A 461,373-nucleotide genomic window follows, 5' to 3' on the forward strand; every position below is an offset into this window, starting at 1 on the left:
TTAGCTTTAAAGATAATTTGATTTGAGCAATAATAAAAAATAATTTAAATTTATATAATTATTTTAACATATGTGGACAGCTTATCTGATTCTGACTGTATTGTTGTTGATTCTAACCATACTGCCAAAAATTCAACATTCTCACTGGATATTCCGTGTTCCGGAATTCGGTAAAATACAGATCACATTTTTCATTCTTTTTACCATGCTGCTTGGTTTTATTGTTGCAGATAAATCGCAATATTTATGGTATTATCAGGGTTTGTTGCTTGTTATGTTGATTCATCACAGTGTGATTTTGGTAAAATATACTCCTTTATACCCTATTAAAAAATATACCCAAAAATATCAGTCTTCTGAAAAACTTCATTTCATTTCTGCCAATGTTTATCAGTTTAATAAAGAATATGAGCGCTTTATTCAATTGATAGAAAAACACTGTCCCGAAATGTTTCTTACCATGGAAAGCAACAGTGACTGGGAAAAAGCACTGAGAGTATTAGAAAAGGATTATCCCTATCAGCACAAAGTTACATTGGAAAATACCTACGGAATGCATTTCTACTCAAAAATCGAAATAGAAAATTCACAGACCCATTATTTTGTGGCAGATGATATTCCGAGTATCGAAGCTCATTTAAAAACAAAAGACGGATTTTCATTTGTCTTTTTTGGAGTTCATCCTCCGCCGCCAAGTCCCACTGAAGAGGAAACCTCAAAAGAAAGAGACGGTGATCTCCTAAGTACTGCAAAAAGAGTAGTAGAAATTAAAAAACCAGTAATTGTTGTTGGAGATTTTAATAACGTTGCCTGGTCGAAGTCTTCTATCCTGTTCAGGAAAACCAGTCATCTTATTGATCCGAGAATCGGCCGTTCATTCGTGTCTACTTTTCATGCAAAGTATCGTTTATTAAGATTTCCTATCGATCTGATGTTTCACAGTGAAGAAATTTTTATTGAAGATCTTAAAACCCTGGAAAACTTCGGCTCAGATCATCTTCCGGTATATTGCGAATTTTTTATCGACCATAAGCAGGAAGAAAAGCAGGAAGAACGAATTGATTACGCAACGCAGGAAGAAAAAGAAGAAGCCAGGGAAATGATCGAAGAAGGAAAAAAAGAAGATGGAGAGCGGGATGCAGTGGTTACGGAGAGTTAATTATGTTTACTATAAATAATATATACATAAGCTTTTGTCATTCCGTAGGAATCTAAGCAATGCATTATAAATTCTCAAATAAGTAGTTCCAAAAATCCAAATTTGGATTTATAGATCTTATCAGTTCCAATTTTTTACTTCTTGGAAAGTTTTTAATTTCTTTTTCTCTTTCTATTGCTTGGTGAATCCATCCAAATTTTTCATAATAAATTAAAAACTCAACATTATATTTTCCTGTAAAGCTATTCATATTAAACTTTGATGAATGCTGATATAGTCGACAATGAAGATTATTGGTTAGTCCAGTGTATAGTCTTTCTCTTGTTGGTAAGAATATACACATAATAAGTATATATTCCTTCTGAAAATTCTATCATTTGTGTAAATACTTTGATCTTTATAGGTTGCTTAGATTCCTACGGAATGACAAACTAATGCATATTTTTTTTTGTTTAATTTATCATTCTAGATTCTAAAAAATAGGTCATCTTATATCAATATTACCCGACAATTTGTCATTTAGGTTAAATCAAGAACATGAATATATAGTTGTAATATCTATATTCTATTATTGATATTCTTCTGGAATTTAAAACTTCATCACATCCTTCACAACGCCATTGTTCTGTGTGTGTTGCAATAGTTCTGTTTCAATAAAAGACTTGATTTTTTCTTCTGAACCGTCATTTGGAAACAGAACGTGAACATTTGCACCGGCATCCAGTGTAAAGAATAAAGATAAACCTGTTTCCTTCCTGAAATCCCAGATTTTATTGATTACCTCCAACGTTCCTGTTTTCATTAAGATAAATGCAGGATCGCTCATCATCATCATAGCATGAAGAGTTAATGCTTCATGTTCAACCAGTTTTATGAAACTTTGCATATCACCGGCTGCCAGAATTTCTTTCATCGGGCCGAAATTTTCCCTTGCTTCCTGAAACCTTCTGTCTGCATAAGGATTAGTATTCATCAAACCGTGGCCTACCGTAGATGAAACAGATTTCTGACCTTCATGAATCAGCAGAACCCAATCATTGAAATCTTTGAAAATCTCGTGAATTTCATCATTTGGATATTGAACAGCAAAAAGATCAGAACTTCCCCTTACCTGAGACTCTCCCCAAACCACCAATCCATTGTACAGACTTCTGCATGCGCTTCCGCTTCCCAATCTTGCCAGAAAAGAAGCTTTTCTCAATGATTCTTCTTCCGAAATTTTCCCTGAAAAAGTTTCATCCAGGCTCATCAGGCATTTGGCAATCGCTCCGAAACCTGAAGCCGAGCTTGCAATCCCTGAGCTGTGTGGAAACGTATTTTCGGTTTTAATCACATATTTCCCTTTCAGAATCCATGGAAGATACTGCTCGATATTTCTGAAATACTTTTCAATCTTTTCGGCAAATTTCACTTCTTCCTTTCCGGCTAAAAAAGTCTGAACGGAAAATGCTTCATCTGTCAAAAACTCTATAGTCGTATTGGTTTTACAATGATTTAAAGTAAAGCTGATACTCGGATTTGCCGGAATCTGATTCTCATATTTTCCCCAATATTTGATCAGAGCAATATTTGACGGACAGCTTTCCGAAACCGTCTGATTATGTATTGTAAATTCTTCTTTTCCTAAAAATTCCTGTACTGTCATAATGTTTTTATATCTATTACCTCAACCAAATTACTCCAAAATCCCAACTTCAACCTCAACCTTATTTAATACATTGCATCAATAAGATCGGCGTACTTTTTAAGAACTACATTTCTTTTCACTTTCAATGTAGGGGTGATTTCACCTGTATTAATCTCAAATTCTGCAGGCATCAACGTAAACTTCTTCACTTTTTCATATTCAGACAAATGTTCCTGCAACTCTTTAATTTTCTGTTTATAAAAATTATTTACTTTTTCGTTTTTTACAATTTCTTCCCAATTGGTAAACGGAATATTGTTCTTTTTAAGATAATCCTGCAAAAATTCAAAATTCGGAACAATAAGCGCCGAAGCAAACTGCCTTCCTTCCGCGATCAAAACAATCTGCTGGATAAAATTATTATTGGTCAAAAGATTTTCGACCTGTTGTGGAGCGATATATTTTCCGTTCGATGTCTTCATGAGATCCTTGAGACGATCGGTAATGGTAAGATTTCCATTTTCATCAATCTTTCCTGCATCACCGGTTTTAAACCATCCGTCATTCGTAAAAACTTTCCGGGTTTCTTCAGGATTATTGTAATAACCTTTCATGATTCCGTTTCCTTTAGCCTGAATTTCATCCTCAGCCCCGATTCTGATTTCTACTCCGGGAAGAGGTTTTCCGCTTGTGCCGTGTTCAAAATGGGTAAACGGAAAAAGAGTAAGCGTTGCAGTAGTTTCTGTTAATCCGTATCCTACCGTAACATGAATTCCCACCGACTCAAAAAAACGGGTGACTTCCGGAGATAAAGAAGCTCCGCCACAAGGCAGAAACCAAAGTCGGCCTCCCATTCTCTCTTTAATTTTACTGAAGACAAGTGCTTCAGCAATTTTTTCTTTTATTTTTAAACCGAGAGGTATTGATTTTTCATTTCGTCTTAATTCTGCTGTTTCCCAACCTGTTTCTACGGCCCAGTCGAATATTTTTTTCTTTAAAGATGACCCTTCTTCTGCCTTTTCCAAAACTCCGGCATATATTTTCTGAAAAAATCTCGGAACAGCACACATCATGGTAGGTTTCACTTCTACCAACGCATTGGCAATATTTTTAGGATCCTCAAGAAAATACACTCTTGCACCACCATACAGGCAAAGTAGGCTCCAGCTCCGTTCAAAAACATGGCTCAAAGGTAAAAATACCAGAGAAAGTTCTTCTTCAAAGTTTTTAAACTTAAAAAATTCAAAATGAGCATCGAAAGCTTTGATAAAATTTCCATGGGTAAGCATTACGCCTTTTGGAGTTCCGGTAGTTCCTGAGGTATAAATAAGCGTAGCAACATCATCAGATTCTTTCTTGCATATTTCTGCTTCCGGAGAAGCTTTTGCGATAAAATCTTCAAGATAAAAGCTGTTGAATTCTTTCTTGATCCAGACCGCTTTTTTAGAAACGATGATCGTTTCCAGACTACTTTCCTTTTTCTGTACTATTTCAAGGCAGGCATCATACTGGGCCTGATCTCCGACGAGAATTATTTTTGCTCCGGAATCACCAATGATATATTCTGCCTGTTCTGCATTATTGGTTGAATAAATAGGAACCGTAACCGCTCCGAGCGACATTGCCGCAAGATCAACAATCATCCACTCTGATGAGTTGTCGGAATAGATGGCCACTTTATCATCTTCCTTTATCCCTGCTTCCTTTAATGCGTTTGCTGTTTTACATACGATTTCCCCGAATTTCTTCCAGCTCAGCTCTTTCCATCCTTCATTTTTCTTTTTAAATCCAATGGCAGATTTTAAAGGATGCTTATCTATATTTTTTTGAATAATTGCCTCCGCAAGATTCATTTATTTGCCTTTTTATCGTTAATATAATTTTTAAGATGGAAGTCTATAGTTTCTTCCAATGGGATAAATGTATAATTCAATCTTTCCTTCACTTTTTTATTGGAGATGATTTCCATGTTGGAAATGGCTTCTACATTAGATTTTGTCACCATTCTTAATGCAGGAATAAGCCATCCCAAAAGCATATTGGCAACAACACCCATATTCAGCTGAAATTTTGAAAGTACTTTGGCTTCTTTTAATCCTAATGCTTTTCTCACCTTTTGGGCCATTTCAGCGTATCTTTTATTTTCAGAAATAATAATAAATCTTTCTCCGAAAATATTCTTATCCATTAATTCTATGGATATTTCAGCGACATCTCTCACGTCTGCATAGCTGGCACCTCCGGAAAAAGTGAAGCTGTTCTTTTCCATCGTCGGAAATATATCTCCACTACTGTTTCCCCAGTTTCCGCTTCCGATGATCATTCCGGGATTTATGATTACCGTTTTCAAGCCTTCTGCGGAAGCTCTCCACACTTCCATCTCGGCAAGATGTTTTGAGATGGCATACGCCGAATGCTCATCTTTGGAATTAAAGTCAGAATCTTCATCGAGTTCACCGTTTTCATTATGAATATCAAGAACCGCAATAGAACTTACATAGAGAAACTTTGTAACTCCGGAGCCTTCACAGGCATACAATAGATTTTGGGTACCTTTTACATTGGTGTGATCCATTTCTTTATCATCAGCGGGATTAAATCCTACCTTTGCTGCACAGTGATAGACCTCATCAACGCCTTTCAGCGCTTCCTGAATAGACTGAATATCATCGAAATCTACTTCCGTCCATTCAATTTTATCAAAAAAACTGTCCGGATTTTCCGTATAAAATGTATAAGAATGTCTTACTTCTTCCAGATTACTTGTCGGTCTTTTTGAAGCACGAACATTTTTTCCCCTTTTCAGAAGTTCCAAAACAATTACCCGGCCGAGAATTCCGGTAGCACCCGTTACAAAAACCATCCGTTATCTTTACTTGTTTGACTCATTTATGATGATATTATCCGTAACTGCAAATTTGCGATTTTTAAAGGAGAATTCTGTTTAATTCACGATAAATTATGATTCTGTTTAGACTTTTCTGTAACATCAGATGAAAAACCTTCATCGGGCAGAAGATATTCTTCAATAAACAAAATATCTTCATAACTGAACGAAAATTCTTCTTCACTAAAGAAAAAATCTTCTTAACTGAGCAGACACAATAAAAAAAACGGGACAAAGCCCGTTCTGATATATAAATTTCACTGTTTTAATGACTGTTTATGCATTTTGTACCAAAACTTCATTGCTTCTTCTCGGAGCTTTATCGCAAAGAAGATCGGCAATACTTTTCGAGATCAGGTTTCCTTCTGTAAGATTATCCAGCCAGAAAAATTCTCCGGCAGCGTTGATTTCGATAAAATAATATTCATCTTCAGGAGAAACAATAATATCAATGGCGCCATAATCTACGTGATATACATCGAGAAGTTCCAGCAGTTTTGTTTCAACACCGGAAGGAAGATCTGTAGGAACCCATTTATCAATAAGGTTCACTCCATCTTTTCTCCAGTCGATTTTTGCAGCATCCGACTGCTGAGAATCAATCTCGAACGCAAAAACATCGCGGCCTACAACCGTTACCCTGAGTTCTTTTTTCTTTTCAATTTTTTTCTGAAACTGCATCGGGCAATATAAAAGAGTATCCAGTTCTTCCAATTTATCTTCATTAACGACATTGGTGAACACTACACTTTCTACACCGTCTTCATAAATGGCAAAACCTGTCTGCATTTTGGCTACGACGTTCTGATGTTTCAGAATAAACTGTTTAGCTTCTTCAGGATTATTGGTCACACAGGTTTCAGGAATTTTAAGTCCTATTTTATCAGCAATTTTCAGCTGCTCTTCCTTGCTGTCCAACCTTCTGTAAACACTAGGTTTTCCAAGAGAATACACATCTACCGATTCCAGGAACCCGAAAAGCGTATTTCGGATCTCTCCCATCGCTGCGCCGTAGAATTTTTCATCCATTTCTTCTCTCACTCCACTGCCTATATTGTAAGCCCGTCTGTACCAAACCGCAGAAATATCATCCAGGCGATGTTTCTTTTCAGGAGTTTCGAGAATGGTCGTCCACTTTCCGTCCTGAAAAGTAGTGGATAATTTGTTTTTTAAAGGATATTGATCTACATCAAAGCGGATTACTTCACAATTGTTTTGATCGATATATTCTGTTACTTTTTCGATTGAAAAATTATCTCCTGTATGGGTAATTATTAAAATTTTATTCATTGGTTTTCATTCTTTTTATAAGATTATCGGCAATTCTCTGTGCAATCGGGAAGTTCAGGTCTTTCTGAAGCATTCCCCATTCTCCCTGCGGATTGACTTCCAGAAAATAATACTGTCCGTCTTTTCCTTTAATGATGTCTATGGCTCCCAGGTAGAGTCCCATTTCTTTCATCATTGCCGTGAGATTTTGTTTAATATTTTCGGGAAGATGATATTCTGACCAGAAATAATTTCCCTGGGCAATCCTCCAGTCAGCATTCTCGCTGTTGTTGATTTTACCGGTAAAAAATTCTTCATCCAGATAAACAATTCTCAGTTCATATTCTTTTTCAATATAAGGCTGAAAAATCATCGGGCAGTATTCGACATCTGCAATATTTTCAAGAGAATCTTCATTGATGATATTGGTTGAAAGAAGGTTTTCCCCACCCATTGACTTTGAGATCACGCCGTGAAGTTTTGCGACCATTTTCCCGTTACAGTATTCACGGAAGAAAGCAGTGATTTTATCAGCATCGTTCGAGAAGATGGTTTTCGGAACAGTTAATCCGTGCTTTTGAGCAATATTAAGCTGAAGCATTTTATTGCCGTCAATTTTGTTTTCATTTTCGAAAGGATTGATCCATGGAACATTTTCCAGGGCTGTCAATAAATTATATCGCAAAGTGGAATATTCTTTAAGGAAAATTTTTCTGAAAGCTTCATCAAGCTCTTGCGGAATATCAATCTGCCACGACTTTCGGTGCCATACCGCCATAATTTCCTTTGAATGCACGGTATTTCCGGACTCATCTGTCAGTTCAAAACCATTTTCGCTGATGCTGATCTTCTGATTGTTGTTTATTTTGTCGGAATTCAGTCTGAAATAAGGAATATTTTTGCTTTTGAGATATTCAAAAAAGATATCAATATTGTAAAAATCCCGGGAATGTGTAATGCAAAGAATCATTTGCCTGTTTTTTATTAAAAAAGGAAACTTAGAGTGTAAGTTTCCTTTAAATATAATTTGTTAATGTATTCTGTATCAACAATTCATTATACAGATGGAGAATCGTCATCTCCGTCTGAAGGATATTTCATTGTCTGAGCCATATCATAGATAGGCTTTGTTATAGTATCTGCAGTTTTTGACGTTGTAATGGGACCGTCCTGCGTTGCAATCGTAACATCACCTCCACCTTTAATTTTTTCAGGATCCTGAAGTTGTTTTTCAAGGAAAGATGCGAAGAAAGGTTTCTTTTTTGAATCTTTGTTTTTCATAATAATTTTAATTTAGAGTTTATGACTGTTAGTTATTTAAATTCTTAAACTGCAGTTGCGTCTTCGTCACCGTCTGAAGGATACTTCATGGTAACATTATCACTTCCCGGTTTTGTAACATTATCCAGAATAGCTGAAGTAACGCCGTCTTTTAGAGCATTTGTTATATTATCCACTAATACAGACGTAACTGCTCCTCCTTTAATTGTTTCCGGATCTTGAACTTGCTTCTCTAAAAATGAAGCGAAGAATGGCTTTTTTGATTTTTTACCTTCCATAGTATTAATATTAATGATTTAGAATGCTCTAAAGTATTAAAAAAATATCACCTAAAGAAGATAAAATTTATTTTTAAGAAAATTTTAACAAATCACAATCAATCTCGTAATTATATTAATTAATATTCAAAAATTTCTTAACAACATTAGCAAAATCGACAGGATTCTCTGCCTGCACCCAATGCCCGGCATTCTTTACAGTTACAAATTCTGCTTTTGGAAACTGCTGTCTGATCGCGAAATGATCCTGAGGAAGAATATAATTTGATTTTTCACCGGCAATAAATAGAGCCTTGCCATCAAAAACCCCGAATTTTATGGCATTGGAGACAAATTCATTATACTTTTCAGATAACGTTTTAAGGTTGAATCTCCAGTTCAGCTTTTTATCGTCGTCCCAATACAGGTTTTTGGTCAGAAACTGAATTGTAGATCTCTCGGGAATGTATTGACTGAGTATTGCCTCCACTTCATTTCTCGAAGAAACCGTATTGAAATCCACCGATTCCAACGCTTTGATGATTCCCTGATGATGCGGCGGATATGCTTTAGGAGAAATATCAACCACAATAAGACTTTCCACCTTCTCCGGATATTTTATCGCAAATTGCATAACAGCTTTTCCGCCAAGCGAATGCCCCAGAATATGAGCTTTTGAAATCCCATAATGATCCATGTACCGAAGAATATCATCTGCCAGATCATCATGAGACATCCCTTCGGAGTGGAAACTCCTTCCATGATTCCGGAGATCAATAAGATGTACAGGAAGATGCTCACCCATATCTTTACCGAAAGTGCCCCAATTATCGAGCATTCCGAATAACCCGTGAAATACCAAAAGCGGTGTCGACGAAAGATTTTCGCCAAATATTTTTGAATTTAAAATTTCCATATTTTTTTGTTTTTCAGGATGGAAGCTTATGATGGAAGATGGAAGTTTCAACACTGCTTACCAGACCTCCAACACTTGACTTCCAGCCATTATTTTACCATTTCGCAAGCCTTTTTAAATAAGCCTGAACCGTATTTTCCAATCCCATATACAGCGCTTCAGAAATCAAAGCGTGACCGATGGAAACCTCCAGGAGATTCGGAATATTATCGGCAAAATACTTTAAATTATCTAAGCTTAAATCGTGGCCAGCATTGATTCCCAAGCCAAAATCCCCCGCCACGACTGCTGTATCGTAATAGGGCTTTATTGCAGATTCTTTATTTACCGTGTAGTTTTTTGCATAAGCTTCTGTGTACAATTCTATTCTGTCGGCACCCGTTTTTGCAGCATATTCTACCAGCTCAGGCTGAGGGTCAAGAAAAATTGAAGTACGGATTCCTGCATTTTTAAATTCGGCGATGATTTCCGTAAGAAAATCGAGATGCTTTTTAGTATCCCAGCCAGCATTGGAAGTAATAGCGTCATCAGCATCAGGTACAAGAGTCACCTGCTCAGGTTTTACATCCAGAACCATATCAATAAACGCTCTGTGCGGATTGCCTTCGATATTAAATTCTGTGGTTACAAGCGGTTTAAGATCATAAACATCTTTTCTGGTAATATGTCTTTCATCCGGTCTCGGATGAATGGTAATTCCCTGTCCGCCAAATTCCTGAATTTTAACCGCAGCTTCCGTTACACTGGGCGTATTGCCTCCTCTTGCGTTTCTTATGGTTGCAATCTTATTAATGTTTACACTAAGTTTTGTCATTTTTACTGATAAGTTTTTGAAATATGGTTCAGACGAATAACGTATCATTCAGAAATTCAGCAAGTACATGGAATATGCTCAGAAAATAATACCGCCAGACCTATTCGATCATTATACAGCTACAAAGCTATTGATAAAATCCAAATTGCAGAAACGAAAAGTATATTTTTTAGTTACGGCTTTGCCAGTAATTTACATTAAACTTTCACCTGCATTACTTCAAGATCAAATTCTTTTGAAGCCACCAGCAAATGATCGAAAATATCCGATTGGATTTCCTCAAAGCGAATCCATTCGGTATCATTGGTAAAGGAATAAATTTCCAGCGGAAGACCTTGCGGAGTAATATTCAGCTGACGTACCATGACAGGACCTTCCCGGTCAAGCTCAGGAATTTTCTCTATATATTTTTGAGCATAATATCTGAAGACACCAATATTCGTAAGCTGTCTGCCATTAATAATTTCTTCCTTATGCGCCATATTTTCCTTCTCTTTTTTCAATTCAATGGATCTTTTATTCAAATAATCTGAAATAAGGTTAATATTTTTCAGACGTTCAATATCTTCTTCGGAAAGAAATTTAAATGAATTGATATTAAAGTAAATTGACTTTTTAATTCTTCTTGCATTCGTTTCAGAAATCACCTGAAGGTTTTTAATTTCTGTCGTGAGAAGATCATAAGTCGGAATTGTGGAAAAGGTCCTGTCAAAATTATTGATTTTCGTAGTCAGAAGGTTGATCTCTGCGATATTTCCCTCCAGATTATATTTCGGAATACTTACCCAGTCACCCACTTTAAGATTTTTTGAAGTTGCCACATGAAGTCCTGTCACAAATCCTAAAATTGTATCCCTGAAAACCAGCACCAGAACAGCAGTTATTGCTCCTAAACTTCCAACAATCGTCGTCCCTTTAATCCCGAAAATCACACAGATTCCGACTACCGAAAAGAGGAAAACCCCTAAAATTTTCATCGTTTCGGAAATGGCATTCAACGCCATAATTTTGTAGAAATCCTGTTTAATCACAAAATAATTCCTGAAAGCTGTTAATCCCCTGTACAGCATTCCTGCAAAGATCATGACCAATCCCAAATTCACACATCTGATAATAAATATCGTCGTATTTTTTAAAGCACCATAAAATATAGATTCATGAATTCCACCGATAATCAGAAGAGCAAAAAGATGAGCAATTGAATTGGTGATTTTCGATTCGTAAATAGAATTGACAATAGGATACCTTTCTTTATTGTGAAAAATTCTGAAAACACTGTTTATAATGATTTTAAAAATAAAATCAAAAATGAAAAAAACAGCCAACAGCAAAAGAATTTTCACAATGATATGGAATACGAACTCAAGACCGTCGGGAGCTATTCGGTTGATGTATTGGTAAAGCGGCTCACTCAGCCCCTGTATGAAATCTTTTGTTTCTTCTAATTGGTCGTTCATTAGAGCAAATTTAGGGAAAAATAAAAATGATTTTATACAATTTTCTGCATCAAATTTCATCCCAAAACAAATTTTCTGTTAAATATCAATGAAAACTTATTTGTGAATCACAATCATAACATATCACTAAACCCCGATTAATAATGAAAAATTCATTTGTAATAAACAATATCAGTAAATTATTTTTAAAAAAAAAGGAATTTTATAGATTAATATTTAATTATTTTTTAAATTTGATAAAAACTAAACAAATCAAAATCAATAACATATGAGAAAACACTACTTTTTTATTTTACTGTGTATATTCACACTATTAACCAATTGTTCGGGAAGCGAAGATCCCGTAATAGCATCGGATGTTGCCGCCACCGCAAAGACCAGCAAACTCACCGGGAAGGTAATGTCACAAAACGGAACAAAGCCGATTGGAGGAGCTTCGGTTTTCACTTTTGATGATAAGTATAAAATCTATTATACCACTTCGGATGCGGAAGGTAATTTCATGTTGGAAGCACCGGCCGGAAATCGCAAAATCTATATCCAGACGGGTAACGGCAGCAATTTCCGGACTGAAATTTCCGCAATGGTAAAAGATAATGAAACCTTAACTCTTGATGCGAGTCAGACCAAGCTCAATCAGGTAGCAAAAATTGCTTACGTAAAAGGAACGTATGACAAAATAGAAGATATTATTCAGATTTTAGGATATACGGCTACAGAAATCACCAATAACGACCTTGCCAACCTTACAACGATTGCGCAGTATGACATCATATTCCTTAACTGCGGTTCCAGGAATAACTATTCCACAAATCCGGGACTTTATTCTGCAATTGATGCTAATTTGGCCATCTTCGTTGCTAATGGGGGAAGTATCTATGCTTCAGATTGGGATGTCGCCTATTTAGTGGGCGGAACAACCAATACCAATAACTGTTCGCTCGCAGGAGGGTTTGTTCCTGATTCAAAATTATGCTCCAAAAATATCGGAAACTCAGGCACATTAGGTGCTACAGTAACCAATACAGGTCTTACAACAGCCTTAGGATTCAATACGCTCAACATCGATTACGATCTTGGGGCATGGCAAAAAATAATCAATTATGATCCCACCTACTGGGAAGTTTTGGTAAAGGAAACCTCATCAAATGACGCCCTGATGATCAGAACCAATCATTTCACGGCAACAGGTATTCCGACTACCCCGATAGGAAATGCTCCGAATACAACCTTTGTTACAGTTTGCATTACCCTTCCGGGAAATATCCAGATCAGTCTTTCAGTTCCTCAGGCCCTGGTTCCTTACCTGGTTGCATTAGGAGCAACAGTAGGACCTTGCTCGGGATCTTCAAACAGCGGTTATATTTATTACACCACTTTCCATAATCATGCTTCAGGAAATATTGGGAACGCGGGCGTAATTCTTCAATATGTAATTTTAAACCTTTAATAAAAACTTCAACTTAAACATGGAAGTGGCTTTTATGAAGCCACTTTTTTTTATATCTTTTCATTAAATTAAAAAAAATGGACAAAACCTTAATTGATATTCTCTGTCTCATCCTTTTATTTTTAGGAATTTTAGGAACATTTCTTCCCGTTTTACCGGGATTACTCTTAAGCATATGCGGACTTTTGATCTACAAATTCGGTACTGATGCAGATTTACCGATGATCTATGTATGGGCATTCATTATCCTTACTATAGCTTCAGTCGTGTTAAATTATGTAATACCCGCAAAAACGAATCAGAAATACGGAGGCACGCGCTGGGGAAGTATTGGTTCTGTAATCGGTACCATTATTGGACTTTTTTTACCCATTCCCTTAGGCTTTTTAGTGGGAATGTTTGCCGGTGTTTTCATAGGAGAGCTTCTCCATGACAGCAAAGACTTCAATAAAGCCCTGAAATCTACCAAAGGTGCTTTCATAGGTTTTATTTACGGAACAGGATTTAGCTTTGTAGTTGGTGTGGCAATGTTTTTGGTGGTAGTATTGAATATGCTTGCTATCATTTAAAAAAATAAGACAAATGTTGTACAAAACAATTATACTCAGCGTAGGGCTATTATCATTAATCAACTGTAAAACACAGAAAGAAGCAAAAGTTTCAATAGGAAATCGGGTGGAAAATTCAGGAAATCCAGCGAAAAATACAAAAGAAGGCTCCATCATTTATTTTAATGAAGGAGAGAACAGATTTCTGGACAAATACCAGATGAATGTCACATTCAAACGTATTTCTGAAGACAGCAGATGCCCGAAAGGGGTAAACTGCATCTGGGCGGGTGTTGCCGTTGCAGAAATAGAAGTAATGGGAACCGCAACAAGACCCATGACTTTGTCACTTGCAAGTGTGGATAATAAAGGAAGAAATTATCATCAATCTGCAGATTTCAACGGATACAGAATTACTTTAGCGGAAGTTAATCCATATCCGGAGTCAGCACAAGGAACTAATGCACTGAATGGGAAATACCGAATTGGTATTATAATTCAAAAGTCTGATGAAGATTCTACCACGAAATAGGCTTTTTGCCTTTTGAGGTAAGATATTCATTAATTTTCGAAAAAGGTTTGCTTCCGAAAAAACCTCTATGAACAGAAAAAGGTGACGGATGCGCAGACTTTAAAATAAAATGTTTAGCCGGATCAATGAGTTCGGCTTTTTTTTGTGCAAAAGCGCCCCATAATACAAATACGACATTTTCTTTTTTGTCAGAAATTTCTTTAATAATAAAATCCGTGAACTTTTCCCATCCTAAATCTTTATGAGAGTTTGGAGAATGCGCGCGTACCGTTAAAGTAGCATTTAATAATAAAACACCCTGCTTTCCCCAATCATCCAATTCTTTTGATTTTCTTTCGACACCAAGATCGTCTTTCAGTTCGATAAAAATATTCTTCAGTGAAGGTGGTGCAACAACCTGTTCGGAAACAGAAAAACACAAACCATTCGCCTGAAAATCATTATGATAAGGATCCTGACCGATAATTACAACCTCAACATCATCAAAAGGAGTGATCTCCAACGCTCTGAAAATCTGACTTTTTGGAGGAAAAACTTTTGTAGTGGCATATTCCTGCTTTACTTTTTCCCAAAGCGTGGTAAAGTATTCGGTGTTTTTTATAGGGGCTAATATTTCTGTCCAGGTCATATTCTAGTAGTTTATCTTATTTATATCTCAGCATATACAGATCAAAAGAATTGCCAGCTTCAGCAGATATTCTTTTATTGGAGAGCTATACTGTAAAGTTCAGTCAATAATTTTTCAAATATAAAAAATAAATACTGAAATAGATCTTAATGCTTAATCGATAAAGTAACCATTAACAACTGCACAAACAAGAAATACAGAGTGACATTCATCAGCAAATTTCACATCAAAATTTATATGATTTATTTTTTCAGCTGACATTTCACCCTAAAATAAACTAAAAATCAAACTTTCACCACTTAAATCAAAAAATTCTTAATAATAATTTAAAAATACTGAATATTACATAAAACAACAAACGCTAAAGATTTATATCATATTCAAAAATTATATTAAAATTAACATAATTTATACCTTTATATCATAAAACAAAGGAAAATTAAATAATATAACTATTAAATATTTATCAATATGAAAACTTTAAGAATTTTCTTGAATACTACAATCCTATGCGGAACACTATTTTTCTATCAAAATGCAGAGGCGCAAAAAATCAATCAAAAAACTACTATTATTGCTGTTAACGGGACATCTCCTTTACACGATTGGGAAATGAATTCTTCAGCTGCCACTTTTACAGGAACCGTGAACGGAAACAGCATTTCCAACGCCACCTTTACCATGCCGGTAAAAAACCTGAAAAGTAAAAAAGGAACCACTATGGATAATAAGGCATATGAAGCTTTAAAAGCGGCACAACATCCTACTATTTCTTTTACTGCCTCATCCATCAATATTGGTAAAAGCAATGTGACCGGAAAACTGACGATTGCAGGAGTTTCCAGAAACGTTTCTTTTCCTGTAAACGTTGCGAAAAACGAAAACACTTACACCATCTACGGAACCGAGACAGTAAAACTTTCAGATTATGGAATGAGCAGACCCGGATTTATGGGCATCAAAACAGGTGACGAGGTGACCATAAAAGTAAGCATCGTAGCACAGTAAAATTAAAAGAACATTAAAAATCCAAGCATTATGAAAACCAACTACATAAAAACAGCACTACTAGGAACCGTTTTATTGGCGGGCGCTGCACAGGCTCAACAATTTCCACTTGATAATCTTAAACCAAGAGATCAGAGAGGTATTAATATTTTTGAAAATCCTAAAGATTCTGTAACCACTTTTGAAAAACTCAAAGTAAGAATCGGCGGTGCATTTGCACTACAATTTCAGGGACTTAAGCATGAAAGTGGCGCAGACCAATCCATAGCAGCTACCCAGCTTTACGATATCGGGAACAACTTTAACCTTCCTACAGCCAACCTTGATATTGATGTGGCATTATATGATGGTATCAACTTACACTTAAGAACATTCTTATCTTCCCGTCACCACAACGAAACGTATGTAAAAGGAGGTTATATCCAGATTGACAAGCTTGATTTTATCCAAAAAGATTTTTTGAGTGACTTTATGAAACACTCAACCATTAAATTCGGTCATGATGAGATCAACTATGGTGACGTGCATTTCAGAAGAAGCGACAATGCTTACACCACACAAAACCCATTTGTAGGAAATTATCTGATGGACGCTTATGCAACAATGATCTTTGCAGAATACTACTACCGCAGAGATGGCTTCATAGGAATGGGAGGTATTACCAACGGAAGGCTTAACCAGAATGCCAACGGCGGAACAAGCCCTTCTTTATATGGTAAAATAGGTTACGACAAGCAACTGAACAGTGACCTAAGAGTACGTATTACAGGATCCGTTTATAATACAGCCAATACTCAGAGACTAGATTTTTATGATGGTGACAGAGCCGGATCAAGATACTATTACGTCATGGAAAATGCAGCCGCTACTTCTTCTGCTAACTTCAGATCAGGACAGATAGTGCCGGACTTTAAAAATAAAGTTACTTCTTTCATGATCAACCCGTTTGTGAGATATAAAGGTCTTGAATTCTTCGGAACTTTTGAAAATGCTTCAGGAAGAAATCTGGCAGAAGTCGACAGAAGAACTTGGAACCAGTATGCAGCAGAGTTGATTTACCGATTCGGAAATGATGACAATCTTTATTTCGGCGGAAGATACAACAAAGTAAAAGGCGAGCTGGCGACAGGAAATAAAGTTGACATCACCCGTTACAATATCGGAGGAGGATGGTTTATGACAAAAAATATTCTTGCAAAAGCAGAATATGTGAATCAGAAATACGACGGATACCCTACTTCAAGCATCCTGTATGACGGCAAATTCAACGGATTTGTTCTGGAAGCAGCCATTTCTTTCTAAATGAAAACCCAACGCAAAAGTTTTATCTAAACTTTTTAAAAACAACCTGAATTATGAAAGCTTTTTTAACTGCTGTTCCGCTTCTGATAGGAATGTTCATGAATGCTCAGGAAAACTACATTCAGATTAACGGGAGTACCAATATCAATACTTTTAAATGTACCAATAACACATTCAGAAATCCGGGAGGAAACTTTATGATCAGCGAAAAGAATCTTCCCAACATTGCCTTAAAAGTAGATGATTTTGACTGCCGCAACAGAATGATGACTTCAGATTTCCAAAAAACCCTTTCAGCAGAAGAGCATCCTTATCTTACCATAAAATTTCTTTCTTTAGACAAAGGCAAAGCAGTGTATAATGCACAGATAGAAGTAAAAATGATCAACAGAAGCAAAATATACAACATTACCTTCTGTCTTGAGAACGGAAAATTTACAGGCAAAAGAAGTGTAAAATTCAGTGATTTCAATATCATACCTCCGAAAAGAATGGGCGGGATGATCGTTGTGAAAGATGACCTTAATCTGGTATTCGCACTTTCAGCAAACACACAGTAATATAAAAATTCATATTAGATCGCACAAGAAAATGCTTAGAGATTGATGAAGCCTGCAGTGGAATTCTACTGCAGGCTTTTGGTGGCTTATACAATACTGTTTTGTTTTAAACTGAAAACAAAATTATCAGGAAAACCTTCATCTTTTCTATCCTCTTCCAGAACAAAGCCGTGACGCAGAAGAAGTTTTTTAGAATTTTCATTAAACCTGTTGGTAAAAGCGACGATTTCACGCAGATCCAACTCATTAAATCCAAAATCGATTACAGCTTTCAAAGCTTCAGACATGAAACCTTTGCCATGATAATCCGGCAGCATTTCATAGCCGACTTCTGCAGTTTTCCGGTCTTCAGAAAAATTCCAGAGACAGATTGTTCCGATGAGTTCAGGTTGACTTTTTAGAGAAATTCCCCAATAATACGTCTGATTATTTTTAGTTCTTTCTTTAATGGTTAGGATAAACTGCAGAGCATAATAATTATTTTTGGGAGAATTCCTTTTCACAAAACGATTAATCACTTCATTGCTTCTGATCTTTAAAATATCTTCAACGTGGTTTTCATTGATTTCTTTTAATTGCAATCTTTCGGTTTCCAGTTTCATATCTCAAATTTAATAATCTTTGATTAATAGATATTTTCAAATTCTCAAATTAACTCATTTTCAGATTAAATTCACATTTTCTCACTAAATTTGCCATGTGTTTATAAATAAAGAAGATTTAAATGAATTAGAGTTTCCGCAATTGCTCGCGGAAATCTCACCTTTTGCCTATTCTCCGAAAACAAGAGAAAAAATTCTTCAGCTTCGTCCGATGGAAATTGACGAGGCAGAGCTTTCCCTAAAAAAAACATCCGAATATCTTTCGAGTTTTGAAAGTTCAAATGCGATTCCGTTTGATGAATATGAAGATATCGAAAGCGAACTGAAACTGATGCTGATCGAAAATTACCGTCTGGAAAACAATGCTTTCATCAAAATAAAAACCCTCACAGAACAGATCGGAAAACTGCAGAAGTTTTTCCCTACCATGCCGGAAACCTTTCCTACTTTGATTCAGGATGTTTCGGTACTGGAATTTAAAAAGGAAATTATTGATAAGGTAGATAAGGTTTTTAACCGCTTCGGAGAAGTGAAAAGTGAGGCTTCCCCGGTTTTAAAAGAATTGAGAGCGGAAATCCAGATGGCGAAGAAAGCCATTCAGGAAAATTTCAACCGGGCTTTATTTAATTACGGCCAGAGTGAATTTTTAGATGATATTCGTGAAACGATTATTGATGATCAGAGAGTTTTGGCGGTAAAATCAGGGTTTAAGAAAAGAGTTCCGGGAAGAGTGCTCGGATTATCCAAAACAGGTTCCATTACGTATATTCAGCCGGATTCTGTGGTGAAGCATTATTTTAAGCTTAAAGAAAATGAAGAGGAAGAGAAGAAGGAGATTGATAAAATCCTGCGAAAGCTGACCGCTGAACTTGCGGAATTCCAACCTCAGCTATGGAGATATCAAAAGTATATTTTCGATCTTGATTTAACGAGAGCCAAGGCAAAATTTGCAGAACTCATCAACGGAATTTTACCGAAAATCAACCGCCATAAAACGTTAAAATTAAGAGAAGCCTTCCATCCTTTATTGTTTTTGAGAAATAAAGCGGAGAATAAAACTATTTATCCTCAAACGCTCAGCTTAACGGATCATAACAGAATTATCTGTATTTCAGGGCCGAATGCGGGAGGAAAATCTATTACACTGAAAACAGTAGGATTGCTTCAACTGATGATCCAGAGCGGAATTTTGGTACCAACCCATCCGAAATCCGAAATGTTTTTCTTTGATAAGATCATGACAGATATCGGTGACAACCAGTCTATTGAAAATCATCTTTCGACATATTCGTCAAGGCTGAAGAAAATGGGTGGAATTATCCGTGAAGCCGATGCCAATACGCTTTTACTGATTGATGAGTTTGGTACAGGTTCAGATCCTGAGCTGGGTGGTGCTTTGGCAGAAAGCTTCCTTGAATTTTTCTACGATAAAAAAAGTTTTGCGATCATTACCACGCATTACACCAACATTAAGCTGGTGGTAGAACAGCTTCCGAATGCACAAAATGCAGCCATGCTTTTTAATGAAGAAACGCTGGAACCGATGTATAAGCTGGAAGTCGGACAGGCAGGAAGTTCATTTACTTTTGAAGTTGCAGAGAAAAATAAAATTCCGAGATTTATCATTCATTCTGCTAAGAAAAAAGTGGAACACGATATCGTAAATCTTGATAAAACGATTGTAAAACTTCAGCAGGAAAAATATGAAGTTGAAAAACTGAAAACCGATCTTGCCGAGAGGAAAGAATCTGTAGAAGACAAACGCGACAACCTTCAGAAACTGAACGAACAACTTCAGCAAAAACTATATAATTTTCAGAAATTATATGAAGAAGAACATCGCAAACTGCAGTTCGGGAATAAAATTGAAACATTTATCGACAGCTATATAAAAGGAAAATCCAGGAAAGATGTGGTGAAAGATTTTGTGAAGATTCTCGAACAGGAAAAGTTCAGGAAAATCGGGGCAGACAAAGACGAAAGCAAGCGCCTTCAGGTAGTCAAACGAAAAATAACCCAGCAACTAAAAAAGGAGGAAACGATCGAAAAGATTGCCGAAACCAACGAAAAGCTGGAAGAAAAACGTAAAACCGACCGCGCGTTGTGGATGAAAGTCGGGCAACGTGTCCGTATCACAGGAAGTACCAGTGTGGGAACCATTGAAAAGATTTCCAGAAATAAGGTGATTGTGAACTACGGAACATTCAAGACGACGATTGATGCCGATGAACTGGAGAGAATTTAAATACAATACAGAGTGTCTTACCGGCACTCTTTTATTTTTCTTTTTAACATTTGAAACATGATCAAAAACTTTAAAATTCTTTGGATGTTTTACTTAAAATTGTTGATTCCTGCTATTCTATTTTCTCTTTTAATGGATTTACGATTTGGATTTACAGCCAATGGTTTTGGATTGTGTTTTCTGGTATTTCTGCCCTCACTTCATTTTTTAATTTATGAATTAAGGGTAAAAGATGAATATTATTTTTACGCCAATTTTGGTTTTTCAAGGGCATTTCTTTGGGTCACAACTATTGCATTAAGCATTTTTATCAACATTCTTACAAAGTTTTTATGAGTACATTACATGTTGACAGTGTGACAAAGTCTTTTGCTGACAAGAAAATTTTAAGGGACATTTGTATTAGCTGCAAAACAGGAAAAATTATCGGACTATTAGGCAGAAACGGAACAGGAAAATCAACTTTGCTGAAGATTATCTCCGGAACATTAAAAGGCGAAACACAGTTCATTCGGGTTGATGATAAAATTCTGCAAAACCAATTTGACAGAAAAAGCAGAATCGCTTATTTACCTCAATGCTTTTTTCTTCCTAAGGATGTGAAGATTAAAAATCTGATCCCGCTTTTTTGTGATAAGAAAAATTCCGAAAAACTTTTTGAGTCAGACCTCATCAAATCTTTTTTGAATGAAACTTCCAGAAATCTTTCCGGTGGCGAAAGAAAAATCGTTGAAGCGTTGTTAATTATTCATTCCGATTCAAAATTTATTTTGCTGGATGAACCTTTTAACGGACTTTCTCCCAAACTCATAACCGAAATGCAAAAGATCATCAAAGAGCAATCTGAACAAAAAGGCTTTATTATTTCAGATCATCATTATATGGAAGTTTTAGATATTTCGGACGAAATTTATCTTCTTTCCAATACGCATTTAAAGCAAATTAAAGATTTCAAAGAATTGCAGTATTATAATTATCTTTCAAAAAGCATTTAATTTATATATTTGAACTGTCAAAAAAATTTCATGATGATTTCCGTAAAAAAAACATTGTATTTATCCGTTTTCAGTTTTCTTTTTATGGCTTTTGCCAAAGGGCAGAACAAAGTTCCTTTCGGTGTCGTAAAGGCTGAAGAAGGATATGCCATGGTGCGTGTCCATAAAGATGACTACCGGAAAATTATTGATAAAATCCGCATGAAAACCGGTGATGTTTTTATTTACGTAAAACCTGCTCCCGGCGAAACCGAATGGATCTGGATTAAGTACCCTGAAAAAGATGATACCGACAAACCATTTGTACGATACGACAGCATTACAAAAGAAGGAATGGTGAATAAAAATCGTGTGGTTTTCGTGGATAAACTGCCACAATTCACCCCTTCCAAATCGAAAAACGGTAAATCGCTGATCTTTACAGATGATACCAATCCTAAAATTCCGGGAAATCAGAGAACGAAAGTCATTATTGACGTCTACCCTTCTTATGCGAAGATCAAAAAACAGGAAAAAGATGTTAACGGAAACATCACTAAAGTTGATAAAGTAAAAGCCTGGGGAGTCGGCAAAGAAATTCCTGAAGGAATGACAGAAATAAAGTCAGTAAGGGTTCAGCAGCCGGGAAGAGGTTCTGTATTTGTACGGGATGCTATCAAAAATATGTTCCAGCCGACGATGGATTTCAACAATGTGGGCGTAACAGCAATAGATAACGATCATATTTTTCTCTATATGATCAACGGTTCCGGCGAAAACAGGTATACCACGATCTGGACCATCAAACAGGGGAAAGTTCAAAGCCAGATCATTTACAAAAATCCTGAATAATTCACCAATAATCACTATTTTTGCTGCCGAAAAGAATTTGCTTTTGGCTAAAAAACTTATGCTTAATCTTTTCAGGAAATTGGTTTTGCTTAACTGCAGATTAAAAGGGAATCGTGTGAAAATCACGAACTGTCGCGCAACTGTAAGTAACTGAAGTCTTTATTAAAAAATCCACTGTACAGATACGGGAAGGAAATAAAGATGTTACAAGTCAGGAGACCTGCCTTTTTCTTCACAATAAAAACTTTCGCGATTTGAAGTTTGTTGATCTAATGGATGTTCAGAGATTTTCTTCTCTGTTGTTTTCTGTTGTTCCGAAACATTTCATTTCGCTTTAATTAATAATGAAATATGACTACAGAAGAAAGAATTAAAGCATCAGAAACCAGAATTTTTAAAGCCGTTTTCCCCAATACCACCAATCATTACGATACACTTTTCGGAGGTACTGCCATGCAGCTCATGGATGAGGTTGCGTTCATTGCAGCCACAAGATTTGCAAGAAAACGTGTTGTAACCGTAAGCAGCGATAAAATTGATTTTAAAAGATCCATTCCAGCCGGAACTATCGTAGAACTGATTGGAAAGGTCGTTCATGTAGGAAATACAAGTATGAAAGTAAATGTGGAAATCTATACTGAGCAAATGTATTCGTATGAAAGGGAAAGAGCTATCGTGGGAGATTTTACTTTTGTAGCGATTGATGAATTTAAAAAACCAATTCAAATACTATAAGAGGTTCGGCGGCCTTTGGCCGCCGAACCTCTTTTTATCACACTGATTTAAAATTTACTTCAATACCTTTTCAGTTTCCAGATTTTTAAGTAAGAGTAATTGAAACGCCTCTCCCAATTCATCAGATGCTCTGCTGATCGCATTCTCTAACATATTCCTGATTTGTTTTTCGGTAACCCCAGCTTCCGTCCAGCTTTTTCCAGAAGTATGAGAATTCAGGATAAAAGGCATGATCCGGTCGATCGCGCAGGCAAAAATAGCATCCGGCGTTTGCTCTTCTTCAAATTCCAGCCAAAGATTGAAAAATTCGGATCTTAGCGGCTCGTCTAAAATCCCGAAAACCTTTTGAGCAGCAATCTTTTCTCTTTCAAATTTCCCAACCATTGCCGCTTCATCAAATAAAAAGGTATCTCCGGCTTCAATTTCTACCAGGTCATGAATAGAAAGCATTCTGATAACCCTCAGCAAATCGATATCTGCCCTGTTTTTAGCATAAGGAAAGAGAATCTGTGCAAGGATGATAATCTGCCATGAATGCTCTGCGGTATTTTCCCTTCTGGAATCATCGGCATTAAAGTTTCTTCTCTGTACATTTTTCAGGGCATCTACGGCCAGAATAAAATCGATCTCTTTTTGAATCTTCATTATTAATTTTCTTTATAATATTCGTTTATCGGATAGGTTTTAGCATTCGTAATCCATTTATCATCAATAAATTCCTTTTTTGTAACCTTTACTTTTTCTCCGCCTGTTGCATCTTCTTCGAGTTCATAGACTTTAAAAAGTCCTCTTTGTGGTAAAACAGTATATTCGGTTGTTAAATGCCAGCAGCAGCCTGATTTTGAATAGGTAATCAATCTTTTTCTTTCAGAATCTGTATTAAACATTCTCAGATTTTCATGGGCGAGTGCTGTTAATTCATCACTAATCACAAATTGTTTTCTTGTAATATTGTAAACATAAACATCATAAGACGGACCTCCGTAGCCACTTTCATTTCCGTTTCTGATGGCAAGATCTTCCGTTCCGTCGAAATTAAAATCATCAAAAATCAGCGGACTTTGCTCATTGTATAACTGGATGACGTTTACAGTTGGCTTCTCGTTTTCATTTAGATAAAAATTAAGATCAGCGGACTTCAGCGTCTGAAAAAATTTTGATGTTTTCTTATCATACAAGTCTATTGTTGCTTTGCCCCGACATTCTTCTTTACTGCATGTTTCAACATTTATTTTAACATTATAGTTAGCAGATCCGTCACTGATCTGAAATTGATGCTGGGCCGGAATACTGATAAAGGGAAATAGGAACAGTAATAAAAATTTTGACCGTATCATATGTGCATTTTAGTTTTAAAAACAATTTCTTCAATTTATTACAAAAATAACAGTTTTGATTTGAAACTCATTCTATAATTTGATGATGATTTCCAATAAAAACCATTCAGAATTCAAAAAAACGATTCAATTTAAAGAAATTATTACATGACAAAAATTTTACAATAAAAATAATATAATTGATTATCAATAACTTAAGTAATTCAATAAAATAATTTTACTACTTTGTATTGCATAATACCATTTTAATTACATATCTTTGTAATGTAAAATCGAAATAGGATCGTCTAGCTAGGGTCCGGATTTCGAAATTGATATAACTAATTAACAAAACTTATTAAAGATGAATACTGAAAATACCAAAGCGCAAATGCGAAAAGGGATTCTGGAATTCTGTATTTTAAGTCTCATCAATCATCGCGAAATGTATGTTTCCGATTTAATCGATGAGCTGAAAAAAGGAAAACTGGATGTAGTGGAAGGAACACTCTACCCTCTTTTAACAAGATTAAAAAACGGCGAGTTTCTTTCGTACCGATGGGAAGAATCTACAGGAGGCCCCCCAAGAAAATACTACCAGATCACTGAAAAAGGTAAACTGTTTTTAGATGAACTTCAGAATACCTGGAACGAATTAACAAATTCAGTCAACCAAATCACTCAAAAACCTTAAAAAAACAAAGCTATGAACAAAACACTCTCAATAGGACTCGCAGGTTTTTCTTTCACTATAGAAGAACACGCATATATAAAGCTAAGCGATTATCTGAACGCACTGAGAAGCTCTCTGGATGCTTCTGAAGCAGACGAGGTAATGCACGATATAGAAATCAGAATGGTAGAAATCTTTAAAGACTCTATGGCAAAACGTGAAGTAATCAACGATTCTGATGTAGAAAGAGTAATCGCACAGATCGGAAGCCCTGAAAAAATAGAAGAACAGGAAGAAGCGTATTATTCTGAAAAGAACACCAAAAAAACAGGTAATGCAGGAACTGAATATTCTGATAAAAAACAGTTGTTCCGTGACCCTGAAAGACAGAAAATCGCAGGGGTTTGTGCAGGTCTTGCTCATTACGTAGGCATGGACATTACTGCAATGAGAGCTATCTGGTTAGGAATCTTCATCTTAGGAATTTTTACAGCAGCCGTATCATCAACTCTGGTTTTCTTACTTTATGTGATCCTTTGGGCGGTATTACCAAAAGCAGAAACTGCAGCAGATTTCCTGAAAATGAAGGGAAAGCCTATGAACTTCGACAATCTTAAGAATGAGTCTAACAAATTGGTACAGTTTGCCAACGAATCTACTCAGAGGGTCGGAGAAATCTATATCGAAAACAAACCTTACATCAACAACGCAGGAAGCGGATTGTGGAATGTTGTACGATATATCTTAGGAGGAATCTTCGCATTTATGTCTTTATCATGCCTGATCGGTGTATTCGTAGTATTCGGTTTCATGGGAGCAGACAGCGACTTCCCTCCTGTGAGCGAAATGAATTTCTATTTCGATAACGACAATATGAAATATGTTATCATGGCACTGATCACTTTAGGAAGTTTATTGCCTGCCATGTTATTCGGATTATTAAGTATTAAATTAATTTCGCCTAAAACAAAATTAAGAAACACAGGCTGGGTAATCGGAGCATTATTCCTTGCATTAATCTCTTTGGGTGCTTATTTCGGATTCAGCATGGCTAAAAAGGAAATGTTCCTGAAAGGCCACAAAGAAGATACTGAGGAAGTTTCTATCAACACCAATTCAGACAGTATTTATATTGATTACAAGCAGGTTACCATTCCTCAAAACTTTAAAGGATATGACGATGATATTTATTCTGATAAAATCTCGGTATATGAGAAAGATTGGATTCACATGGATGTAACAAGAAAAGCTGACATTAAAACTCCTTATCTCATCATTAAAAAAGAAGCCAAAGGATATAATCTTCCGTTGAATGTAAATGTTCCTGTAGAAGTGGTTAATAATAAAATTATTCTTCCAAACTACATTAAATATCCTTATGAACACAGATTCAGAGATTACAGCATCGATTACGAATTGGTACTTCCTTTAAAAACAGTGGTTATTCCTGTAAAAAATGACGGAATCAGTTTCGACGGAGATCTGAATGCAGACGGAATCAACGACAGTGACCAGGAAAGAGACGAAGATGGAAAAATCAAAATCGAAAAAAATAAAATCACAGTAAACGGATCTACTATAGAATACAATTCTGATGATGAAGACAGCATTATTGTAAACGGAAAAAAAGTTCCGAGCAACCAGGCAGATAAAGTAATTGATTCTATGAAACACAGCATCAAAAAGATGAAGGGAGCCAATATCGACTTCAAAGTAGACGAAGGTAAAAACGAAATTTCCATACAAACTAAATAACTAAACTGCAGAGAGTGGCAGAAGGTGTGAATGAATAACACAACCGTTTGAAATTCACATCCTTCTTCTCTCACAAAGAATTAAAAAAATTAAAATTTAGTTCCCTATGTAAATAAAATACTTTACATTTGTGTAATAAAAAAGTAACCAAGAACACCAAAAAAATATTAAATTATCATGATACAACTGGCATTAGAAATTGTAATGAAAATCGTAGATTTAATCAGCGGTTTGTTTTAAGAGCGATAATATTTCAATATATTTGTAAAAGTATAACCACTTTGGTTATACTTTTTTGTTTTTAATTAAGATGATATGAAAAAGCTTCTGGGCAAAATAATATTAAAATTAATGGGATGGAAAGTTGTTTTGCAGGGCGATGCGAACAATCTTAACAGATGTATTCTGGTGGTGGCACCTCATACCCACAACATGGAATATATCTTGGGAAATCTAGCCTACTGGTCTCTGAATAAGCCATTAAAAATAATCATCAAAGACGCGCACACCAAAGCATGGTACGGCGGCTTGGTAAAAGCTCTTGGCGGGATTGGGATCGACAGAAGTCAGAAGAATGACCTGGTAAATTTCGTAGCAAAACAATTCGCAAAAGATGATTTCAGTCTCGTTATCACTCCTGAAGGAACAAGAAGCTGGGTTCCAAAATGGAGAAAAGGTTTTTATCATATGGCGCTGGCAGCAAAAGTTCCTATTGTTCTTGCTGCAGGAGATTTTAAAAGAAAAATAGTTTACCTCGGTTACACCATTCCCTACGAAAGAATAGAAACAGCTTCCTTCACTGATATCATGACCGAAATTCAGGAATATTACATCAAAAATGATATTGTGCCGAAAGTTCCCGGAAACTGGAACCCTAATATTATGGGAAATGATGTAGCAGTTAGCAGTTAGCAGTTAGCAGTTAGCAGTTAGCAGTTAGCAGTTAGCAGTTAGCAGTTAGCAGTTAGCAGTTAGCAGTTAGCAAAATTATTTTTTTTGTTATTCATAATTGTAACTCATAACAATCATTCATCAATCATCACTTATACTAATATGTACATTAAAGATAAAACGAAGGAAGAAATATTAGAATTCATCAACAATTGGGGCGAAGAAACATTTGCAAAAACCCTTGAGATAAAATTTATCGATATTGATGTTGAAAATGAAACATTAAAAGCAACAATGCCGGTTTTACCGAGAATTCATCAGCCTTTCGGGATTATGCACGGGGGAGCAAGCTGCGTTCTGGCAGAGACCATGGGTTCCAGCCTGTCGAATATCTTTATTGATGGTGAAAAATATTTCGGAGTCGGAACAAATATCAATACCAATCATTTAAGAAGCAAAAAAGACGGATTGGTAACCGCGGTGGCAAGGTTTATCCGAAAAGGAAAAACAATGCACGTTTCCGAAATTGAGATCAGGGATGAGAAAGAACAGCTGATAAGCCATACAACCATGACCAATACGATTATCAAAAGATAAATACAGAAGCTCAAAAAAATTGAGCTTTTTTTATTTTTTTACTGCAACCTTTTCAGGATAGTGCATCTTAGTAATAGAAACTTAAAAACAATTTTCTATGAAAAAACTATTTTTACCCTTTTTTGTATCTATTCTATCGATACTGAATTCCTGTAGTAACACTGGAACCGTTAATGATGAAACAGCAGGTACGATTCCACAGTCTTACGACGTTTATATTGCAGGAAGAGAAAACAGCAAAGCCTGCTATTGGAAAAACAATGTAAAAACCGACCTTACCGGAGGAGACAATTTATCACCTTTGGAAATCAAGGTGGAAAACAGCAATGTCTATGTAACGGGAAGTATCGGAATGACGCCGACATCGTTTAAATCCATACATTATTTCTGGAAAAATAATACTAAGAACGAGATTAAGCAGTATTTGGGAATTCCCTCTACGGCACAGAATGATATTACTGCGTTTGCAGTTAATAATGGAGATATTTATTTTGCAGGATATGTTGAAAATCTAATACCAGCCACTCCAACTCAGAGATACGAGCTTTGTTATTGGAAAAACGGTGTAAAGACTATACTTCACAAAAGTCAATACATCGATTCTGCTGAAGGAGTTTTCATCAACGGATCAGATATTTATGTATCGGCTCTTATTGTTGACAATAATCAAAATACCGACCGGGGATATTTTAAAAATACGACTTTCAATTCGTTAGGAAATCCTAATTATGTATTCAACTTTGCTAAAAATAATAACGGATTGCACATTCTTTTCCAGAAGAATGCAAAATATTACTCCAAAAATGTGTTGTCAAATACAGAAACACTGATTGGAGATTACACAATAAGCTTACCTTTCTATGGAAAGATTATTTCTGATCCGCAAACCAACGACCTTTACACAACCTATTACAACCAGGGGAACGAATACTTTAAAAACAACAGTATCGTCAGTACAGGTTTTTCTTCTTTAACTTCTATCCAGGATTTATTTGTTTTCAACAATAATGTATTTATGATAAAATATAGCACCCCAAATAATACGTATCTTGGTAAAGTATTTATCAATGGCGTGGAAGCACAAAGTATAAGCGGTACACAAAACGGAACTGTAAACTACACCTCAACATTTAATTCCATTTATGTTGTAGAAAACTAAAAAAACTATGTCTAAAATAAAGCCGGACTGGAACAAAATTTATTCAGGTTTATCCCCAAAACTTTTGGGGATTTGCCGCAGATATATACAGGATATTTATACTGCTGAGGATATTGTGCAGGATAGTTTCATCACGGCAATTCAAAAAAATCATCAGCTGAATGATGAAAAAGCACTGTTTGCATGGCTCAAAAAAATTGTCGTCAACAATGCTTTGCAGCATATCCGTAAACATAGCAAAGATACATTTGTCCCTACAGAACCATCAGAAATTCCAGATACCTATACAGAAATGGATCATCCTAATTGGGAAGAAAAAAATATCTTCATTTACGATTTCACCAATGAAGAACTTCTGTCGTCCATCGACAATCTTCCGCCCCATCATAAATCTGTTTTCAATTTATATTTTATTGAAAATCATACACATGCTGAAATTTCCGGACTATTGGGAATTACAGTAAACACCTCAAAATCTCATCTCCTGAGAGCAAAAAAATCGGTTCAGAACTACTTATTAAATAATTTTGTCAATCAAAATACGCCGAAAAATAAAATAGCACAACTGCTCGTTATTTTCGGGCTTGGCGGGTTACTTTGGGCACAAACATTTCAAAGCAAATTTGCCGAGTTTAAAATATCTCCTTCTAAAAAATTACAGATTCCTTCAGATATAAAAACTGGCAGCGTATTGATCCTATCCACCAACAAATCTTTAAAAAATAAAATAGTGATCGGAGTTACTTTTCTGATCATTATCATAACTTCACTGTTTTTGATCAATCATCAGAATAATTTATCTGTAAAAAATCCTTTATCCACATCATCCGTAGAAATGAAGAGTCAGGAAAATATAACAGGAACTCCAATAGGAAAGACAGCCGGAAAAACAGATCAGAAAACAACCGTTTCTTTGCCAAATCATAATACAGAAAATAAACTTACGATGAATGAAGATAAAAAGATCTTGGCTACACAACAGAAAACAGATGAGCAGAAAAGCATTGCCACAAAAAAGAACAGTAAAAAAATAATGATTAAAGATTCTCTCAATGAAACATCTCAAAAAGTCATTGTAGTGAAAAAAATCGTCAGAAGAGATACGATATTTATAGAAAGATAAATTTGTCAGACATGATTTTAAGAAAAATATTTTTTCTTTTTTTTATATTATTCATAAGTTTTTCCCTGGCTCAGAGGCGGAAAAAAGTAGACACTGTATATGTCTATGAAAATGTTGTTGTCTATGACACTGTTTATCTGATGAAACCTGTACATTTCAAATTTAATGATCTGATCTTTCAGTCACCGAAAATAGAAGAAAAATTTTTCGTCCGGAATATTTTTAAAGAAGAACTTGAAAAGCAAAGAGCAAAAAACAGAATCAGGAGACAGAAAATCAACACTTTTGAATACGGCATTGAAGCAGGAATTGGCTTGAAATATAGTGACTGGGCTAAAGCTGTTTCATCAGATAAACCCCAGTTTGGAGAAAATCTGGGCATCTGGATTTCCAAAAATATACTTACCCGGACATCTATATTGTTTTCAGCGAACGTTTACCATTGGAATTCAACCATTGATATTGATGCTAATAAAGACGACAGCATTCTGAACGGATTTTATTTTACCGAAGATCATCAACCGTTGCTTTTTCAAAGATTTAACAATAAACATTTCGACTACACGCTACATCTCAAATTGCTATATGAATGGAAAAACCTGCGTCCATTTGCAGGAATTCTCGTTAATCACAATACTTATAAAATGCAGTTTCTGGTTCCTGAAAATAATGTTCTGACAAAAATGGATGACTTTAAAAGTACTCAGACCCGCTTTGGATTTTCATTTGGACTTCAGTATAGATTTTTTAGAAATTTCCTTTTATCTTTAGAATATCAGCAATATGATATGAAGAATATTTCCTTAAAAAACAGCTCATTTGATTTTGACATTTTTCAGACGAATAATACCTTTGTAGAAAGAAAAATCAACTTTGGAATTTCCTATATTATTTCCGGACGCTGATCTTTGAAAAGCATTATAAATGATTTATTTTAAACTTCCATTCGACGAGAATCTCTATTCTACAGATCAAAACCATGATGAAAAACATATTATTTTTTACCCGTTCGAAGGATCAGAAAAAATAGAGTGTACTGGAAAAATTGTCAAAGTAAATCATGAACCCCTGAATCATGAATCGATTTCAAATACATCATTACCAAAAGACAACAATCAATATACTGCTGAAACAAAGACTGAATATTTAAAAAATCTACAGCAAGTTATTCAGGTGATCAACGAAAATAAGCTTCCGAAACTAGTGTATTCAAGAAGGAAAATATTTACGGACTTCCGTGAAATTGATCTTAAAAAAAGTTTTGAAAACCTTTGCCAGTCATATTCAAATGCGTTCAGATATATTTTTATTAATGAAGAAAATTCATGGATGGGAGCATTTTCTGAGGTTTTAGGAAAATTCAATAAAAAGACTCACCATTTTGAAACTATGAGTCTTGCAGGTACACTTCCTGTTTCAGAAAGCTGGTCTGAAAAGGAAATTGAAGAACAAAAACCTGTCACAGAATACATCCGGAATATTCTTAAAAATTATTCTGAGGACTCGAAAGAGTCTGCAACATATGATCATATATCAGGAAATATTAAACATCTCAGAACAGATTTTAATGCTAAAATAAAACCTGAAGATCTGGATGAAATTATTCAGCAACTGCATCCTACTCCTGCAGTCTGCGGCATTCCGAAAGATTTCTGTAAAGAGAAAATCCGTGAGCTGGAGAAATTTCCGAGAGAACTTTACGCAGGATATATCAAAATTGAAAGTGAAGAGAATATCTTTTATTTTGTTAATCTAAGATGTTGTAAACTTTATCAGGATTCCGTTCATATATTCGTAGGAGGAGGAATTACAGCACAAAGCAGCCCTGAAAAAGAATGGAGAGAAACAGAATTGAAATCAGAGGCTATTTTGAAAAATCTTGTGATAATCGACAAATAAAATTTCAGGATTTTTTTTAGAAATAAAAAACCTCTTCCGGATAGAAAGAGGTTTGTATAGATATTGATATACTATTATTTTTTAACACCAATCTTACTCCATGTATTCATTACAAAAAGTAAAATAAGGCCAATCACAGCCGATGCTGCTGAAAATACAAACTTCGAATTATCTTCTGACAACATATCAGATTGCCAGTCCAGCGCATAAAGATTGATTGCGATGAAAACGATAAACACTACTAAAAATACTTTATAAAACTTCTGCATGATTCTAAAAATTAATATATGTCTGCACCAATTGGGCAAAATTTGCGGTAAATAATTTGATTGAAATTGCCAACAGAATGATCCCGAAAACTTTTTGCAGGATTGCCAAGGTAGCATCTCCTATTCTCTTCTCCAGCCAGTCTGCAGATTTCAGCACCAAATATACGAAAATTGTATTGAGAATAATTCCAAAAATGATATTAATATCGTGAAATTCAGCTTTTAATGACAATGTGGTCGTTAATGTTCCGGCTCCGGCCACCAATGGAAATGCAATAGGAACGATAGATGCTGCTCTTGCTTCAGAAGTTTTATTAATTTCAATACCCAAAATCATTTCCAAGGCGATGATGAAAATAACGAAAGCCCCTGCTATGGCAAAAGAATTGACATCGACCCCGATAAATTTCAGAATTTTATTTCCTACAAAAAGGAAAACAAGCATAATCAGACCTGCCGTAATCGTTGCTCTTTCTGCTTCGATCTTTCCGAATTTCTGTTGCAGACTGACAATAATAGGAATTGATCCTATGATGTCTATCACAGCAAAAAGAACCATAAAACAGGTTACGACTTCTTTTAAAGAAAAATCATTGAAAATCTCCATGCCATTACAATTATTAATTTCGCAAAAATATGAAAATAAATTGATTATTTGCTAATCTTTGAGTACAAATTCACAATGGATGTTAAGAGTACATCCAAGGCCTCAGGGGATTTCACTGGAGCATATTTTTCTATCTGTATTCTTTGGGTAAGACTTCTGTATTCTTCAGCTATAACAGAGCCTTTATGATTTTCAAGAAAATCTGCAAAATCTTCAGCAGAACTTTTAAAATATTGATTTCTTACTTCAGAATCCAGTTCTTCATAGGTTTGAAAAAACGTTTGATAATTTTCTTTATCTTTAAGATTTTCCAAATAAGTGAAATAATCATTCACGTCTGTTTTCAATCTTTCTCGGATTTCTTTTTCCGTTTCAGCTACTGAACCAATAGGTTTTGTAGTTTCGGGTTCTTTATTTGATTTGATTTTTTTCTGCCAGTTCTTAAACAAGAGATACGCTATAAAAAGGCCTATTAAAATAGCGATATTTATGAAAAGTATATTCCAGTGGAATCTGTTTTTTTCTTTTACCTTGAAGGATGTTGTCTTTAAAACAGGTGTATTAACAGTTTCCAGGAAGGTGTTGGTGTATTCATTTACCTTTTCAACGGCAGTGCGCGATTCCAAAATCTGTTCATGGGAAAATGCGTTAACGTTCAGTGTTTCCTGTCCAAGATCTACATATTCTTTTTTTAAAGGATCAAAAAAAGCAAAATCTTCAGTTTTAATGGAAACCTCACCTGCCTTTTTAGGAATCACAAGATAATTAGCCAAAATTTCACCTTTCATTCCTGTTGTTGCTGTTGTCACTTTGGAAGTGATTTTAGGAGCAAAAACATCATAATCGGGCGACTCAGCAATTTTAGGAAGCTCCAGGCTTTTGAGATTTCCTTCTCCGCTTACTTTTACAAGAACGTTGATCGGTTTTTTAACCTCAGCTTTTTCTTTTGAAACATTAGCAATACTCACTTTGAAGTCGCCCACTGCATTTTTAAAATGCTCGGGAGAACCTTCAGGAAGTTTTTTAACATTGATTTTAACTTTATTCGAGACAATTTTATTTTTTCCGGCATAAGAGCTCACCGATGCCGAAACACCCGGCACTTCTACATAGCCTGCCTCATTAGGGAAAATCAGGAATATAGCTACAACCTGTGACGACATATTTCCGTAATCCGAAGGATCGATTTCAGATTTTGCAAAACTCACCGGATAAACATCCAGGTTATTATTTTGTGGAAGACGAATATTTTTCACCCGTCTCAGGTTATCCATATTCTTGGAATAAACTTTCAAAACTGCAATTGTTGGCTCATCCTGATATACCTCACGGTCTTCGATCTCCATATTCAGATAAACATCCTTTGAAGAGTTGGCGGCTACTGCTGTTTTTTTGTCTACATCTTTAACTAAAATATCAAAAGGCTCGGTTTTATAGATTTTATTATCTATTGTTATTAGAAACGAACCAATTTTTACTTTTCCTTTTTGTTTTGGTTCTAAAGCTAATCGGGTAACCGACTGGGAAATCACCGTATTCGTTGTCGGATCAATAAATCCGCTGGTCACAGAACCTGTTCCTATGAGATTGAATTTTGAAAAGTCAGGCAGCCGCAATTTGGTCTGCTGATTATTGTAATCATTTCCTTCAATTTCAAGGACAATAGTGATGTTGATGACTTCTTTGGAACTATAGGTGGTTTTATCGGGAGTAGCGGAAAGATTTACCTGTCCGTAAGAAATTACGGATATGAGTAGGAACAATATGTAGGTAAGTCTGCTCTGCATCACCAATCTTTCTCGTTGCTTTCAGGCATCGAATAAGAATTTTTATTTAAAATTCTTCTGGCGGTTTCTTTCTCTTTATCGCTTACTTTATTGAGTATCTGATTTTCGAGTTCTTTCGGGATTTTGCCTTCATTATTCGGTTTCTGATCGGGATTATTTCCCTGTCCTTTACCTTGATTCTTTTGACCTTGCCCCTGATCCTGATTTTGATCTTTAGGACCCTTCTGATCGTCATTTTTCTGCTGATCTTTACCGCCGCCGCCTTTACCGGAGTTATTCTGCTGCTGTTTTTTCTGCTGATTTTCTTTTTCCTTCAGCTTAGCAATCTCATAGTTTTTTCTTGTTGCTTCGCTGTAAGGATTTTGTTTCAGAGATTGTTTATAAAATTCTGCTGCCTTTTCCGGTTGCTTCATCTGCATATATGCATTTCCCAGATTATGGAGAGCTGCTGCCTTATCGGAAATGGTTTGAGAAAATCTTTGTGCTTTTTCAAATTCAGCTTTTGCTTCTTCGTATTTTTTGCTTTTGTAAAGGGCATTTCCCAGATTGTAATGTGCCGTAAAATCTTTATCGTTGGTCTTAATAGCTTCCATATACTTTACAGAAGCTCCATCATAATCTTTACCGTTAAATTTTTCATTACCTTCATACACAAGCGTACGATAATTATTCTGCCCAAAAAGAATTCCTGAACAGAAGAAAGCAGTAATAAACGACAAAAAAACGATTTTAGTATTCATCCAATGCAAAATTATTCCTTTATATGTTAATAAACAGTGCCTTATTTGTTAAAATTGGGTTAAAGTAGAAGTCTGAACATGCGCAAATGCATTTATATCTAAACATTAAAATCTCTTTTAGGATTGAACATATAAATTAAGAAAAAGAAAAATATAGACACTGCAAGAAAATATTGGTAATAATGATTGGCATTCTGAGATTTCACCATTGTTTCTGAAGATCCTGTTTTCTTTTTAAGGGCATCAATTATTCTTTCAGGAGCTTCATTGATATTATTTCCGTCGATATAAGATCCACTGGTAGATTCTGCCATTTTTCTAAGCGCTTCAGTCTGTCTTTTAGAGATCACCGTCTGTCCCGACATATCAGCTTTGTACCCCATCAGCTGACCAAAAGCATATTCCGGAACCGGCGCACCTTCATCAGAACCGATTCCAACGGAAGTAATCATAATTCCTTCTTTTTTAGCAAGTCTTATTGCAGCATCATCATTTCCCTCATTATCTTCGCCATCACTCAACAATACAACCTTTCTGGCATCTTTGTTTACATTTTTAAATTTTTGCACCGCAGTTTGCATTCCTTTCAGAAAGTCAGTTCCCTGAATCTGCATAGAATTGGTTTCAATACCGCCGATATAAGTTTCTGCAGACGTATAATCTGTTGTCAAGGGCATAATAGAGGTAGATTCCCCGGCAAAAATTACAATTCCGACTTTATCGCTTTTCATTTTCTGCATCGTCTGGATAATGAGATTTTTGGCTTCCGTCAAACGGCTTGGCTCAATATCTTCTGCATTCATCGAGTTGGAGACATCCAACATGAAAATAACATTGTTAAGCTTTTGATTGGTTTTGATTTCCTCAGAACCACTTAAAAGATCAATAATAGAAAAAATAAGAAATAGCGTCCCCAATAAATATAAAGCAGGAAAAATTTTTATAAAACCTGATCGCTTTTCAAAGAGATGCTGGTGGAACTGACCATCTGCAAAGATCTCTCTTTTTTTATTTTTCCATTTTAAAAAACGTATTAAAAAAACAGCTAACAGCGGCAGAAGCAACAGCAACAATAAATACCAATAATTCCCTAAATACCAATCCATTAACTTAAAATTTTATAAAACACCCATCGTAATAAAGCATCCAGAAACAGCATTCCTAAAGCAATCCAGAGAAAGATTTTAAAATACTCCTGATAATTAAACAGTTTAGCCACTTTCACATCAGATTTTTCAAGCTGATTGATCTCATCATAAACTTCTTCAAGACTGCTGTTTGATGTTGCCCTGAAATATCTTCCGCCTGTCATTTGTGCCACTTCTTTCAAAACAGGTTCATCTATTTTCACTTCCGTTTCCGTAAAAACCAGATCCCCGAATATGTCGGTTTGCGTCGGCATCAGTGCGTATCCATTGGTTCCTATTCCAATAGCGTACACTTTTATATTATTATTTTTTGCCAATTCTGCAGCCAAAGCCGGAGGCATTGCATTTTCTATAGTATTAACCCCATCCGTCATTAAAATAACAATTTTACTTTTTGCTTTACTGTTTTTAAGGTGGTTGACCGCTACCGAAAGTCCTTCTCCCATTGCGGTTCCCGGCTGCAATTCCAGGGGGTTAAGATTTTGCAATTCATCGATAACTACCTGATGATCTGAAGTTACCGGCACTTTTGTAAATGCTTCTCCCGAATAGGTTACAAGTCCGATCCTGTCGTTGGGCCTTTTCTGGACGAATTTAATAGCAATATCTTTTAAAGCTGTCAAACGGTCCGGAGTAAGATCTTTAGCGAGCATACTTAACGAAACATCTACGGAAAGCATAATATCAATCCCTTTTGTATCATCGCGATCCTGAGAAATTGTAAAAGTCCGAGGTCTTGCCATCGCAATAATCAATGCAGAGAGGATGACATATTTTGAGATTTTCAGCAAAAACATCACGATCTGAATCCCTCCGCTTTCACTCATATTCTTAACCGTAGGAACTTTAATTCCTTTTCTCTTCTGAGTTCCGACATCTTTTATCAATAAAGGAATAAACAGCAGGAAAAGCAGTAAAAACCATGGACTGTAAAATTCAAAATCAAAATCAAACATCTTTTCTCAAATTTTCGAATTCCAAATCTTTTGATGAGCGCTTTACAAAATCTGTAATCTCAGTAAGGTCTTTTTCCATCGTCGCTTTATCAGGGAAAGTTTTCGCAAACTTCACCAGATCACCCCTTAAGAATACATCTTCCACTACCCTTTCGTTTTCCTGAGAAATGGTATTATTTTTCTTCATAAGATCAATCAGATCATCTGTCAGTAAAACATCTGCCGGTAAACGGTATTGTTTTGCGATAAATTTTCTTGAAATATCGATCAATTCTACATAAAAGGAACGATAATTTCCGGTTTCCACATATTTTTTCTTCTTAAGAGAATCTAATTCTTTTAACGTCTGATTGGTAGCCACAACAGGAGAATCTTTAGCTTTCCTTCCATATTTAACGATGAATATTATAGCAATAATAAGGGCAATTACTGTAATAGCAGCAAGAATATAAAACTTATAAAGCTCCCAGTAATCAGTAACGTCAAGCTTTACCTCTTTGTTATTCATAATATCGTTGATCTGATCGGTCTTCTGAGCCGTATTGATCACATCAATTTCATAAGGAATTGTTTTCAGTATTTTTCCTCCTACCTTGAATTCAAGTTCAGGAATGGTAAATTTTCCTTCTTCAAAAACAGCAAATTCAACTCTTCTGTAATAAACATCCTGAGTCTGCGAAATACTGTCTTTCACTTCTTCAAAATGGAAGGGCAACAGTTCATTTTCCGGAGCGGCAGACACTTTTTCATTATTAAGATTGTTGATCGTCACGACGATATGATCCACTTCTCCGAGAGCAATGGTTTTTTTCTCGACGCTTGAAGAAAGAATCTGTGAAAAAGCATTCGCACAGATAAGAAAACAAAATATAAATAATAATTTTTTCAATTGTAAATAATACGTTTTGGCTAAAGCCTTAAGTTATTTTTAATTATAATGGGCTAAAGCCCATTCAATTCGGTTGAAGTTATTTTTTCTGAAAATAATTGTACAACAATTTGGAGTAATCGGCACCTGTATCCATATTCAGAAAACTGGCTGAGCTGTTGGCAAAATCTTCTTCCAAAGCTCTCAGCTTTTGTTTCTGTGCTTCTGCAAAATTGTATCTCCATCTTGCATTCGATGTGTTGGCCCAAATCTGTTTACCCGTTTCGGCATCATACAATAAGGTATAGCCTACATCAGGAATTTCATTATCCTTCTGATCAAAAATTCTCATTCCCAATAGCTGGTGTTTTTTAGAAGCAGCTTTTAACATTTTGGAATCATACGGATCTTCAAAATCGGAGAACATGAAAACCAAAGATTTTCTTTTAAAAATCCCCATCATATATTCCAATGCTTTATCGATTTTAGTTACCGAAGGCACATAATCAGCCGTCAATATGGTACTGATAATAGAAAGGATATGTTTTCTTCCTTTCTGCGGAGGTATTACCTTATACACTTTATCTGCAAATAAGATCAGCCCTACTTTATCATTATTTCCTGCTGCAGAAAACCCTAAGCTTGCAGCAATTTCTGCGACATATTCTCTTTTCAGCTGATTTTTGGTACCATAATCCATGGATGCAGAAATATCTATCAGCAACATCATTGTAAGCTCTCGTTCCTCCTCCATCACCTTTACGAAAGGCTCACGAAACCTCGCAGTTTTATTCCAGTCGATTCTGCGGATCTCATCTCCGAACTGATAAGGACGAACTTCCGAGAAAGTCATCCCCTGTCCTTTGAAAGCACTGTGATATTGTCCCATGAGAGTAGCTTCCGTTTTTTTTCGGGTACGGATTTCTATCTGCTTTACTTTTTTTACAATATCTTTAATCTGCATTTTCTGCGTTTGAGTATATTAGAGTTTATTATTTTTTTGTTGAGAGTTTTAGCTTAAAACTGCTTTATTTTTGTTTTAAAAATTTTATAATTAATTTAATAACGTTCAAAAAACTTTAAACTACAAATATTAAACATTGAATTCAATAGACACATTAAACCATTCATTATCAAATTTAGGGCTGTATTTTTTGTAGAAATTTATGGCCGGTTCATTCCAGTTTAGCACCTGAAAAACCATTCCGCTGTATTGGCCTGTCATTCCGTATTCCATTGTTGCTTCAAATAATTTTTTCCCGATTTGTTTTCCTCTCCATTTTTCGGTTACCACAAGGTCTTCAAGATATAATCTTCTTCCCTTCCATGTTGAATATCTTTCATAATACAATGAAATTCCAATAATTTCACCATTGCATTCGGCTACAAATGCTCCCCAAGCAGGCAATTTCCCAAATCCGTCTTCAATAAATTGCTCTAAAGTTAACGTAACTTCATGCAATGCATTTTCATAATCTGCCAACTCTCTGATAAGCTCAAGCATTGGAGCACAATCTTCCTGAACTGCTCGTCTGATGAAAATATCCTCCATTACGGTGCCTGGATTTTCGCTAAAATCCTATCAATAATTTCTTCTGATGAAATTTCCTCAGCTTCTGCCTCGAAAGTTAAACCTATTCTATGTCTTAACACATCTTTTGCCAGAGATTTTACATCTTCAGGAATCACAAAAGCTCTTCCTCTCAGAAACGCATATGCCCTTGAAGCAATCGCTAAATTGATGGAAGCTCTCGGAGAAGCACCGAAACTGATATAATTTTTGAGTTCAGAAAGTCCATAATTTTCCGGAAAACGAGTAGCAAAAACCATATCCAGAATATATTTTTCTATTTTTTCGTCAAGATAAATCTGATTAATAAGCTCCTTAGCTCCAACAATATGCTCAAGCGAAATTACCGGTTTCACAGTCGGCTGATGCGAAGTGGAAACCATTCTCATCACCATCCTTTCATCCTCAAACTTAGGATAGTCGATCGTACATTTTAACATGAAACGGTCACTTTGCGCTTCAGGCAAAAGATAAGTTCCTTCCTGGTCGATAGGGTTTTGTGTTGCCAGTACCAAAAATGGCTTTGGCAACTTCATCGTTTCGTCTCCGATAGTCACCTGCTTTTCCTGCATCACTTCCAAAAGAGCAGATTGCACTTTTGCAGGTGCACGGTTGATTTCATCCGCCAACACAAAATTGGCAAAAACAGGCCCCCTTTTAATGGAAAAATCATTGTCTTTAATGTTATAAATCATCGTTCCCACAACATCCGCCGGCAAGAGATCCGGCGTAAACTGAATTCTGGAAAATTCACCATCAACAGCTTCAGCCAGGGTCTTAATCGCCAGGGTTTTTGCCAATCCCGGAACTCCTTCCAAAAGGACGTGACCATTTCCCAGGAGACCCACCAAAAGGCGGTCTATCATATATTCCTGTCCAATGATAACTTTGTTGATTTCTTCGCGGAGACGGGAGAAATAGAAGTTCGCTTCCTTTACCTTTTCGGTTAGCTGACGAATATCTTCTGCTTGATATGTATCTGACATAGTCTAATTTAAAATAATTGGTAAATTTCTAATAAATACTTGCATAAATCAACCCAAACAATGCTATTTTTGAGTTAAAGTTTGTTAAATATTCCGGTAGTAATGCGAGATCTTAAAACAGATGAAATATCAAATCTAAAGGCAATTAATGTATATTTTCATAAAAAAATATAAATTTAATTTAATCCTCCATTCAAAAATTGTCATTTCCAGTTTATTAAACTATTTTTGGTGATTAAAATTTTTGCAAAATGAATTATCATTTTCAAGCCCACAGACAGGTTAGAAAAAACCTTCTGGATATTTTACAAAATACTTCCCATGAAGATCTTTTGCTGATTCCGGACGGCTTCAATAATAATATTTACTGGAATATTGCCCATACCGTTGCTACCCAGCAGCTTTTGCATTATTACTTAAGCGGTAATCCTTTCAGGATCGACAAATATTGGATTGAAACTTACAAAAAGGGAACGTTACCCAATCTGAACGTTCAGAAATCGGAGGTTGAAGATCTCGAATTTTTGCTGACAGAGACGTCAAAGATTTTAATGAGAGATTATGACAGTGATTTCTTTTCGGATTACACGCCTTATACTACCAGTTTCGGGATGGATCTGAAAAGTATTCAGGATGCCATTATTTTTAACAATATGCACGAAAGCCTTCATTACGGCTATGTACTGGCACAGAAAAGAGCAATTTTAGGAGAAAAAGGAAGATAGTAAAAAAGTGAATTTTGCTTCGTAAGTCAATAGTGAAAGATGAATTTTAATACAACAAATTGACTGACAAAGTAAAATTGACATTTGACAATTCACTATTAAATTATTAAAATGACAGATAAAAAAGACGATTTTATTTTCGGACTACGTCCCGTGATTGAAGCAATTGAAGCGGGAAAAACAATTGACAAGGTCTTCGTGCAAAATGCACTGCAAGGACCTATTTATGCTGAACTTAAAGCCATTTTGGCTAAAAATAAAATCCGTCCCAATTACGTTCCGGTTGAAAAGCTGAACCGTTTTACAAGAAAAAATCACCAGGGTGTTGTGGCTTTTATATCGGATGTTCCGTTTCATAAAGTGGAAGATATTGTTCCTCAACTTTTTGAAGAAGGAAAAACACCTTTTTTACTTATTCTGGACCGATTAACAGATGTGAGAAATTTCGGAGCAATCTGCAGAACAGCAGAATGTGTAGGCGTTGACGCGGTGGTTATCCCAGAAAAAGGAGCTGCGCCGATCAATTCTGATGCCATAAAAACTTCTGCCGGAGCGCTTTATAATGTTAAGATCTGTAAAGCCCCCAATTTAGCTCATGTTGTGGACTTTCTTCAGCAAAGTGGTATTTCAGTATATGCCGCAAGCGAAAAGGCAGAAAAATTAATTTATGATGTTAATTTTAACGAGCCTTGCGCCATCGTAATGGGAAATGAAGAAACAGGAATTTCAAAAGAAGTCCTTCATCACGCCGACGAAAAAATAAAGCTTCCTATTGAAGGGAAAACCCAATCTTTAAATGTATCTGTCGCCTGTGGTGCCATTTTATACGAAGCGGTACGACAGAAAATGACTGCAAACTCGGGTCTGTAGCATTTATTAACAGTAGTAAAAATTTAAAAAGAATCAAATGAAAAAAATAGCAGCATTAGCGATAATCTCAACCATAGCCATCGTTTCATGTAATAAAAAAGAAACGGCAAAAATCACCAAAGTAGATCCTAAAACAGGAAAAACAATTACAGTAGAAGTTCCGGCAGACTCCGTAGCAAAAGTAGAAGAAAATCCTGCCATTAAAGACTCCGCAGGAATTTACAAACAGACTTTCAAACTGGAAAAAGGAAAAACGTATCCTTTAACAACCTACCAGAGAGACACAAAAACAATGACTGATCCTACAGGAAAGACACTGAACGCTACCAATGAGTCTACAGATGAAATGTCTTTTACGGTAAATGATATTAAAGGAAATATTTACGATATCACTTTAAATCTGGTTTCCAAAAGAAATTCTCAGACCGCGCAAGGCAAAACGATTGTCGTAGATACCAAGCTTCCTCTGCCGAAGGAAGATGATCTTAAAATGATCTGGAATATCAACAGAGCGCTTACCGGCAACAAACTGAATATGAAAATGGACACACATGGAAATGTCATTTCTATAACTGGTTTTGATACCGTTTATAATAAAGTGGCTGCTTCCGTCGGAACTATTGTTAAAGATAAAAATCAAAAAGAAAGCATTATTGCAAGTCTTAAGGAATCATTTAATGAAAAGGTTTTAAGAGATCAGTTTAATAAAAATCTTACGATCATGCCAAGAAAAGGAGTAAAAGTAGGAGAAAAATGGACAAGCAGTGAAAACGCTGATGCACAGGGGAAAATAAAAGTGACATCAAACTACATATTAAAAAGTGTTGGAAACGGCATTGCTGAAATTGGCGTAACAGGAGGAATTCCTAAAAAGGTTGAAAAACAAAATCAGGGAGAAGTGACACACAGCTTAAGCAGTGAACTTTCTCAAAACGGAACCATAAAATTTGACCAGAACACCGGTTGGATCACCAATCAGAATATTTCTGTAGTAACAACACAGATAGAAACTATTTCCAACGGAAAAGAATCTCAATCGATGAAAAGCGTTTCCAATTCTTCTGTGATGGTCAATCCGTCGAAGTAATATAGACATTTGAGTGTTAGAGAGTTTAGATTTGAAAGACATTATGCCAATCAACAAACTTTGAACTTTAAACCTTAAATTAAAAAAATTATGAAATATATTTTTGAGCTGGTATTAGCTGCTATCATTATTTTCTTTGTATGGAATATCCTTAAAAGGATTTTCTTTAAAACATTTTATAGTTACAGATTTAACAATAATAATCAAAATAATAAGCCGCAGGATATTCAAAACTCAAATAAAAACAATATCAACTGGGATGCTGAAACTGTAGATTATGAAGAGGTAAAAGAAAGTAATGATAAAGATAATTCCGAAAACAAAAGATAATAACCATCATCAACATGGCGAAAAATAAAAACCTGATTTATATTGCAATTTCATTAGTTGTATTTATCGTTTTAGCATTTTTGTACTCTACTCCTGTTTTCACGGGAAAACAGCTTTTTCAGCATGATATCGTGCAGTATCGCGGGGGCGCAAAAGAGCTTCTCGATTACAGAGCTGATACCGGAAAAGAAACCTACTGGAGCGACTCTATGTTCGGTGGAATGCCTACCTATCAGATGGGAAGTCAGTTCAAAGGCGACATTATTAAACAAATCGATTCTAAGCTGAATTTTTTCCCGAGACCTGTTAATTATATCTTTCTGCTCTTCGGAGGTTTTTTCCTATTAGGAATGGTAGCTGTCAGAAACTGGAAATATGCGCTTTTGGGGGCGACGTTTTTCGGTCTTTCCACCTATTTTTATATCGCCATTGCGGCGGGTCACAACGGTAAAATCAATACCATTGAATATTTTGCGCCACTTCTGGCAGGAATTTTACTCGTCTATATACGGAAACAATACATTTGGGGATTTATCGTCACCACACTGTTCATGGGGCTTCAGATTGCGGCCAATCACCCGCAGATGACGTATTACCTCTTCCTTGCATTAGGATTTTTATTTTTATCCGAATTGATTCGCGCGATTCAGAAGAAAACACCGATGAAGCATTTTCTGATTTCTTCAGGAATCATTGCTGCTTCATGCCTGATCGGTGTCGGCATGAACTCCCAGAGAATCATGGCCAATTCCGAATACATTAAAGAAACCGTTCGTGGAAAGCAGATTTTAACCAATGACAGCCACACCGAAGGAAAATCGGGGATGGATAAAGAAAGTATGCTGCTTTGGAGCTATGGCAAACTTGAAACACTGAATCTTTTCATCCCAAGATTAATGGGTGGCGGAAGCCAGGAACCTGAAGGAAAGGAAATGATGAATAGAGTTCAGGAACTCGTTCAGGAAAACGTAGGTTCACAGGCGGAAATGGACAGAATATCAAAAGGCTTCGGAAATTTAACATACTGGGGCGATCAGCCTGGAACTTCAGGACCGGCCTATCAGGGAGCCATCGTCTGCTTTTTAGCTCTTTTAGGATTTTTCTTTGCTTGGAAAAAATACCGTTACTGGATTTTGGGTGCAACGGTTCTTACCATATTTTTAGCCTGGGGAAGCAATTTCATGGCACTATCAGATTTTTTCATAGATTTCGTACCTTTTTATAACAAATTCAGAGCACCGTCTTCCATCTTGGTTGTAGTGGAATTATTATTCCCATTAATTGCAATCATTGGATTATACCGATTTTTTACAGATAAGGAATTGACAACAGAATACAAACAGAAAATTCTTCTCTATGTTGGTGGTGGAACGCTGGGTTTTGTGTTAATTCTTCTGCTTTTCGGAAAATCTTTATTAGGATTCCATACTGAAAACGAAAAAAAATATCTTCCTCCTTTCCTGCTGGATTATCTGGTTGAAGAAAGATTCAAACTATTCAGGATTGATGCCATTAAAGCATTTATATATGTTGCTATTGCTGCCACGGCTTTATTTATGGTTTTAAAACAGAAATTAAATCAGAATATTGCTTTGATAATTATCGGAGTGGTAAGCTTATTTGATTTGTGGACCGTAAACAAGCGTTATTTGAATGACAATAATTATGTCGATAAAATATTCGCGGAAAATCCATTCCAGACAGAAAGTTCAGATCTTATGGCGGAGAAAGTTCAGGGAAATCCAAATCTTGAACCGATCTTAGCGAATGTGAATGTTAACAAAACATTAGAAACCATCGCTGAAAAAGATAAAACACACTACAGAATTTTCAATAATATTTTAGGAACATTCAGCGAGACGAATACTTCTTATTTTAAATCTTCCATCGGAGGGTATCACGCGGTAAAACTGAGACGATATGATGATGTCATCAACGAATATTTCCAGATCATGGATTCTGTAAAAGTTCCGAATATCCTCAATCTTTTAAACGCAAAATATCTTGTTTTGGGAGGTCCGGAACAGCCACAGGCAATTGCGAACCCGAAAGCCAATGGAGACGCATGGTTTGTAAGTGATCTTAAATTTGTGGATTCCCCGAACCAGGAAATCAAATCAATCGGCGTTATAGACAGTAAAAAAACTGCGGTCATTGCTGCTTCGGATAAAAAATATTTTGACGGAAAAACCGTTCAGCCGGATTCAACAGCTTACATCAACTTAACGAAATATCAGCCTAACGAACTTGAATTCAAATCTCAGTCGAAAACAGCACAGCTGGCCGTATTTTCGGAGATTTATTATCCTCACGGGTGGAAATTTTTCATCGATGAAAAAGAAGTTCCGTACATCAAAGCTGATTATCTTCTCCGTGCAGTACATGTTCCTGCCGGAAACCACAATATAAGAATGGTTTTTGAACCTGAGGTAATTGAAAAAGGAAAATGGATCTCGCTCTTTTGCTTTGCGGTATTTATTTTGCTGAGTGGCTTTGGTGTTTATTCTATTTACCGCAAAAGAGACAAAAGACAAGCTGAAGCTGTTTAGTGTTTTAGAGGTTCAAAAGTCTGAAAAAGCTGTATATTGATGATTACCCAAAAGTATATAACCGATCTTACCTATAGAATTAACGGAGCCTGTATTGAGGTTCATAAAATTTTAGGTGCGGGACTGGCAGAAATAGTGTATCACAAAGCTTTGGAAAAAGAATTTAATTTAAGAAATATCGAATATAAATCTGAATTTCAAATTCCTGTGATTTACAAAGATGAAAATTTAAATTGTGATTTTAAATGCGATTTTTTAATTGAAGATTTAATTGTTCTGGAAATAAAATCCGTATCATCTATCTTGGAAATCCATAAAGCACAGGTTATAAATTACATCAATTTATTAAAAGTTCCAAAGGGAATTCTTGTAAATTTTAATGTTAAAAATATTTATCATTTTGGTCAAGAAACATTTATAAATAAGTACTTTGATCAATATGATTAAACAATAATATCTAATTTAAACCACAAAAGAAACAAAAGAAGATAATACTTATAAGTTATCCAAAAGTTTGCAAAATGCAACCTTTAATAAATTAAACTTAATAATCTATGTAATTTTGATTTCTTTTAATAACTAAAAACAACAATAGGCTTTTGCATCTTTTGCGGTTAAATAATTATAAATGAATTCTCAAAAGAAAATACTTATCATCACCTATTACTGGCCTCCGGCGGGAGGTCCCGGCGTTCAGAGGTGGTTGAAATTTGCGAAATATCTCCCTGAGTTCGGGTGGAAACCCATAATTTACACACCTGAAAATCCGAGCTACCCATTGCTGGATGAAAGCCTGATGAAAGATGTTCCGAAGGATATCGAAATCGTCAAAACGAAAATCTGGGAACCTTATCAGTTAGCCGAAAAACTCAACAAAAGCAATAAAAAGTTTAAAGCGGGACAGTTTGATGTGGGAAAAAACCAAAGCTGGAAATCAAAGCTTTCAATTTGGGTAAGAGGCAATTTCTTTATTCCCGATGCCAGAGTTTTCTGGGTAAAACCTTCCGTTAAATTTTTAGAAAATTATTTAAAGGAAAATAAAATTGATGTAGTGGTGACCTCTGGCCCGCCACACTCACTTCATCTGATCGGATTAAACCTGAAGAAACAAATACCTGACATACAATGGATTGCAGATTTCCGCGATCCGTGGACGGAAATTTCTTATTATAAACATTTAAAATTAACTAAAAGTTCCGACAGAAAACACCGCCAATTAGAAAGCGAAGTTTTCAGAAATGCTGACATCACGCTTGCTACAAGCTATACCGATGCTGAAAATTTCAAAAAAAACGGAGCAAATTCTTTCTGCATAACTAATGGTTTTGACGAATCTGATTCAAACCCTAAAACCTTAAAACCCTCAAACCCTAAAACCCAATTCACGCTAAGCTATATCGGTGTTTTAGAACAGCTCAGAAATCCGGAAAATCTTTGGAAAGCACTTGACGATCTTATAAAAGAAAATGCTGATTTTGCTGAAAGCTTTGTCTTAAAATTTGCAGGCAGAATTGATGATAAAATCCTGCATACCATAGAAAACTCCACTTTAAAAAAGCATATTCTGAATCTTGGATATATCTCTCACGATAAGGCTATTGAAGAGATGCAGACTTCAGATGTATTATTAATTACCAACTTTCCGAACGATTCGTCAAAAGGAATTATTCCGGGAAAAATTTTCGAATATCTGGCGACAGGAAAACAGATTATTTCTTTTGGCCCCAATGATGCTGATGTTTCTAGGATACTGATCGAAACGCAGGCCGGAAAACATTTCAGCTATGATGATTCAACAACGGTAAAAGAATTTATCCTGGAAAAATTTAATCTTTGGAAAGATGGAAATCTTCTTGAAAACACTCAAAATATCGAGCAATTTTCCAGAAAAAATCTTACTGAAAAACTGGCTGAAATTTTAGAGTTACAACACCCTGTTTCATAGTAAAGCCTGATAATTTGAAACTCATTAATTGTCATGAATAAAGTTTTTTCCTGATTCGTTTTTTGTAATTTTGTTTCATGGAAACTTTGGATATTCTTATCATCGGAGGTGGGCCGATCGGACTGAACTGTGCCCTGGAAGCGCAGAAAAATAATTTAAGCTATCTCATTATCGAAAAAGGGACAATTGTTAATTCCTTGTACAATTATCCTTTGTATATGCGTTTCTTTTCTACCGCGGAAAAACTCGAGATAGATGGGATTCCATTCATTTCTACCGCTCCGAAGCCCGGCAGGCAGGAAGCTTTAGAATATTATCAGGGAATTACAAGACAACGGAATCTCAATATCAATCTGTATGAAAAGGTGGAGAAAATTTCCAGAAAAAATGATGTCTTTGAAATTGAAACTTCAAAAGGAAAATATTCTGCAAAAAATGTAATCATATCAACAGGTTTCTATGATATTCCGAATCTGATGAATATTCCGGGGAAGATCTTCCTAAAGTAAAACATTATTATACCGAACCTTATCCATACGCGAAACAGAAAATCGTTGTTGTAGGCTCCAGCAATTCTGCGGTAGATGCTGCACTGGAAACGTACAGAAAAGGTGCCGAAGTTACCATGATTATCCGTCATTCGGAAATTTCCAAAAGTGTGAAATATTGGGTAAAACCTGATATCGAAAACAGAATTTCAGAAGGAAGCATTAGCGCTCATTTCAATTCGGAATTAATGGAAATCAGGGAAAAAACCGTCATTTTTAGAGATGAAAAAGGTGAAATGCATGAAATTGAAAATGATTTTGTGCTGGCGATGACCGGTTATCTACCCGACTTCGACTTCTTAAGAAATTCCGGAATTGAATTACAGGGAGAATGTCTCAACCCTTTGTACAATAATGAAACAATGGAAACCAACATTCCGCATTTATATCTTGCTGGTGTTGTATGCGGAGGAAAAGACACCCATCTATGGTTTATTGAAAATTCCAGAATTCATGCGGAGATGATTATTAAAAATATTCTTTCAAAGTTATGATCAATTCATTCATTGTAAGAATTCTAGCACAATTTTCTTTCGCAATGACTTAAAAATCAATCTTTGCACCAAAAACAAAATTCCTTTTGGCAGCAGGATTATAATAGCGGTTTCCGAATGCATTGATATCAAATCCTGATACATAATCTTCATTATAAAGATTCTGTATTTGCAGGAACAAATTTAATCTTGTCCTGTCAAGTTCAAAAGAAAATCTGAACTGTATATTTCCAACGAGGCTCGACTCCGACCATACGGAATTAGCATCGTTCAGCGGCATTTTTGAAGTATAAAAATGTGAATAATCAACAGATAGTTTTTTAAACAAAACAAAATTCAGCAGGCTGTTTACGGTTGTCCGCGGAACACCGGTCAGATCATTTCCGGAATAGTCTGCATCATTCTGGCGGTAATTTTCAAAGGTAAACCGGTAAAAGCTTCCTGATATCCTGAATTTAAAAAAGCTGAAAATATTATTTTTAAGGGTAAAACTTTTAGATTCTATAAAGAGTTCCAAACCTTTCTGAACAGTTTCCCCGGAATTGACGAAAAATTCCTGCCCTTCATCACTCTGACGTCTCACAATGGCATCTTTCATTCTGAAATCAAAATAATTACCTTCCACAAACAATGTATTTCCGAATTGCTTACGGATTCCAAATTCTTTATTCCATCCATATTCCGGTCTGAGATCTGCATTAAATTGCTGATCCGATGCACGTATCTCCTCATTCGTCGGTGCTGAATTGCCCTTACCTACTTTTGCTCGTACCGAAAAACCTTTAGCCAGAAGATAACTCAGTCCGAAATTCGGGAGCCATTGATTTTTAAAATGGATCTTCCCGTTTTCACTGCGTGGAAAAAATCTTTCCCAATCATAAGAGTTTGAATTCAGACTTAAAGAAATATCCGTAAAAAATTTTTCGTTAACATTTAATTTTTGGGAAATAAAATAAAATCCTGAAGTGTTTTTAATCTTATCAAAATTCTGCGGATTACCTTCCAATCCTTTATTATTATCAAAGTTTTTGATCAGAATATCATTAATTCCTCCTTCAAATCCAAAGCGATACGCCAATGAAATATGTTCCCAGTTTCTTTCATAATTGAAATGAGTACGCAGCGCAAAATTTTTCTCAAAACGGTTTTCAAAATTGGTGATAAACGGATTTTCAAAATCTACATAAGATCCCTGAATCAATATGAAATGTGAAAAACCCGGACTTAAATTATATTCATGCGAAACTCCGGCGAGTATTAATTTATTACGAATCCCGGCATTCTGATCTTTTGCACCGGGAAGTGTTTTTGTGGCGGGTCTTGCCTGCTTCCTGTTGAATTCCATTTGTTCTAAAGTGAGTCCGCCCGGCGTCTGGTAATCGAGATCAGCATATAACATTATTGCTTTCAATAGCCCTTTCTGAGAATACTGGAAATTATCTTTCAGGAAGATTTGTTTTCGTACGACTTTAGACTGTTCGCGATACGAGTCTGTCTGATAATAGTTCTGAAAAACCTCAACAAAATGTTTTCCCATTTGCTTTGAAAAATCAAAGCTTTGGTTAAATGTTCCGTAACTTCCCACCGCCAATTGAGCAGAGGTTCTGTCGGAATCTGATGTTTTTAAGAGCAGCGTTCCTCCTGTAACTGCACCATAATCACCGCTTTCAGGACCTTTGTAAATTTCAATTCTGTTGATGAGTTCGGGAGAGATCACATTGAAATAGGTATTTCCGGACGCATCAGAAAAGATAAAATCATCCAGATAAACCTTTACATTCCGGACTCCAAAGGGAGAACGAAGAGTACTTCCCCGCAGAGAAATCCTGTAACTTCCGGGTGAACGTTCCTCCATTCTTGCACCGGAAATCTGGTTGATGGATTCCAGCATTCTTTCCGGTGTATTCTGGTTGAGCAGATTTTCTGAAACTACCGACACAGATTTGGTGGAAGTGATAAAGGCAGCCGGTTTTTTATAAGCATCAATTCGTACTTCGGAGATCAGTGCTGCAGAATCTTTTTCCTGCGCTGATCCTAATGCTGCAAAAATAATGGATATAAAAATGTAGATTTTTTTCATTGTCTGTGAATAAGCAAAAATTATACAGTTTTCTCACTCATCACCGAACTATGGTACCCGAATGGAAAATTTTTACCATGCAATTTTTACATCAAGTACAAACAGAGTTGTTTGTAATAAAATACAATTGACATTGAATTTCCTCAGTTCATTTGAACTAAAATAACCTTTACGTTAAACAAATTAAGGCTTTAACCAAAATTCTAAAATAGATTTTGGCTAAAGCCGGGATGTTTTTGAACTTTGTAAATGGGCTAAAGCCCATCCCTATTGATATTCAATGGCTACTCAAAGGATTCACTATTCTTTTTTCTATCTTTAATCATCCATGAAACGATAAAATAAAATGCAATAGCAATGACCGTTGCCATAATTCCGGTTCCGATCCATAAGGTGGTAAAACCAAGTTTTTCAGCAATCAGCGTTCCCAGGTATGGTGTTACGATAAAGGCTATGGAGAAGGAAATGCCGTTTAGTCCCATATAAGCGCCTTTATTATTTTTTCCTGAACGTAATGCAGTAATGGTTGACATGAAAGGCAGCGCCCATATCTCTCCTACGCACAGCAAGCTCATGGAAAGAACGAGTGTAATCATACTGTGATCAAACCCCAGCATTGCGTAGGATATTCCACATATGAAAGTTCCCAGGAACATAGTTGCAGCAAGGCTGAAATATTTTTCGGCCACCTGTACCAGTCCCATTTCCAGCAAAACAACCAGAAATCCGCTGTAACCAAGAATATATCCTATATTTTGTTGACTGAGCTGAGCCGTATCTTTGTAAAAGATGGTCAGTGTACTGAACAGCTGGAAAAAACATATAGAAAACAGCATACAGAAGAAACAGTAAATTAAAAATTTACCATCGCAGTAGGGCGAATTTTCTTTTTTAATTTCAATTACTTCTTTTACTTTTTTAGCTTTCAGTCTGGCCAGTTTGTTTCGTTTTTTAAAAAAGACGATATACAGGATTCCTGCCAATAAAGCAGCCAAAGCATTGGTAAAAAACAGGAACTCGTATGAAATGCCCGATAAGATTCCACCTAAAGCAGGACCAATGGAAAATCCAAGATTAACAGCCATCCGGTTGAGTGAAAATGCCCGCGTTATTTTTTCAGGTTTTGCATATTTGGTGATGGCTACAGAGTTTGCCGGCCGGAAGGAATCGCTTACTATACTCTGAATTAAAATAATAGCCGCAACACCAACCTCTGTTTTGAAAACAGGAATAAGGCAAAACAAAGGAACACTGAGCAGTAAACTGAGATACTGTACTTTGTATTCCCCGATCTTGTCGGTGATAAATCCGCCAAGCCATGAGCCAATAACGGAACCGATTCCGAAAAAGCTGAGTACGATTCCGGTATTTTCTATACTGAAATGCAAATGATTGGTCATATAAACTCCAAGAAACGGAAGCACCATCGAGCCCGCGCGATTGATAAGCATTACCAGCGCCAGCATCCAGCTTTCCTTGGAAAGCCCTTTGAATGAGTTTGTATATAGATATATAAGTTTCACAATTTAAATATTTAATTTTTTCTCTAACAGGATTTTATCCTATTTTGTTTTAAGTTATCCCTTCGGGACTCTCACTATTTATAAAGAGTATTGATGCCATTCGTATTTTTAAAAATAAAAAAACAGGACTTAAAAAATTAAGCCCTGTTTCATTTATAATGATATAAATAAATTTTTACTCCGGCTTATAAGAGTCTTTTAATGTCACAGTTCTGTTGAAAACCAATTGGTCTTCTGTAGAATCCTGATCTTTCGTAAAGTAGCCAATTCTCTGGAATTGCAGAGGTTCTCCAACCGCAACATCTTTTAAACCTGGTTCAGCAAATCCCTGAACGGTTGTCACAGATTCCGGGTTGATAAAGTTTAAGAAATCTACATCCTTTTCTGCATCAGGCTGCTCTACTGTAAATAGTTTATCATAATTTCTGATCTCCACAGGAATGGCATGACTGGCAGATACCCAATGAATCGTTCCTTTTACTTTTCTTAAACTTTCTTCCGTTCCGCTTCCCGACTTTGATTTTTCGTCGTATGTTGCGTAGATGGTTGTGATATTTCCATTCTCATCCTTTTCCACTCTTTCACCTTTAATGATGTAAGCAGATTTTAAGCGGACTTCGCCACCCAGTTTCAGTCTGAAAAACTTATTATTGGCTTCTTCCTTAAAGTCTTCACGTTCAATATACAGCTCTCTGGAAAAAGGAATTTCTCTTGTTCCCGCATTTTCCTGCTCAGGATTATTTTCTGTTTCCAGCCATTCTTCTTTTCCTTCAGGATAGTTTTCAATGATCAGTTTTACAGGATCTACAACTGTCATGACACGTTTTGCGACTTTATTCAAGTCTTCACGAACGCAGAATTCCAATAGCTGAATTTCGATAAGGTTTTCTCTTTTAGCAACCCCTACTTTCTCAATAAAATTCCTGATGGCAGTAGCGGTGTAGCCTTTTCTTCTCATTCCGGAGATGGTAGGCATCCTCGGATCATCCCAGCCGTTCACTACTTTTTCGGCAATCAGTCTTTGCAGCTTTCTTTTGGAAGTGATCATGTAAGAAACATTCATCCTTGCAAATTCTCTCTGCTTATTTCTAACCTTAGTTTCATCATATACCTGATCTAAATACCAGTCATACAACGGCCTGTGGTTTTCAAATTCCAAAGAACATAAAGAATGCGAAATTTGCTCTATATAATCAGATTCACCGTGTGCCCAGTCATACATTGGATAGATTTTCCATGCAGTTCCTGTTCTGTGGTGAGGTCTTTTTAAGATTCTGTACATCACGGGATCACGCATGTTCATATTAGGCGATGTCATATCGATTTTTGCACGAAGAGACATTGAACCTTCTTCAAACTCTCCGTTTTTCATTCTTTCGAAAAGATCCAAAGACTCTTCAACGGGACGATTTCTGTATGGAGATTCTACCCCTGGTTCGGTAGGATTTTTTCGCTGTTCGGTAATCACTTCAGACGGTTGCTCATCTACATAAGCCTTGCCTTCTTTGATTAGCTGCACCGCCCAATCATAAAGCTGCTGGAAGTAATCGGAGGCGTACAAAACTTTATCCCATTTAAAACCTAACCATTCAACGTCTTTCATGATAGAATCTACGAATTCCTGCTCTTCTTTTTCAGGGTTCGTATCGTCGAAACGAAGGTTCACGGGAGCATTGTATTTTTCACCCAAACCAAAGTTGATGCAGATCGCTTTTGTATGACCTACATGCAGATAACCATTGGGCTCAGGCGGAAAACGGAAACGGATCTGATCATTTCTGAGTCCGTTTGCCAAATCATCTTCGATAATTTGCTCAATAAAATTGAGTGATTTTTTTTCTTCTTCCATTAAAATTCGCTTTAGAGTGCCATATATACGACAATTTGCAAATTTAGGAAAATTAAAAGTTTTATGGAAATTATAATTTAAAGTATAATTGGTTTTGCATCAGTATTTTTGTCTATCTTAGCCATGACTAAAACCATTACTTAGATTACCGTTTATCATGATTTCAAATATTCTAAATACCAAGGAAGCTTGTTGCTTTATTTACGCCCAATATCTATTTGTCAAGGTTTAAATTTGTAATATTTTAAGCATTTTCAATGTTAACAAAAATTACAATAGGCTCAATCTGCTATTAAACAAGCAATTAAACAGTTCTATGAAAAACATCACCTCAAAAAACAAAAATAGTACCATATTGTGGCACAGAGATTGTAAACGAATAAGCACACAGAACACTAAATAATATTATTATGAAAAAGGTTAAAGAAAAGTTTTCTTCATTTTTAGAATACCTCAAAAAGGCAATTTTCGTAGAAGATGTTATCTAGCTTAGGAATAAATCCTAAAGACAAAATGTTATCAGACATTTATAAAGGTTATTTATTTACTTTTTAAAGTATAATAATTCTCCTCTCAGATCAAGATCTGATTTGAAATTATTCACAAATAATGATCCGGTGCCCAAACCTTGTGGCATCGGATTTTTTTTGGTAAATGTGTATTGTGCAATGGCATTCAGCCCGATATTACTTTCCAGCGCGGAAGTAATCCACCAGTCGATATTTCTCTCTTCAGCAAGCGAAATCCATTCATCAGAACCGGAAAATCCTCCTATTAAAGAAGGTTTCAAAATAATATACTGCGGCTTTACCGTTTCAAGAAGTTTAATTTTTTCATTAAGATCAACAATACCGATCAGCTCTTCATCTAAAGCAATCGGAGTTGGGGTATCAGCACATAATTCAGCCATATCCTGCCAATTGCCGGCTTTTATAGGTTGTTCGATAGAGTGAATCTGCAGTTCTGCCAATCGTTGCAAAACAATTATAGCTTCATCTTTTGAAAAACCTCCGTTGGCATCCACCCGAAGCTCCAGCATTTCTTTTGAAAACTTCTGTCTTAATTTTTGAAGAATTTCGTATTCTGATTTCCAGTTGACACCGATTTTCAATTTAATACAATGAAAGCCTTTCTCCAGCTTATCCTGAATTTGTTCTTCCATATAATGAATATCGCCCATCCAGATCAAGCCGTTGATAACAATAGCTTTACCTCCTTCTGTAAATTCGCTTGGGAAATAAAGGTTGTTGCCATGTTTTAAATTGAGAACAGCCTGCTCATATCCAAACCAAATTGATGGAAATTCTTTTAATTCATCCTTTAAAAATTCAGAATCCTGATGAATATTTTCACAAAGCCACTGAAGCTTTTGTTCATAATCCGGCCTGTCATCAAAGCTCAGACCTCTGAAAACAGCACATTCCCCAATTCCTTTATTTCCATTTTCAGAAATTTCAAGAATGAAGGTTTCTTTTTCATGCAAAACGCCGCGAGATGTTCCACCCGGGCGCTTGAATTCTAACAAATATCTGAAATATTCTGCTTTCATTTATTTTACACTGTCAATTCTCATAAACTCCTCAGCCTTTTCTACCATATCGACACTTCCGCAGAAGAAAGGTATTCTCTGATGTAGCTCGGTAGGTTCAATTTCAAGAATTCTCCTGAATCCGTCGGTTGCTTTTCCTCCCGCCTGCTCTGCAAGAAACGCCATGGGATTGCATTCGTACAACAATCTTAATTTTCCGTTGGGAGACTGTGAGTAAGAAGGGTAAATGTAAATTCCACCCTTTAGCATATTTCTGTGGAAATCGGCAACCAAAGAACCAATATACCTCGATGTATAAGGCCGGTCACCTTCTTCCATCTGGCAATATTTAAGGTAATTTTTTACTCCCTGTGGGAATTTGATATAATTCCCTTCGTTGATAGAGTATATTTTTCCCGTTTTCGGGAAAGTCATATTCGGGTGAGAAAGATAATAGGTTCCTAAAGAAGGATCAAGCGTAAAACCGTTTACCCCGTTTCCTGTAGTATAAACAATCATTGTTGATGATCCGTAGATCACATATCCCGCTGCAATCTGGTTGATTCCTTTCTGTAAAAAGTCTTCCAGCTGAACCGGAGTTCCTGGTTCTGTAACCCTTCTGAAAATTGAAAAAATTGTTCCTACAGAAACATTAACATCAATATTCGAAGAACCGTCAAGGGGATCGATCAATACAACATATTTACTTAAATGACCATTTTCACCGCATTTTATGTCAATGAAATCATCGTTTTCCTCAGAGGCAATTCCGCAAACCACTTCTCTTTGAGATAAAGCAGTAATAAAAATTTCATTGGCAATGACATCAAGCTTCTGCTGTTCTTCACCCTGAATATTTTCATTTCCCGCTTTCCCGATAATATCTGCAATTCCCGCTTTGTTCACTTCCCTGTTTACCACTTTCGAAGCCAATCTTATTGCACTCAGAAGGCGAGAAAACTCACCTGTAGAATATTGGAAATCATCCTGCTTGTCAATAAGAAATTCTCCTAAAGTCTGTAATGGTTGATCTGACATATTTTTCTTTTTACGTTGTCTCCAAATTTCGTAAAATTTATCACATTTAAAAACAATTATTAAGAAAAGACCTTATCTACTGTTTATCAATACTATAGAATCCTATTTGTACGTTTTAGCCAGGACTTATCATAAAAAACCACTCCCGAATACCGAAGGATATCATAATAATCTTTCGGTAAAAATAATTTTAATGAAATCTTAAGCCAAACCCACCCCTGCACTCTTTCATATCTCGTTGTAAATTTATAATTTTGACACCCGTAAAATATTCCCACAAATTTTATCTAACAATTTTATTATTAACAATTTAATGAAAATTTTCAAGTTTGGTGGAGCATCGGTAAAAGATGCTGAAAGTGTAAAAAATGTATCCATGGTATTAAAAAGCCAGGGATTTTCAAAATGCCTGCTGGTAATTTCAGCAATGGGCAAAACGACGAATGAGTTGGAAAAAGTAGTGGAACTTTATTTCAAGAAAGATAACTTTCAAACTGAAATTGAAAAAATAAAACGAAAACACATTGAAATCGCGGAAGGACTATTCCCTGAAAATCATGCTGTTTTTGCGGAAATAAATCTGTTTTTCTATGATATCGATTCTTTTTTGAGAAGAAATAAATCTCCGAACTACAACTTTGTGTACGATCAGGTAGTGAGCTGCGGAGAAATGATTTCCACTAAAATTGTGAGTGAATATTTAAACGAGATTCAGTTTACCAATCAGTGGCTGGATGCGCGGGATTATATAAAAACCGACAATTCTTACCGCGAAGGTATTGTAGACTGGGCTAAAACAGAAGAATTTATTTCAAATCTCAACAAAGAAATATGCTATGTTACCCAAGGATTTATCGGTTCGGATGAAAATAATTTCACGGTAACTTTAGGAAGAGAAGGTTCAGATTACTCAGCAGCAATTTTCGCTTACTGCCTGAATGCCGACGCCATGACGATCTGGAAAGACGTTCCGGGAGTGATGACGGGAGATCCTAGAAAATTTAAAGATGTGACTCTGCTTTCGAATATTTCCTACGAAGAAGCCATTGAAATGGCCTATTACGGGGCGAGTGTTATTCACCCGAAAACGCTGCAGCCACTTCAGCAAAAAAATATTCCTTTCTATGTAAAATCTTTCATAGATCCTACCAAAGCAGGAACGAAAGTTGGCGCTTCAGATAAAAATCAAAGCGAAGAATCTTATATTTTAAAAGAACATCAGACCCTTCTGAAAATTTCAACGAGAGACTTTTCCTTCATTGCAGAAGATCATATGAGCTTAATTTTCGGATATTTATCCAAATATAAAATTAAAGTTTCCTTGATGCAGAATTCTGCTATTTCACTGGCTGTATGTCTTGAAGATAAATTTAATAATATAGATGAACTAAACGAAGAACTTCAGAAAGTATTCCGTACAGAAGTGGTAAAAAATGTATCTTTATTTACCGTAAGGAATGCGAAGATGGATCACATTGATCAATTTTACCAGGAAAAAAGTGTATTATTGGAGCAAATATCAAAGAATACACTTCAAATGGTAACACAATAAAACTAATTGCGACTAACCACACACATGAGTTTAATTTCGAAAAACGATTTAATAAAGGCTTCCGGCTTACATAAAATAGGATTTCTTAAAAATCCTGTAGCATCTGCTGTAATGAGCATTGCTAAAATAAATGAAGTAAATAAATTATATGATAAACTGAAAGACAAGGAAGGCAAAGACTTTTTCGATTCATTTGTGAGAGAGCGGAATTTAAGCTATATCGCTTTTGAAGAAGATTTAGCAAAAATCCCGAAAACAGGTCCCTTTATTTTGGTTTCCAACCATCCGCTTGGCGCCATTGACGGAATTCTGATGTGCAAAATCTTATCTGAAGTACGTCCGGATTTCAAGGTAATGGGTAATTTCCTTTTGGAAAAAATAAAGCCGATGGAACCTTATGTAATCTCTGTTAATCCTTTTGAAAACAGAAAAGAGGCTTACAGCAGCTCATCAGGCATGCGCGAAACACTGAAACACCTGCAAAACGGTGGCTGCATAGGAATTTTCCCGGCGGGAGAAGTTTCAAACAAGAATAATCCTTATGGGGAAATTTTAGATAAAGAATGGGAAAAACCCGCGCTTAAGCTCATAAGAATGGCCAAAGTTCCGGTAGTTCCTATGTATTTCCATGCCAAAAACAGCAGAATATTTTATCAGGTAGCCAAGCTTCATCCAAGTCTGCAAACCTTGATGCTTCCCGCAGAAATGATGAATGACAGAGAAAAACCTATCAGAATCAGAATTGGCAAACCTATCGCCGTAAAAGCGATGGATGATATGGAAAGTATTGAAGAGCTGGGCGATTTTCTCAAGCGTAAGGTTTATATGATGAAATCTTACTACGAAAAAAGAAAATCTCTTGCACAAAGCATTAATCTTAAGAATCTTTCGGTAAAATTCCCTTTACTGAAAGAAGAAAATATCGTTCAGAATATCATCGACGAAACCCCAAAAGAAGACATCCTCAAAGACATCAATAAACTGAAAGGTACTGATAAGATGTTTTTCAGCAATGGAAATTATGAGGTTTACTTCACCAAATATGAAGAAATCCCTTCGATCATGAGAGAAATCGGCCGCCAGAGAGAACTCACATTCCGGGCGGTGGGCGAAGGAAGCAACCTTCCTTTCGACTTGGATGAATATGATAAACAATACCATCACCTTTTTCTTTGGGACAATGCCGAAGAAAAACTCGTAGGAGCATACAGAATGGCATTAGGCAGAGAAGTAATGAAAAAATCCGGAATTAAAGGATTTTACACCAGTTCACTGTTTGAATTTGAGCAGGACATCCATCCATTCTTTAAAAAAGTGATCGAAATGGGGCGTGCTTATATCTGCCAGGAGTATCAGCAGAAGCCGCTTCCACTTTTTCTTCTTTGGAGAGGAATTATTCATGTGTGCCTGAGAAATCCGGATCATAAATTCCTTATGGGAGGAGTAAGTATTTCTAATAAATTTTCTGAGTTTTCCAAATCTCTGATGATTGAGTTTATGCGTTCAAATTATTACGATTCTGCTGTAGCTCAATACATTACTCCAAGAAATGAATATAAGGTAAAACTAAGGGACAGAGATAAAAATCTTTTCTTTGATGAGATGGAGTCTGATCTTAATAAATTAGATAAAATCATTGACGATCTTGAACCTGAGCTGAGACTACCGGTTTTAATTAAAAAATATATCAAACAAAACGCAAAAGTTATTGCTTTCAATGTGGATCCTAACTTCAATGATGCGATCGACGGATTAATGTACATCAGAATAAGTGATCTTCCTGAAAGTACGATTAAGCCTGTATTGGAAGAAATGAGTGAAAAGATCCGTAAGGAACAGGAAAATAATTCGGTTGAAAATCAGTAGGTTTTAAGTTTTGTTAAAAAAAGTATTGTTAATACTTGCTTCATATATCAAAACTTCTTACTTTTGCATCACTTTAAAACAACGAAGTAAAAAGAATGGTTTCTTAGCTCAGTTGGTAGAGCAATGGATTGAAAATCCATGTGTCCCTGGTTCGATTCCTGGAGAAACCACAAAAAACCACCTGTAAAAAGGTGGTTTTCTTTTCAAATTTGTTTTTTAGACTTGCAGAGTCTAATAATTGTTATTAGTTTTGCACCACTTCAAAAAAAAGTATTCAATGGTTTCTTAGCTCAGTTGGTAGAGCAATGGATTGAAAATCCATGTGTCCCTGGTTCGATTCCTGGAGAAACCACTTAAAGTCATCTCACATGAGGTGACTTTTTTGTTACTTCATACCAATTAATTCACAATAACCGCACTTCATTTACGTTGAAATTAAGTATATTCGCTTTTTAATTTTTATTGAAAAATGAAGAAGATTGTCTCCGTTTTATTTTTATTGTCCACTATCACAATATTCGCCCAGGAAGCTATTCAATTTCAGGATCTGCCCTTTAAAGATCTGATTGCGAAAGCAAAAAAAGAAAACAAAATTTTGTTTATTGATGCTTATACTTCGTGGTGTGGCCCATGCAAAATGATGGAAAGGAATATTTTCACTAAAAAGACAGTAGGAGATTATTATAATTCCAATTTTGTGAATGCGAGATTTGACATGGAAAAAGGTGAAGGAAGAGAAATTGCTGCAAAATACGGCGTACGATCCTACCCTACTTATCTTTTTCTGAATGGCGACGGAGAACTTGTTTCACAAAATTATGGTTACATGGAAGAAAGTATGTTCATCTCCATGGCGCAGAATATCAATTCACCAAATAACAAGAAAGGTTCTTTAAAAGAACGTTTCGAAAAGGGTGAAAAAGACCCTGAATTCCTGATCAATATTATGAGGCTGAACTCGTCTTCAGATTTTGATTTCGCAAAAAAAGCTTCAGAAAGATATTTTGAAAATAAAGAAAAAACATCCGAGTTGACAAAAGACGACATCGGACTTTTATTATTTTTTCTGAAATCTTCCGAAGACAAAAATTATAAAGTTTTTACCCAAAGAAAAGCTGAGATCATCAAATTTCTACCCGAGGAAACTTATCGTGAATTCGACAATCAGATCAGGCTGGGAAAAATCGTTGAGCAATCCATCGACAGACAAAATAAAAGAATTAATGACGATTATTTCATGAAGCTCGCCGAACCAATTGTAGGGAAACATGATGCAGAAGTTAAGCTCAACCAGACCAAACTCAGCTATTACGAGCAAAATGCAAATTTCCCGGAATATGAAAAAGCAGCGCTTGTTTATTATAAAAATTCTGAAGTTTTTGAGCCTAATGAATTGCTAAAAGCCGCATGGATTTTTTCTGAAAACGTCACCAATCCTGCTTCTCTCAAAAAAGCAACAGAATGGGCAGAAAAATCTGTCATGCGTGGAGAAACCTCAGAAAACACTTATATTCTTGCCAAACTATACTTCCTGACAGGAAACAAAGATCAGGCAAAAGACTTTGCCGAGATGTCGAAGAATATTGCTATTAAGGCACAGAAAGACTCTACTTTAGCGGATACATTATTAAAGCAAATCAATACAAAATGATAAAAATTAAATTCATTACAGGATTACTTACTTTATTTCTATTAGGAAATTTAAATGCTCAGGAACTTGAACAGAGCCATGAAACGAGCGTTTACATAAAAGGTAATGCACTTCTTATTCCTATTGGAATCGTTAATTTAGGCCTTGAACACCAGCTTACCAAAAAAGTTACGGTACAGGGAGATGTTCTGATATCACCATGGAAATCATTTGCAGGACATGAACTGCAGTATTACTCTGTGTCGGCGGAAGGCAGATATTATTTTAATGAAGCTTTTAAACACTGGTATGTAGGAGCCAATATTGCGGCTTCATCGTTTGTATTGCAAAAGTGGAATTATTGGTCTGATGGACCTTATTACAATGATTTTGGAGAAGTTTTTGTCACTTCAAATCTCTACCAGAAAGGATATTCCGTAATATTTGGCATAACAGGCGGATATCAGTTTAAAGTTTCCGACAGGTGGAATATTGATGTTTACGCAGCTATCGGGACATCACAGGATTTCTATAAAGGATACGACAGAACTACAGGAGAACGATACGACAGAAAAGACAATAAATTCAACAGAAGTGGTGAAATTCTACCTTACAGAGGAGGTATCATGATTTCTTATAAATTAAAATAAATCCAATGAAGCTATTCGGAAAAAATCACCTGATTATATGTGTTATTACCTTTGCCATTCTTTTCCTGATGAATTATCTTGGAAACAATGAAGCAGATAAACTGCAAAGAGCTTTAATGATTGGAGCAGCAGGCGTAATAGGCTTATCAATCGGACTACTCATCATGAACAAAGGTAAGAATGATAAAACTCCGCCGCATGATTTTGATTAAGGACAAATGAATGGTAAATTCACTAAAACTCGTGAATTTCTCAAAATTGACTGGCAAAGCAAAATTGACGATTGACCACTCACCTATTTTACTCTTCGTAAACAATATACTTCCTTCTGATTTTCTCAAATCTTTCTAACGCCGGTTTCCATGATGCTTTAATCTCGGAAATGGATTTTCCGGCAACGATCTGTTTCCTCAGCTCGTCATTACCGGCTAAAGTATCGAACCAGAAATTTTTACCCGCAGCAGGTTTCAGAAAAAAGTCAAGGTCAGGGTTCTTATAGTTTTTATAGGCTTTGATCACCCATTCCAAATGTAATGATCTTAAATCTTCAGGATATTTTGAAAGATTTTCTCCAAAACACAGTTTTCCGTTTAAGAAAGGATCTTTTGCTCCGAAATTAGGTTTGGGTGTAAACTGATAGGGTAAATCTTTTGTCCAGGGAGAACCGTAGATCTGAAAAGGCAAATCCGTTCCTCTTCCGACAGAAACCTGAGTGCCTTCAAAAAAACATAAGCTCGGATAGAGATTGATCGATTTGTCATTGGGTAAATTGGGTGAAGGTTTTTCTAAAATTGGATATCTTAACTTTTTATGATAGTTTTTCATCGGAATCAACGTGTACTTTGCCTGAACTTTATTTTCCAGCCACTTTTCTCCGTTTACCATTTTACCATATTCTCCAATCGTTAGTCCATACACTACAGGTACTTCATGCATTCCCACAAAACTCGTCCATTTTTTGTTCAAAACAGGGCCGTCTGTGTAGCCGTCGTGAGGATTCGGTCGGTCAAACACCATCACTTCAACATTATTTTCCGCAGCAGCTTCCATCAGATAAGTCAATGTAGAAATGTAAGTATAAAAGCGAACACCTACATCCTGAATATCAAAAACCACAATATCAATTCCTTTTAATTGTTCAGGTTTTGGCTTTTTATTATTGCCATACAGAGAAATAATAGGAATCCCGGTTTTTACATCTATTCCGTTTTTCACTTTTTCACCAGCATCTGCATCACCTCTGAAGCCATGCTCAGGAGCGAAGATCGATTTAATTTTAATTCCTTTTTTCGCCAAAAAATCAACCACATGCGTTCTGTCGCTCATTAATCCAGTCTGATTGGTAACAACGCCGATAGTTTTCCCCTTCAGCAAAGGCAAATATACTTCCGGCTGATCGGCACCTGTCCTAAAACCGCCTGGAGCTTGAGTCTGAGAATAATATTGTTGGAATACTCCTAAAAAAATTAGGCAAATAAGAAGTAAATTTTTAATTTTGAAATCTAAATTCATAAGCTTGAAATTTCCTTTATATTTCTCTAGAAAAATAGCGTTTTCCAAAGATAACAAAAATAACCTTTCAAGGGTTATCATCTTCATCGGCAGACTTTCTGTAGCGTTGGGAATTATTGTTTCTTTAATTACCGTTTCTACAGGGTTCGGTTCCAAAAAGGCGATCAAAGAGAGACTGGCAGATTTCAGCGGACATATTACCGTAAAGTCTACAAGATCCAATTCCTCATACAATACGTCTGTTCTTGATAATCAGGGGTTGGATATCAAAAAGATCCGCCAGCTTACCGATGTAGAATCTGCGCAGAAATATGCGATGATCACTGGGATTATGCGGAATGAACATAATTTTGCAGGAATTATTTTCAAAGGAATAGGAAAGGATTTTGACAGCCTCAGGTTTAAGAAATTTCTGCTTGCAGGAACTACCCCGACCATTACTGAAAAAGGCTACAATAACGGAGTCGTCATCTCACAGAAAATTGCCAACGACCTGCACCTGAAAGTTAAAGACAGCATTGTTACCGTATTTTCAAAGACCGACCAACAACCCATTTACAGAAAGTTTGAAGTCGTGGGAATCTATAACACTGACATTAAAATGATTGATGATCAGTTCGTCATAGGAGATATCAACCATGTACGGAAAATTCAGGATATGAAGCCGGACGAAGTAGGCGGAATTGATATTTTCTTTAAAGATATAGATGATGTAGACGGCGATTTTCCTGAGATTGAAAAGTTGATCGGCTATAAGAACTACGCAGAAAAAGCTACCGAAAAATTTCCCCAGATCACAGACTGGATTAGTATTTTCGATACCAATATCGCACTGATCATTATTATTATGTTGATTGTTGTGGTGATTAATATCATCATGGTTCTTTTAATCCTTATTATCGAAAGAACCAATTCCATAGGACTTCTTAAAACGCTTGGTGCCAGCAATTCACAAATACGGGCGACTTTTATTAATTATACTTTAATCATTATGATTCCGGGACTTTTATATGGAAATATGATCGGACTTGGGCTGATCCTGATTCAGAAGTTTTTTGGAATTATTAAATTAAATCCTGAGAATTACTACGTAAGTACTGTTCCGGTAGATCTTAATCCGCTCGTTATTATATCTATTTCGTTGGGAATTCTGATTATTTCGGGCCTTGCACTTATCATTCCAAGCTACCTGATCAGTAAGATCTCTCCGGTGAAGGCGATTAAGTATAATTAAGGAAGAATAATGAATGGTCAATTTTGAATGGTGAATTTTGCTTCGCAAGTGAATTTAGAATCACAGAAAAATTGACAATTGACTCGCAGAAATTAACCATTGACAGTAAAGGTGAATGATGAATTTGCTTCACTTGTGAATTTATCTATAGGAGGCTGATTAATTTAATCCCTACCATCCTTAAGCCCAATAAAATTTAAAGCCGTATCTTTGCTGTTCTTTAAAAAACATTTATGAAATACGCAAACAACATCCTCGAAACTATAGGAAATACGCCACTGGTAAAACTGAATAAAGTTTTGGGTGAAGATTTTCCTGCATTAGTTTTGGCAAAGGTGGAGACCTTCAATCCCGGGAATTCCGTGAAAGACAGAATGGCCGTGAAAATGATTGAAGACGCAGAAAAAGACGGAAGACTGAAGCCGGGTGGAACCATCATTGAAGGAACTTCCGGAAATACAGGAATGGGGCTGGCTCTTGCCGCGATCATCAAGGGATACAAATGTATTTTTGTAACCAACTCAAAACAATCAAAAGAAAAATGTGATATTCTACGGGCTGTAGGTGCTGAAGTTATTGTCTGTCCTACCGATGTAAAACCTACCGATCCTCGTTCTTACTATTCTGTTTCTAAAAGACTGGCAAAGGAAACTGAAAACGGCTGGTATGTGAATCAATATGATAATTTATCCAACAGAGCTGCGCACTATGAATCTACAGCTCCTGAGATCTGGGAACAGACCGAAGGTAAGTTGACTCACTTCGTAGTTGGAGCAGGAACAGGAGGTACGATTACCGGATGCGGAACATTCTTTAAGGAGAAAAATCCTGACATCAAAGTGATCGGGGTTGATACGTACGGATCTATCTTAAAGGAATATCACGAAACCGGTGAGCTTCATTACGATCATGCCTACACTTATATTACAGAAGGAATCGGGGAAGATATTATACCTGAAAACTATGATATGGCTGTTATCGATCATTTCGAAAAAGTAACGGATAAAGATGGCGCTATCTATGCAAGAAAGCTGGCAAAAGAAGAAGGGATTTTTTGTGGATACTCCGCAGGAAGCGCCATTGCTTCTCTTGTACAGATGAAAGATCAGTTCACGAAAGACGATGTCATCGTAGTTCTTCTTCACGACCACGGATCCAGATATGTCGGAAAGATCTACAACGACGAGTGGATGAAAGAAATGGGCTGGCTGGATTAATCAACCGGTATTCCTATCAATAATAAAAGAACTCAGAGCAAAAATGTTCTGAGTTCTTTTATTTTATTAAATTATTTCTGGCAGATATTTATTCGTTAATCCTCTGCTTCAAAACCTGCTTTAAGAAACTGTAGTCCTTCTCATTCATCGATTTTCTGGGAAACATATAACTGTATTTTCCCTCGATGCTGATGAATTCGTTATTGCTGTCGAAAAATTCAAAATCTTTCCATTCGCTGGTTTCTTTGTCACCGTCGATATTGACCGTAAAAAATTGATCGTCGAATCTGATCTCGTAAAGGCTGCAGTTTTCAAGTTTGGCTAAATAACGTCCAACCTGCTTCTTCCATCTGGAAACTTTATTGATGCTTACCGAAAGAAAAACAGCACAAAGAAGGAACAGAAAACTCACGAAGTATAAAATCCCTGCTTTCTCTTTGCTGAAATCATCTCTGAAAAACAGCAATATCAGTAAAATAAGGCCGACTACAATAGTCGTTACTGTTTTCCCACGGTTGGTTGATGAAAAGAACAGGCTTCCCTGATTTCCACTGAAATATATTTCTTCAAAATCCTGCCTTCTGGGCTTCAGAACGATCATTCTCTCTTCACTCATATTGATTAATTATGGATACAAATATAAGTTTTTCCCCTCCACACTCATACTCTAAAACTCAACCCTCCTGATATTTATCACTGATCGCCGAAAGCTTAGTCATCAGCTCACGGTTCTTCTGCTTCAGGTCTTCCATTTTCCGCAGCATATCGTGAATTACTTCAAGCCCGGGAAGATTGATCTCCAGATCGTAATGCCAGTTGGTAAACCTTTCAAAAGAAGGCAGATCTTCGTACATGAGATATAGGATTTCGTTTTCCGTATGAATATTCAGCAAGCCGGAATCTACCAGTTCATCAAAAAAAGTAATCTCAATATTGTATATTTTTACGAGTTCTTCGCGTGATATTCTTTCATTCATGACTTAGGAATTTTTTAGTTGTTCGAAAAGTTGTTTCTGCTTATCGGTAAGGTTCGTAGGCAGTTTCACGTCGTACGTCACAAACAGATCACCGAACTGTCCTTCTTTTTTGTACACCGGAAAGCCCTTTCCTTTTAATCTTACCGTGACTCCGTTCTGCGTTTCGGGTTTTACTTTTAGGTTAACGCTTCCCATCAGCGTATTGACTTTTACGTCGCCACCCAAAACTGCTGTATACAGATCAATGGAAACCTTTGTCTTTAAATCGTCTCCGATTCTTTCAAAATCCGGATCTGTCGGAATAGTAAAGGTAATATACAGATCACCGTTGGGACCTCCGTTATAGCCGGGGCTTCCATGCCCTTTCAGTTTAATTTGTTGTCCGTCGTAGACTCCGGCAGGAATTGTGATTCTTACTTTTTTTCCGTTAATATCAAAGGTCTGCTGATGGGCAGTCGCAGCATCTTTTAGGCTAAGATTCAACTCTGCGTGTACATCCTGCCCTTTAAACTTCCCGGATGCGCTCCCTCTCGAACTTCTTCCGAATCCTCCTGCTCCACCGAACATACTCTGGAAAAAATCGGAAAAATCTTCCCCTTCTCTAAAATCTGCACCTGAAAAACCGCCACCAAAATCATTATCCTGGCTCTGGTACTGCCTTTGCTGCTGCTGTGCCTTTTCATACTCTTCGCCATGCTTCCAGTGTTCGCCATATTTATCGTATTTAGCTCTGTTTTCAGGATTGCTGAGTACCTCATTGGCCTCATTAATCTCTTTAAATTTCCTTTCAGCCTCCTTATCATCAGGATTAAGGTCGGGATGGAGTTTTCTTGCGAGTTTGCGATAGGCTTTTTTAATATCGTCCTGAGTTGCACTTTTGTCAACACCTAAAATTTTATAATAGTCTATATAAGCCATAGAAACGTTTTACTCAAATTTAAGGATTTTACAGGGGAAATTTATACAATGGAGTGTTAAAATAAAGCTATCTTTGATCAAAAAGCGCCACATGAAAGAAGTCCTGAAAAACTACTCCGGAATCCTGCTTTTACTTCTGGGCATCACTGTCGGAAGTATTATCGGTATTGTTGCACCACAGGCTGTAGAGTATCTAAAACCTGTGGGAGATATATTTCTGAATTTACTTTTCGTGAGTGTTGTGCCTCTCGTCTTTTTTGCTGTTTCCAACTCCATTGCTTCGCTTGAGCAGCAATCAAAGTTTGGAAAGATTATTTTTACTATGGCGCTAACGTTCTTGTTTTTCATTTTAACGGCAGCTGTTTTTACGATCTGCGCGGTGTATCTGTTTCCTGTTTCGGGTGTTTCCGGAAGCAAGGAAGTAATCGAAGAAGTAGCCTCTGCCGACAGTTGGGGCAACAAGATCGTAAGTTTCTTTACAGTGGGCGAATTTACACAGCTTTTTTCACGACAGAATATGCTGGCGTTGCTTATTTTTGCATTTATGACAGGCTTCTCGGCAAGGAAGACAGGAGAACGCGGTCAACCTTTCAGAATGTTTATTGCTTCAGGATATGAAGTGATGAAAGAGCTTCTGTTATTAATCATGAAAGCGGCTCCTATTGGCTTGGGTGCTTATTTTGCCTATCAGGTAGCTACTTTGGGACCTCAGCTTTTCGGATTTTATGCTAAACCTTTGGGTCTTTATTATATTGCAGGCGTTATCTACTTTCTGGTATTTTTCTCATTGTATGCCTTTATGGCCGGAGGAATTAGCGGGATAAAGATTTTCTGGAAGAATGCCATTTACCCAACGGTAACAGCATTAAGTACCTGCAGCAGCTTTGCCACTATGCCCGCAAATCTGCAGGCGGCATCTAAAATCGGGATTCCCAGTCAGATCTCCAATATTGTGATTCCGATCGGGACTACGCTTCATAAAAACGGATCTTCTATGTCTTCGATCATTAAGATCTATGTTGCTTTTATGATTATCGGCAGAGATTTTTTTGATCCGATGAATCTGCTTTTAGCTTTAGGCATTACCGTTTTCGTTAGTATTGTAGCGGGCGGAATTCCTAATGGCGGATATATCGGCGAGATGCTGATGATCTCGGTGTATAAACTTCCCCAGGAAGCCATTCCTGCTGTGATGATTATCGGAACATTGGTAGATCCTTTGGCAACGGTTTTAAATGCAGTCGGACAATTGATTGCATCGATGTTTGTCAACAGGTTTGTGAAAGTTTGACGCAGTTTTGAGTCATGTATTTAAAACCCCTGACGATCTTTCACAAAAAACCTGCGCAGCTTTCATGCAAAAGGTGCGCAGGTTTGGGGCAACTCCTGCTTAGGTTTGAAGTAAAACCTGCGCAGGTTTTGTACGCTTACTTGTCTTTGGTAAAAGAGGCCGTATTGAGAGCATCGGTAATTCGTTTACCGGGACGGTAATTTACTTTGGCTCCTTTGATAAGGTTTACATTAAATTTGTCTTCACTTTCGGCACCGCCACTGCTGAGACTGGGATAGAAACTCCCTAGTTTGTCGAGCCTGATGATTTTGCTGTTGGCAAGCTCTTTCTGAATGACGTTTTCGAGAGCAATGATGACCCCCCGGATATCTGCTTCACTGAGGGCAGAGAATTTTTCGATTTCTTTTACGAGATCATCGACGGTCATTTCACCATCGGTTTTTACCTGAGCATACCATCTTTTTGTTCCTCCGCCAGTTACGCCTGGCTCACCGCGTTCAATCACTGTGTACTTAATAGACATTTGGGTTAATTATTTAGATTAAGGGATAAACTTAATGAAATAATTAATACAAAAACCCTCTGTAGACAAACATCTACGAGCTTGTAGAAATATATCTATAACCCGTTGTGCATTTTGATTCATTTTCGTCACTTCGAGTAGATTTTTGAAAAAAATCGGATTGAGAAGTTTCACTTTAAGTCACCTTTACTCACAGATTCTCGATACATTTTTCTTCGCTTCGCTGCGAAAAACACTCGAATTGACGAATCCAATATCAAAAATTTTTCAAAATGCCCAACTGATATGATGCAAATAGAAGGAAACGGATTATCGCAATGATATTGTTGAAAATATATTCAAAAGCAATGTATGCGAATCATCATTCTTTTAAGGTTTATTCACTTCGTTTTACCGGCTCCAGATTCTCCAGTTCTTCAGGGGTAAAGAGTCGGTAATGAACTTTGAATGTTTTGCCTAAAGGTGTTTCGAGGGAGAATCCACCGGGTCCGAAGCCGTCGGTAACGTCCAGTGTAAAATGAGAGTATTGCCAATATTCGAACAGATCACGGTCGATCCAGAATTCATGATTGTGGATGGTGCCAATCATGGCATCATTCATTCTCGGATAAAACCCGCCTTTTTCGAAGCATTGCGGCTGCGTTCCTTCGCAGCATCCGCCCGCCTGGTAGAACATGAGATCGCCGTATTTCTTCTCCAGTTCCCAGATTACTTCTAAGGCTTTTTCTGTAGCTGAAAGTCTTGATATTTTAGGTTTCATAATTTTTCTTTTGTTTTTATGTTTTAATGTTCTTTTGTTTCAAGACAAAAGAACCAAAAATTCAAGACCTGGAAACTACGGCTAAAAATGAAGTCTGTTCTCTAAAAATTCTAAACTTGCGCGAATTCTGAATTTGTTCTTCGGTTCAATATTGTTGTCGCGCTTCAAACACTAGAATTTTATTAACGTTCACAGAATTAATTTTCTTTACGCCTACGCTTCCTAAGTCGATTTTTTATAATGCTTTCTTTACCGTAAAGATCATACATAATATTATTTTTTTATTAGAAGTTCTTTTATCCTAAACAAAAGAACCAAAAGTTCAAGACCTGGAAGCTACGGCTAAAAATGAAGTCTGTTCTCTAAAAATTCTAAAACTTGCGCGAATTCTGAATTTGTTCTTCGGTTCAATATTGTTGTCGCGCTTCAAACACTAGAATTTTCTTAACGCCTACGCTTCCTAAGTCGTTCATGAAATTAAAAAAAGTTCGGCGAAATTTCATTTCGCCGAACCAGACATTGTCATCATTAATTTGCACTTCCGGCAATATCGAGAACGATCCTTCCGTCGATCTGTCCTTTTTTCATTTTATCAAAGACCTCGTTGATATCTTCCAGTTTTGCAGCCGTAACCGTTGCTTTTACCAATCCTTCGTTGGCAAAATCAAGCGCCTCCTGAAGATCTTTCCTTGTTCCGACAATCGAACCTCTTACAGTAATTCTCTTAAGCACCGTTTCGAAGATCGGAAGCTCAAATGAACCGGGAGGAAGGCCGTTCAGCGCAATAGTTCCCTTTCTTCTGAGGACGTCAATTCCCTGCTTAAAAGCGATAGGGGAAACAGCCGTAATCAATGCGCCGTGCATTCCGCCGACTTCTTTATGTAGGTATTCTCCAGGATCTGTGTTTCTTGCATTGACTACCAAATCTGCCCCTAATTTCTTTGCCAGTTCCAATTTATCATCAGCAACATCAATGGCTGCCACATGCATTCCCATTGCTTTTGCATACTGAACGGCGACATGTCCCAATCCTCCGATTCCGGAAATAGCCACCCATTCTCCGGGCTTGGTTTCGGTTTCTTTTAATCCTTTATATACAGTAACACCGGCACAAAGTATGGGCGCAATTTCTAAAAAGTTGACATCACTCTTCAAATGTCCCACATATCTTGAATCTGCAATAACATATTCTGCAAAGCCACCATCAACACTGTAGCCACCATTCTTTTGAGCTTCACAAAGGGTTTCCCATCCTGTAATGCAGTAATCGCAGCATCCGCAGGCAGAATACAGCCAAGGCACTCCTACCGCATCTCCTTCCTTCACATAAGCTTCGGGACCACATGCGACAACAATTCCTACTCCTTCATGTCCGGGGATTAAAGGCATTTTGGGTTTTGCAGGCCAGTCGCCATCGACAGCATGAAGGTCTGTATGACAAACCCCGCAGGCTATCACTTTTACCAGTACTTCATATCTTCCGGGTTCGCGTACCGGAACTTCTTCAATTTTTAACGGCTGACCGTACCCTTGTACCACCGCTGCTTTCATCGTTTTTGGAATCATATTCTGAGTTTTATTTTTAGTTTAGTTTTTGTTTTTAATTGACCACAGATCACACAGATTTGCGTTATCTGCATAATCTGCGGGAGTTCTCTATTACGCTCGCAGATTTAGCAGATTTTTTTGTATGCAGATCTGAAAACCTGTGCAATCTGTGGTTAGAATATATCTTTAAAAGTCTATTTTACCTCCAGCAGATTACACGGATTCCAATTACCCTACTATTTAAAAGAAACCTAATTTATTTTTGTTGTATGAGATGAGCATATTTTTGGTCTGGCGGTAATGATCGAGCATCATCTTGTGGTTCTCTCTTCCGATTCCCGATTGTTTGTATCCTCCGAACGGTGCTCCTGCAGGATAAGAGTGGTACTGATTGACCCAAACTCTTCCCGCCTGGATCTTACGCGGAATATTGTACAGCTGATGCGCATCTCTCGTCCATACTCCCGCTCCAAGTCCGTAGATGGTATCGTTGGCAATCTTAATAGCGTCTTCTTCGTCTTTGAAAGTCGTGAACGCCAGCACAGGGCCGAAAATTTCTTCCTGGAAGATTCTCATTCTGTTGTTTCCTTTAAAAATCGTTGGCTGGATGTAATAACCGTCTTCAAGTCCTTCCCCAACATTATTGACATCACCTCCTACGAGAACTTCCGCGCCTTCTTCTTTTCCTAACTTGATATAGGAAAGAATTTTATCTTTCTGAATTTTAGATGCCTGCGCACCCATCATCACTGTTTTATCCAAAGGATTTCCTACTTTGATGGCTTTTACCCTTTCGATCACTTTCGCGATGAATGCATCTGCAATATCTTCCTGAACGAGTAATCTTGACGGACACGTACAGATTTCTCCCTGATTCAGGGCGAAAAGAACGGCTCCTTCGATCGCTTTATCTAAAAACTCGTCATCAGCATCCATTACGGAACTGAAGAAAACGTTTGGTGATTTACCTCCCAACTCTAAGGTTACAGGAATAATGTTTTCTGTCGCATACTGCATTACGAGGCGACCTGTCGCCGTGGAACCTGTAAATGCGGCTTTGGAAACTTTAGGATTGGTTACTAAAGCCCTTCCTAATTCTGCCCCAAAACCATTAACGATATTCACGACTCCTGCAGGCAGCAGATCTCCTATGACTTCCATTAAAACCATGATGGAAATTGGGGTGCTTTCCGCAGGTTTCAATACGACACAGTTTCCTGCCGCCAGGGCCGGAGCCAGTTTCCATACTGCCATCAGAATAGGGAAATTCCAAGGAATGATCTGAGCGATAACTCCAAGCGGTTCGTGAACGATGAGAGAAACAGTGTCTTTATCCAGTTCGTTATGCGATCCTTCATCTGCTCTGATGACTGAAGCAAAGTATCTGAAATGATCAACTGCTAACGGTAAATCTGCAGCCAGCGTTTCTCTCACTGCCTTCCCGTTGTCTATCGTTTCCACTGTTGCCAGGTATTCCAGGTTTTGCTCAATTCTGTCTGCGATTTTATTTAAAATAACACTTCTCTCAGTAGATGAGGTATCTTTCCAGGTCTGGAATGCTTTTTCCGCGGCATTTACCGCCATTTCAAGATCTTCTTTTGAGGAATGTGCAGCCTGTGTAAACTGCTTTCCGTCGATTGGCGACACCACATCAAAATATTCACCGTTCAAAGGTGCGGTAAATTTGCCGTCAATATAGTTATCGTATCTTTTTTTGAACTCAGGCCATTGCAATAATGTCTCTGATTGTTGTTGTGTTGTTGTGCTCATATTCGTACAATTTTTAATTTTTCTGTATAGCCAAATTACATTTACACATCTTATTCGGATAGCATAATCGTACAAAAAAACTTCAAAATCGTGCAGAACAGCAATTTTATAGTTTCATTAACACTCATTAAATACCATATTTTCTTATATTTGAGATATATGGCAACAGAAAATGTTTAGAAATGAATGATCATAAATTTTTACTCAAAACCCCTGAATTAAAGACGGAAAACCAACTTTTAAGCATGGTGGAAAACCAGACTACATTCAATCTGAACAATTGTGAATTCAGCATATATGAGACTCACAAAGCTGCTTTTGACATAAAACTGCATTTTGAAACCATAGCCTTCACCGCTATGCTTCGCGGAAAAAAGCATATGAAACTTGATAATAAGACAGGTTATTTTGATTATTATCCCGGGGAGAGTGTTTTAGTATCGCCCGGAGAAACCATGGTCATTGATTTTCCCGAAGCGGATGAAACACCATCACAATGTATTTCTCTAAGCCTTAACCCCGATTTTATTGAAAATTCTCTTAATCATCTGAATTATCATTTCCCTAAAACAGACGAAACTTCACAATGGAATATTGAACTGGATGAATATTTTCTCTTTAATAACAAATCTTTAGCCTCCGCCACCAACAACATCATGCGCATTGCTATGGATGATAATTCCCAGAAAGATATCATGGCAGATTTTGCTTTGAAAGAGCTTTTAATTCGGCTCATGCAAACCCAGGCGAGAAGCATGATGGAGAAAAATATTGCGAAAAACAAGTCCAGAATCGGTTTTGTGGTAGATTATATCAGGAAGAACCTTCATCAGAAACTTTCCATTGAAAGCATTGCAAAGCTTGCTTATGTGAGCAAATCAAATTTCTTCAGAATGTTTAAAGATGAACTGGGAACTTCGCCGAATGAATTTATCCTTCAGGAGAGAATCAGCAGGGCAAAAGAATTACTAAAAAGCCGGAACAGCATAAAAGAAACGGCCTACCAGACAGGTTTTTCGGATACCAACTATTTCACAAGAGTTTTTAAACAGCTTGTAGGTGTGACACCAAAAAGTTATCAGGATAAAACAGTTTATCTGAATAACCAACACTAGCTTTCCTAAAAATCATTCATATTTGTTACGACTGAAAAAGAAAAAAGCATCCCGGGAATAGAGATGCTTTGCAGTAGTTTTATTTTTGATAGTGATAATATCTTGCTCCTTTTAAGACAGGATTTTCCAGTTCGACATATTTCAGGCCGAAGCCTTTGAAGTTTTCGTTTACAGATTTATTAAGCTGCTTTCGGTGAAGTTTCTCATAGGTTTCAAAATTGATTGACTGTCTGTTTTTCAATTCTTCAAACAAGTTCCATTTTGCGACAACACTTTTCCAGTTTTCAGAAACTTCGCCTGCAAAAACTTTTGATTTTGAACCGCTTCCGTATCCTAAAAACCCGATTTCCTGTCCTTTCAATTCTTCATTTTCGTTAAAAGAAGTCTGCAACGCGGAAAGCATTGCCATAAAAATGGATGCCGTGTACATATTTCCTATTTCTGAAGACGCTCTCTGTGACTTTTCTATTTTTTCATTAATAAAACTGATATACTCTTCCGATTTTGCTACGGCTTTTTGCTCTTCGGGAGTTTCGTATGACAAACCGTTTTCTAAACTGTAAATTTCCGTAAAAACCCTTTTGCCATGAAAAGCATACGGAAGATGAAAAATAAGATATTTCCAATTTTCGTACGGCTTATTTTTTCCTGTCAGTTCTTTGTAATGTTCGTAAGCTTCCTTTATCCTGTCCTGGTAACACTGATTGGAATACTGACCATCGAATACCGGCTCATCAGTGAAAATCTCTATTTTTTCAGGATACTTCTCTGGAGCATTTACCAGATTTTCTTTTTTAAAATGGCGTCTTGGTTTGAAGAAATCAAAGACACTTTCTGTAGCAATTCCCCAATGATTTTCAATCTCCATAAGATCCGGCTTGGCGGAAACCAAAACGGCTACTGCACCACCGCCCTGTGTATATTCGCCGGACGAAGCCAGTTCGTATTTTGCATAATCACTTGCAATTACAACTGCTTTTTTATCAGGATTTACCCGTACAAAATCGAGTGAATTGTGAAGCGCATCCACAGCACCAATACAAGCGAAAGTCATGTCTACGACGTCACAGTTTCTGAAACATCTCTTTCCATATTTTTGTTCGAGCACCTCTTCAACCATCTGCATGGCGTAAGAAGCCGTTGGTTTTGCCGCATCCAGAGCGCTTTCGGTTCCCAGGTAAATTCTTGCAATTTCTTTTGGATTGATGTGATAATCTTCTATCAATTTTAACAGTGCTTCTGCCGCAAAGGTCGCCGCATCTTCATGTACATCAGGAAAGCCCATTTTATGCAGACCAAGCCCCTTTTCCAATTTGGCGGGCTCTATTCCTCTTTTTTCAGCTAAATCTTTAATTTCCAAATACAAAGAAGGCACATAATAGCTTGCCGCCTCAATTCCAAAAGTCATATTTTTTTAATTTGATACGAATTTAAAAAATGTAAACGTTTAATCAGTAATGATTTTTACGAAATTTTCAAAGTATGATTTAAATTAGATAAAAATATAACATTGGTTTTATCCAATGAAAAAGCACCTCCTAAGAGATGCTTGGGTGTAAATTATTAATTAAACTTATAAGTCGTTTAGATTAATCATGTTCTTAAATGCATCCGTTAAAATCATAAATATTTCCGGTTAGCATTTTCGTAAACAAATTTACATTATAAAAACATATAAATAAAATAATTTAATTAAAATTTAAATAAACTCAATTCCATACTATAAAAATAACCACCGTAAAGACAGTGGTTATGGTATTTATAGCAGAAATATACTTATTATTTAAATTCTTCAATCGATTTGTTGATAAGATCTACCTGCTTGTTCAGACTAGCCGCATTTTGTGGATTTTGCTTAAGAACTTCCATCTTTTTGTTGAGTCCGTCTTTCAGCATCTGAGAGATCATCATTTTCACCTGAGGATTATTGGTAATGTCAGATTTTGCCCGGCTTAACATTTTGGTTATGCTTTCCGTAGCTTTTAAATTGTCGGAACTCATAATCCAATTATATCCATCTTCTGCAGATTTTCCTAATTCAGCATTCTGGAATTTTATGAAAGGATAAAATGCAGCAAACTGAGCAATATTAGACATTTGAGAAGTTACCTTATTCTGTACGATGATCGGCAACATTTGTCCTACCAAGGTTTCTGAAGCGCCTTCCAGATCAATTTTATCGGCATATGCCTTTGCTTTTGCGGGATCAACAGTAATAATAGCACCAACAGAACTGCCTTTTACGGAATTGGAAACAGCATTCACTCCTTTTTCAAAAATCGGCATGTATTTTTTATCCTTTGTCTTTGCTAACGCTGCAATTGCTGCAGACTGCACAAGTGTCTTAGGATCATTTGCTGCCAGTTTTTCAACATCTGCTCCTAATGCTTTTAATTGTTCCGGGTTGGAAAGATCCATCAACTGAAGAGCCTTAATTCTTGTTCTGAAAAAAGGATCTTTAATCGCTGCCGCCAATAATTTTGTCGCCGCAGGATTTTTTCCTACTTGGTCTTTAATTCCGTTTAATGCATTATATCTGCTTTTAAATTCTTTAGAACCTGTAAACTGCATCAGATATTGCTCGGGAGTTTTGGTGTCTTTAATGTCAGCCAGTAAAACACCGTCTGCATTGATATTTACCAGGTCTGCATTTTTAGAAACATCAAAATTGAATGTATTCTTAGCTGTGGCATTTACCCAGACATTGTATCTTTTGGGCTTTCCGTTTTCATAAACATCGATTGCAAGAGGAAACTGGAAGGGCTGTTCCTGTGTCTGCTCAACGATCACGGCAATCTGTTTTTTTATCGGCTCAAAAGTGTATGAATAATTGATTTTCGGGTTTCCGCTTCCGAAATACCACTGATTGAAGAACCAGTTCATATCTTTTCCTGAAACTTTTTCGAATGACAATCTCAACTGATGAGCTTCTGCATTCTGATATTCATTGGTTTTCAGATAATCCTGCATTCCGGCAAAGAAAGCATCGTCTCCAAGATAATTTCTGAGCATATGAAGAATTCCGCCTCCTTTCTGATACGTTACCAGATCAAAAACATCTTCCCTTGAATCATAATTGAATCTAACGAGATTTTTATCAAAATTCCCCGGCGTATGTATGTACATATTAACATCTTTCATCTGATGATAATCTGCCTGATCTTTTCCGTATTTATGTTCGTTCCATAAATATTCCGAATAATTGGCAAACGATTCATTTACCGTTAAATTACTCCAGCTTTCTGCCGTCACCAAATCTCCAAACCATTGATGGAATAGTTCATGAGCAATGGTATCTTCCCAGGTATTTTCGTCAATAAGCTGTCCGGGCTTCTGAAGAATATCACTTCCGTGAAGGGTGGCTGTGGTATTTTCCATTGCTCCGCTTACATAATCTCTTCCTGAAATCTGTGCATATTTTGCCCACGGATAATCGTAGCCTAATCTTTTTGAGAAAAACTCAATCATTTCCGGCGTATTTCCGTAGATCTGCTTTGCATAAGGCTCGTATTCTTTTTCGATGTAATAATCTACAGGAATATTTCTCCATTTATCCTTTACGATAGCATATTCCCCAACGCCCATGAAAAATAAATACGTCGAGTGTCTCTTATCCATCACCCAATGATCCGTTCTCAAACCGTTGGATTCTTTCTGGGATTCTTTCAGGATACCGTTTGACAGGGTAACGTATTTATCAGGAACCGTCATATAGATTTCCTGTGTTGTTTTCTGATTAGGCTTGTCGATGGTAGGAAACCATGCGGAAGAAGATTCCGTTTCTCCCTGTGTCCAGATCTGCGTAGGCATATCAGGATCTTTTCCTTGTGCATTGATAAAATACAGGCCTTTTGCATCATTGATAGCAGCGCTTCCTTCCTGTTTTACTTCGTTCGGACGGGCTGTGTATTTAATGTAAACGGTATAATCCTGATTTTTCGCGTACGTTTTATCTAAAGTGATCTTTAATACATCATCTTTATATTCATATTTTAAAGGAGACTTTTTACCGTTCATATCCAAAGCCACTTCATGAATCAGCATTCCTTTGGCATCCAGCGTGAGTTCTCCCGAAGGGTAGAAAAATGGAGATGCGGTGAGCCATTCTTCACCGTTCATCTGCTCTTTCTGATAGTCGAAATTGACTTTAAGTTTGGTATGTTTAAGTTCTGTTGCTTTCGTATGAGTGGCTCTGTAGACCTTTTCTCTTCCGGAAGTTTCAGTTTGTGCCGCTACATTTGTGGAAAAGAAAATTCCTAAAAGAGCGATCGATAAAATGGCTTTTTTCATTATGATTAAAAATTATTTTTTCGTTAAAATATCAAAAATATCATTGACCAGCGTCTCGTAATCTCCTTTCTTGAACTGCTCTTTGGTTTTTGCAAAAGCTTTTTTCAGTTCACTTTCCGGGTTTTCGTCGTCAATAATTTCTGCCGATGCAACGCCTTTCAATTGAAGAATTACGTTTTTCAGTACTTCAGCATCTGCATTTTCTTCGATATTTATTTTTAAATGTTTCATGATTTATTTGTGATTAGATTCTTTATGAATGCTTAGAATCAATTTCTCCAAATTTAAAACTTATTTCACAAAGAACGGACTTTATGAAAATATTAAGAAATATTTTTTTTTTAACTTTAATAATTGACATAAATGTCTTTCTATCAATGAAGCCCATCAAAATATATTCTTCATCGATTTATTTTCCCACATAAAGCCATAAAGCACTAGAAAAACAACAAATTAAATTTGACTACCTCTTCAGAGTTGTTGATTGCTCATTCTAAACGCTTGATTGCTTCATCGAAATGATTGAGGGACCGTTCGAGGTGGCTGATTTCTTATTCGAAATGTTTGACTGATCCATCAAAGTGGTTGAAAGCCCCAACGAACTGATTGAAAACGCTCAATTGAATGGCAGATTAATTATTTTGACCTGATTATTTTTTCATTTTTATACAGAAATATTATTTTGCAGTCTTTTTTTCTTTCCACATTATACACATGGATTTTTTCGGGATTGATGCCGTTCATCTCGCAAAGCATAGGCGCTTCCCAGTTGTTATAGAAAACAGGTTCTCTGAAGGTAAAACCAGGGTTGTTTTTAAGCTCATGAAACATCCGGTAATCTAAACAGATTTCACCGCTTTCGATATGGTTTTCTTTAACAGCAACCTTTAGTTTGCTAAAAAGCTCATGATTAAACTGACTGGCATATATCCATGAATTTTTAACATTAATATTTGTTACTATTAAAACAAAAGAAATCATACTGAAAACTAGAGCGATTGATTTGTTTGGCAGATTCATTTTAACTGCTGTAACAACAACTGCCGCAATGATGAATAAAGTATAGAAAAGTCTTACAGCTCCCAAATTCCGGTTGTCAAATCCGAAAACGGTTGGAATATACGATGAAAAAAGAAAAACGCTCAACGCTGAAAGTATGGCAAGAAAAGATATTATTCCTATATTTTTTAAATGTCGATATTGATTTTTAAAATCATATCCGCAAAATACTTTGTAGACCAACAAAGACATTAGTAATGCGAATATCCATTCCCAGAAATGGAGTTTTTTAAAGTTCAGAATTCCTTTATACATTCCCAGGAAAATATCTTTAAAAAATAACCTTATAGAATAGAAAGAAACCTGCATTACTCTTTTAAATTCAAAGATCTTACTTATCTCATCCCGCTGGTAAGAATGTACAAATACCACCGGCTGAATTACTTTTCTGAAAATAATAATAGCTCCCAATGTTAATATAATGAACAAAATTCTTTTTCTATTTTCTCTAATCATAAATAAATGGAGAAGTAACAAAGGCAGGAAAATTTCATAGCATAATACTGAAGCTATAAAAAACAGCGAACTCAGCAGTAATTTTTTGCGGATATACAAGAAATAAATGCTCAATGAAAAAAAGATCGTTGCTAAATTTGAATTGAGCATAATCGACGAAAACTGAATGCTTGTACCAATTACAGAGCAGGAATAAAGTAAAGTAATCAGACTGGCCAGTTCTTTTGAAAATATTTTCTGAGCGACTGCATATATCACCATCAGGGAGAGCGGAAAAAAGAATATACCAAGCCTATAAAATGACTCATGATATCTAGAAAGATACATCAACGTTCCGGTTACGATTCCAGAAACGGGTCTGGCAGCCATTGTCGCGGAGTCCAGAAAAGAATAAATAAAGCTGAAATAAGACTGTGAAATGAATTTGGATTCATACACTTTACTCAAATCATCTGCCACAATTACTTTCTCAATAAAGACCGACAAACTGATGTAAAGCGTATAAATAATGATTAAAATATTCAGAAATATCCCGGAATTGTCAATGTTTTTTTTCATGGTATTTTTCCCAAAATTTGTGTTAGAAACTTTAGATCAAAAATAACAGAATTAAAACAATTATAAAAAGGAATTCAGAAATTAAATATTAGATAGCTACCGGCGCTTTTATTCCCGGATGCGGATCGTAATTTTCCAGTGTAAAGTCTTCAAAATCAAAATCAAAAATATTTTTAATTTCAGAATTAAGCTTCATCGTCGGAAGCGGTCGCGCTTCTCTGGCAAGCTGTTTCTTCACTTGTTCAAAATGATTATTGTAAATATGAACATCTCCGAAAGTATGCACATAATCACCAACCTGCAGATCACAAACCTGCGCCACCATCATCAGTAATAAAGCATAGCTTGCAATATTGAAAGGAACCCCAAGAAAAACATCGGCACTTCTTTGATAAAGCTGCAGCGACAGTTTCCCATCGGCTACATAAAACTGAAACAAAGCATGACAGGGCGCTAAAGCCATATTCGGGATTTCGGCAACATTCCATGCAGAAACAATCAGTCTTCTGGAATCAGGATTTTTTTTGATCTGATCAATCACTTCTGTGATCTGGTCTACCACTTTTCCGTCTGCCCCGTTCCAGCTTCTCCATTGTGCGCCGTAAACAGGTCCCAAGTCACCATTTTCATCCGCCCACTCATCCCAGATAGAAACACCGTTGTCTTTAAGATATTCAATATTGGTGTCTCCTTTTAAGAACCAAAGCAATTCATAAATAATAGATTTCAGATGCACCTTTTTCGTCGTTACAAGCGGAAAACCTTTCGACAGATCATATCTCAGCTGATATCCGAAAACACTTCTTGTTCCAGTACCGGTTCTGTCGGTTTTGTCTGTTCCGTTATCTAAAATATGCTGTAAAAGGTCTAGGTAATTCTGCATTGAAAAATGATTTATGCCTCAAATTTAAAGAAAGAAATTTGAAAATGTATTAAAAAAAGCATCCATTTTGATGGACGCTTTGTATTGCTGAAAAGTATAATTTCTATTAAACTGCTGTATAACCACCATCTACAAGATAGTAACCACCGGTCATAAAAGAAGATTTTTCTGAACTTAGGAACAGTACCAATTCTGCTACTTCTTCAGCTTTTCCTAATCTTCCCATTGGGTGTTTGGTGATAAGAGCATTTTTCATGTCACCACTCAGACTTTGTAAAAGCGGAGTATCAATATAAGCAGGACCAACCGCATTGCAACGGATGTTTTTTTGTCCGTATTCCGCACCGATGTTTTTTGTAAGACCCACAACTCCATGTTTTGCAGCAGTATAGGCCGATGAAAGCGGTGCCGCGACAGTTCCGTGGATGGAGGCCATATTAACAATCACTCCACCACCATTTTTTTCCATTTGTTCCAGCTGATACTTGCATCCGTAGAAAACACCGTCCAGATTTATACTTAAAACTTTTCTCCAGCTGTCCAGGCTGTAATCACCTGTTAGGGCCTGTTCGCCACCGATTCCTGCATTGTTGCAAGCGATGTCAAGCCTTCCATAGATCTCTACCGTTTTCTTTACAAGGGCTTCTACTTCTTCTGCCTTTGATGTGTCAGCTTTTATAAATGAAGCTTCACCACCTTGTGCTTTGATGTCTTCTACAGCTTTGTTACCATGCTCTTCATTGATATCTGATACGATTACTTTTGCACCTTCTTTTGCATAAGAGTGGGCAATGGCCAATCCGATTCCTGATCCGGCTCCTGTCACAAGCGCTACTTTGTTGTCTAAAATTCCCATATTGATATTTTTTATTTGTAATATTTATACCACAATTTACGCCAAAATCAGGAAAATGCTTCCAAAGTAAGCAATAAAGTTTTCTTAAAATTACTCAGGGAAATATTAAAATAAACAGATCATATTATCGTTCATTACCACAGATCTTTAATAAGCTGAGAGCTGTTATTAAGCGAAAAGCTTTGATCTTTACTTAATCCGTACATTGCCTTGGATAAAGGAGATTCTGCAGAAACAGTCATGATTTTCTGATTGTCATAAATAATTTCGCCCACGGAAGCGGAAATATAAAATAATCCTCTGTCGGTTTTTACCAATGCCCCATTCTGCACTTTCGTGCATGCATCAGTATTGATTTTCTGAAGGGCTGCCTGCTGGTTCATGGCTTCATTCAGCTGTCTTTGTAAGTTATTGATTTCCTGTTGCAGCATTTCGCGGCCGGTTTCGTATTTATCACCCATTGAACTTTTAGTATCGTTATTCGAAGCACGTGTACTCTCAATCAATTTTTCAAATTTTTGAATTTTTTCAGCCAGCTTTGTCTTCAACACTTCCAATATTTTAGATTTATCCATGATCAAACTTTCATTTTATATAATAAATCCAAATTTATTGAATAAAAATCATCAATATTCGGTCTCTTTAATATAACATAATATTAATCTTTTAAAAATTTATTCAAACCCTGTTTTCATTCAATAATACTTTCAAAAGCTTTATAGCAAAAGCCATCCCATTAAAAAATAATAACAGCTTGTTTTTGAGTTATTTAAAATCACTTAACATAATAAAATTTTTATCACTACTATTTGAAATTTTCATACATTTATATCATCAAATAATATAGAGAATAAGTAAAGCGAAAGTATTTCTTAATCATCTTCATTATTAAAAAAAACTAATTTTAGATAGTTTATTATGTAAAATTAGGAGTGTCTTATACAATATTTCATAAAGAGGCTATCCAAAAAATTTGGATAGCCTCTTTTTTTTATTCGCGTTCTTTTAGATTAAGAATATGTATTATTTTTCAAAAACAGCATAATCGCCGGGCTTGAAACTGAATGTCTTTTTCTCATCAAAATTTCTATTCATTTTATCAAATACATTTTTGAAAGTCCCTGATAAATTTCCATCTTGAATACTGAAATCGACCGGTTCCTTCGACAGATTCAGTACCACCAATACCTCATCATTGCCATTTTTCCGAAGATATGCAAAAATCTTATCGTTAGCCGTTGTATTCAGAATATAGGTTCTTACATTAGGATCTCCTCCTCTCAACGCAGGATTGGAAGATTTTAAATTCAGAAGCACTTTATAAAAATCCGCCATCTGATAATCATTCGTCCATGCTATAGGATCTTTCTCGAAGAATTCAAGCCTTTTCATATTAGGAAGTTCCTGCCCGGAATATAGCAAAGGAATCCCATTCCATGTTGCTGAAAAAACAGCCATGGGTTTTGTGATCACGCCATATTTTTCGTATTCGGTTCCGTTCCAGGAATTTTCGTCGTGATTGGTCGTAAACCAGGCTCTCATTGAACCGTCACCGATATTGGAATATTGTATTAAAAGATCTTTAAGTTCCTGTATCGGCAGATTTTTTTTGTAGTAATCTTCAGATTTGTGCATCCACTTCCATGAATAACTGGCATCGAAAAATTTTCCGTATTCAGGATTTTCAAGTTCATCATATTCTCCGATCCAGAACAAAGGCTTTATTTTTTCAACCTCAGGGCGTGCCTGCTCCCAGAAGTCTACTTCAACCCAGGAAGCAAGATCGCATCGGAATCCGTCTATTCCGGTTTCTGCAACCCAGAATTTCATAGCTTCAATCATAGCAAGACGCATTTCCTGGTTTTTGTAATCTAATTCTATAATGTCGTCCATTCCCGATGCACGGTGAAAACTACCGTCAGGATCTTTTAAATAAAATTCAGGATGCGTTTTTGTCCAGACATGATCCCATCCCGTGTGATTTGCCACCCAATCGATGATTACTTTGAAGCCGAGACGGTGTGCTTCATTAACCATGTGTTTAAAGTCATCCATTGTTCCGAATTCCGGATTAATGGATGTGTAATCTGCTGCCGCATATTGACTTCCCAAACTTCCTTTCTTATTTTCCTGTGCGATAGGAGTTATCGGCATGAACCATAGTGTCCTGACTCCCATAGCCTTTAATCTTGGCATTTCTTTTTCAAATGCTCTGAATGTTCCTTCCTTGGTATATTGTCTTACGTTGACTTCGTAAATATTGGTCGTGTGTTTCCAGTCTTTTGGTAGATCCGTCATTTTTTCTGATGTATTTCGAGTGGTGCAGGAAATAATTCCCAAGCCAATGATTGCTATTAAAATTAATTTTTTCATTAATTCTCTTTTAACAAAAATAGCAATTGTGATCGGAAAACAGGAATTATTTAACGATTGAGGATAAAGTTTATACATGAAAAAGCCCCGAATTTCCATTCAGGGCTGTATATTTTTATTTGTTTTGATTATCTGTCATCATCATTATCGTCCTCTTCATCAAAAACATCATCATTATAATCTTCTTCTTCCTCGTCATCAAAATTTTCATCGTCATCATCCACAAAATTGCCGGTTACCGCAAAATCATCCTCAAATCCGAAATCATCCTCCATTAAAGGCATTGCCGATTTCTTTTTGGATCCTCCGGTTCCACTTTTGCTTGGCGCTTTCAAAGGCACATTTCCAAATCTGTAAACGGTGATGGGATAATTAACCCCTTTTGTTTCTTCGATCACTTCGACCAATTCGCAGAAAAACTCCCAAAGATCAAGAAATCCGTACTGGAACTGAGCTTTATCACCAATCTTTTCGAAAGCTTCATCGATGTACACATCCGACATAATCTCTCCATCGCCATCGTCACTCATGTCTTCCAACGGAACACTTTTTACGATCGTTCCGTCTTCTTCCAGTAAATTAAAAGCAGAAAGCTCATCTCCCTGCAAGCTGAACGCACTTTTAATTCCTAAATGTAAGTTCCATAGCGTCTGTTTTCCTTTAACTTCGATATCCCGGAAAATATCTTCTTTCGCATCTAATATTACGCGGATTTTGTAAACCATCAGTTTAAAATTACTTTTTTGCCTTTGTTATTATGATAAATCTCTGTTGCAAATATAAAATAAATGAGAGTTGACAAAAAAATATTTCAGGATTTTTTAAAATATTTTTTTTTCTTACATTTTGCAGAAATTATTTACTTTTTTCAAGCATAAAACTGAATTTCGTTCCCTCAAGATAAACGCTTTCTACGGTAATATTTTCATTGTGTGCTTCAAGAATATGTTTTACGATGGCAAGACCCAGCCCGGAACCGCCTTCTCTCCTGCTTCGGCTGGTTTCTACACGGTAAAATCTTTCGAAAATTCTTGGCAGACTTTCGGATTTTATACCCATTCCGTTGTCTATAACTTCGATGAGAACTTTATTTTTAAGAATACTTGTTTTCACAACCACTCTGGCTTCCTGACGGTTGGCGTAATGAATGGCATTAGAAATAAGATTAATGAAGACCTGCGAAATTTTCTGCTTGTCGGCCTCCACAAAGATCTGAGGATGTAGGGTCTGAATCTGAAGAGTCGCATTGTGCTTTTCAGCTTCAAGATCAAGAAGATCAAAGATTTCCTTGATGAGCAAATTAACATCAAATTTTGAAACGGTAAGATTGATCTCCCCTGCTTCAAGTCTGTTAATCATATCAAGATCGGTAACTATAGCGATGAGCCTTTCTACGGATTTATCAATGCGTTCCAGATATTTATCACGAATGGTAAGATTATCCACACCGCCGTCACGCAACGTTTCTACATATCCCTGAATTGAGAATAGCGGAGTTTTAAGCTCATGCGAAACATTTCCGATGTATTCTTTACGATAGCTTTCCATTTCCTTCATCATGTCCAGCTCTGTGACTTTCTGCTGATTAAGATCCGAAAACCTTTCTCCTAATTCTTTTATCGTAATATTTTCGTTGTCATTATGTACAATCTCTTGGGGCAGAAGCATCGAAAGGCCTCGGACCTGTTTCTTTCCGTAATAATTGAAAAGCAGCTCCAGCACAATGTAATTAATGATAAAGATAAGGATGAGACAGATGAAAAGCCCGATTTTAAAGAAGGGCGTATTGTAATAGATATCTTTTAGCAAATCGAAAGTGATTACTAAAAGAAACATCACCAATGTCAGGAGACAAGAGGCGACGAGTGTAAGTCTGTAAAATTTCAATTTTACAAGTTTTTATGGGTTGATATAAAGATAATGAACTGAGTATTAAACAATAAGTTTATACCCAATTCCTTTTAAGGTCTGAATCGTATTGATCCCTAACTTTTCTCTCAATCTTCGGATATGTACGTCGATTGTTCTTTCTCCAACAATCACATCATTTCCCCAGACTTTTTCCAGAATCTCTTCCCTCTTAAATACCTTTTCCGTATTGGAAGCTAATAAATAAAGAAGATCGAATTCTTTTTTCGGAAGCAGAAACTGCTGACCGCTTTTTGACACCCTGAAATTATCCTTATCAATCACCAGATCACCGATTTCAATAAGCTTGGAATTGTCGGAAACCTGAGACGTAAGCTGCAATAAGGCGTTAACCTTTGAAATAAGAATTTTCGGCTTGATGAGCTTAACGATATAATCGTTGGCCCCCGCCTGAAAACCTGCCAGCTGGGAAAACTCTTCGCTTCTTGCAGATAAGAAAACGATTAAGGTTTTCTGAAGTTCCTTGATCTTGCGAAGTTCCTGACATGTTTCGATACCGTCTTTTTCAGGCATCATCACATCTAATAAGATAAGATCGGGGACAATTTCTTTGGCTTTGTCGATACCTTCATTACCGTTTGTGGCTGTATAGATATCGTAGCCTTCCTTTTCTAAATTGTAAGACAGAATCTCTAAAATATCCAGTTCGTCGTCTATTAAGAGGATTTTCTTTTGGTTCATTTTTAATTTTTACGCATCAAAGTTAATAATATTTTAATCACAGTTTAACAAAACGGGTATCGTTCACATAAAGTTAACAATTATATCCTTTTCTTAATGTTTAGTTAAGAAAAAATTAAATTTTGCTAAACCATATACCCGGTTTATTCTTTCTTTCTTTGCACCGAAAGAATCGAGTAAGATATAGTAAAAATGAAAAAACAAATCCACAAGAGCATTATGCTGCTTGCCTTGTTTTCCGCTGGTTACGCATTCGCACAAAGCCAGGTTCTAGAAGGTAGGGTATTGGACGAGAAAGACAACACTCCTATTGAAGGGGTAAAAGTAAAGGTAAATGATCAGGAGGTTACGACTGACATTTCCGGAAACTATTCTCTAAGCCTTCCACCGGGAACTAATTACGTCATCACAGTAACTTCCAACGGCTACAACCGAAAAGAAATCAGTGAGGTTATTGTGAAAAATGATGCCAACACCCACCTTGATATCGTTCTGGACAAGCCTACTTCTACGAAGGAAAAACAAATCGAAGGAGTTGTCATAAAATCCAACGCAAGAAAAGAAACCATCGCTTCTACCATCGGTTTGCAAAGAAATTCCGGGGTAGTTTCGCAGGTAATCGGTGTTGAGGCTATTAAAAGAAGTCCGGACAGAAATACAGGAGAAGTTTTGAAAAGAGTTTCGGGAGTGAGTTTGTTCGACGGAAAATACATTGTTGTAAGAGGTTTATCAGACCGTTATAACCAGGCAATGCTGAATGGCATTCAATTATCCAGTACAGAACCGGACAGAAAAACGTTCTCTTTTGACCTTTTCCCGGCAAACGTGATCGAAACACTTGTCATCAACAAAACGTTCATCCCAGAATACAGTGGAGAATGGGGAGGTGGATTGATCCAGGTAAATACAAAAGACATCCCGAATAAAAACTTTTTCAATGCACAAGTGGGCGTGGGAGGAAACTCTATCACTATGGGCCACGAGTTTAAAATGCAGAAAGGAGGAAAATGGGATTTCCTTGGAATTGATGACGGAACGAGAAAACTTCCTACAGGATTCCCGGCAAAGAATTCTTTCAGTATTTTGGGGGATGCAGATAAAACCGAATTCGGAAAACAATATGTGAAAAATCTGGGATACAATTCTAACGGTTTCCCTGAAAATGTAAGCTTACAGCTGGATGGAGGTTTTAATACAAAACTCTTCGGAAAAGACTTAGGCGTTATTGCCGTATTGAATTACAGCAACAACAAAAGAAAAATTGAAACCAACAACAGATTTTTCACGATCAACGGGCTTTTAGCCGATACCAATTTCGATTACTACACTGAGAAATACCAGAATGATGTTATTTTAGGAGGTTTATTAAATTTAACGTTAAAACTTAATAACAATAACAGAATTTCCCTGAAAAACATCATCACCAATAATACGGTGAACCATATGTCTTTCAGAACAGGAAAAGATTTTGAATTTGATCCTGTAAACGGAACAAATATCATTGCGAGAGAAATTGGCTTTAAAGAAACAACATTCTACAATTCGACGCTTACCGGAACGCATAAAATCGATGCTTTGGGAGGTCTTACCTTCAACTGGTACGGAAGCTTCGGTATTCTGGATCAATACATTCCATTGTTACAGCGTTTACAGTACAATCAATATCCTGACATCAACGGAAGCCCTTATCTGGCTTTGATCTCGAATGGTCTTTCTCAAAAATCAGGAAGTGTATTCTACTCTACGCTAAGCGATTATTTATATAACGCCGGTGGAGATGTATCCAAAACGTTTGAGATGTTTGGTCAGAAACAAACTATCAAAGGAGGATATTTATTCCAGGTAAAGGACAGGGTTTATAACTCAAGACCTTTCTCTGTAAGACTGGCAGGATATAATCAGGCATTGCTTTCTCAGCCGTTTGAAACCATTTTCAATCCTGAAAACTTCGGAACGGGTGGTAATAAATTTACCTTTGACGAGATCGCCGGAAACCAGTACAGATATATCGCCAATACAATCCTGAATGCAGGTTATTTACAATTTGACAATAATATCAACTCATGGTTCAGAGCAGTTTGGGGATTAAGAATCGAGAACTTTGACCAATTGGTAGGAAGCACCAAAAAGAGCGACGACCGTTTTGTAAATACACGTGTTACAGACTTTTTACCGGCATTAAACATGACATTTAAGCTTACCAATAACATGAATCTACGTGTTGCAGGTTCGCAGACTGTTGTAAGACCGGAATTCAGAGAAGTTTCCCCATTAGCATATTATGATTTTGATTTAGGAGCTACCGTGATCGGTAACAAATTTATCCAGAGAACTAAAATCACCAGTGCCGATGTTCGTTGGGAATGGTATCCTAGAAACGGTGAGATTCTTTCCGTGGCAGGTTTCTATAAAAACTTTAAAAATCCTATCGAATTGTATTTCAACCAATCAGGGGTAGGAACCAGTAATACATTCAACTACTTAAACGTAGATAAAGCTGATGCCTACGGAGCTGAATTGGAATTCAGAAAGAAACTGGACTTCATGAGTGCTCTTAGAAACTTCACATTGGGCGGTAACTTCGCTTTAATTAAAAACAGAGTGACAGACGAAGCTACAAATGTAGACAGACCGATGCAGGGGCAGTCGCCTTATACGGTAAACGTAAGCCTTCAGTATGATGCTGAAAATTCAGGATGGTCTTCTACGGTGCTTTTCAACATGATCGGAAGAAGGATTCTGTATGTAGGAAACGATCAGGTTCCGCCGATCTGGGAAAACCCAAGACCCCTTCTTGATTTCCAGGTAGCTAAGAAAATATGGCAGAGAAAAGGTGAAATTAAACTGAACATTTCAGATATCCTGAACCGCCACGCGAAATTCTACCACGATCTAAACAACAACAAAAAATACGACAGTGCAGATGCACTTGCTATCGACAGAGTAACAGGTACCAATATCAGTCTGACTCTTGGATACAGCTTTTAATTAAAATCAATTATCTAATAAAAAAATAAGTCTTTATATCATGAAAAAATTTGTTTTATACTCTTTAATGCTTGGTACTCTAGCAACTACTGTAACAGCATGTAGAAACATAGAAGAAGATGGGCAAACTATAGTTCAGAATGGTTCAGGTAGCGGAAGCACTGAAAACCTTATCCTTTCAGGAAAAATCACTTCAAATCTTACCCTTAAAGCCAATAATATCTATAAACTAAGAGGATTGGTGTATGTAACGAACGGAGCTACCTTAACTATTGAGCCAGGTACTAAAATCGTTGGCGAGGCTGATAAAAACGGTGCTTTAATTATTACAAGAGGAAGCAAGATCATGGCAGAAGGTACTGCCAGTAACCCTATTATCTTTACTTCAGAAAAACCAAGTCCTAAAAGAGGAGACTGGGCAGGTTTAGTAATCTTAGGAGCTGCGCCTACCAATGCTTCTTTCAACGGACAGGCTGGTGTAGGTGAAATCGAAGGAGGGATCAACAACACGGAAGGACTGGGTCTTTACGGAGGAACGAATGCTGCTGACAACAGTGGTGTATTAAAATATGTAAGAGTAGAATATGCAGGATATGCTTTCTTACCGGACAAAGAAATCAACGGTATTACTTTCGGTGGTGTAGGGAGCGGAACTACGGTAGATTATGTACAGGTTTCTTATGCTAATGACGATAGCTTCGAATGGTTTGGAGGAACGGTAAACTGTTCTCACCTTATTGCTTACAAAGGTCTTGATGACGATTTCGATACAGATAACGGGTATTCAGGAAAAGTTCAGTTCGGTATTGCGGTAAGAGATTCTCAGGTGGCTGACGTTTCAGGATCTAATGCTTTCGAATCTGATAATGATGCAAACGGATCTTCTTTAACTCCGAAAACATCGGCTACATTCTCAAATATGACGATCATTGGCCCTATCAACTCTTCAAGCACATCTACAAACGTAGGTACAATCAATTCTTTATTCCAGAATGCATTGCAGATCAGAAGAAACTCTTCAATTTCTGTATTCAACTCAGTATTCACAGGATATCCGGTAGGTTTATTTATTGATGCTACCAAAGGTACTCCAACAGATAACAACATCGGAAATTCAAGTCTTGCATTCCAGAATAATATCCTTGCAGGTACGGTAACGCCGTTGAAATTCGGAGCTTCTACATCATCTCCTACAGCTTTCACTTTAGCAGATCTTACCGCTTGGTACACGGCTAACGGAAACTCAACGTTGACGTACACTGCTGATGTGAAATTGACAAATGCCTGGGCTCCGGCAGGAACAACGCCAAACTTTTCTCCAGCTTCAGGTTCTCCTCTATTAACAGGTGGGGTATTCACTAACACTAAATTAACAAGCTGGTTTACAGCAGTAACTTACAGAGGAGCTGTAAAAGATGGTAACGATACGTGGTACGCTGGTTGGACAAACTACAATTTATAATTAGTAATTAGTTTCTTCATATCAAATTAAAAAAACAGCATCGGAAATATTTCCGATGCTGTTTTGATATGTAAATAATAAACATTTTTACAGGAATTTCAAAGGAGCTCAGTTTTTAAGGGAAAATCTATTTTAACCATTAAGATTAAATATTTTGTTAAAGCAGATTGCCAAATCTATATTGTGAAAATACAAGGAAAAATGGTAATTTGGTCTTCTGAAAACAGAAACGGTCTTTAATCTGAAAATATTATGAAAAAAAACTATCTGAAGCTCATCATGGCAGCTGTTATTATAAGTTCTTCTTTTATCTTTCATTCCTGTACGGAAGACGATGATGTAGCCACGATAGCTGTTGTAGGAATTGCGCAGGATCCTGCCAACTTCAAAGGCGATATCACCAGCGGGCAGGTCGTAACGCTTGATGCCACAAAAGTATATGTACTGAAGGGAGCAGTAAGAGTGAAGGACGGCGGAAAGCTCGTGATCCCAGCCGGAACAAGAATCGTTGCTACGGCTGCTGCAGACTCATATATCCTTGTAGAACAGGGCGGACAGATCTATGCTAACGGAACATCGGCCTCACCGGTGACATTTAATTCATCCGCTGCTACCGCAGGAAGCTGGGGAGGAATTATAATCTGTGGAAAAGCACCTATCAACACCGGAACAACAGGCTCTACAGAAGTAGGAAATGCATCTTACGGAGGAACGGCAGTTACAGATAATTCAGGATCATTAACCTATGTAAGGATTGAAAATGCGGGAATCAGCTTTGCAACCGATAAAAACTTCAATGGTCTATCCCTGTACGGCGTGGGAAGTGATACCAAAGTAGAAAATATCGCTGTCGTAAACGGAGCTGAAGACGGTATCCAGCTATATGGGGGAACGGTAAATATTTCTAACATTGTTTCCGTAAGTAATGCAGATGATGCCTTTGTATGGACCGACGGGTGGATCGGAACTGCATCCAATATTTATACAAAAAGAAGAACCAGCGGTACCGGAAATACCGGAATTAAAGGAATAAACAATGCGGCTAATGCCGATGCCTCTCCAAGATCCAGCCCTACCCTAAAAAACGTAACGCTTATCGGTGGTACTACCGGAGAATCTCAGGCGATAAGATTATATTCAGGAACGTATGCCAGCTTTGAGAATGTAGTTCTCTCCAACTGGACAGACGGTTTCAGTATTGAAAGCGATCCTACAGTAACCTACATCAACGGACAAAGCAAAATAAAAGATGTCTTTTTTGATACTAATGTTACCAATAAAATGACGGCAAAGGCAACAGATGGTTCCAGCGTAACCATACAGCCTTCAACCTACAACGAAAAATCTGATGCTACCGGTGCAGGAAATCAGCTGGCAAGTCCGGCATGGGCAATAGGATGGTCATCTCTACAGTAAGAATAATAAAAAATATACAGCAGCATCGGATTTTTCCGGTGCTTTTTATTTATAGCTAAAATATTTAAGTAAGATATATCTATTTTCCATAACCTGTCGTGACAGGTAAATCATCCCACCGGATAGATAATGAACCTCTCCGGACCATTTTATTATATGTTCAGACCAGTATTTTTACCCGTCTGAAGACGTAAAATACATCATCAGCAGTGTTATAAATAGCAAGCTTGATGTTCTTAACAAAATAATAATTATCAGTAGCATCGGGCTTCAGCCCGATATTTCAATAAGGAACAAAATAAAGGCTTTAGCCAAATTATGATAGATTTTGGCTAAAGCCTGGATTATTTATATGGATGTAAATGGGCTAAAGCCCATTTCTACTGATACTAAAAAAATTTCTCCCGATCTGATTTTAGTTTAAATGGAAAGGACGAAGTTACTAACCTCATCCTTTAAAATTTATCTTTAAATAACTAAGAATATTCAAATTTTCTCACTGCTTCCAGTGTCATATCAATTTCCCTGTCTTTAATGGCATCACTAATAAAATAGGTTTCATAACCACTTGGCGGAAGATAAATTCCGTTGGTGAGCATCTGGTGGAAGAAATTGTTAAACAATGCATGATTGGCTTCCTGCGCCTCATCAAAGTTGCTGACTCTGTTGATATGGAAAAATACAGACATCATCGATCCTTTTCTGTTGATCTTATGAGCAATTCCTTTTTCATTTAAAATTTTCCCGATTTCAAAATCTAACGTTTCCGTCGTTTTGGCTAATCTGCTGAAAAATTCAGGATCATTTTTAATTAACTGTAATGTCTTCAGTCCGGCTCTCATAGCAAGTGGATTTCCACTCAGTGTTCCAGCCTGGTATACGCCGCCTTTAGGTGCCAGATGATCCATGATTTCATTTCTTCCTGCAAAAGCTCCTACCGGAAGCCCACCACCAATCACTTTTCCGTAGGTGACAAGATCTGCTTTTACGTTAAAAAGTTCCTGTGCGCCACCGAAAGCAAGTCTGAAACCCGTCATTACTTCATCAAATATCAGCAAAGCACCGTTCTCGTCACAGATCTTTCTTAATTTCTGTAGGAATTCGTTTTCGGGAAGAACACAACCCATATTTCCGGCTACAGGCTCGATAATTACCGCTGCAATCTGCCCCTGATTATGTCTGAATAAATCTTCAACCTGTTCAAAATCATTATACCTTGCCAGTAAAGTATCTTTTGCGGTTCCTTCCGTTACGCCCGGAGAATTAGGATTTCCGAATGTAGCAGCACCACTTCCCGCTTTAATTAAGAATGAATCTGAATGACCGTGATAACAGCCCTCAAATTTTACGATTTTATCTCTTCCTGTAAATCCTCTTGCAAGTCTTACCGCGCTCATACAGGCTTCCGTTCCTGAGGAAACCATTCTGATCTGATCGATGTTCGGAACGTTTTCCACGATAAATTTAGCGATCTCTGTTTCAAGCTCGGTGGGCGCTCCGAAAGAAAAACCTTTCTCTGCCTGAATTTTTAATTCTTCCAAAACTTCAGGATGGGTATGGCCTAAAATAGCAGGTCCCCAGGAATTAATATAATCAATATAAGTATTGTCATCGGCATCGGTAAGATAAGCTCCTTTTGCAGATTTCATAAAAACCGGCACTCCGCCTACAGATTTGAATGCACGAACAGGGGAATTTACACCTCCCGGAATGTATTGGTAAGCTTCATCGAATAAAGCTGAACTTCTTTGGTATTTCATTTTTGTTGATAGTTGCGGGTTGCGGGTTGATGATTGCTCGTTGTCGGTCAAAAAAACCATCAACCAAAACCAAACAACCAATTTTTAGTTTCTGGGTTTTTTATCAATTAAATAAATCAGCTGTCCCGGCGAAGGTCTCTGCCCTTCATCCATTCTGTTTTTAGCATATAATTTATTCAATTTAATGCCGAATTTTTGGGCGATATCATGCATATCTTCTCCGGCTTCGGCTTTATAGGTTGCTGTATTTCCCGCGGAATTCTTGGATTCAAGGAAAACAATGTCATTTTTGTGTAATGTGTCACCTTCCAGCTCATTCCATTTCATCAGTTTGCTCTCGCTGATTTTAAACTTCTTAGCGATATATTCCACACTCGTATCTTCAGGGATAACGATGTATTTCAAACCATCGTTCGGGTGACTTTTAATTAAAATCGAATTAAGAATTTCCGCCTTTGTTTTTATTCTTTCCACTCTTTTCTGCTGCTGAGCATAAGAGGTCTGCTTATACGGAACTTCTATCGTTACAGGATCTTTCACCTTTCTGGTATATTTTTCAGGTTCCAGTTGGGCCATGAAAACTCTGTCATCTTTTAGATTTGGGTACATTTTAAGGACTGCATACAGAACTTCTTTTGAACTGGTATTGTCGAATTCGTATAATCTGTATTTTTCAATTTTCCCTATTAATATGGAAGCATAACGTGGGTTGGTAGCATATCCTGCTTTTTTCAGGCCGGTTGCCCACGCTTTGTAATCTTTCATATCCAAATTAAAAAGGTTTGCGTAATATTTTCTTGTGGATAAGAATATCGAGTGGTCTTCATACGATTGTCGCGGATCGTCATACACTCTGAAACATTCATTGGGTGCGTCATCCGTATGTTTCATGGTTTTGCCCGTCCAGTCTTCTTTGCATTTGATTCCGAAATGGTTTTTACCTTCCAATGCCAGCCGGCTTTGTCCGCCTCCGGTTTCCAGGAGTCCCTGTGCGAGGGTTATAGAAGCGGGAATTCTGTATTTTTCCATTTCTTCTACTGCGTATTTGGCAAATTTCTGGATGTACTGATCTTCAGTAGCCCAGGTCTGGGCTGAGAATTTTGATAAAACTAAAAGGCTTACGAATAAGAAAAGTCTTTTCATCTTATAATTTTTTATTGTTTTAAAATGAAAGATGGAACACCTAGTGTTTCATGTTTTTCAATTTTACTTTATAATTAAATTTCTGTTTTGTTTTTCCAAAAGCATATTTGCGCCTTCAATACCTTGTAATCCTCCGGTATGGAAGCACAGAATTTTACTGTTTTCAGGAAAATATTCTTCATTTATCATCTCAAAAATCTTCTGCATCATTTTTCCTGTATAGATCGGTTCAAGCGGAATTCCGTAATGATCTTTAAAATCATTGATAAAACGGATATTCTCATCATTTATTTTACCATAACCTCCAAAAGCTGAATCTATTAAACTAAAATTTTCTTTCGGAGTTAATGTTGATATTTTATTTTCCAGTGAAGAATCACTTACAGTCTTAAAGCCGATAACTTTCTGATTTTCTTCACAGAATTTTGAGATTCCGGCAATCGTACCTCCTGTTCCGACTGCGGTGCAAAGATAATCAAAATCTTTTGTTTCGTTATTCAGCATCATTTTCACGCCCTCTACGGCTTCCTGATTGGTTCCGCCTTCAGGGACAATGAGCGCGTCGGGAAATTCTTTCTGTAAAAATTCGGCAATTTTTTCTTTGTGGCGGTATTCCTCACGAGTAACAAACCTTAAATTCATTCCGCTTTTCTTAGCAAAAACCAAGGTGGTGTTTTCGCGCCATTTATCTTTTAATTCTTCTCCTCTGATAACGCCCAGTGTGGGAATTCCGGAAAGTTTTCCTAAAGCAGAAACGGCAGCAATATGATTGGAAAAAGCACCTCCGAAAGTAATGATGTAAGGCTTTTCAGGATTTTTATCCAAATAATTATTAATATTAAAGAATAATTTCCAGTACTTATTTCCGGAAATTTCAGGATGAATGAGATCTTCTCTTTTCATAAAGAGCTTCACCTTTTTTCCGACAGGAATTTCAACGACAGGAATATGTATTTCCGGAATTTTCATCCCTGCAAATTTCCTGAATTTATTTTAAATGATACTTTATAAATTAGTTAAACAAAACTTAAAATAAATGTTTGGTGGAAATAAAATACGATCAAAGATATTTCCTGAAGGTCAAGAATTTTCTTTTTTGCAGATAATTCAGATTATTTTCATTGGCGTAGGCTTCTCTTTCAAAAGAAATTCTTCTATAAGCCTGATAAGGATTTTTCAGTCTGAATAACCAGTAATAATATTCAATGACATAGAAAATATAGAAGAAAATCACCAGCATTTCCATTTGTTGTCTTAAATGAATTTTTTCATGATTAATCAATACTTTATTTTTCTTATCTTCGAGATTCCTAACGAAGATGAAGGGAAAAAGAGTAATGCCGCTGATTTTTAATAATTTTAAAGGTTTATGGCATACAATTATCATAATAACAAATATAAAAAGTTTTTGGCTTAGAGATTTAACCTATGGCACTTTTTGACATCAAAGAAGGTGAAGATTTTTACTACAACGAGCAGGGGTATAAGGTTTTTACAGAAAAATTTCATCTAAAAAGAGGATATTGCTGTAAAAGTGGCTGTAGACATTGTCCTTACGGATACGATAAAAAAACCGACACATTTATTAAAAACGATAAAAAAATTAAATAAAATGAAAAAATATATTTTTATTTTGTTAGCCTCGGCTACTTTGGGTTTGACATCTTGTAGTCCTTTCAATGTACGTTCCGACTATGCGGACACTGCAAATTTCACCACTTACAAAACCTACAAGTTGAGAATTGATGATCTGAAACTGAATGACATCGACAAAGACAGAGTTTTAAATGAACTTTCGAGACAACTGCAGACTAAGGGTCTTCAATCGGGTGAAAATCCTGATCTGATCATTAATGTAAAAGCCAACCATAAAAAAATAACTGATGTTACAACTTCGTCACCTTATGGAGCATGGGGTTGGGGCGGACCGTTCGGATGGGGAATCGGGATGAACAGAACCTGGACCAGCAATTATAACGAAGGTGCCATCATCGTGGATATGGTTGATGCAAGATCAAACAAACTGGTTTGGCAGGGAATCGGAAGCGGAATCTCCGTGGATCGTCCAAAAGCTAAGCAAAAACAAATTCCTGAAATCATGGCGGAAATTATGAAGAATTACCCTCCGCAAAGAAAGTAAAATTAATTTAATAAGATATATAGAAAGTCAATACAGTGTTTGTATTGGCTTTTTTGTTATTATTAAATAAATATTTCACCACATTTTAGAATAATAAATCAGAATTAACAATTCCGTAATTCTTAATTCATAAATTTGTGTTAATCTTACCAGACTAAAATATTAACATGAAAAAATCATTATTGATTCTTGCATTTGCCTCTATCATGGCCAATGCTCAGGCGCCTTCAGGATATTATAATTCGGCAAACGGATTATCGGGAGCGCCTCTGAAAACGGCATTAAGCACCATTATTACCAACGGCCATCAGGATAAAGGCTACAGCGGACTGTGGACCGGCTACAAAACGACCGATATCGACAAAAATTATGAAAATGACGGTTCTATTCTGGATATTTACTCCGAAAAACCATCCGGAACCGATCCTTATAATTACACTCCCGGAACCAACCAATGTGGAACGTATTCTGTAGAAGGTAACTGCTACAACAGGGAGCATATTGTTCCTCAAAGTTTATTCAATCAGGCTTCGCCAATGGTTTCCGACATTCATTTCATAAGAGCAACCGATGGAAAAGTAAACGGTATGCGTTCCAATTATCCTTTCGGGAAAGTAGGAACAGCAACATTTACCTCTGCAAATGGTTCTAAATTGGGAAATTCAAATTCTTCGGGATATTCAGGAACGGTTTTCGAGCCGATTGATGAATTTAAAGGGGATGTTGCCAGAATGATTTTCTATTTTGTAACACGCTATGAAAGCAAGCTTTCCACCTTTTCATCAGGAAATATGCTGGGAAATTCAACATTTCCGGGATTACAAACCTGGGAACTGAATGTTTTACTGGCATGGCACAATCAGGATCCGGTATCACAGGCGGAAATCAACAGAAATAATGCTTCATACACTTTCCAGGGAAACAGAAATCCTTTTATCGACAACCCGAATTATGTTAATTTAATCTGGGGGTCAGGCGGCGGAACAACAAACCCTCCAACTTCGACATCTTGTGCTAATGAAACTTTCGAAACTATTCCAACGTCAAGCTCTTCTTCGTATCTTACAAGAACATGGACAAATAATGGAATTTCATGGACGGCGACAGATGCAAGAACTGACCAGACTATTTCCACGAAAGCAATTACTGTAAGAGACGGAGCTTTAACGTCCGGCAGCTCTGCCAACGGAATAGGTTCACTAACTGTGACTACACAACTTAAATTCTCAGGATCAAACGGAACTTTCAACGTAAAAGTGAATGGAACGACAGTAGGAACGGTACCGTATAATACAAATGCTACGACAACCACCATCAGCAATATTAACATTACAGGAAATGTAGTGGTGGAACTGGAAAATAGTTCGACAAGCAACAGAGTAGCCATTGATAACCTTAGCTGGACGTGTTATTCAGGGACATCACGACAGATGCAAATCTCTGCTACGGAATTAAACTCAGATCAAACCAAATTACAGATTTCACCCAACCCGATTTCAAACAATGAAATTTTTGTAAAAGGTGAGACACAAAACATCAGAAAAGCTGAAATTTACAATCTTCAGGGAAACGTGATGCAAACATTTGATCAGCCTTTTAAAAGCAGCAGAAATTCAATTAAAATTAAAAACCTTCCGCAAGGCATTTATATTTTAAAAATGGATTCAGCGAGTCTTAAATTTATTGTGAAATAATAAGATGGATAATGAATGAGAAGCTGATAGTTTCTACTTCATTGTATCAATATAAAACTCCTTCTTTCGTTTGAGAGAAGGAGTTTAGTTTTTTAAGAGGTGAAGAAATTAATTTCCCTGCATATCTCTGATTCTTTCCTGTAGCAATTCAGGGTTTGAAAGAGCATCAACTCCTACAGAAGAAATAATGTAAATGTAATAGATAACAGAAATTACATTCAGAATAATACCAATAATACAAAGTATTCTTCCCACATTCAAGTTTCCATAATTAGTATATTCTCCAGGGTTTTGCTTGTATAAAACAAGATCCTTATTCGCGAGAACAAGACCAATTATTGCCGCAATAAGGCCTATAACGCCATAGCAGCAGCATGTTACAATGGAGACAATTCCTAAAACTAAAACGACTGTTGCGTTTGGTAATTTTTGATTCATAGTTTATAATTTAATGTTCGTGTTTATTTAATGTATAAAAATGTGATGTTTGTAAAAATAAGAAATTACCATTATGACTGAATTAATAATTGCCAGAAAAATTAATACATTACCGTAATTTCTTTTTTTATCTATAAAATTGAGAATTATTGCTCCGAAAAATAAAAGCAATGTATATACGGCCGGAAACATATGAAAAGCTTCTGTAAATTTTCCTTCAAAAACCATCAAAATAGCTCTTTGACTTCCACAGCCAAAACAATCTATTCCAAGAAATTTCTTGGTTGGACAAGGCAGCATGAAATCTTCTGCTTTCATATTTTCGTTTTTTGTTGATCAAATATATAAAAATTACGAAGATATTTTCGCTCTCAGATACTGATGCGGAAAAAAGCATTCTTCATCCATCTCAAATGATCCCTGAACTGCTATATAAGGATTTCTTAAAATTTCTCTGGCAATAAAAATCAGATCGGCATCACCTTTTTGCAGAATTTCCTCAGCATGCGAAACTTTTTTAATCAGCCCTACAGCTCCGGTTTTTACATTTGCTTCATTTCTCACCTGTGAAGAAAGCGGAACCTGATAACCATCAAAAAGCGGAATTTTTACCCCATGAATATTTCCACCACTGGAAACGTCTACAAGATCAACAGCATGATTCTTTAGAATTTTTGCCAGCTCAACACTATCATTAATGTCCCAGCCATTTTCTGCATATTCTGTTCCTGAGATTCTTACAAACAAAGCCACATTATCGTTCAGTTCTTCATTCACTGCATCTACAATTTCAATTAGAAAACGGATTCTGTTTTCAAAGCCCCCGCCATATTCATCCGTTCTGATATTAGAAAGCGGAGATAAAAACTGATGAATCAGATAACCATGTGCTGCGTGAATTTCAATAACATCAAAACCAGCTTTTACGGCTCTTTTCGCTGCGTTTTTAAAATTCTTAACCTGTTCTTTAATTTCTTCAGCCGTTAAAGCGTGAGGAATTCTTTCCGTTGGATGATAAGGGATCGGGCTTGGAGCAATCGTTTCCCAGCCCTCTTCAATTGAAATCTGAGTTGTATTTTCCGTAGAACCCTTTCTGCCGGAGTGTGACAGCTGAATTCCTATTTTACTGTCTGAATTTTTATGAACAAATTCTACAATTTTCTGAAGTTTTTCTGCCTGCTCATCATTCCAGATTCCCATGCAGTGATTGGTAATTCTTCCGCGAGGTTCAACGCCGGTAGCTTCCACTATAATTAATCCGGCCCCGCCCTGAGCCCTGCTTCCGTAATGAACAAAATGAAAATCATTTGCAAATCCGTTTTCACTGGAATACATACACATGGGCGACATTACCCAGCGGTTTTTCAATTCAACATTTCTGAATTTGATCGGAGTATATAACATTTTAATCTTATTTTAAAAATTGAGAATTGCAAAGAACAGGCCTATATTGCCCACCTCACGAAAAAAAAGTAATTTTATCCCCCTTTTTTTAATCCACAATATATGAAAAAAGAAACTCACATCAGTTACGAATATTTTAAGAATAGCAGTGAACTGAACGACATAGAAAAACAATTATTCGAAAGAGCAAAAGAAGCTCGCGAAAATGCATATGCCCCCTACTCCAACTTTCTGGTAGGCTGTTCGGTTTTGCTTGAAAATGACGAAATCTATTCAGGAAACAATCAGGAAAATGCAGCGTATCCTTCCGGGCTTTGTGCGGAAAGAACAGCTTTATTCTGGATTGCGGCTAATTTTCCGGATGTGAAAATCAAGAAGATTTTCGTAGTAGGAGGCCCGAGGGAATTTCATGAGAAAAACCCGCCGATTCCACCATGCGGAGCCTGCAGGCAAAGCTTAATGGAATACGAAACGAAGCAGAATGAAAATATTGATCTTTATTTTTCCAGCATGAACGAAGAAGTCGTAAAAGTGAATGCGATAAAAGATTTGCTGCCGTTTTATTTTGATTCTACGTTTTTATAAAATTTAATGGTGATTTCGAGAGCCTCAATCACCATTTGAGAGCCAATCACCATTCGACAGCTTCGATCAATACCTCCATTTTTATAAATAGCTGTAAGTCGTAAAAAATGACTGTTATTTCTGTGGTGGCTGAGCTTGTCGAAGCCACCTGACCTGAAACCCTAGCCCTGATTGCAACGGAAATCCCGGAATGGAGCGGCGAAGCCGCGTAATGAGGAATTGCAGTGGAAAGCAGGTTCCCGGCTCCTTGAAATTTAAATTGCAGTGATTTAAAAATAGTAATGCGGCTTTAATTATTTTCTGTTTTTGGATTTCAGCGTAATAAGTTTATATTTGCAAAAATTTTGGTTTCCAATCATTTGGAATGAAAAGGGAATCGGGCGAAAATCCCGGACTGTCCCCGCAACTGTAAATCGCATTAAAGATTTCTACGACAAACCACTGTGAAAACGGGAAGGTGTAGAAAAGCGAAAGTCAGGAGACCTGCCAGAATTGTAACTAAATACATTGCTTTCGGAGGAAAAGTAAAATAGAATGGATATAAAAAAATCTTTATTACTGATTTTTTCGGCTTATGGTTGCTTTCTTTCCGCGCAGGAGAAAGCTATTGACACGGTTTATGTTTTTGATAACCAAATAAGTAAGGTGAAACTTTTTCATAAAGTGAATACCATCAGTCCTGAAGATGCTCAGAAAAATTCAACTAACCTTTCCGAAACCTTACGTTTCCAGTCTCAAGTCTATATCAAAGAAAACGGACGTGGCGCAGCTTCATCGCCTTCTTTCAGGGGAACGACAGCTCAGCAGACCGCTTTTGTATGGAATGGCATCAATATCAACTCACAGTTTTTAGGACAGGGAGATGTGAACAATATTCCTTTTATGGGATTTGACCAGCTTGATGTAAAGTCCGGAAGTGTAGGGGTTGTCTACGGCAGCGGAGCAATTGGAGGAACGGTACACCTTAACAACAGCTTAGATTTTAATAAGGGTTTTCATGCATCCCTATTTTCTGAGGCTGCATCGTTTAGCACTTATAATAATTTTGCAAAAGCTTCATTTTCAAATGATAAATTCAGCTTTAAATTTTCGGGAAATTATTCGGAGAGCGAAAATGATTATAAAGTAGAAGAATCACGAAACTATATCAACAGAAACGGACAATATTCCAACACGAATTTCAATATTGCGGCAGCTTACAAAATTGCTCCCCATCATCAGCTATCCTGGATCACTGAATTCTTTAACGGCAATCAGCATTTTCCTGTATTTCTTGACGACTATACCAAAACAAAATATGAAACCCAAAATGTGAGAAGCCTACTTGTATGGGACTGGAATACTTCTAAAATGAGTAATGTTTTCCGTGCAGCTTACACTGAGGAAAACTTCCAGTATTTTGACCATATTGACTATCCTAAAAGCAGTGGCGGAACAGGAAAAAATTATATTCTCAAAAATGATTTTAATTATTTCCTGACCTCAAAATGGAATATTAATGTCATCGGAGAATTTCAGGTGAATAAAGCAGAAGGATACATGAGCGGCATTAAAGGTGTCAGCAGAAATGTTGGTTCTTTAGCCGGATTGCTAAGGTATTTTGCGACAAAAGATTTACGTTTTGAAGCAGGAATTAAAAAAGATTTTGTTGAAGATTACAGTTCGCCGGTTTTACTTTCATTTTCAGGAAACTGGAATGTTGCAACCTGGTACAATCTTAATCTGAATATAGCCAAGAATTTCAGATATCCATCATTTAATGACCTTTACTGGCAGCCGGGAGGAAATATTGATCTGAAACCTGAAACAGCTTATCAGTTTGACCTCAAAAACCAATTTAAAATTGCAGGAGCAAAACTTACGCTAACGCCATACTACATTAGGATCACCGACATGATTACCTGGCTGCCAAGCAATATGGGATATTATTCTCCTGTAAATACCTATAAAGTGCAATCATATGGCTTGGATTCTCAAATCGAATATGAGAAGAAATTCGGGAAGCATGTTTTAAAAACAAATTTGGGATATTCTTACACAAAATCAATCAATCTTTTGACGGAAAAGCAATTGATGTATGTTCCGCTTCATAAGTTTTTCGGGAATATTGACTATCGTTATTCGTTCATGAAAATCTATGTTCAGGGGATGTACAATGGCCTTACGTATGCCGATACCGAAGAAAAGAGAAGTTCTGCGCTGGAACCGTATTTTGTGATGAACGCAGGTGTATCGGGGACTTTTCTTAAAAATTATACTATCGGCGGTAAGGTGAATAATATTTTTAACGAAATCTATCAGACAACGGCATTTTACCCACTGCCTAAAAGAAACTACAGTATCTATTTGAATATTAATTTTTAAATAAAAATAAATGAAAATCAGAAAAATTTTATCTCTTGCATTTGCTTCAGCATTGTTGTTCAACATTGCCTGTAGCGATGACGAATTTGTGATGGAAGCACCACAGGTAGATTATGCAAACGGTATCATCATTTCCAATGAAGGAGGGTTCTCAACACCGACTTCTGACGTTTCGTATGTAAGCAACGATTTAGGAATTTTGCAAAACGGAATCTACGCTGCAAATAATAACAACGAAATTTTAGGGAGTGTTTTGCAAACAATTGGCTTCAGAGGAGAGTATGCTTATTTAGTGATGAATACCCCTAACAAAATTGAAATTGTAAACAAACATACTTTCAGAAAACAGGCTACCGTTACATCAAACCTTGACAACCCGAGATACATCGCGTATTCAGGAAATCAATATTTTGTGACAAACAACAATTTTTCAACGGTAAAAAAACTGAATGTTTATAATGCCAACGACAATTCATTTGTAAAAAGCATAAACTTCGACAGATATGCCGAAAAAGTAGTTGAAGCCGGGGGAAATATCGTAGTACAGACAGATGGTATTTATTATGATTCAGCACCTCCTTATGCAAGTCATCCAACAGGAAATACGATCACGATCGTGAATCCGGCAACAAATACCGTTTCTAAAACAGTAGATTTACCAAACACAGGTGCAATCATTAAAGATCTTGTATCTTATAATGGGTTTGCTTATGCACTTACTTCCAACGACACCAATTCTTATATCTATAAAATCAATCCTACAACAGGATCTTTTGACACGGTTACTCTAACGGCTATCCCACAGGTACAGAAGCTGAAAATAGATTCTGACAAATTCTATTTTGTGAACGACAGTAAAGTATATTCTATGAATATCAGCTCTACAACAGTTCCTACGACTCCACTTGTTACCTTAACAGGAGTTACCAATCTGTACGGATTCAATGTAATCGACGGAAGATTATATGTAGCGGATGCAAAAACATTCACTTCAGACAGCAAAGTATCCGTTTACAACGCGAACAACGGTTCTCTGTTATCATCATTCAATACAGGAATCGCAACAAACGGATTTTATAAAAATTAATATTACGCTTTATTGCGAATAGAAATTTATTTTTTCATCATTTGTGTTTTTTTCCGGGCGGTTTCTTCGAAACCGCCCGGATTTTATTTAAACAAAAAAAGCAACAGACTGAAAATCTATTGCTTTATACGATCTATATTGATATAATTTTATGCTAAGGTTAATCCTAATTTTTCGGCCTCTGCAATCACAAAACTTCTGGCCTGCTCACTGTCATTGGCAATTTCACCTTCAAGGATGGCTTCTTTTACTTTTTCCTTTAAAATTCCTATTTCACGACCGGGTTTCAGATTAAACATAGACATAATCTCTTCACCGGAAATTGGCGGCTGAAAATTCCTTACCTGATCTTTTTCTTCAACTTCCTTTATTTTCACCGCAACATATTCAAAATTTTTCTTGAATTTCTCCTGCTTTTTGGAATTCTTTGTCGTGATATCGGCTTTACAGAGTGTAAAAAGATCTTCCATATCTTCACCGGCATCAAAAAGCAGTCTCCGCAATGCAGAATCAGAGGCATCATCGGTGATGAGTGCAATTGGACGAGACGAAAGTTTTACCATTTTCTGAACATATTTCATATCCGGTCCTAAAGGTAATTTCAACCGCTGAAACAAAGTTTTCACCATCTTAGAACCTAAAAATTCATGTCCGTGGAAAGTCCAGCCTGTGCCTTCCACAAATTTTTTGGTAGGCGCTTTTCCGATATCATGAAGTAATGCAGCCCAACGCAACCATAAATTGTCTGTGTTTTCCGAAATATTGTCTACCACTTCCAGGGTATGATAAAAATTATCTTTATGCGTTTGTCCTTCAACTTCTTCTACTCCTTTCAGATCAATCAATTCGGGAATGATCAATTTCATTAAACCTGTCTGCTCCATTAATTTTAAGCCAAGCGAAGGCTTTTCGGAAAGCATGATTTTATTAAATTCGACCATTACTCTTTCCCTGGAAACAATTTTTATTCTTTCCGCTTCCTGCCTGATCGCTTCCAAAGATTGTTCTTCAATCTGAAACTGTAAGGTCGACGCAAAACGAATCGCTCTCATCATTCGCAAAGGATCGTCTGAATACGTTTGTGACGGTTCCAAGGGTGTTCTTAAGATCCCTTTTTCCAGATCATCAACACCATTAAAAGGATCGATCAGCTCACCAAAATTATCTTTATTAAGGGAAATTGCCATGGCATTGATCGTAAAATCCCTTCTCTTCTGGTCATCTTCAATCGTTCCACCTTCTACTTCCGGTTTGCGGCTGTTTTCGGTATAGCTTTCTTTTCTGGCACCAACGAATTCAAGTTCAAGGTCTTTGTATTTAATCATTGCCGTTCCGTACGTTTTGAAAACAGAAACTTTCATCCTGGGATCAATTTCTTTTCCTACGCTTTGGGCAAGTTCAATTCCGCTTTGTTCAGTTACAAAATCAATATCTGTAGAAGCTTTTCTTTTCATCAGTAAATCACGGACATAACCACCAACGATATACACTGACTGGCCATTACTTTCCGCGACTTCAGAAATTATTTTAAAAAGTTTAAGGTTTTTATTTTGATTAAGATTGATATTCATTTTAAATATGTCAAAATTCAGAATCTGCAAAGATAAGCGTATCATCCTTTTGTTCTATAATTAATTTTCTATGTTTTTGGCCCCATGTCACGATAGATTCTATCAGAGGTTCTAAAGATTTGCCATGTTCTGAAAGCATATAATAAGAAGTTCCGTCAAGCTCTTTTTTAGTAATCAGTAGGTTTTGCTCTAAAAATTTGAGTTCCCTGATCAGAGTTCTTGCAGTAATATGTTGAAGATCTCTTTGTAATTCATTAAATCGCTTTTCTTTATCGCACAAGCTGGCAAGAATAGCACTTTTCCATCTTCCACCGATAATATAAATAACGTCATTAACGTCTCTAAGCCGCAGTTGTTTTTGTTTATTTTTCATCATCCTGTTTTTGGTATCCTGAAAGATACTTATATTTTCGCCAAAGATATTATAGGAAATTGGATTTTTATTTAATTTTACCAAAACATTTATGATGAAAAACAAATTACATTTACATCAAAGCATTCCCTTATCGGTAAAAATATTCTCGTGGATTCTAATTGTAGCGGGAATATTTTTCTTTTATGTTTTCACCTTCAATCCCGGATTATCTTTTCCCGGAGCAAGCATCACAGATTATTCGTCACAGCTTGGATTTAGCAGCGCAGGAGTAAGAGTGTTAGGCGGCGTTGCCGCTTTATTGATTTCCGTAATTTTTAATAAACCTCAATGGCTTTTTATTACCCTGATTTCAAGACTGGTAATAGAAACCGGAGATATTATTGTTAATGTAGTCACAAACGGAACCATGACCAACACCATTATGATCGGAGTTATAGCGATTCTTGAACTTTGGGCCGTTATAAAGCTGTACAGAATTATTAAGACTTAGTTTCAGAAATCATCTAAAAATTATTCTCTAAGAACCTTTATCCTATTATCACTCCAGATTTTGATTACTGAAGATCCCGAATATTTAGAGACTTTTTCTCTGTCTTCTTCCACGGCATAATCTACCAGATTGATAATTTCAGGAGAAATATCAGAGAATTTCAAAGGACTTTTTTCACCACTGAAATTGGCTGAAGTTGAAACCAAAGGCTTATTGAGTTTTGTAATTAATTTTTTACAGAAATCATTTTTCACCAAACGGATTCCGATACTTCCGTCTTCGGCAAGAAGTTCTTTGGGCAGCCCTTTAGGATTTTCATAAACAATAGTCACCGGTTTTTCACTCAAATCGATGATTTCCCAAGCCATTTCCGGAACGTCAACCAAATCCTGTAACCTCTTTTCAGATTCTACCAAAATGATCATAGATTTGTTCTTTTCCCGTTTTTTGATGTCGAAAATTTTATTAATTGCTTCTATATTGGTGGCATCACATCCAATTCCCCAGATCGTATCTGTAGGATATAAAATGGTGCCGCCGGATTTTAATATTTGTATGATGTTTTCCATAATTCAGTAGGGGAGGGCTTTAGCCCGTCTTCAAAGATAAAAATTCAATTGGCTTTAGCCAAAGCTTATTTAAAATTAAATTTATCCAAAAACATCTGATATTCTTCTGCAAATGTTTTCTTTTTATGATGAGTTTCCTGATTTTTAATATAATTTCTAACCGCTTCAATCATAGATTCTGAAACAGAAACTGCAAAATATTCATCCTGCCACGCAAATTTTTCTTTTGTCAATTGATTCTTATTAATCCAAAAGGATGATTCTCCTTTTACCATCTGAATAACTTTTTCTATACTTTGTCCCGAGCTTAAAGAAATTAAGCAGTGACAATGATCAGAGTAACCATTTACCATATCTATATAAATTCCTTTTTCTGAAGCATTTTCTTTGATATGTTTCCAGACTTTAATTCTTAACGCTGAAGTATTTAAATAGTGAATTCTATTTCTTGTAGAGAAAACTAAGTGAATATAAATTTTAATATAAGACATTTGTGTTGTTTGTCCAAAAATATAAATTTATTTTAGATTTTGGCTAAAGCCGATTGAATTCTATTGAATAGAAAACGGGCTAAAGCCCGTCCCTATTGATATTTGTAAAATTATTTTTTAACTCTCAAATAAATTGAAGAAAATATCAAAAACAGAATTGAAGCCAGCCATAAAAAATATCCGATTTCCAGGCTATAAATAGTAGCTTTTCTTCCACTTCTTAAAAAAGAAGCAGGCTATTGATACGAAAAACCAAATATTCGCTGACCAAATAAAACATTCCAAGATTCCGCCACCTAGAAAACTTATAGCCCCAATTAGTAAAAGCTCAAAAGAACTATAATCTCTAATTCCTCTTGACTCTATAACTGTAAAAGCCGTAAAGAAGAGAGAGACTATAAAAGTTAACAGGCTTATGAGAGTTAAGATATTTTTTAGGGAATACTTCATAAACCGGGCAAATATCTTTCCTCAATAATATTCAAATGATGCACATTGTGTCCTACAATTAATTTCCCGATAATTTCTACTGAAATTTCATTTCCGTTGGCTGTTCCGGTATTCTTTAAAGCTGAAGGATTCAAGGTTTCCAGCAGTATCTGTGACGATTTTCTTACGGATTGATATTCTTCTATCAGAGAATTCAGTCTTCTTTCATTAGCATAAGAATTTTTGGCGTAGTTTTCCTCGTTAAAACCGGGAAGTTCATTTTTGTCGCCTCTTGCGAAAGCCAGGATTCTGTATTGAAAAACCCTTTCGGTATCTGACAGGTGTAAAAGCAATTCTTTAAGTGTCCACTTTCCTTCTGCGTAGGCAAAAAGCGATTGTTCTTCCGAAAGTTTACTATAAATTCCAACTGTTTTCTCTTCTGTTCTTTTCAATTCTTCCAGCCAGTTTTCAGAAGGAATTAAATCTAAATATCGCTGTATGTATTTTTGAAATTCTGTCATAATTATAAGTTTAACAATGTGTCAGTCTAGCAATGTAACAATTATTGGTAAACTGCTACATTATTAAATTGTTACATTAATTATTGGTCCATTCATAGAAATTTACTTCGTCATAAATTTCAAATCCGCAGGACGGATATAATTGATTTCCGATATCATTCGATTTTCCGGTTTCCAGAAGAATTCCGCAGGCATCGGTAGATGCTGCCATTTTCTTAGCTTCTTCAATCAATTGTTTAGAATAACCGTTTCCACGGTGATTTTCATTAACATATAAATCATTCAGCAACCAGTAGCGTTTCATTCTTGTAGAGGAAAACAAAGGATATAATTGTACAAAACCGACTAATTCATCTTGATTTTCAGCAACAAAAATTTCGGAATCTTTATTTTCGATTCTTTCCGTTATGAATTTTTCGGCTGTAGGAATATCAGATTCTTTATGGTAAAATATTCTGTATTGATCAAACAGTTCAGACAATTGTCTCACATCCTGAATGGTTGCTTTTCTTATCATGATATTGGGTTTTAAAACTTTGACAAAGTTAAAAGCAGTGAAAATTTAACTTTGACAAAGCTGTGCAAGTCAGATTAAGAAAATGCTCTTTCCAGATCTGCGATCAGGTCTTCCGCATCTTCAATTCCTACGCTTAAACGAACTAAATCGTCTGTAATTCCCAATTCTGCACGTTTTTCTGCAGGGATGGAAGCGTGAGTCATCAAAGCCGGATGATTTGCCAAAGATTCCACTCCGCCTAAAGATTCAGCTAATGTGAATACTTTTACTTTTTCCAAAAATTTGATCGCATCTTCTTTTTTACCTGATTTGAAAGTGAAAGAAACCATTCCTCCGAAATCTTTCATCTGAGATTTTGCCAGCTCAAACTGAGGGTGAGATTCTAACCCAGGATAGATTACTTTGTCTACGGCAGGATGGGATTCAAGATATTTTGCCACGGCCATTCCGTTTTCAGAATGTCGCTGAACTCTTAATGCTAATGTTTTGATTCCTCTTAATACTAAATAAGAATCGTGAGGACCTAGAATTCCGCCGCTTGCAAACTGGATGAAATGAAGCTTATCTCCCAGTTCAGCATCTTTTGCCACTAAAGCACCGGCGATCACATCGGAGTGTCCTCCTAAATATTTTGTCGCAGAGTGCATCACAATATCAGCTCCCAGATCAATAGGTCTTTGAAGATAAGGGGTGGCAAATGTATTGTCTACGGCAACAAGAATATCTTTTCCTTTTGCCACTTCCACAACTGCCTTTATATCCACCAGTTTCATTAAAGGATTGGTCGGCGTTTCTACCCAGATCAGTTTCGTTTTATCAGTAATGACGTCAGCGATTTTAGAAACATCATCAAAATTCACGAAGGTAAATTTCAGCTGATACTTTTCAAAAAGTCGGGTAAACATTCTGTACGTTCCTCCGTAAAGATCATCTACCGCTACCACCTCATCACCGGGATTTAATAGTTTTAACACACAATCAATTGCCGCAAGACCTGACCCGAAAGCCAGTCCTCTTGCTCCGTTTTCTATGCTTGCCAGGGAATCTTCCAACGCCTGTCTGGTAGGGTTTGCTGCTCTGGAATATTCATATCCGGAGTGTACTCCCGGACTTTTCTGTGCAAATGTTGACGTTAAAAATACAGGAACATTTACAGAACCCGTCGCAGATTCGTGGTGTTGCCCACCGTGTATTACTTTTGTATTGAAATTCATAATCTTAATAATTTAACAATGTATCAATGTACCAGTTTACCAATAATTGTTACATTGCTAGACTGATACATTGTTATATTAATTCTTACATTTTTATCGCAGATTTTACGGCAAATTCTTCTGCCATTTCCTCCATCCACTGAGCTACATCTTCCTCGCCGGTTGCTCTCTGGTAGGTATTTCCCAGAGACACTAAAATCTGATGAATAAACATCTTCATCTGGTCTACGGGCATTTCTTTCGTCCAAAGGTCGATTCTCAATGCTTCCATATTCTTTTCATCCCAAACGGAAATCATCGTTGCCTTTGTTTCTTCCTTTTCTATTCCGCCATCCTGTGCATTCCAGGTGATATTTTCAGGGATGTGGTTTTCATCCAGTTCTACATCTATCGTAATCTGAGTTTTTCTCATAACTTCTATTTTTCTAAATTCTACTATTTCTTAGCTGTATTACAGCTTCATTTCTGATTTTTATTGATCTAATTTCGGCTTATATCCAGACTGGTTAAAAATCACCGTTGCATCCATATTCAGGAAATCCTGAAGTTTGGTTTCAGGTTTCTGCTTAAGGTATGCTTTACAGATCTGCCATCCCGTAAAAATTCCGATTTGTGGTGAAGACGAATTGTCGATTTCCGTATAAAACTTTGAAAAAGGTCCCGGAGCAATGAAACGGTCTTCAAGCCTGTGGTCATCGCCGAAAATAAGGTTATTCTCCACAAAATAATTCCAGATATTGGCTTCGTTGGATACTGCCCATTCGTATTGTTTCTGTGTATAATTCATTTTCAGATAATCCGGATACGTAGGCAAAAAAGCATCTTTCAGAATCATGATTTTACCGTTGAGAATGATCATATCGATAAACTTCTGATGATCCGGAGATTCTTTCACAAAACCTTCTGCATAGATCTGTGCAACTTTCGGAACAATATTATTCGGGTTCATGGATTTCTGGAAATACATTTCAAGCCCCTTATAATTAGCATTGCCTTCCCCCATAAAACCTGTTACATCTATGAACAGCAGATTCCCTTTAGCATCATAAAAAATAGGATCCTGCACCATCTGCAGGGCGGATGAAAAAAGATATACTTTCGGACTCTTGAATGACGGGAAATAATATTTAATGTGAGAGAAAAGATCCTGAAGATCTGCCTGAAGCTTCTTCTCGTCTATTTTACCGATGGCTTCCTTGTAGATCTTGATTTCCTCCTGATCTGCTCTGCGCTTTGAAAAGTCGGCATCACTCACCGTTCCCTGAAACCATGGAAACTCTGTTTTAAACTGATCCAAAGGAACATTTGCGTCATAAAATCTTTTAGAAATATCCGTGATCTCTACCTTTTCAGCAGGATTTTTCACTTCAACCTTCCATCTGTTTTCAGACTCTTTTTTACAGGAATTTAATCCTAAAACCAATACCAACGAAAGTGCTGCAATTCTGAAAATCTTCATACTTTTACATGAAATTAAGTGTACAAAAATAATGATTTAAACACAATTCAATGATGAAATTTAAAATAATATCCTCTTTGCTTCTCATTTCAACCTTCCCTTTTCTTCAGGCTCAAAAACTTATTTTTAAAGACAAAAACCTGGAAAAAGCGGTTCTGGAAAATTTTGATCTCAATAAAGACGGAAATATTACCCAACCTGAAGCTGACCGGATTGAAAATCTTTTCCTCGTAAGCAAAGGGATCACTGTTGCAGAAGATCTCCGCTATTTTAAAAATGCAAAAATGATCGTGCTGGACGGCAACAATATTCCTGATATCTTCGTCAGCAATATGGATCAACTTCAGCTGTTTTCCTGCACGGGATGTAACATATTAACCTTTAAAGCAGAACGCCTTATCAACCTTACTTCTCTATATCTTGATAACAACAGGATTGAAAATATTTCGCTGAAATCTACTCCTGCAATTAGTCAATTAACTGTATCTTTAAATAAAATTAAGGCTATTGATCTCAGCAGCCTTAAAAACATTAAAAATATAAACCTGGAACATAACCAGATCCAAAAGCTGGATATCTCACAGAATCTGAAGCTTCAGACTTTGAATATTAAAGGAAATCCTTTAAAGGAGTCCGAGGTCAGAAAAGGAGCTCAGGACGTAACCATTTTTGGATTTCATCAACAATAAAAGTATGCATCTGGAAACCGAAAGACTGATTCTCAGAAAATTTGAAGAAACTGATGGGGAACGTATGTTTCTTCTAGACTCGAACGCTGAAGTGATGAAATACATAGGAACGCCTCCCCTTTCTGACATCAGCGAATCCCAAAACGTTATCAGAATGATCGGGCAGCAATATGCAGACCATGGTGTCGGCAGACTTGCCGTGATCGAAAAGGAAAGCAACCTGCTCATCGGATGGAGCGGATTAAAGCTTCTGAACCAGGAAGTGAATGGTTACAATAATGTGTATGACCTCGGATATCGTTTTATCCCTGAATTTTGGGGAAAGGGCTATGCATTAGAATCTGCAAAAGCTTCTCTTGATTTCGGGTTTAATGGTTTAAAACTTGACATTATTTACGCTCACGCTCATTCTGAAAACCAAGCCTCCAATCATATTTTGAGAAAGCTGGGCTTCAGACAGACAGGAGAATTTACAGAACCCGACGGAATCTGCTTCTGGTACGAGCTGAATCATGAAAATTATCTTTAATAATTCTTTCAAAACATTTAATTTTGAAACTTCTTATCTAAAACATATTTAAAATATAAACAATGCAGACACAGAAAGTAATAGATCATATCGTCAACTGGCTGAAAGATTATGCAGTAAAGGCCAATGTAAAAGGGTATGTCATCGGGGTATCCGGAGGGGTGGACTCGGGAGTGGTTTCTACCCTTTGTGCCATGACAGGACTGGAAGTTCTCCTGGTAGAAATGCCGATCCGCCAGAAAGAAGACCAGATAAACCGTGCACAGGATCACATGGAAGATCTGAAAAAGAGATTTCCTAACGTGCAGGGAAAAACCATCAACCTGACGCCCGTTTTCGAAAGCTTTGAAGAAACCGTACACGATCACATAGAAGGAAGATGGAGCAACAACCTGGCGCTGGCCAATACAAGATCACGCTTCAGAATGCTGACCTTATATTATTTCGGGCAACTCCACGGGCTTTTAGTATGTGGTACCGGAAATAAGGTGGAAGACTTCGGAATCGGATTTTACACCAAATATGGCGACGGCGGTGTTGATGTTTCGCCCATCGCAGATCTTTATAAAACTGAGGTGTATGAGCTGGCAAGAGCTTTAAATTTAATTGAAAGTATCCAGAATGCGATCCCGACAGACGGGCTTTGGGATGCCGACAGAACCGATGAAGACCAGATAGGAGCCACCTATCCCGAACTGGAAAAAATCCAGAAAGAATATGGCACAAAAGCCGTGGAAGATTATGAAGGCCGCGATAAGGAGGTATTTGTGATCTTCGACAGAATGCATAAAGCCGCCAAACATAAAATGGTTCCTATTCCGATCTGCGATATTCCGGAAGAATGGAGAGGATAAATGTGAATAAGTGAATCGTCAATTGTGAATTTTATAATCCAATTTTTACAATTGACGATTCACTACAAAGTAATTGACAATTCACACCTATTTAATATTTATGAATAATAAAACAAGACCGCTATTTTTCATCTGCCTGGGGCTTCTTTTCGGGATGTCCGTGATGTATGTTTACAATAATTTTATTGCAGATAAAAAGATAGACCGCTCAAAGCCCGTCATCGAATACAGCAGCGCAGAACCCCTGCCAGAAACTACTTCTTCCGCTCAGCAGCAATCCATTGATAAGCTTACGGAAGACAAAACCGTGATCAGTTTTGTAAAGCAGAACCATAAGCTTCCTGATTTTTACATCACTAAAAACGAAGCCAGAAAACAGGGCTGGGATCCTTCAAAAGGGAACCTCTGTGAAGTCCTTCCGGGAAAAGCCATTGGCGGCGACAGGTTCGGTAACCGTGAAAAATCATTGCCTGAAGGGCTGTCTTATTTCGAGGCCGATGTCAACTATCATTGCGGCAACAGAAATGGCGACCGTATTGTATTTACAGAAAACGGTGAGGTGTACCTGACGAAAGATCATTATAAAAGCTTTGAAAAGCAATAACCGGAAATTGAAAACGAGAAAGGAATTATATAAAAATATGAAAACAATATATATCGATTTTACAGACATAGGAGATTATGAAGACTTCTATGCACAATTAAAAGAAAAACTACCACTGCCGGAACATTTTGGCGATAATCTGGATGCACTTTCGGATGTGATCACCGGCGAACTTGAAATGCCGCTTCACCTTGAATTCGTAAATATGACAGTCGATCAGCTCGAAACGTTTGAAGATCTCCTCACTACCCTTGAGGATGCAGAAGATGAAGTAGATGCATTTACATTTACGTATTTTCTTGAACAGTATGAAGAGTAAGTCGCTTTAGTAAGAATGTGGATTCGGGAGATACTCCTGTGCTTTGTCATTCAGGCAGGAATCGGGAGACATTATTATTAAAGCATTTAAAAGACACAAACAGGGAGTCCTGAAGGGACGACTTATATCAGGACAGGATAAAATCCTGTCAACGACAATTCGAATCATTTCGGCGAGCCAAAGGCTCGCCGAAATGATTTCTAAAACCATTGATCATCCATTCAACCGGGCCTTCGAGTAGCCTCAGCCCCGCCATTTTACAACTCTTTGTCATTCCGCAGAAACCTTCATACCCTGGCGCTCTCAAACTATCCGCGCCCACTTTGTCATTGACTCCGTCGAATCTTCGATTTCCGGAGGAATCTCGACATAGTTTCTAAAGTTGCATAGAAAGATTCGGGCTTAGATCCCTATGGGATGACAATTGGGATGGATAGAATGGAGGTAGTTGTGTAGGAAGCATTCTTGAACCACCCCGTGTTATAGTTTATACTGAGCCTGCCGAGGTACCATTGCGAACGAAAAATATACGCAATCATTTAAATAAAACCTTGCGCCGTGGCGTTTGAAATCCATTCCAATGATGTAATGAAGATGTGACTTCGAGAGCCAGTCACCGGCATTTTACAACTCTTTGTCGTTCCGTGGGAAATCTGGCACAGCTCTTAAAGTTAGCATGGAAAGATTCGGGCTTAGATCCCTACGGGATGACAAGGGAAGGGATCGCATCCGTTCAATGGTGGCTGAGCGGAGTCGAAGCCACAAAAAACTCCGGCCAGAAAATCTTTCCCAAACCGGAGTGCATCATATTAATAATTAAAACCCTTGTACCTGTGGCACTGACCGGTCCGCCCGAGTGGCAGTGAACGGACAGTACTGATGGCAGTGAACGGACAGTACGTGTGGCACCGTCCGGTCTGCAGCATAATGTAAGCTACCCTACTGTAAGCGGCTTATCCAACAATGCCGTTCTTGGCTGCTTCAGTAGGCTGCTGTCTGCAAACTGCGTTACCACTTCCAGCTGATAGGTGCCTGCCGGTAATGCAGGAATCACGACAATAAGCTCCGAAGGATTGTTGGTCACTATATCGCTTTCTTCGACCATCGTTCTCACACCGGATGTAGTATTGACAAAGAATACCCCGATGAAAGGATCATTACCCGCTACTTTGATCTTGCTTCCGGCAATCTTCAGGTTTCTGCCGGGAGTAAGAAGATCATTTACCGAACCACTCTTCACATCTGTTACCTGCAAGATCACCGCAGAAGATTCTGCCACACCCAGGATTTCGACTTCAATGTTTGGAATCTCTGCCCTCAGCTTTTCTCCCTGGTTGAACTGGAAGATAATGCTGTGCTTATCTTTGTTAAATGTCTCCGACGGACTGTCGAATACCCCACGGATGGTGGTATTGGCTGTAAAGTAACCGGTATTAATAGAATACCCATCACACAATTGATACGCCATTTCTTTAAGGAACAGTTCTGTGGCATGCTCCATCGCTGAGGCCGAGATGTCTGCCCCGCCACGGTTAGCAGCTGATTGGCAGATCTGCTGTACATTGAGACTGCGTTCGCTGGCTGTTTTAGCGGTGAAATCATTAGGATTGTCTTTGGTTAAAACGTTATCGTACAGATAAGCTTTGATTCTGTGAAGAATTGTTGCCATTGTTGTATATTTTTAAATAATTGTTAAAGTTATTGTGATATACCCTAACAGGGTTCTCAACCCTGTTAGGATAGGTTCAAGGATCCTATATTCTCGATATCATGCGTCTATTTTACCCAAACTTGGTGATATGTTGAGTTTGATGCGTTATTTGGATAATCATCCACTTCCCAAGACTTACTAGTATAGCCAACTCTTACTGCTGAAATTCCCCAAGTATTACTCCCAATACTATAGAATGGGAAATAGGTTAATGCTTGATCACCTTGGTTAGGAGTTATGGTAAAAGCACCCATAGAAAGTAACAATGCTGTATGCCCTGGTAGTGCTGTGTAGCTGCTTGATAGTCCAGAAAAATCACCTGTCCCTGTCTTTATATATGAAATACCATTAGCAAGAGATGTTTTGAAATGTATAACTCTGGTATGAGCATTTGTTTTCCCATAAAAACGAATGGAACTGAAACTCATTGCATTGAGCATACTGTTTGAAAGATGTCCCCAGTTCATGCTACTACCACTTTCATCACCTCCAAGGTTAGTGCTTCCAATAATGGGAAGTGAAGTAGTTTTCACCGCAAGAGAAGGAGTTGTTCCGCCTAAATGAAGATAATTTAGCACTAATGTCCAGCCCCCTCCATCAGTCGTCATATCACATTGCGCTTTAACAGGAGCATAAGTACTTCCTGCCTGATCGATATCTACATAATAAACACCATCTGCTGTTGTCAGTCCTTTATTCAGAATTTCCTTACAGCTTGCACAAGGTCCAAGGTAGATGGTACATCCTCCCGCTGTTGTAAAAGTTACCGCTCCATTGCTTGTACCTGTGTAGGTACCGGATAAAGTATAAGTAAGATTTCCACTAGCACTGTAGTTACCTGCGGTAAGCGTAAGTGTCAGTCCGCTCTGGGTAATGGTTTCACCTGTGTAAGCACATGAGCTTCCTCCCGCGGTATATGGTAAGGTATAGGTTCCTGAATAAGATGTTCCGTTGATCAGTCCATTGAGTCTGTATTCAGGTAATACACTTACCCAAGATCCTGCACTACAGGTAAAGTTAGGCATCACCGTAGATGTTTTAATCGAACTCAGTGTAAGCTTACTCCACGTCGCCGTAAGCGTTCCACAGGCAGTCGCAGTTCCGGATAAAGTATAAGTTACCGTCACACTTGCTCCTGCAATCAACGTGCTGGAAGCTGTACTCACGGAAGCTACCGAAAGACCGGTAACCCCAGAGAGAGCCAAGTCTGAGGTACTAAAAGCAATCGTAGCGGTACTGAAAGAATTATTGGTTATGGTAACAGTAAATGTATTAGAAGCTGTCATTGCTGTCCCTGCCTTATACGTTCCATTAAGAGCCGACGATGTAATGACTACTGCCGGTACAGAAGAATTAGAAAGCTTTTGCCATACGCTGCCGTCAAAATAATAGTATCCTTCGGCGGTAATATTGGCAGTTTTGGTACTTGGAGAAGCAACCGCTGAAAGAGCATAAATAATCGCTCCTTTGAGGTCAGGAGTATATTTTGTGTCAGCAATTTTGATCTTATCTCCTTCTAATTGAGGAATGATTAATCCTTCTGCTCTACTGCCGTCCGTCGTTTTTCCGGTGATATCGAGGGTTACTTTCGGGTCGGTATTATTAATCCCCACCTGAGCTTTAATAATGAGGCTGATGAATACAACAGCCATTGTAATAAAATGTTTCATTGTTTTGTATTTATGAGTTTGTTTTGATGACTTTAATTGTCTTTGGTTTATTTGAACACGAAGTGCACGAAGATTTTTTTATATATGATGCGTTTTTAAGTTTCACAAAGGCGTTTCACTTATAAGAGCTCGCAGAGTTTTAGAGTTGGAGGGTCGGAGGGTTTTAGAGTTTGAGTGTGGAGTGTCGTCACTTCGAGTAGATTTTGAAAAAATCGTATCGAGAAGTTTGTGAGTTTGAGTGTAAATGTCATTCTCGATACATTTTTTCTTCACCTTGTTACGAAAAAACACTCGAATTGACGACACTCCGACCCTAAGACCCTCCCACTCTCAAACCCTCCGACTCAATAATAGCTTCGACAGGCTAGTCACTTCGAGTAGATTTTGAAAAAATCATATCGAGAAGTTTGTGAGTTTGAGGGTAAATGTCATTCTCGATATATTTTTTCTTCACCTTGTTACGAAAAAACACTCGAATTGACGAAACACAAATGGCACTGATGGTTAAACACTCAATTCACTAATGTTGTGTGATTTTCTTTGCTGAGATCCCTACGGGATGACAAACAGAGTGGATAGTGAATGACCATTTGCTGCGAATGAAAATCTTTGATTTTCATAAACTGATGTGTTCTTTTTGTTTTCAAAGTTGTAACCTTATTTCTCATGTGACTGATGTGTTAAAAAACTCTTGCACCTTATGATTGAAACACAGGCGGAGGACGACCGAAATGATTGATGGTGATATGTTTTAGCTGAAAAGGATGAGAAGTAATACGAATATGTTTTTCTTGATCCCTTCTTGCGCTTATGAATACAAAAAAGAAAGATGCTATTGTTTTATGTTGCAACTTTATTTGAGAAGAAGTTCCGATAACAGCTATTGAAGATGAATTAGAAAATAATCCCAGATTGTGTTTGCCTGTTGGACTGATTTTATAATATGTGTTTTCCGTTGGACTATCTAGGGACTTCTTACGAGAAACTTTGGAACAAGAAGTTTTGATCAAAACCCCGGACCACTTCTTAAAAGATGCTTTTCTCAGGTTTTGACCGGAAATATATATTGGAGAATCTGCATACAAATACGAGTCTTCGGATACAAAGACTACAGAATCAGAGGATACAAAAGTTTGAGCGCTCAACAATGATGAAACGATGACCACAAAAGAGCACAACAATACCACGCTTTTGCGTTGGAGGGAGAGGGCTTTAGAGGGAAATATCATTTGTAGTCTCATGTTTTGTAAGAAAGTAGTCTATCGTAGACTACTTTCTTACATACAAGGCTCACCATAGCAAAACTTCTTAAAAAACAGGTGTAAAACGGGATGTAAATTCCGGCTGTTTTGCTACAAGTTTTTCTTTAAAGACTTTATGATGAACAAAACTAAGAAATTAGAAAACAATTTGTTGTGTTTGGAAGTAAAAAGAATTTGTTTACATTTGTAGCTGAAAAAAGTAGTCTACGATAGACTACTTTTTTTGTGATGCTTTACTGTCCCTCAGGAAAGCCCATCAATAAAGAGTTTCAGAGAAAAAGGGAGTTGTCAGTCATGTGCGGTTGAATAAAATATATAATTATAAATCAACCTTGCGCACAGCCCTTCAACGAAATTATAACGGCCACAAAGAACCCTTAGAAAAAATCTGAATTATCACTCTATCATTTCAGTACACTTCTCTGTATCTCCCTGTATAAGGCATGTATGTGGTATTAATAAATTTTTAATCAATATGTTTATTTGTTATTTTTATCTCAAATAAATAACAGTTAGATTATGATCATATGCGAAAACCTCTTGTTTTCCCATGGTGCTGAGCAACAAAATTATAATTCCGGTGAGTATATCTTTGAAGAAGAGAGTACTCCGAAGTATTATTTGCAGATAAAAACCGGCATGGTAAAAATAAGCAGTTTCCTGGAAGACGGCAAAGAGTTTATCCATTCGATGCCTTTCGATGGTCATTGCCTAGCCGAAAGCTATCTTTTTAGCAATAAGAAATATGCGGTAAATGCGATCGCTGTCACCGATTGTGAAATTATAAAACTTGAAAAAAATAAGCTGATCGAACTTCTTCTGAAAAAGCCACAGCTGATCTTTACTATGTATTCTTATACCGCAGACCGTATGCGCTACAAGCACATTACCTCTGCCCCATTCTCTTTTCAGGATCCGATAACGAAACTAAATCTTATCCTGCATCATGTGAAGAGCAATTTCGGTTTTAATGATAAATTTTCTTTCCATGTTCCTTACACCCGGCAGCAGCTCGCTTCGATCACGGGTATGCGGATAGAAACCGTAATCCGGACCATCAAAAAAATGGAAAAGCAGAATATGCTGAAAATCGACGGCACAAAGATATTTGTATAAAAAAACTGTTGAAACTAAAATTAAATTTAACCACAAAAGCTACAAAAGACAAGTTTAAAAAGTTTTATGAACTCATCAAAGATTTCAAAAGAATAAAAATCAAAGATTTTTAAAAACTATTGGCAACTTCTTCTTTTATAAAAATTTCTTAAGATAGAAATTTCTAATCTTTTGTAGCTTTTGTGGTTAAATAAAAAAGTCTGAACATTTTTAAAATTAAAAATCCTTAACAGCTGATGTTAGGGATTTTAATTGTATATCTCCGAAATTATTTTCCGATCACTTCCGTAATAGGGTTTCCTACATTTCCGCTCGGAAACTGTATTTTCAGTAAAGAGGAAACTGTAGGAGCAATATCCGTCATATAATATGCTTTATTACTTTCACCGTGCTGAATTCCCCAACCCATAAAGATCAGTGGAATGTGTGAATCGTATGAATTCCAGACACTGTGCGTTGTTCCGGTTTTGGAATACGGCGGAAGCATGGAATCGTGCGATATCAGCTGGATGTCACCGCTTCTCTGCCTGTTGATCCCATTGATGATCCTCTGTTTGATAGGTTCCGGAATGGTGGATTCCTGTACCTTTGTTACTGAAACGGCATACAAATCATCCGGATTATTTTCTATTTCTTTAACGGTAAAGTCTCTTACAACATCCAGATCGAGTTTATTTTCTTTCAGAAGCTTTCTGTCAAAGTAGATCTGGTAATTATCAATTGCGTTGATCAGTTTATCCACCCCGAATTTTTCTTTCAGCTTATCGTTCATGGTTTTTTCCATTCCGTCTCCGAAAAAGCCGGTGGTGATTTTATGCTCCTGTAAAAAACCTACGGAATGCGCTCCTCCGTGATCCGCAGAAAGGAATACGGTATATTGCCCTTTTCCGACTTTAGTATCTAAATAATTAAAAAACTGCGCCAGATCCTGATCCAGTCTTAGATAAACATCTTCCACCTCAATAGAGTTGGGACCAAACTTATGACCTGCATAATCCGTTGATGCCAGATTGATGGCGAGCATATCCACCACATCATCACCTCCCAATTTCTCTCCTTCCACCGCAGCTTCCGCCAGCTTCAATGTCAGGGTATTTCCAAAAGGCGTATAGCGGATGTTGTCTTTTTTAACCTTATAATCTGCAGCTAAATTGCTGTAAGGGAAAACCGGAGTTTTTGCACTCCCCAGCAATCCTTCCCAGGCAGAATTGTCCGGTGAGCTTTCTGTGTACTGGCTGATCGGAAGCAGCGTATTCCATCCGTTTGCTACCAGCTTATCCGGCATTTTCTGTGAATTAAAAGATTTCACCCATTGCGGAAGATCATTCATATACCAGCTGCTGGTAATGAAATCTCCGGTAGAATCGTCAAACCAGAAAGCACCGTTCGGAGTATGACCCGCCGGTAAAATGGAAGCTCTGTCTTTGAGCGATACACCAATTACTTTACCCTGAAAATTGGTTGCCATTCTCAATTCATCGGTAACAGTCGTTGACCAAAGGTTTTTCGGAGAATGGCTTCCTGCTGTTGCATTGGTCGTTCCTACCGCTTTTACAGATTCATCGGTGGTACAATAGACATTTTTGCCTGTTTCCTTGTCTGTCCAGTCGTTTCCTGCAATCCCGTGAATGGCAGGAACCGAACCGGTATAGATGCAGGTATGTCCCAATGCCGTCACGGTTGGGACATAAGGGATGTGAACGTTATTCAGAGAATATCCTGTATTTAGTAATCTTTTGAAACCGTCATTGCCATATTTATTGTAAAAACGGTACAAATAATCCCACCTCATCTGATCTACTACAAGGCCTACTACAAGTTTCGGTCGTTCCAGTTGGGAATTTTTAATCTTCTGCGCGTTGATCGCTGTAACGGACAAAATAGCTGCCGCGGCGATCGAAATTTTCCTAAGCATTCAGTAAAAATTTTATTGAGGCAAATGTAAGGGTTTTGAGATTTTCGTATGTGAAATTTTATTTAAATTTTACCGCCGCGACATTTTAATTATATTGATTATCCGTTATTAATCATACTCCCTGTTTTACCGCCGGGTTTGAAAGATTTTTATGTAGTTTATGTTTTTAGATTACCTAAAGCCACTTCACTTCTAAAAGATCCCAAGTTTTTTAAGATGATAAATTATGGAGAGTTCAGAGCAAAAAAATATGTAGAAACAGCTTATCAATTTGTTTTTTAAAACTTTAAGGTATGTTATTTGTATGGAGTTTGTTTCAAATTATTTAAATTTGGCAAATATCAAATCACTATTAATACACAACAAATGAAACTTCTCCGACCTTTTATTTTATTCGTTTCCATTCTTTTATTCGCATGGCTTTTCGTCAGCAACATCAATCTGATCAATGTAGCGACCACCCTCAACGAGGCTGAGATCAGCTCTGATATTGACAAAGTAAACAAATCTACGGATATCACCAGCCTTAAGGAATTCACGATTGAAAAAATAAGTTATATGGAAGCCATCAGAAACCGGTTTACTGAAAATGCGATGATCCGGGTAGCCGTGATCTCTGTGCTGATTATTTTGCAGGTGGTGCTGTATGCTACATGCGGTAATATGTTCAGCGCTAAGCAGCCCCGTCGATCAAACTAATTTCAAAGAATATTAACGACTTTCAATACATCAATGGAAATCAGAAAACTTGAAATGCTGACCGGCAATCCAGCCCTTGGATGGGGAGACAACGGCTACACAACCGATAAGATATTTGTGGTGTCTGCTATTGATGCAGGAAACACTTTTGAATTTAACTTACGGGAGAAAAAACAGCCATACACTAAAATCGGGAATATCAATACAGATGATATTCACCGACTGAATTCTATTATCAGTCAGGGTCATTCGTTTGGAGCTTATTACGAAGGTGAACTCATAGGCTGGATTGTTGGTGACTTTCGATCATGGAACAACAGTCTTTTCATTGAAGGTCTTTTAGTAAGCAAAGCCTTCAGAGGTCAGAACATCGCAAGATTACTGATTAAAGCAGTGAACCGTGAAGCGCGGGAGCTGCAATGCAGAATCGTAGAATTGGAAACCCAGAATACCCATTATCAGGCTATTAAATTTTATCAGGAAGCTGGCTTTGCGATAACCGGCATTAACACAAAACTATACAATGATTCTGCGGAAACAGCCTTGTTTATGAGCTTTGATTTAATGAAATAAATATTTTAAGATAATAAGCTTTTCATAATAACTTTCATTCTATATACTCTCCTTTTTTTTCTACAATCTGATTCCCCCACGCTGTAATTGCTTCCAGCACAGGAATACATGTCTTCCCAAAATCAGTCAGTGCATACACTACCTTCACCGGAGGTTTTATTCCAAAAACCTGTCTGGAGACCAGTCCGTCTTTTTCCAGTTGTTTCAACTGAAGGCTCAAAGTCATTTCTGTAACTGAATATAATTCTTTCCTAAGCTCGCTATATCGTTTTTCACCGTCTTTAAGATGGTATAGAATAACGGTTTTCCATTTTCCGCCTACAAGATCCATGGCCAGACTTACCGAACATGGATATTTCTTATCACCAATTTTAACATAGTTACCGATGCATTCGTTTTTCATTTTATTAAGACTATCAGATTGGATAGTTATTGCAAATGTATGTAAGGCAGGGTAATTTTGCAACTATCAATTTTATAGTTAAAATAAGTTATTATCATCAGCAACAGAAATTTCATTTAAATAAATATTAGATATGGCCCTAATTATTCTCGGACATCCGAATATTGAACAATCTTTAGCAAACAAAACCATCATCAAAGAACTTGAGCAAAGCGATCTTGAAATTGAAATCCGAAGTCTAGCCCAGTTATACCCGGATTACAAGATTGATATAAAAGCGGAGCAGGAAGCTTTATTAAAACATAAAAACATTGTTTTCCAATATCCCGTGTACTGGTATAATATGCCTGCGATCTTAAAACTCTGGTTTGACATGGTTTTAGAATACCAATTTGCCTACGGTTCAAAAGGAGACAAATTAAAAGGGAAGAATTTCATTCCCAGTTTCACCGTAGGAGCCCCAGAAAGCGAATATTATACATTGGGAGAGCATCATTTCAGAGTCTATGAATTCTGCAAAAATCTGGAACAAACCGCTTATTATACGCAAATGAATTATATAAATCCTTTTTATTTTCACGGAACCTCGATCAATGCAGGTTATACGGAAGAAAATGTAAAAGAGAGAGCAAGGGAGCAGGCAAAAAGATTGATAAGCCTATTGCATTCATTTGAATGAACCCCTCAACAAACAAAATTTGAACTGTACAACAAAATGTAAACTTCAAATAAATCTCAACTTTGTGCTGTAAAATGTAAATACAATGGAAAACGCACAGACAAAGAAAACCGTTTTGGTAACGGGAGGAACAGGGTTTTTAGGAGTTCATACTATTCTTCAGCTATTACAACAAGGATACGAAGTAAGAACCACCCTTCGTTCATTCACGAAAAAAGACAACATCATCAAAGCACTGGAAGAAGGCGGAATTTCAGATTTTTCTCATCTTACTTTTTTTGAAGCCGATCTTACGAGTGACAACAACTGGAATGAAGCCATAAAAGGCTCTGATTATGTCCTGCATGTGGCCTCTCCTTTTCCGGCACAGGATCCCAAAGACGAAAATGAATTAATCATTCCGGCAAGAGACGGCGCTTTACGGGTATTGAAAGCCTCTCGGGATGCCAATGTAAAAAAGGTGGTTTTTACTTCTTCTTTTGCAGCAGTCGGATACAGCAAAAATATAAAAGATCATATTTTCACAGAGGAAGACTGGACGGATGTAAATGCAGGGCTTCCGGCCTACATCAAATCAAAAACCGTTGCTGAAAAAGCCGCATGGGATTTCATCAAAAATGAAGGAAACAGACTGGAACTGTCGGTCATTAACCCTGTAGGAATTTTTGGACCTGCGCTTGGAGGAATTACTTCTGCTTCTCTGGATATTGCCGTTTCTGGAATTCTGAACGGGAGTATGGAATATACTCCAACTTTCACAATGGGAGTTGTAGATGTTCGGGATGTTGCGGATATTCATATTAAAGCCATGTTAAGCCCTGATGCAGCCGGACAACGTTTTATTGCAACTGCAGATGGGGTGATGAGCTTCTATGATGTTGCGGAGTTATTTAAAAAAGAAAGGCCGGAATACACCGCCAATATTAAAAAACTTGAACCCATCAGCAAAGAATTTTACAAAGAAATGTCGAATCAAAAAGCAAGAACCATTCTGCACTGGAATCCGAGAAGCCGGGAAGAAGCTTTACTGGCTAGTGCTGATAGTCTGATGGCAGGTTCATAGATTTAGCTTATATTTAATTTTAAAAGACCGGGAAGTTGAATTTATTCCAGAGAATCAATATTTTTTAGCGAATTTTTCACGGTCTTGATTGATTTATTTCTTTCGTATCACAACAAAGGAAAATTATTAAAATGAAGTTCAACAATCTGAAATCTTGTCATTTAGGACCCGAAATATCTCCTGAGCAGTTTATCCCTGAGCATTTCTTTTTGTTTTTGCTTAAAGGTTCGATGGTTGCTTACGACGGTCATAATCATTACAATATGAATCCCGGAGATTATTGTATTGCAAGGAAAAACCACCTGGTCCGCTATACAAAATATAAAGATGATGGAAAGTTTGAAAAGGTAATCATTACTTTCGATGAACCTTTTTTGAGGAAATTCCTGGAACGACATCCTTACGTTGCCGAAGCAACAGATTACAATGATTCATTTCTATTCATAAAAGAAGATATTCTGGTCAAAAATTTTGTACAGTCGCTGGAACCGTATTATAACGGAACTGAAAAACTGGATGATGACTTTGTCGATATCAAACGTGAAGAGCTGTTAATGATTTTACTGAAGAACAATCCTGATCTGAAAGATATATTATTTAATTTTAATATTCCTCATAAGATCGATCTGGAATACTTTATGAATCAGAATTATAAATTCAATATCAGCCTGGAACGTTTTGCTTTCATGACCGGAAGAAGTTTATCTACTTTCAAAAGAGATTTTAAAGCGCTTTTCAATACAGCTCCCGGGAAATGGCTCATTAAAAAACGTCTTCAGGAAGCGTATTTTCTTTTAGATAAAGAGTATAAAAAGCCAAGCGACATTTATCTTGATCTGGGGTTTGAGGATCTATCGCATTTTTCCTTTGCCTTTAAAAAAGAATTTGGTGTTTCGCCTTCGGAAGTTGGAAAGGCATGATTCAACATTTCAGGTATATAAATTTATGAAATACTGAAATAGTTGCAGTACCAAAGAAGCCGCGCCCTTCGGGCGCGGCTTCCATATATAAGATATATATAAAGTTTTATCATTAAAACTTCAAATCTCCATTCACTTCTCTCACTGCATTGGCAGCTTCAGCGAATTTCAATTGCTCTTCCGCCGTAAGGGTTACGTTTACGATTTTTTCCACACCATTTGCTCCTATAATCGCCGGAACACCAAGGCAGATATCATTTTGTCCGTATTCACCTTCAAGCATTAAAGAACAAGGAATCATTTTTTTCTGATCGCAGGCAATTGCCTGAACCATCACAGAAACCGCAGCGCCCGGTGCGTACCATGCAGAAGTTCCTAATAATTTAGTAAGGGTTGCGCCTCCTACTTTTGTTTCTTCGATTACATATTTTTGTTGCTCAGCATCAAGGAATTCAGTTACAGGAACTCCGTTTCTTGTTGCTTTGCTCAATAGAGGAACCATTCCTGTATCACTGTGAGCAGCGATTACCATTCCGTCTACGTCTGAAATTGGAGCTTCCAACGCTTCAGCCAATCTGTATTTGAATCTTGCAGAATCCAACGCACCCCCCATTCCGATGATCTTGTGCTTAGGAAGACCTGAAGTTTTATGTACAAGGTAAGCCATTGTATCCATTGGGTTGGAAACCACGATGATGATTACCTCCGGAGAATGTTTTACTAAGTTTTCGGTAACGTCTTTTACGATTCCTGCATTAATACCGATCAGCTCTTCTCTCGTCATTCCCGGTTTTCTTGGGATACCTGAAGTAATAACGGCTACATGAGAACCTGCAGTTTTGCTGTAATCTCCTGTTGTTCCGGTAATTTTTGTATCGAATCCGTTAAGAGATGCTGTCTGCATCAAATCCATTGCCTTACCTTCAGCAAATCCTTCTTTAATGTCTACTAAAACTACTTCTGAACAGAAGTTTTTCATTGCGATGTATTCTGCACAGCTTGCACCTACAGCGCCTGCACCTACTACAGTTACTTTCATAATATATACTTTTTATATTGTTTATTAATTTGTCATTACAGAACCTTACGGTTTCATTTTGATTTATTTTTTGAATTGCTTCTTTTTAAAATTGAAAGCTCCCAAATTTAACAATTCCTGAAAAATTGAGCAATCTTTCAGGAATTTAATTATCTTTAAAAATGTTATTTAGAATGTAAAAGAAGATTAATTGACATTCAGCAGGAAGGTGTACAATTTTTTTGCTCCCGACAACACTTCTGCATATTGCTCTTCATGAAATTCTGTATCGAGAACTTCTTTAAAATCTTTCCACATGGCACCCGTATTTTCATGATAGCAGCCAAAGAAATTGAAAGTCACACCATCAAAACCTTCTGTTCTGGAAAGTTGTTTGGCGATAACATTTCCGCCTAAGGTAGAGCCTTCTATCACGTACATCGCGCCAAAAGCTTCACATTCATTCATAAATTCCAGTTCGTGTGAAGCAGTACTATTTTTCAATGCGAGACTTTTAAGGTCTTCCTCAATCAAAGGAAGTTTTTTTCTGTCATTAAGCTGAAGTTTTTCCGAGAATTTTTCAGAAAGTTTACCAAAGATCTTGTCTTCCGAATGAAGAAGCATCATATAATTGGTAATTATTATTTTTCTATAATCTTCAAACGTAAATGTTTTACTGAAAATTTTTTGTGAATTAAATAGCTTTTCGGCAGCATCATGATATTCTGCCGTATTTTGTTTTAGATATTCTGATATCGTCATAAGGATTTAAATAGTCCCGTATTTACGGTTTTTTAAATGTTAAAATAAATGATGTGCCATTGGGGCTGCTTTCATAGTCTACACTTCCTCCAATTCTTCTCATAATTCTGTGAACAATTGACAATCCCACTCCATTTCCTTTGAACTTTTTGGCATTGTCCATTCTGTTGAAAATTTTAAACATCTTATGTTTATTCTCCTTTGGAATACCAATTCCGTTGTCTGAAATTCGGTAGATGACCATATCGCCATCTTCAATGCCTTCAATTTCTACCTTAGGATTTTCCTGTTGCGAAGAATATTTTATGGCGTTATTAATGATATTTAAAAACGCCTGGTGAAGCATTGTCTTATCGGCAAGAACTTTAGGGCATTCCTTAATAACAACCTCACTGGCCGGAGTTCCGAAAGTGATTTTTGCGTTCTCAATAATCTTTTCAATGGTTTGATAGGTCTCAAGGCTTTCCAGCTGAATTTCACTGTGCTTTGCACGGCTCAACTGTAAAACATCATGCATCATTTCTGCCATACTGTCGATCTCTTCAATGATGGAATTGATCTTATTGCGGCTTTTTTCCGATGGATCCGTAAGTGTTTTGAGCAGCATCTGTGCATTCAGCTTCATGACGGTCAGCGGAGTCCCCAGGTCATGGGAAATCGTGTAAGAAAAACTGTCAAGCTCTTCATTTACCTTCTTAAGCTCATCATTGAGCCTTTTGATCGTATTGTAATTTTTATGTGAAGTTTCTAAGATCAGATCGCGTACAACCTGCAGCGCAGCAACATTTCTGGAATTCCATCGCTTGGAATTACCTTTTATATCTTCCGTAAAAATCTTAAAAGACGTTCTCGGGGAAACCATCTTTTTTTCCTCTCCGTCACGGTAGATTACTTCAATTTTCTTTTTAGGATTTCCGGCCCAGTCGATATGTTCATCAAATTCTTTTCTGAACCAGATAAGGACATTATTTTTACTTCTTTCCACAAAATAGATCACTACACCGGCAGCCCTTTCGTCCAGCCCTAGCTCTTTTCCATGATCTTTCAGGAAACTGCGGCTGAGATAAATGCTGTCTTCCGTGTACTGATGCGCCCATTGGGTGATTTTTTCGATAGTGGCAACATCGGGTGTGCTTCCTTCCGTGACAATTTTTTCCTCGGCAATAACGGCCAAACCATCTGCTTCAAGAAAATCTCTGATCTCCGCTTTATTTTCCGTTAAAGAATCAAATAAGCTGTTGTATTTTAAGAATTCCGTTTTTAAATGAGCAGATTTTTCATTCAGCTTCAGACGGTAATTCAGTTCATTTTTTGATTTAAAAGATGAGTAGGCATTTGAAGCCAATGCCGTGAAAATCCCGGCCTGCACTCTGTCTTCAAGGTCGATATGCTTCGGTTGGGAATTCTGGCAGGTAACCAGCCCCCACAGATAATCATCAATAATAATTGAAATACTGAAACTTGAAGAAGCTCCAGAGTTTTTAATGTATTGTCCGTGGATAGGCGACATCCCCCGGGAAGTACTGTATGTAAGATCGATGCTTTCCAGGTTTTTGCTTAAAAGCGGCACCGGTTCCGAATATACATTGCTGAAAATTCTTTTTCTTTTTTTAAGATAAAGTTCCCTCGCCTGTATCGGGATGTCAGATTCGGGATAATGAAGTCCCAGATAGCTTTCAAGATTATCGTTGGTTTTTTCGGCGACTACTTTCCCGGATCCGTCCATCATGAATTTGTACACCATCATACGGTCGTAATTCACGATTTTCGATAAGGTGTTCAAAAGCAGATCCCATATCTCCTGATCATTATCTACAATATAAAAATTATCATATTTATTGGAAATCTGTTTATGGGGATTAACCAGAACTTTTTCAAATTCAAGAAAGATATTGCTCTTGCTTCGGAAAGCGGATAAATGATATTGCTTGTCTTCGATAAAAATTTTATCAAAAAAAGTTTCGTTTTCTCTCCTGGTGAAATTCGGAAGAGAGCGATAAATATCGGAATTAACGACAGTTTCGAAAACTTCAGGAAAGTCTGTAAGCTTTTTATCGAAAAGCTTTTCCGGGCTTTCGATTTTAAAAATATCCTCGATATTCTTGCTGAAAAAAGTGATGGAATGAGATTCTGCGTCGATGCCAATCAGATAGCCAAAACTTTGTATATAGCCCGGAATATGGATAGGCTCTTCATGACACTCTACAAAATTCATATTATACTTTGATCAATCAAATATAGAGAAATTTTTAAACCTGTGGTAGTTTTTTCAAAGAAACGCATACCACAAAAAAACACTCTCTAATCCCTCTGAATAAGGGTATTTTTAAGCAATTACAAAGAGTTTGGCCTCTTAAATCGCAACATTATATTGTTCTGGAAATCAAAAAATTCACTTAAAAAGATATTTAGTTTACCGGTCTCTTTTTTCATCAGCCACGAATTTTCCACATAGCTGTGAATTGATTTTGAAAAAAGCTGAAATATTAAAAGAAATTACACTTCTTTTTCAAAATACAGCATATAATATTTTCCGTGCTCATCCTCTCCCTGTGCAATTTTTTTCCGGTCTCCGTGAATATAGATATGGAAGTTTTTATCTAATTTGATAATACTTTTAAAATGCCTCTGCGTTTTTTTCACGGCAGCTTCACTGATCGGAAATTCTTCAGCGATATTGATCTGCATATCCTGTTCGTAATCTGTCTTAAAATTATTAAAACTCTCGATCACATGCTCGTCACCCAGAACTTCGCTCGCAAATTCATCCAGCTTAAATTCTTCTTTTTCTTTGAAAAAATTGATTGATTTATTTAAAAAGTCTGCCTGATCTGCTTTGGAAACTTCAAATTCTTGAGGCAATTGTTTGGTAATATAATCTTTATACACCATCAAAGCTTCCTGAGTATGAAAATATTCGTCGTCACGCTGTTTTACCTTTAAAAAATCCTCAAACCAGTAATACATATCTCCATTTTTATTGTTGTCTACAACAGAAAGTATATATCCGGTTTCTTTATCATTATTGTAGATCAAGGCCGCCTTATCAATTTTTGAAAGACCGATTCCCTGGTCCTTTTCAATTTCAAAGTTCTCTTCCTGAGGAGAAATTTTAAGGAAAGATTCTCTTTTTTCAGTTTTAAAGATTCCGATTTTATCTACTTTTTCTGTTCCTTCTCTTTCGTCTTCAAAGTAAACAATAAATAATTCTCCACCCTGAACTCTCGGGTTTTCAGCGGCTTCAAAAAGATGTTTTGCGATATTTTCGGATTCCCACATAAACTTGGCCTTATCCTCAAAAATCTCGGACACCGAACTGTACACCGGATTATTGACCAGATAAGAATCGCTGTAGAAATGGAATGTTTCTTCAGATTTGAAAGATCCTAAAAAGTAATTTTCAAGCAGCTCCGCCATTCCTTCATCCAGCTGTAGTTCTTCCTGAGAAAGCATTAAAGATTCTCCGTTGATTTTATTTCCTACTCTGTGTACTACGATTTTTGAAAACATCTCCTGAATATTTTTGGACTGCAAAGATATTAATTAAATCAGACAATCAATACTATTTCATTCTGATAAAATACTTATCATTCTGACACGTTTTTTTGTTTTAAATAAAATCAAATAAATTCACAACTGTTTAAATATCAAATATTTAATTCAAAATAAATTCTAAAGGAATACAATTGGCATCATGATTCTCAAAACATACAGATATGGACCTAAAGACATTAAACAGAATAGATACGCTGAGAAGATCAAAAAGTAAAGGACCGGAAACTCCGAAATGGCTGAAGCCTTATCACCTTTTACTGATGGCATTTCTGGCCGTTTTTATTTTCGGAGCAACCATAAAATTTTTAGAAATAAATTGATATGAATTATTTAGAAGCCACCCAAGAAATTGCAGAAATAATTCCTGACATTGAGAATGAACTTATTAAGGAAAACAGAATCCAAAGTCCTTATCATACCATGCAGACATTTACGGACAGAATTAAAAACATGATCCGTCAGAACGACAGAAATCTCTTATTCAAGTGTCTGAAAAAAGTGAATAAAATATATGCAAACGGCGATAATGTCATGAAAAATGCAATAGAGAATACTTTTATTTATTCACTGGACAATTTTACCGTTTTCTGTAGTGAAGAATACAGGAAAATGATTTTCTCCTGCATTTCAGAAGATCTGAGAAAGATGTATAGCCGGCAGATTTACTGTCATGGCATATGATTTATTACATTTTTTAAGACTTTCATTACAGAAATACAAAACAACATAAAAATTAAATCTATTAAAAATCAGAAGAATATGAAAACAAAAGTAAGAAGAATCTCTGACTGGAAAACGTGTAAAACTACGGTGGAAAGGCATAATATTGAGATTTTGGCCACTCATATTGCAGTGATTGTCGGAGTATTTATTTTTGCAGCTTGTCTCTAAACTTTGGTACAGTTTTCGTGTCAATAAAAATGCTCGAAAATATTAATTATGATGAATGCACAGATGCAAAAGATTAATCAAAAAATTGCTGTTGAATATCTAAAGTTTTTTTACCCGCGACTTCGCACCGAAATTACACAATTGTCTATACAGGATAATTTTGCAGGAGTGATCCAAAGTACGATCAATTATCTGAAAAACCTGCTGATGGAATCAAGAATCAATATTATTTCCCATCACATCAAACTGATGGATATGATCTACAAAAATGGCGATTCTTATGTGCGGGATATGATTGAAAATCTTTTCGTGAGATCATTTGAAAGCTTTAAAAAGCATGCTAAAATACAGCACTGGAAACTTCTCTATCAATATATGCCTATAAATTTTCAGTTGATCTATAACGATCAGCGGAAACAGGATAAAATATTTTTTGGAAAATAATATACCGTTTAAAAGAATCGGCGAAACCTTTGGTTTCGCCGATTCTCGTTAGTTTTTCTTCATAAAAACTTCTTTTACCGTTTGAAGTTCTTTGGTATTCATCCCGGAAGATTTTTTAAGTTTTGCAGCAAACATATCCACTTCCTCACCCGTTGAAGGGCAACCGAGATTTTCATTTTTATCGTTGAAAGAATCGGCGAGAACTTCACCTTTCGGATTGATAACCAGCCAAAACGGAAGTCCGGCATCTTTTCCTTTGTACTTGTCCATCAATTCTTCGCCACCCGGGTTTTCAAGCTTTTTCTTGTCGCCCATTTCCTGAACGTCTACGTACGCCGTAACGAATTTCTTTTCAAAAATCGGTTTTGTTTCCGGAAGATTCATATTCTTTTCCATGACGTAGCACCATTTGCACCAAGAGGCATGAAAAACAAGAAGTACATTTTTATTCTTTGCCTTGGCTTCAGTAAGCGCTTTGTTGAGAACAATATCTGCTTTTTCCTGTGCAAAATTGAGCTGAAACAGTAATAATCCTGCGATGACAAGTATTTTTGAAAATTTCATTTGAATGGTTTTTAAATTAATTCATACGAATGTAAACTTTTTCCTGCTTACCGTAAAAATATTTTTTTTATAACCTTGGTTTGACTAAAATAATTTAATAATAAACCTATGATAAACTAATATTGGATTTAACCGCAAAAGTTGCAAAAGACAAGTTTAAAAAGTTTTTATGAGCTAATCAAAGATTTTTAAAACTATTGTTAGCTTTTTTCTTTTATAAAAATTGCTTATGATAGAAATTTTTTATCTTTTGTGTAACTTTTGCAGTTAAATAAAAAAGGTTAAACAACCTTAATGAATATTAAAAATTCAACACCAATCCTGCTCCAAAATTTTTAGATTCTAAAACCGGATAAATAAATGTAAAATTCTTAGATTCCTTTTTATTAAACATTTTATTGATCACAGGAAACAGCCAGTAAGCCAACTCTGTACTTAAAATCCCGAATCCGGCGCCTGCAACAACATCTCCGACCCAGTGTTTATCATTCAGGGTACGGTAAACTCCTGTAAAAACGGCAACAGGATATCCCGAAATCGCCAGCCAGAAATTCTCATCTTTATATTCTCTGAAAAGAAATTGAGCTGAAGAAAAAGCCGCGGCTGTATGTCCCGAAGGAAATGAAAGAGCGTTTGAACCATCCGGGCGCTCTTCTTTTACCATATGCTTTAAAGGCAACACAAAAACAGCAGAAATTAATTGTGATGTTCCGTATATAATTGTTCTGTCTTTAAGATTATGTTTTCCTTTAATCCCTGCGAGGTTGTATCCATAAACCATCACTGCCGGAAGATATTGCGTATAATTATCCAGTTTAATATGTTTCGGCTGATGTTCTCCTATTTCATATTTGGTGGATCTGTTAAGATCTTTAAGCGCATCAGAAGTTAAGCTTACCACGCCATATGCTATGAAAACTGTCGGTACAATCAGTTTTTTATAATTGGGTCTGTAAATATCATCCTTGTAACTGGAAATACTGTCTATAGATCCTGAAGAATCTGCTTTAACCTGTCCGAAGGATATCCCCGAACAGATTAAAGCAGCTAGTGCTATTAGTTTCATTGGCTTTTTATTTGAATCTTACATTTAATGAAATAATATCAGACTTCATTCCCACAGATTTTGTATAATGACCATACCGGATTTCCAGCATATTGAGTCGTTCTATACCAAACAGTCCGTTCTTTGGGCTGATCCGGATGCCAGCACCGTAAAAATGACTGTCAAATTTCGACAGGTCATAATTGCTGGTATAAAAATCATCAAACGCCGTATGCTGCTGATAAGGAGCAAAATATTTGGCGGCCGTCTGAGAATAATATCTGTAAAACGGACTTACCGACAAAAATGGGGAAATCTTCACAGGCGTTTCCAGACTGAATGTATTTGATTTCAAGCCCCAGTCGTCAGTATAGTACCGATAATAAGCTCTCAGAATCACTTTATCCCCGAAAAAATAATTAGCTCTTACCCCCAACGGTATTTTGAATCTTTTATCCGGTAAAGCTTCCTGGTGAACAGAATTATCACTAAAATAAACTCTGTGAAAAGGCAAACTTAAATATCCTTTCTGCTGAACTCCGTCTGCCAGAAGCTCAACCTGAAAGTTCTGATTGATGATTTGAGAATAAGACAAAGATAAAGCAAATGTATTTCTTCCACTGCTTCCGTAATTTTCGTGTTCACCGCCGGTATTTCCATTGGTTCGCAGTTCAATAGGAGCAATAAGTTTTACCTGGTCCAGATATGCCTGAAATTTTGCGGTAAATTCTCCCATCCTGTTCTTTGTTTTTTGAGAAACCCCGATATTCGCACCAAAAGACTGATAATCAAACTCTCCGGAATAAGAAACGCCGGCCATTAATGTTGTGCCTTTGCTTTCATTTTCACGGCTCCAGCTCAATGCAGGATAAATTCTGGTATCGGCATGAGAAGCAGAAGAATTCGCCTTCAGGTCAATCATATCAGAAGATGCCGATGTATAATGATCGATTCCTACACTAAGTCCGAATTTGTTTTTTCTGTCTTTTTTGTCATATTTTACCATGGTTACATCGATGGTATTGGAGATGTCTGTCAGCTTTTCAGTTCCGATTCCGCCTGTCACTGCGGAGTTGTTTCCGTTTTGCCTGTAATAGCTGGAAACTAAGTTTGCTTCATCCAAAGTCAGTTTCTTTGGCTGTTCATTGCCTGTATTTTCCTGCGCTTTTGCATTAAAAATCCCGATAAGAGTAACGATGCTTATTATAATTTTTTTCATTTTTTAAATTTTTACAATTACCCCTGGTTTTAATTACACCCGCAGCCACCTCCTACTTTTCCTGCATTGGCTCCTGAAGAACCTTCTCTGTAAGACTGAAAACTGAGTTCGGTTTTTTCAATGGTTCGGTTGCCAAGTACCATTTCGGCATCGTTAAGTTTATTTTTTTCGTATTCTTTTACGGTTGTGCAGGACTGCACTGAAATAGTTACGGCTAATACACAAATCGCCGCGATTATTTTTATGAATTTTTTCATTTTGATTTCTTTTTTTAATCAAACACATCTTTACCATCAGCAATTAATCCATTTGAATTAAGCTTATTAAGCAAAAAACTAATTTTTAATGTTACAATCTGATGTGTTCTTTTCTAGGTTAATTCTTTACATTGATGTTCTGTGATGAGTAAATCCTGTCCTGATCGTCGATAATGATACATTCCAGATGATTGATCTGATTGACCATATTGAGTGCAGCATCAATTCCCATAATACTTACGGGAGTTGCCATTGCATCGGCAATTTCTGCGTTGGGACAAAAAATCGTTACACTTTTCACGCCTGAAACAGGCATTCCTGTTTTGGGATTAATGGTATGAGAATATTTTTTACCGTTGATGACGACAAATTTTTCGTAATTCCCGGAGGTTGCGACGGCCATATCTGTGATGTTCATATAGGAAAACGGCTGTTTGGAGTTGTCGGGATCGGCAATTCCGACCGTCCAGGGTTTTCCGTTGGCCTGATTTCCCCAAGTCGTAAGATCTCCTGAAGCATTGACAATTCCTGAAACGACTCCACGATTCTGAAGCATGCGTTTTGCCATTTCTGCAGCGTAGCCTTTTCCGATTCCTCCAAAACCGATCCGCATTCCTTTTTCCTTTAGAAAAACAGTCTGGTTTTTCCGGTCAAGAATAATATTTTGATAATCAACCAGTTTCAAATGTTTTTTAATCAAATCAGGATCAGGAAGCTGTTTCATTTCTTTATCGAAATTCCAGAAACTTTTATCAATTCCACCATAGGAAATATCGAAATATCCGTTTGTAATTTTACTGATTCTGAGGCTTCTTTCGATCAGATCAAAGATTTCCCAGTCAACTTTTACAGGCTGTATTCCGGCATTTTTGTTGATGAGATTGGTCTGGCTTGCATCACTGAAAGTAGTCAGCAGCTTTTCTATTCTCCGGATTTCCTCAATGGCAGCATCAATATGACTGTTCGCGGTCTTTTCATCATCACTTACAACGGTAATTTCAAAAGCATTCCCCATGAGTTTTTGAGGTCTTTTGAATTCTTTCAACATACTCTTACAGTTTTTGATTTTCCTTGATATCCCGGATCTCCTTTACGAAAGCCGTTGCATTTTCAGACGGTAAACCTTCCCAGCTTTTCAGAATCTTCCCGTCGGAATTCAGTAAAATCGTATAAGGAAATATCCCTTTCGGATTGTACTGATCAGCAAGAGAAGCATTTTCCTTTTTCAGCTCGGGAGAAAGTTGGTTTTTCTTATTTCTGGGAAAATCTGCATTGATGTACACCATTACATTCTCGGTTTCAAGTTTTTTAAATTCATCTGTCCTGATAATGTTTTTATGAAGTTTAATGCACGGAATGCACCAGTCTGAGCCGGAAAAATTGAGCAAAATAAGTTCTTTGTTTTGTGAAGCCTGTTTTTTTGCATTCTCCAAACGGCTCTGAGCGTGAATGCCAACAGCGAACACAACCATTACTATGGCTGAAAATATTGTTTTCATTATTTTAAAATTTATAATGAGTTTGTATTTATAATTATGATGTTATGGTTTTATATTTAAAACCCAATCATGAAATTGAACTATGAAAACAAATATTTTGGAGGCTCCCAGGCCGTTCTTAAAAACCCTTTATAACAGAATTTATCGTTTTTTGAAGGTATTTTCCTGGACTTTATCTGTTTAAAATGATCTTTCTTAAGTTCGAAGTGAAAAGTGTCTCCGACAATAAAAACCAATGCCAGCGGCGTTGTATGAATGATAAAAGGCAGTTTCTGATCTTTACCATAATCGCCGTCTTTCACGGGATTTTCATAGTGGGTTTTCAGAAATGCGGTAAGCGACATTTCCGGATTGAGTTTTTTATGTTCACAATAATGTTCTATTAAAGTCGGTATTTTCAGCAACTGATACAATTCGGTTGTAGAAACCAAATACAGAGACAGCAACAATATGGAAATCAACTTTTTCACAGATCAAAATTATAAAATAATTGATTAAGAATGATTATTTTTTTTCAAGTTTAATGATTTCCTGCGTAAAGCCTTTTTATCAGTTTATAAATTTCAAACCAGAGTACAGAAATAGCGGCAACAAGCAATGCCAATCCCAGTTCTTTTATGGTAAGAGAAGTTACACTGAAGAACCTTGAAACCGGACTTACATAAAGAATGATAAACATCAATACCAGAACCAATACCGAAATTCCCGCAAGTAAAAAGTTGTGGTTTTTAAAACTCTCCAATACACTGTAATAGAAAGAACGGTTTACCAGGCTCAGTAATATATTGGCAAATATGAGTGTACAGAAAACCAATGCCCTGGTTTTTTCTTCATTATTTTCATGATAAACAGAATACTGATACATCCATAATATTCCTGCCGTAATGATTAATCCCTGAATAATACTTACCATAAGTTCCTTCCAGTTCAGAAAAGTATCTGTAAGCTTTCTGGGAGGTTTTTTCATTGCATTTCTTTCGATCGGTTCGTTTTCATAAACAATAGAACACGTAGGTCCCATGACCAGCTCAAGAAAAATGACGTGTACCGGAGTAAATATATGCGGAAATACCCATCCCAGAAACAGCGGTAAAGAAACCGTAAGTATGATCGGAATATGAATCGAAATGATATACTGAACGGCTTTTTTTATGTTGGCATAAATTCTACGTCCGGCAGCGATTCCAATAACCAGTTTTTCAAGATCATCATTTGTAATCACGAGTGCAGCGGCTGATTTGGCAATTTCAGTTCCTTTATTTCCCATGGCTACGCCTATATGGGCGGCTTTTAAGGCCGGTCCGTCATTCACGCCATCGCCGAGCATCGCCACTACATCTCCCTGCGCTTTCAGGGCATTGATCACGTTAAGCTTTGCTTCAGGAAACATTCTGGTAAACAGTGTTGTATTTCGAGAAAGCTTCATCAGATCTTCTTCCGAACTTGCAGTTATTTCACTTCCATTTACGGCATGAGCATTGTTTTTAATCCCGGCCTGCAGGGCGATAGCTTGTGTTGTATCTGCATTATCTCCTGTAATAACTTTTACTTTAATACCTGCATCATAAATATGCTGAAATACTTTTTCTATTCCTTTTTTAGGTGGATCATAAAATACCGTCAGTCCTAAAAAATCAAAACTGAAATCCTGCTGTTTTTCAGGGAAATTATTTCCTTCAAAATGAGATTTGGCAACACCGAGAACCCGGTAGCCCTGTTGCCCGAATTCTTTTATCACCGTTCTTATTTTATCCCTTTCTTGTGCTGAAAGCCTGGAAACACTAATGATGGCTTCAGGAGCACCTTTAGCCGCAACAATCCGATTCTTTTGTTCATTTTCAAAAAGATGGGTCATCATAGGAGGTTTTCCTTCCAGAGGATATTCATGGAATAGCTGATAGTCTTTTCTTTTATCGGGATTCTGCGTTTTCTCGTAAATCTTATGCAGGGTTATTTCCATGGGATCAAACGGAACGGGTTCGCTGCTCCACATGGCATAATCAATAAGTTCGTCCAGTTTTTCCGATTGAAATTCTTCCTGTTCATAAACTTTATCAGAACGGTAATCATACAGATGTTTCAGCTGCATAGAGTTTTCGGTTATCGTTCCTGTTTTATCGGTACAGATTACCGTAACACTGCCGAGAGTTTCCACAATACTGCTTCGTTTGATGATGATTCCGTCGCGCATGAGTTTCCAGGCACCTAAAGCCATAAACGTCGTAAAAGCAACAGGGATTTCTTCAGGAAGTACAGACATTGCTAAGGTAAGTCCGCTCAATAAGCTGACGACAAAGTCTCCTGTTTTAATAAAACTGAAAACACATACTGCCAGAAAAATAATCAGCCCGATAATCGCCATTCCTTTTACAAAATTTCTGATCTGAAGCTGTAGAGGCGATATTTCTTCTTTGATATTCAGTATAGACTGCCCTATTTTACCTACCCTGGTTTCCTTTCCGATGCTTTCCACTTCAAAAACAGCCAGTCCTGAAACGGTGATTGTTCCGCTATAGACCTTATTATCTTCCGATCCGCTGTCCTTGAAAACAGAAAAACTTTCTCCTGTAAGTGAAGATTCATTAACAGAAAAATCATTACTGTGGACAATTTTCCCATCTGCATTAATAAGACTTCCCTCTTCGGTAATGCAAAGATCTCCCACAGCTATTTCAAAAGTGGGGATTTCGATGATTTTTGAATTCCGGATTACTTTACTCAATGGTTCATTGAGCTTTTCAAGTTCTTCCAGAGCTTTTTTGCTTCGGTTGTCCTGATAAAAAGAAATTGCGGTAACTCCGACGATAGCTGCCAACATGAATAAAGCTTCTCCATAGTCGCCAATTATCACATAGATAAGGGAAACACATATAAGGAGAATAAGCATCGGCTCTTTCAGAATGTTAATGAGCAGGCTCATCCACGTTTCTTTTTTAACCGTTTCCAATCGGTTATATCCGTATTTTTCTCTGGAAACTGCTACTTCAGCTTCTGTAAGACCTTTTAAATCTTCCGGTATATTAGTCATGCGAAATGGATATAGTATTAAAATTACTGAATGTTTTTGTTTTAGCAGAATATTCTTTCTGTTTTTTTAACATCCTATTATTCAATGTGTTTTTTCACTTCATTTACCCACTGTTCAATTTCAGCTTTTTCGACATCAGAAAGTTTTGCGTTGTGATGGATGAGTGTATAAGAAGTCAGCGGCATTTCTCCGCTTCGGACAGTTTCTGCGATCTCATCCAGTTTCTTCAGTTTTTTCTCTTTAGAATAGGTATTAAATTCATCAAAATTCAAATGCCTTTTCCCTGAATTCACATGATCTGCCAGCCACCATTTTACTGGCTGGATATTGTTATACGCCGGATAAACCGTCGTATTGGAATGACAGTCATAACAGCTTATTTTTAATAATTTCCGCACATGATCCGTCACAGCATGATGTTTTTCAATGGCATTTTCTGAAGGAGTGACGGCTATGTTTTTTTCAGCATCAAAGAACTGAATAATGATCAGTAACACGATAATGAAACCTGCTCCTGCTTTTATTAAAGATGATGTTTTCATTTTTTTAAATTTAATTGTTTAATTTTTTTCTTATTCGCCCTCGGTATTTTTGAGTTTCATGAGAAGTGTATAGGCATTCCTGATGACTATTTTTTTATGTTTAAAATCATTAAAATTGACGATCTGAACGAATCCGTTTTCTGTTTCGCCCAACGTAACGGGAGTCAGTCTGTAGGTTTGCTTTTTATCTTCCACAAAAACAAAGTCTTTTCCTTCAAAATTGACGATACTTTCTTCAGGAACCGCATTGGAAAAAGAGGTACTTGTTTCTATTTCAGCATTCATATACATTCCCGGAACAAGACTCTGATCGTATTTTTCAAAATGACAGTGTACTTCAGCCCAGCCACCGGGATTGATATCCTTGCTGATGAGCAGGATTTCGCCATAATACTTTTTATCAGGTGCGGCATTGGTATAAGCCGCAAACCGCTGCCCTTTATGAAGATTCTCCAGATCCTTTTCATATACTTTCAGGTTGAGATGAATATCATCCGGATTAATGAGCTCAAAAAGCACGTCAGACGGATTTACATATTTACCGATATTCACATTTACCTTACTCACAAAACCATTGATGGTACTATAAACAGGAACACTCTTCTTAATATTCCCCGAATTAAGAGATTCCGGACGGATATTGATGAGACGGAGCTGCTGCGCCAGAGAATTCATTAAAATTTTCTGACTGTTCATTTCCGATTGTGCCTGCTGCATCACCTTATCGCTGGTAGCCTGGCTTTGGTTAAGTAATTTTTGACGATTATAGTCCAGTTGTGCAAAATGCATTTTAGATTTTGCCATCAGATAATCCTGCTGAAGCTGAATAAACTGTGGATTTTCGATAACAGCAATCACCTGGCCTTTTGAAACTGGTTTTCCCGGAAGCAGGCTGCTCGATTTCAGATAACCACCTAATGGAATACTCACCGAAACCAGATTTTGCGGCGGAACATCAATCATTCCGTTAAGCTTCAAAACAGATGAAATTTTCTGTAAAGAAAGTGTCGTTGTTTCTATTGGTGCATTACGCAATTGGGCATCGGTAAGCATTACCACATTTTCATCTTTCGGAGGTGCCGAAACAGGATCGGTTTTCTTATGGTCTTTGCATTGATGGAACATGAGCAATCCTGTGAATAAGCAATATATAATTTTATTTTTAAGTTTCATTATTATAGATTTAAAGTAAGATATTCCATTTCTATAGCACTTTGATTCAGCTTCCAGACCGCATCGGCATAGCTGTTTTTTAACGCAACCGCCTGATTGACGAGAATAACAAATTCAAGGTAATTGATCTCTCCTGCCAGGAACTGTTTTTTAGCCGTTTCTGTAATGACATCTGCATTTTTCAGCTCTGAATTTTCGTACCGGGAGACAATATCAAGATTGGTCCGGTAGATATTTTTTATTTTTTTAAGCTGATTCTGTAAATTAAATTCTGTATTCATCAGATCATTTTCAGCAACGGATTCAGCAACTTTAGCAGCCTGAATTCTTGCCTTCTGTGCACCGGAAAAAACGGGAACGAGAACTCCCAACTGCACAGAATGGAACTGTGGCGCAGAACCATATACTTTATCATCCGCACCCATTCCTCTGAAACTGTTGAGATTATAAGCGAGCTGCAGCCCGGGAAGTAATTTCGCTTTTTCGAGGGCAGTTTGCTGTTGAGAAACATTTTTCTGTTGCTGCAGTATTTTTATAAAAGGATGTGTACTGATTTCCTGCTGAATTCCTGTATTAAAAATTTTTTCATCTTCAAGCAAAAAATCCGTTTCGCTATTTAACAGCCACTGAAACTGATATCCCAAAACGGAAAGTTCCTGCTGCAGTTGTTTTAATTGAATTTCTATGGACGATTTTTGATGGGAAGCCGTTGTTTTTTCCAGAATATTACTTTGTCCAGCTTTCAGGCGGATATTTGCTTTGTCCAGAAAATCCGTGTACAGCTTTAAAGTTTCGAGCAGAAGCTTTTCCTTTTCTTTCCAATACAAAATAGTATAAAACGTAAGACTTACTGCTTTCCTGAGTTCATATTCTTTAAGAGAAACATTCAGCAAAGACTTTTTCCATTCTTCTGTATAAAGATTTTTCTGTTTCTTGTAAACGGTCGGAAATGCAATATTCTGTGAAATGCCGAATTTCATATCCTTGTACACACTGTTGATCTGGCCATAATCAAGACTCACTCCCATTTGCGGAATATCACTTACTGATTTTATCAATGCCTTTGAATATTCGGATTTCAGTTTTTCATTCTTAAGATTTCTATTATTTTCTAATGCTGTACGAACGGCAGTTTGCAGGTTGATCGGCGTCTGAGATTTAACTCCGAATCCTGTCAGACCGAATAGTAAAATCAATACAGCCACTCCATTTTTATGATGATTTTTTTTCATTTTAAATCCTTTTTCAATATTTACATATAATAAGGGTAAAACAAACAGTGTAAGAAATGTTGCTACCATTAATCCACCGATAACAACGGTTGCCAGAGGACGCTGAACTTCTGCTCCGGCTCCGTTACTGACAGCCATAGGAATAAATCCTAATGAGGCCACAAAAGCCGTCATCAAAACCGGCCGTAGACGTGATTCTCCTCCGTCAATAACGATTCTTACAATATTCCGCATTCCGCTTTTATAAAGGCGGTTAAACTCAGATATTAAAACAATCCCGTTCAGCACAGCCACTCCGAAAAGGGCAATAAATCCTACTCCGGCACTGATACTGAAAGGCATCCCACGGATGGCCATAAGAAATACTCCTCCGATAATGGAAAGCGGAATAGCCGTATAGATCAGTAAACTTTCTTTAACGGAATTAAAAGCCAGAAACAGCATTACAAAAATAAGAGCCAGCGCTACCGGAACAGCGATCATCAGACGTTTTTTGGCATTATTAAGGTTCTCAAAAGACCCTCCATACGTCATATAATATCCTGTAGGAAGCTTCATTTTCTGATCTGTTTTATGCTGAAGTTCTTCCACGATACTTTGAACATCCCTTCCTTTTACATTAAAACCTACCACAATTCGCCTCTGGGCATTTTCCCTCTGAATCTGGTTGGGGCCGTTTTTAACCTCCACTTTTGCAAGCTGTGACAACGGAATCTGATCTCCAGAAGGCGTAGGGACCAAAAGGTTCTTAATATCAGTAATGTTTTTACGGTCTTTGGTATCCAGCCGTACCACCATATCGAAACGCTTTTCACCTTCAAAAACCAATCCTGTGCTTTGCCCTGCAAATGCCGTGTTGACAATCCTGTTGATGTCTGAAACAGACAAATGATACTGTGCAATAAGAGGGCGGTTATATTCTATGATAACCTGTGGCATTCCTGAAACAGGTTCTATATAAAGATTTTGGGTTCCGTCTACCGTTTCTATGATTTTTCCTAATTTTTGGGCATTCTGAGAAAGAACATCCAGGTCATCTCCAAAAATTTTGATTACTACATCCTGCCTTGCTCCGGTCATTAATTCGTTAAAACGCATCTGAACCGGAAACTGAAAGCTAGCCGTAATTCCGGGAACTTCCTGCAACTGCTTACCCATTTTATCGGCTAGTTCGGGAAAAGTGGAGGCTGATGTCCATTCTTTTTTATCCTTTAAAATAACCATCATATCCGAAGCATCCATCGGCATCGGATCGGTGGGTACTTCTCCACTTCCGATCTTCGTAACAACCTTTTCCACTTCGGGAAACCTGGATTTGAGAATATGAGCTGCTTTTTGGGTACTTTCAATCGTTGTCGTCAGATTACTTCCTGGTAAAACTCTTGTATCTACAGCAAAATCCCCCTCTTCGAGAGATGGAATAAACTCTCCTCCCATTCTTGTTACAATGAAAACTGCCGTGATAAATAAAGCTGCTACTATCGAAAAAACGGTTTTAGGAATTCTAAGAAGTTTAAGCAGTGTTTTAAGATAAACCTGCTCTACTTTCTTCATGATTATGTCTGATAAAGTAGGTTTACTACTTCTTTTCCTCAGCAGGACAGCACTCATCATCGGAATGTACGTCAACGAAAGCAGGAATGCACCCAGTAAGGCAAAAGCAACAGTCTGAGCCATTGGCTTGAACATTTTGCCCTCAATTCCCTGCAAAGTAAGAATGGGAAGATATACAATAAGAATAATGATCTGCCCAAAAACGGCACTGTTCATCATTTTCCCTGCAGAATCGATAACAATTGTATCCATTTCTGATTTTCCGACGGAAAATATTTTTTTGAATTTTGAATTATGGCTAAACTGATGTAAAACGGATTCTACGATAATGACCGCACCATCGATAATCAATCCGAAATCCAGAGCTCCAAGACTCATGAGATTTCCACTTACTCCGAAAAGATTCATCATACAGACGGCAAACAGCATTGCCAGAGGGATTACAGAGGCCACCAGCAGGCCCGCCCTTATATTTCCCAGGAATAATACGAGAACAAAAACTACGATCAACGCGCCTTCCGTAAGGTTTTTCTCTACCGTTCCGATGGCATTATTAACCATTTTGGTACGATCAAGAAAAGGTTCTATTACGACTCCTTCCGGAAGTGTCTTTTGAACCTGTGCGATTTTTTCCTTTACATTTTTTATGACCTGATTGCTGTTTTCGCCTTTCAGCATCATTACCACAGCCCCTGAAACTTCTCCCTCGTCATTAAAAGTCATGGCTCCGTAACGGGTAGCAAAACCAGGTTTCACTTCGGCAATATCTCTTATAAACAGAGGGACATCATTCGTTTTTGTTGCAATAGAAATATTGTTGATTTCTTCAATACTTCCTACCAACCCTTCACTTCTGATGTATAAAACGGTAGGTCCTTTTTCAATATAAGCACCTCCGGTATTCTGATTATTGGCCTGTAAAGCATCAAATACATCATTAATGGTTATTCCGTATGCATTAAGCCGGTCGGGATTCACGGCAATCTCGTACTGCTTCAGCTTACCGCCAAAGCTGCTGACCTCAGCCACGCCTTTTACTCCTAAAAGCTGTCTTCTGACCACCCAATCCTGAATGGTGCGAAGTTCTGTGATATTGTATCTTTTTTCATAGCCTTTTTCTGGCCTTACAACATATTGAAAAATTTCGCCAAGACCTGTAGAAATTGGCCCAAGCTGCGGATTTCCTATTCCCTGCGGAATGACTGCCTGCAACTGTTGCAGCCTTTCGGCTACCTGCTGTCTTGCCCAGTAAATGTCAACATCATCTTCAAAAACAATTGTGACAAGTGATAACCCGAATCTGGAAAAACTACGGATTTCTTTTAATCCTGAAATATTATTGTTGGCCTGCTCAATGGGGAAAGTAACAAGCCGTTCTATATCGGTTGCGCCGAAAGAAGGTGCCGTGGTAATAACCTGTACCTGATTGTTGGTAATATCCGGCACCGCATCTATTGGCAGCCGGGTCAACTGATAGGAACCAATTCCGATAAGCCCTAATACCAACAATGCAATGATGAGTTTATTCTTTACAGAAAACTCAATGATTTTTGTAAGCATAAATTGATTGATTAATCTTAATTATTGTGATAAATTCCGGTATTCTGAAGTACAGCTTCTTATGCATCTGCATCGATGCAAATCCATTGGTATGAAAACAGAATACGCCCAATCATTTTTATGATTGAGAAAACAGATTAAGACTGATGGAATCTTGGGGGCTCCCAGATAGAGTTTACGATTTCTTTGTTGTAAAGAACACTTTTATAAAAGGTTTTCTTGATCTCAAGAGTATGATATACTTTCTCCTTAACGTAAAAGTCTAAAGAAGGATTAACCGTAAAAACCACTGAAAAAAGACTGGCATGCGAAACAAAAGGTAATTTCTGATCGGTTTCATAATCATTGTCTTTAACAGGATGATCATAATGAACTTTCAGAAATGCAGTGAAAGACATCTCAGGACTGAGGTTTTTATGCTCTATGTAATGCTCTATAAGAACCGGTAATTTCAAAAGCTGATAGAGTTCGGTCGTGGAAACCAAATACAATGATAACAACAATATGGAAATCAACTTTTTCACTACAGCAAAATTATGAATTTATTCATTAAGAATGATTTTAAATTACTGATCTTCAGAGAATTTTCACTAAAAAAACCAGGAAATAAATTCCTGGTAGCAATAATATTCAGACAAAGAGTGGACGTCGTCCACAGAGTATAAAAAAAAATTTAATAATGTATTGTTATGATTTATATTTAATCCTTAAAAGGAATCATCTTATCAATTGTATATATTCTTCTCTGGTTAAAAATTCATTTTCAGAAGCAGATGTTGAAATCGTCAAAAACCAATAATTATAAGGATCTGTATTGATGTGGGAAGGTTTTTTATGAAGGAATGTATTGATTGATATAATTTTACACTTGCAAGGTGAGAGAAGAGGAAAGGTATCATTGATTCCGTACACCACTCCCCACGAAGCTTCTTTTTCAATAATATCTCTTTTCACATTAAACTCAATCAGGCCGATTTCCCCGATTTCTTTCTGTGCAAAATCAGTAATCCCCACGCAGAAGTCATAAGATCCTATTTTCCTCAGCCATAAATGGTTTTTGGTATAATATAAATTTTTTGGAATAAGCATACGTAGGTTCCTATTTATTTTTGATGAATGGAAGCCGTACAACTTTTGCCTTCACCGGTTTATTCCTGATACTGATAAAAATTTCATTTCCAATATTTGAATTTTCAGTCGAAACATATCCCATTCCTATTGCTTTTTTTAAAGTAGGAGACATCGTTCCGGAGGTTACAGTTCCTATAATTTCATGATTTTCATTCCAGATTTCGTAGCCATGACGGGGAATTCCTTTTTCCTCTATTTCAAAGCCTACAAGCTTTTTAGAAACTCCTTTCTCTTTCTGGATTTTTAAGAATCCGCTATGGGTAAAATCTTTGTTAAATTTGGTGATCCAGCCCAATCCGGCTTCTAATGGTGAGGTAAAATCGTCAATATCATTTCCGTAAAGGCAAAAGCCCATTTCCAAACGTAGCGTATCTCTGGCAGCCAGCCCGATAGCTTCTATACCTTCATCTTTTCCGGCTTCAAAAATAGATTCCCACAAATGTCCCGCATATCTGTTCTCAACATAGATTTCAAAGCCGCCCGCTCCGGTATAGCCTGTGCATGAGATCAATACATTAGGAATATGAGCAAGCTCTCCTATTGTAAATGTATAATTTTCAAGTTCTTTTAAACTGATATCCGTAAGCTTCTGCAGAACCTGCGCCGCTTTAGGTCCCTGAACTGCCAGCAGGGAAACAGAATTTGAAATGTTGGTAACTTCCGCACCGAAAGAATTATGCCTTACAATCCAATCCAGGTCTTTTTTTATGTTGGATGCATTCACGACAAGAAGATAATCATCATGACTTATCATATAAACCAGAAGATCATCGACGATTCCGCCTGTATCATTAGGCATACAGCTGTACTGAACTTTCCCCGGAAAAAGCTTTGATGCATCATTGGAAGTAATTTTCTGAATGAGTGATAAAGCGTCCTTTCCCTGTATTGAGATCTCGCCCATATGAGAGACATCAAATACACCGACTCCGTTTCTTACCGTTTCATGCTCATGGTTTACCCCTTTGTACTGAACAGGCATTTCATAACCCGCAAATTCTACCATTTTCCCGCCAAGGATATGATGTATTGCATTAAATGCCGTTTTCTTTATTTTTATAGTGGTCATATATTATGATAAACTCTGTTAATGATTCGTATGAATCAGACCTGGCAATCCTTCTGAACCGAAAAGGTTTCCGATCAAAAGTTGTGTTATTATTTTAGCAAAAGTAGACTGTTTGCCGGTAAAATCCGGTGACCTATCTCTTTTTTAAACTTGATTTAAGTCAAGTTTGATTTTGCTTAAAATAGCGTAGCTTTGTAGCGGCATGATCTCAAAATTTATTTTCAATAATCAGTATCTTTTTGATGAGCTTCCCGACTGTGACAAGGAGATGCTCAAAAGAGCCATGCAGAATAAGAATTACCGTAAAAATGAAGCCATTTTCACAGATGGAACCATCCCTACAGGAATTTTTTATTTAAAAACAGGTAAAGTAAAAAAATATAAAGTAGATAACGACGGCCGGGAACAGATTATCTATATTTACAATACCGGCGAGTTTTTTGGGTACTCTGCGATTTTAAGCAATGAGTCCTACGGAGATACCACCCAGGCTATTGAAAATTCTGTCATCGCTTTTATATCCAAAGAGGATTTTTTAAAGATCCTGGATCAGTCGGTTGTCTTTTCGAGATTATTGTTAAAAAGCCTTAGCCATGAATTCAGTGTTATGGCCAATCTGATGACCGTTCTGTCTCAGCGTACCGTAAGAGAGCGGGTAGCGTTAAGTCTTTTGATTCTGCATAAAAAATACCATTCCAATACTCCTGAGGAACACGTATATATTTCTCTGTCCCGCACTGATCTTGCCAATATGGTAGGCACAGCCAATGAAACCCTGGCAAGAATACTTCATGATTTCAGGCAGGACGGACTTATTGTGATGGACGGCCGTAAAATACAATTAACAGATTTAAAGCAACTTATTCATATCGCAAATCTTCACTGAGTTGAATACCTGTGTATCGAGGAATTGAGTGTTCATTTTTTATACAGTTTTTAAATTTTATCTATAATTTTATAAAATAATTCATTCATGTTCAGGCATAAAGGAAAAGGGCGTACCTATTCCCATAATCTAAAACTGGCTTCCATCTTATCCTGTGTGGCAGGATTGGTAAATATTACCGGCGTACTTGCAGTGAATACACTGACGACCAACGTTACCGGGCATTTTGCTTTTTTCTCAGAACAGCTGTTCCTGGAAAATTATAAGATGGCTTTTATTTATTTATTTTACATCCTTTTCTTTTTGTTGGGAGCTTTTGTTTCAGGAGCCGTTATGGAATGGGCATCCAAATCAAGATTTCATACCTCTTACATTATTCCTATATTCATTGAAGTGGCTATCATGCTTGCCATAAGTTGTATGCCTGATACACTGCTTAAGGAAAATCCTTCTTTCCGCATTGCTGTTTCGTCTGCACTTCTTTTCACGATGGGACTACAAAACGCCCTGGTCACCAAAGTATCTCAATCTGTTGTAAGAACCACCCATCTTACCGGGCTTTTCACCGATCTCGGCATAGAGCTTTCACAACTGCTGTTTTACCGCGAAAAAAGAGATCAGATAAGATTACATAAAAGTGTTTTTTTAAAACTCATGATTATCAGCGGATTCTTTATCGGTGGAATAATCGGTGGGTTTACATTTCAGCGTTTCGCACTCAAAACCCTTTTACTTCCTGTTGCTCTGTTGCTGTTTGCTTTGTGGTACGATCATCTTTTATTTAAATATTATCATTTTAAAAGAAAATTCAGGCATCATGATTAGCTGAATTTTAAAATCATGTTAAAAAAGTCCTTTCAAAGAGAAAGGACTGAAAACACTTTATCCGGAACATTTCGCTTCATCTTTTTTTACGCCTATTTTATTCAGGATCATATACATCAGGCACCAGCCGGTAAGTGCATGAATCCACATATTGATTCCGACAAAACCTGTCAGCCAGAACCAGTTTGGGTTACTATAAATTCCCAAAAGCAGGCTTCCTAAAATGAAAGTTCCTGCTATGGCATGTACAATTCTTGTTTGCATATTTTATTCTTTTATTTACAATGATTTTTCCAGTGAAACGCCTGCGATATGAACGTGGGAAAAATTTTCCTGTTCCGAATTGAGGATTTCTATCTTTTTATATATTTCATCAACAAACCCATCTTCCGCAAAGACTGTAAAAAGTAAGGAATCTACCGATAAATGCTCTGTGGAAAACCATCTGTCGACATCATTGCCATTATTTTTGTATCCTTTTACCGATTGATATGAGAAAGTTTTTACGCCGGAATGTTTAAGAATATTGATCACCTCTGTTTCAAATTCTTCTATTGCTGTGATTAATAATAGTTTCATAAGATATATGTTTAATTGGAAACCTCATATGTTTTAAAATCTATGAGGTTTCCTGGTTTTTATGCTTCAAAAAATTTGTCCTCAGAATCGGGATTTTTCTCCCATTTTTTTCTTTCCGTGATGTAATAAACCAACGGAACCACGATCAGCGTAAGCAAAGTAGAAACGATCGCTCCAAACACCAGTGAAATGGCCAGTCCCTGAAAAATAGGATCAAAAAGAATGATTACCGCTCCGATCACTACGGCACCTGTTGTCAGCAAAATCGGCGTTGTTCTTACCGCTCCGGCTTCGATGATAGCCTGCTTGATAGGGATACCTTCTTTGAGACGGATTTCGATAAAGTCGATCAAAAGAACGGAGTTCCTTACCATGACACCCGCCAGAGCAATCATTCCGATAAAAGAAGTTGCGGTGAAGAATGCACCCAGCAGCCAGTGTCCCAATACAATCCCAATCAACGAAAGCGGAATCGCAACCATCATGACAATCGGTGTTTTGAAATTCTGGAACCAGCCGACAATCAGCATGTAAATAATGATAATCACGACCGCAAATGCAGTTCCTAAATCCTTGAATACTTCTAAGGTAATCTGCCATTCTCCGTCCCATTTCACGGTGTAATTGCTCTCATCTTCAGGCTGATTCATATACAGTTCATTCATTGAATAACCATTCGGAAGCTGGATTTTTTTTAGCTTTTCATCCATCCCCAAAATCGCATAAGCCGGACTTTCCAGTTTTCCCGCCATATCAGCAAGAACATAAACAACTCTTTTCTGGTCTTTTCTGTAAATGGTTTTATCCAGTTCTTTTTCTTGCACTTTTACAAGGTCTCCTGCAGGAACCATTCCCATCTGTCCTTTAATTTTCAATCCCGTAATATCCTGAATACTGGCTTTATCAGCATTTTTAAGTTTCATGACAATATCCACCGGATCGTTGGATTTTTCATCGTAAAGATTCCCTATAGGATATTCTCCCATCAGATAGGTCATATTCCCCACAATCTGTTGAGGAGCGATACCGTTCAGCATTGCTTTTTCTTTATCCGGAACAAGCTTGAATTCCTTCTGTGGCGCTTCTACCATCCAGTCGATATCTACCACATCATCAGTTTTCTTTAAAATATCTTCAACCTGTTTCGCTACTTTTATCTGCCCTTCATAATCCGGTCCGTAGATTTCTGCAACAATCGTTGAAAGAACCGGCGGTCCGGGCGGAACTTCCACCACTTTTACATTCGCATCATATTTGGCAGCTATTTTCTGAATCTCGGGACGCATTCTTTTAGCCACATCATGACTTTGCGCATCGCGGTCTTCCTTATGCAGAAGATTAACTTGAATATCTGCCGTATTGCTGTTCCCGCGCATATCATAATGACGAACCAGACCATTAAAGGTAATCGGAGCAGATGAGCCCACATAATTCTGATAATTTACGACTTCCGGAACAGTTTTCAGGTATTGTGCAATATCCTGCGTAACGGCCGAAGTTCTTTCCAGCGTTGTTCCTTCCGGCATATCGATCACCACCTGGATCTCATTTTTATTATCAAAAGGAAGCATTTTTACCGCTACCCATTTGGTGAAAAACGCTGCAACAGAAATCAGTAATAAAACCACAGTAACCGCCATCATTGTCCATCTTTTTGATTGTGAATCCAGAAGTGGCTGTTCAATTTTTTTATAGATCCTATAAATTATTCCTGTTTCAAGGCCCTGCTCTTCATTATGATGTTGCTCATCTTTTACCTTTAATAAATGATAGCCCAGATACGGTGTCACTGTTAATGCCACAAAAAGGGAAAGCAGCATTGCAATAGAAGCTCCGATAGGCATCGGCGACATATAAGGTCCCATCATTCCGCTTACGAATGCCATTGGCAAAATCGCAGCAATCACGGTAAATGTTGCTAAAATGGTAGGATTTCCCACCTCGTTAATGGCATAAATTGCAGCCTGCTTAAACGGCAGCTTCTTCATGTGAAAATGCCGGTGCATATTTTCAGCGATGATGATACTGTCATCCACCACGATTCCGACTACAAAAACTAATGCAAATAGGGTAATTCTGTTCAGCGTATATCCTAAAATATAGTAGCTGAATAAAGTTAAAGCAAACGTCAACGGAACGGAGAAAAATACAACCAAACCTCCTCGCCATCCCATTGCCAGCATTACCAGAACCGTGACGGCCAAAATCGCAATACCAAGGTGCATCAGTAATTCTGAAACTTTATGGGAAGCTGTTTCTCCATAATTTCTCGTCACTTCTACGTGTACATCATCCGGGATTAAATTTTTCTTTAACACATCAACCTTAGCAAGAATCTGCTCAGAAATTTTCATGGCATCAGATCCTTTCACCTTGGAAACAGAAACCGTAACCGCAGGATATTCTGATTTGAATTTTTTGCCGTTTTCTACTGCATTTCCATATCCGAAACTCACATAATTGGCAGGGTCAGAAGCACCGTCTTTTATGGTTGCGACCTGTTTCAAATATACCGGCATATTCTGCGAAGTTTCTATGACGAGATTCTCTACATCTTCTGCAGAATTGAGAAATTGTCCTGTTGTTAAAAGATATTCCGAATCACCGGAATCAAATTTTCCGGATTGGGAACTGCCGTTATTCGCCTGAATCATCTGCATTACAGAAAGTGCATCTACATTCAGCTCTGCCATTTTATCTTTATCTAAAACGACTTGTAACTGGCGATTTCTGCCGCCTATAGTTTTGGTAAGAGAAACATCTTTTATTTTTTTGATTTCAGAAGATAATTCCTCTCCAATCTGGCGAAGCTGAAAATCATTGTAATTAGCGTTATCACTCCACAAAGTCAGTCCGAGCATAGGGACATCATCAATAGAACGAGTTTTCACCATCGGTTCCATCACGCCTTTCGGGAACATATTTTTGTTCTTCATCAGCTCATCGTAAAGCTTTACATAAGAACGTTCCGTATCTTCTCCTACATAAAACTGAACGATAATCATAGCCTGTCCGTTCATCGCCAACGAATGAATGTGTTCTACCCCTTTGATATTGGAAATAATCTTTTCCAAAGGCTTTACCACACGGCTTTCAACCTCTTTCGGGCTTGCTCCGGGATAGCCGACCATGACATCCGCCATCGGAATGATGATCTGCGGTTCTTCTTCTCTTGGTATTAGTGTGGAACTGTACACTCCGATAATCATCAAAGCAATCATCAACAGAATCGTTAATTTTGAATTGATGAAAAACTCGGCGATACGTCCTGCGAATCCTTTTTCCATAAAAATATTTTTTTTAATGTAACAATGTAGAAATGTAACAGTATAACAATGATCTGTAAAAGAGGAATTGCTACATTACTACGTTGGTACATTGGTAAATTGTTACATTATTTTATTTGAACTTTTACCCCGTTATACAATTTCCCGGTTGAAGAAACGATGTACGATTCTTTAGGGTTTAAACCTGAAAGGATTTCTACCTGATCTCCGATTGTTTTACCCGTTTTCAGCCATCTTAAAACTGCCGTATTCTGTGAACTGAATACATATACACCTGTAAGCTGACCGTTTTCTACCAAAGCCATTTTAGGAATCATCATACCTTCCTGAAAACTCTGATTGATTTTACCTGAAGATCTGAAAGGAAACTGTACGTTGACAAACATTCCCGGAAGCAAACCGGAGGCGTTGTGAATATTGATTTTGACCATATATTGCCCGCCGGTTTGAGCAGATGACTTGCTGATTTCTGAAACGGTTCCGGAAACAGTTTTATTTAAAGATTTCAACGTAACCTCAACCGGCATTCCGTTGGAAATCATAGCGATATTCTGCTCAGAAACCAGAACCTGCGCCTGCAAAGATGACGGTGATTCTATGGTGAGCAAAGGCATTCCCGGGCTTGCCATATCCCCCTGCTCCGCGAATTTCGCTGTAATTGTTCCTGAAATTGGTGCTGTAACGTTGGTATAACGGTATTGCGCACTGACTTCGTTTTTCATCTGCTGTGCTGCCTGCAATCCTGCCTGTGCCATTTCATAACGGGCTCTCATATCATCCAGCTCTTTCTGGGAGGCGCTTTGTGATTTATACAAATTCAGGAATCTTTCGTAGTCTTTTTTAGCAATATTGTAGCTGGCTCGTGCCTGTACAATATTTGCAGAAGCCTGCCCGCCTTTTGCCTGAATATCTGTAGCATTGATGCTTACCAAAAGCTGGCCTGCATTGACGTTTTGTCCCACTTCTGCCTTCATTGAAGTGATGTAGCCCATCATTCGGGTAGAAATATTGACGGAATTTTTGGCAACCAGTTTTCCACTTGCTGTGGCTGATGAGCCTTCCGTGCCTGCAGTTGTACGGCTTACCGTAACTGAAACGGGTGCATCTGTATTCTGTGCAGATTTTTTCTCTTCTGAACAGCTTCCCAACAGAAGTGTACTGAGAATAAAGGTTAAATAAAGGTATGTTTTCATTATTAAATTTTTTCTTTTTATTTATTTCCACAGGTTCCACCTGCGGCTATTGTTATTGAACCCTTCGGATTCTGGCTTCGGTACATTATTTTCTCAAAAACTTCTCATATTCGCTGGCGACGTTGTACTCGAAAATGGTCTGCTGATATTCCAGTTCTTTTTGGGACATCAGGCTCTCTGCGGAAAGAAGGTCGGAGGATTTTTCCAAGCCCTGATCGTAACGGTTTTTGCGGATTCTGTAGGCTTCTTTGCTTTGTTCCCAAGCCTGTTTCGTGAAATTTATCTTCGATGCGGCATCTTCAATCTGGCGGCTGGCTTTGTTGAGTTCCAGCTGGCTTTGCTTGGAATACTGCTCGATTTCGGTCTGTGCTCTGGAACGTTCTGCTTTGTATTTTTCCTGTTCGCTTTTTGATTTCAGTCCGTCAAAAACATTCCAGGAAAGCTGGATTCCTGCGAGATAGCCATTGGCATTGAATTGTGCGATCTTATTGTCATACATCTCAAAACTTCCGAATGCATTGAGTTTAGGAAGAAATTTTGCTTTTGAAGATTTTATCATCCAATCGTAAGCTTCGAGCGATTTGTTGTAAGCCTGTAAATCTTTACGATTCTGATTAAGCTTTGCGCCGGAATCTGTAATGTATTCTGTGTATTCAAGCGTTTCTGAGGGTTTCAGGATTTTGTTTTCTGAATTTTCATCCAGAAGAAAATATAAATAATCGGAAGCGTTCCTAATGTTTGATTTTGCGGTCTGAATCTGACTTTCTATTTCGCTGATGCGTACCTCCATATACAGCACCTCGGATTTCTGAATCATCCCGTTTTTGTAATAATTTTCAATTACTTTTTTGTTGGCAAGCGTTGTTTGTTTTGCATTTTCAAGCGTTTCAAGCATTTTGTAAGCGAGCTGAAGCATCATATAAGATTTTTTCAGCTCAAACTGAACATACTCTTTGGTTCTTTCGGTTTTAATGTTGAGCGCATCAACTTTTACTTGGCCTGCTTTTTTCTGATACACCGCATCCATATTGATGATCGGTTGTTGTACCTCTATTTTTGTGGCAAAATTGGAAATGCTTTTCGGATTATTTAGATTATCGGGATTGAAATCCATCATCGTAATTCTTTCCTGATTGAGCTTAGTACCAAAGGCATACAACGGATTATTGGTATTCGAAAAAGTGTAAGAAGCATTCACATTCGGAAGATACATTGCACGCGTTCCCAAAAGCTCGGCTTTTGCCAGTTCCACTTCTTTTTTCGCCATTTTTACCTGAAGATTATTGTCTATGATTTTATTTTCCAGATCCGCTTTGGAAATAGAAATAATCTCCTGCGAAAAAGCTTCGGAATAGGTCGTGAATAATAAAATAAGTATGGCTATTTTTCTCATTTCTCTAATTTTAAAGCAAAATTAGACTGCTGAAGAATCTCACACAGTAACCAACATCACATAAGCCTGTTTTTCTCGATCGAGCATAAAAAAACCGCCCATAAAGAGCGGCCACTATTAAGAATATGGAAATACTACATCAGTTTTATCTGCGGAATCATCGTAATTTTTGATTTCACGGAATTGGATATCAAACAATTGGCTTCAGATTTCTGAAGAACCCTTTCTGCCTTTTCTCGTTCGGATTCGTTTTTAATAGTAACAACCGGTTCCAGAATCACTTCTGTCATCAGGAATTTACCTTCCACCTGTTCCAGTTTTCCTTTAGATTTACATTCAAAACCTGAAAATTCGAGTTTTGAGTTTTCTGCTATCGCCAGAAAAGTCGTCATCAGGCAACTGCTTACTGCTGCGGTGAAAAGGTGCTCCGGAGACCAGATTCCTTCCATTCCTTTCGGAAATTGCGGCGGAGTGGCTACTTCTATATTTTGGGTCAGTTCAGGAGAAGTCATTTCACCTTTACGGTCATTTTTCCAGTGTACGTCTACGGTATAATAATGTGCTTCCATTGTTTTATATTTTATTGTTTAAACTTGCCCAGCCGCCGCCGTTATGTACATTTTTATAGCCATTATTCTGAAGAATATTTTTCGCAGAAGCACTTCTCATCCCGGAAGCACAACACGTAATAATGGTTTTCTCTTTATTTAATTTTGAAAGATTTTTCTCCAGCTGATCGACAGGAATATTTATGGAATTCTTAATATGTCCACCTGCATATTCGCTTTTGCTTCTTACATCTACAATCACGGCACCTTGTTTTACAAGATCCGAGTAGTCGGTTTTATCCATCCCGAAAAGGTTTTTTATGGCATCTAACATTGTATTGATTTTTAAATTGATAATACAAAGGTATGCGTAGAAAAGAAACCCGTCAGTGATAAAGGTTACAATAGGGTAATTTTATTTCGGGAAAGTTTTATTTTGCCGTCGGTTTCAATCTGTTTGAGAACGCGGCTCACCGCTTCCCGTGTAATTCCGAGTTCGTCGGCCAGCTGCTGATGGGTTACATTAAGTTCTTTTGATTTGTATAATTGGGCTTTCTGGTTCAGAAGATGTAGCAGTCTTGTATCTGCTTTCTGGAAGGCAACAGAATTTACCACTTCCAGCAGATCTTCAAATCTTCTTTGATACAGGCCGAAGATAAAATCTGTCCATTCAGGGTATTTCCGTAGCCATTCTTTGGACTGCTGCAGGGAAATCATCAGAATTTCTGCATCTTCCTCCACCACAACTTTTACTTTTGAAGTATCTTGGGTAAGCCCGGAAAGAATGGAAGAAATACAACTTTCGCCCGGCGTGAGATAATAAAGAAGAATTTCCCTTCCGTCTTCTTCAGTCCGGATCACTTTAATACTCCCCGAAACCACCAGCGGAATATAATGGATGTACGAATTGATATCTAAAATAACGGTTCCGGCCGGAAACAGCTTAAGGTTTTCGTTTGATGCAATTTCTTTTTTGAATTCCGGATCTGATATTTTGTTGATATTCATACTCAAAGATAAATATAATTAACAATAACTTTTTAAGTTTAAATTATGCATCTGCTTAAAATTTAATTAACCGCAAAAGCTACAAAAGATAATACAATGTAATGATTAGTATATTCAAAGTTCTCAAAAGAATAAAAATCAAAGATTTTTTTTAAAACTATTGTGACCTTTTTTATTTAAAGTAAATGATTACAAATAAAACTTTTTAAACCTGCCTTTTGTGGCTCGTGTGGTTAAATTTAATATATGTTTAAACAGTTAAAAAAAACCGACTGCAAATACAGCCGGTTGGATAAATTGGATAATGAAAAATATTTTCTGTTTACAACAATTCGATCAATTCATTCTACATAACAGAAAGATAAATTATTTTTAACAGCCTTGCAGATAATCTGATAGGTCTATCTGCCCGCTTTTTGTTTAATTTCTTTAAAGTTTTAAAAAGAACCGACTGCCAATAAACAGCCGGTTCAACGGAAGAGATCACTCTTCCTTTCTAAAAACACTTAATACACATTACTTACTCCTGAAGCTTTTTTATACTTCGCTTCATTGATCTTATATTCTGCTTTGGCATCCAGAATCTCAGATTTCGCCTCCTGCCAAAGAACCTGAGCTTTTAATACTTCCTCTGCCACAACGGTTCCTGCGTCATACCGGTCCTGATTCAAACGTAGATTTTCCGTAGCCTGAACAAGAGATTTTTCAGCAAGCTCAATACGTTTTACCGACTGATTGAGCTGCATCACTGCATTCTGAACTTCCAGCACCAGGAGTTCTTTCGTTTCTTCCATTTCAAGCTTTTGGGCATTGGTTTTATACTGCTGTTCTTTTACTTTCTCCTTTCTTGCCCCCCAGTCATAAATCGGGATACTCACAGACAACATTCCCACAAATCCCTGCATATTGTTTTTCATATTAACAGGATTAACATTTTTACCAAAACTGGAGAATCCTATCCCTGAAAGTGCAACGGTAGGCTTCCGGTCACCGTCAAGCAATTTTTCCTGAAGCTCATTCATTTCTACCGCTTTGGCAAGAATGGAAAGCTCGGGCCGGTTCGTTGGCTGCAGCTGACTGTCTGCCAGAACACCATCAAAACCGCCGCTTACAGCATCCTCCACGTCAAAATCAGAATTGGGAAGTCCTGCGATCTGGGCAAGGTTTAACTTGGCAATGCTGAGACCATCTTCTGCACGTTTCAGGTTGAGCTGAGCCTCGTTCTGCTGAACTTCTACTTTCAACAGATCATTTTTATATGTCAGACCCGCGTCAAAAGAATTCTTCACATTGGTATGCAGCTGATCCAGAAGCCTGATGTATTCTTTGGCCAGTGCTATTTTCTCCTTGGCATTTACAATTTGCCAGTATATGGTTTCTGCAGAGAGTTTTATCTCTTCTTTGGTAAGGTTTTTCTGCGCCATCTGCAGATCTACAGCCGCTGAAGAAATCTTTTTCCCGGTTTCTACCTTTCCACCGGCATACAGAACCTGGGTAACATTCACATTGGCGCTTCCCAGTACTTCCGGCAACAGGTTGGAAAGCGGTTTGGAGAAGTAATATCCTCCTACACTTCCGTCTACGGTGGGTTTTCCTCCTGCTTCAGAAGCCGTTCTGGAAGCTTTGGCAGCTTCTATGTTCTGTTGCGCTTTTTTGATCTTCTTATTGTTCTCTAATGCCAGGTTTTTGACTTCATCCACAGAGATCACGCGCTGTTGCGCCTGAAAACTGACCGCTGCGGTGAACATCAGCACCAGAACTATTTTTGATATTGTATCGTATATGATTTTCATTTTTTTTACATAAAGGTTGCCCTGTAACAATAAACGAAGGAGCTTATGAACAAGAAATTATACAGGACAACCGGTTAAAAAATTTGATTATAATTATTCGTGATGAGGTTTGGGTTTATATAAAATAACCTCGTCGTCCAATTGATCTTCAGGGGTTTCGTCTTTAGGTACAGGATCTTTCAGAAGCTTGTAATACATCACCGGAACAATGAAAAGCGTAAAGATCATCGAGAAGATAAGCCCGAAAGCCAACACACTTCCCAAAGGTGCCCACATCGGGGATTTACCCAGGATCATCGGAACTACGCCTACCGCAGCAGCAGCTGAAGTAAGGAAAATAGGACGCATTCTACGTTTAGCCGCCGCCATAGCAGCTGCTTTGTGCGTATATCCATGTTCACGGATGAGTTCATCCGCATAATCTACAAGGATGATCCCGTTTCTTACCACGATACCGATCAAGCTGATAATTCCCATAAAGCCTGTCATTCCTAATGGATTCCCGGTAATGAAAAGTCCTAAAAAGGCTCCGAAAAGACTCAGAAGGAAAGTACACAGGATAATGAGTGCCTTTCCAAGACTCTTGAACTGGAACAACAGCGTAAGGAAAATCAGGATAAGGCTCACGGAAAGCGAGAGCATCATTCCCGGTGTGTTTTCCAACGTTGATTCTGCGTCACCACCGTATTGAATGGTCGTTCCTGCAGGCAATGCAAGCGCATCAATTTTAGGCTGGGCATCTTTCAGGATTCGTGATGGCTTCGGTCCCAATTGGGCCTCTGCAAACACACTGGTGTATTTGATTCCGTTCCTTCTTAAAATTACCCCTGTATGCCATTCCGGCTGTAATGTCGCCACTTCCTTCAGCGGAATCTTTTCTCCGTAATAAGACTGTATGTGAAGATTTTCCAGGGCATTCATATCTTTTCTGCTTACGGAATCATACCTCAAAAAGATATCAACCGGCTTATCCCCTTCCCATAAGGTCGATACGGAATATCCTTTCAGTCCGGCTCCGAGCGTTTGGGTGATGGCCTGATTGGTTACGCCCAGACGATTGGCTTTTACATCATCCACATTCAGCTTTACGCCCATATAATCGTACTCGCTGCCAAGACGTACATTATTGGTTCCGGGTGTATTTTCAAGAATCTTTTTCACCTCAAGGGCCACTTTACGCTGATCGGCTTCATTATCACTTACGACACGAATCTCAATCGGTGAACCTTCCTGAAAGCTGAGCTGCTTCACCTTAATATAGCCATCCGACATAAAGTTTTTCAGCTTTTCCAGATATTCTTTTGCCATTTCATTCGTTGCATCGTTGCTCACGGTCGTAATGAAAACCTGGGCAAAATATCTTTTAGGAGATTCCGGGGCATACGTCGTATGGAAACGAGGCGAGCTCATCCCTACAAAGCTGGTGACATCCACGACGCGATTGTCTTTTTTAAGGATCTTTTCAAGCTCTTTTACCTTAGCTTCCGTTTTCTCAAGTGAGGTCCCGTTAGGCATCCAGACTTCCATATTAAACTGGTTTCTTTCGCTGAGCGGGAAAAACTCCGGGTCAACTTTGGTCGCAATAAACAAGGCGCTAACAATCGATAAAATGCCTATAAACATAGTTGTCTTAGGCCATTTGAAGGCCAATCCTACCCCATTATCAAAAGCCGACTGAAGGTGATCCAGCATATTTTTCTTCGGAGGTCTTTCACTTACTTTGTGCTTTAATCCTTTTTTAATGAATACATAACAGGTGTAAGGAGTAAGGAACAGGGCAACAAGCATTGAAGTTATTAAAGCAATGGCTACAGTAATAGGCAGTGAGAACATAAAGTCTTTTGCGATCCCTTCCATAAATAAAGCCAGTGGGGCAAATGCGAAGATGATCGCCATCGTTGCCGTAAAGATCGGGAGTGCCAGCTGCTGGGCTGCCTGCCAGGCTGCGGTCCACGGGGTTAAGCCTTCATCCAGCTTTTCAATATAGTTGTCGACGACCACAATGGCATTGTCCACCACCATTCCGAGGACGATGATTAAAGCCGCAAGGGTTACCTGATGAAGTTCCAGACCTACGATCTGCATGAGCCCAAATGTAATCACGATAGAAATAGGTGCTGCTGCAGAAGCCACACCGGCTACCCGTATAGGAAGCAATAGCATTACCACCAACACCACAGAACCTATCGCCATCGCAAATTCAACCATAAAATGACTGATGCTTTCTCCAACCGCTTCCGGCTGATTCACTATCGTCTTCATATGGATATCCGGCGGGAAATCTTTCTGAATATCCTCAATCTTTTTCTCCACCTCTTTTCCGAAGGCTACGATATTGTTCCCGGGCTGCATATCAACAGTAAGAACCATTGCCTTTTCATCACCTACCCTTACAAATGAGGAAGGTTCTTCAAACCGTCTTTCAAGGTCAGCAACATCCTTCAGGCGTACCACGTTGCCTGCCGGGGTGGTGTAGACAATCTGCTCTGCAATATCAGACATATTTTTGTACCGGCTGTTGGTATAAACCGGAATGATGGCATTGGAACCTCCTGATATTTCTCCATTATATCCGGTAACGTTCTGCTGCTGTATGGCATTCACTAACGTATTAACTCCAAAACCGTACTGCTGAAGCTTCTGGTCATTGATTTTAATATAAATCTGCTGTCTCTGTCCACCAGACCTATTGATCTTGGAAACAGTAGGAATTACCTTTAACCCATCTTCCAGCTTATCGACATAGCTTTCGATCTCAGCATATGATCTTTCTTTGGAAGACACCGAGATAATCATCGCCGTTACATTGGCAAAATTACTGTTGATAAATGGTCCTACAACACCGGCAGGAAGCTTCGGACGAAGATTGGCATCCATATCAAGCTGAAGCGTGTGCCAAAACTTTTTACGGTCTTTCACATCGGAATTCATTTCTACGGTGAAGAATACCTGCCCCTCTTTAACCTCAGCTTTTACTTTTCTCTTTTTAATCTCTTCAAAGGAGAATAGGTACTGTTCTATTTTTTTGGCTACTTCTTCTTCTACCTGGTGCTCATCGGCTCCGGGATATAAAGCATATACCGCAGCTACAGGCATGTCGATGCGCGGGTTTTCGCTTCGGGGCATATTCATAAGAGAATTGATTCCCATCACCATCAACAGCACCACCAGCACGATCACCACCTGCTTGTGCTTCATCGCAGCTTCCAGAAAATGCACTTTTTTATTCGTCATTTCTTTCATTTCTTTTTGAATTAAAACTTAACCGGTTTGCCATCTTCAAGACGTGTCTGCCCGGAAACGACTACCTGGTCATCCGGAGCCAGTCCGCTTTTGATGATGACATCGCTGGTACCTGCCATATTCTGCATTTCCACTCTCTTTTTAAAGGCGGTAGCACCATTCTTGGCAGATTTTACGGTATAAACGTAGCTTGAACCATCAGGACTTTTAAGTACGGCCTGAGCAGGGAGGATAATGGCATCTTTGCTTTTCCCGGTATTGATGTTGATATCCGTAATCATCCCCGGCAGGATCTGCCCACCCGGATTATCGAGACGGATCTTGACGGTGTACGTTCTGGAATTGTCATCCGCCTGAGGATTGATGATCGTGATATTCCCGTGAATCGTACGGTTGAGACTTGGAATGGAAACTTCTACAGGATCTCCTATTTTAAGAGAACTGATCTCGTTTTCTGTGATGGATGCAGCCGCATACACTTTATCCGTTTTCACAATCGTAAATGCCGGAACTCCGGGTGCTGCTGTGGCGCCGGCTTCGGTTTGTTTTTGGGAAACAATACCTGAAAATGAAGCGTAAAGCCTGGTATCTCTAAGGTTTTTCAAAGCAATGTCCCGATTGGCTTTAGATTGTGCCAACGCTACTTTTGCGGCGATATAATCTCTTTCCGGTAAACTTTTTTTAAGATAAAGCTGGTTGAGACGGTTGAAATTGTCCTGGGCCTGTTCCATTCCCGCGCCGGAAACGGCCAGGGCATTCTGATAGGTACTTGTTTCAATGGCCGCCAAAAGCTGACCTTTGGATACGCGCTGACCTTCCTGAACATATACCGCAGTCACACGCCCGGAAACTCCAAAGCCAATACTCACACTGTTGTCTGCCAGGATATTTCCACTGTAAGAAAATGTTTCAGGGCGGGAAACCATCTCTATTTTCTGCACGCCAACCTTTACAGGCTCAGCCTTGACTGCAGGCTGTTCTTTTCCGCCACACGCTGAAAGAAGCAGCAGACTTCCTAATAAAAAAAGACTTTTCGTTCTTTTGACTATCATAAAATAAATTTTTACCGTTAAAGAGAATTCAATCGTAAATTGGTTCACCATGCAAATTTGAGGGAAGGAAAAACATAATAAAAGGTCTGTTTTTGGCTCATTTTGGTCTAAAACGAAACGCTATTGTAGTATATATTCAGCTTGTATTTAATAATATAAATATCAAAGAATGGTGGCTTCGAGCTACCTTAGCCACCAGGAATTTCACGCTCTACTCCCTCCCACACATTCTGAACAGCGAAGGGAAGTGAAGAATCTCTGGGTAGTTATTAAACACCATGCTCGCAATGTTTTATTTTAAAGAATCATATATATTTTCCGTTCGCAAAGGTACTTCGACAGGCTCAGCATAAACTATAACGCTCAGCAAATGATAGCAGCGTAGGTGATGCGCACCATTCCTTGAACACGGAGCCCACGAAGGTTTCTTTTTACAGGAGGCGCATAAGTTTCACAAAGCCGTTCCACTTATATAAGTGCTCAGAGAATACCAAAAGTCTTCAATTCCAATGGTGGCTGAGGCGACTCGAAGCCACCAGTCCTTCCAGTGTACGCGGGCCTTCGAGTGGCCTAAGGCCCCGCCAGTCGACTACCTTTCGTCGTTCCATAGAAAATTCCATATTCATATACTCCAAAACCCTAAAACTCTCCCACAAAAAAACTCCGGCCGGGAAAGATTTCCAAACCGGAGTATCACATTGATGAAAATACCCATCTTTATGTTTGTTTTTAGAACAAGGTGATTGCTTGCTCCCTTGCAATCATCTTGCCAGCCTCGTAGCAAGACCCTTGCTAGCTCCCTCACAATCCTCTTGTTTGCACCGAAGCAATCCCCTTGGTCTTACGCTACCGTCAGTTGCTTATCCAGGGTAGCAGTACGTGGCTCTTTTAAAGATTGGCTGCCCGAATACTGCGTCAGCACTTCAATAGTATAAGTTCCTGCTGCTAGTTCAGGAATCACCACCATAACCTCCGAAGGATTGTTCGTTACGATATCACTTTGCTCTACTTTGGTTCTTTCCTGTGTTATAGCATCTACAAAATAGACTCCTACCGAAGCATTATCACCGGTGACTTTAATCTTGCTGCCCACAATTTTCAGGTTTCTGCCCGGAGTAAGAAGGTCATTCACTGAACCGCTCTTCACGTCCGTTACCTGTAAAATTGCGGCAGAAGCCTCTGCCACACCCAGGATTTCGACTTCAATGTTTGGAATCTCTGCCCTCAGCTTTTCTCCCTGGTTGAACTGGAAAATAATGCTGTGCTTATCTTTGTTAAATGTCTCTGACGGACTGTCGAATACCCCTCGGATGGTGGTATTGGCCGTGAAGTAACCGGTATTGATGGAATACCCATCACACAATTGATACGCCATCTCTTTTAAGAAAAGCTCTGTGGCATGTTCCATCGCCGAAGCGGATATATCTGCCCCGCCACGATTGGCTGCTGACTGGCAGATCTGCTGTACATTAAGACTTCGTTCACTTGCTGTGCGTGCGGTGAAATCATTGGGATTGTCTTTGGTTAAAACGTTATCATACAGATACGCTTTGATTCTGTGAAGAATTGTTGCCATTGCTTGTTTATTTTTAAATGGTTGTTATTAAATCCTCACAGGTTTTTGGAAACCTGTGAGGATTGGAATTGATTTCTTAATTAACTCACAGATTTCAAATCTGCGACATCGGTCTTACAATTCTTGTATAGAAAACCTGTTAAAGTCTGCAGTATGGATAGTTTTTGAAGAAGAAGCTCCGAGATAATATATGAACTTAATTGCATCTCCTGCAACCGCTGATAATGTAACGCTTGTACAGGCTCCTCCATAATATGATGCAGAAGTAGGGGCCGCCCAATAGCCGACCACCTGTACAATTCCATTTTTAGCAACTCTGATAGAAAATTCTTCGCCTTGATTCCATAATGAGCTTGTTGTAAGTCCACAAAGGCTAAATGAGTAATTGCCGTTTCGTGATACATTAAAAGTATTGGAAGCAAAGTCGTTATTTTGGTCAAAGCTTTCAGTAGCTGCAAATATTCCTCCTCCATTGTTTAAAGTTTGTCCTGTAGTTAAATATCCATATACCAATGATTTTTTAACGGTGCTTGTCAATGTATTCCAAGAAGAACCATTACTATACTCAATTAACCCTCCACTGTTGGTTGAATACCTTATTGCTCCTGGACCGGCAGCGCCTGCAGATTGGGTAGTTTCTCCAATAGCAATAGCACCATTTCCAGGAGAAGAGCTACCTGGATTTGTTCTTATATCTAACTTTGTATTAGGTGTTACAGTACCAATTCCCACATTTCCATTGCTGTCAATACGCAGCCTTTCAGTCCCTGCAGTTTTTATAGCTAAAGAGCCATCTGAATTGGCTGTCCCTCTCATAAATTCAAATCCTTCTGATAAAGCACCATTTGCACCATAGGCCTGACCGAAGGTATTCGTAATGTCTCCAGGATTGCTTGTTGTATTTCCTGTTGATGTTTTGAGTATAAAACTAGAGTCCATTCCCGATGCTGGTCTTGATAATATCGCATTTTTTGTAAATGCTGTTCCGGCACTTACTACGTCTAATGTCGCTTCGGGAATAAGACCTACCCCCACTTTGCCACCAGAAAAAACGTGACTTGCACCATTCTCAGAGACATAGCTTAGGTTGGTATCATCCCAGCCTATATAACCAAGGCGGGTATTATCTCCCTTTATTACTTCCATATACCCTGTGTGGGAAGTATCTGCAGGTGTTAGACGTATCTTTCCAGAGTTATCAGCCGTTTGAACAACCAATAATCCTCCCCCCGATATTTTCAATGAATTTCCTGCGGTATTCACCGTTCTGGTACTTGTTAATGTTCCATCTGCATTATAAAGATTAGGAGTATTGCCGGTTACGATCTTCTGCCAAATACTGCCATCGAAATAGTAGTATCCCGGAGCGGTAATATTGGCCGTTGCCCCAGCGGGAGCTGAATCTGCGACGGTTGCATAAATGATGAGTCCCTTCTGGTTTGATCCATACACTGGTGTGGGTGTAGCTGTAGTGGCTGCACGGATCTGGTCGCCGGTTAATTGCGGGATGATCAATCCTTCAGGTTTGGTTCCGTTGGTTTTGGCGGTAATATCGAGGGTTGCTTTTGGGGAAGTGTTATTGATCCCCACTTGAGCGAATACTGTTGTACTGAAAAGCAGAACAGCTGTTGTAATTAAATGTTTCATTGTTTGTATTTATGTTTGTTGTTTGTACTTTTTAGTCTTTGTTATTTGAACACTAAGTGCACTAAGATTTTTTTTATCTATGATGTGTTTTAAGTTTCACAAAGGCGTTGCACTTATAAGAGCTACACTGAGTTTTTAGTGTCGGAGGGTTTTAGAGTTTGAGCGTGGGAGAGTCCTGGTGGCTGAGGTGACTCGAAGCCACTATTTCCCCTCTCAAACCATCCCATATTCCCCTCCAACCCTAAAACCCTCCCACTCTCAAACCCTCCGACTCAATAATAGCTTCGACAGGCTCGTCACTTCGAGTAGATTTTGAAGAAATCGTATCAAGAAGTTTGTGAGTTTGAGAATAAATTCATTCTCGATACATTTTTTCTTCACCTTGTTACGAAAAAACACTCGAATTGACGAAACACGAATGGCACTAATGGTTGAACACGAATTTCACAGATGTTATGTGATTTTCTTTGCTGAGATCCCTACGGGATGACAAACAGAGTGGATAGTGAATGACCATTTGCTGCGCAGGAAAATCAAAGATTTTCAAAACTTATGTGTTCTTTTTGTTTTCAAAGTTGTAACCATATATCTTATGTGACTGATGTGTTAAAAAACTCTTGTGCCTTATGATTGAAGCACAGGCGGAGGACGACCGAAATGATTGATCGTAATAGGTTTAAGCTGAAAAGTATGAGAAGTGATATGAACATGTTTTTTCTCATCCCTTCTTGCGCTTGTAAATAGAAGAAAAAAAGATTGTATTAATTTCTGATGAAGCTTTACCGGAAAAGAGCTTCCGATAAAAGCTATTGAAGATGAATTAGAAAACAGTCCAAGACTGTGTTTGCCTGTTGGACAGCTTTTATAAAACAAATTATCCGTTGGATTACTTATTGACCTCGGATTGGAACTTCTTGAAGAGGACCTTTTAATAACAGTTTTGGACCACTTTTTAAAAGAATCGTTTCTTAAGTTCTGACCGGAAATATATATTGGAGATTCTGCATATAAATAGGAGTCTTTGGATACAAAGACTACAGAATCGGAGGATACAAAAGTTTGAGCGCTCAACAATGATGAAACTATGACCACAAAAAAGCACAGCAACACCACGCGAAAGCGTTTGAGGGAGAGGGTTTTAGAGGGGATCATTTGTAGTTTCATTATTTTGTGTAAAAAAGTAGTCTAGGTTAGACTACTTTTTCACATAACAAACTGACCAATATAAAACGTCGTAAAAAACAGATGAAAAACGGTGCGAAATTCCGGTTGTTTTGCTCCAAGAATTTGTAACGAACAGATTTATGATACAAAAAAGCAAGAAATTAGAAAACAATATCTTAGTGTTTGGAGGTAAAGAGAATTTGTTTACATTTGTAGCTGAAAAAAGTAGTCTAACCTAGACTACTTTTTTTGTGATGTTCTACCGTCCCTCAGGAAAGTGCATCAATAAAGGAATCTACACTGCTAAAAGCTCGTACTAAAAGAGTTCTGTAATGTTAAGATACCTTAATTAAAACATTCTCTCTGATCTCAGGAACCTAAACTAATACAAGGCGCCTTGTTCAGATTCTGACCAGTTTACACCGAATTCAGACCTTTTTTATTAACATTTCACTACAGAAATTTGCATTATTAACCAATATGAAAGGTAATGCATGAAGAGCCGGGCCATATCTGCAACCAGTAAGCTGATTGATAAAAAAGAGGTTTGGGAAATGATCACAGATATTGACCACTGGAGTGAATGGGATTTCAACATTGAACATTCAGAATGTATTGAAAATAAAGCCGGACAAGTAGGCTTATTTAAAGTGAAACACCGCAGTTTTTTTATAACAGCAAAAGGTGTTGTGGAGGAATTCAGGCCTTACGAGCGTTTCACATTCCGAATCCGGCTTGCGGGAGCCAGACTGTACAGAAAATATGTAATGGAAGATACAAAGGAAGGATTGAAAGTGACGATTATTACTTCTGTTTCGGGGTTTCTGGGTTGGCTATGGAATGTATTGGTGGTAAAAAGAATAGTGAGCGATACTCCGGAAGATCTTACCATAATCATTGAACAGATAAAAAAACAGGTATGAAAAACAATGTGCTTTTTAAAACAAAATTCAGAAAAATTATAGATGCTTTCTGGCTTAGGGAAGATATCCTGGAAACCATTCCCAACTGCCAATGCGAATATCTGGACAGCAGCTTCAGACTTTTAAGCGTATCTTCTGAAACTTTATTTTCCGAAAATGAGCTTAAGCCGGTATTTGAACTGTATAAAACAGAATTTTCTATTGTAGAACGCTATATTTCACAAGCAGGGACTGAACATCCGAGCCGGATTGTATCCAGATAATTCATCGACACCTATCTGAATTTGTTTCAGGGTTGCGGCTTATTTATTAACTTTACTAACGTTCATATCAAATTGTTGTATGGCTCATAAAGATATTGTTTTCCATAACATACACGATCTTTTTAAGATCATTGATAAAAACGGGGATTCCCCAAAAACCAACAGTGATTTCTTTATCATCAGGGAATCTCATGATCTTGATGAAAATTCTTATGCCTATCCCTTCAGAACAGATAATTGCGCCATTATGCTGATCACGGAAGGGGGAGGAAATATACAGATTAATCTTGAAGAAATATACATCAAAAAAGATGATATTGTTATTATCACCCCCAATTCAATTATTCATCCGGCCAACAAAGGTTCCTACGCCAGGGCAAAGGGTATTGTTTTCAACGATTCTTTCATACAAAAAAATATCCGTCACATGCATTATATCAATGAGATCGTATTCTTTTCTGAAAGAACCACTCCTATCCTGCATCCCGGCATCGATGAAAGGGAAACTCTGAAATTCCTGATCGATAAAATCAGTATGGCAGACGAACAGAATAATTACTATTCAAAAGACATCATCAACCATTATTTCAACGCATTACTTCTGGAGCTGATGGTATTATACCGCTATAGCGATGCAAGAATGATCGATCCTAAAACATCAAGAAAAAAGGATATGATCAATCAGTTTCTTGTTCTGCTTTCTGAACATTCCAAAAAAGAGAGAGCAGTGGAGTTCTATGCTGAGAAACTTTTTGTAACCCCAAGCTACCTCACGCGTATCGTGAAGGAAGCTTCCGGGGAATCTACCCGTACGATTATTACCAATTCGGTTATTATTGAGGCTCGTGATCTGCTTCTGAATTCTAACCTTTCGATCACACAGATTGCAGAAAAGCTTAATTTCAGCGACCAGTCTTTCTTTGGCAAATTCTTTAAAAAGAAAATGAAAATGTCTCCTAAAATGTTTAGGGCGAAGAATAAGTGAGAATTTATTTTTCATCAGATATTTAAAATTCATATTACTGCCTTAAAAAGTAGCCGTTTCATCCTTTAGTTTTCCAGTTTCGGCGTTTTATTTATTCATCGAATTTAATATTTTGCGTTCTTTGTATCAATGATTAAGAACGAGAGAAAAATATATATTTACAGTGCATTACTGATCACTCTGGTAGCTAATTCAGCGAAGCTGATGGCGCTTAATACTGATGGAATTATTGCTCGTTACTGGCAGTTCAATATCTGGGAATATGCTTTCCAGTTTCTGTACAATATGGTATTCTGCATGACTTTGCTGCATCTTAATCTTTCAGAAGGAAAGCTCTTTAGCAGATACAGGGAAAAACAGCAGTGGCTGAAGCTCTATACCTTCAACGCTTTGTTGGTAGTGGCCGCTATTATTCTGGGAAGCTTCCTTCACTCCCTGCTTTTTGGAGCTTTGCATCTTCCAAGAGTGAGAGTTAAGGGATATTTTGCCCGGTTTTTACTCAGCAGTGTCATGGTTGCCGTGGTCATTCGCCTTATTCTTCTGATGCGTGAGAGCAAAAATAAAGATCTCATCAATGAACAACTGCATACCGCTTATCTTCAGGCTCAGCTGAAACTCCTCCAGGAACAGCTTAATCCACATTTTCTCTTCAATACGCTCAGCAGTCTTTCCGCTATTGTAAGGGAAGATCAGCATCTTGCACAAAACTATATTCTGCATCTGTCTAAAGTTTTCAGATATACGCTGATGCATTCAGGGAACGATATGGTAACGATGGATACCGAACTTCAGCATCTGGAATCTTACATTCATCTGGTGAAAATGCGGCTGGAAAATACTTTTCAGATTCAAATTAATATAAGCCGGGATATTTTAGATAAAAAAATGCTTCATTTATCACTGCAGCCATTGGTGGAAAATGCGGTTAAACATAATATGGCTACAGTTTTACATCCTTTAATCGTTGATATTTACGGAGAAAATGGCTGGCTCGTTGTCCGGAATACTCTTCAGCCCGTCGCCAGTGAAGCAGAAAGCACCGGACTTGGCCTTACCAACCTGAATGAAAGATACAGGCTACAAACACTGCATGAGATAGAAATTCATCAAACTGCAGAATATTTCATGGTAAAACTCCCGCTATTATGACCCAGAATCTCCGCATCATACTGATAGAAGACGAAGCGGCAACCGCAAGAAATCTTGAATATATCCTGAAAGAAATTAATCCCGGTATTGAGGTTATCGTAACGTTACAAAGCATCACAGAATCTGTAGATTGGTTCAACGGTAACAATAGTGATTATGATCTGATATTTTCTGATATAAGATTGTCGGATGGGCTGTCATTTGAAATTTTTAAGCAGCTAGAAATTAGAAAACCCATTATTTTTGTTACGGCGTATAATGATTATGCGATAGAAGCCTTTCGGAATAATGGTATTGATTATGTTTTAAAACCGTTTGACAAGGAAGAAATACAGAGAACTCTCCGGAAATATAATACACTGATCGCTACCGGCATTAAAATGGAACAGACTAAAACTGAAGCTTTACTGCAACAGCTTGAGTCTGTAACGAAGCGTTATAAAAAATCTTTCCTGATCCACTATTGCGGAAGACTGATCCCGGTAGAAGCCGCAAAAATCAGTTGGTTTTATACGGCCAACGAAATTGTATATGCCCACACGACGACCGGACAAAAATATACCGTAGAATTTACCCTGGAACAACTGGAACGAGATCTGGACCCGGAACTATTTTTCAGGGCAAACCGTCAGTTTATTATTAACCGGAATACCATAGATACCGTGGAATATTTTTTCAACGGCAGGCTTTTAATCAAAATTTATCCATCACCACAGGAGCAGATCATAGTGAGCAAGGCAAAAGCAATGGCGTTTAGAAAATGGCTGGATCAATAATCAATTTCACCACTTGATTTAGGCGGTTCACCGTTTTTTATTGTAACGGAATCTATCGCTATTGCTACATTTGTTCTATTAAAAAACTAAAACTTCCGAGATGATTCTAAAAACAAGAAAACAAATTTGTCTTATCGTAACAGCTGTTACGTGTATGGCATTTACGCCCCTGGCGGCGCAGTCGAAAAGTCTGAAGGACAGCACTCCCGAACAACGGGCAAAGATGCAGACCGAATGGATGAAAACGAAACTGGCTTTAAATTCCACCCAAATCCAGCAGGTATATGATCTTAACCTCGAATATGCCAGGAAAAATGATCCTATTCTGCAAAGCAATGATGGCAAGCTGGCTAAATTCAAAAAGCTGAAAGCTTTACAGAAGGAAAAATCCTCCGTTCTGAGTAAAGTTCTGAATGAAGAACAGTATAAAAAATATCAGGAAATAAAAGATCAATTAGTACAAAACTTTAAAAACAAAAGAAAATGAAAAAATTATTATATCCATGGGTAATCATGATATTCATTACCGCTTCAGCATGCTCTCAGAATACCGATAATACTGATAATGGTGAAGCTCTATTGCAAACTAACTCCGTCATCAGCCTTCGGGGACCTATACAGAAACCGACTTCCGGATATGGCTCAGATGGCAGTTATGAAGTGGCGGAAATTAATTTTGACAATCCGCAGTATGAAGGCACTCAGGTTTCGATTTTCTATCCGCAGGGGATCACTTCCCCCAGACCTACCATATTCTTTTCACATCCCTACGGTGGTGAGGACAAATCTTACAATATAGAATTGTACAACTTTATTGCAAAGAAAGGTTACGTGGTGGTATTTGTACCTTACCGCACGATTGATGTAAGTATAGATCATCGTTACCAGACTCTCTGGCAAGGTTTTGTAAAGGCTGCTGCCGATTATCCGAACATTATCGATACTCTAAAAGTAGGTTTCATGGGACACTCTTTTGGGGGTGGCGCAAGCATTGATCTTGCTTACAAAGCATTTACGGAAAAAGGATGGGGGCAAAATGCACGTTTTTTGTTTACTATGGCACCCTGGTATTCTTTTAACTGGAATAGCCCGCTAACAACCCAACAGCAATTGCAGAATTTTCCGGCCAATACAAAAATGATCACCCAGGTGTATGATGAAGATGATATGAATGATCACCGTATGGCCATCGATATTTTTAAGAATATCAATATTCCTAACAGTGAAAAAGATTTTATTTATTTTAAATCATCGACTGTTGACGGATACAATTATGTAACGGATCATGTGATGCCCAGTTCCCGTCAGGTTTTTGATGCATTAGATTATTATGGAGTCTACCGCCTTTTGGATGCCATGATGGACTATAGCTTTAACGGAAATGCCAGTGCTAAAAATGTAGCTTTGGGTAACGGCTCAGCAGCACAAATTACCATGCCTTCTTCCAATGGGCAAGCCATGGCTCCCCTTGAAGTTACGGATAATCCGACTCCTAAATATCTGCAAATTAAATATGAGTTTCGTTGTGGCAGCAGTACCAACCCACGAACTGCTTACTGCAATTAAAAGAAATTTAAAACCAGCTTTTCTTAAACTAAAAACCCGCTCTAAACTTTCGTTTAGAGCGGGTTTTAATTATTTATTATTGTTTACTCAATAATTATTTTACTTCTTCGAAGTCTGCATCCTGTACATCATCAGCTCCGGCATTGTTACCTCCGGCATTTTGAGTTCCTGCATCAGCACCAGGCTGTTGACCTGCAGCGTACAATTCTTCTGAAGCGGCCATCCATGCTGCGTCTAAAGCTTCTGTTTTAACTTTTACATCATCTGCATTTTTAGCTTCGAAAGCTGTTTTCAATTCTCCGTGAGCGGCTTCAATTGCTGCTTTTTTGTCTGCTGATAATTTCTCACCAAACTCTTTCAATTGCTTTTCAGTCTGGAAGATCAATCCGTCAGCTTTGTTGAAGATCTCAACTTCTTCTTTTTTCTTAGCATCGGCAGAAGCATTTTCCTGAGCTTCTTTCTTCATTCTTTCGATTTCTTCGTCAGAAAGACCTGAAGATGCCTGAATTTTAATCGACTGCTCTTTACCGGTTCCTTTATCTTTAGCAGAAACGCTTAGGATACCGTTTGCATCGATATCGAATGTAACTTCAATTTGAGGAACTCCTCTTGGCGCTGGCGGAATATCTGTAAGGTCGAATCTACCGATCTCTTTGTTATCGTTGAACATTGGTCTCTCACCCTGTCCTACTCTGATGCTTACAGCCGGCTGGTTGTCAGAAGCTGTAGAGAATACCTCAGATTTTTTAGTTGGGATCGTCGTGTTTGCTTCAATTAATTTAGTGAAAACAGAACCCATTGTTTCGATACCTAAAGAAAGTGGCGTAACGTCTAATAGAAGAACGTCTTTTACATCACCTGTCAATACACCTCCCTGGATAGCAGCACCAATCGCTACAACTTCATCCGGGTTAACTCCTTTAGATGGTTTTTTACCGAAGAATTTTTCTACTTCTTCCTGAATGATCGGGATTCTTGTAGAACCACCTACCAGGATTACTTCGTCGATATCCGATGTAGATAAACCAGCATCTTTTAGCGCTTTAGCAACCGGCTCCATAGATCTTCTTACCAAATCTGCAGATAACTGCTCAAATTTAGCTTTCGTTAAGCTCTTAACCAAGTGCTTAGGACCTGTAGCCGTAGCGGTGATATATGGAAGGTTGATTTCCGTTTGAGGAGAAGAAGACAATTCGATTTTTGCTTTTTCAGCAGCTTCTTTCAATCTTTGTAATGCGATAGCATCAGATTTTAAGTCAACACCTTCTTCAGCTTTGAATTCATCAGCCATCCAGTTGATAATTACATCATCAAAGTCATCACCACCTAAGTGCGTATCACCGTTTGTAGACAATACTTCAAATACACCGTCTCCCAAATCAAGGATAGAGATATCGAAAGTACCACCCCCAAGGTCATACACAGCGATTTTCTGATCTTTATGGTTTTTATCAAGACCGTAAGCCAATGCAGCAGCAGTAGGCTCGTTGATGATTCTTTCTACTTTAAGACCTGCGATCTCACCCGCTTCTTTAGTAGCCTGTCTTTGTGCATCGTTAAAGTAAGCAGGAACAGTAATTACCGCTCTTGTCACTTCCTGGCCAAGATAATCTTCAGCGGTCTTCTTCATTTTTTGAAGTGTCATTGCTGAAATTTCCTGTGGCGTATATTCTCTGTCGTCGATTTTTACCTTTACCGTATCGTTTGGTCCGCTTACTACTTTATAAGGTACTCTTGAGATTTCAGAAGCGTCATCTTTAAAATGTGTTCCGATAAATCTTTTGATAGAGTAAACCGTTTTTGTAGGGTTAGTAACGGCCTGCCTTTTTGCAGGATCCCCCACTTTTCTTTCACCATCTTCTGTAAATGCTACAATAGAAGGAGTTGTTCTTTTTCCTTCTGCGTTAGGAATAACAACAGGGTCTTTTCCCTCCATTACAGCAACACAAGAGTTGGTTGTACCTAAGTCAATTCCGATTATTTTACTCATAATATTTTTATTTTTTCTAATTTTTAAGTTTAGTTTACATTTCTCTATTTCTCAATATTTATACCATTGGATATTTTGTGACAAATTGACACATACAAATGAAGCAGGAAGAAAAAACAGCCCTATGATCGTGTAATAAAGGCATTCGATATTGATAAATGGATGTCAGAAAATGGTAATGTCAATAAACAATGTCAAAGGATGTCACGTATTTATTATTGATAGAATGGTGGGATTTTTTTATGGATGCTGTTTATATTGTAGCAGATTTTTAATAACTTTAGTCACTTACAAAAAACAAATTTCAGCGCTCTGGTTCTTAAATTTAATTAAAGCTTAACGTTGAAAAGGCCCTTTAAAAAGAGCTGAATCATTATTTTTGATAAATTATAAACTAGCGAATGTCATTACATTTTAATCCGAGAGATATTACCTGGCTTGCCTTCAACGAAAGGGTGCTTCAGGAAGCAATGGACGAGAACGTCCCGTTACATTTAAGAATCCGGTTTTTAGGAATTTTTTCTAACAATCTGGATGAGTTTTTCAGGGTGCGTGTTGCCGGATTAAAGCGCGCGATGGATTTTAAGGAAAAAGTAATTGCCGAATCTTTTTACCAGCCTCCTTCAAAGATACTTCAGAAAATTAATGATATCGTGATCAGGCATCAGCAGAATTTCGATAAAACTTGGAGGAAAATTCAGGGCGAAATGGCTGATCATCATGTTTTTATTAAAACCTCAAAAAATTTAACGGCGCAGCAGAAAGATTTTGTGAGAAGATATTTTGATGAAGTGGTAGAATCTAATGTGATTCCTATTCTGCTTCACGAAAATACGCCAATGCCTTATATGAGAGACAAAAGTCTCTATCTGGGCGTGGCTATGAGAAAAAAAGACTGGCAGTATTCCAGCAATTATGCGATTATTGAAATTCCGTCGCGTTTTGTGGGAAGATTTGTATTACTTCCTACCGACGATCCACAGGAAAAGAATGTGATGCTTCTGGAAGATGTGATTACCTTCAATTTACCGCATATCTTTTCTTATTTCGGGTATGATGAGTTTTCCGCCAATGCTTTTAAAGTAACTAAAGATGCTGAACTGGATCTGGATAACGACATCCGAACGAATTTTGCAGAAAAGATAGAAAAAGGTTTAAAAAACCGAAGAAAAGGAAAGCCAACGCGTTTCGTTTTTGATAAAGATATGGATAAGGCCTTACTGGAAATGCTTATCCGGAAATTAAATTTAAGTAAAAAAGACAGCATTATTCCGGGAGGAAAAATTCATAATTTCAAACATTTCATGGATTTTCCGGATGTTTTTGAAAAATATGAAAAGCCCGCAGAAAGAACCTCTTTTACACATCCCGCTTTTGAAAATACAGAAAGGATAACAGATGTTATTTTAAAACAGGACGTACTTTTGTCATTTCCTTATCACAAATATAATCCCGTTATTGATCTTCTGCGTGAAGCAGCGATGGATCCGGATGTAAAGTCTATTCAGATCACGGCATATCGTCTTGCGAGCAGCTCAAAAATCATTAATGCATTGATCTATGCGGCGAGAAACGGTAAGGAAGTTACGGTAATGCTTGAGCTTCAGGCAAGATTCGATGAAGAATCCAATCTTGAATGGAAAGAAATGCTGGAACCGGAAGGAATCACGGTTTTAATAGGGCTTCCGAATAGGAAAGTGCATGCCAAGCTGTGTGTGATCAAGAAAAGATCTCACAATAAAACCATTCAATACGGATTTGTAAGCACCGGAAATTTTAATGAAAAAACGGCAAGAATTTACGGAGATCACTTGCTGATGACGGCAGATCGCGGAATAATGGCAGATATCAATAAGGTTTTCAGTGTTCTTAAAAAGCCGAAAGATGATTATTTGCCTGTATTGAAAACCTGCAAAAATCTTTTGGTTTGTCCGCAATTCATGCGTGAAAAAATTGTTTATCACATCGATAAAGAAATTGATGAAGCCAAAGCAGGAAGACATGCTGAAATGATTATTAAGGCAAATTCTGTAAGCGACAGATTACTGATTGAAAAATTATATGAAGCAGCCCAGGCCGGAGTTATCATCAGAATGATCGTGCGGGGAATTTACTGTGCGGTGAACCAGAAAGAATTTAAAGAAAAAATAAAAGCAATAAGTATTGTTGATGAATACCTTGAACATGCCAGAGTAATGTATTTCTACAACAAAGGAGCCGAAGATATGTACATCTCTTCCGCAGACTGGATGACAAGAAACCTGGATTACAGAATTGAAGCTGCCGCCAGAATCACCGATAAGAACCTGAAGAAAGAACTGAAAGATATTCTTGATATACAGTTGAAAGATAATGTAAAAGCTCGTATTTTAGACAAAAAATTGAGCAACGAGTATATTCATAATAATAAAGAAGAATGCCGTTCTCAGCTCGAAACCTATCGATATTTACATGCCAAAACGAACAAAAAATGAAGATTGCAGCCATAGATATAGGAAGTAATGCGGCCAGACTGCTGATTAATGAAGTAAAAATCAACAATAAACAACCGGAATTCATTAAGCTTAATCTGTTAAGAATCCCTCTACGATTGGGAATGGATGTTTTTACCCTTGGTAAAATCGGTGAAGAGCGGGAAAGAATGGTGATCGATTCTATGAAGATTTTCAGCGATCTGATGAAAATGTACAAAGTTGAGCATTACAGAGCGTGCGCAACAAGCGCTATGCGTGATGCTGCCAACGGTAAAGATATTATTGAGGAAGTAAAAAAAATATCAGGAATCGATATTGAGATTATTTCCGGAGATGAAGAAGCTTCCCTGGTTTTTGAAAATCATATAGCAGAAGCCCTTGATAAGGAATTTGCCTATCTGTATATCGATGTCGGTGGAGGTTCTACAGAGCTTACCTTTTATGAAAATGGCAAAATGCTTTATGAAAAATCTTTCAATATCGGAACGATCCGCCTGTTGAATAATCTGGTAACACCCGACAACTGGAAAGATATGAAGGAAGAAATCAGGAAAAATATCAACAGTAAAAAGCCGATCGTTGCCATTGGATCGGGGGGGAATATCAATAAAGTATTCTCAATGAGCAAGACCAAAGACGGTAGACCAATGTCATTGTCACACCTGAAGAAAGTTTACAAGGAATTTGATGATTTAACGGTTGATGAAAGAATGACGAAATACAACCTCCGTGAAGACAGGGCAGATGTTTTGGTTCATGCTCTGAAAATTTTCAACAACGTAATGTCGTGGTCGGAAATCAGCAGGATTTTTGTTCCGAAAATATCCGTTGCCGATGGATTGATTCATAACATTTACAGTAAACTGCACGATAAAAAGTAATTTTAATATATAAATTAATCTAAAAGCCGGTCAATTTGATCGGTTTTATTTTTAATTGTCATGACGAGCGCCTATCGAAATAAGTCAATTTTTAATAAAATTTCTAATTCTGTTAAACGGATTTCAGATGTAGTAACTATTGTTTTAATGGTGAAATGGTAAAAGGCAGACAAAACCCCTAGCCCCGATTGAGCGGCATGTCTGAGCTCATTTTTTGATTTAGTTGCGGCGGCTTCGCCGCCGCAACTAAATCAAAAAATAGCGAGTAGCGAAAGCGGGAAAAAGCTTCAAATAAAAAATATATATTGCTTTCGATGTAATCAAATTGCTCCAAAAAAATACAATTCTACGGAGTCAAAAAGCTTCAAAATAAACTTGAGGTTACTTAAAAAACTCAACACAGGTACACATTGATCTTTAACTAAAAACTTAAAATTTTTGCCGTATATAAAGTAAAAGCCGACTAAAAACGTCAGCAATAGAAAGCAAATAAAATGAATTCAATTAAAGTAATCCTGACCGGTGCTACGGGAATGGTAGGCGAAGGCGTTCTGATGGAATGCCTGGAGAATCCCAATGTTTCTGAAATTTTAAGTGTCAGCCGAAAATCATGTGAAATAAAGCACGCAAAACTGAAGGAATATATGGTTCCTGACTTTCTTGCAATTGATCTTAATGATGAAAACTTCAGAGGATACGACGCGGTCTTTTTCTGCGCCGGTATCAGCAGTATAGGAATGAACGAAGAAGAGTACACCAAAATTACTTATGATACTACTATTCATTTTGCCAAAGCCGTTCTCAGTAAAAACCCAGGTATGGTTTTTAATTATGTTTCCGGTGTGTATACCGACAAAACAGAAAGCGGAAAAATAATGTGGGCAAGAGTAAAAGGAAAGACGGAAAATGCCTTAAAGAAGTTGGGATTCCGGGATACATATAATTTCCGTCCCGGATTCATGAAACCTGTTGAGGGTCAGAAAAATGTAAAATGGTTTTTTAAACCTTTTATTTGGTTTTTTCCTGTTATATTACCATCAAAATCATTAACTTTACAGGGAGTGGGCAGAGCAATGATCAACGCGGTAAAAAAAGGATATCCCACCTCAACATTAGAAATCAAGGACATTAAAAATCTGGCGATATGAAAGAAATGTTAAAAAGAATTTTTCTGGTTGCTTTTATTTTATTGGTTCTGACTGCTATTTCAGGATTTTTCTACATGCAGAAACATCCCCTTGACGGCAGAAAAGCAACAGGGAAAAATCTGAATTTTTCCAATCAGCTGTCAAAATAGAAACAGTAGAAAAAATTAATATTTACTGAATTTCAAATCGTTTGTAGAGAAGTCTGATAACGATCCATAGTTTGCGGTTTCATTTCATCAGAGTAATAATAACCTATTTATTAATCATTTATTAAAATTACCTTAAAATATTTAAAAAGGATAAGTTTCATTTTTGCATAAATTTAATATCAGCAAAAATGATCAATCATTACTTTTTAAAAGGTTCTGTGATAGCCGCATTTTTCCTTCAGGGAGCGGTTTTCGGGCAGACATCACTTATCCACTACTGGAATTTTAACAACAATACATCAACTGCGGCCATTGCCACTCCAACATTAAGTCTAACCGGAGGATCAATGACTGCTGTCATCAACGGAACAACGGAAATAGATTTCGCAGGTGGTACAGGGCAAAACTTCAGCAATGAAAACCTCAATGCCAGAAATGGAGATGCTGCAGGAACTCATTTAAGATACAACTTCCCTATCAACGGAAATCTGCAGTTTAATCTTCCCACTACAGGTTATCAAAATGTTGTTGTAAAGTTTACGACAAGAAGATCAGGTTCAGGAGCAGGAACACAGACATGGTCTTATTCTACGGATGGAACCAATTTTCAAACATATCAGACCGTATCGCCGCAGGATGCCAATCCGCAATTGATTACATTGGATCTTTCCGGAGTAGCAGGTGTGGCGAACAATCCCAATTTCAAGCTTAAAGTTGAATTTTCCGCTACCGGAGGAGGAACGGGAGGAAATAACCGCTTTGACAATTTTACAGTAGATGCGACCACAATAAACGGAGCAGACACAACACCGCCAACTGTCACTTATCTTCCGTCAAATAATGCGAATAATGTTTTACCTACTATAAATCCTACCATTTCATTTAATGAAAATGTAAGATTAATCGACAATACTACGATCAGTGATTCAAATGCACAAGATCTTGTTGACTTCCGTTTGGGAAATGCTTCAGGAACTCAGATACCTTTCACCACTACTTTTTCAAATAATAAGATTACCATAATTCCAACAACAGTTTTAGTTTCCAATCAGACGTATTATCTGGCGCTAAAACCCAATACTGTTGAGGATACAAGTGACAATGCGGTAACAGCGGTAACAGCCACAACATTTACAACAGCAGGAGCATCCGTTTCTTTAGATAAAAATTTTATTAAAGTCGATGAAAACTCAGGAACTTTAGTATTTAAATTAAATATTACCAACCCTTCAAATGCTACCGTGAATCTTGTGGTAAAACCGGCTCCTTTCGGTACGGCGGGCAGTAATGATTTTACTTTAGCCAATCAAACCATTACGCTTACTCCTTCCACGACAAGTTATACCGTAAATATTCCCATCATCGATGATAATTTAGAAGAACAACAGGCAGAATATTTCGTTGTAAGCCTTGAAAATCCGGTGGGTGCAACTATTTCCGGAGATCCTAATGCTACCGTTTATATTATTGACAATGATAAGCCGGCGCCGGCTCCTTCCCATCAGATAGCATTAAATTATATCGGAAGCTTTGATCCGTCAGGAAATAACAACAGCTCTACGGAAATTGTAGTTCATGATCCTGCAACACAAAGGTTATTTACCATAAGCTCAATCACTGATGTTTTTGATATTATTAATTTCAGCAATCCAAACCTGCCATCGGTAATTAATACCATTAACATGGCTCCATATGGTGGTATTACCAGCATTGCCGTAAAGAACGGGATCATTGCTGCCGCGTCACCTAATGCCAATCCACAGCAGAATGGCTCCGTCGTTTTCTTTGACATTAACGGTAATTTCCTTAAACAGGTAACAGTAGGTGCATTACCAGATATGATCACTTTTTCTCCGGATGGTACAAAAGTAATGACCGCCAATGAAGGAGAGCCGAATGATGCCTACACGGTAGATCCGGAAGGAACAATAAGTATCATTGATATTTCCGGAGGAGTTGCCAACCTTACCCAAAGTAATGTAACAACACTTAATTTTAATGCCTTCGATTCACAGGGGGCAGCTTTAACAGCAACAGGTCTAAGAAAAGTAAGAACCAACAACACACTTTCCCAGGATCTTGAACCTGAATACATTACGATAAGTTCCGATAGCCAGAAAGCATGGGTGACACTTCAGGAAAATAATGCTGTGGCAGAAGTAAATCTAGCCACTAAAACGATTACAGGAATCTGGGGACTAGGTAAAAAAGACATGAGCATTCCCGGAAACGGCTTCGATGCTTCCGATAATAATAATGAAATTTTAATTGCCAACTGGCCGGTAAAAACTTATTACACTCCGGATGCGGTTCAGAATTACAAAGTAGGAAATACACATTATATTATAACGGCCAACGAGGGTGATGAAAAAGATCTTTCAGGATTCAGCGAAAGAACGACAGTGGGAGCCAATAATTACACACTGGATGCTTCATTATTCCCGCAGTCGTCTGTTTTAAAAGCTTCCTACAATCTTGGGAGATTCAGGGTTTCCAATGCTACCGGAAATACAGACAGCGATGGAGACTTTGAAGAAATAGCTGCACTAGGTGCCCGTTCTTTTTCAATTTTCAATGCAGATACTCAACAGATTGTTTATGACAGCGGCGACCAGTTTGAAAGATATATTGCCGCCAATCATCCGTTGATTTTTAATGCAGATAATGAATCCAATACGGTAAAGAGCAGAAGCCGCGCTAAAGGACCTGAGCCTGAAGGCGTTGCCTTGGGCAATATTAATGGACAGACGTATGCTTTCATCACCCTGGAAAGGACGGGAGGCGTAATGGTGTACAATATTTCAGATCCTAATAATCCTACATTTACGGACTATAAACATTCCCGTATGACATCAGCTTATGGCGGTGACAATGGTCCGGAAGGAATCATCTATATTGCTCCGGAAAATACGACCACCGGAAAAGGCTATGTGATCATTGCCAATGAAATCAGCGGAACATTATCGATGTACGAAGTTGGTGGTGCAGGTAATCTTGCAACAGGTGAAGTAAAATCTGAAAAAGCAACATTTAATGTATTCCCGAATCCGGTTACGAAAGGCAATACATTATACTTTAACAGAGTACAGGATTATGAATTGTATGATATGTCAGGAAAACTTATTATGAAAGAAAAGAATGCTCTAACGATTGATTCTTCCAAACTTTCTACAGGAGTTTATCTCATAAAAACATCAGAAGGACACATAAAAAGAGTGATTGTAAAATAGAATATATTATTAGTTGATTAAAATGAGTCCCGCTTGTCGGGGCTTTTCGTATAAGCTATTCCAAAGAAACTTTGTTTGGCTCAACGGTATTGAAGCAATAAAATAAAATGTTATAAAAAATCCGGCGGAAAAAATTCACCGGATTTATACTTTAATGCATATCATCATAAATTCTCACCAGATCCACCACATTTTTCACCTGCAGCTTTTCGAATATTTTCTTTTTGTATGTACTTATGGTAGACATTTTAAGATTCAGGATATTGGAAATTTCAATATTCCCGTTTCCCTGTGCCAGAAGTTTGAAAATCTCCAGTTCCCTTTTTGAAAGCCGCTCTACAGAATGGCTGTCTGTAGAATGGGTCACCAGCTTTTTCATCATATTGAGGGTGTAATAATATCCTTCTTCAAACATACTGGCTACAGCCGTAAGAATTTCGGCCTCTGAAGCCCCTTTACTGAGATATCCGGATGCGCCTTCTTCAATGTATTGTATCCCTACGTTTTCATCATAGGTAGAAAAAAACAGGATTTTGAGTTGCTTTTGCTTTTTCTTCAGATCTTTTACCATTGCTTTAAAGATACTGCCCGGTATATCGATATCAATTATCAACAGATCATACGTATTTTCGGAGACCATTTCTTTTGTTTCAGAATAGGTTTCTGCAAAATCTATATTACAAGGATATTGAAGTTTTGATTTTAGCACCAGAGCCGTACCTGTCCTTACAACATAATGACCGTCAGCAATGAGTATATTTTTCATAGAGTTAGTTTTTTAAATAAATTTCCCGGAAGAATGGAAAAAAGTTTGTCTCATTTTTTTTATATTTTCAATACAAGTTACAGACCAATTACACAGCATCATAATATACCTTTTTCCCTCTATTTAAGGACGTTTTAACACACAATTCTACTATCCCGGAATTTCCGGAATTCAAATAATTGAAATAATCTTTACCCAACTGTTAAAAATTATTAATCCTCTAAAGCGTATGAATAAAAAAGTATATTACAAGCACACATCCCCATATAGCACCGTAAATATTTTTTTACAAAAATAACACATATAATATTCACAACGGAGTAGAATTATTACTATAAAATTTTCATAATTATCTTTAACATTTCTTAAATACAGACATTTACAATAATTTTCACTCTCCTAAACCCTTAAAAATTATTAAAAGCCAATAACTAAGGTTCAAATCCCATCCTTTGAAATAACATGTTTCTAAACTCGTGAAAAAAATTAATTATTTTTCCGATAGATATTATATTGTTTACTGATTAATATCAGTTTTTTTTTTTGAATTTAGAAAAAAAAGACAGACCCGGCCGGATCTGTCCTAAGAATATATTTTTAAATTCTTACTCTACGCTTATTACTTTTTCAATTTCCGGAGCATGTTGCTTAATGGTATTTTCAACGCCAAGCTTCAGGGTTGAAAAATTTAATGAACATCCGGAACAGTTGCCTAAAAGCTTTACATAAACCAGGTTATCCTTCACATCAATAAGCTCAATATCGCCGCCGTCCTTATTAAGAAACGGGCGGATGCTTTCCAGAGCTTCCAATACCCTTGTTACTGTATCTTCGTGTGTTATATTTGTTTCCATATTTTTTTCAGTTCAATTCGGTTTTCAATGATGAAATTATTTCGCTTTTGGTGAACAGCCTGCCATTGTAGTAATCTTAACGGCTTCTGTAGGAGGAAGGTTTTTATTTCTTTCTACAAGACTCTCCACCATATTTCTGGCTGTTTCCGTATAGATCTCTGCAATTTTGGAGTTTTCCTGCAATGCCGCCGGTCTGCCGACATCTCCCGCCTCCCTGATGCTCTGGATAAGAGGAATTTCTCCCAACACAGGTATTCCCAGATCTTCAGCCATATACTGTGCTCCCTGCTTACCAAAGATATAATATTTATTTTCAGGCAATTCTTCCGGGGTAAAATACGCCATATTTTCGATTAAACCAAGAACAGGAATATTAATACTTTCCATCTGGAACATGGCAATACCTTTTCTTACATCCGCCAGAGCAACATGCTGAGGGGTACTTACGATCACAGCGCCCGTCACCGGAACTTCCTGAATGATCGAAAGGTGAATATCACCCGTTCCCGGAGGAAGATCAATCAACAAGAAATCTAATTCTCCCCAGGCGGCATCTCTGATCATCTGATTTAATGCTTTGGAAGCCATCGGCCCTCTCCATACAACCGCCTGATTGGCTCCTGAAAAATACCCGATGGAAAGCATTTTCACTCCGTAATTCTCAATCGGTTTCATAAGATTTTTACCGTCAATTTCTACAGATATAGGTTTTTGACCTTCTGTATCGAACATCGTCGGAACCGAAGGTCCGTAGATATCGGCATCTAATAAACCTACCTTAAAGCCCATTTTTGCTAAAGTAACCGCCATATTTGCAGAAACCGTAGACTTGCCCACTCCTCCTTTTCCGGAAGCGATGACTATAATATTTTGAATTCCGGGAATTTGTTTTCCTTTGATCTGACTTTGCTGAATTTCGGTCGGTTCCGGAGAAACGATTTTCAATTTCAAATGAACCTCCTCTCCAAACTCGCTGGCAAAAGCCTGCTTCATGGCTGCCTCCAGTTTTTTCTTTTCGTGCATGGCAGGCGAATGAGCGGTCATATCAATATAAACGTCATTGCCCATGATCTGAAGATTGTTCACCAAATCATCAACTTCTATCTCTTTAAGGAAATCCTGAACCTTTTCTTTCGTCAACATAAAACTAATAAAATTGTTTACAAATTTACGAAAAATTAACCTATTTAGAATAAGTGAAGAGACTGATAGATATTTTCTTTTGCATAAGCTAATTTTATAGTATTTTAGGGAAATTTTAATTTATATCTAATGAAAAGAATATTAATCGTTCTTTTAGGAATTATTTTTCATAATGCATTTTCACAAAATTATTCGCAATATGTAAATCCGTTTATAGGAACAGGCGGTCACGGACACACCTTTCCGGGGGCTATTGTTCCTTTTGGAATGGTACAGCTTTCACCCGATACCAGGATCGACGGAAGCTGGGATGGCTGTAGTGGCTATCATTATTCAGATTCGGTGATCTACGGATTTTCACATACACACCTCAACGGTACGGGAGTTTCTGATTACGGCGATATCATGCTGATGCCTACGATGGGAAAGCCCGGTGTTACCCCAAAAGAATATTCATCGAAATTTTCTCATAAAAACGAAAAAGCTTCCGCCGGATTTTATTCGGTAAAATTAGATAAACATAATATTGATGTACGGCTCACAACGACAAAAAGGGTTGGTTATCATGAATATACTTTCAATAATGCAGGAAATGCCAATATTATTTTAGACTTAAATCACAGGGATAAATTATTAGAAGGTGAAGTTAAAATAATCGATGACAAAACCATCGAAGTTTTCCGCAGAAGTGAAGCATGGGCGACCAACCAGTACATTTATGCCAGAATTGAATTTTCAAAACCAATGAAAATTTTAAAAACAAAAAGGGCTGGAAAAAGTACAGATGCCCATGACGTAACCTTTAATGGAAATGAAATAGCTTTAGCTTTTTCAGCTAACGTTAGAAAAGGTGAAAAAATCAGTGTTAAAGTGGCAATTTCACCCACAGGCTATGAAGGAGCAGGAAAGAATATGCTGGCGGAAGGAAAATCAAATGATTTCGAATCAATCAGAAAGCAAGCTGCTGCAGATTGGAATAAAGAACTGTCAAAAATTGAAGTGAAATCTTCCGATAAAGATAAGCTGACGGTTTTCTACACCGCGATGTATCATGTTTTCACGCAGCCCAACATCAATATGGATGTTGACGGAAAATACAGAGGCCGCGACAACAAATTCTATATGGCAAACGGTTTTGATTATTATTCGGTATTCTCGCTTTGGGACACCTTCAGAGCAGCGCATCCTTTGATGACGTTGATCGACAGAAAAAGAACGGCAGATTTTATCAATACATTTATCAAACAATACGAACAGGGCGGCAAACTTCCGGTGTGGGAACTGGCTTCCAACGAAACGGAGTGTATGATCGGATATCACGCGGTTTCTGTGATTGCAGATGCGATGGCGAAAGGAATTACAGGATTTGATTACGAAAAGGCATTTGAAGCTTCTAAACATTCTGCGATGTTGGATATTTTTGGATTAAATGCTTACAAGCAAAACAATTTTATCAGCATTGATGATGAGCATGAAAGTGTTTCCAAAACCGTGGAATATGCTTATGACGACTGGTGTATTGCCCAGATGGCTAAAATTTTAGGCAAAAAAGAAGATTACCAATATTTCATGAAACGCTCACAGAACTGGAAAAACCTTTACAATCCTAAAAACGGATTTATGCAGCCGAGAAAAAACGGTAACTGGTATGAGCCGTTTGATCCAAGAGAAGTGAACAATAATTATACGGAAGGAAACTCATGGCATTACTCCTATTCTGTTCAACAGGATATTCAAGGCCTTATTGCAGCGCATGGCGGAAAAGAGAAATTTGAACAATTTATTGATGGTATTTTCGCTGCGCCGGACAAAACAACGGGTCGTGAACAAGTTGATATTACAGGCCTGATCGGGCAATATGCACAGGGAAATGAGCCTAGCCACCACATTGCGTATTTGTATAATTATGTTGACAAACCTGAAAAAACAGATGCTAAAATAAAATTCATTCTCGATAATTATTACAAAAATGCTCCGGACGGCCTTATCGGAAATGAAGATTGCGGTCAGATGAGCGCGTGGTACATTCTCAGTTCCATGGGAATCTACTCTGTAACTCCCGGAATGCCGGAATGGCAAACTACGAAGCCTTATTTTGATGAAATTAAAATTCATCTGGAAGACGGAACGACACGTACAATCACTAAAAATACAAGCAGAAACGAGCTTAAAAAACTTGGGTTTGAAAACGTAAAATCCTTTAAAGATTTTAAATATGATGAATTAACAGCTTCTCCCGTTATTGCAGCAGCAAGGATTTTTGACCTGAATACCAAAGTGGAAATCACGGCATTAAATCCTGAAGATAAAATTTATTATATGACTCTCGATGAAGGAGATGCCAATGTGAGAAAAATGTTTACGGCCTATAAAGGACCGTTCACGATCACAAAAACAACGCACGTCTCAGCGTATGCCGAAAGAAATGGTGAAAAAAGCTCGATTGTAAGGGCAAACTCCAACAGGAGACCCAATAATTGGGACATCACAGTAAACTCCACTCCTACGGCACAATATACAGCCAGCGGAAAACTATCTTTAATCGACGGCATCAATGGTGATACCAACTGGCGAAAAGGCGAATGGCTGGGCTATCAGGGGCAGACTTTTGAAGCGATTATTGACATGAAATCTCCACAACAGTTTACTCAACTTTCATCAACTTATCTTCAGGACAGCAGAGCCTGGATCTTAATGCCTAAAAAAGTGGAATATTACGTTTCAAACAACGGGAAAGATTATATTTTGGTGAAAACCGTAGAAAATACAATTGATCCGAAAGATGAAACCATTCAGGTAAAAGATTTTTCAGCTGAGGTTTTACCGACACAAGCCAGATATGTAAAAGTAAAAGCTTATCATTTCGGTAAACTGCCGGAATGGCACCAAGGCGCCGGCGGAGACGCATATATTTTTATTGATGAAATTTCTGTTAAATAAAAAGATTAATCATGAAGGGAATTTGCGCATTATATGATATTGAAACCGACTTACAGGACAGTCATATTTTTCCGAAGTTTATTATAAAATACACAAAAAAGACAGGCTCAAAATATTTAAGAAAATTAGTAAATCCTAATGTTAGGATACAAGATGGTATAAAAAAACATTTACTTGGTAAAGATGCAGAGCAAGAATTTTCCAAAAGAGAAAAATGGTTTGCTGAAAATATTTTTGTTCCTTATTTGGCTACAAAAAAATCTCTCCCATATAATGAAAACTTATACTATTTTGTAATTTCTTTTTTATGGAGAGCATTAGTTTTAGAGTTAAAAATAACTAAAAATATAAATGACAAATGGTATTACAACATCCTTATTGAAGCTGAGAAAGAATGGAAATGTTTTTTAGTAAATAATAAAACTCCAGAAAATTTCAATCAGATTTGTATTTGGTTTACGGATAGAGTTGTTTCTAATACAACAGGACTTAAAGGAATCGATTTTTATTTAACTCGAGTTTTAGATGCAACAATTGTTGATAATGAGTCTCAAACATGTCTTTTAGTTTATGGAAAATTTAATAAGTTCATATTTTGGGCTGTCTTAAAAAATTATGGCGATGAAAATAAGCTAGATGATGTTAAAATTAGCCCTAATGGAGGAATCTTTAATATTCCTCAAACTTTAGACTATTTTCCAATCATATCTTTTTTGCAAAACAGAATAAAGCAAGTCAGTGAAATGGGAGCAGTTAGTTTAGGACAGCAAAAGATTATAGAAGCTGAAATTTCAAAAGATCCAGAAGCTTTTTGGAAATCAGATGTCGGACAATCTTTGTTCAATGATAAATATAATTTAGATTAATCATAAATTCCCCTCCGAAAAGTTCGGAGGGGAATTTTAAAAAAAACAATTTGATATGACTTTATTTACCTGACTTTATCTATATTAAATCTGTTTAAACTAAAATTAAAATTTAACCGCAAAAGGAACCAAAAGACAAGTTTAAAAAGGTTTATTAGCTAATCAAAGCTTTCAAAAGAACAAAAATCAAAGATTTTTAAAAACTATTGTTATCTTTTTCTTTTATAAAGATTGCTTAAGATATAAATTCTAATCTTTTGGGACTTTTGCGGTTAAATAAAAAATTTTAAACAAGCGTATTATTTAATCGATATACTTTTTCTTAAACCATGTATCAAGAATATTCATACTGATGTTGAGCATATGATAATTTTCTTTGATGGATACATTTTTCTGCATTCCGTGAATTCCGTAGCCGTAACCAACATTGAGATTAACCTTATTTAACGGAATTCCCAAACCTACGGTAGCCTCCAGTTTGTCAATTCCTACATTACTAATTTTGTAATAACCGGTATCGTAATTCAGTCCAAAACGGTATGTAAATGCTTCCGAAAGTGTTTCAAACCTTTTTTTCGCAGGAAGAATTTCAAAGCCTAACCCGTAAACATATTGCCTGTAATACTTTTCGGAAGTTTCTGTATTTTTCACTTTATCCCAGTTGCTCTGTGTGAAATCGAAAGTCATTCTGTATCTTTCCTTTGCTAAAATGGAAAAACCAGCTCCCATCTCCAGAGGAAGAGATGAATTTTTTGAAGAAAGATTTGAGGTCAGCGTATTGGTGTAATCCTGATTCTGCGTGTAAGAAACTTCCCTTTTGGAAACCAGCTTGCTTCCGAAATTTACAATTCCTCCCAAAGTAAGCTGAAAATTATCTGTGAAATTTTTCTTATACTGTGTTCCTAAATTATAACTAAAACCCGTATAGCGTACACTTCGGCTGATTTCTACTTCAGATGTTGTAGAAATAGTTTCTTTTCGCACAATAGTCCCGAAATTATTTTTCACTTTACCTCCAAAACTCCAGTTGTCATTGAGTTTGTAAGCTAAGCTTATTCCCCAGTTTGAAAGCCCTCCGCTCCCTTCATAAGTGACAGGATACTCCACGGCCGTTCCTTCAATCGGAATGGTAGATGAAATTTTATAATCGGAAGAAGTGGCAGGCTGCATACTTATGCCGATAAATGTTTTTTTTGAAACCCGCAAAGCCGCGCTGAAATTTGTAAAATTGGAATTCAGCCTGTTGTCCGATCCCAAATTGCTGGAAATTGTATTGTATTTTACAATTCCGCTTACATTGAAAACAACATTTCTTGTAGTAATACCTGTCATTGAAGCGGGATTTTTGGAATTGATATAATCGGGCGCTTCCAGGGCAATCCCTGTATTTCCCAACGAAATATTCCGGGCATCATCAACGTTATTGAACCCTCCTATTCCAAAGTAAGAATAAGGCGATGCGTTCTGAGCGTACAATCCTGATGTAAAAACGCACGAGAACAGTGCACATATTGTTATTTTATTTTTATTCATAAATAGTATTCTGCATTAATATCCCAATATATACACCTTTAGCTTCGCCGGATTTGTATTATTTTTAGTATCCCCGAAAACCGCTTTCCCACAAAGGACATCCGCATAAGACGAAGGATAAATAAGCGTATTATGATTGGAGTTTGTGGTTTCCGTCAAAATACTGTTTACATAGGTTGTCATGGAAAAATTGTAGGCATGTTCGTTTTGAAACTCACTGCTTTCTGATAAACTCGTGGTGATTTCGGTACTTCCGTCGGAAGTGTAGTTGCTAACAAGATGATTCAATTTGTCCCCAACGTAATAGTAAAGCGGGCTTGGATTATAAAAATTATCGGAATAATATCCCGCAACCGGGCTTAATGAAAGTGTAGCATCAATAATTTTATAATTTTCATATAAATTTTTTAATGATTTCAAATATGGGATTTCCACTTTAGTATAAACCCCGATGCCTGCCATAAGATAGGTTTTATTTCCAAGGCTTGCTGACGGAATAGAATTTTGGGGCGTAAGATTTTCCAATTCGGATCCTGTAAAGTCACTTGAAATTTTATTGTATTGAAAAGTTGGGCTTGGGCTTAAATCTAATGTATATTTCACAAGTTCGGTTCCGTTTTGAGAGGTCGTGTGATAATACATCCTTACCATATTAGAGACCTTCTCTTTAGTATTTTTATTGATCTGAACCAGGTAAGAAGAATTGATCCCGAAACGCAGCATCGCATTATTTTCTGAAGAAGGTACAAGCGCTAAACCTTTATAAAAGTTCAGAAAATATTCCTGATTGGTAACATCGCTGTTTTTTAAGGTGTTAAAAAGTGTCTGCCCATAAGACTGATCGAGTTTAATTTTCACATAGCTGCTGTCTGTATTGGGTCTTGGATAAAATTCTGCATTTCCGATGGAATTCGAAGAATAATTAAAAGTACTTTTATTATAAAGGTATCCGTTGTCAAGTTTTATCCTGTCTGTTAAAGGATGAACAGCCAGTTTAAAGGTTTTCAGGGTATCTCCGTAATAGAAATCTGTGTTGGTAAGATACATGACCAGAGAATCAAAAACTGCAGTGGAAGGTGACGACAGGCTGTAATTTGAAGGTGTCAGTTCAAAAAGAGAAGAAGAACTCACTTTTCCGAAGGTCTGGTCATGTATATTTCCGATCATCATCACTCTTTTTCCGGAGGTTATTGTAGAATCCATCATAATGGTAGACATTTTCACCGTGAGTGTATCGATCATTACGATTTTCGACTCTGCATCCATCCAGGAGCTTCCGACTTCATACGTATTACTTTCATCTTCACAGGAAAATAAAAACATCAATGAAATACATAATAACAAGTATTTATACATCTTTTTTCCGCAAACATAAAATGAAGATACAATGAACAAAAATTTATTCTTCCTTTTACTATTAGTTGTAGACAACAGCAAGGTTTAATCAGATATCTGATTATTTTTTTAAACATCCCCCATCCGTCAACAAAACTGCCGCATCTGACTATAAATAATAGCCATCCGTCTAAAAAATTTTCAGAATACATCAGAATGAAATTCATTTGCACAAAAAAGAATGAATAATGAATGGTAAACTTTCAATCTTAGCTCTTACTCTTGTAGGAACATTTTTAGCAGTAAGCTGTAGCAATGATGATGATGATGAACTGATAGGAAACTGGGTAAGGGTTTCGGATCTGGACGGTAAGCCGCGATCCAATGCTTCCGCATTTGTTGTAAGCGGAAAAGGATACATCACCGGCGGCTATGACGGAGAGGATTATTACAATGACCTGTGGAGCTATGACCCCAATGCGAACTCCTGGACCCAGAAAGCCGATTTCCCGGGATCAAAAAGAAGTTCTGCCGTTGGTTTCGCCACCAATTCCTACGGATATGTAGGGACAGGATATGATGGATTAAACAAATTAAAAGATTTTTACAAATACGATCCTATCAACAACTCCTGGACACAAATTGATGATTTTCCGGGAACCGGAAGATATGCAGCCTTAGCCTTCGGAATTGATAATAAAGGATATGTAGGAACAGGATACGACGGAAGCGAACTGAAAGATTTCTATAAATATGAAGAACTTACCTCATCATGGAGTCCCATCAACAGTCTGGGAGGTTCTAAAAGAAGAGACGGAGCTGCCTTCGTGATCAACAATATTGCATATGTGGGATTCGGAAGCAATAACGGAAGCCTTGTATCAGATTTCTGGGCATTTGATCCCGGCTCTGAAACATGGACCAGAAAAGTAGACACCAGCAATGATGATGACACGCAAAACCGTACATCTACAGCCGCTTTTTCAGCAAATGGACTAGGATATGTTGCCACAGGCTCTACAAGCGGAGTCGGAAATACAACCTGGGAATATGATCCTTCTGCCAATGACTGGACTCAGCGAACATCTTTTGAAGGGGCATCCAGAGAAAGTGCCTGCGCATTTTCAATCGGAAACTACGGCTATGTCCTTACCGGAAACAGTGGTTCGTCTTATTTTGATGACATCTGGGTATTTCATCCTAACGAAAGTGAAAATGATGATGACTAAAACGTTCTCCGGAATATTCTTTTCATCAGTAATCTTACTCGTGAGCTGTGAGAAAAAAAATAATACCTTTGACGTAAAGATTACAAAACAGGAGTCAGGATACGGATACCAAATATTGAAGGAAAAGAAAGTCTTTATTAACCAGCCTTTTATTCCTGCAATACAGGGAGAAAAAACATTTAAAAACGAAGCAGATGCACAGAAAACCGCCCTGCTTGTTGTAAAAAAAATAGGAAAACAAACACTCCCAAGAATTTCTATACATGAACTGGATTCTATGAAGATAGCGTATTAGATGCTTTAATTACAATGAAAGTTCCTTCAATATTTTTTATTGAGGGAATTTGTGTACCTATAAAAAGACAGATTTATGACTGCATTTTTTAAACAGATAAAAACAACTTACATCTACCACTGGATCATCTGGATCATTCTTATTTTTTTTAAGCTGATCATGGATTATTCTGTTTTCGGGAATCTTTTTCTGATGATGAATATAAAGCTGTTCATTATAGCCATTATATTATTCTATATCAATTATTATCTTGTTCTACCCTTTATCATTCGCCAGAGTCCCAAAAAAATTATTATCATCACCGTTTCCCTGATCGCGGTATATGTAGCACTTATGATTTTTTTCATGCCTCCGATGCCAAAGCATATGCCTATGTCACCTAAGGATTTTCCGAAGAAAGGAAAAATGATTCCTTTTCAGAACGGGATAGGTCTCTACGATATTTTCTTCAGGATCGGGATCTTCTCAATCGTATTTAGCACCCTCCTTTTCTTTTTAGACAAATGGGTAGAAAACGGAAAGAAAATAAAAGCGCTGGAATTTGAAAGGCAGTCCAGTGAGCTTAAAATTCTCAGGGAACAGATCAATCCGCATTTCTTTTTTAATGCCCTGAACAGTATTTATTCGCTATCCATTATTAAATCTCCGGATACACCGAGGGTGATTTTGATTTTATCTGATATTATGCGCTATGTTCTTAATAATAAAAACGGATATAAGAATAATCTGAATGATGAAATTTCCAACATTAAAAAGTATATTGAGATCCAGTCTATCCGTTTCAATAAATTTAACAACATGAATTATGAATTTTATGGTAATTTTGAATATTATGAGATTGAACCTCTTCTGCTTTTAACGTTTGTAGAAAATGCCTTTAAATATGCTGATTTAAAGAAAGGACCCCTTAATCTTAAAATTTATATGGAAAATGGATTATTGGATTTCCGGATCACGAATTTTTATGAGAAGAAAAAACCTGAAGATAGCAATAACAGCAAGATGGGGATAGAAAATACAAAAATGAAACTGAATCTTCTTTATCCCGAAAAATATCAGCTTGATATTGAAGACAATGGCTCTGAATACAGCGTAAATTTAAAACTTCAATTGAATTAAAATGAATTGTATCATAGTAGACGATGAAGAACTTGCTCATCACGTGATTGAAGAATATATATCAAGAATTCCGCTTCTGAATCTGGTAAAAAACTGCTATGACATTCAGGAAACCATTCAGACACTGCAAACGGAAAATGTTGATCTCATTTTTCTTGATATTAATCTCCCGAATATTTCCGGAATAGAATTCTTAAAAAGTTTCAGTAAACTTCCTGACGTCATTATTACCACTGCTTATGACGATTGTGCCGTGCAGGGCTTCGAAATGGATGTTACCGACTATCTGCTGAAACCTTTTTCTTTTGAAAGATTTCTGAAGGCGGTTTATAAAAGCTACAACAAGCTTAATAATTCAAAAATAGTACACGAAAAAAATACACAGGCTTTTTTTAAAGAATCATTTATTTTCGTGCGTTCCAACAATGAAGATGTAAAACTTAATCTAAGCGAGATTACCCGCATCAGCGCACTGAAAGATTATATTATTATTTATACGGAAACCCGGAAACTGATTATCCATCAGACCATGAAATCCATCATCGAGAAGATCAACTCAGAAAATTTCATCAGGGTTCATAATTCTCATATCATTTCGCTTCAGCACATTCAAAGCATCGGAAAAAACAATCTGATGATCGGAAATGAAAGAATTCCCATCAGCGAAAAATACAAAGCATATCTGAATAAAGTCGTGGAAAAATACAAGTAATGACCTAAAATCTCTACTTATAGTGGGGAGACTCTAATAATAAATGGATATCCTTTGAATTCCGTCGCAGAATAAACTCCATTCCATTACTATTTATTTACAACGCTGCTGTGTCATTCTGAATGTGGCAAAGCGGAATGAAGAATCTCTCTGTATTTATTAGCGCAACGTTCGCAAGAGGCATTTACTGTACGCATATTCTTTCGAGCGCAAAGGTACTTCGGCAGGCTCAGCATAAACTATAACGCTCAGCAAATGATAGCAACTATTAAAAAGTTTGGTGGCTTCGGCTCCGCTCAGCCACCAAATACTCATACTCTCATACTCTCAAATCCTCCGACCCTATAAAACACCCACTTTGTCATTCCGGTAGGAATCTCGGCATAGCTTTTAACGTTAGCATGGAAAGATTCGGGCCTACACAATCGAAGTGGTTAAAATGGAGGTCATTGTGCAGGAAGTATTCTTGAACCACCCCGACAAAAATTCTTTGAATTTTCGCCACCCCTCCGGAGGAGTGGAATTTTTAAGTTGTCTATATTATCAACTGCAGCCAGCCATTACAATAGTTGGCTTGGTGTTCTCTTCTAAGTGAAATCGAAGATTCGACGTAGTCAAACGGCTTTGTGAAACTACATATACGCCATACTTTCAAAAAAACTTAGTGAGCTTCGTGTTCAAAAACAGTGTGATATACGGTTTCAGGCCGAGTCCCGAAGGGACGATTTAAATCAGGACAGGATAAAATCCTGTCAACAACAATAATAACAAAATTATTATTAAATCACCCATTCAATGCGGGCCTTCGAGACCCTCAGTCACCGGCATTTTACAACTCTTTGTCGTTACTCAAAAATCCTCAGACCCTAGCACCCTCAGACCCGTCCGCGCCCACTTTATCATTCCGGTAGAATAGTTGGCTTGGTATTCTCTTTTAAGTGAAACGGCTTTGTGAAACTAATAAGCATTATACTTTAAAAAAATCTTAGTGGGCTTGGCGTTCAAAAACAATTAAATATTAGATTTTGCTGTCATTTGCTGAGTTTTAAAGCCTTTGCGAACCAAAAATATACGCAATCATTTCAAATAAAACCTTGCGCTCGTGGCGTTAAAATTAATTTTCCATGATGTAGGAGGATGTGACTTCGAGATCCTCAGTCACCGGCATTTTACAACTCTTTGTCGTTCCGTAGAAACTCTCATACTCAGATACTCTAAAACGCGCGCACGCTCAAATCCTCAAACTCCAAAACCCTTCCACAAAAAAACTCCGGCCAGGACCCAAAACCCAGACCGGAGCGCACACAAAAAAATGATACTAGCCGGCTTTTATGATGAACTGCTCCTTTGCCGGCCGGAAAAGAGCTTCTTTTTGCAATCCGATTGCATGGTACGGTGCAAGCCTCGTGTTAGCACCGAAGCAGGCAGCTTGCTAGCCTCGTAGTAAGACCCTTGCTAGCTACCTAACAATCACATTGCTTGCACCGAAGCAATCCTCTTGTTCTTACGCTACCGTCAGTTGCTTATCCAGGGTAGCAGTACGTGGCTCTTTTAAAGATTGGCTGCCCGAATACTGCGTCAGCACTTCAATAGTATAAGTTCCTGCTGCTAGTTCAGGAATCACTACCATAACCTCCGAAGGATTATTCGTGACAATATCACTTTGCTCTACTTTGGTTCTTTCCTGTGTTGTAGCGTCTACAAAATAGACTCCTACCGAAGCATCATCACCGGTGACTTTAATCTTGCTGCCCACAATTTTCAGGTTTCTGCCCGGAGTAAGAAGGTCATTCACTGAACCGCTCTTCACATCGGTTACCTGTAAGATCACCGCAGAAGCTTCTGCTATACCCAGAATATTGACTTCAATATTCGGGATTTCAGCCCTTAGTTTTTCTCCCTGATTGAACTGGAAGATAATGCTGTGCTTGTCTTTGTTAAAAGTCTCCGACGGACTGTCGAATACCCCTCTGATGGTGGTATTGGCCATGAAGTAACCGGTATTGATGGAATACCCATCACACAATTGATACGCCATCTCTTTTAAGAAAAGCTCTGTGGCATGTTCCATCGCCGAAGCGGATATATCTGCCCCGCCACGATTGGCTGCTGACTGGCAGATCTGCTGTACATTGAGACTGCGTTCGCTTGCAGTACGGGCAGTGAAATCATTAGGATTGTCTTTGGTTAAAACGTTATCATACAGATACGCTTTGATTCTGTGAAGAATTGTTGCCATTTTTTTATATTTTTAATGGTTGTTAAATTTGTTATTAAATCCTCACAGGTTTTGGAAACCTGTGAGGTTTAGAATTTTTATGGGTGGATATAGGTAAGGGTAAGGCTTCCTGAACCATATGTCGTAGTAATAGGAGAGCAGTTCAAGCAAGCGTGTATCTCGGTACTATAAGTATTCTGGGTTAAAGGATTTGAACTATTATTAAAATTAGCACTTTGGCCGTTCAGTAAATGTTGTCCAAAGAAATCTACATAACCATGATTGTATCCTGTTATAGTACAAGATGCTGATCCTGTGGTAATATAATTTCCGTTTAAAGGGATCCATACTGATTTAGGTACAGTACTGGCATAATTAAGACTTGGATCATTAGAAGAATAGCTTTGATATACATTGAAGGAGCCATTACTAGCACTATTTACAGAAGTAATATTAAATGAATAGGAAGCAGTATATGTTACTCCAAATTTGACTGTACATCCAGTTTGAGTGGTAAACGACACCATTCCTTTATCCGTACCAATATAAGTCCCCGAAATCGAATAGGTCAGATTACCTGATGAAGAAATTGGGTTAGTGCTGGTAAGAGTAAATGTTAATCCATTCGATGTATAAGATTCAGCAGGAAGATTTCCTGCACCCATAGTATAAGGGATCGAATAAACAGCACTGTATGTTGTGCCGGTACGCAGACCATTCGTTCCTATTGCAGGGCTTACACTGCTCCATTGTCCGCTTCCACAGACTACATTGGGAGAAACCATTGCTGTTTTAACAGTGCTTAAACTAAGTTTAGTCCATGTTGCTACCAATGTTCCTGAAGAAACCGGAGTTCCTGATAAAGTGTAGGTAACTGTAACCGTTCCTCCTGCAATCAAAGTACTGGAAGATGGACTCACTGAAGCCACCGAAAGTCCTGTAACTCCTGAAAGTGCAAGGTCTGAGGTACTGAAAGCAATAGTAGCGGTACTGAAAGAATTGTTGGTAATGGTAACCGTAAATGTATTGGAAACTGTCATGGCAGTTCCTGCCTTATACGTTCCGTTAAGAGCAGATGATGTTACCACTACTGCTGGGACGGAAGAGTTTGAAAGCTTCTGCCACACACTTCCATCAAAATAATAATATCCTTCTGCGGTAATATTAACTGTTTTAGCACTTGGAGAGCTGGCAGCAGACAAGGCATAAATGATTGCTCCTTTTTGAGCGGTATCATACTGCCCATCGCCTGACTGGATCTGGTCACCGGTCAATCTTGGCGCAATCAATCCTTCTGGTTTGGTGCCATTATTTGTCTTAGCCGTGATATCTAAAGTTGCTTTTGGTGAAGTGTTATTAATCCCCACCTGGCCGAATATTAATTGAGAAAAAACGACCATTCCTAAAAGAAGGGTAGTTGTAATAAATTTTTGCATTGTGTAATTGTATTTATGAATTTTATTTGGTTGATCTCTTTTGTAATAATTCAAGATGTTTAATGTGTTTAGCTTTTAATTATATTGTTTTTATAAACCTCACAGGTTTTGAAAACCTGTAAGGTTTAAGATTATTATATCACGAATTTAAAATCCGGTGATCAGAGTTAGTTAATATAGCTGGCATTGAAACTCATCGACATTATTCCACAGCTTATATTTTGTCCACTAGCTGAACCATTATTAAATGTTCGCTTCATTCGTATGTCAACAGTATGGGTGCCAGCTGATAGAAATTTTACAGAGCTTAAATTAAATTGGGTTTGTGTTCCCCCCGACCCCGATTCTTGTGTGGTTTGAAAAACATTTGTAGCTAATTCGTCAATAAAAAGTCTTGCAGTATAATATGCAGCTCCACTTCCTGTAGGCGCGGAACCATAATCTATCCCCAACATAAAGTTTAGAAATAAAGCCTTTCCTCCCGCTGGAACATTTATAGTCTGGCTGGATGACGAAACTTTAGTCCAATCCAAGTCATTAACATTAAAAGAAGCTGCGACAGTTGCACTTCCATCTAAAAAAGATTCTGAAGTTGTCACACTTGATGCTGTAGGATTGGGAACAGTAATTACATTTCCACTTGAGTCTACTCCTAATGCCTGTCCGGTACCTACCGTTGTAGAAGAATTCAGATTAGTGAATTTTAACCCTGATGTATTGCTTGTTCCTGAATTCACTTCTAACTTAGCAGACGGTGAGCTTGTTCCTATTCCCACATTCCCGGACGATTTAATCACCATACGTGAAGCATAATCAGTTGCATTTCTTGTAAAGAATGAAAGCCCTGCGTAATTGTTGGTAGCATCTCTGTCGATACCTTGTATAGAAGCACCGGAATCACCCAATGGATCTGTCCCCGGAACAAAGTCAATAGAGCCAAAAAGGCTATTGTTTGTATGTATATTATTAAGGACGATATTTTTTGCCGTACCCTGACTACATCCCGAACCACAATTGACGATAGAAAAAGCAGCAATTGGAGTTGTTTGTCCAGCGGGTGATGATACCTGAAGGTAAGATTTCGGAGTAGATGTTCCTATTCCGACTTTGCTACTGGCAGCATCTACATAAAATGTATTATCAATATTTACATTGCCATTATTACTTAAAGCCATTATTTTTTTTACAACTCCACTGGCATTATCTGTTACAGATTCAAAATTAAGATATCCATCTCCTGAACCATCTTTAGAAAGATGCATCTTCATAATTCGATTTCCCGTATTATTATCTTGTGCTTCAAAGTAAATGCCTGGCCCGGAACCTGTACTAGGTCCTGTCAAAACCAGTCCTGGTGTAAGATATGACGTTGTTATAGCAGAAGCTGCATTATTATAGCTTAAATGTAGTGGCGCTTTTGGTGAAGTTGTTCCAATTCCAACATAACCGTTATCCTTGACTATAAAATCTGTTCCTGTTGCTCTTGCCGTGCCATCCGCTTTTGTCCCAATTTTTACCATAGTATTGGCTGTATCATTAGTCCATGAATCATTGGTGGTGTCTCCTGAAGAACTTCCCAAGATCCTCTGCCATATACTGCCATCGAAATAGTAATATCCCGGAGCAGTAATATTGGCAGTAGCCCCTGCGGGAGCCGAATCGGCAGCAGATGCATACACGATGAGTCCCTTCTGGTTTGTTCCATAGACTCCTGCTGCTGTTGCCGTACGGATATCACTACCGGATAATTGCGGGATGATCAATCCTTCAGGTTTGGTTCCGTTTGTTTTGGCAGTGATGTCAAGGGTTGCTTTTGGAGATGTATTATTAATCCCCACCTGAGCGAATGCTGTCATACTGAAGAGCAGAACAGCTGTTGTAATTAATTGTTTCATTGTTTTGTATTTATGAGTTTGTTTATGTTTTGATGACTTAGTCAGCGTTTATTTGAACACGAAGTACACTAAGTTTTTTTATTATATGATATGCTTTTTAGTTTCACAAAGGCGTTTCACTTATAGGAGCTCGCAGAGCTGGCACTAATGGCCTGGGCTTCGACAGGCTCAGTCTGACACTGTGAACACTAAGTGCACTAAGATTTTTTATTATATGATATGCTTTTTAGTTTCACAAAGGCGTTTCACTTATAGGAGCTCGCAGAGCTGGCACTAATGGCCTGGGCTTCGACAGGCTCAGTCTGACACTGTGAACACTAAGTGCACTAAGATTTTTTATTATATGATGTGCTTTTAGTTTCACAAAGACGTTGCACTTATAGGAGCTCGCAGAGTTTCGTCACTTCGAGTAGATTTTGAAAAAATCATATCGAGAAGTTTGTGAGTTTGAGAATAAATTTCATTCTCTATACATTTTTTCTTCACCTTGTTACGAAAAAACACTCGAATTGACGAGTCCAATACCAAAAATTTAGTTTCGCAAAGGCGTTGCACTTATAAGAGCTTGCTGAGTTTATCGTCACTTCGAGTAGATTTTGAAGAAATCGTATCGAGAAGTTTGTGAGTTTGAGGATAAATGTCATTCTCGATATATTTTTTCTTCACCTTGTTACGAAAAAACACTCGAATTGACGAAACACGAATGCCACTAATGGTTGAACACTAATTTCACAAATATTATGTGGAATTCTTTGCTGAGATGCCTACGGGATGACAAACAGAGTGGATAATCTCCTTTGCTAAAGCATTTGTTTTTATTAGCGTTCAACAATTTATGTCATTTGTGAAATTAGTGTTCACAATGTCAGACTGAGCCTGTCGAAGTCCGTGTTATCGGTGTTTAAGGTTAGGTGGAGGACGACCGAAATGATTGATGCTAATGCGTATAATTTGAAAAGGAGGAGAAGTAATATGAATATCTTTTTCTTGATCCCTTCTTGCGCTTATCAATAGAAAAAAGGAAGATGGTATTATTTTATGCTGAAGCTTTACCGGAGAAGAAGTTCCGATAAAAGCTATTGAAGATGAATTAAAAAGAAGTCCAAAGGTATGTTTGCCTGTTGGACAGCTTTTATAAAACAAATTATCCGTTGGAATATTTATGGACTTCTTATGGGAAACTTTGGAACAAGATGTTTTGATCAAAACCCTAGACCACTTCTTAAAAGATGCTTTTCTCAGGTTTTGACTGGAAATATATACTGGAGATTCTGCATACAAATACGAGTCTTCGGATACAAAGACTACAGAATCGGATTGTAAAAAGGTTTGAGCGCTTAACAATGATGATACTAAGACCACCAAAAAGCACAACAATACCACGCTTTTGCGTGTGAGGGAGAGGGCTCTAGAGGGAAATATCATTTGTAGTCTCATGTTTTGTAAGAAAGTAGTCTATCGTAGACTACTTTTTTACATACAAGGCTCAACATTGCAAAACTTCTTAAAAACAGGTGTAAAACGGGGTGTAAAATTCCGGCTGTTTTGCTCCAAGTTTTTCTTTAAAGACTTCATGATGAACAAAACTAAGGAATTAGAAAACAATTTGTTGTGTTTGGAAGTAAAAAGAATTTGTTTACATTTGTAGCTGAGAAAAGTAGTCTACGATAGACTACTTTTTTTGTGATGTTCTACCGTCCCTCAGGAAAGCCCATCAATAAAGAGTTTCAGAAAAAAAGGACTTGTTTACCAAAATAAGTTCAATAGTCTCCTGCAAATTTTAGTAAGCCGCCAGAGTACAACATTTTTTAATTGATGACCATTCTTTCAGACCAGTTCAATGTTTCAGGAAGTTCCCGGTCTGAAAACTCAATATGAATCACTCTTCTTTTCTTCCCATTTGTTGTACGGTTGGAGCCATGCAGAATCAAAGGCTTCATAATCATGATTCCTCCTTTATCTACGTTGCAGATTTCTTCAGTTTCTACTGACCAGTCGATGGTTTCCGGTCTGTAAATTCCTTTAGCATGAGATGTAGGCACTACTTTTAAAGCGCCGTTGTTTTCATCCGTATCATCCAGATGAATTCTGATGGTATAAATATTTTCAAGAATCTCTAATGGCGGCTGAACGGCAAACTGATTCTGTTTCGTAGTCCATGGGCCAAAACCGGGAAGCTCGGCTTTTCTGTCAACGGATATGGTAAGATCCTGATGATAAGCCACGTACCAGTTTGACTTTTCAGGTTTATCGAAATAAATACTTTTCACCACGAAATAATCACTCCCGAAAATATCTTTGACAATGCTTTTAATATTCTCATTAAAGATTAAATCCTTCACCTCAGGAACTTCTTTCAGAAACTGTCGAATGGCAAAAAGATCTTCTGATTTCCTGAAGGTTTCTTTGGAAGGGTCTATATGTTGAATAACCTCACTTATCTTTTCTATCTCATGATTGGAAAAGATATTGTTGATAACGGTAAATCCTTTTTCTTTTAATAAACTTTTGTGATTTTGTATATTATTCATTACTTACGTTTTATTATCTCTGTGATTATCATTCATACTTCCCTTCATTTCTTTCAGAATGTAGATGTAATACTTTCCTCACCCTAAATCCCTCTCCTCGGGAGAGGGATTTAGGGTGAGGAAAAAATAAATGGTCAACAATGAATATTACCATTCACTATTTACCATTCACCAGCAAAGCTGAAATTTATATTTTACAGATTTCCTCCATGATTGTCAAGCTGCCCTTCCCATTTGGAAACCGCTGAAGTAGCGAGTGCATTTCCGAGAACATTGGTCATACTTCTTCCCATATCGCAGAAATGGTCGATCGGCAAGATTAAAGCGATTCCTTCCGGCGGGATACCAAACATGGAACATGTGGCGACAATAATTACCAGGGAAGCCCGTGGTACTCCGGCAATCCCTTTTGAAGTGAGCATTAAAACCAGAAGCATGGTAATCTGCTGTCCGATGGTCATTTCAATTCCGTAGATCTGTGCAATGAAAATGGATGCAAACGTCATGTACATCATACTTCCGTCCAGGTTAAAGGAATATCCCAACGGTAAAATGAATGATACTACCCGATTATTACACCCAAATCTTTCCAGTTCTTCCACCAGTTTAGGAAAAACAGCTTCGGAACTTGTGGTTGAAAAGGCGATAAGCAATGGCTCTTTAATTCTTCTTAATAATTCAAAAAGACGGTTGCCGATGATTAAATATCCTACCAAGAGAAGAACCAGCCACAGGATTCCTAAAGCAAAGAAGAAATCCCTGAGGTAAATGGCATACACTTTAAAAATTTCAAAACCATTGGTTGCCACTACTGCAGCAATAGCTCCCAAAACGCCCAATGGTGCAAACCACATGATATATCCTACCATTTTCAGGATTCCGTGTGCAATGATATCAAACAGTTTCACGACAGGCTGTGCATATTCATCACCCAGATTGGCCAATGCAATCCCAAACATAATAGAAAAGACTACGATCTGCAGCACTTCATTGGTGGCAAAAGCTTCAAAAACACTTTTAGGGATAACATGTTTTACAAAGTCTTCCATTGAGAAACCTTTACTGCTTTTCAGCAGTTCCTCCGCTGAAGCCGCATCCTGAATCGGTAATTTGGTAACATGTCCCGGTTCCAGCCAGTTTACTAAAATCAACCCGATAAAAAGAGACACCAAAGAGGCAGAGATAAACCACAACATTGCCTTTGTACCTACCCTTCCGATCATTTTAATATCACTCATCTTAGCGATTCCTACCACTAAAGTCGTAAAAACCAGCGGAGCAATAATCATTTGTACCAGCCGGATAAAAACAGTTCCCAGGAGCTTTATATTTTTGGAAAAAGGTTCTGCACTTTCGGGATACTGCACGTGTACAAATCCACCAATTCCCACACCCAAAATAAGGGCAATGATAATGGCTATAAATAATTTATTCTGTCCTTTCATATGAATAATTCAAGTTTGGCAAATATAATATTTTTACAATTGCTTCCAAGCCCACATTCCGCAGATTAGCTTTAATAAATTATTTCCGTAACAATTAATTTCACCGGCGCCTGATTTGCTCGATACACCGAATATTTAATAAAATTGAACCCTGTTTTTATCTTTTGGTATAAATTTTATTATTACATTTAGGCATAATAACAAATCAAAATATACTACTATGAAAAAATCAATCGCAATGGCTGCAATGGCTGTAGCTATATCTTTCGGATCAGTTTCCTGTAAAAAGAAAGTTTCTGATGCTGATCTTCAAACCCAGGCTACTACGGTAGTAACTGCTAATCCCGGAGCTTCCGTGGAAATAAAGGACGGTGTTGCTCACCTGAGCGGTACTTTTGAAACCCAGGAGGAAAAAGATGCTATGATCAAACAGCTTAAAGCTATTAACGGTATTAAAGATGTTCACGATATGGCTACTGTGGCTCCTGCTGCTGCTGCAACAGCTCCGGTAGAAACACAATCTGCCGTAGATCCTGCCGTACAACAGAAGGTAAAAGATGCCGTAAAAGATATCCCGGGAGTGAAAGTAGAAGTCATCAATGGAGAGCTGACTCTTACAGGAAATGTTTCTTCTTCTGATGCAAGAAAAGTTAAAGAATCCGTAGATGCTTTAAAAGTTGGAAAAGTAAATTATAATTACACTGTTAAATAAAAAGTCATGAGCACATTACAAGATAAATATTCAGGGGTGGTTTCTGCCGCTCAGTCTGCAGGAATTTCTGACCTTAAGGTTCAGGAACAGGACGGAATTCTTTATGTTTCGGGAAGCGCTTCAAATACTGCAGCAAAAGATGCTGTCTGGAATGCTCTGGGAACGATTGATTCTACCTATTCTGCTTCAGACATTAATATTGATGTACAGGTTTCAGGTCTTGCGGCAGGTACGGCGCTTACGGTAGCTACGGATGACTCTAATCTGAACATCAGACAGGAACCTTCTACAGATGCCGCAATTATCGGCAAAGCAACCAAAGGTTCTTCTATCACTTTAATCGAGCAAACTTCCGATGACTGGTGGAAAGTAAAAACTTCCGACGGACACGAAGGGTATGCCTATTCAAGATACCTGAGAGCTTAAACCTATTTTACTCATAAAAATTTATAGACATCCCTTTTGACAGGGATGTTTGTGTTTTTATTATAATATTAACAGGTTATTAGATATTACAACCTAAAGATTAACTCTATTTAACTCTATATCGCGTGAATTAGATGACTTTTTTTTATACTTTTGCAGCTCTAATAATCATTGTTGCATGAAGAAAATAGCACTACTGCTGATCCTGACCCTTAACTTTGTGATTCTTAACGCTCAAAAAATAAATATTGACGGTAAGATCATCAACTTCGAAAAGAAAGGGATTGAAAACGCTACTGTTTATCTCCTTAAAGAAAAAGATTCATCCATCATCAACTATACTGCCACCAACCGTGAAGGCAGATTTTCCCTTAAAGCGGACGAGCTCAACGAACCCAGCATTTTAAAGGTAGACGCAGATAAAATGATTTCTTTTTCTAAACATCTGGAAAAAATAGAAAAGTCATTTTCTCTTGGCGACATTGAACTGGAAAAAAACACGGTGACCAATATTGAGGAAGTTAAGCTTACCGCCTCACCCGTCAAGATAAAAAAAGATACGATTGAGTTTAATGCTTCTTCTATAAAAGTACGCCCCGACAGTAAAGTTGAGGAACTTCTGAAGCAGATTCCCGGTGTGCAAATAGATAACGACGGAAAAATCACCATCAACGGTAAAGAAGTCGACCAGATTACCATCAACGGAAAACCATTCTTTGATAAAACCGGCAAAATAGCGCTGCAAAACCTTCCGGCGGATATCATTAAAAATATTCAGTTCACCACCACAAAAACGAAAGAAGAAGAGCTGAGCGGAAAAGCATCAAAATCCAACAACGCTACGATCAATTTCAATATCGATGAGAAAAAAAATAAAGGACTTATTTCAAGACTCACGGTGGGCTACGGTTCCGACGAAAGATATGAAGGCAGCGGATTGCTAAGCTATTTTAAAAACGACACTAAGATCAGCATACTGGCCGCTTCAAATAATATCAATTCCCAGGGATTCTCCAGTGATGAAGTGTTTGACAGCATGGGGCGCGGAAGGAATTCATGGCTGATGCAGGGCGGGTCTGTGGTTACCAGCGGAGGAAGCGTATATTATACACAGGGCGGAAACAACACAAAAGGCATACAGAAATCTACCACTATCGGGGTTAATTACAGTGATAAATTCGGAAAAGATACCGATCTGGATAATGTAAGTTTAATCCATATCAATAATAATCTCGAAACAAGATCTAAAGTATCCAGAACAACACTGCTTCCCGATTATACTTTAAAAACCAACTCTGAAAGCAATGGCAAAAATGAATCGGGCCAATATAATTTTGATCTTTCAGCAAGAATCCGTTTAGATTCTTTAACGAGTATTTACTTTTCTCCTTCTTTCTCAAGAAATGAGCTGCACAACTTCAGTACATCAAGCTCACGCACCCTGAAGGATAACGATTTGCTGAATACAAGTGACAATTATACCAAAACCGACTCAGAGAATAATTCATTTAATCCTAATATTTATTTTTCAAAGAAATTCAGAAAAAAAGGAAGAGAAATGCATGCTAACCTGAACAGCAGCATCTCTCAAAATAAAGAAAACGGACTGAACAGGTCTGAAAACATTTTCTATACACAGCCTCAGTCTTTTGATAACAGAAACCAGTTTGCCGTAAAGAAAAATCAGAACAGCAACTACCGGTTCAGTATGGGGTATTCTGAACCTGTAACAGATTCTGTGAATGTGAGCCTGGGAATCAGCTACAATTCAGCCAATACGAGAAATATAAGGGATGTAAATGATTTCAATGCTGCCACCCAACAATACTCCGACTACAACGATATATTGTCGAACAGCATGAATCAGAAGATTGATCAGATATCGCCTGAATTATCTTTTGAAATCAATAAAAAGAAAATAAGCGCGTGGGGATCTGTGAATGTAGATTTCTCAAACATGGATCTGAATTCCAGTTTCACGAATCAGAATTATAATTTGGAGAAAAACTTTGTCCTTCCCGGCTACAACGTGGGACTGAATTACGAGTTTTCCCAGAATAAAAGATTAAACCTGTATCATTATTCGGATTTTAGCATTCCAACTGCGGATCAGCTGACGCCTTACCGTGACATTTCGAATCCGCTGATTGTTTTCCAGGGAAATCCTGATCTGAAAAATACATGGCGCAATAGCACTTATCTTTATTTCAATAACTTCAACATGGTAAAGAATATCAGTTATTACCTGAATATTGGCTTTACCTATAAGAACAATGATATCATCAATTATTCTTCATTCGACGAAAGCGGAAGACAGCTGATAACGTATGCCAATATCAGCGGGAATAAAAACTTCAACCTGGGAGGAGGTTTCAGTAAAACATTTAAATGGAAAGAAAATAAACTGACGATTAATCCGAGATTGAACACCAATTATAATTTCAATAAAGGATTCGTCAACGGCGAGGAATTTACCAGCAGCTCCTACAGTATCAATCCGGGACTGAATTTAACCTACGAGATTAAAGAAAAGCTTACGATAAAACCTTCCTACAGCTTAGGATATAATTTTTCTAAGTATAAAAACTACAGCATAGACGATGTACATACAAGCAATCAGACGCTTAAGCTGGAACTTACCAATTATATTTTCAAAAGCAGGCTCATTCTAGGAAACGATATGGAGTACAACACCAACACCAATATTGCCCCCGGATTCAAGAGAGATTTTTATTTCTGGAATACAAGTGTAGGGTATTCATTCTTTAACAAACAGTTGACAGCGAAGGTGAAGGTGTACGATGTACTGAATCAAAACCAAAGTGTAAGAAGAATTATATCCAATACCTATTTTGAAGATCGCGACGATCTCATTCTAAAACGCTATGTGATGTTCTCACTAACCATGAAACTCAATAAATTCGCAGGTAAGAAAACACAAAACAAGTAAATTAAAATTATTTACACTGCGGGCATCCCCTTTTCGGGGATGTTTTTTTTATGTCAGCATATGACTGTAAAAAATGTAAGTACGGTTTAATTAACAACAAACCTGTGTTTAAACTAATATTAAATGTAACCACAAAAGTCGCAAAAGAAAAGTTTAAAAAGTTTTATGAGCCAATCGAAGCTTTCAAAAGAATAAAAATCAAAGATTTTTAAAAACTATTGTTAACTTTTCTTTTTATAAAAATCGCTTAAGATATAAAGTTCTAATCTTTTGGAACTTTTGTGGTTAAATAAACAAAGCTATAAAGCACTGAAATATAACAAATTGTACTTGATTGCCTCTTCGGAGTGGTTGATCGCCTCTTCGGACTAGTTGATTGTTTCTTCGGAGTGGTTGATTGCTTCTTCGGACCGATTGATTACTTCTCCGGACCAATTGATCGCCTATTCGAAATGCTTGAAGGCTTCATCGAAGTGGTTGATGGTCTCAACTGAATGCCTGAATGCTGCTTCTAACAGGTTGAAGCAGCCCTTTTCAGAATTTCACTTGAACAGACAGTAATTAAAATCATTTATGATTAAATTAGCTGCAAATTTTATGTAATGAAGATTCATTTTTCCATTCTGTTGGTTTTCCTTTTTGTTTTTGGGAATTCACAGGATAAACAACAGCCCGATACTTTTGTAAAAGATAATTTCATTAAAAAGGAAATGTACATTCCCATGCGTGATGGGGTGAAGCTTTTCACATCGGTTTATATCCCGAAAGATATTTCCAATAAAAACAAATATCCGTTTCTGATGCAGAGAACCTGCTACAGCATTGCTCCGTACGGTGAAAACGAATACAGAACAAAGCTCGGACCCAATCAATATCTAATGAAAGACAAATATATTTTTGTGTTTCAGGATGTTCGGGGAAGATATATGAGCGAGGGAACTTTTACCAATATGACCCCGCAGGTTGATCGAAAAACCAAAAAAGATGTTGATGAAAGCACAGACACTTACGATACCATCGAATGGCTTCTTAAGAATATCAAAGATAACAACGGAAAAGTAGGACAATACGGCACCTCCTACCCCGGCTTTTATACTGCTGTAGGGATTTTGGCGCAGCATCCTGCATTAGTAGCCTCTTCACCACAAGCACCAATATCGGATTTCTGGAATGACGATTTTCTTCACAACGGAAGATTTATGTTAGCTTACTTCAGAACTTTTCCTGTTTTTGGAGTTCAGAAAACAAAACCGGAAAATAAAGCCTGGTACACAGATACGATGATTAAACCCACTTCTGAAGACGGCCTGAAATTCTACCGCGACATGGGAACTCTAAAGGATGGCTACGAAAAATATTATAAGGATAATTTCTTCATGACAGAAATTATGAACCACACCAATTACGATGAATTCTGGCAAAAAAGAAGCCTGCTGCCTCACCTTAAAAATGTAAATCATGCGGTAATGACTGTCGGAGGCTGGTTTGATGCTGAAGATCTTTCCGGGCCTTTAAATATTTATAAAACCATCGAAAAAACAAGCCCGAAAGCTAAAAATACCATCGTCATGGGACCTTTCTCACACGGAGCCTGGGCTTATGAGCAGGGAAAACATTTTCACAACCAGATCTATTTCGGAGACAGCATTGCTACGTATTATCAGAAAAATATCGAGACGAAATTCTTTAATCATTATTTAAAAGGAAATACGAAGCAGGATGCCGGTTTACCGGAAGCTTTGATGTATGATACCGGTGCCAAACAATGGAGAGAATTTGCTACCTATCCGCCAAAAGAAGCAAAAAAAGTAAACTTTTATTTATCCGGAGGAACGTTAAAAAATTCATCAGGACAGGGATTCTCAGAATATTACAGCGACCCGAATAATCCGGTTTTAAGCTCTGATAATCTGAAGGATTTTAACGGTTTCACACCCAAAAATTATATGTCGGAAGATCAAAGATTCGCAGAAGGAAGACCCGATGTACTGACGTTCACAACGGATGTTTTAGCAGATGATATTACTTTTGCGGGTGAAATTATGGCTAAATTAAATATTGCGTCCACTTCCACCGATGCAGATTTTGCCGTAAAATTAATTGATATTTATCCTGAAGATTTCAAGCCAGCTGAAAAGAAAGACGGCGTGATCTACGGAAATTATCACCAGATGGTAAGAAGCGAGATTATGCCTGCAAGATTCAGAAATTCCAGAGAAAAAGCTGAGGCTCTGGTTCCGAACCAAAAAACAGCTGTGAATTTCAGATTGCAGGATGTTGTTCATACTTTTAAAAAGGGACATAAAATTCAGATTCAGATTTCATCGACATGGTTCCCGCTGTTTGCCATCAATCCACAGAAATTTATGGATAATCCGAATTTTGCAACAAAAGAAGATTATACAAAAGCTTTTATCAGAATTTTTGACGACAGCGCGATTGAAGTTGAAGTTCTTAAATAAAATTATTAGCCGAATAAGGCTCTGCAAGCGAACTCTGAACTCATATTCAGATCATCAGACTTGTAGGCTTTATGATAAAAAAGTAATTTAGTTCTATGAAAATTTACACAAAAACAGGCGATAAAGGCCAGACCGCTTTATATGGCGGAACGAGAGTTTCTAAAGCAAGCGCCAGAGTCGACAGCTACGGAAATATCGATGAGCTGAATTCATTCATCGGAATTGCAAAAACCCATATTGAAGATGAAGAGGTTTTAAAACAACTCAAAAAAATACAGTTCGATTTATTTACCGTTGGTTCTGAAGCGGCAACTCCTGTTGATAAACTGATGCTCGCAAACGGAAAATCGCGTCTGCCATTGGTTATTTCGGATACTGAAATAGAAGAGCTGGAAAACTGGATGGATGCTTTTGATGAAAAACTGGACCCGCTGCAATATTTCATCCTTCCCGGAGGCGGAATAGCGGCCACTTTTTTACATGCGGCACGAACCATCTGCCGTCGCGCAGAACGTTCGCTGGTTTTTTTAAATGAATCTGAAGAAGTGCGCCCCGAATTAATAAAATATTTAAACCGCCTTTCAGATTACCTCTTTGTACTGGCGAGATATATTTCAAAAATCAATAACGAACCGGAAGAATACTGGAACCCGAATGAAAGATAAAGCATTACTTTTCATCAACGGTGATCCTCCGAAATCCTTTCCGGACATAGAGGGATATGGTCTGATTTCCTGTACGGACGGTGCTTTTCATTATTTAAGAAACCTGAATTTCCCTTTAGAAAAACTGGATTTTATTTCCGGTGATTTTGATTCGCATTCCGGGAAAGATGAAGATATTTATGATGAAAAATTCATTTACACTCCGGATCAGGACAAAACCGATTTTCAGAAAGCCTTGGAAATTATTCTTGAAAAAGGCATCCAAAGAGTAGATGTGCTCGGAGGAAGCGGCGGGGAACAGGATCATTTTCTGGGAAACCTCACCGTGGCTTTCGGATGTAAAGATCAGCTGGACATCAAATTTTATGATGAATTTTCTGAATATTATTTTGTTCCGAAAAGTTTTACATTACATAACGTTAAAGGTAAAATGATATCGCTGTATCCTTTCCCTTCAGTTGAAAATATAACGACAAAAGGCCTGAACTGGCCCTTGACTAATGGCTATTTAAATATCACTTCAAGAATCGGAACAAGAAATTTCGCCATTGAAGATGAAGTTTCCATCGAATATGAAAAAGGAGACCTGTTGGTTTTCATCGGTAAAAATTATTTGTAATTTAAATTCATATTATCCACGGACTGGAAAATCTGTGCAAATCCGTGAAATCTGTGGGGAAAATAAAAAATGAAAAGCCTAATTAAAATATCATTTCTGATCATTTCCATATTCTGTGTTTTCTCGTGTAAAACACAGCACTTTTCCAGTCCTGAGTACGGGAAAAATGTATTGGAAACGGATATTAACATTAAAAAAGTCCATAATTTCAGATCCGTCGGAAATATCAGGAATATCGACGGAAGAACGTTAAAAGAAGGAAAACTCTACAGAAGCGCGAATCTTTTTAAATTGAAAACCAAGTCCTTTAAAGAATTTGAAAACTTGGGAATAAAAGAAATTATCGATCTCAGGAATTCAAAAGAAATTGCTCAAAAACCGGATCATCTTCCAGATCAGATTACTTATAAAAATTATTCAGCTTTTGAAGATGAAGGTGACCAGCTGGATCAGGCCAGAAAATTGGTACTGAAAGGAAAAGTGAATGGTTCCGAGGCTAAAAAAAGGATGCTTGACTTTTATAAAGATTATGTAACTGAAAACCCCGAAATCATTAAGAAAATCATCACTGAAATCTTAGAATCCAACGAACCTGTTTTATACCACTGTACTGCAGGGAAAGACCGTACAGGAATTATTACCGCATTGATTTTAACGGTTTTAAAATTCGATAAAGAGACGATTTGCAACGATTATCTGTTATCCAATAACTACCGGGAAAAACTCATTAACAAACGTCTCAATCTTGCGAAAAACCTGCATTTCCTTTACCCGAAAATGGATATTAAAGTCTTGGAAAAATTAAGCTGGGTAGAAACTGCTTATCTTGACGCTTCCTTTAATCAAATCAATAAAGAATACGGATCAACGGAACGATATATTCAAGAGGTATTGGGAATTACTGAAGATAAACGAAAAGAATATATTCAAAAGTTTACGTATTGATAATTCCGAGGGATTTTCAGTGTACAAGCGATTAGAAATTTATAATAATTTTAACGTTAAAAAACCAAACTTTTTTAGCAATTTTGCATTTCTTAATTCACTTATTTAGAAATGAAAATAAAATACTCGGAACTAATTGATCAGACGCTGTATTTCCCTACTGAGGAATTCAATGTTTCTGAGAACAATTTGTTATTTCACGACATTCCTTTGATGGAAGTTGTTGAAAAGTTTGGCACTCCGCTAAAGATTAGCTACCTGCCGAGAATTTCTCAGAACATCCAGAAGGCCAAAAGCTGGTTTAGGGAAGCTTTTGAGAAAACCGAATATAAAAAGAATTACACCTATTGCTACTGTACAAAATCAAGTCATTTCAAATTTGTACTGGAAGAGGCTTTAAAAAATGATATTTCCATAGAAACTTCTTCTGCCTATGATATGGACATCGTAAAATCTCTTTACGATAACGGAAAAGTGGATAAAAACATTGAAGTAATCTGCAACGGCTTCAAAACGGATGATTATCTGGCGAAAATTTCAGACATGATTAACAGCGGTTTTGAAAACATTACGCCTATTCTCGATAACTACCGCGAATTGGATAAACTGACGGAAAGCATCGACACAACGTTTGACATCGGAATCAGAATTGCCTCTGAGGAAGAACCGAAATTCGAATTTTATACCTCAAGACTTGGAATCGGATATAAAGATATCATTCCTTATTACAGCCAGAAGATCGCAGAACACCCGAATGCAAGACTGAAAATGCTTCACTTTTTCATCAATACCGGGATCAAGGACACCGCTTATTACTGGAACGAATTATACAAATGTCTTCGTGTTTATGCACGTCTGAAAAAAATCGCTCCGGAAGTTGATTCGTTGAATATTGGTGGTGGTTTTCCTATCAAAACTTCTCTGAATTTTGATTACGATTATCAGTATATGGTGGAAGAAATCGTATCTCAGATTAAAAAATTCTGTGAGGAAGAAGGGGTTGAAGAACCTAATATTTACACGGAATTCGGAAGCTTCACTGTGGGAGAAAGCGGAGCCAATATTTATAAAATTATTTCTCAAAAGCGCCAGAATGACAGGGAAAAATGGAATATGATCGATTCTTCTTTCATGACCACACTTCCTGATACCTGGGCCATTTCAAGACACTTTATCATGCTTCCTTTGAACAGATGGGAAGATACGTACGAAAGGGTTTTCTTAGGCGGGCTGACTTGTGATTCAGATGATTATTATAATTCTGAACAGCATACTAATGCGATTTACCTGCCAGTTTTCAGTGATACAAAACCTTTATATATCGGGTTTTTCCATACAGGGGCTTATCAGGAAACAATCAGCGGATTTGGTGGAATTCATCACTGTCTGATGCCTCAGCCAAGACACATTCTGATTCAGAAAGATGAAAATGGTGAACTTCAATATGAAATTTTCCGTGAAAAACAGGAACCTGAAGATGTACTGAAAATTCTTGGGTATAAATAGCTTATCAATAGCAACGGGCTTTAGCCCGTTTAACAAAAATCATAATATCAAACTGGCTTTAGCCAAAACTTACAATAAAAGGCTCTCAAAAACTTGAGAGTCTTTTATTGTTTAAAAGTATTTTGAAATTTTATCCAATTCTAATTCTTCGTAATCAGAAACTACTGTATCGGCCAACGTATAATCCTGATTTTTAGAATTTGGGCTTCTGTAAGCGGCGCAGAAAATTTTTGCGCGATGTGCTGCTAAAATACCGTTGGTAGAATCTTCAATCACCATGCAGTTTTCAACAGATTCTTTTGCCATTTCTGCTGCCAGCAGAAAAACTTCAGGATGAGGTTTTGATTCTTTCAGATCTGCACCGCTGATTTTTCCGCCGAAATATTTTTCCAGTTCAAATTTTTCAAAAACCATGTTGATGGTCGTCATTGTTGCTGAAGATGCGAGGATTAATTTAATTCCGTTTTCATAATAATGTTCGATCAGTTCCTTTACCCCGGGGATTAAATCAAACTCTTCATCGTTATAAAAGTAATCTTTGAAATATTCTCTTTTGGTGTCGGCAATTTCTTCGTACGTCTGTTTTAAATTAAATTCGTTAATCAACGTTTCACAGACTCTTTTGGTAGAAGCTCCTGTAAAAGAAGCATATAAATCTTCGGAAACTTCAATTCCCAGTTCATTAAATGTTTTAAAATAGGCTTTTCTGTGCAATGGTTCTGTATCCACAATAACGCCATCCATATCGAACAGCACAGCTCTTAACGACATACAATTTAAATTTTAACAAAGGTAGTAATTTTGGCTGGAAGGGGGAAGTTGGAAGTAAATATCCTATTAGCTTCTTTTGTTTTTTATTTTTTGTTCATTAATTATATTATCTAGTTTTTCTGTCCAGTAAGTTCCTAAATGACTATTTAATAGCTTCATTAAATCAGATATATCAATTAGTTCAATACTTGGATTATTTTTTTCAAATTTTTTTGATTCAGACGAAAATTTAGATGTTGTAATTAATATTCCTTTTGTAGCTTTCTTGTCATGTATCACGCCCAAAAGATTCCTTATATCTCTAATACCAATAGTCTGTTTAGTATATCTTTTGCATTGAATTACAACCTTTTCTTTTCTGCCCAATTCGTTTTTATCGACATTTACATCAATTCCTTCATCATAACTAGATTTTGTCACAGAGACTTTGTAATCCATGCTTTCAAACAAAGCCGCAATTAAGTATTCAAAATCGACTGGATTTAAATTCCAAAATATTTCTTTTGGGTGCTGGTAGTTAATATATCTCGCTCTTATTATCGTAGTACTATCACTTAAAGCATTTAAGCAATTATCTGGAAGCATCGTACAATTAGCAAGAAAATATGCATCAATTGCTTTTATTGCCTCATTTGGAAAATGTGGCAATAAATCTAAAACCCAAGTAAGTCCTTCCCAAACTTCTCCAGTATTTGTAAGAAATTTTGTTATAACTCTTCTATTATATTCTGTTTTAACATTATTTAATACAAAATAAGTGGTATCCCCTTTTTTTGAAATTAAATTTTTTGCGTAAAATTCGTCAGAACCGTATGTGCTGTTATGAATAAGAAATCTTCTCAATATAGAACGAATTTCATTGTCCGTCCTTTGTTCTATTGTACTAAGATATTCATTCATCATTTCTTCAGTCGGGAAGTAATTATTCGGATACAGACGATTGTAATCCTTAGAAATCAATTTATCCAAGAAATCTGACAGCGTTAAGTCTTTTGCAAATATAATATTCTCAATGTTCATCATGTCGTCTTATAATTGCCGCTAGCTATGAGCTAACACAAATTGTAAATATTCAAATATAAAAAAAGTAACCATTTAATAATTAATGTTTTCCATAATTTGGAAATTATTATTTCACAAATAAATTGAAAATTACATTTTCCAGCTTCCATCTACTTCTCCCAACTTCTTTGTATCTTTGCCGAAATCATTTAATTTTAAAATAAAACATGAAAACATACGCAGGAATTCCTGAAGAAAATGCATCGCTGGAAAACTCGAAAGTAATGTTGGTAACTGTTCCTTACGACGGAACTTCAACCTGGGGAAAAGGTGCCGACAAAGGTCCGGAACTGTTTTTAGATGCTTCTGAAAACATGGAGCTTTATGACATCGAAACCCAAACAGAGCCTTATTTAGAGGGAGTTTTCCTAGCCGGAGAAATTTCTGAAAATTCTTCGCCTGAAGCTATGACAGAAGCTGTTTATCAAAAAACAAAAGAGCTTTTGAATCATGATGGTAAATTGTTTACGCTTTTCGGAGGAGAACACTCAGTTTCTATCGGTTCGATCCGTGCGGTGGGTGAGAAATTCGAGAATCTGACAGTTCTTCAGCTTGACGCGCACACAGATCTTCGTCCTGTGTTCCATGGTTCTACTTCTAATCACGCTTGTGCAGTGTTTGAAGCGAATCAAAAGCACAATCTTGTACAGGTGGGAATCCGCTCTATGGATATTGAAGAAGCTGAATATTTACCGGAAGGAAGAGTGTTTTTTGCTCATGAAATTGCCAACAACGAAAACTGGGTAAATGATGTATTGGAAAAAGTTTCAGGAAACGTCTATATTACCATCGACCTGGATGCCTTTGATCCTTCACTTTGCCCATCCACAGGAACTCCTGAGCCGGGTGGTTTACAATGGTATCCTACATTGGAACTGTTAAGAAGAGTATTTGAAAAATGCAACGTTGTAGCCTTTGATATTGTAGAATTAATGGATTCTCCGATGGCAAAACCAAGTGCATTCCTGGCGGCGAAGTTATATTATAAGATGCTTGCTTACTACCATATTTATAAAAACAATTAAAATTTCGCAAGAATCGGATTTTTTCAGTCGTGTATTCTTTGGAAATTTGTGAGGTAAAATAAATGCTATGTCCACACAAAATCATATAGATTACGAAAGAATTGCCAAAGCGATAGAATATATCCGGAGTAATTTTAAACTTCAGCCAAGTTTGGAGGAAGTGGCAGAAAAAATTCATTTGAGTCCGGCACATTTTCAGAAAATGTTTTCTGATTGGGCGGGAACAAGCCCAAAGAAATTTTTACAGTTCATCAGTCTTGAACATGCTAAAAATTTATTGAAGGAAGAAAAAGCAAGTTTATTTGAAACGGCTTATGAGACAGGGCTTTCGAGTACAAGCAGGCTTCATGATCTGTTTGTAAAAATCGAAGGAATGTCTCCGGCAGAATATAAAAACGGCGGAAAAAGCCTTACCATAAATTACAGTTTTTCCGAAAGTCCTTTTGGAAAAATAATTGCAGCTTCTACAGAAAAAGGAATCTGCTATATGGCTTTTGAAAACGACAAACACAAAGCATTGGGAGATCTACAGATTAAATTCCCCAATGCTTCTTTTTTTGAAAACCAGGACGAATTCCAGAAGAATGCGTTATCTATTTTTAGTAAAGACTGGAGAGAATTAAGTACTATCAAATTACATTTAAAAGGAACAGATTTTCAGTTGAAAGTATGGGAAAGCCTGCTCAGTATTCCGATGGGGAAATTGTCAACATACGGAAACTTAGCCGAAAAAATTGGTCACTCCAAAGCTTCGAGAGCTGTCGGGACGGCAATTGGAAGTAATCCTGTAGCATTTTTGATTCCTTGTCACCGTGTCATTCAGTCTTCCGGAAAAATTGGTGGTTATATGTGGGGAAGCGACAGAAAACAGCTGATTATCGGCTGGGAAAGTTCTAAAGTTTATTCTGATTTTTAAATTCAAAACCTTAAACTTTATGCTGAACTTATTCGAAGAAATATCAGATTTCCCATTAAATATACTTCCCAAAGACGGAATCGTTCACTACTACGGAGAAGTTTTTTCAAAAGAAGAATCAGATTTTTATTATGATTATTTATTTAATCAGATTCCATGGGAAAATGATGAAGCGATCATCTTTGGAAAATTGATTACAACAAAAAGAAAAGTAGCCTGGTTCGGTGAAAAGCCATTTGAATATACTTATTCCAAACGAACAAAATATGCAAAACCATGGACACCGGAATTATTGGAATTAAAGCAGAAATGTGAAGAAATTACAGGAGAAACCTATAATTCCTGCCTTTTGAATTTATATCACGACGGAAACGAAGGCATGGCTTATCACAGTGATGCTGAGAAAGATCTCAAAAAACACGGAGCCATTGCTTCATTAAGCTTTGGAGCTGAGCGGAAGTTTTTATTTAAACATAAAACCACCAAAGAAAAAGTGGAATTATTGCTGAAAAACGGAAGCTTACTCGTGATGAAAGAAACAACGCAGGACCACTGGCTACACAGACTGCCAACAACGACAAAAATAAAAACGCCAAGAGTGAATCTGACTTTCAGAACGATTACAGGATAGCTGCTTTATAAAAAAATGACCGGTCCGAAAGACCGATCACTCTCAAATTATCTATCTACTAACATTGCTTATGTCTGTATCATTAACGCAAAAATCATCTGAATTATTTTAAAAACAAAAAAATATTTTTATTTCAAAAATCCTACTGACAAACTGTTGTCATCAATGCGTTTTACCTTTGTATCAACAATAACAAACAACATTAAAAATTATGACAACTACAGAAACTACCACAAAAAAATTCATGAGTTCTGAACAATTACTGGAACACTGGCAAGGACACAGAAACCTGACAAGAAGAGTAATTGAAGCTTTCCCGGAAAAAGAATTATTTGAATTTTCTATCGGCGGGATGAGACCTTTTGCAAAATTGGCATGCGAATTAATCGCAATCGGAGGTCCGGGTCTTAAAGGAATTGTCGGCAAAAACATGGAAGCCTACAACGAAGAAGGCTTCAGCCCTAAAACGAAACAAGATCTGCTGAAAAAATGGGATGAAGAAACGGAAGTGATTAATCATTATTTTGCGCAGATTTCGGAGGAACGCTTTCAGGAAACTTTCAATTTGTTTGGACAATACGAATTCCCGGTGTATCAGAATATTTTGTATTTCGTTGATAATGAAATTCATCACCGTGGACAGGGATACGTTTACCTGAGAGCTTTGGGAATTGAACCGCCTTTTTTTTGGGAGAGATTTTCAGTTCTTTAATGCCACTGTGGAGACTGAAATCTTTAATAAAACATAACTCAGATACTTAAACGCCTACACCTCAGCATAATTTTCTGCTGAGGTTTTTATGGGTGTCTATCGGAAATATCTTTTAATAAATCTTTCAGTCTTTCTTTAAGGCTTTCCGGTTCCAGAATGGTGGCATAATCTGCAAAAGTAATCAGCCAACGCGGAAAACCATCCTTAAGCCATTCCGTTTCAAAGGTGAGCTCTACTCCATTTTCTGTTTCTATTTCTTCAATTAAGCCATAATAAATTTTTGAATTCACAAGATGCCCCATTATTTTTTTATCCACCAGGAGCTTTACGGTGACTTTATTTCCGTTGCCATTTTTCCGGTAATCATTGATTTGTCCATATTCCTGAAGATACGGATTCTGAGTTTTGGAAATCTTCAAAATCCTGTCTACACGAAACTGCCTGAAATCATTTCTCAATGTGCAGAAAGCCATAATGTACCAAAAATTAAATTCAAAGAAAACGCCGACTGCCTCAATGGTTCTTGTGGAAATTTTATCGTCAACGGTTCTGTATTCTATGCTCAGCTGATATTTTTCGGCAATGCTTTCCAGAATGGTTGGGATAACATCTTTTAAGGTATCTTCAGTTTTGACCTGATGCTGAAAAATATCAATCTGCGTTTCGATGTTCTGAATTAAATTTCTGTCGGAATATTTCAACACCGAACGTAATTTTTCCATCGCTGTCTGATAGTGGTTTCCCAGACTTTGATGGGAGAACTTCTGCATTAGTTTTTCGGCGGTAATAAAACTTAACACTTCTTCCTTTGTAAACATCACGGGAGGAAGTTTATAACCATCCATCAGGGAATATCCGCTTCCGGCTTCCCCTATGATAGGAATCCCGGCGTTTTCCAATGTTTTTATATCCCTGTAAATTGTCCGTACACTTACGTCAAATTTCTGTGCAAGATCCTGTGCCCTTACAATTGATTTTGACTGTAATTGAGTAAGAATAGCGGTTACCCTGTCGAGTTTTTTGAGGTAGTGATCGTTCATTTTATGGTTGATGAATGATAATTGTGTATTATTAAATTGCTATAATATTACATTATTTTTTAAAACTATTCATCAATTTATCCAGATTTAAACTTCTTGCCGAAGCATCAAAAATTTCTCTGTATGTTCCGTTGATCTGAACCAGCTCATCGTGAGTTCCGCTTTCCACTACCCTTCCTTTTTTCATGACATATATTTTATCGGAATCCAGAATCTGTGAAAGAGAGTGCGATATAATAATCACTGTTCGCCCTTCTTTTATGGCATCCAGGGAATTCTTAATCTGCTCTGTAGCAATTGCATCGAGACTTGCGGTGGGTTCGTCAAGAAAAATAATCGGTGGGTTTTTCAAAAACAACCTTGCGATGGCAATTCTTTGCTGCTGTCCCCCGGAAAGTTGTGTAGCATCATGACTGTAAGCATCCGGTAAATCCAGAATCTGCTCGTGAAGATAGGCTTTTTTTGCAGCTTCCTGGATTTCCTCGAAAGAGGCATTCATATTTCCGTAGCGAATATTGTCTTCGATACTTCCCTGGAAAATATGATTTTTCTGAAGCACCAGACCAAGGTCATTGCGAAGAAAAGTATTGTCATAATCATTCAAATTAAAGTCATCCAATAAAATTTCTCCTGAATCCGGAAGATAAAACTTGCATAAAAGATTGATGATCGTAGATTTACCCGCACCGCTCAAACCTACTAAGGCCGTCGTTTTCCCGTTTTCAATCTTCATGGAAACATTGTATAAAGCCTGTGTCCCATTGGGATATGTAAAATTAATATTTTTTAATTCAAAGTTTCCTTTGATTTTCTTTTCTACGAAATTTCCGTTCGGCTCTTTCTCTTCATCTGCATTTAAAATATCGAAATATCCTTCTGCATAAATCATCGCATCGTTCATATCGTCATAGATTCTGTGTAATTGCCGTATCGGAGCCGAAACATTGTTAAAAAGCATGATATGAAGCATGATTGCACCTATAGTCATCTGCTGATCCAGTACGAGATAAACCGTCAGAAGAATGATTAAAACTACCCCAAACTGCTCGATAAATGTTTTTAAACCGTCATAAATAAAATTTGTTCTCCGGGTAAACATCTGGCTTTCCATAAGCTGCATCTGGAGATCATATTGTTTTTTGCCTTCAAATTTTTCACGGACAAAACTTTTGATCACCATGATGGAATTAATCAGATTTAATAATCCCGAAGTCTTTTGCTCACGCTGATTTCTTAATGTTCTTCTCACTCCGCCGAGCTTTTTTGCCTGCAAAGAGCTTACATAAAAATAAATCGGGACAATGATCGTAGAGACAATTCCGACGTAAACGTTTTGCAGATACATGATGAATAAAGCAATCACAGCGTTGGAAAACAGTGGCAGCATATCTATAAAAAAGTTCTGTACAAGCCTTGTTAAGCTTTCAATACCTCTGTCGATCCTGATCTGTAATTTTCCTGATTCATGGTTTTCATCATTAAAATAAGCGACACGATACATCAGAATTTTGTCGATCGCAGATTGTGCCAGGACTGAGCTTACATTGATCCTGATTTTTTCACCATAAAATTTTTGCCCGAAATTGATAAAGATATTCAGCAATTCTTTCCCAAGTAATATAACCGATATTACCACCAGCACATGAATTCCCTGCGACATCGGATGCGGAAGATGAGTCAATTTTGTAACCTCATCCACAGTATATTTCAGCACCAGCGGATTCACCTGTGCGGCAAGAGCTCCTAAAAATGTAAGAAACAATGTTCCATAGATCATCAGCCTGTAGGGTCTGATAAAAGGAACGAGCTGTTTGTAAATTCCGAATAAAGTGACGGTTCTGTTGAAAGGTTTTGCCATAGAAATGATTTAACTAAAAAACGTACCGTTTTACAGAGAAAAGGTACGTTTTTATTCTATTTTTCAGCAAAAAGATTTGCTTTAATTTACAAATTATCCTTCAAAAACATAAGTCGTAAGATAATGGAGTTCCGGCTTTCCTGCTGCTTTAGATTCTGCTTCAGCCTGCTCCAGAGAATAATTGGAATTAATTTCTTTTTTTTGAAAGACAAAAGCATTGTTGGCATTTTTGTCTACTACATCATTGAATATGTGCTGAATTTCCGAATTTCCCAATGAAGCGAAACTGATATCTTCAAAACCGTACATCAACCTCAGATCATCGTATTGAGCAAAATTTTCATTCACAAAATTCTGCAGCTGCGATTTAGAATCAAAATTTCCTGCCCAGATATTGTACGCGTAGCTTTTCTTTGTAGGTTTATCAAAAATACTTTGATAGACAAAGTTTTCACCGAGATAAGCTTCCCTTACCTGCGGATCATTTGCCAGTTCCTCGGGAAGTCCTTCTTTCAGGATTCTTCCTTCAAACATAATATACGTTTTGTTGGTAATGGCCAAAGTCTGCTGAACGTTATGGTCAGTGATCAGAATTCCGATATTTTTGTCCGTGAGACTTCTTACAATTTTCTGAATATCTTCCACGGCAATCGGGTCTACTCCGGCAAAAGGTTCATCCAGAAGAATAAAATTAGGATCTGTCGCCAGACATCTTGCAATTTCTGTTCTACGTCTTTCCCCTCCGGACAAAAGATCACCACGGTTTTTACGAACGTGCTGTAGTGAGAATTCCTCAATCAGCTCATCACATTTAATTTGCTGCTCACGTTTAGAAAGTTTTGTAAGTTGTAAAACACCCATAATGTTTTCCTCAACCGAAAGTTTCCTGAAAACGGATGCTTCCTGCGCAAGATAACCGATTCCTTTTTGTGCCCTGCGGTACATCGCATCAGTAGTGATTTCCTGTTTATCAAGAAAAATTTTCCCGGAAGTGGGCTTAACCAATCCAACAATCATATAAAACGAAGTGGTTTTCCCGGCTCCGTTCGGACCAAGCAATCCGACAATTTCTCCCTGCTGAACCTGTACAGAAACGCCTTTTACAACTTTCTTGGGACCGTATTCTTTGATTAAGTTTTCTCCTCGTAAAATCATGAAGCAAATATATAAAATGTAAACGTTTTACTTTACACAAACACAAAAATTTAAAACGCTCAATAAGGTGCTTTTCTATTGCTGATCAATTACCTGTTGAGAATCATCGCGGCTTCTTTTGAAAAATAGGTAAAGATCATGTCTGCCCCAGCCCTTTTAATACATGTTAAGCTTTCGATAATCGTTTTATCATTATCCAGCCAGCCGTTTTGTGCAGCCGCTTTTACCATTGCATATTCTCCGCTCACATTGTACACGGCAATCGGAAGATCGATAGCATCACGAACTTTTGAAACAACATCCAGATACGGAAGTCCCGGCTTAATCATGATAATATCTGCTCCTTCGTCAATATCTTTAAATACTTCATTTAATGCTTCACGGGAATTATGAAAATCCATCTGATATGTTTTTTTATCTTTAGGAATTTCCATATTATCTTTTGGTGCGCTATCTAAAGCACTTCTGAAAGGTCCGTAAAAAGAGCTTGCATACTTTGCAGCATAGCTTAAGATCCCAACATCCGTAAATCCACTATCTTCCAAAGCTTCGCGGATTGTTTGTACTCTTCCGTCCATCATGTCGCTTGGTGCCACAATATCGGCTCCGGCCTCAGCATGTGATACAGACATTCTTGCCAAAGCATCGTTAGTAGCATCATTGACGATTTTACCATTTTCAATAATTCCATCGTGACCGTAGATTGAATAAGGATCCAATGCCACGTCAGGCATCACAACCATTTCAGGAACTGCATCTTTGATGGCTCTTATCGTGTTCTGCATCAATCCGTTTTTGTTCCACGCCTCTTTTCCGGTATTGTCTTTCAGATCGTCTGAAACTTTCATATACAGATTGACAGCCTTTACACCCAAAGAAAATAATTCCTTACATTCTTTCACTGTCAGATCGATGCTTCTCCTGAATATTCCCGGCATTGAAGCGATGGGTTCTTCTTTATTTTCGCCCTCCATAACGAAGATTGGCATTACAAAATCGTTGGTGGTAAGGGTGCATTCTCTTACCAGACTTCTGACAGATTCGTTTACTCTCAGCCTTCTATTTCTTGAATGTATCATTTTGGAATACTTTTTGAATAAAATTTAATACAAATTTACTACAACTTAAACAAAAAAGTGTTGCAGGAAATTGTAGAATTGTTTACTTTTGTTTTAATATATTTAAAGAAATTATAATTTGATGAAAAAACTTTTACTTTTATTTATCTTTTTAGGCGCTTTTATTGGATTTTCCAATAATATTAAAGCTCAGATAAAGGAGCCTTCAGGTTTTTCACAAAAGTCTGATGATGGTGTTCTTGTTGCCTATCCGAATCCTGCAAAGGATTTTCTGATTGTAAAGGCTAAAGACTCTAATCTTAAAATTAAAAGTGTGATCTTCTACTCTATTTTGGGAACTCAGGTTGCTACTTATTCAGTAAATATGAATTCGGGGGAAATTAATATCGAAAAATTGAAGCCTGGAAAATATCTGATCCGCTATATACTAAGCGACAACACCATGAAGGTTACGCAAATCGTAAAACAATAATAATTCAATCCTGATCATCATCAGGATTTTTTCTTTTAGATTAAATTCTGTTTCAATAATTCCGTAACTTTCGGAACTTTTTCATATTAATAAGTAAAAACAATTTAATGCTAAAAGCTGAACATATCAGAAAGACCTATAATGCCGGCAAAAAAGTGGCTTTGGATGATTTCAGCATCCACGTTCCGAAAGGAAGCGTATATGGTCTTTTAGGTCCGAACGGGGCCGGTAAAACTTCATTTATACGTATCATCAATCAAATTACACAGGCTGATTCGGGAGATATTTCCATTAACGGACAAAAACTGAATCCGGATCATATCAAAGATATCGGCTACATGCCCGAAGAAAGAGGCCTTTATAAAAATATGACGGTCGGTGACCAGCTTCTTTATTTTGGTGAACTTAAAGGAATGAGCAAAAACGATGCTTTGAGTGAAGCCAAGAAATGGTTTGACAAATTGCATATTGACCAGTGGTGGAAAAAGAAGCTTTCTGAACTTTCGAAAGGAATGGCACAAAAAATCCAGTTTGTTGTAACGGTTCTTCACAGACCCAACCTACTTATCCTCGATGAGCCGTTTTCAGGATTTGACCCTGTAAATGCCAATCTGATTAAAGATCAGATTATTGATCTTAAAAACAACGGAACAACGATTATTCTTTCTACCCACAGAATGGAAAGTGTGGAAGAAATGTGTGATTATGTTGCTTTGATTAATAATTCAAAAAAAATTATCGACGGAAGAGTTTTTGATGTACGGGAAAAATTCAAGAAAAATATTTTCGGGATTACCCTTTCCGAAACCAATGATTCTCAGCTTGAAAACTTCAGAAATAAATACGATATCTCTAATATTTCAAACGAAAACAATCTTATATCATTTGATTTAAAGAATGAATCTAATCAAAACGATATTCTTCTGGATCTTGTCAATGTAGGAAAAGTAAGATCATTTGAGGAAAAAATTCCAAGTATGAATGAAGTTTTTATTAATGCAGTAAGCAGCAATTCTTAATTATGAACAATATTTTTTTAATTACAAAAAGGGAATTTCTGACACAGGTTAAGAAAAAATCCTTCATTATACTTACTTTACTGGCTCCGGTTCTGCTGGTTGCTTTCGGTTCGGTAATCGGTCTTATGTTTAAAGCCAACGAATCCCATAGTGTGATTGAAGTGGTGGATAAAAGCGGCCTATTTACCAATCAGCTGAAATCCAGTGATCAGCTGAAATACATCTATGTTGCTGCGGCTGATGAAAAGTCTAAGATTAATAATCTTAAGGGCAATGAATCATTGGATGGTATTTTAATTTTACCGGCACTGAAAAATCAAGATTTTGATGATCTTCAGAAAAATACAAGACTTGTCATTAATAGCAAAATAGGATTTGATACGAAGCAGAAAATCGTTTCTGATATTACGGATGTTATTAAGAAAGAAAAGATCAAGCAATTAGGTATTGCAGAAGCGCAGCTGGATAATCTTGATAAAAGTTTTACCTTAAAAACCATTAATGTTTCCGAGAACAATAAGGAGGATTCCGATCTTGGCTTTGGGGTAAAAAGTGGACTGAGTATTCTCCTGATGTATGTTACTTTTATGTTCATCATCATCTATGGCGTAAGGGTAATGAGAAGCGTGCTGGAAGAAAAAAATAATCGTGTTGTGGAAATTATTATTTCTTCTGTGAAACCTTTCGAACTGATGATGGGCAAAATTCTGGGAGTTACTTTAGTAGCTTTAACGCAGTTTTTAGTCTGGATTACAATGTCTGTGATCGGAGCGTTGGTTTTAAATACAGGTTTTACCTCCATTCAGAAAAATATTCCGGGCGGAAATAATGAACTGGCAAGTAAACTGGATGTTGCACAGATTGCCACTCAGATTTCTCACAGTTTGCTGGAATTGAATTTTCCATTAATCATCTTTGTATTTATTGTATTTTTCCTTTTAGGATATATCTTTTACAGCTCTATATATGCTGCTATCGGCTCCGCAGTAGACAATGAGACAGAGACACAACAATTCACCTTATTTGCAATCCTTCCGCTGATGCTGGGAATGTACGGCAGCTTTTCTTTAATGAATAACCCTGACGGACCACTTGGATTTTGGCTGTCGATTATTCCTTTTACTTCACCGGTAGCGATGATTGCCAGAATACCTTTCGGTGTTCCGGCCTGGCAGATCGCATTATCAATTGCTCTGCTTTTGGGAACTACTATTTTTATGATTTTCGTAGCAGGAAAGATCTACAGAGTGGGTATTTTGATGTATGGAAATAAAGCTACTCTCAAAGAGATCTGGAAATGGATTAAAGGATAAAAAATTAAATCAGATTTATCATAAAAAAGTCCCGAGACAATGTGTTTCGGGACTTTTTATTAGGGTTAAAATTTTCTCAGTTGAAAATATAGTTTACACTTAAACTAAGAACCTGCTCGGATTTATTTTTAGTACTTCCTTGCGGTTCATAATCAAGACCGGGATAGGTATTGGAAAGACCGAAATCATATCTTGCGGTTAATTCCAACTGCCTTTTGTAGCTGTATCCTAGCCCAAAACCTAGTCCAAAGTTAAAGCCATTGGCTTTACCATTAAGTTTTGAGTTTCCGGAAACTTCATAATCCGGGTCATAATATGGTCTTGACACAGGTGCGTTTTTCACTCTCTGACTTAATAAAAAATTAAATCTCGGTCCTATCAATCCGAAGAATTCTGATTCTGCTTCGGAAAAATAAGCTTTAAAACTGATTGGTACACTCAGATAATCATTTGCATATACCGCATCATATCCGTCTGTACCTTTAGCACCTTTGTCTTTACCTGTTTCTCCTGCTCCAAAATACTGTATTTCGGGTTGAAGAAAAAACTGATTTTCACTTCCGATAGGGATTAAAGCCAAAGCTCCGCCCTGTATCGTAAACCTTTTTCCTGAGGGATTGTGGGCATTTTTTACTCCTGAGAAGTTACCTCCTGCAGAGATCCCAAACCTTGTACTGCTGAAGTCTATTTGTGCGAAAGACAACGCAGAAAACATTAGGCCAGAGGCCAATAAAAATTTTTTCATGTCATTATGTTTAAAAAAATTATGCTAACACCTTAGCCACGGTAACACCAATATCAGCAGGGGAATCTACTACATTGATACCGTTTTCTCTCATGATCTCCATTTTTGCCTGAGCAGTATCTTCAGCACCACCAACGATAGCACCTGCGTGGCCCATTGTTCTTCCTTTAGGAGCAGTTTGTCCGGCGATAAAGCCTACAACAGGTTTTGTAGAACCGCTGGCCTTATACCATCTTGCTGCTTCAGCCTCAAGACCACCACCGATTTCTCCGATCATAACTACCGCTTCTGTTTCAGGATCATTAATGAATAATTCCAAAGCTTCTCTTGTCGTTGTTCCGATGATAGGGTCACCACCGATACCGATTGCTGTAGAAATTCCGAAACCGGCTCTTACCACCTGATCTGCAGCTTCATAAGTAAGTGTACCTGATTTAGAAACGATACCTACTTTACCTTTTTTGAAAACGAAACCTGGCATAATACCAATTTTAGCTTCTTCAGAAGTAATGATTCCGGGGCAGTTAGGACCTATTAATCTACATTCTCTGTCGGCAATGTAAGATTTTACTTTTACCATATCTGCTACAGGAATACCTTCAGTAATACAAACAATTACTTTGATTCCCGCTTCAGCTGCTTCCATAATTGCATCAGCTGCAAATGCAGGTGGTACGAAAATGATACTCACGTTTGCTCCGGCTTTTGCCACAGCATCAGCTACAGTATTGAATACAGGCTTTCCAAGGTGCTCGCTTCCCCCTTTTCCGGGAGTAACTCCACCTACTACGTTGGTTCCGTATTCAATCATCTGGCTTGCATGGAAAGTACCTTCATTCCCCGTAAATCCTTGTACAATTACTTTAGAATCTTTGTTTACTAAAATTGACATTTTATTATTTATTTAATTTATTTATTGATTTTTAAATGCACACAAATTTAATTAAATTTCTTTGATTAAAGATAAATCTAAACAATTTGTTTATTTGAGATTTCTCAGTTTAACTTCTTTCTTCAGGTAGGTTTTAAAATCTTCTGCAAACATGCCGATATAGGTTCCTTTTTCAAGATCTCTGTTGACTCCTGTTTTGCCTAAAATTACAGATCCGCTCTCTATTTTATTTCCGGAAGCGATACCGACTTGTCCCCACAAGGTAACCTCATCACCGATTACACAACATCCTGCAATTCCCACTTGCGAAGCAATAAGACATTTTTTACCAATCACCGTATCGTGTCCTATCTGGATCTGATTATCAAGAACAGAGCCTTCGCCAATCACTGTAGAATCTGTTACCCCCCTGTCTATCGTACAGCCGTTTCCGATCTCAACATTTTTTTCAATAACAACATTTCCCACGGAGATCAGACGATCAAAATTTCCATTTAATTTTCTGTAATAAAATGCATCACCTCCCAACACGGTATTTGACTGGATCACAACATTATCACCAATAACGGTTCTGTCGCCAATCACCACATTGGGGAAGATAAGCGTATTTTTGCCGATCTTTACATTATTTCCGATTACTGCGGAATGATGAATATGCGTTCCCTCACCAATTTCAACGTCATGAAGTTCTTCCGTAAAATTATATATTCTCGTGAAATGCGTATTGATTTTGTTAAAATCCCTGAAGGGATCATCAGAAACCAAAAGGGCTTTACCTTCCGGACAGTCTACTTCTTTGTCAATCAGGATAATGGTAGCAGCAGAATTTAATGCTTTATCATAATATTTAGGATGGTTAACAAAAACGATATCTCCTGGCTTCACCATGTGAATTTCATTGGTACCCAATACTTCGAAGTCTTTTGGACCTACAAATTTAGCCCCAATAATATTGGCAATATTTTCAAGTTGTTGTGGCTGATGAAACGTCATATTTTTAAATGATGTTTAGGTTTGTAAAACATATAAAAGTTACCGGACTGCATCCGATTCTGCTATAAATCGTCCCTTCGGACTTCTCACTTTTATAAAGCAAAAATTCGGAATGCAAGGGCAAACCGAATTTCTGTAGATTGTATTAAAAATTATTCTTTAACTCTTTCTAAGTATGAACCATCTTCGGTGCTTACTTTAATCTTGTCTCCCGGCTCAATGAACAATGGAACCATTACTCTTGCTCCTGTTTCAACGATAGCATTTTTCAGCGCATTGGTAGCGGTATTTCCTTTTACTCCAGGATCTGCTTCCACTATTTCCAGATAAACAGATTGTGGTAATTCTGCAGAAAGAGGTGTTTCGTCAGCTTCTTTCAAAATAATTGTCACTTCCTCTCCTGCTTTCATAAGATTAGAATTTTCAATCATTTCTTTGTTAAGGTAAAGCTGAGAAAAATCATCATTGTTCATGAAGTGGAAACCATTCTCATCATCATAAAGATACTGATATTTTCTGGTGATTACTTTTACTTCATCAATTTTATGACCTGCAGAAAAAGTATTGTCAATTACCTTTCCGTTTGTTACAGATTTTAGTTTCGTTCTTACGAAAGCCGGCCCTTTACCCGGTTTTACGTGAAGAAACTCAATTACTTTATAAATATCATTGCTATACTCAATGCACAGACCTTTTCTGATATCGTTACTTGTTGCCATTAATTTTGTATATAATTATTTTCTTTTATTAAACTGTATTCCCTGTCCCTGAGGCAGCATCCTGTTGAATGTGTTATTATTAAATGTATTTACATTGTTCTGTAGCCTGTTGACATTCATCTGAACTTCAGAATTGTATTGATTCGCTGTGCCAAAAATAGAGTTTGAATTATCCTTTTGCTTCAGAATAGAGTTAAAATTACTTTTAGCAAGGCTGTCTGTAGACTTTTCAGGAATCTTTCTTTCCAGAATAGAGGTCCTTGTTGTTTTCTGAGTTTTTAATCCTTCCGTTTGCTGTCCAAACAAAGAAGTCGTTGAAAGCATCATGAATAAGATTAAAATTTTCATATCTGATTTTTTTACAATTAATTACTTTCTTTTCCGGTTCCGTATCCTTTTACAATACCTCTCGGAGAGTTTTGGATAAACTGAAGAATCTCGTCTCTTTCTGCAGTAGGAAGCATTTCTTTTTCAATATGCGAAATAGCCTGAGAAACATTCATCTTCATCTGAAAAATTGCTCTGTATATCTTCTGGATTTCAAATATTTTTTCATTGGTAAATCCTCTTCTTCTCAATCCAACAGAATTAATTCCGGCATAAGACATCGGCTCTCTTGCCACTTTTACATAAGGCGGAATATCTTTTCTTACGAGCGTTCCTCCGGAAATCATGACATGTTTTCCGATCTTACCAAACTGGTGTACCGCAGACAAGCCTCCCATTACCGTATAATCACCGATTTCTACGTGTCCTGCAATACCACAACCGTTCACGATGATCACGTGATCCCCGATAACGCAGTCATGCGCAATATGTGTAGTTGCCATAATCAGGCAGTTTTTACCGATTTTAGTAAATCCTAAAGCTTTTGTACCTCTGTTTACCGTCACGCATTCTCTGATCGTGGTTTCGTCACCAATAATCACCTGTGTATCTTCGCCATCAAATTTTAAATCCTGAGGAATAGCAGAAATTACCGTTCCCGGAAAAATCCTGCAGTTTTTACCAATTCTTGCTCCATCCATGATGGTAACATTGGGACCGATCCATGTTCCTTCTCCGATTTCCACATCCCCTGCAATGGTAGTAAAAGGTTCTACGATTACATTTTTGCTGATTTTCGCACGCTTATCTACGGCTGCTAATTGATGAATCATTTAATCAACTTTATTTTTTGCAACTTGGGCCATTAATTCTGCTTCTACCGCAACAGTATCTCCTACATAGCCGTAGCCCTGCATATGGACGATTCCTCTTCTGATAGGTTCGATCAATTCAATCTTGAAAATAATAGTATCTCCCGGCACTACTTTTCTTTTGAATTTTACTTTATCAATTTTAATAAAATAGGTTGAGTAATTTTCAGGATCAGGAACGCTTGCCAAAACAAGGATTCCTCCTGTCTGTGCTAAAGCTTCCACCTGCAAAACCCCCGGCATTACGGGCTCTTTCGGAAAATGTCCTACGAAGAAAGGTTCATTCATCGTTACATTTTTCAAACCTACCACATGAGAGTCGGAAAGTTCAAGAATTTTATCGATCAATAAAAACGGTGGTCTGTGAGGCATGAGCTTCATAATTCCGTTGATATCAAAAACGGGTTCTTTAGTCAGATCAAAATCAGGAACATTTTTCTTTTTCTGCAGCTTCCACTGACGGTTCAGCTTTTTGGCAAACTGCGTGTTTACAAAATGTCCAGGTTTATTGGCAATAACTTTGCCTTTTATTTTTACCCCCGCCAAAGCCAGATCACCAATCACATCCAGTAATTTGTGTCTTGCTGCTTCATTAGGATAATTTAAATTAAGATTATCAAGGATTCCGTTGGGTCTTATGGATACGTTGTCTTTTCCAAAAGCTTTTTTCAGTTTTTCTGTAGTCTCCAGGGTGAGATCTTTATCTACGTACACGATAGCATTTGAAATATCTCCCCCTTTGATAAGGCCATGATCCAGAAGCATTTCAAGCTCATGCAGAAAACTGAATGTTCTTGCAGAGGAAATTTCATCTTTAAACTCAGAAATATTTTTAAGTGTTGCATTTTGAGTTCCTAAAACTTTAGTCCCAAAATCAACCATTGTTGTTACTTCGTATGTATCGGAAGGAATAATTGTAATTTCTGATCCTGTAGCCGGATCGCTGTAAGTAAGAACTTCTTTTACTACCAGGTATTCTCTCGGAATATTTTGTTCCACAACACCAACGCTTTCGATAGCTTCCACAAAATACTTTGAAGATCCGTCAAGGATTGGAGGTTCTGAAGCATCCATTTCAAGAATGGCATTGTCGATGTCACAACCAACGAGTGCTGCGAGAAGATGTTCGCAAGTCGTAATTTTTACGCCTAATTTTTCTAATGTCGTTCCTCTTTCTGTAGCAACTACATAGTTTACATCTGCTTCCACCTGAGGATGTCCTTCCAGATCTGTTCTTACAAAGATAAAACCTGTATTTTCCTTTGCAGGTTTTATGGTAAGTTTTACTTCTTTACCTGTATGAAGTCCGATTCCGGAGAGAGTTACTTCTTGCTGAAGCGTTTTTTGCATATCACTCATTAGTTTTATCTTTTGAGTTATTCTCAAGATTTTTTATTCTGTTAACGATTTCAGTAAAGTTTCTGAAATGGATATAATTTCTCAGGTAGTCATTATAACTGATGGCTGGTGAACCGTACAGTGTCTCTCTGTCATTCACACTTGAATTCACTCCGCTCTGCGCCTGAATTTTCACCTGATTTCCTATTTTTATATGTCCTACGATGCCGACCTGACCGCCGATTTGGTTCCAGTCGCCGATGGTCGTAGATCCCGCGATTCCGGCCTGTGCCGCAATCACATTGTTTTTACCTATTTTCACATTATGCGCAATCTGGATCAGATTATCGATCTTTGTGCCTTTTCCGATGGTAGTAGAGCCTATAGTTGCACGGTCAATACTACAATTTGAGCCGATTTCCACATCATCTTCAATAATAACATTACCAAGCTGAGGAATTTTTTTGAACCCGTCCGGTGTTGGCTGAAAACCAAATCCGTCACCTCCGATTACGGTATTGGAATGGATCACACAGTTGTCGCCTATAATGCAGTAATCATAAATTCTTGCACCACTGTCTATTTTACAGTTTTTACCGATTTTCACGCCTTTTCCGATGTAAACCTGCGGATAGATCTGAGATCCTTCCCCGATTTTTGCTTTTTCGGAAACATATGTGAAAGCTCCGATATAAACGTTATCACCAATCACGGCAGTATCGTGTATTGAAGAGCCATTTTCGATCCCTTCTTTTCTTCCCTGCATTTCCTGATAAAGGTTCATTAATATCTGAAACGAAAGATAAGCATCCTTCACCGATATGATCGTGGTATTGTAAGAATCTTTCGTCAAAAGATTTTCTGAGACGATGATAACAGAGCATTTAGAGGCATCCAAATAATGCGTAAATCTATCTTGTGCTATAAAAGAAAGATGTCCAGTTTCCCCGCTTTCAATAGGTGAAACTCCAGTAATAAGTGCATGCTCGTCACCTATTATTTTTCCGTCAATAAAACTTGCAATTTGCGAAGCTGTGAATTCCATATTCTGCAAAGATAAGAAATTCTGTAATTCGCAAACATTTTTTAGTTTTATGATCGTAAAATTTTAATATTATTTAAGAATTTAACTCTGAAATATCCCGTGGAAAAGTAAGGATATATCGCTTTGTTTTATTAACCATAAGCCCTGACAAAAGCTGATCTTCCGACTCTTCCAGCCTGATTTTTCTCCCATTTTTCTGCAGCAGATAGATGGGTTGTTTTTCGGTATCGTAAGGAAGAAGTTTTCTTTTGATTTCGTGTACCAGTTCTTCCCCATTATTGATCCTGAAAAAATCGTTCGTATTTTTAATTTTTTCTTTAATAAATTCTTTATCAAAAGGATGCGAAGAAATAATCGTTTTGGGGAGATTTCTTTGTATGACGCAACTGCACCAGTACGACAATATTTTATCTTCTGCATTTTGCCATGATTTCATTGCCTGTATGACATCATTATCGTCCAGCTGAGTAAATCTTCTTACGTCTTCATCCGTAGCCGCACTTTTTTCTCTGTACAAGAAATATTTCAGATTATCTCCGGCCGGCAAATCTACTCCCCGGGAAACAAGATATTTGGCACGCTCCAGAATTTTTACCAGAATAAATTCTGCCAATGCAGATGTTTTATGATAATAAACCTGCCAGTACATAAACATTCTGGCGGTAAGAAAATTTTCTATGGAATAAACTCCTTTAGCATCAATAACTAATTCTCCCTCTTCGCAAACATTCATCATTGAAATAATACGCTGTGTATTGATGCTTCCTTCAGAAACTCCTGTAAAAAAGCTGTCTCGTTTCAGATAATCGAGCCTGTCGACATCAAGTTGGGAAGAAATTAGCTGATTGAAGAACTTACGATGATATTTCCCCTGAAACATCTCAATAGCACATGAAAGTTCTCCGTTGAATTCTTCATTCAGCCTGTTCATTAATAATAATGAAAGTGTCTCATGATGCCAGTCGTCCATGAGCATGCTTTCCAATGCGTGGGAAAATGGGCCGTGACCGATGTCATGCATTAAAATAGCCAGCATCGCACCTTTTTCTTCTTCTTCGGAAATCTTCACTCCTTTCTGCTTCAATGTTTCAAGCGCGGTAAACATCAGATGCATAGCTCCCAAAGCATGATGAAATCTCGTATGCGTAGCGCCCGGGAAAATAAGGTTCAGAAGCCCCGTCTGCCCGATTCTTCTTAATCTCTGAAAATAAGGATGCTCAATAATATCAAATAAAATTTCGTGTGGAATTCTGATAAAACCGTGAACAGGATCGTTGATGATTTTGAGTTTATTCTGCATTGAAACGTCTGAATTAATAAACAAATTTAGGGATTTTAAAATTGAGCTTTCATTAAATCATCATTAAAAAATTTTATCAGACATGATAATAATAATTGTGAGGAAACATTGTTGTTTTCATTAACTTATATTTAACTTTACAGGTGTTCAATTTGGCAGATTTTAATTAGAGTTGGTCAGCAATTTGATACAATAACCATGTAAAAAAATAAATTTATGTCGGAAAAAATATTATGGATAGATGATGAAATCGACTTGCTGAAACCTCATATTGTGTTCCTTGAAAAAAAAGGATATCAGGTAACTCCTGTAAACAATGTGAATGAAGCACTGGAACTGATGGATTCTGAAAAATTCGCATTAACACTTATTGATGAAAATATGCCCGGAATTTCCGGTTTGGAAGCGATTCCTATGATTAAAGATAAAGATAATTCTTTAAAAATAGTAATGGTAACCAAAAGTGAAGAGGAACACATTATGGAGGAGGCGATCGGCTCACAGATCGCGGATTATATTTTGAAGCCGGTAAACCCAAATCAAATTTTGCTTTCTCTAAAGAAAAATCTTCAAGAGGAAAATCTTGTGGAGCAGAAGACAATTCTTCAGTATCAGCAGGAATTCAGAAATCTTTCAATGGAACTTTCTTACCTTAGAACTTACCAGGAATGGGCAGAGTATTACAAGAAAATCGTTAACTGGGAAATCAAATTTGATAAAGTAACGGATAATGAATTTGCAGATCTTTTACAATCACAGAAAGAAGAAGCTAATATTCAGTTTGCCAAGTTTATAGAAAACAATTACGAAGACTGGTTGCATGATTCGGACAAACCGATTATGAGCCATACTCTTTTCAAAGAAAAAGTGAAACCGGAAGTAGAAAAAGAAAAAGTTCTGCTTTTAATGGTTGATAATCTTCGCTACGATCAGTGGAAAGTAATTGAACCCTTATTTACGAAATACTATAATAAAATCTCTGAAGATTATTATTACAGCATTCTTCCGACGGCAACACAATATGCAAGAAATTCATTCTTTGCAGGTCTTATGCCGTCTGAAATTGAAAAACGTTTCCCAGATAAATGGTTTAACGATAATGAGGAAGGGAATAAAAATGAATACGAAAGAGATTTTCTTGAGGACCAGATGAAAAGAATCGGCCTTGGTTCCAAATCCATGAAATATCTAAAAGTATTAAATGCAGATTTTGAGCGTAAGATTTACGATGATTTTAATCAACACAAAAACAATGATCTTTTAGTAATCGTATATAATTTTATTGACATCCTTTCTCACGCAAAAACTGATAATCATATCGTAGATCAGCTGATTCGTGATGATAAAACATTCAGATCTCTGACTCTGAACTGGTTTGAAAACTCATCATTATTGAAGATTATTAAAGTCGCTGCTGAAAATGGGTTTAAATTGGTGATCACCACCGATCATGGTACCGTCTATGTAAAAAAACCGAGCAAAGTGGTAGGAGACAGAGAAACGTCTACCAACATCCGTTATAAAACAGGAAAAAGTCTGACGTATGACAGCAGTGATGTTTGGGCGATTACAAATCCTGAAAAGTTATTTTTGCCGAAAGGAAATTTAAGTTCTAAATATATTTTCGCAAAAAATAATATTTTCCTTGCTTATCCTAAAAACTACAATCATTTTGTGAATTATTATAAAGAAACCTATCAGCACGGCGGAATTTCACTGGAAGAGTGTATTATTCCTGTCAGCGTTCTTGAACCAAAATAATTCTCTAATACCGAATTGAGAGATCCAAAAAGAAGCGGGAAAAATCAAAGATTTTTCCCGCTTCTTTTTTATTAATATTTTTGAAACATGAAATTAATCACTTATAACGTAAACGGAATTCGGGCTGCTTTTACAAAAGATTTTCTTGGCTGGCTGACATCAGCTGATCCCGATATTATCTGCATTCAGGAAAGTAAGGCAGGAAACGACCAGATCGACATTGAAAGTCTTGAAAAACTTGGCTATTACAGTTACTGGCATTCTGCAGTAAGAAAAGGCTACAGCGGGGTCGGAATAGCCTCAAAAATAAAACCCAATCACGTTGAGTATGGCTGCGGCATTGAAAGCTACGACAATGAAGGAAGAATTATCCGTGCAGATTTTGACGGATTTTCCGCTATTTCGGTTTATGTACCTTCTGCCTCTAATATAGAAAGGCTGGAGTTCAAAATGCAGTTTTGTCGTGATTTTTTAGAATACATCAAGAATTTAAGAAAAGAAATTCCCAATCTTATTATTTCGGGAGATTTCAATATCTGTCATGAAGCAATCGACATCCATGATCCGGTTCGTTTAAAGAATGTTTCGGGCTTTTTGCCGATGGAAAGAGAGTGGATGACTGATTTTATCAATGAATGCGAACTGATCGACAGTTTCAGATATTTCAACAATGAACCCGATCACTATACCTGGTGGAGCTACAGGCAAAATTCAAGGGCAAAAAATAAAGGCTGGAGGCTTGATTACAATTTCACATCTTATACCTTAAAAGACAATCTTACCAGAGCGGTTATTTTAAAAGAGGCTGTACATTCAGACCATTGTCCGGCTCTTGTGGAAATCAACTTATAATTTCCTGCCTGAAAACAAAAAAGCCAACTCATTAAGTTGGCTTTTGTTAATTTAAATCATAAAATTAATCGACAATTTCATATTCCACCGGAATGGTACCGCGATCGGTATCTCCGATTTCATCGAACGCTGCTTTAGACATATCTAAAGCTCTTGACGAATGGTAAGGTCCTCTATCATTAATTTTCACAATCACCTCTTTACCATTATTCAGGTTGGTCACCTTTATGTTTGTTCCGAAAGGAAGCGTTCTGTTGGCTGCGGTAAACTTTGCATTATCAAAAATTTCTCCGCTGGCCGTTTTTCTACCGTTAAATTTATCGTGGTAGTACGATGCATAACTTGTTTTTTTCGCATCTATGGCATTCATTTTGAACGAATAAACACCAAGGGTTGAAATCATCATTATGATTACGAGAATGAATCTTTTCATCATTTTGAACTTTTATTGGTTTTGACTTGGCAAATGTATCAGGAATCTTTCAATGGTCCTATTTTATATGTTAACGTATGTTAATTAAATCTAAATATTTTGTTAATATTAAATTTAAATATTTGAAAATCAATACCTTAAACCATATTGTTAAAATATGTTAAAAAAAGTGTTAAAAAGTTAACAAATTTAACTTAATGACTGCTAAAAAGCCTACAATACATATATTAAATACCTAAAAATCAAAATATTACGCATTTGAACCTTCAGTAAAATATATGATAATTTAAATGATAACAGACACCTATATAAACGGTAAGCGTGCTCATATAATTATAAGAATTATTTGAGATATTCCATTATATAATCATAGTTGCCCGAAGGGTATATTACAGACAGATTTGGTGAACCTGTAACAGCATTATTTGGAGTTGATGTAATATTATAAGAATATAAGCTTCTATCATATATCATTCCTGATCCCGTTTTGTAAATAGTAATCGAATACAATGAGGTCATCCCTACAGGTGAGGGAATACTTACAGAAGAAGAAGTCCCATTTGCAGTGAACGATCCTTTGATGGCATAAATCTGTGAAGCCCCAACAAGTGTATTGGTTGGTGTTTCGCTGGTTCCCACTGATACTTTCAAATTTGGAGTTACGGCTACCCAGACACTATTTGATGCATCATAATAGTAAAAACCTTTTGCCTGAACGTTTATGGTTTTGCCCGTTCCCGTTCCACTTGTAACATCACTGATGAATACTAAAGCTCCATTTTGATTGGCTGCACCACTACCATTGGTATAAGCTGCATTTTTTGCTTCCAGCTGAGCTCTGGTCATGCGAGGAACCAATACCGCATCTGGTAAAGAATTATTTGTCGTGTTGGCCTGCACGTCAAATGTTGCAGCGGGAGTAACCGTATTGATCCCAACCCTTCCCTGCTGGGAGTATGCTAATGAGAAAGATCCCGCTAGCAAAATTGCTGTTAATAATTTTTTTTTCATACGTATTTAAGATTAATAAAATCACATTCATCTTCCGAAACCAACCTGTGCTAATTTCGGATAAAAAAAATACTTCTATTTTGTTTTAAACTGTTAATTTAAAATCTAATTTTAGGTCTAATAAATATTTGACAGCAAATGTAAAACATTATTTATTAAGTTAAAAAAAATAATTAACACATTGAATCATAACCACACATAAAATTGGTTTAGTCATCAATATGTTAATTATTTGATATTAAATTTATATCAACTCTCCATAAAGATCGAATTCTTCAGCAGAAGTAATTTTTACTTCTGCAAAATCTCCGATTGAAATATATGTATTTTCTGCAGATACCAATACCGTATTGTCGACATCAGGAGAATCATACTCTGTTCTTCCGACAAAATAATTTCCTTCTTTACGATCGAAGATACATCTGTAGACTTTTCCGATCTTCTCCTGATTCTTTTCCCATGAAATCTGGGACTGAATTTCCATAATCTCTTCTACCCTCGCTTCTTTTATCTCCTGCGGAATGTTATCTTCTAATACATAGGCGCCTGTATTTTCTTCGTGAGAATAAGTAAAACAGCCGAGTCTGTCGAATTTCTGTGTTCTTACCCAATCTTTAAGTTCCTGAAATACTTCCTCTGTCTCTCCCGGATAGCCAACGATAAGAGTTGTTCTAATCGCCATATCAGGAACCTTTTCTCTGAATTTTGCCAACAATGCATTGGTTTTTTCGTGAGTGGTTCCTCTTTTCATGGATTTTAACAAATCTGAATTGATGTGCTGAAGAGGAATATCAATATAGTTACAAACTTTCGGTTCTTCACGGATGATATCCAGAACATCTTCCGGGAAACCGCTTGGAAAGGCATAATGAAGACGAATCCATTCAATTCCGTCCACTTTTACAAGTTCTTTTAGCAAATCTCCAAGGGCGCGCTTCTTATAAATATCCAAACCATAATAGGTAAGATCCTGCGCAATAAGAATAAGTTCTTTAGTTCCTTTTTTAGCAAGCTTTTGTGCTTCGGAAACCAATTTTTCTATAGGGGTTGAAATGTGACCACCTCTCATCAGAGGAATTGCACAGAAAGAACACGGCCTGTCACAGCCTTCCGAAATTTTCAGGTAAGCATAATGCTTAGGCGTTGTGGTCAGTCTTTCACCCACCAATTCATGTTTATAATCCGCACCAAGATGCTTCAGCAAAACCGGAAGATCTCTTGTCCCGAAATACTGGTCAACATCAGGGATTTCTCTTATCAGATCCGGCTTATATCTTTCTGATAGACAACCCGTAACAAATACCTTCTCTACTTCTCCCCTGTTTTTAGCTTCAACATAATCCAAAATAGTATTGATAGATTCTTCCTTTGCATTGTCTATAAATCCGCAAGTATTGATCACTACAATATCTCCTCTGTCTTCATGAACAACTTCTTTGCCGTTGGCTTTCAGCTGACTCATCAAAACTTCGGAATCATAAACATTTTTGGAACATCCAAGTGTCACTACATTGATTTTCTTCTTACCTACGGATTTTGTGCGCATCTTTTTGATTTTGAGTTTGCAAAGATACAAAATATTGAAGAGATGATTAAAAAAATAAAACCACTCAATAAGTGGTCTTAGTATTTAATTCGGAAAGTTATTTTTCAATAAATCCGGCAAGCATTTTATCTTTTTCGGAAAGTTTAGCATCTTTTTCATCAATTTTCCAGTCAATATTCAAATCCGGATCATTGTACATGATTCCCCTTTCTGATTCTTTATAATAGAAATTATCACATTTATAAGAGAAAATTGCAGTTTCGCTTAATACTGAAAAACCGTGTCCAAAGCCTCTTGGAACATACAACTGAACTTTATTTTCTGCTGTAAGCTCTATCCCAAACCACTTACCGAAGGTTGGAGAATCTTCTCTCAAATCAACTGCAACATCCCAAACTTTACCTTCAAGACAAGATACCAATTTTGCCTGTGCGTGCTCTCCTTTCTGCAAATGTACCCCACGAATCACTCCGTATGAAGATTTGGAGATATTATCCTGCACAAAATGTCCATTCATTCCTGTAAGCTCCTCAAATTTTCTTTCATTGAATTTTTCAAAAAAATAACCTCTTTCATCTTCAATAATGGTAGGTTCAATTATATAACAATCCTTTAAAGGAGTTTCTTTTATTTTCATATTTATTTAATTACAGATTGCATTTTCTTTTTCAGGTTGAGTTTCAAACCTAAATATAGGCTTCCAACAGGGATAAATATAATTAAAATATTGATAACAGCAGGCAATTTTGAATAAATCAAAAAAATATTAATCAGCAGTTGAGTGATTGCATAAATACTGCTCACCACAAGATGTGGTACCTTCTTTTCATTGACAAGTAACTGATACAGGTGCCTTCTGTGTGCTTCAAAAATATTTTCTTTCAGAAGGAGTCTTTCAATAATTGTTAACACAACTTCCATCCCATAAACAGAGAATAGCAAAATATACTTATAATCCTGGGTCTTCATGATGAGAAGAGTAATGAGGGCTATTATCCAAAAGCCTATTCCCATACTTCCGACGTCTCCGGCAAAACATCTTGCTTTTTTCCTAAAATTAAAAAATAAAAAAACCAAAGAAGCCAAAATTGCATAAATGATAAAATTCTCCTGAGTAAAAGAAATAATATCATGATTAATATAAAGCAACGTAAGCAATGTAACCAAAGTATAAGCTGCTGTCATGCCATTTATTCCGTCCATAAAGTTATAGGCATTCAGTGTTCCTATAATCATTATGAAGAAAATAGGCCATGTCCATAAGGGAAGTAAATTAAAGGTCTTTGTGAAATACAACAAAAGTACAACTGAGATAAAATGGACGGAAATTCTTACTTTGCCTGACAAAGTTTTAACATCGTCAATAAAACTTACAAGACATATAGCAACCAGCCCAAGCCCGAAAGACCAGTACATCTCGGTTGCTTCTTTAAAATTCAGCAGACAAAAAATGACAAAGGCTATCGGAAAGATAATTCCTCCGCCTCTGAGCGTGATTTGTGAGTGAGCACTTCGATGATTGGGCTTATCGATAATATTATATTTATCGGCAATTTTAAAATAGATTAAAATTAATGCAAAAAGCAATATGGTAATTAGTAAGAACTCCATAGTTAAATTTGAAATTTTTTCATGACATTTGTGGGAGAGAATCTTAGCTCTTTTTTTATTTTATTATTTGAGAACGTAAGATTTTGTGTTATTTTGTTTAATTTTTGAGAATTAATAGGCGCATTATTTCCTAATATATCTCCAGCAACAGCCATTAATTTTGCCAAAATAAATGGAATGTTTCTAGGTGATTTTTTTTTGAGAACAGAGGAAATTCTTTCTGCAATTTCTTTAAAACTATAAGTATAATCATCACACACATTATATATACCTCCGGAATGTGAAAGAGACAACACTGTGAGATCAGCAAAATCTTCTACCCAAAGTAAACTTTTCTCAGCTTTCCCACCGGCAATATTAAAATATCTTCCAGTTTTTATAGCTTTTACCATATCTCCTAAATTTCCAGGCGGATTTGGGCCGGCAATTAACGGAGCCCTAAATATAAATAGCCGGATATTATTTTTCTCACACCATTCTTTAAGAAAATTTTCAGCCATTATTTTACTTTTGGCATAGGGACTAACACCTGCTAATGGGAACTCTTCAGTTATATTCTCACCGGAATCATTACCGTAAACCGCTACAGTGCTAACAAATATAAAGACTTGGGGCAGATTATTTTCTAATGCTTTGCAAAGATTTTTAGTTCCTGAAAAATTCACATCATAAAATCTTTTTTCTTCATCAAGATTTTTCGGAATACAGTGTGCCTTACCAGCAGCATGGAAAACAACATCAAACTTTTCTTCCAGCGATGAAATGTCTTTAGAAATATCAAATATATAATCTGTATTCCGGGTACCAACAGTTTTTATCTGAAAAGATTTTTTCTTCAGTATCGGAATCACATTTCTGCCTAAAAACCCGTTAGCTCCTGTAAATAATATTTTCACTGGATAATATAATAAAATTTATTTAAAATAATTTCTTCAGAAAAACTTTCTTCTGCTGTTTTTCTTGCATTCTTTTTTTTCAACTCTAAATCTTCAACGCCCTTTTCATCAAAAGAATTAAAAAAACTGATGAGCACGTCTTTTTGATCAGATCTAAAAGAATATCCCACATTCTTTTCTGTTATCAGAAGATCTATTTCACTGTTTTCTTCCCCAATATATAAAATTGGTTTTCCGGATGCAAGAATATTATACGCTTTTGAAGGTACTCCCAGTCCGAACATTCCTTTTGAAAGGCTTACAAATGCAATATCTGCCTTATTTAGAACAGACAGCTGATCTTCTCTTGAATATTCACCATCAAAATAAACATTCTTCATGTGGTTAGCTTTCACATATTCCATCATTGATTTTTTAACAGCTCCTTCTCCTACAAAATAAAATACAAGTTTATCATTATCTACTTCCTTTACTATCTCCAAAAGTTCAAGAAGCCCTTGCACTCTGCCTATATTTCCTGCATATTGAAATATGATCTTGTTATATAACGGAGATGTATTGTCAAAAATTTTCTCCTTTGGAATAGGATAAATTTCATTAATATCTCCCCAGTTTTCAACAATATGTATTTTAGAAGTGTCAGTATATTTTCTAATTTTATCTTGAACTATTTTTTCCATATCTCTTCCCAAAACAATGAGCTTGTCAGCCTTAGAATATGCTTTATCAAAAATTCTTTTAATAAATTTATAGGTAAGTGATTTTGGTTGTAGGATGCCGGCAGGAACTGTATTTTCAGGGAATACATCATGTACGAGAATAATAAGCTGAATATCTTTTATTATTTTAAGCACTGAAATTAATAAAACAAGTGGTGCCGGATTAGTGACAATAAAAACTTTTTCTCCTTTTTTCACATTCTTCAGCAGATAAAAAAACATAGAAAAACTAAGAAAGACAAATCTTAAAGTTCTAAAAAATAAACTATTTTTATCTTTGGATAACCCTTTAATTTTATGCACGGATATGTCAGAATTCAAGGTAAAATAATTTGTATTCTTTGGATCTTTGTCATAAACAGGTTGTCCGCAAACTACCTTTACAGAATATTTTTCAGAAAGCCGATTGGCTATCTTTGTAAGAATAAAAGAAGTTGAAGTTTGCTCAGGATAAAATAGTTCTGTTGCAATCCAAAGATTATCCATTATTTACTCCAAACTACTCTGTTAATATAATCTGTATAACTCAGGATGATCCTTACCATTTTCTCAGAAACATTAGGCATGGAATAATCCGAAACCTGTCTGTAATTTCTTTCATTGCCTGTTTTCTGCTGCTGAAGCTGAGTAAGTCCCTGCATTATTCTTTCCGGTGACAATCCTACCATCATTACAGATGCTTCTTCCATAGCCTCCGGCCTTTCGTGAGCATCTCTTATGTTTAAAGCTCTGAAATTCAGTATTGAAGATTCTTCAGAAATAGTTCCTGAATCTGATAAAACGGCATAGCTCCTCATCTGCAAAGCATTATAATCATGAAAACCTAACGGTTTTAGAAACTGAATTTCAGGTCTTACATTCACTTTCATTTGATCGATCTTATTTCTGGTTCTGGGGTGAGTAGAAACAATAATCGGAAAACCAAATTTTTCTGCAATAGCATTAAGGCTTTCAATCAATCCATTAAAATTTTTCTCAGAATTGATGTTTTCTTCTCTGTGGGAAGACACCACAAAATATTTTCCTTCTTTCAGGTTCAAACGGCTTAAAACATCAGAATTTTCAATTTGCGGAAGATAATGATTTAAAACTTCAAACATCGGAGAACCTGTTTTAATGATTCTGTCTGCAGGAAGGCCTTCTCTTAACAAATATTCTCTTGCAATATCAGAGTATGTAAGATTAATATCTGCTGTATGATCCACTATTTTCCTGTTGGTTTCCTCGGGAACCCTTTGATCGAAACATCTGTTTCCGGCTTCCATGTGAAAAATGGGAATTTGTCTTTTTTTAGCGGGAATAGCACAAAGACAAGAGTTTGTATCTCCCAACACCAAAAATGCATCGGGTTTTAAATCTTCCAAAAGCGGATCAATTTTGATTAAAATATTTCCAACGGTTTCAGTTGCTGTTTTTCCAGCTGCTTCGAGGAAATAATCGGGCTTACGAAGCTTCAGATCTTCAAAGAAAATCTGATTAAGCTCATAATCATAATTTTGCCCTGTATGAACAATAATATGCTCAACAGCTTCAGAAGCATCCAAAGCTGATAATACTCTTGATAGTCTGATAATTTCGGGCCTTGTGCCCACCACGGTCATTATTTTTAATTTCTTCATTTGTAGATTCTCATTTTTTGCAGCTCCAAAAATACCAATTTAAGTTGATAAATTACATATTTTCCTTATATAGTGATATAATAAAAAATTTAAAACTCATTTTTTTAAACAAAATATAAGTCATCGAGTTCATTCTGTCATAAAATTAACTAATATAACAGAATAATTAGTAAAATTTTAGAGAATGTTTATCAATGACATCAATTTTTATCTGTATTAAACTTCCAAAAAGTACGTATCAGCATCTTTCGGATCGAAAGGCTCATTAATCCAGAAAATGGTATATAATTCTTCTTCTCCTATATTTTTAATGTTATGAGTGTACCAGATCGGCATATCAACGTAAGCAGGCTCACTTCCATCGAGATAAAAATCTAAAACTTCATCTGTATCAATCTTTCTCAGCTGTATAAGTGCTTTACCTTTTATCACTGCAAATCTTTCTATTTTTCTCGTATGAAAGTGATTTCCTCTTGTAATCCCTTGAACAGTAGTCGAAAATGAGCATTGTCCGCCAATACCCAGCCTGACCACTTCTACAAAAGCTCCTCTGGGATCTGTATGTTGTGTGAATTTTACGGGGTAGTGATTTTTAATATCAAAATAACACCGGAATGTGTTGAAAAGATTTAAATCAAAATTACTTTCCAAAACAGGAATTTCACCGTTATCGAAATATAAATTCTTATACGTTTCTAATTTCTGAAGAACTTCCGAAACCTTATTCAATGAAGTATTTGGCACTTCATATAATTTGTTTGATTCTCCAATTTCAACTTGATCAATGATTTCTCGAATAAGTTCTCCTATATAAATCAGTTTAACGTCGCTATCTTTATCAATAACCGGTTGCTCGCCATGAGTTAATTTATGGCAAAAAGTAGCAATAAAAGAATTATAATTGGGTTTTCCGAAAGGCCCAAAAACGTTAGGAATTATCATTCCGGTAAATTTTCCGTTATTCTTGGCGGCCCATTCTGACAGCAATTCTCTTCCTTCTTTTTTGGATTTTCCGTATAAATTATCATTTTCTTCCTGCGAAGAAGAGGAAAAAAGAACATGAGCCTTGGAATTTGTTTTTTCCAGAGAAGCTATCAGCTTTTTAACCAGACCGATATTGTTTTCATAAATAATTTCAGGATCCTGATGACGGTTCATTGCAGCGAGATGGATAATCACATCACATTTTCCTACGAATTCATCAAGCTTGTCCGCGTTATCAAAAAAATCTCTTTCGAAATTTATTCTTTCAAATTGATCAGGATGTAAGCCTAAAGTATTATATAAATGTGAGCCGACAAAACCATTTTGCCCTGTAATTCCAATTTTTTTCATTCTTTTAAATTTTCAAATCATCTGAATTAGCACCGAAATTTATGTAAAGTAATTATTCAGGATACTGCAGTATGTCTTCACCCAATACTTCTTTTCTGATCAAAGGAAGCTTCATTAAAAGTTTTTTCATTCCTTCCACATCGTGTTGCTGAGTGTTATGAGAGTGATAATCTTCTATTTTTGAAATATCTTCTGTACCTTCAGAAAAGTATTGTGCGTAGTTGAGGTCTCTGTTATCCGCCGGAATTCTGTAGAAATCTCCCATATCTTCCGCTTTGATCATCTCTTCGCGGGTACACAATGTTTCGTACAGTTTTTCTCCGTGTCTGGTTCCGATAACCTTTATCGGATTATCTGCTTTAAACATTTCCTTTAATGCCTGAGCCAGGTCTCCAATTGTCCCTGCAGGAGCTTTATTAACAAACAAATCTCCGGGATTACCATGCTCAAATGCAAATAAAACCAAATCTACAGCCTCTTCCAATGACATTAAAAATCTTGTCATATTCGGATCTGTGATAGTAAGAGATTCTCCGTTTTTGATTTGTTTTACAAATAATGGAATCACAGAACCTCTGGAAGCCATTACATTACCGTATCTCGTAAGACAGACCACAGTATTTTCAAGATTTCTTGACGCCGCCACCGCCACTTTTTCCATCATCGCTTTAGAAATCCCCATTGCATTGATGGGATATGCTGCTTTATCAGTGCTTAAGCAAATAACTTTCTTCACATCGTTTGAAGCTGCTGCATCAATGACATTTTGAGTTCCTTCAACATTCGTTTTCACGGCCTGCATAGGGAAAAACTCGCAGGAAGGGACCTGTTTCAGAGCGGCGGCATGAAAAACATAGTCTACCCCTCTCATCGCAGATTCTACACTTCTGTAATCTCTCACATCACCAATATAGAATTTCAGCTTATCATTTTTAAACTGATTTCTCATATCATCCTGTTTCTTTTCGTCCCGTGAGAAAATCCGGATTTCTTTGAAATGGTCTGTATGAATAAATTTCCTTAAAACAGCTGTTCCAAATGAGCCTGTTCCGCCGGTAATAAGGAGGGTTTTATTTTTGATCTGCATTTTGTTTTATTTTTTTCATTAAATAAGTAAAGGTTCTCTCCGAACAGTCTTTCCAAGTATATTCCAATGCTTTATTAAATGTTTTTTCAGCGTTTAATTTTCTTTTATGTGGATTTAGCAAATACTGTTTAAGACAATTATAAATACTATCAACATCAGTAGATTTAAAATAAAATGCTGATTGATCTAATATTTCAGGCATTGGTTGTTTGTCTGAACTTGCAACAGGTAAACCGGCTGTCATAGCTTCGATTAGGATAATCGGCATATTTTCGCATGTTGAAGCAAATATGAACCCGTCAGCCTCTTTATAAATGGTATCAAGTTCTTCATAGGGAACTAAACCTTTATATCTGATAATTTTATCTTTATCTTTAATAAGTACAGTATTCAGCTTATGAAGAGCTTCATCAGTATATCCTCCTACTAAATCTAACGTTATATAAAATCCTTCCTCACGTAATTTTAGAACTGCCTCTGCTACATTCCACTGATGTTTATATTCTGTAACAATTGACACATACAAAAATCTGAAAGGGATATTTTCATTGTAAAAATGTATATCTTTCTGGATTTTTGGCTGACTGGAAAAAGTGCTTTTGATTCCATGAGGAATGACTATAGCTTTTTTTGAATCTAATTTTATTGATTTATTAATATAATTTTTAGCATAGTCGGTAAGAAAAATAACTCCTTTTGATTTTTTGAATGTGTACGACTGAGTTATTTTTAATAATTTAAACTTTAATTTGCTGGTCCATTTAGGAAATCGCTCAAGTTCTTCTTTTTCAAATGGAAGCATATTCTGGCTCATGGATACAATTTCCTTAAAACTTCCCAGAAAAGTTCCTCCCGGCACAAATAAGAGATCGCATTTTTTTCTCCTTATATCTGTTGATATAAAAAAAATCTGATATAAAAAAGATATAATGAATGATTGATTAAGCCATTTGTTGTTAACTTTTAGCAACCAAGGAAAATCGGGTAATTTATGAAGTGTTTTTCTACTACTCCAGATAACAACTTTTTTAAAGCCGTATTTCTCAGGATTTCCGTTAAGAAGAATTTCTTTCAAATGCGTTAAACCACCTCCTTCTCTAATATTTGAAGCATCAATTCCAAGTATCATATAAAGATCTTATAGAGTTAGTTTTTATTGTTTTTTTGTTATTGAAATTTAAGCTTCTGGAAAGCTATGTGGATACACATCATTCTCTTGTATAAAGACTTTATTATAATAAATTTTAAGTTCCAACATTTTATTCCAAATATATTGATTCCATAATGAACAAAAAAATAATACTGCTTATAATTATATTATTATATTTCTTAATTTATAATTAGTGACATATAATTACATGAAAGAGCACAACTAAATTATATTCAGAACATTAAATTCCATTCAATACAAATTTTATAATTGATTTATTATCTACAGTATTGAATAAATTGTATGAGTTTTCCGAATAAGAATAAAAATTCTCATCAATTGATAAAAGAATCTGTTTTATTTCTAAAGTGTTCAGATCCTGATGATAAACTTTACCACAATTGAATTTTTGAAAAGGCAAAGATAAGCCCGGAATATTATTTCCAATCATTGGCACGCCATATCCTGAATATTCAAAAATTTTATTGGGTGCACAAAATATTTGATTTAGTGACACAGGATCATACATCAGAATTCCAATTCTTGCCATAGATGTTACAAACAAATGCTGCGGTGAAGGGATAAATGGAATATATATAAGACGCGCACAGATTTTTTTGTAATGATGCAGCATTCCGAAATCTTTACCCATTATAACCGGGGTAAAATCAATTAAATCGTTAACTGCTTCAAGCAGAGGAGACAGGTTCCTATCATGAGATATTCCTCCCTGATAAAGTATAATCTTTCCTGCTTGTTTCAGAGAATTATAAAGTTCGGGATAATGCTGTTGTAAAAATTCTTCCGATTTGTTTTTTTCTGGCAATTCATAGGGTTTGTTTGGAAGTACCACAGGATATTTTCCGGGTTTAAACCATATATTAAAAATCGCAGCCCTGTTCTCTTCACAAACAATAAGCCTTTGAGAGTTTACTATATATTTTTTTAAAACATACTTATAAAACGATGAGTGATCATACATCTCAAGAATATGCATTGTATAGTTTATTTTACTAAAAATTTTACTAAAAAGCAATGGTGCGAGACTGTCGGCATTTACAAACCAGATAATACTATCCTTGTTTTCAGGTAAAGACAATTCTTTCAGAACCGCTTTTCTGTATTTAAACCACGTTTTCAGTTTTTCCGTAAATGATCTTCTCTTCAGCCCCACAAAAGAAGCTAATCCTAAATCATTATATTCAATACCTCTATTTTTGAATTCTTCTTTCCAATAATCATTAACGCCTAATGTAATCAGCTTTACCGAAAAACCCAAGTCGTTCATGTGCTGAATCACCATTTGTGTAGGCGGTTCATGATCAATTGTATTTTTATGTATTACAAGAATTTTTTTCATATATAATTTTATTGTTATTCCTGTTAATTTTTAACAAACTTGCTTTACTTTATCAGGCCATTATCTTATTTTATATTTGTATTCTACGAATGGCTGAATTATAACTAATAAAATAATAAAAAAAAGTATAGGATAAAAGCCTTGTGTAATCCCGGAAAGTATATCCCCTCTCACAGTAAGGAGAGAGGCAAGGAAACATAATAAGGCTATTAAAAGGGATACATAATTATCAGACAATAGAAAAGTATAAACGACTTTTGTAAGCAGCCCTGCGTATAATCCCATTAGAAAAGAATATAAAATCAAGCCTAAAATTCCTTCATTTGCCCACCCTTCTCCTGCAATACCTGCAGCATTAGACCATTTATATTCCGCAAGATGCTCATAATCAAAATCCTGCCCACCCAGCTTCACCTCTGTCATGGCAACCCCAAAACCAACAGGTTTGGATTTCCATAAACTTCTTGGGACAGGATTGAATATTATGGCTTTCAATGTATAGTCAAGCGGCAAAAAATCAACTTTTGTTCCAAAGGTTTCTATACAGGTATTATGGTCCGTTAATAAGAGATCTCCTTCTATAGAGCTGTATTCTTTTTGGGATTGTGAAAAATCCATTTCGGAAATTGTTTTTTGAAGCATCTCAAGATTATCTGTCTCTTTATTACGAATAGATGACAAAGCTAAAAATGACAAAAGAACGATAATGGCAGGTAAAATAAGTTTAATGTTAAAAAGAAGAGTTTTAATATTAAATTTATTTTCTTTGATTTTAACGATTATATTCGCTAAAACAATAATAATCAGCAAAGATACAATAGCTCCTCTTGTGCCACGAGGGAAAGCTGCCAAAGCTAAGGCAAAAAAGCTTAAGTTAAGATATAGTGAAGTCGTTTTAAACCTTGCACTATTATAACTTAGAACGAATATAATAAGCGAAGAGAGAGAATATAATGAGAAAAGAAGAATGGTAAGAAATGTTGGCACATCTTCTTTTTCAGGAATTCTGTAGTAAAATCTTGTCACCGCTTTATCAAAAGATCCGTAAAGCCAAGTATTAAAAGAAAAATCTAAAATCACATACGATAAAACAACTAAAAAAAGATATAGCTGTTGTCTCGTTTCCAGAGGCTTTATAGAAAACTTATGGAAGGCTGCATTTTTATTATTAATAAAGTTGACAACTCCTTTGTGCCTCATTCTGCTGCTCAGAAAGGCAGTAGAAATGAAAATCAGAAACGATAGCAATAATAAAAGTTCAGATTTTTCGCTGAGTTCCACTTCTTTTTTGATTCCGAAAAAAAACAGGAATATTATAATTATATATACAAGAGGATCAATAATTGATCTATATCCTTTGTTGATAACAAGTGCCAAAAGAAATAATATTGCTATAAAACCTGCAAACGTCATTACTAATTTTTTAATTTTTTACTATATTTCTCACTGGAGATACCATCTTTATTGCTTCCGGAAAAGACCCAAATACTGTAAAACTTTGTTCATATTAAATTATAATTTTAAAGGTAATAAATCCCTGTAAAATCGAAAGCAACAGATAACTTAGCAAAAATGTATAACTAAGTCCTAAAGCTCCTAAATGCATATATTCTATAAAAATATAGCTTATAACAAGAAAACTGATTCCCCAGAATAAGTTTACGCCAAAACCCAGCCACATTTTAGCTTTACTGGCAATCACCTGACCCAGGACACTATTAATAGTCTGTAATATAGCGGTTGCTAAAAGAATTCTTAACGGCAGATAACTCGTAAAAGTACGTCCGTATAATTTTAATACAAAGGGAGCTAAAAAAATAATCACTAATGTAATAACTGTTACTATTACACAATTTACAAAAAGATTAATTTTTATAAGTTTATTATATTGTTTTTCAGAACCTTCCGATAAAGTATTTGACAGCATCGGTAATATAATTGCACTTATTGAACCCGGAATAAAAAGTACCATCATATACCATTGCTCAGAGACATCAAAAACTGCCATTTCACCAAAACCGTTTGTTCGCACCAATAATGTTTTCCCTAACCAGATCACAGGCATTGCAACAATAGTTGACAACATGGCTGGTAAAGAAAACCTCATGAAAATAGATTTTATTTCCGGTGTGAAAAGCTGAATAGTTTTAAATGTAGACCCAAAACTTTTATTTATCGAAATATGATTAAGTATAACAAAACAAAAAGCAGAAATACCTAATGCAAGAATAACCCCGTCCGATTTCCAAAAATATGCTCCTATTACCAATAAAAAAAACTGCACAAAGCCATAAGCTAAGTTATTAATACCTAGCTTTTTAAAATCTTCAAAACCTGTAAGTGTTCCACTTTGTGCACTGGCAACGGTGCTAAAAAACAATGCAATAACAGTTAATTTGAGAGAAAATGATAAATCATTAGTTCCAAAAGAAGAATTTGAAATCTGCCGGCTGAAGATGAATACAATTGCAGAAATAAACAACCCGAACATCAAAGCGACATGACTTGAGGCTCTGTGAATCTGATAAGCTTTTTCGCGATTGCTGCTTCTGAAATAAGCCACATATCGTGCTGCCGTAAGACCCATCCCAGCACTTGAAAACACCATGAACATTGTAATGGTTGAACGCAAAACCCCTATTTTACCATACTCTTCTTTTCCAATAATTCTGGCCACAATTATAAATGCGACCAACATAAGTAATTTTCCTGATATTGTTCCTATGAGAGACCAGGAAGCACTTTTTAATAATCTTCGGATATGGGGTAAAGCTATTATACTTTTAATTTTATTCTTCAAGGTGTCCTAATTTGGTTGTGCGAAGAGTATTTTATGATCTCAGATTTCCTCTATGAAATCAATTTAAAATTATATGCTCTTACAAATGTTCCTCTTTTATAATCTGAAAATATCTTTCAGTTTATCCAGCCAGCTTTTTTCATCAACACCATATCCATATCCATATTTATTACCATATCCAAAATAGTCTTTGTCTACATCATTAAGTACAAAACCTACATTCTTGAGTTTTCCACTTTCAATATTATTATTGGCAAAGTCAATCAATGTTTTTTCTGTATACTGGGAACGCGTAACATATAATGTTGCATCAGCCATTTCTGCGAAGAGGAATGTATCTGTTACCAGCATTAGTGGAGCCGTATCCAAGATTATATAATCGTATTGAGATTTTAATTGCTCTAATAGAATTTCATAGCGCCCATTAGTAAGTAACTCCGTAGGATTCGGCGGAATACTTCCTGAATAAATGACATCAAGATAAGGATTGAATGTAGAAACATGAAGAATATCCTGTAACTGCATATTTTTGTCATATAAAAACTCTGTAAGTCCTATAAGCCCCTTTCTTGCCGGATTATACCTTTGCAACTGCGGGTTTCTGATGTCAGATCCTATAATAATTACTTTCTTACTAGGCGTTGCCATTGTAAGTGCCAGATTTACTGATACAAATGTTTTCCCTTCTCCTTTTATCGTAGAAGTTACAAATACCACTTTTGCCTGCTTTTTAGGAAGCATATAATTCATATTTGTAATTAATATTCTGAATGCTTCCGCGATTGAAGACAGATCGTTCATCTGTATAAGCTCAGACTGTCCTTTTACAAGCCTTGGAATTTCGCCGATTATTGGTCTGTCGGTAGCTAAATTCTCAAGATCATCTTTTGTCTTGATTTTATTATTTAATAGCTCTTTTAAGTAAATAATTATAAACGGTAAAAGAACTCCGCAAACGAGAGCTACTAATAAATACATTGTCTTTTTAGGAGCTACAGGACTTGGAGATGCGTATGCATAATCAACAATTCTTGCTTTATCGGCAGTTACGGCGAGAGAGATTGCAGTTTCCTCTCTTTTCTGAAGTAATAACAGATAAAGACTTTCTTTAATTTGCTGTTGTCTCTCAATATCTCTAAATAATCGTTCCTGAGTTGGAATTTTCATTATTCTTGAATACACTTTATCCTGCTCTGCAAGGTATTGATTTTTAGCAAACTGTAGTCCACTTCTGTTTTTATTTAAGCTCTCTATTACCGAAGAACGCATTGCAGAGATCTGGTTATTAAGATCCACTACCAAAGGGTTTTGCGGAGTGGCATTTTCAAGCAATCGATTTCGTTCAATAACAAGTTGATTATACGCTGCAATAGTATTGGTTGCGTCTGTATTTTGCAATCCAACATTTGCAGGAAGTACCTGTCCATTTCCTTGTTTAGACATAAACCCCAATAATGCATTAGTAAGATCCAACTGAGAATCTACCTCAATTTGTTTCGCGCGCGCCTCCGCAGAGCTTTCTAAACCGATTTTTGCCTCTGTTGTGAGATCAGTGATATGATTAGAGCTTTTAAAACGCTCCTTTCTATTTTCTACTTCACCAAGATCATTTGCAATTATATTTATTCTTTCATCAATAAAGTCACGTGTTATCTCAGATTCTGAATTTTTATCTTTGATGGCTTCGTTGTTATAGATCTTTACAAGATGATTAAGAATATCTTTAGCCTTATCTGTATTTTCATAATTCATTGATAAGCCTATCACCGTTGCATCTTTATTCAGAAGGCTTACATTTAATATTCTTTGCAGGCTGTTGGCAACACCGTCATTAGTAGAATAAGTAAAAAAGAAATCTTTAAGACCGCCTGCTTTTAAAGCATTAAATTTTTTATTTTTTATAATGATGAGATTAGCATAGGGAAGATTTACCGTCTTACCATACGAAGTGACAATTTCCTTCGGCAGTTCTTCTGAACTTAGGGTAATAGTATTTTGTAAAAACTTTATGTGTACAGGCTTTTGAGGCTGCTGGGCAAATGGCTTTTCATTTACTACTTTAATCTCAAATGGTGATGTATCAGCATAGAGTTCTTTAGTTACCGGTCCTTGTTTTGCAAAAACAGATGTTTGTAGATGAAGGGTTGTCACTACATCCTGAATGAGTTTTTTTGATTTAAAAATTTCAATTTCATTCTGAATACTATTTGTACCCATACCTCCCAATCCGGACAAGTCCTCTAAAACGGAGAATTCACCTCCTACAGACGGCGTACTTTTTGCATCTTTTATAAGTACGGAAGATTTAACATTGAAAACTGGAGTAACAAATTTTAAATATACGTATGTGAAAGATAAAGAAATAATAGGGATAACTACAAACCAGATCCAGTGTTTAAGATAAGGCTTAACAAACTCTCTTATATGTATTTCTTTAACAGATGGGTCTTGTGATGAATTAGTCATTTAAAATAATATATTTAAATAGTTTTAATATAAAATAATTGCATACAGCTGTTTATTATGTTTTATCTGTGCATACAGGCTATAAAAACTATTGTATTGTAATTTTTAAAATTAAGTATGATTTGTTACTATGTTATCAGCCGATTTACCCTAAAATAAATAGCAGATTTTAATAATACTTTCCTGATATTGTAAATTAAATACGAACATTCTATAAGGTTTATTCTTTATCAATTACCAAAGATTGCAATTATTTTTTTATAAGGCTTACTACCACTGCCACTGCCGTAATAGCAATAGATGCTGCTGTCAAATAAAGACCTGTATTAGGGTTTTGTTTTGCCTGGAAATCTTTTGTATTATTAGAGGATACAATGATTGCATCTCCCTGTTTTAAATAATAATAGGGTGAATTGATGAGATTGGCATCCTGTAAGTTTATTTTACCATGAGAAACCACTCCGTTTTCTGTTCTGATTACCAATACATCATCTCTTTTACCATACATCGTAAGATCTCCTGCCATACCTAGTGCATTCAGGATTGTACCCTGCCCGTTTGAAATAGTGTAATCTCCCTGCCTGTTTACTTCTCCAAGTATGGTAACTTTAAAATTGGCTAATCTAATGTTTACCGTTGGGTTAATAACAAACTGCTGTATTTTTTCTCTAAGATCATCTTTCAGTTCAACTAGCGTTTTCCCTCCAGCATTTATAGCACCTAATACAGGGAAATCAATATTACCTTCAGAATCTACAATATATGTTGGACCAGAAATGCTTGTCGTGCCCTGATTAGGGGTATTCCCTCCTGCTGTAGCATTACTCTGAATTAAATCTGATGATGAGTAGTTTTGGTTAAAAGGTTTTACCACAGCCATATCTTTGGCAGTGATAAGAATAACCAGCTGGTCTCCTTTTTGTATTGTATTAACAGAATTTTTGGCCGAAGATTCTATCGCTACTTTTTCAATATTTTGCAAATAATTGAGATCATTTTTAGCATTAGGGTTAGTTCTGCAAGAAACTAATACTAAGGCTGATATTATAACCAATATTTTACCTTTCATCATATTTTAAAATTCTACAAATATACATTTAAATTTTTTCTATTTATCCAGTGATTCGTAAATAGAATTATTGCTCTTGAATTCCGGTACAATAATTTTTAGCAACCGGACAACTTCTACTTTATCATGCCTTAAAGAAGCTTTTGTAATCGAATTTACTAGTGCTTCTATCTCCAAAAACTCTATGGTAGGATCTTTGGAAACCATAATTTTTTCGTTATGGGTAGGCAATGTTTTTGCATCATCACTCAGAAGTTCTTCATATAATTTTTCACCAGGTCTTAATCCTGTATAAATGATTTTAATGTCAATATTAGGTTCAAAGCCTGATAATTTAATCATTCTTCGTGCTAAATCCAGAATTTTCACAGGCTCACCCATGTCGAAGACAAATATTTCACTTCCCTGTCCCATTGTTCCTGCCTGTAGTACCAGCTCACAAGCTTCAGGAATTGTCATAAAGTACCTTACAATATCAGGATGTGTAATGGTTACAGGACCGCCTGCTTCGATCTGTCTCTTAAAATGAGGTATCACCGAACCGTTGGATCCTAAAACATTTCCGAATCTTGTTGTAATAAACTTGGTTGTATTACCTTCCATATTCTGTAATGACTGTACGAATAATTCCGCGGCTCTTTTTGAAGCACCCATTACATTCGTTGGATTTACTGCCTTATCGGTAGAGATCATCACAAACCTGTTTACATGATATTTGCTCGATAATGTCGCAATAATCTTTGAACCGAAAACATTCACCAGAATTCCTTCATGAGGATTTTCTTCTACCAGCGGTACATGCTTATATGCAGCAGCGTGATAAACCATAGAAAAATTATACATCTGGAATAAAGGTTCTATCCTATTTTTATTTGAAACGTCGGCCAGCACAAATTTGAATCTGATATGAGGAAACTTCTCCTTCATTTCAAGCTCAATGTCGTAAAGAGGAGTTTCCGCTTGGTCCAGCACAACAATAAGAGAGGGATTAAATTGAGCAACCTGGCGTACAATTTCGCTTCCGATTGATCCTGCGCCTCCGGTTACGAGGATATTTTTATTAAAATGTCTTCTTTTAATTTCCTCATTTTCAATTTTAATCGGCTTCCTGTTCAGAAGATCTTCAATCTGAAGGTTACGGATAGAACCACCAAAATCACTGTCTCTGAGCTTCTGTACAGATGGAGCTTTAAATATATTGAGATCTTTTTCAAGAAATAAATTCACCCATGAATTCATTTCATCTTTAGACATCATTTCTTTTATAATGATCACTCCGTCGATCAGGAGTTCTTCTTTTGCATTTTCTTCAATTTTTTCTTTAGCAAAAATGGGTTTTCCGAGCAAATATGCTCTTTTCGAATCGGTACGCTGGGTTAGAAATCCTACTACATGGTAAGGAAGACTGGGATTATCCAGAATAGCCCGTGCTATGGCAATAGACTGCTCATCTATACCTAGTACAAGAATTCTCTTCTTTAATGTACTTCTTCTGTATTCTCTTACGATATGAAAAAACTCCTTCACATAAAGCCTGAAAAGAAACAAACCCATAAAGGAAATAATAAAATACAGGATAAGATATGGATTAAGGATGAATTTTGATCCTGTGACCCAAAGAAAGATCGTATTCAAAGTTCCTACCAAAAACAGATTGCAGAAACATGAAATGAGCAACTTGAACAGATCTATAAAGGTAGAGTGCCTGATAATGCCGGCATACGTTTTAAAAATGTACATAAAAATGACATTTGAAAATATGATACCTGCAAAAACAGTGATCCTTTGTCTGTTGTAAACAAACTCACTTTGTGTAATTTTTTCTATAATGTAAGTAGATAAGAATAGGGATATCACCAAAATGATAATATCTATGATCAGAATTATCCACCTGGGCAGATATCTTACATCCGAGAGATTGACAACATTATCTCCTCCGAACATTTTCTTTCTAAAAGAGTTATACATTGTCTTTAATGGTATTCATGTGTGTGTAAAAGTATAATCTAGCATTCATAATCGAAAGCATTGATGCAAATTTAAAATAAAATTTCATCTATCATTATAATTTAAAAATAAATTTAGTTTGAAATAAAATAGAATTCCTGTAATCTGGCCTATGATCTGTAATCATATCTTCAAGACTAGAAGAAAACCACTAGCAAAAAATATACCACATCCAATTATTATGAGTCTAAAACATCATTTATTCTTTCATATTCAAAACCGCGACTCATAAGGTATTTTATTGTTTTTGATTTCTGTTGGTATTCTTTAAGCCCTGTTTGTTTTGAGTAGTAATCTTCATAGATTTTCCGGATCATTTTATCGTAATCATCTTCATTTATTTCGTCAAAACATTTATTAATTAATTTCTCAGGAACCTGCTTTTGTTTAAGATTAATTTTAATTTTTGTCTTCCCCCAATGTTTAATATAAAACTTCCCTCTGATATAGCTTCTGGCAAATCTTTCTTCATTCAGAAAGTTTTCCTTTAAAAGGTAAAGCATGATCTCGTCCTTTGCTTCGTCAATTAAAAGAAATTCTTTCATTTTCTGTTCTACCTCATAATGACACCTATCCTGGTACACACAATAGTTGACCAGCTTTTGTTTAATCTCATCAAAGGTAAACGACTTCTTCTCCATATCATACAAAAAAGAATGAGCAAACGCCCATTCTTTATATTAATTTAGATAAATTTCTTAATAGTTAAATAATGCTCTCCCTTCCATTAATTCATTTACTTTCTTTCTTACAGAAGCGATTACTTCTTCGTTTTTAATATTATCCACCACTTCAGAAATTAATCCTGCAATGGTATCCATATCGTTTTCTTTCAATCCTCTTGTTGTGATGGCTGCTGTTCCCAATCTGATTCCTGAAGTGGTGAACGGCGACTTATCATCAAAAGGAACCATATTTTTGTTGCATGTAATATCTGCAAGAACCAGCGCTTTTTCAGTTTCTTTACCGTTTACGCCTTTATTTCTGAGGTCAACAAGCATCAGGTGATTATCAGTTCCGCCACTTACAATATCGAAACCTCTGTTGATCATAGCTTTTGCAAGTGCCTGAGCATTAGATTTCACTTGTTTTGCATACGTTTCAAACTGACTATCGAGTGCTTCACCGAAGGCTACCGCTTTCCCGGCAATCACATGCTCTAGCGGCCCCCCTTGAATACCAGGAAAAACAGCTCCGTCCAGAACCTGACTCATCATTTTGATTTCTCCTTTCGGAGTTTTGTGACCATAAGTGTTTTCAAAATCTTTACCCATCATGATCATACCACCTCTCGGACCTCTTAAAGTCTTGTGCGTAGTAGTAGTTACTACATGACAGTGTTCAAATGGTGAATTCAATAATCCTTTTGCTACCAAACCTGCCGGATGTGCAATATCTGCCCAAAGTGTCGCACCGATTTCATCCGCCACCTCTCTGAATTTAGCATAATCAAGATCCCTTGAATACGCTGAAAAACCGGCAATCATCATTTTTGGCTTTTCTCTTAAAGCAACCTCTCTCATCTGGTCATAATCAATAAGACCTGTCTCCTGCTGCACTCCATAAGAAACGACATCATACTGAATTCCTGAAAAATTAACCGAAGAACCATGTGTAAGGTGACCTCCCATAGAAAGATCCATCCCCATTATTTTATCACCCGGCTTCAAAACTGCAAGATAAATCGCCGCATTCGCCTGAGAACCTGAATGTGGCTGAACATTTACATAATCAACACCGAAAAGCTGTTTTGCTCTTTCGATGGCCAGTGTTTCAACCTCATCTACTACTTCGCATCCTCCGTAATATCTTTTTCCGGGATATCCTTCAGCATATTTGTTGGTAAGTACGCTCCCCACAGCTTTCATCACATTGTCAGAAACAAAATTTTCTGATGCAATCATTTCAATCCCATGGGTTTGTCTTTGTCTTTCTTTTTCAATCAGGTCGAAAATAATATCCATTTTACTTTTAGTTTTTGAAATTTTTCACCCCAAAAGTACGAAATTTCCGCCAAGATTTCAACATGATTACCTATGATTTTTAATCTTTAAACTTATCAAATTCCTTTATAATATTTGTTTTTTGATAAAATTTTGACAATACTTTTTGATTTATTCTCTATAATTTTCAACGTTTCCCATAAGTCTTTTTACAACAAAAATTCCTCACAAATAATTGGAGGAATAATAAAATATTGATTAAAAAAACTTAAAATCCTTCTTCCGACAGTTCTTTATTAACAATAGCACCCGTGAAATTTCCTTGTGCTACTGCGCTTGCTACAGCTCTCATCATCGTGGTATTATCTCCGCATGCAAATACACCTTCTACGTTTGTTTTATGAAAATGATCTATTTTAATGAAACCATGCTCAGTAAGTTCAAGCCGCAGATCTTCTGTATTAATATTCTGTTCAAAAGGGATTTTCGCATATAAAGCTTCTAACTTCTTTTCATCACCATTTTTAAATATTACCTTTTCAATCTGTCCGTTGCTGTGAACGATTTTTTGGAGTTCCTTTTCTTCAATGACGATTTTATTTTGGTTAAATTTCCTTGTTTGATCTACATTGAATGTACATTCTCCGTTGGTAAATAAAGTAAGATCTTTTGATAAATTAAATACCAGCTTTGAAAATTCAAAAGCAAGATCGCCGTTGGAAAGTATTCCTGTTTTTTTGCCCTTAACTTCATAACCGTGACAGTACGGACAATGAATCACAGAAATCCCCCAACATTCTGAAAACCCTTCAATATCCGGCATTATATCTTTCACGCCGGTTGCCAGAATTATCTTTTTAGCCGTAAATTTTTCACCAGTTTCAGTTTCAACATTAAAATCAGCAGCATTTTTGGAGGTTTTTATAACAATCCCGTTAAAAAAGCTTACTGTTTCATATTTTGCGACCTGCTCTTTTGCCAGATCGGAGATTTCTTTTGGCGCCTTCCCGTCCTGAGTAATAAAATTATGGGAATGCGGAGTCTGCCTATTGCATGGTTTCCCACCATCGATGATTAAAACATTTCTTAATGATCTTCCTAAAGCCATTCCCGCAGATAATCCTGCATAGCTCCCACCTATTATGATGACATCAAAGTTATTTTTCATAAATTGTTATTTGCCGGCATTGGAATGTAAGTAATAAACCATTTGCCAGAACAAAGATAGAAAAATTTTATTTAATGCAACAATATTGCGTTAATAATTTAAAACCCAATTTTTTAAAATAAATCCATCTCATAATCAGCCTGCGTTGAATAATAAAAATCCCGGAAAAACATCCCGGGATTACCTCTAAAAAATTTATAGTGTCAGTTTACTATTTTTTTGTTTTTTCCTTTAATTCTTCTTTGTCTTTATCAGACGGGTTCCAGACTTTTACTTCAGCGTTCTTATCGATTCCTGACAGGATCTCAACATTGATACCGTCGCTGGCGCCTAACTTCACGTATGTTTTTTTGAATTTTCCGTCTTTTTGTTTTACCTCAACGAAAGGCATATCTTTACCGTTTTTCTTTTCATACTGAATCAGAGATTCATCAAGCAGCAATGCATTTTTCTTTGAACTGAGAACAATCTCACCGTTGGCAGAGAATCCGGCTCTGATGTATTCATTATTAGGATTAAAAACATCACCTTCAACAGGGAATTTAATAGTTCCGTTGTTGTCTTTCCCTTTCGGCGCAATCATCGTCAGCCTTCCGGGAAAAGTTTTGTTCTGAAGAGCACCGATTACAATATTCATATCCATTCCCTGCTTTAGTTTACCGGCCTGGGCTTCGTCTATTTCTCCTTGAAAAATCAATGAATTAAGATCTGCAATAGAACAAATAGTAGTTCCTGCGTTGAAAGAGTTAGCTTCGATCACCTGGCTTCCGACCTTTACAGGAACTTCAAGAACAGTTCCTGAAGCTTTAGAACGGATCTGCGTAGTAGCCAGCCCCTGCAATTCAGGAGTGGAACCGGTTTTTGCGATCAGCAAAGACTTTTGTGCGGTCACCAATTGCTGCTGTGCATTCTTCAAAGCCTGCTGTGTCGTATAAAGCTGCTGCTGTGCATTCAAAAATTCCTGCTTAGAAGCAACTCCTTGCTTATACAGCCTTTCCTGCATTTCATACTGTTTGCGCATATTATCAACATTGAGTTTTGCATTGTTGATCTGAAGCTGCTGATTATTCACATTCTGTTGTGCATTGTTTACTTCCGCAAGATTCGGAACGATTCTTACCGTTGCGATCAGTTGCCCGGCTTCTACACGGTCACCTTCGTCCACCAGAATTTTATCAATAATTCCTGCTATGTTTGGTTTTATTTCAATTTCCTCTTTTGGAATAATTTTTCCTGTTGCCATCACTTTGTCATCCATATTCTGAACGGTAGGTTTACGAGTAAGGAAAGCTTCGCTTTCTTTAGAATTGGATTTTACAAGATACCCGATCCCTGAGAACAGCGCCACTGCAAATAAAAGCCCCAAAACAATATAAATGGCTTTTTTCCAAGTGAATTTCTTTTTCATATGTATAGTTTATTTTATTATTTAAATAGTAAAAGTTAAAAGATTACCGTAAACTTATTCTGTTCTTAAAGCTTCAATAGGTCTTATTTTCACAGCTCTCTGTGCCGGTATCATCCCGATAATCAACCCTAAAAATACCATAACCGCCATCGCCGCAAACACATTTCCGTAATTGACCGTCGGATTATAGAACGGGAATGAATCCTGCCCCTGTGTCGCTATATTCAGAATCATCAGTACGAAAATACCGAACATAAAACCGAGGAGTCCTGACGAAAGCGTAATAACAACACTTTCAAGCAAAATTTGGTTTCTAACCTCCGAAGGCTTTGCTCCCAGCGCTCTTCTGATCCCTATTTCCTTTGTTCTTTCTTTTACGGTAATTAGAAGGATATTGGAAATAGCAATTACCCCTGCAAGAATCGTTAATGTTCCTACAATAATCGTAAGAAGCTGCATTCCTGTGAGGAAGCCCGTCAGTTTTTTAAATTCTTTTCCAAGGTTAAAACTTCCGAAAGCATTCGTATCTTCAGGAGACACTTTATTTTTAGATTTTAATTCGAGTTTTACATTCTCTTCCACTGCATTGGCGTCAACATTCGGCTTGCTTACAATGGCAAACATATCGATCTGATCTCCGACATTATACATTTTTGTATAAGTGGAAAGCGGAATAAAAACAGTCTGATCGTTTTCAAAACCACCACCTTTTTTCACCCTGAAGACCCCTATAACATTAAAAAATATCCCTTTAATATTAATTGACTTTCCGAGCGGATTTTCATTCTTTTTAGAATCGAAAAAGTTTTTATAGATTTCTTCACCAATAACGGCTACATTTTTATTTCCTGATACATCTGCATCGTTGATGTATCGTCCGTAGATCAGTTTTTTTTCTGATATTTTATTTCCTACAGGATAATCTCCGGTTAATGAATACGTTCCGCTTTTGCCATTTTTTGACATCGCTTCGCCGGGTGTTCCGGTGAAACTTCCTCTTGAGTTCTGAGGCGAGATATAATCGATATCGGAAATTTTTCTTTTCAGCATATCGATATCGGAAAGGTGGAGGTGCATCTGTCGTCCTTTAGGAAAACCTTCATAAGGAATGGATGTATTCTGCGCCCAAAGGAAAATAGAATTGGTAGCAAACCCTGAAAATAATTTGTCGAACCCATTTTCCATACCTTTTGCCGCACCGAGCAAACTTACATATAAAAACATACCCCAGCCTACCCCAATCATGGTAAGGAATGTCCGAAGCTTATTATTCCTGAGCGAATAATAAATTTCCTGCCAAGTATCTTTTTTAAATATTATATTCATTTTTTAACTGTCAATTGTCAATTCTTCGGGTCAATGGTCAATCTTTCTACAACTATAAATTCACTTGCGTTGCAAAATTCACCTTTAATTATTCTGTTCTTAATGCTTCAATAGGTTTTATTTTCGATGCTCTGTAAGCAGGAACAAATCCTGCAATCAGCCCGGAAAACACCAAAGCAATAAATGCCATGAAGATAGATCCCCAGCCCACACTTGGATCTTTTATAAAGTATTCTTCAAGGCTGTCACCGATCAGATGTAAGGCCAAAACTCCCAGTCCAACTCCCACAAAACCCGAGATTACAGTAATCACAACACTTTCCTGAACAATCAAAGCAACAATACTTCGCGGTTTTGCGCCGATTGCTTTTCTTACTCCGATCTCCTTCGTTCTTTCTTTCACGATATACACCATGATATTGCTGATTCCGATAATTCCGGCCGCTAGAGTTCCCAAACCTATAAATCCTACGATCCCCGTAAGCACCGCCATGAAAGCGAAGGTATCTTCCATATTCTGGGCATTGTTCCAGACTCTTACCCCATTTTCATCACTTGGAGCAACATTCTTTCTGGCCTTTAATTTTTCTTTAATTTCGTCACCATATTTAATAGCCTGTTGTGGAGTAAGCTTATCATTATAAGCAATATAATTAATACTCACCGTGTCGGAACCCTTTTTCATCTGCTGCAAAGTGGTGATAGGTACTGTAATATGCCTTTCATCCCAGTCGCCACCGTCATCCGAGAAAACGCCTACAACTTTAAAAATAGTTCCGTTGATATTTAATTCTTTCCCTACAGGACTTCCGTTTTTAATAAGATCCCGCTGAACCATTCTTCCGATCACGGCAACATTCTGTTTTCTTTCCAGATCTGTTAGTGTAAGGTATCTTCCGTCCAGCATTTTTCTGTTTTCAATGATCTTTTCTTCAGGACGTGCTCCGTTGATCTGATAATTACCACTTTCTTTACCGTATTTTACGAGTAAGTTAGCCGTATATCGGGGTGTTGAACTTCCTACTTTGTCTTTATCTATGCCGACCAGAAAATCATAATCATCGTTATTCATGGTCACAACTCTATCGGACTGAAGTCCTTTATAAGCTACGGTTGTTTTTCCTGTCACAATAGAGATCAGATTCTGTGCATCTCTCGCAAAACCTTGTGTGAAGGCATTTTGAAGCCCGGTTCCGATTCCGAAAAGAACAATGAAAATAAATAATCCCAAAGCCACGGTAAATCCGGAAAGTACCGTCCGCAATACATTACTGCGAATAGAACTGAATATTTCCTGCCAGCGATCTAGGTCGAACATAGTTTTTATTTTTTTTATGTTTTAAAAAAGTGAATTAGCATTGCTGTCAATTTTCTTCGAGTCAATCAACTTTGTTGTCAATTTTTACCATCCAAAATTTGCTTGCATAGCAAAATTGATTATTCACCATTCACTTTTTTAATCATTCCACTTAATAATATAAAAGTTGTCTTTACCAATTTTCCAATATTATCTAAATCTTCAGCTTTAGCATAGTTACTTTCCATAACTATATCAAAACACGAATCCAATTCAATCACAGAACCTCTTGCTATTTCAAAATATCTTTTTCTTTCCAGTTCAGATTTTCGTGAACAACCTTCGGTGATATTTAAAACTACAGAGGTTGAAGCTCTTCTTATTTGATCTGTCAAATTAAACTTTTCACATTTCGGAAGTTGAAACAAAATTTTATAACATTCAGATCGCAATTCTCTTGCAGATTTATAAACATCAAGTTTATAATGATTCAGATTTAAAAACATTTTTATTTTTTTTCGTAGTCATTTGTATTATGTGTGTCAATTTTCTTTAGTTAATAGTCAATTTATCTGTCCTTCTAAAAACTCACTTTGCAAAGCAAAAATTGATTATTCACCATTCACTGTTACAGCACTAACTGCTTGATAAACTGATCACTTTCAATGATGCCGTCTTTCAGAATAACATTTCGTTTAGTCTGTGCAGCCACATCAGGTTCGTGAGTTACGACAATAATCGTTTTTCCTTCATTATTGATTTCCTGAAGAAGTTTCATAATGTCATGAGTCGTTTTAGAGTCCAAAGCACCTGTAGGTTCATCAGCCAGAACAACTTTAGGATTTGTGATCAATGCCCTTGCAATAGCAACCCTCTGCTTCTGCCCCCCGGAAAGCTCGTTGGGTAAATGATTAGCCCACTGCGCAAGCCCTACTTTTTCCAAATATTCCATCGCTTTACGGTCACGCTCTTTTCTCGGGACATTCTGGTAATATAACGGAAGCGCAACATTATCCAAAGCAGTTTTATACCCGATCAGGTTAAAAGACTGGAAAATAAATCCTAAAAATTTACTTCTGTATTCTGCAGCCTTCACCTCCGACAGATGCTCAATAGGAACACCATCCAGCTCATAAACACCGGAATCTTTCTCATCAAGAATCCCTATAATATTAAGGAGTGTAGATTTTCCGGATCCGGAGCTTCCCATGATCGAGACAAATTCACCTTCACCAATGGTAAGGTTTATTCCCTTGAGAACATGCAGCTTGCTTTTCCCTGTATCGTACGACTTATGTAAATCCTGAATTACTAACATTAAGTAAGATTATGTTTTACCCAATAAGTAGATATAAATTTTAATTTGTTACGAAGAATAAAAAATTCTTTAATTAAATTATTGTTTAATATTTTTTCCTTTTATTCATAGTGATTTACACCAAACTGTTTAATATCAATCTGCTTATAACATACATTTTTAAAGGATATTCGTGTATAAGTCAATGCCTAAGCGGTTTTCATGTAAATGTGGAAAACTTTTAAGGTTAAAACTCAATCATTTAGTGTTTCACCCTTTTAAATACAGTTCTTGTTTTCTAACTTTGTACTTGTACATCACAAAAAGTAAAGCGCATCTGAGGTTGATAATTTTCAACCGTAAGCCACAACAAATCAACCTGTTGATTATTTTTTGAACTTTATCCACATTGATCTATTATTTAATTTTTTAAGACATTCTAAAAATATGGGAATTTTTGACAAGAGAGTAAGCTATAAGCCATTTGAATACCCTGAGGTTCTTCAATTCGTTGAAGCGATCAACAAATCGTTTTGGGTACACTCGGAAGTGGATTTCACCGCAGATGTTCAGGATTTTCATTCACAGCTGGAGCCGAATGAAAAACACGCTGTAAAAAATGCGCTTCTGGCTATCGCACAGATTGAAGTATCGGTAAAAACATTCTGGGGAAATCTGTACAACCATCTTCCAAAACCTGAATTTAACGGTTTGGGAGCCACTTTTGCAGAATGTGAATTCCGTCATTCCGAAGCATATTCCCGTCTGTTGGAAGTTTTAGGCTACAACGACGAATTTTTGAATGTCATTGAAATTCCTGCCGTAAAAAAGAGAATCGAATTTTTGTCAAATGTCCTGAAACACGCCAATTCCGCAACGCCGAAAGAATATGTTTCTTCTCTTTTGCTATTCAGTATCCTGATCGAAAATGTTTCTCTTTTCTCTCAGTTTGCCATCATTCTTTCTTTTACGAGATTTAAAGGATACATGAAAAATGTTTCCAATATCATCGCCTGGACTTCCGTTGACGAGCAGATTCACGCCAACGCCGGAATCTACCTTATCAATAAAATCCGTGAAGAACAGCCTGAACTGTTGACAGATTCTGATATTGAAGATATCTACACATTGGTTGATCAGTCAGTAGAACTTGAAGGAGAAATCCTTGACTGGATCTTCGAATTGGGAGAATTAAATGTTTTTTCAAAAGAGGATTTATTAAATTTCATGAAGTACCGTGTGGACGACAGTTTAAAGAAAATCGGCATGAACACAAGATACAATGTCACTCCGGAACAATATCGACCAATGGTCTGGTTTGAAGAGGAAGTTTTTGCCAATTCTATGGACGATTTCTTTGCTAAAAGACCTGTAGATTATACGAAACACGATAAGAGTATTACGGCGAACGATTTGTTTTAATTCATTTAATTCGGCGCGAGCGAAGCGAGCGTCAAAGCCGTTAGTATTAGCAATGTCATGCTGAGCCTGTCGAAGCATATTACAATCTTTTTAAAAAAAATATTATTAAAGCACAAAATTCCTGAGTATTAAAATCACTCAGGAATTTCGAAAATATAAACAACTATGGAAGAACAAAGCAACAATATATGGTGGCTCAATGAAGAGTCGGAGCAAATGCTTAACAGAGGTTATTTGCTAAAAGGAGAAACAGTAGAAGGCGCTATCGACAGAATTACTACGGCAGCAGCAAAAAGGTTGTATAAACCTGAGCTTCAGCCAGCTTTCAAGGAAATGATCACCAAAGGGTGGATCAGCTTTTCATCACCGGTCTGGGCGAATATGGGAACTCAGAGAGGTCTTCCTATTTCCTGTTTTAACGTTCACATTCCGGACAGCATTGAAGGAATTACCCACAAAATGGGAGAAGTTATCATGCAGACAAAAATCGGTGGCGGAACGTCAGGATATTTCGGGGAACTTCGTAACAGAGGAACTGCAGTAACCGATAACGGAAAATCTTCAGGAGCAGTTTCTTTCATGAAGCTTTTTGATACTGCCATGGACGTCGTATCTCAGGGCGGGGTGAGAAGAGGTGCTTTTGCAGCTTACCTTGATATCGACCACGGTGACATTGAAGAGTTTTTATCCATTAAAGATATCGGAAGTCCGATTCAGAACTTGTTTACAGGAATCTGCGTTCCGGATTACTGGATGCAGGACATGATTGAAGGTGATATGGAAAAACGTAAGATCTGGGCAAGAGTTCTGGAAAGCCGCCAGCAAAAAGGCCTTCCTTACATTTTCTTCACAGACAACGTTAACAGAAATAAACCGCAGGTTTACAAAGATTTAGGATTAACGGTAAATGCAAGTAATCTTTGCTCTGAAATCATGCTTCCTTCGACAATGGAAGAATCTTTCATCTGCTGTTTATCTTCCATGAATCTTGAATTGTACGACGAATGGAAAGATACGGATGCCGTAAAACTGGCCATCTATTTCCTGGATGCAGTTTTATCTGAATTTATTGATAAAACAGAAGGAAACTATTATCTTCAGGGAGCAAGAAATTTCGCGATGAGACACAGAGCCTTGGGATTGGGTGTTTTAGGATACCATTCTTACCTTCAGAAAAATATGATTCCTTTTGAAAGCTTTGAAGCAACACAATTCAATGCAAGAGCTTTCAGACGTATCAAAGAACAGGCTGAACAGGCTTCCAGAGAACTGGCAAACATTTACGGAGAACCTGAATTGCTGAAAGGATACGGACTGAGAAATACCACAACAATGGCCATTGCTCCTACAACTTCCAGCTCTGCGATTCTGGGACAAACTTCTCCGGGAATCGAGCCGTTCGCTTCTAATTATTTTAAAGCCGGCCTCGCAAAAGGAAACTTTATGCGTAAGAATAAATATCTGGCAAAATTATTAGAACAAAAAGGCCTTGATAATGAGGAAACATGGAGAACAATCATGTTGAACCACGGATCTGTACAGCATTTGAAGGAATTAACAGAAGAAGAGAAAGCAGTATTTAAAACTTTTAAAGAAATCTCTCCAATGGAGATTATTTCGCAGGCGGCACAAAGACAGCAGTATATCGATCAGGCTCAGTCACTGAACCTGCAGATTCCTTCCACAATGCCGGTAAAAGATGTCAACTATTTATACATCGAAGCATGGAAAAAAGGGGTTAAAACTCTTTATTATCAAAGAAGTTCTTCTGTTTCTAAAGAAATGATGGTCAACTTTGTTACCTGTACAGCTTGTGAAGCATAGGACTCTCAAATAGTAAACAATACATATTCACTTCAGCACGCTTTTCTGGCGTGCTTTTTTATTTTATATTTGTTAAAAGACTTAATCATTAAATATATCCAGATATGAAATTCGGACAAGTAGAAGATCCTTCGAAAATAGATTTTACGCTACCCAAAGATCACCCAAAAACAAAGGAAATTTTAAACCAAAATAAAAAAGGCCTGGAAAATATTTCCATCGGGTGTGCCAAATGGAATAAAACCGATCTCAAAGGGTTTTATCCCAAAGGGACAAAAGATGAACTAACGTATTACGCTACTCAGTTCAATTCCATAGAGCTTAATGCAACTTTCTACGGGATGCCTACTCCTGATCAGGTTCACACGTGGAAGGAAAAGACTCCCGATAATTTTAAATTTTTTCCTAAAATCACCAATACTGTTTCCCATTTCAGGAGATTAATTGACGTCACCGAACCGGTTACTCAATTTGCGACTTCCGTAATGCAGTTTGATGAAAAATTAGGAATGGTATTTCTTCAGCTTCATGATAATTTTAAACCTAAAGATTATGACAGATTGGAAAAATTCGTTAAAGACTGGCCCAAAGAAGTCCCGCTCGCCATTGAATTAAGAAATACCGAATGGTTTACCAATGAGAATATTCTGAATACTACCTGTGAACTTTTTGAAACCTACAATGTTACCAATATTATTGTAGACACAGCAGGCAGAAGAGACATGCTGCATATGCGTCTCACAACACCGACAGCATTCATCCGATACGTGGGAGCCAATGCTGACAGTGATTATGCGAGATTGGATGATTGGATGAAGCATCTTACGAAATGGAAGAAAGAAGGCCTGCAAAATGTTTACTTTTTTGTACACCAGAATATCGAAAAAGCCTCACCTCTTCTCTCCGCTTATTTTATCAAAAAAATGAATGAAGAATGGAAAACAGACATTCACATCCCTAAAATGGCAGTCGAAAGTACGGGAACATTATTTTAAGAACTGATAATTTTTAACTTCACTTACTTTTTAGAAGAATGATTTTCATTAAATATAATTTTTAAAAGAAAAATAATTCGGGTTTTTAGCAGAAAAAAAAATAATCAAGAAAGTCTTTTTTGTATTCTGATAATGATTAAATTTAGAGAGGATGATAATCTTTACTGAATGTCGAACAATCTAAAAACACATTATTATGGAAAATGAAATTTGCAAAATAAACATCTCTACAAACTTTCTGAATGACGAATACACTTTTTACAACAATGAGACAATAAAAAGAGTGTATGATCATAACAGCTTGAGTTCTGATGTAACTGAATGGGTAGAGCCTAAGCAAATCAGCAAACAAAATAAAGACAAAATCATTAAAAAGTGTCCCGAAGAACTCAAGGAAAAAATAATGCTGATTTTAGATTATCCCTAATGTATTCTTTATTTTAAAATAATTCATCGTGTCCCGGTTTAAAATCGGGACTTTGGCTATTAAGACATTTGTAAAAGCGAGGTGTTTTCAGTTTTAACAATAACAGCAATAAAGATCAGTATCAAAACTAATTATTCTTACTCTCAATCTCCTGAATCCTCTTCTTAATAAAATCCGTGGGGCGTATCCCATTGATCTCATAAAACAAATCGGAGAAGTTTTGGCGGGAGGCGATTCCGCATTCTTTGGCGAGGGTTTCGATATTGTATTTAAGGTATTTTCTGTCTTCAAAAAGTAAATTGGTGATGTAATTGATCCTGAGCTGGCTGAGGTATTTGTTAAAATTCCCACCTTTATGTTCATTAATGACCTGGGAAAGATAGCTGGAATTTGTTCCCAGCTGTGAAGCTAGTTTACTGATGGTAAGACCTTTTTGAATAAAACCTTTTTTATCTTCAAATAATTTCAGCTTTCTGAGCAGCTCTTCTACTTTTCTTTCGTGAAGATTGGTTCTTTTTTCCTCTACAGCAACAATAGGAGCTTCCGAAATATTTTGCTCTTTTGCAAATTTCTCTTCAAGTAAGATGTATTGCTGTTTGATTACTTTTGCTTTTTTCTGTTTTTTGTTAAACAGCATGATAAGTCCGATCGCCCAGATAATCAAAAGTATAATAACAACGGTTACCAGGTAATTGATTTTCTGAAGTTTATTTTTTTCATCCAGCAATGTTTTAGTATCATAATCTTTATGGATCTTCGTAGACAGATAACTGAAATCTTTCGACATGACACTGTCTGCCTTCAGCAACTGACTGGTATAATAGAGCTGCAGTGCCTGATTTTTATTCTTTTTGCTGTAGTCGATCAGGATCTCATAATTTTCCCTAAGCTCCGGAAGAAGAAACTGATGCTTATTAAAAATCGAATCGATCTTTTTGAAGTAACCGAATGACCTTTTAGTATCCTTCAATCCAAGGTAACTTTTACCGATAAAGAAATAATTAACCGAAAGTCTCGCAAAATCCCTGCTGTTTACAATCGAAGGCAGAGACTGATTAAGATCCGATAATGCAAGTTTATAATGTTTGTCTCTATATTCAGAAATACCTTTTGACAAAAGAAAATAGGCTTTTTCCTGCGCATAATCGTTACTGTTGCCGACTTCAGAAAGTCCTTTTTCTATGGCTGCATCCACTTCCTTATTTCTCCCTAAATGCCTGTAGCATATAATCAACTGATGAAGACTATTGAGATATCCTTTTTTATTGTTATAGATTTCATTCGGATGAAGGTTCAATTTTGATTTCTCTCTATAATGTGTAAGACATTTACCGAATAATTCAGCAGCTTCATCATAATATCCTAAATAGCTTTTCACCACGCCAATATGATACAGATTCTGGTATTTCAAGTATTCATTTCTGGTATTTTTAGAGTATTCGTATGCTTTCAGATACTCATTGAGTGCCAGCTGATATTTTTTGTAATTGTAATAATATATGACTCCCTTATCAATATGGGCGGTAATAAGAAGATCTTTATCCCGGGAAAGGTTTGCTGCCCAAACCATACTGTCGGCATATTTTAATTTTTGTTCATCAAGGAAGGCGTAAAAAATACCATCTTTATATCCCTGAACCAGTTTTTCATAGTTCTTTTCCTTTTTTGCTTTATTAATATATGGCTGAATATAGAGAAATGCTTTAGCATCATTCTCTTCCATATTTTCATATTTGTTTCTGAGCTCATAATACTGACTATGCGATTCCTGAGAAAAGAATAACCCGAACCAAGCGGTACAAAATAAAAGAAATAGTTTTTTAATCACCTTAGTATCATTCATTATAAACAACGGTCAAAATTACAAAAATTGAGCGGTTTTTCTCAAACAAGTTTGAATTATTATCAAGGATCGAATTATTTCTATTTTACAAATATAAAAACTGATAGTCAATATTTTAAATATTCTTCTCGTACGAATTATGACGTCTTTATTTATGAATAATGACAACAATTGCTTTCATAATTCATTATAAGATGATATTTTTGAATACAGAAATTTACAGAAGAAAAATAATGCTTTTGTTTTCGAACTATGACAAGGCTTACATAAGATATAAAATAGCCTTACATCAGAAGGGTAAAAACTAATAACCGTAAAAACATAGTGAGTCAATAAATAATTTCGCCACCTTCCTTAACAGGGAAATTACTTTTTTGGGGGAGGTTGGTTTTTTAAAGTTAATTTCAAAACTAATAACCATTTTTTTTAAGGTATCAACCATATCATAATTAACTGCGCACACATCCTGCAGATCAATTTAATAAAAGGTTTATGAATCTTTTTATTAAAATTCAGTTTTAATCGAAAAGAGACTGGTCCCTTTCGGGCAGTCTCTTTTCTTTTTAAAACATTAAGGATTTATAATCACTTCCAGCCTCCGCCTAAGCTCTTATAAATGTCAACAACTGTACTCAGCTGTTTTTGTTTAGCTTCCACCAGCTCCATTTTGGCATCCAGGGCATCTCTCTGATTAAGGAGTACTTCCAGATAATCTGCCCTTGAATTCCTGAAAAGCTGATTAGCTATATCTATCGATTGTTCCAAAGCTTTTGTTTCTTCAGACTTTAGTTTATAATACTGATCAATATTTTTGACTTTAGACATTAAATTGGCCACATCCAGATACGCATTCAGAATCGTTTTATCATATTCGTACAGAGACTGAATCTGTCTTGCATCGGCAGTCTGAAAATTGGCTTTTATTGCGCTTTTGTTAATCAGCGGACCTGCTAATTCACCTACCAGACTTGCAGCCATCGATTCAGGCAACTTAACTAAATAAGACGGTTTAAAGGCTTCCAGTCCCAATGTTGCGGAGATTTCCAATGTAGGATAAAATTCTTTTCTGGCTGCCTCAACATCTAATTTTGCAGATTTTAATTCCAATTCAGCTTGCTTGATATCCGGACGGTTAGCCAGCAGCTGTGAAGGAATTCCGGTATAGACCGTTTGCGGAAGTGTAGTCATAAAATCATCTTTCGATCTTACAATAGGTTGAGGGTAACGGCCACACAACGCGTTGATTTCATTTTCCTTTTCGGTAATCTGCTGACGGATGGTGTATTCCGTTGCCTTGGATTTTGCCAGTTCAGCCTCAAACTTCTTTACTGCCAATTCGGTAGCTGCCGCTGCTTCTTTTTGAATTTTTGAAATTTCAAGAGCTTTCTGCTGAAGTTTTGTGTACTGCTGGATGATATCAAGCTGATTGTCTAACGCCAGCAATTCATAATAATTATCAGCAATCTCTTCAATCAGATTAGAAAGAACGAAGTTTTTACCTTCTACTGTTGAAAGATAATGTGCTATTGCTGATTCCTTTTCTGTTCTGAGTTTTTTCCAGATATCAATTTCCCAGTTGGCCATTAAACCGCCTTCAAAATTCCCCAGTGGATCCGGCATTTCTTTTCCGGGTTCAATTTCTGTAGTGGCATCGCCCGCCCCTTCGCTGGTATAACGTCCTGCTTTTTTCACTCCTGCTCCGATTCCTGCAGAAACAGCAGGTGTTAATCTTCCTTTTTTAGCTAAAACACCACTCTTTGCAATTTCAATTTCCTGTAAAGTGATCATCAGCTCCTGATTATTTTTTAGAGCCGTTTCAATTAGGGAAACTAAATTAGGGTCAGTAAAAAACTGTCTCCAGGGAGTTGTCCCGCTGTTATTATTGGCATCACCCTGATCTTCCTGATTGAAGTTCTGAGGCACATTTTCTTTTACCTCGTCTTTTATGACGGTCGCCATAGGCGCCTTACAGCTCGCTAAAACAAGCGATAAGGCGATGGCTGCTATATATTTATTATAAATCTTCATGTTTGTCATCGTGTTGATACGGTTCTGTTTGTTCTGTTAAAGGATTTTCTTCTTCATATCTCGCCAGTTTCGACCTTTCGGCAATAGTTCCGAAGATGTAGTACAATCCAGGAATAATCATTAATCCGAAAATAGTTCCGATAAGCATACCTCCCGCTGCTGCTGTCCCAATCGTTCTGTTACCGATAGCACCCGGCCCGGTAGCGATCACCAACGGAATCAAACCTGCAATGAACGCAAATGATGTCATCAGGATCGGACGGAAACGGATAGCCGCTCCTTCGATAGCTGCCTGAGCCACAGGAATACCTTCTTCAGCCTTTTTCTGTACGGCAAATTCCACGATCAGTACGGCATTTTTACCTAAAAGACCGATCAGCATGACCATTGCTACCTGAGCATAGATATTGTTTTCCAGCCCTAATAATTTTAAACATAAGAAAGCTCCGAAAATACCTGTCGGCAACGATAAGATTACCGGTAATGGAAGGATAAAACTTTCATACTGCGCAGAAAGAATAAGGTAAACGAATCCTAAACACACCAGGAAAATAAATATTGCTTCATTCCCACGGCTTACTTCATCTTTGGAAATACCCGCCCAGTCGATTCCGAAACCTCTCGGAAGTGTTTTATCTGCCACTTCTTTAATTGCTGCAATTGCCTGTCCTGAACTGTATCCCGGTGCCGGCGTTCCACTTACTTCGGCGGAGTTGTACATATTGTGTCTTGTAATCTCCGATAAACCATAAACCTTTTCCAAATGCATGAAATCTGAATACGGAACCATTTGATCTTTATCATTTTTAACATAAAGCTTTAATAAGTCACTTGGCAACGCACGATATTGCGGCCCCGCCTGAACGATCACTTTATATGGTCTGTCGAAACGGATGAAACTGGTCTCATAGTTGGAACCTATCAATGTTGATAAATTATCCATTGCATTCTCAATTGTAACCCCTTTCTGTTCGGCTAAATCATTATCCACCCTTAACATATACTGAGGGAAACTTGCAGAATAAAATGTAAATGCAGACCCCAACTCGGGACGTTTTTTCAGCTCACGCACAAAATCGTTGCTTACTTTCTCCATTTTCTGATAATCTCCGCTTCCTGCCTTGTCTAAAAGACGAAGTTCAAAACCACCGGCTGCACCATACCCGGGAATTGACGGTGGCTGGAAGAATTCTATATTGGCTCCCGGAATATTTTTGGCTTTTTCTTCAAGCTTTTCGATGATTTCCGCAGCAGATTCTTTACGATCTTCCCAGCTTTTGAGGTTAATCAAACAAGTACCGGAGTTGGAACCTGTACCTTCAGTCAGAATCTCATATCCTGCCAGTGAAGAAACAGACTGTACTCCATCGATATCTTCAGATTCTCTTAGCAATTCTTTAGCAATCTGGTTGGTTCTCTCCAATGTAGATCCCGGAGGTGTCTGGATAATCGCATAAATCATCCCCTGATCTTCAGCCGGAATAAATCCTGAAGGAAGCGAATTGCTCAGGAAAAACGTACAGGCACAGAACGCTAATAATAAAGGTAAAGTGATGGTTTTCTTTTTAACCGTTTTATTCAGCATTTTTTCATACTTCCCGGCTCCTTTGGTAAACAAATTATTGAATTTATCCAAGAAAATGGTGATTGGAGTTCTTCTTTTCGGTTTCCCGTGATTATTCTTTAAAATTAAAGCACATAAAGCCGGCGTCAATGTTAAAGCTACCACTCCCGAAAGGATAATCGCCGAAGCCATCGTAATCGAGAACTGGCGATAGAATACCCCAACCGGTCCGGACATGAAGGCAATCGGAATAAATACGGATGCCATTACCAAAGTGATTGCGATAATTGCTCCGCTGATTTCATGCATTGCTTCTTCTGTTGCCTTTAAAGGAGATAAATTCTTTTCCTCCATCTTGGCGTGAACTGCCTCAATAACCACAATCGCGTCATCGACTACGACCCCAATCGCCATTACAAGCGCAAAGAGCGAGATCATATTTAATGTAATTCCGAAGGCTGACATCACGGCGAATGTACCGACTAATGACACAGGAACCGCCAGCGCAGGAATCAATGTTGATCGCCAGTCACCCAGGAAAAGGAATACCACAATAGCCACCAAAATAAATGCTTCAAACAAAGTATGAACTACTTTTTCAATAGAAGCGTCCAGGAATCTTGATACGTCATAACTGATGTCATAATGCATTCCTTTCGGGAAAGTGGTTTTCTGAAGTTCCTCCATCAAAGATTTTACATTTTTGATAACATCGCTTGCATTGGAACCATAAGATTGCTTTACAGTGATCGCTGCAGAAGGTTTTCCATTTAATGTAGAATAAATATCGTACATAGATGAACCAAACTCAATATTGGCTACATCTTTTAATCTGATAAATTCTCCGTCGGATTTTGCTTTAAGGATAATGTTTCCATAGTCCTTCTCGTTGTTGTAACGTCCCGGATATTTCAGAATATACTCAAATGACTGTGAACGCTTTCCTGAACTTTCCCCCGTTTTACCCGGAGAAGCTTCTAAACTTTGTTGATTTAATGCTTCCATCACTTCATCTGCTGAAATGCTGTAAGCCGTTAAACGGTCAGGTTTCAACCATATACGCATGGCATACTCCCTTGTTCCCAGGATATCTGCAAAGCCGACACCGCTTACCCTTCTCAATTCAGACATCACATTGATATCTGCATAGTTGAAAAGAAACTTTTGGTCAGCTTTCGGATCGTCACTGTATAAGTTAATATACATCAACATATTAGGTTCTTCCCGCGTTATTTTCACACCTTCACGCACCACTAAAGGCGGAAGTTTATTTACGACTGAAGATACACGGTTCTGCACGTTTACTGCGGCTACGTTCGGGTCTGTTCCCAAGTCGAAAACTACCTGAATGGACGCTTCTCCGTCGTTTCCGGCATCAGAAGTCATATATTTCATACCGGGTACACCGTTTAATCCTCTTTCCAACGGAATAACCACGGATTTAATCAACAATTCGTTGTTGGCACCGGGATATTCTGCCGTGATATTTACCTTTGGTGGTGAAATAGAGGGAAACTGTGTAATCGGTAATTTTAACAGTGATAAAACTCCCATGAAAACTATAATCAGAGAGATTACGATAGACAGAACAGGTCTGCGAATGAATTTCTTAAACATAAAAATAATGATGAATTATTAATGATTAATGATAGATGATACTTTTGAACATTTGACCGATCAATTATCGATTATCAATTATCATATATTTTTTACTCTGCTTTTAATTTTAATGAATTAAGAACTTTCTTCGGATCCTGGAATTTTGTCTGAACTTTCTGATCGTCTTTCACTTTCTGAACACCTTCCAAAAGGATCTTATCACCTGTTGCAAGGCCGGAGCCCACTACATAAACATCAGGAAGCTCATAAGCCACTTTAATATTTTTAGATCTTGCGACTCCGTCTTTACCAATTACAAATACATACTTCTGATCCTGGATTTCATAGGTAGCTTTCTGAGGGATGATTAAAGCATTTCTCAACGGCAGGGTCATTCTCACTTTTCCTGTTTCACCATTTCTCAGCAGTTTATTGGGATTCGGGAACTTTGCCCTGAAAGCAATATTTCCGGTTTCATTGTCAAACTCTCCTTCAATAGTCTGGATTTGCCCTTTTTCGGGAAGCAATTCTCCGTTTGCCATTAGCAGGCTCACCTCGTTGCTTCCTCTGTCTGCAGCGTGCATCTGATAACTAAGATATTCAGGCTCAGAAACATTGAAATAGCTATACATATTACTATTGTCTGAAAGTGACGTCAATAAATCACCTTCGTCAATAAGGCTTCCCAACTTACGGGGAATTCTGTTGATAATCCCTGAAAACGGAGCTTTGATGTCTGTAAACGAAAGATGGATCTGCGCCAGCTTTGCTTCTGCATTGGCGGCATCCAGTTTAGCTTTAGCCATTGCTCTCTCGTTTTTGGAAACGATGTTGTTGCTGGCCAGTGTACTTGCATTTTTCAGCTCTATGGAGGCCTGCTCTACTTCGGCTTTCGCTTTCATGAGTTCCGCCTGATAAAGCTGCGGCATAATTCTGAATAAGGTCTGGCCCTGATGTACAAACTGACCTTCATCTACGTAGATCTTCTCCAGGAAACCTTTTTCCTGTGCACGGATTTCAATGTTTTTTACAGATTGAATCTGAGCTACATATTCTTTATCAATCACCGTATCCATCACTACAGGGGAGGTCACGGGATAGACTGTAGCTTCTTCTTTTTCTTCTTTTTTCTTGTTACAGCTGAACAATAAAAGACTGCTTAGCGCAATGCTTGCGACAACTCTTTTGATCATAATTCTAGAGTTTATATAAATCGTTAATGTTTTAATAGGAAGGTGGTAATAAGGATTTTGCGATGCAGTGATTACCGACAGATACAACGCAGTGTATTCTCCGCCGAGGGTGTCAGCAGAAAAAGAAAGTTGAAAAATGGGTTTTATATTCTGATAGAACGGATCAGAATGAATCTTTTTACATGAGAAAATTCAGAAAGTAAACCTTGAATTGTCGGCTTTGATGTTTTGAAACTTTTTAGGCCAAAAATATATACGAGTGTAAAAATACTTGCAAAAACAGCAATTGCCTGAAAACTATCTGAAAACTGTAAATCATCCTCAGTAAGCTCGATAGAATACAGATTTCCCGCATCATCAATAGTTTGCTGAATAGAAAGCTTTTCGTAAGTTTGGTTTAATTTATTGGATTTTTTTGGTAAATTCTGAGAAGTATGTCCCGTATAATCGTTTTTCAACGTTCTGACATTGATCTTGCTTTCCACAACGAAAAGAAGAAAAAGTGCTGTCAAAAAATATACTATATAGTTTCTCATAATTTCAAGGCACAAAGGTAGGTCTTACTTGTACTACTTTTCAAAAAAAATATAACATTAAGCTTCTTTGTTAACGATATTTAACATTTCTTTAAAATAGCTGAATGATATCAATTTTAAACTTTAAAATATGTTTTTGATATAGCCACAAAGCTCATTTACAGAATTTTAAAAGTTAATTTAAGTAATAATAATCTTTATGGCACTGCATTTGCTTAAAATACAAGCATTGAAAAAATACTTATAAATGTTAATTATTCATAACTATCCTTACTTACTTCAATAGTAATAAAGTAATCAATTGTTCAAAGAATCGTATAGTGAATTATTTATAAATATGATTTTTATTAATTACTGAAATGCGTTTTATTCACTACTTCTTCTTGATTTATTAATCATAATCTACTTATGGAAATTTTATACAAGAATATTTGAGTTATTGTTTTTATGAAGAATATTTATTAATAATTTATAATTTTTTAACACATTATCTTTAATTAAATTGTAAATTTATAGATATTAACACCATACCAATGAATCACTTTAAAGTCACTTACTATGAAAAAGCTACTCAGGGTCTCGGCCATTTTAATGGTTTTTATATTAACAGCATGTAAACATCAGGCAAAAGATGAAGAAACAAATCTTAAGACTGTTGTGACCGAAAATGCAGATACCAATCAGGATAAAATCACAAAGGATATTTTTACAGATGAATATGGAGAGCAGCTTGAAATTGTAATGAATGAAACCAAAAATACCCTTATTGTAAGGCTGGGCGGTAAAACCTATGAACTTAAAAAAAAGGATGAATTGCCAGATTACACGGCAAGTGATGCAAATTTTCAATACTCCGATATAAGAGGTGAAATCACTTTTCTGAATAAAGATTACAATATGGTATTATTTCACCATAAAAAAAGTAAACCGTCTGCCGATACAAAAATGGCTTCATATTAAAATCTAAAAGGCTATCAAGGATATTTATTCTTCTCCCCTAGCAATAATAAACACATCCATATAAACGAGAACACTTTTGCCTTAGGCAGAAGTGTTCATTCTTTTATACTATTTCTTCTTGTAAATCATGCAGCAAATCAATAAAATAATATTGACAAGAACCGCAAAAGCATTGGAAAGAATGATCGGAAGTTCATCCTTAATAAAACCATACCAAACCCAAAGCGAAAGTCCGGTAATGAGTACAAGAATCATTGTCCATGACAGATCTTCAGCATTCTTTTCTTTCAAAACTTTTATAAGTTGCGGAATCATTGATACTGATGTTAAAACACCCGCAATAATTCCCAGAAGATTCTCATCCATATTTTTATCTTTTAATCAAGATAAGAATTTCCGGGGATACATACAATGATTATAATCCGGGAGACTTAAAATCTGTCCAGAGAAACTTCTTCATGCAAAGGAATATTGTTTTCTATAAAATCGTAAAGGCTTTTTGAAAAGTAACATCCATTGAGAATTCCTCTGGCACCAAGTCCGTTAAAAACATACATATTTTCATGCTCACGATGTCTGCCAATAATCGGTCGTCTGTCTTTTACTGTAGGTCTGAAACCGAAATTGACTTCTGAAATACTGAAATTGGCAGGATAAAATTCTTTCAGTCCGTTCGTCAGCTGCTCCACTGCAGAATCATCCACCTGATGATGAAGCTGCTCCCTGTCGTAAGTTCCTCCATAAAAATATATTTTTTCATTTAATGGAAAAAGGAAATGTTTCTTTTTAATGGTAATATTTTCAGGGATCGGCTGTGAAAGTTCAACTTTGATATGATGTCCTTTATTGGGATTAACAGGAATATCCGAGAAAAATGGATTATCTTTAACACCCATTCCTTCACAAAATAATATATTTTTATATCTAAAGCTTTTGTAGATGTTATCAGAAGTATTTAATGCTGTATAATTAAACTTTTCTTTTACAATATGGTTTCCGGTTTCTAAAAACTTAAATATATCCGTGAAAAATCCATTAACATCAAGTCTCGCTGACCGATTGACCTTTCCTGACTGATAATCGTTTTTTACCACATCTAAATGATCAAAATTTTGATCTAAAAAATTTTTAAGTTCGTCATTTTCTGATTTTTTAAGCCAAAGCTGTTGCTCTTTTTCATCATGAAAAATTCTGTGAATCGGAGCATCAATCAAATAATTTTTACCTGTATATTTTTCAATTTGTTGCAAAGTTTCTTTTAAAAAATCGATCTGTTCCTGAGCCTTCCAGAAAGTGGTAAACTTTTTAAGAACTACAGGATTAATAATTCCTGCAGAAATCTGGGAAGCACTTTTCTTTTCTTCCGAAACCAGTATAAACGATTTGTTATTGATGATAAGCTGGTGGGCGAAAAAAAGCGCGGCGTAGCCATCGCCAACAATGATATAATCTACATTCTCCATAATAAAAAAACCTGAGTAAAAATACTCAGGTTTTCTATAATTATCAAGTGAAATCTTAGTAATTCCACATATCATTTTCCATTTGCAGAATTTGTTCTTTAATTCTGTCACTTTCCTCCAACTGTTCATCCGAATCTCTCGGGATATAGTCTTTGATAACTCCATCACCAAGACCGGTAGAAGATTTAAAGATCACAGAAGAAAATCTTCTCGCATTGATCAAATCATCAAAAGAAAGATCTGCAGAGGTATTTTTTCTGTTGTAAACATAATTGTTAGCCAAAATATCTCTTGCATTTGGATAATATACCCAGAAAAGATCAATAAGATCATTAGCTCCTTCGATCGGCTGCCCATCCGGGCCAACTCTACCAATCATCTGAGGGTCAGGACCCATTGCAGCAATACCTAAAGGTCTGTACTTCAATTGTCCATCTCTCTTATCAATAAACCACATTCCAAATACTTTCAAAACTTTAACTTTATCAGTAGTTGTTTCATAAATGTCAGTAAGCTCTTTTTTCTCCTGCTCAGTTAATTGACGTCCGCTATTAAGGATGTTTACCGCCTCATCATCAACACGCACACTTACCAATCTGTCTTTGATTTGCTGAGGAGTAAGTCTCGTAACGAAGTTTTCATCATCATAAACTTCCTTAATATCACCATTCATTGCGCCATCAAGTAAAAGTTTATACAAAGATTTTGTTTCTGTAGACAATAATCCATCAGGATTATTATAATAGAAAGGCTGATTGATTTTGTCGTTCATATCAATAACCTCCCAAACAAACATGCTTTTCAGGATATCCTTTTCATCAACAAATCCGTATTCCAAAGGTTTTACTGTTTTGTCGATAACCGTATCTCCTACTTTCATTTTGTTCTCAGCTCTCATTTTTCTGAATTCTTCAGGAGAAGAAGCATTCAGGATAGTCTGGGAGAATGCAAATCCCGAAACTAATACTAAAAAACTGCTAATATATTTTTTCATAATACTCTATTAATTTTATTGGATATTAATTAATACTGGTGAAATATTTCCAATTCTTTGATCTCCTAAACCAACAGCTGTCGCTTTAATATCAAAGATATAAACACCATCTCCAGGTCTTAGATTTCTAAATAATCCAGAAGCAGCCTGTAGTGAGTTACCCTGAATTTGTAAAGCCGCTCTACCAGGTACTCTAACCATGAACGAAGTCACGTTGAAAGATACAGGGAAGTCAAAGTCAGGAATCACAGCAGACAGAGATTGATTCTCAACTGATCCCGCAGGCATCGGTAAAATATTTTTACCTCTGATCTGTCCTTGTGGCGGTGGTACATTTTTAATTCGATATTCAAATACCTGAGAAATTGATTTTCCGTAAGGATCTGTTCCAGATAACGTAATCTTCAATATATTTCCTGCACCTGGTTTAACATTCCACTTACCAGGACCAGTACTCTTAACTGCAGCTCCCGGAGCAGATAATGAAAGTTTAGCATTATCAGCACCTAAGATAGATCCAGAAACTGGATTATCAAGACCTCTGTACATTACATTCATTTTATCAGCTGAAAGCAATAAACCTTTCTGAAGTTTTACTTCCTGAGGACCGGCAATTACATTATAAGTATGTGTGAACGGGAAGTTTTGTGCTTTTCCTGTAGCATCTGTTAATGTAATATTTCCACTTAAAGTGTGTTCTCCAATTCCACTTGTATTTAATGTTGCATATCCTTTACCATTTTCCTGTCTTCCTACACCTGAAATACTGATTTTGTTACTGTTAGAATAATTTCCTAGCATTACAACAGCTTCTGCAGGTTTTCCTGCAACAACATCTACAGGAGCTGACACGATAGCCTCATAGCTTGTAAACTTGATGCTTGCATCTACTTTTTCCTGTAATAATAATGCTAATGCATCAGACTGTACGTTTCTTGCATCATTCTGAATAATTTCAAGATTAGACAAAGCGGCAATAAGCGGCTGATGATAGAATTTGTTCTGCAACCAAGTCTTATTGTTAGGTGATTGTCCCTTAGGATATTCAGCGATCAATGATTTGTTTGCTCTGTCAATTAAATCTTTTAACTGAGGATCATTTCCAAAAGTTGCATTGATAAAGTTTCTTACATCATCAATTTTAGCTTTCAGTTCTATAGCTCCTTTTGATGCAGAGTTTTCATCACCATCTTTAAAGAAGTATGTCGTAGTTGCCTCATTGTTGTTAAGTGCAGAGAAGTTTTCGCTAACATCAACTAATTTTTTTGTGTTAGGATCTCTCTCTACGAATTCAGATTCTTTTTTTAATTTGTCTTTAATCTGATCAGCATGCGATACCAAAGCATTGATTTTCTCTTTCAGCTTTTGATATTGCTGCCAAGGCTGAGCATAAGTATCCGGTACCTGCTGAGCTTTAGCCTCCAAAGTTTTTTCAAAAATATCTTCGTTCTTTTTTTCAGTTAATAAACGAGTATCTTTTAAAGCAACTGTAGAGTCATAATATGATCTGATGATTTCCGCATCAATATTTAGAGCCATCATCGCGATGAAAACCAAATACATTAGGTTGATCATCTTCTGACGAGGTGTCTGTTTTCCTTGTGCCATTCTTTTCTTTTTGTTTTAGATTAAGTAGTTAAATTTTAGAAATGGTTAAGGAATTAAGACTTCATAGCAGTCAACATACCACCATAAACTCTGTTTAAGTTATTTAAATTAGATGTTAAACCTTGTAATTCTTGATTGAATTTTTCTGAATGTTCAACAGACTTTTGCATATCTTCTACGTACTTTTTAGCAAAATCAGACTGCTTTTGTCCGTTTTCCAACTGCATTGCATAAAGAGCATTCATGCTTTCCATATGCTGAGCAGCTTTGTTTAGTTGGTCATTATATTTATGAGTAGAAGCAGATACATCTACCGTTTGGTTGATCTGGTCAACAGAGCTTGAAAATTTATCAATACCAGATCTTAATCTTTCAAATAACTGAACGTCTAATTTAGCGTCCTGAAGCATTTTATCCAATTTACCTGAAAGAGAATTTTCAAGTTCAGCAAAATGATCTACAGTATTTCTAGATGTTACATTAGAATGTAACGGATTTGGATTAGCATGTTTATCTAATAATTCAGGATATACATTTTCCCAAGCATAAGACTCTTCAGTTTTTGGCGGGTCGAAGGCAAAGATAATGAAGATGATTGCTTCCGTAATAAGTCCCACTGTAAGAGCAACGTTACCTGTAATAGGCCCAATATTGATGTGAGTAATTTTAAGCCAAGCTCCAAGAATTACAATTGCAGCACCGAATGAATAAAAGAAATTCATCCAAGCATCTTTAGTCTTAAACATATAAGTTAGTTTTTTTTAGTGTTAAATTGTTATTAAAAATGGTTTGATTAAATTATCTGTTAACTCTTCTTGGTTTAACAGCAGCTTCGGGAATGTCCTGTACAGTTCTGAACCCGATATAGCTTCTTGCTGAATCTTTTCTTTCCCAGTCTCTCGCACCAGTCATCAGCATGTATCCTACATCTTTCCAAGATCCTCCTCTTACAGATTTCTTATTATCCGTTTTGTCCTTTGTAGAAGGATTTAACGTAGATGAGAAACCGTATGATGAATTGTTATAAGCAGATTCTGTCCATTCAGAAACGTTTCCAGCCATATCAAATAATCCAAACCCATTTTTCTTAAATTTCTTTACCGGAGCAGTATATGTATAAGTACCTTTTTTATCATCTTCCATGTAATTACCTCTCTTAGGTTTGAAGTTTGCCAGGTAGCAACCTCTGTCATCCATCAAGTAAGGACCACCCCAAGGATAAGTAGCGTTTTGCATTCCGCCTCTTGCAGCATATTCCCATTCGATTTCCGTAGGAAGTCTGAAGATTAATGGTTTTTGCTTTCTTCTTTTTAAACTTTCGTTATAATCAGATTTTAATTTAGTTCTGAAGTTACAGTAAGCTCTGGCCTGATCCCAAGTCACCCCTACTACAGGATAATCTTTGTAAGCCTTGTGCCAGAAGTACTGTTCGAACAATGGCTCGTTATAAGCAAAGTGAAAATCTTTTACCCAAACCGTTGTATCAGGATAGATAGCGATACTTTCGCTTCTCAGATAGTTTACACCTCTTTCTTTTTCAGCAAGAGCAGCATCCATATCTCCCCATCTGTAGGTATATTTAAGCTTACTAACATCAAGGATTCTTTCATTTCCAACTCTGGAAGAAGCAGGAAGATACATTGACTCAAGAACCTCTGCATATTCTACGTCAGGATATTTTGACACATTCCAGTGCAATGGAACTTTCCAGTCAATTTTCTTTGTAGGATCGAAGCTGCTTTCATCTCCGCCTCCCTGTGCTTCTAAATATTCCTGATATGGTGTTAAGTTTTCTTCTTTTTGGGCAAGATATGCATAATCTCCTATACTTGTACCCCTTCCTTTACCTTCACCACCTTCTCCGGCAGCTTCAGCAAGAAGAGTTCTTGCGATAGAATCTCTTACATAATTGATAAAAACTCTGTATTCTGCATTAGTAGTTTCCGCTTCATCCATGAAGAAAGAAGAAACGGTAACAGTTTTCGCCTGAGCTTTTTCAGGACTGTTTGTGAAATCCTGATCTGTTAAACCAGCCACAAATGAACCTGCAGGAATTGCAACCATGCCGTATGGTCTTTCTGCAACAAATGATTTTGTTTTTTCTCTTGGTATCAACTCTCCTTTTGTTCCTGGTTTCCCCACAGAAGAAGTACCACCACCTGAACAAGATACCGACGCTACTGACGCAGACAATAATAAAAGAAATATCCTTTTCATGTTAATTTTTATAATTAAGCCGTAAATATATAATTTTTTTAAGAAACTTTTAAGATTTTTTTTGAAATAACGAAAGAAATCTAAATTTATTTTATTTACAAGTATTTTTTATTCCACAGTAACAGATTTTGCGAGGTTTCTCGGCTGATCTACGTTGGCACCTCTATATACTGCAATATAATATGCCAAAAGCTGTAAAGGTACTGATGCTACAATGGGTGAGAAACATTCTGATGTTTCAGGAATTTCAATAACATAATCTGACATTTCGCTTACCTGTGTATCTCCACAGTTTACAACAGAAACAACCTTCCCTTTTCTTGCCTTAATTTCCTGAACATTACTCACGATCTTATCATAATGTCCTTTTTTCGGAGCGATGATAACGATAGGCATATTTTCATCTATTAAAGCGATAGGACCGTGTTTCATTTCAGCTGCAGGATATCCTTCAGCGTGGATGTAAGAAATTTCCTTAAGTTTTAAAGCCCCTTCAAGTGCAGCCGGATAATTGTAACCTCTTCCCAAATACAGGAAGTTGGTAGCGCTTACAAAATCTTTAGCGATATTTTGAACCAGTTCGTGCGTAGAAGTTAATACCTCTTCAATTTTTTTAGGGATAGCATCTAATTCAGCAATTAAGTTCATGAAATCTGCATTTCCTAAATTTCCGTTATGATGTCCTAATTTAAATGCAATTAGGGTAAGAATTGTAAGCTGCGCAGTGAAAGCTTTTGTTGAAGCTACTCCTATTTCAGGCCCTGCGTGTGTATAAGATCCTGCATCTGTAATTCTTGCAATAGATGAATCCACAACATTACAGATTCCATAAATAAATGCTCCTTTTTCTTTGGCAAGCTTTAGGGCTGCCATAGTATCTGCCGTTTCTCCCGATTGTGAAATTGCAATTACAACATCTTTATCAGTAATAATTGGGTTTCTGTATCTGAATTCTGAAGCATACTCTACTTCTACAGGGATTCTTGCATATTCTTCGATAAGGTATTCACCAATAAGTCCTGCATGCCAAGATGTTCCGCAGGCAATGATAATGATTCTGTTAGCATTTTTAAATTTCTCAATATGGTCCCAGATTCCGGCCATTTTAATAACACCTTCATCTACCAATAATCTTCCTCTCATGGTGTCATGAATAGATTTTGGCTGTTCGAAGATTTCTTTTAGCATGAAATGCTCATACCCGCTTTTTTCAATCTGCTCTAAGCTAAGCTTAAGCTCCTGAATTTCAGGTACAATTTTAGAATTTTCAGTAATAGTTCTGATATCTACTCCATTTTCCAGTGAGATAGTTGCCATATGTCCCTCCTCAAGATAAATAGCTTCCTTCGTAAATTCTACAAAAGGAGAAGCATCTGAAGCAATAAAATATTCTTTATTACCGATTCCGATAGCTAAAGGAGATCCCAGTCTCCCAACGACTAATACCCCAGGATAATCTTCATGCATTACTGTAATGGCATAAGCTCCATACACTTCATTCAATGCATATCTTACAGCAGTAGGAAAATCGGTTTCAGATTTAAGATCCATAAAATACTGAATAAGATTTACCAATACTTCAGTATCAGTTTCAGATTTAAAAGTAAATCCTTTTTCCGTAAGCATTGTTTTAATGGTGTCATAATTCTCAATGATACCATTGTGAATAATGGCAATTTTACCATTATTAGATAAATGTGGATGGGAATTTCTGTCACTCGGAACTCCGTGAGTTGCCCAACGAGTGTGTCCCATACCTATTTTGGCTTTGCCTTTCAATTGACTTGAAATGTTTACAAGATCCTCTACTTTACCTTTCGTTTTTTCAACTTCAAGTTTATTATTTCCATCCTCCAGAACGATTCCGGCACTGTCGTACCCTCTGTATTCTAATCTTCTAAGACCATTAATTACTATATCGTAAGCGTCTTGAAAGCCTGTATATCCAACGATTCCGCACATATTATTATATCTAGTGTTAAGTGTGTTTGTTATTTTGTCCCGTAAGTTACCCAAAGTCTTACTCTGTCAGGGTTTCCAGCCTCTGTTCCTACAAATACCGCTCTGCTTGTATTAAAAGGCGTAGATGTAAATTTGTATCCCGCAAGACTTGTTCCTTCAGAATTCTGAAGGAAAGAACCTAAATCTATTTTAAAGTATTTAAATTCAGTTTTGTCTGTTGATTCTTTACTACCTTCCTCCACCATTTCTTTTATCGATTGTGTAACGACAAAATCATAGTATGCAGGATTTTTATCCAGATCATAAGCTTTAAAAATTGTATATCCCGGAACTCCTGCCAATTTTAATAAATCATTAGTGAAATTACCTCTTACTTTAGTCGGAGCAGAAGAATTATCCGGATTCACATACCTTCGCAGCAAAGTAAATTCTCTTGGTTTAGCATAATTTGTGTTATTCCATGAAGGATCCGTGTAAATTCTTATTTTGGCACTAATGATCCCTCCTTTCTTATTTATTATCTTCTCTCTAATATTATCAATAGTAGACTGCGGAATTTTAACCCCTATTGAAGGGCCACCCATTGCCTGTGTATAGAGTTTTGCATCACCGGTATTACTGTTGTACCCAATAGCATTGAAATCATCACTTCTCTGATATTGATATTGACCAATATGTGCATTTCCTGAACCTAATACAAATGAATAAGAGGTTTGTGTTTTTGTCGTACTGCCGGTAGTTTCATATTTGTAATACATGATCATTTCCATATCGTTCGGAGAGAACTGGAAAAGATATCCATCATTTTCAGCAACAGAAATCCTTAAACCGTTAAAATACCTGATAAAGTTGGAAGCATCCTGAAGTTCAGGCTTGTCTTTTTTAGCAATAATTTTATCCTGAAAAAACTGTTTATCCAACGGAATTCTGATACCCGGAGTGGATGCCGTAAATAAGGCAGTTCCCCCATCATCTTTTGTAATCGCTACGGAACTCACATTGCCATTAAACACCTTTGAACCGATAACTTGCGAATCATAATTAAATGAATCATTAGATTTTACCGTATCAGAAGCAGATTTTAAAAAAGTTTTTACTTCATTTACATTAATGGTTAAATTTCTTTTTGCCTTACCAAATTTTAATGCAGGATAAGTATTAACCACTTTTTTAGCATTTACAGAACCGTCAGCCGCTGTGGTATAGGTATAGTTGTCGTCTACCGTATTCGTTGTCACAGAATCTGTGGCATATCTTGGTTTTATTACTAAAACCACAGAATCCACTGTAGCATTAGTCCCGAAATCAGGGTCGTAAGTTGATAATTTAACTTGTGTAAGATAAGATGCTTTCTGCATTCCGAATTTTTCTTCGTCAAAAGCCCCTAACACGCCGTACGCCAGCTTAGCAGCGTCGGTTCTGATCGTATCATTATTATCGATATTGTAGGCTGTTACCTCAAAACCTTCTTCATTTCCCTGTGCAGCTCCGTTTAGAAAAAGCTGCTCACCAAGAGCATCAACATCCGGTTCGCAATTATAAAGAATTGCACTTCCAAAAATCACCAGAGAAAATACGGTGATCGCCTTTTTAATAGTATGAATCATTAAAAATGTGTTTTTTTTAATAAAGTTGATTAATAGAATCTAAGTCCAGATATTCCGATTTCGGAGTTGAGGTTTCATTAAAAGCCTTATCAAGGTCTTCATCAAGGAATTCGTCACCTTTCACAACCATATCCACGTAGTCCATACTTTCAATTACAAAAGTTTTTACACTTGGATTATCTAACGCTTTTAATCCTGAAATATTATCAAATTTCAGTTTTTCATCAATATTTGAGGCTAAAGAAGCATCTTTTTCATTATATAAAGAAAGAACAATCTTAGCATCTTTGAAGTATGTATCAGATTCGTAATACGTTTTCAGATAAATAGGGACAAAAGAAGACATCCATCCGTTAAGGTGGATCACGTCCGGAACCCAATTCAGCTTTTTGATGGTTTCGATTACACCTCTGGCAAAGAAAATAGCTCTTTCGTCGTTATCTTCAAAAGAATTGCCCTCATCATCAAAATAATACGGTTTTCTTTTGAAATATTCTTCGTTGTCGATAAAGTAAACCTGAAGTCTTTCCCCGGAAGAGACGCTACTTTAATAATAAGAGGCTGATCAAGATCATTAATGATAATATTCATTCCGGAAAGGCGAATCACCTCATGAAGCTGGAATTTTCTTTCACTTATTTGTCCAAATCTTGGCATAAAAACTCTTACATCATTGCCTTCATTGTGCATCTTAAGTGCCATTTTGTTTACCACTGCAGCCATATTCGTATCTTCCTGATATGGATACATCTCTGTAGTAATGTACAGTATTTTTTGATTCGGCATAAATTTCTATCTAATTTTTGTAAAAATGCTTTAATGCGCAAAATTACGAAAAAACATTCAACATTAGTTTAATTAACATTTTTTTACGATAATTTGCCTTAGGAAATTATTAAAACACATTACAACCATATCATTACTATATGATATTTTTAGTATTTTTGAATTACTATTAAAATAAACTATGGAAGTTTTAAAAAGCAGGAAAATTCTTCAGGATTTCATTGAAAGACAGAAAGAAATGGGGAAGAAGATCGGTTTTGCACCCACTATGGGAGCACTTCACGAAGGCCACTTATCACTCTATAAAATGGCCAGGGAAGAAAATGATTTAGTGATTTCATCAATTTTTGTTAATCCTACTCAATTCAATAATCCGGAAGATCTTGAAAAATACCCTAGAGATATTAACAGAGATATTTTAATTCTTGAAAAATCAGGACTCGTAGACGCTGTCTATATTCCTGAAGTGACCGATATTTATCCCGAAAAAACAGAGAGCAGACATTATAATTTTGACGGACTGGAAAATGAAATGGAAGGAAAATCAAGACCGGGACATTTTGATGGTGTGGGAACAGTGGTTGAAGAACTTTTCAGTCAGGTAAAACCAGATAATGCTTACTTTGGAGAAAAAGATTTCCAGCAATTAGCCATTATCAAAAAAATGGTCGAAAAAAATAAAATTCCGGTTACTATAAAAGGAGTACCTATTTACAGGGCAGAAAACGGACTGGCTTTAAGCTCCAGAAATCAAAGGCTCGAAAAAGACAGAAAAGAAGCTTCCAAAGTCATTTACGAAACATTACTTAAAGTTAATGAATGGTTCCGGGTTTTAACGGTTTCCGAAATCAAGCAAAGAGTACAGGATATTTTTGATCATCAAAGGGGTATGCAGCTTGAATACTTTCTGATTGCAGACGAAGAAACTTTAAAAGAAACAGATTTTTTCTACAAAGACAGAAATTTCAGAGCATTCATCGTTGTTATTGTTGACGGAGTACGATTGATTGATAACATGCATTTGGATTAAAAAAATTAGAATAAGATTAAGGTTTAGAATGAGATTTTAGACATTTACAATAAAAGATACAGGCGTTGCTTTTGAGTAACGCTTTTTGTTTGATTTAAATAGTAAATCTCACATAGGTCATTTTAAAGCCCCCTCGAATGCTTCAGAAGCGATATTAAATTTAATTAATTTAAAAAACGGAGAGTCGAAATAAGGAAATAGAAACTATATAAAAAAAATCAAAGGCTTCTTGAGGAAGCCTTTGAAACACCAAATCACAAAATATTAATATGAAAAAAATTTACTTTTCAGTAAACTTGTGACCCGGCTGGGATTCGAACCCAGGACCCATACATTAAAAGTGTATTGCTCTACCAGCTGAGCTACCGAGTCGGCCACAATTAATAATGATAAATATAAAACAAAATTCTTATTTTTCAGTATTAATTATTTTAATTTTCTGCAGTGCCTGCGACTGGACTCGAACCAGCACATCCTTAGGAAACCACCCCCTCAAGATGGCGTGTCTACCAATTTCACCACACAGGCATAAAATCACAAAGTTTCAGTAATTTTTTTGCTAGTGACCCGGCTGGGATTCGAACCCAGGACCCATACATTAAAAGTGTATTGCTCTACCAGCTGAGCTACCGAGTCGGCCACTTTATTATCAAGTTTTCATTTGAGTAATGTCCCTTGTTTTAAGTGGTGCAAAGATATAGCTTTTTTTTATTTCTCAAAACTTTTTTGCAAATTTGTTAAAAAAAAATTCATGATAATTTCACTGGTCGGATACATGGGAAGTGGCAAATCTCACATTTCCAAAATATTAAGCGAAAAACTCAATTTTAAACTGATTGACCTCGATAAAGAGATTTCCAGGAGAAATAAATTAACCATTCCTGAAATATTCTCAAAAAGAGGAGAAATCTCTTTTAGAAAGCTTGAACGAGAGGCTTTGGAAGAAATTCTTGCTACTGAAGAAAATGTGATTTTGAGCCTCGGAGGAGGAACACCGGCATACTATAATAACATGGAAATCATCAATAATAATTCAAAAAGTGTTTTTTTGAAAGCTTCTATAGGAACTCTATTGGAAAGACTTACTAAACAGAAAGAAAAACGTCCTCTGATAGCCAATGTTTCAGATGAAGATTTGCCGGAATTTATAGCCAAGCATTTATTTGAGAGAAATGTTTTCTACAGCAAAGCACAATTCAGTGTAAATACAGACAACAGAGAACCGGATGCAATTGTCGTTGAAATAATAGAAAAGCTCTATTCCTAGAGCTTTGTTTTAATTTTCTTCAGAGTCATCATTCGTTTCACCAAAAAAGTCATCCCAGTCGGTAAAATCAGAAGAAATATCATTATCTACATAATCATCCATTTCTCTTCTGTCTTTTTTCGTAGGCCTTCCCTCTCCTTTGATCCTGTAATAATCCTGTGACATTTTACGCATTTTCAGAAGTTCATACTGTTCTTTATCCGTCACATCTTTTATGTGCAAGGGAACCAACTTCGCTCCTATCCTGCTTTTCGGGATCTGAATTACCTTAATTTTATAGTCAATCTGATTTTTACGGATCTTTATTACATCTCCTTCCTTCACCTCTTTGGAAGACTTCACCACCGAATCACCAATGGAAACTCTGTTCTTTTTAATTTCCTCAGTAGCAATGGTTCTGGTCTTATAAAAACGAATGCTCCATAAAAATTTATCTATTCTCATAATTTTTTATACTTTTGCCGTTATATTCTTTGTAAAGTAATTAAAGTTTTTGAAATGAAAAAAATATTTTTATATATCCTTGCGGGATCTCTGTGTTTTTCTGCTTGTAAAAAGGATGATGAGGTTGAAACTTTTGTAGAACCGGATGATATAGCAGTAAGAAACTCATATGACGATCAGGCTATTCAAAAATTTATGGATGAGAACTATCTCGATTCACAAGGAAATATAAAAGCTTTCAGCTCCACAGACACCACCGATGACAATGAAAAAAAACTATCTGAGCTTAGTCCGGTAAAACTTTCTTCAGGAGTTATTTATATTGTAAGAAGCGGAGCGCAACCGTCACCAGGAGTAACATTAGATACAAATCCAGAATCGACTAGCGCAACCCAAATCAGAACCATGATGAGAGCCAACTATTATCTAGCCTCGGAAAGTGATGGGAAAGTTTCTTTTGGAAGCGCAGGAGCTCTTTTAAATACCATCAACGGTTCAGGGTCTCCTGTGACAGACCCTGCATTTTATTATGTTAAAAATAGTATTTTAAGCAGTGGTTCTACAGATGCTGCAAAGCAAAGAAGTTATTATGAAATCGAAGGACTTCAGGAAGGATTGAAATATTTTAAAGGCTATACCGACAAGGCTGATGGTGATGCTTACAATTTGCAGGGTGTTATTATTGTACCGTCAAGAGCTGCTTTTGCAAGAAATACCCATTACAATTACACGGGATATTCCCTTCAAAACAATTGTTTTGTATTTAATTTTGAAATCTACAAGGCCAATGTAAGGCCTACCATCGATCAATAAATAAAAAAATCGCTTCAAAATATGAAGCGATTTTTTTATGTTTAAAAACCGGATTTACTTTTTACATTTCCTAAAATATCTGGAAAATAGAGATCTGAAAGATGGTCAAATTCGTCACCCCTCATGAACATACTGGCATCAACTTCCTCATAAGAACTTCTTCCGGCAGCCGCAATAAGTTCATTACATGTATGGAGTGTATTTTTATGGAAATGATATACCCTTTCAGCCTTATCAGTAACGTCCAGTCCTTTGATTAACATTTTATCCTGAGTAGCAACACCGGTCGGACAGTTATTTGAATTACACCTCAACGCCTGAATACAGCCTAATGAGAACATAAAACCTCTTGCATTATTACACATATCCGCACCCATGGCAACCGCTCTCAGAATATCTAAACTCGTTAAAACTTTTCCACTGGCAATCACACGCAGCTTATTTCTTAAGTTATAGTTTTTCAGGGTTTTATTGACAAAAATCAATGCAGGTTCCAGTGGCATTCCAACACCATCTGAAAATTCCGGTGGTGCTGCGCCTGTTCCGCCTTCCGCACCATCAATTGTTATAAAATCCGGATAAATTTTCATCACATTCATCTGAACGCATATATCTTCAAACTCTTTTGTATCACCAATACAGAGCTTAAACCCTACAGGCTTTCCCCCTGATAATTCTCTAAGCTGCTGCACAAATTTCAGCAGTCCCGACGCATTAGAAAACGCAGAATGTGATGGTGGAGAGATGATAGTCATTCCGGGTGTTACATGACGTATTTTTGCAATTTCAGGAGTATTTTTCACTCCCGGTAAAACGCCTCCGTGACCAGGTTTGGCTCCTTGCGATAGTTTAATTTCAATCATTTTCACATTCGGAAGATTAGAATATTTTTTGAAAAGTTCAGGATCAAATTTCCCTTCATTATCCCTACAGCCGAAATATCCGGTTCCGATCTGCCAGCAGAGATCTCCTCCTTCAAGGTGATAAGGCGAAATCCCTCCTTCACCTGTATTGTGATAAAAGTTTCCTTTTTTTGCACCTCTGTTCAGCGACATCTGAGCTCTGTCACTCAATGACCCGAAACTCATCGCTGAAATATTAAATAAAGAAGCATGATAAGGCTGGCTGCACTGCTCACCTCCCAACCATACTCTCGGAAGCTCTTCCGATGGAGATTTTGCATAAATGGAATGCTTTATCCCTTCATATTTGCGATGATTGACCTCCAACTGAGTACCAAATGCAACGGTGTCACTTAAATTTTTAGCTCTTCTGTACACTGCAGAACGTTGGTTTCTTGGAAAAGGCTTACCATCTGTTTCTCTTTCGATAAAATACTGCTGCATTTCCGGCGAAATACTTTCAAAGAAATATCTGAAATATCCTAGTACAGGAAAATTTCTAAGAATAGCATGTTTTGTCTGATAGGCATTATAAACCCCGAGCAAATAAACCGCCGTTAAAAAAATAGGTATCCAGTAATGCGCCCTGATCAGCAATGCCACAACCCATGTAGCAATCACCAATACAATTCCCCAAGATAAAAACTTATCTCTCATGAATGTAAAATTTAAAGTTAAAAATTAAATGTAGTGGAAATTTAGCAGAAACTCTATGCTTTTGCTAAAAAACTTTCGTAAGAAGACCGCACAGAAACCGTGCCATCTGACAGTATTTTTTCTAAGTTCAGGAGTTCAATCTGATTAACAGATGCGGCATCAAAATCCTTCTGTACTCTCACATAGTTTTCTGTGAAGCCAAACATTTTTCCGTCTTTGTTTTCGTGTTCCCAAAGTACAGGAAGTGTTTTTCCGAGCTGTGTCTGGTAAAATGCCATCTTTTTCTTTTCAGAAAGAATTCTGAGCATTTTGTTACGTTTTTTTCTTTCAGGAATAGGAACTATGTCTTCCATATCGGCAGCTTCGGTATTTTCTCTTTCAGAATAAGTAAAAACATGCAGATACGTAATAGGAAGTTCATTAAGGAAATTATAAGTTTCCATAAACAACTCTTCTGTTTCACCAGGAAAACCGACGATCACATCGACCCCAATAGCCGCATCAGGCATCACCTCACGGATTTTAGCAACTCTATCTTTATATAATTTCGTAAGATAACGACGCTTCATTTTTTTCAGAAGATCATCACTTCCGGATTGTAGCGGAATATGAAAATGCGGAACAAAGCTTCTGCTCCTTGAAACCAGTTCTATACTTTCATCTTTCAGAAGATTAGGCTCGATGGAAGATATCCGGATTCTTTCTATTCCTTCTACTTTGTCGAGCTCAGAAATTAAATCTAAGAAAGTATGTTCATGTCTCTTATTTCCGAATTCGCCTTTACCGTAATCGCCAATATTTACTCCCGTAAGAACAATTTCTTTAATATCTTTCTGGGAAATTTCTCTGGCATTTTTAAGAACATTTTCAATGGTATCGGAACGCGAAATTCCTCTTGCTAAGGGAATCGTACAGTAAGTACATTTATAATCACAACCATCCTGAACCTTAAGAAAAGCTCTTGTTCTGTCACCAATCGAATAACTCCCTATAAAGAAATCCGTTTCCTCAATTTCGCAGGAATGGACAATGCCTTCGTTTTCAGATTTTTCAAGATCATCAAGATAACTCAGAATATTGAATTTTTCTTTAGCTCCAAGAACTAGATCAACCCCTTCAATCTGTGAGATTTCTTCTGGTTTCAGCTGTGCATAGCATCCGACAATTACCACAAGACCTTCCGGATTGGCTTTCATTGCTCTTTTTACATGCAGTTTACATTCGCGGTCGGCATTTTCCGTTACGGAGCAGGTATTAATCACATAGATATTTGCTTTTTCATCAAAACTTACCTTCTCATATCCTGCATCAGTTAATTGACGGGCAATGGTAGATGTTTCCGCAAAATTTAATTTGCAGCCTAAGGTATGAAATGCGGCAGTTCTATGAAATTGAGACATTTATTGATCGTGAATTTTGTGGGTGCAAAGATAATCAATTTAATATAAATTGTAAATCGATTGAGTCTATTGTTTAAATTCATCCCTGACTTCCGGGCTGCTCTGGAAGCATACAGGTGAAGAATTTGAAGCAATATGATCCTCAATAAACTTTGTTTTCATCTGAGAATTGAACTCATCCGATTTATTCCTTGCAATAGAAAGAGTTTTCCAGTCATCATTTTTCATCATTTTGGCAATATATACGATCTGCCCTATATGATACGGATAATGTGCCAGCTGACGCAAGACCGCATCCAATACCGTATGCGCTTCGTTTCTGATATAAATAATGGAGTGTAAATTTTCATTATTAATCTGATTCAATGCATCAAAAAGACATTTCCAGCCGGCTTCCCAATACTGTAATACTTCATCTTTTGTGGAAAATGTATTGACAAATTCTTCATCACGTTTACGATCGGGCTTCTCTCCGTCTGATGTTAAAAAATCAGTCCATCTTGAAAGCATATTTCCTGCAATATGTTTTACAATAACGGCTATAGAATTGCTTTCCTCATTAAACTGCCAGAAAAGCTGATCTTCGGAAAGTTGTAAAAAAGATTTGTCGCCCAAAGTTTTGTAATATTCAAAACGTTTTATGAATAGATCTTTCATATCTGAAAATTTAAATCTAATATAAAAATAAACAGGAAAAAACCTTCTCAACCAGACAATAGATCTTCTTAACTAAACAAAAACCTTCGTAACTAAGCTAAAAATGTATATAAAAAAAAACTGCCACTTTCGCGGCAGTTTACATGTACTAATCTCTGTTTTTCACCATTACCCAACCGGAATATTTGATTAGAGTATTCTTTTTATCGTTTTCATTCCAGGTTACCGAGTACCAGTAGGTGCCGGTAGGAACTTTTTTTCCGTCCATGGTTCCGTTCCATTTGTAGCCTCTGAGCTTATCTGCCTGAAATACTTTATTGCCATATCTGTCAAAAATATTAAATACCAGATTCTGTTTATTTCCCAGTGCAGAATAATCAATCACGTCATTCACCCCGTCACCGTTCGGAGTAATTACATTCACCAGATTCGGAACAACAATCGTGATGGTAATCGGGTCACAATCATAAGCATCTTTAAGAAAAACATGATTATCACCTCTCGGCATATTGGTAAACACATTAGATTCCTGCCAGTTGATGCCATCCGTAGAATATTGGTAAGGAGCCTGTCCTCCTGAAGCATTTACGGTTACTGTATTATTGGTAATATCCACGGAAGAAATCACGGGTTGTTCGGATGGGTATATAGTTACTGTTTGCCGTGTTATACAACTGCCTGTTTTCAATTTCACCCAGTAAGTTCCTACGCCAACATTAGATATTGTCTGTGTAGTGGCCCCGGTACTCCATTCGTAGGAGGTAAAGCCCGGTCCTGCATCAAGTGTTGTTTTGTCTTCCATACAAATAGTTTTGTCTTTCAGAACATCAGAATATACAGGCGGAATGACAATCAGATTAACTTTTGCGATGGCATAACAGCCATTTCCGTCAGTTACTTTTATAAAAGCAGCTCCGTTGGACGAAATATAATTTGCAAAAAGCAGAATAGGATTGGTATTGTTCTGTGCATCAGCCAAGGAAGGAAAATATGTTTTCGTTCCTGTTTGGGTGGTAACTTGTGCTGTTGTAAGATTAAACAAAGCCGTTGAAGGATTAGATTCAATAAAACAAGATCTTAAAGTTGCTTCGGTAACAACCACCTGAGGGTAGAATTTCAGGGTAATCTGTGCCGTACCCACGCAGCCGTACTGAGAAGTAATTTTCACATATACAACGCCTTCAGCAGAAACGAATGTATCAGCATTGGTAATTGGATTAACCCCGGCATTAAGATCACTCATGGTATGGTAATACTGTTTTACAGCATTGGGATCTGAGAATACTGCCGCAGTGGTAAGATTAAAAGTCGCGGTACCTGCATTATTGTTATTACAGCTGTAAAGCGTGACATTCGTTCCGGTAATATTTCCTTGTTTAAACTTAAATGCGCCTACCTGCCTGCATAAATTGATCGGGTTATTGGGATCTGCGGGATCCTGATAATGAATACTGTAATAATAGGTTGCCGTCATGCTTACCGTCTGTGGTGTAAGAATAGGACTTGCTCCTGAAAGCGCATTATTCTGAGAGGTATGATAGGTAATCTGGAAATTGGAATTTCCGTTCAGAATACCCGCCGATAAGGTACTGAAATCGAAAATTGCCGGATTCTGGCAGATAATAATTTCTCTAGGATCTGCAGGATTTGCCGCAGGAGCTCCCGGCGGAGTGAATGGCTGTGTCTGAATATTAGGATTGGTAAACGGAGAAGCAAGTGTGGCCGTTCCGCCCCATGTAAGGGAAAATGGAGCTGTCACGGGATTGAAAACATCCACCCAGTTGTCTATGTATAAATAATAGGTCTGCCCCGGCAAAACATCAAGATACCTACAGTAAGGCGTAAGAGAACCTCCCGCTGCACTAAGGATCGTACTCGTCATATTCAGTCCGGTTGAAGCTCCAACCCCTATTACTGTAGCTGCGTTGCATCGTATAGGTGCTCCCAGACTCCCACAGGTAGCGTTGGGGCCATATACTGCCCAGTCGTAATCTGCATCCGGATCACTCGGAACCAGATTAAAGGTAAGCGTTCCGCCGGTTGCAATGGTAATTTTGTACCAGATCGAATTGTGTTCGCCGCTTATAAGACATCCACCCAGATTTTCATTGGTCGCACCAATCCCTGATGGAGAGTATGTAATGTTCGAATTTCCGCAAACTGAAAGTGCAGTGGAGCAATCGGCCTGGGAAAAAAGATTTTTCGATAATAAAAGGAGAAAAAAGAGTAAATATTTCTTCATGCTTTTCAATTTGGTTATTATTTCAGTGAGATAACTTTGTGAATACCAAATATAAACATTTCACATCAATTATATCAAATTTATTTAATATAATTCATTAAAAATCAGAAAATAATAAAGCATTCTCAACGAATCATTTTATACTTGTAATATTTCCACAAAGGTTTTCGAGATGAAAAATTTTATGAAACGGACTTTTGACCTGATGCAGATGTTCTTTGTCCTGAATAAATGTGTAGCGGGAAGCAATAGAATTCATATCTGAAACAATCACCAGCCAGCATTCGTCTACAGAAGTGTCGTAATAAGGAAACTTTTCGTTCTTTTTTTCGATGAGTTCAACAATTTTTTCAGAGCAGAGTTCGTCAAATAGATTCATGTTGTACTCGTGGGTAATGAAAACATTTCTTCTGTGAAAAGATTTCCTAACACTTTTTACACAGCCGAGCGGTTTTCCGCGTTTGATACTTTTATAGATATTTAAAATGAATTCCTGCTGATTTTCGAGCGTATCGGGACGTATATTGGAGTGGAATTCTAAAAAATAAACACCACGATATTTCGTAGTGTCTTCCTGTTCCAATAATATTTCTGCCTGACGGAAAATTTTGTTTAAACTGCTTTCGATCTTTTTCATTTCAAGATGATTGATCACTTCGGTCAATTCAATTCCGATCTTTTTGTCGTTGAATTTCGCGATGAAGTCGGGACTTTCGCAGGTTAAATCTTCAAATTTAACTTCAGGAAAATGATGCATGAAAGAATTGAGGAGCAATATCTCTGACTTTTTCTTGTATTTTTCACGGTCATGAAGCGGAGATTCGTCTATTTTACGGTGATATTTCTCAATCGGCTTTTTTTTCAAATGTCGATTAAGATAATATAAGCTTAGATTTTTAATTAAATCTTCATCAGAAAATGCCTTTTTCATGTGCTTGCTTTTTATCGTTATAGAACACATAAAACTTTCGGTTTCATGTCATGAAGTTTTGATTATCAAAAATTTACACTTAAAGATAAATAAAAAATCAATGCTAATATTTTTTTAAAAATAATTTATCCAATAATTAACATATAGTTTACTTTCATATTTAATACCTTTGGCTTTTCAAATATAAACTGTGATGCATGGATTTTAGAAACTTTACAATGCCGTTCAGCATTAATCCCAAATATTCTAAAAAAGTAGCTTATTTTTCAATGGAATTTGCCATAGAGCAGGTTTTAAAAATATATTCCGGAGGTCTCGGATTTTTAGCAGGTTCTCATATGAGGAGCGCTTATAATCTGAAACAGGATCTTATCGGAATTGGTATTCTCTGGAAATTCGGATATTACGACCAGGCGAGAAATCATGATCAGACCTTGCAACCTGTCTGGACAAAAAAAATGTACAGTTTCCTTGAGGATACGGGAATAAAATTCCAGATTGAAATCCATAGTGCGCCGGTTTGGGTAAAGGTATGGTATCTTGATCCTGAAATCTTTCATACAGCACCCATGTTTTTACTGTCTACGGACGTTCCCGAAAATGATCATGTATCAAAAACGATCTGCCACAAACTGTATGATGGCAACGAGTCTACCAAACTGGCTCAGTATATTCTTTTAGGAAAAGGTGGAGCAAAACTGCTGGATGAAATGAATGTGGAGAGAGACATTTATCATCTCAATGAAGCTCACGGATTACCTGCCGCATTTCATTTACTTAAAAAATACAACGGAAATCTGAACAGAGTAAAAGAAAAACTGGTTTTCACAACCCACACCCCGGAAGAGGCAGGAAATGAAAAACACAATCTGAGACTTTGCTATGATATGTCGTATTTTTCAGGCTTCAGCATGGAAGATGTTAAAAAAATTGAAGGATCTCCCGACGACCGCTTCAACCATTCGCTCTGCGCCCTGAAAATGGCTCATATTGCCAACGGCGTTTCAAAGCTTCACGGCGATGTTTCGAGAGCAATGTGGAGTAAATATGAAGGAATCTGTAAAATCACTTCCATCACCAACGCACAGGAATTCAAATACTGGTCGGATAAAATACTCTACAACGCAAAAGATGTAAATGACGAAACCATTTTCGACTACCGCAAAAAACATTTAAAGAAAAGATTATTCAATATCGTTGCTGATCAAACCGGAAATCTTTTTAACCCCAATATTTTTACCATTGTCTGGGCAAGAAGATTCGCAGGTTACAAACGGGCAGACCTTCTTTTGCAGGATAAGGAAAGATTCTACAAACTGCTGAATCACCCTAAATATCCTGTACAGATCATATGGGCTGGAAAGCCTTACCCGATGGATTATTCTGCAATTTCTATTTTTAATTCCCTGGTGGAAGAGAGTAAAAACAATAAAAATATGGCGGTGCTTACCGGATACGAGCTTTCACTAAGTAAATCTCTAAAGCAAGGCTCTGATCTTTGGTTGAATAATCCCAGAGTTCCGAGGGAAGCTTCGGGAACATCAGGAATGACAGCAGCGATGAACGGCTCTATCAATCTTTCCACAGATGATGGATGGATCCCGGAATTTGCAAAACACGGAGAAAATTCTTTCGTGGTTCCGAAAGGCGATTACGAGAACATGAGCATCTATGAACAAGATAATTATGATATGAATAAGCTATACGAAATTCTTGAAAATGAAATTCTTCCTGCTTATTATGATAATCCGAATAAATGGAGAAAAATACAGTACAATTCTATGAATGACGTGAAGGATCAGTTCAACAGTGACCGAATGGCAGATGAATATTATCAGATTCTTTATAATTATGAAGGATAAAATAAAAGCCGGCCTGAAAATTTTCAGGCCGGCTTTTATTAATCTTTTTTCTTTTTTTCTTTAGGTACTTTCAAACCTTTTTCTCTCGCTTCAGAAATACCTATGGTAACTGCCTGTTTTCTGCTTTTCACTTTTTCTCCGGAAGAAGATTTCAGTTTTCCTTCCTTGAATTCGTGCATTACTTTTTCTACTTTGTCCTGAGCTTTTTCTGAATATTTAGTCTTGCTCATAATATAAGATTTTTAAGATTTTGGTACTGAAACTCCTATTTCATACACTTTTGCGTGCTTCAGATATTTTGACCGTTCTCTCGAAGTTACCGATTCAAAATGATCATTTTTGATGACAACAATCGGGTCTTCGGCATTTTCAATTTCAAAACTCGCGATATATCGTTCATCAGGTGGAGATTGTTGCAGCTTTGCTTTTATTTTCTGTAATTCGTCTGCATAATCTTTAAAACCAGGATCTGAAGAGTGAATAAACTTGTATTCTTTGCCGGCATCTACAAAATAATGTAGCTTTTTATCAAGCAATTTGGCTTCATCACAGATTTCAGGATTATCATTTCCATCCTTAAAACCTACTTCTACCAATTCCCCATTTTTTTTCCGAGCATATTCTTCAGCATCGTTATAGCTTGGAAATCCGGTATATACAATTTTATCTTCAAGTTCGTATCGGTTCAGTTTTTGATCGTAAGCATTCGTTTCCATAATTATTATATGATTTGATTATAATTTTAATATTCAATTCTTTTGCCAAAGGTTAGGGTTTAAATGCTTTTTTTGCCATTCATAAAATTATTATATTTGAGATCTTTAAAATTCAAAATGAAAAGATTCATATTAACACTTACCCTGGCGGTTGCATTTCAAAATTTGGCTGCACAGGAAATCACTTTAGACAAAATATATTCAGGATACTACCGGGGAAAAGGCATTGCCGGTATTACTTCCATGAAAAACGGTGAGAATTATTTAGTTATTGAACAGGGAGGAATCGCCAAATATTCTTACAAAACTTCACAAAAAGAAGGAAATATTGTGGACGGTCGGTTTGAAAGCTATGAGTTTTCTGATGATGAGTCTAAAATCCTTCTGCTAAAAGAAAGCGAGCCTATTTACAGACATTCTTTTCTTGGGAAATTTGAGGTTAAAGATTTAAAATCAGGAAAAACAGTTGCTTTAAATGAAGGAAAATTTGTACAGGAACCTAGATTTTCGCCTGATGCTACAAAGGTTGCTTTTATTGCTGAGAATAATTTATTTTACCAGGATTTAAATTCAGGAAAAATTACGCAGATTACGACTGACGGCAAAAAAAATTCAATTATCAACGGGCTTGCAGACTGGGTTTATGAAGAAGAATTCGGGCATGCAAGACAGTACGAATGGACAAAAAATTCTGATGCGATCGTTTTTGTAAAATCAGACGAAAGTGAGGTTCCGGAAATTTACATTCCGATTTATGGAAAAACGCTTTACCCATCTGAAATGCGCTACAAATATCCTAAAGCAGGAGAAAAAAATTCTAAGGTTTCGGCAGAGCTGTACCGTATTGACAATGGAAAAACCATTTCTTTAAATTTAAGCTCATTTAAAAACTATTATATTCCAAACGTTATTCAGACCGCAAAAGCTGACGAAATTGTTTTGATTACTTCCGAAAGAATTCAAAATGCTTCTGATGTTCTGAAAATAAATACAAAAACGGGAACTGTTCAGAAATTGTTCACCGAAACGGACGACAAATGGATTGACACCGACAGTCCGACATTGGAATTTTTAGAGGATGATTCTTTCCTTTGGGGTTCAGAGAGAGATGGCAACCGTCATCTATACTGGTACGATAAAGACGGAAAACTGAAAAAACAGGTTACCAAAGGAAACTGGGAAGTAACCGATTATTACGGTTATAATCCAAAATCAAAAGAAATTTATGTTCAGACAACAGAAAAAGGGAGCATCAATAAAGTGGTTTCGAAAGTAAACATCGAAAACGGAAAATCTCAGCTCATTTCAAATGCAGAAGGGAATAATTCTGCAAGTTTCAGCAAAAATTACAATTACTTTATTGAAACATCATCTACCGCTTCAAAACCTTATACATTTGTTTTAAAAGACGGAAACGGAAAGTTGGTAAAAGAACTTCAAAACAATGATGCCCAGCTTCAGAAACTGAAAGCAGATAATTTTGTGGAAAAAGAATTTATGACCATTCCAAACGAAGCCGGAGATCAGATGAATGCGTGGATCATCAAGCCTAAAAACTTTGATAAAAACAAAAAATATCCGCTGTTTATGTTCCAATATTCAGGACCGGGTTCTCAGCAGGTTGCCAATTCATGGGATAATGGAAATGCTTTATGGTTTGAAATGCTGGCCCAAAAAGGATACATCATCGCTTGTGTAGACGGTCGCGGAACAGGCTATAAAGGAGCTAAATTCAAGAAAGTAACGTACATGAATTTAGGAAAATATGAGATTGAAGATCAGATTGCAGCGGCAAAATGGTTTGGAAATCAATCTTATATTGACAAATCCAGAATCGGAATGTTCGGATGGAGCTTCGGAGGATATATGACGAGCTTAGCGATGACAAAAGGTGCAGATATTTTCAAAATGGGAATTGCGGTAGCACCCGTTACCAACTGGAGATATTACGATTCGGTGTATACGGAAAGATTTTTAAGAACTCCGCAGGAAAACCCTGATGGATACGACAAAAATTCACCTACGGAATATGCCAATTTATTGAAAGGAAAATTCTTATTAATCCACGGAACTGCTGATGACAACGTGCATTTCCAAAATTCCATGGAATTTTCAGAAGCATTGATTCGGAACAAAAAACAGTTTGATTTTATGGCTTATCCTGATAAAAACCATGGAATTTACGGGGGCCAGACAAGACCTCAACTATATCAGAAAATGACTGATTTTATCTTGGAGAATTTGTAATTGATATATAATTTAACCAAAAAAAATCCGAATCTTCAATGAAGATTCGGATTTTTTATTTTCTGTCTTTCCATTTTTCAGGATTCCTGGATGTATGAAACACGGAGTATATTTCAATAAGATCTTTTTCTTCGTTGTATGAATAATGAATTCCAAAAGGAAATTTTTTTAAATATACTATTCTGAAATTTTCATATCTGATCTCACAGGCCAAGGGATTTTCTGAAATATATTTTACTTTTTGTTTAAAATCTTTTAAAAATATCCAGATTAATTTTTTATCCTTCGCATTGTACCAATCAGCAATTTCCTTTAATCAAAATCCGCACTTTCTGAAATTACTGTTTTAGCCTTTCTCATCTAACAGCTTTTTCTCAAATCTTTCGACAAAATCATCAAAATCCAAAAGCGATTCCGGATTTTCTTTTGCATATTTAGCTCTTCTTCTCACCTCTTCTTTTTGCCAATTAGGAATAGTTAAGTCTTCCTCTATTGTTACTGATATTGGCTTATTTTTAAATGCGGCTTTTATACTTTTAATTAAATCCTCGTTAATTTCATCTGCAGAGGATAAATGAAATACTGTATTCATACTCAGTTTATTTTAGTCAAAGTTAATAAAATTCTATTATTATTTTTAAAATTCTATATTTGTAAAATTTGAAATTTATCAACTATGAAGACTAAACATCCTAAGGGACTGCCTTTCCTCTTCTTTACGGAAATGTGGGAACGTTTCGGCTACTATTTAATTCTAGGAATTTTTGTACTCTACGCGATCGAACCCACCGGTATAAAAGGTGGCCTTGGACTTCCAGACAAAACTGCAGACGATATTTTCGGAACCTATATTGCGTTGACGTATTTAACGCCTTTTATCGGAGGCTTTCTGGCAGACCGTATTTTAGGATATATCAAATCCATTTATCTTGGAGGGATTTTAATGGCAGCCGGATATATAGGAATGGGTGTTTTTAAAGATCTTACGTTGTTTTATTCTTCTCTAGCATTAATTATTATCGGAAATGGTTTCTTTAAACCTACCATTTCTACATTGTTGGGTAATTTATATTCTGAAGAACCTTATAAAGCGAATAAAGATTCCGGATATAATATTTTCTATATGGGAATTAATATCGGGGCGTTTATCTGTAATATTATTGCAGCTTTTATGCGAAACAAATTCGGCTGGGGCGAAGCCTTCATCACTGCCGGAGTCGGAATGCTTGTGGGATTAATTATTTTTACCATCGGGAGAAAGCATTACATCCATGCAGCTCAAATGAAGCCCGTACAGGAAGGCGATACAAAGCTTTCTGAAATATTGCTTAAGGTATTCGTTCCTGCCATTATTGCCGGAGTTATCGGATGGATTATTCCTGGAAATATTTTTGGAAGCGACAGTACAGATGCTTTCATTTTTGCCTGTATTCCTGTTATTTTCTTTTATGCTTCTCTTTATTTTAAAGCAAAGCCGGAAGAAAAATCTTCTATTGGAGCTTTATTATCTGTCTTTATGATCAGTATGTTTTTCTGGGCAGTTTTCAAGCAGAACGGAACGGCTTTAACGAGATGGGCCAATTATTATACGGACCGAAGCGTTCCTGCTTCTATGGAAAAACCTCTGGAGGATATTTATATGGTTGAACGAAAAAACTATGAAGATAAAGAAGTTCCCGTATATAATGATCAGTATCAATCTCAAAAAGATAAGGATGGAAAAACCATCAAAACAATAGGAAAAGATATTTATTTCAACAATATTTCAGATTTAGACCGCAAAGCTTTAGGAGGGACTGGTCCAAATGAAGTTTACCTGTACAATACAGAATTATTTCAGTCTATCAATCCGTTTTGGGTAATTGCTTTAACACCGGTTGTCGTAGGCTTTTGGGCATTACTGAGGAGAAAAGGGAAGGAACCTTTAACACCAACAAAAATTGTTTTAGGACTTTTCATTTCAGGTTTATCTTGTTTAGTGATGGTTTTGGCCGTTTGGGCGGGCGATAACGGTGCCGTGAAAGTTTCTCCATGGTGGCTCGTTGCGAGCTATGGTGTGATTACAGTCGGGGAATTATGCCTTTCTCCAATGGGACTTTCTTTTGTCTCTAAACTTTCTCCTGCGAGAATTACGGCTTTGATGATGGGCGGATTTTTCCTGGCCAATTCTGTAGGAAATAAACTTTCAGGGATTCTGGCGAGTACCTGGTATAGTTATGACAATAAAATGAATTACTTCCTTGTTAATTTCGCTTTATTGATATTTGCCACTCTTTTAGGTTTATCAATGCTAAAAAGATTGAACAAAATAATGAAGGAAAAAGGACACTAATTGTCGTTAAAATAAAGAAAATCGAGCTGCAGAATGATTCTGCGGCTTTTTTGTTTAATTATAAAATTAAAACCTTGCTGAAAACACAAAAAAAACTATATTTGTCAGTCTTAACAAAAATTAACAATAAAAATGGATAATATTGAAGCATTAAATCCGAAACAGGATGAATTTGTAGAGAATAAAGGTTCCAGACATCCAAAAGGATTATGGGTTCTTTTTGGAACCGAAATGTGGGAGCGTTTCAATTTTTATGGGATGAGAGCTCTTTTGACGCTTTTCATGGTAAATTCCTTATTAATAAAAGAAGCTGATGCAGCAATCATCTATGGTGGATTTTTAGCTTTGTGTTATCTTACTCCGCTTTTAGGAGGTTTTATAGCTGATAAATATATCGGTAACAGAAACGCCATTCTCATTGGTGGGTCTTTAATGGCAATCGGTCAGTTTTTACTTTTCATAAGTGCATCGACATTTTCCGGAAGCATAGACAGTGCAAAAATGTTTATGTGGCTTGCTCTTTTCATCATTATTTTTGGTAACGGATTCTTCAAACCGAATATTTCCTCAATGGTGGGAAGTCTTTATCCAAAACAGGAAAAATCTAAATTGGACTCTGCTTTTACGATTTTCTATATGGGAATCAACATCGGAGCATTTTTAGGTCAGTTTATCTGTCCGTACGTAGGAGACGTAAAAGATGCTGCAACGGGAGTAAGAGATATTTTTGCTTTCAAGTGGGGGTTTTTAGCAGCTTCAATTGCCATGGTAATCGGTACCATTACATTTTTTATCCTTAAAAATAAATACGTGGTAACACCGGAAGGAAGACCTATTGGAGGATTACCAAAACATAACACCAGTGCAGATTTTGAAGAAGGTGAAACTCAGACTGCCAAATTCTCAGGAGCAGCCTTGGGAATCACAGGAGGGCTGTTTGTTATATTATTTTTCATCTTCAGATATTTACTGGTTGGGGAATTCGGATTCAAAGCAGTAGAAATGGGGCAGTTAATTAAAGGTATTATTTATCCTTTCATTTACGCGGCCGGTATTTCCCTGGCATTTTTAATCATGAGTTCTGCCGAAAACAAAGTAGAAAAACAGAGAATCTGGGTAATCTATATCGTATCATTCTTTATCATTTTCTTTTGGGCAGCCTTTGAACAGGCGGGATCTTCATTGACATTTATTGCGGATAACCAGACCGACAGAAATATCTTAGGATGGAATATGCCACCTTCGATGGTTCAGATTTTCAACGGTATTTTTGTTGTATTACTGGCAGTTCCTTTCAGTTTATGCTGGGATAAATTACGTGCAAAAGGGAAAGAACCGGTTTCTCCTATGAAACAGGCAATGGGGCTTGCTTTGATTGCTTTAAGTTATTTCATCATTGCCCACAATGTAAAAGATCTTGGTAATTCAGGATTATTGGCAATCAAATGGTTAATGCTTTTATATTTCATCCAGACTTGTGGTGAACTTTGCTTATCACCTATTGGATTATCATTGGTTGGAAAATTAGCGCCGAAAAGATTTGCGTCATTATTATATGGAGTATTCTTCATTTCTAATGCTGCAGGTTATGCATTAGCAGGTTCTTTAGGAGCATTAATTCCTGCTACAGGAGACAAATTTACCAAAGCTCAGGAAATCGGAGTAAATCTTCAGGATGTTTTAGATAAAAAGGTTACGCTGAATGCAGATCAGGTAGCCGCTTTTGAAAAAGCACAATTACCTTTGGAAAACCCTACTTTTGTAGGATTTGAAATCCATAATTTATTCGAATTCTTTATGGTATTCGTGGTTCTTTGTGGTATTGCCGCTGTAATTTTAGCTTTAATTTCACCAATCTTAAAGAAAATGATGCACGGAGTAAATTAATCTGTATCAAATAAAATATATTGTAAACCTCTGCCAAGTCGGAGGTTTTTTTTATTTTCGTATGTTCACTATTAAATTTTCTAATTCGTGACACATTTCGTCTTGAATCGAATTTATTGAAAAACCTTTAATTAAAAATCAATCATAACAAATTATGAGCTTAACTTTAGATGAAATACAAAATTTCAAAGGAAAATACCCAAAGCAAATCTGGAGTCTGTTTTTCTCTGAAATGTGGGAACGTTTCTGTTTCTACGGAATGCGGGGAATGCTCGTTTTCTTCATGATTTCCCAACTCAATTTCCATGAAAAAGAAGCCAACCTTCAATATGGAGCAACGCAGGCATTTGTTTATGCCTTCACATTTATCGGAGGATTATTCGCCGATAAAATATTAGGTTTCAGAAAATCTCTTTTCTGGGGAGGAATTCTGATGATTGTCGGAAGTATTATTCTGGCAACAGATCCACACCAATTCTTTTTCTTAGGAATTGCGTTTACCGTTGTAGGAACAGGTTTTTTTAAACCCAACATTTCGTCCATGGTCGGACAGCTCTACAAACCGAATGACTCAAGGGCAGATGCTGGCTTCTCATTATTTTACGCAGGAATCAACCTCGGGGCATTGCTTGGTGGATATTTATGTATTGCGATCGGTAAAGGAGAACTTTTTGCAAACTACATCCCCGAAGAATTAAGATGGCATCTTGCTTTCGGTTTCGCGGCTGTAGTTATGGTAATCAGCCTTATCAATTTTGTTTTTACACAAAGAAGCTTAGGAACGATCGGCCTGCAACCAGGTCATCCTGACAGCGAAATCAAATCCGCGCCAATCCCGAAATGGCAGGAGTATGGAGTATATGTTTTGTCATTAATCTTCGTTCCGATCATTATGATTATGGTGGCTAAAACCGAATATACAGATTATTTTATGTGGATTGTCGGACCGCTGACATTGATTTATCTGTTCTATGAAATGACAAAAGTGACACCTTCTGAACGTAAAAAACTTTGGGCAGCTTTAGTTTTCATCCTATTTTCCATTTTGTTCTGGGGAATTTATGAACAAAGCGGAGGATCATTAAGCATTTTTGCGGCTAAAAATTTAAATAAAGATTTATTAGGATTAGATCCAAACGGTGTCAACAATTCCGGAGGAGCATTTTTTATCATTTTCCTTGCTCCGCTGATCGGGCTGCTCTGGATATGGCTGAATAAAAGAAAGATTGAGCCGAATACAATTATTAAATTTGGGTTAGGCTTTATTTTCTTAGGCTTAGGATATTACGTTTTATTTGCAACACGATTTTTTGCCAATCTTCAGGGTATTACTTCATTAAATTTCTTTACTATCGCATTGCTGGTTATTACATTAGGAGAGCTTTGCCTCTCTCCTATCGGATTATCGATTATGACAAAACTTTCAACGAAAAATCTCCAGGGAATGATGATGGGAATGTGGTTTCTGGCTTCCGCTTACGGACAGTATGTTGCAGGAATCATTGGAGCAGGCCTTGCAACAGCAAAAGAAGGCTCCACGAATTATGATGCTTTGATCACTTATACTGATGGATATAAACAATTGGGATTGTATGCTGTAATCGCCGGTATTGTATTAATTTTGATATCGCCATTTGTAAAAAAATTAATGCAGGAGGTAAGATAAAAATAAGTAATTATGCTTATTTTTACATAAATGTCAAATCATGAAGAAAGTTATAAGCATAATTTGTCTTTTCGTTGTCACTCTAAATTTTGCGCAGGTAAGATGGATGACTATTGAGGAAGCACTGAAAGCCCAGAAAGAAAATCCTAAGAAAATCCTGATCGATTTTTATGCAGACTGGTGTGGCCCGTGCAAGATTATGGCTAAAAAAACCTACGGAAATCTTATTATTGCAGACATTCTAAATAAAAATTATTATCCTGTAAAATTCAATGCAGAAGAAAAAAAGGAAATTGAAATCTTTGGCAGAAAATTTTCAAATACAAATACGGAACACAAAAAAGGAAAAAATTCTTTACACGGATTCACCCAATACATGAACGTCGCAGCGGTTCCGAGTACAGTTTTTCTTGACGAAAATGGTGGGCCGATCACCATTTTGCAGGGAGAGCTATCCGCAAAAGAATTAGAATCTTATTTAGAACTTATTTCAAAAGATCTTTTCAAAAAGATCCGTTCGAGTGAACAGTGGGAAGATTATCAGAAGAAATTTAAATCAAAAATAAAAGATTAAATCCAATACAAAGACTTTCAAATCCGAAAGTCTTTTTTAATTTCTAATTTTTCCCGAAATTCGTGGTTCTTTAAAAATGACTTTAGAAACTTCCATAGAATACGTCAAAGGAATAGGTCCCGAAAAAGCCAAGCTCATCAAAAATGTGTTAGGAATTTCCACCGTTGAGGATTTTCTTAATTTCTTTCCTATTCGGTATCTGGATAAAAGTAAAGTTCATAAAGTTTCGCAGCTTCATGAGGTGACGACCGACGTTCAGCTGAAAGGAAAAATCACCAATATTCAGGAGATACAGACCGGAAAAACGAAACGCCTTTCCGCAAAATTCAATGACGATACAGGTTCAATGGATCTGGTTTGGTTTCAGTATTCAAAATGGCTGAAAGAACAGCTTCCCATTAACAAAGAAGTTTTTATTTTCGGAAAAATCAATGTCTTTAACAATCAGTTTTCCATGCCCCATCCGGAAATTGAAATTGAGGAAAAAAAAGACACTGAAAACCGATTAAAACCTATTTATCCAAGTTCGGAAAAATTAACTAAAAGAGGATTAAACCAAAGATTTTTTCAGGTTGTTTTAAAAAACATCTGTAAAGAAATCCCTCATCTTATTTACGAGAATTTTCCGGATTATCTGATGAAAGCTTTTAAATTTTTATCAAGGCAGCATACTTATCTCAACATCCATTTCCCAAAAGATATGGAGCATTTTGAGAAGGCCAACTATCGTTTAAAGTTTGAAGAATCTTTCTTTTTTCAACTGGGATTCGGTTTAAAAAAAATTCACCATAAAAGCCACACCATCGGAAATCCCTTTCCGGTAGTCGGAGATTATTTTAATGACTTTTACGAAAATCATCTGCCTTTTGATTTAACAGGGGCTCAGAAAAGAGTATTAAAGGAAATCCGGATGGATATGAAACGTCCGATCCAGATGAACAGGCTTTTGCAGGGCGACGTTGGCTCAGGGAAAACAATGGTTGCGCTATTAACGATGCTTATAGCCAAAGATAACGGTTTTCAAAGCTGCATTATGGCGCCAACGGAAATTCTTGCCCAGCAGCATTATAATGGAATTAAGGAACTTTTAGAAAAAACAGAAGTTAAAATTAAACTTTTAACAGGTTCAACAAAAAAATCTGAACGGAATATAATTCATGAAGAACTTGAAAATGGCGAACTTTCCGTTTTGGTGGGAACGCATGCTGTTTTGGAAGATAAAGTTAAATTTAAAAATCTCGGCTTAGCCATTATTGATGAACAACATCGATTTGGTGTGGCACAACGGGCAAAACTTTGGGCTAAAAATAAAATTCCGCCGCATATTCTGGTAATGACGGCTACTCCTATTCCCCGTACTTTGGCGATGAGTTTTTACTCGGATCTTGATGTTTCCGTGATTGATGAACTTCCGATTGGAAGAAAACCTATTATTACAGCCCACAGACGTGAAAAAGACAGAGCGTATGTCTACAATTTCTGTCGTGAAGAAATTCAGAAAGGAAGACAGGTTTATTTCGTTTATCCTTTAATTGAAGAATCTGAAACTTTAGATTACAAAAATCTGATGACCGGTCTGGAAAATGTGATGGATAATTTTTCAAAATACAACATCGCGATGCTTCATGGGAAAATGAAACCCGATGAAAAAGACACAGCAATGAATTATTTTGCTTCCGGAAAAGCTCAGATTATGGTCGCTACGACAGTAATTGAAGTTGGTGTAAACGTTCCGAATGCTTCTGTAATGGTAATTGAAAGCTCGGAAAGATTCGGGCTTTCGCAGCTTCATCAGCTACGCGGCCGTGTAGGTCGTGGCGCAGAGCAGAGCTATTGCATTCTGATGACTTCTGATAAATTGTCTAAAGACAGCAGAACAAGAATTAAAACGATGGTTGAAACCAATGATGGTTTTAAGATTTCTGAAGTCGATATGCAGCTTCGTGGCCCCGGAGATATTCTGGGAACTCAGCAAAGTGGTATCGTGGATTTTAAAAGACTGGATCTGGTCAATGATTCAGCCATCATTAAAGCCACTAAAAATACGGTCGAAAAAATTCTGGAGGCAGATCCTTTACTAGCAAGACCCGATAATCAGATCATTAAAAATTATTATCTGAGACATTATAACGGTAAAAATAAATGGAGTAAAATTTCATAAAAAAACCGCGAAAAGAAATTAATCTTTACGCGGTCCCCCTTATAAAACTGTTATTTGAAGAAATTACTTACTTGTTTTTAGCTTAATATTTTGTGATGTGGTGTGAATATGTGTGTGTGATAATTTAGTGTTCAGCTTAAAAGAAGTAAAAACAAAATGAATTATGTTTCCAACCTGCTTATTTATAAAAACTAACTTGACAAGCTAAAGAATAACATCATATATATTCTTTAACTACTCGAGTTTTCATGATTGTACCGTTTTGTTTAAAGATCTTCTGCTCTTGTAATTGGAAATTCATATAATTCATTTTGTTTAACTAACATTGTGATTTATATAATTTAGTTTAGTTCAAAAAACAACTATTATTATTGATCTTTCTGCCTCAATATATTCTTATTCTTATGATCATTCGGATATTTACCGTTTTTATTATTTTCACCTTTATGTGAAACTTGAATTACAAATATAGAACTTTAATTTAAATACCAAAATAGTTGAGCGGTTTTTTTCACACTTTCATGATAAAATTATTTTTATTAAGTCCTGAAGTGTGATATTGCCAGGTCACAGTCATTATATCTGTTACATTTTTTTTCATTTCCCTGTAATTGTCAGGCTTTTTCATCAGAACGTTCGCTCCGTTTACAAAAACTTCCTCTTCGTCTTCAGATGATATGGATTGGGCATAAATTACAGTTGTCATATGATCGAATCTATTATCAGCCTTTAATTCTGATAAATACGTGATACAATTCTTCCCGGAAATATTAAAATTCATGAAAAAAACCTCAGGAATCACGGCGCCATCTGCATCGAAATATTCCATCGTATCTGTAATATTACAAAAAGTCTTTACTTTTATATGAATTTTAAGATCCTGTAATATGCTTTTAAACAGGATCAGATTACCTTCATCATCGTCTGCTAAAATCACATTGAGATATTCTTTATTCATATCGCTCTTGAATATTGCTGATCGTACCGCTGAACTTTTCTTCTCATCGCAACAATTTTCTGAAACTGAGAAGGTGTAAGGCCTGTCATGTTTTTAAACTGTGTACTCAGGTGTGCTACACTGGAATAATTAAGTCTTTGAGCAATTTCAGTCAGATTATGCTTTCCACTGATAATCAATTCTTTGGTGTATTCAATTTTTTGAATAATGATAAAATTTTCTATCGAAGTATTGGCAATCTCTGAAAAAAGATTGGAAAGATAACCATAACTATGGTTTAGTTTTTCAGCAATGTAGATCGAAGCCTTTACGGGAATCATTTCATCAGAACCTACAAGCTCGATAATAGCATCTTTTATTTTCTGAACCAAAGCAGTTTTCTGGCTTTCAATAATTTCTATTCCGTAGCTCCCGAGATTTTCCTTGAAAACTTTGCATTGTTCCTGCGTCAGAGGTTCATACAGTTCTACTTCTCCAGAATTGATAAGTTTGTATTTAAAGCCCTGATCTTTAAGTTTATCTTCCAACACCTTCCTGCAGAGGGTATTGAAATCAAATTTCACATACATCTTCATCCTTAATATTATGTATTTAATGTTTAAGTAAATATAAACTTTTTATATCAATTTAAAGTGATATAAATAAAAATTCTTATTTAAAACATAAATAAAAAACTCCTGCATTAAAAAAATACAGGAATTTAAACACTAAGGATGAAAAAAATATACCGATAAAAAGCTGAGAACAGCTTAAAACCAAGCATATGAATATTTTGATAAGTGATTCGGTTCTATTACAAAGATGTAAAAAAACTCTACATCACATTTTATAGAATTACAATTAAATATTACAGAATTTTAAGTCATATTTATGTGATATAAAATTCCATTTCGTAATCATCCATTACAAAACCGCTTCCGATATCTACGATTATCTCTTTGTATACTTTGAAACCCTGAGATTCATAGAACATTTTCGCATTATTATGCTTATTCACATTTAAGATTATCCTTTTGTCGTCACTTTCGGATACTTTTTGCTTTAAAAAATCAACAGCCATTTTTCCAATGCCTTTTCCTTTGCTTTCCGGAATCAGATAAATCCTGTGCAGCTTTGTTGTATGTTCCTCGTAGCCATTCTCATAGCCCAAAAAACCTTCAAAAGAATTGTTTATTTCATTAAAGATCAAAAAATAATGATAGTCAGGATGTTGCAATTGATTACTGATTTCCTCGTAAGAATACATTGTCTTAAGCATATATTCTATCTGTTCTCTTTCAAGTATCTCGGCATAAGCAACCTCCCACGATCTTTTGGCCAGATCCTGAATGAGGGGTATATCTTTTTCTGTTGCTTTTATAAATTTCATTGATTTAATTTTATGTAGTTTTATGCTGGAAAGCACAATATTATATTTGTATTTTTATGGCAAATAAAAAAGGTGAAAAGCACGATACTCTTCACCTTAATATGTTTATTGTAACATTAAAATGTTACTGAAAAATGTTAAACATTAGCCATTTCAGCTTTAATTTTCGCATACAATCCCTCTGACGCCACGACTAAAGGAAGCCTTACATAATTTTTCACAATCCCTTTTTCCGTTAAAACAGCCTTAATTCCACACGGGTTCCCTTCGGCAAAAATCAGTCTTGTGATATCAACCAATTTGTTGTGGATTTCGTACGCTTCTTTCACTTTTCCGTCGAATGCTAACTGCACCATCGTTGAAAACTCTTTTGGATATGCCTGTGCAATGACAGAAATTACTCCGTTTCCGCCGGCAAGCGTGACAGGAAGTGTGAATTCATCATCCCCGGAAACCAGATTAAATCCTTCAGGTTTCTTTCTTAAAATATCAAAATACTGAAGAATATTTGGCGCTGCTTCTTTAATTAAAAATAAATTCGGGAATTCTTTTGCTAAACGCAACGTTGTTTCCGCTTCTATATTTTGTCCCGTTCTAGACGGAACGTTATAGATAATAATATTTTTTCCGGTGGAAGCTAAAACTTTATAATGTTGATAAAGCCCTTCCTGATTGGGCTTATTATAATATGGAGATACAGAAAGTACCGCCTCAAACGCAGAAATATCTGTTTCTTCAATCTGTTTTTTGACTTCAAGAGTATTATTTCCGCCGATTCCCAAAACCAATGGAAGACGTTTATTATTAACCTTAATGATATGCTCAATTACCTGTTTCTTCTCTTCAGCAGAAAGCGTTGCAGCCTCCGCTGTAGTTCCCAAAACAACTAAATAATTGGTTCCGTTTTCGATGTTGTATTCAACTAATTTCGTCAAACTTTCAAAATCTACGGATAAATCTTCATTAAAGGGCGTTACCAATGCAACACCTACTCCTTTTAAAATGCTCATCTGTTAGAATTATTTTTTTCAAATTTAATAATTTACCTCAAGAATTTGTTATAAATAATAATGTTTTATTATACATATAATTATATTTGCATTTACTAAATGGTAATATAAAGTCATCATTCCCGGAATTGCTTATGGATCCCAAAGGCGAATCGACGATTGCATTTAACCTTTATAAAAATAATTTGCTGCATATGAAAAATAAATTCTTGTTATTAGGAATTGCTCTGGCTGCGCTTTCTGCCTGTAAAACAGCTTCACCGCTACAGGTAACAGAGGTACAGACCCGGAAAAATATTTCTATTAATAATGAGCTAAAGAATGATGAGGAGTTTGTAAAGTTTATTGAACCCTACAAGCAAAAATTGGATAAAGAAATGAACCTGAAGATCTCACATACCAACGTAGATCTTACCAAGCAGGGAGACAATAGCAATCTGGGTAATCTTCTAGCAGATTATACATTTGATGGAGCTGATGAATGGGCAAAAACAAATCTTAACAAAAATGTTGATGCCGCTTTAATCAATATCGAAGGAATCCGAACAACTATCGGAAAAGGAGATATCCTACTAAAAAATGCATTTGAGGTGATGCCTTTTGAAAATGAGATCATCATCGTAAAAATGAAAGGAACAGATTTACAGGGACTTTTTGATTATTACGCAAAAACTCAGGTAAATAATCCTGTATCTCATCTGTATATTGAAACCCAAAACGGAAAATTGGCAAAATCATTGATCAACGGAAAGACAGTGAATCCGGAACAGGAATACTATATTGCTACTTCAGACTATCTGGCTTTGGGTGGCGACAATATGAAATTTTTTGCTAAAGGAGAAATGATCTCTACAGGAATTAAAATGAGAGATTTGTTTATAGATTATTTTAAGAAATCTCCCGAAGTAAAACCAGGTACAGATATTCGCTTAAATTTTATCGGTAAAAAGTAATGGATAGAAAAAGTTTTTTAAAAGCAATAGGTGGCGGAACTTTAGCAATGGCTTTAGCTCCGAATATGATGATGGCAGAAGAATTAAATATTCTTGATGTAAAAGCAGCAACCAAACTCACCATTCTTCATACCAATGATCAGCACAGCAGAATCAGAACCTTTCGATTCGAGCTATACCAAAAATCCCAATCAGGGAGGTTTTGCTAGAAGGGCAAGCTTAATTCAGCAGATAAGAAATCAGGAAAGTAATGTCTTGCTTCTTGATTCCGGAGATATTTTTCAGGGAACTCCTTATTTCAATTTTTTTGGAGGTGAGTTGGAATTTAAATTAATGTCGATGATGAAATATGATGCTTCCACTATGGGAAATCATGATTTCGATAATGGTCTGAACGGGTTTTTAAAGGTTTTGCCGAATGCGCAATTTCCTTTCATCTGCTCAAACTATGATTTTAAAAATACCGTTCTTGACGGAAAAACTTCACCCTATAAAATTTTTAATAAAAACGGAATCAAAGTAGGAATTTTCGGGGTAGGAATTCAACTGGAAGGACTGGTAGGAAAAAAACAATATGGAGAAACGGTTTATTCTGATCCTGTTGATGTAGCTCAACACTATTCCAATTTCCTTAAAAATGAACAGAAATGTGATCTTGTGATCTGTCTTTCGCACATCGGATACGATTACAAAGATGAACCTGAAAAAATAAGCGATAAAATCTTCGCAGCCAAGACAGATAATATCGACCTGATCCTTGGTGGCCATACTCATACTTTCTTACCGGAACCTCAAGCATTTACCAACAGAAAAGGTAAAAATGTTCTGGTAAACCAGGTGGGATGGGCCGGCCTGCTTCTTGGCAGAATAGATTTCTTTTTCGATTCAAATAAAAACGTAAAACATATTGCCTGGAATAATCAGGTAATTGACAGCAGCATAATAGCATAAGTATGAAAAAACTCTCTTTAATTTCTCTTGGTATTTTGGCATCCCTGCACGTTGCAAATGCGCAGACTATTTCTTCAAAAAAATGGGCAGACCTGTTTTCTTATAACAATGTAACTGCCATGAAAGAAGATAACGGAAAAATAGTTGCAGCCGCAGAAAACGGGATTTTTTATTATACAATTTCATCAGGTGAAATTACCAAGCTGTCTAAAGCAAACGGCTTGCATGAGGTTAAAATTTCAGCTTTCGACTATAATCCACAGAATAAGATTGCCCTTATAGGTTATCAAAACGGTTCACTGGATGTCGTGACTCCGGATGGCGTGACATATGTTGTTGATATTCCTATTGCTACAGGATATAATGGCAGCAAAAGGATAAACCATATTTCGATAACAGGAGATCTGGCTGTAATTTCAGCCGGCTATGGAGTTTCAATTTTTGATTTAAAGAAAAAAGAATTCAAGGATTCAGCATTTTTCTTATCGGGAGGAGTTTATGAAGCTAGTAATGAAGCCACAATTTTCGGAAATAAAGTATATTCGGTAACCAATACAGGTTTAAAAAGCCATGAGATGAACAATACATTTCCGGTTTTCACAACATGGACGACCGAAGTGGCAGGATCTTTTAAACATATTGATTCGGAGGGAGTATTAAGCTTTTCATCAGCTAATACTGCTTATCTTTATAATAGCGGGGCATCTGCTCCTCTGTCGCAGACTTTTACTAATGTACGCGATGTTGTTGTGAATAATAACAATATTATCGTAACAGATCTAAACAGAGTTTATACATTCAATACCAACGGGAATTTCAATAATACAGTCAGTTTCGGAGAAGAATGTAATACGGCAACAACGATCGGAGGCAGTGTTTACGGCGGAACTGTTTTGTCAGGAATAAAAAACGAAAGCAGCAATTCTTTCAAACCGGATGGCCCATACTTCAATTATGCTTATAAACTGAGTCTTTATGGTGATAACCAGATTCTGGTGTCCACAGGAGGAAGAGAAGGAAGATTTAATACCGGAATTAGCAATCCTAAAAATCCCGGTTTCTATTACTTCAATGGGATGGAATGGATTTATCCTTCTTATTTCGTTGGAAACACAACAGGGTTTAATGTTATTGATGTTGTTTCAGATCCTGCAAGTCCGGATGATATTTTCTTCACAAATTATACGACTGCACCTGGTCGAGGCGTGTACAAGATGAAATATAATCCTGCAAATAAAGACTTTACATTTACTAAAAATTACAATTTAGGAACTGACAATGTTTCCGCAAGACGTGCCGTAGGTTTCGCTTTTGATGATGTAAACAATCTCTTTGTGACCATTGCATTTTCCAGCGACGGACCTGAAGTTGGTCAATATACAGCAATCGGAGCTTATGACAGAGCAACTGATAATTTTCTTGTAAAAAATACAACATCAAGCTTAGGAGCTGCACAAAAACCATTATTTTATGAAGGTTTATTATGGATCCCCATCCCAAGAACTAATTCTTTTATAGCTTATGATGCCAAAAAGACGGTAAATACTTCTGATGATGCGGCTTATATTTTAAATCAGTCCAATGGCTTTGCAACAAATTCAGGAGGAACGCTTTCCGTTGCTCTTGATAAATCCGGAGATGCATGGATCGGGGGAGATATGGGATTAAGGATATTACAGAATGCTGTTGCCGAAATAAAAACCCCTGAAAGCGCGAAAGTAGAACCTATCATTATTGAGCAAAATGGTTTGGGTGAAGAACTTTTCAGAGATTCACAAATATTACAGATAGAAGTAGATGGTGGAGATCACAAGTGGGTTTCCGTAGATGGAGGAGGAGTTTATTATCTATCTGCAGACGGCCAGCAAACAGTAAAACATTTTACCAAAGAAAACTCGCCACTTCCTACCAACAGTGTTACTGACATAAAAGTAGATAAAAAAACAGGGAAAGTATATTTCGCAACGTACGATGGTATTGTAACCTATCAGGGAGATGTTGCCGATGTCGGGTCAGGTTTCGGAAACGTGCTTGTTTATCCGAATCCTGTGGTGTATTCTAATTTTAAAGGAAAAGTAACCATTAAAGGATTAGCAGAAGTTACGAATATCAGAATCGCTGATGCAGCGGGTAATGTAGTACATTCTGCGGTGGCACGGGGCGGATATTATGAATGGGATCTTAATAATCAGAGAGGGACGAGAGTAGCTTCAGGAGTATATTTTGTTCTGATGACAAATGAAGATGGTTCTGATAAAGCGACAGCAAAGATCGCAGTAGTTAATTAATGAATTCACAGAACGGATTTTTATTATCATATATCAAATACGGTGAAAATGATGCGGTGTTGCATTGTTTTACAGAAGAAGAAGGCTTTCAGTCTTATTTTTTAAAAGGTCTTTACACCAAAAAGAATAAGAAAAAAGGTCTGCTTCTGCCGTTAAGCAAACTCAATTTTTCTTTACTTCCCTTAAAAGGAAACGGAATACAGACGATCTCTAAGTTTGAGATGGTAAAAAGCAACGATATTTATACCGATATACGATGTAATACTGTTGTATTTTTTATCTCAGATTTTTTAAATCAAAATTTAAAACACGAAAATAAAAATCAGCATATTTTCTTTTGTCTTGAAGAATTTATTGATGAACTGGAAAACCAGAACTATCAGTCACATCTTATTTTTTTAATTAAAGTTTTAAAAATCCAGGGAGTTGCACCTTTACTGAATGATGGAAAATTTCTCGATCCCGAAACAGGAACTTTTTCATTGGAGATCATGCACCAGATTTTTACGGAAGAAATTTCTGCAATATGGCAAGCTGCACTTTCGTCAAATAATCCTTACCAGATCAGAATTCCTTCAGCGTTCAGAAAAGATTTTCTGGACAGTATTCTGGTGTATTACCACTATCATGTTACGGATTTCAGAATTCCTGCCTCTCTTGAAGTTATACAGCAGATATTTGAATAGTTATCATTATTAAATGGTAAGATTGCTCACGATAACTATTGATCTTATGATTTCTTTTCTCCCGGCATTTCTGTTTCAGACTCTGCAATTTCTTTTTTTGAAAATCTTGGCATTAAGATTTTTGCAATCAGTCCCGTCCATCCCGTCTGATGTGATGCTCCTACTCCACGACCGCTGTCACCGTGGAAATATTCGTAGAACAAAATATAATCTTTAAAATCGGGATCAGTCTGAAATCTCGGATATTGTCCGTTAAAAGGTCGATTCCCGTTTTCATCCTTTAAAAATATCTTTGCCAGCCTTTTACTCAGGGCATCGGCAATCTGATCTAAGTTTAAATAATCTCCGCTTCCCGTAGGGTATTCCACCAAAAAATCGGGACTGTAGTAAAAGAAAAAACGCTGCAGACTTTCAATAATTAAGAAATTAACAGGAAACCAGATGGGTCCGCGCCAATTGCTGTTTCCTCCGAACAGACGACTGTCACTTTCGGCAGGAGTATATTTTACTGTATAATCTGTATTATTCAGATTGATATTGAACGGATTTTTTTCGTATTCTTTGGAAAGCGCTCGCACTCCGAATTCGCTGAGAAATTCATCAGGGTTGAGCATTCTGTGAAGCAGCCTTTTCAGACGATGACCCCGCAAAAGTGAAAGAAGGTGTTTGGATTCTTCACCTTTTACCTCCCAATGAGAAACCAAAGCGGCGAGTTCCGGTTTATTATCTAACACCCATTGCATTCTTTTCTTAAAATTCGGCAGCCTCTCGATCATTTCATCATCAATTACCTCGACGGCAAACATCGGAATAAGGCCGACAATCGTTCGCATTTTTAAATACATATGATTGCCATCACCAAGGGAAAGGGCATCATAAAAAAACTCATCCTGCTCATCCCAGAGACTGAAGCATTCGTCGCCCATATTGTCCAGCGATTTGGCAATTGCCAGGAAATGTTCGAAGAACTTCATGGCCATTTCTTCGTAAATCGTATTGTAAAGGGCCAACTCCAGAGCGATTCTCATCATATTAAGGGCAAACATAGCCATCCAGCTTGTCCCATCCGACTGCTCAAGATGCTCACCATTCGGAAGCTCCGTATTGCGGTCGAATACTCCGATATTATCAAGTCCTAAAAATCCGCCTTCAAAGATATTGTTGCCGTTGTTGTCTTTTTTATTGACCCACCAGGTGAAGTTCATGAGTAATTTCTGAAATGCGCTTTCCAGAAACTGTACATCCGGCTTGTCCTTCAGATATTCGTCAATTTTAAAAACCCTGAAAACTGCCCAGGCATGCACCGGTGGATTGACATCATTTAAGTTCCACTCGTAAGCAGGCAGCTGTCCGTTGGGATGCATATACCATTCAAAAAGAAATAATTTCAGCTGATTCTTTGCAAAATCAGAATCAATCAGTGAAAAGCTGATCGTGTGGAAAGCCAGATCCCATGTTGCATACCAGGGATATTCCCATTTATCAGGCATGGAGATAATATGTTCATTGTTGAGGTGCTTCCACTGGAAATTACGGATTTTCTCACGTGATTTTGGTGGCGGAGCTTCAGAGGGATCCCCTTTCAGCCATTTTTCTACGTTGTAATGATAAAACATCTTACTCCACAACATTCCGGCAAAAGCCTGCCGCTGAACCATTTTTTCATCTTCCGAGTCTATTCCTTTCTGAATTTCTTCATAAAATTCGTCAGCTTCCTGTTTTCTATCATTGAATATCTTATCAAAATCATTAAAAGGCTGCGTCAAATCTTTATCAGAAAGCCTGAATTCAAAGGTTTTTGTCTCTTTCGGATTGAAATTTTCATCAATCACAAATGCCGCTTTGGTTCCGAAGTGATTCGGATTGACAGATTGTGAATTTCCGTTGATTATAAAATCATTGATTCCGTCTTTGCTGTAACGGGTTTCATTGGCACACTGATAGAGCTTCTCATTATTCGTTTCGTTGTCGCAAAACAGAACTTTTTGAGAATGCTTTGCGTACAGATTTTTAATGTCTAAATCTTTGTGATGAATGGTGATGCACGCAGGATCTTCAGAACTCATCTGAGGAGTGTAAGAATCGTACCCCCAACGCCATGTATTTCTGAACCATAATGTAGGGAGGATGATCAACGGCGCTTCACTCTCTGATTTATTGATGATGGTCAGCCGTACTAAAATATCGTTCTTATCAGCCTTTGTATATTCAATAAATATATCGAAGTATTCGTTTGTGTCGAAAACTCCGGTGTCAATTAATTCGTATTCAGGCTCCTCCTTGCTTCTTATTGCATTTGTCTGGATGAGGTCTTCATACGGAAATGCATTCTGAGGATATTTGTAGAGCATTTTCATGTAAGAATGCGTAGGAGTAGAATCCAGGTAGTAGTAATATTCTTTCACATCTTCGCCATGATTTCCCTGTCCGTTGGTAAGACCAAAGAAGCGCTCTTTTACCATTTTATCTTTTTTGTTCCAGAATCCTACCGAGAACACCAGCTTCTGAAGATCATCGCATATTCCGCAGATACCTTCTTCTCCCCAGCGGTATGTTTTTGATTCTGCCCCGTCATGAGTGGTATAATTCCATGCATCACCATCGTCACTATAATCTTCGCGTACGAGTCCCCACTCACGGTTGCTGACGTAAGGTCCCCATTTTTTCCAGGTGAGATCGGAGAGTCTTTCTTTTTCTTTCATGCTGTTAATAATGATGATTGATAGTTGATAGTTGATGGTTGATGGTTGATGGTTGATTAGTCTAAATTACAAAGCTCTTTTGAGAAATTGTGTAGTTTTTAAAAATTTAAGATTAATGCAACGTCTTCATGTTACCTGTCATTCTGAATGTAACGAAGTGGAATGAAGAATCTCAACATACAATAGATTCTTCATTCGTCAGAATGACAAATAAAACAATTATTTTTTAATCACAAGCCTCTTTCTAGAAACTGCATAGTTTTAAAAAGTAAAGGGTTAATTGTAACGCCTTCATTACGTCTGTCATTCTGAATGTAACGAAGTGGGATGAAGAATCTCAAAATTCGACATAGACTTTTCCTCCGTCAGAGTGACAAATAAAACGATTATTTTTTTACATCTTTTAGATTGACCGTAACACGGATTCACCATTTACAATTCACTTTTCACAATTGACTATGACTTTCAAATGCCTGCCATTCCTGTTTCGGCTGAGATGCGCCCCGGATTGAACGGCCTGTCTGAGCTCTTTTTATTTTCGGCGGCGGCTTCGCCGCCGAAAATAAAAAAGCGAGTAGTGAAAGCCGGAAATGTGCGCCCAAATTATCCTCCTGAAGCAAAACTTTCGAAGGTCGTCATTCCACCATCTACGAATATGCTTGCTCCCGAGATATAGTCGGAAAAATCACTGGCCAGGAAAACGGCGAGGTTTCCGATATCTTCCGGTTTGCCGATTCTGTTGTAAGGGATAAGGGTCATCAGGGAATGTAAAGCCTGAGGCGTGTCCCAGGCATCTTTATTGATCGGGGTTTTGATGGCTCCCGGACAAATGGAATTTACCCGAATTTTGTCGGGTCCGTATTCCTGAGCGAGGGTCTGCATCAGCATCCTGATCGCTCCTTTACTTGCTGCGTAATTGGCATGCCCCGCCCATGGAATAACTTCATGAACCGAGCTGATATGAATGATTTTTCCGCAGGCCACGGATCTTGAGGGATCAACGCCACGTCGAAGAAATTCTTTGATGGCTTCCCGTGCGCAGAGGAACTGACCCGTGAGATTGATGTCGATAACGGTATTCCACTGTTCTAACGTCATTTCCGTAATTTTCGCATCTTTCTGAACACCGGCATTATTAATCAGAATATCAACGGTTCCGAATTGTGAAATGGTATCCTTAAACATATTGATCACCTGATCTTCTTTCGATACATCGCACTGGTAAGTAATACCTTGTCCACCTGCGTCCGTAATTTGTTTTAAAACGGATTTTGCTTCATCAGTTGAATGTTCGGATGAATGATTAACGACTACGGTAGCACCGGCTGCGGCCAATGATTTTGCGATTCCGGAACCTATTCCACTTGAAGCTCCGGTGACAATGGCCACCTGATTATTGAGAGAAATTTCCATGTTTTATTATTTGATGTTACTCAGATACAGCTGAAAGGATCACGCCAAACATGAAAATTTTCACTTAAAAAATTCTTAAAGTTGCAGAGAGTGGCTTTTGGCAGATGGCTGCTGGCGAATAACTTTTGGCTTAATGCATCCGATCAAAGCCGTTTTACTTATGGTTAAATATTTTCGGCTAAAGCCGGATCATTAGAGATCATAGAGTAAATGGGCTAAAGCCCATTTCTATTGATACTGTCCTCATTTTACATCGAGCTTACGTTACTTTACATGAATGAGGGCTTACTTTACCTGGATAATGGCGTTTTTGCAGGGATAATGGCTTACTTTACTCGGATAAAACCTTACTTCACTAGGATGATGGCGATTTTGCATGGATAAAACCTTACTTCACCTGGATAATGGCTTACTTTACCCGGATAAAACCTTACTTCACATGGATGATAGCGATTTTGCATGGATAAAAGCTTACGTTACATGGATGATGGTCTACTTCACTAGAATAAAACCTTACTTCACCCGGATGATGGCGATTTTGCATGAATAAATGTTCTTTATTATAATTTTTTGAACATCAGATATTGCGGTCCGCTTCTGCCGATCCGTTCTTTTCCGTCATATTGATAGCCGACTTTGAGGTAGAGCTGATAGGCGGAAATATTATTCTGGTTAACCGCCAGAACGATCTCATCACAATCTTTGAAGTTTTCCCGAATGAATTCATCAACCTGAATCATCGCTGCTTTCCCTATTCCTTTTCCCTGAAGTTTGGGATTTACAGAAAACGATCGAAGTAACATCGAATTGTGATTGTCTGTATACTCCAGTTTATCATTTCCAAAATCCAGCACAAAAAAACCTACAGGATCTTCATCTTCAAAAATAGTGATCGGAAAGGCAAGAGTATCACTTCGCCCTTCTATTCTTTGCAGAGCCTGCTTTGCGGTTGCGGTGTATTGAGACTGCTGTTCGTCCAAAGTATAACTTACTCCGGGTAAATCTTTCTGTTCAAAAAACTTTAATTTTACCATATTTTAATGATGATAGATGTCTTCATACATAACTCCGGCGCGGATCTCAACCGGCAGCCTGTTTTCTTCGGGAACCACCGGGCAATTGTAATCGTAAGCATTATACGCACAATAGGGCTGGTAAGATTTATTGAAATCCAAAATAATCGTGTTTCCTTTTGGAATCTTTAAATCCATATACTTTCCGCCGCCATAGGTTTCTTTTCCGTTCGTCATATCACGGAAAGGCAGAAACAGATAATCTCTGTACTTTTTTTGTTTGATTAAATCTAAACTCTGATAGAGGGTTAGAGTGTAAGATTGTCCGTCAAGTTCAAAGGTTGCCTTTCCATATTCTCTGTAAGATTTTGTTTTCCCGGAAGAGGTTGGAAGATCAAAAGGCTCCGCATTTTCTGTTCTGGTAAATTTCGCAGTTATCCTGTATTTTAAGTCAATCGGAAAGAAGGGATGCTCTTGGAAATTTTTGAAATTATCTCCGCGCAAAGGTGTTTCCTTGGGGTTGAGATATTCTGCATTCAGTTCCTGCCGGAATTTTTTTATCTCAGATTCTTCTCTGGAAATCTTTTGTGAGAAGGCCAGCATCGGCAAAAGAAAGAGTATGAGTAAATAGTTTTTCATTATAAATATTGTTTGACCATTAAAAAATTGCCTGCAACAAAAAGATCACAAAGCAATAAACATCAACCTTTCTTTGAACACAAAGTCCACAAGGTTTTCTATCTGCTTACTGCTTCAAGTTTCACAAAGCCGTTACACTTATAAGAGAGCGCAGAGATCTTCTACAATATCGTCAGGCTGAAGTTATAGGATCTTCTCAATCTTAACCTTAATCTTAACCTCTATATATAAGATTCCGAAATCTTTACCCGGTAAATATCAGAAGAGTTTCTTTTGATGGATTCTACAAAAAATCCGCCTTCTTCGGGAATTACTTCTTTCAGATCAAAGCTTTTGCAGTCCTTCGGTAATCCCGAAAACACCAAAGTAAACCAGAAGTCACGCATAAAAGGCACCGGTGTCCAGTTAGGATAAATGGTAATGTTTTCCGCATGAATCAGCCTGCTTTTATGATCCGACTGGTTATCGAAAAGATACGTGGAATGCCATATCCTGATGAGGTTTCCCAGAAACGGTGAAGCCGGAAAACAACAATGCACAATAACCTGCTGTTCTTCCTGCACTTTTGCCTGAAGGGATTCCAATAATTTTTTGACGATAACAGGTTTTGTAATGGTTTCTGACATATTCTTGTGGTGAATAGTGAATTAGTGAATGGTCAATTTTAAATTCACAATTGCCCATTGATCATTCACTTTTTAGTATTCAAGCTCTAATTTTTCTTTGGTATAATTTCTCATCTTTTCGGTAAGTTCCGGGTTTCCTGCCAGCTTATGTCCGTAAGACGGAATCATCTCAGCCAGCTTATCCTTCCATTCTCCGTGCAGTTTTTCAGGAAAGCATTTTTCGAGAACAGTCAACATCGCATACACTGCTGTTGATGCTCCCGGCGAAGCACCCAATAAGGAGGCAATGGTTCCTTTTTTGTTGACAACGACCTCCGTTCCAAATTCCAGCTTTCCGCCATTTTTTTCATCTTTTTTAATGATCTGAACTCTTTGTCCGGCTACTTTAAGTTCCCAGTCTTCTTCTTTGGCATCTTTGATAAATTCTCTCAAATGCTGAATTCTCTGAGCTTTGGTCATCGCCACCTGCTGAATAAGATATTTGGTTAAAGGAATATTATGCCACCATGCTCCGAAAAGAGATCTTATATTTTTTGTATTGACACTTTCCGGCAGGTCCAGATAGCTTCCCTCTTTAAGAAATTTCGTTGAAAACCCCGCAAAAGGCCCGAATAATAAAGCTTTTTGTCCATCAATAATCCTCAGATCCAAATGAGGCACAGACATTGGCGGAGCATCAACGGTTGCCTGGGTATATACTTTTGCGTGATGTTTTTCCACCAGCTCCTGATTGTAGCTCACCAGCCATTCTCCCGAAACGGGAAATCCTCCGTAGCCTTCACTTTCTTTAATATCCGAACTGTCCAGCAACGGCAGCGCATATCCTCCGGCTCCTATGAATACAAAATCGGCTTCTACTTCCTGCTTATGGTTGTGTATCCTGTCCTTCACCTTCATTTCCCAGGTACCGTCTTCTTTAGGATTAATATCTTTCACTTCATGATAAAGGAAAACTTCTACATTGGAATCTTCCAGTAAATGCCTTCCCATTTTTCTGGTAAGGGTTCCGAAATTAACATCCGTTCCCAGATCCATTTTGGTTGCTGCCATCACCTCAGAACCATTTCTTTTACTCATGATAAGAGGTATCCATTCTTTCAGCTTTTCATGATCTGTGGAGAATTTCATCCCTTTAAACAAAACTGATTCCGACATTTTCTGATGGCGTTTTTTAAGATATTCGGCATCTTTTTCACCAAATACCAGGCTCATGTGCGGACACGAATTGATGAAATCTTTTGGATTCTGAACATAACCTTTCGTGATTAGATATGACCAAAACTGTTTTGAAATTTCGAACTGTTCTGCTATACTTTCTGCTTTTGAAATATCGATGGTACCGTCCGGCTTTTCAGGAGTATAATTAAGCTCACAAAAGGCTGAGTGACCTGTTCCTGCATTATTCCAGGCTGCGGTGCTTTCTTTGGCAAACCTTCCCAGCCTTTCGAAGATGGCGATCTCCAAATCGGGATCAAATTCATGTAATAATGTAGCTAACGTGGCACTCATAATTCCGCCACCTATGAGAACAACGTCGTATTTGGGTTTCGGCGTTCTGCTTGTAAGCGATTGTGACATAATTTAAATTTTATTATATCAAAGTTCGGGAAAAGTTCTTAAAATAAAGGGCTGTTTATGGATATTTAACATCATTTTTGAGGTTGAGGCTAAGGTTGAGGTTAAGATTAATGATGAGGCAAAATTGCGTTTCCTGATGCTAAAAAACAAGCATGATATTATTACAGTAATTTGACATTCTCTGTAACGGTATCATGCTGAGCTTTATGTAAGTAAGGATTAATTTAATTTTGTTGTCAGCTTCTTGAACTGTTTTTCAGCATTTTTTTCTTCGTAAAGTATTCCGTAAATGGTATCAACGATCGGAAGCTTTAACCCTTTGTCTTTGGAAGTTTTATAAATAGAATCTGCCGCGTAATATCCTTCTGCAATCATATTCATCGACTGGATTGCTGATTTTACAGTATATCCTTTTCCGATAAGGTTTCCTAGATTTCTGTTTCTTGAGAATAATGAATAAGCTGTTACGAGTAAATCTCCCAGATAAGCGCTTTCGTTAACATCTCTTGGCGCTTCATAGATGGCTTCCAGGAAGGTTTCCATTTCACGGATGGCATTAGATACAAAAACCGCCGTGAAGTTGTCTCCATAGCCTAAACCGCTTGCAATACCCGCACCTATCGCAAAAATATTTTTAAGAATGGCACTGTACTCATTTCCTAAAATATCTTTACTGGAATGAACTTTAATGAAATCAGAATTAAAAATATCCAACAGCTTTGCCGAAACTTCATCTTCCACCGTTGCCACCGTAAGGTAAGAAAGTCTTTCCATAGCAACCTCTTCAGCGTGACACGGACCTGCTATAACAGCCTGATTGCGGAAACCAATTTTAAATTCATCCCTCAGATAATGTGCAACGACATCATTCACCTTCGGAATAATCCCTTTAATGGCAGAGACAAAAATCTTATCTTTGTAATCACAAGTCATTTTATCCAGTGTATCGGAAAGATAGATCGAAGGCGTTGCCAAAACGATGATATCACAGGCCGTAACAAGTTCGTTGATATCGGTGGTAAGCTTTAGGTTTTTAAGGTTAAAATTGACAGCTGTAAGATAAGTTGGGTTATGCCCTCTTTGTTCAATAGCACCTTTTACATATTCGTTTCTTACGCACCATTGTACCACTCTACAGTTCTCAACCAGCATTTTTACAATAGCTGTCGCAAAACTTCCGCTTCCTACCACCCCTACGGCAACATCATTTTTGCTTTTTTTAGGATTTGTTTCTGTATTCGTTTTCTTTTTAGCCATAATAGAAATGTGAACTGCAAATATATTAAAACAAAGATTGATGATACCTTTTCAGCACATGATAAAAGCCATTTTATTTTAAAATTAATACATCGGTACAATTAAATATTTAATTCTGCGTTTATTATAGGAATATTTATTTTTTTGCTAAAAATAAGTCTTAAAATGTATTTTTAATTAAATTTGCAGGCTTAAAACCGTTTTGTAATTATACTAAGAGAAGAAAAATGAAAAAATTTCTAAGCAGCAAAAAAAACGTAAATGTGCTTTTAGGAGTTCTTTTACTGATAATTTTTGCGCAGGGTATCTTCATTGCAAAGTTGTATGCTCAAAAAGACGACAAGAACTATGAAGTAAACCTTGTAAAAATAAACACTGAAAAAGATAGTGTGGATTACTTGAAAATGAAGACAGATCTTACATTAGTAGATCAGACCGTAGCTCAGCTCAATTCTTTCCTAAAATCCAAAGATGTTCCGAACACGAAACTGGCTGTTCTTAGCAAGGACAGTATTTCAAATTCAGTTTACCTTGCCAAGCAAGCCAACCGATACAGCCAATATCTGATGGACATTCAGAAAAAGCTTCTCCAGGTTCCTTTAGGGATGCCAACGGAGGGATATATTTCATCTAATTTTGGCGTAAGAAAAAATCCTATTCCCTTTAAAACCGTTTTCGCGTCTGTAAAAACTACAGCAGCCAAACCTTCAGCAGTAGCAGCTGCTCCGGAAGTAAAAGCTGAACCTGTAGAGAAGATCATTGAAGTAACTGACAGCTATGGCGAAAAAAGACAGGTGAAAGTAATGGTTACCCCAAAAGTTAATCCTACACCTGCTTCACAAAGCGCTTCAACTGTTGCAACGAATACAAAACCGACAGAAAAAAACAACGCACCAGCAGAAGCTGATCAAATGCAGTTTCATAAAGGATTGGATATTGCCGTTCCATTTGGATCTGATGTTGTGGCTACTGCTGCAGGAACGGTGATTTTCTCCGGTCAGAAAGGCGGTTACGGAAACTGCGTCATTGTTTCTCACGGAAACGGACTGGCAACACTTTACGGACATTTATCGCAGCTTGTCGCTAAAGTAAATGATAAAGTAAAAGTAGGACAGGTGATTGCAAAATCGGGAAACTCAGGACGTTCTACAGGGCCTCACCTTCATTATGAAGTGCATAAAAATAACAGCCCGGTCAATCCGAAGCTATTCATGAATCTTTAATTTGTGATTAATTATATTGATAGGAATTCCAGCGGCACCTTTGGTGCCGCTGGAATTTTTTAATCTTTAACATTAATAAGCAGCAGTAAAACGTTCTCTGATATGATTATTCTGTTCAAGTTCGTCTGCAAGAACTACCGCAACATCTTCAACTGAAAGTACACTTCTTCCGTTTTCATCAAATACAGGGTTTTCCAAAGCTGTTCTGTATTTTCCGGTTCTCACTCCCGCAGTTCCCTGATGCATTTCGATGGCGGGGCTGAAGAAAGTCCAGTCGAGTGTATTGTTTTCTTTGATTTTATTCAAATAATCTCTTGCCGCGGTGGCTCCCGGTTTGATATCTGCAGGAAAATCCGACCCGTCTACCAATTGTTTCCCGTCAATATAAAGACTTCCTGCTCCACCTACTGTAATAAATCTTTTTACCCCTGATTTTTCAACGGCTTTTTCGATATTGACAGAACCATTCAGAAAATCATCATATAAATTAGGATTTGTCCATCCTGCATTGAAGGTATTGATGACAGCATCATTACCTTTCAGGGCTTCTGCAAGCTCATCTACATTGTTTACATCAACACTTTTTGCTTTTACCTTTTCGTTCTGCTGAACCTTTGAAGCATCTCTTGCGATAGCTTCAACTTCGTATCCTCTGTTTGATAATTCATTTACCACATGAGTACCTACAAATCCTGTAGCGCCAATTACTGCCACTTTTTTCATACTATTTTATTTTTAAATTAAATTGTAACAACTATTATTACATTAATGATCAAATTTTTTTATTTAAAATTACCTGTAAACTCCCGCAATGTTTTATTGCCTAAAAAACGGATCACCAGTTGGTCCGTCTCGGAAAATAATGTCTCTAAATGTTCATTAATTTCTTTTCCGACTGTGCAAGCAGGATTGGGATTATTGTTTTTCTTTCCCAGCACTTCAGTATTTTTCACTGCCGAATAAATTTCGGAAATTTTAATATCATTTGCATTTTTCGCTAACTGACTACCCCCTACTTTCCCCTGACGGCTGATAATCAGTCCGGCTTCTTTCAGTACACTCAATTCTTTGCGAACCATCACAGGATTAATATTAATACTTCCCGCCATCCATTCTGAGGTGAGCCATTCCTGCGGACTTTCCGCCAATAAAGTCATGATATGTATTGCCGTGGCAAATCTTGTATTATTCATTGTAATTACTGTACAAAAATAGAAAAACTTTTCTAATGTAACAAGATTTATTACAATTAAATTATTCTGTTTCTATTTTTACGATTTTTCGCCCTGCTTCACCTAAATAATAATTAATTAATGGCTCATAGATTTTATAACCATCATCAATATTGGTAAAAATCACCAAACCCTGTTTTGTTTTCGGTAACATTACAGCCAGTGTATTTACCCCTTTATCAGAACCACCGTGTGAAAGGGCAATTTCTCCATTTCCAAGGTCATATATTTCAAACTCTAATCCGAAATATTTATTTTTTTTGGTATCGACCTGTCTGGTTTCCATTTCTTTAAATACTGTTTTTGAAAGCAAGTCGTTATTCATCACTGCAATTAAAAACTTCCCATAATCTTCTACAGAAGTCGTAAGATCATCTGCCGCACTAGGCTGGGAGTTCTTCACAATATCATAAGGGTTTCCATTTCTATCATAGCCGATAACGATTCTTTCTGCATCTTTCTTTTCATTCCAGATGTAACTTGTATCATGCATGCCTAAGGGTTCAAAAACCAATTCTTTCACTAACATTTCCAAGCTTTTATGAAATTTATTCTCAACAGCTTTACGCAGGTATTCATAACCTTCACCTGAATATTGGTATTTTGATCCGGGATCAAACTCAAAGCTTAACTTCTGATCTGCTTTTTGCCATCTCCAATTTGGAAAACCTGTCTGATGACTCAAAATTATTCTGGTCGTTAATTTCTTATGCCTCGGGTCTTTTGCAATATCAGGATCAATCCAATATTTATCAAGTGATTCATCAAGATTCCATTTTCCTAAGCTTATCAAACGTAAAACTGTTAGTGCAGTTACCGGTTTGGTCAGTGATGCAACGTTAAAAAGACTGTTGTATGGCGCAGCCGTTTTCCCTTCTAAAGTTCCATAAACTTTTATTTGAGTTAATTTTCCATTTTCAATGATTCCTAATCCTAAAGTCGGAATGTTGTTATCTTTCAGCAACTGTTTGACAGGGTCTGCAATTTTCGCATGATTGGGTTCTCCATGATCATAGCTCAGAACATCGCTTATCACCCAGTTTCCATCTTTCTTTGTCCAGACAGTCGTAAACTTTGCCCTTCCTCCTAATACGTCTTGTTTATTCGGCTCACGGATATAAAACTGATGTTCCCCGGTTTGTATGGCGCCATACAGATTCCCATTGTCGTACAGCGGAAAAACTTCAAGACTTTCTGGAACAACTTTGCGAATCGGCTTTTTAAGAGGATTGGAACATATATTTTCTTTCGTTCTTTCTAAAAATAATTTTTTATTCTGGAAACCTCCTTTATCATGATAAAATTTCAGATTGTCGTCCATCGACTTTTCCAAATATGCCATATCACAATTGTTGAAACCTCTTTCAAAAAAAATGCTGTCCTGCCTTTTTAATTCTAAAAACAGTTCGGATTTTTTATCGATCTGAGCATGTATATTTCCAAAGAAAAATAAGAGTACCGGAAAGTACGGAAAGAATCTTTTTGCCATTGTTTAATTTTTCGACAAAGATTCGAAATTATAAATTTTTAATCGAAAAAAACAGGCCGACAAAAACCCGACAATGATGTGACACATTTATAAAAAGTTGAAATTCAGCTTATAGTAAAGACTATTCTTCTTATCGATTTCGTAAGCATTTCTCAAGATAATGTAAATATTCACGAGAACTAACAAAACCATGGTCACCATCACAGACGGAGATCCGAGTTTTAAAAGCACAACGATCATAAAGATTACAGGAGAAACAATTGCTAAAAATATCTGAAGAGAAATAATCTGTTTCGTGATCCGAGATTTCTCTTTCATAAAGATCATGATTAATAAGGGCGGAATGAAATTGGCAACAGGAAACCATGCCAGCGGAAGTGAAGAAAGATTGATGATTTTAATTAAAGCGAAGTTTAAAGATTTATCTTCGGTCTTCACTTCAGGAACTTCTTCAACTTTAATTTCCTGCTCCACAATAATCTCAGGAATACATAAATCTTTCTCAGGGACACCCAGACTTTTCGCAAGTGTTTTCAGGGTATATCCTTTCGGTTGCATTCCGGCTTCGATCCGCTGAATCGTTCTCACGGAAAGACCCGATTTTTGCGCTAGCTCTTCCTGGGTCAGATTCTTTATTTCTCTTATTTTTTTTAATTCCGACATGTAAAATGGTAAACGAAACAAATGTACACTTTAAACATTATAAAATCAATTTATCCAAATCCAGCAACAGATAATTGATATTTTGATTGATCGTCCGTGTTGCCGATTGCATCTGATTGAGCATAGCAGCACGGTTATGAAGATCGTCTGACCTATAATAACCGCCGTCACTGAAAATCACAGACTGATCTGCCTTTATCTTGTTATTATCAAACTGAAAATGAAGCCACCTTTTTTTAATACTTTCAATAATAGGGGTCTCATCTCTATTAGAAAATTTCTTCTCTGTATACATATACCATACAAAAGGCGGGAAGTTCGAGGATTCAAGCTTTTGATTCCAAACGTCTCTTAAAAGATTTCTTTGATGAATAAATTCCACTTTTTTTCCTTTCGGATTTAAAGTTGCCAGACCAAAACCTGCTCCCAAAGCACCTCCTCCGATATCTATGGCATTGCTCCATCCGTTATCCTTTACAATTCCGCCGGCGATAGAAGCTGCCGCACCTGCTATGATAGAATAGAGAACCAGTTTGTTGTTCCGGGAATCATTGAGATTATCTACATACGCTCCGATCTGAGCCACTCTCTCGCCTTCACAGTCGAATTCTGCGGCAACTGCATCCAGCTCTGTAAGTGCAATGGTTATTTTACTGTTGATCTTGCTTTTAAGCTGCAATATCTTTACCTGAGACTCAAGTGAATTATCTTTCTTAAGTTCCATGATATCATGTATCTCGTCCAGGTTGTCGAGTGCATTAAGGATCAAAATGCTCTGGTCGGAAAAATTGTTTTTCAGTTCTTCATTGGCTGCCAGGATAGAATCTGAATTGTATGATGGTAACTTATTGGAATAATTATACTTAAAAGGAGCCTTGCAATAACTGTCTTTCAGGGTCAGAATATTCTGTCTGATAGCCTGGTTTTTCTTTGAAACACAAGACATAAGGATGCTTACAGAAGCAAAAAGATAAAGAAGCTTTTTCATTTTGTGCGGTGCGAATGTTTGGTTCGTAGTTTTAGGTAAGACTGTCACTAAAATACACAAATAAAAAAAATTTACCTGCGAGACAGGTAAATTTTAAGCTAATTTTAATCAGTGGCTATTTAATATCCAGCAATTCCACTTCGAAAATAAGGGTACTGTTTGGCCCGATCTCTTTGCTGATCTGCTGATCTCCATATGCTAAATGCGGTGGGATGATCAATCTCCATTTACTTCCCACAGGCATAAGCTGAAGAGCTTCTGTCCATCCTTTAATCACTTTATTCAGCGGAAAAGAAGCTGGAGTTCCTCTTTTTACGGAGCTGTCGAAAACTTTTCCGGAAATCGTTGTTCCGTGATAGTGACATTTTACAGTAGATCTCGGACCCGGTTTTTCGCCTTCGCCTTCTTTGATGATCTCATACTGTAAACCGCTTGGCAGCTCAACAACACTTTCTCTTTTTCCGTATTCTGTCATATATTCCTGACCGTCTTTCAGGTTTTTCTCTGCCTGCTCTTTTTTGCGTTTAAATAACATATCTGCTACTCCCATATTGATATTTTTTACAAAGATAGGATTTTAAGGCTGGAAGACGGAAGTCTGATGCAGGAAGTTTTTTTGGATAAATATCTCTTATAGTAGGTTCCAGATCTCTTTTCAGAAAGTTCAGATATGTTTAATACTCTGTTAACAGCATTTCCGAAACTTGGCGTTATAATTGGATTTAAAAACTAAATGCCAAGTCCACTAAAATATAATAAGAAATTTGATAAGCTGACAGACGAGGAAAGAGAGCTCCTCGAGATCAATAAAAAGAGCATTGCTGATTTTGTTGAGCAGTCACCTTCCGTGAGTGATGTAGAGTATGCAACCCGAAATGCTCACGCCAAAACTTACGCCATTACCAAGGGCGAATTCTTCATTGATCAAAATATTCCTGAAAAACTTCAACCTTTTTTTGAAAAGGGAAAATATGATCTCATAATTCGTTTTTCTAATGCTCATTTAAAAGTAAATAAAGGTAAAAAGGACATTCCTGCCTACGGATTTGCCGTAAAGATCAAGGATGAAAATGGAGATCTGCTCGCCAATTATCCTTTGGTCAACTTTCCTTTATTTCCCATCAATTCTGTAAGTATTTTTTTAAAATTGTTTACATCCGTCAATCGGTTTTTTGTAAAAAAATGGAGTTCTTTTTCTTTGATGATGCAGATTATTAAAGTGATTCCTTCGACATTTACTGTTTCTTTTATAAAAAATGTATTTAAATTATGGACGAAGCGCAATGATTTTTTCCTTTCTTTTGATTATCATTCTGTAGGAGCCTACCGCTTGGGAGAATATATGATGAAAATCAAACTCAAGCCAACATCTGTCGATAAGAATTTCGGGAAAAGATTAAAAACAAAGGACGCGCTGGAAGCTTATTTCAAGACAGATGATTTTGCAGCAGATGTTATGATTCAGCTTTGCTATAACCTGGAAGATCAACCCATCAATAAACTCAATGTAGAATGGAAACATTCACCCTACATAAAAATCGGAGAAATAAGAATTAAAAGAAATAATCTCCTGGATCCGGAAGCCTGCGAAAATGAACTGCTTTCCTTCAATCCTTTTGAAAGTAAAATATTTTTCCAGCCTGTCGGTAAGCTTCAGAAACTGAGAGATGAGGCTTATAAAGTTTCGAGGCTGACAAGGCTTAAAATGAATAAACTTTTGAAATATAACAGGTGAAAAAATTGAGTTTTAATAGGATGCGGAATTGTAAACATTGCTGAATATGTTTTGGTAAGACTACAATTTTAGCCCTGATTGCAGCATTTGTTTGAGCTCATTTTTTTGATTTCGGGCGGCGCGGCTTCGCCGCGCCGCCCGAAATCAAAAAAATAGCGAGTGCGGAAAGCAGGAAAGAGCTCCAAATAAAAACAGATGAGATCCAAGTAAAAAAAGATTATAAAAAAGGAATTCCCGGCATAAAAACCGCTCTGTGAAGATCTTAGCGAGAGATTTGTAAGGAAAATCTATAACAACAGTACTTAGAAAGAACAGGAACTAAGTTCAGGATTCAAAAACGAGCCTTTTAGGTTCAACAACCAGCCTAAAAGGTTCGTTTTTCAGGCAAAAAGGGTGAAATTCCACCCAAAAAGGCTGGTTTTTCATCCTAAAAGGTTCATCGATGAGCCTAGAAGGGTGGAAAATCAGCCTTTTTGGGTGGTTCTTGAGTGTAAAAGGCTGGATGCTGAGTGCAAATGCCTTTTTACTTTATAAATTTTATTCTTCCAGCTCTTTCTCATCTTCCTTTTTATCAGGGAAGATGATGGATAAGATGACGGAGATCACCAAAACGCCTCCCACAATTCCCAAGGAAACCGGAGACGGAATGTGAATCCATGGCGCAATCAGCATTTTCACCCCGATGAACGACAGAATAACTGCCAGTCCGTAGGGTAATTTGCTGAACATATGGATGAAATTTGCCAACAGGAAATATAAAGATCTTAATCCTAAAATCGCAAAAATATTTGAAGTATAGAGGATAAACGGATCATTAGAGATTGCAAAGATGGCGGGAATGGAATCTACCGCAAAGAGTACATCGGTAAATTCGATAACTGCTACTACGACCAATAACGGAGTAGCCATTTTTATCCCGTTCTGAACGGTGAAGAATTTATCACCTACATAATTATCAGAAACTTTCCAGAATCTTTTGATTAATCTTGCGCCGGCTGTATTGCTGTAATCTTCTTCATCATCGTCATCTCCGTCGCCCCACGATTTGATTCCTGCATACACGAGAAATACCCCGAAAAGAGTCATCACAATATTGATTTTTACAGGTTCCCCGAAAATATTCATTTCAGGAAGATAGGTAAGGTTGATCAATCCTACTCCTGCAAAAATGAAGATTGCCCTGAAGATAAGGGCACCGATAATTCCCCAGAACAATACTTTGTGATGAAGATATTTCGGAACCTTAAAGAACCCGAAGACGAGGATAAATACAAATAAATTATCCACCGAGAGTGCCTTCTCGATCCAGTATGCCGCTTGGTACTGCGTGAATTTTTCTACTGCCAGATCATGGCTTCCGGGTCCCAGGTCTGAATTATACACCCAATATACGACCCCGGAAAAAACCATAGACAGCGAGATCCAAACGATTGTCCAGATGGTGGCTTCTTTGGAAGAAACTTCATGACTTTTTTTGTTGAAAACTCCTAAATCCAGGAGCAACATGATAACTACCGTTACGGCAAATCCCCAAACCAGGCCCGGATGAAGATCTAAAATGCTAGTATTTTGTCCCACTTTTATATGTGCTTATGATATGATAAAAGCAATAGCTGTATGAAAACAGATATTGCCATTAATGTTTTATATTTTCAGATTTAAATTCAATACGTTTTGGCTAAAGCCAGATCGGAATCTGTTTTTTATCAAGCGGGCTAAAGCCCGCCCCTATTGAATATTTAAATACTACAAATATTGTTGTTTTACGGTTTCGATTGTTTCCTGCAATTTTCTGTCTTTTGTAGGATCTCCGATTGCATTGAACTTCCACTCACCGTTTCTTTTATAGAAAACGCCCATCACCATGGCTACATGACCTTTGAAAGACGCATCGTTGGCAATGTCATATTTAGCGAAAACTTCTCTCACATTCGTTGGAGTTCCTTCATAAATTCTGATCGAAGCAAAAGGAATGGTTCCGAAGTCCTGACCTTTATAGCTGTTCAGTACAAGGGCCACATGTTCTACATTAGAATCCAGATTGCTGAAGTCTACAGTGATCACCTCGTTATCGAGTCCGTCATTTCCGTTAACGTCTCCTGTAAGATCATCACCGCTGTGCCTTATGGCACCGTTTTTTGATTTTAAGTTTCCGAAATAAATGACTTCAGTCGCATTTTTGTTGGAGTCGTATAAAATGCAGCTTCCGTCAAGATCGACTGCTTCTCTGGTAATGCCACCGAAAAATCCTTTTTTCTCAATTGCCCCCCAGTTTATTCCGACACACGCTTGGGTAAGTGTTGTTCCGTTTTCCTTCGTAAGGTTGATTCGTTGACCTTTTTGTAAGTTAATAGCCATCTTTTTATGTTTAGTTTTGTTTATATTTTGTGATTTACTTTAATTATTCAAATTTAAATTCAGCATGGCACGGAGGATATTTGTTTCTTCATTGATGTCAAATATTCTGCTCATGATATCTGTATTTTCGAGGTTTTTAATATAATCTTTCAGTACGCCAGCGACCTGATCCGGCAATATCCTTTTTCTCTCGTTCATCTCATTTTCAAGTGCTTCGTTTTTATTTTTCAGCTGATTGATGATAATGCCTTTATTTGATTCGTTAGGCGAGGTATTTAGTTTTTCGATTTTTTTAGGATCGGTTAAATACATTTTTTTGCCTTCCACATCAAAGATAAAATAATCATCCGTCTGAAAAATTTTAAAAAGCTCATATTCATTTCCCGAAACGGCATAGCCGCAGATAAAACGAACTTTAAAGTTCTGAATGTTGAGCCTTCCCAGCAATTTTCTTTCAATCTGATAAGCCTGATACGGATAAGCCGGAAAAGCTCCGGGTTTCAGTAATTCTTCATCCACCTCTGACCTGTAGAATTCTGCTGCATATTTCTTATTAAAATACAGAACATCGTCCCAGTTGATCCTGAACTTATTTTCCGTGAGATCCTGATACAGATTCTTCAGATGTTTAGAAAAAATACCGCTGTACATTTTACGATCTGTCTCGAAACCATCTAACTGCTTTTCTTCAAAACCCGAAATATATTTGTTATTGACCTCAATTTCGTTAATAACCGCCAGCATCTCATTCTCTTTTTGTTTTTTAATTTTGGTTAAAAGTTCAATAAGACTGTCGGTGTACTGAAGGTGAAAAAGTTCAAGTTTACTGTAATCAAATCCTTTATTTTCCTGAAAAAGATTATGAATAATATCGGTCTTAATGTAGATCGAAATAATATCAACATTTTCAAAAAAATTTGCAAGAAGCTTAAGTTTCGTTATTCTTCTTTTGCTTTGTGACATTATGTTTACAGCATCATCATTCACCTTTATACTAATATTATCCTCTTACGTTTGCTTTTAATTCATGTTCTAAAGTCATCAAATCCTGATCCAGTTTTCTTCTTCCTTCCGCGCCCTGCTTCTGGATTTGTTTTACTTCGTTTAATGTATTGATCAGTTTCGATGTCGTTTCTCTCAATGTTTCAATGGAAACCACCGTCTGTTCATTGGCTCTTGCCACATTGATTGAATTCTGGCCAAGACGTTCGGCATTTTTCCTCAGAATCTCTTCTGTGGTGGAAGAAACCTTCTGCTGGATCTCGATATTCTGCTGCTGTCTGTACATGGCAACAGCTAATGAAAGCTGGTTTTTCCAAAGCGGAAGTGTCGTGGTAAGAATGGTCTGGGCCTTTTCGGCAATCGAAACATTGTTATTCTGAACGAGTCTGATCTGTGGAAGCGACTGCATCATTATTAAGCGAACCACTTTAAGATCTGCTAATCTTCTGTCTAATCTTGCAATAAAATCCCTTTTATCAGCAATCTCATAATCCTGATAATTTTGTGGCGCAGCTTCCATTGCAGCGAGTTCCGTTCCTGCTTTTTCCATTCTCAGGTTTCCGGCGATTACCAGTTCCTCGATTTGTTTGATGGCAGTGATATTGCTTTCAAAAATCGTCTGCAAAACCGCATTATCTTTTGTAGAGGTAATGATTCCTGCGTTTACTTTGTATGAAATCTGATCGATATTGTTGATGATCTTGTCATATTTAGCAAATAAATTCTCAATCTGCGTCATGACGCTTTTCATGAAAGGCAATTTGCTTAAAAAGCTTTTGAATTTATTCTGATTCAGCTCTTCTACGTCAACATAATTAAGCTCCACCAATAGATTATTGATCAGCTCGCCGACTTCTCCTGAGTTGGATCTTCTTACATTTCCAAGGAAACTGTCACTCTGGTTCGACAATGTTCTTTGCAGATCTGCACCAAAGTTCACAATAGATCCCGGATTGGTTTCATCAATAGAATTGGCAAGCGTTTCGTATTTCTGGCGTTCTTCGGACTGCAGCTGAGTGAGATTTACATTTCCCTCTCTGTCAACAAGCGGCGCGGGAGGCGTACCAGGTACTGCCGTATTGGGTGGCGGCGCCATTGGTGTAGGCTCAAACGTTTTTAACGGTTCGATTGATCCAAGCGGATCTATAGGTTGATTTTCCTGATTGTCCATGATAAATTATTGATAAATTGATACAAATTTTTCAAGACCTTCTCTCTGTCCCGAACCTACGGCCTCAAATTTCCATTCTCCGTTTCTGTTGTAGATTCTTCCGAATTCCACAGCGGTTTCGATAGAGAAATCTTCGTCAAGCTCATATTTTAAAATCTCTTCATTGGTATCTGTGTTGAAAATTCTGATGAAAGAATTTCTTACCTGTCCGAAGTTCTGTCTTCTTGCATCAGCCTCGTGGATGGTTATTACAACAGTGATCTCTTTTACGGCAGGATCTATTTTAGTTAAATCTATTTTAATCTGCTCATCATCACCTGCTCCGTCACCAGTCAAATTATCACCTGAGTGAATCACTGCTTTATCAGGAGACTCAAGGTTGTTGTAAAAAATAAAGTGATTATCTGAAATCAGCTTTTTATTTTCTCCCAATAAAAACAGAGAAGCATCAAGGTCAAAAGCCGTTCCTGTTGAGGTATTATTGGTATCCCATCCTAAACCTACGGTAAATTTTGGTGCGTTTATATTTTCTCTCTGTCCTTTCTGTAAGTTAATAGCCATAATATAGTTCGGTTTGTGTTAATGTGTTTATATTGTTTTCGTATTCTTTTATTAAATGATAATTATTACTGATCGCCAGCTCGAGCAGGTGATCCATCTGTTCCTTTTTTACTTTAGACGTAAGATACTCAAAATTACCTGAATCCAGACCTAAAATATATTTTACAATCCTGGTATTAAACTGAAAACTTGGCTTATCCATTACCTCTGCGACATGTTCAACATTTTTTACCGCGTAGTAATTAAAATAATTTTCAATTTTCGGGTCAAGGTCAAAGTTCATCAGTTCTGCATAATACATGAATAGAAAATCTGCTTCCACGTTATATTCATTCAAAATTTTATTCACGGTAAACTCATGACTTCCGGTAATTTTAATATCATCTATAAAAATACAAAGTTTTCCGTGAAGAAAATCTTTATCCAGATAATAAGTATCGTTAGCAATCAGATTTTTACGGTCTTCAAAACTTAAATTTCCATAATCTGTCGTATAAGTATGATTTCTGTTAATTTTTGAAAGGATACTCGATCTTTGTCCTTTCTGAAACAAATAAAAATCCAGATGCTTTTTAAAGTAAAAACAAAGAAAATTGGAGGCGGTAGGAATCGCCATATAAGGACTGGGCAGCACGACGATATCTTTATCTGTATTCAGAACATCTTCGTGTGCAGAAATGAATCCTTCAAAAAGTTCTTTGGCAAATTTCTCAGCATATGACTTATCGCCATACTTGAAATAGCTGTATTCTGCGGGTGAAAAAGTAAACTCATGCGCCGAATGAATGTGGTGTAAGCTGTACCTTTTGTTCATAATTATATTTTGTGTGTGAGTAAATGTGCGTTGAAACCAAAATCTTTTGCACCCTTATAATCCGCAATGGGATTATCTCCGATGTGCAAGATCTGTTTTAAATCCAAATCCTGATTTTTAAGTAAATTTTTCACTTCCTGAAATATCCTCGGATCTGGTTTGGAGCAGTTGATTTCATCGGAATAAATATGAAAATCAATGTAGCGGTCGAGATCTTCACTGATCAGAAATTTCCTCATCGTTTTTCCTTTGATGAAGCCCGTATTGCTGAGAATATTTATCGTTTTCCCCCGATTTTTAATTTCATCAAAAAGCTGATGCAGATTTTCGAAAATCACCACAGGCTTATATTCGAGAAATAAGTCTTCACTTTTTTGATAAAATTCATTTAACTGATGCTTATTGATCTGTTTTAAATCGACTTCCAGGGAATTTAGGATTAATAAATAAATCTCAAAAGTATCTACATTCCCGCCGATTACCTCATTGATGGAATTACAAAGATCGTCGTAATATTTTACGACTTTCGCAACCTGTTCTATCGGTTTTTTCACCTCAAAAAATGAGGAAAACAGCTCAACTCTTTTTGCTTTAAATTCAGGATGAGATTTTATTAAAGTAAGCCACAGATCGAAAGAAAAATGTGAATGACTGTGGATGTCTATATCTGTTTTCAAAATGGTTTAGTTAAAGTTTTTATTTAGCTTGTTTCTTGAAAAAGATTTTTAAAATGGTTATTGTTTGCTCTTATCATTCGTGTAAAAAATATCAATTACACCCAAAGATAGAATTTTTAAATTAATGTGTAAATGTAGTTTGATGTTTTAAGAAATTTTTATGATTCTAATTGGAAGCAAGGTTATTTTAAGGTCAGACTCGTGAAATTATTTAACCGTCAAAACATTTTCCGGTCATAAAGGCTCTACCGTCCTAAAACTATCAAACTCTAAAAAACCCTCAACACTCTCACTTCTCCGGCATCACTTTATATGTAGGATCTTCCTGAATATTGACTTCGATTACAGCTTCCGCGTTTTTCAGCATTTTACGGCAGTCTTCACTGAGGTGTTTTAAATGCAATACTTTATTTTGCTGAATATATTTCCTAGATAATTTGTCTAAAGCATCAATCGCGCTCATATCGACAATACGGCTTTCTTTAAAATCAATAACAACCCTGTCAGGATCATTTATCGGGTCAAATTTATCAATAAATGTCGTAACAGAACCGAAAAACAGCGGCCCGAAAATTTCGTAATATTTAATTCCGTTCTCGTCAATATGCTTTCTTGCGCGAATTCTTTTTGCATTATCCCAGGAAAAAACCAATGCTGAAATAATCACTCCTACCAATACTGCCAGAGCAAGATTGTGTAAAATGATGGTGATTAAAGCTACCGTAATTCCCACAAAAATATCTGATTTCGGCATTTTATTGATAATCCGTATAGAAACCCACTGAAATGTACTGATGGCTACCATCATCATGACACCAACCAAAGCCGCCATTGGAATTTTCTCAATAAATGGAGCGCCTACCAGAATGATTACTAAAATCGTAAGAGCGGCGATAATCCCTGAAAGTCTGGCTCGTGAACCGGCATTCAGATTCACCAAAGTCTGGGCTACCATGGCACAACCTCCCATTCCTCCGAAGAAGCCGTTGGTGATATTGGCAAGACCCTGAGCTACGGATTCTTTGTTGGCGTTTCCTTTTGTATTGGTAATTTCATCAACCATTGATAATGTTAAAAGTGATTCAATTAAACCGACTCCCGCCATAATTAAAGCATAAGGGAAGATAATCTGTAAGGTCTCCAACGAAAGAGGAATGCCCGGAATACGAAAAGTGGGTAAGCTCCCGCTGATGCTGGCAATATCTGAAACCGTTTTGGTATTGATATTAAATCCTAAAACCACTGCAAAAACAACTAAAATAGCCACTAAAGAAGCCGGAATTGCTTTTGTAATTTTCGGTAAAAAGTAAACGACAGCGATCGTTAAGGCCACCAATCCGGACATGATATATAAAGATGTACCCTGCAGCCAGCTTGTAGCTCCATTTGCATCTGTCATTTTGAACTGTTCTACCTGCGACATGAAAATAATGACTGCCAGGCCATTCAAAAAACCATACATCACAGGCTGAGGAATCAGTCTCACAAATTTTCCCCATCTGAAAATACCGACCAGCATCTGAAAAATACCTGCTAAAATTACTGTCGCAAAGAGATATTCTACACCGTGCGTTTTTATTAATGCAATGAGAACCACAATTGTGGCGCCGGCACCTCCGGAAACCATTCCGGGACGTCCTCCGAAAATGGCAGTCACCAACCCCATCATAAAAGCAGCATACAATCCCGTTAAAGGTGAAAGTCCGGCAAGAATAGCAAAAGAGAGCGATTCCGGGATCATGGTCATGGCAACCGTAAATCCGGCCAACAGTTCATTTTTATAATTTATTTTTTTCGAGAAATCGAATAAAGCAATGGTATTTTTCATTTCAGGGCAAAGGTAATCACTGGAACTCTTGTCTCCAATTTTAAATTTATTTACATACTTTATAGTTTGATCAGAAAGATTAATATTCAGTTTTAATCGATGTCATCTCAAAATTTAATGTATCTACCGGTTATAAAATATATCTATCATTCGTTTTACCTTAAAAAGTCAGCGATTATTCATTTTAGAAAATCTGTTTTATAGCTTTGCTGAATAAATTTAACGTTATGATTAAAGGTTTATACGAAACTCATGTTCAGGTAGGTGACCTTGAAAAAGGCATACAATTTTACACTGACGTTTTAGGATTAGAATTGGCGCACAGGGATGAAAACCGCCCGATTGCCTTTTTGTGGATCGGTAAAAACAAAGAATCTATGCTGGGCTTGTGGGAACAGAAAGAAAATCTGCAGACAAGACATTTTGCTTTTACGGCAGATAAGGAAGATATTCTGAATTATTCTGTTAAATTTCTGAAAGATAAAAATTTAACCCCTTATAACTTTCTGAAAAACGGAACTGAAAAACCGATGGTTTTTGCATGGATGCCGGCACTGGCGATTTATTTTAATGACCCCGACGGAAATCAGCTGGAATTTATTTCTGTTCTGGAAGGTGAAGGAAAACCGGAATGTGGTGTCCTTTCTTATGAAGAATGGCTGGAGAAAACAGTATAATATAATATGGGCGATCCGGGCTTTGCTTTGCAAAGCCCGGATCTATAATGATGATGATTAGTTTTTATTTTTGATGATGTAAAGTAAAATAGGAATTACGTAACCTTTTTGCGTTGTAATAATCTCTATCATACATTAAATTACATTGCTATATTGTTACACTGCTACATTGTTACATTTGTTCCAAGCACCAATGCAGAATCTTCGCAATATTCTTCGCATCATCTACTCCACGGTGATGAGTGCCTTCCAACGTAAGGTTCAATTCATCTAAAGCCCTTGCCATCCCTACACTTTTGTGGACGGTCGGATGCAATTCACCGAACAGGGTTTTGACGTTGATATGGTCATCGCTTAAAGGATAATCTACCTTAAATCGTTTCGCCTGATTCTGAAGCATATTCAGGTCATAGTTTCCGTAGCTTGCCCAAGTGAGGTTTTCAGCATCATATTCTGCCCTGAGAATATCCAAAGCATCTTCAAGCATAATCCCTTCATCATCCAGCATTTGCTGAGTAATGGAAGTCAGCTCCGTACAAAACGGACTTACTTTTGAAAATTGAGGCTTCACGAGAATTCCTTCGTTCTGTGAGATTTTCCCGGATTTCGCATCCATGATACAGACTCCGATTTCAATAATCTCACTTTCCTGACCCCTCGGCGGCCGGTCGTCCCAGCATGTCGCTTCAAGGTCTATTATTAATATATTTTCTGTTGTTTTCATTTGTTTAAAATGTTAAGGTTTGGAAGTCTGGTGATGGAAGCCGGAAGTTTTTGCAGTTCCGGCCTCGATCTCCATCTTCTGTTTATTTAATTTCTTGGCGCAAACGGCGGCGTCCATTTTTTCTTTTTCATAATTTCCTTTACTTCTTCGTAAGAAACAGGATAGAAATTATGACAATCGACTCCTACATCGAAACTAAGCTTCATTTCATCATCAGGTAAAGTACCGTGAGAGTGTCCGTAAAGTTGCCATATTCCGCGATGTGAGCCGTTCCAGGTTCTCATTGCGTAATGGAAAAGAATTATTTTTTGCTTACTGTTGCTGTTTTCAGGTTCATCAATCCTTAATTCGTGATAATCTCTTATGGATTCGAATCTTTTAGAATATGTTAAGGCCGCACCTTCATGATTTCCCTTTATCAGATGAATATTTCCGTTAAGGCGATCCAGAACTTCTTTTGTAAAATCCGGTTTACCTAAGCTTATGTCACCTAAATGGTAGACGACATCGTTTGTTCCGACTTTCTCGTTCCATCGTTTAATAAGTTCTTCATTCATCTGATCCAAAGACTCAAAAGGCCTTTCAGAGAATTTTATAATATTTTCGTGACCAAAATGATGGTCAGCGGTAAAAAATATATTAGGTTTCATTTTTTGTTTAATTTTAATTGTTTATTATTTTAAATCGAGTCAGAAGTCTTATTACGCTGTTAAAAACTTCCAGCTTCCTTCATCCTAGCTCCCTGCTTATTTTACACCATCATATCAGCACAATTGGAACTTGCGAAAGCAAAAGGTTTTGCTTTAAATACATATCCCATTCCCAAAATATATCCCATGGCGTCCTTTAATGCAACATTGGATTTGAAATCAGGATCGGTATTGATATCTGCATGCACCTCCATTTCCACACCGTAAGCATCCAGTACAGCACATATGGCATAAGCAATTTCTACGGATTTATTCACCTCATTCAGCATTCGTTCTTTGATACTGATATTCTGTATTTCTCTTTGTTTTCTGATAAAGGTAAACGCTCCTTTTCCTTCACGGATAAAGACAACTGCCGTCGCATAATTAATGGCTTCTCCGTAAACGTGAGAGTCTGAACCCACACATACTTTCAGTCGGTGACCATTAGCCTGTTCGCGGATGATGGCTTCTTCTACCAGCTGCGTAATTGGGCTTTGGAAAATCTTTCCCGTCATATTCTGCCATATTTGTTGTTGCGTTTCCATTTTTTTTACATGTTTTTGTTTTGTTTAAATTTTGTTAATTATTACGTGAATGGTGAATTGTCAATTCCACTTGCTTGTCAATTTAAATTCACCATTTTGTTGATTCATCAGGATTGTTCATTTCCTTGGTTATTTATTTTAGGTATTCACGAATGCTTCACATTTCGAACCTGAACAACAAGAGTCAAAGTCTTGTGTGCTGACCAATTACACTATGAATCAGTTTTATAAGCAATGAGTAACTAAAACGTGCAGAACCATCTACACAACTGTTCCTGTTATTTTTATTTTATCACTTGAAGAAAAGCAAGCCTGTCTTAATTTTTGTTTGATATAAGAACTTCTGCGCTTTGACAGACTTTTTTCCTTTCTTCGGAACTAATCTCATTTTAGTTATTTGAGATGGTTGTGGGACTCAAACCCACTCAGCTTACGCAACGGTTTTGCAGACCCCCCCGACTCTTCAACTTCGGCGAACCATCGTTTTGATGAGTAATCAGCAATGGGCAATTTTTCTCCTTACTGATCATTCATTTTTAAGTTTCATTTAAAATAAAGCCTGTCTTAATTTATTTGATATAAGAACTTCTGTGCTTTGACAGACTTTATTTATCTAAAATTTATATTATGTTTAAAACTTTAAATTTTTCTTCCATTACAGCATCAAATTGAGTTAAGAAAAGCCTGTCTATATGTCTGTGTTTTTTTTGACTTAAAGATCGTCTGCGCTTGACAGACTTTTCCTTTTCTCTTCTTTGAAACAATTAAAATCATCATTTTTGCGGTCTATGCGGGAATCGAACCCGCAGTGCCCGAGAGACAGTCGGGAAGGTTAGCCGTTACCTCAATAGACCTTTCATTTTTGAATAGTCAATTGTCAATTCGCTTTTGCTTGTCAATTTTTAAATTCACTTGTGAAACAAATTCACGATTGACCATTCACATTTTTGTAATCCCAGAAAGATTTGAACTTTCAGCCCCCGGTTTAAAAGACCGGTGCTCTAACCATTTGAGCTATGAGATTGTTGATGTTGTGAATAGTCAATTGTCAATTTGCTTTTGCTTGTCAATTTTTAAATTCACTTGTGAAACAAATTCACGATTGACCATTCACATTTTTGTAATCCCAGAAAGATTTGAACTTTCAGCCCCCGGTTTAAAAGACCGGTGCTCTAACCATTTGAGCTATGAGATTGTTGATGTTGTGAATAGTCAATTGTCAATTCGCTTTTGCTTGTCAATTTTTAAATTCACTTGTGAAACAAATTCACGATTGACCATTCACATTTTTGGTATCTCCGGGGATCGAACCCTGTTCTCCGGTGCCACAAACCGACGCTTTACCAATAAGCTAGAGAAACCATAAAGCATAAAAAAAACGCCTCTTTATGGGAGGCGCTTTATATTTTCAGACGTGTCAGTGTATTAGCTGACCCATTTATATAAGCACCTTTTATTTAAAAATCCATTATCTAGAGCATATGCACAAGCTGATCCCACCGGTTTTTGTCCGTGTAATTCTGAATGTTGATGAAATATGTTTCTAAATTGTTTCATTTTATTATTTTAAAAAGTTTTTGAAATACCGAAAACCTGTTGCTTTCAATTTTCGGTTGCAAAGTAAATATGATTTTTTTTAACTCACAAATTTATTTTTCATCCAAACATCTGAAAATCAACATGTTAAACGAAAGTTTTAATATAAGAAATACCTGTCCGCAATACTTTGCAGATACTTTTACTACCTAAATGACTGTCTCTCATCGGTTTACTTATCACTTCTTATTTTCTTATTAATTGTTCATTGTTGATTAAAAAATTTTCAATTTTATGGTTATTTTTTTTCATTCTAAATAATTTCTACTCTAAAAAACACAAAAAACGCCCCGTTTATCGAGGCGTTTCTGCAATATTTTGATTTAATTTTTACGAGATTATTGTAAATAATTTTCAAAGCAAGCACATTTCGCCTCATTCAATACCATCCATTCATATCCAAACGATCCCTTTACTACAGGGCAATCGCATAGATTTAAACTGATATGTGCTCTTTGTATTGTCATAATTTTGTTGCCGCAAAGATAATTCTTTTTCGTAATTTTTTTTCTGAAATTATTGGATTATCAATTTCTGAACATCTTATTCCTTCCCGTTTTATATCTCGAAATATCTTTCAGAATCACCTCATCATCGGGATTAAAATGTTTTAATTCGTTCACAATTTCTGAACGGGTGACCACTTTTTCAGCAATAATTTCATACGCAATATTTCTTGTGGGTGTCCGAAGTTCCGGAGCTTTTTTAAATTCGTGTTTGACAGCTTCCAGATAAATGATCTTTTTATCAGAAGGCGTCTGGTTGTAAATTTCCTGAATTTCCTGACCGAGATGTTTAACATCAGCAATATTGGCAAAATAGTTTTGCAAACAATTGAGCGGATCATGATTTTCTTCCCATCCTCTGAGAAGAACTTTCTGGGCTTCAGTTGGCATATTCATTTTATTCCGGTACACCAAAGAAGCTTTTACCATTTGATAACTCATTAGATAATCGTCAATAACCATTTGATAAAAAAGAAAAGCGTTCTCCGTATCATCAATTATTTTGTACAGATCGCCCACTTTTTCTTTCTGCTGAAGCTCTTTATAGAGGGTAATCGCTTTATCATATTGCTTAGCGAGTACATAGCAGTTTGCAGCATCCGCTTTATTGTACAGCTTTTTGAGATAAACGGCCGCCGCTTCGTTGTAAAATCCACCGTTCTCCAGTGTTTTGGCAGCCCTGTAATAGTCTTTAAGCAAATTCATATAAACGACCGCCGCTTTTTTGTATTCATTATTCTGAATATGCTTTTCGGCAATATCTTCATACATACTTTTCAAGCGATCGAATAACGATGAATCTAAAGGAACTCCGCCACCGCCATATTTTTTCTGCGCGGGTGGCAGAGGATCTTTCTCTTTACTTTGTAACAGAATAATCATAACCACAGCGATACAGGCAAAAAATATAAATTTAAACACACTCGCCAGGGCATCCTGCATAGCTTCCTGCGACCATTGCGCAATCATGGCAATAATCTTAAATGCCACAAGGACAAAAAATGCAACCAGAAATTTATCTAAAAACTTTGTTTTCTTCATTTCTTCCCTGATTTTAGAATGTCCATATCTTCACTGAATAACCTGTACAGAAGCACAATAACGCCGATGATCAGCAGCCATACCAGCCAGTTGTAGCCGAAAATTTGGATCAACGGATAGAAAATATACAGCAACGCGGCCGCCAGTAAAACAATGAGAATCATTTTGATTCCTTCTGAAACATATTCACCGCCCATATATAATGGTTTTTTCCTTACAAAATAAGAATACCCGGCCACCAACCCGATCATCGCCAGAATCATCAAGGTAATTTCTGAAACGGAAGTTTCCTTTCTTTTAACATCATCTACATTTATATAAGGAGTTTTTGCCCCGGAATCTTTATGGAAAACAACCATGGGATCTGTTGTACGCGAGGTTCCGTAAATTCTGGATAAAGAATCATAAATCGTCCTTTTTCTCATTTCCACAATATCATCAGCAAGAAGTTTCTGAGAGACTTTTGACATGGTATTTCCAGGATCTTTCCTTATCGAATCGAGGATCTTCGTGTGATAACCTTCTGTTTTAAGTCTCACCAGGTCTTCTGTTTTTTTAAGATAAACATTCTTTAGGGAATCTCTGGATTTTTTCTCTTTTAGTCTGTACTCTTCAATTTTCCACAGAATCACGTCTCCGTTACCATTAACCTGTTCATATTCCTGTATCAGCTGCCTTCTTTCTTTTCCGTACAAAGAATCGATAACCATGTCAATTTTGGTGACTCCGGATTCAAAAGCAAGCTTGTTTTCTGGTGCCGCCTCAACAGTATGATCATTGTAAAGATCTGTTGAAACGTGAGAGACTGCAAGTTCCTCAGGATTGTTTTTCTTTGAGTCTATGACAAAAATGATAATGACGACAAGAATTATAAATCCTAATAACACTTTCCACGAATCTTTCGATTTTTTAGATGAATTTTGAGGCTGTTTATCATCATTACTCAAATTACCACCCATCCCGAACATTCCGAAATCAAAATTAAAATCTCCCCAACCACCTCTCAATGTACTGTGAATATCCAGCGGAACGCCAAAATAAACTGCCCGTTCAGGATATTTAGTAATATAAGCAATGTACTTTTCTATTTCTTCCAGATTTCCTTCCATTACCTTTTTCAGATCAAAAGGAAGATTTTTCATCCATTCTTCATCTGTTTGAGGATTCATCAGCTGTTCCAGCAGATCGTCATCATTCATGTTTACCTGAAAGCTCCGGATCTTCTGTGGAATATTTATTCCGTTCAGCGGCTTTCTGATGCTTGATTCTGTTCTTGAGGAATCCTGCAAAACGGTTATCCAGTCAATCTCTTCCGTCAATCTTACAAGGCCAAAGTCCGGATGCATAATGATATATTGGGCGTCCTGATATTTCCAGTCTTCAGCAATAAGTTTTGGATAGAAATCTGTATTTTCAGGAATAAACAACCGCTGGCTGAAACATTGAAAGTATCTATGCTGCCCGATATCAGCGGGAGCAGTATGAGTAAAGACCAAAAGACATCCGTACAAAACATTCGGTTCCTGCGAAGGGATTGCAAACGATTGTACTGTTTTAAGATCAATACCCAGCGATTCCATTTCCTGCAGCCATACCCAAGGTGAGGAGCTTCTGATCAGAACGCCTGTCTTGGGATAATTATTTTTCGGAAAAGGCTTAATCTTCAGTTCCATATTCCAGTATTTGATCGATAAATCTTTTCAGGTAATCTTCATACATTTCCTGTATTTCTTTTACTTTAAGCAATGTATGCTGTGGCAGATAATATTCTGCACCTCCGAATTCACTATCAGAAGCAATAGCTGCCTCACGGTATTCCATTGTGGGAATATAAAATACAGGGATATTAGCATTAATACTCCGGAATGTGATGATGCCGCGTGAATCTGTTATAATCTCACTGCCTTCAGAAAATGTAAATTTATTTTTACTCTGGCTTGCCTTGATGATTACCGGTAATTCATTTTTCATGAGATAAAGAGTAGTCCCGAAAATTATTAGATCATTTTTTGAAATAACGAGGTTATGACCACTGTTAATTCCAATTAAAGTAAAATTACTTAGTATTTTAAATTTATTAAACTTCAGCTTATCCAGTTCAATCTTTACTTTTCCGACGTTTTTAGCAATTTCGGAATCATTGCGTACGATTTGCACGGAGACTTCTCCTTCGACATTAACTTCAAATATTTCACTTAAACGTTCTTCGTGCAGATAAAAATGTTTATTAAAGTAGACCAATTCGACGTTGACAGGAATATCAAATCCCGCGACATTCAGCTCGGAATACTCTTTTGTTTGAATGTTGAGTTTTGAGATCAAATTCTTAGCAGGCTGATACTGGCACAGGATAAATTGTTGCTGCTTATTTTTTGCCAGGGCAAATTGCCCCTGATCTTTAACGGAAATATTTTCATACAGGACCTCGCAACCCCGATGCGTCCAGTAGCTTTCATAATACCCTTTATTGTAGTAATTATCCGTAAGATGCGTCCTCAGCAATTGCTTTTTACTGCTCAAAATAAAGAATTCGCCCTCATAAAGAAAGGTAGCAATCTGCTGCTTGGGAACCGGAAAGAGTAGCGGATAATTCTTAGGCACATCTGTCTTAACTCCCTGTTCTGTAACATTATTGGATCTTTTTCTCTTTTTTGAAGGTGGATTGGCCCATAATTCCTTCAAGGGAAGCATTATTTTCTGAACATGTTTCCTGATTCCTTTCTGATGTTTAAAAAAATTCAGTTCGCCGTCCGCAGACGTCGTTACCAGAAACTTGAGCCGGTCGCGATTCTCATTAATAACTTTCTGAAGGTTCTGATTTTTTATATTATCTTCATGAGTAATGAAAAAGACTTCCAGATCCTTATCGGTATGTTCTTCATTAAAAAACTTTTCCAGCGCTTTTGAAACTTCCAGAACGGGACTCACGAAATTCAGATTATCAATGACGTCTTCCACTTTATTCAGTGATAATGGGACACTATGTTCTCCTAATGCATAAACTTTACATTCGGTGTGTGCTTTCGGGTGTTTAATTACTGCTATAGCAGAAGCAAAGGCCAATACTTTTGGAGTTCCCCAGTTTTTCAGGGAAGTATCGATCAGAATGATCCTCTCAAAGATATTTTCTTCCGGTGGAATTTCCCTCTGGATATACAATGCTTCATTGTTGGCAACGCGGTTCATAAAGATTTCATCATCATGGGCAAATTCCGACAACAGCATTCTGTGAAGTTCACCTTTATTGGTCATATCAGAAATCCCACCGATCGGCTGATCTCCCGGTGAAAGGTGACGCATCGGGATTTTCAGTCCGCTCCAGATCCTTTTGATGAGGCTTCCGACCTGGAAAGTTTTCGGCTCTTCGGTCAGTTCCTGAATGAATTCTACCCCGCTTTCGATGGTCGTTTCCTCTTCGAGAACCTCTTCCTTTACATCAGGAATATCAACTACGCCTTTCATGGCATTGATGATAGACTCTGTGGTGGGAAACTCGTTATACAGAAATGCTAATGTTTCAATATCGTTTCCAATAACAGATAAAGTCAGCTTTTCTTTAACAGCGCATTCAGCAATAGAATGAGGATTGCGTTCAAATCTCCGGATAACAGCTTCCGAATATTCTGCTGATATTCCGATATGCTTATATCTGAAAATTGTTTTTAAAAGAATAATTTTATTGGAGGATCTTTTTAAAGAATTACCGAGATGTATTAAATTCTCTAAAAAACTTCGTGCTTCATCAATATCATTTTCAAAATCTCTTCCCGGAAATGCATTTTTATATTTTCTGATATGATAAAATATCCCATCCAGATTTAAATATCCATCCTGCATTGCATACAATACCAGCAGCAATGAACCAAATGGCGGAAAACTCTGGTCTTTTAATTCTTTGAGAATACCAATGATATAAGCCCTGTACGCGATAGGTCCTACATTCGGAACCGAAATAAGATTGTTTTCATGGTATCCGGTATCATCGGGAACATCTTCATCGGTGGTCCACTCCCAGAAATAACTTTTATAAGACTGAAAATAATCTTTTACTTCCATGCTTTTGCTTTTTCAGTCAGACGAAATGAACTTACGGACAATTTCCGGAAGTCGCTTTTAAAAACAGGAAGAAAACTTCCATTTACGTTCCATAAAAGCCATTGATCGCAGTTCGCATTATATTTTCTTTGCAGTAAAGAACTCAGGTTTTTAAATTCAAAATCAAAGCCTGCAGGAATGAGATGATCATCCTTTGCCCAGTACGTTTTTCCCGGAAAGCTCAGTAATGGTGTTCCCAGAAACAGGGCTTTATCATCAATGATAATCCAATCCAGCTTTTCGAGCTTAAATTTGGGTAAAGCGATCAAGCTGTCTTTTATTTCATTAATTGAACTTAATAAGGCAACAGCAGGTTTCTCATCCTCACCGGATTTTAATTTTACCTCAACTTTTTCATCAATTCTGAAAAAATTGTTATTGGAAATCGGGAATGTAAGTCGTAAAGCTTTATCAATAGGCGTCCAAAGCAATGCTGATCTTATTTTTTTACTGGGAACCAAAGCATTTTTGCGAAACAATAATCCGTCCCGCAGTTCGTACAATATAAAGTTGGGTAACTGCTGGATTTCCGGTGAAACAGCCTGCTCAGCCGTAAAGCCTTTCAGCCAAATCATCTCATCATCCAAGGCAATCTGAATATTGCTCCAGGCACGGATTGAACCTAAATATTCTTCATCCAGGCGAGGGATTTCTGCCCAGAATTCTTTTATATGCTCTGAAGGATCTTTTGCCATAGACTTTCAATTTCCTGTTGAATATATTGTTTCTGTTCAGGGTTCCTCATCCAGTCGCAGCGGGTCTGAAGATATCTCAGTTTATCTTTGATCACATTCTGTTCTTCAAAGCTCAGTGTTCCGCTGTTCCACTTCTCTACGAGAATCTGTATGTCTTTCATGACCTCTTCGGGATCAGGGGTTTTATTCTGAAATGCCTGTGGATGGGCTTTCGGATGTTCGTCTTTCTCGATAGTCCTGTTGATAATGCCTTCCAGGATTTCGATCTGTTCTTCGGTATCCCAGATGTGTTTCAGCACCCAAAGGTCAGAGACTACAGCCTCATTTCTTCCACAGATCAGAGCGCTTGCAGCGATAAGATTCTGCATTTTTACAGCTCTACGATCAGATATTGCAATTCCTGTATTCCGGAGGCTGATGATCGTGTTGAGGTACACTTCATAAATCGGCTTCAGATCTACCGCTTTACAAAGATTTTGTAACTCTCTGATCTCATGCGAAAGGATTTCCGGCATTTCAGTTTCGGTATTGTTTTCGAGTTTTCTTCCTGCCAGAAGTACCTGATGAAGAAGCTCCGGGTTTACATAATCGACATTGATCCTGATGAGAAAACGGTCGAACAGCGCGTTCAGTGCTTCGTCTTCGGGAAGGACATTGCTGGCACCAACGAACATAAGCGCCGGAAGATGCCTTGTTTCTTTTCCTCTTTTAAAGATCTTTTCATTTAAAGCCATTAGCAGAGAGTTCAGGATGGCAGAATTCGCATTGAAAATTTCGTCCAGAAAAACCAGAGAAGCTTCAGGCATCATCCCTTCGGTATTCGTCAGCAATTCACCTTCTTTTAATCTTCTGATATCAAAAGGTCCGAAAATCTCGTTCGGTTCGGTGAAGCGGGTCAAAAGATATTCGAAGTTCTTTCCATCTTTGACGGTTTTGGCCAATGTTCTTACGATTGCAGACTTAGCTGTTCCGGGAGGGCCATATAGAAAGGCATTTTCCTTTGCAAGCAGACAGATTCCCAGCAAATCGATGACGTCATCTTTTCCTACGAAAGTATCTTTAACGTATGTGAGAACTCTGTTTAATTTTTCTATATTCTGAGCCATTTGTTGTATGATATATTTGTAAGGCAAGGTTCATTTTTAATATGCAGCCTTAAGTTATTAAAGATTTACTTGTTCATATTTTTTAATTCTTTCCAGAAAACCTCTTTGTACATTCCAAATTCAGCAATCAGCCATCGGTTGATGAATGGAAGTTCGGCTAATGAATAGGCTTTCTTTTCCACGATTCTTTCAAAGTATAATTTCCGGTAGGTCATGTCTCTGAGTTCTTTTTCCCAGTTGATGTTTTCCAGTTCCAGATTAAATCCTACCGCTGAATAATGAAATTCTGTTAAAATATTTTCCAGTAATTTGATCAATTGATCTTCCGGATCTGCCTGCTGTAAAACCAGGATAATCTGCGGTAAAAACCTTAATGACATATCTGCGGATAAAATGGCTGAAATATCTCTCTTCCCTTTAAAAGCAGGAACTAATATATCTAAATTTTTCGCCGTATCCTGCCTTACCAGGTGTAATTGTGCGCTGTGATACAGAACTTTTGCCGCCCAGACCGCAGCTTCTTTATCATAGCTGATGGTATCGAATAAAAATTCCAGCCGTTCTTTTTCAAACTCTGTTTCCAGATATTCGGCGGCATCGTTTTCTTCTTTCCGGGAAATTTCCTGAAGATCTGTGAAAATAGTGATGCATTCTTCTTGTCGAAGCAGAAATATGGTGTCTAAAAACGGCGATTGGGCTTTCATGATATAACAAAAATAGAATTATTTCTTTGAGAATAAAACTTTTCAGTGTTGGTATTTGTTAATTTAATAATGAATCTGTTAAATCAATTAACATGAGTCTGTATAAGTAATATGCTTCAATAGCGTCGGGCTTTAGCCCGACTTTTCAAATAACGAACAAAATAAAGGCTTCAGCCGAAACTTATAATAGGTTTCGGCTGAAGCCTTTATGGTTTTTGATCATTATAAATGGGCTAAAGCCCATTCCTATTGATGTTACAAAACTTCTCTTACTTCCAAATTGAGATTAACTGATTTTCTAATACAAAAAGAGCTTTACTTAATCCGTAAAGCCCTTTTATATTGGTATTTTTTATGTAATGATACTGTCTTACAAACTTTTCAAAGCAGACTCCAGTGCCAGTTGCATCATCGGTTTTAATGCTCTTTCTCTTTCGTCGGCAGAAATCTTTTCGTGGGTCGGGATGATATCTGTCACGGTAAGAACTGTCGCTGCATTTTTGCCTAAATGTTTCGCATTGGCAAACAATCCAAAGGCTTCCATTTCTACCGCCGGGCAGTTGTATTTTGTTGCGATAGTGGGTACCGCAGGATCCTTTCTGTAAAAAATATCGCTGCTGTGAACATTGATGGATTTTGTCTTTAACGAAAGTTCTTCTGCTGTTCTGTTGATGGTGTCATAGATATTTCCCTGATGCGGAAGTATTTCGTCTTCTATTTCCCAGGCATATTTGGCATAAGTACTTTCACTGGCTGCATTTTCAACATTTAAAATATCAAAAAGCTGAAGATCTGTACTGTAAGCGCCGCAGGTTCCGATTCTGATGATCGTGTCTACCTCATATTCTGTGAACAATTCAAAAGAATAAATCCCGATGCTCGGAAAGCCCATCCCACTGGCGCCAACGGTGATTTCTTTTCCTTTATATAACCCTGTATAATAAAAAATACCTCTCGTTTTGCTTACCAGTTCGGCATTTTCAAGATATTTTTCGGCGATAAACTGTGCACGAAGCGGGTCTCCCGGCTGCAATACTACTTTCGCAATTTCTCCTTTACCGGCACTAATGTGAATACTCATAATCTTATTTTCAGTGTGGCAAAGATAACAAGAAAATATTTTTCGGAAGGAATCAGGATTTCTTTATCAGGAATCGTCTTTGTTGTGAAGATGACTCCCGCAGATTGAGTGGATTGAGCAGATTTTTTTTCAGATCTGCATAATTACCATAATCTGCGGGAGAATATTTTTCAGTGGTTTCGTATTAGCTTTTCTCGGAATCGGTGATTCTGTGAAAATGCTCCCGCAGATCGAGCGGATTGGGCAGATTTTTTCATCCAGATCTGTGTAATTACTATGATCTGCGGGAGCTCATTTTTCAGGTAAATTAAAAGACTTAATTTAAATAAAGAAAGTTTATTGGTTAAGCCAATGAAGCCTTACTGCTCCACTTTCCTTTTCTTATAATGGGTAAGATAGATGCCTTTCTCCGAGTTTTTTGAAAAATTGGTTCCGAATTCCCAGAACAAACGGGCATTTTCCCTGGCTTTTTCGTTGGTGAAGTTTTCATATTCGATTCTGTAAATAGAACTGAACAAGCGGGAACGCCCAACCCCATGATGACAGTGGATAAGAACAGGATAATTTTCCGGATCATCCATGATTTTCAAAAACTTCTGTACCGTGCTGTCCTGAGGAATCTGATCGGTAGGTAAGTTATAATAATGGAGACCTGCAATTTTATCCGCTGCAAATTCTTCGGCATTTACCTGCTTTTTTGTTTCCGGATTCAAAGCGGTCTGTACCAGGCCGTCACGTAAATCGACAATGGTTTTTATTTTGTGATCGCTTACGAAATCTGCCAGCTTTTCCGGAGGAACAGCACCCGAATTATAGACCTTGTTTTCTGAAATCGTAACGAGATTATAACGCACTTTTTTCTGATACAATACAAATGCAAGAACCAGCACAGCAATGATCACTAATGAAATTATCATTCTTTTGACAGTATTATTTTTAAAACTCAGATTCATAGACTCTTTGAAATACAATTCGATACTGCGAATCTACAATCTTTTTTTAAGAAGAGAACAAAATATCCGGTTGATGTATTATCTACGCCTCTATACATTCCTGAGAATTTATTTACGGAGTTGCGCCCCGGTCATGCTGTAACTTGCTTTAATTTTTTTCTTTTAAAAATTTTCTTACTTTTGTTTCTATTAAAACACACGATTTTATTTTATTCAACATATTAATTTTAAAATCAAAAATGATGGGATTAACAAATTTAAATTCTACCCACCTGAGCAGTACAAAGATCACTGCAGCGCAAGATGCCATCGCATTACTGGAAAGTGCACTTGCTGAAATCACAATCAATCTTTCGGCCGCTGACCGTAAAAAATATGGTAGCATCAATGAGCAAAACAAACTGTTTGTCAACAAGGTTCACGACTATCACCAAAGTCAGCCCAACCTCAGTTCTCCCGAAGTCGACTGGAATGAATTCTACAAAGACCACAGTTCACGCAATGCCATGGAAGCGATGATCAGCAGGCTTGAAAGCATCATTACCCGGCTGAATAACGCCAAAACGCTGCATGATTTCGATAATTATCAGTCGGCATTAGATGATTATTCTTACACGGCGTATAAGGCCGGAACTTCTGCAGTGGGATTTGAAGACAAGTTTAGAGATCTGAAACAGTTCTTCGTCAAACCTACTCCACCCGAATCCTCATCTAAAGAAAATAAAGAGGAAAAATAATACTGAAGCCCCTTCGACCAAAACGGAGGGGTATTTTTATGTCCTCAACAACGCTTTACCTCTCACGACACGTTTTGAATGGTCGGAAGACATTGTTTATGGGGCGCGATACGTCCGTGAAGGGTCCGGTGACGTCTTTCAGGGCTCCGGCGGGGTCTTTTACAGGTCCGGCGCCGTTCTTTACCTGTCGCGAGACGTCTTTCATGGGTCCAGAGACGTTGTGTAACGTGTCTGGAGGCGTCCAAGACCCCGTCGGAGACGTCCATAACCTCGCCGGATAGGTAATGAACGTGTCGAAAGGGGTCATACAACGTGTCGGAACCCTTACAGAACGTGTCTGGACCGGTCCGGAACGTGTCGGAAGAGGTTGGAAACGGCAAATTTGTAGTTTTGAAGGACATGAATGGGACGCTCACGCCAACGGAGCTATTCAAAAATATAAATGATCTCTTTATTTTAGATGAAATAAAAAATCTATATTCTGAGAATGTTTATATCTAGATCCTGATTTAGATTTTGGCTAAAGCCAAACCGAGTTTGGTATTATAAAAACGGGCTAAAGCCCGTCCCTATTGATTTTGATTACAATAAAAAGTGCCTGCATTGCTGCAGACACCTCAAACTCAAACTTCTTCTTACACATTGATCATTATATTAACATAATCATCTTTAATTTAGTATGTCTTATCATCGATTTCAGAAATTATTTTTATTAAAATTCGAACTCACCGATTAGAATCCCGTCTTCATTTCTGTCATCTTCTTTTTGGTTCTGAAATACGACGATCTTTCTTTCCTGCCTACCGGTCGCATAATTGATATAAATTTCCGCCATAATGGCTGTCGGACCGGCAATTCCTACCTGCCGCTCGCCGAAGAAATTGGTCTGGATTTTATATTTACCTTTCAATGCTTTTCTCAGGAGAAACTGTTCGGGACCGAAGCCTCTTGTAAAATCGTCACTTAATCTCCCTCCGATTTCTGTTTCTTTATTTGAATAATAGCAGCGTTCATTGTTAGGATCCGTTACCCAGAGATCGATATCAGTATCGTCTTTATTCCAGTTGATCACGACGCGGATGTTTACCGGAAGATCGGCGATGATCTTAGGATTGATGTTTTGAAGATCCAATTTTGCTCCATGATTTGCGATAAGCTGATTGATTTCCATAATGATAATTTCTTCAATTCCGTTGTCACGATCTGCCAGCTCTTTCGTATAAGATTGGGTGAGCACTTTGTACAGATTATCAAGAGCGGCCTGGTAATTTCCGTTGTCTTCAAAAGCCAATGCAACATCCCTGTAGCTTTGGGGATCAAAAGGTCTCCATTCCAGCACCTTCTGAGCTGCAAAGAGTTCTTTGTCATATGCTTCTGCTTGCTTTAGCTTATAAGCTAATAATTTATAGAGTTCTTCGTTTTCAATGTCCAGATCTGCGATAGCACTCAATACTTTCAGCCCAAGCTTCTTATCATTATTTTTAAATAAAAGCTGTGCAACATCGAAGTAATACGGAGGAAGATCCTCATATTTTTTTCTGTTTTGAAGGTAGGTTTTGTAAATAGCTTTAGGATCATTTATTCCACTGAAGAGCTTCATGTACTCCGCTTTGGACTCTACTTCAATGGTTTTTATTTTGCCGGGATTGATGAGTGCAGAGCTGTTTGCATATTCATTTCTGTATCCGACCTGAAGCCCTGAAACTCTTCCCTGAAGTGCCTGAGGTGCATTTGATGCCACATAAGACATTTCTTTAAGGCTCATCTGCCGCTCTCTTCTCTGCTCGGAAACTGATGCCGCAGCTCGTTCATCTCTTTTTCTCATTCCCAAAGCCCCTGTTACTACAACTTCCTGAATATCTGTTTCCCTTGCCGTATCACTTGCCACCCGACCGGATTTCGGTTCAGGATACCGCTTTGGTTTTGGAACATATTCTTTTTTCCACCATGCTTTCAGATTTTCAGTCATGATTTCGGCTTGTCCCATCAGATCTTTCAGCCTTGCATCTTTGGCAGCCCTGTTGTTTTTAACAATCGCATCAAACTGTGTTTTGAGTTCCAATGGCGGACTGATGTCATAACGGACATAGTCTTCAACATTTTCCAGCACCATTAAACTCATATTGCTGCTAACCAAACCAAACTGCCGGCTCAGATCTTTGATTTCATCTTTATTTTGTTTTGAAAAGATCTCCAGCTCGTTGAGTTTCTTCTGCGCCCAAAAAGTTGAAACCTCCCAGTCTTTGACAGTCTGACTCTGAGTATTCAGGTTAATAATTTTAGTCTCCGTAACTTCATCTCCATACCCGAATTTCACCTTAACCGATGTCTGATTTCCCTTTAAAATTCCGGCCAGAACAAAATCCTGTAAAATTGTCTCAGGGATCGAAGGATACACTTCTGAAACAGAAGAACTGTTTTCAATTCCCAAAAACTTCAGTGGCTGAAACAGTAATTTTCTGACTTCTTTTTTAGGATCATTTTCATTCAGATTCAAAAACTCGCCATTGGTTTTGTTACTGACGTATTTCAGCTGATTAAAATTTGACTGATGGGATGCCGAAATCGTGTACACCGGTTTATTCCAGTTCAGTTTCAGTTCCCCGAAGGAAGACAATCCGTCGGTAAAGAAGAGAATCTCATCTTCTTTTAGGGGTTTCAATTGTCCGAAATCTGTTCCTCCGTCGTAAGTGACCTGAGATATGAAGGATTTCAGTTCGTTCCAGTTGCCTTCCGTTATTTTAAATATTTTTCCTTCCTCAAAAGTATTGTTGACAAAATAAGTTTTTACGGTAACATTTTTATTAATCCTGAAATATTCTTCCAACAACATTAATTCTTTAGTGTGATCACGCTTTTTACCGCTTAAAGAATTATCCCAGACGATCGCTATTTGATTGGGAAGTTTTTTCATTCTCTCGTTTGGGGCAATATTGATGTTAGCCAGGAAATAAGAAGAATCATCGGAAGCCTCATTCATTATTATATTCTGATTGTTTTCATACTGAGGAAAATTGATCTTTAAATTATTCCCGGGCTTATATTTCGTTTTATGAAATTCGGCTGTCCATATATTTCCGTTTTTCACAAAATCGAATCCGCCATCAGGCTTTTCTTCCAATCGGGGCATCTCGGCATTACTATAAACACTTGTACGGATACTGAAATCAGGAATTTCAGAGGGGTAATCCAGCGGTAAAAAATACTGACAAGAATTCCCGATATTTTTCAGTTCGTAATGGTAAGTAATCTGCAGGGTTCTTTCTCCGCCGTTGGGAGCAATCGGATAGACTGTAGTCCGAAAGTTGTTTCCTTCCACTTTCTCAAGTACTCCGGGATCAATATTTCTTTTCTTGATGGTTTCGTAGACTTCCTTTGCTTTTTCTTTTTCCACCGGGACAGCATTTCTCAGTTTGCCATTGATATCCAGTGCATAGCCACTTGCATTTGTTCCTTCAGGAAGCGGAAATGTAACACGTCCTTCTCTGAGACGTCCTGAATTATTCTTCAAAACCATTGTGATCGTATTAGTAGAAATCCTTCCCACAATCTTCGTTTCGATATTCAATTTCTGAAGAACTACCTGATCGTTTTTCTTATACCCACCCTTTCCATCAGGAATTTCGATCGTCGGAATCTGCGCGAACCAGAAAAGAGGAAACAACAGGAGGAATTGTATATATAACCTTTTCATAAAATTTTGTTTTACATTGTTCTATTGATAGAGATGCGTAACAAAAGGAAAAGGTTGGAAGAGTTGTTTTTAGTATTGTTCTGACTTCGGTTAGTTTGTACTGTTCTTCTTATTTATACTTGTGAATTTATATATCTGTAGAGTAAAATATTTTTTAGAATAGATTATGGTTCACATTTTTTTAAAATTATTTCTTGCTTTTCAGTTTCTTGATCAAATTGGCAATCTGTAATCTCTCTTTTTTTTGTCTTATTATTATAGAAACCGTACCAATAAAAACTAATTTCATTAGTTTTTAAGATTTTTAAATAAACAATTGGTTTATTATTAAGATAATCTTTCCAAGGAAGTTTTATTCCAAAATCACCATTATCTTCAGGTACACTCTTTAATTTGTATGCAATCCCCTTTTCTGAGGCGTACCTTTTTATTTCCTCAATCTCTATATATATCTGATTAAATAAAACGACTAAAGAACCTTCTTTATCTTTAATTGTCAAACTTGCGATTCCATTTTTACAGTCATTTTTCCAAATGCCATCAGCAGAATATTTTTTTTCAAATTTTGGATATTTTGGCTGCTCAACTTTATCATTTGAGATACAATCTTTACTAGTTCCTTTTATCTTCTCTATTATTCCTAAATATGATTTAGCGACAAAATACTTTTTACTTTCATTAAAAGTGCTTGATATTTGAATTATACCTTTTTTCTGACAGGAAATACTAATAATTATTACACATACGATTAAAAAAAATATTTTTCTCATTCAAATTGATTTCTTTTTAAGAAAACTTTTTATTTAATTCTTAACAATCATTCATCATTTTTTTCAAGCTTTTTCCATGCAAAATCAATAAATCTTTTACTTCTAATATAATATTGTGTACCTTCTTTCTTTATATCAAAACTGCTATCTTCAAGATTATCAGTACAAATACCTGATTCTCCATTATGTATCAAATGTATAAATTCATTTTTTTTTGTTACTAAATAATCCCCTTCGCAATAAACTTCATTAGGATTATTAGCATTAATACTCAAAATAGCTTTGTTATTATCAATATTTATGAAATAGGTCATATCAATTTGAGTGTCACTTCCTATGCTTTCGACTTTTGTTTTAAAATAATAATCACCATTCCAGCTCTTAAAAATTTTATGAGGTTCATTATGGTCTACAGAATTGCAAATTTCTTTTTTAAGATGGACCGATTTCAGTTTTAAATTTTCAATCGCATAAAAAGATAAATCTTCGTTCACTTTATTATTTGAAATATTTTGCCAATATGTAATCCCTAACTTTTCATCAATATTTATAACCTTATAATGAAAATTTTCATTTTTTAAATAGATTTGATATTTTCCATTTATATACTTCATTTTGTCAATTTCATAATCAATTGGTTCAATTATTTCAAGATGAAGAATTTTATTTGTAAGTTTTACATGATTATAATTTTGCAGATTTGCGCAACTTAGCTTAAACTCATTATTCTGTTTTACAATCTCTGTGTATTCTTTGTCATGAATTAGTAGACTGTCATAAAACTTATTATTTTCAGATTTGAACTCTAATTTACCTTGCTTACAGGAAACAAGATAAAGTGACATAATTATTACTTTATAGTTCATAAAAATATAATTTATTTGTGCAGATCATCTATTTCTTCTTATCTGAGCTACGGTATATGTTTTTGAGGCATCATATGCTGTTTTTCCTTCTATTTTATTTTCATAAACATATAATTTATTAAAATCGCTCATCCCTTTTTCTTTATATCTTGTTCCCACATCATAAAACAAATAAAAGGGTTTTATGTCACAGCCTCTTCCGATAACTACAACAAAATGGTCAGTAGTGTGATCGTTATTTCCTTCTCCTCTATAATTCAAATCATGATTCACACCAATTAAAATAGGATGACCTTTATCCAATTCAGAATCAATATACTTTATTCCTTCTTTCAAACCATCAGATAAATATTCAAGTTTAGTGTGTTTATTAATTTCTTTAGATAATGCAATATAACCATCTGGATATCCTGATAATTTACCTAAACCTGAATTAGTAAGTATTTGTTGGGAAGTCTTCCAGCATGCAACATTTTGTTTTTTATTATCTCCCCATTGCGGATCAAATTGTGTTTGCCATTTAATTTTATACCTTAAATCAATATGTTTTTTACGGCAAATACATGATATTTCTTCTTTTCTTTTTAATTCCTCACCACAACTAAAGCTAATTTCTTTATTTGTAAGGCCCTGTACAAAACTAGTTCTGTATCTTCCTAATATTTCAGACCTTTGAATTTTCCCATCATTATTATTTTCATTATCAACACTTTTATTAGCGTTATAATTTCTATTATCAGTTTTTTCTGCCTTTGTTGTTGGATTTGTATGCCTCTCATACAAAACATAATCTTCAGATTTATTAATTCCTTCGGGAGCAAATACGTGTAAATAGATATCTTCAGAAGTTTTAATTTTAGTATTTGCAGAATCTAATTGAAAATATTTTTTTACATAATTTAATTGCTCAATTTCTGTCATTAATGCTAGTTGTCTTTTTGTTAAGCTAAGAGAAAATTCTTTATTTAATGCATTTATTGCTGCGGGAGTAAATTGTATTAAACCAACTGCTCCAGAAAAATTTTCATTAAGACTTAATATCTCATTTTTAGTTAAGCCTCGATAACCATAAATGGGGTTTCCATTAGACTTTAACTTTCCAGTTGGCTTTAATTCTATTTTTGATGCTGAAAAAGTAGTTGCAGATTCTACGTACATAACAGCCATCATACCATTTGCCATTAATATTTTCTTATCTTCCCCCCACAGGTCAGTACAAATTTCCACCACTTTCTTCCTAAACTCACAGCTAACTTTCTCACCCCAGATTAAGTCATAACTCTTGCAAACACAATTATGATTTGTTTTGGGAGTTTCCTGTTCTTTCACCACCACAACACTTCTCCCTTCCTGTTTCTGTACCGTTGGCACTTTATCTTTAGTAACTGTTCCTTTACTTTCTTTCCAATCCCATAAATCTATCAATTTGTCGGTAACAGCATCCAAAATTCCCTTTTCTTCTTTTTTGGATTTTGGTTTCTGTTCGGCAGGTGAACCTTTAGCTTTTGGAATTACAGGTGGTTCATAGGGTTTGGGGTTATAATATTTTGCATAAGGATTATCGATTTCTGCATTTTCTGTTGCGTGCTTTTTATTTTTATAATATTCTACTGTCACATAGAATTCCAACTGCTTTGAATCAGCTTCGCCCTGAATGGCTTTTTTCATCAGAGCTTTTGTGAGCATAAATTCTGCAACAGCAACGCCGTTTTCATTTACTCTTGCCTTTTGTACGTCTATGGCTTTATTGCTTTCACTATGTCCTGTCCCTTTGGAATCATCTTCCCATAATGTAAAGACCAATTCTTTATTGAACATATTAATGCAATATGCTCTTGCTCTCAGCTTTTCCATAAAGCTAAACGTACTGCCTTTAGTATCATCAACATAAAATAATTCTACCTTACCGATTTGCGGAATTTTATTTGGCTTTGGAGTGATAATCAACCCACCACCTTCCGGTTGATGAAGGTAGCCTTCCAAACGGTATGTGTTTCCTAAAGATGCTTCTCCAAAAGTAAAACTGCTGTCTCCCTTTTTCTTAATATGTGTGGTAGTAAACTTTCCGTTGCTCCTTTTCCTGAACAGTTCCCATGTCACATTTGCAGGATTACGCTCTGCTTTTGGGGTATCGGGATACCAATCAATAATATGATAGATCTGTTTTTCGCCTACTACAGGAGAAATATTTCCTGAAACCACTGAAACTCCTTTTTTACTCATCACAACACAATTTCGATTACCAGGCTTCGCCGTTAGTTTGATTCATTTCTTCCTGAAATTCTTTAAAATTCACGATCGGATTGTACACTCGCTGCTCGCGATTATCTGCTTTTTTCACCTGAATTTTACCCATTTCACTTTGCTGACCATGTTTTAAAACCGTAATTTTTCCGCCAGCACTGCACATGAGTTCCGAAATTTCCGTAATACAACTCTTGCCCATTACCTTTACTTTTTCATAGGTTTTCGTCCATTTTCCTACAGGAGCGTATGCGCATGGAAGATAACCTCCGGAAGAAGGTTTCAGTTTGCATTGTCCAAAAGGTTGTACCGGAGGATCTAATTGAGTATCATCTTCGGTTACAGCAAGATAATCTGCACTTCCATCTTTATCATTCCAGTAATGTTTCTGATGAGAGGTAACCTTAAATTTTGGAAATTTAAATCCTTGATTACATTGGCAAATCCCTTTTTGTATCACGAAATATTTGCCGTCATGCTGGCTGGAACTACTTCCTTTTTTCTCATTTTGGTGTTTGTCTTTTTGGGGCTCTTCTTTTTTTTCGTCAAAACTTTTTTCTGCTTCATATCCATTCTTAGGATCGGTCGCCTCATCATTTTCTTTCAGATACTCCGAATCTTCCGGAATCAAAATCTTTTTTCCGGGAATCGCTTCGTAGCCCAATATATCTTCCAAAGGACAATAGATATTATGATAAGAGCGAAGCGATTGACCATTCTTCACTCCAAATTTCTCCGCAATAGAGTCTAAAGAATCTCCTTTTTGTACAATATATTTTTTCATCCATTTAGTTTATTTTGCCGTCAGCAGAAGACGATACTTTTGATATATTTTTTCTTCATGCAGAAGAATAATATAAGCTTCAATCTTTCCCAGCTGTTTATGTTCTTTATGAAAAGTATATTTTAATTCTATTTCACCGCTTACTTTTTCTCCAGGAAATTCATCAATTCTTACTCCTTTCAATAATTCCTGCAAACTGCAATCATCTACTATTTTACCTTTTATAATAACTTCGATATGATTGAAATTTTCAAAATCATATTCTGTATGAAAATGGCACTTCACAGGAAATGAATCAGGAACAACATCGTAATACTCTTTCCAGTCTTTTTTACGGTGAAACCAATTCATTTCAGGAAAAAGAATTTGATAGAACGGGTTAGAACAAAATTGTCTTAGCAGATCATTTTCATTTTTCAGATTTGAATAAAATGTATTTAGGTAATCATTAGAAGATTCACCAATAAAAAAATCATTGAGATCAGAACGTTTATCTTCAAACTTTTTAACAATTGCCTTATGATCATAGAATCTTTTTATTTTTCCCTGTGCCGGAATCAGAAATGCAATTGGAGAAATATTTTTCATACAAAAAAGAGAAAGCTGGCTCATTTTATCTTCCGGAAATTCGCCAGCCTTACTAAAGTCGGTAGTTTCAATTTCTGCAATAAAGCCTCTATCAGTTGTTTCTCGGAGCTTAACAGACAATAAATATGTTATGTTTAAATCTTCCCTCCCTGATTGCGCAAAGCTTTCAGACACCTTATATTCTGACACATAGAAATCTTTTGTTAAATAAAAAGGAGAAAGGATTTCACTTACTTCTTTGTGATTTTGTGATTTTTTAAGTTCATTAATGGTTTCGGGTGACGGAACCATTATTTCATAAACACCTGTAAGATCATGCCCAATAAGATCTTTCAAATCACAATACGTATTGTGATAGTGTTTCAATGTCTCCGCAGGAATTCCTAATTTTTCTGCGACAGATTGTATTGTATCACCTTTTTGAACACAATATGTTAAAATATTGATGTCCATTTTTCAACCCAAAAGTTTTTTGTTACCAGTACCGCTCAAGATTATTCTCTCCACATTTTTTCGTGAACAGCTCCATTCACATTGAATTTCCTGGCGATCAAATGCATTTCTATCTGCAGAGGTTCTTCATTACCTGAATTGAACTGTTCAGTAAATTCTACACAAAAAGCTTTCTCAAAAATAAGTTCCTGTAATTTGCTCATGGCATCTCTGCGGTAGAAAATTATTTTCCCGTTCTTTACCTGATTATGATCCAGCATCCAGCTTAACAATTCAGGATTTCCGGTACTTTCAATACGAATCACTATTTCCCCACCTTTTGGCACCCCCTTCGGCTTTCCCGTTCCATCAACCGGCTGTGTAAAATTGTATTTACATTCAAGAATATTATAGGTATTTCCGTCTAATTCTAATTTCGATAAAAAGGACATAATTCTTTAATTTGAAAAGTTTAAAAATGAATCGAGATTCTGAAAGAAAAAAAATGGATAATAATAGCATCATCCATTTTCTGTTCCCCAGGATTACACCCATTCATTCTCATAAGCTCCGCTTCCCATTTCTATCTTTCTGGCAGAGATTGTAAAGGATTCCGTAAGTGGATTTTCTCCCACGGAATCAAATTTTTCCTTATGCTTTACCAAATAAGCTTCTGTGAATTTCAATTCTTTAAGGGTTGCTTCACTATCTCTTTTGAAAAAGACTACTTTCCCGTCTTTCCTTTCGAATGAGTTCGTCATCCATTCAAAAAGGTCGGTGGCGCCCGCCCCTTCTACAGTGACATCAATTTTACCTCCTCTTGTAATAGTGGAAGGCCTTCCTGTAGAATCTGTTTCCTGAAACAATCCATAATTGACGTTCAGTATGTTATACTTTTTTCCGGATACTTCTAATACTGCTTTAAATGACATAATGCTAATTTTTTTATTAGTTGATAATTGAATTAATCCTACCAATTGCTGATTTACTTTATCTACAAGACACAGCAGTTCAATGCAATGCGTTGATTACAAATAGAATATTTAATAAAAACCAAAATTTCCTTTGTTATAACATCTTTCAATTAAGACGTAAAGGGATGTAGAATCTTGTATTTGTGTTTTTTGAAAATAAATAATAAGGTATATAAAAGCTCTTTATGTAAAGATTATACCCATTCATTTATATGCTTGGCATTACCGAGTTCAATTTCCTTTGCGGAAAGAACAAAGGATTCCGTAAGAGGATTTTCGCCAGATGCTTCAAAATTTTCCGTGTACTTCACAATGTAAGCTTCCTTAAATTTAAGCTCCTTTAACGTAGCATCACTGTCTCTTTTGATAAATCTTATACTTCCATCCTTCCTCTCAAATGAATTGGTCATCCATTCAAAAAGGTCTGTGGCACCTGTTCCTTCTACGGTTAAATGAATTTTGCCGCCACGGGCTACGGAAGACGGCCTTCCTGTTTTATCGGTCTCCTGTAGCATACCGAACTCTACTGATAATACGTTACGCTTTGTACCTGCGTATTCTAAAATGGTCTTGAATGACATAACAAAAATATATTTAGATTAAACTTCAATACTACCAATATGGAATACACTCTGTCTTGTTTTTTTCTTTTTCATCATTTATGTTTTTATAAAAACCAACTATGGAATATATTCATCCGATATTGCGACTATATTAATCGTTTCTCAAAATCATATTCAAATGTAAAATTAATTTTACAATTAAAAACATTTTTATCAAAAAAATTTAAATTATTTTATTATGTTAAACAATAAAAGCCAAAATAATTAAAAATTAATCAAAATAAACTATCATAAAATGTTAATTTAACATTTAAAAAAAATAATTAATATTGTGTTATTACTAAAACATATGTAAAATAAATATCTTTATATTGTTTTTCTCATATCAAAACAAGCAAGCAATTTTAAACTTTATAAAATAAAAAACACAAGAACAAAAAAATGTTCTTGTGCCAAACACAAATGAAAATATTCAGGACTCCTACATCAATTTCCGGCTCATCTCCTGAATCGTACACTATCAAATCAATAGTTTTATTTTTACTTTTGTTCGTATTCCGTATCCCATTCGTTACCATCGTCACCCTTATGACCATCCATTTTGATCAGGAAGTTCTTTGCCGGAAAGTATGGTTTCATATGGATGTCCAGATGGATTCTGTCTTTTTGCAAAGGATCCTGTTCAAATCTTCTGATCTCAAAATTTTCAATCAATTTACCAGGCCCTGTAATAGCATCCAGAAAGCGGACAATCTGGTTCATTATTTCTTTTCGGGTAACAGCGGTAAAGTTTTCAAAGGCTCTCCTGTTCAAAAAATCCATCAACACTTTAGTCACATAATCAAATACCCTAACTACAGAATAAGTCTGAAGTCCCAAGTTATCACCATTAAAAAGTGTTTTGCCTGAGAACGCCATTACTTTTCCATATTCATTGACCATAGGGATCAGGCCTAGGTTTTCCAGGTTGGCAATCTCGCTTTTCTTCAAATCGAATTTTACGCCGTCAACTTCATTGATTCCTCCGAATTTCTTTCCTGCAGTTACCTGAGACATCAGCGTTTTATAAACTTTTCCTGCCAACGCACCCGATGGTGGAATAAAAAGATCGTCTACCTCATCTATTTCTTCATATCTTCCTCTTCCCACCAGCCAGTTGCAGGTCATCAGAACATTGGATCTGTATATTTCTCCGCCGGTAAGGTAGGCTTGGTCAAACATCTCCATCACATCATCCGGCTCATCCAGATGTTCAAAATCGGTAACAAGCATCACTTTATTCTGATGAGCGATTTTAGCCCATTTTTCTATGACTGTGTTAGATCCAAGATATCCGGGAATAACCAATAATCCGTAATTGTTTTTAAGATCCAGACGGTCATAATTATCAGAAAGTTCGGCATGGATGGTATCAATAAAACGAGTATTATCAAGATCTTTCAGCTGTTCCAAGGTAGAATTCACTACCGTTACATTTTTCACCTTATCTGATTCTGTATTTTTATAAAACAAAGCTATTGCTCTGTAGTTGGCTTCCAGCTCCCTGGTGGCCTCTACTGCTTTGGAAAGGTTTTTAGAAAGTAATTCTTCTGCAGATTTCCTCTGGTCTTCGCAGTGTGTAACCATATCCAGAAGGGAATCGCCTTTATTGATAACAGTTGCCCAAAGCTCAAGGGTTTTCTTCAGGGTTTCTCTCTCTTTTTCTTTACCTTTTTCAGTCAGGAAAATTTTTCTTCTTGCCTTACGGTCGGGGTTGATATTCTGAACATTTTCTATTGATGTTTCCAATAAATCAAAACCTCCGTAGCGAGCTAGCTCTTCCAATAATTTATCTGCAGATATCTGACCGGTTCTTTTCTGTTCAAGTACAGGCACTTCTGCTGTCTGTTGTATTTCCTGTTGTTTCTGTGACATAATTTGTGTTTTTAAAGGTTATTTGTTTTCTTCCAGTTCTGTGATGAGTACATGTATAATATCGTACAATGCTTTTCTTGCATCAGGATCCGCCAGTGCAGCTTTTAAAATTTTATTTGTTTTGAGCTGCTTCACTATCTTCTGATACTGATCTTTTTCAGTTTCCAGTCCGGTGAGAAAGTTGCTTTGAGCGGTGATTCCTTTAGTTCCGAAATCTCCGAGGTTTTTAAATTTCAGGGTTTCCATTTTGGCTGTTCCGTTGGCATCTTCAAAATTGGCTCTTACCTCCGGCTTGTAGTGTTCAAAAACTTTCTCTACTGTAGTAAGTCCTTCTACAAGCTCCGGCTTTACAGGATCATCTTCCGTAAGTTTCTGTGCAAAAAGAGTTCTGTTTTGTGGGATTTCCGTAATGGCTTCGTTTGTATCCAATGGTACTTCATTACCGCCAATTCCTTTGTCTGATAACATAATAATATGATTTTAAATTGTTGTTCTTTGTATAATCCAAAGATGAGATCATCAATTTTCCAAAGGATTCGGAATTTGGGAAATATTCCGGCAGTACCAGGAAGGTGAGATTCATCATCGTGTTTTGTGTTATAAATGTATAATTTTTTTACTAATCAATACCTTTTTTTAGAAATTATTTTTCAAATACCCGATACGGATAAATATTAGCCGACATACTTTGCAGCTTTAATAAAAAGCTTTCAATCAAATAGTTCCATTCCGAATCCTGAATTTCCATAACGTCTTTATTTCGAGTCAGGAAGATATCAACCGTCCTGCTGAAGCCTCCTTTCAAGGATACTTCTTTTTTCGTTCCTTTCAGGACTTCAACTTCTGTAATGAGGTTTTTAAAATGATTCATTCCGAACGCCCTGATGTCAGCTATCGTAACAATCCTGCCTCTTGTCAGAAGTGAATTTCTGTATTCAAGAATCTTATCCTGCGGGGAAAGTTTTTTCCTTCCTCCTACCGATGTCCGGATCATGACCGCCTTTTCTTTCAATACACTTTTTCCATTGCTTTCAACAGTCAATACAGAAGCGGGTTTCAGATTATTAGCCTCTTCAGATGTTGTAGACCAATATGAAATCATGCATCTTGTTTCCGTTTCTGCATTTCCGGAGGATATGACCAGATAAGGATTATTGGTCTGAATAAAATTCTTTTCCCTGGCAATCTGATGAAGTGACGCAACATTCTGATTGATCTGCCTTAGCACTTCAGTTGCCACATTGGCACCCATTCCTGCAAATGCAGCGGTTTCATCTTTTATGAGCTCTAAAAGATATTGCAGCAACTCGGAAGCATTCCTCCTGTCAAAGCGGGATACTCCTCCGTTTCTCAAAACAGCAGTCATCTCTTCATGATCAGCTTCATAGTTTTTAAGATCCAGCCTTCTGCCATTTTCTTCCGAAACATGATCCAGATCTAAAAAATGATCTTCTTCATCTATGGAAATAATATTCAGCCTTCCCGTTATTTTCCTTCCCATCCTAATGTTTCTTATATTAAGTACCGGAACACAATTAAGCGCAAAGCGAACGTTCTGAAGGATATCAGGAACAATGGCTTCGGAAAAACAGAATTTCAGCCAGATAAGATCATCTTCTTCACCCACTTTGTGATCTGGATAATAATGATCAAATAATTCGCTTTTCTGTTTACTCTCAAAACTTATTTTCCCCTTCAGGGTAAAGAAATGAGATTTGTAATACTGATTGATTTCATTATAAATATAATCGAGGTCAGAATAATTTTTAGTAATAATATTATCGATGTTCAGTTCTTCATTTTCTTCGTTATAGCCTGGCTTCAGAGTGTATTCATTTTGCCCGCAGTACACTTTCACCTGCTTAAGGTAATAGAAAAAAAGCTCTTTCTGATACGTATTGTTGATATCAATAAAAAACATCAGATCTTCAAGATCTTTTTTCTGAGAAGACTGTATGCCCAGCCAAACCTCACCCGACGGAAGAGGCCTGTCGGCTTTTCCCACAACATCGTCAGAGAAAAAACTTTCAACATGATGCAAGGTTTCATTGTAAGCAAAATACTTCACTATTGCCGTTGTAAGCTTCACTTCGATGGATGGACTGAAATATAAATCCTTAACAGTACTTTCTGCAGGATTGTAAATATTCTGTTTTCTTATTGAAGTCTTAAAACTCTCATACCGTGAGATCTTAACATTATTTTCCAGAGGAGCCACCTGAATAAGTGTCCTTGCCGGAACAACTCCCGAAACTTCTTCAGGAAACATGACGTCCAGTACCCTTTCAATAATTCTGGATCGTGAACTTTCCAGTTCAAAGCTCAGTTTTTCAAGCTCTGCGGCACATGCTGAAAGCAATAAACCGACAATAGGATCAAATGAAGTTTCTGCTTCCAGTTCATTATATCCCCACATACGGGCGGCTCTCCTTAGTATCCTGTCTTTTATTCTTTCCTGATTCATTTACATAAATTTGTTTTATCTAAACAGATTATTCCAAAAGCCTTTTTTCTTTTTAAGTTGTGATTTTTCATCTTCTTTGATAATTTCATTGGAAAAATCGGGATCATTGCGCAATGGTGACGTTTGCCGTCCGGAGGATCCATTTTCTAAAAGAACTCCGCCATTTCCTGCTTTAGCTTCCTCCCATATTTCTTTGAAATCAGAGATATTATAATAATTATTCGTTTTAAATTCTTCTTCATACCTCTCTCTTTCCTTATCTAATAACAGAATTTTAAAGCATTGAAAAGATTTGTTTATTTTCTTGCCTGTTTTTTCTCCGTAATAAGCAATTTTGCCCAGAATTTCAGCTTTTTTGGAAAAGTTTCCCTTTAAAACGGCAGTAGTATTCTGAATTTCATATGACAGATAATCAGCAATCTTATCAATATACTGTTGTTGCTTTTCTATAGAAGATTCCTGAATTAATTTTACAGTTTCTTTATTGAAAACGACTTTACCGTCACATTTTTCATTCCATAGTATTTCCCCAAACCCCTCAATACTTTTATTATTATTTTCAAGAACAAACTTTAACAATTCCTGATCCTTTACATAACCGAAAGTTTTCACTAAGCTTTCCAGAAATGGCTTGTCATTAAATTTCAACCAGGCAAAATCTGCCCTCCTTTCATTGAAAAGATATTTGTTTCTGGAAATTAATGTCTGTAAATTTATTGGCCTTTGTTCTGCAAGTGCTGAAATATCCTTCCATTGAAGTATATTGATCTTTCCATTATCTGTTTGCTTTGTTATTGGCTTGCTTTCGTATTCTGCCAGTTCCGGATATAACCTCAGATAGTCTACAATATTGGGGAGAGGTAAAAAGAACGTGATGAAATTATTTTCTTTTGACACATATATATACATTTTCTCCGATGTAAATGGTTCAAATACCACTTCCTCTTTACATTCCCCGGAAATGTCTGCTATCACGTATTTTGAATCGGAAGTATAATCTACCTGCCGTCCAAATATTTCATTGATTTTCAGCTTAAAATCTTTGTCTTTAAGCTTCTTATATCCGTTATTGATCAGAATTTGTTTTTCAAAATCAACAAGAACCTGAAGATCCCTTTCAGAATAATCATCAAAACTTCCGTGCTCCGGTGCTGCTCCGGAAATAATCTGCTTTTTCAGAATTTGTTTTAATTCATAATTCATTTTAACTTCATTTATAAAATTATCATTACTGGTGTTATATGAAAGTCATCAGAATAAAAACCAATTGCATTTTAACAGTCATTTTCATCATATTTTATTTTTTTAATACGAAAGCGGTCCTACAAAAAATGAGGTGCTGAAGAAAAAAGCGCGGTTGGTTTCGGAGATCAGGCCTTTGATAACTATTTCTACTTTTTTCTTCATTCTCCTTTTACCCAATGTACCTACATTATAATCTTTAATAAAAACGTCCACATCTTCCAGAAGAAGCCTTTTTTCGTGCATGGTTATCGTTTTTTTTAAGGTTCCTGCAATAAGATCTTTCAGATTGTTGTCTGTTTTTAAAAGATCAAAATCCATTTCCCATATCTCCGAACCATAGGTTTCATCAAATTTGCATTCTCCAAACGATGTCGTTGCCAGCAAGAAGATATGCTGACTGACAGATACATCCAGCGGGATCTTATCCGCATCCTTTTTCTTCATCAGGTTCTCAAAGTCGAGCGGTATTTTGTAATAGGCTCCTTTCATAGATACATCAGTTTTTTAATGTTTCCTTTTTCGTCATATTCAACATTCCTTGGAATCTTTTTTCTCTTGATAATGCTTAGCTCAACCTTTGGGGTAAGCTTCAGAAACTTTTCACGGTAAAGAACATCCCCGATAAAGCTTTTGCCATTGTCTTTATCGACCACGATAAAGTATTTATCAATATGCACAGGCTTTGTAAAGGCGTTGACATCCCCTGCATAGAGAAGCACTTTTTCGCCATTGTTTTCCAGCTCATAAGTCAGCACATCCTGTGAGAGTTTGCGGTATTTTGTAATATCAAGCTTCTGAAGATCCTCCAGCATTGGCTCAAAAGCGATGGTATCGTAGAGATAAGACGTCTTGTCAAAACGCCTGAATCCAAAAAATGATAAAAAGCTTTTTCTTGTTTTACTTTTCACAAAACTAAACGTGTCTCGTGTCACCTGATAGCATTCTGTTTCTTCAGTTTTATCATCGGTTATTAGAAGCTTATAGGTAGGAACCACAATTTCTTTTCCTCCGGCCTTCAGGATAATGTTGCCGACTTCCTGATCTGATATCGTAAGGCTGATGGTATGTTTTCGCATTCCCGAATCAGTACGCACCATCACCTCTTCTTCACTGTTGCCACCATACAATGAGGAGCCAAAGGTATTGGTCATTCCTAAATTCAGATTTAATTCCGGCAGTGGGCTCATATCGTTAATGATAATTGATTAACTGGTAATTGACAGTGGCTATAGTTATTATATTCTTCACCTGTTATTATGGGTTTCTTTCCTTTTTGTTCAGCCTTACCTCATCAGATTTCCTGATTTTATATGCTGAAAGACAGTTGATATAATGTCTGATATCCTGATTCTGAATTTCACTAACATCCATCTCATAGTTTTTTTTAAATGTGTATATTTTGATGAGGGTAATATCACTTTCTTTCAGTTTCTGAAGTTCTTTTTTGTTCAGCTGCCTGGCAAAAAACGAATCACAATTCAGAGAAAATTCATTTTTAAGGGTAATGATTTCACCAGTCTTAAAATACACATCCACATTTTTTTCTTTTTTAAGACATACATTATCAGCCAATATTCTGAGGTACAGATATATTTTATTTTTTCTTTTTCCCAGCTGAAAGGTGGTATAAGTATATTTTTCATTACTTACCCGCAGCTCGATAGGCGGGGTGCTGGCAAAAAACTTTTTGTCAAGTCGCTGCTTTGTCTGGGTAATGTTACAATCGAAGTGAGCAAATCCGGAGGAATCAGTCATTTTCTGCTGGGCTTTCAGAAAAAGTGCCGAAAACAACAACAGAGCCAATAAAATTTGCTGATATTTCATTGATTATTCTTTATAATGTATTTTTTGTTCACTTCATTATTTTATCATTGAGCCTGATAAAGCTGCCTGCAGACATCAAGATCGGTTTTCATTTTATCATATTCCTCCTTCAGCGTTTTATTTATTGTACTTAAACTATCCATCAGCACCTGATTTCCGGAAAGCTGGTTAATCTGTTTCTTGGCATCAATAAGATCCTTGAATGTCATGATGGTGTTGTTATACATATTCTTATTTTTCAATGTATCTTTCGGCAGCTGTTTGTACATATCAGCAAGAATTGATAATGCCAGCTTTTCATTAAAAAAGTCATTCTGCCCTTTCACTCCTATAGAATCTACTGCCGCTTTCACTTTTTCCAGCTGAAAGGAAAATTTATCCTGTGTTTCCATTTCTTTTTTCATTTTCATATTCTCGGCTTTTAGCAGGCTGTTTTCCTTGAAAGGAAAATAGGCGTTGAAAAAAACTGCGGTGACCAATACTGAAACTGTAAGCAAAAAAAAGAGTACGAAAAACCAGTAAGCACTTCTCCTTTGTTTTTTGTTTAAAACCTCCATAAAATTAATTATTTACAGGGTTGATTATTGATGGTAATTTAAAATTCATAATAATTTATTATTCATTAAACATACGCCGCTAGTCGGCCAGGAATGTTCTGCTCCTTTTAGTATGGATCACCGCATCATGATCGTTGGTGTTCTCCGACACAAAGATGCTTCCGTCACGTTTTTTACCGATATAATCCAGCCTGCTGAGGATAGCAAAAAGGTCTTCCAGGGTCTTCATAAATCTTTTGATTTTAGTAATCATTGCATCCATTCGGTTGTGATCATAATCTGAGTTGATAGGATCTGAAAATATGGTATCAAAATCTCCCTGGCTTACATTGCACCATTCTGCAAAGTAGTTCAGCAACTCTTCTTTACCTGCGCCTGAACGCGCATCTATGAAATTTTTTAATATTCTTGCCAGAGCTACCACAGACACCAACATTCCGGCAGGAGGCATGTGTGGAGACAACCAACGAAACCTGTTGATTTCTGTTCCCAGATAATTCAGAGTCTTGTCAGATATCAGTTCCATCATGACTGCCAGATCATTGGTCTGCCGTTTAGCGTATATTTTCCGGGCTATCTGTGTAGCAGACAATTCGATCTGGCCATAAAAACGATCAATCTCAGTGTACAGATCCTGAAGTTTCGGATGGCTTGATACACTGACACAGGGTGGAATATAATCTTCATCAATCTTTGACTCTCCGGAGCTGACGAGTATTTTACCAATAGTAAGATAATGGGTTCCGAATCCCACGGTATTCTTCAGTTCATTTTCAGGAATCAGATTGAGGGTATATTCCGGCAGTGTGTAAGGATATCTCGGAGGATTCTCTTCAGGATCCGGCTCTCCGTATGGGGTTCTTTTAAATGGATTCACGGAAATACAGGCAAGAAGTACAGTGCTTTCATTTTCTTTCAATTCACGAATTGCTTCCGGATAAGGGATTGAAATACTCAAACTTTCTGAGATATTTGAACCAATCTCTACCCGTGATCCGTTAGACGTAATAGCATGACATTCCTCGACTCTTATTCTGAGTAGTTGATGATTATCAATAATAAGGTTTATTTTAATAGGATCCTTTACAGGCAGCAGCCCATAGCTAATCATCGAAGTATGAACACTTACGGAGTCGCGGACAGAATCGCTTATAAAATTCTGCACATCGGTAAAATGGCTTTTATTAATTTTCATCCCGTCTTTCCAGTTTACAGGGAAATGAGTTAGCTTTTCTATCATTAGTTTTTTTGTTTTTATTCGTTGGCTATAAATTGTTGGTTCTCCTTCTGCTGGCTGTACTCAAAGTCCGCTTTCTGATGGTGTGTATTTTTACTTACTGCCTGATCTGTTCTCATACAAAACACAACACTATTTTCTTCGATACCATTCATATAAAGAGTGAGATTGGGATCGATATATTTTGTAGCTTCATACCATTTCGGCTGAAGAAAGAACACCCAGTCGAAAAGACCGTTCTCATCCTCCACCTGAATCTGGTTCCCGGGATGTCTTTGATTATAGTCTACTACAAAGTTGTAAAACAGTCTTCCAAAATCTATTCTTGTTGGTCCTTTAGCCCGGTAAACACTGTACTTTGTAGCTTCTTTGTCTTTATCCATTACATAGGAAAGTACCACCATATCGCGCCATTCATCATCGGTGAGTCCAACCGTTTCTCTATAATTTTCCGGAAAGCGCCAGGTTACGTAGATTTTTGGAGGGATGCTCATTGCACGTTTGAAGGTATCATTCAGAAAAGTTGGCACATAAAACACGATGAAATGTCCAAGCATCAGATACACAAGATCTGTCCCATTCAGAAATGCGTAAATGAGCATAAAAGGAACAGCGGCAAAGCATATAGCAATAAGAACAAAAAGATATTCATCAATAGATTTTTTTGAGCCAAATTTCTCAAAGTAAGCTCTGTATGCATAACAATGAACAATTCCTATTACCAGGGAGCACAGCTGATAGAAGATAAATTCATATAAATTATTATTCTGAAAAAGTTTATTATAGCCCAGCAAGGCAATAATAGCATATATAAAAGCTAATGAAAAGAGATAAATGTAAAATTTTGAACGGTATTTTTGCTTAAAATCCGAAGCTTTTTGCGAAAAAACCATCGTGAGAACAATACATATCGCAATGACTACCAATACAATGATCAGCAGCTGTGGGTCGAATAAATTGAAGAAGTATTTTTTGATCTTATTCATATCGTTGTATTGTAATCTAAAACAGAGATTTCCGTTCTGTTGAACTCAAATTTTTGCTGGTCTTCCGGAAGCAGGATAATGGTATTAATCTCTACTTCAATCGGGAAGAAATGCTCATAAAAAATTTCTACAAATCGCTTCTTTTTGCCCTCATGGATAAAGTCTGTAAAGGAGGATGTTTGCAGAGGTCCTATCATGATGTCCAGATGTCTGGAATAGTCGTCATATTCAGTACCTGTAATTGAATCTAATCCCAGGCGTGTTTCTCCAAGAGAAATCCCCTGACTTTCATCGGCATATCGCTTATATGCTCTATTATTTAAACTCACTTTTTCTTTCAGTAATATGGATAGAATATCACATGCCAGCATGATATCACCAACTATTTTGTACGCAAACGGTAACAGACGTATAAATTTTGAGATCAGATGCTCTGGGAAATCACGGCTGATGTTCCAAAAATCATAAAACATATCCGGAACGTTACTGCTATTTAGTTCGAACAAAAATTTCCTCTCGAAACGTTCCATTTCCACACCGTAAAGGAACATCTCATTTTCAAAAGGCTGGAAAAAATTCCTTGCTGCTTTTTGCTGCTTCTTCCGATTATTATATTCCCCGATCATTGTTTCTATATCTTTTCCGGGGATATCATTTTGGGAATTATGACTTACTGCTTCCGGGAAAGTATCATACATACAGTCACGGGAAAGGCTGAACGAAAGCATCTGCGTACTGTCATAATCATAATCGACTACCTTGGTATCCAGCAAATCAAAACGGTAGGATCTTGAAAACTGCCCCTCTTTACGGATTACGTATTGACCTTCTTTGAGGTCACCGCTTTCCAGAAGGTCACTGATAATGACCTCCGACCGGATATCGTACTTCAGTGAAGTGACGAGATTAGCAATATGGTTTAAAGAAGCTTTCATTTAGTTTTTGTCTTAAGCCTTCCGGCAGCAACATATCTGAGCTGGAAATATCCATCATTAAAATTATAAATATTGAGTTCTTTGTCTGTACATGCAAGGATACGGTCGTTGTGGAGGTAAATCCCCACATCCGAAATAGGATGAAACTTGTCATACCGAAAAAAAATAATATCTCCTTCTTTTAAAAATCCCCTCCCTGTAAATAGCTGAAGAGATTTAGCCCGGAAAATACCTTCCGGCGTCTTTGGAAAAGTTTCACCGTATATATCACTGAACAGCGCCTGTACAAAATAAGACATTTCAATACCAACCTGGACCTCAAGAGATTGTTTTTTATAAGGCGTCCCCAGCCATTCATCAATATAAGAATAGAGTTTATAATTGCTAATTTGCCGTGGCATTACTTCCATCATTATGGAATATTTCTCGCGTATTTTTAAAACATCATCATTGAGATCTTCAGGATTATCATCAACAACAGAATACTGTGAATCTAAACTGTTTTTCTTTACCTGTACTGTTTCAGAAAATTCATCCGAAGAATAGTAGTAAGGTATCTCATTGATATAATTTTTACTGCCGCAAGACATTACGGCAAAAAAGAATAACGAATAAAGGATAAGGATTTTACCTCTTTTCATCGTGTGTGTTTTTTATTATTTTCCTTTTAATCTAATTTAATACAAGATTTAAACGGCAAGAATTTAATTTAGCAAATATATACAATTTTGATAATAAATTTTAAATAAATTTGCGATAACCACATTGTTCAATATTAAAACAATAATAAATCAACAATTTTACGTTATTAATCTCAATTAAAACTTACAAGAATAATCATTTATTGATTCAATGATTTTAACGATAAACAAAATTAAATTACATTTTCAGCAATAAAACACGAATATTAATCCTTTTATTGTGATAAAATTTCATACCAATGATTTTAAATAGAATTTTTAAATTTAGCTAGTGTTTATTTTTAAATTAAAATCCATCTGATAAAAAGATCATTCTTTCATCCACAAGCCCCATTTCTTAATTTTATATTGAACATTGATATTCTGAATACAATTCTCTTGATTCTTGTTCACTCTTAAAGCTGTAATTTTAATTTTCTTTCCGGCAATTTCCTGACAGAACTGACCAAACGGAATGAGTTTATCATCATTGGCAATAACCGGAATATCATAATTTCCGCAAAGATAATCCTTGAAATCATCTTTTGTCTTTGCCTGAACAGCTACCTGATTGAGCAGCAACTGAAACTGCTCATTAGAAAATTCAGGAGCTTTTCTCCCTAAAATAACAGAATCTTTGCTGGATTTGGTTTTTGGAGAAACGGGAATATGTTGCAACATGTCTACCAACGGATCTTTTTGAGCCTCTCCTTTCGGCAGTGAAAATGCGGCATGAGGTTTTTCAAATTCATATGACCTGATATCAATCTTCTGTTTTGCACGGATAGTTTTGGGGGCAATATAGATTGTCTTAACAGCCGTATGTTCTACATCACCATTGACAATAAGTGTGATTTTTTTGTCTCCAACTGTTTTAAATTTATATATAGGAGATTTTCCCAATGCATCAGTACTTGCAGTTTCGCCAAAGCTCCACTCCCAGGATTCACCGTTTTCCTTTTCAGCATTAAAACGAACAGTTTCTCCCACGGTAGCGACATCGGGGCACATAATTATCGGCAAATAACCGATTTGCTGACTAACACTTGTAATGGTAATTAATTTCTCATGAATACAACTTCCGTTAATAGTAAGCCTCACTATATATTCGCCCGGTTTTTTGTAGTAATGAATCGTTCGTTGCCGCGTATCAATATTTGTACGATCACCAAAATCCCATTTCCAGGAGGTTGCTCCCTGAGTATTATCGTTGAATTCCACAACTTTGTTAACAAGGTATTCATCAGCATGAATATAGTAATTGGCTTTTTCACAATCTATATGCCGAAAGTACTGAAATAATAAAAAAACTATGCTTAGAAGCAGGATGATAACGAAAATTATGTAGATTCTCGCATCAATATTGGGTAAGAAACTTATTTTCTTCTTCATTTGGTTTTTGTGTATTCACAAATATATTTACACTTTTAGTTTTGCGCAAATTTTTTTTGAATAAAAGTTTCTCTAATATTTTAAAAACAAAAAAACACCTACATTTCTGTAAGTGCTTGATTTAAAAAGTGGTCCCACCTGGGCTCGAACCAGGGACCACCTGATTATGAGTCAGGTGCTCTAACCAACTGAGCTATAGGACCGCAAAATCGGTTGAATTTTGTGATTGCAAAAATAGTAAAATTTCTCGCATTACAAAATTTTTTATCGCTTTTCTTGACAAAGTTCTACCAGAATACCATTGGTGCATTTGGGATGTAAAAATACAATAAGTTTATTATCAGCACCTTCTTTCGGCTCTTCGGAAATAAAATAAAATCCTTCTTTTTTTAATCTGTCAATTTCTTCCAAAATATTTTCAACCCCAAATGCTAAGTGATGAATGCCCTCTCCCTTTTTATCTATAAACTTTGATATCGGACTTTCTTCTTTACTAGCTTCCAAAAGCTCAATTTTACTTTCTCCGGTGTTGTAGAATGAAGTAACGACACCTTCTCTTTCCACAGATTCTTTTTTATACGATTCTTTACCTAAAAGTTTCGCAAATAGCTCGTCGGAAACTCCCAACGTTTTTACCGCAATACCGATATGTTCTAATTTCATAAATAATTATCTAATTAAATTGTAAATTTGATAAAGCTTCAAATTTTCAAAGGATCAATTCAAACAAAAGTACTAAATTTGCACAACTTATGGAAAGCAACAGACAACGAAAAGTAGCACAGATTATACAGGAAGACTTCGCGGAGCTTTTCCGCAAGCAAGCTGCAGAAAGCAAACAAAGTATTTTAGTATCAGTTTCCGATGTAAAAGTGACGGCAGATCTTGGTATTGCCAAAATTTACTTAAGTATTTTCCCTCAGGAATTTCGTTCTGCCGTGATGAAAGAAATTGAAGAAAATAAAGCCCAATACAGAAACTTTATCGGCCAGAAAATGGCAAAACAGGTACGTGTAATCCCCAATTTAAATTTTTATCTGGATACCGCTCTTGACGATGTGGAAAGATTAGACAGAGAATTAAGAGGTGAAGGTGATAATCCTATTCTGTAAACCTTGAAGAACATTGCATTTTATATAGCTTCCAGATACCTTTTATCTAAAAAAGGAAGTACTGCCGTTACATTTATTACGTGGCTGGCAGTAGGAGCCATGACGGTTGCCGTTACCGCAATGTTTGTCATTATTTCCGTTTTTTCAGGTTTGGAAGACCTTAATAAAGATCTGATTTCCAACCTCCATGCAGACCTTACCATTAAAAGTATTTCAGGAAAAACACTGAAAGATTTTAATACAATCAATTCCGTGCTTAAAAGCAATAAAGAGATCAGTCATTTTTCAAGAATAATTGAAGAAAAAGTATATATCAGCTACAACGGAAAAGGCGACATTGCTTACCTGAGAGGTGTTGATTCCGCATATACCAAGGTTAACCCCATTGATAAAGATATTTTCTACGGATCTTATCCGACTTTTAAATATTCTAATGAGGTTTTAATGGAAAACTCTCTTGATAACAGACTTTCTGTCCCGGTCTCTTCAAGTTCGGGGTATGCAACTATTTTTATGCCTAAGCCGGGGACCGGAATCATTAATAAAGAAGACGATATTTACAACAAAAAAGATATTCTTGTAACAGGAATATTTCCGGGAAAGGACCAACTGGATAATTATATCATCTCGCCTATTGAGCTGACTGAAGAATTATTGGATCTCCCAAAACACTCTGCTTATCAGATTGTTGTTAAACTTAAAAATCCGGACAACGCCAATACCGTAAAACAGCAGCTTCTTTCTTCTCTCGGAAAAAACATTGAGATCAAAACCAAGGAAGAAGAAAATGCAGCATTTTGGAAAATGATCAATACCGAAAAGCTGTTTATCTATCTAATTTTTGCTTTGGTGATTTTTATAACCACTTTTAATCTGGCAGGAGCCATTATTATTTTACAGCTTGATAAAAAACAGCAGGCCAGATCTTTGGTTTCCCTGGGACTTCCTTTAAGCCATTTGAGACAGATTTATTTTTATACAGGAATTCTTATTGTCGTGCTGGGAATTATTTCCGGGTTGATAATAGGAACTGCACTTTGCTTTTTCCAGCAATATACAGAGTTTTTTAAAGCGAATGAGATATTACCTTTTCCTATAAAAATTGTTGGTAAAAATTATTTAACGGTTTCCGTTACCGCAGCACTTTTTGGTATCGGTATTTCATGGGTATTCTCTAAAATCGGCAAGGACTACATTACCAAAAGTTAATATTTCACACGTACAATTTTTTTTTACTTTTACCGACCAAATTTAAAAAAAATGAAACGTATTTTATTCTCTTTATTAATGAGCTTTGTCTTCATCAGTACATTTGCTCAGATTCCTACGGGATATTACGACGGCACTACCGGTCTTTCCGGAGCAGCATTAAAAACTAAACTTAAAGACATTATTACATCCGGACACGTAGACCATGGCTATGGTGGATTATGGACCAGCTACCAGACAACAGACCGCGATAACATCGCAGGAATTCCGGGATATGAAAATGACGGAACAATTCTGGACATGTATTCTGAAAACCCCAACGGAACCGATCCTTACACCTATACTTATGGTACAAATCAATGTGGAACTTATGGCGTAGAGGGTGATTGCTACAACAGAGAACATATTGTTCCACAAAGTCTTTTCAACAGTACTGCACCAATGGTTTCAGATATTCATTTCATCAGACCGACTGACGGAAAGGTAAATGGAATGAGATCAAACTATCCGTTCGGAATCGTAGGAAATTCAACGTTCACTTCTCAGAATGGTTCAAAAGTAGGTAATTCCGTTTCGCCAGGATATTCAGGAATCGTTTTCGAACCTGTTGACGCTTTCAAAGGAGATGTGGCAAGAATGATTTTTTATTTTATAACAAGATATGAATCTCAGCTTTCAGGTTTTTCCACAGGGAATATACTGGGAGGCTCTGCTTTCCCGGGATTACAGACATGGGAACTTAACCAGCTCTTAGCCTGGAACACATTAGACCCGGTTTCACAAACAGAAATTGCCCGAAACAACGCATCTTACTTATATCAGGGAAACAGAAATCCCTATATTGATCACCCAGAATATGTTAACGAAATTTGGGGAACTACAGTTGTGGATACAGAGGCACCGACCGCACCGACCAATTTAGCAGCAAGCAACCCTACTGCAAATTCAATTTCTTTAAGCTGGACAGCTTCTACAGACAATCTGGGAGTGGCAGCTTACGATGTTTATAAAAATGGCGTTTTAAATACAACCGTTACCGGAACTACAGCGACTGTTTATGGGCTGATGCCTTCAACAACTTACAGTTTTTATGTTATTGCTAAAGATACAAGCGGAAATCCTTCAACACAAAGTAATACGGTTACGGAAGCTACTCTTTCGGGAGGACAGACAGGAACCGTGTGTGGAACAGAAGATTTTACGACCATTCCTGCAAGCGCAACCAATTACACAACCAGAACATGGACTAACAACGGTATCACATGGAATGCAACAGATGCAAGAACTGACCAAACTATCAATGGAAAAGCAATTACCATCAGAGACGGGTATTTATTAAGTTCAGCAATTTCCAGCGGGGTTCAGAGTCTTACAGTTACTACCCAGCTAAAATTCTCAGGATCTGCAAGTTCATTGAATGTTGAAGTAAACGGAACTCAGGTGGGAACAATCCCTTACAGCGCAACAGTAGGAACATTCACTATCAATAATATTAATGTCACAGGAAATGCAGTCATTAAATTTATCAACCCGGTCTCTTCCAACAGAGTTGCCATTGATGATGTGAGCTGGACATGCGCCGGAGTGCTGGGAATTGTTGAAAATTCTAAAAATAAGCCTATTTTTTCCATTTATCCTAATCCTGTAAAAAACAATGAGCTTTTTGTAAAAGGTGAAAACCTTAATAAAATTTCAAAAGCGCAGATCTACGACCTTTCAGGAAAATTAATCGAAACAATAGAAAACCCTTTCAGAAATTCAAATAAAATAAATCTTAAAGGGTTATCAAAAGGAAATTACATCCTTACAACAGATTCTTATTCTACAAAATTTATCGTTGAATAAGATTTGAAAATATTTTGAATAAAGACCGGTTTTGTCCGGTCTTTTTTTTATTTTTATACTATGGATTCCAACAAAAAATTAGGGTTGATCGGAAGAAATATTTCTTATTCTTTCTCTAAAAAATTCTTTGAAAATAAATTTCAGAAACTCATGCTGAAAGGATATTCCTACAATATTTTTGATTTAACGGAAATCAATGAAGTTGATGCTCTTTTTTCAGCTCCAGGGCTTTTAGGGTTTAATGTCACAATTCCTTACAAAGAAAAAATCATCGGTTATCTGGATAGCTTGAGTGATGAAGCCGAAAAAATTGGGGCCGTAAATTGTGTTTTAATTGAGAACGGAAAAAAAACAGGATATAATACTGACGCTTTCGGATTTGAAAAAACGTTGTTGCTCCATAAAAAAGCCCATCAGAATTCTGCCATTATTTTAGGAAACGGAGGAGCAGCAAAAGCAGTGAAATATGTTTTGGATAAACATAATATTCCTTCTATTACAGTCTCAAGAAAAACAGAAATCAATTACGAAAACCTGACCAGCAAAACGGTCGAAAACCATAAAATCATCATTCAGTGCACGCCTGTTGGTACTTTCCCCAACGTAGACGACTGCCTGAAATTTCCGTTTGACGGTTTAACGAAAGATCATCTCGTTATTGACCTTATTTATAATCCAAACTACACACAATTTATCATCAAAGCAGCTGAAAACGGGGCCAAAACCGTGAATGGATATTATATGCTTGAGCAGCAAGCAGAAAAAGCATGGGAAATTTGGAATTTTCAAAAAAAATAACATAAATTAGTACTATAATTGGCTTTTTTACTATATATTTAGAGGATATATTTAAATGCCACTCACAATAAACGATTTGCTATGATTACAGAAAACAACCTTTCTGAAAACGAGGAAAATAAGAATTCTAATCCAATCCCTCACGAAGAAACTTCAGAAAATACCGAACCTAAGGAAGAGAACGTCGTCCATGACGAAAATGAACATGAAGAAGAACATGAAGAGGCCGATATCTCTCTGGCTGACGCTTTGAAGGAAATGGAAAAAATCATCAATGCACCTAATGCCGGTGAGGATTTTAAAAGGTTTAATCAGCTGAAAGAAAAAGCAAGTCATTACATTCACGATGAAGTGGAAGACAAAAAACACGAATATACAGATGCCGGAAACGCTCCAGAAAATTTCAGCTATGAGCATCCTGCACAGGCAAGATTTTCGGCTTTGGTAAATATTTTCAGAGAAAAACACGATACTTACCAAAAAGGCCAGGAAGAAGAGCAGAAAAAAAACCTGGAACATCGCCAGAATATTATTGAAAGACTTAAAAATCTTTATACGAATTCCGAACCGGGAACCAATCTTTTTAAATCAATAAGAGAGATTAAAGAAGACTGGTCTCATGCAGGTCAGGTTGCCAAATCTGAATTCAAAATTCTTAACAATAATTATTTCCATCATTTGAACCAATTTTATCAAATGTTGGATTTAAATAAAGAATTTCTTGAGCAGGAATACAGTCATAATCTCGAAAAAAGACAGCATATTATCGAACGTGCCAAGCAGCTTGAGCATGAACCTGTTATTCAGAAGGCACTCAATGAACTGCAATATCTTCATAAACTGTGGAAAGAAGAAGCCGAACCGGTAGCTGAAGAATTCCGTGAAAAAACATGGGAAGAATTTAAGGAAATTTCCAATAAAATCCATGAAAGAAAATCTGAGCTTTCAGCCGCAATAGAAACGGAACAAAACGAAAATCTTGAAAAGAAAAATCAGATTATCGCAGAAATAAAAAAACTTTCGGAACCGTCTGACAATCCAAACCACAGTTACTGGCAAAATTCAATCAAAAGGGTTGAAGAGCTACGCTCAGAATTTTTAAAAACAGGAAGCGTTCCGAGGAAACTTTCCAATCAGAACTGGAATGATTTTAAAACGACGCTACGCGCTTTTAACACTACAAAAAACACTTACTACAAATCACTAAAAGGCTCTCAGCAGTCTAATCTTGAGGAAAAATTAAAATTAATCCAGACAGCAAAAGACAATCAGAACAATGAAGAATGGGACATTGCTGTTCCGTTGTTTAAAAAACTTCAGGAAGACTGGAAAAAAATCGGGCATGTTCCGAAAAGCATGACGAATAAAATCTGGGATGAATTTCGTGATGCATGCAACGCTTTTTTCAACAATTACAGAGATAAAAGCAATGCCTCTACCGATAACTGGAAAGAAAATTACAAGCAGAAAAAGGCGATTCTTGAAGATCTTAAAACGGTAAGTAACGAAGAAGGTAGCATCGAAAGAATTGAAGCTATCAAAACAGCCTGGAATAATATCGGGAAAGTTCCGAGGGATAAAATTTCAATCAATACAGAATTCAACAAAACGTTGAGAGAAAAACTGAAGCTGAATAAGATCAATGAACTTGAACTGAAGGAAGAAGGTTTATCTGAAAACCAGTTGACGGATAAAGCACGAAAAATCAAAAACCAGATCTCAGATCTTGAAGCTGAAATCGTGAAGCTAGAAAATAATCTGGCATTCTTTAAAAATCCATCAAGAGAAAATCCTTTATTGAGAGAAACTTTTGAATCGATTGATGGAAAAAAAGCTCATCTGGAAACGTTAAAACAAAATCTTCACAGCATTATTGCCGGAGAATAATACAATTTAAAATCTAAAAAGGCGGAGCAAAGCAATTTGTCTTCGCTTTTTTCATTCAATATGCAGGACGAATTTTATATAAAAAGATGCATAGAGCTTGCTAGTAAAGCTCTTGGAAAAACTTACCCAAACCCGCTGGTAGGAAGTGTTATTGTGCATAATGACAAAATTATCGGGGAAGGATATCATCATAAAGCCGGTGAAAACCATGCTGAAATCAATGCGATCAACTCTGTTAAAGACAAATCCCTGATTCCGGAATCTACCATCTATGTGTCGCTGGAACCTTGCGCACATTATGGGAAAACACCTCCGTGTGCATTGAAAATTAAAGAATTGGGATTCAGGAGAGTCGTAATCGGCGCAATGGATTCTCACGACAAAGTGAACGGAAAGGGAAAAAAAATCATTCAGGACGCCGGAATTGAAGTTGTCTCAGGGATTTTAGAAAAAGAGTGTCTGGATTTAAATAAAAGATTTTTCACTTATCACGAGAAAAAAAGACCTTACATTATTCTGAAATGGGCACAATCCGGCGATGGATTTTTAGATAAAGATTTTAAACCTTATTCAATTTCAAATTCTATAGTGAATCAATTTGTTCATCAACTTAGAGCCGATGAACACGCCATTCTTGTAGGAACACAAACTGCTTTAAACGACAATCCAGGCCTTACAGTGAGAAATGTAGAGGGCAAAAATCCCGTAAGAATTCTCATTGATTTTGAACTGAAAGTTCCAGAAACTTTCAATATTTACAATCAGGAAGCGAAAACATTGATTATAAATACAATCAAGGAAGAAGAGCAGGGAAATATAAAGTTTATCAAAATCAGAAAAGAAAATTTCCTGAATGAGCTGATGAATGTTTTATACAAAGAACAGATCCAGTCGGTGATTATTGAAGGCGGAAGATTCACGTTACAACAGTTCATCAATAAAGGGCTTTGGGACGAAGCAATTATTATAAAAAATGAAAATCTTAAACTTAATAATGGTACAGAAGCTCCATTAATTAAGGACCTTAAACCATTCAGAAAGGAAGAATTCAGAGACAACGTCATTGAGTTCTATAAAAAAAGATAATACTTTAATAATCAATATTTAACACAATAAATATTTTAAAATATCACTATACTTTGAAATTAATTCGTAACTTCATGATCAACTTAAAAACCTATACATCATGAAAAATTTAAGAAAACTTTCAAAGAGAGAACTGAAATCAGTAAGCGGAGGAATTCCTAGCTGTTATTTTGACATTGTACTCAATCAAATGGTTTGCCCATGCAATCCCCATCTTTATTATAACTGCAACGGTAAATGTGTGCCGCTTGACCAGGCCTGTGCTACTCCGGGTGTTGAATTATGATATTTTAGTTTTCAGACATCGAATATAGATAACCGGGAAGAGAATTTTCCTTACTAATGAAATTAAAGAGAACTTCGGTTCTCTTTTGTGTTTATTATAAAAATGTATTTTGAAAAAGTTTTAACTTTGGAAATTTAATGTAAAGCAAGTTAGTTTTTAATTATGTTCAATTTCAAAACGATAGAATTTCCGGTCGAAAATATATTATTAAAAGAAAAAGGCAGCAAATTTATCGGATTTGCTTTTCCTGTAAATAATGAGGAAGAGCTAAAAAACGCTTTAGAAAAAATACGCTTAGAACATCCGAAAGCTACACATCATTGTTATGCATTCAGAATCGGATTAAATGGTGAAAATTATCGGGCCAATGATGACGGAGAACCTTCCGGAAGTGCAGGCCTTCCTATTTACAATCAATTATTGGCTCATGAAATTACCAATGTTCTGGTGATTTCAGTTCGTTATTACGGTGGAACAAAACTAGGAGTTTCCGGCTTAGTAAAAGCGTATAAAGAGTGTGCTAAAATTACTTTGGAAGAAGCCCGGATTGTCACAAAAGAACTGGAAACCTCTATAGAAATTACGTTCAATTTCAACCAGCAGAATATTATTTTCACCTTACTATCAAAATATGATGCGAAAGTGACAAATTTCGACGCCAATGAACAGTGTCTTGTCACCGCTTCTCTGAAACTGTCACAAAAAGAAAGCATCTCAGACAAATTGTCCGAGATGCAGCATATTATTTTTAATTTTAAAGATAATTAATTTCTCCTTCCTCCCATAAGAAGTGATGCCCAGTAAAGCAGTTGCGCAAGTGAACCAATTGCCGCCACTACATAAGTTCTCGCAGCCCATTTTAAACTGTCTTTCACTCCTACATACTCTTCAGTCGTCACAGTACCCGTATCTCTGAGCCATTTCATTGCTCTGTTGCTGGCATCGTATTCTACAGGAAGCGTTATAAATGCAAACAGCGTGGTGAACGCAAACATTATTACTCCTATTGCCAGCACCAGTCTGTTTCCCGTAGGATTTTCAATAGATCGGGTCGCAATCATAATCATGACTCCTGCGATCACCACAAACTGCATCAGATTTGAACTTATCTGCACAACCGGCACTAGTTTCGACCGCAACTGCAACATAGAATATCCCACTTTATGCTGTACAGCGTGTCCACATTCGTGCGCTGCAACGGCGGCGGCGGCAGCATTTCTCTGCATATAAACAGCCTCAGAAAGATTGACTGTTTTATTTTCAGGATTATAATGATCCGTCAGTTGTCCGGGAACAGAAATTACCTGAACATCATTAATCCCGCTATCTTTAAGCATTCTTTCAGCGATTTCTTTTCCGGAAAGTCCATTTCTGAGGTGTACTTTAGAATAAAATTCAAATTTCGATTTCAATTTCCACGAGACATACCAGCTCACAGCCATTGAAACAATAATAATCAGATAATACCCATTCATCTTAGTAACTTTACAATATATTTTCACACAACAAGATGTAAAAACTGTGCCAAAGTATTACATTTAATTGGTTATATTTGCTTATTAATTTGCCTTTAAAACTATGTCTAAAGTTTCAGTAATTGAAGTAACAAACGCTGCTCAGTTAAAGCAATTCGTCAGGTTTCCTATGGATCTGTATAAGAACAATCCATATTACGTTCCGTCATTCATTAATGATGAAATCAATATCTGGAATCCAGCTGAAAATCCGGCTATGCAATATTCTGAATCTAAACAGTTCCTGGCTTTTAAAGAAGACAAAATTGCAGGCAGAATCGCAGTAATGATCAATCACAAAGAAGAAAGAGAACTGGGAATAAAAAAAGTCCGGTTTGGATGGATTGATTTTATTGATGACTTCGAAGTATCTAAAGCCCTAATTGACACAGTCATAAATTACGCCAAAGAAAAAAGCATTGACAAAATAGAAGGCCCGATGGGCTTCACGAATCTCGACAAAGCAGGAATGCTGACTTTAGGATTCGACAAGTTGGCAACGATGATCGGAATTTACAATCATGAATATTATCCAAAACATCTTGAACAATTAGGTTTAACAAAAGAAAAGGAATGGGTAGAATTCGAACTCCAATTCCCGGAAATACTTCCTGATAAAATTCACAAATTCAATGAATTAATCTCTCAAAAATACAAGCTTAAAGTTTTAAATTTCAAATCGAAAGAAGAGATTATTGAATATGTTGATCCTATGTTTGACCTTCTGGATGAAACCTATAAGCATTTATCTACATACACTCCTATTTCCGATGAACAGCGCAAAACGTACAAGGAAAAATATTTTAAATTAATCGATAAAGATTACATTGTATGCGTTGCTGATGATGCAGATCAGCTCGTCGCTTTTGCTATTACAATGCCTTCTTATTCAATAGCTTTACAAAAATCAGGAGGAAAACTTTTGCCCTTCGGATGGTGGCATTTTTTGAAAGCCGGAAAGAAAAACGACCGGGCAAATTTTTATTTAATAGGAATCCATCCAGATTATCAGCGAAGAGGCGTTACTTCCATTATTTTTAAAGAGATATGGAAACTTTTAAGAAAAAAAGGAGTAAAATATCTGGAAACGAATCCTGAATTGGAAGAAAACAAAAGTGTTCAGCTTTTGTGGCAGGATTACAATCCTGTTAACCATAAAAGAAGACGCACATATTCTTTAAATATCAAATAATTTTCTTTCAAACCAAAAAAAGTAGACTTATCCAGTCTTTAATTTATGAAAATCCATCTTATTATTTTTGGAGTTTTAATCGCAGGATTCATCATTTTTAATATTTTTCTGCAGTCAGGAGACGACAGAACCGATACTGCCATTAATATCATCTATGCAAGTATATTGTTTGCTTATATTTCTTTTATGGCGCTTTCTCTCTTAAAAAAAATGAGAAAATAAGCATTATTTTTATTCATTCTAAATTATGAGTTTTCTTCATTTTGAAGCGACTTTTAACCCGATAAATTTCATGCTTTCTTGTTTATTCGCTAAATTTGCAAATTGAGATAATAATGCAAAAATGAATTTACCTGAAAGTTATATTCCAATCCTTATACAAGCAGGTGTTGCGATAGGTTTCGTAGCCATTTCTTTGCTTGGAGCGCATTTTTTAGGTCCGAAACAGAAAAAAGGAAATTCTGTGAAAAACCAAAGCTGGGAGTGTGGAGTCCCGGTAGAAGGGAATGCAAGAACACCGTTTTCAATTAAATACTTTTTGACGGCGGTATTGTTCGTATTATTCGATATTGAAATCGTATTTTTTTATCCGTATGCGGTCAACTTCAGAGAATTCGGGATGGAAGGATTCCTTGCCGTTCTTACCTTTGTGGCGATTTTCTTTATGGCATTTTTCTATGTCTGGAAACGTGGCGCACTAGACTGGGATAAATAAAAAAAATAAAAATTTTAAATTAAAAATTTTAGATGGTGATTTTTAATTAAAGTTAACATTAACAATAATTTAAAATCTAAAATTTAAAATCTAAAATCTACTAAAATGTCAGATAACAAACCAGTAATAAGAACAGATGCACCTGCTCCGGAAGGATTTGAAGGAGAAGGGTTTTTCGCAACGAAACTGAGCAGTGTAATCGGGATGGCAAGAAAGTTTTCGCTTTGGCCGTTGCCTTTTGCAACCTCTTGTTGTGGTATCGAGTTTATGGCGACCCTGAACCCAACATATGATGCTTCAAGATTTGGTATGGAAAGAAACTCTTTCTCGCCAAGACAGGCAGATATGCTGATGGTTTGCGGAACTATATCTAAAAAATTAGGACCTGTCCTAAAAGAAGTTTACACTCAGATGGCAGAGCCGAAATGGGTGGTAGCAGTGGGAGCCTGTGCTTCCAGCGGTGGTATTTTTGATACCTATTCTGTGTTACAGGGTATCGATAAAATTATTCCGGTAGACGTTTATGTTCCGGGGTGTCCTCCAAGACCGGAGCAGATCATTGAAGGCGTAATGCAGGTTCAGGCTTTGGCAGAAAGCGAAAGCATCAGAAGAAGAGATATGCCTGAATACCAGAAATTATTAGATTCTTACAACATAAGCAACTAACGGAAATGACAAACGAATTTGTATTAGAAGCAATTACAAGAGAATTTCCGGAGTCCGTAATTTCGAGTTCAGAACCTTATGGAATGCAGACAATTGAGGTGAAAAAGGAAGATTTAAAGAAGATCATTCACTATCTTAAAGATTCATCTTTAGAAATCAATTTCCTTACAGATGTTTGTGGAATCCATTACCCGGAATATCCTGAAAAAGAAATCGGAGTGGTTTATCACCTTCATAATATGATGACAAACTTCAGATTGCGTCTTAAAATCTTTATGTCCAGAGAAAATATCGAGGTTGATTCCTTAGTGGATTTATATGCAGGAGCCAACTGGATGGAAAGAGAAACTTTTGACTTCTTCGGAATTAAATTTAAAGGGCATCCGGATCTCAGACCTATTTTAAATATGGAAGATCTTGGATACCATCCTATGTTGAAGGAATATCGTTTGGAGGACGGAACAAGAACCGATAAGAACGATAGCATGTTCGGAAGATAAAATATAATGCAATAAGCAGTAAGCAGTAAGCAATAAGCTTAAAGCCTATAGCCTATAGCCTAAAGCATTTAAATTATGAAAGATAACTCATTATCTAATATACTTAACCAATACGACAGCAAGGAACAGATTGACGGACAATTATATACCCTCAATTTAGGCCCTACTCACCCTGCAACGCACGGGATTTTCCAGAATGTCTTAACGATGGACGGAGAAAGAATCCTTCACGCGGAGCAAACAGTGGGATATATCCACAGAGCATTTGAGAAAATTTCGGAAAGAAGAAACTATTCTCAGATTACTACCCTTACCGACCGTATGAATTACTGTTCTGCACCTATTAATAATCTGGGTTGGCACATGACCGTTGAAAAGCTGATTGGCGTTGAAGTTCCAAAACGTGTAGATTATATGCGGGTCATTTTAATGGAATTGGCAAGAATCGGTGACCACCTTATTTGTAATGGTGTAACCGGGATGGACTCCGGAGCGATTACCGGTCTTACCTATATGTTCATCGAAAGAGAGCGTATTTATGATATGTATGAGCAGATCTGCGGAGCGAGAATGACGACCAATATGGGAAGAATCGGAGGTTTTGAAAGAGATTTCACACCGAAATTCCACGAGTTGATCAAGGATTTCCTTAAGACTTTCCCGCCAAGATTCAAAGAATTCTGTACTTTATTGGAAAGAAACAGAATTTTCATGGACAGAACCATAGGAGCGGGAGGAATTTCTGCAGAAAGAGCATTAAGCTATGGTTTTACAGGTCCAAACCTAAGGGCAACCGGCGTAGATTATGACGTAAGAGTTGCACAGCCTTATTCTTCTTATGAAGATTTCGACTTTATTATTCCTGTGGGAACCTCCGGTGATACATACGACCGTTTTATGGTTCGTCAACAAGAGATCTGGGAATCCATCAAAATCATCAAACAAGCATACGAAAATCTTCCTGAAGGGCCTTTCCACGCGGATGTTCCTGATTTTTATCTTCCTGAAAAGGCAGATGTTTATCAAAAAATGGAAGCTTTGATCTACCATTTCAAAATCGTAATGGGAGAAACTGATGTCCCTAAAGGTGAAGTTTACCACGCTGTAGAAGGTGGAAACGGAGAATTAGGATTCTATTTGGTGAGTGATGGTGGAAGAAGTCCTTACAGACTGCATTTCAGAAGACCATGTTTTATCTACTATCAGGCATATCCGGAGATGATTACAGGTTCTGTAATTTCTGATGCGATCGTAACCATGTGTAGTATGAATATTATTGCGGGAGAATTAGACGCATAAGAAATTATAAATTTTAGATTATGAGTTTTAAATTAATCTAAAATTTATTAAAAATAAAATTATAAAATTGATAAGATTTTTAGAACACGATTTTCATCTAAAATCTAAAATCTAAAATCTAAAATCTTTAAATATGAGCGAAACAATAGCTTTTAAACCGGAAAGTTTAGCACAGGTACACAAAATTATCGCAAGATATCCTGAGGGAAGACAAAAATCGGCTCTTATTCCTGTACTTCACGTAGCACAAAAAGAATTCGGAGGATGGTTAGACGTTCCGGTAATGGATTATGTTGCGGAACTATTGAGCATCAAACCGATTGAAGTATATGAGGTTGCAACTTTCTATACGATGTTCAATATGAAGCCGGTGGGTAAATATGTTTTGGAAGTTTGCAGAACGGGACCTTGCATGGTTTCAGGAAGCGAAAAAATCCTTAATCATATCAGGACTAAACTGAACATTAAAGACGGAGAAACTACGGAAGACGGAATGTTCACACTAAAACCTGCTGAATGTTTAGGCGCTTGCGGATATGCCCCGATGATGCAGTTAGGAAAATTCTTCCATGAAAATTTAACGATAGAAAAAGTTGACGAAATCCTTGATCTTTGCAGAGAAGGACAGGTTGATTTGGGCTAATAGAAATTTTAAACTCTAGATTTAGATTTTAAATTATTCACTTAACGTTTAATACTAATTAATGCAAGAAGCCAAAAGCCAATTGCAATAAGCAAATAAAAATGAGTAAAAAACTTTTACTTAAAGACGCACATATAGAAGGAATCCGCTACTTTGAAACCTACCGCAAACAGGGAGGTTACACAGCAGCTGAAAAAGCCTTGAAAATGACACCGGATGAAATTCTGGAAGAAGTAAAAGCTTCAGGACTTCGTGGCCGTGGTGGAGCAGGATTCCCAACTGGGATGAAATGGAGCTTTCTGGCAAAACCGGAGGGTGTTCCAAGACACTTGGTGGTAAATGCCGATGAATCTGAACCGGGAACTTTCAAAGACAGATATCTGATGGAATTTCTTCCTCATTTATTGATTGAAGGAATGCTCATTTCATCGTACTGTTTAGGTTCCAACACTTCTTATATCTACATTCGTGGAGAATATTCATGGATTCCGGATATTCTGGAAGAGGCAATTGAAGAAGCGAAAGCAGCAGGATTTTTAGGTAAAAATATTTTAGGAACCGGCTTTGATTTGGAAATCTATGTTCAAAGAGGTGCAGGAGCCTATATCTGTGGTGAAGAAACTGCATTACTTGAATCTCTTGAAGGAAAAAGAGGAAATCCAAGATTAAAACCGCCGTTCCCTGCTGTAAAAGGACTTTGGGAAAGACCAACAGTAGTTAATAACGTTGAATCTATCGCAGCAATTGTTCCGATTATTGATATTACAGGAGCAGAATACGCTAAAATAGGAGTAGGAAGATCTACAGGTACAAAATTAATTTCTGCTTGTGGAAACATCAATAAACCAGGAGTTTATGAAATCGACATGACCATTACGGTTGAAGAATTCATTTACTCTGAAGAATATTGCGGCGGAATTAAAAACGGAAAAAAATTAAAGGCTTGTATCCCCGGAGGAAGCTCAGTTCCGATTGTTCCTGCTAATTTATTATTAAAAACCGTAAATGGAGAACCAAGATACATGAACTACGAATCATTGGCAGACGGTGGTTTTGCCACCGGTACCATGATGGGTTCAGGAGGTTTCATCGTATTGGATGAAGACCAGTGTATCGTAGAACACACCATGACTTTAGCGAGATTCTATAATCACGAAAGTTGCGGACAATGTACTCCTTGTCGTGAAGGAACGGGATGGATGTATAAGATTTTAAAGAAAATCGAGAAAGGAGAAGGAAAAATGGAGGACATTGATCTGCTTTGGGACATCCAGAGAAAGATCGAAGGAAATACAATTTGCCCATTGGGTGACGCCGCGGCTTGGCCGGTTGCAGCAGCAATCCGTCATTTCAGAGATGAATTTGAATGGCATGTTAAAAACCCTGAATTGTGTTTAACACAAAATTACGGATTGGCTCATTATGCAGACCCAATCCCTGCAGTTGAGAATAATGCTTAAAATGAAACAGATATTAGCAATCGGTCTAATGATGTCGGGGTTTGCTTTCGGACAAGTCAAAAAAGACACAATAGAAAAAGAATATAAATTGGAGGTTACTCCATTTAAAGCTGAAAAAAAAGAAAAGCCTTTACCATTAAGCAAAAAAGGACAGGTTTTCGTTTTTTACGGATGGAACAGAGGAGCTTTCAGTAATTCTGATATTCATTTTACCGGAAACGGTTATGATTTTCAGTTAAATAATGTTTCTGCAAGAGATAAACCAACAAAGTTTGGAATTGTATATTTTGATCCAAGCTGGTTTACAGTGACGCAATATAATTTCAGGCTAGGGTATTTTATTAAAGATAATTTAGCACTTGTTCTTGGAATTGATCACATGAAATATGTGATGAAACAAAATCAGACGGTTGATTTTTCAGGACATATTTCAGATCCGAAATATGCGGCGATGGTACAGAATGGTCAAATAGATTTATCTAATGGCGAATTTCTTACTTTTGAGCATACAGACGGACTTAATTATGAAAATTTAGGCCTTGAGAAATACAAAAATCTTATTCATAAGAAAAATATAGATTTGGTATGGTCTTATGGAGCCGGATTGGGAGTGATGTTCCCGAAAAGTAATGTAAAACTTTTTGGTAATGACAGAAGCGACCGTTTTCACGTTGCAGGTATGGGAACCGACCTGAGATCCAGTTTAAACTTAGTTTTCTGGAAAAACTGGATGCTAAGAGCAGAGGCAAAAGCCGGATATATCAATATGTGGGATATTAAAACCACCTTAAACAATAAACCGGATAAAGCTCGTCAGGATTTTGTTTTCGGACAAGTGCTTGCAGGAATCGGATATACATTTAATACAAAGAAGTATAATTAAAATATAGCTTAATTGCCAAGGCATAAGCGAAAAGCATAGAATATGAGCGAAGAGGTTAAAAAATTCAAAATAACTATAGACGGACAGACTACTGAAGTTTTGCCTGGTACTTCTATTCTGGAAGCAGCAAGACAAATCGGTGGAAAATCTGTACCTCCTGCAATGTGCTACTACAGCAAATTGGAAACCAGTGGAGGAAGATGCAGAACTTGCCTGGTAGAAGTATCTAAAGGGTCTGAAGCAGATCCTCGTCCTATGCCTAAGTTGGTTGCAAGTTGCAGAACCAATGTAATGGATGGGATGGAAGTGAAAAACCTTACTTCCGAAAAAGCTCAGGAAGGCAGAAAAGCAGTGACCGAATTTTTATTGGTTAATCACCCATTAGACTGCCCTATCTGTGATCAGGCCGGTGAATGCCACCTTCAGGATCTAGGATATGAACATGGCGTTGAAAACACAAGAACAGAATTCGAAAGAAATACTTATGAAGCTGATGATCTTGGCCCACATATCAAATTAAACATGAACCGTTGTATTCTTTGCGCAAGATGTGTATTAGCAGCAAACCAATTAACTGGTGAAAGAGAGCACGGAATTTTGTTCAGAGGAGACCACGCCGAAATTTCAACTTATTTGAATAAAGCTTTGGATAATGATTTCATCGGAAACGTAATCGACGTTTGCCCGGTTGGAGCATTAACAGACAGAACAGCACGTTTTGCCAGCAGAGTTTGGTTTACAAAGCCAATGAACGCTTCTTGTAAATGTGACAAATGTTCAGGAAAAGCAGTAGTATGGATGAAAGGCGACGAAATTGTAAGAGTTACTGCAAGAAAAGACCAGTGGGGAGAAGTTGAAGAATTTATCTGTGACACTTGTCGTTTCGAAAGAAAAGAACTTTCTGACTGGAACATAGAAGGTCCGAGACATATCGACAGGCATTCTGTTATCTCATTGAACCACTACGAAAAGCCAAAAGATGAACTAAGAATTTTAGACAATCCTATGGCTAAGGAAATCAGTGAAAAAGACGAAAAATAAATTTTAATCAGATTTCAGATTTCAGACATTAGATAACAGACCTTGTATTACTAATTTCTAACTTCTAATATCTAACATCTATAAAAATAAAAATGGATTTACTTACATTTAAACTTATACTTGTACTGGCACTTTTCCTGCTTTCTTTAACGATCGCCGCCTACTCTACCTGGGCGGAAAGAAAAGTTGCTGCTATTATGCAGGATAGAATCGGACCAAACAGATCAGGACCTTTCGGATTACTGCAACCTCTTGCTGACGGTGGAAAATTTTTCTTTAAAGAAGATTTTACCCCGCAAAATGCAGAAAAATTCCTTTTCGTATTAGGACCGGCTTTAGTAATGTTTATATCATTGATCACAGGAGCGGTTATTCCTTGGGGTAAAAGTTTAAATATTGCAGGTACTTCTTATGATCTTCAGGTAGCCAACATTGATGTTGGGGTACTTTTCATCATCGGGATGGCTTCCATCGGTGTTTACGGAATCATGATCGGAGGCTGGGCTTCGAATAACAAATACTCTTTATTAGGTGCTATCCGTGCATCTTCTCAGATGATTTCTTATGAATTGGCAATGGGATTGGCTTTGCTTTCTATCATTATGATGACGGGAAGTTTAGATTTAAAAGAAATCACCGCAAGCCAGACTAATGGAAAACTTTGGGGAGTAATTCCTTGGGTTTCCGGCCTGAACTGGAATATTTTTTATCAACCGATAGCTTTCCTTGTTTTCTTTGTAGCAGCATTAGCTGAAACCAACAGACACCCTTTTGATTTACCTGAATGTGAATCTGAATTGGTAACGGGATATTCTACAGAATATTCATCCATGAAATTAGGATTGTACATGTTTGGTGAATATGTGAATATGTTTATTTCCAATGCTTTCATGGTGGTTCTTTTCTTCGGAGGATATAATTATCCGGGAATTGAATGGGTAACGCAAAACTGGGGCGAAAATACAGCCGGTATTTTAAGCATCGTAGCATTCTTAACTAAAACGATCATCGGAATTTTGATCTTCATGTGGATCAGATGGACGCTTCCGAGATTCAGATATGACCAATTAATGCATTTAGGTTGGAAAACTTTAATTCCAATGGCATTGGTGAACTTATTAATTACAGGAGCCGTAATTTTAGCTTTTGCGAATTAATCTAAACCTTAACAGGTTTAAAAACCTTAGGTTTGTATAAATTGAATATTAAAAATTAAGATAACAGACAAGATTAGTCTAACATCTAACATCTATAATTAAATGAAACTTACAAACAGATCAAAAGTTGTTTCCAATAAAGAAATGACCCTTGCTGAAAAAATCTACTTACCTGCAATTTTTACAGGAATGGGGATTACATTTAAGCATGCTGTAAGAACCGTATTGAAAGGTGCTCCCGCAGTATATTCGTATCCGGAAGTACAAAAACCGAGAGCGGATATCTGGAGAGGTCAGCACGTTTTGAAAAGAGACGAGGAAGGCAGAGAAAGATGTACCGCTTGCGGACTTTGTGCCGTGGCATGTCCTGCAGAAGCAATTACGATGACTGCTGCTGAAAGAACTAAGGAAGAAAGAGATCTTTACAGAGAAGAAAAGTACGCTTCGGTATATGAAATTAATATGCTGAGATGTATTTTCTGCGGGATGTGTGAAGAGGCTTGTCCGAAATCTGCAATCTACCTTACCGACAGGTTGGTAGACGTGGAAACCAACAGAGGTTCTTTCATTTACGGAAAAGATAAATTGGTTGAAAAAATAAATGAAAGGATTGATATCACAGAAAGACAATCCGAGAAACAAAAAAATGCGGTAAAATAATGGATCAGTTTTTATTTTTCTTGGTGGCGTTTTTAGCAGTGGCAAGTGCGGTGTATTTCGTATTTGCGAGAAATCCTTTATATGCTATTTTGTCATTAATTGTTACGATGTTTTCTATTGCGGGTATGTACATCCTTCTGAATGCTCAATTCCTCGCGATTATTCAGATTATTGTTTATGCCGGAGCGATCATGGTATTATTCCTTTATATCCTGATGATGCTTAACCTTAATAAACAAGACGAAAGTAAGAAGAACAATACTTTAAAATTTGTTGGAGTTTTTACGGCAGGTCTATTATTAACCGGAGTTTTAGGGGTATTCAGAGGTGTTCAGGACAATCAGATTGTTGTTGAAAATGTAGACAACAGTGTTGGACTTACCAAAAATCTGGGAAGACTTTTGTTTAATGAATATGTTTTACCGTTTGAGCTTGCATCCATCCTTATTTTGGCAGGTATTGTAGGTGCGGTATTAATCGGTAAAAAAGATTTATAAAGTTATGGGAGAAGTAAATACATTTATACAAAGCATCCCTCTGAATTATTTCATCATTCTTTCGTCAGTACTATTCTGTCTGGGAGTGTTGGGAGTATTGCTGAGAAAAAATGCGATTGTTATTTTGGGTTGTGTAGAGCTTATGCTGAATTCTGTAAACCTTTTGCTGGCTGCATTTTCAGCGTACAAAGGGAATGGCGACGGACAACTTTTAGTTTTCTTCATTATGGTGGTGGCTGCTGCGGAAGTAGCGGTAGGTTTGGCAATTATTGCTATGCTGTATAGAAATACCCGTTCTGTTGATGTAAGTATATTTAATAAATTAAGAGGATAAGAATGGAAAATTTAGTGTATGCAATAATACTTTTACCACTTTTAGGTTTTCTTATAAACGGGTTATTCGGAAAAAATCTTCCAAAAATTGTTGTAGGTAGCTTGGCTACAGCAATGGTTTTTGCATCTTTCTGCATCGCAGTAAGTATTTTTATGAATTTTGATTCTGAAAGCCAGCCTGTTATTGTAAAAGCTTTTGAATGGTTTAGAGTAAATGGAGTTCAGATTAATTTCGGATTCCAGATCGATCAGTTATCCTTAATGATGATCATGATTATTACAGGAATCGGTTCTTTAATTCACCTCTACTCTATCGGATATATGAGCCACGATAAAGGTTTCTATAAGTTTTTCACTTATTTAAATCTGTTTATCTTCTCAATGTTATTATTGGTAATGGGAAGCAACTACCTGATCTTATTCATCGGATGGGAAGGTGTAGGATTGTGTTCTTATTTACTGATCGGTTTCTGGTACACCAACGAAGAATATGGTAAAGCGGCAAGAAAAGCTTTCATTATGAACAGAATCGGTGACCTTGCATTATTGATTGGTATCTTTATGCTGGCTTCTCAAACTAACGCTGTAGATTACCTTACGATCAGAGAGAACGCCGGAAAATTTGAATTAGACGGAAGTATAATTATCTTTATTACAGCGAGTTTATTTATCGGTGCAACAGGTAAATCTGCTCAGGTTCCATTATATACTTGGTTACCGGATGCGATGGCGGGTCCTACTCCTGTTTCTGCGTTGATTCACGCGGCAACGATGGTAACTGCGGGTATCTACTTAGTCGTAAGATCAAACTTTTTATTTACACTGGCACCAAGCGTTCAGGATGGAATTTTATTCATCGGATTCCTAACGGCTGCATTAGCAGGATTCTACGCATTACGTCAGAACGACATCAAAAAAGTATTGGCCTATTCTACCGTTTCACAGCTAGGATTTATGTTCATCGCTTTAGGTTTGGGAGCTTATACAACGGCGATGTTCCACGTAATGACGCACGCTTTCTTCAAAGCATTACTCTTCCTTGGTGCAGGTTCTGTAATTCATGCGATGAGCAACGAACAGGATATGCGTTTCATGGGAGGTTTGAAAAAATATATTCCTCTTACGCATGCCACTTTCCTTATCGGAACATTGGCAATCTCAGGATTCCCTTTATTATCGGGGATGATTTCTAAAGATGAAATTTTAGTAGCAGCTTTCGCTAAAAATCCGGTTTACTGGGTAATCTTATTTATTTTAGCGGCAATTACTGCAACATATATGTTCAGACTGTATTACCTGACTTTCCACGGAGAGTTCAGAGGTACTGAAGAACAAAAGCACCACTTACATGAAAGCCCGACGAATATGACATTACCACTGATCGTATTGGCTATTCTTTCTGTAGTTGGCGGTTTGATTAACCTTCCTCACTTCATCGGTCACGGTCATTATGCAAAATTAATGGAATGGCTGAAGCCCGTTCTTACTGAGGAAAGTTTTAACCAGATGGAAGCTACTCTGTCAGGAGTTCCGTTTGGTACTGAAATGATACTTTTAAGTGCAACTGTTTTGATGTTCTTTGCGGTTTGGTTCCTTGTTAAAAACACTTATGTCAATAAGAAAAAACAGGCATTACCGGAAGAGCAGTACACTGGATGGGAAAAACTGTCTGCCAGAAAATTATATGTTGACGAACTTTACAATGCATTGATTGTAAAAACTGTTGAAGGATTAGGACGCGGAGGAAAGATGTTTGATAAAGGTATTCTTGACCGTTTTGTAGACTTTGTAGGCGAAGGCGCTGAAGACAGCGGAAAAGCCATGAAGCGCATTCAGAACGGGAATGTTGAGAATTACATTTTAATCATGTCTTTAGCGGTGGGAATTATACTGATTGTTAACTTTATATTACAATAATGTCTGGTTTATTATTAACATTATTACTATTACCTCTAGTAGGTTCGGGATTAGTTTTTGCATGGAAAGATAAATCCAGCAAATATTTGGCATTGGGAATTGCGTTGATACAAATGCTTATTACCTTCTACATTGCGGCGGATTTTGATTATAATCCGACGGTAGACAGCGTATTGCAGCATGAGATCAATTATCCTTGGTCGCAATTCATTAAAAGCACTCTTCACTTCGGTATCGATGGAATGAGCCTGCTTCTTTTATTGCTGACAAACATTTTGACGCCAATCATTATTTTATCTTCTTTTAATGAAAATGTAAGCTACAGAAATACATTCTACGGTTTGATCTTGCTCATGCAGTTCGGATTGGTAGGAGTTTTCACATCGCTTGACGGATTACTGTTCTACATTTTCTGGGAAGTAACTTTGATTCCGATCTGGTTCATTGCCGGACTTTGGGGTCAGGAAAATAAAAGACTTGAATTCACTACGAAATTCTTTGTTTATACATTCGTTGGGTCATTATTTATGTTAGCCGGATTGATTTATGTTTACAATCACTCTGCATCTTTTGCACTGACAGATTTATATAATGCTCAATTAAACGAAACACAACAAACCGTGGTATTCTGGTTTATTTTCTTTGCATTTGCAGTGAAATTACCGGTATTTCCTTTCCATACCTGGCAACCGGATACTTATACCTATTCGCCGACGCAGGGATCGATGCTTTTATCAGGGATTATGCTTAAAATGGCGATCTACGGAGTTATGCGTTATTTATTACCGATCACACCACTTCCTATTGCAGGAATTTCAGGACAGATTGTAATTATCTTAGCCATCGTAGGAATTGTTCATGGAGCGTTGATCGCGATTATCCAGACAGATATGAAGAGAATTATTGCATATTCCTCTTTCTCTCACGTTGGATTAATGGTTGCGGGTATCTTCGCTTCCGCGGTTATTACTTTAAGAGGAAGTTTCAATATCGAAGGTGCTGAAGGTGCTTTGGTACAGACTTTTGCTCACGGTATTAATGTAGTAGGCCTTTTCTACTGTTGTGATATTTTATATAAGAGATTTAAATCAAGGGACATCAGACAAATGGGAGGTCTTGCAAAAGTAGCTCCCAAATTTGCCGTATTGTTCTTAATCATTATATTAGGTTCGATGGGAGTTCCGTTAACGAATGGATTCATCGGGGAATTTATTTTGTTAAAATCGGTTTATGATTTTAATGGACTGGCCGCGGTAATCGCAGGTCTTACAGTAATTCTTGCAGCCGTATATTTATTGAGATTTTATGGAAAAGCAATGTTTGGGCCTGGTGACGAAGCGGTTTTGAGTACTGCAAAGGATTTATCCGCAGTAGAATTCTCTGTGTTGGCAAGTTTAGCGGTTTTTGTGATTGTGTTTGGTATTTTCCCACAACCGATAATCGAAATGGTGAATAGTTCGTTGAAGTTTATCTACCAATCAATGGTAAGCTAATTTGATATTTTAAAAAATGAGTGTTTTAATTATTGTTTTCCTAACGGCAGTTGTTGCGTTATTTTCAGGAGTTTTTGAACAAGGGAAATTCGCAAGATACATTGGGATTTTGGGATTAATCATCGCATTATTTGTAAGTTTTATGCCAGAATGTGCTTTCTTCGGACAGTATAGACTGATGTATGACTACACCGCAAATACAGCGTTATTCACTAAAATATCAATTGTAACGACTTTATTGTTATTCTTTCTGGGAGGTTTTGCATTCAGCAACCACAGAAGCCACCAGTCAGAATTATACGCGTTAATGCTTTTTGCTCTTTGCGGTGGAATTATCCTTTTCGGATACCAAAACTTAGTAACGCTATTCCTGGGAGTTGAAATCCTTTCTATTCCTCTATATGTAATGGCAGGAGCTAACAAAACCGATCTAAGATCAAACGAAGCTTCTATTAAATATTTCCTGATGGGTGCATTTGCAACAGGTTTTTTACTGTTCGGTATTGCATTTATATACGGAAGTGTTGGAAGTTTTGATTTATATAAAATCCAGGATTTCGGAGTTTCAAATCCTAAAGATGTCATGTTCATTTTAGGAGTATTATTGATTCTTTGTGCACTGGCATTTAAAGTAGCATTGGCACCTTTCCATATGTGGAGTCCTGATGTATATTACGGAGCACCTTCATTAATAACGGCTTTCATGGCAAGTGTTGTAAAAATCTCAGGATTTTATGCATTATTCAGATTGATGACGATTGGGTTTGGAGGTGTTACAGAAGAATGGATCAATGTTTTCGGAGTATTTTTAATCATTACACTGCTTTTGGCAAACGTTATGGGTCTTGCCCAGACGAATGCGAAAAGAATGCTGGCCTACTCTTCAGTTTCTCACGCAGGATACATTGGGTTGGTATTTTTCGGAATGACAAGCCTTTCTACTTACAATCTGGCATTCTATTTATTTGCTTATGCTTTAGCAACAGTAGGAGTTTTCATGTGCTTAATTTATGTTGAAAAACTAAAAAGAGAAACCTCTTTCGGTGCTTTCAAAGGATTGGCAAAGACAGAACCACTATTGGCAACAGCTGCAGCAATTTCCATGCTTTCAATGGCGGGAATTCCTTTAACAGCAGGATTTATGGGTAAATTTGCATTATTCTCCCAGGCAATGAACTCAAAGCACGGAGCATTTTTAGTATTGGTCGCCGTTCTGGGATCTGCAATTTCAATTGCTTATTATCTTAGACTGATTATTTCAATGTTCTTCTTTAAAGAAAGTACATTCAAGTCTTCGGAGAAAGTAACGATTACTTATAATATTGTAGCGGTAGTTGTGATTGTTTCAATCATCGCATTAGGCATATTTCCGGATCTTTTTGCAAGGCAATTCGGATTATAGATTAAAAAAAATTATATCAAAAAATAGTAAGCCACAACCGAAATGTTGTGGCTTTTTTTAATATGCCAGGAATAGTTTTGACGATAAAAATTCAAATCTAAATTATTCCATTTTATAGATAATCTTCAAAACTATAATCAGAAAAAAAATGAAGTAAAGCCACGCTAAAGAAGAATAAAATCCCGCATTTTTCTTAACTTTACCTTAAATTTCAGCTTTGGCAGACCTTTACAAACAAGACGCTCCATTTCAGGTTTATATTTCATTCAAAAAGTATTTGGATGTACTGGAACATATCCGATATAATGACCGTTTGGAATACCGTGTTAATTACGCCGAATCTTTAATAGAAAAAACAAAAAATTTCACGGAACTCAGAGACGGCTTTCAGGATATCTCTCTGCTTGAAAAAAATGAAGATCTTATCAAGCTTTTACTCGCAGATCTCTTTCCTACCGGATTGACAAATAACGAAATAAAAGCTGCCAGCATCCCTCTTTCAAATATTACATTCAACTACACAGAAAGATTTAAAGCTATATTAAAAGATGCCGGGAAAGATTTCGAGATCGAACTTAGGAATATTGATGATAACGAATTTTACGTTTTCTGCTGCTGTCTGATTTTACAAAGCTATTTTAAAAGAGACATAAAAAGTAATCTTCCTCTCTATTATGACATTCCCAACAAACAGGGAATCATGAAGCACTATAAAATTTCGGTAAATGCAGATTTTACAGAAGTTTATCCAACAGATGATGCCAGAATTCCTTCAGATGAAGTCATTGATATGCTCCTCGAAAATCTGGATGATTTCAAACTCTGGAAAAAATATTTCCCTTCAAATTCCTGGATCCTGAAAGGCTTTACAATTGTTTCTCTTGTCGACTGTACTTCGGAAGTTGCGCTTTCAGATTTAAAATCAAGTATGATTCAGATCGACCCTGAAGATTTAAGCCCAGATGAAAATCTTATTGAAATTTTTAAATCTTATTTTGATGTTGCACAGCTCAGTTTTGGGCTCATGCTTTTTAACAAAAAAGATCAGCAACTGGAAAAACTGCCGATTTATGAGAATGTCTTTACCAATCATATTTTGGATTTCTGGATCAATACTTTCGATGAAGAAACCAGAAGAAATACATTTAATAATTTAAATCATAATTCCAGACCAATCGTCGTTTCCAATATAGAAAATCTGGATCATGACATTAAATCGATGCCGTCATTCAGAATTTTAAGAGAAAATGAAATCAACAGTTTTATGGTCATCCCGATCATGAAAGACGGAGAGCTCATAGCCATGATGGAATTTACTTCGCCTATTCCCAATAGTTTCAACGGTCTGAAACTAAAGAAAATGGAATTCTTCACGGATATGATTTTATTTTCCCTTAACCGCTTCAGCTTTGAAAAAAATTATCAGATCGAGGCTATTATTCAGCGGGAATATACAACTATCCACGACAGCGTTGTCTGGAAATTCAGAAATGAAGCAGAAAAATATTTCAATGCCTCTCTGGCAAAAAAAATCTATACTTTAAAACAAATTTCATTTAAAAACCTTACCCCGCTTTTTGGATTTTCAGATATCCGTTCATCTTCAGAAAAAAGGTATCATCTGATGCTTGAAGATCTTAACCAACAAATTGACTGTCTTCATGATATTTTTTCGTTAATTAATTCTGATTCGGAAAAATATATGCTTGCTTTGGAAATTTTTGAAAACGAACTGAACAATGAAATAAAAGCCGACAGCGAACAGCGTTTTCAAAGATTACTGAGAGATGAAATCCATCCTTTTCTTCAGGGAAAACTTGAAGTAAAATCATCCAGTGAAGTAAAAGCAAAAATTAAAGATTATTTTGCTCTGGTTTTTAATCAGACTGATCTTTTTTATAGCAACAGAAAAAGCCTGGACGACTCTATCACACTGGTCAACAGAAAATTGGCCGATGTGTTGGATGAAGCACAGATCAAAGCTCAACAAATTTTTCCACATTATTATGAAAGATTTAAATCTGACGGAGTGGAACATAATTTATACACGGGTCAGAACATAGCGCCTGATCTTCATTATCATTCGAAAATTGTGCATAAGCTGAGATATTGGCAGCTTAAGACCGTGTGTAATATGGAAATTGAATTCCGGAATTTCAAAAAAGATCTCCCGATTGATCTGGATATTGCTTCGCTGATTTTTGTGTATAATGAAAAAATAGATATCCGTTTCAGAATGGACGAAAAACGTTTTGATGTCGACGGAGCATACAATTCTTATTATGAGATCATTAAAAAACGTCTGGACAAAGCTCTTGTAAAAGATTCTACAGACCGAATTACCTGTCCGGGAAAAATCACGATCGTTTATTTCGGAATGGAAAATCAAAAAGAATATCTCGATTACATCAGCAGATTACAGAAAAAAGAAATCCTTAAAAATGACATTGAATTTCTAAAAGTTGAAGATTTACAGGGAATTACAGGGCTTTTAGCATTAAGAATTTCATTAGCTCAATAAATCCATTTGTCTTTAAAATTATTTTTAATTTGTTAAAATTCTGCTTAATAAAAAGGTTAAAATTTAGAGACTCAGAAAAGCATATCCGAAAGACAGTACTGAAATAACGATTCCAACCATAAAAATCTGGTAGGTTATCGACAAAAGCCTGTATTTTCTGTCTAAAACTTTACCGAGATAATACAAATCTTTCACCATAGAATCGTAAATATAATCGCGATCTTTAATCAGAATGTTCATTGCGTCCTGATAATCATCGAAAATCATTCGATTAAAATTCCCAAAAAACAAAAGATTTACCTTTCTGTCGGCAATATCCTTGGCAGTAAATTTCGCTTTTGTAACATTTGGTTTTGTAGATAATATCGCAAATATGATCGTTAAAACAGCTGATAACAAAAGAATAAAGCTTGGGATAATCAGATGAGAATTTTTTGGGGTGTCTAATTTCGGAACGAGCACAGAAAGACAAACAGAAATAATAATTGCGTTTACAGAAAGCAGGATATTTGCTTTGCTGTCGGCAATATCACTCAATCTCGTATGATTGCTTAGCGTTACTCTGAACAATGTATCAACACTTCTGTCAGGTTTTACTTCTTTTTCTTTATCTTTTTTACTTTCAGAATGTTCTTTTTTCCCATCATCCTTTTCCAGCTTTTTTTCGATTTTCTTGATATTTTTTTCCTTTAAAGACTGCCAGTTCTGTTGGGCATATTCGGTATAAAATCTGTGCTTGTTTTTAAGCATATCCAAATTTCCGGCATTCCATTCGTCGTTGGAAAAACATCTCACATTCGTCAGTTCCCATTCTTTTCTCAAAGCATCGGAAATATCATTATAATCATGGCTGGCAAAATGGCTGCAGTCGGCATCTTTCACAATTTTCTCCAATAAATTCTGTGGCTGATAGGTAATTTTGGTTGCCAAAATAAGCTTTGACACCTCATCTATATAATTTTCAGGATAATTTTCATTCTGTAGAAAATTTTTCGCAATCCTTACTCCTTCTTCCTCATGCTCTTTGGCACATTCTATGTATCCTGTATCATGGAACCAGAGAGCCAAAAGAACCTTTTCCTGATCTTCCGGAGAAACATCCGTGTTTCTCAGAATCTCTTCAGCTTTATTTACCGTAAATGTAGTATGAATAAAATTATGATAAAAATATACCGAAGATAACTTATCTTTGAATAAAGTTTCAACATAATCTTTGGCTTTTTGTAAAATGTCCATCACCGAAATTTTGTTAATGTAAATTTATGAATTTATCCTTTAAAACTCATTTAAAAAATACTTCTGTTGTCATCAGAGTAGCATTATCTGCAGGAGTTCTTTATTCCTGCGCAACATATAACGTAAAAAAGGGTAAAAACTTATCTGAAATTAATAATTCTGACATAAAATCTGAAAATGATTTTAAAGTTTTCCTTGTAGGTGATGCCGGAAATGCTGATGAAGCGCAGGCTCAAAACACGTTGAACTTACTGAAAAACCAGCTTGAAAAAGCAGACAGCCATTCGATGCTGATCTTTTTGGGTGACAATATTTATCCTTCCGGAATGCCCGAAAAATCTGATAAAGATTATGATCTCGCAAAAAAGAAACTGGAAGACCAGCTTTCCATCGTAAAAAATTTTAAAGGCAAAACATTAGTAATACCTGGAAATCATGACTGGTATAACGGCCTGGATGGAATGAAGGGCCAGGAGGATTTTGTGAAAAATTATTTAGACGACAAAAAAGCTTTCCTGCCTAAGAATTCATGTCCGATTGATGATATCAGCCTCACCAAAGATATCAAACTGATTGTAATTGATTCTGAATGGGCTTTGCTGAACTGGGACAAATATCCCGGAATCAACAAAAACTGTGATATTAAAACCCGGGAAGATCTCTTTACCGAATTTAAAGATTTAATTAATAAAAATCAGGATAAAAGAATCATTGTTGCTCTGCATCATCCTGTCATGAGCAGCGGAACCCACGCTGGATATAGCTCTGCGAAATCCCATCTTTTTCCTTTAAAAAGTAAAATTCCGGCTCCGGGCGTTGCAAGCCTTATCAACATAGTAAGAAGTTCATCAGGAGCCAATCCTGAAGATATCAACAATAAGCATTATGCCGATCTGGCAAATCGCTTAAAAAGCATTGTTCAGGAGAAAGAAAATGTAATTTTCGTTTCAGGGCATGACCATAATCTTCAGTATCTTGAAATGAGAAATATCAAACAAATTATCAGCGGTGCGGGTTCCAAGATTGATCCGGCGACCATTGGTGATCAAACAGATTTTTCGTATGGAGGAAGCGGCTTTGCTGTTTTAAATATCAGAAAAGACCAAAGCTCGGATGTTGAATATTTCTCGACAAAGGATAATTCTTTAGAAAAACTTTCACATATTCAGGTAATTGGAAAACCGGCACAATTTATAAATAATTATTCCGATTCTTTTCCTTCAACCTTTACCTCAACCATTTATCCTGAAAAATTAACTCATAAAAGAAAGTTTTACCGATGGCTTTGGGGGGATCATTACCGAAAGTATTACGGAATGCCGATCGAAGCTCCTACGGCCAACATTTCAACGCTTGATGGCGGCTACACACCTTTTAGAGAAGGTGGTGGAAATCAGTCAAACAGTCTGAGACTGAAAGCTCAGGACGGTCAGGAATTTGTCATGAGAGGCATTAAGAAAAGCGCAGTCAGGTTTCTGAACAATATGGCATTCAAGAAAAGTACGTTCGGAAATGAATTGAGCAATACATTTCCGGAAAAATTCCTGCTGGATTTTTATACTGCCAATCATCCGTTTACTCCTTTTGCGGTAGGAAATATGGCCGATAAAATCAATCTTTTCCACAGCAATCCGCGATTATATTATATTCCGAAACAGAAAGCGCTGGGAGAATATAACCAGAACTACGGTGATGAAATGTATATGATTGAAGAACGTTTTTCTTCCGATCCTAAAACCTTGGCGTCACTTGATAATGCAAGAGATATTCTTTCAACAGATGATGTTCTGAAAAACTTTAATAAAAACTATAAATATTCTGTAGACCAGGAATCATACATCAGAGCAAGACTATTCGATATGCTCATCGGCGATTGGGACAGGCATTCTGATCAATGGAAATGGGCTGAATATAAAGACGGGGACAAAGTAATCTATAAGCCTATCGGTAAAGACCGGGATCAGGCTTTCAGTAAATATGACGGTAATGCTTTCAAGCTTATCATGAATATCCCCGCAATCCGCCACATGAAAACATTTAAGGATGATATTAAAAACGTAAAATGGCTTGCGATGGAACCTTATCCTTTGGATCTGGTGTTTTTAAAAGGATCAACTGAGGAAGACTGGGTTGCGCAGGCAAAATATATTAAGGAACACCTTACTGATCAGGATATCGATAATGCTTTCAGTAATTTACCAAAAGAAGTACAGGATGAAACTATTGCAGATATACAGAAAAAACTGAAGTCAAGAAAAACAAAATTAGAGACGTACGCTTCTCAATATTATGATGTTTTACAGAAAAAAGTTCCATTGGCGGGAACTGTAAATCCTGATAAATTTGTCATTACAAAAAACGGAAACTCAGTCAATGTAAAACAATTTAAATTAGACAAAAATCAGCAAAATTCAGAGCTGGTTTTTGAAAAAACCTATGATGATTCCAAAACGAAGGAACTTTGGATCTATGGTCTGGAAGATGATGATATCTATGAAGTTTCCGGTGACGGAAGTCCAAAAATGAATATCAGATTAATCGGCGGTTACAATCATGATACTTACAACGTTGCTGATGGGAAAAAGGTGAAAATATATGATTTTAAGTCTCAGAAAAATACGTATAATACAAAAGGGGCAACCAAAAACATTTCGGATGACTATGAAATCAATACGTACAATTACAAACATCCGAGATATAATTTCTTTGCGGGTTATCCCAACGCAGATTACAATCCTGATGACGGCGTAATTTTAGGTGTTTTGGCCAATTATACAGTCAATAATTTCATCCGTTCTCCGTACACACAAAAACACAGCCTTAAAGTAAATTATTATACGGCCACGGGTGGCTTTAATGCAGCATATAAAGGAATATTCAAAAAAGCGATAGGAAGTTGGGATTTTAATCTGGATGCAGGCTTCACAACCCCTCGCTTTGCAGAAAATTTCTTTGGCCTTTCCAACGAAAGTGAATATGACAAAGAAGAAACTGAAAGGAAATTCAACAGAGCAAGAATTTCAAAGGTGAATTTTGCGCCATCTATTTCTAAGAAAAGCTGGACTAATATATTCAATCAGTTTCAGATGACTTTTGAAAACAATAAAGTGCAGCGGAACGGCGATCGTTTTGTGGATCTTTCTTCGGATGTAAGGCCTGAAGTTTTCGACAATCAGCAGTTTGCGGGTGCAAATTATACTTTCGGATACAAAAATCTTGACAATACAGCTTTCCCAACCTTAGGCATGGAATTTAAAGTAAATGCCGAGTGGAAAACCAATCTTAATGATTCGAAAATAAACTTTTTAATAGTAAAAGGCACACTATCTTTAGACCATAAGCTAGACAGAAGAGGAAATTTTGTTTTTGCCAACTCCAGCAACGGAATGTGGATCAATAACAATAATTTTGAATTCTATCAGGCGGCTGCAATCGGTGGAAATAATGGGATGCGGGCTTTCAGAAACGAAAGATTTTCAGGGAAATCATATTTCACCAACAACTCTGAGATCCGTTGGGATTTCGGAAGGGTGAAAAACAATATCGTCCCTGCCAATATGGGTGTTTTATTAGGCTACGATATAGGAAGAGTGTGGAATGATCATGAAGATTCCAGAAAATGGCATCAATCCGTCGGCGCAGGATTCTGGCTAAGCATTGTTGAAATGTTCTCTGCGAGATTAAATTACTTCTACGGAAGCGATGGAGGTCGAATTTCAGGCGGTGTCGGCATGACTTTCTAAGTACACTTACATAGTAATAAAAATCCGCAGAAAATTTCTGCGGATTTCTTTATTTTAATTTAAACTGATAAATATTTCCTCCCTCTTTTTTGTCCTTTTCATCGGCAATCAATAATGTTTTATCATCAAGAAAAACAAGAGCTTCTTTTTGTGAATTATGATTCAAAGGTATCTTCTGAATTTTTGTTTTACTAAAATCATCTGCAGTAAATCCGGTTAAAACCTGAATATTTTTATGATTTAATAAAACAATTTTATCTTTTGTACTGTTGATTGCAGCAGAAGTAATCGCGGCATCAGTGTAACCTCCCTGAAGTTTCAGTCTGCCGACTAACTTGGCTTCAAAATTTCCCTGTTTATTCGGAACCCGGAAAACCAAAAAAGTTCCGTCAAAACCTTTGCTTCTGTTTTTTGTAAAAAGATAAAAATTACCATCCATTTCTACAAAAGCTTCGCAATCGTACAGCCAGTTTGATTTTTTAGGAGGAAATTCAGTCTGTCCTTCATAGTGAAATGTCGTTGCCTGCAAAACTTTTGTGGATTTCTGTGACGCATCTTTCAGATCGATTTTAAGAATCGATAAATTTTGTCTGTCATTATCGTTATTCCCGAAATCCCCGATGTAAATATTCCCTGCAGAATCGGTTGTGATATCTTCCCAATCGTGGTTTTCTGTGTTTTCTACTAAAACATCACTCGTGAGATTTCCTTTCTGATCCAGTCCGTAAATTACATTTTTATTTCCCTGATCTTCAATCGCCCAAATGGTCTTTTTATCCTTAGAAACCGTAATTCCCGAAACTTCTTTAAGCTTTTTAGGTAAAGAAAATTCTACCTTTACATCTTCTGTTTTAGGTGAATCCTGTGCTTTCGGATTACAGCTCCACAACAAAAATACCGATACAATAACAACGCGCAACATATCTATTTTTTTAATTTTTTAAACTGAAAATAAGAGAATCTTATATTTTTCTCTAAGTTATTAATAATCTGCTGATGGTGAAGAAAAAAACCTGCTGCAAGACCGATTAAGCTTCCGATAACGGTATCAATAAGCCTTGCCTGCATAAGATTTTCAACGTTATGATGAATTTCACTTCCCGTTTCTGCCAGAAGAATCGTTAAAGGCGTAATAAATACCACCGCAAAACCGTAATTTCTTACGATTAATAATTCAATAATAAACTGCAAAACAGTGATCATGACAATCATGACGATCTTTTCAGGATTGAATAAAAGAATCAGCCACGCAAATCCGATCCCGATGAAAGTCCCTAAAATACGGTGCATATTTCTCTGCCGTACATGCTCAAAATTACGTCCCTGAATAATGGCAACGGCTGCAATAGAAATCCAATAGGTGTTTTTAAACTGTAAAAGATGCCCGATAATTAAAGTCAGCGCCATGAAGAAACCGATGATGGTACTTTCGACAAATTTGGTATATCTTCTCTTGTTGAATGCTCTTCTCGGAACCGTTACCACTTTGCTTTTTTCAATAAAAACCGAATACAGAAAAGCAAAAGAGCATGATAAAATGGCTCCCATCGTGACAAGCCCTACTCTTGCGGGAATCAGCTCAAGATCAAATTTATACGTACTCGCCATCGCCGCCACCATGATAAAGAAAAAATTTCCCGGTGGTGGAATTTTAAAATACGAAGAAATAAAATGCGCCAAAAATGAGATGATTGCCACTGATAAAGCTGCACAATAAATATTAAATCCAAAAAATGAACTTACTGTAAACGAAAATATAATACCGAAGGCACAAATTGCCAGATGGATCATTCTCTGCGTAATCGGAGCCGACGTGAAATACAGAATAGTCAGTGCTCCCAGACTTGAAAGTGCTCCATAATTTGGTTTTCCTGAAAAATACCCTATGAACAGGCAGCTTCCAACGCACAGAGCAGCAAGAAAAGGAAAGTGCCATTTTCTTTCTGTCTGTTTGAATTCCAGCAAATAATGGAAACGGTGATGTACCGGATTTTGTACTTTCATTTATTGTAAAAGTTTAGCTTTTTCCCAAAGAACATCCATTTCTTCAAGCGACATTTCTGCTAATTTAAGATGCTGATCTGATGCCAAATTTTCCATTTTCTGAAACCTTGAAATGAATTTTAAATTGGTCCGCTCCAGTGCAGAATCGGGATTGATACCGGAAATTCTTGCATAATTGATTAATGAAAAAAATACATCTCCCAGTTCCTGTTCTTTTTTATCAAGATCTGTTTCAGCATGAAACTCCTGAATTTCTTCATCTACTTTTTTCCATGCATCTTCCGCATCATGAAATTCAAAACCGATTCCTTTTACCTTATCCTGAATTCTGTAGGCTTTTACCATGCTTGGCAAACTTTTCGGAACTCCGCCCAAAATGGATTTGTTACCTTCTTTTAGTTTCAGTTTTTCCCAGTTCTGTTTTACTTCTTCTTCGTCCTTCACTTTTGTGTCTCCATAAATATGAGGATGGCGGAAAATGAGTTTTTCGTTCAATGAATTAATCACATCCGCGATATCAAAACTTTCTTTTTCCGAACCTATTTTAGCATAAAAAACCAGATGCAACAGAACATCTCCCAACTCTTTTTTAATTTCCTGCAAATCATTCTGTAAAATGGCATCCGAAAGTTCGTATGTTTCTTCTAACGTTAAATGACGAAGAGATTCCAGCGTCTGTTTCTGATCCCACGGACATTTTTCGCGCAGATCGTCCATAATATCTAATAATCTTCCGAAAGCTTCAAGTTTTTCCTGTTTGGTATTCATAGTTTGAGAATTCAAAGTGATACAAATTTACGGGAAATCTTTTTGATGTCAGCTTCTTGAAACAAAACCTTAATTAATGTAACACATGAGTCACATGAGAGTAAAGAATAAATTTGCGCGTATTTCAGAACACATTAGTTTTTAAAAATCTTTGATTTTTTCTTTTGCATGATAAAAATTAAACGCTCTGGTGACTCTCGAAGCCACCGCATAATCTGTGAAAATCCGTGCAATCTATGGGAGATTTCAACCACAAAAGACATTCATGCTGTAGAATAATAAGCGATGATGTAAATACTTATAAGCATACAAAAGTTTAAAAATCTTTGATTTTTTCTTATGTGTTCTAAAATATTTTCAACTCTATCAAAAAAACTTCTGTGACTTATGTGTTAAATATCTTTTGTCACTTTTGCGGTAAAAAAAGCTTACTTTTCCTTTGAAACTCTTTCCACGATCAGCCAGGCGGCATCCAATATTTTCGTGAGTTGGATATACGGAATGATGATCTTCTTTTCCGTTTCAAACCTGGAATTTCCCAACGAGAAATAAACCATCGCCGACAAAAACTCATCGAAGTCCTGCAAAGTACAGATTTTAAAAGCGTCCTGAAATGCCTGCGCCGGATTCCGGTATTCTCTTTCTGAAAGGCTCATTATTGTTTTGGCAAAATTGGCTTCCGATGAAATTTTAAACTTCCCTTTTTTGGCGATCAAATGAGAAACACGGATCAAAGACCGCAACGACTGGTATAAGTGGAAAACCTCGGCTGGCTCTTTTGTGGTTCGGATATTTTTCTGAACTGAACATTGAACCATTTGATTCAGAGTTTCTTTCGTAGCAGAAAGATCATTGAACTGGAAAAATGTCTCCAGTAAACCTGTTGCGGAATGTTTTCTCGTTCCGGACCAGAATTTGGCTGCAAAGTCCAATTTTTTGTTTTTCATCATTCTGTTTTTTGGGTATCGTTTTTCAGGAACCTCAACGGAATTTCGTTGACTGATTTTTATTTTGTCTTTTAGAATTATCACTAACTGACAATTCTAAAAACTGATCTGTCCTCATGGTGGAAGATTTCTGATTGAACAACAGCGCTTCCCGTTTTGCGACAAACAGACCTTTTGTTTTTTAAATTCCTTTCGGGATGAAAATAATTTGGAAAATTGAAAGAAAGCCAGTACTTTTAAGGAGTGAGTTTAAGCGTACTTCGGCTTTCCTTTAGGCATAAAGGAATTTCGGAGGGTGACGGTTTTTAGGTGAAGCCATACTCCGGCTTCCTGCGTGTGTGGCAGTTTGGGTATAGCGCTGTTATTGGTTAAGCTGCACGGCTCCGCTTATTCGGGCGGTGCTGCAAGCAACAGGATTGGGATTTTCTTTTTCATCATCTGTGTATTATGAAAGCTTTTACCTGAAAACTCCTAAAGATCACATTTTTGTCGGCTCGGAATGCGTCTTTTCAATGGGTCTTTCGAGGCTTTTGCTAATTCGCTGATACAAATATAAAAAAAATAATTTACACCACACTATAGTAGGGTAAAAAAAATGGAAAAAATATTTACGTTTGAGACTTATCAATTTGATTTTGCTTTTATTGAACACGTAAAGGCTTTAAGAATATCAAAAGGTTGGTCTCAAGAAACACTTAGCATTGAGATGGGAGTTGCTAAAAAATTTATTGGAAATGTTGAATCTTATAAGCAACATCAAAAATATTCTACCCGCCACATTTCGTTGCTGGCAAAGGCTTTCGGCTTTAAAAATATTTCTGAACTGATGGACTTTCCTACTCCTGAATATGACCGGATTAGAGTTACCGTGAAACAGGTTTATAATGAGAGTGGGACCAAGGTGATGGAAAGTGAGGTGGTGGGGATTGAGGGGATTGACTTTTAGTTTTTTAATAAGATTTTTAATAGTGAAAATTCTGTATTCTTATAAATAAGTCATTTTCTAATTTTTAAAATTGCTTTTTCTAAATTTTCTAATTTTTCTGAAATATTGCTATTTTTTATATAAAAATCTTCTAAATCAGAATCTGGTGAAGTTGTCATTCTATATTGTTCAATAGAAATTGTCTTCTGCCTTTTAATCAGTCTTCCATTTTCAGATTGCGAAAATGAATACTCAACTATATATTTTTTAGGTCTTTCACCACTTAAATTTTGAGCAAACATATCAGCAGTATAAAATACATTATATTGTATTCTTTCTTTTTTGTCAATAAAATTTATATTACCATTTTTTATTATTTGATTATTAATCACTTCCAATTCTGGAGAAACACTGAAGTTTACGTTATAAGCTCTACTACCACCAGTATTTTCGATTACGAACAATACCTTTCTGCTAAGCGTTTTTAAATCAAAATTAATATCAATATCAGCCTCATATTCGTCTTCCTGTTTCCAGGAAATACGTTGAGAATTAAAATTTGCAATTATTGCTGCAATTACCGCCAATGCAGCTGCAGTAATTTCCCAATTGGAATTCTTAATAGAGTATCCTATAAGAATTACAGAACCTAATAAAGCAAAGTATTCTATACTAAGTATGAAATTTCTCAAAATTCTTTTTTTCATATAATTTTATTCTATATTGAAACTGATAGACTATAAGCCAAATTCTATTGATAGATCAATTAACAAATGTAATAATAACAAATTATTCACGTTTACGGCAATCCATACTTATACTGATTTAATAGTAGAATATTCTTTATTTAAGCTAAAACAAAAAACCTCATCAAATCTGACGAGGCTCATATTTTAAATAAGATAAATTAATTATCCCTGTTTTCTGTGCGTGCTTTTCGGAGCAGATTTTGCGGCAGAAGTTGCTTTTACTTTTGGAGCTGCTGGTTTTTCTGCTTTCGGCGCTGCTTTTTTAGGCGCTTCTTTTTCTACGTTTACTTCTTCCGTTGCCGGTTCACCTTCCAACGTTTCAGGCTCTGCCTTTACAAAGCTTTCAGGAGTGATATATCCTGCTTTATGAAGGATGTTGTACCACTGTGCTAATTTTTTAATATCAGAAGCATATACTCTTTCCGTATCGTAGTTTGGAAGAGAAACTGTCATAAATTCTTTTAGTTCAGCATCACTTGCTTTATGGTGAATCGCTTCTTTGTAATCGTAGTTTTTAGCAATATTTTCAAAAACTTCGAACAAAGGAACTTCTTTATCAAAAGTAAACATGGCGATATTATCCAATAAGCTTACCTGGCTTGAATTACCAATACTTACTTTTTTCTTTGTTGTAACATCTTCAATAATAAATCCGTTTCTTAATTGAGAAACTAATTTAAAAAGTCCTGGTTTTCCGGAAATTGAAATTATTTTTTCTAACAGCATAATTTTATTTTTTGTATTTCTGAAATCGTTATTGCACCTCGACAGGCTCAGTGTGACAACTTTTTGCTCTTTATTTTTTTATTTATTGTATTGTAAACTATTTTGGAAATCTCATTTTATAATTAATGCTTACGTCACCCTGAGTAATTTTTGTCAGTTTTCCCTTTACAAGCTTCTTTTTCAGAGCGCTTAAATGGTCGGTAAACAAAATTCCTTCAATGTGATCGTACTCATGCTGAATTACGCGGGCTCTAATATCGGAAAAAGTTTCTGTATGTTTTACAAAATTTTCGTCATAATATTCGATCACGATCGTTCCTTTTCTCTTGACATCTTCTCTTACATCCGGAATAGAAAGGCATCCTTCGTTGAATTTCCATTCTTCCCCGGATTCCTCAAGAATTTTCGCATTAATGAAAACTTTTTTGAATTCTGCCAGCTCATCTTTGATATCGTCATAATCTTCATCTTCCGCCAAAGGACTTACATCGATCACAAAAAAACGGATATCCAGTCCGATCTGAGGTGCAGCCAAGCCAATTCCGTTGGCGCTGTACATGGTATCGAACATGTTTTCTATCAATTCCTGCAGGTCGGGATAATCTTTATCAATATCCTTTCCTACTTTTCTTAAAACGGGGTCACCAAAGGCTCTTATCGGTAAAATCATCTTGTTTTCTGTTCTAAAAAATTCTGCAATATGATGGTTGCACTTACTTTATCTATTAATCCTTTCTGCTGTCTCTGCTTTTTATTTTTTCCGCTTTGGGAGATAAAAAACGAAGCCATTTTGGATGTAAATCTTTCATCGAAGCGGTTGACTTTAACCGTTGGAAATTCATTTTTAAAAATATCTATAAATTTTAAAATATCAGTTTCCACTTCGGAAATATTTCCTTTCAAATCTACAGGAAGTCCTATCACAACTTCATCTACTTTGTTTTCACTGAAATATTTTTTCAGAAATTCAATCATCAATGGAGTCTGTACAGTATCCAGACCGCTTGCAATGATCTGCATGTCATCCGTTGCAGCAATGCCACAACGAGCCTTTCCGTAGTCTATTGCAAGGATTTGTCCCATAGGTTTGCAAATTTAGTAAATTTTAATGATTTTATTCCAAACACATTTTTTTTATAAATCATGTTTTTATTCCGCTAATTTTTTTATAAATTTAATTTTCCAAAAACGTAATTATGAAGAAACTCATTCTCGTAAGACATGCTAAAAGTGACTGGCCGGAAGAAACAGACGACTTCGACAGACCATTGGCAGACAAGGGTTTAGAAGAAGCGATGCAAATGTCCAGATTCATGAAGAATAATAATGTGGCCATCGATTATTTTATCTCGAGTCCTGCAGTTCGCGCATTAAATACGTGCAAAATCTTCAATCAGGACTACCACATCAGCATCGTTACGAATGAGAGACTTTATAATCCTTCTGAAAGCAATTTTGAATCGGTGATTTATGACCTGGACGACAGGCATGAGTCTGTTGCTCTTTTCTCCCATAACAATGGGATTTCCAATTTTGCCAATTCTATTTCCCAGGATATTTTTCATTTTCCGACATGCGGTGTCGCCGGCTTTGAAATCGACTGCAATTCCTGGTCTGAATTTGACGGAGCAAAAAAAAGATTACTATTCTTCTATGATCCGGGGAAAATTAAATAAACCGTCTCCCACGGATTGCACGGATTTTCACAGAGGATGGCGTGGATTCGAGAGCCTCAACCGTTCAATTTTACCACACAAAAAAATCAAAGATTTTTAAAAACTTATGTGTTCTAAAATATGCGCAACGCTTTATCCTTTAATCTAATATGACTTATGTGTTAAAAAGCTTTTGTGACTATTGTCGTTAATTTTTTAAACCACAGATTGGCGCAGATTTCCACAGAAAGATTAACACATTAGTCACTGAAGAATTTTTGATAATCTTGAAAATATTTTCAGAACACATTAGAAAAAATCAAAGATTTTTAAGACTCATATGTTCTAAAATATACAAGCTTTATTCTTTAATCTAATGTGACTCATGTGTTAAAAAGCTTTTTTGACTTTTGTCGTTAATTTTTTTAAACAAAAGATTGGCGCAGATTTCCACAGAAAGATTAACACATTAGTCACTGAAGAATTTTTAATAATCTTGAAAATATTTTCAGAACACATTAGAAAAAATCAAAGATTTTTAAGACTCATATGTTCTAAAATATACAAGCTTTATTCTTTAATCTAATGTGACTCATTTGTTAAAAAGCTTTTTTGACTTTTGTCGTTAATTTTTTTAAACAAAAGATTGGCGCAGATTTCCACAGAAAGATTAACACATTAGTCACTGAAGAATTTTTAATAATCTTGAAAATATTTTCAGAACACATTAGAAAAAATCAAAGATTTTTAAAAACTCATGTGTTCTAAAATATGCGCAAAAATTTATTCTTTGATCTAATGTGACTTATGTGTTAAAAAGCTTTTGCGACTTTTGTCGTTAATTTTTTAAACCACAGATTGACGCAGATTTCCACAGAAAGATTAACACATTAGTCACTGAAGAATTTTTGATAATCTTGAAAATATTCTCAGAACACATTAGAAAAAATCAAAGATTTTTAAAAACTCATGTGTTCTAAAATATTCATAAAGTTTTTATTCTTTAATCTAATGTGACTTATGTGTTAAAAAGCTTTTGTGACTTTTGCGGTTAAATAAAAAGTTTAAACTTAATAAATAATTTTTGGCTAAAGCCTTTTTTCTCCATTCAAACAAAAGACGGGCTAAAGCCCGTCCCTATTGATAATCATCCCTTGAATGATTTTTCTAAAATTATTTTCGTCTCAAATCCAGATCATCAAAATCAAAACTGAAATCTGTAACATCGGAAATCGGTTTTAGTCTGGCAGACTGAGCCTTTCCTGTTTCATCATAATCAAAAATAATGTAGGCATCGGCATCATAGCTTCTGTCGTCCCATTTGATAATGAAGGAATTATTGGAGAATGACAACAGTTCACCTTTTAATCTTGGAGAATTTTTGCATGAAATTCTATAGGTATTCCCTTGTCTTGCAACTTCTACATCTCCAAACCATTTATCGTTATACGTTCCGACAAACTGTTCCGGTTTTGGCTGAAGATTTTTATCTTTTTGAAAAGCTTCAGATTTAGCAAAAGCTTCTTTTTTCTGCTTGTCAAAACCTTCTTCCATTTTTTTCATTCGGTCTCCGTACGTTTTCAGCCAGTTACGGTCTGCGATGCCGAGATAAGAATCTTTCACCGTATTGGTAATCGTATTGAAAGCTGCTCCGGATTGTTGATTCGTCAAAACAATAATTCCCAGTTTCATATCCGGAATCAGGGTAAACTGAGTAACCGTCCCGATCAATCCGCCTGTATGCTGAATCTGTTTATGACCTTTAACATCGCTTAAAAACCAACCCATTCCGTATCCGTAGAAACTGGTATCGTAAGGATTTTTCGCCGCCACACCACTCGGAATCTGTAAACTCCAAAGCTGTTGAACATTTTTATCTGAAACTAATTTCTTTCCGTCTCTGGTGGTGAAATTGTTCAGAAGACATTGTGCCCAGACTGTCATATCTTTAATATTACTCAAGATTCCTCCGGCCGCATTGGCTGTTTCGTTCCAGTCGTGAGGAACAGCGATGGCTTTACCATCCACCGGTGCATGAGCATCAATTTTGTTCGCAACTGCTTTAGCTCTGTTATAGCTCCCGAAACTTGAGGTCATTCCGACAGGCTTCATGATTCTTTGTTCAATAAATTCTGCCCAGCTCAATCCCGAAACTCTGTGAATAACTTCACCGGCAACGATGAACATAATATTATTGTAATCTAAAGTTGTTCTGAAAGGATTTTCCGGTTTTAAATAGCGTACGTTGTGAACAATATCGTTTACCGTTAAATTTCCACCTTCCGGAAAGAACATCAGATCGCCCTGTCCCAATCCTAATCCAGCTCTGTGGGTTACCAGATCTTTAATCGTAACATTCTGAGAAACATACGGATCATACATCTGGAATTCAGGAATATATTTTGAAACTTTATCGTCCCAGTCTAATTTTCCTTCATCTGCTAAAATTGCCAGAGCTGTACTGGTAAAACCTTTGGAGTTGGAGGCAATTCCTACCAGCGTATTGTCATCCATAGGCTGTTTCGTCGTTAAAGAACGTACTCCAAAGCCTTTGGAATAAATAACTTTTCCGTCTTTGATAACACCAACCGACATACCCGGCACATCGAATGTTTTCAGCGTGTTTTGTATTAATTCATCCAATTTTTTCTCTTCAACCTGTGCGTTGGCAAAACCAACCGTGAGCAAAAGAAGGAAAATAGAAAGTCTCTGCTTCATTTTTAATTTTTTTCAAATTTAGTAAATAAAGCTGTTCAATCTTTTTAATTATATTCAATAACAATTAAAAACGCAAAGTTTTCATTTTCAGTTTAAATCGTTTAAGGAAAGCAAAGAGGGCAGATTTCATCTGCTATCAAGCCTACGCTTAATCATCCGTCTCTGAAGGAAATTCCTTTAGTTTATTCATTAATAAAAAATATACTTTTCTCTACGTTTAATCATTACTTTAAATTTTGATTCAATACTATTTGAAGTAAAATCTGAACATTCAAATAGCTTATCTACAAATCTTACAGAAGACTAAGTGATCGTAAAGATGTTTGTAAATAGTCACAAAAAATAATTTCAAATCTTATCTTTGTAAAGAATTTTCAATCAATGACCAAAATCCTCCTACTTTCTGACTCTCATTCCTACATTGATGACCGTATTTTAGAATATGCCGGACAGGCCGATGAAATCTGGCATGGCGGTGATTTCGGAAGTATGGAAGTGATTGAGCAGCTTGAGAGGATAAAACCCTTAAAAGGAGTTTACGGAAATATTGACAATGCAAAAATACGCACTGAATTTCCTGAAGTGAACCGTTTCTTTTGTGAAAATGTAGAAGTTTTGATGATTCACATCGGAGGTTATCCCGGAAAATATACGCCACTGGCAAAACAGGAGATTGCTGAAAAAGCTCCGAAGCTTTTCATTTCAGGGCATTCGCATATTTTAAAAGCGATGTTCGATCCGAAGAATAATCTGCTGCATCTCAATCCGGGAGCCTGCGGAAAACAGGGATGGCACAAAATGCGAACAATGTTGCGTTTTGTGATTGATGGTTCGGAAATTAAGGATTTGGAAATTATAGAATTAGGACCGAAGTTTTAAAATAAAATATGAAAATTGGTGATAAAGTTTCTGTAGTGGATGAAGATTTGAGCGGAGTTGTAACTTCGGTTAACGGAAATACTGTTGTTTTAAAAGATGAATATGGTTTTACGCATCAGTATTCGAAGGAAAAACTAGTTCCGAAAAACTCTGATTTATACGAAAACATTAAAATTGTAAAAAAAGCAGAACCTAAAAAAAATATTTCTAAAAAACATCAGAAAAATGCTTTGATTCTGGATCTGCATTTTCATAATCTGGTTAAAAACCCTAATGATTATGATAGTTTTGAAAGGTTATTCATTCAAAAGGAAAGATTACTAGAAACGTTGAATTTTTGCAGAAAAAATCATCTCAAGAGATTAGAGATCGTTCACGGAATTGGTGACGGAGTTCTTCAGAGAATGGTTTGGGATATTTTGGAGAGCCAGACCGGACTTGATTTTTACAATAAGGAGATACTTCATCATCAATCAGGTGCAGTAATGGTAGAATTTCACTAAATTTGCAGGAATTGAAATATGAATATACTTAATTTACTTTTCACTAAAGACGGTTTGACGTACCAGATTGCCAGAAATAAAAGCATTGTGGAAGAAAAATCGTATTTCGTAGATGAAGAATCTCCGGAAAATCTTATTTCAGATAAGCTGGATGAGGTATTAATCAAACAAAGATTTGATGAAATTCATGTCATTTCCGCCCTCAATCACTTTACTTTGATGCCGGAAGGTTTTTCCCAACATGAAACAGGATTTGATCTTATCGCCTTCAATGCGCCTATTGACAAGGAAAAAGAAGAGTTGATGCTGTCGATCAATGAGAAATTCAAAGTTCAGTTTTATTATACTTTTCCGAAGAATTTTTACAAAAAGATTAAAGAACTTGCAGTACCTGTTAATTTTAATTTTTCCGGCGAAAAGTTTCTGAATTCAATTCATCATAAAAATAACAAGGAAATTCATATCAATCTTTATCACAATCAGTGTGAATTTTTTGCGATAGACAGCAAGAAAGTTATTTTATATAATAATCTGGATGTAAATTCTGAAGTGGATTTTTTGTATTTCATCATGTTTACCTTAAGCAAAATCGGTTTCGGGATCAATGAAACCAACTTCTTTGCGTATGGAGAAACTACTGAAAATGAAACTTTTATTTCAGAACTGCAGAAATTCGTGAAAAATTTAAAAATCATATTCGATAATATTCCGAATAAAAATTTTATACTAAATTAGGTTACAGGAAGCAGTTATCAGGTTTAAGTTACCTGCATGCTATGTCTACAATCTAAAACCCAACTATTTATGTACAGAATCATTTCAGGCAAATGGAAAGCCAAAAAAATAGCAGCTCCGAAAAATTTTGATGTAAGACCGACAACGGATTTTGCCAAAGAAGCACTTTTCAGTATTTTGGAAAACACTTATGATATGCAATCAATTTCCGTGCTTGATTTATTTGCCGGTATTGGCTCAATAAGCTTTGAATTCGCTTCAAGAGGATGTAAGGATGTGACTTCCGTAGAAATGAATCCTAAGCACACCGCTTTTCTTAATGCTACGGCTGCAGAACTGGATATGGCGTTACAGATCAATGTTCAGCGTGGAGATGTTTTTGACTGGCTGAAAAAATTCAGAAATAAAAAATCATTTGAAATTGTCTTTTCTGATGCTCCTTTCGAAATGGAGGAGAAAAAATATCAGGAAATTATTTCTTTAGTTTTAAACAATAAATACTTAAAACCAAACGGAGTCCTGGTTATTGAGCATCAAAGTCGTATGAAATTTGATCATCCGAATCTTATCGACACCAGAAAATACGGAAATGTAAGTTTCAGTTTTTTTGAACCGAATAAAGAAGAAAATACAGAAATTGGAGAATAAACCTGTATTTATAGAAAATCAAAAAGCTGTTCTACCATTGAACAGCTTTTTATTTTTATAATACTTTTAGCTCTAAATCAATCGATTTTCCAAAAAATTTCTTTGAGATCTTTTCAAAGTTTTTCGTTAAATCTGAAAGATAAAAATGATAGCTCGGTTTTGGATTCTGATCATTCAGCAAATTATATTTATCTAAAATAATTTTCAAATGATTGGCCACAATATTCGGAGAATCGATCACACGGACACGATTTCCGTAATACTGCTTGATTTCGTCAATGAGTAATGGATAATGGGTGCAGCCCAGAATCAGTGTTTCAATATTTTTCAATTTACTATTACTCAAATAATTATAAATAATTGCATGAGTGATCGGATGATTTTTAAAACCTTCTTCAATTGCAGGAACAAGCAGAGGCGTTGCCAATTCATCCACTTTAATCCATTTGTTGTGCTTTCTAATACTTTTTTTATACAGACCTGAATTCACCGTCGCCTTTGTCGCAATAACTCCAACATTGTTGTGGATTTCATAAGAAACTTTCTCCGCGACAGGATTGATAACATCAATTACAGGAACTTTACCGGCAACAGAATGCATTACTTCGTTTAAAGCATTCGCCGTCGCCGTATTGCAGGCAATAACGATCGCTTTACAGTTTTGATCCAGCAGAAAATTGGTGATCTTGGTAGAATATTCGATAATGGCTTCCTTTGATTTTTCACCGTACGGAAGATGTTTTGTATCCCCGAAATAAATAAGATCTTCATGAGGAAGAAGTCTCTTGATCTCTTTAGCCACCGTTAAACCTCCCACTCCGCTATCAAAAATGCCGATAGGTTGCTTGGCTGAAAGATGCGAATAATCTTGCTTTTTAGTTTTCAAAACTGAGTTAAAATTTTATACAAAAATAAGGAATTTTGTCACATAAAATATTATGTGAAATTCATTTAAACGACAAACAGATCAGATGCAATTCCGTCTGCCATAAACCAATGTTTTTCAGGGATTTTTAAATGATTGTTTTCAATGATCAAAATTTCTTCTTCCAGCTTAGATTTGATTTCAAATTGGAAATGTTCTAAAATTTCATCATTAAATTTTTTATTTAAACTTCCAAGATCAACGCCCCAAATTGTCCGTAAACCGATCATAATCATTTCATTAAACTGATCTTCAAGCGAAAGGATTTCTTCTTCCTTAGCCAGAATATTTGAATTGAGTTTTTTGATATATTGTTGATTATTGGCAACGTTCCAACTTCTTATATCAAAGCCGTTGTAAGAATGGGCGGACGGCCCTATTCCCAAGTATTCTTTATATTTCCAATAGGAAGAGTTGTGTCGTGAATAAAAGCCGGGTTTTGCAAAATTAGAAACTTCGTAATGCTCAAATCCGTTATCTTTTAGAAAATCCGACAGGTAATAGAATTCTCTGTTCTGTTCTTCTTCTTTCGGACTCTTTATTTTTCCTTTTGAAATCCAGTTTTCTAAGGCCGTTTTGGGTTCTACCGTAAGAGCATATGAGGAAATATGCGGTACTTCCAGCGCAATTGTTTTATTTAAATTTTCTTGCCAGATTTCCAGATTGGAAGTTGGTGAGCCATAAATTAAATCAATACTTAGATTTTCAAATCCGAAATCCTGCGCTCTTTTGATGGAACCTTCTGCTTCTGATGCAGTATGGGCACGATTCATTAATTTTAAATCTTCTTCAAAAAAACTCTGAGTTCCGATGGATAAACGATTGATCGGTGAACCGGCTAAACCTTTCAGGAAGTTTTTATCTAAATCATCAGGGTTGGCTTCCAGTGTTATTTCAATATCATTTTTAAAACTGAAATGTTTTAAAACCTCATCAATTAAAGATTTTATTTCATCTGATGAAAGGATGGACGGCGTGCCACCACCAAAATAAAGCGACTGTAAGTTTTTGTTTTGCAATTCATCTTTTCGCAGGAAAATCTCCTTTTTCATCGCAGTCAGCATTTCATCTTTAAAATTCAAAGATGTTGAAAAATGAAAGTTGCAGTAGCTGCATTTTTGTTTGCAAAAGGGAATGTGAATATAGATCATAAAAAAAGCCCTGAAAATTCAGAGCTCAAATTTATTTAAATTAAATCAATTAATATCTATAACCTCTGTGGTTAATGAAGTTATCGAAGTTATATCCTACCCCAAGCATGAAGCTATTTCCTCCATACTCCTGGATATCAGACAAACCGATGTTGTAGGTAGCACCTATCATAAATTTATTGAATCTAACTTTCACTACCGGAGCGATCTGCAACTGCTGACTGTCAAATCTGTTCTGAACAGTTCTGTAGTTTACTCCGAAAGAGAATGAGTTGATATCATTAAAGAACGTAGCCATAAGGTTACCGTCAATAGTTCTTGTAGAGTTGGTATTTAAGTTAATCAATACAGATGGTGTTACATACATATTATCTGCAAAATGCCAGTCCCATCCTAAATTTAAGAAGAATTTAATTGGAGAAGGCTCACGTCCGTTTACGATTGCCTCATCGTTTGTAAGAGCGATATCATTCACGGAAACCGAAGCAAAGATGTTGCTGTAAGTAGCCGCTACCCCAAAATTGGCATATGCCATGAAGATGTTACTTTCACTTCCCTGTAATAAAGGATCTGAAGCATCCTGAGTATTAATTTTTGAATAATCAAAATTCATGTTGTAGAAGCTCACGCTTGTACCGAAAGAGAACTGATCTTTTCTGTCTCCTTCACTGCTAAGAGGAATAAAATATGAAGCACCAGCCGTAATACCTCCTGCAGAAATAGGACCATTACTGTCTCTGAATACAGATAAACCCGCACCTACTCTATCAAAAATATTCGCGTTGATCCCCACAGACTGTACGTTTGGAGACTCACTGAACTTCGAAAATTGCTGCTGATAGTTAAGATTAAGTTGCACATAGTCGGTCTTTCCGTATTGTGCCGGGTTGAACAGAAAATCACCATCCAAAAGGTATTGTTGATAGTATGGTAATGTTTCTTGTGCTTTGTATGCATTTGACAAAAGAGCTAAACATACGATAGCATATAGTTTTCTCATAACAAATCTTGATTTCAATTCAACAAATATAAAAAAATTCTCAATATATTTTTAGTTTTCTAAATAATTTCTCCATTTTTTTACAGCATCCGCCATATCTTTCGGCATTGGGCTTTCAAAATATAATTCCTTTCTGGTAGTGGGATGTATAAATCCTAAAGTGTGTGCATGAAGTGCATGTCTTGGAAGAATTTCGAATACATTTTTTATAAACTGCTTATACTTAGGAAGATTCACTCCACGGAGAGGCGTGTGGCCTTCATATCTTTCATCGTTAAACAGAGTGTGGCCAATGTGCTTGAAATGCGCCCTGATCTGATGTGTTCTTCCTGTCTCCAGTTTACATTCTACCCAGGTCATATATCTGAATCTTTCCAGAACCTTGTAATGGGTCACGGCATGTTTCCCCTGGCTACCGTCTTCATACGTGTACATCTGCATCCTGTTTTTGGGATGGCGGCCGATATGCCCCGTTATTGTGCCCTCATCATCCTGTACATTTCCCCAGACAAAAGCCCAATAAAGTCTCTTCGTTTTCCTGTCAAAAAACTGTTTCGCCAAAAAACTTAAAGCAAATTCATTTTTTGCGATCACAAGAAGTCCGGATGTGTCTTTATCAATTCTGTGAACCAGTCCAACTCTGTCAAGATCAGATTTTTCGCCCTGTTGTTCAAAATGATAAGCCAATGCATTCACTAAAGTTCCGTCCCAGTTGCCGAATCCGGGATGCACTACCATTCCGGGATCTTTATCTACCACGATGAGATCATCATCTTCGTAGACAATATTAATAGGAATATTCTGAGGGATAATGACATTTTCTCTCGGAGGATGTGCCAAAAGTACCGAAACCTGATCTCCCGGTTTTACACGATAGTTTTGTTTTACAGGAATTCCGTTCACCATGACGTTTCCGGCTCTGCAGGTCTGTGAAATTTTATTTCTTGAAGAATTCTGACGAAAAATCAATAGAAACTTATCTATTCTTAAAGGTTCCTGGCTCTTATCCACAGTGATATTGAGGTGTTCGTACAGTCCTTTATTTTCCTCGTCAATATCGATATTATCAATACTGTTCTGATCTAATAATTCTTCATCTGAAAATTCTTCGTTATCTTCTGCCATTGTTTTACTTTTTATACAAAAGGCTTCAACATAAAAGTTGAAGCCTGTATTTTTATGATTATTAAAAAATTAATCTATCACGACTTTTTTAGCCTTCGGTTTTTCAGCCGTTTTTTGTGTTGCCGTGGCCGCAGGTCTGTTACCTGAAGTTACATTATTCGGGGTACCTGTATTGGAAGCTGTTGTTCTGGATTTGGTTGCTTCGTTTACCGAACCTGATGTTTTCACTGTTGATTTCTGAGCTTCCGTCTTTGGAGCTTCCGTAGAAGGCTTAGGACTTTCTTTTTTCGGTGCTGCCGGCATTGGAGGCTCTTGATAGGTCGGTTCGTGATAAGCCGGTACTTCCTGATACTGAACAGGCGGCAGTCCTGTATCCACTTTCATTCTATAGATTGAATTCAGCTCTTCTATTTTTGCTCTCAGCTCCGCCGGAGTTCTTTTACTTGCCCAAAGATCCATCTGCATTCCCTGATCCCTGACATCTCCCGCTGCAGGATCCTGATAATAAATAATATCAGATTCATCTTTGCTTCCGTCTTCATGTTCTACAAGGCCTACTTCAAACATGCTTCTTGCAATCACGGCTCTTGCCTCTTTCACGGTAAGACCAACAACATTAGGAATTGAAATATTTCTCATCGGCCCTGAACCTATGACTACATCCACCACAGAAAATCTCGGTAGTTTTGTCTTTGGTTTTACAGCTGCCCCTTTGAACATAATTCTTAAGACCGCATCTTTCTGAATACTTGGTTCAAAGATGGTATCTCCTACTTTTAATCCTACCTGTTCAAGTCTCTGGAAAGCAAGACCAGAATATTTATTGATAACATCCGGAACTTCAACTTTAGCCCAGGTTCTCGGATTTACTTTTAATAAAATTGCTCTTCCGTCTTTAACCCTTGAACCCGGTGAAGGATATACCTGTAACACCTGGAAAGGCCTGTATTTAGGATTATACTGAGGACTATCAACTTCATATTCTAAACCTGAATCATCTAAAATTTTGATGGCTTCATAAACGGATTTATTGACAATATTGGGAACAGGAATTTCCTGACCGTGATTGGTATGATACTCCAGCCAACGGAATGTAAGCCAAACCAACCCAACGAAAACACCTATGGCAACAGCTAAGTTCAGTAAAACTTTCCAATTGAAAAGTGATTTAAGCATACTTAAAATGACTATAATTAGACAGCAAATATAATTAATAATTTTAGAATGTCCATATTTCATTTTCGTTTTCAAAATTTCAGGTTTTGCAAAATTGCATGACATAAAATCATTAAATTTGCCCTAATTGATACTTTACGAATATGAGCAAAAAAAGTGTTGCCGTAGTAATGGGAGGCTATTCAGACGAATATGTTGTGTCATTAAAGAGCGGACAATTAATTTATGATTCTCTGGACAGAAACCTTTACGATGTATATAAAGTGGTCATCCTTAGAGACGAATGGTATTTTTTAGATGAAAATGATCACAAATTTCAGATCAATAAAGGTGACTTTTCAGTGACATTGGATCATAAACCGCTGAAATTTGATGTCTGCTTCAATATCATTCATGGAACGCCGGGCGAAAATGGAATCCTACAGGCATATTGGGATGCCATCGGACAGAAATATACCGGCTGCGACTTTTATCAAAGCGCTCTGACATTTAATAAAAAAGATACCTTAGCCGTGCTTTCAAAATATGGAATCCCTTCAGCAAAAAGTATTTATCTTCGAAAAGGTGAAGAAATTAATGTTGATGAAATTGTAGAAGATCTAGCATTGCCTGTTTTTGTTAAGCCTAATCAATCCGGCTCTTCTTTAGGAATTTCAAAGGTTAAGGAAAAATCTGAATTAATTGCTGCCACAGAAATCGCTTTTAAAGAAGATGATGAAATTTTAATTGAAAGCTTTCTTGACGGAATGGAAGTTTCCGTAGGAGTTATTGATTATCATGGAGAAACCATTGTTTTGGGCATCACAGAAATTGTTCCTAACAACGAATTTTTCGATTATGAAGCTAAATATGAGGGAGCTTCTGAGGAAATTACGCCTGCAAGAATTGATGAAGAAACAAGAATTCGTGTGGAAGAAATCGCAAAAAAAGCCTACAATTCTCTCGGAATGAGTGGTTTTTCACGTAGCGAATACATTCTGATGGACGGAATACCCTATATGCTTGAAATGAATACCAATCCGGGATTCTCTCCTGCCAGCATCCTTCCGCAACAGGCAAAAATTTACGGAATATCAATTAAAGACCTTTGTGGAAACGAGGTTGAGAAAGCTTTACATAAAAATTAAAACAATTGAAGATTGAGGCAGGAAGATGGAAGTTAATGATTCTGTAAATTTTACCTCATCGTTCATAGCACATAACTTATAATTTACTGCGCATGAAAATTGCTGTTTTCCCCGGATCATTTGATCCCATAACTTTAGGACATTACGATATCATAGAACGGGCAGCTCCGCTTTTTGACAAACTCATTATTGCTATCGGGCAGAATTCCCAGAAAAAATACATGTTTCCTCTGGAAAAAAGAATGGAATTTATACAAAACTCTGTCGCCGAATTTCCCAATGTAGAGGTTGATTTTTTTGAAGGCTTAACCGTAGATTACTGTTTTGAAAAAGATGCGCAATACATTATCAGAGGCTTAAGAAACCCTGCAGATTTTGAATTTGAAAAAGCCATTGCACACACAAACAGAACGTTAGCACACAAAAAACTGGAAACCGTCTTTCTGTTAACTTCCTCCGGAAAATCATTTATTAGCAGCAGCATTGTAAGGGAAATCATCAATCACGGCGGGGAATACGGACTGCTGGTCCCGGACTCGGTGAGAGTTGAGAAAAAGTAAAATGATCGATAATCGATAAATGATGATTGATAAAAATCCGACTAAAAATCAATTATTAATCATCATTCATAAAATATGCACGAACAATTCAATTTCGCCATAGAAGTTCTTGGAACGATATCTTTTTCGATGTCGGGCAGTTTTGCTGCGATGCAGAAGCGGCTGGATCCGTTCGGCGTATTGATTATTGCATTTGTGACATCTGTAGGTGGCGGAACGGTAAGAGACCTGCTTTTAGATATTCCGGTTTTCTGGATGCATGATCTGTTAACATGTTCTTTAATCATCCTGACCAGTATTTTCACAATGATTTTTAAATCTTTTGAAAAAAACTTCCGCGTCACCTTATTTATTTTCGACAGTTTCGGACTGGGATTGTTCACGATAATCGGTGTTCAAAAAGGACTTCATGCAGATATCCATCCTTTGATATGCATAGGACTGGGGACTATTACAGGTTGTTTCGGAGGGATTATCCGGGATATTCTGCTTAATAGAATTCCGTTGATTTTCAGGAAGGAAATCTATGCAACGGCTTGTATTATAGGAGGTGCTGCATTCTTGTTACTAACAGAATTCACGACTTTATCATATACTATCATTCAGATTGTCACTATTTTGTTAATTGTATTAATCAGAACTTTAGCCGTGAAATATCACTGGCAGATCCCAAAATTCTATGGCTATAACAACGATGCAGAAATGTAAAGTTAAATTAATTGCAACACTTAAATATAAAAAGCATCTGAAAATTTTCAGATGCTTTTATTTTTTATAAGATTCTTCATTAAAAGAATTTCCCTCTGTTTCTCATATTCGGGTTATGCATATGCTTTTGCATGGTCGGCATTTTAAGCTGCTCTTTCATCATTTTGATCTGATCGGTCATCATCCCGGCGCTGTCGAGTCTTTTTGCTTCTTCAAGCAATTTCTGCCCTTCCTGCTTTCTTCCTTTAGAAATCGCTGCGGCGGCAAGGTTTAATGTTGCCATAGCCCTGTCATGCTTCATATTGAGGCCATATTCCAGAGCTTTTCTCATAAGAGGCTCCACTTTTGTCGGATGATCCTGAGCCTGCGTCAATCCTGTCAGATAATGGAAATAACCATACTGAGAGTTATGAAGCTGTGCCTTATAGTTCGTGATACCTTTTAGCCAGTGTGCCGCTTTTTCCATATTTTGTTTTCTCAGCTGCCAGAAAGCCAGCAGGATATATTCATTTTTAAAGAAAAGCAAAATCGGAATAGCAGATAGAATAACCAAAACAATTCCCCATCCGATATTTCTATTCATCATCAGATAAACTGCTATTGCAATAATTATCGCAGAGATTACGAACTTTATGTATTTATTCATTATTAAATTTTAGAAGTGCAAAGATAAGAAATTTGGTTGTTAGTTATCAGTTGTTGGCTGATGGTTTCCCTTAAAATTTCATCTGTCAACGAACAACTACTGCCCAACAACTTTTTCATACGTTTGAAAATAAAAATCATACTGATTCTTTTCGTCTTTTTCATGGAAAACTTCATTCGTTTTTTTCCAGATTTTCTCATCAATTTTTGGAAAATAAGTATCAGCTTCAAGATCAGCTTTTACCAAAGTAACTTCCAATTTGTCAGCAACATCCAGAGTTTGCTCATAAATATTCCCTCCGCCGATAATGAAAACCTCTTCATCTATTTTCCTGGCAAATTTTACCGCTTCTTTAATGCTTCCTACAATCAGAACTCCTTCTTCAAACCAGTCATTTTTTCTGGAGATAACAATATTTGTGCGGTTAGGAAGCGGTTTCCCGATGCTTTCATATGTTTTTCTTCCCATAATCACAGGATGTCCCGAGGTAAGATCTTTAAAGTGTTTTAAATCTTTTGGGAGATGCCAAAGTAACTGATTTTCAAAGCCAATCTCGTTCTTTTCTCCCATTGCCACGACTATTGTTGTCATTAAAATAATTTTTCACAAAATTAGCACATAATTTGTATATTTGGTTAGCACAAAAAAATTTAAAAAATTAAACTATGAAAAACAGAGGCTGTCTGAGCGCCGGCACTATCGGCATTGCTCTTCTGATTATCGTGGCGGTTTTATTCTTCTGGGGAAAAAGCGGCTACAATAATTTTGTTACGAAGGAACAGAACGTCAATACAAAATGGTCCAATATAGAGACGGTTTATCAGAAAAGAGCCAACCTGATTCCTAATCTTGAAAGAACGGTGAAATCATATTCGAAATTCGAACAGGAAACCTTGACAAAGGTTGTTGAGGCACGCTCAAAAGCGACTTCCATAAACATAGACCCTACAAATATGACGGAGCAGGATATGGCAAAATTCCAGGCTGCACAGGGTGAATTATCCGGAGCATTAAGCCGATTGATGGCCGTTGTGGAGTCTTATCCTAATTTAAAAGCAGATCAGCAATACATCAATTTCCAGAGAGAATATACGGCGATTGAAAACAGCATCCGCACAGAAACGGTTTATTACAATCAGGCTGCTCAGGAATATAATACAGCGATTAAAACTTTCCCGAATAATATTCTGGCGAATTTTACCAACTTTAAAGAAAAACCTTATTTCAAAGCAGAAGCAGGAGCTGAAAAAGCACCTGAAGTATTCACAGAATAATGGCCGGTAATTTCTTAACAAGTCAGCAGATAGCTTCCCTTGTGGAAGCTATTCAGTCGGCAGAAGAACATTCTACCGGTGAGATCCGTGTGCATATTGATTCGAATACAAACGATGACAATGCAAAAACTGCATTTAAGGTTTTTGAAGATTTATGCATGGATAAAACTGCCGAAAGGAATGCGGTTCTTTTCCATGTCAATTTTGAACAAAAATATCTCACGATTATCGGTGATACCGGAATTCATGAAAAAGTAAGTCAGTCTTACTGGGACCATCTGCACGATTATATTACTTCTGAATTTGCCAAAGGAAATTATTACAAGGCATTGAAAAGTGCCATTCTGGAAACCGGTATTGAACTAAAGAAACATTTTCCTGTAACGGGAGAAAACCCCAATCAGCTGTCTAATGAAATTACGTTCTCTTAAAATAGTATTTTCATTCATCCTTCTATGCTTTTACACATTTGTATCAGCACAGTATTCTATTCCTAAAAAGCCTGCTGTTTTATATCCTGTTTTTGATGAAGCCAATCTTCTTTCCGAGCAGGAAAAAAATGATCTTAATAAAAAGCTTATTGCTTTTTCAGATTCTACTTCAACTGAAATTGAGGTCATTATCATCAAATCAACTAATGGAGAAGATGTTAATTTTCTTGCTACCATGTTCGGAGAAAAATGGGGAATCGGGCAAAAAGGTGTTGATAACGGAGTGGTTTTTCTAATTGCCAGCGAAGATCACTCCATGTCGATCCAACAAGGACGGGCTGTAGAGCAATACCTGACAGCTTCCGTTGCAGGCCAGATTCTGGATTACATTGTCACTCCTCATTTTAAGCAGGGCGAATGGTATGAAGGAATTGATCGCGGAACATCCGCTATTATGGAAGCCGTTCAGGGAAAATTTAAACCTTTAAAAGAACACAAAAAGAGCGGCGACGGAGGTATTGTTAAAATTATGATTATTGCTTTTGTCATCTTTATCATTTTCTCTATAATTTTCGGAAGCCGAGGTGGTGGAAGAGGCGGAAACGGTGATGATGACGATGTTATCCTTTCAAGAAGAGGACGCAGAAATTACCCCGGTGGATTTTTCCCATTCCCAGGCAGTTTTGGAGGAGGCGGTTTCGGAGGCGGAAGCTCTGGCGGTGGAGGATTCGGTGGCTTTGGCGGAGGTGGAAGCTTCGGCGGTGGCGGTGCTTCGGGCGGATGGTAAACTATTCTGGCCAGTAAAACCATTTTTTATTCTGATATTATTTCCAATTATTAATTCATTTCATAAAAAGGAATTTTTTCTATATTTTTTGATTTTAATTAATAAAAATTTCAGTTATTAGTATTAAAAAATCAACAAACCTGTCCTAAATCTGTTTTTAATTTAAAACTTTTTCGCTATATTTACTGAAAACAGGTTTATGAAGAAGACGTTGGTAGTTTTTGCACATCCTTATTTAGAGCACTCAAACTCGAATGCAGAGCTCATCAATTTCTATGTTCGCCACCAACATTTTACCCTTCGGGATCTTTATGAAGAATATCCTAATTTTCATATTGCAGCATTCAGAGAGCGAAAAAGAATACAAAACTATGAACGTTTCATTTTTCAATTCCCTTTGATATGGTTCGGAATGCCGCCTCTCCTTAAACTTTGGATTGATGAAGTTTTTGACCGTGACTGGCTTAAAGAAGGAAATCAAAACCCGTTGCAAGGCAAGGAAGTTTACATCCTGGTAACTACAGGCGGAAAAGAAAGGTCTTTTCACAGACAAGGAACCTACAAGTTTACGGTAGAAGAACTGATCAGCGGACTTGTTGTGTCTCTGAATGTTTTCAAAGCCGACATTAAAAATATAAAAATCGTTTACGAAGCCAACAAACTTTCAAAAAAAGAAATCATTTTACATAAAAAGGAATTTTCAGAACTACTTAATCAGTAAAAATTATGGAAACAAGCTTAGCCATGAATACTCTTTTATTCCTGGGCGTTGCCATTATTATGGTTCCGCTGGCGAGGAAGTTCGGACTAAGCTCTGTGATAGGATACATTGCAGGCGGAATTATTATTGGCCCTTACGTTTTAAAACTTACGGGGAAAGATGTCAATGATATTATGCATGCCAGCGAATTCGGGGTAATCATGTTACTCTTTCTGGTAGGATTAGAACTTGAGCCCCGGAAATTCTGGGAAATGCGGAAGAAAATTGTCGGGCTGGGGCTTACACAGATGATGCTTACCATTTCTTTACTTTTTCTGGTTTTTATAATGGTAGGATGGCCATTGGACAAAGCGATTGCAGTTGCTATGTGTTTTGCACTTTCTTCAACAGCCATTGTTTTACAGACGTTGCAGGAAAAAAATAACTTAAAAACACTTGCGGGAGAAGCTTCATTTTCTACACTTTTATTTCAGGATATTGCTGTAATTCCTATTTTGGCAATATTGCCGCTGATTGCACATTACAAAGCAAGGCACAACGATAATGAAATTCAGGTATTGATCCAGACACTTCCGGAGTGGATGCAGTTTGCTACCGTGATTTTAGGTGTTGCCATATTAATATTATTGGGAAGGTATGTTTTTGTCCCTTTTTTAAGATATGTTTCAAAATCGGGAATGACGGAATTATTAACGGCCTCTTCCCTGTTTCTGGTCATCGGAGTTTCCGAACTGATGGTAGCCATCGGTCTTTCACCGGCTCTGGGAGCATTCCTTGCAGGAGTTATGTTGGCTAACAGTGAATTCCGGCATGAGCTTGAAGCACAGATTGATCCTTTTAAAGGTTTATTACTTGCGGTATTTTTCGTAAGCGTAGGTTCAACGATGAATTTTAATATTATTCAGAAAGATCCTTTATTTATTTTTAGTACAGTATTTGCTGTTCTCGCGATCAAGTTTATTGTTTTATTTTCGATCGGAAGATTTTTTAAAATTGATACTCCCCAGAGTTTATTTTATGCATTTGCCCTTTCACAAGTAGGAGAATTTGCATTTGTTCTGATTAATTATGCGTCGAATCTTTATCTTCTAAGTCCTGAACTCAACGCTCAAATGATGGCGGTCACAGCTATTACAATGTGTATCACGCCGTTTCTTTTAATTATTAATGACAAGCTGATTACTCCTAAATTCATTAAAGAAATCCCCGATTCTGAAAATGATTTTAATATTCTGGACAACAATGTCCGTGAGAAGAAAATTATCATTGTAGGATTCGGACATTTCGGAAGTACAGTCGGGCGACTTTTAAAGGCTAATAAAATTTCTGCTACGGTTTTAGACAGAGACTCTGACCGGGTGAAATTATTAAGAAGCTACGGATTTAAAGTTTATTATGGTGATGCCACTAAAATTCCCACTTTACGTGCTGCAGGAATTGAAGACGCCGAAATACTTGTTCTTTGCCTGGACGACCCGAATGACAATAAATTTATAGCCGATATAGTGCGTGATAATTATCCCAACGTGAAAATATTTGTCCGGGCCAAAAACAGAATCGATGCCTATAATTATCTGAATAACGGGATTAATAATATTTATCGAGAAACACTTGGTACAGCCGTCGATATGGCTGTGGATGTCCTTCACGAAACAGGCATGCGAAAATACGCAGCCAGACGTCTCGGACAAAGATTTATGGCTATTGACAAAGGATCTATCAGAAAGCTGGCGAAGGCAGAGGAAGACGATGAAATTCATCTTTTTACCACAAAAGAAATCCTCCAGAGAGAGGAGGAATTATTGGCCTATGATAATCTTAACTTTGAAAATAAGCAATGGGAAGACTCCTCAAATGATGAGGAAGACGAAATCGAAAAGTAATTAATGAATGCTTACACTTCCGCCGCTACTCTCCTCTTTTGTTACCGAAGTTACATTTCCTTTTTTGTAGACGCTCACGCTACCTCCTGAAGAGGCTTCTGCATAAATTGATGATGACGCACTGATGTCAATGCTTGCACCGCTTGATGCATCTACTTTAAGATTATCCGCTACAAAATCTTTAGCTGAAATACTGCTTCCCGAAGATGAAGAAACTTCCGCTTTTTTTGCTTTTCCGGAAAGATCAATACTTGCACCTGATGATGCCTCAATATCCAAATCTACCGCCCATATTTTTCCGGTAAAGCCACTGCTGCTTCCAGCAGAAATTTCAAAATCATTGGCTTCAAGATTTCCGTCAACAGATGCTGCACTCGAAACATCAATACTCATTTTATCCTGAACGAATTTATCTTTAACAGTAATCCCTGCAGCAGAATTAGCTTCTATTTTAGAGAAATCTTTAGCATATATTTTTGCAGAAACATTGTGGTTATTCATTACTCGTATTCCTTTTCTATAATGAATATAAAGTTTGCCGCCGCTGATATCCACCAAAATCTCATCAATAATATTTTCTGGAGCAGAAATAACTACTTTTTCTACATCCGATTTTATAATTTCTGCTTTAATCGCCTGAGAAACTTCAATTTCATCAAAATCTCCGGTCACCTCTTTTTGTTTCACAGGCCCATGATCTGTGGAAACTACTTTTTCCACCCAATTTCCTTTCTCGTTGCTGTCATGTCTTTTTTCTTTTCTTCCATCACATGATGCCAATAGTACAAATGCTGAAAAAATAAAAAGTTTTGTTGATTTCATATTCAGTTGAATTTTATGATTACTATATTAATAGACAACTAATTTATAAAAAATATTACATCATTTCTGAATTTTAAATAAGGGTTGAATTATCCCGAACTGTTTTCCAAATACTTTTTTATACGAAACCGAAAGCTTAGGCTCCTTTTTAAATTAAGATTTAATATCTTTAGGCATTATTAATAAATCGTTTATGAAGAAGATTTCATCAGTATTATTAATTTCTGCACTAGCATTTAATCAATCCTGTACAACAATGAAAAGCACCGAAACCCAAAAGGAAGTTCCTACTCCAGACGCTTCCCTTTCGTCAAATCCTTTCATGAAGAAAAGCAAACTTCAGTATGAGGCACCGGAATTTGATAAAATTAAAGACGAACATTTTAAACCTGCATTTGATTTTGGATTAAAGCAACACGATGCTGAAATCTTAAAGATCGCGAATAATCCTGAAGCACCTACATTTGAAAATACCTTGGTAGCGTTGGAAAAAAGCGGTGAGATTCTTAAAAGAGCAGTAATTGTATTCTCTAATCTTACGAGTGCCAACACCAATCCTACATTACAGGCATTGGATGAAGAATACGCACCCATTTTCGCGGCACATTCTGATAAAATGTATCTGAATGAGAATCTTTATAAAAGAATAAAAGCGATCTCTGAAAACGGTTTAGATTCTGAAAGCAAAAAACTTTTACAATATTACAAGCAAAACTTTGAAATTGCAGGAGCCAATCTTTCTGCTGCCGACAAAGAAAAACTAAAACAGATCAATCAGGAACTGGCTTCACTGTCTACGCAGTACTCCAACAAATTACTGGAAGCAAGGAAACAGGGCGGCGTTTTTTTTACCGATGCTAAAGAACTGGATGGTCTTTCTGCCGACGAAATTGCTGCAGCTGCAAGTGATGCTAAAAATGCGGGAAAACCGGGTCAGTATCTATTAGCTTTACAAAATACAACTCAGCAGCCACTTCTGCAAAACCTTAAAAACAGAGCGACAAGAGAAAAACTTTTCAAAGCTTCATGGACGAGAGCTGAAAAAGGCGACGGAAATGACACTCGGGAAACGATCGAAAAATTAGCAAAATTAAGGCTTAAAAAAGCACAGATTCTAGGCAAGAAAAGCTTTGCAGAATGGAAACTTCAGGATCAGATGGCAAAAACGCCTGAAGCGGCCACTCATTTAATGAACCAGATTGCAACGCCTGCTGTAGAAACGGCAAGACGTGAGGCAAAAGACATTCAGGATCTGATTGATCAGCAAAACGGCGGCTTCAACGTTGAGCCCTGGGACTGGAATTTCTATGCTGAACAGGTAAGAAAAGCCAAATTTGATCTTGATGAAAGCCAAATAAAACCTTATTTCGAAATTACAACCGTTCTGGAAAAAGGAGTTTTCTTCGCTGCAGAAAAATTCTACGGGCTGACTTTTAAGAAAAGAACAGACCTTCCTGTTTATCATCCGGATGTAGTGACTTATGAAGTTTTTGATCATGATGGTAAATCTATTGCAATTTATTACCTCGATTTCTACACCAGAGACTCTAAAAACGGAGGCGCATGGATGAGCAATTTTGTTGAACAGTCTTATTTATTGGGAACAAAACCAGTTATCGTAAACTGTTACAATTATCAGAAACCGGCTCCTGGTAAACCTTCTTTGATAAGCTTTGATGATGTTTCAACGATTTTCCATGAATTCGGTCACTCAATCCATGGAATGTTTGCCAGTCAGAAATATCCTTCTCTTTCAGGAACCAATGTACCGAGAGATTTCGTGGAATTCCCTTCACAAATCAATGAACATTGGGCTTTAGATCCTGTCGTTTTGAAAAATTACGCTTTGCATTACGAAACCAAACAGCCGATTCCGCAAGCTTTGGTTGATAAAATAAAAAAGGCCTCTACATTCAATCAGGGTTATATGACTACAGAATTGGTTTCAGCTGCTGAATTGGATATGGATTGGCACACAGTAACCAGTGAAAGCCAGTTAATTCCTGTTTTAGATTTCGAAAAACAATCTTTAACTAAACATGGCTTTACTTTGGCAACAGTTCCGCCAAGATATCATACTCCTTATTTTGCTCATATTTGGGGTGGTGGTTATTCCGCAGGATATTATGCTTATCTGTGGTCTGAAACTTTGGATAACGATGCCTGGGAATGGATCAAAAACAACGGTGGGCTGACAAGAGAAAACGGCGACCGTTTCAGAAAATACATCCTGTCCGTAGGAAATTCTGTGGATCTGAATCAGGCATTCAGAGATTTTACAGGACATGATCCGGATATTAAACCTCTATTGAGAAGCAGAGGTTTTATAAAATAAATTTGAGAAGCATTCATTTTTGGATGCTTTTTTATTTCTTCAGATATTTTTAAATAGATATATACAAAATATTGAATTGCTTTTTAAAAATAAATATATTTGACAGTATAAATTTAACTAAGAAAACTCTTATTCATGATTTTTTTAACTCTTTTAAGCATCTCGTGGCAACACATATTAATTATCCTATTAATTTGTATTCCTTTCTACTTTTTGCCAACACTTGTTGCTTATCGCAGAAAAAAATCAAATGTTGATGCTATTTTCACGCTAAATCTTTTCTTAGGATGGTCGGTAATAGGCTGGGTGATAGCTTTATTTTTGGCTTTATCAAATAAAGAAACCAATCAGCAAAGCTCCAATATTGATCAGTTGACCAAACTGAAAGCGCTTCATGACAAGGGCGTAATTACAGATGAAGAGTTTTTAAATCAAAAGGAAAGATTATTGAGATAAAAGATCATTTCCCTAAAATCTAAATTAAATACATGAATTGTCACTGCTGCTCCGGAAAAACCTATGAAGAATGTTGCAAACCATATCATGCCGGAGAAAAATATGCTCCTACTGCTGAAGCTTTAATGAGATCACGGTTTTCTGCATTTGCCATTCCAAATGGTGAATACCTTATGGAAACCACATTCCCGAGCAAGAGAAAGTATCACAACAAAAAGGATTTACAGGAATGGGGAGAAATCAATACATGGACAAAACTGGAAATTGTAAGTAAACCTGCCGTGAATAAAGTAGAATTTAAAGCATTTTATACTGATGAAAATGGAAATCCTCAAATTCATCACGAGCTGTCGACATTTAAAATGATTCAAAACCGGTGGTTTTATGTCAGCGGCGTATTTCTGTAAATTATACGAGTCTTAAAATAAAAATGTCCGGCAAAAACCGGACATTGATATTTGATTAGTGAGCTTCGTTTCCGTCGATCCCGTGAGCGTGACCATGATTCAACTCTTCTTCTGTAGCAGGACGTGTATTTAAAATCTCCACCTGGAAATCTAAAACTTTCCCAGCCATTGGGTGATTAAGATCTGCAACTACCACTTCCGGTGTTACTTCTACCACAAATGCCTGGAAATTGTTTCCCTGATTATCAGACAATGGTAAGATAGCGCCTACCGGCGGAGTTCCGGATTCCTGGAACATATCGATAGGTAACTGTGCGATAGCATCAGGCTGTCTTTCACCATAAGCTTCTTCCGGCTGAATTACAAATGCCGCTTTATCTCCTGCCTTTAATCCCAAAATATTTTCTTCAAATTTCGGAATCATCATTCCAACACCGTATAAAAACGTAAGTGGATTTTCTGCGGTTGTTTCTTCTACAAGAGTTTTACTTCCGTCTTCTTCGATGGTGTGAAGTATGTAACGTACAGCTACAACATGATTGTTTTCGATTGTCATATTTTTTTCTTTTTTTTCGTGAATCTCACGATTAACGATACAAATATACTATTTTTGAATTCACTGACAGAAGAATAACGGCTAAAGAAGTATCCGTGGCGTCCTATTTCCGCCCTCTTATTTCCTTTCTTTTTCTCTCTCTCAACATAAAAAGATATAAACTTTCCACTTTGGTTCTGGCCCACGGCATTTTTCGTAAAAACTTCAGCGAAGAGTTGATACTGGGATTATCTGTAAAACATTTAATATTGATCTGCTCGCCAAGCCCTTCAAAACCCTGATAATATTCTACGAGTTCTTCAAGAATGGCATCAAGCCTTTTTCCGTGAAGCGGATCTTTAGATTGCTGTTCCATTTTGTAAAAATAGACATTAAATTATATTCACGACAAACAATCATAATACAACAAAATATATTTTAAAACCAATTTTTACATCATCCCCTAAGAATTATCTTTAAGCCACAACCTTTAGTTTCAATTTATCTTCTTTAAATTTACAGGATGAAAATTCTGCACACTGCCGATT

419 protein-coding genes, 11 tRNA genes, 5 pseudogenes and 2 riboswitches (1 of these 437 only partly in view) are annotated in these 461,373 nt (G+C 36.8%); of the genes and pseudogenes, 169 read left to right on the top strand and 266 right to left on the bottom strand.

The annotated features are described in order from the left end of the window. The first annotated feature begins 70 nt into the window (after positions 1-70). Positions 71-1,159, top strand: a complete 1,089-nt coding sequence (locus ACWNCI_RS09580; RefSeq protein WP_449388119.1) for an endonuclease/exonuclease/phosphatase family protein — start codon at positions 71-73, stop codon at positions 1,157-1,159. A 64-nt stretch (positions 1,160-1,223) separates the two neighbouring features. Here ACWNCI_RS09580 and ACWNCI_RS09585 read toward each other — a convergent pair. From ACWNCI_RS09585 to ACWNCI_RS09635, 11 genes and pseudogenes are all read right to left on the bottom strand, one after another. Continuing rightward, positions 1,224-1,536 (bottom strand): annotated as a pseudogene (locus ACWNCI_RS09585) (GIY-YIG nuclease family protein). 212 nt (positions 1,537-1,748) lie between these two features. Beyond that, positions 1,749-2,804 carry a diphosphomevalonate/mevalonate 3,5-bisphosphate decarboxylase family protein gene (locus ACWNCI_RS09590; protein ID WP_449388120.1) on the bottom strand — a complete coding sequence of 352 codons (1,056 nt, stop codon included), beginning with the start codon at positions 2,802-2,804 and terminating at the stop codon, positions 1,749-1,751. Between the two features lie 65 nt (positions 2,805-2,869). Further along, a complete protein-coding gene (locus ACWNCI_RS09595) occupies positions 2,870-4,639 on the bottom strand; it encodes an AMP-dependent synthetase/ligase (protein ID WP_449388121.1) in 1,770 nt (589 codons plus the stop codon). After that, positions 4,636-5,649, bottom strand: coding sequence for an NAD-dependent epimerase/dehydratase family protein (locus ACWNCI_RS09600; protein ID WP_449388122.1), 1,014 nt, complete (start codon positions 5,647-5,649; stop codon positions 4,636-4,638). The genes ACWNCI_RS09595 and ACWNCI_RS09600 overlap by 4 nt, the downstream gene beginning before the upstream one ends. Positions 5,650-5,949: 300 nt before the next feature. After that, complete coding sequence (locus ACWNCI_RS09605; protein WP_449388123.1) at positions 5,950-6,963, bottom strand: MvdD family ATP-grasp ribosomal peptide maturase; 1,014 nt, start codon at positions 6,961-6,963, stop codon at positions 5,950-5,952. Further along, complete coding sequence (locus ACWNCI_RS09610) at positions 6,956-7,912, bottom strand: MvdC/MvdD family ATP grasp protein (protein ID WP_449388124.1); 957 nt, start codon at positions 7,910-7,912, stop codon at positions 6,956-6,958. The genes ACWNCI_RS09605 and ACWNCI_RS09610 overlap by 8 nt, the downstream gene beginning before the upstream one ends. A gap of 86 nt (positions 7,913-7,998) precedes the next feature. Next, on the bottom strand, positions 7,999-8,223 hold the full coding sequence (locus tag ACWNCI_RS09615; protein WP_346984526.1) for a microviridin/marinostatin family tricyclic proteinase inhibitor: 225 nt from the start codon (positions 8,221-8,223) through the stop codon (positions 7,999-8,001). A 44-nt stretch (positions 8,224-8,267) separates the two neighbouring features. Beyond that, positions 8,268-8,501, bottom strand: a complete 234-nt coding sequence (locus ACWNCI_RS09620; RefSeq protein WP_346984525.1) for a microviridin/marinostatin family tricyclic proteinase inhibitor — start codon at positions 8,499-8,501, stop codon at positions 8,268-8,270. A gap of 115 nt (positions 8,502-8,616) precedes the next feature. Continuing rightward, positions 8,617-9,396, bottom strand: a complete 780-nt coding sequence (locus ACWNCI_RS09625) for an alpha/beta fold hydrolase (RefSeq protein ID WP_449388125.1) — start codon at positions 9,394-9,396, stop codon at positions 8,617-8,619. A gap of 94 nt (positions 9,397-9,490) precedes the next feature. Beyond that, positions 9,491-10,210 carry a pyridoxine 5'-phosphate synthase gene (locus ACWNCI_RS09630; protein ID WP_449388126.1) on the bottom strand — a complete coding sequence of 240 codons (720 nt, stop codon included), beginning with the start codon at positions 10,208-10,210 and terminating at the stop codon, positions 9,491-9,493. Between the two features lie 197 nt (positions 10,211-10,407). After that, the gene (locus tag ACWNCI_RS09635; RefSeq protein ID WP_449388127.1) at positions 10,408-11,667 is read right to left on the bottom strand and encodes a mechanosensitive ion channel family protein; all 1,260 of its coding nucleotides are present in this window, start codon (positions 11,665-11,667) and stop codon (positions 10,408-10,410) included. Between the two features lie 268 nt (positions 11,668-11,935). Here ACWNCI_RS09635 and ACWNCI_RS09640 point away from each other — a divergent pair, with 268 nt between their 5' ends. The 3 genes from ACWNCI_RS09640 to ACWNCI_RS09650 all read left to right on the top strand — a co-directional run bounded on the left by ACWNCI_RS09640 (position 11,936) and on the right by ACWNCI_RS09650 (position 14,197). Then, positions 11,936-13,117: a hypothetical protein gene (locus ACWNCI_RS09640; protein WP_449388128.1), complete on the top strand. Its 1,182-nt coding sequence runs from the start codon at positions 11,936-11,938 to the stop codon at positions 13,115-13,117. Positions 13,118-13,194: 77 nt separating this feature from the next. After that, complete coding sequence (locus tag ACWNCI_RS09645; protein WP_449388129.1) at positions 13,195-13,686, top strand: DUF456 domain-containing protein; 492 nt, start codon at positions 13,195-13,197, stop codon at positions 13,684-13,686. A gap of 13 nt (positions 13,687-13,699) precedes the next feature. Continuing rightward, the gene (locus ACWNCI_RS09650) at positions 13,700-14,197 is read left to right on the top strand and encodes a hypothetical protein (RefSeq protein WP_449388130.1); all 498 of its coding nucleotides are present in this window, start codon (positions 13,700-13,702) and stop codon (positions 14,195-14,197) included. Here ACWNCI_RS09650 and ACWNCI_RS09655 read toward each other — a convergent pair. Next, positions 14,184-14,825: a uracil-DNA glycosylase gene (locus ACWNCI_RS09655; RefSeq protein ID WP_449388131.1), complete on the bottom strand. Its 642-nt coding sequence runs from the start codon at positions 14,823-14,825 to the stop codon at positions 14,184-14,186. The two genes, ACWNCI_RS09650 and ACWNCI_RS09655, sit on opposite strands and share 14 nt — an antisense overlap. A 471-nt stretch (positions 14,826-15,296) precedes the next feature. On the opposite strand from ACWNCI_RS09655, the gene ACWNCI_RS09660 reads away from it, so the two are divergent. From ACWNCI_RS09660 to ACWNCI_RS09670, 3 genes are read left to right on the top strand one after another with little or no spacing between them, the layout of a single operon-like run. Then, a complete protein-coding gene (locus ACWNCI_RS09660) occupies positions 15,297-15,833 on the top strand; it encodes a YceI family protein (RefSeq protein ID WP_449388132.1) in 537 nt (178 codons plus the stop codon). A 30-nt stretch (positions 15,834-15,863) separates the two neighbouring features. After that, positions 15,864-17,135, top strand: coding sequence for a hypothetical protein (locus ACWNCI_RS09665; RefSeq protein ID WP_449388133.1), 1,272 nt, complete (start codon positions 15,864-15,866; stop codon positions 17,133-17,135). A 53-nt stretch (positions 17,136-17,188) separates the two neighbouring features. Further along, positions 17,189-17,695, top strand: coding sequence for a hypothetical protein (locus ACWNCI_RS09670; RefSeq protein WP_346984516.1), 507 nt, complete (start codon positions 17,189-17,191; stop codon positions 17,693-17,695). A gap of 86 nt (positions 17,696-17,781) precedes the next feature. Here the strand turns inward: ACWNCI_RS09670 and ACWNCI_RS09675 are convergent, their stop codons facing one another. Then, the gene (locus tag ACWNCI_RS09675; RefSeq protein WP_449388134.1) at positions 17,782-18,297 is read right to left on the bottom strand and encodes a GNAT family N-acetyltransferase; all 516 of its coding nucleotides are present in this window, start codon (positions 18,295-18,297) and stop codon (positions 17,782-17,784) included. A gap of 97 nt (positions 18,298-18,394) precedes the next feature. Between ACWNCI_RS09675 and ACWNCI_RS09680 the strand changes: the two genes are divergently transcribed. From ACWNCI_RS09680 to ACWNCI_RS09695, 4 genes are all read left to right on the top strand, one after another. Next, positions 18,395-20,542, top strand: a complete 2,148-nt coding sequence (locus ACWNCI_RS09680; RefSeq protein WP_449388135.1) for an endonuclease MutS2 — start codon at positions 18,395-18,397, stop codon at positions 20,540-20,542. Positions 20,543-20,874: 332 nt separating this feature from the next. Further along, positions 20,875-21,537 (top strand): ATP-binding cassette domain-containing protein, encoded by a 663-nt coding sequence (locus ACWNCI_RS09685; protein WP_449388136.1) that lies wholly within the window; start codon positions 20,875-20,877, stop codon positions 21,535-21,537. A gap of 30 nt (positions 21,538-21,567) precedes the next feature. After that, positions 21,568-22,368 carry a hypothetical protein gene (locus tag ACWNCI_RS09690; RefSeq protein WP_449388137.1) on the top strand — a complete coding sequence of 267 codons (801 nt, stop codon included), beginning with the start codon at positions 21,568-21,570 and terminating at the stop codon, positions 22,366-22,368. A gap of 63 nt (positions 22,369-22,431) precedes the next feature. After that, positions 22,432-22,610, top strand: a riboswitch (cobalamin riboswitch). Positions 22,611-22,719: 109 nt separating this feature from the next. Next, positions 22,720-23,103 carry an acyl-CoA thioesterase gene (locus ACWNCI_RS09695; RefSeq protein ID WP_449388138.1) on the top strand — a complete coding sequence of 128 codons (384 nt, stop codon included), beginning with the start codon at positions 22,720-22,722 and terminating at the stop codon, positions 23,101-23,103. Between the two features lie 54 nt (positions 23,104-23,157). On the opposite strand, the gene ACWNCI_RS09700 is transcribed toward ACWNCI_RS09695, so the two are convergent. Both ACWNCI_RS09700 and ACWNCI_RS09705 read right to left on the bottom strand, forming a co-directional pair. Beyond that, entirely contained in the window at positions 23,158-23,748 is a 591-nt protein-coding gene (locus tag ACWNCI_RS09700) for an HD domain-containing protein (RefSeq protein ID WP_449388139.1), read from the bottom strand. Positions 23,749-23,750: 2 nt separating this feature from the next. Beyond that, on the bottom strand, positions 23,751-24,440 hold the full coding sequence (locus ACWNCI_RS09705) for an XAC2610-related protein (RefSeq protein ID WP_449388140.1): 690 nt from the start codon (positions 24,438-24,440) through the stop codon (positions 23,751-23,753). Between the two features lie 343 nt (positions 24,441-24,783). Between ACWNCI_RS09705 and ACWNCI_RS09710 the strand changes: the two genes are divergently transcribed. The 8 genes from ACWNCI_RS09710 to ACWNCI_RS09745 all read left to right on the top strand — a co-directional run bounded on the left by ACWNCI_RS09710 (position 24,784) and on the right by ACWNCI_RS09745 (position 32,516). After that, positions 24,784-25,113: a PadR family transcriptional regulator gene (locus ACWNCI_RS09710; RefSeq protein WP_042722030.1), complete on the top strand. Its 330-nt coding sequence runs from the start codon at positions 24,784-24,786 to the stop codon at positions 25,111-25,113. A gap of 12 nt (positions 25,114-25,125) precedes the next feature. Further along, positions 25,126-26,847 carry a PspC domain-containing protein gene (locus tag ACWNCI_RS09715; protein ID WP_449388141.1) on the top strand — a complete coding sequence of 574 codons (1,722 nt, stop codon included), beginning with the start codon at positions 25,126-25,128 and terminating at the stop codon, positions 26,845-26,847. A gap of 315 nt (positions 26,848-27,162) precedes the next feature. Then, positions 27,163-27,759, top strand: coding sequence for a 1-acyl-sn-glycerol-3-phosphate acyltransferase (locus ACWNCI_RS09720; protein ID WP_449388142.1), 597 nt, complete (start codon positions 27,163-27,165; stop codon positions 27,757-27,759). A gap of 147 nt (positions 27,760-27,906) precedes the next feature. Beyond that, the gene (locus tag ACWNCI_RS09725; RefSeq protein WP_449389489.1) at positions 27,907-28,335 is read left to right on the top strand and encodes a PaaI family thioesterase; all 429 of its coding nucleotides are present in this window, start codon (positions 27,907-27,909) and stop codon (positions 28,333-28,335) included. A gap of 97 nt (positions 28,336-28,432) precedes the next feature. Next, positions 28,433-29,494: a hypothetical protein gene (locus ACWNCI_RS09730; protein WP_449388143.1), complete on the top strand. Its 1,062-nt coding sequence runs from the start codon at positions 28,433-28,435 to the stop codon at positions 29,492-29,494. A 7-nt stretch (positions 29,495-29,501) separates the two neighbouring features. After that, entirely contained in the window at positions 29,502-30,617 is a 1,116-nt protein-coding gene (locus ACWNCI_RS09735; protein WP_449388144.1) for an RNA polymerase sigma factor, read from the top strand. A gap of 11 nt (positions 30,618-30,628) precedes the next feature. Beyond that, positions 30,629-31,522: a hypothetical protein gene (locus ACWNCI_RS09740; RefSeq protein ID WP_449388145.1), complete on the top strand. Its 894-nt coding sequence runs from the start codon at positions 30,629-30,631 to the stop codon at positions 31,520-31,522. Positions 31,523-31,541: 19 nt separating this feature from the next. After that, a complete protein-coding gene (locus ACWNCI_RS09745; protein WP_449388146.1) occupies positions 31,542-32,516 on the top strand; it encodes a chorismate-binding protein in 975 nt (324 codons plus the stop codon). A gap of 74 nt (positions 32,517-32,590) precedes the next feature. On the opposite strand, the gene ACWNCI_RS09750 is transcribed toward ACWNCI_RS09745, so the two are convergent. The 10 genes from ACWNCI_RS09750 to ACWNCI_RS09795 all read right to left on the bottom strand — a co-directional run bounded on the left by ACWNCI_RS09750 (position 32,591) and on the right by ACWNCI_RS09795 (position 41,447). Continuing rightward, a complete protein-coding gene (locus ACWNCI_RS09750; RefSeq protein ID WP_042721560.1) occupies positions 32,591-32,785 on the bottom strand; it encodes a hypothetical protein in 195 nt (64 codons plus the stop codon). 4 nt (positions 32,786-32,789) lie between these two features. Then, complete coding sequence (locus ACWNCI_RS09755; protein WP_346984502.1) at positions 32,790-33,392, bottom strand: MarC family protein; 603 nt, start codon at positions 33,390-33,392, stop codon at positions 32,790-32,792. Between the two features lie 44 nt (positions 33,393-33,436). Beyond that, the gene (locus ACWNCI_RS09760; RefSeq protein ID WP_449388147.1) at positions 33,437-35,179 is read right to left on the bottom strand and encodes a BatD family protein; all 1,743 of its coding nucleotides are present in this window, start codon (positions 35,177-35,179) and stop codon (positions 33,437-33,439) included. Beyond that, positions 35,179-35,919, bottom strand: coding sequence for a tetratricopeptide repeat protein (locus ACWNCI_RS09765; RefSeq protein WP_449388148.1), 741 nt, complete (start codon positions 35,917-35,919; stop codon positions 35,179-35,181). Before ACWNCI_RS09765 ends, ACWNCI_RS09760 begins: the two co-directional genes overlap by 1 nt. Before the next feature lie 98 nt (positions 35,920-36,017). Next, on the bottom strand, positions 36,018-37,025 hold the full coding sequence (locus tag ACWNCI_RS09770; RefSeq protein ID WP_449388149.1) for a vWA domain-containing protein: 1,008 nt from the start codon (positions 37,023-37,025) through the stop codon (positions 36,018-36,020). Then, positions 37,025-38,023, bottom strand: coding sequence for a VWA domain-containing protein (locus ACWNCI_RS09775; RefSeq protein ID WP_449388150.1), 999 nt, complete (start codon positions 38,021-38,023; stop codon positions 37,025-37,027). The genes ACWNCI_RS09770 and ACWNCI_RS09775 overlap by 1 nt, the downstream gene beginning before the upstream one ends. Further along, positions 38,016-38,912 (bottom strand): BatD family protein, encoded by an 897-nt coding sequence (locus tag ACWNCI_RS09780; protein ID WP_449388151.1) that lies wholly within the window; start codon positions 38,910-38,912, stop codon positions 38,016-38,018. The genes ACWNCI_RS09775 and ACWNCI_RS09780 overlap by 8 nt, the downstream gene beginning before the upstream one ends. 79 nt (positions 38,913-38,991) lie before the next feature. Next, positions 38,992-39,855, bottom strand: coding sequence for a DUF58 domain-containing protein (locus ACWNCI_RS09785; RefSeq protein ID WP_449388152.1), 864 nt, complete (start codon positions 39,853-39,855; stop codon positions 38,992-38,994). Positions 39,856-39,984: 129 nt separating this feature from the next. Further along, positions 39,985-40,443 (bottom strand): N-acetyltransferase family protein, encoded by a 459-nt coding sequence (locus ACWNCI_RS09790; RefSeq protein WP_449388153.1) that lies wholly within the window; start codon positions 40,441-40,443, stop codon positions 39,985-39,987. After that, positions 40,443-41,447 carry an AAA family ATPase gene (locus tag ACWNCI_RS09795; protein WP_346984495.1) on the bottom strand — a complete coding sequence of 335 codons (1,005 nt, stop codon included), beginning with the start codon at positions 41,445-41,447 and terminating at the stop codon, positions 40,443-40,445. The genes ACWNCI_RS09790 and ACWNCI_RS09795 overlap by 1 nt, the downstream gene beginning before the upstream one ends. A gap of 251 nt (positions 41,448-41,698) precedes the next feature. Between ACWNCI_RS09795 and ACWNCI_RS09800 the strand changes: the two genes are divergently transcribed. From ACWNCI_RS09800 to ACWNCI_RS09835, 8 genes and pseudogenes are all read left to right on the top strand, one after another. After that, positions 41,699-42,172: a DinB family protein gene (locus tag ACWNCI_RS09800; RefSeq protein ID WP_449388154.1), complete on the top strand. Its 474-nt coding sequence runs from the start codon at positions 41,699-41,701 to the stop codon at positions 42,170-42,172. A gap of 111 nt (positions 42,173-42,283) precedes the next feature. Continuing rightward, complete coding sequence (gene rlmB / locus ACWNCI_RS09805; protein ID WP_449388155.1) at positions 42,284-43,042, top strand: 23S rRNA (guanosine(2251)-2'-O)-methyltransferase RlmB; 759 nt, start codon at positions 42,284-42,286, stop codon at positions 43,040-43,042. A 37-nt stretch (positions 43,043-43,079) separates the two neighbouring features. Next, positions 43,080-44,129: a DUF6263 family protein gene (locus tag ACWNCI_RS09810; protein WP_449388156.1), complete on the top strand. Its 1,050-nt coding sequence runs from the start codon at positions 43,080-43,082 to the stop codon at positions 44,127-44,129. Positions 44,130-44,219: 90 nt separating this feature from the next. Then, positions 44,220-44,459 (top strand): hypothetical protein, encoded by a 240-nt coding sequence (locus ACWNCI_RS09815; RefSeq protein ID WP_449388157.1) that lies wholly within the window; start codon positions 44,220-44,222, stop codon positions 44,457-44,459. 14 nt (positions 44,460-44,473) lie between these two features. Next, positions 44,474-47,008 carry a YfhO family protein gene (locus tag ACWNCI_RS09820; protein ID WP_449388158.1) on the top strand — a complete coding sequence of 845 codons (2,535 nt, stop codon included), beginning with the start codon at positions 44,474-44,476 and terminating at the stop codon, positions 47,006-47,008. Between the two features lie 39 nt (positions 47,009-47,047). After that, a complete protein-coding gene (locus ACWNCI_RS09825) occupies positions 47,048-47,455 on the top strand; it encodes a GxxExxY protein (protein WP_449388159.1) in 408 nt (135 codons plus the stop codon). A gap of 181 nt (positions 47,456-47,636) precedes the next feature. Continuing rightward, positions 47,637-48,953, top strand: a complete 1,317-nt coding sequence (locus ACWNCI_RS09830) for a glycosyl transferase family 1 (protein ID WP_449388160.1) — start codon at positions 47,637-47,639, stop codon at positions 48,951-48,953. A 77-nt stretch (positions 48,954-49,030) separates the two neighbouring features. Further along, positions 49,031-49,995, top strand: a pseudogene (locus tag ACWNCI_RS09835) (YpdA family putative bacillithiol disulfide reductase). A 49-nt stretch (positions 49,996-50,044) separates the two neighbouring features. Here ACWNCI_RS09835 and ACWNCI_RS09840 read toward each other — a convergent pair. The 5 genes from ACWNCI_RS09840 to fbp form a co-directional block, all read right to left on the bottom strand. Next, positions 50,045-52,075, bottom strand: a complete 2,031-nt coding sequence (locus tag ACWNCI_RS09840; protein ID WP_449388161.1) for a TonB-dependent receptor — start codon at positions 52,073-52,075, stop codon at positions 50,045-50,047. Positions 52,076-52,359: 284 nt separating this feature from the next. After that, positions 52,360-53,541, bottom strand: coding sequence for an MFS transporter (locus ACWNCI_RS09845; RefSeq protein WP_449389490.1), 1,182 nt, complete (start codon positions 53,539-53,541; stop codon positions 52,360-52,362). 232 nt (positions 53,542-53,773) lie between these two features. Next, complete coding sequence (locus tag ACWNCI_RS09850; RefSeq protein ID WP_449388162.1) at positions 53,774-55,447, bottom strand: glutamine--tRNA ligase/YqeY domain fusion protein; 1,674 nt, start codon at positions 55,445-55,447, stop codon at positions 53,774-53,776. A gap of 544 nt (positions 55,448-55,991) precedes the next feature. Further along, positions 55,992-56,996 carry an o-succinylbenzoate synthase gene (gene menC / locus ACWNCI_RS09855; RefSeq protein WP_449388163.1) on the bottom strand — a complete coding sequence of 335 codons (1,005 nt, stop codon included), beginning with the start codon at positions 56,994-56,996 and terminating at the stop codon, positions 55,992-55,994. Then, positions 56,997-58,013, bottom strand: a complete 1,017-nt coding sequence (fbp, locus tag ACWNCI_RS09860; protein ID WP_449388164.1) for a class 1 fructose-bisphosphatase — start codon at positions 58,011-58,013, stop codon at positions 56,997-56,999. A gap of 313 nt (positions 58,014-58,326) precedes the next feature. Here fbp and ACWNCI_RS09865 point away from each other — a divergent pair, with 313 nt between their 5' ends. The 7 genes from ACWNCI_RS09865 (at position 58,327) to ACWNCI_RS09895 (ending at position 63,923) form a co-directional block, all read left to right on the top strand. After that, positions 58,327-59,565: an aspartate kinase gene (locus ACWNCI_RS09865; RefSeq protein ID WP_449388165.1), complete on the top strand. Its 1,239-nt coding sequence runs from the start codon at positions 58,327-58,329 to the stop codon at positions 59,563-59,565. A 24-nt stretch (positions 59,566-59,589) separates the two neighbouring features. After that, positions 59,590-61,431, top strand: a complete 1,842-nt coding sequence (locus tag ACWNCI_RS09870) for a lysophospholipid acyltransferase family protein (protein ID WP_449388166.1) — start codon at positions 59,590-59,592, stop codon at positions 61,429-61,431. A gap of 97 nt (positions 61,432-61,528) precedes the next feature. After that, a tRNA-Phe gene (locus ACWNCI_RS09875) sits at positions 61,529-61,601 on the top strand. Between the two features lie 109 nt (positions 61,602-61,710). After that, positions 61,711-61,783 (top strand) — tRNA-Phe (locus tag ACWNCI_RS09880). Between the two features lie 117 nt (positions 61,784-61,900). Next, the gene (locus ACWNCI_RS09885; protein WP_449388167.1) at positions 61,901-63,082 is read left to right on the top strand and encodes a thioredoxin family protein; all 1,182 of its coding nucleotides are present in this window, start codon (positions 61,901-61,903) and stop codon (positions 63,080-63,082) included. Further along, positions 63,079-63,711, top strand: coding sequence for a DUF3575 domain-containing protein (locus tag ACWNCI_RS09890; protein WP_449388168.1), 633 nt, complete (start codon positions 63,079-63,081; stop codon positions 63,709-63,711). Before ACWNCI_RS09885 ends, ACWNCI_RS09890 begins: the two co-directional genes overlap by 4 nt. 5 nt (positions 63,712-63,716) lie before the next feature. After that, the gene (locus ACWNCI_RS09895; RefSeq protein WP_346984480.1) at positions 63,717-63,923 is read left to right on the top strand and encodes a hypothetical protein; all 207 of its coding nucleotides are present in this window, start codon (positions 63,717-63,719) and stop codon (positions 63,921-63,923) included. An 88-nt stretch (positions 63,924-64,011) separates the two neighbouring features. On the opposite strand, the gene ACWNCI_RS09900 is transcribed toward ACWNCI_RS09895, so the two are convergent. Beyond that, positions 64,012-65,223 carry an exo-beta-N-acetylmuramidase NamZ family protein gene (locus tag ACWNCI_RS09900; protein WP_449388169.1) on the bottom strand — a complete coding sequence of 404 codons (1,212 nt, stop codon included), beginning with the start codon at positions 65,221-65,223 and terminating at the stop codon, positions 64,012-64,014. A gap of 4 nt (positions 65,224-65,227) precedes the next feature. Between ACWNCI_RS09900 and ACWNCI_RS09905 the strand changes: the two genes are divergently transcribed. Then, the gene (locus ACWNCI_RS09905) at positions 65,228-66,457 is read left to right on the top strand and encodes an ABC transporter permease (RefSeq protein WP_449388170.1); all 1,230 of its coding nucleotides are present in this window, start codon (positions 65,228-65,230) and stop codon (positions 66,455-66,457) included. A gap of 233 nt (positions 66,458-66,690) precedes the next feature. Further along, on the top strand, positions 66,691-67,674 hold the full coding sequence (locus ACWNCI_RS09910) for a PLP-dependent cysteine synthase family protein (protein ID WP_346984477.1): 984 nt from the start codon (positions 66,691-66,693) through the stop codon (positions 67,672-67,674). Positions 67,675-67,762: 88 nt separating this feature from the next. Here ACWNCI_RS09910 and ACWNCI_RS09915 read toward each other — a convergent pair whose 3' ends face one another. From ACWNCI_RS09915 to ACWNCI_RS09925, 3 genes are read right to left on the bottom strand one after another with little or no spacing between them, the layout of a single operon-like run. Continuing rightward, on the bottom strand, positions 67,763-68,290 hold the full coding sequence (locus ACWNCI_RS09915; RefSeq protein ID WP_449388171.1) for a hypothetical protein: 528 nt from the start codon (positions 68,288-68,290) through the stop codon (positions 67,763-67,765). Between the two features lie 58 nt (positions 68,291-68,348). Beyond that, a complete protein-coding gene (locus ACWNCI_RS09920) occupies positions 68,349-68,651 on the bottom strand; it encodes a chaperone modulator CbpM (protein WP_449388172.1) in 303 nt (100 codons plus the stop codon). Positions 68,652-68,654: 3 nt separating this feature from the next. Continuing rightward, positions 68,655-69,569 (bottom strand): DnaJ C-terminal domain-containing protein, encoded by a 915-nt coding sequence (locus tag ACWNCI_RS09925; protein ID WP_449388173.1) that lies wholly within the window; start codon positions 69,567-69,569, stop codon positions 68,655-68,657. A 91-nt stretch (positions 69,570-69,660) separates the two neighbouring features. On the opposite strand from ACWNCI_RS09925, the gene ACWNCI_RS09930 reads away from it, so the two are divergent. Next, entirely contained in the window at positions 69,661-70,860 is a 1,200-nt protein-coding gene (locus ACWNCI_RS09930; protein WP_449388174.1) for a dicarboxylate/amino acid:cation symporter, read from the top strand. Positions 70,861-70,996: 136 nt separating this feature from the next. Here the strand turns inward: ACWNCI_RS09930 and ACWNCI_RS09935 are convergent, their stop codons facing one another. The 4 genes from ACWNCI_RS09935 to ACWNCI_RS09950 form a co-directional block, all read right to left on the bottom strand. Continuing rightward, positions 70,997-71,383, bottom strand: a complete 387-nt coding sequence (locus ACWNCI_RS09935; RefSeq protein ID WP_346984473.1) for an HU family DNA-binding protein — start codon at positions 71,381-71,383, stop codon at positions 70,997-70,999. Between the two features lie 376 nt (positions 71,384-71,759). Beyond that, the gene (locus ACWNCI_RS09940) at positions 71,760-72,143 is read right to left on the bottom strand and encodes a DUF779 domain-containing protein (RefSeq protein WP_346984472.1); all 384 of its coding nucleotides are present in this window, start codon (positions 72,141-72,143) and stop codon (positions 71,760-71,762) included. A 528-nt stretch (positions 72,144-72,671) separates the two neighbouring features. After that, complete coding sequence (gene adhP, locus ACWNCI_RS09945) at positions 72,672-73,709, bottom strand: alcohol dehydrogenase AdhP (protein WP_089859727.1); 1,038 nt, start codon at positions 73,707-73,709, stop codon at positions 72,672-72,674. A gap of 222 nt (positions 73,710-73,931) precedes the next feature. After that, on the bottom strand, positions 73,932-75,461 hold the full coding sequence (locus tag ACWNCI_RS09950; RefSeq protein ID WP_449388175.1) for an aldehyde dehydrogenase family protein: 1,530 nt from the start codon (positions 75,459-75,461) through the stop codon (positions 73,932-73,934). A gap of 182 nt (positions 75,462-75,643) precedes the next feature. Between ACWNCI_RS09950 and ACWNCI_RS09955 the strand changes: the two genes are divergently transcribed. Continuing rightward, positions 75,644-76,576 (top strand): AraC family transcriptional regulator, encoded by a 933-nt coding sequence (locus ACWNCI_RS09955; RefSeq protein WP_346984470.1) that lies wholly within the window; start codon positions 75,644-75,646, stop codon positions 76,574-76,576. 79 nt (positions 76,577-76,655) lie between these two features. On the opposite strand, the gene ACWNCI_RS09960 is transcribed toward ACWNCI_RS09955, so the two are convergent. The 11 genes from ACWNCI_RS09960 to ACWNCI_RS10010 all read right to left on the bottom strand — a co-directional run bounded on the left by ACWNCI_RS09960 (position 76,656) and on the right by ACWNCI_RS10010 (position 89,661). Continuing rightward, positions 76,656-77,984 (bottom strand): hydroxymethylglutaryl-CoA synthase family protein, encoded by a 1,329-nt coding sequence (locus tag ACWNCI_RS09960; protein WP_449388176.1) that lies wholly within the window; start codon positions 77,982-77,984, stop codon positions 76,656-76,658. A 371-nt stretch (positions 77,985-78,355) separates the two neighbouring features. Continuing rightward, a complete protein-coding gene (locus tag ACWNCI_RS09965; protein ID WP_449388177.1) occupies positions 78,356-80,866 on the bottom strand; it encodes a M1 family metallopeptidase in 2,511 nt (836 codons plus the stop codon). 12 nt (positions 80,867-80,878) lie between these two features. Continuing rightward, positions 80,879-81,097, bottom strand: coding sequence for a hypothetical protein (locus ACWNCI_RS09970; protein ID WP_449388178.1), 219 nt, complete (start codon positions 81,095-81,097; stop codon positions 80,879-80,881). Positions 81,098-81,502: 405 nt separating this feature from the next. Continuing rightward, positions 81,503-82,939 (bottom strand): hypothetical protein, encoded by a 1,437-nt coding sequence (locus tag ACWNCI_RS09975; protein ID WP_449388179.1) that lies wholly within the window; start codon positions 82,937-82,939, stop codon positions 81,503-81,505. 88 nt (positions 82,940-83,027) lie between these two features. Beyond that, positions 83,028-83,822, bottom strand: a complete 795-nt coding sequence (locus ACWNCI_RS09980; RefSeq protein WP_449388180.1) for a thymidylate synthase — start codon at positions 83,820-83,822, stop codon at positions 83,028-83,030. Between the two features lie 106 nt (positions 83,823-83,928). Then, positions 83,929-84,678 (bottom strand): SDR family NAD(P)-dependent oxidoreductase, encoded by a 750-nt coding sequence (locus ACWNCI_RS09985; RefSeq protein ID WP_449388181.1) that lies wholly within the window; start codon positions 84,676-84,678, stop codon positions 83,929-83,931. Positions 84,679-84,812: 134 nt separating this feature from the next. Beyond that, positions 84,813-85,253 carry a hypothetical protein gene (locus ACWNCI_RS09990; RefSeq protein WP_449388182.1) on the bottom strand — a complete coding sequence of 147 codons (441 nt, stop codon included), beginning with the start codon at positions 85,251-85,253 and terminating at the stop codon, positions 84,813-84,815. Positions 85,254-85,701: 448 nt separating this feature from the next. Then, positions 85,702-87,051, bottom strand: coding sequence for an alpha-amylase family glycosyl hydrolase (locus ACWNCI_RS09995; protein WP_449388183.1), 1,350 nt, complete (start codon positions 87,049-87,051; stop codon positions 85,702-85,704). A gap of 128 nt (positions 87,052-87,179) precedes the next feature. After that, a complete protein-coding gene (locus ACWNCI_RS10000) occupies positions 87,180-87,776 on the bottom strand; it encodes an IS1096 element passenger TnpR family protein (protein WP_449388184.1) in 597 nt (198 codons plus the stop codon). Positions 87,777-87,906: 130 nt separating this feature from the next. Next, positions 87,907-88,938, bottom strand: coding sequence for a sensor histidine kinase (locus ACWNCI_RS10005; RefSeq protein WP_042719759.1), 1,032 nt, complete (start codon positions 88,936-88,938; stop codon positions 87,907-87,909). 45 nt (positions 88,939-88,983) lie between these two features. Then, positions 88,984-89,661, bottom strand: coding sequence for a response regulator transcription factor (locus tag ACWNCI_RS10010; RefSeq protein ID WP_042719758.1), 678 nt, complete (start codon positions 89,659-89,661; stop codon positions 88,984-88,986). 192 nt (positions 89,662-89,853) lie between these two features. Here ACWNCI_RS10010 and ACWNCI_RS10015 point away from each other — a divergent pair, with 192 nt between their 5' ends. From ACWNCI_RS10015 to ACWNCI_RS10025, 3 genes are all read left to right on the top strand, one after another. Beyond that, the gene (locus tag ACWNCI_RS10015) at positions 89,854-92,649 is read left to right on the top strand and encodes a TonB-dependent receptor (RefSeq protein ID WP_346984459.1); all 2,796 of its coding nucleotides are present in this window, start codon (positions 89,854-89,856) and stop codon (positions 92,647-92,649) included. A 40-nt stretch (positions 92,650-92,689) separates the two neighbouring features. Further along, positions 92,690-94,111, top strand: coding sequence for a hypothetical protein (locus tag ACWNCI_RS10020; RefSeq protein WP_449388185.1), 1,422 nt, complete (start codon positions 92,690-92,692; stop codon positions 94,109-94,111). A gap of 252 nt (positions 94,112-94,363) precedes the next feature. Then, positions 94,364-95,527, top strand: a complete 1,164-nt coding sequence (locus ACWNCI_RS10025) for a hypothetical protein (protein ID WP_449388186.1) — start codon at positions 94,364-94,366, stop codon at positions 95,525-95,527. A gap of 476 nt (positions 95,528-96,003) precedes the next feature. On the opposite strand, the gene hemL is transcribed toward ACWNCI_RS10025, so the two are convergent. The 4 genes from hemL to ACWNCI_RS10045 form a co-directional block, all read right to left on the bottom strand. Continuing rightward, positions 96,004-97,287: a glutamate-1-semialdehyde 2,1-aminomutase gene (hemL, locus tag ACWNCI_RS10030; RefSeq protein WP_449388187.1), complete on the bottom strand. Its 1,284-nt coding sequence runs from the start codon at positions 97,285-97,287 to the stop codon at positions 96,004-96,006. 84 nt (positions 97,288-97,371) lie between these two features. Further along, positions 97,372-98,430 carry a glucosaminidase domain-containing protein gene (locus ACWNCI_RS10035; RefSeq protein ID WP_449388188.1) on the bottom strand — a complete coding sequence of 353 codons (1,059 nt, stop codon included), beginning with the start codon at positions 98,428-98,430 and terminating at the stop codon, positions 97,372-97,374. A gap of 63 nt (positions 98,431-98,493) precedes the next feature. Next, entirely contained in the window at positions 98,494-99,399 is a 906-nt protein-coding gene (locus ACWNCI_RS10040) for a 1-aminocyclopropane-1-carboxylate deaminase/D-cysteine desulfhydrase (RefSeq protein ID WP_449388189.1), read from the bottom strand. Positions 99,400-99,490: 91 nt separating this feature from the next. Continuing rightward, positions 99,491-99,817, bottom strand: coding sequence for a hypothetical protein (locus tag ACWNCI_RS10045; protein ID WP_449388190.1), 327 nt, complete (start codon positions 99,815-99,817; stop codon positions 99,491-99,493). Between the two features lie 41 nt (positions 99,818-99,858). Between ACWNCI_RS10045 and ACWNCI_RS10050 the strand changes: the two genes are divergently transcribed. The 3 genes from ACWNCI_RS10050 (at position 99,859) to ACWNCI_RS10060 (ending at position 102,264) form a co-directional block, all read left to right on the top strand. Continuing rightward, positions 99,859-100,041, top strand: a complete 183-nt coding sequence (locus tag ACWNCI_RS10050) for a DUF5522 domain-containing protein (RefSeq protein ID WP_042719747.1) — start codon at positions 99,859-99,861, stop codon at positions 100,039-100,041. Between the two features lies 1 nt (position 100,042). Then, positions 100,043-100,570 carry a DUF4136 domain-containing protein gene (locus tag ACWNCI_RS10055; RefSeq protein ID WP_346984453.1) on the top strand — a complete coding sequence of 176 codons (528 nt, stop codon included), beginning with the start codon at positions 100,043-100,045 and terminating at the stop codon, positions 100,568-100,570. Positions 100,571-100,737: 167 nt separating this feature from the next. After that, a complete protein-coding gene (locus tag ACWNCI_RS10060; protein WP_449388191.1) occupies positions 100,738-102,264 on the top strand; it encodes an endonuclease in 1,527 nt (508 codons plus the stop codon). A gap of 108 nt (positions 102,265-102,372) precedes the next feature. Here the strand turns inward: ACWNCI_RS10060 and ACWNCI_RS10065 are convergent, their stop codons facing one another. From ACWNCI_RS10065 to namA, 3 genes are read right to left on the bottom strand one after another with little or no spacing between them, the layout of a single operon-like run. Further along, positions 102,373-102,702, bottom strand: a complete 330-nt coding sequence (locus tag ACWNCI_RS10065; protein WP_042719743.1) for a CCC motif membrane protein — start codon at positions 102,700-102,702, stop codon at positions 102,373-102,375. A 27-nt stretch (positions 102,703-102,729) separates the two neighbouring features. Beyond that, positions 102,730-103,020, bottom strand: coding sequence for a DUF2752 domain-containing protein (locus ACWNCI_RS10070; protein WP_042719742.1), 291 nt, complete (start codon positions 103,018-103,020; stop codon positions 102,730-102,732). 33 nt (positions 103,021-103,053) lie between these two features. Continuing rightward, positions 103,054-104,106 (bottom strand): NADPH dehydrogenase NamA, encoded by a 1,053-nt coding sequence (gene namA, locus ACWNCI_RS10075; protein WP_449388192.1) that lies wholly within the window; start codon positions 104,104-104,106, stop codon positions 103,054-103,056. A gap of 102 nt (positions 104,107-104,208) precedes the next feature. Here namA and ACWNCI_RS10080 point away from each other — a divergent pair, with 102 nt between their 5' ends. The 3 genes from ACWNCI_RS10080 to ACWNCI_RS10090 all read left to right on the top strand — a co-directional run bounded on the left by ACWNCI_RS10080 (position 104,209) and on the right by ACWNCI_RS10090 (position 108,142). Further along, positions 104,209-104,691 (top strand): cytidine deaminase, encoded by a 483-nt coding sequence (locus ACWNCI_RS10080; RefSeq protein WP_449388193.1) that lies wholly within the window; start codon positions 104,209-104,211, stop codon positions 104,689-104,691. 328 nt (positions 104,692-105,019) lie between these two features. Next, positions 105,020-105,196, top strand: a riboswitch (cobalamin riboswitch). Positions 105,197-105,225: 29 nt separating this feature from the next. Beyond that, positions 105,226-107,055, top strand: a complete 1,830-nt coding sequence (locus ACWNCI_RS10085) for a TonB-dependent receptor plug domain-containing protein (protein WP_449388194.1) — start codon at positions 105,226-105,228, stop codon at positions 107,053-107,055. A 10-nt stretch (positions 107,056-107,065) separates the two neighbouring features. Then, on the top strand, positions 107,066-108,142 hold the full coding sequence (locus ACWNCI_RS10090) for a DUF6923 family protein (protein ID WP_449388195.1): 1,077 nt from the start codon (positions 107,066-107,068) through the stop codon (positions 108,140-108,142). A 149-nt stretch (positions 108,143-108,291) separates the two neighbouring features. Here ACWNCI_RS10090 and ACWNCI_RS10095 read toward each other — a convergent pair whose 3' ends face one another. Both ACWNCI_RS10095 and ACWNCI_RS10100 read right to left on the bottom strand, forming a co-directional pair. Continuing rightward, on the bottom strand, positions 108,292-109,713 hold the full coding sequence (locus ACWNCI_RS10095; RefSeq protein WP_449388196.1) for a CCA tRNA nucleotidyltransferase: 1,422 nt from the start codon (positions 109,711-109,713) through the stop codon (positions 108,292-108,294). A gap of 10 nt (positions 109,714-109,723) precedes the next feature. Beyond that, positions 109,724-110,170, bottom strand: a complete 447-nt coding sequence (locus tag ACWNCI_RS10100; RefSeq protein ID WP_346984444.1) for a winged helix-turn-helix transcriptional regulator — start codon at positions 110,168-110,170, stop codon at positions 109,724-109,726. Positions 110,171-110,180: 10 nt separating this feature from the next. Here ACWNCI_RS10100 and ACWNCI_RS10105 point away from each other — a divergent pair, with 10 nt between their 5' ends. Beyond that, a complete protein-coding gene (locus ACWNCI_RS10105; protein ID WP_449388197.1) occupies positions 110,181-110,579 on the top strand; it encodes a hypothetical protein in 399 nt (132 codons plus the stop codon). A gap of 20 nt (positions 110,580-110,599) precedes the next feature. Here the strand turns inward: ACWNCI_RS10105 and ACWNCI_RS10110 are convergent, their stop codons facing one another. The 7 genes from ACWNCI_RS10110 to gldB all read right to left on the bottom strand — a co-directional run bounded on the left by ACWNCI_RS10110 (position 110,600) and on the right by gldB (position 115,779). Continuing rightward, positions 110,600-111,148: an L-threonylcarbamoyladenylate synthase gene (locus ACWNCI_RS10110; RefSeq protein WP_449388198.1), complete on the bottom strand. Its 549-nt coding sequence runs from the start codon at positions 111,146-111,148 to the stop codon at positions 110,600-110,602. A gap of 65 nt (positions 111,149-111,213) precedes the next feature. After that, positions 111,214-111,639: an IS200/IS605 family transposase gene (gene tnpA, locus ACWNCI_RS10115; RefSeq protein WP_449388199.1), complete on the bottom strand. Its 426-nt coding sequence runs from the start codon at positions 111,637-111,639 to the stop codon at positions 111,214-111,216. A gap of 446 nt (positions 111,640-112,085) precedes the next feature. Further along, positions 112,086-112,589: a DinB family protein gene (locus ACWNCI_RS10120; protein WP_449388200.1), complete on the bottom strand. Its 504-nt coding sequence runs from the start codon at positions 112,587-112,589 to the stop codon at positions 112,086-112,088. A 76-nt stretch (positions 112,590-112,665) separates the two neighbouring features. Further along, entirely contained in the window at positions 112,666-113,106 is a 441-nt protein-coding gene (locus tag ACWNCI_RS10125) for a GNAT family N-acetyltransferase (RefSeq protein WP_449388201.1), read from the bottom strand. 74 nt (positions 113,107-113,180) lie between these two features. After that, positions 113,181-114,320, bottom strand: a complete 1,140-nt coding sequence (locus tag ACWNCI_RS10130) for a cystathionine gamma-synthase (RefSeq protein ID WP_449388202.1) — start codon at positions 114,318-114,320, stop codon at positions 113,181-113,183. An 85-nt stretch (positions 114,321-114,405) separates the two neighbouring features. Beyond that, on the bottom strand, positions 114,406-114,732 hold the full coding sequence (gene gldC / locus ACWNCI_RS10135) for a gliding motility protein GldC (protein ID WP_449388203.1): 327 nt from the start codon (positions 114,730-114,732) through the stop codon (positions 114,406-114,408). Between the two features lie 60 nt (positions 114,733-114,792). After that, positions 114,793-115,779 carry a gliding motility lipoprotein GldB gene (gene gldB / locus ACWNCI_RS10140; protein ID WP_449388204.1) on the bottom strand — a complete coding sequence of 329 codons (987 nt, stop codon included), beginning with the start codon at positions 115,777-115,779 and terminating at the stop codon, positions 114,793-114,795. A 50-nt stretch (positions 115,780-115,829) separates the two neighbouring features. Between gldB and ACWNCI_RS10145 the strand changes: the two genes are divergently transcribed. The 5 genes from ACWNCI_RS10145 (at position 115,830) to ACWNCI_RS10165 (ending at position 118,774) form a co-directional block, all read left to right on the top strand. Then, on the top strand, positions 115,830-116,468 hold the full coding sequence (locus tag ACWNCI_RS10145; RefSeq protein ID WP_449388205.1) for a leucine-rich repeat domain-containing protein: 639 nt from the start codon (positions 115,830-115,832) through the stop codon (positions 116,466-116,468). Positions 116,469-116,472: 4 nt separating this feature from the next. Then, entirely contained in the window at positions 116,473-116,997 is a 525-nt protein-coding gene (locus tag ACWNCI_RS10150) for a GNAT family N-acetyltransferase (protein ID WP_449388206.1), read from the top strand. A 62-nt stretch (positions 116,998-117,059) separates the two neighbouring features. Further along, positions 117,060-117,851: an NAD(+) synthase gene (gene nadE / locus ACWNCI_RS10155; protein ID WP_449388207.1), complete on the top strand. Its 792-nt coding sequence runs from the start codon at positions 117,060-117,062 to the stop codon at positions 117,849-117,851. Between the two features lie 100 nt (positions 117,852-117,951). Beyond that, complete coding sequence (locus tag ACWNCI_RS10160; protein WP_449388208.1) at positions 117,952-118,455, top strand: ribonuclease domain-containing protein; 504 nt, start codon at positions 117,952-117,954, stop codon at positions 118,453-118,455. A gap of 37 nt (positions 118,456-118,492) precedes the next feature. Next, positions 118,493-118,774, top strand: a complete 282-nt coding sequence (locus ACWNCI_RS10165) for a barstar family protein (RefSeq protein ID WP_449388209.1) — start codon at positions 118,493-118,495, stop codon at positions 118,772-118,774. 934 nt (positions 118,775-119,708) lie between these two features. Here ACWNCI_RS10165 and ACWNCI_RS10170 read toward each other — a convergent pair. The 3 genes from ACWNCI_RS10170 to ACWNCI_RS10180 all read right to left on the bottom strand — a co-directional run bounded on the left by ACWNCI_RS10170 (position 119,709) and on the right by ACWNCI_RS10180 (position 123,396). After that, complete coding sequence (locus tag ACWNCI_RS10170) at positions 119,709-120,443, bottom strand: DNA-binding domain-containing protein (RefSeq protein ID WP_449388210.1); 735 nt, start codon at positions 120,441-120,443, stop codon at positions 119,709-119,711. Between the two features lie 107 nt (positions 120,444-120,550). Further along, positions 120,551-122,155: a fibrinogen-like YCDxxxxGGGW domain-containing protein gene (locus tag ACWNCI_RS10175; RefSeq protein WP_449388211.1), complete on the bottom strand. Its 1,605-nt coding sequence runs from the start codon at positions 122,153-122,155 to the stop codon at positions 120,551-120,553. A gap of 698 nt (positions 122,156-122,853) precedes the next feature. Beyond that, positions 122,854-123,396, bottom strand: a complete 543-nt coding sequence (locus tag ACWNCI_RS10180) for a hypothetical protein (protein WP_449388212.1) — start codon at positions 123,394-123,396, stop codon at positions 122,854-122,856. Between the two features lie 540 nt (positions 123,397-123,936). Between ACWNCI_RS10180 and ACWNCI_RS10185 the strand changes: the two genes are divergently transcribed. Beyond that, positions 123,937-124,533: a Crp/Fnr family transcriptional regulator gene (locus tag ACWNCI_RS10185; RefSeq protein ID WP_346984426.1), complete on the top strand. Its 597-nt coding sequence runs from the start codon at positions 123,937-123,939 to the stop codon at positions 124,531-124,533. Positions 124,534-124,801: 268 nt separating this feature from the next. On the opposite strand, the gene pafA is transcribed toward ACWNCI_RS10185, so the two are convergent. Continuing rightward, positions 124,802-126,448 carry an alkaline phosphatase PafA gene (gene pafA / locus ACWNCI_RS10190; RefSeq protein ID WP_449388213.1) on the bottom strand — a complete coding sequence of 549 codons (1,647 nt, stop codon included), beginning with the start codon at positions 126,446-126,448 and terminating at the stop codon, positions 124,802-124,804. 366 nt (positions 126,449-126,814) lie between these two features. Between pafA and ACWNCI_RS10195 the strand changes: the two genes are divergently transcribed. Both ACWNCI_RS10195 and ACWNCI_RS10200 read left to right on the top strand, forming a co-directional pair. Continuing rightward, entirely contained in the window at positions 126,815-127,147 is a 333-nt protein-coding gene (locus tag ACWNCI_RS10195; RefSeq protein ID WP_346984423.1) for a hypothetical protein, read from the top strand. 33 nt (positions 127,148-127,180) lie between these two features. After that, entirely contained in the window at positions 127,181-127,720 is a 540-nt protein-coding gene (locus ACWNCI_RS10200) for a GNAT family N-acetyltransferase (RefSeq protein WP_449388214.1), read from the top strand. A gap of 34 nt (positions 127,721-127,754) precedes the next feature. On the opposite strand, the gene ACWNCI_RS10205 is transcribed toward ACWNCI_RS10200, so the two are convergent. Next, positions 127,755-128,123 (bottom strand): winged helix-turn-helix transcriptional regulator, encoded by a 369-nt coding sequence (locus tag ACWNCI_RS10205; RefSeq protein WP_449388215.1) that lies wholly within the window; start codon positions 128,121-128,123, stop codon positions 127,755-127,757. Between the two features lie 133 nt (positions 128,124-128,256). On the opposite strand from ACWNCI_RS10205, the gene ACWNCI_RS10210 reads away from it, so the two are divergent. The 3 genes from ACWNCI_RS10210 (at position 128,257) to ACWNCI_RS10220 (ending at position 130,785) form a co-directional block, all read left to right on the top strand. Next, positions 128,257-128,802, top strand: coding sequence for an NAD(P)H-dependent oxidoreductase (locus ACWNCI_RS10210; RefSeq protein WP_449388216.1), 546 nt, complete (start codon positions 128,257-128,259; stop codon positions 128,800-128,802). Positions 128,803-128,887: 85 nt separating this feature from the next. Beyond that, positions 128,888-129,865, top strand: a complete 978-nt coding sequence (locus ACWNCI_RS10215) for an SDR family oxidoreductase (protein ID WP_449388217.1) — start codon at positions 128,888-128,890, stop codon at positions 129,863-129,865. Positions 129,866-129,996: 131 nt separating this feature from the next. After that, the gene (locus ACWNCI_RS10220; RefSeq protein WP_449388218.1) at positions 129,997-130,785 is read left to right on the top strand and encodes a helix-turn-helix domain-containing protein; all 789 of its coding nucleotides are present in this window, start codon (positions 129,997-129,999) and stop codon (positions 130,783-130,785) included. A 112-nt stretch (positions 130,786-130,897) separates the two neighbouring features. Here the strand turns inward: ACWNCI_RS10220 and ACWNCI_RS10225 are convergent, their stop codons facing one another. The 4 genes from ACWNCI_RS10225 to ACWNCI_RS10240 all read right to left on the bottom strand — a co-directional run bounded on the left by ACWNCI_RS10225 (position 130,898) and on the right by ACWNCI_RS10240 (position 136,075). Next, positions 130,898-131,824, bottom strand: a complete 927-nt coding sequence (locus tag ACWNCI_RS10225; RefSeq protein WP_449388219.1) for a malate dehydrogenase — start codon at positions 131,822-131,824, stop codon at positions 130,898-130,900. Positions 131,825-132,010: 186 nt separating this feature from the next. After that, entirely contained in the window at positions 132,011-132,565 is a 555-nt protein-coding gene (locus tag ACWNCI_RS10230; RefSeq protein ID WP_449388220.1) for a biliverdin-producing heme oxygenase, read from the bottom strand. A gap of 22 nt (positions 132,566-132,587) precedes the next feature. Further along, positions 132,588-134,780 (bottom strand): ATP-binding protein, encoded by a 2,193-nt coding sequence (locus ACWNCI_RS10235; protein ID WP_449388221.1) that lies wholly within the window; start codon positions 134,778-134,780, stop codon positions 132,588-132,590. Between the two features lie 281 nt (positions 134,781-135,061). After that, complete coding sequence (locus ACWNCI_RS10240; protein ID WP_449388222.1) at positions 135,062-136,075, bottom strand: nucleoid-associated protein; 1,014 nt, start codon at positions 136,073-136,075, stop codon at positions 135,062-135,064. Positions 136,076-136,281: 206 nt separating this feature from the next. Here ACWNCI_RS10240 and ACWNCI_RS10245 point away from each other — a divergent pair, with 206 nt between their 5' ends. From ACWNCI_RS10245 to ACWNCI_RS10260, 4 genes are all read left to right on the top strand, one after another. After that, the gene (locus ACWNCI_RS10245) at positions 136,282-136,440 is read left to right on the top strand and encodes a hypothetical protein (protein ID WP_449388223.1); all 159 of its coding nucleotides are present in this window, start codon (positions 136,282-136,284) and stop codon (positions 136,438-136,440) included. 1 nt (position 136,441) lies between these two features. Further along, a complete protein-coding gene (locus tag ACWNCI_RS10250) occupies positions 136,442-136,801 on the top strand; it encodes a DUF7674 family protein (RefSeq protein ID WP_449388224.1) in 360 nt (119 codons plus the stop codon). A 78-nt stretch (positions 136,802-136,879) separates the two neighbouring features. Then, positions 136,880-137,011 (top strand): hypothetical protein, encoded by a 132-nt coding sequence (locus ACWNCI_RS10255; RefSeq protein ID WP_346984410.1) that lies wholly within the window; start codon positions 136,880-136,882, stop codon positions 137,009-137,011. Positions 137,012-137,059: 48 nt separating this feature from the next. Further along, positions 137,060-137,455: a DUF7674 family protein gene (locus tag ACWNCI_RS10260; protein WP_346984409.1), complete on the top strand. Its 396-nt coding sequence runs from the start codon at positions 137,060-137,062 to the stop codon at positions 137,453-137,455. A gap of 48 nt (positions 137,456-137,503) precedes the next feature. Here ACWNCI_RS10260 and ACWNCI_RS10265 read toward each other — a convergent pair whose 3' ends face one another. The 14 genes from ACWNCI_RS10265 to gcvT form a co-directional block, all read right to left on the bottom strand. Then, positions 137,504-138,019 carry a thioredoxin family protein gene (locus ACWNCI_RS10265; protein WP_449388225.1) on the bottom strand — a complete coding sequence of 172 codons (516 nt, stop codon included), beginning with the start codon at positions 138,017-138,019 and terminating at the stop codon, positions 137,504-137,506. A 301-nt stretch (positions 138,020-138,320) separates the two neighbouring features. Next, positions 138,321-139,085 (bottom strand): phosphatase PAP2 family protein, encoded by a 765-nt coding sequence (locus ACWNCI_RS10270; RefSeq protein WP_449388226.1) that lies wholly within the window; start codon positions 139,083-139,085, stop codon positions 138,321-138,323. A 7-nt stretch (positions 139,086-139,092) separates the two neighbouring features. Further along, on the bottom strand, positions 139,093-140,283 hold the full coding sequence (locus tag ACWNCI_RS10275; protein WP_449388227.1) for a DUF3570 domain-containing protein: 1,191 nt from the start codon (positions 140,281-140,283) through the stop codon (positions 139,093-139,095). 29 nt (positions 140,284-140,312) lie between these two features. Next, positions 140,313-140,540, bottom strand: coding sequence for a DUF4266 domain-containing protein (locus ACWNCI_RS10280; protein ID WP_449388228.1), 228 nt, complete (start codon positions 140,538-140,540; stop codon positions 140,313-140,315). Positions 140,541-140,658: 118 nt separating this feature from the next. Continuing rightward, on the bottom strand, positions 140,659-141,588 hold the full coding sequence (locus tag ACWNCI_RS10285; RefSeq protein WP_449388229.1) for an FAD:protein FMN transferase: 930 nt from the start codon (positions 141,586-141,588) through the stop codon (positions 140,659-140,661). Positions 141,589-141,592: 4 nt separating this feature from the next. Continuing rightward, positions 141,593-142,039, bottom strand: a complete 447-nt coding sequence (locus tag ACWNCI_RS10290) for a thioredoxin family protein (RefSeq protein ID WP_449388230.1) — start codon at positions 142,037-142,039, stop codon at positions 141,593-141,595. An 80-nt stretch (positions 142,040-142,119) separates the two neighbouring features. Beyond that, positions 142,120-142,509, bottom strand: coding sequence for a hypothetical protein (locus tag ACWNCI_RS10295; protein ID WP_449388231.1), 390 nt, complete (start codon positions 142,507-142,509; stop codon positions 142,120-142,122). 50 nt (positions 142,510-142,559) lie between these two features. Continuing rightward, the gene (locus ACWNCI_RS10300) at positions 142,560-145,067 is read right to left on the bottom strand and encodes a cation-translocating P-type ATPase (protein WP_449388232.1); all 2,508 of its coding nucleotides are present in this window, start codon (positions 145,065-145,067) and stop codon (positions 142,560-142,562) included. Between the two features lie 77 nt (positions 145,068-145,144). Continuing rightward, positions 145,145-145,609: a heme-binding domain-containing protein gene (locus tag ACWNCI_RS10305; protein WP_449388233.1), complete on the bottom strand. Its 465-nt coding sequence runs from the start codon at positions 145,607-145,609 to the stop codon at positions 145,145-145,147. 30 nt (positions 145,610-145,639) lie between these two features. Next, positions 145,640-146,782, bottom strand: coding sequence for an efflux RND transporter periplasmic adaptor subunit (locus tag ACWNCI_RS10310; protein WP_449388234.1), 1,143 nt, complete (start codon positions 146,780-146,782; stop codon positions 145,640-145,642). Between the two features lie 2 nt (positions 146,783-146,784). After that, the gene (locus tag ACWNCI_RS10315; RefSeq protein ID WP_449388235.1) at positions 146,785-151,128 is read right to left on the bottom strand and encodes a CusA/CzcA family heavy metal efflux RND transporter; all 4,344 of its coding nucleotides are present in this window, start codon (positions 151,126-151,128) and stop codon (positions 146,785-146,787) included. Positions 151,129-151,265: 137 nt separating this feature from the next. Then, positions 151,266-151,652, bottom strand: a complete 387-nt coding sequence (locus tag ACWNCI_RS10320; RefSeq protein ID WP_449388236.1) for a hypothetical protein — start codon at positions 151,650-151,652, stop codon at positions 151,266-151,268. Positions 151,653-151,845: 193 nt separating this feature from the next. Beyond that, positions 151,846-152,217, bottom strand: a complete 372-nt coding sequence (locus ACWNCI_RS10325) for a glycine cleavage system protein H (protein WP_449388237.1) — start codon at positions 152,215-152,217, stop codon at positions 151,846-151,848. 10 nt (positions 152,218-152,227) lie between these two features. Then, on the bottom strand, positions 152,228-153,313 hold the full coding sequence (gcvT, locus tag ACWNCI_RS10330) for a glycine cleavage system aminomethyltransferase GcvT (RefSeq protein WP_449389491.1): 1,086 nt from the start codon (positions 153,311-153,313) through the stop codon (positions 152,228-152,230). Between the two features lie 217 nt (positions 153,314-153,530). Here gcvT and ACWNCI_RS10335 point away from each other — a divergent pair, with 217 nt between their 5' ends. After that, positions 153,531-154,214 carry a Crp/Fnr family transcriptional regulator gene (locus ACWNCI_RS10335; RefSeq protein WP_449388238.1) on the top strand — a complete coding sequence of 228 codons (684 nt, stop codon included), beginning with the start codon at positions 153,531-153,533 and terminating at the stop codon, positions 154,212-154,214. A gap of 87 nt (positions 154,215-154,301) precedes the next feature. Then, positions 154,302-155,039, top strand: a complete 738-nt coding sequence (locus ACWNCI_RS10340; RefSeq protein WP_449388239.1) for a YoaK family protein — start codon at positions 154,302-154,304, stop codon at positions 155,037-155,039. Between the two features lie 57 nt (positions 155,040-155,096). Here ACWNCI_RS10340 and ACWNCI_RS10345 read toward each other — a convergent pair whose 3' ends face one another. The 14 genes from ACWNCI_RS10345 to ACWNCI_RS10410 form a co-directional block, all read right to left on the bottom strand. Beyond that, positions 155,097-155,303 (bottom strand): YgaP family membrane protein, encoded by a 207-nt coding sequence (locus tag ACWNCI_RS10345; RefSeq protein WP_449388240.1) that lies wholly within the window; start codon positions 155,301-155,303, stop codon positions 155,097-155,099. A 15-nt stretch (positions 155,304-155,318) separates the two neighbouring features. Further along, positions 155,319-155,618: a hypothetical protein gene (locus ACWNCI_RS10350; RefSeq protein WP_449388241.1), complete on the bottom strand. Its 300-nt coding sequence runs from the start codon at positions 155,616-155,618 to the stop codon at positions 155,319-155,321. A 59-nt stretch (positions 155,619-155,677) separates the two neighbouring features. Beyond that, positions 155,678-158,905: an efflux RND transporter permease subunit gene (locus ACWNCI_RS10355; RefSeq protein ID WP_449388242.1), complete on the bottom strand. Its 3,228-nt coding sequence runs from the start codon at positions 158,903-158,905 to the stop codon at positions 155,678-155,680. A gap of 107 nt (positions 158,906-159,012) precedes the next feature. After that, a complete protein-coding gene (locus ACWNCI_RS10360; protein WP_449388243.1) occupies positions 159,013-160,098 on the bottom strand; it encodes an efflux RND transporter periplasmic adaptor subunit in 1,086 nt (361 codons plus the stop codon). 85 nt (positions 160,099-160,183) lie between these two features. Then, the gene (locus ACWNCI_RS10365) at positions 160,184-161,491 is read right to left on the bottom strand and encodes a TolC family protein (protein ID WP_449388244.1); all 1,308 of its coding nucleotides are present in this window, start codon (positions 161,489-161,491) and stop codon (positions 160,184-160,186) included. Positions 161,492-161,625: 134 nt separating this feature from the next. Beyond that, on the bottom strand, positions 161,626-162,060 hold the full coding sequence (locus ACWNCI_RS10370) for an OsmC family protein (RefSeq protein WP_449388245.1): 435 nt from the start codon (positions 162,058-162,060) through the stop codon (positions 161,626-161,628). Between the two features lie 4 nt (positions 162,061-162,064). Next, entirely contained in the window at positions 162,065-162,373 is a 309-nt protein-coding gene (locus ACWNCI_RS10375) for a rhodanese-like domain-containing protein (protein WP_449388246.1), read from the bottom strand. Positions 162,374-162,438: 65 nt separating this feature from the next. Next, positions 162,439-163,047 carry a Crp/Fnr family transcriptional regulator gene (locus ACWNCI_RS10380; protein WP_449388247.1) on the bottom strand — a complete coding sequence of 203 codons (609 nt, stop codon included), beginning with the start codon at positions 163,045-163,047 and terminating at the stop codon, positions 162,439-162,441. Positions 163,048-163,553: 506 nt separating this feature from the next. Then, positions 163,554-164,840: a TolC family protein gene (locus tag ACWNCI_RS10385; protein ID WP_449388248.1), complete on the bottom strand. Its 1,287-nt coding sequence runs from the start codon at positions 164,838-164,840 to the stop codon at positions 163,554-163,556. Between the two features lie 93 nt (positions 164,841-164,933). Next, positions 164,934-168,083, bottom strand: a complete 3,150-nt coding sequence (locus tag ACWNCI_RS10390) for an efflux RND transporter permease subunit (protein WP_449388249.1) — start codon at positions 168,081-168,083, stop codon at positions 164,934-164,936. A gap of 11 nt (positions 168,084-168,094) precedes the next feature. Then, complete coding sequence (locus ACWNCI_RS10395; protein WP_449388250.1) at positions 168,095-169,135, bottom strand: efflux RND transporter periplasmic adaptor subunit; 1,041 nt, start codon at positions 169,133-169,135, stop codon at positions 168,095-168,097. A gap of 841 nt (positions 169,136-169,976) precedes the next feature. Beyond that, entirely contained in the window at positions 169,977-170,711 is a 735-nt protein-coding gene (locus tag ACWNCI_RS10400; protein ID WP_449388251.1) for a DNA-binding domain-containing protein, read from the bottom strand. A 114-nt stretch (positions 170,712-170,825) separates the two neighbouring features. Continuing rightward, entirely contained in the window at positions 170,826-172,358 is a 1,533-nt protein-coding gene (locus ACWNCI_RS10405) for a hypothetical protein (protein WP_449388252.1), read from the bottom strand. 624 nt (positions 172,359-172,982) lie between these two features. Further along, on the bottom strand, positions 172,983-173,522 hold the full coding sequence (locus ACWNCI_RS10410) for a hypothetical protein (protein WP_449388253.1): 540 nt from the start codon (positions 173,520-173,522) through the stop codon (positions 172,983-172,985). A gap of 494 nt (positions 173,523-174,016) precedes the next feature. On the opposite strand from ACWNCI_RS10410, the gene ACWNCI_RS10415 reads away from it, so the two are divergent. The 7 genes from ACWNCI_RS10415 to ACWNCI_RS10445 all read left to right on the top strand — a co-directional run bounded on the left by ACWNCI_RS10415 (position 174,017) and on the right by ACWNCI_RS10445 (position 179,184). Beyond that, entirely contained in the window at positions 174,017-174,445 is a 429-nt protein-coding gene (locus ACWNCI_RS10415; protein ID WP_449388254.1) for a hypothetical protein, read from the top strand. Further along, positions 174,442-174,708, top strand: a complete 267-nt coding sequence (locus tag ACWNCI_RS10420) for a hypothetical protein (RefSeq protein ID WP_449388255.1) — start codon at positions 174,442-174,444, stop codon at positions 174,706-174,708. The genes ACWNCI_RS10415 and ACWNCI_RS10420 overlap by 4 nt, the downstream gene beginning before the upstream one ends. Before the next feature lie 79 nt (positions 174,709-174,787). Continuing rightward, positions 174,788-175,693, top strand: coding sequence for a helix-turn-helix domain-containing protein (locus ACWNCI_RS10425; RefSeq protein ID WP_449388256.1), 906 nt, complete (start codon positions 174,788-174,790; stop codon positions 175,691-175,693). A gap of 129 nt (positions 175,694-175,822) precedes the next feature. Further along, a complete protein-coding gene (locus ACWNCI_RS10430) occupies positions 175,823-176,842 on the top strand; it encodes a sensor histidine kinase (protein ID WP_449388257.1) in 1,020 nt (339 codons plus the stop codon). After that, the gene (locus ACWNCI_RS10435) at positions 176,839-177,618 is read left to right on the top strand and encodes a LytR/AlgR family response regulator transcription factor (protein ID WP_449388258.1); all 780 of its coding nucleotides are present in this window, start codon (positions 176,839-176,841) and stop codon (positions 177,616-177,618) included. The genes ACWNCI_RS10430 and ACWNCI_RS10435 overlap by 4 nt, the downstream gene beginning before the upstream one ends. A 100-nt stretch (positions 177,619-177,718) precedes the next feature. Continuing rightward, entirely contained in the window at positions 177,719-178,105 is a 387-nt protein-coding gene (locus ACWNCI_RS10440) for a hypothetical protein (protein WP_449388259.1), read from the top strand. Next, the gene (locus ACWNCI_RS10445; protein WP_449388260.1) at positions 178,102-179,184 is read left to right on the top strand and encodes an alpha/beta hydrolase; all 1,083 of its coding nucleotides are present in this window, start codon (positions 178,102-178,104) and stop codon (positions 179,182-179,184) included. Before ACWNCI_RS10440 ends, ACWNCI_RS10445 begins: the two co-directional genes overlap by 4 nt. Before the next feature lie 94 nt (positions 179,185-179,278). On the opposite strand, the gene dnaK is transcribed toward ACWNCI_RS10445, so the two are convergent. Beyond that, a complete protein-coding gene (gene dnaK / locus ACWNCI_RS10450; RefSeq protein WP_449388261.1) occupies positions 179,279-181,174 on the bottom strand; it encodes a molecular chaperone DnaK in 1,896 nt (631 codons plus the stop codon). A gap of 401 nt (positions 181,175-181,575) precedes the next feature. On the opposite strand from dnaK, the gene ppk1 reads away from it, so the two are divergent. From ppk1 to ACWNCI_RS10475, 5 genes are all read left to right on the top strand, one after another. Further along, positions 181,576-183,648: a polyphosphate kinase 1 gene (ppk1, locus tag ACWNCI_RS10455; protein ID WP_346984372.1), complete on the top strand. Its 2,073-nt coding sequence runs from the start codon at positions 181,576-181,578 to the stop codon at positions 183,646-183,648. Continuing rightward, a complete protein-coding gene (locus ACWNCI_RS10460) occupies positions 183,645-184,529 on the top strand; it encodes a Ppx/GppA phosphatase family protein (protein WP_449388262.1) in 885 nt (294 codons plus the stop codon). Before ppk1 ends, ACWNCI_RS10460 begins: the two co-directional genes overlap by 4 nt. Positions 184,530-185,023: 494 nt before the next feature. Further along, entirely contained in the window at positions 185,024-185,677 is a 654-nt protein-coding gene (locus ACWNCI_RS10465; protein WP_449388263.1) for an NAD-dependent epimerase/dehydratase family protein, read from the top strand. Next, positions 185,674-185,826, top strand: a complete 153-nt coding sequence (locus tag ACWNCI_RS10470) for a hypothetical protein (RefSeq protein WP_346984369.1) — start codon at positions 185,674-185,676, stop codon at positions 185,824-185,826. The genes ACWNCI_RS10465 and ACWNCI_RS10470 overlap by 4 nt, the downstream gene beginning before the upstream one ends. A gap of 188 nt (positions 185,827-186,014) precedes the next feature. Continuing rightward, positions 186,015-189,056 (top strand): choice-of-anchor I family protein, encoded by a 3,042-nt coding sequence (locus ACWNCI_RS10475; protein ID WP_449388264.1) that lies wholly within the window; start codon positions 186,015-186,017, stop codon positions 189,054-189,056. A gap of 151 nt (positions 189,057-189,207) precedes the next feature. Here the strand turns inward: ACWNCI_RS10475 and ACWNCI_RS10480 are convergent, their stop codons facing one another. The 3 genes from ACWNCI_RS10480 to ACWNCI_RS10490 all read right to left on the bottom strand — a co-directional run bounded on the left by ACWNCI_RS10480 (position 189,208) and on the right by ACWNCI_RS10490 (position 191,819). Next, positions 189,208-189,822, bottom strand: a complete 615-nt coding sequence (locus tag ACWNCI_RS10480; RefSeq protein WP_346984367.1) for a response regulator transcription factor — start codon at positions 189,820-189,822, stop codon at positions 189,208-189,210. A gap of 605 nt (positions 189,823-190,427) precedes the next feature. Continuing rightward, complete coding sequence (locus ACWNCI_RS10485) at positions 190,428-190,676, bottom strand: NifU family protein (protein WP_066439129.1); 249 nt, start codon at positions 190,674-190,676, stop codon at positions 190,428-190,430. 36 nt (positions 190,677-190,712) lie between these two features. Beyond that, complete coding sequence (locus ACWNCI_RS10490; protein ID WP_449388265.1) at positions 190,713-191,819, bottom strand: Mrp/NBP35 family ATP-binding protein; 1,107 nt, start codon at positions 191,817-191,819, stop codon at positions 190,713-190,715. Positions 191,820-191,948: 129 nt separating this feature from the next. On the opposite strand from ACWNCI_RS10490, the gene ACWNCI_RS10495 reads away from it, so the two are divergent. Together ACWNCI_RS10495 and ACWNCI_RS10500 are read left to right on the top strand one after the other, a co-directional pair. After that, positions 191,949-194,759 carry a GH92 family glycosyl hydrolase gene (locus tag ACWNCI_RS10495; protein WP_449388266.1) on the top strand — a complete coding sequence of 937 codons (2,811 nt, stop codon included), beginning with the start codon at positions 191,949-191,951 and terminating at the stop codon, positions 194,757-194,759. Positions 194,760-194,770: 11 nt separating this feature from the next. Further along, positions 194,771-195,625, top strand: coding sequence for a hypothetical protein (locus ACWNCI_RS10500; protein ID WP_449388267.1), 855 nt, complete (start codon positions 194,771-194,773; stop codon positions 195,623-195,625). A gap of 303 nt (positions 195,626-195,928) precedes the next feature. Here the strand turns inward: ACWNCI_RS10500 and ACWNCI_RS10505 are convergent, their stop codons facing one another. Beyond that, positions 195,929-197,158 (bottom strand): OmpP1/FadL family transporter, encoded by a 1,230-nt coding sequence (locus ACWNCI_RS10505; RefSeq protein WP_449388268.1) that lies wholly within the window; start codon positions 197,156-197,158, stop codon positions 195,929-195,931. A 15-nt stretch (positions 197,159-197,173) separates the two neighbouring features. Next, positions 197,174-198,514, bottom strand: a complete 1,341-nt coding sequence (locus ACWNCI_RS10510) for a DUF4270 family protein (protein ID WP_449388269.1) — start codon at positions 198,512-198,514, stop codon at positions 197,174-197,176. Between the two features lie 227 nt (positions 198,515-198,741). Between ACWNCI_RS10510 and ACWNCI_RS10515 the strand changes: the two genes are divergently transcribed. From ACWNCI_RS10515 to ACWNCI_RS10530, 4 genes are all read left to right on the top strand, one after another. Then, positions 198,742-199,722 (top strand): Kelch repeat-containing protein, encoded by a 981-nt coding sequence (locus ACWNCI_RS10515; protein WP_346984362.1) that lies wholly within the window; start codon positions 198,742-198,744, stop codon positions 199,720-199,722. Then, positions 199,709-200,017, top strand: a complete 309-nt coding sequence (locus tag ACWNCI_RS10520; protein WP_346984361.1) for a DUF4907 domain-containing protein — start codon at positions 199,709-199,711, stop codon at positions 200,015-200,017. The genes ACWNCI_RS10515 and ACWNCI_RS10520 overlap by 14 nt, the downstream gene beginning before the upstream one ends. A gap of 75 nt (positions 200,018-200,092) precedes the next feature. Then, positions 200,093-201,136 (top strand): sensor histidine kinase, encoded by a 1,044-nt coding sequence (locus tag ACWNCI_RS10525; protein WP_449388270.1) that lies wholly within the window; start codon positions 200,093-200,095, stop codon positions 201,134-201,136. A 1-nt stretch (position 201,137) separates the two neighbouring features. Continuing rightward, positions 201,138-201,848 carry a LytR/AlgR family response regulator transcription factor gene (locus ACWNCI_RS10530; RefSeq protein ID WP_346984358.1) on the top strand — a complete coding sequence of 237 codons (711 nt, stop codon included), beginning with the start codon at positions 201,138-201,140 and terminating at the stop codon, positions 201,846-201,848. Between the two features lie 1,504 nt (positions 201,849-203,352). Here ACWNCI_RS10530 and ACWNCI_RS10535 read toward each other — a convergent pair. The 5 genes from ACWNCI_RS10535 to ACWNCI_RS10555 form a co-directional block, all read right to left on the bottom strand. Further along, a complete protein-coding gene (locus ACWNCI_RS10535) occupies positions 203,353-204,087 on the bottom strand; it encodes a DNA-binding domain-containing protein (RefSeq protein ID WP_449388271.1) in 735 nt (244 codons plus the stop codon). Positions 204,088-204,164: 77 nt separating this feature from the next. After that, positions 204,165-205,502, bottom strand: coding sequence for a hypothetical protein (locus tag ACWNCI_RS10540; RefSeq protein ID WP_449388272.1), 1,338 nt, complete (start codon positions 205,500-205,502; stop codon positions 204,165-204,167). A 167-nt stretch (positions 205,503-205,669) separates the two neighbouring features. Continuing rightward, positions 205,670-207,397, bottom strand: a complete 1,728-nt coding sequence (locus ACWNCI_RS10545) for a hypothetical protein (RefSeq protein ID WP_449388273.1) — start codon at positions 207,395-207,397, stop codon at positions 205,670-205,672. Between the two features lie 1,808 nt (positions 207,398-209,205). After that, a complete protein-coding gene (locus tag ACWNCI_RS10550) occupies positions 209,206-209,928 on the bottom strand; it encodes a phytanoyl-CoA dioxygenase family protein (protein ID WP_449388274.1) in 723 nt (240 codons plus the stop codon). 194 nt (positions 209,929-210,122) lie between these two features. Further along, complete coding sequence (locus ACWNCI_RS10555; RefSeq protein ID WP_449388275.1) at positions 210,123-211,373, bottom strand: dicarboxylate/amino acid:cation symporter; 1,251 nt, start codon at positions 211,371-211,373, stop codon at positions 210,123-210,125. Between the two features lie 220 nt (positions 211,374-211,593). On the opposite strand from ACWNCI_RS10555, the gene ACWNCI_RS10560 reads away from it, so the two are divergent. The 8 genes from ACWNCI_RS10560 (at position 211,594) to ACWNCI_RS10595 (ending at position 221,658) form a co-directional block, all read left to right on the top strand. Beyond that, positions 211,594-212,085, top strand: a complete 492-nt coding sequence (locus tag ACWNCI_RS10560) for a BON domain-containing protein (RefSeq protein ID WP_449388276.1) — start codon at positions 211,594-211,596, stop codon at positions 212,083-212,085. A 6-nt stretch (positions 212,086-212,091) separates the two neighbouring features. Then, positions 212,092-212,511, top strand: a complete 420-nt coding sequence (locus tag ACWNCI_RS10565) for an SH3 domain-containing protein (protein ID WP_449388277.1) — start codon at positions 212,092-212,094, stop codon at positions 212,509-212,511. Positions 212,512-212,689: 178 nt separating this feature from the next. Beyond that, positions 212,690-215,461, top strand: a complete 2,772-nt coding sequence (locus tag ACWNCI_RS10570; RefSeq protein ID WP_449388278.1) for an outer membrane beta-barrel protein — start codon at positions 212,690-212,692, stop codon at positions 215,459-215,461. 602 nt (positions 215,462-216,063) lie between these two features. Further along, positions 216,064-217,923 (top strand): CocE/NonD family hydrolase, encoded by a 1,860-nt coding sequence (locus ACWNCI_RS10575; RefSeq protein WP_449388279.1) that lies wholly within the window; start codon positions 216,064-216,066, stop codon positions 217,921-217,923. A gap of 95 nt (positions 217,924-218,018) precedes the next feature. Then, positions 218,019-218,588 carry a cob(I)yrinic acid a,c-diamide adenosyltransferase gene (locus ACWNCI_RS10580; protein WP_449388280.1) on the top strand — a complete coding sequence of 190 codons (570 nt, stop codon included), beginning with the start codon at positions 218,019-218,021 and terminating at the stop codon, positions 218,586-218,588. Continuing rightward, positions 218,578-219,207: a thiamine diphosphokinase gene (locus tag ACWNCI_RS10585; RefSeq protein ID WP_449388281.1), complete on the top strand. Its 630-nt coding sequence runs from the start codon at positions 218,578-218,580 to the stop codon at positions 219,205-219,207. Before ACWNCI_RS10580 ends, ACWNCI_RS10585 begins: the two co-directional genes overlap by 11 nt. A gap of 69 nt (positions 219,208-219,276) precedes the next feature. Further along, positions 219,277-220,152, top strand: a complete 876-nt coding sequence (locus ACWNCI_RS10590; RefSeq protein WP_346984346.1) for a tyrosine-protein phosphatase — start codon at positions 219,277-219,279, stop codon at positions 220,150-220,152. Between the two features lie 111 nt (positions 220,153-220,263). Then, positions 220,264-221,658 (top strand): arginine decarboxylase, encoded by a 1,395-nt coding sequence (locus ACWNCI_RS10595; protein ID WP_449388282.1) that lies wholly within the window; start codon positions 220,264-220,266, stop codon positions 221,656-221,658. Positions 221,659-221,769: 111 nt separating this feature from the next. On the opposite strand, the gene ACWNCI_RS10600 is transcribed toward ACWNCI_RS10595, so the two are convergent. Both ACWNCI_RS10600 and ACWNCI_RS10605 read right to left on the bottom strand, forming a co-directional pair. Continuing rightward, complete coding sequence (locus ACWNCI_RS10600; RefSeq protein ID WP_449388283.1) at positions 221,770-222,429, bottom strand: HAD family hydrolase; 660 nt, start codon at positions 222,427-222,429, stop codon at positions 221,770-221,772. A 66-nt stretch (positions 222,430-222,495) separates the two neighbouring features. Continuing rightward, positions 222,496-223,452, bottom strand: coding sequence for a restriction endonuclease (locus ACWNCI_RS10605; RefSeq protein WP_449388284.1), 957 nt, complete (start codon positions 223,450-223,452; stop codon positions 222,496-222,498). Positions 223,453-223,658: 206 nt separating this feature from the next. Here ACWNCI_RS10605 and speB point away from each other — a divergent pair, with 206 nt between their 5' ends. From speB to ACWNCI_RS10625, 4 genes are all read left to right on the top strand, one after another. Next, complete coding sequence (gene speB / locus ACWNCI_RS10610) at positions 223,659-224,516, top strand: agmatinase (protein ID WP_449388285.1); 858 nt, start codon at positions 223,659-223,661, stop codon at positions 224,514-224,516. Positions 224,517-224,583: 67 nt separating this feature from the next. Next, complete coding sequence (locus tag ACWNCI_RS10615) at positions 224,584-225,432, top strand: bifunctional helix-turn-helix domain-containing protein/methylated-DNA--[protein]-cysteine S-methyltransferase (RefSeq protein WP_449388286.1); 849 nt, start codon at positions 224,584-224,586, stop codon at positions 225,430-225,432. A gap of 19 nt (positions 225,433-225,451) precedes the next feature. Continuing rightward, positions 225,452-226,063, top strand: coding sequence for an alpha-ketoglutarate-dependent dioxygenase AlkB family protein (locus ACWNCI_RS10620; RefSeq protein ID WP_449388287.1), 612 nt, complete (start codon positions 225,452-225,454; stop codon positions 226,061-226,063). 211 nt (positions 226,064-226,274) lie between these two features. Continuing rightward, the gene (locus ACWNCI_RS10625) at positions 226,275-226,775 is read left to right on the top strand and encodes a DinB family protein (protein ID WP_449388288.1); all 501 of its coding nucleotides are present in this window, start codon (positions 226,275-226,277) and stop codon (positions 226,773-226,775) included. Positions 226,776-226,861: 86 nt separating this feature from the next. Here the strand turns inward: ACWNCI_RS10625 and ACWNCI_RS10630 are convergent, their stop codons facing one another. From ACWNCI_RS10630 to hemB, 4 genes and pseudogenes are all read right to left on the bottom strand, one after another. Further along, positions 226,862-227,815, bottom strand: coding sequence for a helix-turn-helix transcriptional regulator (locus ACWNCI_RS10630; RefSeq protein WP_449388289.1), 954 nt, complete (start codon positions 227,813-227,815; stop codon positions 226,862-226,864). A gap of 52 nt (positions 227,816-227,867) precedes the next feature. Further along, positions 227,868-229,592, bottom strand: coding sequence for an ABC transporter ATP-binding protein (locus tag ACWNCI_RS10635; RefSeq protein WP_449389492.1), 1,725 nt, complete (start codon positions 229,590-229,592; stop codon positions 227,868-227,870). Positions 229,593-230,102: 510 nt separating this feature from the next. Further along, a pseudogene (lptB, locus tag ACWNCI_RS10640) lies at positions 230,103-230,828 on the bottom strand (LPS export ABC transporter ATP-binding protein); the annotation flags it as partial. 89 nt (positions 230,829-230,917) lie between these two features. Continuing rightward, the gene (gene hemB / locus ACWNCI_RS10645) at positions 230,918-231,907 is read right to left on the bottom strand and encodes a porphobilinogen synthase (RefSeq protein ID WP_449388290.1); all 990 of its coding nucleotides are present in this window, start codon (positions 231,905-231,907) and stop codon (positions 230,918-230,920) included. Between the two features lie 121 nt (positions 231,908-232,028). Between hemB and ACWNCI_RS10650 the strand changes: the two genes are divergently transcribed. The 3 genes from ACWNCI_RS10650 to ACWNCI_RS10660 all read left to right on the top strand — a co-directional run bounded on the left by ACWNCI_RS10650 (position 232,029) and on the right by ACWNCI_RS10660 (position 234,711). After that, positions 232,029-232,379 carry a T9SS type A sorting domain-containing protein gene (locus tag ACWNCI_RS10650; RefSeq protein ID WP_042720032.1) on the top strand — a complete coding sequence of 117 codons (351 nt, stop codon included), beginning with the start codon at positions 232,029-232,031 and terminating at the stop codon, positions 232,377-232,379. A gap of 107 nt (positions 232,380-232,486) precedes the next feature. Continuing rightward, entirely contained in the window at positions 232,487-233,398 is a 912-nt protein-coding gene (locus tag ACWNCI_RS10655; protein ID WP_449388291.1) for an ABC transporter ATP-binding protein, read from the top strand. A 2-nt stretch (positions 233,399-233,400) separates the two neighbouring features. Next, positions 233,401-234,711, top strand: a complete 1,311-nt coding sequence (locus tag ACWNCI_RS10660; RefSeq protein WP_449388292.1) for an ABC transporter permease — start codon at positions 233,401-233,403, stop codon at positions 234,709-234,711. Between the two features lie 76 nt (positions 234,712-234,787). Here ACWNCI_RS10660 and ACWNCI_RS10665 read toward each other — a convergent pair whose 3' ends face one another. The 9 genes from ACWNCI_RS10665 to ACWNCI_RS10705 form a co-directional block, all read right to left on the bottom strand. After that, positions 234,788-235,456 carry a porin family protein gene (locus ACWNCI_RS10665; RefSeq protein WP_346984335.1) on the bottom strand — a complete coding sequence of 223 codons (669 nt, stop codon included), beginning with the start codon at positions 235,454-235,456 and terminating at the stop codon, positions 234,788-234,790. 19 nt (positions 235,457-235,475) lie between these two features. Further along, the gene (gene sucD, locus ACWNCI_RS10670) at positions 235,476-236,348 is read right to left on the bottom strand and encodes a succinate--CoA ligase subunit alpha (protein ID WP_346984334.1); all 873 of its coding nucleotides are present in this window, start codon (positions 236,346-236,348) and stop codon (positions 235,476-235,478) included. Positions 236,349-236,438: 90 nt separating this feature from the next. Further along, positions 236,439-237,341 carry a UDP-3-O-(3-hydroxymyristoyl)glucosamine N-acyltransferase gene (locus ACWNCI_RS10675; protein ID WP_449388293.1) on the bottom strand — a complete coding sequence of 301 codons (903 nt, stop codon included), beginning with the start codon at positions 237,339-237,341 and terminating at the stop codon, positions 236,439-236,441. A gap of 152 nt (positions 237,342-237,493) precedes the next feature. Then, on the bottom strand, positions 237,494-238,060 hold the full coding sequence (efp, locus tag ACWNCI_RS10680) for an elongation factor P (protein ID WP_283423798.1): 567 nt from the start codon (positions 238,058-238,060) through the stop codon (positions 237,494-237,496). Positions 238,061-238,075: 15 nt separating this feature from the next. Continuing rightward, on the bottom strand, positions 238,076-238,408 hold the full coding sequence (locus ACWNCI_RS10685; RefSeq protein ID WP_346984332.1) for a hypothetical protein: 333 nt from the start codon (positions 238,406-238,408) through the stop codon (positions 238,076-238,078). Positions 238,409-238,425: 17 nt separating this feature from the next. After that, positions 238,426-239,220 (bottom strand): acyl-ACP--UDP-N-acetylglucosamine O-acyltransferase, encoded by a 795-nt coding sequence (lpxA, locus tag ACWNCI_RS10690; RefSeq protein WP_042721065.1) that lies wholly within the window; start codon positions 239,218-239,220, stop codon positions 238,426-238,428. Continuing rightward, positions 239,221-240,618: a bifunctional UDP-3-O-[3-hydroxymyristoyl] N-acetylglucosamine deacetylase/3-hydroxyacyl-ACP dehydratase gene (locus tag ACWNCI_RS10695; protein WP_449388294.1), complete on the bottom strand. Its 1,398-nt coding sequence runs from the start codon at positions 240,616-240,618 to the stop codon at positions 239,221-239,223. Next, complete coding sequence (lpxD, locus tag ACWNCI_RS10700) at positions 240,611-241,642, bottom strand: UDP-3-O-(3-hydroxymyristoyl)glucosamine N-acyltransferase (protein ID WP_346984331.1); 1,032 nt, start codon at positions 241,640-241,642, stop codon at positions 240,611-240,613. The genes ACWNCI_RS10695 and lpxD overlap by 8 nt, the downstream gene beginning before the upstream one ends. A gap of 73 nt (positions 241,643-241,715) precedes the next feature. After that, positions 241,716-242,942: an HD domain-containing protein gene (locus ACWNCI_RS10705; protein ID WP_449388295.1), complete on the bottom strand. Its 1,227-nt coding sequence runs from the start codon at positions 242,940-242,942 to the stop codon at positions 241,716-241,718. A 216-nt stretch (positions 242,943-243,158) separates the two neighbouring features. On the opposite strand from ACWNCI_RS10705, the gene porX reads away from it, so the two are divergent. Together porX and ACWNCI_RS10715 are read left to right on the top strand one after the other, a co-directional pair. After that, complete coding sequence (gene porX, locus ACWNCI_RS10710; protein WP_042721069.1) at positions 243,159-244,703, top strand: T9SS response regulator signal transducer PorX; 1,545 nt, start codon at positions 243,159-243,161, stop codon at positions 244,701-244,703. Between the two features lie 87 nt (positions 244,704-244,790). After that, the gene (locus ACWNCI_RS10715; RefSeq protein ID WP_449388296.1) at positions 244,791-245,555 is read left to right on the top strand and encodes an exodeoxyribonuclease III; all 765 of its coding nucleotides are present in this window, start codon (positions 244,791-244,793) and stop codon (positions 245,553-245,555) included. Between the two features lie 64 nt (positions 245,556-245,619). Here the strand turns inward: ACWNCI_RS10715 and ACWNCI_RS10720 are convergent, their stop codons facing one another. The 25 genes from ACWNCI_RS10720 to ACWNCI_RS10840 form a co-directional block, all read right to left on the bottom strand. Further along, on the bottom strand, positions 245,620-245,991 hold the full coding sequence (locus ACWNCI_RS10720; protein WP_089997993.1) for a septal ring lytic transglycosylase RlpA family protein: 372 nt from the start codon (positions 245,989-245,991) through the stop codon (positions 245,620-245,622). Positions 245,992-246,330: 339 nt separating this feature from the next. Next, positions 246,331-246,999: a hypothetical protein gene (locus ACWNCI_RS10725; protein ID WP_449388297.1), complete on the bottom strand. Its 669-nt coding sequence runs from the start codon at positions 246,997-246,999 to the stop codon at positions 246,331-246,333. Between the two features lie 244 nt (positions 247,000-247,243). Then, positions 247,244-248,545 carry a 30S ribosomal protein S12 methylthiotransferase RimO gene (gene rimO, locus ACWNCI_RS10730; protein WP_449388298.1) on the bottom strand — a complete coding sequence of 434 codons (1,302 nt, stop codon included), beginning with the start codon at positions 248,543-248,545 and terminating at the stop codon, positions 247,244-247,246. A 97-nt stretch (positions 248,546-248,642) separates the two neighbouring features. Next, the gene (gene rfbC, locus ACWNCI_RS10735; RefSeq protein ID WP_346984326.1) at positions 248,643-249,182 is read right to left on the bottom strand and encodes a dTDP-4-dehydrorhamnose 3,5-epimerase; all 540 of its coding nucleotides are present in this window, start codon (positions 249,180-249,182) and stop codon (positions 248,643-248,645) included. A 2-nt stretch (positions 249,183-249,184) separates the two neighbouring features. Beyond that, positions 249,185-250,156, bottom strand: coding sequence for an MraY family glycosyltransferase (locus tag ACWNCI_RS10740; protein ID WP_449388299.1), 972 nt, complete (start codon positions 250,154-250,156; stop codon positions 249,185-249,187). A gap of 2 nt (positions 250,157-250,158) precedes the next feature. Continuing rightward, positions 250,159-251,052: an NAD-dependent epimerase/dehydratase family protein gene (locus ACWNCI_RS10745; protein WP_449388300.1), complete on the bottom strand. Its 894-nt coding sequence runs from the start codon at positions 251,050-251,052 to the stop codon at positions 250,159-250,161. Continuing rightward, entirely contained in the window at positions 251,049-252,257 is a 1,209-nt protein-coding gene (locus ACWNCI_RS10750) for a glycosyltransferase family 4 protein (RefSeq protein WP_449388301.1), read from the bottom strand. The genes ACWNCI_RS10745 and ACWNCI_RS10750 overlap by 4 nt, the downstream gene beginning before the upstream one ends. Continuing rightward, entirely contained in the window at positions 252,257-253,390 is a 1,134-nt protein-coding gene (gene wecB / locus ACWNCI_RS10755) for a non-hydrolyzing UDP-N-acetylglucosamine 2-epimerase (RefSeq protein ID WP_449388302.1), read from the bottom strand. The genes ACWNCI_RS10750 and wecB overlap by 1 nt, the downstream gene beginning before the upstream one ends. A gap of 216 nt (positions 253,391-253,606) precedes the next feature. Then, positions 253,607-254,725, bottom strand: a complete 1,119-nt coding sequence (locus tag ACWNCI_RS10760) for a polysaccharide biosynthesis C-terminal domain-containing protein (RefSeq protein WP_449388303.1) — start codon at positions 254,723-254,725, stop codon at positions 253,607-253,609. Between the two features lie 52 nt (positions 254,726-254,777). Then, positions 254,778-255,812 carry a polysaccharide biosynthesis protein gene (locus tag ACWNCI_RS10765; protein ID WP_449388304.1) on the bottom strand — a complete coding sequence of 345 codons (1,035 nt, stop codon included), beginning with the start codon at positions 255,810-255,812 and terminating at the stop codon, positions 254,778-254,780. After that, positions 255,796-256,941, bottom strand: coding sequence for a glycosyltransferase family 4 protein (locus tag ACWNCI_RS10770; RefSeq protein WP_449388305.1), 1,146 nt, complete (start codon positions 256,939-256,941; stop codon positions 255,796-255,798). The genes ACWNCI_RS10765 and ACWNCI_RS10770 overlap by 17 nt, the downstream gene beginning before the upstream one ends. Before the next feature lie 262 nt (positions 256,942-257,203). Further along, complete coding sequence (locus tag ACWNCI_RS10775; RefSeq protein ID WP_449388306.1) at positions 257,204-258,322, bottom strand: hypothetical protein; 1,119 nt, start codon at positions 258,320-258,322, stop codon at positions 257,204-257,206. Positions 258,323-258,382: 60 nt separating this feature from the next. Then, positions 258,383-259,735 (bottom strand): hypothetical protein, encoded by a 1,353-nt coding sequence (locus ACWNCI_RS10780; protein ID WP_449388307.1) that lies wholly within the window; start codon positions 259,733-259,735, stop codon positions 258,383-258,385. 94 nt (positions 259,736-259,829) lie between these two features. Continuing rightward, complete coding sequence (locus tag ACWNCI_RS10785; RefSeq protein WP_449388308.1) at positions 259,830-261,122, bottom strand: oligosaccharide flippase family protein; 1,293 nt, start codon at positions 261,120-261,122, stop codon at positions 259,830-259,832. Positions 261,123-261,218: 96 nt separating this feature from the next. Continuing rightward, entirely contained in the window at positions 261,219-263,588 is a 2,370-nt protein-coding gene (locus ACWNCI_RS10790; protein WP_449388309.1) for a GumC family protein, read from the bottom strand. Between the two features lie 250 nt (positions 263,589-263,838). After that, the gene (locus ACWNCI_RS10795) at positions 263,839-264,660 is read right to left on the bottom strand and encodes a polysaccharide biosynthesis/export family protein (protein WP_449388310.1); all 822 of its coding nucleotides are present in this window, start codon (positions 264,658-264,660) and stop codon (positions 263,839-263,841) included. Between the two features lie 36 nt (positions 264,661-264,696). Then, a complete protein-coding gene (locus tag ACWNCI_RS10800; protein ID WP_449388311.1) occupies positions 264,697-266,625 on the bottom strand; it encodes a polysaccharide biosynthesis protein in 1,929 nt (642 codons plus the stop codon). Between the two features lie 218 nt (positions 266,626-266,843). Next, complete coding sequence (locus tag ACWNCI_RS10805) at positions 266,844-267,305, bottom strand: regulatory protein RecX (RefSeq protein WP_449388312.1); 462 nt, start codon at positions 267,303-267,305, stop codon at positions 266,844-266,846. 57 nt (positions 267,306-267,362) lie between these two features. Beyond that, complete coding sequence (glyA, locus tag ACWNCI_RS10810; protein ID WP_449388313.1) at positions 267,363-268,628, bottom strand: serine hydroxymethyltransferase; 1,266 nt, start codon at positions 268,626-268,628, stop codon at positions 267,363-267,365. A 247-nt stretch (positions 268,629-268,875) separates the two neighbouring features. Continuing rightward, positions 268,876-269,775, bottom strand: coding sequence for an NAD(P)/FAD-dependent oxidoreductase (locus ACWNCI_RS10815; RefSeq protein WP_449388314.1), 900 nt, complete (start codon positions 269,773-269,775; stop codon positions 268,876-268,878). Positions 269,776-269,986: 211 nt separating this feature from the next. Then, a complete protein-coding gene (locus ACWNCI_RS10820) occupies positions 269,987-271,183 on the bottom strand; it encodes an efflux RND transporter periplasmic adaptor subunit (protein ID WP_449388315.1) in 1,197 nt (398 codons plus the stop codon). A gap of 54 nt (positions 271,184-271,237) precedes the next feature. Continuing rightward, on the bottom strand, positions 271,238-272,509 hold the full coding sequence (locus ACWNCI_RS10825; protein ID WP_449388316.1) for an ABC transporter permease: 1,272 nt from the start codon (positions 272,507-272,509) through the stop codon (positions 271,238-271,240). Positions 272,510-272,597: 88 nt separating this feature from the next. Then, entirely contained in the window at positions 272,598-273,827 is a 1,230-nt protein-coding gene (locus ACWNCI_RS10830) for an ABC transporter permease (protein ID WP_449388317.1), read from the bottom strand. Positions 273,828-273,946: 119 nt separating this feature from the next. Beyond that, positions 273,947-274,312, bottom strand: a complete 366-nt coding sequence (locus tag ACWNCI_RS10835; RefSeq protein WP_449388318.1) for a four helix bundle protein — start codon at positions 274,310-274,312, stop codon at positions 273,947-273,949. A 122-nt stretch (positions 274,313-274,434) separates the two neighbouring features. Then, positions 274,435-275,124, bottom strand: coding sequence for an ABC transporter ATP-binding protein (locus tag ACWNCI_RS10840; RefSeq protein ID WP_449388319.1), 690 nt, complete (start codon positions 275,122-275,124; stop codon positions 274,435-274,437). Between the two features lie 426 nt (positions 275,125-275,550). On the opposite strand from ACWNCI_RS10840, the gene ACWNCI_RS10845 reads away from it, so the two are divergent. The 4 genes from ACWNCI_RS10845 (at position 275,551) to ACWNCI_RS10860 (ending at position 279,771) form a co-directional block, all read left to right on the top strand. Continuing rightward, complete coding sequence (locus tag ACWNCI_RS10845; protein WP_346984291.1) at positions 275,551-276,525, top strand: ribonucleotide-diphosphate reductase subunit beta; 975 nt, start codon at positions 275,551-275,553, stop codon at positions 276,523-276,525. 165 nt (positions 276,526-276,690) lie between these two features. Then, complete coding sequence (locus ACWNCI_RS10850; protein WP_346984290.1) at positions 276,691-278,349, top strand: ribonucleoside-diphosphate reductase subunit alpha; 1,659 nt, start codon at positions 276,691-276,693, stop codon at positions 278,347-278,349. Between the two features lie 104 nt (positions 278,350-278,453). Beyond that, positions 278,454-279,344: a DUF72 domain-containing protein gene (locus ACWNCI_RS10855; protein ID WP_449388320.1), complete on the top strand. Its 891-nt coding sequence runs from the start codon at positions 278,454-278,456 to the stop codon at positions 279,342-279,344. A 196-nt stretch (positions 279,345-279,540) separates the two neighbouring features. Further along, positions 279,541-279,771, top strand: a complete 231-nt coding sequence (locus ACWNCI_RS10860; RefSeq protein ID WP_346984288.1) for a hypothetical protein — start codon at positions 279,541-279,543, stop codon at positions 279,769-279,771. A 127-nt stretch (positions 279,772-279,898) separates the two neighbouring features. Here the strand turns inward: ACWNCI_RS10860 and ACWNCI_RS10865 are convergent, their stop codons facing one another. The 5 genes from ACWNCI_RS10865 to ACWNCI_RS10885 form a co-directional block, all read right to left on the bottom strand. Beyond that, the gene (locus ACWNCI_RS10865; RefSeq protein ID WP_449388321.1) at positions 279,899-281,614 is read right to left on the bottom strand and encodes a helix-turn-helix domain-containing protein; all 1,716 of its coding nucleotides are present in this window, start codon (positions 281,612-281,614) and stop codon (positions 279,899-279,901) included. 585 nt (positions 281,615-282,199) lie between these two features. Further along, positions 282,200-283,642 (bottom strand): TolC family protein, encoded by a 1,443-nt coding sequence (locus tag ACWNCI_RS10870; protein ID WP_449388322.1) that lies wholly within the window; start codon positions 283,640-283,642, stop codon positions 282,200-282,202. Further along, a complete protein-coding gene (locus ACWNCI_RS10875) occupies positions 283,629-286,823 on the bottom strand; it encodes an efflux RND transporter permease subunit (RefSeq protein ID WP_449388323.1) in 3,195 nt (1,064 codons plus the stop codon). Before ACWNCI_RS10875 ends, ACWNCI_RS10870 begins: the two co-directional genes overlap by 14 nt. 92 nt (positions 286,824-286,915) lie before the next feature. Then, entirely contained in the window at positions 286,916-287,998 is a 1,083-nt protein-coding gene (locus tag ACWNCI_RS10880; RefSeq protein WP_346984284.1) for an efflux RND transporter periplasmic adaptor subunit, read from the bottom strand. Between the two features lie 143 nt (positions 287,999-288,141). After that, positions 288,142-288,534 carry a hypothetical protein gene (locus tag ACWNCI_RS10885; protein ID WP_449388324.1) on the bottom strand — a complete coding sequence of 131 codons (393 nt, stop codon included), beginning with the start codon at positions 288,532-288,534 and terminating at the stop codon, positions 288,142-288,144. A gap of 558 nt (positions 288,535-289,092) precedes the next feature. On the opposite strand from ACWNCI_RS10885, the gene ACWNCI_RS10890 reads away from it, so the two are divergent. Continuing rightward, positions 289,093-289,494, top strand: a complete 402-nt coding sequence (locus ACWNCI_RS10890; RefSeq protein WP_449388325.1) for a hypothetical protein — start codon at positions 289,093-289,095, stop codon at positions 289,492-289,494. A 108-nt stretch (positions 289,495-289,602) separates the two neighbouring features. On the opposite strand, the gene ACWNCI_RS10895 is transcribed toward ACWNCI_RS10890, so the two are convergent. The 9 genes and pseudogenes from ACWNCI_RS10895 to ACWNCI_RS10935 all read right to left on the bottom strand — a co-directional run bounded on the left by ACWNCI_RS10895 (position 289,603) and on the right by ACWNCI_RS10935 (position 300,131). Beyond that, entirely contained in the window at positions 289,603-289,860 is a 258-nt protein-coding gene (locus ACWNCI_RS10895) for a SemiSWEET transporter (RefSeq protein ID WP_042720836.1), read from the bottom strand. A gap of 65 nt (positions 289,861-289,925) precedes the next feature. Then, the gene (locus ACWNCI_RS10900; RefSeq protein ID WP_449388326.1) at positions 289,926-290,957 is read right to left on the bottom strand and encodes an NAD(P)/FAD-dependent oxidoreductase; all 1,032 of its coding nucleotides are present in this window, start codon (positions 290,955-290,957) and stop codon (positions 289,926-289,928) included. A gap of 55 nt (positions 290,958-291,012) precedes the next feature. Further along, positions 291,013-291,951: a type IX secretion system ring protein PorN/GldN gene (gene porN / locus ACWNCI_RS10905; protein ID WP_449388327.1), complete on the bottom strand. Its 939-nt coding sequence runs from the start codon at positions 291,949-291,951 to the stop codon at positions 291,013-291,015. 15 nt (positions 291,952-291,966) lie between these two features. After that, complete coding sequence (gene porM, locus ACWNCI_RS10910) at positions 291,967-293,559, bottom strand: type IX secretion system motor protein PorM/GldM (protein ID WP_449388328.1); 1,593 nt, start codon at positions 293,557-293,559, stop codon at positions 291,967-291,969. Positions 293,560-293,612: 53 nt separating this feature from the next. Continuing rightward, positions 293,613-294,305: a type IX secretion system motor protein PorL/GldL gene (porL, locus tag ACWNCI_RS10915; RefSeq protein WP_346984280.1), complete on the bottom strand. Its 693-nt coding sequence runs from the start codon at positions 294,303-294,305 to the stop codon at positions 293,613-293,615. A gap of 52 nt (positions 294,306-294,357) precedes the next feature. Then, a complete protein-coding gene (porK, locus tag ACWNCI_RS10920; protein WP_346984279.1) occupies positions 294,358-295,776 on the bottom strand; it encodes a T9SS ring complex lipoprotein PorK/GldK in 1,419 nt (472 codons plus the stop codon). A 108-nt stretch (positions 295,777-295,884) separates the two neighbouring features. Then, positions 295,885-297,738: a glutamine--fructose-6-phosphate transaminase (isomerizing) gene (gene glmS / locus ACWNCI_RS10925; RefSeq protein WP_346984278.1), complete on the bottom strand. Its 1,854-nt coding sequence runs from the start codon at positions 297,736-297,738 to the stop codon at positions 295,885-295,887. 29 nt (positions 297,739-297,767) lie between these two features. Beyond that, positions 297,768-299,345 carry a DUF4270 family protein gene (locus ACWNCI_RS10930; protein ID WP_449388329.1) on the bottom strand — a complete coding sequence of 526 codons (1,578 nt, stop codon included), beginning with the start codon at positions 299,343-299,345 and terminating at the stop codon, positions 297,768-297,770. A 16-nt stretch (positions 299,346-299,361) separates the two neighbouring features. Beyond that, positions 299,362-300,131 (bottom strand): annotated as a pseudogene (locus ACWNCI_RS10935) (glycogen/starch synthase). 181 nt (positions 300,132-300,312) lie between these two features. Between ACWNCI_RS10935 and panC the strand changes: the two are divergent. Then, a complete protein-coding gene (gene panC, locus ACWNCI_RS10940; protein WP_449388330.1) occupies positions 300,313-301,161 on the top strand; it encodes a pantoate--beta-alanine ligase in 849 nt (282 codons plus the stop codon). A 299-nt stretch (positions 301,162-301,460) separates the two neighbouring features. Here panC and ACWNCI_RS10945 read toward each other — a convergent pair. The 3 genes from ACWNCI_RS10945 to ACWNCI_RS10955 form a co-directional block, all read right to left on the bottom strand. Next, positions 301,461-301,533: transfer RNA gene (locus tag ACWNCI_RS10945), tRNA-Lys, on the bottom strand. A gap of 73 nt (positions 301,534-301,606) precedes the next feature. Further along, a tRNA-Leu gene (locus ACWNCI_RS10950) sits at positions 301,607-301,689 on the bottom strand. A gap of 35 nt (positions 301,690-301,724) precedes the next feature. Then, positions 301,725-301,797 (bottom strand) — tRNA-Lys (locus ACWNCI_RS10955). 115 nt (positions 301,798-301,912) lie between these two features. Here ACWNCI_RS10955 and ACWNCI_RS10960 point away from each other — a divergent pair. Further along, positions 301,913-302,428, top strand: a complete 516-nt coding sequence (locus tag ACWNCI_RS10960) for a shikimate kinase (protein ID WP_346984274.1) — start codon at positions 301,913-301,915, stop codon at positions 302,426-302,428. A 9-nt stretch (positions 302,429-302,437) separates the two neighbouring features. Here ACWNCI_RS10960 and ACWNCI_RS10965 read toward each other — a convergent pair whose 3' ends face one another. Then, on the bottom strand, positions 302,438-302,872 hold the full coding sequence (locus ACWNCI_RS10965; RefSeq protein ID WP_449388331.1) for an RNA-binding S4 domain-containing protein: 435 nt from the start codon (positions 302,870-302,872) through the stop codon (positions 302,438-302,440). Between the two features lie 54 nt (positions 302,873-302,926). Here ACWNCI_RS10965 and ACWNCI_RS10970 point away from each other — a divergent pair, with 54 nt between their 5' ends. Further along, the gene (locus ACWNCI_RS10970) at positions 302,927-303,685 is read left to right on the top strand and encodes a hypothetical protein (protein WP_449388332.1); all 759 of its coding nucleotides are present in this window, start codon (positions 302,927-302,929) and stop codon (positions 303,683-303,685) included. Positions 303,686-303,726: 41 nt separating this feature from the next. On the opposite strand, the gene ACWNCI_RS10975 is transcribed toward ACWNCI_RS10970, so the two are convergent. The 5 genes from ACWNCI_RS10975 to ACWNCI_RS10995 all read right to left on the bottom strand — a co-directional run bounded on the left by ACWNCI_RS10975 (position 303,727) and on the right by ACWNCI_RS10995 (position 310,474). Then, positions 303,727-305,244 carry an FMN-binding glutamate synthase family protein gene (locus ACWNCI_RS10975; RefSeq protein ID WP_449388333.1) on the bottom strand — a complete coding sequence of 506 codons (1,518 nt, stop codon included), beginning with the start codon at positions 305,242-305,244 and terminating at the stop codon, positions 303,727-303,729. A gap of 53 nt (positions 305,245-305,297) precedes the next feature. Next, on the bottom strand, positions 305,298-306,644 hold the full coding sequence (mtaB, locus tag ACWNCI_RS10980) for a tRNA (N(6)-L-threonylcarbamoyladenosine(37)-C(2))-methylthiotransferase MtaB (RefSeq protein ID WP_449388334.1): 1,347 nt from the start codon (positions 306,642-306,644) through the stop codon (positions 305,298-305,300). A 66-nt stretch (positions 306,645-306,710) separates the two neighbouring features. Continuing rightward, on the bottom strand, positions 306,711-307,301 hold the full coding sequence (locus tag ACWNCI_RS10985) for a DUF1572 domain-containing protein (protein ID WP_449388335.1): 591 nt from the start codon (positions 307,299-307,301) through the stop codon (positions 306,711-306,713). Positions 307,302-307,449: 148 nt separating this feature from the next. Further along, positions 307,450-309,543, bottom strand: coding sequence for a gliding motility-associated C-terminal domain-containing protein (locus tag ACWNCI_RS10990; RefSeq protein ID WP_449388336.1), 2,094 nt, complete (start codon positions 309,541-309,543; stop codon positions 307,450-307,452). A 133-nt stretch (positions 309,544-309,676) separates the two neighbouring features. Next, a complete protein-coding gene (locus tag ACWNCI_RS10995; protein WP_449388337.1) occupies positions 309,677-310,474 on the bottom strand; it encodes a hypothetical protein in 798 nt (265 codons plus the stop codon). A 197-nt stretch (positions 310,475-310,671) separates the two neighbouring features. On the opposite strand from ACWNCI_RS10995, the gene glgP reads away from it, so the two are divergent. Further along, positions 310,672-312,336, top strand: coding sequence for an alpha-glucan family phosphorylase (gene glgP, locus ACWNCI_RS11000; RefSeq protein WP_449388338.1), 1,665 nt, complete (start codon positions 310,672-310,674; stop codon positions 312,334-312,336). Between the two features lie 38 nt (positions 312,337-312,374). Here the strand turns inward: glgP and ACWNCI_RS11005 are convergent, their stop codons facing one another. Together ACWNCI_RS11005 and ACWNCI_RS11010 are read right to left on the bottom strand one after the other, a co-directional pair. Beyond that, positions 312,375-312,566 carry a DUF6496 domain-containing protein gene (locus ACWNCI_RS11005; protein WP_449388339.1) on the bottom strand — a complete coding sequence of 64 codons (192 nt, stop codon included), beginning with the start codon at positions 312,564-312,566 and terminating at the stop codon, positions 312,375-312,377. A 12-nt stretch (positions 312,567-312,578) separates the two neighbouring features. After that, positions 312,579-313,052, bottom strand: a complete 474-nt coding sequence (locus tag ACWNCI_RS11010; protein WP_449388340.1) for a hypothetical protein — start codon at positions 313,050-313,052, stop codon at positions 312,579-312,581. A gap of 117 nt (positions 313,053-313,169) precedes the next feature. Between ACWNCI_RS11010 and ACWNCI_RS11015 the strand changes: the two genes are divergently transcribed. Continuing rightward, positions 313,170-315,299, top strand: a complete 2,130-nt coding sequence (locus ACWNCI_RS11015) for a S9 family peptidase (RefSeq protein WP_449388341.1) — start codon at positions 313,170-313,172, stop codon at positions 315,297-315,299. 55 nt (positions 315,300-315,354) lie between these two features. Here the strand turns inward: ACWNCI_RS11015 and ACWNCI_RS11020 are convergent, their stop codons facing one another. Together ACWNCI_RS11020 and ACWNCI_RS11025 are read right to left on the bottom strand one after the other, a co-directional pair. Continuing rightward, positions 315,355-315,606, bottom strand: coding sequence for a type II toxin-antitoxin system RelE/ParE family toxin (locus ACWNCI_RS11020; protein WP_449389493.1), 252 nt, complete (start codon positions 315,604-315,606; stop codon positions 315,355-315,357). A gap of 39 nt (positions 315,607-315,645) precedes the next feature. Next, complete coding sequence (locus tag ACWNCI_RS11025; protein ID WP_449388342.1) at positions 315,646-315,891, bottom strand: hypothetical protein; 246 nt, start codon at positions 315,889-315,891, stop codon at positions 315,646-315,648. An 84-nt stretch (positions 315,892-315,975) separates the two neighbouring features. Between ACWNCI_RS11025 and ACWNCI_RS11030 the strand changes: the two genes are divergently transcribed. The 5 genes from ACWNCI_RS11030 (at position 315,976) to recG (ending at position 323,919) form a co-directional block, all read left to right on the top strand. Beyond that, complete coding sequence (locus ACWNCI_RS11030; protein ID WP_449388343.1) at positions 315,976-317,631, top strand: peptide MFS transporter; 1,656 nt, start codon at positions 315,976-315,978, stop codon at positions 317,629-317,631. Positions 317,632-317,763: 132 nt separating this feature from the next. Next, on the top strand, positions 317,764-319,518 hold the full coding sequence (locus tag ACWNCI_RS11035; RefSeq protein ID WP_042721827.1) for a peptide MFS transporter: 1,755 nt from the start codon (positions 317,764-317,766) through the stop codon (positions 319,516-319,518). A gap of 154 nt (positions 319,519-319,672) precedes the next feature. Next, positions 319,673-321,184: a peptide MFS transporter gene (locus ACWNCI_RS11040; protein WP_449388344.1), complete on the top strand. Its 1,512-nt coding sequence runs from the start codon at positions 319,673-319,675 to the stop codon at positions 321,182-321,184. Between the two features lie 40 nt (positions 321,185-321,224). Next, a complete protein-coding gene (locus ACWNCI_RS11045) occupies positions 321,225-321,758 on the top strand; it encodes a thioredoxin family protein (protein WP_449388345.1) in 534 nt (177 codons plus the stop codon). 76 nt (positions 321,759-321,834) lie between these two features. Then, a complete protein-coding gene (recG, locus tag ACWNCI_RS11050; protein ID WP_449388346.1) occupies positions 321,835-323,919 on the top strand; it encodes an ATP-dependent DNA helicase RecG in 2,085 nt (694 codons plus the stop codon). 511 nt (positions 323,920-324,430) lie between these two features. Here the strand turns inward: recG and ACWNCI_RS11055 are convergent. The 4 genes from ACWNCI_RS11055 to dapA form a co-directional block, all read right to left on the bottom strand. Then, positions 324,431-324,877 (bottom strand): response regulator, encoded by a 447-nt coding sequence (locus tag ACWNCI_RS11055; protein WP_346984257.1) that lies wholly within the window; start codon positions 324,875-324,877, stop codon positions 324,431-324,433. Next, complete coding sequence (locus ACWNCI_RS11060) at positions 324,874-325,452, bottom strand: helix-turn-helix domain-containing protein (RefSeq protein WP_346984256.1); 579 nt, start codon at positions 325,450-325,452, stop codon at positions 324,874-324,876. Before ACWNCI_RS11060 ends, ACWNCI_RS11055 begins: the two co-directional genes overlap by 4 nt. Before the next feature lie 293 nt (positions 325,453-325,745). Beyond that, on the bottom strand, positions 325,746-326,246 hold the full coding sequence (locus ACWNCI_RS11065; protein WP_449388347.1) for a GNAT family N-acetyltransferase: 501 nt from the start codon (positions 326,244-326,246) through the stop codon (positions 325,746-325,748). Between the two features lie 137 nt (positions 326,247-326,383). Continuing rightward, positions 326,384-327,256 carry a 4-hydroxy-tetrahydrodipicolinate synthase gene (gene dapA / locus ACWNCI_RS11070; RefSeq protein WP_449388348.1) on the bottom strand — a complete coding sequence of 291 codons (873 nt, stop codon included), beginning with the start codon at positions 327,254-327,256 and terminating at the stop codon, positions 326,384-326,386. Between the two features lie 194 nt (positions 327,257-327,450). Between dapA and ACWNCI_RS11075 the strand changes: the two genes are divergently transcribed. From ACWNCI_RS11075 to recO, 4 genes and pseudogenes are all read left to right on the top strand, one after another. After that, a complete protein-coding gene (locus ACWNCI_RS11075; protein ID WP_449388349.1) occupies positions 327,451-328,209 on the top strand; it encodes a 5'-nucleotidase C-terminal domain-containing protein in 759 nt (252 codons plus the stop codon). After that, positions 328,209-329,160 (top strand): annotated as a pseudogene (locus tag ACWNCI_RS11080) (bifunctional metallophosphatase/5'-nucleotidase). Before ACWNCI_RS11075 ends, ACWNCI_RS11080 begins: the two are co-directional and overlap by 1 nt. A gap of 2 nt (positions 329,161-329,162) precedes the next feature. Further along, positions 329,163-331,448, top strand: a complete 2,286-nt coding sequence (gene porZ, locus ACWNCI_RS11085; RefSeq protein WP_449388350.1) for a type IX secretion system anionic LPS delivery protein PorZ — start codon at positions 329,163-329,165, stop codon at positions 331,446-331,448. Next, positions 331,448-332,134: a DNA repair protein RecO gene (recO, locus tag ACWNCI_RS11090; RefSeq protein WP_449388351.1), complete on the top strand. Its 687-nt coding sequence runs from the start codon at positions 331,448-331,450 to the stop codon at positions 332,132-332,134. The genes porZ and recO overlap by 1 nt, the downstream gene beginning before the upstream one ends. A gap of 44 nt (positions 332,135-332,178) precedes the next feature. On the opposite strand, the gene ACWNCI_RS11095 is transcribed toward recO, so the two are convergent. The 7 genes from ACWNCI_RS11095 to ACWNCI_RS11125 all read right to left on the bottom strand — a co-directional run bounded on the left by ACWNCI_RS11095 (position 332,179) and on the right by ACWNCI_RS11125 (position 341,362). Next, the gene (locus ACWNCI_RS11095; RefSeq protein ID WP_449388352.1) at positions 332,179-334,836 is read right to left on the bottom strand and encodes an MGH1-like glycoside hydrolase domain-containing protein; all 2,658 of its coding nucleotides are present in this window, start codon (positions 334,834-334,836) and stop codon (positions 332,179-332,181) included. Positions 334,837-335,439: 603 nt separating this feature from the next. Continuing rightward, positions 335,440-336,249, bottom strand: coding sequence for a glucose 1-dehydrogenase (locus ACWNCI_RS11100; RefSeq protein WP_449388353.1), 810 nt, complete (start codon positions 336,247-336,249; stop codon positions 335,440-335,442). A 560-nt stretch (positions 336,250-336,809) separates the two neighbouring features. Beyond that, on the bottom strand, positions 336,810-337,283 hold the full coding sequence (locus tag ACWNCI_RS11105; protein WP_449388354.1) for a GNAT family N-acetyltransferase: 474 nt from the start codon (positions 337,281-337,283) through the stop codon (positions 336,810-336,812). Positions 337,284-337,286: 3 nt separating this feature from the next. Next, positions 337,287-337,901 (bottom strand): DUF1684 domain-containing protein, encoded by a 615-nt coding sequence (locus ACWNCI_RS11110; protein WP_449388355.1) that lies wholly within the window; start codon positions 337,899-337,901, stop codon positions 337,287-337,289. Between the two features lie 221 nt (positions 337,902-338,122). Continuing rightward, positions 338,123-338,527, bottom strand: a complete 405-nt coding sequence (locus ACWNCI_RS11115; RefSeq protein ID WP_449388356.1) for a hypothetical protein — start codon at positions 338,525-338,527, stop codon at positions 338,123-338,125. Between the two features lie 72 nt (positions 338,528-338,599). Beyond that, a complete protein-coding gene (gene mqo, locus ACWNCI_RS11120) occupies positions 338,600-340,105 on the bottom strand; it encodes a malate dehydrogenase (quinone) (protein ID WP_449388357.1) in 1,506 nt (501 codons plus the stop codon). Positions 340,106-340,324: 219 nt separating this feature from the next. Further along, the gene (locus ACWNCI_RS11125) at positions 340,325-341,362 is read right to left on the bottom strand and encodes an NAD(P)H-dependent glycerol-3-phosphate dehydrogenase (RefSeq protein ID WP_449388358.1); all 1,038 of its coding nucleotides are present in this window, start codon (positions 341,360-341,362) and stop codon (positions 340,325-340,327) included. 227 nt (positions 341,363-341,589) lie between these two features. On the opposite strand from ACWNCI_RS11125, the gene ACWNCI_RS11130 reads away from it, so the two are divergent. Further along, complete coding sequence (locus ACWNCI_RS11130) at positions 341,590-342,585, top strand: M23 family metallopeptidase (protein ID WP_449388359.1); 996 nt, start codon at positions 341,590-341,592, stop codon at positions 342,583-342,585. 72 nt (positions 342,586-342,657) lie between these two features. Here the strand turns inward: ACWNCI_RS11130 and ACWNCI_RS11135 are convergent, their stop codons facing one another. The 6 genes from ACWNCI_RS11135 to ACWNCI_RS11160 all read right to left on the bottom strand — a co-directional run bounded on the left by ACWNCI_RS11135 (position 342,658) and on the right by ACWNCI_RS11160 (position 347,507). Beyond that, the gene (locus ACWNCI_RS11135) at positions 342,658-343,308 is read right to left on the bottom strand and encodes an NAD(P)-dependent oxidoreductase (RefSeq protein ID WP_449388360.1); all 651 of its coding nucleotides are present in this window, start codon (positions 343,306-343,308) and stop codon (positions 342,658-342,660) included. Between the two features lie 59 nt (positions 343,309-343,367). Beyond that, positions 343,368-343,778, bottom strand: coding sequence for an Rrf2 family transcriptional regulator (locus ACWNCI_RS11140; protein ID WP_449388361.1), 411 nt, complete (start codon positions 343,776-343,778; stop codon positions 343,368-343,370). A gap of 61 nt (positions 343,779-343,839) precedes the next feature. Continuing rightward, the gene (locus ACWNCI_RS11145) at positions 343,840-345,306 is read right to left on the bottom strand and encodes a serine hydrolase (RefSeq protein ID WP_449388362.1); all 1,467 of its coding nucleotides are present in this window, start codon (positions 345,304-345,306) and stop codon (positions 343,840-343,842) included. Positions 345,307-345,393: 87 nt separating this feature from the next. After that, positions 345,394-345,969 (bottom strand): helix-turn-helix domain-containing protein, encoded by a 576-nt coding sequence (locus ACWNCI_RS11150; RefSeq protein ID WP_449388363.1) that lies wholly within the window; start codon positions 345,967-345,969, stop codon positions 345,394-345,396. Positions 345,970-346,006: 37 nt separating this feature from the next. After that, a complete protein-coding gene (locus ACWNCI_RS11155) occupies positions 346,007-346,957 on the bottom strand; it encodes a hypothetical protein (protein ID WP_346984235.1) in 951 nt (316 codons plus the stop codon). Between the two features lie 115 nt (positions 346,958-347,072). Next, positions 347,073-347,507 carry an FKBP-type peptidyl-prolyl cis-trans isomerase gene (locus ACWNCI_RS11160; protein ID WP_449388364.1) on the bottom strand — a complete coding sequence of 145 codons (435 nt, stop codon included), beginning with the start codon at positions 347,505-347,507 and terminating at the stop codon, positions 347,073-347,075. 183 nt (positions 347,508-347,690) lie between these two features. Here ACWNCI_RS11160 and ACWNCI_RS11165 point away from each other — a divergent pair, with 183 nt between their 5' ends. After that, positions 347,691-348,692, top strand: a complete 1,002-nt coding sequence (locus ACWNCI_RS11165) for a catalase (protein WP_449388365.1) — start codon at positions 347,691-347,693, stop codon at positions 348,690-348,692. Positions 348,693-349,229: 537 nt separating this feature from the next. Here the strand turns inward: ACWNCI_RS11165 and ACWNCI_RS11170 are convergent. The 8 genes from ACWNCI_RS11170 to ACWNCI_RS11205 form a co-directional block, all read right to left on the bottom strand. Then, on the bottom strand, positions 349,230-350,270 hold the full coding sequence (locus ACWNCI_RS11170) for a TerC/Alx family metal homeostasis membrane protein (RefSeq protein WP_449388366.1): 1,041 nt from the start codon (positions 350,268-350,270) through the stop codon (positions 349,230-349,232). A gap of 168 nt (positions 350,271-350,438) precedes the next feature. Beyond that, complete coding sequence (locus ACWNCI_RS11175; RefSeq protein WP_449388367.1) at positions 350,439-351,050, bottom strand: TerD family protein; 612 nt, start codon at positions 351,048-351,050, stop codon at positions 350,439-350,441. A gap of 39 nt (positions 351,051-351,089) precedes the next feature. After that, on the bottom strand, positions 351,090-352,013 hold the full coding sequence (locus ACWNCI_RS11180) for a hypothetical protein (RefSeq protein WP_449388368.1): 924 nt from the start codon (positions 352,011-352,013) through the stop codon (positions 351,090-351,092). A gap of 37 nt (positions 352,014-352,050) precedes the next feature. Further along, a complete protein-coding gene (locus ACWNCI_RS11185; RefSeq protein WP_449388369.1) occupies positions 352,051-353,223 on the bottom strand; it encodes a toxic anion resistance protein in 1,173 nt (390 codons plus the stop codon). 6 nt (positions 353,224-353,229) lie between these two features. Further along, the gene (locus ACWNCI_RS11190; protein ID WP_449388370.1) at positions 353,230-353,784 is read right to left on the bottom strand and encodes a TerD family protein; all 555 of its coding nucleotides are present in this window, start codon (positions 353,782-353,784) and stop codon (positions 353,230-353,232) included. After that, positions 353,774-354,598 carry a phosphoribosyltransferase family protein gene (locus ACWNCI_RS11195; protein WP_449388371.1) on the bottom strand — a complete coding sequence of 275 codons (825 nt, stop codon included), beginning with the start codon at positions 354,596-354,598 and terminating at the stop codon, positions 353,774-353,776. The genes ACWNCI_RS11190 and ACWNCI_RS11195 overlap by 11 nt, the downstream gene beginning before the upstream one ends. A 2-nt stretch (positions 354,599-354,600) precedes the next feature. Further along, positions 354,601-355,275 carry an HAD family hydrolase gene (locus ACWNCI_RS11200; protein WP_449388372.1) on the bottom strand — a complete coding sequence of 225 codons (675 nt, stop codon included), beginning with the start codon at positions 355,273-355,275 and terminating at the stop codon, positions 354,601-354,603. A gap of 289 nt (positions 355,276-355,564) precedes the next feature. Beyond that, positions 355,565-357,103 carry a SulP family inorganic anion transporter gene (locus tag ACWNCI_RS11205; RefSeq protein ID WP_449388373.1) on the bottom strand — a complete coding sequence of 513 codons (1,539 nt, stop codon included), beginning with the start codon at positions 357,101-357,103 and terminating at the stop codon, positions 355,565-355,567. A 227-nt stretch (positions 357,104-357,330) separates the two neighbouring features. Here ACWNCI_RS11205 and ACWNCI_RS11210 point away from each other — a divergent pair, with 227 nt between their 5' ends. Next, positions 357,331-357,780, top strand: a complete 450-nt coding sequence (locus ACWNCI_RS11210) for a VOC family protein (RefSeq protein ID WP_449388374.1) — start codon at positions 357,331-357,333, stop codon at positions 357,778-357,780. Between the two features lie 172 nt (positions 357,781-357,952). Here the strand turns inward: ACWNCI_RS11210 and ACWNCI_RS11215 are convergent, their stop codons facing one another. From ACWNCI_RS11215 to ACWNCI_RS11290, 16 genes are all read right to left on the bottom strand, one after another. Continuing rightward, positions 357,953-358,504, bottom strand: a complete 552-nt coding sequence (locus ACWNCI_RS11215) for an exonuclease domain-containing protein (RefSeq protein WP_449388375.1) — start codon at positions 358,502-358,504, stop codon at positions 357,953-357,955. Between the two features lie 86 nt (positions 358,505-358,590). Beyond that, positions 358,591-359,154 carry a metallophosphoesterase gene (locus tag ACWNCI_RS11220; RefSeq protein ID WP_449388376.1) on the bottom strand — a complete coding sequence of 188 codons (564 nt, stop codon included), beginning with the start codon at positions 359,152-359,154 and terminating at the stop codon, positions 358,591-358,593. A gap of 101 nt (positions 359,155-359,255) precedes the next feature. Further along, a complete protein-coding gene (locus ACWNCI_RS11225; protein WP_346984223.1) occupies positions 359,256-359,741 on the bottom strand; it encodes a ribonuclease H-like YkuK family protein in 486 nt (161 codons plus the stop codon). 400 nt (positions 359,742-360,141) lie between these two features. Next, a tRNA-Cys gene (locus tag ACWNCI_RS11230) sits at positions 360,142-360,223 on the bottom strand. 300 nt (positions 360,224-360,523) lie between these two features. After that, positions 360,524-360,595: transfer RNA gene (locus ACWNCI_RS11235), tRNA-Asp, on the bottom strand. Between the two features lie 96 nt (positions 360,596-360,691). Further along, positions 360,692-360,765: transfer RNA gene (locus ACWNCI_RS11240), tRNA-Lys, on the bottom strand. Positions 360,766-360,862: 97 nt separating this feature from the next. Next, positions 360,863-360,936: transfer RNA gene (locus tag ACWNCI_RS11245), tRNA-Lys, on the bottom strand. 95 nt (positions 360,937-361,031) lie between these two features. After that, positions 361,032-361,103, bottom strand: a tRNA-His gene (locus ACWNCI_RS11250). 761 nt (positions 361,104-361,864) lie between these two features. Continuing rightward, positions 361,865-362,884: a hypothetical protein gene (locus ACWNCI_RS11255; RefSeq protein ID WP_449388377.1), complete on the bottom strand. Its 1,020-nt coding sequence runs from the start codon at positions 362,882-362,884 to the stop codon at positions 361,865-361,867. After that, positions 362,881-364,557 (bottom strand): APC family permease, encoded by a 1,677-nt coding sequence (locus ACWNCI_RS11260; protein ID WP_449388378.1) that lies wholly within the window; start codon positions 364,555-364,557, stop codon positions 362,881-362,883. The genes ACWNCI_RS11255 and ACWNCI_RS11260 overlap by 4 nt, the downstream gene beginning before the upstream one ends. Then, entirely contained in the window at positions 364,541-366,940 is a 2,400-nt protein-coding gene (locus ACWNCI_RS11265; RefSeq protein ID WP_449388379.1) for a hypothetical protein, read from the bottom strand. The genes ACWNCI_RS11260 and ACWNCI_RS11265 overlap by 17 nt, the downstream gene beginning before the upstream one ends. Then, on the bottom strand, positions 366,931-367,674 hold the full coding sequence (locus ACWNCI_RS11270; RefSeq protein ID WP_449388380.1) for a hypothetical protein: 744 nt from the start codon (positions 367,672-367,674) through the stop codon (positions 366,931-366,933). Before ACWNCI_RS11270 ends, ACWNCI_RS11265 begins: the two co-directional genes overlap by 10 nt. Continuing rightward, the gene (locus ACWNCI_RS11275) at positions 367,647-368,780 is read right to left on the bottom strand and encodes an AAA family ATPase (protein WP_449388381.1); all 1,134 of its coding nucleotides are present in this window, start codon (positions 368,778-368,780) and stop codon (positions 367,647-367,649) included. Before ACWNCI_RS11275 ends, ACWNCI_RS11270 begins: the two co-directional genes overlap by 28 nt. A 65-nt stretch (positions 368,781-368,845) precedes the next feature. Then, positions 368,846-369,484, bottom strand: a complete 639-nt coding sequence (locus ACWNCI_RS11280; protein ID WP_449388382.1) for a hypothetical protein — start codon at positions 369,482-369,484, stop codon at positions 368,846-368,848. Between the two features lie 370 nt (positions 369,485-369,854). Beyond that, the gene (gene deoD, locus ACWNCI_RS11285) at positions 369,855-370,565 is read right to left on the bottom strand and encodes a purine-nucleoside phosphorylase (RefSeq protein WP_449388383.1); all 711 of its coding nucleotides are present in this window, start codon (positions 370,563-370,565) and stop codon (positions 369,855-369,857) included. 359 nt (positions 370,566-370,924) lie between these two features. Then, positions 370,925-371,482: a dual specificity protein phosphatase family protein gene (locus tag ACWNCI_RS11290; RefSeq protein ID WP_346984214.1), complete on the bottom strand. Its 558-nt coding sequence runs from the start codon at positions 371,480-371,482 to the stop codon at positions 370,925-370,927. A 275-nt stretch (positions 371,483-371,757) separates the two neighbouring features. On the opposite strand from ACWNCI_RS11290, the gene ACWNCI_RS11295 reads away from it, so the two are divergent. Both ACWNCI_RS11295 and ACWNCI_RS11300 read left to right on the top strand, forming a co-directional pair. After that, the gene (locus ACWNCI_RS11295; protein WP_449388384.1) at positions 371,758-372,255 is read left to right on the top strand and encodes a hypothetical protein; all 498 of its coding nucleotides are present in this window, start codon (positions 371,758-371,760) and stop codon (positions 372,253-372,255) included. A gap of 284 nt (positions 372,256-372,539) precedes the next feature. After that, the gene (locus ACWNCI_RS11300) at positions 372,540-372,701 is read left to right on the top strand and encodes a hypothetical protein (protein WP_449388385.1); all 162 of its coding nucleotides are present in this window, start codon (positions 372,540-372,542) and stop codon (positions 372,699-372,701) included. Between the two features lie 266 nt (positions 372,702-372,967). On the opposite strand, the gene ACWNCI_RS11305 is transcribed toward ACWNCI_RS11300, so the two are convergent. The 24 genes from ACWNCI_RS11305 to mce form a co-directional block, all read right to left on the bottom strand. Beyond that, entirely contained in the window at positions 372,968-375,949 is a 2,982-nt protein-coding gene (locus tag ACWNCI_RS11305) for a VIT domain-containing protein (protein WP_449388386.1), read from the bottom strand. Positions 375,950-376,113: 164 nt separating this feature from the next. Further along, positions 376,114-376,719, bottom strand: coding sequence for a hypothetical protein (locus ACWNCI_RS11310; protein WP_449388387.1), 606 nt, complete (start codon positions 376,717-376,719; stop codon positions 376,114-376,116). A 47-nt stretch (positions 376,720-376,766) separates the two neighbouring features. Beyond that, entirely contained in the window at positions 376,767-377,585 is an 819-nt protein-coding gene (locus tag ACWNCI_RS11315) for a hypothetical protein (RefSeq protein ID WP_449388388.1), read from the bottom strand. A 24-nt stretch (positions 377,586-377,609) separates the two neighbouring features. Then, positions 377,610-379,808, bottom strand: coding sequence for a hypothetical protein (locus ACWNCI_RS11320; RefSeq protein ID WP_449388389.1), 2,199 nt, complete (start codon positions 379,806-379,808; stop codon positions 377,610-377,612). Positions 379,809-379,824: 16 nt separating this feature from the next. Continuing rightward, a complete protein-coding gene (locus tag ACWNCI_RS11325; protein WP_449388390.1) occupies positions 379,825-380,613 on the bottom strand; it encodes a DUF4280 and LysM peptidoglycan-binding domain-containing protein in 789 nt (262 codons plus the stop codon). A 9-nt stretch (positions 380,614-380,622) separates the two neighbouring features. Continuing rightward, positions 380,623-381,654, bottom strand: coding sequence for a hypothetical protein (locus tag ACWNCI_RS11330; protein ID WP_449388391.1), 1,032 nt, complete (start codon positions 381,652-381,654; stop codon positions 380,623-380,625). 41 nt (positions 381,655-381,695) lie between these two features. Further along, positions 381,696-382,085 carry a type VI secretion system tube protein TssD gene (gene tssD, locus ACWNCI_RS11335; RefSeq protein ID WP_449388392.1) on the bottom strand — a complete coding sequence of 130 codons (390 nt, stop codon included), beginning with the start codon at positions 382,083-382,085 and terminating at the stop codon, positions 381,696-381,698. Positions 382,086-382,178: 93 nt separating this feature from the next. Beyond that, complete coding sequence (gene tssD, locus ACWNCI_RS11340) at positions 382,179-382,565, bottom strand: type VI secretion system tube protein TssD (protein WP_449388393.1); 387 nt, start codon at positions 382,563-382,565, stop codon at positions 382,179-382,181. 236 nt (positions 382,566-382,801) lie between these two features. Next, on the bottom strand, positions 382,802-383,188 hold the full coding sequence (gene tssD / locus ACWNCI_RS11345) for a type VI secretion system tube protein TssD (RefSeq protein ID WP_346984202.1): 387 nt from the start codon (positions 383,186-383,188) through the stop codon (positions 382,802-382,804). Between the two features lie 522 nt (positions 383,189-383,710). Continuing rightward, the gene (locus ACWNCI_RS11350; protein WP_346984201.1) at positions 383,711-385,084 is read right to left on the bottom strand and encodes a DUF5458 family protein; all 1,374 of its coding nucleotides are present in this window, start codon (positions 385,082-385,084) and stop codon (positions 383,711-383,713) included. A gap of 18 nt (positions 385,085-385,102) precedes the next feature. Further along, positions 385,103-385,552, bottom strand: a complete 450-nt coding sequence (locus tag ACWNCI_RS11355) for a hypothetical protein (RefSeq protein ID WP_449388394.1) — start codon at positions 385,550-385,552, stop codon at positions 385,103-385,105. 175 nt (positions 385,553-385,727) lie between these two features. Beyond that, the gene (locus tag ACWNCI_RS11360) at positions 385,728-387,548 is read right to left on the bottom strand and encodes a type VI secretion system baseplate subunit TssF (RefSeq protein ID WP_449388395.1); all 1,821 of its coding nucleotides are present in this window, start codon (positions 387,546-387,548) and stop codon (positions 385,728-385,730) included. Between the two features lie 15 nt (positions 387,549-387,563). Next, positions 387,564-388,751, bottom strand: a complete 1,188-nt coding sequence (locus tag ACWNCI_RS11365; protein ID WP_449388396.1) for a hypothetical protein — start codon at positions 388,749-388,751, stop codon at positions 387,564-387,566. Positions 388,752-388,853: 102 nt separating this feature from the next. Beyond that, on the bottom strand, positions 388,854-389,282 hold the full coding sequence (locus ACWNCI_RS11370; protein ID WP_449388397.1) for a GPW/gp25 family protein: 429 nt from the start codon (positions 389,280-389,282) through the stop codon (positions 388,854-388,856). Then, the gene (locus ACWNCI_RS11375; protein ID WP_449388398.1) at positions 389,279-389,980 is read right to left on the bottom strand and encodes a hypothetical protein; all 702 of its coding nucleotides are present in this window, start codon (positions 389,978-389,980) and stop codon (positions 389,279-389,281) included. Before ACWNCI_RS11375 ends, ACWNCI_RS11370 begins: the two co-directional genes overlap by 4 nt. Before the next feature lie 67 nt (positions 389,981-390,047). Further along, complete coding sequence (locus ACWNCI_RS11380) at positions 390,048-390,617, bottom strand: hypothetical protein (protein WP_449388399.1); 570 nt, start codon at positions 390,615-390,617, stop codon at positions 390,048-390,050. A gap of 44 nt (positions 390,618-390,661) precedes the next feature. Further along, on the bottom strand, positions 390,662-391,174 hold the full coding sequence (gene tssO / locus ACWNCI_RS11385; RefSeq protein ID WP_449388400.1) for a type VI secretion system TssO: 513 nt from the start codon (positions 391,172-391,174) through the stop codon (positions 390,662-390,664). 79 nt (positions 391,175-391,253) lie between these two features. Then, on the bottom strand, positions 391,254-392,414 hold the full coding sequence (gene tssK / locus ACWNCI_RS11390; protein WP_449388401.1) for a type VI secretion system baseplate subunit TssK: 1,161 nt from the start codon (positions 392,412-392,414) through the stop codon (positions 391,254-391,256). Positions 392,415-392,428: 14 nt separating this feature from the next. Continuing rightward, entirely contained in the window at positions 392,429-393,397 is a 969-nt protein-coding gene (locus ACWNCI_RS11395; protein WP_449388402.1) for a TssN family type VI secretion system protein, read from the bottom strand. Beyond that, positions 393,394-394,332, bottom strand: coding sequence for a type VI secretion system baseplate subunit TssG (locus ACWNCI_RS11400; protein WP_449388403.1), 939 nt, complete (start codon positions 394,330-394,332; stop codon positions 393,394-393,396). Before ACWNCI_RS11400 ends, ACWNCI_RS11395 begins: the two co-directional genes overlap by 4 nt. After that, positions 394,329-394,973: an NlpC/P60 family protein gene (locus ACWNCI_RS11405; RefSeq protein ID WP_449388404.1), complete on the bottom strand. Its 645-nt coding sequence runs from the start codon at positions 394,971-394,973 to the stop codon at positions 394,329-394,331. The genes ACWNCI_RS11400 and ACWNCI_RS11405 overlap by 4 nt, the downstream gene beginning before the upstream one ends. Positions 394,974-395,342: 369 nt before the next feature. Continuing rightward, positions 395,343-396,404 carry a PKD domain-containing protein gene (locus ACWNCI_RS11410; protein ID WP_449388405.1) on the bottom strand — a complete coding sequence of 354 codons (1,062 nt, stop codon included), beginning with the start codon at positions 396,402-396,404 and terminating at the stop codon, positions 395,343-395,345. Positions 396,405-396,533: 129 nt separating this feature from the next. After that, positions 396,534-396,607, bottom strand: a tRNA-Ile gene (locus tag ACWNCI_RS11415). Positions 396,608-396,668: 61 nt separating this feature from the next. Continuing rightward, positions 396,669-397,067, bottom strand: coding sequence for a methylmalonyl-CoA epimerase (gene mce / locus ACWNCI_RS11420; protein ID WP_346984188.1), 399 nt, complete (start codon positions 397,065-397,067; stop codon positions 396,669-396,671). An 89-nt stretch (positions 397,068-397,156) separates the two neighbouring features. Here mce and rbfA point away from each other — a divergent pair, with 89 nt between their 5' ends. From rbfA to ACWNCI_RS11460, 8 genes are all read left to right on the top strand, one after another. Continuing rightward, complete coding sequence (rbfA, locus tag ACWNCI_RS11425; protein ID WP_346984187.1) at positions 397,157-397,516, top strand: 30S ribosome-binding factor RbfA; 360 nt, start codon at positions 397,157-397,159, stop codon at positions 397,514-397,516. Positions 397,517-397,519: 3 nt separating this feature from the next. Then, entirely contained in the window at positions 397,520-398,725 is a 1,206-nt protein-coding gene (locus ACWNCI_RS11430; RefSeq protein ID WP_449388406.1) for an ABC transporter permease, read from the top strand. A 51-nt stretch (positions 398,726-398,776) separates the two neighbouring features. After that, positions 398,777-400,570: an endonuclease gene (locus tag ACWNCI_RS11435; protein WP_449388407.1), complete on the top strand. Its 1,794-nt coding sequence runs from the start codon at positions 398,777-398,779 to the stop codon at positions 400,568-400,570. Positions 400,571-400,630: 60 nt separating this feature from the next. Further along, complete coding sequence (locus ACWNCI_RS11440) at positions 400,631-401,368, top strand: shikimate dehydrogenase family protein (RefSeq protein WP_449388408.1); 738 nt, start codon at positions 400,631-400,633, stop codon at positions 401,366-401,368. 81 nt (positions 401,369-401,449) lie between these two features. Beyond that, positions 401,450-403,255, top strand: a complete 1,806-nt coding sequence (locus ACWNCI_RS11445; RefSeq protein ID WP_449388409.1) for a DUF349 domain-containing protein — start codon at positions 401,450-401,452, stop codon at positions 403,253-403,255. Positions 403,256-403,315: 60 nt separating this feature from the next. Then, positions 403,316-404,341 carry a bifunctional diaminohydroxyphosphoribosylaminopyrimidine deaminase/5-amino-6-(5-phosphoribosylamino)uracil reductase RibD gene (gene ribD, locus ACWNCI_RS11450; RefSeq protein ID WP_449388410.1) on the top strand — a complete coding sequence of 342 codons (1,026 nt, stop codon included), beginning with the start codon at positions 403,316-403,318 and terminating at the stop codon, positions 404,339-404,341. A gap of 100 nt (positions 404,342-404,441) precedes the next feature. After that, positions 404,442-404,627, top strand: coding sequence for a bacteriocin-like protein (locus tag ACWNCI_RS11455; RefSeq protein ID WP_346984182.1), 186 nt, complete (start codon positions 404,442-404,444; stop codon positions 404,625-404,627). A gap of 162 nt (positions 404,628-404,789) precedes the next feature. Further along, entirely contained in the window at positions 404,790-405,395 is a 606-nt protein-coding gene (locus ACWNCI_RS11460) for an IMPACT family protein (protein WP_346984181.1), read from the top strand. Here the strand turns inward: ACWNCI_RS11460 and ACWNCI_RS11465 are convergent. Beyond that, complete coding sequence (locus ACWNCI_RS11465) at positions 405,392-406,102, bottom strand: zinc metallopeptidase (RefSeq protein WP_346984180.1); 711 nt, start codon at positions 406,100-406,102, stop codon at positions 405,392-405,394. The two genes, ACWNCI_RS11460 and ACWNCI_RS11465, sit on opposite strands and share 4 nt — an antisense overlap. A gap of 103 nt (positions 406,103-406,205) precedes the next feature. On the opposite strand from ACWNCI_RS11465, the gene ACWNCI_RS11470 reads away from it, so the two are divergent. From ACWNCI_RS11470 to ACWNCI_RS11555, 18 genes are all read left to right on the top strand, one after another. After that, positions 406,206-407,333 carry a GNAT family N-acetyltransferase gene (locus ACWNCI_RS11470; RefSeq protein ID WP_346984179.1) on the top strand — a complete coding sequence of 376 codons (1,128 nt, stop codon included), beginning with the start codon at positions 406,206-406,208 and terminating at the stop codon, positions 407,331-407,333. 45 nt (positions 407,334-407,378) lie between these two features. Further along, positions 407,379-407,555 carry a hypothetical protein gene (locus ACWNCI_RS11475; protein WP_449388411.1) on the top strand — a complete coding sequence of 59 codons (177 nt, stop codon included), beginning with the start codon at positions 407,379-407,381 and terminating at the stop codon, positions 407,553-407,555. A 121-nt stretch (positions 407,556-407,676) separates the two neighbouring features. Further along, the gene (locus tag ACWNCI_RS11480) at positions 407,677-408,048 is read left to right on the top strand and encodes an NADH-quinone oxidoreductase subunit A (protein ID WP_027380112.1); all 372 of its coding nucleotides are present in this window, start codon (positions 407,677-407,679) and stop codon (positions 408,046-408,048) included. 105 nt (positions 408,049-408,153) lie between these two features. Beyond that, positions 408,154-408,714: an NADH-quinone oxidoreductase subunit B gene (locus ACWNCI_RS11485; protein ID WP_047397471.1), complete on the top strand. Its 561-nt coding sequence runs from the start codon at positions 408,154-408,156 to the stop codon at positions 408,712-408,714. Positions 408,715-408,719: 5 nt separating this feature from the next. Next, positions 408,720-409,214 carry an NADH-quinone oxidoreductase subunit C gene (locus ACWNCI_RS11490; protein WP_449388412.1) on the top strand — a complete coding sequence of 165 codons (495 nt, stop codon included), beginning with the start codon at positions 408,720-408,722 and terminating at the stop codon, positions 409,212-409,214. A gap of 75 nt (positions 409,215-409,289) precedes the next feature. Beyond that, complete coding sequence (gene nuoD, locus ACWNCI_RS11495) at positions 409,290-410,513, top strand: NADH dehydrogenase (quinone) subunit D (RefSeq protein WP_042723044.1); 1,224 nt, start codon at positions 409,290-409,292, stop codon at positions 410,511-410,513. Between the two features lie 133 nt (positions 410,514-410,646). Then, positions 410,647-411,156: an NADH-quinone oxidoreductase subunit NuoE family protein gene (locus ACWNCI_RS11500; RefSeq protein ID WP_449388413.1), complete on the top strand. Its 510-nt coding sequence runs from the start codon at positions 410,647-410,649 to the stop codon at positions 411,154-411,156. Positions 411,157-411,257: 101 nt separating this feature from the next. Next, entirely contained in the window at positions 411,258-412,616 is a 1,359-nt protein-coding gene (gene nuoF, locus ACWNCI_RS11505) for an NADH-quinone oxidoreductase subunit NuoF (RefSeq protein WP_346984175.1), read from the top strand. A 1-nt stretch (position 412,617) separates the two neighbouring features. Then, a complete protein-coding gene (locus ACWNCI_RS11510; RefSeq protein WP_449388414.1) occupies positions 412,618-413,499 on the top strand; it encodes a hypothetical protein in 882 nt (293 codons plus the stop codon). A 42-nt stretch (positions 413,500-413,541) separates the two neighbouring features. Further along, on the top strand, positions 413,542-414,540 hold the full coding sequence (locus ACWNCI_RS11515; protein ID WP_449388415.1) for a 2Fe-2S iron-sulfur cluster-binding protein: 999 nt from the start codon (positions 413,542-413,544) through the stop codon (positions 414,538-414,540). A gap of 92 nt (positions 414,541-414,632) precedes the next feature. Continuing rightward, a complete protein-coding gene (gene nuoH / locus ACWNCI_RS11520; protein WP_346984170.1) occupies positions 414,633-415,697 on the top strand; it encodes an NADH-quinone oxidoreductase subunit NuoH in 1,065 nt (354 codons plus the stop codon). Between the two features lie 102 nt (positions 415,698-415,799). Further along, the gene (locus ACWNCI_RS11525; protein ID WP_089856697.1) at positions 415,800-416,357 is read left to right on the top strand and encodes a NuoI/complex I 23 kDa subunit family protein; all 558 of its coding nucleotides are present in this window, start codon (positions 415,800-415,802) and stop codon (positions 416,355-416,357) included. Then, positions 416,357-416,854, top strand: coding sequence for an NADH-quinone oxidoreductase subunit J family protein (locus ACWNCI_RS11530; RefSeq protein ID WP_449388416.1), 498 nt, complete (start codon positions 416,357-416,359; stop codon positions 416,852-416,854). Before ACWNCI_RS11525 ends, ACWNCI_RS11530 begins: the two co-directional genes overlap by 1 nt. 4 nt (positions 416,855-416,858) lie before the next feature. Beyond that, a complete protein-coding gene (gene nuoK, locus ACWNCI_RS11535; RefSeq protein ID WP_027380123.1) occupies positions 416,859-417,188 on the top strand; it encodes an NADH-quinone oxidoreductase subunit NuoK in 330 nt (109 codons plus the stop codon). A gap of 2 nt (positions 417,189-417,190) precedes the next feature. Beyond that, positions 417,191-419,104 carry an NADH-quinone oxidoreductase subunit L gene (nuoL, locus tag ACWNCI_RS11540; protein WP_449388417.1) on the top strand — a complete coding sequence of 638 codons (1,914 nt, stop codon included), beginning with the start codon at positions 417,191-417,193 and terminating at the stop codon, positions 419,102-419,104. Further along, complete coding sequence (locus ACWNCI_RS11545) at positions 419,104-420,597, top strand: complex I subunit 4 family protein (RefSeq protein ID WP_449388418.1); 1,494 nt, start codon at positions 419,104-419,106, stop codon at positions 420,595-420,597. Before nuoL ends, ACWNCI_RS11545 begins: the two co-directional genes overlap by 1 nt. A gap of 16 nt (positions 420,598-420,613) precedes the next feature. Continuing rightward, positions 420,614-421,999 (top strand): NADH-quinone oxidoreductase subunit N, encoded by a 1,386-nt coding sequence (locus ACWNCI_RS11550; RefSeq protein WP_449388419.1) that lies wholly within the window; start codon positions 420,614-420,616, stop codon positions 421,997-421,999. Positions 422,000-422,216: 217 nt separating this feature from the next. After that, on the top strand, positions 422,217-424,520 hold the full coding sequence (locus ACWNCI_RS11555) for a GAF domain-containing protein (RefSeq protein WP_449388420.1): 2,304 nt from the start codon (positions 422,217-422,219) through the stop codon (positions 424,518-424,520). A 63-nt stretch (positions 424,521-424,583) separates the two neighbouring features. Here the strand turns inward: ACWNCI_RS11555 and ACWNCI_RS11560 are convergent, their stop codons facing one another. Then, positions 424,584-425,756: a Pycsar system effector family protein gene (locus tag ACWNCI_RS11560; RefSeq protein ID WP_449388421.1), complete on the bottom strand. Its 1,173-nt coding sequence runs from the start codon at positions 425,754-425,756 to the stop codon at positions 424,584-424,586. A 26-nt stretch (positions 425,757-425,782) separates the two neighbouring features. Between ACWNCI_RS11560 and ACWNCI_RS11565 the strand changes: the two genes are divergently transcribed. Next, positions 425,783-429,499, top strand: a complete 3,717-nt coding sequence (locus tag ACWNCI_RS11565; RefSeq protein ID WP_449388422.1) for a metallophosphoesterase — start codon at positions 425,783-425,785, stop codon at positions 429,497-429,499. Positions 429,500-429,548: 49 nt separating this feature from the next. On the opposite strand, the gene ACWNCI_RS11570 is transcribed toward ACWNCI_RS11565, so the two are convergent. From ACWNCI_RS11570 to ACWNCI_RS11585, 4 genes are all read right to left on the bottom strand, one after another. Continuing rightward, positions 429,549-430,421 (bottom strand): hypothetical protein, encoded by an 873-nt coding sequence (locus tag ACWNCI_RS11570; protein WP_449388423.1) that lies wholly within the window; start codon positions 430,419-430,421, stop codon positions 429,549-429,551. Between the two features lie 2 nt (positions 430,422-430,423). Further along, complete coding sequence (locus ACWNCI_RS11575) at positions 430,424-431,503, bottom strand: FUSC family protein (RefSeq protein ID WP_346984155.1); 1,080 nt, start codon at positions 431,501-431,503, stop codon at positions 430,424-430,426. After that, entirely contained in the window at positions 431,504-432,271 is a 768-nt protein-coding gene (mazG, locus tag ACWNCI_RS11580; protein WP_449388424.1) for a nucleoside triphosphate pyrophosphohydrolase, read from the bottom strand. It lies immediately after the preceding gene. Between the two features lie 428 nt (positions 432,272-432,699). Then, the gene (locus tag ACWNCI_RS11585) at positions 432,700-433,218 is read right to left on the bottom strand and encodes a hypothetical protein (protein ID WP_449388425.1); all 519 of its coding nucleotides are present in this window, start codon (positions 433,216-433,218) and stop codon (positions 432,700-432,702) included. 595 nt (positions 433,219-433,813) lie between these two features. Between ACWNCI_RS11585 and ACWNCI_RS11590 the strand changes: the two genes are divergently transcribed. Beyond that, complete coding sequence (locus ACWNCI_RS11590; protein WP_346984153.1) at positions 433,814-434,164, top strand: helix-turn-helix domain-containing protein; 351 nt, start codon at positions 433,814-433,816, stop codon at positions 434,162-434,164. A 50-nt stretch (positions 434,165-434,214) separates the two neighbouring features. Here the strand turns inward: ACWNCI_RS11590 and ACWNCI_RS11595 are convergent, their stop codons facing one another. The 4 genes from ACWNCI_RS11595 to ruvX form a co-directional block, all read right to left on the bottom strand. Further along, positions 434,215-434,850: a hypothetical protein gene (locus ACWNCI_RS11595; protein WP_449388426.1), complete on the bottom strand. Its 636-nt coding sequence runs from the start codon at positions 434,848-434,850 to the stop codon at positions 434,215-434,217. 204 nt (positions 434,851-435,054) lie between these two features. After that, a complete protein-coding gene (locus ACWNCI_RS11600) occupies positions 435,055-435,618 on the bottom strand; it encodes a DUF5606 family protein (protein ID WP_449388427.1) in 564 nt (187 codons plus the stop codon). Positions 435,619-435,715: 97 nt separating this feature from the next. Further along, positions 435,716-436,288, bottom strand: a complete 573-nt coding sequence (def, locus tag ACWNCI_RS11605) for a peptide deformylase (RefSeq protein WP_449388428.1) — start codon at positions 436,286-436,288, stop codon at positions 435,716-435,718. Beyond that, positions 436,285-436,701 (bottom strand): Holliday junction resolvase RuvX, encoded by a 417-nt coding sequence (gene ruvX / locus ACWNCI_RS11610; RefSeq protein ID WP_449388429.1) that lies wholly within the window; start codon positions 436,699-436,701, stop codon positions 436,285-436,287. The genes def and ruvX overlap by 4 nt, the downstream gene beginning before the upstream one ends. A gap of 113 nt (positions 436,702-436,814) precedes the next feature. Here ruvX and ACWNCI_RS11615 point away from each other — a divergent pair, with 113 nt between their 5' ends. After that, positions 436,815-437,294, top strand: a complete 480-nt coding sequence (locus tag ACWNCI_RS11615) for a SixA phosphatase family protein (RefSeq protein WP_449388430.1) — start codon at positions 436,815-436,817, stop codon at positions 437,292-437,294. Between the two features lie 1,152 nt (positions 437,295-438,446). On the opposite strand, the gene ACWNCI_RS11620 is transcribed toward ACWNCI_RS11615, so the two are convergent. Further along, positions 438,447-439,991 carry a serine hydrolase gene (locus ACWNCI_RS11620; RefSeq protein WP_449388431.1) on the bottom strand — a complete coding sequence of 515 codons (1,545 nt, stop codon included), beginning with the start codon at positions 439,989-439,991 and terminating at the stop codon, positions 438,447-438,449. Between the two features lie 381 nt (positions 439,992-440,372). Here ACWNCI_RS11620 and ACWNCI_RS11625 point away from each other — a divergent pair, with 381 nt between their 5' ends. The 4 genes from ACWNCI_RS11625 (at position 440,373) to ACWNCI_RS11640 (ending at position 442,756) form a co-directional block, all read left to right on the top strand. Continuing rightward, positions 440,373-440,870 (top strand): metallophosphoesterase family protein, encoded by a 498-nt coding sequence (locus tag ACWNCI_RS11625; protein WP_449388432.1) that lies wholly within the window; start codon positions 440,373-440,375, stop codon positions 440,868-440,870. 8 nt (positions 440,871-440,878) lie between these two features. Further along, complete coding sequence (locus ACWNCI_RS11630) at positions 440,879-441,373, top strand: Smr/MutS family protein (protein WP_449388433.1); 495 nt, start codon at positions 440,879-440,881, stop codon at positions 441,371-441,373. Positions 441,374-441,391: 18 nt separating this feature from the next. Then, a complete protein-coding gene (locus ACWNCI_RS11635) occupies positions 441,392-442,108 on the top strand; it encodes a DUF3822 family protein (RefSeq protein ID WP_449388434.1) in 717 nt (238 codons plus the stop codon). A gap of 69 nt (positions 442,109-442,177) precedes the next feature. Continuing rightward, positions 442,178-442,756 (top strand): RsmD family RNA methyltransferase, encoded by a 579-nt coding sequence (locus tag ACWNCI_RS11640; protein ID WP_449388435.1) that lies wholly within the window; start codon positions 442,178-442,180, stop codon positions 442,754-442,756. A 55-nt stretch (positions 442,757-442,811) separates the two neighbouring features. Here the strand turns inward: ACWNCI_RS11640 and murI are convergent, their stop codons facing one another. From murI to ACWNCI_RS11665, 5 genes are all read right to left on the bottom strand, one after another. Then, on the bottom strand, positions 442,812-443,642 hold the full coding sequence (murI, locus tag ACWNCI_RS11645; protein WP_346984140.1) for a glutamate racemase: 831 nt from the start codon (positions 443,640-443,642) through the stop codon (positions 442,812-442,814). A gap of 65 nt (positions 443,643-443,707) precedes the next feature. Next, on the bottom strand, positions 443,708-444,832 hold the full coding sequence (hemW, locus tag ACWNCI_RS11650; protein WP_449388436.1) for a radical SAM family heme chaperone HemW: 1,125 nt from the start codon (positions 444,830-444,832) through the stop codon (positions 443,708-443,710). Positions 444,833-444,881: 49 nt separating this feature from the next. Continuing rightward, complete coding sequence (locus ACWNCI_RS11655) at positions 444,882-445,832, bottom strand: PorP/SprF family type IX secretion system membrane protein (RefSeq protein WP_346984138.1); 951 nt, start codon at positions 445,830-445,832, stop codon at positions 444,882-444,884. A gap of 51 nt (positions 445,833-445,883) precedes the next feature. Beyond that, positions 445,884-446,957 (bottom strand): RluA family pseudouridine synthase, encoded by a 1,074-nt coding sequence (locus ACWNCI_RS11660; protein ID WP_449388437.1) that lies wholly within the window; start codon positions 446,955-446,957, stop codon positions 445,884-445,886. Positions 446,958-447,026: 69 nt separating this feature from the next. Further along, on the bottom strand, positions 447,027-448,133 hold the full coding sequence (locus ACWNCI_RS11665) for a PASTA domain-containing protein (RefSeq protein ID WP_449388438.1): 1,107 nt from the start codon (positions 448,131-448,133) through the stop codon (positions 447,027-447,029). A 143-nt stretch (positions 448,134-448,276) separates the two neighbouring features. On the opposite strand from ACWNCI_RS11665, the gene ACWNCI_RS11670 reads away from it, so the two are divergent. The 3 genes from ACWNCI_RS11670 (at position 448,277) to ACWNCI_RS11680 (ending at position 450,528) form a co-directional block, all read left to right on the top strand. Further along, a complete protein-coding gene (locus ACWNCI_RS11670) occupies positions 448,277-449,260 on the top strand; it encodes a D-alanine--D-alanine ligase (protein WP_449388439.1) in 984 nt (327 codons plus the stop codon). Between the two features lie 92 nt (positions 449,261-449,352). Then, a complete protein-coding gene (coaD, locus tag ACWNCI_RS11675; RefSeq protein WP_449388440.1) occupies positions 449,353-449,820 on the top strand; it encodes a pantetheine-phosphate adenylyltransferase in 468 nt (155 codons plus the stop codon). A 75-nt stretch (positions 449,821-449,895) separates the two neighbouring features. Then, positions 449,896-450,528 (top strand): trimeric intracellular cation channel family protein, encoded by a 633-nt coding sequence (locus tag ACWNCI_RS11680; protein ID WP_346984134.1) that lies wholly within the window; start codon positions 449,896-449,898, stop codon positions 450,526-450,528. A gap of 79 nt (positions 450,529-450,607) precedes the next feature. Here ACWNCI_RS11680 and ACWNCI_RS11685 read toward each other — a convergent pair whose 3' ends face one another. Together ACWNCI_RS11685 and ACWNCI_RS11690 are read right to left on the bottom strand one after the other, a co-directional pair. Beyond that, positions 450,608-451,174, bottom strand: a complete 567-nt coding sequence (locus ACWNCI_RS11685; protein ID WP_449388441.1) for a DUF2892 domain-containing protein — start codon at positions 451,172-451,174, stop codon at positions 450,608-450,610. A gap of 96 nt (positions 451,175-451,270) precedes the next feature. Continuing rightward, entirely contained in the window at positions 451,271-451,765 is a 495-nt protein-coding gene (locus ACWNCI_RS11690) for a dihydrofolate reductase (protein ID WP_449388442.1), read from the bottom strand. 74 nt (positions 451,766-451,839) lie between these two features. Here ACWNCI_RS11690 and ACWNCI_RS11695 point away from each other — a divergent pair, with 74 nt between their 5' ends. From ACWNCI_RS11695 to ACWNCI_RS11715, 5 genes are all read left to right on the top strand, one after another. Continuing rightward, a complete protein-coding gene (locus tag ACWNCI_RS11695) occupies positions 451,840-452,448 on the top strand; it encodes a LemA family protein (protein WP_449388443.1) in 609 nt (202 codons plus the stop codon). Beyond that, positions 452,448-452,879: a TPM domain-containing protein gene (locus tag ACWNCI_RS11700; RefSeq protein WP_449388444.1), complete on the top strand. Its 432-nt coding sequence runs from the start codon at positions 452,448-452,450 to the stop codon at positions 452,877-452,879. The genes ACWNCI_RS11695 and ACWNCI_RS11700 overlap by 1 nt, the downstream gene beginning before the upstream one ends. Continuing rightward, positions 452,860-453,666, top strand: coding sequence for a TPM domain-containing protein (locus tag ACWNCI_RS11705; RefSeq protein WP_449388445.1), 807 nt, complete (start codon positions 452,860-452,862; stop codon positions 453,664-453,666). The genes ACWNCI_RS11700 and ACWNCI_RS11705 overlap by 20 nt, the downstream gene beginning before the upstream one ends. Positions 453,667-453,865: 199 nt before the next feature. After that, positions 453,866-454,387 carry an NAD(P)H-dependent oxidoreductase gene (locus ACWNCI_RS11710; protein WP_346984129.1) on the top strand — a complete coding sequence of 174 codons (522 nt, stop codon included), beginning with the start codon at positions 453,866-453,868 and terminating at the stop codon, positions 454,385-454,387. Positions 454,388-454,392: 5 nt separating this feature from the next. Continuing rightward, positions 454,393-456,270 carry a monovalent cation:proton antiporter-2 (CPA2) family protein gene (locus tag ACWNCI_RS11715; RefSeq protein ID WP_449388446.1) on the top strand — a complete coding sequence of 626 codons (1,878 nt, stop codon included), beginning with the start codon at positions 454,393-454,395 and terminating at the stop codon, positions 456,268-456,270. Here the strand turns inward: ACWNCI_RS11715 and ACWNCI_RS11720 are convergent, their stop codons facing one another. Beyond that, positions 456,271-457,092 carry a head GIN domain-containing protein gene (locus ACWNCI_RS11720; RefSeq protein ID WP_346984127.1) on the bottom strand — a complete coding sequence of 274 codons (822 nt, stop codon included), beginning with the start codon at positions 457,090-457,092 and terminating at the stop codon, positions 456,271-456,273. A 193-nt stretch (positions 457,093-457,285) separates the two neighbouring features. Here ACWNCI_RS11720 and ACWNCI_RS11725 point away from each other — a divergent pair, with 193 nt between their 5' ends. From ACWNCI_RS11725 to ACWNCI_RS11735, 3 genes are all read left to right on the top strand, one after another. After that, entirely contained in the window at positions 457,286-459,427 is a 2,142-nt protein-coding gene (locus ACWNCI_RS11725; protein WP_449388447.1) for a M3 family metallopeptidase, read from the top strand. 135 nt (positions 459,428-459,562) lie between these two features. After that, on the top strand, positions 459,563-459,883 hold the full coding sequence (locus ACWNCI_RS11730) for a superinfection immunity protein (protein ID WP_449388448.1): 321 nt from the start codon (positions 459,563-459,565) through the stop codon (positions 459,881-459,883). Between the two features lie 32 nt (positions 459,884-459,915). Continuing rightward, positions 459,916-460,290: a YchJ family protein gene (locus tag ACWNCI_RS11735; RefSeq protein ID WP_449388449.1), complete on the top strand. Its 375-nt coding sequence runs from the start codon at positions 459,916-459,918 to the stop codon at positions 460,288-460,290. A 55-nt stretch (positions 460,291-460,345) separates the two neighbouring features. Here ACWNCI_RS11735 and ACWNCI_RS11740 read toward each other — a convergent pair whose 3' ends face one another. Then, a complete protein-coding gene (locus ACWNCI_RS11740; protein ID WP_449388450.1) occupies positions 460,346-460,846 on the bottom strand; it encodes an FKBP-type peptidyl-prolyl cis-trans isomerase in 501 nt (166 codons plus the stop codon). A 103-nt stretch (positions 460,847-460,949) separates the two neighbouring features. Beyond that, positions 460,950-461,201 carry a VF530 family protein gene (locus ACWNCI_RS11745; RefSeq protein ID WP_449388451.1) on the bottom strand — a complete coding sequence of 84 codons (252 nt, stop codon included), beginning with the start codon at positions 461,199-461,201 and terminating at the stop codon, positions 460,950-460,952. A gap of 147 nt (positions 461,202-461,348) precedes the next feature. Here ACWNCI_RS11745 and ACWNCI_RS11750 point away from each other — a divergent pair, with 147 nt between their 5' ends. Continuing rightward, positions 461,349-461,373, top strand: partial view of a metallophosphoesterase family protein gene (locus ACWNCI_RS11750; protein ID WP_449388452.1) — the 5' end (the start) only. It continues 1,181 nt past the right edge of the window; the window shows 25 of its 1,206 coding nt (coding positions 1-25); its start codon is at positions 461,349-461,351; its stop codon lies beyond the right edge, outside the window.

It is taken from the genome of Chryseobacterium lineare (assembly GCF_977014045.1).

Bases quoted from the DNA above. Each gene is read 5' to 3' on its own strand.
- ACWNCI_RS11280 (WP_449388382.1), bottom strand. From the start codon at position 369,484: ATGAAAGCCCAATCGCCGTTTTTAGACACCATATTTCTGCTTCGACAA.
- ACWNCI_RS11630 (WP_449388433.1), top strand. From the start codon at position 440,879: ATGAAAATTGGTGATAAAGTTTCTGTAGTGGATGAAGATTTGAGCGGA.
- ACWNCI_RS10120 (WP_449388200.1), bottom strand. From the start codon at position 112,589: ATGACAGAATTTCAAAAATACATACAGCGATATTTAGATTTAATTCCT.
- ACWNCI_RS10230 (WP_449388220.1), bottom strand. From the start codon at position 132,565: ATGACGATATCAGAATATCTAAAACAAAATACGGCAGAATATCATGAT.
- ACWNCI_RS11055 (WP_346984257.1), bottom strand. From the start codon at position 324,877: ATGAATAAAGAATATCTCAATGTGATTTTAGCAGACGATGATGAAGGT.
- ACWNCI_RS11375 (WP_449388398.1), bottom strand. From the start codon at position 389,980: ATGAGCCCACTGCCGGAATTAAATCTGAATTTAGGAATGACCAATACC.
- ACWNCI_RS10990 (WP_449388336.1), bottom strand. From the start codon at position 309,543: ATGAAGAAATATTTACTCTTTTTTCTCCTTTTATTATCGAAAAATCTT.
- ACWNCI_RS11670 (WP_449388439.1), top strand. From the start codon at position 448,277: ATGAGCAAAAAAAGTGTTGCCGTAGTAATGGGAGGCTATTCAGACGAA.
- ACWNCI_RS09900 (WP_449388169.1), bottom strand. From the start codon at position 65,223: ATGAATTTAGATTTCAAAATTAAAAATTTACTTCTTATTTGCCTAATT.
- ACWNCI_RS11180 (WP_449388368.1), bottom strand. From the start codon at position 352,013: ATGTCACAAAGCAAAAGAAGAATAACGAAACTTAAGCTTCTTGCAAAT.
- ACWNCI_RS10400 (WP_449388251.1), bottom strand. From the start codon at position 170,711: ATGGCAACAATTCTTCACAGAATCAAAGCGTATCTGTATGATAACGTT.
- ACWNCI_RS10510 (WP_449388269.1), bottom strand. From the start codon at position 198,514: ATGTATAAATACTTGTTATTATGTATTTCATTGATGTTTTTATTTTCC.
- ACWNCI_RS10880 (WP_346984284.1), bottom strand. From the start codon at position 287,998: ATGATCAAAAGAGTTGTCGCAAGCATTGCGCTAAGCAGTCTTTTATTG.
- ACWNCI_RS11205 (WP_449388373.1), bottom strand. From the start codon at position 357,103: ATGAAAAATACCATTGCTTTATTCGATTTCTCGAAAAAAATAAATTAT.
- ACWNCI_RS10035 (WP_449388188.1), bottom strand. From the start codon at position 98,430: ATGAAAAGACTTTTCTTATTCGTAAGCCTTTTAGTTTTATCAAAATTC.
- ACWNCI_RS11635 (WP_449388434.1), top strand. From the start codon at position 441,392: ATGAATATACTTAATTTACTTTTCACTAAAGACGGTTTGACGTACCAG.
- ACWNCI_RS11160 (WP_449388364.1), bottom strand. From the start codon at position 347,507: ATGGGAGTAGCAGATATGTTATTTAAACGCAAAAAAGAGCAGGCAGAG.
- ACWNCI_RS11655 (WP_346984138.1), bottom strand. From the start codon at position 445,832: ATGAGAAAACTATATGCTATCGTATGTTTAGCTCTTTTGTCAAATGCA.
- ACWNCI_RS10580 (WP_449388280.1), top strand. From the start codon at position 218,019: ATGAAAATTTACACAAAAACAGGCGATAAAGGCCAGACCGCTTTATAT.
- ACWNCI_RS11075 (WP_449388349.1), top strand. From the start codon at position 327,451: ATGAAAAATAAATTCTTGTTATTAGGAATTGCTCTGGCTGCGCTTTCT.
- ACWNCI_RS09800 (WP_449388154.1), top strand. From the start codon at position 41,699: ATGAATTATCATTTTCAAGCCCACAGACAGGTTAGAAAAAACCTTCTG.
- ACWNCI_RS09825 (WP_449388159.1), top strand. From the start codon at position 47,048: ATGATTACCCAAAAGTATATAACCGATCTTACCTATAGAATTAACGGA.
- ACWNCI_RS11110 (WP_449388355.1), bottom strand. From the start codon at position 337,901: ATGAAAAACTATTTACTCATACTCTTTCTTTTGCCGATGCTGGCCTTC.
- ACWNCI_RS11300 (WP_449388385.1), top strand. From the start codon at position 372,540: ATGAACGTGTCGAAAGGGGTCATACAACGTGTCGGAACCCTTACAGAA.
- ACWNCI_RS11225 (WP_346984223.1), bottom strand. From the start codon at position 359,741: ATGGAAACGCAACAACAAATATGGCAGAATATGACGGGAAAGATTTTC.
- ACWNCI_RS10060 (WP_449388191.1), top strand. From the start codon at position 100,738: ATGAAAAAATCATTATTGATTCTTGCATTTGCCTCTATCATGGCCAAT.
- ACWNCI_RS09965 (WP_449388177.1), bottom strand. From the start codon at position 80,866: ATGAAAAAAGCCATTTTATCGATCGCTCTTTTAGGAATTTTCTTTTCC.
- glyA (WP_449388313.1), bottom strand. From the start codon at position 268,628: ATGGATATTATTTTCGACCTGATTGAAAAAGAAAGACAAAGACAAACC.
- hemL (WP_449388187.1), bottom strand. From the start codon at position 97,287: ATGAAATACCAAAGAAGTTCAGCTTTATTCGATGAAGCTTACCAATAC.
- ACWNCI_RS10790 (WP_449388309.1), bottom strand. From the start codon at position 263,588: ATGACTAATTCATCACAAGACCCATCTGTTAAAGAAATACATATAAGA.
- dnaK (WP_449388261.1), bottom strand. From the start codon at position 181,174: ATGAGTAAAATAATCGGAATTGACTTAGGTACAACCAACTCTTGTGTT.
- ACWNCI_RS09700 (WP_449388139.1), bottom strand. From the start codon at position 23,748: ATGAAGATTCAAAAAGAGATCGATTTTATTCTGGCCGTAGATGCCCTG.
- ACWNCI_RS09840 (WP_449388161.1), bottom strand. From the start codon at position 52,075: ATGAAAAAAATCTACATTTTTATATCCATTATTTTTGCAGCATTAGGA.
- mce (WP_346984188.1), bottom strand. From the start codon at position 397,067: ATGAAATTAGAACATATCGGTATTGCGGTAAAAACGTTGGGAGTTTCC.
- ACWNCI_RS11585 (WP_449388425.1), bottom strand. From the start codon at position 433,218: ATGAAAAACAAAAAATTGGACTTTGCAGCCAAATTCTGGTCCGGAACG.
- nuoH (WP_346984170.1), top strand. From the start codon at position 414,633: ATGGATTTACTTACATTTAAACTTATACTTGTACTGGCACTTTTCCTG.
- ACWNCI_RS10150 (WP_449388206.1), top strand. From the start codon at position 116,473: ATGCATCTGGAAACCGAAAGACTGATTCTCAGAAAATTTGAAGAAACT.
- ACWNCI_RS10780 (WP_449388307.1), bottom strand. From the start codon at position 259,735: ATGACGTTTGCAGGTTTTATAGCAATATTATTTCTTTTGGCACTTGTT.
- ACWNCI_RS10845 (WP_346984291.1), top strand. From the start codon at position 275,551: ATGGGAATTTTTGACAAGAGAGTAAGCTATAAGCCATTTGAATACCCT.
- ACWNCI_RS11065 (WP_449388347.1), bottom strand. From the start codon at position 326,246: ATGAAATTTATAAAAGCAACAGAAAAAGATATACCCCTCATTCAGGAT.
- ACWNCI_RS10280 (WP_449388228.1), bottom strand. From the start codon at position 140,540: ATGAAAAAATTCATAAAAATAATCGCGGCGATTTGTGTATTAGCCGTA.
- gldC (WP_449388203.1), bottom strand. From the start codon at position 114,732: ATGAGAAAAACTCAGATTACGATAGATGTAGAACTGGATGAAAACCAC.
- ACWNCI_RS10070 (WP_042719742.1), bottom strand. From the start codon at position 103,020: ATGAAAGCAGAAGATTTCATGCTGCCTTGTCCAACCAAGAAATTTCTT.
- ACWNCI_RS09590 (WP_449388120.1), bottom strand. From the start codon at position 2,804: ATGACAGTACAGGAATTTTTAGGAAAAGAAGAATTTACAATACATAAT.
- ACWNCI_RS09750 (WP_042721560.1), bottom strand. From the start codon at position 32,785: ATGCAGAAGTTTTATAAAGTATTTTTAGTAGTGTTTATCGTTTTCATC.
- ACWNCI_RS10840 (WP_449388319.1), bottom strand. From the start codon at position 275,124: ATGTTAGTAATTCAGGATTTACATAAGTCGTACGATACAGGGAAAAGC.
- ACWNCI_RS09795 (WP_346984495.1), bottom strand. From the start codon at position 41,447: ATGTCAGATACATATCAAGCAGAAGATATTCGTCAGCTAACCGAAAAG.
- ACWNCI_RS10665 (WP_346984335.1), bottom strand. From the start codon at position 235,456: ATGAAAAAATTTTTATTGGCCTCTGGCCTAATGTTTTCTGCGTTGTCT.
- ACWNCI_RS10310 (WP_449388234.1), bottom strand. From the start codon at position 146,782: ATGAAACTTAAAAATAAAATTATATATTGCTTATTCACAGGATTGCTC.
- tssD (WP_449388392.1), bottom strand. From the start codon at position 382,085: ATGTCCTTTTTATCGAAATTAGAATTAGACGGAAATACCTATAATATT.
- ACWNCI_RS10015 (WP_346984459.1), top strand. From the start codon at position 89,854: ATGAAAAAACAAATCCACAAGAGCATTATGCTGCTTGCCTTGTTTTCC.
- ACWNCI_RS10795 (WP_449388310.1), bottom strand. From the start codon at position 264,660: ATGATGAAAGGTAAAATATTGGTTATAATATCAGCCTTAGTATTAGTT.
- ACWNCI_RS11615 (WP_449388430.1), top strand. From the start codon at position 436,815: ATGAAGAAACTCATTCTCGTAAGACATGCTAAAAGTGACTGGCCGGAA.
- ACWNCI_RS10270 (WP_449388226.1), bottom strand. From the start codon at position 139,085: ATGAAACTAATAGCACTAGCTGCTTTAATCTGTTCGGGGATATCCTTC.
- pafA (WP_449388213.1), bottom strand. From the start codon at position 126,448: ATGCTTAGGAAAATTTCGATCGCCGCGGCAGCTATTTTGTCCGTTACA.
- ACWNCI_RS10430 (WP_449388257.1), top strand. From the start codon at position 175,823: ATGATTAAGAACGAGAGAAAAATATATATTTACAGTGCATTACTGATC.
- ACWNCI_RS10200 (WP_449388214.1), top strand. From the start codon at position 127,181: ATGGAAATCAGAAAACTTGAAATGCTGACCGGCAATCCAGCCCTTGGA.
- ACWNCI_RS11260 (WP_449388378.1), bottom strand. From the start codon at position 364,557: ATGGAACTGAAGATTAAGCCTTTTCCGAAAAATAATTATCCCAAGACA.
- ACWNCI_RS10045 (WP_449388190.1), bottom strand. From the start codon at position 99,817: ATGATAATTGTATGCCATAAACCTTTAAAATTATTAAAAATCAGCGGC.
- ACWNCI_RS10775 (WP_449388306.1), bottom strand. From the start codon at position 258,322: ATGAAAAAAATTCTTGTAATACATAAAAATACAATTGATCATGAACCG.
- ACWNCI_RS11320 (WP_449388389.1), bottom strand. From the start codon at position 379,808: ATGAGTAAAAAAGGAGTTTCAGTGGTTTCAGGAAATATTTCTCCTGTA.
- ACWNCI_RS10145 (WP_449388205.1), top strand. From the start codon at position 115,830: ATGATGAAATTTAAAATAATATCCTCTTTGCTTCTCATTTCAACCTTC.
- porZ (WP_449388350.1), top strand. From the start codon at position 329,163: ATGAAAAAACTCTCTTTAATTTCTCTTGGTATTTTGGCATCCCTGCAC.
- ACWNCI_RS10475 (WP_449388264.1), top strand. From the start codon at position 186,015: ATGATCAATCATTACTTTTTAAAAGGTTCTGTGATAGCCGCATTTTTC.
- ACWNCI_RS09920 (WP_449388172.1), bottom strand. From the start codon at position 68,651: ATGAATGAAAGAATATCACGCGAAGAACTCGTAAAAATATACAATATT.
- ACWNCI_RS11475 (WP_449388411.1), top strand. From the start codon at position 407,379: ATGAAAATCCATCTTATTATTTTTGGAGTTTTAATCGCAGGATTCATC.
- ACWNCI_RS09640 (WP_449388128.1), top strand. From the start codon at position 11,936: ATGAGAAAACACTACTTTTTTATTTTACTGTGTATATTCACACTATTA.
- efp (WP_283423798.1), bottom strand. From the start codon at position 238,060: ATGGCAACAAGTAACGATATCAGAAAAGGTCTGTGCATTGAGTATAGC.
- ruvX (WP_449388429.1), bottom strand. From the start codon at position 436,701: ATGGGACAAATCCTTGCAATAGACTACGGAAAGGCTCGTTGTGGCATT.
- ACWNCI_RS11460 (WP_346984181.1), top strand. From the start codon at position 404,790: ATGTTCAATTTCAAAACGATAGAATTTCCGGTCGAAAATATATTATTA.
- ACWNCI_RS10625 (WP_449388288.1), top strand. From the start codon at position 226,275: ATGACAACTACAGAAACTACCACAAAAAAATTCATGAGTTCTGAACAA.
- ACWNCI_RS11705 (WP_449388445.1), top strand. From the start codon at position 452,860: ATGAAATTACGTTCTCTTAAAATAGTATTTTCATTCATCCTTCTATGC.
- ACWNCI_RS11470 (WP_346984179.1), top strand. From the start codon at position 406,206: ATGTCTAAAGTTTCAGTAATTGAAGTAACAAACGCTGCTCAGTTAAAG.
- mqo (WP_449388357.1), bottom strand. From the start codon at position 340,105: ATGTCACAATCGCTTACAAGCAGAACGCCGAAACCCAAATACGACGTT.
- ACWNCI_RS10185 (WP_346984426.1), top strand. From the start codon at position 123,937: ATGATCATATGCGAAAACCTCTTGTTTTCCCATGGTGCTGAGCAACAA.
- ACWNCI_RS10595 (WP_449388282.1), top strand. From the start codon at position 220,264: ATGAAAATAAAATACTCGGAACTAATTGATCAGACGCTGTATTTCCCT.
- ACWNCI_RS10685 (WP_346984332.1), bottom strand. From the start codon at position 238,408: ATGAAAATTTTAATCTTATTCATGATGCTTTCAACGACTTCTTTGTTT.
- ACWNCI_RS10615 (WP_449388286.1), top strand. From the start codon at position 224,584: ATGTCCACACAAAATCATATAGATTACGAAAGAATTGCCAAAGCGATA.
- ACWNCI_RS10560 (WP_449388276.1), top strand. From the start codon at position 211,594: ATGAAAAAATCAATCGCAATGGCTGCAATGGCTGTAGCTATATCTTTC.
- ACWNCI_RS10250 (WP_449388224.1), top strand. From the start codon at position 136,442: ATGAATTATTTAGAAGCCACCCAAGAAATTGCAGAAATAATTCCTGAC.
- ACWNCI_RS10220 (WP_449388218.1), top strand. From the start codon at position 129,997: ATGAAGTTCAACAATCTGAAATCTTGTCATTTAGGACCCGAAATATCT.
- ACWNCI_RS09745 (WP_449388146.1), top strand. From the start codon at position 31,542: ATGATTTATTTTAAACTTCCATTCGACGAGAATCTCTATTCTACAGAT.
- rimO (WP_449388298.1), bottom strand. From the start codon at position 248,545: ATGCGCACAAAATCCGTAGGTAAGAAGAAAATCAATGTAGTGACACTT.
- ACWNCI_RS09675 (WP_449388134.1), bottom strand. From the start codon at position 18,297: ATGAAACTGGAAACCGAAAGATTGCAATTAAAAGAAATCAATGAAAAC.
- ACWNCI_RS10820 (WP_449388315.1), bottom strand. From the start codon at position 271,183: ATGAAAAAGAAATTCACTTGGAAAAAAGCCATTTATATTGTTTTGGGG.
- porX (WP_042721069.1), top strand. From the start codon at position 243,159: ATGTCGGAAAAAATATTATGGATAGATGATGAAATCGACTTGCTGAAA.
- nuoD (WP_042723044.1), top strand. From the start codon at position 409,290: ATGAAAGATAACTCATTATCTAATATACTTAACCAATACGACAGCAAG.
- ACWNCI_RS11690 (WP_449388442.1), bottom strand. From the start codon at position 451,765: ATGACAACAATAGTCGTGGCAATGGGAGAAAAGAACGAGATTGGCTTT.
- ACWNCI_RS09890 (WP_449388168.1), top strand. From the start codon at position 63,079: ATGATAAAAATTAAATTCATTACAGGATTACTTACTTTATTTCTATTA.
- ACWNCI_RS10265 (WP_449388225.1), bottom strand. From the start codon at position 138,019: ATGAAATTTTCAAAAATACTTGTCATCGCAGGATTATTACTGTTTCAG.
- ACWNCI_RS09810 (WP_449388156.1), top strand. From the start codon at position 43,080: ATGAAAAAAATAGCAGCATTAGCGATAATCTCAACCATAGCCATCGTT.
- ACWNCI_RS10605 (WP_449388284.1), bottom strand. From the start codon at position 223,452: ATGATGAACATTGAGAATATTATATTTGCAAAAGACTTAACGCTGTCA.
- ACWNCI_RS10445 (WP_449388260.1), top strand. From the start codon at position 178,102: ATGAAAAAATTATTATATCCATGGGTAATCATGATATTCATTACCGCT.
- ACWNCI_RS11560 (WP_449388421.1), bottom strand. From the start codon at position 425,756: ATGGACATTTTACAAAAAGCCAAAGATTATGTTGAAACTTTATTCAAA.
- rlmB (WP_449388155.1), top strand. From the start codon at position 42,284: ATGACAGATAAAAAAGACGATTTTATTTTCGGACTACGTCCCGTGATT.
- ACWNCI_RS09760 (WP_449388147.1), bottom strand. From the start codon at position 35,179: ATGCAGAGCAGACTTACCTACATATTGTTCCTACTCATATCCGTAATT.
- ACWNCI_RS09730 (WP_449388143.1), top strand. From the start codon at position 28,433: ATGAAAAAACTATTTTTACCCTTTTTTGTATCTATTCTATCGATACTG.
- menC (WP_449388163.1), bottom strand. From the start codon at position 56,996: ATGAAAGCAGAATATTTCAGATATTTGTTAGAATTCAAGCGCCCGGGT.
- ACWNCI_RS10805 (WP_449388312.1), bottom strand. From the start codon at position 267,305: ATGGAGAAGAAGTCGTTTACCTTTGATGAGATTAAACAAAAGCTGGTC.
- nuoF (WP_346984175.1), top strand. From the start codon at position 411,258: ATGAGTAAAAAACTTTTACTTAAAGACGCACATATAGAAGGAATCCGC.
- ACWNCI_RS09950 (WP_449388175.1), bottom strand. From the start codon at position 75,461: ATGAGCACAACAACACAACAACAATCAGAGACATTATTGCAATGGCCT.
- ACWNCI_RS11640 (WP_449388435.1), top strand. From the start codon at position 442,178: ATGTACAGAATCATTTCAGGCAAATGGAAAGCCAAAAAAATAGCAGCT.
- ACWNCI_RS09630 (WP_449388126.1), bottom strand. From the start codon at position 10,210: ATGACAAAACTTAGTGTAAACATTAATAAGATTGCAACCATAAGAAAC.
- ACWNCI_RS11045 (WP_449388345.1), top strand. From the start codon at position 321,225: ATGAAGAAAGTTATAAGCATAATTTGTCTTTTCGTTGTCACTCTAAAT.
- ACWNCI_RS10575 (WP_449388279.1), top strand. From the start codon at position 216,064: ATGAAGATTCATTTTTCCATTCTGTTGGTTTTCCTTTTTGTTTTTGGG.
- ACWNCI_RS10130 (WP_449388202.1), bottom strand. From the start codon at position 114,320: ATGAATTTCAATACAAAAGTAATACACGGTGGGCAACACCACGAATCT.
- ACWNCI_RS11215 (WP_449388375.1), bottom strand. From the start codon at position 358,504: ATGAAAACAACAGAAAATATATTAATAATAGACCTTGAAGCGACATGC.
- ACWNCI_RS10050 (WP_042719747.1), top strand. From the start codon at position 99,859: ATGGCACTTTTTGACATCAAAGAAGGTGAAGATTTTTACTACAACGAG.
- ACWNCI_RS11265 (WP_449388379.1), bottom strand. From the start codon at position 366,940: ATGGAAGTAAAAGATTATTTTCAGTCTTATAAAAGTTATTTCTGGGAG.
- ACWNCI_RS11355 (WP_449388394.1), bottom strand. From the start codon at position 385,552: ATGTTATCAGACAAAGGAATTGGCGGTAATGAAGTACCATTGGATACA.
- ACWNCI_RS11440 (WP_449388408.1), top strand. From the start codon at position 400,631: ATGGATTCCAACAAAAAATTAGGGTTGATCGGAAGAAATATTTCTTAT.
- ACWNCI_RS10800 (WP_449388311.1), bottom strand. From the start codon at position 266,625: ATGTATAACTCTTTTAGAAAGAAAATGTTCGGAGGAGATAATGTTGTC.
- ACWNCI_RS11035 (WP_042721827.1), top strand. From the start codon at position 317,764: ATGGATAATATTGAAGCATTAAATCCGAAACAGGATGAATTTGTAGAG.
- ACWNCI_RS09710 (WP_042722030.1), top strand. From the start codon at position 24,784: ATGAATACTGAAAATACCAAAGCGCAAATGCGAAAAGGGATTCTGGAA.
- ACWNCI_RS10675 (WP_449388293.1), bottom strand. From the start codon at position 237,341: ATGACGTTTCATCAGCCACAACAACTTGAAAATATTGCCAATATTATT.
- ACWNCI_RS09925 (WP_449388173.1), bottom strand. From the start codon at position 69,569: ATGGCTTATATAGACTATTATAAAATTTTAGGTGTTGACAAAAGTGCA.
- ACWNCI_RS10125 (WP_449388201.1), bottom strand. From the start codon at position 113,106: ATGATAAGAAAAGCAACCATTCAGGATGTGAGACAATTGTCTGAACTG.
- ACWNCI_RS10530 (WP_346984358.1), top strand. From the start codon at position 201,138: ATGAATTGTATCATAGTAGACGATGAAGAACTTGCTCATCACGTGATT.
- ACWNCI_RS10350 (WP_449388241.1), bottom strand. From the start codon at position 155,618: ATGAAACTATTATTAATCACAGCAATAGAAGAATTTGAAACAGAGGTG.
- mazG (WP_449388424.1), bottom strand. From the start codon at position 432,271: ATGAATACCAAACAGGAAAAACTTGAAGCTTTCGGAAGATTATTAGAT.
- ACWNCI_RS10020 (WP_449388185.1), top strand. From the start codon at position 92,690: ATGAAAAAATTTGTTTTATACTCTTTAATGCTTGGTACTCTAGCAACT.
- ACWNCI_RS09790 (WP_449388153.1), bottom strand. From the start codon at position 40,443: ATGGAGGATATTTTCATCAGACGAGCAGTTCAGGAAGATTGTGCTCCA.
- ACWNCI_RS10750 (WP_449388301.1), bottom strand. From the start codon at position 252,257: ATGGATAATCTTTGGATTGCAACAGAACTATTTTATCCTGAGCAAACT.
- ACWNCI_RS10165 (WP_449388209.1), top strand. From the start codon at position 118,493: ATGAAAACAATATATATCGATTTTACAGACATAGGAGATTATGAAGAC.
- ACWNCI_RS09635 (WP_449388127.1), bottom strand. From the start codon at position 11,667: ATGAACGACCAATTAGAAGAAACAAAAGATTTCATACAGGGGCTGAGT.
- ACWNCI_RS10855 (WP_449388320.1), top strand. From the start codon at position 278,454: ATGAAATTCGGACAAGTAGAAGATCCTTCGAAAATAGATTTTACGCTA.
- ACWNCI_RS09650 (WP_449388130.1), top strand. From the start codon at position 13,700: ATGTTGTACAAAACAATTATACTCAGCGTAGGGCTATTATCATTAATC.
- ACWNCI_RS11185 (WP_449388369.1), bottom strand. From the start codon at position 353,223: ATGGACAATCAGGAAAATCAACCTATAGATCCGCTTGGATCAATCGAA.
- hemB (WP_449388290.1), bottom strand. From the start codon at position 231,907: ATGATACATTCAAGAAATAGAAGGCTGAGAGTAAACGAATCTGTCAGA.
- ACWNCI_RS11100 (WP_449388353.1), bottom strand. From the start codon at position 336,249: ATGGAAATTTCTCTCAATAATCAGGTGGCCATTGTCACCGGAGCTTCA.
- ACWNCI_RS11525 (WP_089856697.1), top strand. From the start codon at position 415,800: ATGAAACTTACAAACAGATCAAAAGTTGTTTCCAATAAAGAAATGACC.
- ACWNCI_RS09885 (WP_449388167.1), top strand. From the start codon at position 61,901: ATGAAGAAGATTGTCTCCGTTTTATTTTTATTGTCCACTATCACAATA.
- ACWNCI_RS10305 (WP_449388233.1), bottom strand. From the start codon at position 145,609: ATGAAAACATCATCTTTAATAAAAGCAGGAGCAGGTTTCATTATCGTG.
- ACWNCI_RS11165 (WP_449388365.1), top strand. From the start codon at position 347,691: ATGCCAAGTCCACTAAAATATAATAAGAAATTTGATAAGCTGACAGAC.
- ACWNCI_RS11210 (WP_449388374.1), top strand. From the start codon at position 357,331: ATGATTAAAGGTTTATACGAAACTCATGTTCAGGTAGGTGACCTTGAA.
- ACWNCI_RS11030 (WP_449388343.1), top strand. From the start codon at position 315,976: ATGAAGACTAAACATCCTAAGGGACTGCCTTTCCTCTTCTTTACGGAA.
- ACWNCI_RS10025 (WP_449388186.1), top strand. From the start codon at position 94,364: ATGAAAAAAAACTATCTGAAGCTCATCATGGCAGCTGTTATTATAAGT.
- ACWNCI_RS09910 (WP_346984477.1), top strand. From the start codon at position 66,691: ATGAAATACGCAAACAACATCCTCGAAACTATAGGAAATACGCCACTG.
- glgP (WP_449388338.1), top strand. From the start codon at position 310,672: ATGGATTTTAGAAACTTTACAATGCCGTTCAGCATTAATCCCAAATAT.
- ACWNCI_RS11350 (WP_346984201.1), bottom strand. From the start codon at position 385,084: ATGTCACAGAAACAACAGGAAATACAACAGACAGCAGAAGTGCCTGTA.
- ACWNCI_RS11190 (WP_449388370.1), bottom strand. From the start codon at position 353,784: ATGGCTATTAACTTACAGAAAGGACAGAGAGAAAATATAAACGCACCA.
- ACWNCI_RS11715 (WP_449388446.1), top strand. From the start codon at position 454,393: ATGGAAACAAGCTTAGCCATGAATACTCTTTTATTCCTGGGCGTTGCC.
- ACWNCI_RS11410 (WP_449388405.1), bottom strand. From the start codon at position 396,404: ATGAAGAAGAAAATAAGTTTCTTACCCAATATTGATGCGAGAATCTAC.
- porL (WP_346984280.1), bottom strand. From the start codon at position 294,305: ATGTTTAAGACTAAAGATGCTTGGATGAATTTCTTTTATTCATTCGGT.
- ACWNCI_RS09770 (WP_449388149.1), bottom strand. From the start codon at position 37,025: ATGGATTGGTATTTAGGGAATTATTGGTATTTATTGTTGCTGTTGCTT.
- ACWNCI_RS10065 (WP_042719743.1), bottom strand. From the start codon at position 102,702: ATGAATCAAAAATTACCAAACGCAACAGTCGTTTTAGTTTTAGGAATT.
- ACWNCI_RS09850 (WP_449388162.1), bottom strand. From the start codon at position 55,447: ATGGAAGAAGAAAAAAAATCACTCAATTTTATTGAGCAAATTATCGAA.
- ACWNCI_RS09605 (WP_449388123.1), bottom strand. From the start codon at position 6,963: ATGAATAAAATTTTAATAATTACCCATACAGGAGATAATTTTTCAATC.
- ACWNCI_RS11360 (WP_449388395.1), bottom strand. From the start codon at position 387,548: ATGAATCAGGAAAGAATAAAAGACAGGATACTAAGGAGAGCCGCCCGT.
- ACWNCI_RS10850 (WP_346984290.1), top strand. From the start codon at position 276,691: ATGGAAGAACAAAGCAACAATATATGGTGGCTCAATGAAGAGTCGGAG.
- ACWNCI_RS10890 (WP_449388325.1), top strand. From the start codon at position 289,093: ATGAAAAAGCTACTCAGGGTCTCGGCCATTTTAATGGTTTTTATATTA.
- ACWNCI_RS11600 (WP_449388427.1), bottom strand. From the start codon at position 435,618: ATGCTGTTAGAAAAAATAATTTCAATTTCCGGAAAACCAGGACTTTTT.
- ACWNCI_RS09870 (WP_449388166.1), top strand. From the start codon at position 59,590: ATGAGTTTAATTTCGAAAAACGATTTAATAAAGGCTTCCGGCTTACAT.
- ACWNCI_RS10255 (WP_346984410.1), top strand. From the start codon at position 136,880: ATGAAAACAAAAGTAAGAAGAATCTCTGACTGGAAAACGTGTAAAACT.
- deoD (WP_449388383.1), bottom strand. From the start codon at position 370,565: ATGAGTATTCACATTAGTGCCGGTAAAGGAGAAATTGCGAAAGTAGTA.
- ACWNCI_RS10210 (WP_449388216.1), top strand. From the start codon at position 128,257: ATGGCCCTAATTATTCTCGGACATCCGAATATTGAACAATCTTTAGCA.
- ACWNCI_RS11175 (WP_449388367.1), bottom strand. From the start codon at position 351,050: ATGGCTATTAACTTACAAAAAGGTCAACGAATCAACCTTACGAAGGAA.
- ACWNCI_RS10420 (WP_449388255.1), top strand. From the start codon at position 174,442: ATGAAAAACAATGTGCTTTTTAAAACAAAATTCAGAAAAATTATAGAT.
- ACWNCI_RS11060 (WP_346984256.1), bottom strand. From the start codon at position 325,452: ATGAAGATGTATGTGAAATTTGATTTCAATACCCTCTGCAGGAAGGTG.
- ACWNCI_RS11380 (WP_449388399.1), bottom strand. From the start codon at position 390,617: ATGAAATATCAGCAAATTTTATTGGCTCTGTTGTTGTTTTCGGCACTT.
- ACWNCI_RS11005 (WP_449388339.1), bottom strand. From the start codon at position 312,566: ATGAGCAAGACTAAATATTCAGAAAAAGCTCAGGACAAAGTAGAAAAA.
- speB (WP_449388285.1), top strand. From the start codon at position 223,659: ATGAAAACATACGCAGGAATTCCTGAAGAAAATGCATCGCTGGAAAAC.
- ACWNCI_RS10160 (WP_449388208.1), top strand. From the start codon at position 117,952: ATGAATAATAAAACAAGACCGCTATTTTTCATCTGCCTGGGGCTTCTT.
- ACWNCI_RS10415 (WP_449388254.1), top strand. From the start codon at position 174,017: ATGAAGAGCCGGGCCATATCTGCAACCAGTAAGCTGATTGATAAAAAA.
- ACWNCI_RS11490 (WP_449388412.1), top strand. From the start codon at position 408,720: ATGACAAACGAATTTGTATTAGAAGCAATTACAAGAGAATTTCCGGAG.
- ppk1 (WP_346984372.1), top strand. From the start codon at position 181,576: ATGTCATTACATTTTAATCCGAGAGATATTACCTGGCTTGCCTTCAAC.
- ACWNCI_RS11465 (WP_346984180.1), bottom strand. From the start codon at position 406,102: ATGAATGGGTATTATCTGATTATTATTGTTTCAATGGCTGTGAGCTGG.
- ACWNCI_RS10545 (WP_449388273.1), bottom strand. From the start codon at position 207,397: ATGAAACAATTAATTACAACAGCTGTTCTGCTCTTCAGTATGACAGCA.
- ACWNCI_RS10300 (WP_449388232.1), bottom strand. From the start codon at position 145,067: ATGACTAATATACCGGAAGATTTAAAAGGTCTTACAGAAGCTGAAGTA.
- adhP (WP_089859727.1), bottom strand. From the start codon at position 73,709: ATGATTCCAAAAACGATGAAAGCAGCGGTGGTACAAGGGTACGGTCAG.
- ACWNCI_RS11595 (WP_449388426.1), bottom strand. From the start codon at position 434,850: ATGAAAAAAAGAATTTTGAGAAATTTCATACTTAGTATAGAATACTTT.
- ACWNCI_RS10375 (WP_449388246.1), bottom strand. From the start codon at position 162,373: ATGTTAGATGCCATAAAAAACCTTTTCGGGATGGATAAAACCGACTAC.
- ACWNCI_RS10660 (WP_449388292.1), top strand. From the start codon at position 233,401: ATGAACAATATTTTTTTAATTACAAAAAGGGAATTTCTGACACAGGTT.
- ACWNCI_RS10170 (WP_449388210.1), bottom strand. From the start codon at position 120,443: ATGGCAACAATTCTTCACAGAATCAAAGCTTATCTGTACGATAACGTT.
- ACWNCI_RS10235 (WP_449388221.1), bottom strand. From the start codon at position 134,780: ATGAATTTTGTAGAGTGTCATGAAGAGCCTATCCATATTCCGGGCTAT.
- ACWNCI_RS10495 (WP_449388266.1), top strand. From the start codon at position 191,949: ATGAAAAGAATATTAATCGTTCTTTTAGGAATTATTTTTCATAATGCA.
- ACWNCI_RS09595 (WP_449388121.1), bottom strand. From the start codon at position 4,639: ATGAATCTTGCGGAGGCAATTATTCAAAAAAATATAGATAAGCATCCT.
- ACWNCI_RS10425 (WP_449388256.1), top strand. From the start codon at position 174,788: ATGGCTCATAAAGATATTGTTTTCCATAACATACACGATCTTTTTAAG.
- fbp (WP_449388164.1), bottom strand. From the start codon at position 58,013: ATGTCAGATCAACCATTACAGACTTTAGGAGAATTTCTTATTGACAAG.
- ACWNCI_RS09610 (WP_449388124.1), bottom strand. From the start codon at position 7,912: ATGATTCTTTGCATTACACATTCCCGGGATTTTTACAATATTGATATC.
- ACWNCI_RS10570 (WP_449388278.1), top strand. From the start codon at position 212,690: ATGAAGAAAATAGCACTACTGCTGATCCTGACCCTTAACTTTGTGATT.
- ACWNCI_RS10725 (WP_449388297.1), bottom strand. From the start codon at position 246,999: ATGAAAAAAAAATTATTAACAGCAATTTTGCTAGCGGGATCTTTCTCA.
- ACWNCI_RS11680 (WP_346984134.1), top strand. From the start codon at position 449,896: ATGCACGAACAATTCAATTTCGCCATAGAAGTTCTTGGAACGATATCT.
- porM (WP_449388328.1), bottom strand. From the start codon at position 293,559: ATGGCACAAGGAAAACAGACACCTCGTCAGAAGATGATCAACCTAATG.
- ACWNCI_RS10380 (WP_449388247.1), bottom strand. From the start codon at position 163,047: ATGAATATCAACAAAATATCAGATCCGGAATTCAAAAAAGAAATTGCA.
- ACWNCI_RS09960 (WP_449388176.1), bottom strand. From the start codon at position 77,984: ATGACTTTTGGAATTGAGGCGGCAAGCTATTATGTGCCTTCTTTGTAT.
- ACWNCI_RS10565 (WP_449388277.1), top strand. From the start codon at position 212,092: ATGAGCACATTACAAGATAAATATTCAGGGGTGGTTTCTGCCGCTCAG.
- ACWNCI_RS11530 (WP_449388416.1), top strand. From the start codon at position 416,357: ATGGATCAGTTTTTATTTTTCTTGGTGGCGTTTTTAGCAGTGGCAAGT.
- ACWNCI_RS10345 (WP_449388240.1), bottom strand. From the start codon at position 155,303: ATGCAAACAAGAATTGTACATGCCATAGCAGGAACTTTCATTTTAGGA.
- ACWNCI_RS09830 (WP_449388160.1), top strand. From the start codon at position 47,637: ATGAATTCTCAAAAGAAAATACTTATCATCACCTATTACTGGCCTCCG.
- recG (WP_449388346.1), top strand. From the start codon at position 321,835: ATGACTTTAGAAACTTCCATAGAATACGTCAAAGGAATAGGTCCCGAA.
- ACWNCI_RS10010 (WP_042719758.1), bottom strand. From the start codon at position 89,661: ATGAACCAAAAGAAAATCCTCTTAATAGACGACGAACTGGATATTTTA.
- ACWNCI_RS11735 (WP_449388449.1), top strand. From the start codon at position 459,916: ATGAATTGTCACTGCTGCTCCGGAAAAACCTATGAAGAATGTTGCAAA.
- ACWNCI_RS11270 (WP_449388380.1), bottom strand. From the start codon at position 367,674: ATGGCAAAAGATCCTTCAGAGCATATAAAAGAATTCTGGGCAGAAATC.
- ACWNCI_RS11040 (WP_449388344.1), top strand. From the start codon at position 319,673: ATGAGCTTAACTTTAGATGAAATACAAAATTTCAAAGGAAAATACCCA.
- ACWNCI_RS09620 (WP_346984525.1), bottom strand. From the start codon at position 8,501: ATGGAAGGTAAAAAATCAAAAAAGCCATTCTTCGCTTCATTTTTAGAG.
- ACWNCI_RS10515 (WP_346984362.1), top strand. From the start codon at position 198,742: ATGAATGGTAAACTTTCAATCTTAGCTCTTACTCTTGTAGGAACATTT.
- ACWNCI_RS11700 (WP_449388444.1), top strand. From the start codon at position 452,448: ATGGCCGGTAATTTCTTAACAAGTCAGCAGATAGCTTCCCTTGTGGAA.
- ACWNCI_RS11135 (WP_449388360.1), bottom strand. From the start codon at position 343,308: ATGAAAAAAGTGGCAGTAATTGGCGCTACAGGATTTGTAGGTACTCAT.
- ACWNCI_RS11310 (WP_449388387.1), bottom strand. From the start codon at position 376,719: ATGAGAAAAATATTTTTTTTAATCGTATGTGTAATAATTATTAGTATT.
- tssD (WP_449388393.1), bottom strand. From the start codon at position 382,565: ATGTCATTTAAAGCAGTATTAGAAGTATCCGGAAAAAAGTATAACATA.
- ACWNCI_RS11625 (WP_449388432.1), top strand. From the start codon at position 440,373: ATGACCAAAATCCTCCTACTTTCTGACTCTCATTCCTACATTGATGAC.
- ACWNCI_RS10540 (WP_449388272.1), bottom strand. From the start codon at position 205,502: ATGCAAAAATTTATTACAACTACCCTTCTTTTAGGAATGGTCGTTTTT.
- ACWNCI_RS10245 (WP_449388223.1), top strand. From the start codon at position 136,282: ATGGACCTAAAGACATTAAACAGAATAGATACGCTGAGAAGATCAAAA.
- panC (WP_449388330.1), top strand. From the start codon at position 300,313: ATGGAAGTTTTAAAAAGCAGGAAAATTCTTCAGGATTTCATTGAAAGA.
- ACWNCI_RS10960 (WP_346984274.1), top strand. From the start codon at position 301,913: ATGATAATTTCACTGGTCGGATACATGGGAAGTGGCAAATCTCACATT.
- porK (WP_346984279.1), bottom strand. From the start codon at position 295,776: ATGAAAAGGATATTTCTTTTATTATTGTCTGCGTCAGTAGCGTCGGTA.
- ACWNCI_RS11145 (WP_449388362.1), bottom strand. From the start codon at position 345,306: ATGGCAAAAAGATTCTTTCCGTACTTTCCGGTACTCTTATTTTTCTTT.
- tnpA (WP_449388199.1), bottom strand. From the start codon at position 111,639: ATGTCTTATATTAAAATTTATATTCACTTAGTTTTCTCTACAAGAAAT.
- ACWNCI_RS09685 (WP_449388136.1), top strand. From the start codon at position 20,875: ATGAGTACATTACATGTTGACAGTGTGACAAAGTCTTTTGCTGACAAG.
- wecB (WP_449388302.1), bottom strand. From the start codon at position 253,390: ATGAAGAAATTAAAAATAATGACCGTGGTGGGCACAAGGCCCGAAATT.
- ACWNCI_RS09775 (WP_449388150.1), bottom strand. From the start codon at position 38,023: ATGTTTGATTTTGATTTTGAATTTTACAGTCCATGGTTTTTACTGCTT.
- ACWNCI_RS10490 (WP_449388265.1), bottom strand. From the start codon at position 191,819: ATGTTGACGAAAGAAAAGGTTCAGGATTTCCTTAAAGAGATAGAAGTT.
- ACWNCI_RS09940 (WP_346984472.1), bottom strand. From the start codon at position 72,143: ATGAAACCTAAAATATCAAGACTTTCAGCTACAGAAAAAGCCTTAGAA.
- ACWNCI_RS11365 (WP_449388396.1), bottom strand. From the start codon at position 388,751: ATGAATTATGAATTAAAACAAATTCTGAAAAAGCAGATTATTTCCGGA.
- ACWNCI_RS10260 (WP_346984409.1), top strand. From the start codon at position 137,060: ATGATGAATGCACAGATGCAAAAGATTAATCAAAAAATTGCTGTTGAA.
- ACWNCI_RS10970 (WP_449388332.1), top strand. From the start codon at position 302,927: ATGAAAAAAATATTTTTATATATCCTTGCGGGATCTCTGTGTTTTTCT.
- ACWNCI_RS10620 (WP_449388287.1), top strand. From the start codon at position 225,452: ATGCTGAACTTATTCGAAGAAATATCAGATTTCCCATTAAATATACTT.
- mtaB (WP_449388334.1), bottom strand. From the start codon at position 306,644: ATGTCTCAATTTCATAGAACTGCCGCATTTCATACCTTAGGCTGCAAA.
- rbfA (WP_346984187.1), top strand. From the start codon at position 397,157: ATGGAAAGCAACAGACAACGAAAAGTAGCACAGATTATACAGGAAGAC.
- porN (WP_449388327.1), bottom strand. From the start codon at position 291,951: ATGAAAAAATATATTAGCAGTTTTTTAGTATTAGTTTCGGGATTTGCA.
- ACWNCI_RS11155 (WP_346984235.1), bottom strand. From the start codon at position 346,957: ATGAAAAAGCTTCTTTATCTTTTTGCTTCTGTAAGCATCCTTATGTCT.
- ACWNCI_RS11550 (WP_449388419.1), top strand. From the start codon at position 420,614: ATGAGTGTTTTAATTATTGTTTTCCTAACGGCAGTTGTTGCGTTATTT.
- ACWNCI_RS10275 (WP_449388227.1), bottom strand. From the start codon at position 140,283: ATGAAAAAAATTATAATAAGCATCGTTACTCTTATCGGGATTTTTAAT.
- ACWNCI_RS11570 (WP_449388423.1), bottom strand. From the start codon at position 430,421: ATGTTGCGCGTTGTTATTGTATCGGTATTTTTGTTGTGGAGCTGTAAT.
- ACWNCI_RS09645 (WP_449388129.1), top strand. From the start codon at position 13,195: ATGGACAAAACCTTAATTGATATTCTCTGTCTCATCCTTTTATTTTTA.
- ACWNCI_RS09765 (WP_449388148.1), bottom strand. From the start codon at position 35,919: ATGAATACTAAAATCGTTTTTTTGTCGTTTATTACTGCTTTCTTCTGT.
- ACWNCI_RS09915 (WP_449388171.1), bottom strand. From the start codon at position 68,290: ATGAGTGAAGAGAGAATGATCGTTCTGAAGCCCAGAAGGCAGGATTTT.
- ACWNCI_RS09895 (WP_346984480.1), top strand. From the start codon at position 63,717: ATGAAGCTATTCGGAAAAAATCACCTGATTATATGTGTTATTACCTTT.
- ACWNCI_RS10835 (WP_449388318.1), bottom strand. From the start codon at position 274,312: ATGTTTTTAAATCTGAATCATTATAAACTTGATGTTTATAAATCTGCA.
- ACWNCI_RS10630 (WP_449388289.1), bottom strand. From the start codon at position 227,815: ATGAACGATCACTACCTCAAAAAACTCGACAGGGTAACCGCTATTCTT.
- ACWNCI_RS10895 (WP_042720836.1), bottom strand. From the start codon at position 289,860: ATGGATGAGAATCTTCTGGGAATTATTGCGGGTGTTTTAACATCAGTA.
- ACWNCI_RS10585 (WP_449388281.1), top strand. From the start codon at position 218,578: ATGAAAGATAAAGCATTACTTTTCATCAACGGTGATCCTCCGAAATCC.
- ACWNCI_RS09670 (WP_346984516.1), top strand. From the start codon at position 17,189: ATGAAAGCTTTTTTAACTGCTGTTCCGCTTCTGATAGGAATGTTCATG.
- ACWNCI_RS11455 (WP_346984182.1), top strand. From the start codon at position 404,442: ATGAAAAATTTAAGAAAACTTTCAAAGAGAGAACTGAAATCAGTAAGC.
- ACWNCI_RS11745 (WP_449388451.1), bottom strand. From the start codon at position 461,201: ATGGAACAGCAATCTAAAGATCCGCTTCACGGAAAAAGGCTTGATGCC.
- ACWNCI_RS10440 (WP_449388259.1), top strand. From the start codon at position 177,719: ATGATTCTAAAAACAAGAAAACAAATTTGTCTTATCGTAACAGCTGTT.
- ACWNCI_RS10315 (WP_449388235.1), bottom strand. From the start codon at position 151,128: ATGCTTACAAAAATCATTGAGTTTTCTGTAAAGAATAAACTCATCATT.
- ACWNCI_RS10535 (WP_449388271.1), bottom strand. From the start codon at position 204,087: ATGGCAACAATTCTTCACAGAATCAAAGCGTATCTGTATGATAACGTT.
- ACWNCI_RS11730 (WP_449388448.1), top strand. From the start codon at position 459,563: ATGATTTTTTTAACTCTTTTAAGCATCTCGTGGCAACACATATTAATT.
- ACWNCI_RS11515 (WP_449388415.1), top strand. From the start codon at position 413,542: ATGAGCGAAGAGGTTAAAAAATTCAAAATAACTATAGACGGACAGACT.
- ACWNCI_RS11575 (WP_346984155.1), bottom strand. From the start codon at position 431,503: ATGAAAGTACAAAATCCGGTACATCACCGTTTCCATTATTTGCTGGAA.
- lpxA (WP_042721065.1), bottom strand. From the start codon at position 239,220: ATGATTCATCAATTAGCAGCCGTAGATAAGCGTGCGAAAATCAGCAAA.
- ACWNCI_RS11125 (WP_449388358.1), bottom strand. From the start codon at position 341,362: ATGGCTAAAAAGAAAACGAATACAGAAACAAATCCTAAAAAAAGCAAA.
- ACWNCI_RS10765 (WP_449388304.1), bottom strand. From the start codon at position 255,812: ATGCAGATCAAAAATAAAACCCTCCTTATTACCGGCGGAACAGGCTCA.
- ACWNCI_RS10085 (WP_449388194.1), top strand. From the start codon at position 105,226: ATGGATATAAAAAAATCTTTATTACTGATTTTTTCGGCTTATGGTTGC.
- ACWNCI_RS09820 (WP_449388158.1), top strand. From the start codon at position 44,474: ATGGCGAAAAATAAAAACCTGATTTATATTGCAATTTCATTAGTTGTA.
- ACWNCI_RS10355 (WP_449388242.1), bottom strand. From the start codon at position 158,905: ATGGAAAAAGGATTCGCAGGACGTATCGCCGAGTTTTTCATCAATTCA.
- ACWNCI_RS10870 (WP_449388322.1), bottom strand. From the start codon at position 283,642: ATGAAGATTTATAATAAATATATAGCAGCCATCGCCTTATCGCTTGTT.
- ACWNCI_RS10875 (WP_449388323.1), bottom strand. From the start codon at position 286,823: ATGTTTAAGAAATTCATTCGCAGACCTGTTCTGTCTATCGTAATCTCT.
- ACWNCI_RS10110 (WP_449388198.1), bottom strand. From the start codon at position 111,148: ATGGAAAACATCATACAAATATTAAAATCCGGCGGCACCATTTTATAT.
- ACWNCI_RS11150 (WP_449388363.1), bottom strand. From the start codon at position 345,969: ATGTCGGAATTAAAAAAAATAAGAGAAATAAAGAATCTGACCCAGGAA.
- ACWNCI_RS10390 (WP_449388249.1), bottom strand. From the start codon at position 168,083: ATGAAAGAAATGACGAATAAAAAAGTGCATTTTCTGGAAGCTGCGATG.
- ACWNCI_RS10095 (WP_449388196.1), bottom strand. From the start codon at position 109,713: ATGAATATCAATCTTAATCAAAATAAAAACCTTAAACTTTTTAAAATA.
- dapA (WP_449388348.1), bottom strand. From the start codon at position 327,256: ATGAGCATTTTAAAAGGAGTAGGTGTTGCATTGGTAACGCCCTTTAAT.
- ACWNCI_RS10555 (WP_449388275.1), bottom strand. From the start codon at position 211,373: ATGAAAGGACAGAATAAATTATTTATAGCCATTATCATTGCCCTTATT.
- ACWNCI_RS10885 (WP_449388324.1), bottom strand. From the start codon at position 288,534: ATGAGAAACTATATAGTATATTTTTTGACAGCACTTTTTCTTCTTTTC.
- ACWNCI_RS09625 (WP_449388125.1), bottom strand. From the start codon at position 9,396: ATGGAAATTTTAAATTCAAAAATATTTGGCGAAAATCTTTCGTCGACA.
- ACWNCI_RS10090 (WP_449388195.1), top strand. From the start codon at position 107,066: ATGAAAATCAGAAAAATTTTATCTCTTGCATTTGCTTCAGCATTGTTG.
- ACWNCI_RS11395 (WP_449388402.1), bottom strand. From the start codon at position 393,397: ATGAATAAGATCAAAAAATACTTCTTCAATTTATTCGACCCACAGCTG.
- ACWNCI_RS11140 (WP_449388361.1), bottom strand. From the start codon at position 343,778: ATGAATAATACAAGATTTGCCACGGCAATACATATCATGACTTTATTG.
- hemW (WP_449388436.1), bottom strand. From the start codon at position 444,832: ATGATCTATATTCACATTCCCTTTTGCAAACAAAAATGCAGCTACTGC.
- ACWNCI_RS10500 (WP_449388267.1), top strand. From the start codon at position 194,771: ATGAAGGGAATTTGCGCATTATATGATATTGAAACCGACTTACAGGAC.
- ACWNCI_RS11025 (WP_449388342.1), bottom strand. From the start codon at position 315,891: ATGAATACAGTATTTCATTTATCCTCTGCAGATGAAATTAACGAGGAT.
- ACWNCI_RS11130 (WP_449388359.1), top strand. From the start codon at position 341,590: ATGAAAAAATTTCTAAGCAGCAAAAAAAACGTAAATGTGCTTTTAGGA.
- ACWNCI_RS10525 (WP_449388270.1), top strand. From the start codon at position 200,093: ATGACTGCATTTTTTAAACAGATAAAAACAACTTACATCTACCACTGG.
- ACWNCI_RS10715 (WP_449388296.1), top strand. From the start codon at position 244,791: ATGAAATTAATCACTTATAACGTAAACGGAATTCGGGCTGCTTTTACA.
- ACWNCI_RS09655 (WP_449388131.1), bottom strand. From the start codon at position 14,825: ATGACCTGGACAGAAATATTAGCCCCTATAAAAAACACCGAATACTTT.
- ACWNCI_RS10410 (WP_449388253.1), bottom strand. From the start codon at position 173,522: ATGAAACTACAAATGATCCCCTCTAAAACCCTCTCCCTCAAACGCTTT.
- def (WP_449388428.1), bottom strand. From the start codon at position 436,288: ATGATTTTACCGATAAGAGCCTTTGGTGACCCCGTTTTAAGAAAAGTA.
- ACWNCI_RS10105 (WP_449388197.1), top strand. From the start codon at position 110,181: ATGAAAAACAAATTACATTTACATCAAAGCATTCCCTTATCGGTAAAA.
- ACWNCI_RS10995 (WP_449388337.1), bottom strand. From the start codon at position 310,474: ATGAAAAAGGCATTTTCTGATGAAGATTTAATTAAAAATCTAAGCTTA.
- ACWNCI_RS10815 (WP_449388314.1), bottom strand. From the start codon at position 269,775: ATGAAAAATAACTTTGATGTCATCATAATAGGTGGGAGCTATGCAGGA.
- ACWNCI_RS11725 (WP_449388447.1), top strand. From the start codon at position 457,286: ATGAAGAAGATTTCATCAGTATTATTAATTTCTGCACTAGCATTTAAT.
- ACWNCI_RS10705 (WP_449388295.1), bottom strand. From the start codon at position 242,942: ATGCAGAATAAACTCAAAATCATCAACGATCCTGTTCACGGTTTTATC.
- ACWNCI_RS09845 (WP_449389490.1), bottom strand. From the start codon at position 53,541: ATGCTGGCGCTGGTAATGCTTATCAATCGCGCGGGCTCGATGGTGCTT.
- ACWNCI_RS10240 (WP_449388222.1), bottom strand. From the start codon at position 136,075: ATGTTTTCAAAAATCGTAGTACACAGAGTAGGAAATAAAATCAACGGA.
- ACWNCI_RS10550 (WP_449388274.1), bottom strand. From the start codon at position 209,928: ATGAATAATATACAAAATCACAAAAGTTTATTAAAAGAAAAAGGATTT.
- ACWNCI_RS11010 (WP_449388340.1), bottom strand. From the start codon at position 313,052: ATGGAAACGAATGCTTACGATCAAAAACTGAACCGATACGAACTTGAA.
- tssK (WP_449388401.1), bottom strand. From the start codon at position 392,414: ATGATAGAAAAGCTAACTCATTTCCCTGTAAACTGGAAAGACGGGATG.
- ACWNCI_RS11500 (WP_449388413.1), top strand. From the start codon at position 410,647: ATGAGCGAAACAATAGCTTTTAAACCGGAAAGTTTAGCACAGGTACAC.
- nadE (WP_449388207.1), top strand. From the start codon at position 117,060: ATGCAGACACAGAAAGTAATAGATCATATCGTCAACTGGCTGAAAGAT.
- ACWNCI_RS10040 (WP_449388189.1), bottom strand. From the start codon at position 99,399: ATGAAAATTCCGGAAATACATATTCCTGTCGTTGAAATTCCTGTCGGA.
- ACWNCI_RS11220 (WP_449388376.1), bottom strand. From the start codon at position 359,154: ATGAAACCTAATATATTTTTTACCGCTGACCATCATTTTGGTCACGAA.
- ACWNCI_RS10695 (WP_449388294.1), bottom strand. From the start codon at position 240,618: ATGAGTGATATGCAAAAAACGCTTCAGCAAGAAGTAACTCTCTCCGGA.
- ACWNCI_RS10365 (WP_449388244.1), bottom strand. From the start codon at position 161,491: ATGAGAAAAATAGCCATACTTATTTTATTATTCACGACCTATTCCGAA.
- ACWNCI_RS11315 (WP_449388388.1), bottom strand. From the start codon at position 377,585: ATGAACTATAAAGTAATAATTATGTCACTTTATCTTGTTTCCTGTAAG.
- ACWNCI_RS11305 (WP_449388386.1), bottom strand. From the start codon at position 375,949: ATGAAAAGGTTATATATACAATTCCTCCTGTTGTTTCCTCTTTTCTGG.
- ACWNCI_RS09995 (WP_449388183.1), bottom strand. From the start codon at position 87,051: ATGAAAAAATTAATTTTAATAGCAATCATTGGCTTGGGAATTATTTCC.
- ACWNCI_RS10435 (WP_449388258.1), top strand. From the start codon at position 176,839: ATGACCCAGAATCTCCGCATCATACTGATAGAAGACGAAGCGGCAACC.
- rfbC (WP_346984326.1), bottom strand. From the start codon at position 249,182: ATGAAAATAAAAGAAACTCCTTTAAAGGATTGTTATATAATTGAACCT.
- ACWNCI_RS11435 (WP_449388407.1), top strand. From the start codon at position 398,777: ATGAAACGTATTTTATTCTCTTTATTAATGAGCTTTGTCTTCATCAGT.
- ACWNCI_RS11255 (WP_449388377.1), bottom strand. From the start codon at position 362,884: ATGAAGAAAACAAAGTTTTTAGATAAATTTCTGGTTGCATTTTTTGTC.
- ACWNCI_RS09930 (WP_449388174.1), top strand. From the start codon at position 69,661: ATGAAAGAAGTCCTGAAAAACTACTCCGGAATCCTGCTTTTACTTCTG.
- ACWNCI_RS09740 (WP_449388145.1), top strand. From the start codon at position 30,629: ATGATTTTAAGAAAAATATTTTTTCTTTTTTTTATATTATTCATAAGT.
- ACWNCI_RS11740 (WP_449388450.1), bottom strand. From the start codon at position 460,846: ATGACAATCGAAAACAATCATGTTGTAGCTGTACGTTACATACTTCAC.
- ACWNCI_RS09715 (WP_449388141.1), top strand. From the start codon at position 25,126: ATGAACAAAACACTCTCAATAGGACTCGCAGGTTTTTCTTTCACTATA.
- coaD (WP_449388440.1), top strand. From the start codon at position 449,353: ATGAAAATTGCTGTTTTCCCCGGATCATTTGATCCCATAACTTTAGGA.
- ACWNCI_RS11405 (WP_449388404.1), bottom strand. From the start codon at position 394,973: ATGAAAAGAGGTAAAATCCTTATCCTTTATTCGTTATTCTTTTTTGCC.
- ACWNCI_RS10520 (WP_346984361.1), top strand. From the start codon at position 199,709: ATGATGATGACTAAAACGTTCTCCGGAATATTCTTTTCATCAGTAATC.
- ACWNCI_RS10285 (WP_449388229.1), bottom strand. From the start codon at position 141,588: ATGTTGAAAGAATTCAAAAGACCTCAAAAACTCATGGGGAATGCTTTT.
- ACWNCI_RS10655 (WP_449388291.1), top strand. From the start codon at position 232,487: ATGCTAAAAGCTGAACATATCAGAAAGACCTATAATGCCGGCAAAAAA.
- ACWNCI_RS09990 (WP_449388182.1), bottom strand. From the start codon at position 85,253: ATGGATAAATCTAAAATATTGGAAGTGTTGAAGACAAAGCTGGCTGAA.
- ACWNCI_RS11275 (WP_449388381.1), bottom strand. From the start codon at position 368,780: ATGGCTCAGAATATAGAAAAATTAAACAGAGTTCTCACATACGTTAAA.
- ACWNCI_RS11095 (WP_449388352.1), bottom strand. From the start codon at position 334,836: ATGAAAGAAAAAGAAAGACTCTCCGATCTCACCTGGAAAAAATGGGGA.
- gldB (WP_449388204.1), bottom strand. From the start codon at position 115,779: ATGAAGATTTTCAGAATTGCAGCACTTTCGTTGGTATTGGTTTTAGGA.
- ACWNCI_RS10395 (WP_449388250.1), bottom strand. From the start codon at position 169,135: ATGATAGTCAAAAGAACGAAAAGTCTTTTTTTATTAGGAAGTCTGCTG.
- ribD (WP_449388410.1), top strand. From the start codon at position 403,316: ATGCAGGACGAATTTTATATAAAAAGATGCATAGAGCTTGCTAGTAAA.
- ACWNCI_RS09660 (WP_449388132.1), top strand. From the start codon at position 15,297: ATGAAAACTTTAAGAATTTTCTTGAATACTACAATCCTATGCGGAACA.
- ACWNCI_RS10825 (WP_449388316.1), bottom strand. From the start codon at position 272,509: ATGAATATAATATTTAAAAAAGATACTTGGCAGGAAATTTATTATTCG.
- ACWNCI_RS11290 (WP_346984214.1), bottom strand. From the start codon at position 371,482: ATGATAATTTCATTAGTGATCATTGCTGTGCTGGTTCTTGCATTTGTA.
- ACWNCI_RS09980 (WP_449388180.1), bottom strand. From the start codon at position 83,822: ATGCAGAATTACCTAGACCTTTTACAGCATATTTTAGATAACGGAACA.
- recO (WP_449388351.1), top strand. From the start codon at position 331,448: ATGAATTCACAGAACGGATTTTTATTATCATATATCAAATACGGTGAA.
- ACWNCI_RS10360 (WP_449388243.1), bottom strand. From the start codon at position 160,098: ATGAAAACATACCTTTATTTAACCTTTATTCTCAGTACACTTCTGTTG.
- ACWNCI_RS09580 (WP_449388119.1), top strand. From the start codon at position 71: ATGTGGACAGCTTATCTGATTCTGACTGTATTGTTGTTGATTCTAACC.
- ACWNCI_RS10760 (WP_449388303.1), bottom strand. From the start codon at position 254,725: ATGAAAAAAATTGGAATTACAGGGCAAAATGGTTTTGTCGGCTCACAT.
- ACWNCI_RS11105 (WP_449388354.1), bottom strand. From the start codon at position 337,283: ATGGTAAAATTAAAGTTTTTTGAACAGAAAGATTTACCCGGAGTAAGT.
- ACWNCI_RS11620 (WP_449388431.1), bottom strand. From the start codon at position 439,991: ATGAAGCAGAGACTTTCTATTTTCCTTCTTTTGCTCACGGTTGGTTTT.
- ACWNCI_RS10465 (WP_449388263.1), top strand. From the start codon at position 185,024: ATGAATTCAATTAAAGTAATCCTGACCGGTGCTACGGGAATGGTAGGC.
- nuoK (WP_027380123.1), top strand. From the start codon at position 416,859: ATGGGAGAAGTAAATACATTTATACAAAGCATCCCTCTGAATTATTTC.
- ACWNCI_RS10205 (WP_449388215.1), bottom strand. From the start codon at position 128,123: ATGAAAAACGAATGCATCGGTAACTATGTTAAAATTGGTGATAAGAAA.
- ACWNCI_RS09865 (WP_449388165.1), top strand. From the start codon at position 58,327: ATGAAAATTTTCAAGTTTGGTGGAGCATCGGTAAAAGATGCTGAAAGT.
- ACWNCI_RS10405 (WP_449388252.1), bottom strand. From the start codon at position 172,358: ATGAAACATTTAATTACAACAGCTGTTCTGCTTTTCAGTACAACAGTA.
- ACWNCI_RS09695 (WP_449388138.1), top strand. From the start codon at position 22,720: ATGACTACAGAAGAAAGAATTAAAGCATCAGAAACCAGAATTTTTAAA.
- ACWNCI_RS10460 (WP_449388262.1), top strand. From the start codon at position 183,645: ATGAAGATTGCAGCCATAGATATAGGAAGTAATGCGGCCAGACTGCTG.
- ACWNCI_RS11510 (WP_449388414.1), top strand. From the start codon at position 412,618: ATGAAACAGATATTAGCAATCGGTCTAATGATGTCGGGGTTTGCTTTC.
- ACWNCI_RS11720 (WP_346984127.1), bottom strand. From the start codon at position 457,092: ATGAAATCAACAAAACTTTTTATTTTTTCAGCATTTGTACTATTGGCA.
- ACWNCI_RS11115 (WP_449388356.1), bottom strand. From the start codon at position 338,527: ATGTCAGAAACCATTACAAAACCTGTTATCGTCAAAAAATTATTGGAA.
- tssD (WP_346984202.1), bottom strand. From the start codon at position 383,188: ATGTCATTCAAGACCATTTTAGAATACGCAGGTACAAAGCGTAACGTA.
- nuoL (WP_449388417.1), top strand. From the start codon at position 417,191: ATGGAAAATTTAGTGTATGCAATAATACTTTTACCACTTTTAGGTTTT.
- ACWNCI_RS10770 (WP_449388305.1), bottom strand. From the start codon at position 256,941: ATGATACTTGGAATTGATGCTTCAAATATTAGAGAAGGAGGTGGTTTA.
- ACWNCI_RS09755 (WP_346984502.1), bottom strand. From the start codon at position 33,392: ATGGAGATTTTCAATGATTTTTCTTTAAAAGAAGTCGTAACCTGTTTT.
- ACWNCI_RS10830 (WP_449388317.1), bottom strand. From the start codon at position 273,827: ATGTTCGACCTAGATCGCTGGCAGGAAATATTCAGTTCTATTCGCAGT.
- ACWNCI_RS11665 (WP_449388438.1), bottom strand. From the start codon at position 448,133: ATGCTTAAATCACTTTTCAATTGGAAAGTTTTACTGAACTTAGCTGTT.
- ACWNCI_RS10930 (WP_449388329.1), bottom strand. From the start codon at position 299,345: ATGATTCATACTATTAAAAAGGCGATCACCGTATTTTCTCTGGTGATT.
- ACWNCI_RS09600 (WP_449388122.1), bottom strand. From the start codon at position 5,649: ATGGTTTTTGTAACGGGTGCTACCGGAATTCTCGGCCGGGTAATTGTT.
- ACWNCI_RS11295 (WP_449388384.1), top strand. From the start codon at position 371,758: ATGATGGGATTAACAAATTTAAATTCTACCCACCTGAGCAGTACAAAG.
- ACWNCI_RS10740 (WP_449388299.1), bottom strand. From the start codon at position 250,156: ATGGAGTTCTTACTAATTACCATATTGCTTTTTGCATTAATTTTAATC.
- ACWNCI_RS11710 (WP_346984129.1), top strand. From the start codon at position 453,866: ATGAAGAAGACGTTGGTAGTTTTTGCACATCCTTATTTAGAGCACTCA.
- ACWNCI_RS10175 (WP_449388211.1), bottom strand. From the start codon at position 122,155: ATGAAACATTTTATTACAATGGCTGTTGTATTCATCAGCCTCATTATT.
- ACWNCI_RS10650 (WP_042720032.1), top strand. From the start codon at position 232,029: ATGAAAAAACTTTTACTTTTATTTATCTTTTTAGGCGCTTTTATTGGA.
- ACWNCI_RS10195 (WP_346984423.1), top strand. From the start codon at position 126,815: ATGAAACTTCTCCGACCTTTTATTTTATTCGTTTCCATTCTTTTATTC.
- ACWNCI_RS10860 (WP_346984288.1), top strand. From the start codon at position 279,541: ATGGAAAATGAAATTTGCAAAATAAACATCTCTACAAACTTTCTGAAT.
- ACWNCI_RS09955 (WP_346984470.1), top strand. From the start codon at position 75,644: ATGAATGATCATAAATTTTTACTCAAAACCCCTGAATTAAAGACGGAA.
- ACWNCI_RS10480 (WP_346984367.1), bottom strand. From the start codon at position 189,822: ATGAAAAATATACTCATTGCTGACGGTCATTATGTTGTAAGGACAGGT.
- ACWNCI_RS10385 (WP_449388248.1), bottom strand. From the start codon at position 164,840: ATGAAAATCATATACGATACAATATCAAAAATAGTTCTGGTGCTGATG.
- ACWNCI_RS10000 (WP_449388184.1), bottom strand. From the start codon at position 87,776: ATGGTTTACAAAATCCGCGTAATATTAGATGCGAAAGAAGATATTTTC.
- ACWNCI_RS10470 (WP_346984369.1), top strand. From the start codon at position 185,674: ATGAAAGAAATGTTAAAAAGAATTTTTCTGGTTGCTTTTATTTTATTG.
- ACWNCI_RS09970 (WP_449388178.1), bottom strand. From the start codon at position 81,097: ATGAAACATTTAAAAATAAATATCGAAGAAAATGCAGATGCTGAAGTA.
- ACWNCI_RS09785 (WP_449388152.1), bottom strand. From the start codon at position 39,855: ATGCAGATTAAAGATATTGTAAAAAAAGTAAAGCAGATAGAAATCCGT.
- ACWNCI_RS10900 (WP_449388326.1), bottom strand. From the start codon at position 290,957: ATGGAGAATGTAGATTATATCATTGTTGGCGATGGCTACGCCGCGCTT.
- ACWNCI_RS10290 (WP_449388230.1), bottom strand. From the start codon at position 142,039: ATGAAAACAATATTTTCAGCCATAGTAATGGTTGTGTTCGCTGTTGGC.
- ACWNCI_RS10975 (WP_449388333.1), bottom strand. From the start codon at position 305,244: ATGAGAGATAAGTTTTTATCTTGGGGAATTGTATTGGTGATTGCTACA.
- ACWNCI_RS10340 (WP_449388239.1), top strand. From the start codon at position 154,302: ATGTTCAGGCATAAAGGAAAAGGGCGTACCTATTCCCATAATCTAAAA.
- ACWNCI_RS09690 (WP_449388137.1), top strand. From the start codon at position 21,568: ATGATGATTTCCGTAAAAAAAACATTGTATTTATCCGTTTTCAGTTTT.
- ACWNCI_RS09975 (WP_449388179.1), bottom strand. From the start codon at position 82,939: ATGAAAAAAAACATTGACAATTCCGGGATATTTCTGAATATTTTAATC.
- ACWNCI_RS10080 (WP_449388193.1), top strand. From the start codon at position 104,209: ATGAAAAAAGAAACTCACATCAGTTACGAATATTTTAAGAATAGCAGT.
- ACWNCI_RS10370 (WP_449388245.1), bottom strand. From the start codon at position 162,060: ATGGAAGCACATTATTATACCGTAGACGTACACTGGAAAAATGACCGT.
- ACWNCI_RS10965 (WP_449388331.1), bottom strand. From the start codon at position 302,872: ATGAGAATAGATAAATTTTTATGGAGCATTCGTTTTTATAAGACCAGA.
- ACWNCI_RS10865 (WP_449388321.1), bottom strand. From the start codon at position 281,614: ATGAATGATACTAAGGTGATTAAAAAACTATTTCTTTTATTTTGTACC.
- ACWNCI_RS10635 (WP_449389492.1), bottom strand. From the start codon at position 229,592: ATGATCTATGGAACATTGTTTCTTACATTTTTAGGAGCTCTTGCCGCA.
- tssO (WP_449388400.1), bottom strand. From the start codon at position 391,174: ATGGAGGTTTTAAACAAAAAACAAAGGAGAAGTGCTTACTGGTTTTTC.
- ACWNCI_RS11325 (WP_449388390.1), bottom strand. From the start codon at position 380,613: ATGAAAAAATATATTGTACAAAAAGGAGATTCTTTAGACTCTATTGCG.
- ACWNCI_RS11015 (WP_449388341.1), top strand. From the start codon at position 313,170: ATGAAAAGATTCATATTAACACTTACCCTGGCGGTTGCATTTCAAAAT.
- ACWNCI_RS09735 (WP_449388144.1), top strand. From the start codon at position 29,502: ATGTCTAAAATAAAGCCGGACTGGAACAAAATTTATTCAGGTTTATCC.
- sucD (WP_346984334.1), bottom strand. From the start codon at position 236,348: ATGTCAATTTTAGTAAACAAAGATTCTAAAGTAATTGTACAAGGATTT.
- ACWNCI_RS11370 (WP_449388397.1), bottom strand. From the start codon at position 389,282: ATGAAAGGAGCCTATTACAAAATACCGCTCGACTTTGAGAACCTGATG.
- ACWNCI_RS09985 (WP_449388181.1), bottom strand. From the start codon at position 84,678: ATGGGAATTTTAGACAACAAAGTAGCGCTTGTGACAGGAGCCGGATCA.
- ACWNCI_RS11685 (WP_449388441.1), bottom strand. From the start codon at position 451,174: ATGAATAAATACATAAAGTTCGTAATCTCTGCGATAATTATTGCAATA.
- ACWNCI_RS10225 (WP_449388219.1), bottom strand. From the start codon at position 131,824: ATGAAAGTAACTGTAGTAGGTGCAGGCGCTGTAGGTGCAAGCTGTGCA.
- ACWNCI_RS10590 (WP_346984346.1), top strand. From the start codon at position 219,277: ATGAAAAGCCTAATTAAAATATCATTTCTGATCATTTCCATATTCTGT.
- ACWNCI_RS11400 (WP_449388403.1), bottom strand. From the start codon at position 394,332: ATGAAAGCTTCTTTAAACCATATTGCTAATCTCGTCACTTCACTGAAG.
- ACWNCI_RS10215 (WP_449388217.1), top strand. From the start codon at position 128,888: ATGGAAAACGCACAGACAAAGAAAACCGTTTTGGTAACGGGAGGAACA.
- ACWNCI_RS11330 (WP_449388391.1), bottom strand. From the start codon at position 381,654: ATGGACATCAATATTTTAACATATTGTGTTCAAAAAGGTGATACAATA.
- ACWNCI_RS10180 (WP_449388212.1), bottom strand. From the start codon at position 123,396: ATGAGACTACAAATGATATTTCCCTCTAAAGCCCTCTCCCTCCAACGC.
- namA (WP_449388192.1), bottom strand. From the start codon at position 104,106: ATGTTATATACTCCGATCAAATTCAGAAATGTTGAATTGAAAAACCGC.
- ACWNCI_RS10720 (WP_089997993.1), bottom strand. From the start codon at position 245,991: ATGATGAAAAGATTCATTCTCGTAATCATAATGATGATTTCAACCCTT.
- ACWNCI_RS11590 (WP_346984153.1), top strand. From the start codon at position 433,814: ATGGAAAAAATATTTACGTTTGAGACTTATCAATTTGATTTTGCTTTT.
- ACWNCI_RS11565 (WP_449388422.1), top strand. From the start codon at position 425,783: ATGAATTTATCCTTTAAAACTCATTTAAAAAATACTTCTGTTGTCATC.
- ACWNCI_RS09665 (WP_449388133.1), top strand. From the start codon at position 15,864: ATGAAAACCAACTACATAAAAACAGCACTACTAGGAACCGTTTTATTG.
- ACWNCI_RS09705 (WP_449388140.1), bottom strand. From the start codon at position 24,440: ATGATACGGTCAAAATTTTTATTACTGTTCCTATTTCCCTTTATCAGT.
- ACWNCI_RS10325 (WP_449388237.1), bottom strand. From the start codon at position 152,217: ATGCTTATTCCAAAAAATTTATATTATACCAAAAACCATTTATGGCTG.
- ACWNCI_RS10985 (WP_449388335.1), bottom strand. From the start codon at position 307,301: ATGAAAGATCTATTCATAAAACGTTTTGAATATTACAAAACTTTGGGC.
- ACWNCI_RS11695 (WP_449388443.1), top strand. From the start codon at position 451,840: ATGAAAAACAGAGGCTGTCTGAGCGCCGGCACTATCGGCATTGCTCTT.
- ACWNCI_RS10600 (WP_449388283.1), bottom strand. From the start codon at position 222,429: ATGTCGTTAAGAGCTGTGCTGTTCGATATGGATGGCGTTATTGTGGAT.
- ACWNCI_RS10055 (WP_346984453.1), top strand. From the start codon at position 100,043: ATGAAAAAATATATTTTTATTTTGTTAGCCTCGGCTACTTTGGGTTTG.
- lpxD (WP_346984331.1), bottom strand. From the start codon at position 241,642: ATGGAATTCACAGCTTCGCAAATTGCAAGTTTTATTGACGGAAAAATA.
- ACWNCI_RS09615 (WP_346984526.1), bottom strand. From the start codon at position 8,223: ATGAAAAACAAAGATTCAAAAAAGAAACCTTTCTTCGCATCTTTCCTT.
- ACWNCI_RS11485 (WP_047397471.1), top strand. From the start codon at position 408,154: ATGTCAGATAACAAACCAGTAATAAGAACAGATGCACCTGCTCCGGAA.
- ACWNCI_RS11195 (WP_449388371.1), bottom strand. From the start codon at position 354,598: ATGAACAAAAGGTACAGCTTACACCACATTCATTCGGCGCATGAGTTT.
- ACWNCI_RS10335 (WP_449388238.1), top strand. From the start codon at position 153,531: ATGATCTCAAAATTTATTTTCAATAATCAGTATCTTTTTGATGAGCTT.
- ACWNCI_RS11480 (WP_027380112.1), top strand. From the start codon at position 407,677: ATGAATTTACCTGAAAGTTATATTCCAATCCTTATACAAGCAGGTGTT.
- ACWNCI_RS09815 (WP_449388157.1), top strand. From the start codon at position 44,220: ATGAAATATATTTTTGAGCTGGTATTAGCTGCTATCATTATTTTCTTT.
- ACWNCI_RS09935 (WP_346984473.1), bottom strand. From the start codon at position 71,383: ATGTCTATTAAGTACACAGTGATTGAACGCGGTGAGCCAGGCGTAACT.
- ACWNCI_RS10485 (WP_066439129.1), bottom strand. From the start codon at position 190,676: ATGGAAACAAATATAACACACGAAGATACAGTAACAAGGGTATTGGAA.
- ACWNCI_RS09720 (WP_449388142.1), top strand. From the start codon at position 27,163: ATGAAAAAGCTTCTGGGCAAAATAATATTAAAATTAATGGGATGGAAA.
- ACWNCI_RS11545 (WP_449388418.1), top strand. From the start codon at position 419,104: ATGTCTGGTTTATTATTAACATTATTACTATTACCTCTAGTAGGTTCG.
- ACWNCI_RS10505 (WP_449388268.1), bottom strand. From the start codon at position 197,158: ATGAATAAAAATAAAATAACAATATGTGCACTGTTCTCGTGCGTTTTT.
- ACWNCI_RS11445 (WP_449388409.1), top strand. From the start codon at position 401,450: ATGATTACAGAAAACAACCTTTCTGAAAACGAGGAAAATAAGAATTCT.
- ACWNCI_RS11660 (WP_449388437.1), bottom strand. From the start codon at position 446,957: ATGGCAGAAGATAACGAAGAATTTTCAGATGAAGAATTATTAGATCAG.
- glmS (WP_346984278.1), bottom strand. From the start codon at position 297,738: ATGTGCGGAATCGTTGGATATACAGGCTTTCAAGACGCTTACGATATA.